We start from the raw sequence: 456,673 nt of genomic DNA on the forward strand, positions 1-456,673 counted from the left end.
AGCGAGCCGGTCAGGATGGCGTCCAGGAAGGGCGTGCGCGCGCCGCTGTAGATCAGCCCCACCGTCGTGGCGCGCGCGCGCGCGAGCAGGCGCGCGCTGACGTTGGGGACATAGCCCAGCTCGTCGATCGCGGCGCGCACCGCCGCGACCGTCGCGGGGGCGGCGCGGCCGGCGCCGTTGATGACGTTCGAGACCGTCATCGGCGAGACGCCGGCGCGCGCCGCGACCGCACGCATCGTGACCCCGCGCTCGCCGCGCCGCTCGCTCATCGCGCGCGGCCGGTCACGGGCGGGCGCCGCATCGGCTCAGCCGCCGGGCGCGGGGTGACACGTCGTCAGATCAACCCCGCCTTCTTGGCATTCACCGCGTGGTCCGCCGCGCGGGCGGTCAGCGCCATGAAGGTGAGCGACGGGTTGATGCACGAGATCGAGTTCATCTGCGCACCGTCGGTGACGAACAGGTTGGGCGCGTCATGTGCCTGGCTGAAGCCGTTGAGCACCGAGGCGCGCGGGTCGCGACCCATGCGCGCGCCACCCATCTCGTGGATCGCGTCGCCCGGGACGTGCTCGTCCTCGCTGCTGCGGACGTTGAGCAGCCCCGCCTTGCGGAGCATCTCCTCGCCCTGCTGGCGCGCGTCAGTCATCATCTTCAGCTCGTTGTCGCGGAAGCGGACGTCGAAGCGCATCAGCGGCACGCCGAACCGGTCCACCTTGTCGGGGTGGAGCGAGACGTGGTTGTCCTCATAGGGCAGGCACTCGCCGAACGCGCCCATCGAGAACTGCCACGGGCCGTATTGGCGCATGCCCTGCTTCATCGACGCGCCGAAGCCCTTGGGCTTGGCGGGGTCGCGCCGCGCGCTGCCCTGGTAGCCGTAGCCGCGGCGGAAGCCGAGCCCCTCGTCGCCGTTGTTGTTGCGGAAGCGCGGGATGTACACGCCGCCCGGACGGCGCCCGAACTCGATATACTCGTCCATCCCCGGGATCTCGCCGGCGATGTTGACGCGGAAGATATGATCCATGACGTAGCGGCCGAGCGTGCCGCTGCTGTTGAAGTAGCTCTTCGAGCTCCCTGCCGGGCGCGAGTTCATCAGGATCTGGTTCGACGCCATCGCCGAAGCGCAGAGGAAGACAATGTCGGCGTTGACCGTCTCGGCCTGACCGGTCTTGGCGTCGACGAAGCGGACGCCCGTCACGCGCTTGCGCTGTGGATCATATTCGAGGTTGGTCACCACCGCGTCCGAGCGCAGCGTGAAGCGTCCCGTGGCGCGCGCCGCCGGCAGCGTCACCGCCTGGGTCGAGAAATAGGCGCCGAACGAGCAGCCGCGGCCGCACTGGTTACGCACCTGGCACTTGCTGCGGTTCTGGTCGGGCTTGTCCTCGGTCATGTTGGACAGGCGCGTATTGATCAGCTTGCGCCCGGGGAACGCGCCCTCGAGCCGCTGCTTGAACCACTTCTCCGCGACGTTCATCGGCATCGGCGGCTGGAACTGGCTGTCCGGCAGGTAGGGCAGGTTCTCGCGCGAGCCCGACACGCCGATATATTTCTCGACGTAATCGTACCACGGCGCGACGTCGTCATAGCGGATCGGCCAGTCGCCGCCGACATTCTCCTTCTTGTTCGCCTCGAAGTCGGCCGGGCTCCAGCGGAAGCACCAGCGACCCCAGATCAGCGACTTGCCGCCGACCGCGGCGGGGCGGATCCAGTAGAACTTGCTGCCCTCGTCATAGGCGTACGGGTTCAACCGGTCATTGTTGTAATATTTCTGGGTGCTCGGCGAGACATACCCGTGCGTGGTGATGAAATAGTCGCTCTTCACCAGCTCCGGCGGCATCATGTCGCGCGCCGGGATCTCGTAGGCGGGCTTGCCGTCGTAGGTATAATCGGTCTGATGCTCGACCATGATCCCACGGTCGAGCATCAGGACGCGCATGCCTTTCTCGGTCAGTTCCTTGGCGGCGAAGCCGCCGCTGACACCGGAGCCGATGACGATCGCGTCGAATTTGTTGGTAGCTGCCATGATCCCCTCCCGGGATGAGTGTCGTCAGAAGCGCAGCTTGCGCAGCGTCTGGAAGCTGGTGGTGATGTCGGGGATGTAGGGCGCGGGCGACTCGTCGTTCTCGACGTAGAAGTGCTTCACGCCGGCCATCGTGTTGAGCTTGAACAGCTTGCCGAAGTCGATCGTGCCGAGCCCGACCGAGGTCATCTTGCCGTCGGGGCGTTGGTCCTTGACGTGATAGGCGTAGATCCGCCCCGCCATCCGCTTGATCAGCGCGGCCGCGTCCTCGCCGGCGTGGATCGCCCAGTAGAGGTCGATCTCGACCTTCACCAGCTTGGGATCGGTGCCCTTGATGAAGCGGTCGTACAGGCTGACGCCGTCGGGCTTGTTGGTGAATTCGAAATCGTGGTTGTGATAGGCGAAGCCCAGCCCGTTCTGCGCCAGCTCGCGCGCGAACTTGTTGAAGTTCGGCAGTGCCGCTTCCCAGGCCGCGGCGGTGCGATGCTCGTCCGTCATGTACGGCAGCACGATCGTGTCGGCGCCGAGCGTCTTGGCCATCTTCACGCTGTCGTCGAACTTGTTGAGCAGCAGGTCGTAGCCGACGTGGATCGACGGCGAGGTCAGACCCAGCCGGTCCATCGTCCGGCGCAGCATGGCGTGATCCATGCTGTCATAGCCACCGCCGCCGTACTCGACCTCGCGGTAGCCGATCTTGGCGATCTGCCCGAGCGTGGCGACCGGGTCCTTCTGGAACAGCTCGCGGACGGTGTAGAGCTGGATACCCACCTTGCCGAGCTGCGCGGCCGACGCGGGCAGTGCGCCCGCGACACCGAGGGCGGCGAGACCGGCGCTGCCGGCCAGGAACGTGCGACGATCCGTCATCATGAGGAATAGACCTTGTTGACCTTGGAGTAGAGGAAGGCGCCGTCATATTGGCCGGGCACCGGCAGATATTCGCGCTCCTGCGTGATGCCGATCTCGGACGTGTAATAGCCCACGATCACCATCTGGCGGAACGGCTCGAAGAAGGCGGCGCCGCCGGGCACCTTGTCCTCCATCGCCAGCGTCAGCAACGCGTCCTGTTGCGCCGGGGTGACCGCGGTAGCGCTCTTCTTGTAATCGGCGCGGCTGCGCGCCTCGATCGCGTCGAGACCCGCGATAATCGGCACGCGGTCGCTCGGCTCGGACCAGTCGGCGAGCAGCTTCTCGATATATTGGGGCACCTCCGCCGCGATCGCGCCGGGCGTGTCGGTCGCCGGGATCACGCGATCGCTCAGCGCTGCCATCAGCGCCTTCTGCGCCGGCGTGAACACCTGCACCGACGGCGGTCCGGTGTTGATCACCCCGAACGCCTGCTGCGAGGCGGCGCCGGCGGCGCGTGCGATGGGGGCGAAGAGTTGGCTGCCGAACATCGCGACGATGCCCGCGAGCGCGTCTCTGCGGTCGATCACTTGGTTTCTCCGTTCAGGTCCCGTGCGCCCGCGCGGGCGCCGCTGCTCGTGTTGGTCATGCTTCCTCCCCTGCGACCCGATCGATCGCGCGATAGGCGGCGATCAGCCGCTCCTCGCCCGCGCGCCCCTCGCGCGCATTGCCGTGCTCCATGCCGATCACGCCGGCGTAGCGCTTGTCGCGCAGCCAGCGGACGACATTGGCATAGTTGATCTCGCCCGTGCCCGGCTCGTTGCGGCCGGGATTGTCGCCGAACTGGATGTAGCCGATCTCGTCCCAGCAGGTGGCGAGCGAGTTGATCAAATTCCCCGACTGAATCTGCTCGTGATAGCAGTCGGCGAGGATCTTGATCCCCGGGTTGTTCACCCCGCGCGCCACGGCATAGCCGGCCGACCAGCTCTGCATGTAGACATGGGGATGGTTCACCCGCGTGTTGAGCGGCTCCATCACCAGCACCAGCCCGTGCGGCGCGACGATGTCGCCGGCGCGGCGCATCAGGTCGATCACGCGCGCGGTCTGGATTTCGACCGGGACGCGCGGGTCGAGGAAGCCGGTGACGACGGTGGCGCGCCGCGTGTTGAGGCGCTTGGCCACCTCGATCGAGGCGCGCACGTCGGCGAGGAAGGCCTCGCGCTCGGCGCCGTCGTCGCTGCCGAAGATCGGGCGGAACTCCGACCATCGCGGCATGCTCGCGACGAACACGCCCATCGCCATGCCGCGCTGCTGCAGCGCCTTGGCCATCGCCTCCTGCTGCGCGACCGGCCGGGCCCTCGCCTCATTGTCCTCCCAGGCACGGAAGCCCTGGTCCGCGGCGAAGGCGATCTGCTCGAGCAGGCCGCCGCGGCTCTTGAAGCTGCCCTCGTGCGGCGCGAAGCCGAGCGAGAAATGCGCCGCATTGGAGGTCGCGCCGCGCTGCGCCGCCGCCGCGGACGCCGCCAGCGGCAGCGCCGCCCCGGCGGCGATCAGCGAGCGGCGCGTCGGCGTCACGCGGCGTCGCCGCGCGCCAGCGTGGCGCCGCGCGCGCGCCGCTCGGACAGCCAGATGCCGCCGAACACGAACAGCAGCACCACCGGGAACAGGGCCAGCTTGGCGAAGGACTGCGACGCCGCCGCATCCTCGACCTGACGCAGCGCCGCGCCGGTCAGCTGCTTGAACGCCTCGGGCCCGCCGGCGAGCGCCACCTTGGCCTCGTCGAACATGCCCCCCAGCAGCGGCAGCACGAAGAAGCTCGCCAGCGCGCCGGCCGAGCCGACCAGCCCGATCGCCCAGGCGCCGCCGCGCGGGTAGCGCTCGGCGACCGAGGCCAGCATCGTCGGCCACATTGCGCAGACGCCGAGGCCCCAGACGGTCGAGGCCAGGATCGCCGCGACCGGCGACTGCGCCAGCGACAGCAGGAACAGGCCGATGCCCGCGAGCAGGCTAGAGATCCACAGCAAACCGGGGTTCGACAGGCGGTTCGCCAAGCGCCCGGCGAAGTGGCGGAACACGAACATGAGCGCGCTGACATAGACCAGCAGCAGGATGCCGCGCATGCCGACGCGGTTGGTGAGCGCGACGTCGAGCCACTGGCCCGGAGCGAGCTCCGACGAGGCAGTGAGGAACATCGCGCCGAACCACACGAAGAAGCTAGGGCGGCGGAACACCTCGCCGATCATCTCGCCGAAACCGGCGCCCTCCACCTCCGCGGGGGGCGCCGGGAAGGTGGTGGTGGCCGCGATCACGACCACGCCGACCGCGGGGATCAGCACCGAGCCCATGATCGCCTGCCACGGCAGCACATTGGCGAGGAACACCCCGGCCAGGCCGCCGATGATCAGCCCGCCCGGATACCAGGCGTGAAGCACGTTCAGGCGGTGCGTCGTCTCGTCCGGGTAGAGCCGCGCGGTGAGCGGATTGATCGAGGCCTCAGCGAGGCCCCAGCCGATCCCGCTCAACAGCATGCCGAACCAGACGAGGTTGTAGACCGCCATGCCGGTGGCGAGATGTCCCGCGCCGACGATCAGCCCGGTGCCGAGCAGGAAGCAGATGCCGCAGCCGATCAGCACGCGCTTGGCGCCGATCTTGTCGAGCAGCGCGCTGACGACGAACACCGTGATCGCGAAGCCGAGAAACGCGGAACCCAGGGCCGCACCGATCAGTTCACCCGCCTGAACCGGAGCGATGGGGTCGATCCACTCCGCCTTGAGGCTGCTGGCGACCGCGGCGCGCAACGAGGCGCTGATCGCGGCGGTGGCCAGTGCCAGCACGCCGAGCCAGAACAATCGGCTGCGGTTCACTCCTGCCTGATCCACTCGGTCCTCTCCCTTATCTCTCTGTCGTTATCGTGGCTGTGCGGGATCAGCCGAGGCCGAGCAGGCGGCGATTGGCGCTGGGATCGCTGCCGCCGGCGAAATCGTCGAAGGCATGTTCCGGGCGCCGGATCATGTGCGCCTCGATGAACGGCGCTCCCTCGCGTGCGCCATCCTGCGGGTGCTTGAGCGCGCATTCCCACTCCAGCACCGCCCATCCCGAGTAATCATACTGGGTGAGCTTGGAGAAGATGCCGCCGAAGTCGACCTGCCCGTCGCCCAGCGAGCGGAACCGACCGGGACGATCGACCCAGTCCGAATAGCTGCCGTACACGCCCGCCCGGCCGGTCGGGTTGAGCTCCGCGTCCTTGACGTGGAACATCTTGATGCGCTCGTGATAGATGTCGATGAACTGGAGATAGTCCATCGCCTGCAGCACCATATGGCTGGGATCGTAGAGGATGTTGGCGCGCTGGTGGCCGCCGACCTGGTCGAGGAAGCGCTCGAAGGTGACGCCGTCGTGCAGGTCCTCGCCGGGATGCAGCTCGAAGCAGAGATCGATGCCCTCCTCCTCGAACGCGTCGAGGATCGGGGTCCAGCGCCGGCCCAGCTCGGCGAACGCCTCTTCCACCAGACCCGCCGGGCGCTGCGGCCAGGGATAGACGAAGCCCCAGACGAATGCGCCCGAGAAGGTCGCGTGCGCGCTCAGCCCGAGGCGCCGGCTCGCCTTGGCGGCGAGGCGGAGGCGCTCGACCGCCCATTGCTGCCGCTCGGCGGGCTTGCCGCGCAGCTCGGGCGGCGCGAAGCCGTCGAACAACTCGTCATAGGCAGGATGTACCGCGACGAGCTGGCCCTGGAGGTGGGTCGAGAGCTCGGTGATCTCCACCCCCGCCTCGCGGCAGCGGCCGATCAGCTCGTCGGCATAGGTCTGGCTCTCGGCGGCGCGCTCGAGATCGATGCAGCGCGCGTCCCAGGTCGGGATCTGCACGCCGGCATAGCCCGCGTCCGCCATCCAGCGCGCGGCGCTGTCGAGCGTGTCGAACGGCGCCTCGCCCATGAACTGGGCGAGGAAGACCCCCGGCCCGCGCATCGCCGGCGCGCCGCTCACTTGAGCGTCTTGAGATAGGCGATGACGGCGGCGCGCTTCGTCGGGTCGGCCATGCCGATCGGCATGCGCGTGCCCGGCACCTTCTTGCTCGGCGCGGCGATGAACTCGCTCAGCGACTTCTCGTCCCACGTCAGCTTGGACGCCTTGAGCGCGGCCGAATAGTTGAAGCCGGGCGCAGTGCCGGCGGGGCGGCCGACCACGCCGTAGAGGTTCGGCCCGATGCGGTTGGGGCCACCCTTCTCGACGGTATGGCAGGCCTTGCAGGCCGCGAAGGCCGGCGGCGTAGTGGCCTGCGCCGCCAGCGGCGCGGGCATGAGGGCGATCGCCGCGGCGGCGACGACCGGAAGAGCGGCTAGTCCGGCGATCAGCTTCATCGCGACTCTCTCCAATTGGTTGTTTGTCGTATGTTTAGCGCTAAACAAGCGGGGATCAACCCGCTTGGTGACGCTGCGTCACCGTGGGACAATGCGACGGGAGAGATGAACGATGGCGCAACGACAAGCACTTCGGCTCGCGATGCTGGGCGGCGGCGAGGGCGCCTTCATCGGCGCGGTCCATCGCATGGCGGCCGGTGTTGACGGCGACTGGCGGCTGGTCGCGGGCGCCTTCAGCAGCGACGCCGCGCGCAACACGCGCAGCGGCGAGTCGCTTGGGCTCGACCCGTCGAGGGTCTACGCCACCTTCGAGGACCTGCTCGCCGCCGAGCGAGCGCTGCCCGAGACCGAGCGCGTCGAGGCGGTGGCGATCGTGACGCCGAACCATCTCCACGCGCCGATGTCGATCGCCGCGCTCGACGCCGGCTTCCACGTCATCTGCGAGAAGCCGATGTCGCTCAACCTCGAGGAAGCGAAGGCGATCGCCGCCGCGGTGGAGCGCAGCGGTCGCCACTACGCGCTCGCCTTCACCTACAGCGGCTACCCTCTCGTCGAGGAGGCACGCGCGCGTGTCGAGCGCGGCGACTTCGGCACGATCCGGCTGGTGCAGGTGGAATATTCGCAGGGCTGGCTGGCGCGCGCGATCGACCGCGACGGCAACAAGCAGGCCGAGTGGCGCACCGATCCGGCGCGTGCCGGCCTGGGCGGCTGCCTCGGCGACATCGGCACCCACGCCTTCCAGCTCGCCGAGCACGTCTCCGGGTTGAAGGTGGAGTCGCTCTGCGCCGAGCTGACCACCCACGTGCCAGGCCGTCGCCTCGACGACGACGTCAGCGTGCTGCTGCGCTTCGCCGGCGGCGCGCGCGGCGTGCTCAAGGCCAGCCAGGTCGCGGCCGGCGACGAGAACGGGCTGCGGCTGCGCGTCCACGGCGAACTCGGCGGGCTCGACTGGGCGCAGATGGAGCCCAACACGCTGACGCTGCGCTGGCTCGACAAGCCGGTGGAAGTGCTGCGCACCGGCGGCCCCGGGCTGAGCGAGGGCGCGATCGCGCGGACGCGCACGCCGGCGGGCCACCCGGAGGGCTATATCGAGGCGTTCGCCAACATCTACCGCGGCTTCGCGGGAGCGATCCGCGGGGCGGCGCCGGCCATGTGGTATCCCGGCGTGGAGGACGGCGTGCGCACCATGGCCTTCGTCGAGGCGGTGGTCGGCAACGCCCAGTCGGACGTGAAATGGAGCGCGCTGGGGTAAGCGCGACGGCGCGGCGGGGACGGTCCCGCCGCGCCGGCCGGCTCACGGCTTGGCCGGCGGCTCGGCGCCGAGCGCCTTGTTCTCCTTGGCCGCGGGATCGACCGAGGGCGCGCCAGACGCCGGCGTGCCGGTGTTCGACAGATCGGCGGTGTCGCCCTTGGCGCTCTCGGTGACGTTGGCGACCGCCTGGTCGCCAGCCGCCGGCGCGGCACCGGCCGCGGGTGCGGCGGGCAGCGGCAGGTTCGAGCCCTGCTGGTTGAGATAGGCGATGACGTTGGCGCGATCTTGCGGGTTGCCCAGGCCGGCGAAGGTCATCTTGGTGCCGTTGGCGAACTTGCGCGGGCTGGTGAGCCACGCATTCATCTTGTCGAAGTCCCAGGTGCCGCCGACCGACTTGAGTGCGTCGGAGAAAGCGAAGCCACCCTTCCCCTGCGCGATCCCCTCGCCCAGCGTCGCGTACAGGTTCGGGCCGATGCCGTTGGCGCCACCCTGGTTGATCGTGTGGCAGGCGGCGCACTTCTTGAAGACCTCGGCGCCCTTGGCCGGATCGGCGCTGGCGAGCAGCGACGCGATCGGCACCTCGGCCGCGGCACCACCGCCGCCGGCCTCCTCGACGCCCTCGATCGCGTAGCCCATCTTCTCCGGGCGCTCGCCGTGGAAGACCTGGCTGCCGACGATCGACAGCCCCAGCGCGACTCCGGCACCCGCCAAGACCCAGCCGAAAATCGTGTTGCTACGATCGTCCATGTCGCCCGTGTGCCCCTCTCTAATTAGGTCGATCCATAGAAAAGCCGCCACCGCACCGCAAGCGCTTGAGCGGCGGCCCGCGCTCTTCTACGCGCCGGGACCGAGATGGACAGCTACGCCGCCCCCGCTTTGCCGATCGTCAAGCGCCTGACCGAGGCCGCCGCGCGCGCGCCTGAGAACGCCGTCGCCTTCCAGGGTGCACCCGGCGCCAACAGCCATGTCGCGGTGTGCGAGGCCTTCCCTGAGGCGCTGCCGCTGCCCTGCTTCAGCTTCGACGACGCGCTCGACGCGGTGAAGCACGGCCGCGCCGCGCGCGCCCTGATCCCGATCGAGAACTCGCTCCACGGCCGCGTCGCCGACATCCACTTCCTGCTTCCCGAGTCCGGTCTGGTGATCATCGGCGAGCATTTCCTGCCGATCCGGCACGCGCTGATCGGCCTCGGCCCCCGCGCGGCGGTGTCCAGCGCGATGAGCCATCCCCAGGCGCTCGGCCAGTGCCGACACTGGCTCAAGGCGCACCGCATCGCACCGGTGAGCTATCCCGACACCGCCGGCGCCGCCGCGGTGGTGGCCGAGCTGCGCGACCCCAGCGTCGCCGCGCTCGCCCCGCCGGGCGCCGCGGCGATCTACGGGCTCGAGCTGCTCGCCACCGACATCGCTGACGCCGACCACAACATGACTCGCTTCGTCACGCTGGCGCGTGACGGCGTGGCGCCCGACGGCGAGGGGCCGTGGATGACGACCTTCATCTTCGCGGTGAAGAACGTGCCCGCCGCGCTGTACAAGGCGATGGGCGGGTTCGCGACCAATGGCGTCAACATGACCAAGCTGGAAAGCTACCAGCGCGGCGGCAGCTTCGCGGCGACCGAATTCTACGCCGACGTTGAGGGGCGCCCCGGCGAGCCCGGCTTCGACCGCGCGATGGCCGAACTGGGCTTTCATGCCAAGCATCTGCGCGTGCTCGGTTCCTATCGCCAGGCGCGCAAACGCGGCTGACCGCCCCCTTGCGCGCGCCGCGCCCGCTCCTATCGTGCGGCGCGACGAACATGGGTGGGGACAGACGCGTGATGAAGACCTTGCTGCTGGCCGGCGCCGCGCTCACCGCCGTCGCGGCGTCGCCCGCCTGGACGCAGACCGCACCGCAGCCGCCGCACGCCGCGAAGAGGCCGCGTCAGGTCACCTCGGCCAGTGGGACGCGCGAGGATGATTATTACTGGTTGCGCGACGACACCCGCAAGAACCCCGAGATGCTCGCCTATCTGGCCGCGGAGAACGCCTATGCCGACGCGACGCTGGCGTCGCTCAAGCCGCTGCAGGACAGACTCTACGCCGAGACCGTCAGCCATATCAAACAGGACGACAGCAGCGTCCCCTATCGCGAGCGCGGCTATTATTATCAGACCCGCTTCACGCCGGGCGCGGACTATCCGATCATCGAGCGCCGCAAGGGCGCGCCCGACGCGCCCGCCGAGGTCCTGTTCGATCAGCCCGCGATGGCGAAGGGGCATAATTTCTTCGCACTGAGCGACTGGTCGGTCAGCCAGGACAACCGGCTCGTCGCCTATGCCGAGGATACGGTCGGTCGGCGGCAATATGTCCTCAAGGTCAAGGACCTTTCCACCGGACGGCCGCTGCCGGACACGATCACCAACGTCGAGCCCAATCTCGTCTGGGCCGACGACAACCGCACGCTCTTCTATATCGCCAAGGACCCGGTGACGCTGCGCGGCTATCGCGTGATGGCGCACGTGCTCGGCACGCCGGTGAGCGCGGACCGCCTCGTTTATGAGGAGAAGGACGACACCTTCCAGATGGGGATCAGCCGCACCAGCGACGATCGCTTCATCTGCATCGGCGTGTCTGCCACGGTCAGCGACGAGCAGCGCTGCGCTCCCGCGGCGGCGCCGACCCGCTTCGCGCTGGTGGCGCCCCGCGCGCGCGAGTTCCGCTACGGCGCGGATCACATGGGGGATCGCTGGATCATCCGCACCAACCGCGACGCCCGCAACTACAAGCTCGTCACCGTCGCCGACCGCGATCTCGCCCGCGGTGTCTCCGCCTGGCGCGACCTGACGCCGGCGAGCGACAGCGTCTTCATCGAAGATTTCAAGCCGTTCCGCGGCTTCATCGCGCTCGACCAGCGCGAGGGTGGTAACCGCATGATCCGGCTGTTGACCGACGGCCGTTCCGCCCCGGTCAAGGCCGACGAGCCGGCCTATCAGATGGCGCTGGCGGTCAATCCGGAGCCCGATACCGACTGGGTGCGCTACACCTACGCCTCGCTGGTGACGCCGACGACCACCTACGAGGCCAGTGCGAAGACGGGCGAGCGCCGCGTGCTCAAGGTCGCGCCGGTGCCGGGCTATGACCCGTCGAACTACGTCACCGAGCGGGTCTGGGCGACCGCACGCGACGGCACCAAGGTCCCGGTCTCGGTGGTGTACCGCAAGGGCGTCAAGCGCGACGGCACCGCTCCGCTGTTCCAATATGCCTATGGCAGCTACGGCCTCTCGATGGACCCGGCGGTCGACCCGGCACGGATCGCGATGCTCGACCGCGGCGTGGTCTACGCTTTGGCGCACATCCGCGGCGGGCAGGAAATGGGGCGCGGCTGGTATGACGACGGCCATCTGCTGCACAAGAAGAACAGCTTCACCGACTTCGTCGACGTCACCCGCTATCTGGTGGCGCAGAAATACGCCGCCCCGGGCCGGGTGGCGGCGATGGGCGGCAGCGCGGGCGGGCTGCTGATGGGTGCGGTCGCGAACATGGCGCCGCAGGACTATGCGCTGATCATCGCGCAGGTGCCGTTCGTCGACGTGGTGACCACCATGCTCGACTCCTCGATCCCGCTGACCACGTTTGAATATGACGAATGGGGCAATCCGGCGCAGAAGCCCTTTTACGATTACATGCTGAGCTACTCGCCGTACGACAATGTCGCGGCCAAGGCCTACCCGGCGATGTACGTCAGCACCGGGCTGTGGGACAGCCAGGTGCAATACTACGAGCCGACCAAATGGGTCGCACGGCTGCGCGAGTTGAAGACCGGCGACGCGCCGCTGGTGTACCGAGTCAACATGGAGGCGGGGCACGGCGGCAAGTCGGGCCGCTTCGAGCGCTATCGCCAGGGCGCGGAATGGCAGGCATTCGCGCTGCAGCGATTGAAGGTGGCGGACTGAGGACGGCGCCGCGCTCCCGCCTTGTCGGAGCGCGGTCCAAGCCGGTGTTCCCCTATTCCGACCAGGCGCGCAGCAGCGTGTGTGCGATCGCGTAGGGCGGCGGCGCGACGAAGCGCCCCCCCTCGCCCGCGAGCGCCGCGCGCACCTCGTCGCGCGTGACCCACATCGCGTCCTCCAGCTCGTTGGCGTCGAGCGTGATCGCGTCGTCGATCGCCTGCGCGACGCAGGCGATCATCAGCTGCGACGGGAACGGCCACGGCTGGCTCGCGACGTAGCGGACGTCCTTCACCCGCACGCCCGACTCCTCCGCGATCTCGCGCGCCACCGCCTCCTCGATCGACTCGCCCGGCTCGAGGAAGCCCGCCAGCGCGGAGTAGCGCCCCGCGGGCCAGCTCGGCTGCCGGCCCACTAACGCGCGCCCGTCATGTTCCGCCAGCATGATTACGACCGGGTCGACGCGCGGGAAATGCTCCGCCGAGCAGCCCGGGCAGCGTCGCCCCCAGCCGGCGCGGAACAGCCCGGTCGCGCTGCCGCAATTGGCGCAGAAGCGGTGCCGCGCGTGCCAGTCGAGCAGCGAGCGCGCCGCCGCGAAGGTCGCCGACTCGCCCGTGCGCAGTTGGTCGAGCAGGCCGAACAGGCTGGGCGAGCGGAACGGCGGCGGCGCGCCCGCCCCGGGCACGATCGCGGCGAAGCGCGGCGCCCCCGCGTCGAGCCCGAGCAGCACCAGCTCCGCCTCCGCCGGCGCGGCGGAGAGCGGCGCCCAGGCGAGCGCGCCCCCCTCCCCTACCACCGGCTCGAACGACTCGAGCACCAGCAGCCGCGCCGCCGGATCGGCGGCGGCCGCCGCGAGGCCGTCCGCGTCGTGGCGCAGCGCGTCGGCGCGGTCGAGCGTGCCGCCGGTGAAGCCGGTCGCGATCACCGCGGTACGCCGGGGTGGAGCCGCGCCGCGTCGCGCGCCAGCGCCGCGAACGTCTCCTTGGCCAGCGGGTAGCGCTCGCCCGGGAAGTAATTGACCATGATCGTCCCCCTGAAGCGCCGCGCGGGGTCGACGATCGCCACCGTCCCCGCCGCGCCGCCCCAGCCGTAGCTGCCCTTCGACGCGCCGCCGGCCTCGTCGGCGAGATAGACCACCCCGCCCGCGCCGAAGCCCTGCGCTACGCCTTCCTTGTTCTTATAGCTCACGCCCGGCGGCAGCAGGTTGGACATCGCCAGCCGCGCGGTCTCGGGCTTCATGATCGTCACGCCGTCGAGCGTGCCCGCGTCCTGCAGCATGTGGAGGAAGCGGTCGTAATCGCGCGCCGACGCCACCAGCCCCGCGCCGCCGTACGGGAAGCTGGGCGGCTGGAGGAACACCGAACGCGCCGCGGGGTCGAGCGGGATCAGCTGGTCGCCCGCGAAGGCGTAGTTGGTCGCGAACCGCGCGACGTTGCCCGGCACGACCTGGAAGTCGGTCGAGGTCATGCCGAGCGGATCGAGGATGCGCGCGCGGACGAAGCGCTCGAACGGCTGCCCGGACACCTTCTCGATCACCGCGGCGAGCACGTCGAGCCCCATCGAATAATGCCACGTCGTGCCCGGCTCGGCGACGAGCGGCGCCTGCGCGACGCGCTCGGCAAAGGCGATCAGCGAGGCCGGCCGCGTCTTGCGCGCCACCGCCTCGGTCTGCGCGTTCGCCGAGAAGGGGACGAGGCCGAGCCGCTCATATTCCTTGAGCAGCGGCCCCTGCGCGTTGATCTGATAGCCGATCCCCGAGCTGTGCGTCATCAGCTCGCGAATCGTGATCGGCGCGCGCGCGGGGCGCGTCGCCAGCGACGTGTCCGGACTGGTCAGCACCTTCATTCTAGCGAAGCCGGGGAAATAGTTGGAAAGCGGGTCGTCGAGCGACAGCTTGCCCTCCTCCACCAGCAGCATCGCCGCCATGCCGGTGATCGGCTTGGTCATCGAATAGACGCGCCACAATGAGTCGGGGCCGGCGGGCTGCGCGCCCGGATCGGTCGCGACTGCGCCCGCGCTGACGAACACGGTCGGCAGGTCGCCCAATCCGAAGGCGCCGACGATGCCCGGCATCTTCTTGTCGCGGACATAGCCGTCGAACAGCGCCTGGGTCGTCGGCAGGATTTGCGCGGCCGGCAGCCCCTGGAGCGCGCTTGTCCCCTGCGTGGGTGGCGCCGTCTGCGGCCGGGGGGCGGGCGCCGGCGCCCGCTGCGCCGAGAGCTGAGCCGCCGCCACCAGCGCGGTGAGCGCCGCCGTACCGAACCACCGGAACACCGTCATGCCTGTCTGCTCCTCGCCACCGCTGCCGCCTTCGCGAACAAGGTCGGCAGCCCCGCCTCGTTCAGTGTCGCGACCGGCCACCATTCACCCAGGTTGGTCGCGCGCTCGGTGTCGGCGACGGCCACGTCCAGGTCCAGCGTGAAATGCGTGAAGCCGTGCTCGACTCGTCGCTCCAGCACGCGCCATGCCGCCTCCGCGGGCGCGTCGCGCAGCCCCGGCGGCGCCAGCTCCCACGGGCCGGTCGGCAGCGCGCGCATGCCGCCGAGCAGCCCCTTCTCGGGGCGGCGCACCAGCAGCACGTGGCCGTCGCGCTCGAGCCAGAAGATCGTGCCGTAGCGATGCGGCCGCGCCGCCTTGGGTTTCTTGACCGGGAAGGCCTCGGGCGTGCCGAGCGCGAGCGCGGCGCACTGGTCGGCGAGCGGGCAGAGCAGGCAGCGCGGCTTGCGCGGAGTGCACACCGCCGAGCCCAGGTCCATCAAAGCCTGCGCATAGTCGCCGGCGCGGTTCTCCGGCGTGATCGTCGCCGCGGCGGCGCGGATCGCGCGGCGGCCGCCCGGCAGCGGCGCGTCGATCGCGAACAGCCGCGCCACCACGCGCTCGACATTGGCGTCCACGACCACCGCGCGACGTCCGAACGCGATCGCCGCGACCGCGGCGGCGGTATAGTCGCCGAAACCGGGCAGCGCGCGCAACGCCTCCTCGGTGTCGGGCAGCCGGCCGCCGTGCTCCGCCGCGATCACGCGCGCCGCGGCGAGCAGGTTGCGCGCGCGGGCGTAATAGCCAAGTCCCGCCCACGCCGCCATGACGTCCGCCTCGTCGGCCGCGGCAAGGTCCGCGAAGGTCGGCCAGCGCGCGACCCACGTCGCGAAGCGCGGGCGCACCGTCGCCACCGTCGTCTGCTGCAGCATCACCTCGCTCAGCCAGACTCGATAGGGATCGGGCGTCTCGCCCGGCAGCGCGCGCCACGGCAGCGCGCGGCGGTGGCGGTCATACCAGTGAAGCAAGGGCTTGGCGGCAGTGATCGCGCGCTTGGCGTCCATGCCCCGGCTATGGCATGGGGGCGGGAATGAGCAAGCGCCCTCGCGTCTCCGATCAACCTCCCGAGCGGCAGAACCGGTCGCGCCAGGTGGCCGAGCTGCTGCCCGCGGTGGGCGGGGCGGCGTTCCGGCGCTTCGGCTTCGTCCAGTCCGCGATCGTGTCGCGCTGGCCCGAGATCGTCGGCGAGAAGCTCGCTGCTGCCAGCACGCCCGAGTCGATCCGCTTCCCGGTCGGCAAGAAGCAGGACGGCACGCTGACGCTCACCGTCCGCGGTGCGCACGCACCGATGATGAGCCACCTGACGGTCGAGATCATCGAGCGGGTCAACCGCTTCTTCGGCTATGCCGCGGTGTGCAAGGTGGCGATCCGCCACGGCGAGGTGACCAAGCGCCCCGAGCGCCGCGCGCCGCCGTCGCTCGCCCCCGCGCCCGAGCTGGGCGGCAGCCTAAAGACGATCGCCGATCCCGAGCTCAAGGCGGTGCTCGAGGCGCTCGCCTCGGGCGTCGCCGCCAACCCTCCCGCGCTGCCGAAGGTACGATGACCCGCTTCCGCTCGGTCCTGCTGCCCCTCGCCGCGCTCGCGCTCGGCACCGCCGCGGGCGCCGCCGCGCCGCGCCCCTGGACCGCGGTCGCGACGCCGGTGGCGACCGGCAGCTACCTGATCGGCAACCCCAAGGCGCGGGTGAAGCTGGTCGAGTACGTCAGCTACACCTGCCCGCATTGCGGCCATTTCGCCGCCGAGTCGCGCGCGACGCTCGGCGCCATGGTGCGCTCGGGCTCGACCAGCGTGGAGGTGCGCAACCAGATCCACGACGGGATCGACCTTGCCGCCGCGACGCTGGCGCGCTGCGCCGGGCCGGCCGCTTTCCCCGCGCTGCACGAGGCGTTCTTCGCCAAGCAGGAGGAATGGTACGAGCGCGCCGCGGAGTGGAGCGAGGGCAATCGCGCGCGCATCGCGTCCTGGCCCCAGCTCGACCAGCTCAAGGCGGTGGCGCAGGGCGCGGGGCTCGACGCGATCGCCAAACAGGCCGGCGCGCCCGCCGCGGCGATCGACGCCTGTTTCGCGAGCGACGCGCAGGTGAAGCGCGCCATCGCGGCGTCCGAGGCGACGAGCAAGGTGAAGGGCACGCCCGCCTTCGAGCTCAATGGCAAGCTGATCGAGAACGTCGGCTGGGCGCAGCTCGAGCCGCAGTTGCGCGCGGCCGGCGCGCGGTGATGTGGCCGGTCTTCCATCCTCCCCTGCAAGGGGAGGTGGCGCGCGCAGCGCGACGGAGGGGTGTCGCCGCTGGTGAGTCCAGCGACACTCGCCGGCCGGGTCACCCCTCCGTCAGTCCTTCGGCCTGCCACCTCCCCTTGCAGGGGAGGATCAATCGAAAACTATACGGTCTTATCAACGGAGTGACCGAATGAAGCGTCTCGCATCTCCCCTGCTCTTCGCCGCCGCGGCGCTGCTCGCCGGCTGCGGCAGCGGCGGTGACGGCAACGGCAGCGCACCCAGCGCGCCCGCCGGCTCGGTCAAGGCGGTCGCCGCGCCCGCGGGCTCGGACTGGACCCAGCAGGTCCGCCAGACCCCCGAGGGCGGCTTCGTCATGGGTAACCCCGATGCGCCGCTCAAGCTTGTCGAGTACGGCTCGCGCACCTGCCCTACTTGCGGCGCGTTCGGCCAAACGGGCATGCGCCCGCTCGAGGAGAATTACGTCAAGACCGGCAAGGTCTCGTACGAGTTCCGGGACTTCCTGGTCCACGGCCCGCCCGACTTCGCGGCCTCGCTGCTCGGCCGCTGCGCCGGCGCCGCGCCGTTCTTCCCGATCCTCGAGCAGATGTATATCGATCAGCCCAAGTTCCTCGACGCGCAGATGAAGGCGGCGCAGGATCAGTCGTTCCTCCAGTCGACGCAGAACGCCACGCCGGCACAAGTCGCGAACGGCTGGGCGGACAAGATGGGCTATGTCGAGTTCGTCAAGCAGCGCGGCATCACCGAGGCGCAGGCGCGCGCCTGCCTCAACGATCCCAAGGCGATCGAGGCGCTCACCAAGATGACGCAGGACGCCACCGAGAAGCAGGACGTGACCGGCACGCCGACTTTCTTCCTCAACGGCCGCAAGCTGGAGAACAGCGTCACCTGGCAGGCCATCGAGACCGCGCTCAAGTCTGCGGGCGCCTGATCCCGAGCCTGACGCGGGGCTGACCCTCGATGCGCATCAAGCGGCTGCGGCTGACCGGCTTCAAGAGCTTCGTCGACCCGGCCGACCTGCGCATCGAGCCGGGGCTGACCGGGGTGGTCGGCCCCAACGGCTGTGGCAAGTCGAACCTGCTCGAGGCGCTGCGCTGGACGATGGGCGAGAACAGCGCCCGCTCGATGCGCGGCGCCGGCATGGAGGACGTGATCTTCGCCGGCACCGCGACGCGGCCGCCGCGCGACTTCGCCGAAGTGTCGCTGCTCGCCGAGATCGACGCGCCCGACGGCGCGCAGGAGCGCGAGATCGTCCGCCGGATCGAGCGCGGCGCCGGCTCGGCCTATCGGCTCGACGGGCGCGACGTCCGCGCCAAGGACATCCAGCTCCTGTTCGCCGACGCCGCCACCGGCGCGCACTCGCCCGCGCTGGTGAGCCAGAATCGTATCGGCGCGGTGATTGCGGCCAAGCCGGGCGAGCGCCGCGCGATGCTGGAGGAGGCCGCGGGCATCGCCGGGCTCCACGTCCGCCGCAAGGACGCGGAAGCGCGGCTGCGCGCCACCGAGGCCAATCTGGCACGGCTCGACGAGCTGATGGCGGACCAGGGCACGCGCATCGCCGCGCTGCGCCGCCAGGCGCGCGCCGCCGAACGCTACCGCCTCCTCTCCGAGCAGATCCGGCTGGCCGAGGCGCGGATGATCTTCGCGCGCTGGCGCGACGCCGCCGCCGCCGCGACCGCGGCCAAGCAGGAGGCCGACGCTGCCGCAGCGCAGGTCACCACCGCCACCGCGGCGGAGCAGGCGACGCTGGCCGCGCAGCGCGCCGCCGCCGAGCAGGTCGCCGCCGCGCGCGCCGCCGCGCTGGCGGCGCGCGACCGTGCTGGCGAGCTCGCGCACCAGCTGACGCGCGCGCGCGAGCAGCGCCACGGCGCGCAGCGCCGGCTGGAAGAGATGGAGTCGGCACGCCGGCGCATCGGCGAGGATCGCGCGCGCGAGGATTCGCTCGCGCACGACGCCGCCGCCGCGCTCGACCGGATCGCCGCCGAGGCCGAGACGCTCGACCGCCGTGTCGCCGAGGGCGCCGCCGCGCTGCCCGCGCTCGACGCCGCGCTGGCCGAGGCGGAGCGCCACGCGCGCGACGTCGAGGTGGCGCTCGCCCAGGCGCTGTCGGCCGAGGCGGCGGAGGCGGCCGAGCGCCGCGTCGCCGCCGCCGCGCATGCCGCCGCCGCGGCGCGCCACGAGCGCGCGCGGCGCGAGGCGATGCGGCTGGCCGAGGCGATCGAGGCGCTCGACGATTCGGCCACGCTGGAAGCGGCGCGCGATGCCGCGCGCGCGGCGCAGACGGACGCGCAGGGGCGGGTGGCCAAGGCGCGCGCCGCGCTCGACTGGGCCGAGACGAGCGAGACCGAGGCGCGTGAAGAGCGCGATCCTGCCGAGGCCGCGCGCGCCACCGCCTTGGCGGCGTTGGCGGCGCTCGACGGCGAGGCGGCGGCGCTGGCGCGGGCGGTGGACCAGAAGGGTGAAAAACTGCTCGACTCGGTCAGCGCCGAGCCCGGCTTCGAGCGCGCGCTCGCCGCGGCGCTGGGGGACGAGCTCGAGACCGCGTTGGCCGACTGGCACGGCTCGCCGCTCGGCGAAGACGATCCGGCCGCCCCGATCGGCACGCTGCCGCTCGCCGCCCGGGTCACCGCGCCGCCAGAGCTGGAGCGCCGTCTGTCGCAGGTGTTCCTGGTCGAGACCGACTCGGCGCAACCGCTACGCCCCGGGCAGCGGCTGGTGACCCGCGAGGGGCGCGTGCGGCGATGGGACGGCTACGTCAGCACCAGCGGCGGCGTCGCCGCGGCGGAGCGGCTGGAGCGCCGCAACCGCCTCGCCGCGCTAGAGGCCGAGCGGCCCGCGGCCGAGGCGGCGGTGGAGCGCGCGACGCAGCGGCGCACGCAGATCGACGAGCGCATCGCGCGCGCGCGTGCGGCGGCGCAGTCCTCGCGCGCGCTGCTCGCTCAGGGCGAGACCGACGTCCGCGCGGCGCAGCGCGACGAGGACCGCGCCGCGGCCCAGATCGAGCGACTCGCGGGTCAGCGCGCCGATCTCGCGCAACGCGCCGAGCGGGTCACCGCCGAGGCGGCGGAGGCGTTCGCCGAGCAGGAGCGCGCCGCCGACACGCTCGCCGCGCTGCCCGACGGCGCCGCCGCGGCGGGCGATACCGCGCGACTGCGCGGCAAGGCCGAGGCGGCGCGCGCCAAGGTGGCGCTGGCGCGCTCCGATCGCGCCACGCGCGAGCGCGAGCTGACCGACGCGCGCGAGCGTCGCGCCGCGGGCAAGAGCGAGGCGCAGGGCTGGCGCACGCGCGCGGGCGAGGCCGCCAAGCGGATCGCCGACATGGACCAGCGCGCGACCGAACTGGAACGCGAGCTGACCGCGCTGCGCGAGCGCCCCGACGCGCTCGCCGCCGAGATCGCCACGCTCGACAGCGAGGTGAGCGCCGCGCGCGCCGCCTCCGACTCGACCCAGGCCGAGGAGCGCGCCGCCGAGGCCGCACTGCGCGACGCCGACACCGCGCACGCGCGCGCCGCCGAGGCGCTCGCCACCGCGCGCGAGGCCCGCGCTGGCGCCACCGCGCGCGCCGAGAACCACGAGCTGCGCCGCGTCGAGATGGGGCGTGTCTCGGGCGAGCGCTTTGAATGCCCGGCTCCAGTGCTGCCCGAGAAGATCGGCTTCGTCTCGGCAGAGGTCGGGTCGCCGCAGGACGAGTCGAGCGCGCACGAGCGGCTGACGCTCGATCGCGAGCGGCTCGGCCCAGTCAACCTCGTCGCCGAGCGCGAGCTGGCGGAGCTGGAGACGAGCGGCGCCGCCACCGCGGCGGAGCGCGAGGAGCTGGGGCAGGCGGTCAACCGGCTGCGCGGCTCGATCGGCACGCTCAACCGTGAGGGGCGGCAGCGGCTGCTCGCCGCCTTCGAGGCGGTCGACGGCCATTTCCGGCGGCTGTTCACCACCTTGTTCAACGGCGGTCAGGCCCATCTCGCGCTGGTCGACTCGGACGATCCGCTCGAGGCGGGGCTCGAGATCATGGCGCAGCCCCCGGGCAAAAGGCTTCAGTCGCTCACCCTGCTGTCGGGCGGCGAGCAGGCACTGACCGCGGTGGCGCTGATCTTCGGGCTGTTCCTGACCAACCCGGCGCCGATCTGCGTGCTCGACGAGGTCGACGCGCCGCTCGACGACGCCAATATCGAACGCTTCTGCGACCTGCTCGAGCAGATGAGCCGCGAGACCGACACGCGTTACCTGATCGTCACACACAATGCGGTGACGATGAGCCGGATGCACCGCCTGTTCGGAGTGACCATGGTGGAGCGCGGCGTGAGCCGACTGGTGTCCGTCGACCTCCAGGCGGCGGAGCTGCTCGCCGCGGAGTAAGCGGGATTGCGCACGCGCCCTCCCTTCCCTCCTGCGTCATCCCGAATTTGTTTCAGGATCCACGATGCCGCGCACTCAGCGGCGTGAGCATTTGCGGACCGGTAAATCCCGAAACAAAGTTTAGGATGACGTCAGCCGGAGAGGCAAGGTCAGCGCCCACTCACCCCTGCGCCGCTACCAGCGCCTCCACCTCGCGCCCCGCCGGCGCCGCCACGCGGCGTGTCAGCAGCCGCCGCAGCGGGTACAGCACCGCGGCGGCGCGCACGGACAGCGTCAGCACCACCGCCACCGCGGCGAGCGAGGCACACACCAGCAGTCGCACCCAGCGCTCGCCGTCGATCGCGGTGCCGGCGCGCAGCAGCGTCACCACGATCAGTGCGGCGCCGATCCCGCGCAGCCAACGCCGCTGTGCCGGCGACGTCGCGCCCGCGTCGCGGTGGAAGCGGTGCGACGCCGCCGCGAGCAGCACGAACGCTAGCGCACACAGCACGAAACCCTCACACATGCGCCAGTTCTCCCACCTTCCTGCGTGTCTTCACCTGTCGCTCGCGTCCCGCGCTCCACGCTGCCGCGGCGAGCAGCGCCGCGATCGCCAGCATCGCCACGTCGAAGCCGACGAACAGCCCGTCCCCGGCCCGCAGCGAGGCGAAGAAGCCGCGCTCGGTCGTGGCCGCGTTGACGAGGGGGATGGCGCCGAACAGCAAGGCCCCCAGCGCGAACAGCTCGCACCACGCGCGCTTTGCCGGGCGCGCCAGCTGGAGCAGCGCGGCACCACCCCAGGCATAGAACATCGTCGCCACCTCGGCGTCGGCGCGGCCCGCCGCCGCGGCGGGGATCAGCCGGTTGGCCAGCAGATAGCTGGCCATGCCGATCGGCAGCGCGGCGATCGCGGCGATGTTGAGGCGCTCGACCAGCCGCAGTCCGAAAAATGGCGCGACGTTCGGTCGGCGGCGCGCCGCGGTCCACAGCAGCAGCCCGGTGCCCACCATCGCCGCACCGGTCAGCCCGAGCGCGAACAGCAGCCAGCGCAGCGCCGGCGCGGCGAACTGCGCGGTGTGCAGCCCCAGCATCACCCCGGCGGTAGACAGCGCCGGGCCGGCGCCGATGTCCGCCGCCGTCACCCGCCCTGTCGCACCGGAATAGGTCACGGTGCCGCCGCGCGCGTTGAGACCGCTCGCCCCGCCCGACGCCACCGCCACCGTCGCCGCGGCATCACCGGGGAAGCGGATCACGACGCGCTGCGCATGCTGGCCGAGTCGGCGCTCGGCGTCCGCGATCAGCGGTGCCACCGCCACCAGCGGCGCCGCGCGACCGCTCGCCTTGTTGTCGAAGACATAGCCATAGGCCTCTTTGCCGAAGTCGGCTGGCTGCCGGTAATTGGCGACGATGGGCCAGGGCATGTACATCAGCACCAGCGTCATCAGGCCGGTGTAGGTGATCATCGCGTGATAGGGCAGCGCGAGCACCGCCGAGACATTGTGCGCGTCGAGCCAGCTGCGCTGCCCCTTGTGCCAGCGCAGCGTGAAGAAGTCGGCGAAGATGCGCTTGTGCGTCACCACGCCGGACACGATCGCACCCAGCATGAACATCGCGCACAGACCCGCGAGCCAGCGTCCCCACGGGTGTGGCAGCTGAAGCTGGAAGTGGAAGCGGTAGAAGTGCTCGCCGCCGCGGGTCTCCCGCGCGTGGATCGGCTCGCCGCTGCGCGGGTCGAGCTCCAGCTCGGGCGGCCGCGGGCGCTTGGCGGGCTTGGCGTCCGCACCGGGAATGGCGAACACGCGCGTCACCGCGGTGCGGTCGTCGGGCAGGTAGATGTACCATTGCTCGTCGCCGGCACCGACGCGCGACAGGTAGCGGACCGCGGACTGCGCCGCCGCCGCGGCGCTTACCCTATTGGCGGGCTGCTCGGGCTGCATCCACTGCGTGATCTCGGGGCGAAAATAGCTCGCGGTGCCGGTGAGGAACATGGCGAACAGGATCCAGCCGGCGAGCAGGCCGAGCCAACCGTGGATCCACGCCATCGACTGCCGCAGCGACCGGGTCACGCGCGCGCGCCGATCAGCCAGACCACGCCGCCCGCGAGCGCGGCGACGCCCCATATCAGCGCGGCGACGCGGACGAGCTTGGGCTCGTGAAAACACCACAGGCCGATCACCGCATAGACCAGAAAGCTGGTGATCATGCCCCAGGCGGTCGCCTCGGCGCGCGACACGGGCAGCAGCCGCGACACGAGGCTCACTAGCGCCGCGGCGGCGGCATAGCCGCCGAGCAGCGCCGTGATGCAGCGCGCGAGCATGGCGAGCGCGGCGGGGCGGATCAGCACCCGGCGTCGCGGCATCTGCCCTCGCTGCATCAGCATTCGACCTTTCCCCTTGCCCCTTCGCTCAATGGCTTATAGCGGCCTTTGCGAGTCACTAGCAATAGCGAAATAAAGAGGTCGATATGAACAACAAGCGCGCCATCCGGCTACTCGCGTCGACGCTCGCCGGCGGCGTCGCGCTCGCCGCCGCGCCCGCCGCGGCACGGCCGTTCGCCGACCTCACCACCGCCGAGTCGCCGGCGCCGGCCGAGGCCCCCGCCCCTGCCGACGACCCGAGTGACCGCGACGACATCCTCGTCACCGGCGAGCGTGAGCGCCGCGACGGGCGTAGCGGTGCCAAGACCGACACCCCGCTGATCGCGCTGCCGCAGACCATCACCGTCATCGACGAGGACGAGCTCACGCGCCGCAACGCGCTGTCGATCAACCAGGCGCTGGGCTATGTCGCGGGCGTCGCGCCCAACCAGCGCGGCAACGTGGCGACGCGCTACGACCAGCTCTTTTTGCGGGGCTTCACCCCCGGCGTCTTCATGGACGGCATGCGCCAGCAGGGCGGAGTCTATTCGAGCCCGCAGACCGACTTCCACCTCGTCGAGTCGGTCGACGTCATCAAGGGTCCGGCCTCGGTCCTCTACGGCAGCGGCACACCCGGCGGGCTGATCAATCTCACGAGCAAGCTCCCCTATGCCGAGGCGGGCAGGCGGATCGAGCTGGCCGGCGGCAATTTCGACCTGCTGCGCTCGGCGATCGACCTCAACCAACCGCTCGACCGTGACGGCCGCTGGCAGTTCCGCGTCATCGCCGGCGCCGAGCGCAGCGACGGCTTCCTCCGCTACACCCGCAACCGCCGCTATTACGCGCGCCCGATGCTGACCTTCGCGCCCGACGATCGCACCAGCGTGACCCTGATCCTGAGCTACCAGCGCGACCCCGAGGCCTCGTCCTACAGCGGCGTCCCGGCCTATGGCTCGGCTTTGCCCAACCCGTTGGGCACGCTATCGGTAGATCTCAACGTCTCCGAGCCCGGCTATGAGGCCTTCGACCGCGAGCAGAGGTCCGCGACGCTGCTGTTCCGCCACCGTCTGTCGGACGCGCTGACCTGGACCACCAACGCGCGCTACTATGACGTTGACCTCCACTATCGCCAGATCTACCTCTCGGCGTTCCGCACCGCCGGCACCGGCGCGGCGCGCGCCACCGACTTCTCGACCATCGTGCGCGGCGGCGGCGGATCGGACGAGCACTTCCGCACGATCACGCTCGACAATCGGCTCGCCGCCGAGCTCGCCACCGGGCCGGTACGCCATGTCGTGCTCGCCGGGCTCGACTATGCGCACAACGAGGGCCGCAACGACCAGGGCTTCCTCACCGGCGAGACCAGCGACCCCACGACCAGCATCAGCAACTTCGACCTGTTCCAGCCGCGCTACGGCGGCACCCTGCCCAGCTTCGCGCTGACCCAGACGCGCAACTTCCGCCGCATCGACCAGACCGGCGCCTATGTGCAGGACCAGATGACGCTCGGCGAGCTCAACCTGATCGCGAGCGGGCGCTGGGACTGGTACGACCAGCTCACGCGCAACCGCACCAGCGGCGCGGTGACACGCTCCTCGCAGACCGCCTTCACCGCGCGACTCGGCGCGCTGTACGAGACCAAGTGGGGCGTGGCCCCCTTCGCCAGCTATGCCGAGAGCTTCGAGCCGCAAACCGGCGCCACCTTCGAGGGCGCTGCCTTCGTGCCGGTGACCGGGCGGCAATATGAGGCCGGGCTCAAGTTCCAGCCGCGCGGGACCGAGGCGCTGTTCACGCTCTCCGCCTTCGACCTGCGCCGCCAGAACGTCCCCGTGGCCGATCCGTCGCGCCCCAATTTCCAGATCCAGGTCGGCGAGGTGAAGGTGCGCGGCATCGAGCTCGATGGTCGCGGCGAGATCGCGCCCGGCGTCACCGTCGTGGTGGCAGGGAGCTACACCGACCCGCTCGTCACCAGCGGCACCATAGCAATGGGTAGCGGCGGCCAGCTCGCCGGCGTCACCGGCACGCGCCCGCTGGGCGTGCCGCGCTGGAGCGCGTCGAGCTTCCTCTCCTGGGACCTCGGCGACTCGGTCGCCGGCGCGCTGGGCGGCGTATCGGTCGGCGGTGGCGTGCGCTACGTCGGCGAGTCGGACGGCACTGCCAGCTATGTCCGGGACAACGCCACGATCGTCGAGCGCTTCGACTCACCCGGCTATGTGCTGGCGGATGCGCTGCTCGGCTATGACTTCGGCGCGCTCGATCGCCGCTGGGACGGGCTGAGCCTCAGCGTCAATGCCAGCAATCTCTTCGACACGCGCCATATCGCCAGCTGTTTCTTCAACAACAGCTGTTACTATGGTGCATCCCGGACAGTGGTGGGGACACTCCGCTACGCCTGGTGAGGACGTCGGAGTTATAGCGTCATTAACCAAAATCGGCGATGATGCGCGCATCCCGTGGAGCGCGACGAATGACCGATCCTGCCGCCGACAGTCCGATGCGCCGCGCCGTGGCGTTGTGCCGCCGCCATGTCGCGGCGGCCTTCGGCTTCAGCGCTCTGGTCAACGTGCTCTACATCGCGCCGACCCTGTACATGCTCCAGGTCTACGACCGAGTGGTGCCGACGCAGGGGCAGCTCACTCTGTTGTTCCTGACGCTGGTACTGCTATTCGCGCTGGTGACGCTGTCGCTGCTCGACCGCGTGCGCACGCGGCTGCTGGTACGCGCCGGCGTGCAGCTCGATGCCGCGCTGGCGCCGGCGCTGCTCGACTCGACGCTGGGCCGGCCCGATCTGCCGATGGCGCGTCAGGCGCTGCGCGAGTTCGACACGCTGCGCCAGACGCTGAGCGGCGCCGGCGTGCTCGCGCTGTTCGACGCACCCTGGACGCCGATCTACATCTTCGTCTGCTTCCTCGTGCATCCCGCGATCGGCGCGGTGGCGCTGGTCGGCGGCACGATCCTGCCCGTGCTGGCGTGGCGCAACGAGCGCGCGACCCGCACCGCGCTGGAGCGCGCCCAAGTCTCCGCCGCCAACAGCTACGCTAGCCAGGAGGCGATGCTCGGCGGCGCCGAGGCGGTGCGCGCGCTCGGTATGCGCCGCGCGATGGTGGCGCGCCAGCTGCGGCTGCGCGAGGCGATGCTGGCACAGCAGACCGCGGCGGGCTTCACCGGCGGCAATTATCTCACCGCGACCAAGTTCGTGCGGCTCGCCTTGCAGAGCCTGGCGCTCGGGCTGGGCGCGCTGTTGGCGATCGACAACCAGATCTCGGCGGGCGCGATCTTCGCCTCCTCCTTCCTGATCGCGCGCGCGCTCGCGCCGATCGAGCAGCTGATCGGCGGGTGGAAGGCGATCGCCCAGGCGTTCGGCAGCTACCGGCGGCTCGACAAGCTGCTGATCGAGACGCAGCATGCCGTCCCCGCGACCCAGCTGCCCGCCCCGCGCGGCGCGATCGCGCTGGAGGGCGTGACGCTGCTCAACGACACGCGCGACGGCACGATCGTCTCCGACGTCACACTGCAGATCGCGCCGGGCGAGGTGGTGGCGATGATCGGGCCGAGCGGCGCGGGCAAGTCGACGCTCGCCCGCATCATCGCCGGCGCGGTCCGCCCCGACCGCGGCCGCGTCCGGATCGACGGTGCCGATCTCGGCGACTGGGACCCCGAGCGACTCGCCGCACACGTCGGCTACCTGCCGCAGGAGCCAACGCTCTTCGCGGGCACGATCAAGGAGAATATCGCACGTTTCCGCGGCGAGCTGGGCGAGGACAGCGCCGCGCTCGACGCCGCCGCGATCGCCGCGACCGAGCGCGCCCGCGCGCGCGAGCTGGTGCAGCGGCTGCCGAATGGCTTCGATCATCAGCTCAAGCCCGGCGGGCGCGGCCTCTCCGCCGGCCAGTCGCAGCGAGTCGCGCTGGCACGTGCGATGTACGGCGACCCGGCGTTGCTGGTGCTCGACGAACCCAACGCCCACCTCGACTCCGAGGGCGACGCCGCGCTGCTCGCCGCCATCGATCACTACAAGCGCGCCGGCCACACCATCCTGGTGGTCAGCCACAAGCTCGGCATCCTGCCCGTGGTCGACAAGCTGCTGCTGATGCGCGGCGGCCGGGTCGAGCTCTTCGGACCGCGCGACGAGGTGCTCCAGCGCATCGCACCGCCCAAGCTGCGCACCGTTCCAGCCGGCGGGGCCGCCCCTGCCCCGGCCCCTGCCGCCGATATCCCCACTCCCGCCGCGAGCGCCTGACATGGCCAGCCTGCCGATCACCGACACCGTCCACCTGCCCGCCGACCCGCGCCGCGACATCCGCACCGGGGTCGTGATCGCGGTGCTGTTCTTCGTGCTGTTCCTGGGCTGGGCCGCCTTCGCGCGGCTCGACGCCGCGGCTTATGCCGAGGGCGTGCTTCAGGTCTCAGGCCAGCGACAGACCGTACAGCACCGCGACGGCGGTGTCGTGCAGGCCATCCTCGTCCGCGAGGGCGAGCGCGTCCGGCGCGGCCAGCTGCTGATCCGGCTCGCCTCGCCGGAGGTGCGCGCCACCGAGCGCGCGCTCGCCTCGCAGGCGATCCGATTGCTGGCGCAGCGCGCGCGGCTCCAGGCCGAGCAGCTCGGCCAGGGGCAGATCGCGACGCCGGTCGAGTTCGCGTCGATGCCCGAGGAGGACAAACCCGAGATCGCGCTGGCGATGCGGCTCCAGCAGACCGAGCTGCGCGCGCGCACCGCGACTCTCGCTTCGCAACGCGACGCGCTCGGCCAGCGCGGCGCGCAGTCGCGCGAGCAGGGCCGCGGCTATGGCGAGCAGGTCGTCTCGGCGCAGGAGCAGCTGCGGCTGCTCGACGCGCAGCTCGACGCGCTGCGGCCAGTGGCCGCCAAGGGCTTCGTCTCGCAGACCCGCCTGCGCGAGCTGGAGCGGATGCGCGCCGAGCTGCAGGGCCAGCGCGGTCAATATGCCGCCAGCGTCGCACAGACGCGCGAGGCCGCCCGCGAGAGCCAGATCGAACGGCTCGAGGCCGAGCGCACCTTCAGCGAGCGCACCGCCGCCGACCTGCGCGACGTCGAGACCAAGCTGGGCGACGTGATGCCCAAGCTGAGCGCGGCGCGCGACCAGCTGGCGCGTACCGAGATCCGCTCACCCGCGACCGGCGCGGTGGTGGGACTGACGGTGTTCACTCCCGGCGGTGTGATCGCGCCGGGCCAGAAGCTGATGGACGTGGTGCCCGAGCGCACGCCGCTGCGCATCCAGGCGCATATCTCGCCCGACGACGCCGACGACCTCACCGTCGGCCAGAAGACGCTCGTGAAGTTCCCCAGCCTGCACGAGCGTGACCTGCCCGAGCTGACCGGCGAGCTGACCCGCCTGTCGGCCGACAGCTTCACCGACGAGAAGACCGGGCGCAGCTATTTCACCGGCGAGGTAGTGGTGCCGCCGTCGCAGCTGCGGCTGCTGTCGAGCTTTCGCGGCAAGGACTTTCAGCTGCGCGCCGGCATGCCCGCGCAGGTGCTGATCCCGCTGCGCAAGCGCACCGCGCTCGACTATGCGGTGGAGCCGCTGGTGGGCGGCTTCTGGGCCTCGTTCCGCGAGCATTGAGGGGGGGCGATGGGCCGGCGCGCTCGCGCCACGCCTCCCCGCGTTTTCCTCTCTTCCGTCATTCCCGCGAAGGCGGCAATCCAGACGCGTTGTCCTTCGTCGGGGGGCGGGCCGGTCGTCGCTTCACGCTAAGCGTTGTTGTTCCGCTTCCTAGTCGCGCATGTCGAGCTGTCTCCGCGGCTCACTGTCGTCCGCGCGTCTGGATCCCCGCCTGCGCGGGGATGACGACGTGAGCGGACGGCGTGCGGCAACAAGGTTCCGCGTGAACAACTCGCCTCATCGACGTTATAACTCATTCTGGCGCTTGATCACGTCGAATTAACCATCGCGAACGTAGAGCGACCTCGTTCCGAACGATCAGCAAGCGGCGACGGCGGGACGCCTTTCCAGCTCCAGCGACGAGACCGATCATGGCCCAGCCCATGTCCGCCCCACTTCCGCCCGCCGAGCCGAAGCGCTCGCACCTGTATATCCTCCGCGCGCTCGCGCTGCTGCGGCCCGAGAAGGTCAAGGCCGGGTCGTTGATCGGCGCCGGCCTGCTCGTCGCGCTGCTTCAGGTCAGCGAGCCGCTGCTGTTCGGCAAGGCGGTCAACGGCCTCACGTCGGGCGCCGGGCCGATGCGCTACGTCGCGATGTGGTGCGGGATCAGCGTCGCGGTGTTCCTCGCCAGCGTCGTCATCTCGCTGCTCGCCGACCGCATGGCGCACCGGCGCCGCCTTGCCGCCATGTCCTCCTACGTCGAGCATCTGCTCGCGCTGCCGCCGTCATTCCATACCCAGGCGCGCTCGGGCCGGCTGATGCGGATCATGATCTCGGGCTGCGACGCGCTGTTCAACCTGTGGCTGCCGCTGCTGCGCGACCAGATCACCAATCTGGCGATCGTCGCGGTGCTGCTGCCGATCGCGCTCGCCACCAACTGGCGGCTCGCGCTGGTGCTGCTCGCGCTGATGGTCGTCTATTCGGCGGTCAACCTCGTGGTGATGCGCCATACCTCGACCGGCCAGGCGCAGGTGGAGGACCGGTTCACCGACATATCGGGTAATCTTGGTGACCTCTTCGGCAACGTCACCGTCCTGCAGAGCTTCCTCGCGGTGCCCGGCGAGCTGGGCAACGTGCGCCGCTCGCTCCACGACCTGCTGCACGCGCAATATCCGGTGCTCAACTGGTGGGCGGTCTCGGCGGTGCTGACGCGCGGCGCGTCGTCGATCGCGATCGTCTCGATCTTCGGCTTCGGCGCGGCGCTGGTGTCGCGCGGACTCGCCACGATCGGGGACGTCGTCTCCTTCGTCGGCTTCGCGACTCTGCTGATCGCGCGGCTGGAGACGATCACCAGCTTCATCGTCGACAAGGCGCAGCGCCTCCCAGCGCTGGTGCAGTTCTTCGACGTGCTCGATCAGCAGAGCCATATCGGCGAGACCGCCGACGCGCGACCGCTCGCGGTGAGCGAGGGTCGGGTCACCTTCGAGAAGGTCTCGTTCCGCTATCCCACTGGCTCGGGCGCGGTGCACGACCTCAGCTTCGAGGTCGAGCCCGGCCAGACGGTCGCGATCGTCGGCCCGACCGGATCGGGCAAGTCGACCGCGCTGGGCCTGTTCCAGCGTGCCTATGATCCGGAGAGCGGGCGCATCCTGGTCGACGGGCAGGACATCCGCGACGTCACGCTCGCCTCGCTGCGCGCCGCGACGGGCGTGGTGTTCCAGGAGGCCGGGCTGTTCAACCGCTCGATCGCGGAGAATATCGCGATGGGCAACCCCGACGCGACGATGGAGCAGATCGAGGACGCGGCGCGGATCGCCGGCGCGTACGACTTCATCATGCGCAAGCCGCAGGGCTTCGCCACCCCGGTCGGTGATCGCGGCGCGGGCCTGTCGGGCGGCGAGCGTCAGCGCATCGCGATCGCGCGCGCGCTGCTGAAGAACGCGCCGATCCTGCTGCTCGATGAGGCGACCAGCGCGCTCGACGTTGCCACCGAGGCGCGCTTGCAGGAGAGCCTGGAGCGGCTGCGCCAGGGCCGTACCACCTTCGTGATCGCGCACCGCCTGTCCACCGTGCGCGCGGCGGACCGGATCGTGGTGCTCGACCAGGGCCGGATCGTCGAGCAGGGCGGCTTCGACGAGCTGCTCGCGCGCGGCGGCGCCTTCGCCCAGCTGGCGGCGGACGGCGGGCTCACCGTGCCGGCGGCCAATGATGACGCGGGTGAGCGCGCCGCGGCCTGAGCGCGGGGCGTGAGGGGCGGTTGGCAGCATTCCTCCCCGCTCGGGGGAGGAGGACCAGCCGCAGGCTGGTGAAGGGGGACTTCCACATGCGCTGCGCTGGGTGGGTATCCCCCTCCACCACGCCCTACGGGCGCGGTCCCCCTCCCCGTGCCGGGGAGGATCTGCGTTGCGGCCCCCTATGCAGCGTAAGGCACTCTCGGACGGTCGGGCGCTTGAGCTTGTGCCGGCTCATCGATGGACGCTCATAGCCGGCCGGTAGATAAGCACGTCATGTCCTCTGACCCCGCGGCCCACACCCCACTCGAACACTGGCGATCGCAGCTCGCCACCGGCGGCCGCGACGTGCCCGGCTTCGATCCGAACGACGGCGGCGCCGCGGCGCGGTTGCTCCTCCTCCTCGAGACCCCCGGCGCGCATGGGCCGGCGATCGTCTCGCGCGACCACGCCACGGGCACGTCGCGCAACCTCAAGCGCTTCCTCGCCGAGGCGGGGATCGAGCGGCGCGACACGCTGCTGTGGAACGCGGTGCCGTGGAACGTCCACGCCCAGGGCGAGCGCAACCGGCCCCTTCACCGCGGCGAAATTGCCGAGGGCCTCGCGCTTCTCCCGCCTCTGCTCCACCTGCTGCCGCGGCTGGAGGTGGTGGTACTCGCCGGCCGGGTCGCGCGTGGGGCCGCCGCGCTGGTCGAGCGCGAACAGCCTCACGTCGGCGTGCTGACGATGCCGCACCCCTCACCCACCTATGTCTGCACCAGCCCAGCGGTGCCGCGCGCGATCGTCGCGACGCTCGCCGAGGCCGCGGCGCGGCTCAGTCGAGCCGGCGCGCCAGTTCCACGTTGAGCCCCAGCGCCGCGAGCGTGCCGAGCGCGCCCGAGAGCAGATACGCCCCCGCCGCAACCAGCCCGAACGCCTGGGTCAGCGCCAGCGCGGCGAGCGGCGCGAAGCCGGCGCCGAACAGCCAGGCGAGGTCGGAGGTCAGTGCCGCGCCGGTGTAGCGCGCGCGCTTCGGGAAGTTGCTCGTCACCGCGCCCGATGACTGGCCGAACGACAGGCCCAGCAGCAGGAAGCCCATGACCATGAACAGCACCTCGCCCGCGCGCCCGCCGTTCAACAGCGTCGGCGCGAAGCCGCTATAGGCCGCGATCCCCGCGGCAGTGTAGCCGAGCACGCTGCGTCGGCCGATCCGGTCGGCGAGCAATCCGGACAGCACGATCGCGCCGAGACCGACCACGCCGCCGATCGTCTCGATCAGCAGGAAGCTGGCGATGCTCTCGCGGGTGAACAGATTCACCCAGGAGAGCGGAAAGACCGTCACCATGTGGAACAGCGCGAAACTGGCCAGCGGCGCGAACGCGCCGATGATGATGTTGCGCCACTGCGCCTTCACCGTGGCGCCGACCGGCGACGGGGTGAGCTCACGGCTCTTGAACAGCTCGGTATATTCGGGCGTGACGACGATGCGCAGCCGCGCGAACAGCGCCACCACGTTGAGCGCGAACGCCACGAAGAAGGGATAGCGCCAGCCCCAGGAAATGAAGTCGGCGGCCGGCAGCGTCGACACGAAGAAGGCGAACAGCGCACTCGCCACCACCAGGCCGAGCGGCGCGCCGAGCTGGGGCACCATCGCCCACCAGCCGCGCTGCTTCTCCGGCGCGTTGAGCGCGAGCAGCGAGGCCAACCCATCCCATGCGCCGCCCAGCGCGATACCCTGACCAATACGGAACAGCGCGAGCAGAATCGCCGACCAGCCACCGATCTCGGCATAGCCGGGCAGGAAGGCGACCAGCACGGTCGACGTGCCGAGCAGGAACAGCGCCATCGTCAGCTTGGTGCCGCGGCCATGCCGACGGTCGACCCACATGAAGATCTGCGTGCCGATCGGGCGCGCGATAAACGCCAGCGGGAACAGCGCGAACGACCACAACGTGGCGGTGATCCGCTCCATGTACGGGAACACCACCGTCGGGAAGACCAGCACCGACGCGATGGCGTAGACGAAGAAGTCAAAGAATTCCGAGGTTCGTCCAATGATCACGCCGATCGCGATCTCACCGGGACGGACCTGATGGTCGTCCCGCGTGTTGACGTTGCGGGCGCCGCGCTCGAGCGGCGCGGAGTGTGCGGTGGCCATTCTATGTTCCCGATCGGACGTATCTCGCGGCTCCTTAGCCTAAGTGCCACAACGCCGGGATGGGACAAAATGTCCTATTCCGCTGCGCCGCAGCAAAGCCTAGCTGCGCGACCATGATCCCCCTGCCCTCTCCCTCGCCCTCGCGCCGCGTGGTGTCGCTCGCGCCGCGCCTGCTCGCGCTCGGCGCGCTGGCCATGCTCGGCGGCTGCGACACCGTGGTGATGAACCCCGCCGGCGATGTCGCCGTGCAGCAGTCGAACCTGATCATCTGGTCGGTCGTGCTGATGCTGCTGATCATCGTGCCGGTGATGGCGCTGACGGTGGTGTTCGCGTGGCGCTATCGCGAGACCAACACCGAGGCGACCTACGAGCCCGACTGGGACCATTCGACCGGCCTCGAGCTGGTGATCTGGTCGGCGCCGCTGCTGATCATCATCGCGCTCGGCGCGCTGACCTGGGTGGCGACGCACACGCTCGACCCTTATCGTCCGCTCGCGCGCACCGCGCCGGGCAAGCCCGTCGCCGCGACCGATCGTCCGCTCGAGGTGCAGGTGGTCTCGCTCGACTGGAAATGGCTGTTCATCTACCCCGAGCAGGGCATCGCCACGGTCAACGAGCTGGTCGTTCCGGTCAACCGGCCGGTCAAGTTCACGATGACCTCGTCCAGCGTGATGAACGCTCTCTGGGTGCCGGCGATGGCGGGGATGGTCTATACCATGCCGGGCATGGAGACGGTGCTGCACGGCGTGCTCAACCGTACCGGCAAGTTCGCCGGTCGCTCGGGGAACTACTCGGGGGCCGGCTTCTCGCACATGACCTTCTGGACCCACTCGGTCGCGCCCGCGCGGTTCGAGCAATGGGCCGCGGGCGTGAAGCGGAACCGCTGGCGCCTCGACACGGCTTCCTATCTGAGGCTGGAGCAGCCGACCGAGAAGGTCCCGCCGCTCGGCTTCGGCAGCGTCGACCCCACGCTGTTCCGCCGCGTCGTCGCGATCTGCGTCAAGCCGGGCACCGACTGCATGCAGGGCATGTCGCATGCGGGACCGGCGGTGAACGACCGCGCGCCGCGTGACGGCGAGGCCAAGGGCGCGCTGACCCGCGACCCGTCCGAGAAGGGCGAGTCGCCGCACCTTAGCGCGCCGCACGGCCAGGCACCGGGCCAGAACGATCCCGGCGCCGGCAGCAACCGCAACATGACCGAGCTTCACCTTCCGGCGCCGCTGCGCGCCCGTGCCTCGAAGGAGGCCTGAGGACCTATGTCGGACGATCTCATCAAGACGATCTTCGGACGGCTCTCGATCGAGAGCTTCCCGATCCACGAGCCGATCCTGATCGGCACCTTCGCGATGGTGGCGCTTGGCGGCGCCGCGCTGCTGGGTGCGCTGACCTATTTCCGGCTCTGGGGCTATCTCTGGAAAGAGTGGTTCACCAGCGTCGATCACAAGAAGATCGGCATCATGTACATCGTGCTGGCGCTGGTCATGTTCCTGCGCGGCTTCGCCGACGCGCTGATGATGCGCGCGCAGCAGGCGATCGCCTTCGGCGGCAACGAGGGCTTCCTGCCGGCGCACCATTATGACCAGGTGTTCACCGCGCACGGCGTGATCATGATCTTCTTCGTGGCGATGCCGTTCGTCACCGGGCTGATGAACTACGTCGTGCCGTTGCAGATCGGCGCGCGCGACGTCAGCTTCCCCTTCCTGAACAATTTCAGCTTCTGGATGACGGTCAGCGGCGCGGTCATCGTCATGATGAGCCTCTTCGTCGGCGAGTTCGCGCGCACCGGCTGGCTGGCGATGGCGCCGTTGTCGGGGATCGACTATTCGCCCGATGTCGGAGTCGATTACTACGTCTGGGCATTGCAGATCGCGGGCGTCGGCACCTTGCTCTCGGGCGTCAACCTGCTCGCCACCATCATCAAGATGCGCGCGCCGGGCATGGGCCTGATGCAGATGCCGATCTTCACCTGGTCGGCGCTGGTCACCAACGTGCTGATCGTCGCGGCCTTCCCGGTGCTGACCGCGGTGCTGGCGATGCTGAGCCTCGACCGCTACGTCGGCACCAACTTCTTCACCAACACCGGTGGGGGCAACCCCATGATGTACACCAACATGATCTGGATCTGGGGCCACCCGGAGGTGTACATTCTCATCCTCCCCGCGTTCGGTGTCTTCTCGGAGGTGGTCTCCACCTTCTCGGGCAAGCGGCTGTTCGGCTATACGTCGATGGTCTACGCGCTGATCGTCATTTGCATCCTGTCGTACCTGGTGTGGCTGCACCATTTCTTCACGATGGGCTCGGGCGCGAGCGTCAACAGCTTCTTCGGCATCACGACGATGATCATCTCGATCCCGACGGGAGCGAAGATCTTCAACTGGATGTTCACGATGTATCGCGGGCGCATCCGGTTCGAGCTGCCGATGATGTGGGCGGTCGCCTTCATGCTGACCTTCGTGGTCGGCGGTATGACCGGCGTGATGCTGGCGGTTCCCCCGGCCGACTTCCAGTTCCACAACTCGCTCTTCCTGGTGGCGCACTTCCACAACGTGATCATCGGTGGCGTGCTGTTCGGCATGTTCGCGGGCGTGAACTACTGGTGGCCCAAGGCCTTCGGCTTCAAGCTGGACAAGTTCTGGGGGACGATCAGCTTCTGGTGCTGGGTGGTGGGCTTCTGGGTCGCGTTCACGCCGCTGTACGTGCTGGGCCTGATGGGCGTGACGCGTCGCCTGCGCGCCTTCGACGACCCCAGCCTGCAGATCTGGTTCGTGATCGCGGCGATTGGCGCGCTGATCATCGCCGCCGGGATCGGTGCGATGCTGATGCAGTTCTACGTGAGCATCCGCGACCGCGAGAAGCTGCGCGACTTCACCGGCGATCCGTGGAACGGCCGCACGCTGGAATGGGCCACCTCCTCGCCGCCGCCGGCCTATAACTTCGCCTTTTCGCCGGTGATCCACGACCTCGACGCGTGGCACGACATGAAGCAGCGCAAGGCCGAGCGGCCGACCGAGGGCTTCCGCGCGATCCACATGCCCAAAAACACGGGCGCGGGGATCATCCTGGCGGGGCTGTCGACGGTCTTCGGCGTCGCCATGATCTGGTACATCTGGTGGCTCGCCGTGCTCGCCTTCGTCGCGCTGCTCGCCGTCGCGATCGGCCATACCTTCAACTATGACCGCGACTTCCACATCCCCGCGGAGGATGTCGTGAAGAACGAGGACGTGCGCACCCGCGCGCTCCAGAGCGCGGGGATCTGAGACCGATGAGCACGATGACGCAGACCCCGCCCGGCGCGGAGAACCCGGTCTTCTACGACCTGGACGAGCATGAGCACCCGCCGGGCCACAGCACGATGCTGGGCTTCTGGCTCTACCTGATGAGCGACTGCCTCATCTTCGCGATGCTGTTCGCCGCTTATGGCGTGTACGGCGGCAGCTACGCGGGCGGGCCGACCGCGCGCGAGCTGTTCGAGCTGCCGCTGGTGGCGGTGAACACGACGATGCTGCTGCTGTCGTCGATCACCTACGGCTTCGCGATGATCAGCGCGGACGAGCGCAAGCAGGGCGCGGTGCTCGGCTGGCTCGCGGTCACCGCACTGTTCGGCGCGGCCTTCCTCGCGATCGAGCTCTACGAGTTCAGCAACCTGATCCACGAGGGCGCGGGGCCGCAGCGCTCGGCGTTCCTCTCGTCCTTCTTCACCCTGGTGGGGACGCACGGGCTGCACGTCACCTTCGGCCTGATCTGGCTGGGGACGCTGATGGTGCAGGTGTCGCGCCGCGGGCTGGTCGACGCCAACCTGCGCCGGCTGCAGTGCCTCTCGCTGTTCTGGCACTTCCTCGACGTCATCTGGATCGGCGTCTTCACCTTCGTCTATCTGCTGGGAGTGCTACGCTGATGGGCGCCGAGACGCATCACGGCCATGCCGCCGACCACGCGCACGGGCACGGGCATGACGACCCGCACGGCGGCGCCGCGCACGGCTCGCGCAAGGGCTATTGGATCGGCTTCCTTCTCTCGGTGCTGCTCACCGCCCCTGCCTTCGGGCTGGTGATGAGCGGCGTCATCGCCGACCCGCGGGTCACCGCGGGCATCGTGATGGCGCTCGCGATGGTGCAGATCGTCGTCCACATGATCTACTTCCTGCACATGAACACCAAGTCGGAGGCGGGCTGGACGATGATGGCACTGATCTTCACCGTGATCATCGTCGTGATCGTGATCTCGGGCTCGCTCTGGGTGATGTATCACATGAACCTCAACATGATGCCGTCGATGAAGGCGGAGATGTCGAGCGCCGGCATGTGACCCGGCGACACGTCTTCCTGGCGCTGGCGGTGCTCGGCACCGCCCTCCTCGCCGGGCTGGGCGTGTGGCAGGTCGAACGGCGCGCGTGGAAGCTCGCGCTGATCGACCGGGTGGAGCGCCGCCTCGCCGCCGCCCCGGTCGCGGCGCCACCGCGCGCCGAGTGGCGGGGGATCGACGATGACAGCGCGTATCTCCGCGTCCGCGCCACCGGCCGGTGGCGCGCCGCGGCCCCGGTGTTCGTCCAGGCGGTGACCGACTATGGCGGCGGCTATTGGGTGCTCGCCCCGCTCGACACGCCGGGCGGCACGATCCTGATCAACCGCGGCTTCGTCCCGCTCGGCGACCGCGCCGCGATCCGCACGCCGACAGGCGAGGCGAGCGTCACCGGGCTGCTGCGGGTGACCGAACCGGACGGCGCCTTCCTCCGCGACAACGATCCCGTCGCTGATCGCTGGTACTCGCGTGACACGGCGGCGATCGCGCGCGCGCGCCGCCTTGAGAAGGTCGCGCCCTATTTCATCGACGCCGACGCGAGCGGCACGACGGGCTGGCCGCGCGGCGGGCTGACGGTCGTCCGCTTCCGCAACACGCACCTGATCTACGCGCTGACCTGGTTCACGCTGGCGGCGATGATGGCCTATCTCGCGTACCGGATCGCGCGCGCGCCGCGGGACGCGTGAGCGGCTCGGCCCCGTGCTCCTGCGAACGCTGGAGCTCAGTGAAGCGAGCGCCATCCTGCGTGCCTCTGGGTTCCTGGGTCCTCAGGAACACCGCCAGGTGTTTACCCGAGGAAGTTCAGCTCCCATGCGAAACGCGCTAGTCTAACCTCATGCCTCACCTCGCCAACATGCTCGGACCGCTCGCGCGCGGCGGGCCGGGCGGACGCAACGTCCGCCTGCTCGCACTGCTGCGCTGGCTCGCGGTGGCGGGGCAGCTCGCCGCGATCCTGCTCGTCCATTTCGTGGTCGGCGTTCACCTGCCACTGGTGCCGATGCTTGGCGCGCTGGCGGTGCTGGTGGCGCTCAATGTCGCGGTCAACCAGGTGGTCGAGCGCCGCCCGATCACCAACGCCGCGCTGTTCGCCACCTTGCTGGTCGATGTCGCCTGCCTGACGACGCAGCTCTATCTCAGCGGCGGGGTGAGCAACCCGTTCGTCACGCTCTTCCTGCTCCAGGTCGTGATCGCGGCGCTGCTGCTGCGCGGCTGGACGAGCTGGGCGATGGTGGTGATCACCAGCACGCTGTTCGCCTGGCTCGCCTGGGCCGCCCCGCCCTTCCCGCTGCCGCACTTCTGGGCGTCCGAGCTCTCGATTCCCTATGTCGCGGCGAGCTGGTTCAACTTCACGCTCACCGCGACGCTCCTGGCGCTGTTCGTCACCCGCATCGTGCGCAACGTCTCCGAGCATGACGCGCGGCTCGCCGCCTTGCGCCAGCGCGCCGCCGAGGAGGAGCACATCGTCCGCATGGGGCTGCTCGCCAGCGGCGCGGCGCACGAGCTCGGCACACCGCTCAGCTCGATCGCGGTGATGCTGGGCGACTGGCGGCGTGAGCCGGCGATCGCGCGCTCGCCCGCGCTGCTCGCCGACCTTGATGACATGCGTGCCGAGGTGACTCGCTGCAAGGACATCCTCAGCCAGGTACTGCTCGCCTCGGGCGAGGTGCGCGGCAACGCGCCGGTGCGGACCACGCTGCGCACCTTTCTCGCCGGCATCGTCGACTCGTGGAACGAGAGCAAGGGGCCGACCGCGTCCTACGAGCATCTGATGACGAGCGACCCGCGCATCGTCGCGGACAAGGCGCTGGCGCAGACGATCACCAACCTGCTCGACAACGCGGTCGAGGCCGGCGCCAGGACGATCACCTTGTGCGCCTGGTGGGACGGCGACCGGCTGGTGCTGGCGGTACGCGACGACGGCGCCGGCTTCCCGCAGTCGATCCTCGAGGGGCTGGGCAAGCCCTATCTCAGCACCAAGGCGCGGCGCGGCGCCGGGCTGGGCCTGTTCCTGGCCGTCAACGTGCTGCGAACACTCGGCGGCACGGTATCGGCGCGCGTGCGCGAGCACGGTGGCAGCGAGGTGACGCTGACGCTGCCGCTCGCCGCAATCTCGATCCCGGAGGAGACATCATGAGCGCGCGCCGCCTGCTGATCATCGAGGACGATGCGGTGTTCGCGCGCACGTTGGCGCGCTCGTTCGAGCGACGCGGCTATCAGGTGCGCGCGATCACCGACCCGGAGGAGCTCGACACCGCCACGGCGGAGCTGAGGCCGGACCATGCGGTGGTCGACCTGCGGCTCGGCAGCGCCTCCGGGCTGACCTGCGTCGAGCGGCTGCACGCGATCGATCCGGCGATGCGGATCGTGGTGCTCACCGGCTTCGCCAGCATCGCCACCGCGGTGGAGGCGGTGAAGCTGGGGGCGACCAATTACCTGTCCAAGCCGGCCAACTCGGACGATATCGAGGCGGCCTTCCAGGCTTCGGGCGAGGGTGACGCCTCGGTCGAGCTGGTCGCGCATCCCACCTCGCTGCGCACGCTCGAGTGGGAGCATATTCACCAGACGCTGGCGGACTGCGGCTTCAACGTCTCCGAGGCGGCGCGGCGGCTCGGCATGCACCGGCGCACCCTGGCGCGGAAGCTGGGCAAGCGCCATCTCTAGGGTCGGAAAGAGAAAATCCTGTCTCCCGTCATCCCGGGTCAGGCCCGGGGTGACAAGAGTGGGGCGAGAGACTGGTCGCAGTCGTCGCCGTGGCGGCGCCTACGCCCCGAACCGCACCTTCGCGCCCGCGTAGAAGTAGCGTCCCAGCGATGAGATTGGCTGATCGATCGAGTCGACCGACGGCCGCTGGTTCGCCAGATTGTTGACGCCGACGTAGAAACCGACGCCCTGGTCCGGCGCGACCTGCACCTGCACGTCGTGCTGCCACAGCTCCTTGTAGCGCAGCAGCGCAGCGGGGGCGTAGTCGGGATTGTTGTCGGTGGTCAGCTTGGCGAAGCGGCGGGTCGCGTCGAACCAGCGCAGGTTGTAGCTCAGCGTCACCTCGCCCAGCGACCAGGTCGGCGAGAAGACGAAATTGTACTTGGGGCGGTTGAACTGATCGACCTGATCCTCGACCTGTGCACCCGGCGTCGCAATCTGCTCGAGCTTGTTGAGATAGCCGCCGACGAAGCGGATGTCGAACGTCCCCGCCGAGGCGGTGCGCAGCACGTAGCTGATGTTGAGGTCGAGCCCGGCGGTGGCGTAGCGCGCCACGTTCTGCGGCTGCACCGTATAGCCGTTGATGTATCCGGTGCCCTGCCGGCGCCGGATCGCGGCACAATAGACGTTGTCGAGCGTCGGCTGGTCGACGCAGAGGTTGGCGATCGTATTGGCGTCGGCGATGCTGATCGCGTCGTCCAGGCGAATGTCGTACCAGTCGGCCGAGATCGTCAGCCCGGGCAGGAAGCGCGGGCGCAGCACCGTGCCCGCGGTCCAGGTGCGCGCGGTCTCCTCCTTCAGCCCCGGGTTGCCACTGCGCGAGCCATTGATCAGCACCGCGGCGTCGGGGTTGTTCGCCGCGGTGAAGGCCGCCGGATCGGCGCCGAGCCCGTTGATCAAGGTCGCGCAATTGGCCGCACGGCTCGACGTTCCGGCGTTGCGGTTCTCGACGTAGCATGGGTCGGAGAAGAAGTTGGTGGCCGGCCCGACCGGCGCGAACAGCTCGCCGATGTTGGGCGCGCGCACCGCCTGGCTGTAGCTGCCGCGGAAGCTGATGTCGCGCACCGGCGCCCAGACGCCGTTGAACTGATAGGCCTTGGTGCTCCCGATCGTGGAATAGTCGGAATAGCGGCCCGCCGCCCCGACCGAGAGCGTCTCGAAGAAGGGCCGGTCGCGCAGCAGCGGCACGTCGATCTCGCCGAACACCTCCCATACGTCGAAGGCGCCGCGCGATGGCGAGATCACGAAGGTCGGGTCGAACTTGTTGCCCTCGTCATATTGGTACCATTGCTCCCCGGTAAGGAAGCTGTTGGGGTCGAAGCGACTGGTCTCGCGCCGATACTCGCCGCCGAGCGCGAACTTCACCGGCCCCCCGGGCAGGGCAAACAACGCGCCGAAGTCGCCCGTCAGCGCCGCGCTCGCCACCGACTGGGTGACGCGCGCGCTGCTGACATTGTTGTTGGTGGCCCAGGCCAGTGCCGCCGGATCGGTGACGTTGACCCCGAAGGTGTTGATCGGGAGACAGCCGCTGTTCGGCCCCGGCGTGAAGCTGACCGTGGGCACCTGCACCGCGGCGGGGTTGAGGTTGGAGCGGCACGTCGGGCGACCGGTGGAGGGATCGGTCACCACGTCGAGTCCGGCGTAATAGCGGTCCTCCCAACGGTCGTTGAGCTTGGTGATCCGCACGTCGGTCTGGCCGTAGGTGTAGGACACATCGTAGCGCGCGTGGTCGCTCACCGCGCCGGTGGCCGCGATCACGCCGCGCCACGTGCGCCGGCGATCACTCTCGCCCAGCCGCGGGAAATCGGTGTTGTTGCGGTTGGACGAGATCACGCGCTGCGCGTTGGCCAGCGCGGCATCGCGCAGATTGATCGGCAGGTAAGGGTTATCGAGCGTGAAATCGCCAGTGTAATTGCCCGTGAAGCCGCCGAAGGTGGTGGCGGTCGACTGGACGAACTTGCCCTCGAGGCTGAGCTGGAACGCGTCCGAGAAATCGTAATGGGTCAGCAGGTTGACCGCGTGGCGCTCGGTCTTGGGCAGCAGGTCACCGACATAGCCAGCGACCGAGGTGGCGCTGCCGCCGCTGGCGAAGCCGCCCCCCGCGTCGGTCCCGGGATCGTAGAGCGAGCCGTCGCCGTTGTAGAGCGTGCCGCCGATGTCGATCACGCCCGCGGGCGAGCCGCCGGGATAGCGCAGGTCGCCCGCCAGCACCTGCTGATAGGTGCCCGAGCCCGGCCCGGCGTAAGCGGGGTTCGACACCGTGTAGAGTCGGTTCCGGCGGCGCAGGACGGAGCGGTCGTCGTTCTGGAGCGGGTCGTCGGCGTTATACTCGTAATATGCGGTGACGTTGCCGCGTCCGCCCCCGAAGTTCTTGCCCGCCATCAGCGAGGCGAAGCGGTTGCCGGCGTCGCCCTGCTCCGAGATGCCGAACTGGGTGCGGCCCGCGACGCCGTCGAAGTCACGCTTGAGGATGAAGTTGACCACGCCGGACACGCCGTCGGCGCCGTACACCGCCGAGGCGCCGCCGGTGAGCACGTCGACGCGCTCGATCAGGTCGGTCGGCAGTGAATTGATGTCAACCGCCGCGCTATCGATCTGCCCCGAGACGTGGCGCCGCCCGTTGACCAGCACGAGCGTCCGCGCCGAGCCGAGCCCGCGCAGGCTGAGCAGGTTGAGCCCCGCCGCGCCGTACAGCTGGTTGTCGGGCCGGTTCGGGCCGGCGCTGTCGGCATTGTCGAGCGAGGTGGTCAACGCCGGCACGCGCTGGAGGAAGGTGGTGACGTTGGTGTTGCCCGACTGCTGGATGCGCTGGCTGTCGAACGAGACAATCGGGTTGGGCGCCTCGAAGTCGGGGCGTGCGATGCGCGACCCGGTGACGACGATGTCCTCGTCGGAGCCCGTGCCGGATGTGTCGGGAGCGGCGTCGGCGGGTGCCGCCGCCTGCGCCCAGGCCGGCACCGCGGAGACACAGGCGAGTGCGCCCGCGAGCAACAGGGCTCGCGACGAGAGCTGAGACGGCATCCTGTTTCCCCTTCGGATCGTGCCGGCCCCTGCACGCCGGCTTCTTCTTTCCCGCAACAACGTCTTCCGGGCTAAAAAGTTTCTAATTGTTAACAACCTGGCGCAACCGGATCTTACGCAAGGTGTTGATGTGACGTGACATACGGGGGGAAGCTCGCGCGTGCCGCGGGTTGGTCCCGGCGCTCGGTGGTCGCGGCGCTCTCGATGGCCGCGGCGGGTGGCTGCGCCGCGCGGCGCTCTCCCGATACGATCAGCCTCTGGGCGATGAGCTACGAGGGCGATTACTCGCCGATGCTCATGCCCGGCTTCACGCGCGCGACCGGGGTTCCGGTCGAGGTACAGACGCTGCCCTGGACCGCGGCGCACGAGAAGCTGCTCACCGCCCAGGCCGGCGATTCGCTGCCCGACGTGTTCATGTTGCCGGACGGCTGGGTCGGCGAGTTCGCCCTGATCGGTGCCCTGGCGCCCGTCACCGACCCCGCGCTGCTCACCGGCTTGTTCCCGGGCGTGAGCGCGGCCACCGGACCGGATGGTCGGCCCTATGCGGTGCCCTGGTCTGTCGCGCCGCAGGTGCAATATTACCGCCGCGACCTGCTGGAGCGCGCCGGCTATGCCGCGCCGCCCGAGGACTGGGATTCGTGGCGCCGCATGGGGCAGCGGCTCAAGGCGCGGGCACCCGACGACTATGCCTTCCTGATGCTGCTCAACTGGTGGGACTCGCTCTTCACCTTCGCCGGTCAGACCGGCGCCAACCCGCTGCGCGAGCGCGACACGCGCGGCAACTTCCGCGATCCGCGCTTCCGCGACGCGCTCGCCTTCTACGTGTCGCTGTTCCGCGAGCGGCTCGCCCCGCCGGCATTGTCGACCGAGGTGCAGGATCCTGTCGCCGCCTTCGCGCAGGGCTATTTCGCGGTCTATCCGTACGGCCCGACCCTGACGCTCGACCTGCACCGCCGCGCCGCCGAGATCCCGGCCGCGCTGTGGAGCACCGCGCGCATGCCCGGCCCTCAGGGTCCGGGGCGAGTCTCCGGGATCGCGGCGAGCCTGTGCGTGTCGGCGCGTTCGCGCCGGCCGGCCGCCGCCTGGGCATTGGTTCGCCACCTCACCTCGCCCGCAAGCGAGCTGACCTACCAGCGGCTGATCGGCACCCTGCCCGCGCGCGCCGCCGCGTGGGCTACCCCGCAGCTGCGCCAACCCGCGCTCGCCGCCTTCGCCGAGCAGATGCGCGCTCCGACGCGCGAGCCGATGATCGTCGAGTGGGAGCGGATCCGCATCGAGGTGCAGCTGATCGCCGAGCGGGTCGTACGCGGCCAGCTCGGCATCGACGCGGCGCTCGTCGCGATGGACGATCGCGTCGACCGCCTGCTCGCCAAGCGCCGCGCGCTGGTCGAAGCGGGACGGCTGACATGACGCGACAGGAGCGCACCGCCTGGGGCTTCGTGCTGCCGGTGCTCGCGATCATCCTGTTCGTCTTCGCGCTGCCGACCTTGCTCGCGCTGGCGCTGAGCGTCACCGATTACTCGATCTACGCGCTCGCCGACTGGGGCGCGTTGCGCTTCGTCGGGCTCGGCAACTTCACCGGCTTGCTGACCACGCCGCTGTTCTGGCGCGCGCTCGGCAACACGGCGCTGTTCGCGCTGCTCGGCGTTCCCATGGCGATCGGCACCTCGTTGGCGGCAGCGCTGCTTCTCCACGATGCCAGCGTGCGCTGGAAGCCGCTGTGGCGCGTGCTGCTGTTCGCGCCCTATGTCACCAGCGTGGTGGCGACCGCGGTGGTGTGGCGCTTCCTGCTCAACACGCGCTTCGGCCTGCTCAACCGCGCGCTCGGCTGGATCGGCGTGCCGCCGGTCGACTGGCTTGGCGACCCGCACGCCTCGATCCCCGCCATCCTGCTATTCGTCACGTGGAAGATCTTCGGCTACAACATGATCGTCTTCACCGCGGCGCTGTCGGCGGTGCCGCACGACCTGATGGAGGCGGCGCGGCTCGACGGGGCCTCTCGTTGGACACGCTTCCGCCACGTCACCTTGCCCGCGATCGGACCGACCTTGCTGCTCGCCGCGGTGATGAGCGTCGCGGGCTTCCTCCAGATCTTCGCGGAGCCCTATGTCATGACGCTGGGCGGCCCGGCACAGAGCACGACCACGGTGCTGTATTTCATGTTCGACGAGGGCTTCAAATGGTGGAACCTCGGACAGGCCTCGGCGGTGGCGTTCATTCTCTTCCTGATGATCCTCGCGCTCACCTTCGCGCAGGCGCGGATCGGGCGGCGCTACGAGTGGCTGTGACCCGCCGCCGCTGGCGTGCGATCGCCGCCAACGCCGCGGTCGCGGCGGCGACGCTGCTCACCGCCGCCCCGCTGGTGTGGATGGTGCTCGTCTCGTTCATGCCGCGCGGCGAGTCGAGCCGCTTCCCGCCGCGGCTGTGGCCGTCGCGCTGGTCGTGGGAGAATTACCACGAGCTGCTCGCGCGCCGGCTGATCGACGGCGCGTGGTTCGACTATCGCATCGTGCCCGCGCTGTGGAACAGCCTCGCCGTGGCGGGACTGTCGACGCTGCTGGGGCTGCTGCTGACCGTGCCTGCCGGCTACGCCTTCGCCAAGCTGCGCTTCCGCGGTCGCGAGCGACTGCTCCAGCTGCTGGTCGGCGCGCTCGTGGTGCCGGGGCAAGTAGCGATGCTGCCGCTGTTCCTGATCTTCAAGGAACTCGGGCTGGTGAACAGCTACGCCGGGGTGATCCTCCCCTCGCTGGCGGGCATCTTCGCGATCCTGTTCGTACGCCAGGCGGCGCTATCGATCCCCGACGAGATGCTCGACGCGGCGCGGCTCGACGGCGCCAGCGAGCGGCGCATCTTCGCGCAGATCGTGCTGCCGCTGCTCGCCCCGATCACGGTGACGCTCGCGCTGTTCATGTTCCTGGGCAGCTGGAACGACTTCCTGTGGCCGCTGATCGTGCTGGCCGACCAACATCTCTACACGCTGCCGGTCGCGGTCGCAGCGATCTCGCGCGAACATGCCGCCGACGGCGAGCTGATGATGGCGGCGGCGGTGGTGACGACGCTGCCGGTGCTGATCCTCTTCGTGCCGCTCCAGCGCTACTATATCAGCGGACTACTCGGCGGCAGCATCAAGGGCTAAGGCGGGGCGCGGATAGGCGCGGCCGTCGCGGTCGAACAGATGCGCCGCCTCGGGCGCGACCGCGAAGCGCAGCCGCTCGCTCAAGGTCACGGCCCGGTCGCCAGGGAGCTGCGCCACCACCGACGGATGATCGCCGATCGTGCCGAGATGCGCGAAGGAGAGCGGGCCGAGCCGCTCGAACAACTCGACCGCGCCGGTGAAGGCGCCGTCGTCGGCGGGGTGAAGGTTCTCGGGGCGCACGCCGAGCGTCGCTGCTTGGCCGACCGCGGCGGACGGGACCGCGACCGCGACTCGTAGATCGGCGCCGTCGGCGAGCCGCACCGTCGCGCCGTCGTGGTCGGCCGCGGCGATCGTCACCGCGAGCAGGTTCATCCCCGGCGAACCGATCGCGGCGGCTACCTCCAGCGTTGCGGGCTCGGCGTAGAGCGCGAGCGGCGGGGCGACCTGCTCGACCCGCCCCGCGCTCATCACGACGATGCGGTTGGCGAGCGTCATCGCCTCGAGCTGGTCGTGGGTAACATAGATCATCGTACTGCCGAGCTGCTGGTGCAGGCGGGCGAACTCGTGCCGCATCTTCACGCGCAGCGCAGAGTCGAGATTGGAGAGCGGCTCGTCGAGCAGCAGCACCTTGGGACGACGAACGATCGCGCGCGCGATCGAGACGCGCTGGCGCTGCCCGCCGGACAACGCCTTGGGCCGGCGCGCGAGCAGCGGCATCAGGTCGAGCGCCTCGGCCACCTCCTCGACGCGTTGGCGCACCTCAGCCTTGCCGAGCCGCGCGACCTTCAGCGGGAAGGCGATGTTCTCGTAGACGGTGAGATGCGGGTAGAGCGCGTAGGACTGGAACACCATCGCGAGCTCGCGATCGGCCGGCGCGGCGTCGGTAACGTCGCGGCCGCCGATCAGCACACGGCCAGCGCTCGGCTCCTCCAGCCCGGCAATGAGGCGGAGCAGCGTCGACTTGCCGCAACCCGAGGGGCCGACGATCACCACGAACTCGCCGTCGGCGATGTGGAGATCGGTGGGTCGGAGCACGTCGCTGGCGCCGAAGCGCTTCGCTAGCCCCTGGATGTCGACGCTGGCCACGATGCGGAGTGTCGCTGGTTAACGGAGCGGTGACAAGGGGTGGCGTCCTTCGGTCCTCCCCGCTCGCGGGGGAGGGGGACCAGCCGCAGGCTGGTGGAGGGGGGCTTCCGCGAGCGCTGCGCTGTAGGGAGAGCCCCCTCCACCACTCGCTTCGCGAGCGGTCCCCCTCCCCGTGCCGGGGAGGATTTCAGATTCAGTATAGCGCGCCGGAACGACGGTTGACGCCGTAAGCGCCCACCTCACAGCCGCCGATGTTTGCCGCCATAGCGCTGGCCGATGTAGCTGCCGATCCGTGCCATCTCGTGCGCCGCCGCGGTCGTCGCCTCGGCGCAGCATGGCATCGGATCACGCTCGGCCTGCGCCGCGCGGACCGCGACGCGCTCGCACAAGGTCTCGATGTCGGCGCGCGACAGCAGGTTCTTCTCGCGCATCAGGCACAGCAGCGACTGAAGGATGACGATGCTCTCGTCACCAGCGCGCTCGTTCGACAGCATCGCCCTCTCCTCATCTATTTGAGAGGAGAGTACGCCGAAACGCCCCGATGGCAAGCAAACGTTTGCGCCTCAGCGCAGCCCCCCGCCCAGCGAGCGGTACAGCTCCACCAGATTGCTCGCCCGGCTCAGCCGCGTGGTCACCAGCTGCTGCTGCGCCGAATACGCGGTACGCTGCGCGTCGAGTGAGGTCAGGAACGAGTCCACGCCCGCGCGGTAGCGCGCGTCCGACAGTCGCGCCGCGACCGAGGCGGCTTCGGCCCGGGCGGTCTGCGCGGAAACCTGCTCGCCGATCGTGCCGCGCTGCGCCAGCGCGTCGGCCACCTCGCGGAAGGAGGTCTGGATCGCGCGCTCGTAGGTCGCGACCGCCGCCTGCTGCGACGCCTTGGCATAGTCGAGATTGCCCGCGTTGCGGCCGCCGTCGAACAACGGCAGGCCGACCGAGGGCGAGCCGGTGTAGGTGAAGCTGCCCCCACCGAAGAGGCCGGACAGCGCGCTCGAGATCGTCCCGATCGTCGCGGTCAGCGAGATTCGGGGGAAGAAGGCCGCGCGCGCCGCGCCGATGTTGGCGTTCTGCGCGATCAGCTGGTGCTCGGCCTGGAGCACGTCGGGGCGGCGCAGGAGCACTTCCGACGAGACGTCGCCGGGCAGCGCATCGCGCGTGAGCGGCGTGTCGTCGAGCCCGGTCGGCAGCTGCTCGGCGGGCACGGTGGTGCCGACCAGCAGGTTGAGCGCGTTCTGGTCCTGCGCCACGCGCGTGGTGAGCGCGGCGATGTCGTTGCGCGCGGCCTGATAGTTGGTCTCGGCCTGACGCGCTTCCAGCTCGGAGGCGACCCCGATGCGGAACTGCGCGCTGGTGAGCCGCACCGTCTCCTCGAAGGTCTTGAGCGTCTCGCGGCTGAGCCTCAGCTGCTCCTGGTCCGAGGCGAGCGTGAGCCACGCCGTCGCGATCTCGGCGATCAGGCTGATGCGGGTGGAGCGCTGCGCCTCTTCCGAGGCGAAATACTGTTCCAGCGCGGCACGATTGAGGTTGCGCACGCGCCCGAACAGGTCGAGCTCGAACGCCGAGAAGCCGGCGTTGACCGAGAAGAACTCGACGTTCGACGAGGTGCTGCCGACCCCCGCGCCGGCGCCTACCCCGGTCCCGCCGCCGGTGCCGCCACCCACGCCACTGCCGGTGCCCGTCCCAGTGCCGGTGCCCGTTCCCGTGCCCGCTCCCGCGCCGGCAGCAGCGCCGGCCGCCCCGGCCGCGCCGAAGATGTTGTTGGTGAACGTGCCCGATCCCGAGATCGTCGTGCTCGGCACCAGGTCGGCGCGCTGGACTCGATATTGCGCCCGCGCCTGGAGCACGTTGGCCGCCGCGACACGCAGGTCGCGGTTGTTCGCTAGCCCGGTCTCGATCACCCCGCGCAGTCGGGGATCGAGGAAGAAGTCGCGCCAGCCGATCTGGCTGACGTCGGCGGCGTCGCTCGCCGCGGCGGGGTACACCCCGCCCTGCGGCAGCGCGGCGGGAACCGCGCCTCCGGGGCGCTCATACTTAGGCGCCAGGTTGCAGCCGGCGAGCGCGCTGGACAGGGCCAGCGCGGTGAGGATCGCGGAACGAGTCACGTCAGGCTCCCTCGGGGCGCGGTGCCCCGGGATGATGGTCGAGGGCGGCGTCGTCCGCCCGGTGGTCGGCGTCTTCGGTCCGGTCGGGCGTCGCGGCGTGGCCGCTGTGCCCGAACAGCCGCAGCACGACGACGAAGAACATCGGCACGAAGAAGATCGCCAGCACCGTCGCGGACAACATGCCGCCCACGACCGCGCGACCGATCGCGTTCTGGCCGCCCGCGCCCGCGCCGGTCGACACCGCCAGCGGCATCACGCCGAACACGAAGGCGAGGCTGGTCATCAGGATCGGCCGGAGGCGCAGCTTGGCCGCCTCCACCGCCGCCTCGAAGGAGTTCATCCCCTCCGCCATGCGCTCCTCGGCGAACTCGACGATCAGGATCGCGTTCTTGGCGGACACGCCGATCGTGGTGATCAGGCCGACCTGGAGGTAGATGTCCTTGTTCAGTCCGGTCAGCCACGCCGCGAGCACCGCGCCGATGATGCCGAGCGGCACCACCAGCAGCACCGAGATCGGCACCGACCAGCTCTCGTACAGCGCGGCGAGGCAGAGGAAGACGATCAGCAGCGACAGGCCGTAGAGTGCCGGCGCCTGCCCGCCCGACAGCCGCTCCTCGTAGGAGAGGCCGGTCCATTCCAGCGTCGTGCCCGGGGGCAGCTTGGCGTGGATCTCCTGCAACGCCTCCATCGCGGCACCGGTGCTCTGCCCCGGTCCGGGCGAGCCCTGCAGCTGCATCGCCGGCTGCCCGTTGTAGCGGGTCAGCGAGACGGGCGCGTTGGCCCATTCCAGCGTCGAGAAGGCGGTGAACGGCGCCATCTGCCCGTTCGCACCGCGGACGTACAGCTCGCCGACGTCCTCGGGCGCCATGCGGTACGGGCCATCGTTCTGGACGTACACGCGCTTCACGCGACCGCGGTCGATGAAGTCGTTGATATAGCCGCCGCCCCAGGCGGTCGCGATGGTGCTGTTGACGTCGGCGAGGTCGAGCCCGAGCGCGCGCGCCTTGTCCTCGTCGATCTTCACCTTGAGCTGCGGCGCGTCCTCCAGGCTCAGCGGGCGTACCTGCGCCAGCCGCGGGTCCTGCGACGCCATGCCGAGCATCATGTTGCGGATCTGCGTCAGCTTCTCGTGCCCGACCCCGCCGGTATCGACCAGCTGGACGTCGAAGCCCGTGGCGTTGCCGAGCTCCTGCACCGCGGGCGGGATCAGCGCGAAGATCAGCCCGTCCTTATACTGCGAGAACGACCCCATCGCGCGCCCGACGATTGCCTGGGCGCGATTGTCGCCGCCCGAGCGATCCTCCCACGGCTTCAGGTTGACGAACACCAGGCCGGTGTTCTGGCCCTGGCCGGCAAAGCTGAAGCCGTTGATGGTGAAGACACCCTGGACGTTCTTGGCCTCCTGCTTGAGGAAGTGGTCGCGGGTCAGCGCCAGCCCCTTCTCGGTGCGCGCACTGCTCGCGCCCGCCGGGCCCTGCACCAGCGCGAGCACGAAGCCCTGGTCCTCGTCGGGCAGGAAGCCCGAGGGCAGCCGGATGAAGACGAGCGCCATGCCCGCGACGATCAGCAGATAGACCAGCAGCGAGCGCTTCCAGTGGCGCGCGGTGCTCTTCACCCCGCCCTCGTAGCGATGCTGCGCGCGGTCGAAGTTGCGATTGAACCAGCGGAAGAAACGCGCCAGCGGCCCGTTGCCCTCCTGCTTGTCGGGATCGTGCGGCTTCAGGATCGTCGCGCACAGCGCGGGCGTGAGGATCAGCGCGACGAGCACCGAGAGCACCATCGCCGAGACGATCGTGATCGAGAACTGGCGGTAGATCACGCCGGTCGAGCCGCCGAAGAAGGCCATCGGCAGGAACACCGCCGAGAGCACCATGCCGATGCCGACCAGCGCGCTGCTGATCTCGTCCATCGACTTGCGCGCGGCTTCCTTCGGGGAAAGATGCTCGGTGACGATCAGGCGCTCGACGTTCTCGACCACGACGATCGCGTCGTCGACGAGCAGGCCGATCGCCAGCACCATGCCGAACAAAGTCAGCGTGTTGATCGTGAAGCCCGCCAGCGCCATCACCGCAAAGGTGCCGAGCAGGACCACCGGCACCGCGATCGTCGGGATCAGCGTCGCGCGCCAGTTCTGCAGGAACAGGAACATGACGAGGAAGACGAGCACCACCGCCTCGATCAGCGTGTGGATCACCTGCTCCACTGACAGCCGCACGAACGGCGTGATGTCGTAGGGGTAGATCACCTTCACGTCGGCGGGCAGCGTCTTGCCGATCTCGGCGACACGCGCCTTGAGCAGGTCGACGGTGTCGAGCGCGTTCGCGCCTGCCGCCAGCCGGACACCGAAGCCTGACGCCGGCTTGCCGTTATACTGCACGTCGAAGCCGTAATTCTCGGCGCCGATCTCGACCCGCGCGACGTCGCGCAGCCGCACCACCGAGCCGTCGGTGCCAGTCTTGAGCCGGATGTTGCCGAACTGCTCAGGCGTCTGGAGCCGCGACTGCACCGAGACGGTCGCGTTGAGCATCTGCTCCTTGGGCGCGGGCTGCGCGCCGATCTGGCCGGCGGAGACCTGCGCGTTCTGTGCCTGCACCGCGGCGGTGACGTCGGCGACGGTCAGCGCGTAATTGTTGAGCTTGAGTGGATCGAGCCAGATGCGCATCGCATATTGCGAGCCGAACACCTGGAGCTCGCCGACGCCGTTGATGCGGCTGACCGGGTCCTGGAACTTGGACACGACCATGTCGGCGAGGTCGTTGTTGCTGTGCGACCCGTCGGTGGAGACGAGGCCGACGACGGCGAGGAAGCTCGCCGCCGACTTCGTCACCTGGATACCCTGGCGCTGGACCTCCTGCGGCAGCAGCGGGGTCGCCGCCTGCAGCTTGTTCTGGACCTGCACCTGCGCGATGTCGGGATCGGTACCCTGCTCGAAGGTCAGCGTGATCGTGACCACGCCCGCCGAGGAGGAGGAGGACGAGAAATAGCGCAGATTGTCGATGCCGCGCAGCTGCTGCTCGACGATCTGGGTGGTGGTGCGCTCGAGCGTCTCGGCGTCGGCGCCGGGATAGTTGGCGGTGATCGCGACCGCGGGGGGCGCGATCTCGGGGAATTGCGCGATCGGCAAGCTGCGGATCGCGATGATCCCCGCCAGCATCAGCGCCAAGGCGATGACCCACGCGAAGATGGGCCGGTCGATGAAGAAGCGCGACATGCGAGGTTACTTTCCCTGGGCCTGCTGGCCCTGCGGCTGCTGCCCCTGTGCCGGACCCGCACCTGGCTGCGCCGGGGCAGCGTTCGGATTGTACGGCACGGCCTTCACCGGCATGCCGGGGCGCAGCATCATCGCGCCCTCCACTACCACCTTGTCACCCGGCTTGAGGCCGGCGGTGACCAGCCAGTTCTCGCCGATCGTGCGCGGCGCGGTGAGCGCCCGCGGCTGGAGCTTGCCGTCGGGGCCGACGACCAGCACGCTCGGATTGCCCTTCTCGTCGCGCGTCACAGCGCGCTGCGGCACCAGCAAGGCGTTGGCCTGCGTGCCCTCGACCAGCTCGGCGCGGACATACATACCCGGCAGCAGCAGCCCGCGCGGGTTGGGGAAGAGCGCGCGGATCGTCTGCGTACCCGTGTTGGGATCGACGCTGACGTCGGCGAACTGGAGTTTGCCCTCGATCGGATAGACCGAGCCGTCCTCGAGACGCAGCTGGACGCGCGCGGCGCCACCGCCGCGCGACAGAGCGCCGGCGGCGATCTGCTGGCGCAGTCGCAGCAGGTCACCGCTCGACTGGCTGACGTCGACGTAGATCGGGTCGAGCCGTTGGATCGTCGTCAGCGCGGTGGTCTGGCCCGAGCTGACGAGCGCGCCGGTGGTGACGATCGAGCGCCCGATCCGCCCCGAGATCGGTGCGCGGATCGTGGTGCGCGCCAGATCGATCTGCGCGGTCCGCAATGCCGCCTGCTGCGCGGCGACGTCGGCGCGCGCCTGCTCGGCGGACGTCACCGCATTCTCGAAGTCCTGCCGCGCGATGGCGTTGATCTTGACGAGCTCGCCATAGCGACGTTGCAGCGCCGCGCTCGACGCGATCGCGGCGCGCGCGCGCGCCAGCGCCGCACGGGCGTTGGCGACCTGCGCCTGATAGGGCTGCGGGTCGACGCGGTAGAGCGCCTGCCCCTTCTTGACTTGATCGCCCTCGGTGAACAGCCGCGCTGTGACGAGGCCGTTGACCTGCGGGCGCACCTCGGACGTCTCGTACGCGCTGGTACGGCCGGGCAGCACCGTCGTCAGTGTGACCGATTCGGGCTGCACCGTGACCACGCCGACCTGCGGCGGGCCGGCCTGCCCCTGCTGCTCGGCGCCGCCCTTGGCCGCACCCTGCTCGTTCCCGCCGCCGCTGCACGCAGCCAGCGGAACCATCACCAGCGCCGCGAGCGCCAACCCCTGTTTTGCCATGGACTTCTCGTCGAATGTGTGTGAGTGATCACTCACTCACGAATGCTGCTACTGCGAAGAGAGCAGATCGTCAAGACGGGTAAGAAGATGACGTCAGATGGTTATGCGGTGCCCGAGCCGCGGGATCGCAGCACCAAGGCCAACGCGCGGCGCGCAAAAATAGTTCAGGCCGCGCGGGAACTTTTCGCCGAGAACGGCTTCCACGCCACCGGCATGGCACGTATCTCGGAACGCTCGGGCGTGCTGGTCGGCCAGATCTACCGCGACTTCGCCAACAAGGAGGCGATCGTCGCCGAGCTGGCGGAGCAGGACCTCGCCGAGTTCCTCGGGGGCGACGAATTGTGCTGCGGCGGCTGCGTGCCCGATCGCGCCGCGGTGCGTCTCTGGGTCGAGCGCTTCATCACCTGCGCCGACATGCCGGACGAGCGACTCGTCTCGGAGATCATCGCCGAGACCACTCGCAATCCGCGCCTGGCCGCCATCTTCCGCTCGGTCGACGAGCGGCTGCGCGAGCGACTGATCCAGGCACTGAGCGCGATCGTGCCGCAGGCGAGCGCGGCCGAGCCGCTGCGCTGCCTCGCCGAGTCGATCCTCGTCGTGTCGGCGGGAATCTTCCAGCGCCGGGTGGTGAAGAAGCAGGAGACGCCGCCCGCGGTGATGGCGCTGCTGATGGACTTCGTCGAACGCGAGATCGACCGACTCGCCGCGCAGGGCTGACCGGCGACTACGACCCCGAGGCAGTTGCGGCGAGGCGCGGCCCGCGGCTAAATGTCCGAGCAATTTCAGGGGGGTTTGCGTTTGTTGCCGAAGCCGACCAAGCTCGCGGACCTGGCGGCGCTCGCGGGCGTGTCGACCGCCACCGTGTCGCGCGCGCTGTCGGGCCACCCGTCGGTGAGCAAGGCGACTCAGGCGCGCATCCAAGCGCTGGCGCGCGAGCACGACGTCCGCCCCAACCAGATGGCGCGCAACCTGCGGCTGCGCAGCACCGGCGCGATCGGGCTGGCGATGCCGCTGGGGCACGCACGCACGCAGCACTTGACCGATCCCTTCTTCCTCTCGCTGCTCGGCTACATCGCCGACCTGCTGGTCGACCGCGGCTATGACGTGCTGCTCTCGCGCGTGCTGCCCGAGAACGGCGACTGGCTCGACCGGCTGGTCGACGCCGGGCGGGTCGACGGCCTGCTGCTCGTCGGTCAGTCCGACCAATATGAGACGATTGAGCGCGTCGCCTCCCGCTATGCGCCGCTCGTCGCCTGGGGCGTCCACCGCGAGGGGCAGCGTCACCTCGCCATCGGCTCGGACAATGTCGCGGGCGGGCGGCTGGCGGCGGAGCATCTGCTCGAGCGCGGGCGTCGCCGGCTGCTCTTCGTCGGCGACCCCGCCCCACCCGAGTTCGCCGACCGATGGGCCGGCTTCGCCGCGGCCGCGCGCGCCGCCGGGGTGCGCGCCGAGGTCCTCGCCACCGCGATGGACCCCGATCGAGTCCATGCGGCGATGCGGACCCGGCTCGCGGTCGGCACCTTGCCTGACGCGATCTTCGCGGCCTCGGACGTCGCTGCGATGAGCGTGCTCCGCGCGGTGAGCGAGGCCGGGCTCGACGTGCCGCGCGAGGTGGCGGTGATCGGCTACGACGACGTCACGCTCGCCGCCCATACCTCGCCCCCGCTGACGACGATCCGCCAGGACCTCGCGCGCGGCGCGGCGCTGATGGTCGACCGCCTGCTCGCGCGAGTGGCGGGCGAGCCGGCGGAGCACGCGGTGATCGCACCCGAGTTGGTGGTGCGCGCCTCGACCTGAGCGGATGCGGTCGCGCATCGACGCTACCAGACTTAGCGGCCTAGCGAACTTTCCCAGCCGAACCTGAACGCAAGCGTTTGCACAAATATCTTGCAATCGATTGCAGGTGAGCCCATCAGCCGCTTAGCCGGTCGCGGAGACGACCGTTCGCCCGCTGGGGAGGATATCATGATCGCGCGTTATCGCCTGCTCGCCGGGGTGCCGGCGCTGTTGCTCGCCGCCACCGTCCAGGCGCAGACCGTCGCCCCGGTCGCCGAGGCGGCGGACCAGACCATCGACACGCCCGCCCCCGCCGAGGACATTGTCGTCACCGGCGTCGCGCAGGGGCGCAACCGGCTCGACACCTCGGTGTCGGTCAGCTCGCTCGATGCCGACCTCACCAGCAAGATCCCGCCGCGCAACACCGCCGAGATCCTGCGCAACCTGCCCGGCGTGCGCGTCGAGGCATCGGGCGGCGAGGGCAACGCCAATATCGCGGTTCGCGGCCTGCCGGTCGCCTCGGGCGGCTCCAAGTTCCTCCAGCTCCAGGAAGACGGGCTGCCCGTCCTCGAGTTCGGCGACATCATCTTCGGCAACGCCGATATCTTCATCCGCAACGACCTGTCGCTCGCGCGCATCGAGTCGGTGCGCGGCGGTTCGGCCTCCACCTTCGCCAGCAACTCGCCCGGCGGCATCATCAACTTCATCTCGAAGACGGGCGAGCAGGAAGGCGGCTCGTTCCAGCTCTCGTCCGGCATCGACTATCGCGAGTATCGCGCCGACTTCGCCTATGGCGGCCGGATCGACGCCAACACGCGCTACGAGCTGAGCGGCTTCTACCGGCTCGGTGATGGCCCGCGCGACGTCGGCTATGACGCGATGCGTGGCGGCCAGATCAAGGCCAACATTACCCGCGAGTTCGACGGCGGCTATGTCCGTCTCTACGGCAAGTATCTCGACGATCGCAGCATCGCCTATCTGCCCAACCCGGTGCGCGTGAGTGGAAGCGGCAGCGACCCGAGCTATAGCAACGTGCCCGAATTCTCGATCAATCAGGACACGCTGCACAGCCGCTACATCGGCTCGGTGCTGACGCTCGACGGTGACAACAATCCCGTGCGCCGGAGCATCGGCGACGGCATGCACCCGGACGTCAAGTCGGTCGGATTCGAGGGCCAGTTCGCGATCGCGGACGGCTGGAACGTCACCGAGCGGTTCCGCTACTCGGACATTTCGGGCGACTTCGTCTCGCCCTTCCCCGCCGCGGTGGGCGACGCGCAGACCGCCGCCAACGCGCTCGCCGGCCCTAACGCGCAGCTCTATTACGCCAGCGGCCCGCTCTCCGGGCAGCGCATCGCCAGCCCGGCGACGCTCGGTGGCAACGGCCTGCTCGCCAGCGTGGTGCTGTTCGACGTCGACCTGAAGAGCCTCAACAACATCACCAACGACCTGCGCATCAACGGCAAGGTCGATCTCGGCGGCGGCGCGGTGACGCTGGCGGCGGGTATCTACAACTCGCGCCAGGACATCGTCACCGACTGGCTGTGGACCAGCTTCTACCAGACCGTGCAGGGCGACGGCCGCTCGGTGCTGGTCGACGTGCGCGACTCGACCGGTGTCGCGCGCACCGCGGGCGGCACGCTCTACTCCGCCTCCTTCTTCGGCAATTGCTGCCGCCGCAGCTACGACATGCGCTACACCACCAACGCGCCGTTCGCGCAGCTCGGGTTCGAACTCGGCCGGCTCAACGTCGACGGGTCGCTGCGCTACGATTTCGGCAGCGCCAAGGGCAGCATCGCGGGCGACCTGCCCGGCGCGACCACGACGCGCGCGCAGGACATCGACGGCGATGGCTTCCTCTCCTCCGCCGAGCAGGCGGTAGCGTTCATCCCCGCCAACCGCTCGCCGGTCGACTATACCTTCCGCTATCTCTCCTACTCGGCCGGCATCAACTATCGGCTGAGCGACACGCTGGCGGCGTTCGCGCGCTACAGCCGCGGCGGCCGCGTCAACGCCGACCGGCTGCTGTTCGGCCCGCTGATCGACACCACCACGGGCGGGCTGGTCGCGGGTGCCAAGCCGTACGACTTCGTCAAGCAGGCCGAGGGCGGGCTGAAGTTCTCGACCGGGCCGCTGGCGCTCTACGCCACCGTGTTCAACGCGCGCACGCAGGAGACCAATTACCTGCTGTCGCAGCAGCAGTTCACCAGCCGCGACTATGAGGCGACCGGCGTCGAGCTGGAGGGCCGCTTCCGCGCCGGCCCCTTCTCGCTGACCGCGGCGGGCACCTATACCGACGCCAAGATCAAGCGCGACGCCACCGACGCGACGCTCGACGGCAACCGCCCGCAGCGCCAGGCCGCGTTCGTCTATCAGGCGACGCCGCAGTTCGACTTCGGGCGGGTGAGCTTCGGCGCGAACGTGATCGGCACCACTTCCAGCTACACACAGCCGATCAACGACCTGAAGATGCCGGCCTACACCCAGGTCAACGGCTTCCTGCTGGTGCGCGCGGCCGAGAACGTCAGCTTCAACCTGAATGCCAACAACATCTTCGACGTGAAGGGCGTCACCGAGGCGGAGGACGCCAGCATTCCCGCCAACGGGCTGGTGCGCGCGCGCTCGATCAACGGGCGCACCATCGCCGCCTCGGTGCGCTTCGATTTCTGACGCGCGCCAGCGTGGCGACGACGCGCGGCGCGTCTATGGTGCGCGATGTGACAGGAAGGATGACGATGGAGGAGCGGCTCGCCGCGATCGCGCCGCGGCTGCGGCGGCAGCTCGACCGGCTCTACGGCGCGCAGGGTGACACGGGCGCACTATGGGCCGCGACCGAGGCGCTGCTACGCGCGCGCCACGCCGAGCGGCCCGAGGCACTGCGCTCCCTCGACTCGGCGCGGCTCAACGATCCCGAGTGGTTCGTCCGCCCCGACATGCTGGGCTACTCCACTTACGTCGACCGCTACGCCGGCACGGTGGCGGGGTTGGCCGGGCGGGTCGACCATCTCGAGTCACTCGGTGTGCGCTACCTCCACCTGCTCGCGCTGCTCAAGGCGCGCGAGGGCGACAGCGACGGCGGCTTCGCGGTCTCCGACTATCTCGCAGTCGAGCCGCGGCTCGGGACGATCAATGACCTCGAGGCGCTCACCGCGCGGCTGCGCGCGGCACGGATCAGCCTGTGCGTTGACCTCGCGCTCAACCACACCGCGGACGATCATCTCTGGGCAAGAGCGGCGAAGGCGGGCGACCCCTTCTACCGCGACTTCTACATCGTGCTCGACGCGGCCGAAGCGCGCGCCCGCGAGGCCGCGCTGCCGCAGGTCTTCCCCGCCACGGCGCCGGGCAATTTCACCGCGGTGCCCGCGATGGGGGGCCATGTCTGGACCACCTTCTACCCGTTCCAGTGGGACCTGAACTGGCGCAACCCGCACGTCTTCCTCGCGATCCTGGACGTCGCGCTGCGACTCGCCAATCGCGGCGTGGAGGCATTCCGGCTCGACAGCATCGCCTTCCTCTGGAAGCAGCCCGGCAGCGACTGCCGCAACCTGCCCGAGACGCACTACATCGTCCGCGCGCTGCGCGCCGCGCTCGACATCGCCGCGCCCGCCACGCTGCTCAAGGCCGAGGCGATCGTGCCCACCGCCTTCGTGCCGCCCTATTTCGGCCGCGACGAGGGTCAGGGTTTCGAGCCCGAGTGCCACCTCGTCTACAACAACTCGCTGATGGTGGCGGGCTGGGTCGGGCTGGCGGAGCAGTCCGCGGCACTCCCCGCCGCGATCGTCGCCGCGAGCGGCGGGCTGCCGCGCGGTGCCAACTGGCTGAGCTACGCGCGCTGCCACGACGATATCGGCTGGGGATCGGTCCTGGGCGACCTGCGCGCGATCGATCCCGCGCCCGAGCGCCGGCTCGCCGCGGCAGCGCATTCTCTCGAGGGCGCGGACGGCGGCTGGGGTCGCGGCGCGCCGTTCCAGAGCGACGGCGCGGTGCTCCACGGCAGCAATGGCACGATGGCCTCGCTCGCCGGATTGGAATCGGCCCGCGACGATGCGGAGCGCGAGGCGGCGTACCGGCGCATCGCGCTGCTCAACGCGCTGGCGATCGCGAGCGGCGGGTTGGCGACGACCTACATGGGCGACGAGCTCGGGCTGCTCAACGACTATGGCTATCGGGACGACCCGGAGCGCGCGCATGAGGGTCGCTGGCTGCACCGGCCCGAGATGGACTGGGCGGCGCTCGACGGCGCGGCGGCGCGGCGCATCAGCGGCGACCTGGGGGCGCTGCGGGCGGCGCGCGTGGCGAGCGGCGCCGCGGGCGCGCCGGCACTGATCGAGACGGGCGCCTCGGCGCTGCTCGGCGTGGCATGCGGACGCGACCGAGTATTCCTCAACTTCGGCGCGGCGCCCGTGGCTCTCACCTCGGCAAACCGCGATCGGTTGACCGGGGCAACCTGCGACACCGTCCCGGGCTGGGGTGTGGTCTGGCTGGAGGAAGAGCGATGAGGCCGGCCACGGGAACCGCGCGGGGAACGTCGCGCCCCCGCCTCTCGCTGGCGCGGATCGTCGAGATGAACCTCGGTTTCCTCGGCCTGCAATTCTCCTTCGGGCTGCAGCAGGCCAACATGGCCCCGATCTACGGCTACCTGGGTGCCGATGAGGCCACGCTGCCGCTGCTGTGGCTCGCCGGTCCGGTCACCGGTCTGCTCGTCCAGCCGCTGATCGGCGCGATGAGCGACCGCACCACCTCGCGGCTCGGCCGCCGGACCCCCTATTTCCTCGTCGGTGCGGTGCTGTGCAGCCTGTGCCTGTTCGCGATGCCATACAGCCGCGCCTTATGGATCGCGGCGAGCCTGTTGTGGGTGCTCGACGCGGCCAACAACGTCACGATGGAGCCGTATCGCGCCTATGTCGGCGACCGGCTCGCGCCCGACCAGCGGCCGACCGGCTTCCTCACGCAATCGGCCTTCACCGGCCTGGCGCAGACGCTCTCCTATCTGGCGCCGAGCCTGCTGGTCTGGTTCGGGCTCGACAAGGACGCGGTCGATGCCAACGGCATCCCCGACATCACGCGCATCGCCTTCGTGATCGGCGCGGTGCTGTCGCTCTCGACGATAATGTGGTCGGTGTGGCGCGTTCCCGAGCTGCCGCTGCCGGTCGAGGAGCGCGCGCGGCTCGAGGCCGAGCCGCTGACGCTCCGGTCGGCCCTCGCCGATCTGCGCACCGCGCTGGCGGAGATGCCGCGGCCGATGCGGCAGCTCGCACTGGCGATGCTCTGCCAATGGTATGCGATGTTCGCTTACTGGCAGTTCATCGCCTTCGCGCTGGCACGATCGCTCCACGGTACCGCCGACGCGACCAGCCGGGCGTTCCGTGACACCGCGTTGACGGTGGGGCAGCTCGGCGCCTTCTACAACGCGGTCGCCTTCGTCGCCGCGATCGCGCTGATGCCGCTCGCGCGGCGCCACGGCGCCAAACGGGTCCACGCCTGCTGCCTCGCCGCCTCGGGCGCGGCGATGATGGCGATCCCGGCGATCGGACAGGAAGCGTGGCTGTACGTCGCGATGGTCGGGATCGGGATCGGCTGGGCCGGGATGATGGGCAACCCGTATGTCATGCTCACCGACATGATCCCGCCCGAGCGCAACGGCGTGTACATGGGCATCTTCAACATGTTCATTGTCATCCCGATGATGATCGAGAGCCTGTCGATCCCATTGTTCTACCACAACCTGCTCGGCGGTGACGCGCGCGCGGTGCTCGTGCTCGCCGGCGTGCTGATGCTGCTCGGGGCGGTGGCCACGGTGATGGTGGGCCGCGGAGCGCGCGCGGCGACGTAGCGACCCCGACATGTGCAGCACCGACCTGAACGCTGCGTGTGACGAGATAGTGTATCACGGACGGCAGCCATGCTTCAGCTGACCGCTCCCCGCACCGTCCAGGCTCCGTCACGTCCCACGCCGAACCGCCGGCTCGATTCGATCGATGCGCTGCCCGGACTCGTCATGCTGCTGATGCTGGCGGACCACACGCGCGAGTACTTCTTGCTGAGCGCGCCGGTGAGCGACCCGATGGATCTTCGCGTCGCCCCACCCGGCCTGGTCGCGGCTCGGCTCGCCGCGCACCTCTGCCCGCCGATCTTCATCGCGCTCGCCGGGGTCTCGGCCTGGCTCTACGGCGCGGCTCGACCGCGCGCGGCGACCGCGCGCTTCCTGCTTGAGCGCGGGCTGTTCCTGCTGCTGCTGGAGTTGACCCTGGTCGGCTTCGCCTGGCGCTTCGCGCTCGCGCCGACGATGATCTATCTTCAGGTCATCTGGGCGATCGGCTGGTCGATGATCGCGTTGGCGGGGCTGCTGTGGCTGCCGCGCGGGGCGCTGATCGCGATCGCCATCGTGCTGATGGCAGGGCACAATCTGCTCGACCCGGTGCGGCTCGCCGCAGGCCACCCGCTGCATCCGTTATGGGCGATACTTCACCAGCGCGACTTTATCGCGCTGGGCGGCGGGGTTGACGCGCGCACCTCCTATCCGGTGCTTCCGTGGCTCGGCGTGATCGCGCTCGGCTACGCGATCGGCCTGTGGTTCCACGCCTCACCGGCCTGGCGGCGGCGCGCGCTCGTGGTGACCGGCACGATCCTGCTGCTTGGCTTCGTGCTGCTGCGCGCGATCAATCGATACGGCGAGCCGGTGCCATGGCAGGCGGGCGCGACGCCGCAGCTGACATTGCTCTCCGTCCTCAACGTGACGAAATACCCGCCGTCGCTCGACTTCCTGCTGTTGACGCTGGGCATCGGCGCATGGCTGCTGGTCGGCTTCAAGTGGCGCGCGCCGGGCTGGCTGTCGGTGCTGGGGAGTGCGCCGATGTTCTTCTACCTGCTTCACCTCTATGTGCTGCACCTGCTTGCCCTCGCCGCCGGCGGGCGCGAGGTGCCGGCGATCGGGCACGTCTGGCTGCTCGCCGCCGCTGTCGCGCCGCCTCTATGGTGGGCGACGCGCTGGTTCGGCGGGATGAAGCGGCGGAGCGCGAGCCGCTGGCTACGCTTCTTCTGAGAGGGCGGGGCGCGAACCTACTGACGTCGCGCGTCCGGCAGCACCCGGTCGATCCAGCCGCCGAGCCGCCCGTGCGACCACGCGAGCGCGCGATAGAACGCTAGCACTGGCCGCGCCCACTGGAGATAGAGCCCCGGCGCCCCGGTCCGCGCCGACAGCCACGCCAGTCGGTGACTCCAGCGCGCGATGCCGGCGCGCGTCCGATATACGAGCCGACGTCGCAGCGGCAGCGCGCGCGCGGCGGGCGCGACCCGCTTGCGCTTGGCGACACCGCCACGCCAGCGCCGCCACGTGAGCCGATAGGCCAGCCCCTCGCGGCGGTGACGAAATCCCGCCGACTGCGTCGCCTCGACGAAGTCGGCGTCGACTTCCTCCAGCGCCAGCCGCCCCTCCTCCACCGCGGCGCGGATCAGACCGTCGACCAGCGGCGTGCGCGCCACCACCACGTTGGTGCCGCGCCCGTCGGACGAGTAAGGCTCGACCCAGGCATCGCCGAACGCGACGTCGGCGGTCTCGGCGACGACGTCGTCGCACATGTCGCACGCGCTGTTCTGGAAAAAGCCCGCGCCCCAGTCGCCATCGGCGAGGTGCCACCAGTCCTCAGCACGCGCGCTACCGTCGTCGAGCGTGAGATGCGCGCGGTACCAATTCGCCGGCCGCCCCGCGTCCTTGATGCGATAGTCGACCGCGCGCACGCGTGCCGGCGGCGTGTCGAGCTGCCACGCGAAGCTTTCGACCAGCCGGGCGCTCTTCTGATGCCCGCAGAACAGCCCGAGCACGTGCGGCACGCGCTCGCGCAGCACCGGGTCGCGCGCGCGTTCGAGCTGGATCATCTTGGCGAAGCACGGCACCGCGACGATCGCGTAGCGCCCCGGCGTGGCACGGATCTCGCGCAGCGCCGCGGAGAGCTCGACCGGATAATAGCGCGACTTCGCGCCGGCCAGCAGAGTCCCGGGATCGCGCGACAGGCGATAAGCGAAGTAGCGCCCGTCCTCCTGCGGCGACGCGACGGGGGCGACATGCGCCACCGCGTCCACTGCGCCCGTGCGCAGCAGCTCGGCGGCGACCCAGCTCACCATGCCGCCCGAGCTGCCGGACTCGCGCCATTCGCCCTCGGCGACATGGCCAACCCAGGTCGATTCATGCCGCCCGAGCAGCGGCGTGGCGCGCGGTGCAGCAGGGAAGCGCTCTGCGGCGATCAGGTCCTCGTCACGCGCGTCGGGCGAGAAGGGGCAGCGTTGCGCGAACTCGGCACTCGGCGTGGACGCGAACGCGCCGTCGGGCTTCCACGTGCCGTAGCGGTCCCACGCCATCGTCCCCTCAGGCGCGTCCGCCGCGCAGCCACCGCAGCCGATGCACAGCCCCGAGCGCACCACGTCGCGCGGCGCGAGCGGCTCAGCCAAGCGCGTGGCGCAGATAGGCGAGTGACTCGGCACGCAGCCCCGCGATCCGCTCGTAGACCGTCGGTGCGGGCGGCGCGCCGAGCAGCGCGTCATAGTCCGCGGCGTCGAGCTCGGGCGAGACGATGTGGCGGCGCGCGTCGAGCGCCGCGGCGAGGTCGCGCACCTTGTTGAAGCGATAGGGCGACGGCGCGGTGACGAACGGCGTTCGATTGTTGAGCGCGAAGACGCAACCGTGGAAGAAATTGGTCACGAGCGCGCTGGCGCTCGCGGCGCGCTGCGCGAACTCCTCCGGACCGGCGGCGATGTCCTGCTCGTCGGCCCAGTCGTTGCGGTATCCGATGCTGACCAGGCGCACCCCGCTGCGCCGGCTCCAGTCGCGCATCTGCCGCTGCAGCCACTCCGGGAAACCGTGGCCATAGACCAAGGCGTAGCCGCCCTTGCCCGACGGCGGCGCGGCGGCGTGGACGCGATCGCCGAACTGGAGCACCGGATCGAGGACCAGCGGCGGAGTCGCGCCAAGGGCGGTCTGCACGAGCGCGCGCGAGTTGGCGTCGCGCACCGACACCGCGGTGAAACGCCGCAATTTGGCGGCCCAGTCGTCCGAGATGCCGTCGGCGGCGTCATGATTGCCGAAGCTGGCGGCGTAGGAGACCAGCCGCGGCACGCTCAGCCCCTCGCCGAAGAAGATCGGCGCGCCACCGTACCAAGGATGGCGGAAGTTCCACACCTCGTCGCTGCCGACGACGATCGCGTCATAGCCGCTGGTGTCCGGCCGGTGCAGCGGAAAGCGCGGTGACTGCGGCAGGCGGTCGAACGCCGCGACGAACTTGCGGCCCTTGATCTTGTACGCCGGCAGGTCGGCGCGAGGCGTGCGCTCGGGCAGGGTCGGCTGGAACGAGCAGCGCCACTCGGCACGTGCGACCTGATCGCTGTGATGATCGAGCAGCCGCGCGTCATGGCCCAGCGAGCGCAGTCCCTCGGTTAGGCAGCGTGCCTGCCAGTAGGAACCGTAGTTGATGCAGCGGTGAAAGGTCAGGATCCCGACCTTGCGCGGTGTAGCGGTCATTGCGGAGATAATCGCTTACGGCTCGGCCGGTTCCGCTGATCTTCCCCGGAACGTGGGGCTATCGCCTTTGAAGGTGTAACGCACAGAGCGCTTCACGTCCGCTGTCTTGCCGGACTGGATCCGGGATCCCTCAGTCCAGCAGGCCGTCCGCCAGCAACAGCAGCATCTTGACGTCCATCGCCACGCCCTGGGTGCGCTTCGCCAGCACGAAGCGCGTCAGCTCGGCGCGCGGCACCAGATGCACCTCGATGTCCTCGTCGGCCTCGCCGCCGCCCGGCCCGACCTTCTCCAGCTCGTGCGCGCGCACCAGCGTGAAGCCTTCGCTGTTCATCCCCGGCGACGAGTAGAAGAAGCCCAGCTCCTCGATCCGCCCCGCACGAAAGCCGGTCTCTTCCTCCAGCTCGCGCGCGGCGCCGGCGGCGACCGCCTCGCCCACGGTCTCGTCGCCGATCAGCCCAGCGGGTAGCTCGAGGCAGCGGCGGCCGAGCGGGACGCGATATTGCTCGACCAGCACGACTCGATCGGTGTCGTCGATCGCGACGATGACTGCCGCCTGGATGCCGTTGCGGCGCGACACATACTCCCACTGCCCCTGCGTCTTCACCTCGATGTAGCGGCCAGCCCAGGCCGTCTCGGCAGGAGCGTCGGCGTCGCGGTGCGGCTTGGTCATGGGGTCTCGCTCGATGCTGGCGTCTGGGACGCGCCTCTCTAGGTCAGCGGCGCGACTTGGCGAAGCGCCAATCCGCGCTTAACCTGGATCGGTCCGCACCGGGAGCGGCAGGGAGACGATCATGTTGAAGGATTTCAGGGCGTTTATCGCTCGAGGCAATGTGCTCGACCTGGCAGTCGGCGTGATCATCGGCGGCGCCTTCGCCACCATCACCAAATCGCTGACCGACGACATCATCATGCCGATCGTCGGCGCGCTCTTCGGCGGCTTCGATTTCTCGAGCTATTTCGTCAAGCTGGGGCCTGTCCCCGCGAACTACGCCGGCTCGCTGACGAGCTATGCCCAGCTCAAGGCGGCGGGGGTGCCGCTGTTCGGCTACGGCGAGTTCATCACCGTGGTGATCAACTTCATCATCCTCGCATTCATCGTCTTCCTGCTGATGCGCAGCGTCAATCGCGTGATCGCCGCGGCCGAGCGCGAGAAGAAGGAAGGCACCGCCGAGCCTGCCGCCGAGCCCGCCGAGGTGGCGCTGCTGCGTGAGATCCGCGACGAGCTGCGCGCCGGGACGACCACGCGCACTCCTCCCCCGCTGGTTTGACCCGATGGCGTCCGGGCGCTCTCCCTGCGCGGGAGAGCGCCGCGGCGTACCAGCGACTGCTCAGTGCAGCGTCGAGTCGGCGAGGTCGTCGGCGTCGACGATGCCGCGACCGACATGGCTGTGGTGGCGGCTGTAGGCGAAGTAGATCACCAGCCCCACCGCGCCCCAGATCGGCAGCACCAGCATCGCCGCCGAGGGCAGGTTGAAGAACAGGAACACGCAGCCCACGATCGTCATCGGCCCCACCAGCCACAGCGCTGGCGTGCGGAAGTCGCGCTTATGGTCGCGCGCGGTGCGACGCAGGATCATGACCGCGATCGCCACCATCATGAAGGCGTAGAGCGTGCCCGCGTTGGCGATGTCGGCGAGCTGCCCGACCGGCAGGAACGCCGCCGCGAACGCCACGCCGATCCCGGTCATCGCGGTGACGACATAGGGCGTCTTCCACTTCGGGTGCACCGCCGAGAGCTTCTCCGGCAGCAGCCCGTCGCGGCTCATCACGAAGAAGATGCGCGTCTGGCCGAACATCAGGATCAGGATCACGGAGGGCAGCGCCAGGAAGGCAGCGATGCCGAGCATGTTACCCACCTTGGACCAGCCGATCGCGCGCAGCACGTGCGCGAGCGCCTCGTTGGAGCAGACCAGCATGTCGGCATATTGCGGCAGCGCGCACTGGCGGGCCAGTTCCTCCGAGCCGGTCGGGAAGGGTATGCCGTTCGGCCCCATGATCGGCTGGCCCCCGATCGTGCCGATCGCGCCGGCGGCGACCAGGATGTAGAAGATGGTGCAGAACAGCAGCGAGCCGATCAGCCCGATCGGCACGTTGCGCTGCGGATTCTTGGTCTCCTCCGCCGCGGTCGAGACGGCGTCGAAGCCGACATAGGCGAAGAAGATCGTCGCCGCCGCGCCCACCGCGCCCACGCCCGTGCCGAAGCCGCCGAACACGCCCGCGGGAAGGAAGGGATTGAACTTGGCGGTGCTGAACGAGTCGCTCGGCAGCGTCAGCGCGACGAAGGCGGTGAGCGCGACCACCTTGATCGCCACTAGCACCGCGTTGACGCGCGCGCTCTCGGTGGTGCCGATCATCAGCAGCCAGGTGATGAGGCCCGCGATCACCACTGCGGGCAGGTTGATGAAGCCGCCGGGTGCGCCGCCTAGCGCCAGCGGCGCGGCGGAGAGCCAGGCAGGCAGATGGATGCCGAGGAACTGGTTGAGAATCGTCCCGCTGAAATACCCCGACCAGCCGACCGCCACCGCGCTGGCGGCGACGGCATATTCGAGGATCAGCGCCCAGCCGACCGTCCAGGCGAGCAGCTCGCCCATCGTGGAATAGGTGTAGGTATAGGCCGACCCTGCCACCGGGATCATCGCCGCGATCTCGGCGTAGCACAGCGCCGCGACGATGCAGATCGCGCCGGCAATGGCGAAGGCCAGCATCAGCCCGGGGCCGGCCTTCTGCGCGCCCGCCGCGGTGAGCACGAAGATGCCGGTGCCGATCACGCAGCCGATGCCGAACAGCGTCAGCTGGAACCAGCCAAGCGTGCGGTGGAGCGACTTGCGCTCGGCGGTGGCGAGGATGGCGTCGAGAGGTTTGACGCGCCCGAAGATCATTAGGTTCGATGCCCCCAAGGGAAATTTGCTGGACAGGAGCGTAGCGGGTGTGCGGCGACGCGCAATAGTGTTGCGCGGAGATGAAAGGGCCGGCGGAGGGACCGTGTGGAACCCATGGTGGCGACTAAGGCCGCCCGTCCGTCATGCCCGACACACATCCGTCATCCCGGACTTGGTCCGGGATCCACCGTGCCGCACATGCACCGCGCATTGCTCTTGCGGGAGAGTGGATCCCGGACCGAGTCCGGGATGACGACGCGGTAGAGAAGCACCCTCTTCGAGAAGCTTCACGCGCGGAGGAGGTGCCGCACCGCCCAGATGACGTTCAGTCGACCTCAGACATCCAGCCCCCCGCCCTCACCCGTCCCGCTGCGCCAGCATCGGGCCGAGCGCGCGACCGGCGAGGATGTGGACGTGGAGGTGCGGCACCTCGGCGTGGCTGTCGAGCCCGGTGTTGGCGATCAGGCGATAGCCGCGCTCGACCAGCCCCGCTTCGCGTGCCGCCTGGCCGATCGCGCGGGTGAGGCTGACGATCTCCTCCGCGCTCGCGCTCTCCGAGAAATCGTCCCAGCTGACGTAGCGGCCCTTCGGAACCGCGAGCAGGTGGACCGGCGCCCAAGGGGCGATGTCGTGGAAGACGATGCTGTGCTCGTCCTCATAGACCCGCCGCGACGGGATCTCGCCGCGTACCAGCTTGGCGAAGATGTTGGCGTCGTCGTAGGGCTGGGTAGCGTCCACCGTCATCGGGCGATCCTCATTCTGGGCGGAAGGAGAGCGGCAGCGGGCCACCGCGCGCGGCTTTCTCGTCATGCCCGGACACGCCCTCGCGCCGTGACAGTTCGGCGCGGACCTCGTCGAGCGTCAGCCCAGCGTCCGCGAGCAGCACCATGAGGTGATACAGAAGGTCCGCCGCCTCGGGAACGATCGCGCGCTCGTCGCCGCGCAGTGCGGCGATCACGGTCTCGACCGCTTCCTCGCCGAGCTTCTGCGCGATGCGCGGCCGCCCCTTGGCGAACAACGAGGCGGTGTAGGAGGAGGTCGGGTCGGCGCCGCGGCGCGAGGCGACCGTCGCGAAGAGCCGATCGAGCGGGTCGGGCTGGTCCATGGTCGCGGGCGTGCCGCGGGAGGCGGCGCTGGTCAAGCCGGAGCACGGCGGTCGCTGCCCTCAGCGACCGATCGCGCGCAGGCCGGTGTCGAGCTGCGCGCGCAGGTTGGCGGCGACCGCGGGAGAGACATCGGGTCGCGGCGCCGCGGCCTTCCCCCGACGCAGCCGCGCGCGGTCGCCCTCGGGCGGCTCGACCACGCGGACGCGCACCGCGACATGGCCGCGCGCGCGCACGCCGAGCCGCTCCGCCGCGCCGCGCGACAGGTCGATCAGCCGGTCGCGCGCGAACGGGCCGCGATCGTTGACTCGCAGCAGGATCACACGCCCGGTGTCGAGCGCGGTCACCTCGACGTAGCTCGGCAGTGGCAGCGTCGGATGCGCCGCGGTGACCCATTTGGCGCGGAAGCGTTCGCCCAGCGCGGTGCGGTTCCCCGACTCGCTGCCGTACCAGCTGGCATAGCCGAGCATGTCGTAGCTGGGGTCGACCGCGGGCGTGTAGGTGACCCCGCGCACCACATAGGGCCGGCCGAGCCGCACCGGCGTGTCGCTGACCGGGCGGTAATGGCCGCCGCAGCCGGCGAGCAGCGTCGCCAGCAGCGCCGCCCCCGCCGCGCGCCGCGCAGTGCGCCTCAATGCGCGCGCACCGGCACGCCAGCGGCGGCGAGCGCGGCATGCGCCTCGGCCACGGTGGCCTGGCCGAAGTGGAAGATCGAGGCGGCGAGCACCGCGGAGGCATGGCCCTCGGTCACCCCCGCGACGAGATCGTCGAGCGTGCCCACGCCGCCCGAGGCCACCACCGGCACCTCGGTGCGATCGGCGATCGCGCGCACCAGCGCGAGATCGTAGCCGCCGCGCGTGCCATCGCGGTCCATCGAGGTGACGAGCAGCTCGCCCGCGCCCAGCTCGGCCAGGCGCAGCGCGTGCGCCACCGCGTCGATCCCGGTGGCGCGGCGCCCGCCGTGCGTGAACACCTCCCAACCGTCGCCGACGCGACGCGCGTCGACGCTGGCGACGCAGCATTGGCTGCCGAACCGCTCGGCGATGTCGCTCACCAGCTCGGGGCGCGCCACCGCGGCGGAATTGATCGCGACCTTGTCCGCGCCGGAGAGCAGCAAAGCGCGCGCGTCCTCCGCGCTGCGCACCCCGCCTCCGACGGTGAGCGGCATGAAGCAGACCGCGGCGGTGCGGCGGACCACGTCGAGGATGGTACCGCGCGCCTCGTGGCTGGCGGTGATGTCGAGGAAGCAGAGCTCGTCCGCGCCGGCGGCGTCATAGGCGCGCGCCTGCTCGACCGGGTCGCCCGCGTCAATCAGGTCGACGAAGTTGACGCCCTTGACGACGCGTCCCTCGGCGACGTCGAGGCACGGGATCACGCGGGCACGGACAGTCATGCGTGGGGCTCATGCCGAAGCGGGTAAGCGAGGGCAAGAGCGGTCGCCGACGTCGGTCAGCGTTGAGGTTCCTTGAAGCACGCGCGGCGGCATCATCGCCTTTTAACGGCCGAGGAGTGTCGGTTGATGCGATGCCGCTCCTGTGCGCTGCTGGTGATCCTGGCCAACCCGAGAGGCGCCTTCCCGACCGAGTGGCCGCATGCGCGCCGGACGATCACCTGCTGGTCCTGGTTCCGGCAGCGAACATGGGAGGGCCAGCTGGAGCAGACGGAGCGTTTCTGGGTGCAGGCTCCCCACGCACGACGATGTGCGACGAACGGCTTGGCCTGGCGCTCCGAGCAGCGACGGCCGGTGCTCGACCGCGTTCTCTGACGCTCCTACGCTGGGCCGGCAGCTACGCCGCCGCCGCCACGCTCAGCGCAGCCGCCAAATCGAGTCGCCCGTCGTACAGCGCCCGCCCGGTGATCACGCCCTCGACGCCGTCGCGCGCGTGTAGCGCCAGGACGTGGATGTCGGCGATACCGGCCACGCCGCCGCTCGCGATCACGGGAATGTCGACCGCGCGCGCGAGGTCCACCGTCGCCTCGATGTTGGCGCCCTTGAGCAGCCCGTCGCGACCGACGTCGGTGAACAGCAGCGCCGCCACGCCCGCGTCCTCGAAGCGGCGCGCGAGCTCGACCACGCTGGTGGTGGAAACGTCGGCCCAGCCCTTGGTCGCGACCATGCCGTCGCGCGCGTCCACCGCGACCACCACGCCGCCGGGAAAATCGCGCGCGGCGCCGCGGACGAACTCGGGGTCCTCCAGCGCGGCGGTGCCGATCACCACGCGCGACACGCCGAGGTCGAACCAGCGCTCGACGCTCTCGCGCGTGCGGATGCCACCGCCGAGCTGGACGTGGCCGGGGAAGCGCGCGACGATCGCGCGCACCGCGTCGCCGTTGACGCTGGCGCCGGCGAAGGCGCCGTCGAGGTCGACGACGTGAAGGTGTTGCGCGCCGGCGTCGGCGAACAGCATCGCCTGCGCCGCGGGATCGTCGCCGTAGACCGTGGCGCGCGCCATGTCGCCCTCGGCGAGGCGGACCACTTGGCCCTGTTTGAGGTCGATCGCGGGAAAGACGATGAGGGTCATGCGGGGCTACTCTGGGAGGTGATGCGGCGGGCGGACGCGCCGAGGGAGGCGTTCGACGGGCGCCACGTCGCCCCTCTCACTGCCGTCATCCCGGACTTGGTTCGGGATTCACCGTGCCGCCCATCCAGCGGCCGGCAAGCACGTGGAGCCCTGGATCCTGAAACGAGTTCAGGATGACGCCTCGGACGGGAAGAGCGCGACCGACTCACCACCGCCGTGCCCCTCACGGCCGCCACGCCAGGAAGCGCTCCAGCAGCGCCAGCCCGTAGCGCTGGCTCTTCTCGGGATGGAATTGCACCCCAACCACATTCTCGCGCGCCACCGCGGCGGTGACCGGACCGGCATGGTCGGTGGTCGCCACCACATGCGCGCCGGTGAAGGCGTAGCTGTGGAGGAAATAGGCTTCGCCCGGGACGATCAGCGCGTGCTCGACCCGCGGCACCACGTCGTTCCAGCCCATGTGCGGCACCTTGGCGTCGGTGCCCGCGACGTCGATACGGCGGACGGTCCCGTCGATCCACCCGAGCCCGGCGTGGCGGCCGAGCTCCTCGCCCGTGGTCGCGAGCAGCTGCATCCCGACGCAGATGCCGAGGAACGGCGCGCCCTTCGCCAGCACCCGCTGCTCGAGCGCGGGCACCAGCCCGTCGACCGCGCGCAGCGCCGCGGCGCAGGCCCCGAACGCGCCCACGCCGGGCAGCACGATCCGATCGGCGCGCGCGACCGCGTCGGGGTCGGCGGTGACCACGAGGTCATCGCACCCCGCGGCGCGCAGCGCATTGGCGACCGAGTGGAGGTTGCCCGCCTGATAGTCGATCAGCGCCAGCGTCATGCCAGCCACGCGCCGACCGGGTCGGCGGCGAAGCTGGCGTGGAACGGCACCACCTCCACGGTCGCCGCGCCGGCGGTGACGAACGGGTCGGTCGCGGCGATCGCCTCGGCCGCGGCGCGGTGGCCGCGCACCACGATGACCCCGCCGGTACGAGGCTCGCGCCGGCCCGCCACCAGGAAGGCGCCCTCCGCGAAGCCCGCGTCGAGCCAGGCGACGTGCGCCGCCATCAGCGAGTCGAGCTCGTCGAGCGGGCGCACGTAGCTCAGCAGGATCAGGCTCAGCTCGCCGCCGGCACGATAGCGACTCACAGCGTCCCCTTGGTCGAGGGGATCACGCCGACCTTGCGCGGGTCGATCTCGATCGCCTCGCGCAGCGCGCGCGCCAGCCCCTTGAACGCGCTCTCGGCGATATGGTGGTTGTTGTCGCCGTAGAGCGTCTCGACGTGGAGCGTGATCCCGGCGGTCTGCGCGAAGCTGTGGAACCAGTGCTGGAACAGCTCGGTGTCCATCTCGCCCAGCCGGGTCTGGGTGAAGCCGGTCTTCCACACCAGCCACGGCCGCCCCGAGATGTCGAGCGCGACTCGGGTCAGCGTCTCGTCCATCGGCGACAGCGCATCGGCGTAGCGGCGGATGCCGCGCTTGTCGCCGAGCGCCTGCGCCACCGCGCTGCCGAGCGCGAGCGCGCTGTCCTCGACGGTGTGGTGCTGATCGATATGGAGGTCGCCGTCGCAGTGAAGCGTGACGTCGACCAGCGAGTGGCGCGCGAGCTGCTCCAGCATATGATCAAAGAAGCCGACGCCGGTATGGATGTCATACTGGCCGGTGCCGTCCAGGTCGACGGAGACGCTGATACGGGTCTCGCTGGTGTCGCGGCGAAGCGTGGCGGTGCGCATGACGCCGGTCCATAACGCGCTGCGCGGTCCAAGCAACCTTGACCGCTCGGCCCATCACGCTACCCATAAGCGCATGAACGACATGCTGCCCGACAGCCAGATCCCCTATGACGAGATCGTGCAGGAAGCGCTGCGCGCTGTCGTCGGGCGCGTGCTCGGCGTGGTCGCCGAGACCGGGGGGCTGCCCGGCCAGCACCATTTCTACATCACCTTCAAGACTCAGGCGCCCGGCGTCGATATCCCGGCGCGGCTGGTCGAGCGCTTCCCCGACGAGATGACGATCGTGCTCCAGAACCGCTTCTGGGACCTGACGGTCGACGAGGAGCGTTTCTCGGTGGGGCTGAGCTTCAACCAAGTGCCGTCGAAGCTGGTAATCCCGTACTCGGCGATCACCGGCTTCCACGACCCTGCCGTGAACTTCGAGCTGCGATTTCAGGCGCAGGAAGGGCCGGGCGACGGCCCCGGCGGGCACGATCCGGCTGAGAATGACGGCCCGCCTGCGGGCGGCGCGAGCGACGGCTCGAACGTCGTCGCGGTGGATTTTAAGCGCAAGAAGTGATCGAGCGAGTCGCCGCGCCCGACGCGGCGGTACGCGCCGCGATCCTTGCGCCGCTGGTGGCGCACAACGATTCGGCAGTGGGGCAGATGCCGCGCGAGGAGATCGCGCTGGCGCTGCGCGACGAGGCCGGGGCGATCGTCGGCGGGCTGTGGGGCGTGGCGAGCTATCGCTGGCTGTTCGTGCAATATCTCGCGCTCCCGCCGGAGCGGCGCGGCCGCGGCGAGGGACGCGCGCTGATGCTCGCCGCGGAAGCCGAGGCGGCGCGACTCGGGTGCGTCGGCGTGTGGCTCGACACGTTCAGCTTCCAGGCGCGCGGCTTCTACGAGAAGCTCGGCTACGCGCTGTTCGGTACGATCGACGACTATCCGCCGGGCGAGTCGCGCTTTTTCCTGGCGAAGCGGATCGGCTGAGGGGCGAAAGAGCCCCCTCTTAGTCACGTTCGCCGTGCCACTCCGTCATCCCGGCCTTGAGCCGAGATCCATCCTGCCGCCTACATCGCCGAACGATGCGGTCGGGGCACCATGGATGTCGGGTCGAGCCTGGCCGGGCGGCGTAGCGGCACGCCCCGTCATCACCCGAACGTCTTTACCGCCTCTGCCATCACCGCGTAGACCCGATCAAGATCGTCCGCCCCGATGCAATAGGGCGGCATGACGTAGAGCGTGTCGCCGAGCGGGCGCAGCAGCACGTCGCGCTCGCGGAAGAAGGCCATCAGTCGCGGCGCGCGATCGGACAGATAGCCCGCCCCCTCCCCCAGCTCGAGCGCCGCGATCGTGCCGAGCGAGCGCGCACCGCTCACCCCCGGCAGGGCGGCGAGCGCGGCCACGCGTTCGGCCTGTGCCCCCGCCAGCGCCGCTACGCGCTCGCGCACCGGCTCGCCGCGCCAGATCGCGAGATTGGCGCAGGCGGCGGCGCAGGCGATCGGGTTGGCGGTGTAGCTCGACGAGTGGAAAAACATCCGCGCGCGGTCGGCGCTAAGATGCGCCTTGAACAGCGGCTCGGTCGCCATCGTCACCGCCAGCGGCACCGCGCCGCCGGTCAGCCCCTTGGAGAGGCAGAGGATGTCGGGCACCACGCCGGCCTGCTCGCACGCCAGCAGCGTGCCGGTGCGACCCCAGCCTGTCATCACCTCGTCGGCGATGAAGAGCACGCCGTGGCGCGCGCAGATCGCCCTCATCTCGGCGAGCACCGCGGGCGGGTAGAACAGCATCCCGCCCGCGCCGAGCACCAGCGGCTCGACGATGAACGCCGCCGCGCCGGCCGCGCACGCCTGCTCCAGCGAATCGAGCGTCGCCTGCTCCGCGCCCGCGGCGGGGAACGGGACGGTGCCGACGTCGAACAGCAGCGGCGTATAGGGACGGTTGAACACGCCACGCGCGCCGACCGACATCGCGCCGATCGTGTCGCCGTGATAGCTGTGCGCCATCACCAGGATGCGGTCGCGCGGCTCGCCGCGCGCGTGCCAGTATCCCAGCGCCATCTTGAGCGCGACCTCGACGCTGGTCGAGCCCGAGTCGGAGAAGAAGACGCGGGTCAGCTCGGCCGGCATGATCGCGGTCAGCCCGCGCGCCAGCGTCTCGGCGGGCTCGTGCGTCCAGCCGGCGAAGATGATCTGGTCGAGCCGCTCGGCCTGATCACGGATCGCCGCGACGATACGCGGGTGGTTGTGGCCGTGCGTCGTCACCCACCAGGAGGAGATCGCGTCGATGACGCGGCGCCCATCGGCCGTGTACAGGGCCGCGCCCTCGCCGCGGGCGACGAGCGGGATCGGCTCGCCCAGGCCGTGCTGGGTGAAGGGATGCCAGACCGGCGAGCCGCTCATCGGAACGCCGCCACGTCGAAAGCGTCGGCGAAGGCGCTCGCCAGTGCGGTCGGATCGAGCCGCGGCAGCCGCGGCAGTCGGCCGAGTCGGCGCACGCGCCCAACCGCCGCGATCGTCGCCTCGCTATCCTCCTGCGCGTCGCCGATGAAGGCGACGCCGAGCAGCGGTACGCCGCGCGCGCGCAGCGCCTCGATCGAGAGCAGGCTATGGTTGATCGTGCCCAGCGAGGTGCGCGCCACCAGCACCGCGGGGCAACCCCAGCACGCGATCTGGTCGGCGAACAGCCAGTCGCGCGTGAGCGGCACCAGCGCGCCGCCCGCGCCTTCTACCACGAGATCGCCCCCGATCGGGGGCAGCGCCAGCCGCGCGGAATCGATCACGACGCCGTCGAGCTCGGCGGCGCGGTGCGGCGAGCAAGGTGTGGTGAGCCGATACGCCTCGGGGACGATCCGCGCGCGCGCGACGCCGAGCGACTCGACACTGGCCGCGTCGCTACCGTCCTCCAGCCCGGCCTGCACAGGCTTCCAGTAGGACGCGTCGAGCGCCACGGTCAGCGCCGCCGCGAAGACGGTCTTGCCCACGTCGGTGTCGGTGCCGGTCACCGCGATCACGCTCATCGCCGCGCCCCCGGCGTCGCAAAGGCTACTGCCTCGGCGAACGAGTCGATCTCCGCCACACCGACGTGGAGCGTCAGCGACAGCCGCAGCCGCGCGCTTCCCGCCGGCACGGTGGGCGGCCGAATCGCGCGCACGTCGAAGCCGGCACGCTGCACCGAAGCGGCGAGGTCGAGCGCGGCGCGGTCGTCGCCGACCAGCAGCGGCATCACCTGGGTACCCGTCACCGTGGCGCCGAGCGGCCCGAGCCGCGCACCGGCATGCGCGATCAGCGCGTGTAGGCGCTGGCGCCGCTGGGGCTCGTCGGCGAGGATCGCCAGAGCGGCGCGCGCCACGGCGGCGGCGAGCGGCGCGGGCGCGGTCGAGAAGATGAACGGCCGGGCGCGCGCCACCAGGAAGTCGCGCACCAGCCGTGAACAACACACCAGCGCGCCTTCGCAGCCGAGGGCCTTGCCGAAGGTCTTAAGCGTGATGACGTTCTCGCGCCCGTCGAGCGTATCGGCGAGGCCGCGTCCGTGCGCGCCCCACACGCCGGTAGCGTGCGCCTCGTCGATCACCAGCATCGCGCCGTGGCGCTCGGCGACCGCGGCGAGGTCGGCGAGCGGGGCGCGATCGCCGTCCATGCTGTAGAGGCTCTCCACCGCGATCCAGGGCGTGCCGGTGCCGCCGCGGGCGCGCCACGCCGCGATCGTCGAGTCGACCGCGTCCGCGTCGTTGTGCGGCGTGGCCACGGTCTCGGCGCGGCCGAGCCGCATCCCGTCATGAGCGCTCGCGTGGACGAGCGAGTCATACACCAGCAGGTCCCCCGGCTGGGGCAGCGCCGCGAACAGCGCGGTGTTGGCGGCATAACCGCTGCCGAAGAACAGCGCCGCGGCGCTGCCGAAGAAGCGCGCGCCCTCCGCCTCCAGCGCCTCATGCTCGGGATCGTTGCCGCGCAGCAGCCGCGACCCGCCGGAGCCGAGCGCGACACCGCGCTCCAGCGCGGCGGTCGCTGCCGCGCGCAGCCGCGGTGCCGTGGCCAACGCGAGATAGTCGTTCGAGGAGAAGTCCACGCCGTGCCGCGGTGCGAGCGTACGGAGCCGGTCGCGTGCGGCGAGCGCGGCGAGATGATCACGGTGCAAGGCGAGCAGCATCGCCGCGCCTATAGGTCCTGACGGCGGGGAAAGACCAGCCGGCGCGGCGAGCCGCGGCTGCGGCGAGACGCGGCACGACCCGGCGGGCGCGACGTTGTCCGCGGTATGACACGACGCTCCCTCCCTGCCGCCGGCCCCGCGCTCGCCGCGGTCGCCGTCGCCGGCGCGCTCGCCGGCTATCTCTACGCCAGCCGGCGCCCCGCCGCGCCCGCCACCTATCCGCCGCTCGACGTGCCCAAGCCGTTCGCAGACAATATCTGGCTGGTCGACAGCGGCCCGATCCACGCCGGCGGTCTGACGCTGCCGGTGCGCATGACGGTGGTCCGGCTCGACGATAGCGCACTGCTGCTCCACTCGCCCACGCCCTACGCGCCGGCGCTGGCCGCCGCGTTGGAAGCACTCGGGCCGATCCAGCATCTGGTCGCGCCCAACGTGGCCCACTGGACCTATCTGCCGCGCTGGCAGCGCGCCTTCCCGCGCGCGACCTTGTGGGCCGCACCCGGTCTCGCCGAGCGGGCGCAGGTGCGTCGCGCCGGATTGCGGATCGACTCGGTGCTGGGCGAAGCGGCGCCGCCCGCCTGGGCGAGCGCGATCGACCAGGGCGTGATCGAAGGTGGTGCCGGCTTCCGCGAGACCTGGTTCCTGCACCGCGCCACGCGCACGCTGATCCTCACCGATCTGGTGCAGAACCTCGAACCCGAGCGGCTGCCCGCGGTCACCGCGCTCGTCGCTCGCGCGACCCGCGGCACCGCGGGTACCACGCCGCTCTACCTGCGCGCGGCGCTGCGGCTCGGCGGCGAGCCGATGCGCGCCGCGATCCGCGCGATGGTGGCCCTGCAACCCGAGCGCGTGGTGATGGCGCACGGCGCCCCGTTCGCGAGCGGCGGCGCGGGCCGCCTCAAGGGTGCGTTCGCCTGGGTGTGAGCGACGCTCAGTCGAAGCGGACGATCGCCTTGAGCACGGTGTCGGCCGCGTCGATCAGCTCGGGCAGTCGTCGCGGCAGGTCCGCCGCCTCGACGCTGTGGCTGTGGAGCGCGTCGGTGGCGATCGTGCCGTCGCGGATCGCGGCGATGACGCGCGCGAAATCGGCGGCGAGCGCGTTGCGGCTGGCGATCAGCGTCGTCTCGCGCTTGTGGAACTCGGGATCCGCGAAGACCAGGTCACCCTTGACCACGCTCACCAGCACGTAGCTGCCGCCGTGCGCGACCTGGCGAAGCCCGTCGCACATCGCGGCGAGATTGCCCGTCGCATCGAACACCGTCTCGAAGAAATCGCCGTCGGTCAGCGCCGCGAAGCGCGCCTGCGCCGCATCGTCGGCGAGCACCAGCGAGTCGAAGCCGAAGTCGCGGGCGGCGCGATCCAGCCGCGGCTCACGCGAGTCGCACAGCGTTACTGCGGCGCCGTCCAGCCGCGCGAACAGAGCGGTGGCGAGGCCGATCGGCCCCGCCCCCTTCACCAGCACGCTGCCTCCCGCCCGCAGTCGCGCGCGCGCCACCGCATGCGCGCCGATCGCGAGAAACTCGACCATCGCCGCCTGCTCCGGCGTGAGCCCGGTGGCGTCGATCGCGGCGCTTTCGGGCACCGCGATCAGCTCGGCCATGCCCCCGTCGGTGTGGACTCCGAGCACCGCGATGTGGGCGCAGCAATTGGGCTTGCCGGCGCGACAGGCGACGCAATGGCCGCAGGCGAGATAGGGATTGATCGTCACCGCTTGGCCCGGACGAAAGGCGGATCCCGGCGGCGCCTCGACCACCTCGCCGGCCAGCTCATGCCCCATGACGCGGGGATAGCTGAGAAACGGCTGGTTGCCGGCATAGATGTGGTAATCGGTGCCGCACAGGCCGACGCGCTGGATCCGCACCAGCAACGCGTCGCTCGCGCGCGTCGGGGGCTCGCGCTCGGCGACGCGCAACGCCAGCGGTCGGTCGCAGATGATCGTCAGCACGGCGGAGCGCGTCCTTTTGGGCGAGGGTTCTTCCGCCCATGAAAGAGCATTAACGCACGTGCAATCCCAATCAAGGAAGTGAATAGCCTGAGCCGGGCAGGCCCGCGACGGTCGCTCGCACGAAGACCGAGGCATCGCGGCCTCACCACCCATCATCGATCGATCTAAGCGCGAGAGCTCGTCAGCGGGGTCGCCGTTAGTCCGACGCGCCCGTCGCTCTGCCCAGGACATGGTCGCGCCCGAGCATGCCGGCCGCTCGCGTGAGAACAGATCTCGGAAATATCAATCGGTCGCGGCCACACATTATCAGACCACGCTGACCTTCAGTAACCAGATCGAGGCATCCCGCCCACAAGATGTACAACAACAGCACCTTACCCGTAGAATATGCACAAGGGAAAGGTTGCAATTAATTCTCATGGTGAAGAGGCCTTTACCGACAGCGAAGACAATCATTGCAGCAGTTTATCTTGACAGCCGCCCGAACTGATCTCGACAATAAAAGATCATATACGGTCTACGGTACAATGGGGCGCTTCAAACGATAGATGCACCCCCATGGCTCTTGCCAAGAAAAGTAGCATCGCGACGTCCGGCAGCAGCGCGCACGAGGGGGGGCTCGCGTAATTCGGCGCTCTCCAGTAAGAGCGTGCGGCTCACCGCCGAGGCGGAGAAGCGCAAGGCGCGCACCTTCGCGCGCCAGCAGAAGGGTTCGGAGCGGCTCGCCTCCGCCACCGCCGAGCTGTCGAGCGGCATCGCCGAGGCGTCGAGCGCGGCGGAAGAGCTGCGCCGCGCCGCCGAGCAGATCAGCGTCGGCGCCGAACAGGCCTCGGCCGCGGCGCAGCAGACGATGAAGGCGATGACCAATGCGGTCGACCTGCTGCGCGACATGCGCCAGCGCGCCGACGGCTCGGCGACGCTGACGCAGTCCTTGTCCGAGCTGGTGGCGCGCACCGGCGCGGAGGTCGGCGCCTCGCTCGAGGCGGTGTCGCGCGCCGCGGAGCGCCAGGCGAGCTCGGTCGAGCTGGTCGAGGAGCTCGATCGTCAGGCGCTCGCGATCGGCGACGTGGTCAAGGCGGTGGCGCATATCGCGGACCAGACCAACCTGCTCGCACTCAACGCCGCGATCGAGGCGGCGCGTGCCGGCCAGCATGGCAAGGGCTTCGCGGTGGTCGCCGACGAGGTGCGCACGCTGGCCGAGACCAGCGAGAAGTCCGCGCGCGACATCCAGGAGCTGATCGCGCAGGTGCAGCAGGACGTGCACGTCGTCGCCGAGGGCATTGGCACCTCCGCCACCAACGCGCGCGAGGAAGCCGCCAAGGGCGGCGCGGTGATCGCCGGGCTCGACCGGATCCGCGACGACATGGCGACGATCATGACGGGCTGCACCACGATCGCGAGCGACGCCGAGGAAGCGGTCCAGGCCGCCAACGAGGCGCTGAAGGGCGCCGAGCTGATCGCCGCCGCCGCCGAGGAGCAGAGCGCCGCGTGCCAGGAGACCAGCCACACGATCGACCAGCAGTCCAACGCGCTGGCGCAGAGCGAGCAGGCGGCGCAGGAGCTCGGCCAGCTCGCCGACGAGCTCAAGAACAGCAGCAACATGGGCAAGAGCGCCGAGGAAGTGGCGTCCGCCGCGGAGGAACTCTCCAGTGCCGTGGAGGAGATCAGCCGCGCCTCGACCCAGGTCGCCACCGCGCTGGAGCAGATCAGCCGCGGCGCGCAGCAGGCCGCCTCGGCGACGCAGCAGTCCTCGGCCGCGATCGAGCGGCTCTCCGAGAACGCCAAGACCGCGGCGGAACAGACGAATCATGGCGCCGAGCGCGGCGAGCAGATCACCGAACTGCTCAAGGAGAACAAGGTCCTCATCGACACGATGATGCGGGGCGTGGCCGAGTCGGTCAGCGCCGGCCGCGCCAGCCGCGACCAGATCGCCGCGCTGGAACAGGTCAGCCGCCGCATCGACAAGATCGTCGACGCGATCACCACCGTATCGATCCAGACCAACATGCTCGCGGTCAGCGGCTCGGTCGAGGCGGCGCGCGCGGGCGAATTCGGCAAGGGCTTCGCGGTGGTGTCGACCGACATCCGCAACCTGGCGCGCGACTCGGCGGAGAATGCCGAGCGCATCAAGGATACGGTGAAGACGATCCAGGACACGATCGCGGTCGTCCGCACCGACCTGCGCGAGATCGCCGACACCGCCGCCGGCGAGGTGGAGAAGGGCATCGCGATCGCCGCCGGGCTGGACCGCATCGCGCTCGACGTCGGCGCGGTGGTGCGCGGCAACCACGAGATCTCGGGCGCGGCCGACCGCATCATGGCGACGTTGGGCGAGAGCAACGTCGCGGTCGAGCAGATCGCCAGCGCAGCGCAGCAGGCGCTGCGCGCGTCGGCCGAGGCGAGCAACGCCGCGACCGAACAGTCGCGCGGCGCCGAGCAGCTCGCCGCCGCGATCGAGGAGATCGCGTCGCTCGCCGACGAGCTGCAGGCCGCCTGATCGCGCTCTCCCACGGAAGGACAGCTAGATGACTGATCCCAGCATGAGCGCGGCCGAACCGCCGCCCGCGGAGGACCGCGGCGGCGCCGGCACCGATCTCTGCCAGTTCGTGATCTTCCACTGTGCCGAGGAGCGGTTCGCCGCCCCGCTGGCGCAGGTCAAGGAGATCATCCGCGTCCCCGACATGGTGCGGATGCCGCTCAGCCCCGCGGCACTGCTCGGCCTCGCCAACCTGCGCGGCACGGTGATGCCCGTGCTCGACCTACGCCACCTGTCGGGACTGCCCGCGGTGCTCGCCGACGAGGCCAGCCGCGTCGTGGTGCTCGACCACGGCCACCCGGTCGGGCTCATGGTCGACCGCGTCGCCAACGTCGTCTCGGTCGAGCGCGGTCGGCTCGAGGCGGTCGACCAGCTGCGCGCCGCCGTCGACGGCGCGCTGCTCACCGGCGTGATCAAGGACGAGGCCGGCGGCGTGGTGATGGTGCTCGACGTAGCTACCGCGGTGGGCCGCACCTTCGCCGCGATCGCGGCGGGCGAGCGCGACCAGACGCTGCACGGCGACGATCATCGCGACGACGTGGCACTCGCCGCCGACGACGCCGTGGTGGACGAGGACCAACTCGTCAGCCTCGAGGTCGACGCGCAGGAATATGCCTTCCCGATCGCCGAGGTGTAGGAGATCGTCCAGCTTCCGGCCGCGATCACCCAGGTACCGGGCGTGCCCGCGCACGTGCTGGGGGTGACGACGCTGCGCGATCGGCTGCTCCCGCTGGTGTCGCTGCGCGCGATCTTCGGCCTGCCCCCCGCGACCCGCTCCGAGACCAACAAGGTGGTCGTGGTGTCGCTGCCCGGCGCTTCGGGCCGACCGATGGCGATCGGCGTGGTGATGGACAAGGTCAACGCGGTGCTCCGCGTCGATCGCGCCGCGGTCACCCCGCTACCCGCGACGCTGGCGCACGGTGCGGACCGGGAGCGCGGCGAAATTCGCTCCATCTGCCGGCTCGACCAGGGGCGCCGGCTGGTCTCGGTCCTGTCCGCCGAGGCGATGTTCGATCCCACCGAACTGGCGGCGTGGCGCGCCGAACCTAAAGGCGCCGCCGCGCAGGACGACGCGGGCGACCGCAGCGATGACACGGGAGACGTGACGATGAGCGATACGCGCGGCGAGGACTCGCAATATGTGATCTTCCGCCTTTTGGGCGAGGATTACGGCGTCCCGGTCGAAGCGGTGCGGGAGATCGTGCGCGTGCCCGAGCAGCTCACGCGCGTGCCGCGCACCCCCGATTTCATCGAGGGCGTGATCAACCTGCGCGGCACCGTGCTGCCCGTGATCGACCAGCGCCGCCGCTTCGGGCTGGCCGAGGCAGCGCGCTCGGACCGGCAGCGCATCATGGTGTTCGTGATCCAGGGGCAGCACGTCGGCTTCATCGTCGACAGCGTGTCCGAGGTAGGGCGCATCCCCGACGCGGCGATCGCGGCCGCGCCCGAGCTCGCCGGCGAGCGCGCCAAGGTGGTGCGCGGCATCGCCAACCTCACCACGCAGAACCGCATGATCCAACTGCTGGACGTCGACGGCCTGGTCGATCCGGCCGAGCAGGCGGCGCTGCCCGCGCTCGGCGCGCTGGCGGCCTGAGCACCATGACGCGGATCCTCGTCGTCGACGATTCGGCGCTGATGCGGCGCCACCTCGTCCAGCTGCTCGAGCGCGAGGGCTTCACCGTGCGCACCGCGCGCAACGGGGTGGAGGCGCTGGCGCAGGTCGAGGCGTTCGACCCGCAGGTGGTGACGCTCGACGTCAACATGCCCGAGATGGACGGCATCACTTGCCTGTCGCGCATCATGGTGGGCAGCCCGCGTCCGGTGGTCATGGTCTCGTCGATCACCGAGCGTGCCGCCGAGGCGACGCTGCAGGCGCTCAGCCTCGGCGCGGTCGACTATGTCCGCAAGCCTGACGGCACGATCTCGCTCGAGGCGGTCGCGGCCGAGCTGGTCGCCAAGGTGCGGGTCGCCGCCAAGGCGCGGGTGAAGCGTCCCGCCGGCGCTTCGGGACCGGTCGAGCGGCAGCGGCCCGCGCCGGAGCCGGCGCGTTCGGTGCCGACCCGCGCGCGCGCCGGCTCGCCCGGGCTGGTCCTGCTCGGCGTGTCGACCGGGGGCCCCGCGGTGCTGGAGACGATCCTGCCCGCGCTTTCCGCCACCCTGCCCTGGCCGGTGCTGGTCGCCCAGCACATGCCCGGCAGCTTCACCGGCGTGTTCGCGCGCCGGCTCGACGCGCTGTGCGCGCTGACGGTGGAGGAGGTGCGCGCGCCTACCCCGCTGCGCCCCGGCCATGTCTATATCGCGCGGGGGGACGCCGACATGCTCGTCACCCGCCGCGCCGCGGGGCTGATCGCGCTATCGATACCGGCGAGCGAGCAGCACGCCTGGCACCCCAGCGTCACCCGGCTGGTCGACAGTGCGGCCGAGCAGCTCGCCCCCGAGCAGCTGATCGGCGTGCAGCTCACCGGCATGGGCGACGACGGCGCCGAGGCGATGGCGCGCCAGCACCGCCGCGGGATGCGCACGATCGCGCAGGACGCCGACAGCTCGGCGGTGTTCGGCATGCCGCAGGAGCTGATCCGCCGCGCCGGCGCCACCGTGGTGCTGCCGAGCGACCGGATCGCCGCGCAAATAACCCGCTGGCTGGTCGCGGAGCGCCACGCCGCACCCTCCCCTTTCGTTGATGCAGGAGCCGCCGCATGGCGCTGATCAAAGCCCGACGCGCGGCGCCCCACGCCGCGGCCGAGGCGACCCCGCCCACTCTCGACACGCTGGTGGCGCAGCTCGGCTCGCCGGTCGCATCCGAGCGTCGCGCCGCGGTGCGCGCGCTCGACGCCCATGAGGACGGCATCCCCGCGCTGTGCGACCGCGTCGCGGCGGAAGTCGCGCCGAGTGTGTGCGAGGCGATCATCGCCGCGCTGGTACGCCGCGCCTCCGCCGCTGGTCGCGGCGCTGCTGCCGCTGCTGCGCGACGGCACGCCGGTGCAGCGCAACGCCGCGCTCGAGGCGCTGGCGGTGATGCCCGAGCACGTCGCGCCGCACGTCGCCGCGCTGCTGCGCGACCCTGATAGCGACGTCCGCATCTTCACCGCCAACCTGCTGAGCGTGCTGCCCCACCCCAAGGCGGCAGCGTGGCTGGTGGAGGCGCTGGCCGATCCGCACGCCAATGTCTGCGCCGCCGCGGTGGACGGCCTCGCGGAGATCGGGGACGCGCGCGCGCTGCCCGTGCTTGCCGCGCTGCCGGCGCGCTTCCCCGACGATAGCTTCCTCGCCTTCGCGGTGCAGCTCGCATCACAGCGGATCGGCCAGTGAGCGTGACCGCCCCCTTGATCGATCCGCGCCTGCCGGTCGCGCGCGCGGACGACGCGCGCGAACCGATCTCGCCCCAGGACTACGCCAAATTCTGCGACTTCTTCTATCGCAAGACCGGGATCATGTTCGGCGCCAACAAGGCCTATTTCGCCGAGCGCCGGCTGCAGGACCGGATCGCGGCGACCGGTCACGCCGGCTTCCGCGACTATTTCACGATGCTGCGCTTCGAGATCGGCGGCACAGAGATGCAGCAGCTGGTCAACGCCATGACCATCAATGAGACCTATTTCTATCGCGAGGACTATCAATTCGACGCGCTGGTGCGGCACGTGCTGCCCGGCATCGCCGCCGAGCGCGCGCCGGGCACGCCGATCCGCATCTGGTCGCTGCCCTGCTCGACGGGGGAGGAACCCTATTCGATCGCGATGCAGATCCTCGAACACTGGTCGCAGGCCGACCGGTACGATATCGAGATCCTCGCCTCGGAGATCGACAGCCGCGCGCTCGCCGACGCGCGCGCCGGCGTGTACGGCGAGCGCGCGCTCCACCGCCTGCCGCCGGCGCTGAAGCAGCGCTATTTCACGCCGTACGGCGATGGCTACCGCATCTGCGACGCGCTGCGCGGCTCGATCGACTTCACCCAGGTCAATGTGGCGGATGCCGCGACGATGCGGCGCTATCGCGACATCGACGTGATCTTCTGCCGCAACATGCTGATCTACTTCGACGAGGTCTCGCGACGTCAGGCCGTGGAGACGCTCTACGACAGCCTCCGCCCGGGCGGCGTGATCTGTCTCGGCCATTCCGAGAGCATGAGCCGCATGTCGTCGCTGTTCGCCCCGTGCCGGTTCGGCACCACGATCCTCTACCAGAGACCCGTTGACCATGACTGAGCCGCACTCTCACGGCAAACGCATCCTCGTCGTGGACGACGGGATGACGACCCGCCTCTATTATCGCTCGGTCTTCGAGGCCGCCGGCTTCGTCGTCGAGGAAGCGGCCAACGGGCTTGAGGGGCTGGAGCGCGCGCTGGTCGAGCCGTTCGACCTGCTCGTCGTCGACGTCAACATGCCCAAGATGGACGGCTACACGCTGATCGAGCGGCTGCGCGGCGACGCCGCCGGGCAGGCAGTGCCCATCGTCACGATCAGCACCGAGGCGGGCACGAGCGACGCGGAGCGCGCGCTCGAGGCCGGGGCCAATCTGTATTTGATCAAACCCGCCGCGCCCGCAGCGCTGCGTCATTACGCCGCGCTGATGACGGGGGTGGCGGCGTGAGCGACCTGCTACTGACCCGCTTCGTCGAGGAGGCGCGCGAGCTGCTCCAGGCGGCCGCGGCCGGGCTGCTCGTGCTCGAGCGCGCGCCCGACGACGACGCCGCGATCAACGAGGTGTTTCGCGCGGTCCACACGCTCAAGGGCTCGTCCGGGCTGTTCGACGCCGCCGCGCTGACGCGGCTGGTCCATGCCGGCGAGGACCTGCTCGCCGCGGTGCGTGCCGGCGAATTCGCGTTGACCTCGCAGGTGCTGGACGAGCTGCTCGACAGTTTCGATCAGGTCAGCGTCTTCATCGACCAGCTCGCGCGCCACGGTCGGCTCGCGGCCGACGCTGAGCGCACCGCCGCGCACCATGCCGGCCTCCTGCGCGCGCATCTGGGCACGGCGTCAGGCGGCACGACGCCACCCACACCCGACGCGGCACTGACGGTGGCGCCGACCGACTGGCTCGCCGACTTCGATGCCGCCGCGCTCGCCGCCGCGACTGCGCGACACGCCGCGGGCGAGGCGATCCTCGTGCTGCGCTACGAGCCCGACGCCGCCTGCTTCTATACCGAGCGCGACCCGGTGGCGGCGATCCAGCAGCTGCCCGAGCTGATCGGCCTCGCGATCGCGCCGCGACAGCCGTGGCAGCCCGGCCCCGACTTCGACCCCTATGACTGCAACCTGCGCCTGACCGTGCTGACCGCGGCGACGCGTGAGGCTGCGGAGGAGGCGATGGCCTATGAACTCGACCAGTGCGCGCTGTGACTGCTACCCGGCGCCGATGCGGTCGACCCGGTCTCGCCCGTGCCGACCGCCGCGCACGGCGCGGGGGACGCCGCGACCGATAGCTCGCCGGTGCGCGTCCTGGTGTCGACTCAGCTGCGGCTGCTCGCGCAGTCCGGCTATGATCCGGCGCGGCTGAGCTCGGTCGCGGCGGTGATCGGCAACGCGCTGCGCAGCCTCGGCCATCATCTGCTCGCCGATTTGTGGCAGGCGGTTCTGGCCGAGGCGCATGCCGCGCAGGACGTCGCGCCGCTGCTCGGCTTTCTCGCCACGCTCGACCCGCTCGCCGACGCCGAGCCCGCGGCCGCCGCGGCGCCGCCGCGCGTGCCCGAGCCGCCGCGCCCCGCCGCCATGGCGGAGGCGCCCGCCCCGGCGCGCACGCTGCGGGTCGACCAGAGCAAGATCGACACGCTGATGACGCTCATCGGTGAGCTGGTCGTCTCCAAGAACGCGCTGCCGTTCCTCGCCAAGCGCGCCGAGGAGATCCACGGCTCGCGCGAGATGGCGCGCGAGATCAAGGAGCAATATGCGATCATCGATCGGCTGACGCAGGAGCTGCAGGGCGCGATCATGCAGGTGCGCATGCTACCGGTGGCCGAGATCTTCGACCGCTTCCCGCGGCTGGTGCGCGACCTCGGGCGGCGGCTCGACAAGCAGGTCGAGCTGGTCGTCGAGGGGCAGGACACCGCCGCCGACAAGACGATCATCGAGGCGCTCGGCGATCCGCTGCTCCACGTCGTGCGCAACTCGCTCGATCACGGCATCGAGCTGCCCGAGACGCGCGTCGCCGCGGGCAAGGCGGCCGCGGCGACGCTGCGGCTGCGCGCCTTCCAGGACACCGATAGCGTGATCGTCGAGGTCAGCGACGACGGCTGCGGCATCGATCCCACCGCTATCCGCGATGCCGCGGTGAGCAAGGCGCTCGTCACGCGCGAGGCGGCGGACCGGCTGACCGACCAGGAAGCCGTCAACCTGATCTACCGCCCCGGCTTCTCCACCGCGGCCGAGGTCTCGGATCTGTCGGGGCGCGGCGTCGGCATGGACGTGGTGCTCAGCACCGTGCACAAGCTGGGCGGACGCGTCTCGGTCCAGTCGCAGCTCGGCCAAGGCACCACCACGCGGCTGACGCTGCCACTCAGCATGGCGGTGACCCGCGTGATGGTCGTCGACATCGCGGGCAGCCTTTACGGCATCCCGATGGACCTTGTCGTCCAGACCGTGCGGTTGCGGCAGGAGGCGATCCGGCGCGTCGGTCGCGACGAGGTGTTCGTGCTGCGCGACGCGATCGTGCCGCTGGTGCGGATGGCGCAGCGGCTCGGCGCGGGCGAGGCGGCGCGCGCGCCGGGCGAGCGCGGCGAGGCGGTGCTGGTGTGCCGCGTCGCGGGCGAGACGATCGGCCTCGTCATCGACGATTTCCGCGAGGGCATGGACGTCATCCTCACGCCGATGGACGGACTGCTCGCTGCGGTGCCTGGCTATTGCGGCACCACCCTGCTCGGTGACGGGCGCGTCCTGCTCATCCTCGACCTCAAGGAGCTGCTGTGATGCCGATCCGCTACACGCGCGCCCGCGTGCATTTCGAACAGCGCTGCACGGTCGAGGTGGCGCTGGAGCTGGTCGCCTTCCTCGCCAGGACACCCAGGGCCAGCGTGTCGCTGGTGCACTGCACCGGCATGCACAGCGCGCTGGTCCAGGTGCTGCTCGCGTTCCGCCCACCGCTGCACGGCACGCCGTCGCCCGCGCTGGCGCCGCTGCTGCCCTTCCTCACCGCCGCGCCCGCGCCGGCATCCACCGACCACTGACGGAGTCACACGGAGCTACCATCTCTGATCCGATCCTGATCGTCGACGATTCCCCCTCGATGCTGATGAGCGTCGAGATCATGCTCGGCGAGACCAGCCTCACGGTGCACAAGGCCGAGAGCGGCGAGCAGGCGCTCGAGCTGCTCAGCGGCGGACTCAAGCCGGCGATGATCCTGACCGATCTGAACATGGGATCGCTGAGCGGGATCGACCTGGTCCGCGTCGCGCGCCAGCTGCCCGGCCTGAGCTTCACGCCCATCGTCCTGCTCACCACCGAATCGGCGCAGGACATGCGCAACGTCGCCAAGGCAGCGGGTGCGACCGGCTGGCTCACCAAGCCGGTCGAGGCCGATGCATTGCTCAAGATCGTCCGGAAGCTGGTGCCCTCGGCCTGAGCCCGCGCCGGGAGGAGTGACGCGATGCCGCACATGGTAGCGCTGGACACCGGACAGCAGGCCGAAACGACGGTGCCCGCCGCCGTGCTGGCGGCGCTGGCGGCCGAGCTCGACCGCCATTTCGTCGAGGCCGGCCGTACGCTCGCGAGCGCGGTCGGCGCGGTGCAGCGCGTGATCGGCGCGCTCGATGGCGTGACCCACGCGATCGATGCCGCCGCGGCGACCGAGTCGGTCGCCGATCTGCGCGCGGTCGCGCAGCGGCTCACCACCCTGCCCGCGGCGCAGGCCGAGCGCGACGCCGAGCTGGGCGCGATCGCGATCCAGCTCGACGTGATCCGCGCGCGCGTGCTGGAGATGCGCGACACGCTGCGGCTGCTCGAGCTCTACGGCCCCAACATCAAGATCGCGGCCTCGGGCGAGGCGGTGTTCGTCGATTTCGTGGACGGCATGTTGCACCGCTTGCAGCAGGGCGAGCAGCATATCGCGCACATCCTCGCCGAGCTGAGCACGCTCGCCGCCGGGATCACGCGCGGCAGCGCCGCCTCCACGCGGCTGCGCGCCGAGGGCGCGAAGGTGGTGCCCGAGGTGCCCGACCGGCTCGAGCATGACGCCGCGGCGCTGGACCGCTACCGCGAGACGCTGCGCCACGGCGCGGCCGAGCTCGCCGCGGCGGCGCGCACCGTGGCGAGGCGGGTCGGCTCGGCGCTCAACGCGCTCCAGGTCGGCGACAGCACGCGGCAGCGGATCGAGCATGTCGTGGCGACCCTGGCCTATGCCGACGCCGCCGAGCGCGACGGCGACACCGCCGTGGGCGCCCATCTGCGCGCGCTCGCCGCGGCACAGACCCACGCGCTGGCGGCCGACTTCGCCACCGGCGCGGCGCAGCTGGTCGAGGCGCTGCGCGCGATCGGCGACGAGACCGAGCGACTGCTCACGCTGATCGCGGCGATGGCCGAGGGCGACGGCGGCGACCCCTTGGGCGAGCTCGATCGCGACGTCGCGGCGGTGAGCGCCCTGACCGAGCAGCTGCACGACGCCGATCGCGACACCGACGCGCTGGTGCGGCTGACCACCGATTCGCTCGATGGCCTGGCACAGCGCTGCGACGGCTTGCGCCTGATCCGCCGCGACGTCGGCGACATGGCGGTGAACACCCGGCTACTGTGTCGTCGCTTCGGCGTGATGGGGCGTGCGGTGGCGGTGGTAGCGGTCGAGGTGGGGACCTGCGCGACACAGCTGGACCGCGCCACCGCCGCGATCACCGCCGCGATGGCGGCGCTGTCCGCGAGCGGCGCGACGATCGCGGCGTCGCATCGCTCGCGCGGTGGCGCCACCGGCCACCGGCTGGCGCTCGCCGCCGAGGTGATCCGCGACGGCCATGTGACCAGCGAACGCGGCATTCGCGACGGCGAAGGCGAGGCGCGCGCGCTCATCGCCGAGCTGCAGGCTGCCAATGCGGTGCTGGAGCGTCCGCTCGCGCTCGCCAGCGAGGTCGCCGCGATCGGCGAGCAGCTTGGCGCGCAGGGTGTCCGTGTCGCCGACACGCTGCCCGGTGTGGGCGACGCGGCGCTGCGCGCGCTGCTCGACCAGGTCGCCGCGACTTACACCATGACGGCCGAGCGCGACGTCCATGCCGGGTTCCTGCTGCCCGGCATGGCGCTGCTCACCGCGGAGTCGGAGGAAGAGGACGGGCTGTTCTAAACGGCGCCGGTGCCGCCGCGCTCAATAGGCGCGGCCGACCAGCACGCGTTCCACTGCCGGCGCGTCGGTGAAGACGCAGGTGCCGTCCGCCGGCGCCTGATCGCTCGGGGCGTTGCGCAGCGTCAGCTTGAGCGCCTTGAGCTTCTCCACCACCGCGTCGAGCGCGGCGCCGGTCGGACGTGCCCATTGCACCTCGAGCCAGCCCGGGTTGCGCGCCTCGGGCGCGAAATGCGCCGCCACCGCGGCCCAGTCGGCCGCCGCGGTGATCCCCGCGCGCAGCCGCGCCGCGGCCTCGTCGTACAGCGCCTGCTGGATCGCCTCGAGCAGCGCGGGCGCCTCGGCGACGAGCGCGTCGCGCGGCATCGCCACGCTGTCGAGCTTGCCGTCGGCACGGTACAGCCGGTCGCGGCGGATCAGCGAGACATTGCCCGCCGCCATGTCGCGCCCGCCCACCTCGATCACCAGCGGCGCGCCCTTCTTCACCCAGCCCCAGCGCTTGGTGGTCGACTTCACCGGCTTGAGATCGAGCAGCGCGCGCAGCGGCTCGCCCAGCGCGCTCTGCCGCGCCAGCGCCTGCTGCAGCTCGCGGCAATAGGTGACCAGCGCCTCGTCCTCGGGCGTGTCGCGCAGCATCGGCACGATCACCACCTGCCACGGCGCGACCCGCGGCGGCACGCGCATCCCGTCGTCGTCGCCGTGGACCATGATCAGCGCGCCGATGGTGCGCGTCGACACGCCCCAGCTGGTGGTGTTGGCGAGTTCGAGCTCGCCCGCGTTGTTCTGAAAGCGGATGTTCTGGGCGCTGGCGAAATTGGTGCCGAGGAAGTGCGAGGTGCCCGCCTGGAGCGCCTTGCCGTCCTGCATCATCGCCTCGATCGAGTAGGTCGCCACCGCGCCGGGGAAGCGCTCATTCTCGGGCTTCTCGCCCGCGACCACCGGCAGCGCGAGGTCGCTCTCGGCGAAGTCGCGGTACACCTCGAGCATCCGCAGCGTCTCCTCGCGCGCCTCCTCTGCCGAGGCGTGGGCGGTATGCCCCTCCTGCCACAGGAACTCGGCGGTGCGCAGGAACATGCGCGTGCGCATCTCCCAGCGGACGACATTGGCCCATTGGTTGATTAGCACCGGCAGGTCGCGCCACGACTGCACCCAGCGCGCGAAGGCGTGGCCGATCACCGTTTCCGAGGTGGGGCGGACCACCAACGGTTCCTCCAGCTTGGCCTCGGGATCGGGCACCAGCCCGCCCTTGCCGTCGGCGATCAGGCGATGGTGGGTGACCACCGCCATCTCCTTGGCGAAGCCCTCGACGTGCGCGGCCTCCTGCTCGAAATAGGAGAGCGGGATGAAGACGGGGAAATAGCAATTCTCGTGCCCGGTCGCCTTGATGCGATCGTCGAGCAGGCGCTGGATGCGCTCCCAGATGCCGTAGCCCCATGGCCGGATCACCATGCAGCCGCGCACGCCCGATTCCTCCGCCATATCGGCCTCGGCGATGACGGACTGGTACCAGGCGGCGAAGTCGGCCTCGCGCGTGACGGGGAGAGCATGCTTGATCATCGCGCGCCCGTACACGCGAAGCCGGGCGCGCGTAAACCGCCGCGTCGCGGGGCTCAGCTGCCGCGATAGGTCGAGTAGCCATAGGGACTCACGGCGACCGGCACGTGATAGTGCGCGGCGGCGTCCGTCACGCTGAAGGTGAGCGTGATCTCGGGGAAGAACGGCTTGGCCGCTTCGTCGGGGTAGCGCGCCATGTCGAACGTGAGTCGGTAGATGCCGACCCCGATCGTCGCGGGATCGCCGATCCGCCGCACGCGCCCGTCCGCGTCGGTGTTCGCCTCGCCGACGCGCTCCCAGCGACCGGCCGCCGACCGGCGTTCGAGGCTCACCGGCACGCCCCTCCCTCCTGTCCCGCGCGCCAGATCGAGCACATGAGTCGACACCTCGGCGGCGCGCGCCGGCGCCGCCGCGAGCGTGAGCGGCACCGTGACGATCACGGCGAAGGATCCGATATGACGCATCGAGAGCATAGGGGTTCTGCCTGACGTGGAGCAACATACCGGTAGCTCGCGAGGCATCGCTTCGTTCCGAGGTCGTTCCGTCGGCGAGGCGTCGCACTTACGTCACCAACGCGCACCGAAAGCCGCTATGGCGCCGCGCGTGGCATCCGATCGCATCCTGCTCGCCGTCGCGCTGCGGCTCACCTCGGTGGCGCTGTTCGCGCTAATGAACACCTGCATCAAGCTGGCTGAGGCGGGCGGCGCGCATCTCGCCGAGATCCTCTTCTGGCGTCAGTGCGGCGCGGCGCTGCTCGTCACCGCGGTGGTGGGCGTCGGGCCCGGGTTCGCGACGCTGCCGACGCAACGGTTCGGGGCGCATCTCGCGCGCGCGACCGTGGGGCTCATCTCGATGGCCTTCACCTTCTACACGCTGACGGTGCTGCCGCTCGCCGAGGCGACGACGATCGGCTTCTCGATGCCGATCTTCGCGACCGTGCTCGGCGCACTCGTGCTGAAGGAGCCGACCGGATGGCGCCGCTGGGCGGCGGTCGCGGTCGGCTTCGCTGGCGTCGTCATCGTGGCGCAGCCCGGCGGCCATGAGATCCCGCTTTACGGCGCGCTGAGCGGGCTGCTCGCGGCGGTGCTGACCGCGGTGGTGACGATCCTGCTGCGCACGATCGGGCGCACCGAGAGACCGCTCACCACCGTCTTCTGGTTCTCGACGCTCTCGCTGGTGCCGCTCGGGATCGCCTACGCGATCTGGGCGCAACCGCACACAACGTGGCTATGGGTTGTGCTGCTGTCGTGCGGCCTGTTCGGCGGCGCAGCGCAGGTGGCGATGACGAGTTCGCTCACCTTGGGGCCAGTCTCCGCGGTCGTGCCGATGGATTATACGTCCCTGCTATGGGCGACGTTGCTCGGTTGGCTGGTGTTCGACCACCTCCCCGACCGAGCGACCTGGGTCGGCGCGCCGGTGATCGTCGCGGCGGGGCTGTATATCGTGTGGCGCGAGCATGTCCGCCGCCGTGAGGAGACGCGGCAGGCGACGGCGCAGGGGATTGGCTGAGCGACGACGTCGGTTCGGCCGAGAAGCGGCGTCACCCGCGCCGGAGACGCGCCGGTCCGGATCGATCCGGAGAGATGATCAGGCGCCATGTGACGGCCGCGATCGCGACGGCGACCGCGCCCGGCACGCACAGGAACATCCCTTGGCTTGCCGGCGAGAGCACGAACATCGCCGGCCCGGCCAGCGTCAGACCGACGAAGGCGCCGCAGCAGAGGTAATCGCGTCTGCGCTTGCGCGCGCCTTCCACCAGCAGAAGCGCCAGTAAGAAGCAGATGATGAGCGCTATCGGGTCCCACGCGCCCGACGCGGCGGCCCATATCCCACGCCAAGGCGCGACGGTGTTCGCGGAGGTCAGCGGCTCTCCGCGCGCCATGGCCGCGAGATCGCGTCGGAGCAGATCGAGTGTCTTGGAGGGTTCTGCCGCGGTCACCCAGGACAGACAGCCCAGCAGATAGGCAAGCCCTTGCGCCGCCAGCTCCCGCCAATCGATCGAGATCCTCATCCTTCATTGTAGCAACGACGTGGCGCAGCATGCGCCAACGTCGCCGCCAAAGACCGCGGGTACGCTCGCCGGTCTGCCTGCTACTCCGCCGCCTGCGCCTCCGCCAACTTCGGCTTCCACACCAGCACCGGCTTGCGCGCCGCCAGCGTCTCGTCGAGCCGCGCGCGCGGGGCGAAATGCGGCGCGGTCTTGAGCGACTCGTCGCCCGCCTTGGCGCGCTCCGCCACCGAGCGCAGCGCGCCGATGAACTGGTCGAGCGCCGCCTTGCTCTCGGTCTCGGTCGGCTCCACCAGCATGGCGCCGTGGACGACCAGCGGGAAGTACATGGTCATCGGGTGATAGCCTTCGTCGATCAGCGCCTTGGCGATGTCGATCGTGGAGAAACCCGGCGCCATCCCGCGATCCGAGAAGATCGCCTCGTGCATGCACGGACCCGAGCCGGCGAACGGCGCGTCGAGCGTGTCCTCCAGCCGGCGCAGCACGTAATTGGCGTTGAGCACCGCGTCCTCGGCGACCTGGCGCAGCCCGTCCGCGCCGTGGCTGAGGATGTAGGTCAGCGCGCGCGTGAACATGCCCATCTGGCCGTGGAAGGCGACCATGCGGCCGAAGCTGTCGGCGTGATGCTCATCCGCATTCTCCTCCTCGACGAGGCGGAACTGGTCGCCGTCGCGCTCGACGAACGGCAGCGGCGCGAACGGCGTCAGCGCCTCGGAAAACACCACCGGCCCCGAGCCCGGCCCGCCGCCGCCGTGCGGGGTGGAGAAGGTCTTGTGCAGGTTGATGTGCATCGCGTCAACGCCGAGGTCGCCCGGGCGCACCCGCCCGACGATCGCGTTGAAATTTGCCCCGTCGCAATAGACGTAACCGCCCGCGGCATGGACCGCGTCCGAGATCGCCTTGAGGTCGCGCTCGAACAGGCCGCAGGTGTTGGGGTTGGTGATCATCACCCCGGCCACGTCCGGGCCGAGCCGCGCCGTGAGCGCCGCGGTGTCGACGCGCCCCTCGGCGGTGGCGGGAATGTCCTCCACGCTGAAGCCGGCGAAGGCCGCGGTCGCGGGGTTGGTGCCGTGCGCCGACTCGGGCACCAGGATGACCTTGCGGTGCCCCTCGCCGCGCTTCTTCAGCGCCGCCTTGATCGCAAGGATGCCGCACAGCTCGCCGTGCGCGCCCGCCTTGGGACTCATCGCCACCGAGTGCATGCCGGTGAGCGTGACGAGCCAGTGGGCGAGCTGGTGGATCACCTCCAGCGCGCCTTGCACCGTGTCGATCGGCTGGAGCGGGTGGACGTCGGCGAAGCCCGGCAGCCGCGCCATCTTCTCGTTGAGCCGCGGATTGTGCTTCATCGTGCACGAACCAAGCGGGAAGAGGCCGAGATCGATCGCGTAATTCTGCCGGCTCAGCCGCGTATAGTGGCGCACCGTCTCGGGCTCTGACAGGCCCGGCAGCCCGATCGGGTTCTTGCGCGTCAGGCCACCCAGCCGCGAGCCCGCCACGTCACCCGCGGCGAAATCGACGCCCGTCGTCTGGTCGTCGCCGATCTCGAAGATCAGCGGCTCCTCCAGCATCAGCGCCTTGTTGCCGGTGAAGGTCGCACCCGCCGCGTCGCCGCGGCCCGCGGGCGCGGTCGGCTTCCAGCCGCTCTGGTTGATCGTCATGCCAGCACCTCCGTCAGCGCCGTCGCCAGCGCCTCGATATCCTCGTCGGTCACCGTCTCGGTCACCGCCACCACCAGACCGTTCTCCAACGCCGCCTCGCCCGGGTAGAGCCGCCCGAGCGACACGCCCGCGAGCACGCCGCGCTCTGCCAGCGTGCGCACCACCGGCCGCGCTTCCTGCCCGAGGTCGAGCGTGAACTCGTTGAAGAAGGCGTCGTTGATCACGCGCACGCCGGGCACGCGCGCGAGCCGGTCGGCGGCGCGGCACGCGGTCGCGTGGTTGATCCCGGCGAGCCGGCGCAGCCCCGCCTCGCCCAGCAGGGTCATGTGGATCGAGAAGGCCAGCGCACACAGGCCCGAGTTGGTGCAGATGTTGCTGGTCGCCTTCTCGCGGCGGATATGTTGCTCGCGCGTCGAGAGCGTCAGCACGAAGCCGCGGCGCCCGTCGGCGTCGACGGTCTCGCCGCACAGTCGGCCGGGCATCTGGCGGACATATCTGTCCTTGCAACCGAACAGCCCGACGTATGGGCCGCCGAACTGGAGCCCAACGCCGAGCGACTGCCCCTCGCCGACGACGATGTCCGCGCCCATCTCGCCCGGCGCGCGCAGCGCCCCCAGCGCGACCGGCTCGGTCACCACCGCGATCAGCAGCGCCTTGTTCGCCTGGCAGGCCTCGGCGAGCGGCGTCAGGTCCGCGACGCGACCGAGGATATCGGGATATTGCACGACGACGCACGAGGTGTCCGCGTCGATCGCAGCGATCAGCTGGTCGACGTCGGTCTCCGCGGTCAGCGCGGGCGCGCCGGTCTCGAGCAGGTCGCCGGTGTAGCGCGCCATGGTCTTGGCGACCGACACGTAATGCGGGTGCAGCCCGGACGAGAGCAGCGCCTTGCCGCGCCGCGTGATCCGCCGCGCCATGCCGATCGCCTCCCAGCAGGCGGTCGAGCCGTCGTACATGCTGGCGTTGGCCACGTCGGTCCCGAGCAGGCGCGCGACCTGCGTCTGGAACTCGAACAGCATCTGCAGCGTGCCCTGCGCGATCTCGGGCTGATAGGGCGTGTAGGCGGTGAGGAACTCGCCGCGCTGGATCAGATGATCGACCGAGGCCGGCACGTGGTGGCGATAGGCGCCGGCGCCGAGGAAGAAGGGCACCTCGCCCGCGACGGTGTTCCTGCGCGCCAGCGCGGTCATGTGGCGCTCGACCGCCAGCTCGCTGGCGTGGAGCGGCAGGTCGCGCACGGGGCCGTCGAGCCGCGCGGACTCGGGCACGTCGACGAACAGGTCGTCGATCGAGGAGGCGCCGATCACCGCGAGCATGTCGCCGCGGTCGGACGGAGTGAGAGGAAGGTAGCGCATGGTCTGGTCTCTCCCGCCTCCCCTCGGGGAGGGGTTCCGCCCCTCCCGCGCGGGAGGGGCGTCACATCACAATTTGGCGACGAAGGCGGCGTAGGCGGTCTCGTCCATCAGCGCCTCGAGCTCGCTCGGATCGCTGAGCGTCAGCTTGAAGAACCAGCCCTCGCCCTCGGGATCCGAATTGACCAGCGACGGCTCGTCGGCGAGCGCGGGATTGCCCTCGGTCACCGTGCCCGACACGGGCGCATAGACGTCCGACGCGGCCTTGACGCTCTCGACCACCGCCGCCTCGTCGCCCTTGCTCAGGCTACGACCCGAGTCCGGCGCCTCGACGAAGACGATGTCGCCGAGCTGGCCCTGCGCATAGTCGCTGATGCCGACCGTGCCGGTCTGGCCCTCGACCTCGATCCACTCGTGATCCTCGGTGAAATATCGGCTCATCTCACTTCACTCCTCGGAAGTAACGGTGGGGAACGAACGGCATCCCGGTGACGGTCGCGCGGTGCGGCTTGCCGCGCTGCGACAGCGTCACGCTGGTGCCGGGCGCGGCGAGCGCCGCGGGAACATAGGCCATGGCGATCGGCGCCCCGACGGTCGGCGCGAAGCCGCCGCTGGTGACGCGGCCGACGGTAGCGCCGCCATCGTCGACCACGGTCGCACCCTCGCGCACCGGCTGGCGCCCCTCGACGAGCAGCCCGACGCGGCGCAGCGCCGGTCCCGCCTTACGCTCGGCGAGCACGCGCGCGGCGCCGGGGAAGTCGGCGGCCTCGCGGCGGCGCTTGGCCAGCGCGAAGCCGAGGTCAGCCATCACCGGCGTGGTGGTGGGATCGAGGTCGTGGCCGTACAGCGGCAGCCCCGCCTCGAGCCGCAGCGAGTCGCGGGCGCCGAGGCCGATCGGCTTGATCTCGGGCTGCGCCACCAGCGCGTCGGCAAGCGCCACCGCCGCCTCGGCGGGAACCGAGATCTCGACGCCGTCCTCGCCGGTATAGCCCGAGCGGCTGATCCACAGCTCGTGACCCTGCCAGTCGAACGCGCCCGCCTGCATGAACACCATGGCGTCGACGCCGGGGATCAGCCGCGCCACCGCGGCGACCGCCTCCGGCCCCTGCACCGCGAGCAGCGCATGCTCCTCCATCAGGTTGAGTGTGATCTCGTCGGGCAGACGCTCGATCATGTGCGCGACGTCGTCGTATTTGGTCGCGCCGTTGACGACCATGTAGACGCGGTCCTCGGCCTGCGGCGTCAGCATCAGGTCGTCGAGCACGCCGCCCTGGTCGTCGAGCAGCAGCGAGTAGCGCGCCTTGTTGAGCGGCGCGTCGCTGATCGCCGCGGGCATCAGCGCCTCGAGCGCGGCGGCGACGTTCGACCCCGTGATGCCGAGCTGGCCCATGTGGCTGACGTCGAACAGCCCGGCATGCTCGCGCGTCCACAGATGCTCGGCCATGATGCCCTCATACTGGACGGGCATGTGGTAGCCGGCGAACTCGACCATGCGCGCGCCGCGCTGGCGGTGCCAGGAGTCGAGCGGGAGGGCGAGGATCTCGATCGGCTCGAGCTCGTCGTCGATCGGGAGGTCGGTCGATGGGGGAACGGAGTCGCTCATCATCATGTCCGTGCGTGCGAGGGCGAATCGCGCCGGTCACCCGGCGTGATCCGTTTCCCCCTCTGTCACGGGACCTGAGAGCTTTCCCCGCGCACGCGCGGGTTACCCCTTCGGTGGGAGGCGCCTGCCCGAGACATGCGCCGCCGCTTTCCAGAGCGTCGATGAAGGCCGGCGCGGTCCCTGCTGCCTGAGAGATTCCGGGGTGGTTGCTCCTTCGGCGGCGGCTACCGGCCTGCAAGGCCCGCCGCACTCTCCCGCGCCTGCCCATGCCGGTCGCCCGGCATCGACGTGTCGCCGCTCTACGGCAAGCGCGGCCCGAGTCAATCGCGTTCGCGGCGCGCGACGGCCGCCGCGCGTCGGAGCCGCGCCCGTGCTAAGACGTTTGCACCACAGGAGAAGGAGCAACTCGCATGGACACCGCCACCTCACCCGCCGTCGACCGCATCGCGCGCGTCCTCGCCGGTCAGCATCTCAGCGCCAACGGACACGGCCAGTCGGAGTCGGCCTCTGCGCAGGTCGAGGCGACATGGAAGGACTATCGCGACGACGCGATCGCGGTGCTCCACACGCTGCGCGCGCCGAGCCCGGCGATGGCGGCGGCGGGCGATGTCGCGGTGTGGGAGCGGATGGTGCTCGCCGCGATCGCGGAGGCGAAACCGGGTATCGTGATGTGAGAACGGCGTCAGACGCGACCGCGGGCGATCTGATCGCCACCTGACCGCGCTGGGCTGAGACGCCGGCCCATCAACAGGCGCTCACTGACGCCAAGCCGTCGTTCCCGGTGCTTAGTGGCCAGGTGCGACGGGGGGAGGTGATCCGTCGCTGCTCGCCGTCAAGCGCGGGCCAGTGTTCTTCTGGCGGACGATCGCTCCACCGCCGCCGACACGCCCAGCACCGCCAGCCCACACACCGCCAGCGCCGCCCCGACATAGCCCGTCGAGGTCCAGCCATAGCCCGCCGCGATCACCATCCCGCCGAGCCACGGCCCCAGCGCGTTGGCGGTGTTGAACGCCGAGTGATTGAGCGCCGCCGCCAGCGCCTGCGCGTCGCCCGCCACGTCCATCAGCCGGGTCTGGAGCACACTGCCGAGCGCGCCGCTCACGCCGATCGCGAACATCGCCAGCAGCACCGACCAGAGATGCGGCGCCGCCAGCGGCCACAGCAGCAGCGCGACAAGCGCCCACACCAGCACCGCCGCCGCGGTGGGCAGCAGCGCGCGATCGGCGAAGCGCGGCACGACAATGTTGCCCAGCGTCATGCCCACGCCGAAGCTCATCAGCGCGAACGGTACCAGCCGCGGCCCGACCTGCGTCACCGCCGCCATCGTGTCGGCAAGATAGGTATAGACCGCGAACATGCCGCCAAAGCCGATCGCGCCGATGCCGAGCGTGAGCCAGACCTGCGCACGGCGCAACGCACCGAGTTCGCGCAGCGGGCTGGCGGCGGGGTCGCCGCGGTCGCGGGGCGCAAAGGCAGCGACCAGCGTTGCGGTCAACGCCGCGAGCGCCGTCACCACCACGAAGCACGACCGCCAGCCGAGCACCTGTCCCATAAAGTTGGCGAGCGGCACGCCCACGATCGTCGCCACGGTCAGCCCGAGCATCACGCGCGCCACCGCCTGGGTGCGCTTGCGCTGCTCCACCAGCGAAGCGGCGACCAGCATCGCGATGCCGAAATAGGCGCCGTGCGGCAGCCCCGCCACGAAGCGCGCCAGCATCATCGTCGCGTAGCTCGGCGCCAACGCCGAAAGCAGGTTGCCTACCGCGAACAGCGTCATGAGCGCGATCAGCAGCGTGCGGCGCGCCATCCGCGCGCCGAGCACCGCCAGCGTCGGCGCGCCGACCACCACGCCCAGCGCATAAGCGCTGATGACATGGCCCGCGGTGGGCGCGTCAACGTGCAGGCTCCGCGCCATGTCGGGCAGCAGGCTCATCGTCGCGAACTCGGTGGTGCCGATCGCGAAGCCGCCGACCGCGAGCGACAGATGGATCAGCCCGACGGGCGCGTGGCGCACGTCGGCGACGACGGTCGCCATGTTATTTCCCCGGTTGCGATGCTGTACCGGCCCAGCTGGCGATTGTGCAGTGCAGCGTCAAGGGTTCAGCGCGCCGGCACGACGACGCTCACGCCGGTGGCGTCAGCTTCAGCAAGCGTCCCTGCCCCTTCTCGCCGCCGTCCTCGAGCACCCAGATCGCCCCGTCCGGCCCCTGCTCCACCTCGCGGATGCGCGCGCCCATGTCCCACTGGTCGCCCTTGCCCGCTGAGGTGCCGTCGAGGTGAACGCGCAGCAGCGACTTGGACGAGAGCCCCCCGATGAAGGCGTCGCCGCGCCACTGCGGGAACAAGCCGCCCGAGTAGATCATCAGCCCGCCGGGCGAGATCGACGGGTTCCACCACACCTTGGGCGCCTCATAACCGTCGCCGGCGCGATGATCGGGGATGTCGCGGCCGTCATAGTGCGTGCCGTTGGAGGCGTTCGGCCACCCGTAGTTGCGTCCCGGCAGGATCAGGTTGACCTCGTCGCCGCCCTTGGGGCCCATCTCCTGCTCCCATAGGCGACCCGCGCGATCGAACGCGAGGCCGAGCAGGTTGCGGTGGCCGTAGCTCCACACCTCGGGGAGGAAGCCCTGCGCCGCGAGCGGGTTGCCGGGCGCAGGCCGGCCGTCCGGGGTGAGCCGCAGCACCTTGCCGAGCGCCGCCTGCTTGTCCTGCGCAGGCGTGAACTTCTGCCGCTCGCCCGCGGTGAAGAACAGATGCTGGCCGTCGGGGGAGAAAGCGATCCGGCCCGAGAAATGGCCGTCACCGTCCACCAGCGGGGTGGCGCGGTAGAGCGTCTCGACACCGGACAGCTGCTCCGCCCCCGCCGCCCCCGCGAGCGTGCCGCGCGCGAGCACCACGCCCTTGCCGCTTTGTCCGGCCGCCGAGTAACTCAGATAGACGCGGTGGCTGCGCGCGAAATCGGGGGCGAGCACCACGTCCATCAGCCCCCCCTGCCCCGCCGCGCTGACCGGCAGCGTCGCGACCGTACGCCGCGTCGCGCCGTCGGCGGCGACCAGCAGCAGCTGTCCAGCCCTCTCGGTGACCAGCATGCGGCCGTCCGGCAGGAAGGTCATCGCCCAAGGCGAGTCGAAGTCGGCCACCGGCGTGATCGTGAAGGGCGGCGTCGTCTGGGCGAGGGTCGGCGCGGCATAGGCCAGCAGCGCGGCGGCGAGTGTCGTGGCGATGCGACGGCTGATCATGGCGTATCTCCCCTGCGCCGGAGGACAGCGTCGCCCGGCCTTGGCCCTGCCTAGCCGGACGCGCGCGTGCGCTGAAAGCCTCGAGCGACATGGCCACATTTAGTTACACGATCGCCGCGGCCGCTGTCGGCGCGCGCGATTTTGTCCGTACACCACCCTGCCGCTTGCGACCGCGGGGGGAGGCCGCTATATCCGCGTTGCTTTCTCTTACATCGCGAGGTGCAAGGGGCTGCGGGGCTCGCTCCGCGGCGGCAACCAACGCATGTCCGGCAGGTGCACTTGAGCGACAACGACTCCCTCTACCGACTGATCGAACCCGAGGCGCAGGCGCTCGGTTTCGCGCTGGTGCGCGTGCGGCTGTTCGGCAAAGGGGACGAGCGCACGCTCCAGGTGATGGCCGAGCGCCCCGACACGCGCCAGCTCACCATCGACGACTGCGCCGAGCTGTCGCGCCGGCTGTCCGACATGCTCGACCAGCTTGAGGCTGAGGGACGCGACCCGATCGAGGGCGCCTACCGGCTCGAGGTGTCGTCGCCCGGCATCGACCGGCCGCTGACGCGTCGGCAGGATTTCACCGACTGGGCCGGCCATGAGGCGCGCATCGTGCTCACCGAACCGGTCGACGGGCAGAAACAGTTCAAGGGCGATCTGGAAGGGATCGACGCCGACGGCCAGATCGCGATCCGCCACTCGCGCACGCACGAGCTGGCGCGCGTACCCTTCGCGCTGATCGCCGACGCCAAGCTGGTGCTCACCGACCGGCTGATCGCCGCGACCGTGCCGCTCTCGATGGAGGGCGCCGACGAAGAGATAGAGGACATGTCCGCGGACGCGGACGCCGATACCGAAGAAGAGGAATCGAACTGATGGCCACCGGGGTCACCGCCAACCGTGCCGAGCTGATCGCGATCGCCAACTCGGTCGCGTCGGAGAAGATGATCGACAAGGCGATCGTCATCGAGGCGATGGAGGACGCGATCCAGCGCGCCGCGCGCACCCGCTACGGCCAGGAGATGGACATCCGCGCCAAGCTCGATCCCAACAACGGCGACCTGCGGCTGTGGCGCGTCGTCGAGGTGGTCGAGCTGGTCGACGACATCTACAAGCAGGTCGACGTCACCGGCGCGCAGAAGCTCCAGCCGGGCGCGAGCGTCGGGGACTATCTGGTCGACCCGCTGCCCCCGATCGAGTTCGGCCGCATCCAGGCGCAGGCCGCCAAGCAGACGATCTTCCAGAAGGTGCGCGACGCCGAGCGCGAGCGCCAGTATGAGGAGTTCAAGGACCGCGCCGGCGAGATCATCACCGGCGTCGTCAAGCGCGTCGAGTTCGGCCATATCGTCGTGGACCTCGGCCGCGCCGAGGGCGTGATCCGCCGCGACGCGCAGATCCCGCGCGAGGTGGTGCGCGTCAACGACCGCATCCGCTCGCTGATCCTGAAGGTGGTGCGCGAGAACCGCGGGCCGCAGATCTTCCTCAGCCGCGCCCACCCCGACTTCATGAAGAAGCTGTTCGCGCAGGAAGTGCCCGAGATCTACGACGGCATCATCGAGATCAAGGCGGCCGCGCGCGATCCCGGCAGCCGCGCCAAGATCGGTGTGATCTCGCACGATTCCAGCATCGACCCGGTCGGCGCCTGCGTCGGCATGAAGGGCAGCCGCGTCCAGGCGGTGGTGCAGGAGATGCAGGGCGAGAAGATCGACATCATCCCCTGGTCGCCCGACACCGCCACCTTCGTCGTCAACGCACTCCAGCCCGCCAACGTCGCGCGCGTGGTGATCGACGAGGAAGAGGATCGCATCGAGGTGGTCGTCCCCGACGACCAGCTGAGCCTCGCGATCGGCCGCCGCGGCCAGAACGTCCGCCTCGCCTCGCAGCTCACCGCCAAGGCGATCGACATCCTCACCGAGACCGATGCCAGCGAGAAGCGCCAGCAGGAGTTCGTGAAGAATTCCGAGCTGTTCCAGAACGAGCTCGACGTCGACGAGACGCTGGCGCAGCTGCTGGTGGCCGAGGGCTTCGGCGCGCTGGAAGAGGTCGCCTATGTCGAGCTCGACGAGCTCGCCGGGATCGAGGGCTTCGACGAGGATCTCGCGCAGGAGCTGCAGAGCCGCGCGCAGGAGGCACTCGACCGCCGCGAGCAGGCCGCGCGCGAGGAGCGCCAGGCCTTGGGCGTCGAGGACGCGCTGGCCGAGCTGCCGTATCTGACCGAGGCGATGCTGGTCACGCTCGGCAAGGCGGGAATCAAGACGCTCGACGATCTGGCGGACCTCGCCACCGACGAGCTGGTCGAGAAGAAGCGCGCCGAGCCGCGCCGCCGCAACGACGACGCGCCGCGCCGCGACTCGCGCAACGACGGTCGCGGCAACGGCGGCGTGCTCGGCGAGTACGGGCTGAGCGACGAGCAGGGCAATGAGATCATCATGGCCGCGCGCGCGCATTGGTTCGAGGACGAGGACGGCGCGGCGGGCGAGAGCGCCGACGCCGAGAGCGCCGGCGACGCGGGCGCCGAGCAGGAGACGCAGGCCTGATGCCGTTCGTCTCGATCCGATTGGCGGGCAGCGCGACGCGCGAGCAGAAGGCGGGGATCGTGGCCGATGTCACCTCCTCGCTGGTGACGCGGCTGGGTAAGAACCCGGCCGCGGTGCAGGTCGTGATCGAGGAAATATCAACCGAGAATTACGGCGCGGGCGGGCAATTGCTCGCCGACCGCGACGCGGGCGCGGCGGGTGCGGCGTCTTCCAGCCAGGGAGACGCGCATGCGGCACCCGGGCAATGAGACTCTAGGCGGTCTCGCGCAGTCGCTGGCTCACCCGTCATCCCGGCCTTGTGTCGGGATCCACCGTGCCGCGCGCCCGCCGGCGGTGGCGCACGCGGACAAGTGGGCCCCGGAACAAGTCCGGGGTGACGGCGCGAGTTGGGCTGACCGACTCTCACCCACGCAGCGGCGGCAAACCCAGACCGGCTGCCAGATCATCCCAATGCGGATTGTCGCGCTCGATGAGGTTGAACTTCCACTGACGTGGCCATCGTTTGATGCGCTTCTCGGCAGCGATCGCGTCGACCATCATCTCGGCCGTCTCATACCAGACGAGCCGCGTCACTTCGTGTCGCTTGGTGAAGCTGTCAGCGTTTCCGCAACGATGCTGCGCGACCCGCGCCGCCAACGCCGCCGTCACGCCGACGTACAGAGTGCCATGACGCGCGCTCGCCAGCAGGTACACGCAGGGCACGCGTTCGCGCATCGATGGGCCTCCCTCTTCATTATAAAGGAGGCGCGCGCATGAGCGAACCCGTCCGCTCCTGCATCCTCACGCGCGAGCGTGCCGATCCGGCGCGGCTCGTCCGCCTCGCGCTTGCCCCGGACGGGCGCATGCTGCCCGACGTGCGCGCCAAGGCGCCCGGGCGCGGCGCGTGGGTCGGCGTCGCGCGTCCCGAACTCGAACAGGCGATCGCCAAGGGCAAGCTGCGCGGCGCCCTCGCGCGCGCGTTCAAGACCGGCGAGCTGACCGTCCCCGACGATCTGCCCGACCTGATCGCCGCCGCGCTGGAGCGGAACGCGCTCGACCGACTCGGGCTCGAGGCGCGTGCCGGCACGATCGCGACCGGCGCCGAGCGGATCGAGACCGCCGCGCGCTCGGGAAAGCTGCACGCGCTGTACCACGCCGCCGACGCGCGCGAGGACGGGCGCCGCAAGCTAGCCCAGGCGTGGCGCGTCGGCAGCGATCGCGAAGGAAGTGACCTCAAGGGCTTGGCGTTGCCGGTCGAGCGCCCCATATTGTCGTTGGCGCTGGGCCGCGAGAATGTGGTACACATCGGCGTCATAGACCGCACCGCGGCCGGACGATTGGGCGAAGCGCTCGACCGCTGGCTGCACTTTATCGGCCCTGAACTGACCTCCGCACCTTGCGCTACGGCCGCGCAAGGCGCATCGGCGCCCGGCACCGCCGGGCCCGCTTCGGCCGTGAGATTGCACGAGGAATTTGAGTGAGCGAGACCGACAACGACAAGCCGAAACTCGGGATGCGCGCGCCGCTGGGGCTGAAGCGCACGGTCGAGACCGGCAAGGTGAAGCAGAGCTTCAGCCACGGCCGTAGCAATACGGTGGTGGTCGAGGTGAAGCGTCGCCGCGTGCTCGGTCCGCAGGGCACGCCCGAGCCGACGCAGGCGCCGACGCCCGAGCCGATCGCCGCCACTCCGGCGCCTGCCCCGGCGCGCCCCGCGCCGCGCCCGCCGATCTCCAACGAGACCGCGCAGGAGCGTCAGGCGCGCCTGCTGCGCGAGGCCGAGGACCAGCGCATGCACGCGTTGGAGGAAGCGCGTCGCCGCGAAGAGGGCGAGCGCCAGCGCGCGGTAGAGGACGAGCGTCGTCGCGCCGAGGAGCGCGCGCGCGCCGAGGCCGAGGCGCGTGCCGCCGCCGAGGCGCCTGCGCCGACCCCCGCGCCGGAACCAACCCCGGAACCGACCCCGGCGCCGGAGCCGACCCCCGCCCCGGTCGCGGAGGCGCCGAGCGCCCCGGCCGAGCCGGTCGTCGCCGAGCGCCCGACGCCAGCGCCCGCCCCGACGCCGACCCCGGCAGCACCGCCGGCCCCGCCGCCGGTGCTCGAGCTGGGCCGCGACCCGGCGATGCCGGCGCCGCGCCGCTTCTCGCCGGTCGCACGCCCCGAGATCCCCAAGCCGCAGCCCAAGCCCGAGCCGAAGCCAGCCCCTGCACCGACCGCCAGCGCCGCCCCGGCGGCGAGCGGCGGCGGGACCGCGGGCGGCGCGTCGCGCAGCCTGCCGAGCGGCCAGGCGACCCCGCGCAACGCCGCGCCGGCGCGGCCGCAGCAGCGTGACCGCAAGGGTGACGAGCGCCGCGGCGGCAAGCTGACCGTCACGCGCGCGCTCAACGAGGACGGCGCGCGCGCGCGCAGCCTCGCCGCGCTGAAGCGCGCGCGCGAGAAGGAGAAGCGCGGCTTCTCCGGCCCGCGCGAGCCGCAGGCCAAGCAGGTCCGCGACGTTCAGGTGCCCGAGGCGATCACCGTGCAGGAGCTCGCCAACCGCATGGCGGAGCGCGGCGCCGATCTGGTCAAGACGCTGTTCAAGATGGGCATGCCCGTCACGATGACGCAGACGATCGACCAGGACACCGCCGAGCTGCTGGTGACCGAGTTCGGCCACAATATCGTGCGCGTCTCCGACTCGGACGTCGATCTCGCGCTCGACACCACCGAGGATTCGGCGGACCAGCTCCAGCCGCGTCCCCCCGTTGTCACGATCATGGGCCACGTCGATCACGGCAAGACCAGCCTGCTCGACGCGCTGCGCGGCACCGACGTCGCCAAGGGCGAGTCGGGTGGCATCACGCAGCATATCGGCGCCTATCAGGTGACGCTGAAGGACAAGTCGAAGATCACCTTCCTCGACACGCCGGGCCACGAGGCCTTCACTGCGATGCGCGCGCGCGGCGCGGACGTGACCGACATCGTGGTGCTGGTGGTCGCCGCCGACGACGGGCTGATGCCGCAGACGATCGAGGCGATCAACCACACCAAGGCGGCAGGCAAGCCGATGATCGTGGCGATCAACAAGATCGACAAGCACGACGCCAACCCGCAGCGCGTGCGCGAGCGTCTGCTCGAGCATGACGTCCAAGTCGAGATGATGGGCGGCGAGACGCAGGACGTTGAGGTGTCCGCGCTCAAGAAGACCGGCCTCGACGAGCTGATCGACAAGATCCAGCTCCAGGCCGAGCTGCTCGATCTCACCGCCAACCCCGATCGCGCCGCCGAGGGCAGCGTGATCGAGGCGAAGCTCGACAAGGGTCGCGGGCCGGTCGCGACGGTGCTGGTCACGCGCGGCACGCTCAAGGTCGGCGACGTCTTCGTCGTCGGCGCCGAGAGCGGCAAAGTCCGCGCGCTGGTCGACGACAAGGGGCGTCAGCTCAAGCAGGCGGGGCCGTCGATGCCGGTGGAGGTGCTCGGCCTGTCGGGCACGCCGTCGGCCGGCGACCAGCTCCAGGTGGTCGAGAACGAGGCGCGCGCGCGTGAGGTAGCCGAATACCGCCAGAGCGTGCTGCTCCAGAAGCGCACCACCGCGGCGCCGACCAGCCTCGAGAACATGTTCTCGGCGCTGCGCGCCAACGCCGCGATCGAATATCCGCTCGTGGTGAAGGCCGACACGCAGGGCACGGTCGAGGCGATCGTCGCGTCGATCAACAAGATCTCGACCGACCTCATCAAGGCGCGGGTGCTGCACTCGGGCGTCGGCGGGATCACCGAGAGCGACGTGACGCTGGCGGGTGCGTCGGGGGCGCCGATCATCGGCTTCCACGTCCGCGCCAATGCCAAGGCGCGCGAGATCGCCGAGCGGCAGAAGGTGGCGCTCAAGTACTATGACGTCATCTACGACCTTATCGACGAGATCCGCGCCGGCATGGCGGGCGAGCTCGGGCCCGAGGCGTTCGAGACGGTGGTCGGCCGCGCCGAAATCCGCGAGGTCTTCTCCGCGGGCAAGCACGGCAAGGCGGCGGGTCTGCTCGTCACCGAGGGTGTCATTCGCAAGGCGCTCAAGGCGCGCATCACGCGCAACGACGTCATCATCTACCAGGGTGAGATCGCGTCGCTGCGCCGCTTCAAGGACGACGTCGCCGAGGTGCGCGCGGGCCTGGAGTGCGGTGTCACGTTCTCGCAGAACTTCGTCGACATCAAGGCCGGCGACTATCTCGAGACGTACGAGGTCGAGCTGCGCGAGCGCACGCTGTAAGGGATGACGACGCTCGGTACGGTCACCCCCGTCTTGCGCAGCTTCGATGCGGCGCGGACGCGGGCGTTCTATCTGGATTTCCTCGGCTTCGAATTGGTGTTCGAGCATCGGTTCGAGCCGGGGATGCCGCTCTACATGGGCGTCAAGTCCGGGGATTGTACGCTGCACTTGTCGGAACATTACGGCGACGGCGCGCCGGGCGCTTCGGTGCGGATCGCGTGCGACGATGTCCTGGCCTATGCCTCGACGCTGCGCGGGCGCGGGTTCGAGAATGCGCGTCCGGGCGAGCCGCAGCGGATGCCATGGGGCGCGCTGGAGATCGGCGTGCACGATCCGTCGCACAACCGCCTGACCTTCTTCACCCCTGTCGACGGTAATGACGATGAATGAGCAGAGCGGCGAACGCTCGGTCCGCACGCTGCGCGTCGGCGAGCAGGTGCGTCACGTGCTGTCGGAGATCCTCCAGCGCGGCGACGTGCATGACGACACGCTGGCCTCGCACATGGTCAGCATCACCGAGGTGCGGATGTCGCCCGACCTGCGCCACGCCACCGTGTTCGTGAAGCCACTGCTCGGGCGCGACGAGGAAGCGGTGCTCAAGGCGCTGCGCACCAACACCGCCTATCTCCAGCGCGAGGTGGCGCATCGCGTGCGCACGAAATACGCCGCCAAGCTCAAGTTCCTGGCAGACGAGAGCTTCGACGAGGGCAGTCACATCGACTCGCTGCTGCGTCGCCCCGAGGTGGCGCGCGACCTGCCCGCCGAGGGCGAGGACGATTGACGCTCCCGCCGGTAAGACGCATCTTACCGGCATGAACGCGATCACGCGACTTTCGGACAAGGGCCAGGTCGTCGTCCCCAAGGCGATCCGTGACCTGAAGGGCTGGGCCCCGGGGCTTGACCTCGAGGTCGTCGACGCCGGCGACGGTGTAATGCTGCGGCCGCGCCGTCGGGTCAAGACGCTGACGCCATCAGAGGCGGTGGCGCGCTTCAAGGAGATCTACCAGCATCAGGGTCCGCCCGTCACGCTCGAGGAGATGGACGAGGCGATCGCCGAGGAGGCCGCTCGTCGAGCCGAGCGCTGGTGACCACCGCGGTCGACACGAACGTGGTGCTGCGATGGATCACGCGCGACGATCCGGTACAGGCCGCGGCCGCCGATCCTATCTTCGACAAGCCTGTCATCATCACCACGACGGTTTGCTGGAGACCGAGTGGGTCTTGCGCGGACGACGCTACGCGATGCGGCGCAACACCACCGCCACCCTCTTCGAGCAAATCGCGGAGACCACGACGGTGACGCTCGAGCACGAGGACGGCGTACGCTGGGCCATCGGGCGATATCGTTTGGGCGCCGATTTCGCCGACATGATCCACCTCGTCGTACCGGCGGAAGCCACACGCTTCGTCACCTTCGACCGCCGTCTCGCCCGGCACGCCGGCACCGAGGCCCCGCTCGCGATCGAGACGCTCGCCTGATGGCCAAGCTGTATTTCTACTATGCCAGCATGAACGCGGGGAAGTCGACCAACCTGCTCCAGGCCGACTTCAACTACCGCGAGCGCGGCATGCGCACGATGCTGTTCACCGCCGCGGTGGACGATCGCTTCGCCGCGGGCACGATCACCTCGCGGATCGGCCTCACCGCGCCCGCCACGATGTTCGACGCCGCGACCGACCTCGCCGCGGTGGTCGCGGCCGAGCACGCGCGCGCGCCGCTGGCGTGCGTGCTGGTGGACGAGGCGCAGTTCCTCACCGCCTCACAGGTCGACCAGCTCGCCTGGCTCGCCGACGTCGAGGACGTCCCCGTGCTCGCCTATGGCCTGCGCACCGACTTCCTCGGCCAGCTCTTTGCGGGCTCGGCGCGGCTGCTCGCGCTCGCGGACTCGCTGGAGGAGATCAAATCGGTGTGCGCGTGCGGGCGCAAGGCGACGATGAACCTGCGCGTCGACGCCGGCGGACGCCCAGTCACCGCGGGGCGCCAGACCGAGATCGGCGGCAACGATCGCTATGTCGCGCTGTGCCGGCGCCATTTCAGCGCGGCATTGGCAGAGGGGTGAGCGCTGAGCCGATCCTGCGGGTGAGCGGCATCAACCATGTCACGCTGGCGGTGAGCGACGTGGCGCGCTCGCTCGCCTTCTACCGCGACGTGCTGGGGTGCACCGTGCGTGCGCGCTGGGCGCACGGCGCCTATGTCGAGGCGGGCACGCTGTGGCTGTGCCTGCTCCACGACGACGCCGCGCGCACGGCACCACACCCCGACTACACCCACCTCGCCTTCAGCGTGGCAGAGGCGGACTATGCGGCGCTTAGCGCGCGCCTGACGGCGGAGTGCGTGATCTGGAAGACTGATCGCAGCGAGGGCGCGTCGACCTATTTCCTCGATCCCGACGGCCACAAGCTGGAGATCCACCTCGGCACGCTCGAGACGCGGCTGGCGCACTATCGCCAACACCCTCTCAAAGGCGTCGAGGTCATCGCGCGCGAGACCGACCGACCATCGCCGGAGGCTTGACGCCTTATTGAATATCGATAACATCGATAATCAATAAGGAGAGTGTCAGATGAGGGATCGTGTCCTGATCGTCGCCAGCGGCGTGGTCCGCGTCGCGGGATGGGTGAACAGCCTCGCCGCCGCCGGCTTCGTCGTCGCCGTGGCGCTCTCCTTCGCCTTCGCCGACGCGATCGGCGCGCATCTCCTCGCCAAATATCCCGGCCACGACATCGCCCTGACCGTCGCGATGCTCCGCACCATGGCGGCGCTGGGACTGATCGGCTGCGTTGCGGTGCGCCAGATCCTGGTGGCGCTCGGCGCCATCCTGTCGAGCGTGCGCGCCGGTGACCCGTTCGTCGCCGCCAATGCCGCCCGGCTCCAGCGGATCGGCTGGGCACTGCTGCTGCTGCAGGTGCTCGACCTGGCCGACGGCATGTTCGTGCTGGGCTTCGATCGGCTCGGCGTCGACCACGCCACCTGGGTGCCCGGCTTCACCGGCTGGGTTGCAGGGCTAATGATGTTCGTGCTCGCGCGCGTCTTCCGAGCCGGTGCGGCGATGCGCGACGATCTGGCGATGACGATCTGATGCCGATCCTGGTCAACCTCGACGCGATCCTGCAGGCGCGCGGCATGACGCTGACCGGCCTCTCGCAGTCGGTCGACATCACGTTGGCGAACCTGTCGATCCTCAAGACTGGCAAGGCCAAGGCGATCCGCTTCTCCACCTTGGAGGCGATCTGTCACGCGCTCGACTGCCAGCCCGGCGACATCCTCGTGTTCGATGACGAAGGAGATGTCCGATGATCGCGCTGTTCCTGCGCACCTGGGGCGGCGCGTTCCGCGACGCCGCGCGGCTGGTGCGCGCGCTGCCGCTGCTGGTCGCGGTGATGGTCGGGCTGGAGCTCGCGCAGCACGCGGTCGAGTTGCGGGTCGGATTCTTCTCGCCCGATCGCGCGGTCCACGCCGCCGCGGCAGATCATCCGCTGCGGCTCGCACTCGGCTGGCCCAAGATGATCGCGCTCAGCCTCGTCGCCTTCGCCGCGACGCGCCGGCTGCTCGCGGGCGAGGCGCCGCTCCGTCCCGCCGCGGAGGCGATGCGCCGGCACTATCTGTGGGTCATGGCGCTTGAGCTCATTCCCGCCGCGATCATCATCCACGCCCCCGCGATCGCGGCCGCGCTGGGCGTCGGGGCGGGAGCGGTACTGCCGCTCCGGGTGACGACCGGCTTGGCGCTGCAGCTCGCCGAGCCGGCATTGTTCCTCTGGTTCGCCAACGCCGCCGCGGGGTCGGGCGGAGTCGGGCCGGTCGCCTCCGCGCAAGCGACCCGGTGGCTCTATCCCTGGGCGCTGCTGCTGATGCTCGCGGCGCGACTGCCGCTCGCGCAGCTGCACGGCCGTCTCAACCTATGGGCGGTGGGCCAGACGACCGCTACGCAATGGGGCCTGCTCGCGCTCGACGCGCTGGTCGTCGGGATCCTGGCGCTCGTGGTGCCGGCGGCGCAGTTAAGGGCCGCGCGGGTGATCGCCGCCCGGCGAGCGCGGCCGTTGCTCGTCGACGCGCCCGCCACCTAGCCGAAGCGCGCGCCCTCGCCTATCTCGCGCGTCATGGACCCCACCGGCATCATCTGGCGGGCGGCAGTGTGGATCATCCCGCTGGTGCTCGCGATCGTCTTCCATGAGGTGAGCCACGGGCTGGCCGCGCGCGCGCTCGGCGACCCCACCGCCGCCGAGCAGCGCCGGCTGTCGCTCAACCCGCTGCGCCACGTCGATCCGGTCGGCACCGTGATCCTGCCGCTGCTGCTCGCGCTGGCGAAGGCGCCAGTGTTCGGCTGGGCCAAGCCGGTCCCGGTCGACGCCCGCCGCCTGCCCCACCCGCGTCGCGACATGATGCTGGTGGCGCTCGCCGGGCCGGGGTCGAACCTCGTGCTCGCGCTGGTCGGCGCGGTGCTGCTCGGCGCGCTCACCCCCAGCCTCTATGGCATCCAGCCCGGCAGCCTCACCGCCTTCGTCGCGGCGAACCTGCTCAACTTCGTGATGATCAACGTCTTTCTCGCCATCTTCAACCTGATCCCGCTGCCGCCGTTCGACGGTGGGCACGTCGTCGCCGGGCTGCTGCCCGAGCGGTTGGCGCAGCGCTGGGACCAGCTCGCGAGATATGGCCTGCTGCTGTTCATCCTGCTGCTGCTGGTGCTGCCGTCGATCGTGCCCGGCGCCAACATCGTCCAGCGGCTGGTGGCGCCGCCGGCGCAGGCGCTGACCGAATGGTATCTCGGCCTCGCCCAGTCGATCGCGGGTTGAGCGCGTGCACGGCTGGCTGATCCTCGACAAGCCGCTCGGGCTGGGGTCGACGCAGGGCGTCGCCGCGGTGAAGCGGGCGCTGCGCACCGCGGGCGCGCCCAAGCTTAAGGTAGGGCACGGCGGCACGCTCGACCCGCTCGCCACCGGCGTGCTGCCGATCGCGATCGGCGAGGCGACCAAACTCGCCGGGCGGATGCTCGACGGCGACAAGGTCTATGACTTCACGATCCGCTTCGGCGAGCAGACCGACACGCTCGACGCCGAGGGAAAGGTGATCGCGACGAGCGACGTGCTGCCGACGCTGGCGGGGCTGGAGGCGGTGCTGCCGCGCTTCACCGGGCCGATCGCGCAGGTGCCGCCGGCCTATTCGGCGCTCAAGGTGGACGGCGCGCGCGCCTATGACCTGGCGCGCGCGGGCGAGGAGGTGGTGCTCGCGACGCGCGGCGTGACGGTGCATGGGCTGGCGGTATGCAAATCCTTCCCCGCACGGGGAGGGGGATCATCGCGTAGCGATGGTGGAGGGGGGGCGGCCACGAGCGACTCGCTGGCGGCGAGCCCCCTCCACCCCTCGCCTTCGGCGAGCGGTCCCCCTCCCCGTGCCGGGGAGGATCTTATCCGGCTCGACCACGTCACCCTCACCGCCTACGTCTCCAAAGGCACCTACATCCGCAGCCTCGCCCGCGACATCGCGCTGGCGCTCGGCACGGTCGGCCACGTCACCTATCTGCGCCGCACCAAGGCCGGCCCGTTCACGCTCGCCGAGGCGTTATCGCTGGACAAACTCGACGAACTCGCTAAGGCGCGCGGTCTTGAACACTCCCTTCTGCCGCTGGGCGCGGGGCTGGACGACATCCCGGCTCTCTCGCTCACTCCCGACCAGGCAGGGGCGCTCCGTCAGGGGCGAGTGCTGGCCGGGATCGCCGCCGACGACGGCCAGGCTTTCGCGCTGCTGGGTGAGACACCTGTCGCGCTGGTCGAGGTGGAAAGCGGGCTCGCCCGCGTCGTCCGTGGCTTCAACCTGTAACGTACCGATGTCGCTAGGAAGATAAATGACGATCACCGCTGAACGCCGCCAGGAAGTCATCAAGGATCACGCCCGCGCCGATGGCGACACCGGGTCGGTCGAGGTCCAGGTCGCGATCCTGACCGAGCGGATCAAGAATCTGACCGAGCACTTCAAGGGCCACGCCAAGGACAACCACTCCCGCCGCGGCCTGCTGATGATGGTCAACAAGCGGCGCTCGCTGCTCGACTATCTCCGCAAGAAGGACGGCGACCGCTACGTCGCCCTCATCGCGAAGCTCGGTCTTCGCAAGTGACACAAAGGGGCGGCCCGCAAGGTCCGCCCCTTTTGTCATCCCGGACTTCGATCCGGGATCCAGCAAGCAGGGGCGCGGGAGCGCCCGGCCGGTCCGCTGGAGCCGGCGCGGGAGGACGGACAATAAGGTCCGCCCTTCCCTGGGCCGCTACTGGCCCACTCGCAGGCCCCTCGGTGATCCGCACCGGGGAGTGAAGGAAATGATATGTTCGACACCAAGAAAGTGGAAATCCAGTGGGGCGGCAAGACGCTGACCCTGGAGACCGGCCGCGTCGCGCGTCAGGCCGACGGCGCCGTGATCGCGACGCTCGGCGAGACGGTCGTGCTGTGCGCGGTGACCGCTGCCAAGACGGTCAAGGAGGGGCAGGACTTCTTCCCGCTCACCGTCCACTATCAGGAGAAATTCTCCGCCAGCGGCCGCATCCCCGGCGGCTTCTTCAAGCGCGAGCGCGGCGCGACCGAGCGCGAGACGCTGATCAGCCGTCTCATCGACCGCCCGATCCGCCCGCTGTTCCCCGAAGGCTTCTACAACGAGATCAACTGCATCGCGCAGGTGCTCTCGTATGACGGCGAGAACGAGCCCGACATCGTCGCGATGGTGGCGGCCTCGGCGGCGCTGACGATCTCGGGCGTGCCCTTCATGGGCCCGATCGGCTGCGCGCGCGTCGGCTACAAGGACGGCGAGTATCAGCTTAACCCGACCGACGGCGAGGTCGCCGAGGGCGAGCTCGACCTGGTCGTTGCCGCCACGCACGACGCGGTGATGATGGTCGAGTCCGAGGCCAAGGAGCTGTCGGAAGAGGTGATGCTGGGCGCGGTCATGTTCGCGCACAAGGCGTCGCAGCAGGTGATCAACGCGATCATCGACCTCGCCGAGCAGTCGGCCAAGGACCCGTGGGAGCTCGCTCCGGTCGACGACAAGTCGGCGACCATGGCCAAGCTGAAGAAGGCGATCGGCAAGGACGTCGAGGCGGCCTACAAGCTGACCGACAAGCAGGCGCGTCAGAACGCGCTCAACGCCGCGCGCACCAAGGCGCGCGAGGCCTTCGCCGACCTCAAGGAGAGCGACCCGGCGCAGTATCTGGGCACGCTGAAACTGGTGAAGAAGCTCGAGGCCGATATCGTCCGCGGCGCGATCCTCAAGAGCGGCCGCCGCATCGACGGGCGCGACACCAAGACGGTGCGCCCGATCGCCGCGGAGGTCCACTTCCTGCCGCGCGCGCACGGCTCGGCGCTGTTCACCCGCGGCGAGACCCAGACGATCGCCACCACGACGCTGGGCACACGCGACGCCGAGCAGATGATCGACGGGCTCAACGGCCTGTCGTACCAGCATTTCATGCTGCATTATAACTTTCCGCCCTATTCGGTCGGTGAAGTGGGCCGCTTCGGCGCGCCGGGTCGTCGTGAGATCGGCCATGGCAAGCTGGCGTGGCGCGCGCTGCACCCGGTGCTGCCGACCAAGGAGGAGTTCCCCTATACGATCCGCGTCACCAGCGACATCACGGAGAGCAACGGCTCCTCGTCGATGGCGACGGTGTGCGGTGGCAGCCTGGCGCTGATGGACGCGGGCGTGCCGCTCAAGCGTCCGGTCTCGGGCATCGCGATGGGCCTCATCCTCGAGGGCAAGGACTTCGCGGTCCTCAGCGACATCCTCGGCGACGAGGATCACCTCGGCGACATGGACTTCAAGGTGGCGGGCACGTCCGAGGGCATCACCAGCCTTCAGATGGACATCAAGATCGCCGGTATCACCGAGGAGATCATGAAGGTCGCGCTGGCGCAGGCCAAGGACGGCCGCGCGCACATCCTCGCCGAGATGAACAAGGCGCTGGGTGAGACCCGCACCGAGCTGTCGGCGCACGCGCCGCGGATCGAGACGATGCAGATCGACAAGTCGAAGATCCGCGACGTGATCGGCACCGGCGGCAAGGTGATCCGCGAGATCGTCGCCACCACCGGCGCCAAGGTCGACATCGACGACGAGGGCGTGATCAAGATCAGCTCGTCGGACGGCGCGCAGATCGAGGCGGCGATGAACTGGATCAAGGGCATCGTCGAGGAAGCCGAGGTTGGCAAGATCTACAACGGCAAGGTCGTCAACATCGTCGACTTCGGCGCCTTCGTGAACTTCATGGGCGGCAAGGACGGTCTCGTCCACGTCTCCGAGATGAAGAACGAGCGCGTCGAGAAGCCGGGTGACGTCGTCACCGAGGGCCAGGAAGTGAAGGTCAAGGTCCTCGAGATCGACCCGCGCGGCAAGGTCCGCCTGTCGATGCGCGTCGTCGACCAGGAGACCGGCGCTGAGCTGGAGGACACCCGTCCCGCGCGCGAGCCGCGCGGCGAGCGCAGCGATCGCGGCCCGCGCCGCGAGGGCGGCGGGCGTGACGGTGGTCGCGGCGGTGACCGTGGCGGCGATCGCGGCGGTGACCGCGGTCCGCGCCGCGAGGGCCGTGGCCCGCGCCGCGAGCGCGCCGAGGGCGGCGCCAAGGAAGGCGGCGACGAGGGCGATGCGCCCGCGTTCGCCCCGGCCTTCCTGACCGGCGACCGCGACTGAGTGAGCGCCGTGCTCCTGCGGACGCAGGAGCAAGATCTCCTTGGACGCCGCGAAAGCCACCTCATCAATGCGAACGGCCCCGGCAGCGATGCCGGGGCCGTTCTCGTATCAGCGTCCCGCGATGCTCTGCGTCAGGGCGCGGGCCGCTCGGGCTGCGCCTCGGCGAGGATCACCGCGAACAGGCCCTTGTCGTCGATCCATTCGCGCACCGGGGTCCAGCCGCCGCTGCGGAGCAGGATTCGCGCGTCGCGCTCGCCGTACTTGTGGCTGTTCTCGGTGTGAATCGTCTCGCCCTCGGCGATGTCGAACGCGCGCCCGTCCACCTCGAACGACACGTCGCGACGCGCCTCCAGGTGCATCTCCACGCGCGCGCGATCGTCGTTCCACACCGCGCCATGGCGGAAAGCGTCGAGCGGGATCGTCCCCTCAAGCTCGCGGTTGATCCGCTCGAGCAGGTTGAGGTTGAACGCCGCGGTGACGCCCTGCGCGTCGTCATAGGCGGGTAGCAGAACGTCGGGCCGCTTGATCCGGTCCATGCCGATCAGCAGCATCGCCCCCTCGCCCAGCGAGGCGCGCATGGCGCGCAGCAGGTCGACCGCGGCGAGCGGGATCAGATTGCCGATGGTCGAGCCCGGGAAGAAGCCGAGCTTGGGCAGATCGGCGACCTGAGCGGGCAACGTCAGCGGGCGCGTGAAATCGCCCTCGAACGGCAGCACCGGTAGACCGGGGAAGGCCTGCGCCAGCGCCTGTGCCGACTCGCGCAGGAAGTCGCCCGAGATGTCGATCGGCACATAAGCGGCGGGCTCGACGCAGCGCAGCACCACCGGCGTCTTGGTCGACGAGCCCGAGCCGAACTCGACCACCGCACGCCCCCGTCCGGCGAGCTGGCGCAGCTCTGGGCAGAGGTCGTGGAGCAGCGCCGTCTCGGTGCGGGTCGGGTAATATTCGGGCAGCTCGGTGATCTGCTCGAACAGCTGCGAGCCACGATGATCGTAGAACCAGCGCGCGGGGATCGCACGCGGGCGGCGTGTGAGCCCGGCGAGCACGTCGGCGCGGAACTGGGGATCGGCGAGGCTGGCCTGGCCGTCGTCGATCTCGGGCTTGAGCATGTCAGAGGTCCTTCGCGAGACGAACGCCGGTGAATTGCCAGCGCTGATGGGGGTAGAAGAAGTTGCGGTAGCTGGCGCGCGCATGGCCGCGCGGCGTGGCGCAGCTGCCGCCGCGCAGGACGAACTGCCCGCTCATGAACTTGCCATTATACTCGCCGACCGCGCCCTCGACCGGGCGGAAGCCGGGGTACGGGCGATAGGCCGAGCCGGTCCACTCCCACACGTCGCCGAAGAAGGCAGGACCGTCGCTCGCAGGGCGCGGCTCGACCGCGCCGGCGCGATCGAGCTGGTTGCCGCCGGCGGGGTCATGGCCAGCGGCCGCGGCCTCCCACTCGAACTCGGTCGGCAGCCGCGCCCCCGCCCAGCTGGCATAGGCGTCGGCCTCGTAGAAGCTGACGTGCGTGACCGGCGCGGCGGGGTCGATCGCGCGGCGACCGTCGAGACCGAAGCGGGTCCACACGCCGTCGCGCTGTTCCCAGTAGAGCGGCGCGCCGACGCCCTCGCGCTGCACCCAGGCCCAGCCGTCGGCGAGCCACCAGCGCGGCGTCGCATACCCGCCGTCGGCGATGAAGGCGGCCCACTCGCCGTTGGTCACCGTGCGATCGGCGAGCGCATGCGGCGCGAGCAAGGCGCGATGTCGCGGCCCCTCGCAGTCGAAGGCGAACCCCTCGCCGGCATGGCCGACCTCGACGACGCTCTCGCCGCGCTCGATCCAGCCGATCGGGCCCGGCATCGCCACCGGCACCTTGCGCGCCGCCGACCAGATCGCGGGCTCGAGCGGGTTCTCGCCGAAGAGATGGAGCATGTCGGTGACGAGCAGTTCCTGATGCTGCTCCTCATGGTGACAGCCGAGCGCGACCAGCTCGCGCGCCGCCTCCGGCAGGCTGGGGAGCGCGTCGATCAGGGCGGCGTCGACCGCTGCGCGATAGCCGCGCACCTCGTCGAGCGTCGGGCGCGTGATCATGCCGCGCCGCGCGCGCGCGTGGCGGCGTCCCTCGGCCTCGTAATAGCTGTTGAACAGAAAGGGGAAGCGCTCGTCGTGGCGCTGATAGCCGGCGACATGGTCGCGCAGCACGAACGTCTCGAAGAACCAGGTGGTATGCGCGAGGTGCCATTTGGCCGGGCTGGCATCGTCCATCGACTGGCCGGTCGCGTCGGCGTCCGAGAGCGGCGCCACCAGTGCCTCGCTCAGCGCACGGACACCGCGGTAGCGGTCGCCCAGCGACGACTCGCCGGTCTTCAGATCAGGCAGCGCTGCCATCGGATCGTCTCCCAACCCGCCGCGCCCGACCCCACGCCCGCGCGACGCTCGCCGGCGCCTTATCCTAGGTTAACGATTGGCCCCCGCGACCCACAAAACGTCGCCATCCGCCGTTTTGTTCACGGCGCGGCACAGGACGAACAGGAAATCGGACAAGCGGTTCAGATACATGACAGCGGCGGGGTTGGCGTGCGGCGACAGCGCGACGGCACTGCGCTCGGCCCGGCGCACGATCGCGCGCGCGAGATGGAGCGCCGCGGCCGCCCCGCCAGGGAGCACGAAGCTGGTCAGCGGCGGCAGATCGGCGTTGAGCGAGTCGATCTCGTGCTCGAGCCGCTCCACCTGTGCCGGCACCACCCGCAGCACCATCTCGGACGGCGTGAAGTCGTCGCCCGGCGTGGCGAGGTCGGCGCCCAGGTCAAACAGATCGTTCTGAACGCGACGCAGCGCCGCGACATGACCGACGTCGGCGAGCGTCTCGGCAGCGACGCCGATCGCGCTGTTGGCCTCGTCGACGTCGCCGATCGCGGCCATGCGCGCGTCGTCCTTGCGCACGCGGCTGCCGTCGACCAGCCCGGTCGTGCCCGCGTCGCCGGTGCGGGTGTAGATGCGATTTAGCTTGACCACCTTACGGATCAGGTGCGGCCAGCCGCGAAGAGCAGCACGACGACGACCAGCACCGCCAGCGCCTGGAACAGGATGCGCTGCTGCATCATGCGGTTGCTCTTGAGCTGCGCCGCCGTCGGGCCGCCGCTTTCGCCGCGCGCGTCGGCGGACGCTTCCTGGAGGAAGGAGACGATGCCGCGCACCAGAGCGACCACGGTGGCGATCATCGCCGCCACCAGCAGGATCACGAGGAAGGTGTTCATGTGTCGAAGGTAGGGATTGCGGAGGGCTTTGGGAAGTCGCCCGCGCGCAACCGCTCGGCCAGCGCGCGCCCGTCCTCGCCACGCTCGCGCAGCACCGCGAGCGCTGGCGCCCCGTGGCGCTTGGCGAGCCGCTCGCCATCCGCGCCGGTCAGCAGCGCGTGATGGTGCCAGCGCGGCACCGGCAGCTCGAGCAGCGCCTGGAGCAGGCGGTGGACGTGCGTCGCCGCGAACAGGTCGACGCCGCGCACGACATCGGTGACACCCTGCGCGGCGTCGTCGACGGTGACCGCGAGATGGTAGCTGGCGGGCGCGTCCTTGCGCGCGAGCACCACGTCCCCCTGCGCCAGCGGGTCGGCCTGAACCACGCGACCGGCGTCGCTCCACTCCAGCGCACCGGCGCGTGCGACCGCCGCGGCCATGTCGAGCCGCCAGGCATGCGGGCGCGACAGGTCGGCCGCGGGGAGAGAGCGGCAGGTCCCCGGATAGAGCGGCGACGCCCCGTGCGGCGCGCTCATTGCCTCGGCGATCTCGGCGCGGGTGCAGAGACAGGGATAGAGCAGTCCCATCGCGCGCAGCCGCTCCAGCGCAGCGGCGTAGCGTCCCAGTCGCCGCGACTGGTGAACCACCTCCCCGTCCCACGTCAGCCCGAGCCAGGCGAGGTCGGCGAGGATCGTGGCGACATGCTCGGGGCGGCTGCGGGTGCCGTCGATGTCTTCGATGCGCAGCAGGAAGCGCCCGCCGCGCTCCCTCGCGTGATCGTGCGCCCGGATCGCCGAATAGGCGTGGCCGAGATGCAGCCGCCCCGTCGGCGAGGGCGCGAAGCGGGTGACCACCGGATCCATCCGGCGCGATGTGCGCGGCGGCACGTGGCCGCGCAAGGGCGCCGCGACCAGATACGAAAAGGGGCGGGCCGAAGCCCACCCCCAAACGTCTCGTCAATGAGTCGCGATCAGAACTTGATGCGCGCGCCCACCACGAAGCGGCGGCCCAGCGCGTCGTAGGTCGACGGATAGGTGTTGCCGCTGTTGAACGAGGTCGACCCGACGGTGCCACCGACCAGCGGCGGATCCTTGTCGAGCAGGTTGGTGACCGTCAGCGTCAGGTCGAAATTGTCGGTGACGCCGAAGCGGGTGGCCAGGTCGAGGTAGTTGTAGGCCGGGATGCGGCCGAAGTTGACCTGACGGCCCGCCAGCGGGCCCGACTCGATCGTGCCGCTGAAGGTCGTCACGCCCGGCTCGACGCGCATCTTGTCGAGGTGACGCCACAGCAGCGAAATGTCGGCCGAACCGATCGACACCGTGGTGCGCTGATTCCAGGTGAGCTCCGGCTGGAGCGAACCCGCCGACGAGCTCGGACCGGCCGAACCCGGCGAACCGCAGTTTTGGCCGTACAGGCCGACGCAGCGCAGCACGTCCGAACCCGGCGCCGCCTGGAACTGCGAGCGCGACGTCCAGTTGCCCTGGAAGCTCAGGTTCAGCTTGGCGACGCCCAAGTCACGGCGATAGCCGACGTTCAGGTCGATACCGTCGGTCAGGATCGTACCGGCGTTGCTCGGCGTGATGATCAGACCACGCGTCGTCGCCGGATCACCGTCCAGCGCGCCCGTGACGGGGTTGCGGACGATGTTGAGGCAGGCCGCGCTCGTCGCGCTGGCCGAGGTGATGCCGCTGCCAGCCTGATCGCCGAAGCACAGGTTGTAGGCGCTGCCCGCGGTGAGCTGCGAGATCGCGTCCCGAATCTTGATGTTGTAGTAATCGACCGAGATCGAGAGGCCCGGCACGAAATCGGGCTGCAGCACCACGCCCACGGTGAAGCTGTTCGCCTTCTCCGGACGCAGGTTGAGGTTGCCACCCGCGGTGAAGTTGGCCTGCGCCGCGGTCGGCGTCTCGATGCTGCCGATCGTCGAGGCCGGGGCACCCTGCGCGATACACACCGCGGCGAGCGTCGCGTTGTTCACCGGCGCGGCGCCGGCGCACGCGTCATACGACAGGTTGGTCAGCGCGGTGCTCACCGGGTTGAACAACTCGCCGATGTTCGGCGCACGTACCGCGCGCTGGTAGTTGCCGCGGATCTTCAGGCCGCCGAACGGCTCCCACGTGCCCGCGCCCTTGTAGGTCCAGGTGTCGTAGCTGGGGCTGCCGACCGCATCCACCTTGTACGCCGAGTAGCGCACGCCGCCCTCGACCGTCAGGCTGTTGAAGAAGGGCTTGTCCTCGACGAGCGGGACGATGACCTCGCTGTACGCTTCCCAGACGTTGTAGCCACCGGCGAAGGTCGGCGCCGCGCCGCCCGCGCCGCCGAGCTCGCCCGCGGTCTGCGACAGCGTGTCCGAGTTCTGGCTGGCGGTGTACTTGCGATACTCGCCGCCGAGCGCGAAGCCGATCGGCTCGTTGGCGAAGGGCGAGGAGAAGCCGACGTCGCCGGTCAGCAGCGCGCGGACCTGCGCCAGCGAGGTGCGGTTCGACGAGGTGCTGTCGGCGGTGAGATACGACACCTGATCCGACGAGATCGAGCCAGCCGGGCCGAACAGGTTGACCGGGACGCAGCCCGTGCCCGCCGTGATGTCCGCACCGCCCGGCGCGCCGCCGAGGCAGGTCGCGGTGTTGGTGGCGAACGCCGCCGAGCGGAAGCGCGACGTCAGCGCGTAGTTGCGGATCGTCTGCGTGTTCTCCGACTCACCGTACGACCCGCCAAGATCGAGGTTGATGCGATCGGTGATGCCGATCTTCACGCCGGCGTTATAGTCGAAGATCGTCGTGACATAGTCCGAGATGCGCGAGCCCGTCTCCGTGGTACGACGGTTGGTCGTGGTGGTGAAATAGCGGAAGTTGGGATCGGTCGGATCGGTCGCCACCGCCGCCGCGGCGCACTGCGCCGCGGTGAGCTGCGCCACCTGCTGGTTCTGCGCGTTGAAGGTCGGGTTGTTGGCGCAGAACTGCGAACGCGCCGCCGCCGGCAGATACGGGTTCGAGAACGGGATCGCGAGCGACGAGCCGAAGATGCCCGACGGCGCGATCACGGTGCTCACCGTGTTCTTCGAGAACAGACCGCGGCTGTAGACCTGCACGCTGTCCGAGACATCGTAGTGGCCCGCGGCGTAGATGTTGTAGCGCTGGAACGGGACCTGGAAGACGTTGTACGGGTTGAAGTTGAACGGCTGCACCGGCTGCTGCAGCCCGCCCGAGGTCGGGTTGATCTGGAAGTTGCCCGACTGGAAGCCGGCGTTGCCGCGGCCGGCGAGGCCGGCGAGGTTGAAGCGCGACGGGACCGTGGTGCCCGAACCGCCCGGCGAGCCGCTGGTCGAGGTGTAGCTGTTCTGCGAGAAGCGACGCGCGTCCATGTAGACGGGGTCAGAATTCTGGTAGCCGATCGACAGCACCGCGTTGCCGCGGCCGTCGTCGAAGTTGGCACCGACGGTCAGATCGACGCGAGTCTGCTCGCCGTCGCCGCGCTCGGTGATGCCCTCCGAGACGTTCAGCTCCATGCCCGAGAAGTCCGAGCGGGTGATGAAGTTGACCACGCCCGACACCGCATCGGCGCCGTAGGTGGTGGCCGCGCCGCCGGTCAGCGTGTCGATGCGCTCGACCAGCGAGAGCGGAATGTTGTTGAGGTCAACGCGACCGACAGTGCTCGACGGCGCGATGCGCTTGCCGTCCAGCAGCACGACGTTGCGGAAGTTGCCGAGACCCCGAAGGTCGACGAATGCGGAGCCGCCGTTGCCGTTGTTCACCGCCGAACCGATCGACGGCGCCACGCCCGGCAGGTCACGCAGCAGCTCTTCCGCGGTGTTGCGCTGACGCAGCTGGATCTCTTCCTGGCCGATCACCGCGACCGGGCTCGACGCGACCAGGTTCGGGTTGCGGATCAGCGTGCCGGTGACGACGATGTCGCCCGAGCTGGTCTCGCCGGCGGGCGGGGCGGAGTCCTGGCTCGAGATGCCGGCGGCCGGCGCATTGGGGTCGGTGCTCTGCACGCCCGTCTTCGGCTGGCTGGCGGGATCGGCGGTCTGCGCGGTCGCCGGGGCGGCGATCACCGCGGCGCCGACCAGCAGCGTCGAGGTGAGCAGGCGCGAACGATAGGCGTTCAGCATAGAGTTCAGTCCCCTTTTGTGGCCGGTTTTCCGGCATTCACAGAATGTGCTCCGGGACGGCGCGGCCGCCCGGGATGCCGTTGGCTACCGTGAAGCCACGCTGCACAGCAACATGGCGCGCCTGCTCGATGGCGTTTTTGAAAGAGTGTAACTTCAATGACACAGATGAAGAATGGTGTGCTACCGGCCCTGGCAGGTCGGTGACAGGGGAGAAGTGTGACGATGCGGCCACTTTGGACGGCAGCCGCCACCATGGCTGTTCTCGCGGCGGCGCCGGTGAGAGCGCAGTCGAGCGGCGGCGCACAGCGCGTCCTCGACGGCTTGGCGGCCTGCCGCGCGATCACGGAAGCGGGCGAGCGGCTCGCCTGTTATGACAAGGCGAGCGCCGCGCTCGAGCAGGCGGTCAAACAGAATGACGTGCGGATCGTCGATCGCGCCGACGTTCGGCGGGCGCGGCGCTCCGTGTTCGGGCTCAACCTGCCCGATCTCGGTCTGCTCGGCGGCGGCGCCGACCGCGGCGAGACCGATCAGCGCGAGACGTTCAGCGAGATCAACACCACGGTCCGCAGCGCGCGCCCCGGCGCCAACGGTCGCGGCGAGATCACGCTCGCGGATGAGGGTAACCCGGTGTGGCAGACCACGGACGCCATGCCCTTCCCGCCCAAGGCGGGCGCCAAGGTGCGGATTCGGAAGGGCACGATGGGCGCCTTCTTCCTCAACGTCGACGGCCGCAGCTATCGCGCGCTGCGGCTGCGCTGAGCTAGCCGGCGGGCATCGCCCCCGCGACCGGCTGCGGATCGATCCGCACGCCGCGCCACGTCATCGCCCAATGCAGGTGCGGCCCGGAGGCGCGGCCGGTGCGGCCGACCAACCCGATCGGCTCGCCCTGGCGCACCTGCTGCCCCACCCGCACGTCGATCCGCGACAGGTGGAGGAAGGCGCTGGTCAGCCCGGCGCCATGGTCGAGGATCAGCAGTCGCCCCTCCAGCGTGAACGGCGGGTCGGCGACGAGCGTGACCACGCCGTCGGCCGGGGCGACCACCGGCGTGCCCTCGCCGCGCGCGACGTCGACGCCGCCGTGATAGCTGCCGGGCTGGCCGCGATATATCCGTTGCGCGCCGAACAGCCCCGAGATCCGTCCCGTTACCGGCCAGTGAAAGCGCTGGCGCCAGCCGTCCGAGTTCGCACCGACCGCGCGGGCGGCGGCGATCTGGCGCAGCTCGGCGGGGCGGCGGCGCGCGAAATCGGCGTCGGGCACGGGCACCTTGGCGACGCGGTCGAGCCGCTCGAGCCGCCACGCGCGCGGAGTCACCGGCAGCGTCGCGGTGAGCGTGCGCGCGCCGGTCAGCGCCGCGGTCAATGTCAGCGTGCCGGTCGCATCCCGGTCGGCCGCGATCAGGAACCGACCGTCGGAAGCGAGCACCACGGGCGCACCGTCGAGCGTCAGCCGCGTCGTCCCCACTGGCGCGGTGCCGAGCGCGACGCCGCCCTGCGCGATCGCCGGCGGGAGCCCTAGCAGGACAGGTGAGACCAGTTCTGGCGGCGGGGGCAGCGTCAGCCGCGGCGCCGGCTCGTCCCGCGCGGCCGTCATCGGCGCGGGCGGTGCAGTGAGCGGCGCGGTCGCGGGCGCCGGCACGCAGCCGACCAGCGCCGCCGCGCTCGCCAGCATCACCGCCATCGGCCGTCCGCTCACCGCGGCGCCAGCGCCTCGGTCGCGATCGCCGCGCTGGCGAAGGGGCGCTGCGTCGCCGCGTCCCAATAGCGCAGGTCCTCGAGCGGGATACGCGCACCCGACACCGCGCACACGACATGGTCGCCCGGCACCAGCACGCGGAAGCCGTTGGCGAGATAGTGGAGCTTGGCAGGTCGGTCGGTGTGGCTCATCAGCATCGGCAAACTCTCAGAACAGGCGCGGCTGGTCGGGCTTCTCAGAATAGGCGCGCGGCGGCTTCGGCTCAACCTTGGCGGGTCGGGGCTCGCGCGGCGCCCCCTCCCCCACCTCCGCCGGCACCGCGCCGTCGCGGAAGTGGAGCAGCAGCGCCCCTACGGCGCGCGCCGCGTCCGCGCTCGTCACCGTGCCGCCGGCCGCGGCCTCTACCCGTACATAGCCGCGATCCAGCAGCTTGTCGGGGTTGAGGCTCTCGACCAGCCGGCCCAGATCGGCGAGCCGCGCCCGCCCCGCCTCCAGCCGCCGTTCCAGCGCGGCGGGCCGGATCGCGCCGGCGGTGCGGTCGAGCTCGCCGCGCGCGCGCGTCACGCGCCGCTCCAGCCCGCGGTCGAGCCGCGCGCCCAGCTCGTCGAGCCGCTGGCGCTGCGGCCCGAGCAGCCGGTCGCGCGTCGGCATCACCCGCGCGAGCGCGTCGAGCCGCTCGCGCCCGCGCTCGACATAGCGGCGCGCGCATCGCTCGGTGCGCTGGCGCATCGCGTCGAGCGACAGTCGCAGCTCGGCCAGCACGGGCACCGCGATCTCCGCCGCCGCGGTGGGCGTCGGCGCGCGCAGGTCGGCGGCATGGTCGCAGAGGGTCGTGTCGGTCTCGTGCCCGACCGCGGAGATGATCGGGATCGAGCAGGCAGCGACGGCGCGCACCACGACCTCCTCGTTGAAGGCCCATAGGTCCTCGATGGAGCCGCCGCCGCGCGCGACGATCACCAGCTCGGGTCGGCGCACCGGGCCGTCAGCCGGCAGCGCGTCGAACCCGCGTACGGCCGCCGCCACCTCCTCCGCCGCACCGGCGCCCTGTACCTTCACCGGCCAGACGATCACGTGCGTGGGGCAGCGGTCCTCGAGCCGGTGGAGGATGTCGCGGATCACCGCGCCGGTCGGCGAGGTGACGACGCCGATCGTGCGCGGCATGAACGGCAGCCCCTGCTTGCGCTCGCGGTCGAACAGCCCCTCCCCCGCCAGCTTGAGGCGCAGCTTTTCCAGCAGCGCCATCAGCGCGCCCGCGCCGGCCAGCTCCATCCGCTCGATCACGATCTGATATTTCGAGCGCCCCGGATAGGTCGTCAGCCGCCCGGTCGCGACCACCTCGATCCCGTCCTCGGGCCGGAAGGCGAGCCCGGCGGCGCTGCCCTTCCACATCACGCCGTCGATCACCGCGGCATCGTCCTTGAGGCACAGATAGGCGTGGCCGGAGGTCGCCCGCTTGTAGCCCGAGATCTCGCCGCGCAGCCGGACATGGCCGAACTCGCCCTCGACCATGCGCTTGAGCCGCCCCGACAGCTCGCTGACGCTGACCGCCATCGCATTGTCGCCGGGCGTGGCCTCGGCTACCAGCCGCCCCGCCTGAGTATCGTAAAGGGGGTCGGCCATGAACATCCTGCTGGTGGGATCGGGGGGACGCGAGCACGCACTCGCGTGGAAACTGGCGCAATCTCCCCGTCTCGATACGCTCTTCGCCGCGCCGGGCAACCCCGGCATCGCGCAGCACGCCACGATCGCGGACCTGGACGTCGACGATCACCGCGCGGTGATCGACTTCGTCCGACGCCACCAGATCGGACTGGTCGTCGTCGGGCCGGAAGTGCCGCTGGTGCGCGGGCTCGCCGACAACATCCGCGCGATCGGCGTGCCGGTGTTCGGCCCCGGGCGCGAGGCGGCGAAGCTGGAGGGGTCGAAGGGCTTTACCAAGGACCTGTGCGCGCGCGTCGGCATCCCGACGGCGCGCTATTTCAAGGTGACGACGCGCGACGGCGCACTCGCCTGTCTCGACGATTTCGGCGAGACCTGCGTGATCAAGGCCGACGGGCTCGCCGCGGGCAAGGGCGTGGTGGTCGCGATGTCGCGCGCCGAGGCCGAGGCAGCGATCCGCGACCTCTACGCGCAGGGGCCGGTCGAGGCCGTGATCGAGGAGCGGCTGGAGGGGCCGGAGGCGAGCCTGTTCGTGCTGAGCGACGGCACCTCCACCGCGTCCTTCGGCTCGGCGCAGGACCACAAACGCGTCGGCGAGGGCGACACCGGACCCAATACCGGCGGGATGGGCGCCTACAGCCCCGCGCTGGTGCTCACCCCCGAGCTGGAGGAGCAGGCGCTGGGCGAGATCGTGCGCCCCACGATCGACGCGCTCGCTGCCGCGGGCACGCCTTACGTCGGCGTGCTCTACGCCGGGCTGATGCTGACCGCGGACGGCCCCAAGCTGATCGAGTATAACGTCCGCTTCGGCGATCCCGAGTGCCAGGTGCTGATGGCGCGCTTCGCGGGCGACCTCGTCGAGGTGTTGCTCGCGGTGGCCGAGGGGCGGCTCGCCGACCTCCCTGCTCCCGCCTTCGCCGACGACGCCGCGCTGACGGTGGTGATGGCGGCCGAGGGTTATCCCGGCGAACCGCGCACCGGCGGCGCGATCGACGGGATCGACGCCGCCGAGGCGACCGGCGCGACCGTGTTCCAGGCGGGCACGCGGCAGGACGGCGAGATGCTGGTGGCGAGCGGCGGCCGCGTGCTCGCGGTGACGGCGACCGGCGCGGACGTCGCTGCGGCGCGCGATGCCGCCTATCGCGCGGTGGACGCGATCGACTTCCCTACGGGCTTCTTCCGCCGCGACATCGGAGCGAAGGCGCGCGCCGATGGTTGATCCGCTGATGTTGCCCGACACTAGGACCCGCCGATGAACTCTTCCAGCTTCGCCCTGGAACCGATCTCGCAGGATCAGGTGCTCGTCACGGTCGCGCTCGCGTTGGTCGCCCTGCTGGCGGTGCTCACCGTCATCGGGATGATCTGGGGCGCGCGGCTCAAGGCCCGGCGCCGCGCCGCCGAGGCGGAGGAGCAGCAGCGGATCGAGGAGCTGCGCGCCGACGGCGTCGAGGTGACCAACACCGCCGACGGCGTGCCGCCGATCATGCGCGGGAACGACAGCGCGAGCGAGGACCGGCACGACGCGGTGCCGGAACGGGCGGCGCCGCCCGCCCCAAGCGCTATGCCGGTCCGGACGACGACCACCGACGCGGCACCGCTTGAGCCTTCGCTCGGGGATGAGCCGATCGTTGCCGCCGCGCCGCTCGACGCCTCTCCCGCCAGCACAGCGGCGGATGCGCCGACGACGGTGGCGGACGAAGGCCCTGGGGCGCAGCCGATCACGCTGCTCAAGGGCCTCGGGCCCAAGATCGCGACGCGGTTGGGCGAGCTCGGCATCACGCGCGTCGACCAGCTCGCCTGGCTTGACGACGCCGAGGCTGCAAAGCTCGACGCGCAGCTCGGCGTCTTCACCGGGCGGATGGAGCGTGATCGCTGGCGCGAGCAGGCGCGTCTGCTCGCGCAGGGCGATCGCGCCGGCTATGAGGCGCAGTTCGGGAAGCTGGGATGAGCGTCGCCTTTCGCCGCGAGAGCGACGACGAGCATCTCGAGCCGCGCTTCGAGCTGCCGATCCCGCCCGGCCCGAACCTCGTCACCGCGCGCGGACGCGCGCTGATCGATGAGCGCGTCGCCGAGCTGGAGCACGCGCTGGCCGCGGCCGAGGACGAGGAGGCGCGCAAGGCGGTCACACGCGATCTCCGTTACTGGAAGACGCGGCGCGCCACCGCGATCGAGACGGCCGCGCGCGCCGACGGCGTGGTGGGTTTCGGCACCGCTGTGACCTTCACGCTCGCTGGGCGCGAGCGGCGGGTGACGATCGTCGGCGACGACGAGGCCAATCCAGCCGCGGGGCTGCTTGCCCTCTCGGCACCGCTCGCGCGCGCGCTGCTGGGAGCGAGTGAGGGTGACACCGTTGCCTTCAACGGCCGCGAGGAAGCGATCGAGGTGCTGAGCGTCGGCTGAAGTGAGTCACTTCGCCGAAGTGGTGTGCATAGCGTGACTTAGCCGTTCGCTGTTGCGACTCAATCGCAACTTGGTCTAGGGCGTTTCCGAAAAGGGATCGCGCATGTACCAACGATTGTTCGCCGCCGTCATCGCGGGCGTCGGCTTCGCGCCACTCACCGCGCCCGCGCAGGACGTAACGGCCGACGACGTCATCGTCACTGGCACCACCGCCACAGCGACCAAGACCGCCACGCCGCTCGTCGACATACCGCAGTCCGTGACGCTGCTCGACCGCCGACGGCTCGAGGATCGCGCGTCGCGCACGCTCAACGAGGCGCTCGCCTACATCCCCGGGGTGAACACCGGCAGCTACGGTTTCGACCCGCGCTTCGACGCCTTCTTCATCCGCGGCTTCCAGGCGACCTACACCGGCGTGTTCCGCGACGGAATGCGTCAGCTCAACAGTCCGCTCGGACTATGGCGCAACGAACCTTATGGCATCGAGCGCCTGGCGGTGGTGCGCGGACCCGCCTCGGTGCTGTACGGTGCCAGCGGCGCGGGCGGGCTGGTCGAGGTCACCAGCAAACGGCCGCGTGCCGACCGCTTCGCCGAGGTGCAGGGCATGGTGGGCAGCTACGACCGCTACCAGCTCAACGCCGATGTCTCCGGGCCACTCGGCGACAGTGTCGCGCTGCGGGTCACCGGCGTGGCGCGCGACAGCGGCACGTCGCTAGCCGGTTTCGAGGACGACCGCTACTTCCTCGCGCCTGCCGCCACCGCGCGGCTCGGCGACGCTACCGATCTCACCGTGCTCGGCGAATATATGTGGTCGCGCACGGGGGCGAGCGCGGCCTTCTACAACGACGCCGGCGGCGTGACCCGGATCCCGCTGAGCGACCCGCGCTTCAACGACCTGACCCATCGCCAGTGGCGCGCAGGCTACGCGCTCGAGCATCGCCTGGGCGACTCGGTGTCGCTGCACCAGAACATGCGCGTGCAGGACGTCACGGTCGACATGGCCTATTCCTACGTCATCGACCCGACCGCGCCGGTCACCCGCCTCGGCGCGCGCGCGGCGGACTGGACCAAGAGCGTCAACCTCGACGATCAGTTGCGCGCCGAGCTGACCACCGGCGCGGTGCGCCATCGGCTGCTGATCGGGCTCGACTATAATGACGTTCGCTACCGCAGCGCCGAAGGCTTCGGCACCGAGCCGCTCAGCGACACCTATTTGGCTCGACCGCCGCTGGTGCCGACCACGCGCCAACGCTTCTCCCAGCTCGGCGTCTACGCGCAGGAGCAGGTCGAGGCGGGCGCGCTCGGGCTCACCGCCGGCGTCCGCCACGACTGGCTCGACGCGCGCACGGATGTGCCGGACGCGCCGGCGATCGACCGCGACGACCGTCGGCTGAGCGGTCGTGTCGGCGCGACACTGCGCGTGGCGGAGGGTGTGACACCCTACCTCAACTGGTCGACCTCGTTCGAGCCGAACGTCGGCCTGCTCCTCGACGCCACGCCGGCACGGCCCACCAGCGCGCGGCAATATGAGGGCGACGTCAAGTGGATGCCGCGCACCGGCGTGCTGCTCAGCGCCGCCGCGTTCGATACCCGCCAGCGCGACGGCGTCGTGTTCGACGCCTCGACCGGGATCAACCGCCAGGTCCAGCTCGATCTACGCTCCCGCGGCGCGGAGCTGGAGGCCTCCGCGCGCCTGACCGCAGGGCTCGACCTCACCGCGGCCTACGCGCTCACCGACATGCGGATCCGGCGCGGCGCGGCGGGCACGACTGGCAACCATCTGTCGGCGACGCCGCGGCACAGCGGCTCGCTCTGGGCGGACTATGCGCCGACTGGCGGGGGTTTCGGGCTCGGCGCGGGTGTGCGCTTCCTGGGACCGAGTTGGGGCGATGATGCCAATGTGATCCGCAATCGCGCGCGCACCTTCGCCGACGCGGTGGTCCATTATGACGTGCCGTCGCGCACGCCACTGCGGTTGCAACTCAACGCCACCAACCTGCTGGGCGCGGAGCCGGTCACCTGCGCCGCGAGCTTCTGCTACCGCGATCAGGGGCGAACGGTACTGGCGAGTGCGCGTTATCGGCTGTGAGGTGCTGCGTGGAGCAGCAACGCGCGCACGCTTCGTAACTGCGCCGACGTCACGCCTCGCTGACGAGCAGCTTGTCGATGCGGCGTCCGTCGAGGTCGACCACCTCGAACTTCCAGCCCTGTTCCTCGAAGCTCTCGCCCTCGGCGGGCAGTTTGCGGAACGCCGCCAGCGCCAGCCCGGCCACTGTGGCGTAGTCGCGGTCCTCGGGCAGATCGATGCCGAGCCGCTCCGCCAGCGCGTCCGCGGCCATCGTTCCCGCCACCAGCAGCGAGCCGTCGTCGCGCTCGACCACGTTGGGCGTCTCGCCGGGGTCGGCATCCGAGGCGAACTCGCCCGCGATCGCCGCGAGCAGGTCGGCCGGGGTCACGATCCCCTCGAAATGCCCGTATTCGTCGTGGATCAGCGCCATCGGCACCTCGGCGCGGCGCAACGCGTCGAGCGCGTCCATCGCGTCGATCTGGTCGACCACCACCGGCGCACGTCGCATCAGCCGCGCCACGTCGAGCGTCTCGCCGCGGAACAGCGCCATCGCGACGTCGCGCGCCTGCACCACGCCGATCACCGAGTCGATCGAGCCCTCCGCCACCGGCAGCCGGCTGTGAGCGACGTCGAGCAGCTTGGCGCGGATCGCGGCGTCGTCGAGCGAGACGTCGATCCACTCCACCTCGGTGCGCGGCGTCATCACCTCGCGCACCGGACGATCGGCGAGCCGCACCACGCCCGAGATGATCGAGCGCTCATGCTCCTCGATCACACCCGACTTGCTCGCCTCGGCGACGATCAGGTGAAGCTCCTCCGCGGTGACCTGATCCTCGTTCTCGCGCGTCAGCCCAAGCAGGCGGAAGGCCAGCGCGCTGGTTGAATCGAGCATCCACACCAGGGGCTTGGTGAAGCGCGCCAGATAGGCCATCGGCAGCGCGATCAGCGCCGCCACCGTCTCGGGCTTGCGCAGCGCGAACTGCTTGGGGACGAGCTCGCCGACGATCAGCGACGCATAAGTGGTGAGCCCGATCACCAGGATATAGCCGAGGCGCTCGGCCGCGGCATGGCTGAGCCCCAACGCCTCGAGCCGCGCCGCGGTGGGCGTGCCCAGGCTCGCGCCCGAATAGGCACCTGCGATGATGCCGATCAGCGTGATGCCGATCTGAACGGTGGAGAGGAACTTGCCGGGGTCGGCGGCGAGCTCGATCGCGGTGGCGGCGCCGCGCCGGCCGCTGCGCGCCATCGCCTCCAACCGCGCCTTGCGCGCGGACACGATCGCCAGCTCGCTCATCGCGAACACGCCGTTGAGCGCGACCAGCGCCAGGATGATGACGACGTCGATCCAGGGGAACGGCGGTAGCATGTTCGTGCTGTCTCTCTTGGCGGCAAAGCGTGCGCGCGACAATCCGCAAAGTGGCGCTTCGCTCCGTCATCGCGCATTCAGCGCGGGAGGAACAATGGTCGCGCACGTCGGGTTGTCCGGCATTGATCTGGGGAAAGGGAAGTCCATGAAGCTGTCGTCCAAGCTGGTCGCCGCCGCGTCCGCGCTGTCGCTGGTGTCGGTCGCGGCCTGCACCACCGATCCCGAGACGGGCGAGCGGCGCATGTCGAAGACCGCGATCGGCGGTCTGGGCGGCGCGCTCGGCGGCTATCTGCTCGGCGACCTCGTCGGCGGGCGGCGCGACCGGACCGAGAAGATCATCGGCGCCGGTCTCGGCGGTATCGCAGGCGCGGGCGTGGGCGCGTATATGGACAAGCAGGAGCGCGAGATGCGCGAGCGCACCCGCGGCACCGACGTGCAGGTGACGCGCCAGGGCGACGACCTGCTGCTGAACATCCCGTCGGGGATCAACTTCGCGTACAATTCGGCGAACGTGCAGCCGCAGTTCCGCGGCACGCTCGACAAGGTGGCGAGCGTGCTGGCGGATTACCCGCAGACCTATATCGACGTGTACGGTCACACCGACTCGACCGGCAGCGATTCGTACAACCAGGACCTGTCGGAGCGGCGCGCGACGTCGGTGGCGGACTATCTGTCGAGCCACGGCGTGCAGGCGGCGCGGATCGCGACGCGCGGCTTCGGCGAGACCCAGCCGATCGAGACCAACGACACCGAGCAGGGCCGCGCCGCCAACCGTCGCGTGGAGATCAAGGTGGTGCCGATCTCGCAGAATGACGTGCCGCCGCGCTGAGATATCAAGAGCAGGGCGGGCCGCGTGCTCCGCATTCTTCTCGGGAGTTCGAAGATGCGATTAAGCCGCTTCCGCCCACTTGCTAGCGCTATCTCACCCTCTCTTGAGAATATAGCGCCCCATGCTGCCGCCCCCACGCTGACCACAGCATCGTACCTCAGCCGACGCGGTGTAGGAGATACGGGGAACGGATCGGCTCGCCGTAATGGGTCGGCTCGCCGCCGACGTTCCGGCGCGGCGACGCTCACCCTGTCGGTCACTCGCGCGGCGTCACGCTCCCGCGCACGCAGGAGGCCGGACTAGCGAAGCGAAGCGCGTGTGACCTTGGGCTCCTGCCTGCGCAGGAGCACGGCGCCATCGCCGGCCCTTTACCGCCCGGTCAGCGCGGCGGCAGCAGCTTCGCCCAGCGCGCGTCGAGTCGCGCCTGCGCGCTGGCACGCGGCACGCGTGTCACCAGCGAGAGCCCGCGGAGGCTGATGCTGTGGCCGCTGAACAGATGGCCGCTGATCGAATAGCCGATGTCGTAGAGCGCGACGTCCTCGTGCGGTGCGCCGTCCACGAGGTAGCGCGTGACGATCGCCACCGGCATCTGCTCGTCCCCGCGACTGTCGTCGGGCCGGTGCGCCGCGGCGCGCGCCTTCTTCAGCGCGCCCTCGAACCAGTCGCCCTCGATCCGCGGCTCGCCCGTGGTCTCGACCGGGTCGAGTCCGAGCGCGGACGGGAACAGCAGGGTCTGGCTCTGCACCGACTGCGCGTCCGCGGCCGGTCGCAGCGTGAGGCGGTCCTTCGACGCCGCCGACGCCACCAGCGTCAGCGTGGTCGCGCGCGAGGAGGCGCGCGTCGACTCCTCGGCCTTGGCGACCTTGTCGTCGCGCCGGTCGCTCCAATTGCTCCACAGGGTCAGCGCCGAGATCAGCACCGCCACTAGCGCGAGCACCTCGCCCAAGGTAATCCAGCGGCGACGGATCGCCGCCGCCTCAACCGCGCGCTTCTCGGCGCGGGTGCCGGCGTCATCGTTCCGGTTGGGTGGCAGCTCGCTCATGCCTCGCCTTCGATCATCGCGCGCGGCCCGGGTCAAGCGGGCACGGCGCCGCGCGACCTGGACCGAGCACGGATGTGCCGTCATCCGCATTATATACGGTCGTATATAGCGCCCTAAAGGCGCGGGCTCGACTATGTCCGGCCTGTCGGCGCGGGTGCGCTCACGCTCCACGTCGATACCGCGTCACGCAGAGGCTATAATGGCGACCCTAGCCTGCCACTCTTTACCTACATCCGCGGCTACAACCTGACCAACGCCAACCTCGACTACCGCTCCGCAAGCGGGTTGGAGCTGATCGTCTGGGCGCGCAACCTGTTCGACGCCGCTACATCCAGAACCTGACGGTTCAGGCCGGCAACTCGGGCCTTATCCTCGGCAGCCCGAGCGACCCGCGCACGGTCGGCGGCACGCTGCGCTTCCACCTGTGAGCGCCGAGGCGCAGCGATCGCTGGGCAACTTCCCTGACATCTGGTAAGGCCAATCCCGACCGGCATAGCCGGCTATGACAGGGAGGGTGAGGATGGCGGCATGGTCTCGTCGCGGCGCATGGGCGCTGCTGGTCTCGTCGACGCTGGCCGGGCCGCTCGCGGCGCAGGCGCCGGCGCCGCTCGCCTGGATGGCGCCCGCCCTGGTCGAGCAGCAGCGCGCAGCGCGATCGGATGAGGCGCGCGAGTCGGTCGCGCGTGAGCGTGCGCGCGCGCTGGTCGGCGCGATGACGCTCCCGCAGAAGATGCAGCAGCTCACCGGCAGCAAGCCTTCTGTACTGCCCGAGTTGCCCAATTGCTTCGGGGCGCGGCACGTCGACGGCATCGCCGCCCTGGCGATCCCCACCTTCCGCATCACCAACGGTCCGGTCGGCGTCGGCCAGAACGACTGCGTCTCGCTCGCCGTGCGCGACTCGATGAGCTCGGATCGGCGCTCGATGTTCCGCGCCTACAGCGACCCCAGCTCGGCCAAGGCGACCGCCCTGCCCTCCGGCATGGCGGTCGCCGCCTCGTTCGACCCGCGGGTCGCCGCCGATTTCGGCGCGGTGATCGCGCGCGAGATGAACGACCTCGCGCTCCACGTCTTCGAGGCGCCGGGGATGAACCTGGCGCGGCTGCCGATCCTGGGGCGCAACTTCGAGTATTTCGGGGAGGACCCTTATCTCGCCGGCACCATGGCGGTGGCCGAGATCCGTGCGGTCCAGGCCGGCAACATCATCGCCATGGCCAAGCATTTCGTCGCCAACGAGCAGGAGACGAACCGCATGACGATCCAGGAGACCGTCGACGAGCAGGTGCTGCGCGAGCTGTACCTAATCCCGTTCGAGATGAGCGTGAAGGACGCCAAGGTCGCCGCGGTCATGTGCTCGTACAATTCCCTCAACGGTCTGCAGGCGTGCGCCAACAAGCCGATGTTGACGGGGGTGCTGCGCGAGGACTGGGGCTTCAACGGCTATGTCCAGACCGACTTCTTCGCGCAGAAGAGCACCGCTCCGGCGCTGGACGCGGGGCTCGACCACGAGATGCCGACGCCGATCCACTGGGCGCCCGACAAGCTCACTGCCGCGCTCGCCGAGAACGCGATCGCGCCGGCCCAGATCGATCGCGCGCTGGAGCGCCGCTACACCCAGATGTTCAAGGCCGGGATTTTCGATCGTGCGCTGCGCCAGTCGCCGATCGACTATGCCGCCGGCGGACGGGCCGCGCGCTCGATCGGCGCGCGCGCCGCGGTGCTACTCCAGAACAACGGCGCGCTCCCGCTGGCGCGGACCGCGCGCACGATCGCGCTGGTCGGCAAGGCGAGCCAACCCTATGCGCAGCAGGCCATCGCGGGCGGCGCGATCCTCGGCAAGCCGATGGGCGCCGGCGGCGGCAGCTCGGACGTGGTACCCGCTTATACGGTCACGCCGATCGACGGCCTGCGCGCCGGGCTGCGCGCGGCCGGCCGCGCCGACGCGGCGGTCAGCCTGATCCTGGTCGACGACGCCAACCGCACCGCCACGATCGACGGCAAAGTGGGGGCGTTCGACGCCGCGCTCGCGCGGATTGCCGCGGCCGACGCGGTAGTGGTGATGGCGGGCACCAACGCCGAGGAGGGCGCCGACCGGGCCAGCTTCACGCGCAAGGACGGCCACGAACTCGCCCAGCCCGCCGCGGCCGGCCTGTCGCTCGACTGGTACGTCGCCAAGCCGAGCGCGATCGCCACCGCCGATGGCGAGCCCGCGAACCCCGCGGCCTCGAGTGGGACGGTCGCGATGCTCGCCGCGATCCTGGCGGCGCGCTCCACCACCGCGGCGGCGATGCCGGCCAAGACCGTGCTGGTGCTCAAGGACAATGCCAGCGTCGCGCTGGATCCGGCGCTGCTCGGCGCGGCCGGCCCGTCGATCCTCGAGGTGTGGTTCCCCGGCCAGGAGGACGGCAACATCGTCGCCGATCTGCTGCTCGGCCGCGCCGAACCGACCGGGCGCCTGCCGGTCACCTTCCCGATCGCCGGACGCGGCTTCCTCGACTCGATCGCGCCGGCGCAATTTCCCGGCATCCCCGCGGGCGACGGCAAGACACAGACGGTGACCTACAGCGAGGGGCTGGAGATCGGCTACCGCTGGTATGATTCGCACTGCGGCCCGACACCGTGCGTCGCCTTCCCGTTCGGCCACGGCCTGTCATACACCCGCTTCGCCAGCGACACGCCTCGGCTCGAGCCCGCCGGCGAGGACAAGGTGCTGCGCGCGAGCGTCACGGTACGCAACATCGGCGCGCGAGCCGGGACCGAGGTGATGCAGGCCTATCTGTCGCTGCCGCCCGGCGCCAACACGGTGGGCGCGCGCCAGCCGCCGCGTCGGTTGGTCGGCTTCGAGCGGGTCACACTCGCGCCCGGCGAATCGCGGCGCGTGACGATCGCCGTCGATCCGGCGGCGAGCCATCATCCGATGAGCGTGTGGAACAAGGCGCAGCACGCCTGGGTGACGCCGCGCGGCCGCTACGTGCTGCGGCTCGGCACCTCGTCCGCACTCGGCGACCTGCTCGAGGCGGGCAGCGTCACCCGCTGAGCGGCCCTTAAACGAGAAGGAGGACGGCGCCGCGGGGCGCCGTCCTCCCTTGCTCCAGGATCGGCGGTCGCCCCGCCGACGTGGATCAGATCGCCTGGCTGAAGCGCACCGCGGTGCGACGGCGACGCATCGCATAGCCGACCACGCCGAAGCCCATGATCATCATCGCCCAGGTCGCCGGCTCGGGCACCGCCGAGTTGACCGGGGTGAAGGTCGCCTGACCGCCGTACGCGCCGTTGCCGCGCGACAGGCCGGTGACGACGAGCTTGTTCAGCTGGCCGGCCACGATCGGCACGTTGTTGATGAAGGCGACCTCGAACGCGCCGCCGGCGGTCTTCGTGATCTGCGCGGCGATGTCATTGATCGTCACCGAGGTGAAATCGAGATCGTTGGCCGAGAAGAGGTCGGTGACGCTGGTGGTCACCGTGCCGCTGCCCAGACCGTTGGTCGGCAGGGTGAAGGTGAAGGTGTCGGTGAAGGTACCCGACTTGAGGCCCTCGACCCGGAACGCGCCCGAGAAGGTGCCGTTCGGGCCGGCGGTCGCCTGGAAGTTGGGCGAGCCGACCGGATAGGTGGCTGCTTCGGCCGAGACGGCGCCTAGCGCAGCGGCGGCCGCCATGGTGATGGCAACGAGGCTTTTCATAGGAACTCCCTTTGATTCGAGTCGGCCTGATTTCATCTGCCTGGCCGCGATATGACACAGCCGCTCTGGAAGGATGAACAAAAAATTAACGATAGCTGCTCCCATTCGGGGCATTTGCGTTGCAACAAAAAAACGTTGCGTTGCGGAACTTCCGCGTGGCCGCCCGCAGCGTCCATCCGAGAAATCGCACGACTCATCTTTCGCCGCCTCGGACCGACTAGGACCTGTTAACTAAATCTGCTCTAGCGAGAACGCCGTAACGAACTCGCTCAACGTGCTGATGAAACACGAACGATAAAACCAGGGGTCCAATCTAGTTCTGATGCGGATCAGTCGCGCGCCTGTCCTGGCGGCGGCTGAGAGGATTAGCCTGTCAGTGATGTACGTACGGCATCTGGCAATCGCTGCTGGATATCGAGCGGGATAGTGTGTCTGCGGCGATCATCGCGTCCGCGGCGATGAGAGCGCATGTCCAATATTCAACTGCCCAACCGGTTCCTCGATCCAAAGGTGATGTATGCCACCACGCTCCCTTGACCTGGGCCGACACATCGACGGCTCATCTGCTAATCTGCTGGAGAACACGCTGGCTCCACTCCGCCAAGCGTTCCACTTCTCGACCATGATCGTCGGCAATGACGGCCAGAATCACGCGCTGGTGATCAAGGTCGCCGCCGGTGAGGCCGATCGCGCTGCAGCACGATCACTGCTCAACAAGCGCTACGGCTGGCGCGGCTATGGTGAGTCGCACAGCATCCCGACGGGCGCGACCCACTCGACCTTCACCGCCTTCATCGACGGCGAGTTGGTCGGCACGCTCACTCTCGGGGTGGACTCGTCCGCCGGGATGGAGATCGATCACACCTTCCGCAACGAGCTCAACACCTATCGCCGCGTGCCCGGCGCGCAGCTGTGTGAGCTGACCAAGTTCGCGTTCGAGTCGTCGGTGCAGTCGAAGGCGATCCTCGCCGCCTTCTTCCACTTCATCTTCATCTACGGCGAGTGCCGCTACGATTGCACTGACCTGTTCATCGAGGTGAACCCGCGCCACCGCCGCTTCTACGAGGCGATGCTCGGCTTCGATCGCGTCGGCGGGCTGAAGGAGAATGAAGGGGTCGGCGCGCCGTCGCAGCTGATGCATCTCGAAGTGGCGCAGATCCGTGCGCAGGTTGCCGAATATACGCGCGCGGCCGACGGCGTCAGCGAGCGCTCGCTCTACCCCTTCTTCCTCTCGGGTGAGATCGAGAGCGATGTGCGGCTGAAGATGGAGCGCGGCGGCCTCTCCGCCTCGCAGGCGCATCGCGCCGCAACGATCGCGAGCCAGCGGCAGCCGAACGCGATCGACGCCAACGTGACGGTCGGCCACGCCTGAAGCGTGACCGGGCGACGGCCGGTAAGTGACCGCCTGACTCGCCTCGACCCAAGCTCGACCGCGCACTAGGAGCGGCGCCGGTCGCGCGACGGAGGACGGCGAGGGATGGCGCTTCACACCTGGTGGCTGTTCGTCGGGTCGGTGTTCCTGCTCTCGGGAACGCCGGGGCCCAACATGCTCCACGTCATGTCCCGCTCGGTGCAGCTGGGATTGCGGCGCAGCGTCGCGGCGATGGCGGGCTGACTTGCCGCGGTCGTGTCGGTGCTCGCGGCCTCGGCCGCGGGGCTCTCCACGCTGCTGCTCGCGGTGCCCGGCGCCTTCGCGGTGCTGCGCTATGCCGGCGCCGCTTATCTCGTCTATCTCGGGATCAGGGCGTGGCGCGCCGAGGCAGCGCCGCTCGATGTCGGGGCGGGCGAGTTGGTGGCGCGGGCATCGCGTGCGGCGTTGTTTCGCGGCGGCTTCGCGATCGGCATCAGCAACCCCAAGCTCATCCTGTTCGCCGCGGCCTTCCTGCCGCAATTCATCGATCCGGCGCGCGCCAAGCCGCCGCAGTTCCTCCTGCTGGTGCTCAGCTTCGCGATGGTCGAGGCAGGCTGGTACGCGGCCTATGCGCTCGGCGGGCGATCGCTGGCGCGATACCTCAACCGTCCGGCAATCCGCCGCTCGTTTGACCGGCTCACCGGCACGATCTTCATCGGCTTCGGCGTCGCGCTGCTGCGGGTTCGGCCGGCTTGATCGTCGCCGCAACAGAAGCCTACGCTCGCCGCGGGGGAGCGACGCACATGACGGACAGGATCGGGGTCGGACTGATCGGCTACGGCCTCGGCGGCCGCGCCTTCCACGCCCCCTATATCGCGACCACGCCGGGGCTGGAATTGCGCGGCATCGTCTCGCGCGATCCCGCCAAGGTCCACGCCGACTGGTCCGCCGCGCCAGTGCTGCCCGACGTGGCGGGGCTGCTCGACGACGAGTCGGTCACGCTGGTCGTGGTCTCCAGCCCGGACCATCTCCACGTCGCGCATGCCGAGGCCGCGCTGGCGGCCGGCAAGCACGTGCTGGTCGACAAGCCGTTCGCCACCTCGCTGACCGAGGCGCGCGGGCTGATCGCGGCGGCCGAGCGCGCGGGGCGGCTGCTCACCGTCTTCCACAACCGACGCTGGGATGCCGACTTCCTCACGCTGCGCGGGCTGATCGAGGACGGCACGCTGGGCGACGTGGTGAGCTATGAGAGCCGCTTCGACCGCTGGCGACCGGCGCCCGCGGCGACCTGGAAGGAGGCGCGCGCGGGCGGCTCATGGCTCGACCTCGGGCCTCATCTGGTCGATCAGGCGCTGCTGCTGTTCGGCCGCCCGAGCGCGGTCACCGCCGATATCGCCACGTTGCGCCGCGGCGCACCTGCGCCGGACTATTTTCACGCGACGCTGCGCTACCCCGACAAGCGCGTGACGCTGCACTCGAGCAAGCTCGCCGCCGACCACGGCCTGCGCCTCGCGGTCCACGGCACGCGCGGCAGCTGGGTCAAGCACGGACTTGACCCGCAAGAGGCAGCGACGCTCGCCGGACAACGGCCGGGCGGCGCCGAGTGGGGCCATGATCCGCTCGACGGCTTGCTTACGCCCGGCGAGCCGGGCGCCGCGGCGACTCGCGTGCCCAATCGGCGCGGCGACTATCGCCTGTTCTGGTCGGCGCTGGCGGCGGCGATCCGCGGCGAAGGGCCGAACCCCGTGCCGCCGAACGAGGCGCTGGCGGTCATGGAGGTACTCGATGCCGGGCTGCGCAGCGTGACGGAGCGGTGCGAGATCGTACTCTGATCCGGCGGATCGCTTTCTTCCGTCGCCCGCGCTGCTAGGCTAGCGCCGAAGAGGGAGAGAGATGCGCACGATCCTGTTCACGGCGACACTGGCACTCGCGAGCGTCGGGAGCGCGGGCGCCACACCCGCCGCCGACGCCCGATCCGCGGCAACGGCGTTTCGGCTGGAAGGCCCGTTCGAGCTTCACTCGCGCGTCTACCCGGGCACGGTGCGACGATATTGGGTCTATGTCCCCCCGCATTATGACCGGACGAAGCCCCCCAACCTGCTGCTGTTCCAGGACGGGCAGCGCGCGACCAACCCGACCGGTTCGCTCAGGGTGCCGGCAGTGCTCGACGCCTTGATCCGCGACGGCACGCTGCCGCCGACGCTCGGCGTCTTCGTCACGCCGGGACATCGCGCCGCCACCTACCCGACCGACCTCGGCATGCAGAACCCCGACCACCGCGTCGAGGAGTACGACTCGCTCTCGGACGATTACGCGCGCATGACGCTGGACGAGCTGCTGCCGGCGGTGGCGCGGCGCTGGCGGTTCGCCGATGATCCGCGCCGCCGCGCGATCGGCGGCACGTCGAGCGGCGCGATCGCCTCCTGGACGGTGGCGTGGCGACACCCGGAAGCGTTCGGCAACGTCCTCAGCTTCATCGGCAGCTACACCTCGATCGGCCTGCGGCTCGGCAGCGACGGCGCGCCGGTGGCGCTCGGCGGCGACCTCTATCCCGGGCTGATCCGCAAGTCGGCGATCCGCCCGATCCGCGTCTTCTTCCAGGACGGCAGCGCCGATCTCGACAACGAGCACGGCAACTGGTTCCTCGCCAACCAGCAGATGGTCAAGGCGCTGGCCTGGGCCAACGCTCATGCCGAGGAGCAGCACCGGCCCGGTCCGCGCTACGACGTGCGCTACCAATGGACCGCGGGCGGTCATTCGGACGCGGACGGCGGCGCGCTGCTGCCCGAGGCGCTGCGCTGGCTCTGGCGCGATCAGCCGGCCGCGCGGTGAGCGCGGAAGCCGGCGGTGAACGATCCGCCGCGCCGATCATTGAGCGGCGGATCAATACCCTGCGATCCGGAGCGAAGCGACCATGAAGACCAGCGGCAACACGATCCTGATGACGGGCGGCGGCAGCGGCATCGGCGAGGCGCTCGCGCATCGTTTTCACGACCGCGGCGACACCGTCATCATCGCCGGACGCCGGCGCGAGGCGCTGGAGCAGGCCGCGGCCGGTCGCGAGCGGATCCACACCGTCACGCTTGACGTCGAGGATCCCGCCGCGGTCGACGCCTTCGCGCGCCAGATCGTCGCCGACTTCCCCGCGCTCAACGTGCTGTTCAACAACGCCGGGATCATGAAGTTCGAGGACCTGACCGGGCGCCGCGACCTCGCCGACGCCGAGGCGACGGTGGCGATCAACCTGCTCGGCCCGATCCGCCTGACCAACGCCTTGGTCGATCACCTCAGCGCGCAAGCCGACGCCGCGATCGTCACCGTCACCTCGGGCCTTGCGTTCGTCCCGCTGGTGGCGGCGCCGACCTATTCGGCGACCAAGGCAGCGATCCATTCCTATACGGTGTCGCTGCGCACGCAGCTGGCGGGCAAGGTCGAGGTGATCGAGCTGGCGCCGCCGGGCGTGCAGACCGACCTGACGCCGGGCCAGGCCAACCGCCCGGGCTATATGCCGCTGGAGGCGTTCGCCGACGCGGTCGCCGCGCAGTTCGCGCAGCAGCCGACGCCGCGCGAGATCCTAGTCGACGAGGTGCAGTTCCTCCGCCAGGCCGAGCGCGAGGGGCGCTTCGACGAGACGCTGAAGACGCTCACCGAGCGGGCCGCACAGCAGCGCGCCGCCGGCGGCTCCTGATCGCGCGCCCGGCGGCAGGGCCCGGCAGCAGGGCCCGGCGCCCGCTACCAGCCCATGCTGCCGGGCACGCCCTTGAACGGGCCCACCACGTCGGGGGTGATCCAGCCGCCGTAGAAGCCGCCCGGCTGCGGCAGCACGATCTCGCCGTCAACGGTGCACCGGTCCGGCGGCGCAGCGTAGAAGGCGAGGTGATCGCGCAGCGACGCGAAGCCGCGCGCCGGGTCGGGGTAGCTCCACGCGACGTCGCGCAGCAGCATGTCGCCGACCGCGAGATGCCAGTAGACGGCCTCGCCCTTCCACTCGCAGAAAGAGCGCCGCGCCGACGGCCGCAACAGCTCGCGCGCGACGTCGTCGGGCGGCAGGTACCAGCTCGGCGGATGGCTGGTCTCCAGCGTGCGGATTGCGGCGCGCGTGTCGGCCACCGTCACGCCGCGGTGAAGGATGCGGACGTGACGACCGCTCTGCTCCGCCACTGCGGGCCGCGGATAGTCCCATACGCTCTCCTGCCCAAGCTCCGCCGGTTCGCGCACCGGCCTCATGCGGCGCCCCGCCCGGCCCAGCGCTGCAGCCGCGGGCGACCCCGCAGGAAGCGGAGGTAGACCCGCTCCAGCAGCGCCAGCACTGCCGGGCTTCGCGCCGCCACACCGAGCGGGCGCAGCAGCGGGATCGCGCACCACATCGCTGCGAACGCCGCCGCGCCCGCGACGATCGGGCCGCCCTCCTCGCGTGCGTGGAAGCGCGCGAGCATCGCGGCACGGTCGAGCGGGCAGGTCTCCACCGTGGCGTCGATGAAGTCGATCCGCCCACGCCGGTCGAGCCGACGCATCAGGGCGATCTCGCGCTGACACAAAGGGCACGCGCCGTCGTGCCAGACGGTGACCCGGCTCATCGGCCACGCGCCGGGTTATCGCGGCGGATCCGCTCGGCCAGCAGCGTGGCGAAGCCGAGCCAGCCGACATAGGGCATCGCGGTGACCGCGGCCGTCCGGTCGACCCGCGCCGCGGTGGCCACGAGCGCCGCGCCCGAGGCCAGCATCGCGCCCGACGCGGCGGCGCTGGCGCCGAGCCGCTTGCGGCGGAAGAACAGCTCGCTCCAGCCGCCGATCATCGCGCTGTTGCCCAGCCATAGCGCGACCGCAACGTCACGACGCGCGCTCGAGGGCCGGCGAAGCAGCCGATAACCGCCGATTGCGAGCCCGACCTCAAGCGCCGGCCAGACTGCGCCGAACACCGCGTCCGGCGGCGTGATGTCGGGCTTGTCGAGCCGCTGATACCAGCGCCGGATCGTCGGGTGCGTGCGATCGGGCGCGTTGCGGCGACCCACCAGCGCGCTCGCCCCGAGCACCAGCCCGACGAGCCCCAGCGCGGCGACGGGCGACCAGCCCCCCGTGCTCGCCGCGGCGTCGGTCAGTTCCGACGCCCGCGGCATGTCCTTGGCGCGCGACGCCGGAGAGAGCGAGCGGTCGGGCGCGGACGTGTCAAGGTCGCCGAGCAGCCGGCCCGTCATCGCGGTGACCGCGGGCTGGCTGGCGCTTCATCTGCGGCGACGCTCGCGCCGGTGATCAGGACCTTGCTCGACACACGCCGTTCTCCTTCGTGCCGCCAACGCGGCAGCGCGGGAAAGGGGCCAGGCTCCTCCGCCCTCGCCTTCGCGCCGGACGCACGCAGCGGAGGCGGCCGCTCGCGCGTTCGACCTCCCGGAGAGGAGAGATCGAATGTCATCGATAGACAAGCAGAAGCGGCTGCATTTCGACGTGGTCAATGTCGGCCTGCGCGCGCAGGCCACAGCGGTCGGGCTGGTACAGCTCTGCGTCGAGCTGCGCGCCGCGGGCGTGCTGCCGGAAGCCGCGCTCACCCGGATCAAGGACGCGATCGCCGACGAGGTCTCGGTCGCGGGGCCGCGCCGCCGCGGCCAGCAGGAGTATCGCCGCGAGGTGCGCGAGCGACTCGACCAGCTCTTCGCGGGTGAAGCCAAGGTCGGCTCGGCCGAGGCGCTCTCGTTCGGCGAGCAGCCCGAGGCATGACCTGCGCGCCGGGGTTTGAGCCCCGGCTGCCACGGGTGCCGGATCGCTTCCCCCGATCGGCGATGTCCTCCGTCAGGTCGGGGCCGTGGACCGACGACGAGACGCCGTCCACCTCGCGGTAGCTCGCGATCGCCACGTGCGCGCCTGCCGCTCGGCGTCGACGGTGAAGCGGCGCATGCCCGCGGTGCCCGCCTCAGGCGGCGCGGGCGTTGGGTCGAACGTGTCGGCGAGCGGCGGCAGCGCGGCGGGGAGCGGAGTCGCCGCGCCCGAGCTGACCGCGCGCTACGAGAAGTTCGACTATAAAGATCTGGCGACCGGTGGCCGCGGCCGGGCCGCGACGCCGGGCGCCAATTGGTCCCTCAACAGATTTGCCCCATCCAGGTCAACCCGATCCACCGGACACCGACACCCGCGCCGGCGCGGTCACCCGCGCCGACGACCGCGAGACCGTCAGCGTGCTCGCCAGCGTCACCTTCTGTTCGCCTCCGCACACAGGATTTCCCGCGATGAACCTCGCCCTGCTCGGCTTCCTGATGGTGGCCACGTTCATGACGCTGATCATGACCAAACGAATGACCCCGCTGGTCGCGCTGATCGTCGTTCCCACCACCTTCGCGCTGCTCGCCGGGTTCGCCGCGGGACTGGGGGAGATGATGATCGACGGCATCAAGAATCTCGCCCCCACCGGCGTGATGCTGCTGTTCGCGATCCTGTTCTTCTCGACCATGACCGACACCGGCCTGTTCGATCCCTTGGTCAACCGGCTGCTGCGGCTGGTGCACGGCGATCCGCTCAAGATCCTGGTCGGCACGGTCGCCCTGTGCGCGATGGTGAGCCTCGATGGCGACGGCTCGACCACCTACATCATCACGATCGCCGCGCTGCTGCCGCTGTACAAGCGCTACGACATGAACCGGCTGTACCTGTGCTGCCTGCTGATGACGACCAGCGGCATCATGAACCTGACGCCCTGGGGCGGTCCGACCGCGCGCGCGGCGAGCGCGCTCAAACTCGACCCCGCGACGCTGTTCGTGCCGCTGATCCCGGGGATGATCGCGGGGCTGGCCGGGCTGGTCGCGCTGGCGATCTATTTCGGCCGCAAGGAGCGCCGCCGCATCGGGCAGCTCCACGCCGAGGCGCCGACCAGCTTCACCGGCATGGCGGTGTCGCAGTTCCCGGAGGCGCGCCGGCCACGGCTGCGCTGGTTCAACGCCGCGCTGACGGTGACGCTGCTCGCCGGGCTCGTCTCGGGCGTGCTGCCGCTGTCGGTGCTGATGATGCTGGCCTTCGCGGCGGCGATGATCGTCAACTACCCGCAGGTGGCCGAGCAGAAGGAGCGCATCGCCGCGCACGCGGGCAACGTGCTGTCGGTCGTGTCACTGATCTTCGCCGCCGGCATCTTCACCGGTATCCTCTCGGGCACCCGGATGGTCGAGGCGATGAGCAAGGAGGTGGTCGGCGTGATCCCGCCCGGGCTGGGGCCCTATATGGCGCCGATCACCGCGGCGCTCAGCCTGCCCTTCACCTTCTTCATCTCGAACGACGCGTTCTACTTCGGCATGCTGCCGATCCTCGCCGAGGCCGGCGCGCATTACGGCGTCGCGCCGATGGCGATCGCGCGCGCCTCGCTGATGGGCCAGCCGGTTCACCTGCTCAGCCCGCTGGTGCCCTCGACCTATCTGCTGGTGAGCCTCGCGGGGGTGGAACTGGCCGACCACCAACGCTTCACGCTGGTCCCCGCCGCCGCGGTCTGCACGCTGATGACGATCGTCGGCATGCTGGCGCTGGCCTTCCCGCTGGTCGGCTGACGCCTGCCCTCCGTCGGTCCGCGTGGGAGGGGCGATCGATACCGCCGATCCAATCACGCTCCTCCTGCCGCCGGCAGTGGTTTCCGACGGCCAGCTCGGGGCCTCAGGTGATCGATCTCGCGCGACCCGGCGCACTCGGCGCCGGCATCTCGCGCCGATGGAGCGGCGCGGCGAGGTCACGATGTTGCTGATAGAGTGGCCGTGGCGCTAGGCGCGCTCGCTGTCCGCGCGGACGAGATACCAGACGCCGTCTACCAGACGCACGCTCGTCGGAGCCTGAGTCGCGGCGCGGAGCCGCGGGAGCTGTGTGCGCGGCATGATCTCTACCTCTATCTCGAAGCGCTTGATCAGCCGGTACAAAGTGGTCCGCCCGACGCGCAGCTGACGCGCGGCGTGCGAGAGATTGCAGCGATTGTCGCGCAGCGCGGCCTCTACCGCCGAGCGTTGCGCGAACGCCATCGTGCCCTCGATCTGGCATTCCTTCATCGTCACGATGTTCCTTGCTGGGTTCGTCGCGCGCGGCTGCTCACCGCATCGCGCTCGCGCCAGGGCACCGAATGATCACTCCAGCAGCGCGTTGCCGGGCCGCCGAACGTCGTGGCCTCCGTTGCGGTACAGGATGTCGACGATCGCCTCGACTTGGACCGTCGCGCCATTACCGACCCAGAGCAGCACGCCGCCGCGCGCCAGGAAACGATCGTAGTAGGCGGCCTCCTCTGCGGCGACGCCATGCGGCGCCAGCAGCTCCGCGAGCGTCGTCGCCAGCGCGCCCGTCGCGGCGCCGAACGCCATCGCGCCCGGTACCGCCGAGGCGGCGACCGCGCCGGCCGCCACCAGGGGGCCGACACCGGGGATCGCGAGCGTCGCCACACCGACACCCGCGCCGAGGGCGCAACCTCCGAGGATCGCGCGCAGCACCCCGGCGCTGTCCTCAGCGGCGCTTGCGCCCGAGCGACCGGTGTTTTCCGCCACCACACGCCGCATCATCACGGACAGATCGCGGTCGCCAACGCCGACGCCACGCAGGTCGGACACGGCGTGATGCGCGTCCGCCTGCGTGTCGAAGATGGCCGAGGCGATGCGCGGCATCGTCCCCGCCGCCCGCCTCAGCGCACCGAGCCGCGGCGAAAGAGGTTGACGATGCCGAGCAGCACGATCGCACCGAGCAGCGAGACCAGCACCGACTGGATGCTGAGCACGCCGCTGGTGATCGGCGCGCCGCCGATCAGCGGGGTGACGATGAAGCCGGCGAGCACCGCGCCGACGATGCCGACCACGACGTTGAGGAAGATGCCCTGCTGTCCGTCGGTCCGCATGATCACGCTGGCCAGCCAGCCGATCACGCCGCCGACGACGAGAAGTATGATGAGGCCCATGACGATCACTCCGTTAGTGGGTTGGTGCCGCATCAACGGGAGGCGCCGACGACAAGTTCAGCAAGCGTCGCGCCTGCCGGCCGGCACCCTAGTGCGGGTGCACTAGTGCGGCTGGTGTTGCGCTGGGAACGGTACGGGGGTGGCACGGTTGATGGCGGATGCCGAGCGCCGCTCCTCTCTCCGCCTCGCCGACGCTCCGCCACCTCGAGCAGCTGATCGCTCAGCTGCTCGATGGCGTGATCCTGCTGGACCCCAGCGGGACGCTGCTCACCGCGAACGCCGCCGCGCTGGCGATGCACGGGGTGACCGAGCTGGGAGAGCTCGGCGCCACCGCCGAGGATTATGCGCGGCGTTTCATCATGTGGGACACCGAGCATCGGCAGCTCAAACATCGCGAATACCCGCTCTTTCGCGTGCTGGCGGGCGAGTCGATGCCCGACCTGATCGTCGAGGTCGCGCCGGCGGGATGCGACGAGGCGCGCTGGGTCCATCAGGTGCGCGACGTCGTCATGGACGTTGATGGCGGGGAACCCGACTATCTCGCGATCGTGCTGTGCGACGTGTCCAAGCGCTTCGATGCCGAGGCGCGCTTCCGCGCCATGTTCAGCGCCAATCCCGCGCCGGCGCTGATCGTGCGACAGCGCGACCTGAGGGTCGCCAACGTCAACCCCGGCTTCCTCGCGCTGACCGGCTTTACCCGCGAGCAACTGGTCGACCGCTCGCTGTTCGGTCTCGGACTGCTCGGCGGCCTGCCGAGCCGCGCCGAGGTGCGCGGCATGATCGACGCGGGCCAGGTGATCCCGCAGACCGAAGCGGAGCTGCTCTGCGCCGACGGCAGCCGCCGCCTCGTTATCTTCGCGGGCCAGCCGATCGACGTGACCGACGAGGACGTGTTGCTGCTCACCTTCGCCGACCTGCAGCCGCGCCGCGAGGCCGAGCGATCGTTGGCGATGAGCGAGCGGAACCTCGAGGCGGTCTTCGACATGGCACCGGTCGCGATGGTGATCGCCGACGAGGCGCACCGCGTGCTTCGCAGCAACGCCGCCTTTCACGCGCTGTCGGGCATCGCGGTCGAGCCCGAGGCCGGCGTGCCGGTCGCTGCGCTCGGCTGGTGGCAGGACGACGAGGCGCGCGCGGCGATGGAGCGCGAAGTCGGAGAGCACGGTGCTGTGCATGCCGGGGACGCCGGCTTTGTCGCCCGCGACGGCAGCGAGCTGCGGTGCAGCGTCGCGGCGGAGCGGATCAACGGCGGCGGCACGACGCGCGTGATCTGGGTGTATCAGGACGTCACCGAGCGCCGCCGCAGCGAGGCGGAGCTCGCCGGCGCGATCGACGAGGTGCTCAAGGACACGCGCTGGCTCAGCCGCTCGATCCTCGACAAGCTCGCCACGCTGCGCCGACCGACCGCGCAGCTGGCGCCCGCCGACCTGACCGCGCGCGAGCGCCAGGTGCTCGACCTGATCTGCGACGATCTGGATGACGCCGCCATCGCCGAGCGGCTGGCGATCACGCGCAACACGGTGCGCAATCATGTCGCCCGGATCTACGAGAAGACCGGCGCCACCCGCCGCAGCGGCGCGGTCGTCTGGGGCCGCGAGCGCGGAATGGGAACGTATCGGGCATGAGAGAGGGTTCGTTGAGCACGATCTGGGACGAGCATGCGGTGGCGTCGGTCATGGGCAGCGACGGCTTCAGGGTCATCGTCGACGAGGGGCGGCTCGACCGCGTCGTCGATCGCATCGTGGAGACCCGCCTCAATCCCCGCAACATCCGCATATCGCTGCCCAATCGCCCATGCCGCCCGTGCAGTTTCGTCGAGGGCGAGCTGGCAGAGCTGGTCAGGCGGCGGCGTGTCATGCTGGCGAAGCGAGCGCGTGCCGGGTGAAGCCACCGCGGTCGGGCGCAACGAACCCTCATCAGTCCCGTTTGAGGTCGGTCTTAGCGGAGCGCGATCATGACGGAGAGTCAGGGCAAGGGCAGCGCCACGGCGCAGAAGGCCAACGCCAAGGCGGCGAAGGACGGCGAGAAGAACCCGCGCAAATCGTCCGCCGCGCAGGCGGAGTTGGGCAAGAAGGGCGGCAAGGCGAAGAAGTCCTAGTCTTGCGCCGCGACGCGTAGAACGCGACGGGCGCGGTCATGGCCGGGTCGGCGAAACGTCCTGCGCGGCAACGCGTTGCGGTCACATGATGGCGACCAACCTGCTCATCGCCTTGTCGCTGGCAGCAGCGGCCCCCTCCAGCATCGCGGCGATGAGGTGGGAGAAGCGCGTGCTGCTCGTCGCCGCGCCCGGCGGGCAGGATGCATCGCTTCAGCAGCAGCGACGGATCATCTCGCAGTGGAGAGACGCGGCGGCGGAGCGCGATCTGGCCGTGGTCGAGATCGCGGGCGACCAGGTGACAGGCGCAAGTGAGTCAGCGTCAACCTTGCGAAAGCGCTTTCGCCTTCCGGCAAACGGCTTCTCGGCCCTCCTGATCGGCAAGGACGGTGGCACCAAGCTTCGCCAGACACATCCGATCCCCGCGGCGGTCCTCGAGGAGACGATCGACGCGATGCCCATGCGTCGCCAAGAACGTCGATGATCCCCGTCGGGCCGGCACCGAACGGCATGGAATGCTCGCTTCGTGAACACCCCGCGCCGACGCGGACTCAATACCACCGCCAGTCCGCTGCCGCGGCACGGCATCCCCCGCCTGCCCCGCCCCGATAGGCGCGGCCTCGCACCACGCGCCCGGTGTGGGCGCCGGTCGGTCGACCATCGCGCAGCGCGAACCGACCGTTGACCAGGACGGTGCTGACACCCGTCGCCAATCGCGCCGGCTGCTCATAGGTAGCGTGATCGGCGATCGTCGCGGGGTCGAACACCACGACGTCGGCGAACTGCCCGGCACGCAGCCGGCCACGGTCGGCGATCGCGAGATGGTCGGCGGGCAGGCTGGTCAGCCGCCGCACCGCCTCGGCCAGCGTCAGGTCATGCGTGTCACGGACGTAATGGCCGAGCAGCCGTGCGAAATTGCCGTAGGCACGCGGATGATCCTTGGTGCGCAGGAACACGCCCTCGGGCGCTGGCGCGGCCTCGTCCGAGCCGAAGCTCATCCACGGCTGGCGGATCGCCTCGCGGACATTGTCCTCGCTCATCAGGAAATAGGCGATGCCGACGCGCGAGCCGTCCTCCACCACGAGATCCATCGCGGTCTCCTCGGGCGAGCGGCCACGCTCGCGCGCCACCGCGGCCAGCGTCTTCCCCGCGAGCGGCTTCAGCTTCGGGTTCTTGAAACCGAGCAGCAGCGTGCCCTCCGCCCCCGCGCCGGCGAGCAGATTCTCCCAGTCCCTCGGGTGCGGGTCGCGCATCGCGGCGGCGACCTTCGCCCGCGTCCCCGGATCCTTCAGCCGCGCGATCCACGCGTCGAGGCCGCCCGCCTGCACCCAGGGCGGCATCGCGGCGTCGAGCCCGGTCGCGCCGGCGGTATAGGTGTACATGTTGGCGGAGACGCGCACGCCGCGGGCGCGCGCCACCTCGATCGCGGCGATGACGCGGTCGATCTTGCCCCAATTGTCGCGCCCGGCCTGTTTAAAATGGTAGATCTCGGCGGGCGCGCCCGAGGCCTCGGCGATCGCGATCGTCTCCGCGACGCCTTCCTCCAGCCGATCACCCTCGCTGCGCATATGCACGGTGTAGATGCCGCCGCACGCCGCCGACACCTTTGCCAGCGCGATCAGCTCGGGCGTCTGGGCGAAGGTGGCGGGCGTGTAGATCAGCATGTCGGTCAGCCCGAGCGCGCCCTGCTCCATCGCCGCGCGCACCAGCCCGCGCATCCGCTCGAGCTGCGCCGCGGTCGGCTGGACGTCGTCGGCCCCCAGCACCGCCTCGCGCACCGTGCCCGCGCCGACGAACGACGCGACGTTGGGCGCGATCGCGCGCCGCGACAGCACGTCGAGATAGCCGCCGAGCGTCGTCCAGGTCACGGGGTAGCGGACGTCGCCCTGTTCCTTGATCATGTCGCGCTGCATCGTCGCGCTGAGCGGTCCCATCGAGAACTCGCCCATCACCTCCAGCGTGACGCCCTGCGCCAGATCGGACAGCGCGCGGCCGTCGACGAGCAGGCTCTCCTCGGGGTGCGCGAGCATGTTGACAAAGCCGGGTGACACCGCCTTGCCGCGCGCGTCCAGCTCCGTTGCGCCGCGCGCCGCGACGTGCGCCGCGACGAGCGCGATCCGGTCCCCCGCGACGGCAACATCGCCGACGAAGGGGGCGCCGCCCGAGCCATCGTAGATCGTCCCGCCGCGGATCACGACGTCGTAGCGCGGCGGCGACGCCGCTCCCGCCAGCGGCAGCGGCGCGAGCAACAAGGCAGCGAGCGTAATCAGGCGCTTCATGGCGGCTCCTCGGGGCAAGCGGGTCAGATTGGCAGCTCGGACGTGGACTTGATCTCGGACAAAGCGACGGTGGAGGTGATCTCCTGCACGCCCGGCAGCCGACTCAGCTTGTCGAAGAAGAAGCGCTCGTAGGCGTCGATGTCGCGCGCGACGATACGCAGCATGAAGTCGGTCGTGCCCATCAGCACGTAAGCGTCGAGCACCTCGGGGAAGCCGCGGATCGCCGCGGCGAACTCGTCGAGGTTGGCGCGGCCGTGCGCGTTGAGCCGCACCTGCGCGAAGATATGCGCGCTGAGCCCGACCTTGCGACGGTCCACCAGCGCGACCCGGCCGCGGATCACGCCTTCGCGTTCCAGCCGGTCAATGCGGCGCCAGCACGGCGAGGCGGACAGGCCGACCTTGGCGGCGAGCTCGGCGACGGTCTGCTGCCCGTCGCGCTGCAACTCGCGCAAGATGCGCCGCTCATAATCATCAAGTTGGGTCATTTGTGCCGCGATCCGGACGGTGGCGGGATGAACATGCCCCAGCGTAACGGCAACGGCGCGGATGAGGAGACCTTTTCCGGCGCGCCGCTGCCATGCTGTGCGCCAACGATCCGACCGAGGCATTCCCGCATGACCGTCCGCTTCCTCGTCGCCGGCGAGGCTTCGCCCGACCTGCCGCTGCGCGTGCTCAACCTGCTCGCGCTCCGCTCGATCGCGTTCGACGCGGCGTCGGTCGAGCGCGACGGCGACACGTATCGCATCGGCGTCGCGGTGAGCGGGCTGGAGGACGGCGTCGCCGAGGTGCTCCTCGCCAAGATGCGCGCGCTGGTGCTGGTGGAGAGTGCCACGCTCAGTAGTTGAGGCTCCAGCCGATCAGGTGCGCCATCGTGGCGACCCACAGCAGCCCGAGGAACGCCACCGCGACCAGCACGGCGCGCAGCCGCACGCCCCAGCCGAACGTGCCGCGGAACGCCTCCACCAGGTTCCACAGTCCGATCAGCGCCGCCGCGATCGGGATCAAGGCGGCCACCTGGAGCAGCCGGATCGTGCCGTCGAGGGTGGCATTGTAGGCGTCGACCTGCTGGCTCAGGATCGGCGCGACGACGGTGTACCAGCCCGCGACATAGGCGAGGTCGGCCACGGCGGCGACGCGCACCAGCAGCCGCGCGCGCGCAGCGCACCCGGTCGCCACCCGCGGCGCGGCGTAGCGGCGCCGGATCCACCAGCCCGCCGGCCAGGCGACCACCGTGAGCAGCAGCACCAGCAGCGACAGGCCCGCGACCGTTTGGAACATCGTCGAGTTCCGCGCCGCCGGCACCGCCTGGAGCACGCCCACCGGGTTCTGGCTGTCGACGAGCGTGCGCCGCCCGCGCAGCTCGGTCACGCGCAGCAGCCGCGTGCCGTCGACCGCGCGCCACAGCCCCGGCGCGATCTCGCGGAACCGCTTTCCCTCGATCGAGGAGACGCTGATCGTGCCGTCGTCGTTGGCGCTGACCACGTCCTGCTGGAGCAGGTAGAACAGGCTGATGAAGCCGGTCTCGACTCGCCGCGAGCTCTCGTAGTGCCCCGCCAGCGCGCGCGCGTCCGCCGCGGCGCTCGCGATCGCGAGCGGCAGCGGCGCGGGGCGTGCGGGGAAGTAGCGGTCCATGAACAGGTCGAACAGCCGCTCGCGCACGCCGTACACCGCGTCGCGCTCGCCGCGGCTGCTGAAGCTCATGAACAAGCCGACATTCTTCTCGGGCAGCAGCGCGAGGTCGGTATGGAAGACGATCGTGTCCCCGCCGTGGCCGATCACGGTCGTGCCGTTGCGCTGCATCCAGAAGAAGCCGTGCGCCATCGTGTCGAAGCCGGGGGTGGGCGGTGTCGGCGGACGATGCATGAACGCGACCGTTTCGGGGCGCAGGATGCGCGCGCCGCCGTAGCTGCCCCCGCCGAGGTGCGCGAGCATGAAGCGCGCCATGTCGTCCGCGGTCGCGGCAACGCTGCCCGCCGGCGCGGTGCCGACCAGCTCATAGGCGTGCGGCGGGCCGTCGCTGGTGTCATACCCTTTCGCCGCGAGCGGCGCGAGCGCGGGCGGCAAAGGCTGGACGAAGGTAGTGTGCGCCATGCCGAGCGGGCCGGTGATGTGGCGCGCGACATAGGCCTCGAACGGCTCGCCCGAGACGCGCTGGACGATATAGCCGGCGAGCGCCACGCCATAGTTGGAATAGGCCGGCGCCTCACCCGGCTTGAACAGGAAGGGGCGCGTATTCTCCTTGAGATAGCGCTCGGTGGTCTTGAGCAGTTTCGGGTCGCTGGCGAGCAGGTCCTTGAGCCCCTCCTCGAAGCCGCCGCGGTGCTGCATCAGGTCGTTGATCGTCACCGCGCGCCCCGGCGGGGTGATACGGAAGTCGAGGTAGCGGTTGACGTCGGCGTTGAGGTCGATCTTGCCCGCCTCGACCAGCTGCATCACCGCGGTCCAGGTCAGCAGCTTGGAGGTCGAGCCGATCCGCATCAGCGAGCGGCGCGGGTCCATCGGCGTCTTGGCGGCGACGTCGGCGTAGCCATAGCCCTTCTCGAACAGGATCGCGCCGTCCTTGACGACCGCCACCTGCGCGCCCGCGATCTTCCCGGCCTGGAGCGCGGCGGGCATATAGCCGTCGAGCCAGGCGCCGACGTCGGCTTCGGTGAGCTGGGGCGCGCTCGCGGGCGTGGCAGGCGCCGGCGGCGTCTCGGTGCCGGGGGCCGCGGGCGGCGCGACGGGCGGGCGCGCGGCCGGCGTCGCGGCGACGAGCAGCGCGGGGAGGAGCGCCAGTATAAGCGTCTTCATCGTCATCCTCTCACCTCGCCGGCTCGGGCTCGAACAGCAGGTCGGCATAGTCGAAGCTGAAGTCGGCGATCGGCGACACCGGCCGGGCCGTGACGCGCGCCACCTTGCCTGCTGCGTCGAGCGCGAAGGTCAGATAGGCCGGCTCGATCGCGGGATCGTCGAAGCGCGCGACGAAGGTATCATACTGATAATGTTCGAGTCGCCCCGCCATGCGCGGCGTCGGCACGAAGCGCACCGAGAGCCCGGCGGCATCGCCGCCGATCTCGATCGCGCCGTACCAGCGGTCGGCGTAGCGGCCCACGTAGCGCGCCAGCGGCAGCGACGGTCCCACCTTGGCGGGCGTGGCCGCCTCGGCGCGCACCGCCGCCTCGGCCGCGGCGATCCGCTGCGCGCGATACTGCGTGAAGCGCGCCGGCCAGTCCTGCCGCTTCGCCCCGAGATAATGGTCGATCAGCTCCCACATCAGACCATGCCGCGGCGCGGCTTCCTCGCTGTTGAGCTCGATCGCGAAGCCGACGTGGCGCGCGGGGATCATCACCACCACCGAGGTCATGCCGAACAGCCCGCCGGCGTGCCACACGATCCGCTCGCCGCGATAGTCGCGCACCTCCCAGCCGAGCGCATAGCCGTCGAAGGTCGGCGTGGTCCCCGCGACCGGCTCGGGCAGCGGGGTAATCGGGATCGGCGTCACCGGCGCCCACATCTCGCGCCCCGCCGCGGCGGAGAAGACGCGCGTGCCATCCGCCGCGGCCCCGCCGCCTAGCTGCACCTGGAGCCAGCGCGCCATGTCGGTGGCGCTCGCCGCGATCAGCCCGGCGGGGGCGGCAGCCTGGGGCAGCTGGTCGTGCTCGTCGAGCCCGCGCATCGTGCCGGTGCCGCGCACCGTGCCGCCGAAGCGCGCGTGCGGCAGCGCGCGGTTGGGCAGCGCCCAGAAGGTCGCCAGCTCCCCGGTCGCGCCCGCCATGCCGGCGGGGGCGAGCACGTGCGCGCGGACATAATCCTCCCACGTCTGCCCGCTCACCGCTTCGATCAGCTGCCCGGCGACGGTGTAGAGGACGTTGTCATAGGCATAGCCGCTGCGGAAGCTGGTCGCGGGCGCGATATAGCGCAGCCGCCGCACGATCTCGGCGCGCGAATAGCTGCCGCGCGGCACGTACAGCAGGTCGCCCGCACCGAGACCGAGCCCGCTGCGGTGCACCAGCAGGTCGCGCACCGTCATCTCGCGCGTGACCCAGGCATCGTACATCTGGAAGCTGGGGAGATGGTCGACCACCCGGTCGTCCCAGCCGAGCTTGCCCGCATCGACCAGGGTCGCGATCGCGGCGACGGTCATCGCCTTGGCGGTGGAGCCAATCAGGAAGGTGGTGTTCGCGTCGACCCGCTCGGGCGCACCCTGCCGCCGCACGCCATAGCCCCTGGCGAGCGTGACCGTGCCGTCCTCGACGATCGCCACCGCCATGCCCGGCGTGCCCGAGCCGCGCATCACCTGTTCGACGCGCGCGTCGAAGCCTTTCGGCGGCGCGGCGGACGCGGGCGCGGCGACCAGCGCGGCGAGCAGCACGGGTGCGGCGTATCTCATGCGGTCGGCTCCGGCTGGGCCGATCCGCCGCGCCCCACGATGGTGAGCAGCAGCAGCGGCACGACGTAGATCAGGATCAGCAGCGCGGCGAGCAACCGGTAGCCGCCCGCGATCAGTCCGACCAAGCCGACACGCTCGGCGAGCAGCATGCACGGCGCGAGCAGCGCCAGTGCGAGCAGCGCGCGCGCCGGCGGCGACAGCGCCGCGCGGCCACGCGCACGCGCGACGCGCTCGTTCACCGCATGAACGGCGCCGGTGCCGCTCTCCAGCAGCGCGGCGAAGATCATCAGCTGGAAGCCGAGGTGAAACAGCGGGTGGCCGAGCCGCGTCAGGATATAGTCGGACGGCAGCACCGCCCCCGTGATCTCAGGGAGGAAGGCCGCCATGGTGACGAAGAACAGCAGCGCGGGCAGCATCGCGAGTGGCGCCGCCAGCGCACCCGCGATCACCGCGTCGCGGCCCGAGCGGAAGTGGCGCGTCACCGGCAGCACGATCACCGCGCCGACGATATTGTAGCCCGCATAGGTCAGCCCGCCGAGCGCCCAGCCCGGTGCGGGCGGCCCCGCCGCGGCGAAGGCGTCAGCGATCCGCCCGCCCACGCCCGTCAGCGCGAGCAGCAGGAACAACGCGTAGGTGGCGTAGAGCAGCACCGAGACCCAGAGGAAGACGCGTTCGACGCCCGCGTTGCCCCAGGCGACGCAGGCGGTGATGCCCGCGAGCAGCGCCAGCGTCCCCGCCAGCGCAGGCAGCCCCAGCGTCGCCGCGCCGATCTCCCCCGCCGCGGCGCCGAACACCGCGAGCACGACCACGACGAACAGCGCGTAGGCGCCCTCGAACAAGACCCAATAGCGCCCCAGCAGCGCCTGGAAAAAGGTGCGATAGTCGCGCGCGCCGACCGCGTGCGCGAGCCGGAAGGTAGCGGCGGCGACGACACCCCAGATCAGCGTCGCCAGCGCCATCGCCAGCACCCCGCCCCAGGCGCCCGCAGGCAGGAAGAACTCGGCGAGCTCGCGCCCGGTGGCATAGCCGCCCCCGATCACCACCGCCTTGAACGCGAGCCCGGGCAGCACGAACCGCCGGAAGCGGTCGGCCGCGGCGGGGCTCAGGCCGCGCACGCGTCGAGCAGCCGCTCGAAGGCGTCGCCGCCGCGGATCGGGTCGGCCGTCGGTAGGCCGAGCCGCTCGGCCGTGTGCGCGATCTCCGCCGCCGCCTCGGCCTCGGTCATGCCCGCGGTATTGAGGCTGACGCCGGCACAGCGGATCGCGGGGTTGGTCAGCCGCCCGACCGCGACCGTCTGCTCGATCACCGCCTCGATCGACGGCACATGGTAGCCCGGCGTGCCGAGGATCTGCGCGCGCGTCGGCTGGTGGCAGACGACGAAGAGATCGGGCTGACTGCCGTGGAGCAGCGCCAGCGACACCGCGGCGTAGGAGGGGTGGAACAGCGAGCCCTGCCCCTCGATCACGTCGAGATGGGTCGGCGGCGCCTCGGGGCTGAGCAGCTCGGCGGCGCCGGCGGCGAAGTCGGCAACGACCGCGTCGATCGCGATCCCCTCGCCCGCGATCATGATGCCGGTCTGCCCGCTGGCACGGAAGGTCGCGTCCTGCCCGCGCGCCTGGAGCCCGCGCGCGATCGCCAGCGCGGTATATTTCTTGCCGAGCGCGCAGTCGGTGCCGACCGTCAGCAGCCGTCGCCCGGCGCGCTTGGCGCCGGTCGCGATCGGCAGCGCGGCGGGCGGCTCGCGCACGTCGACCAGCCGCGTGCCCGCGCGCGCCGCCGCCTCGCGCAGCGCGGGGAGGTCGCCGAGCCGGGTGTGGAGCCCGGCGACCAGGTCGAGCCCCGCCTCCACCGCGGCGAGCAGCTCGGGCATCCACGCCGCCGGGATCACGCCGCCCTGGTTGGCGACGCCGATCACCATCGAGCGCGCCCCCGCCACCGCGGCGGCCGCGGGGGTCATCCGCGGCAAACCGGTGGAGACGGTCGCGGCGGGCAGCGCATGCTCGGCGAGGCATTTGTCCGCCGCCCAGTCGCGCAGCCCGAGCGCGGTCTTGGCAAAGCCCGGCTCGGTCGCGTCGCCGAGGAACAGCAGGTAGGGCGCCGCCAGTGAATGCACCGCGCGTGGGGGAGAGGCGGGAGCGTCGCGCACGATCAGAACCCGACGCCCAGCGTCGCGCCGATCGTGCGCGGCTGGATCGGGCTCACCTCGATCGCGCCGTTGGGGCGGGTCGGATAGGTCCCGGCCGAGATCAGCCCGCGCGAGTCACCGATGTTGCGCGCGTAGACCGACAGGTCGAACCGCCCCAGCGACACGCCGGCGCGCAGGCTGGCGGTGGTATAGCCGTCGAAGGTGATTCGGCGACCGAACAGGTCGCGATAGGCCGCGTCGAAATTCCCGAGCCGGTCGCTCACCGTCGACACATCGGCGCCGACATAGGGCCGCGCGCCGTCCCAGTCCCAGCTATATTCAGCCGAGACGTTGGCGTTCCAGGTCGGGGCGAACGGCAGCTGGTCGCCGTCGCGCCCGCCGTTCGAGGTGTCGCCGCGCAGCCGCGTGTTGTTGTAGGCGACGGTAGTGGTGACGGTGAAGCCGCGCGTCGGGCGCAGCGTCGCAGTCGCCTCGACGCCGTAGCTGCGCGCGCCCTCGCCGTTTGCGTCGGCCGAGATCGGCCCGGCGTCGGTCTGGAAGGTCGCGACGATCAGCGTCTTGTCCCAATCGAGATAATAGCCCGACAGGTCGATGCCGAAGGTCCGGTCGGCGGTCTCGGCGCGGATGCCGGCCTCGTAGCTCATCAGCGTGTCGGCGTCGGTCTGGAGCGGATAGTCGGGGCCGGCGCCAGGCGGCACCACGTTGGGGCCGCCGGGGCGATAGCCCTTGGCGACGCGTGCGTAGACCTCGCTGTGTGGCGCGAACGCGTAGCGCGGCGACACCGACCAGGTGAACACGCCCTCCTTGGAGGTCGCGCGGCTCTGCGACGGACCGCCGAACAGCGCGCCGTCGAGCGTCTGCGTGGTGCGCTGGTCGTTGTGGCTGTAGCGGCCGCCCGCGGTGAGGTCGAACGTGTCGCTGAAGTGCAGCGTCGCGCTGCCGAAGCCGGCGAACTCCTTGTAGGTCGAGTCCAGCTGCGCGAGGACCAGGCCGTTGAAGCCGGGGATCTCCGGCACCGGGGTGACCGGGCGGCCGGTCGCGGTGTCGAACGGGTAATAGCGCTGGTACAGCTGCCCCGGCTCGCGCGTGTAATAGCCTCCGACCAGCCACTCGAGCGTGGCGGAGCCGTTGGAGGCGAGCCGCAGCTCCTGGGTAAATTTTTTCTGCGTCGAACGGTTGGGATAGTAGATGCCGTAAGCGTCGGGCACGAGGCCGTAGATCGCGGAGGACGCATATTGCGCCAGGGTGATCCCGCCGAGATCGTTGTACGACACATCGCTCCGGTCGGTCGCGACCTGGCGGCTGTAGCTGGTGACCGAGGTGAAGCTGGCGAAGCCCAGGTCATAGTCGAGCGTGCCGGTGTAGAGGCGGTAGCTCACCTCGTTGCGATCGGGGAAGAGCTGGTAGCGCACCTCGCGCCCGCCGGTGCTCGCGCCGGTGAACGGGTCGGCGGTGATCGGGCGCAGCGTCGCCGCATCGGCGTCGAAGGCGTTGCGCGAGTCGACCTCGATGTTCTGCAACACCGCGGTGAGCCGCAGCGACAACCGGTCGCTCGGTTTGAGCAGCAGCGAGGCGCGGCCGCCGTAGCTGCGCGCGCGGTTGACGTCCTCGTCGGCGATACCGATCGCGTCGATATAGCCCGCGCTGCGACGGTAGAAGCCGCTCGCGCGCAGCGCCACCGCGTCGCCGAGCGGCACGTTGACCAGCGCGTTGCCGTAATAGCCCGTGCCGCCGTCGCGCACCGTCTCGGCGCCGCCCTGCCCGCGCGCCTCCCACTTGCCCAGCTTGGGGGCGACGGTCACATATTTGACCACGCCACCCAGCGAGTTGGCGCCGTAGAGCGTGCCCTGCGGCCCGCGCAGCACTTCCAGCCGCTCGATGTCGAACGTGTCGAAGTCGCCCGCCAAGGTCGCGCCGTTGGTCTGGCCGGTGCTCGAGCCGAACGGCGTGTCGTCGAGATAGACCGCGACCGTCGGGCTGGCGCCACCGGCGTTGATGCCGCGCAGCACGACGCGGGTCTGGCCGGGATTGCCCGACTCGAACGACAGGCCGGGTACCAGCGCGGCATAGTCGGCGATGGTGCGCGCCTGGCGCTGCTCCAGCGCCTCGCCGCCCAGCACCGACATCGACTGGGGCACGTCCGACAGGAGCTGCTCGCGCTTCTGCGCGGTGACGATGATGTCGCCGACCTGCGCGGCCTCACGCTCGGGCGGCGCGGCGTCTGGTGACGCCTGCTGCGCCGCCGCTGCCCCGCCGAGGAAGAGCGCCAGCGCGCTCGCGACCGACGCGCTACGACGAATGTTCCCCATCGCTTCCCCCTCGATGTTGCCAATTAGGATGCTAATGTCCTGATTGGAGAATAGTCAATCGCAAATTAGCTCCGCTCGCCCGTTCTGATCACTTGGATTGATGCCGGGTCGACCGCCGCCAGCAGCACCGCGGCGAACGCGGCCAGACCGGCGAGCAGCAGGAAGAAGGCGCCGTGGCCCAGCGCGGTCCAGGCGGTGCCGACCAGCCCGGCGGCGAGGCTGCCCGCGAAGGTGGCGAGGTACCAGGCCGCCACGGTGGTCGCGCCCAGCCCCGCGGGGGCGAGCCGCGCGAACAGCCCCAGACCGGTCGGCAGGATGTGCAGCTCGCCCACGGTGAGCAGCGCGAAGAACAGCGCGAGCCACAGCCAGTGCGAGGCACCTCCGCGCGCCGCCAGCCCGGCGAGCAGGAGATACGCGCCCGCCACGATCAGCGCACCCACCGCCATACGCCGCACCGGCCGCTCCGCGCGGCCGCGCTCGGCGCGATGCCGCCACCGCGCCAGCAGCGGCGGGGTCAACGCCATCACGAACAGCGGGTTGAGCGACTGGAACCAGGTCATCGGCACGATCGCGGCGCCGGCGCGGCGATCGACCCCGCTGTCCGCCCAGAGCGCCACGGTGTTGCCGACCTGCTCATAGGCGGCGCGAAAGATGGTGACGCACAGCGCCACCGCGACCAGCAGCAGCGCCACCTCGCGCGTGAAGCGGCCGCGCGGCGCGGCGTGGCGCACCGGCGCGGCGCGCGCAGTCGCGGGCAGGTAGCGTTGCCCCCATAAGTAGATGCCCAGCCCCGCCACCATGCCGACCCCGGCGGCGCCGAAGCCGTAATGCCAGCCGTACAGCTCACCCAGCGTCCCGCACAGCAGCGGCGCGAGGAAGCCGCCGATGTTCACGCCGACATAATAGACGTTGTACGCCCAGCCGACGCGCGGGTCGCCGGGGGCGTAGAGGTCGTCGATCTGGCTCGGCAGGCTCGGCAGGAACAGCCCGTTGCCGAGCGCGATCGTCACCAGCGCGACGTAGAAGAGCGGCTCGAACGCCATCATGAAATGGCCCAGCGCCATGATCGCGCCGCCCAGCACGATCGCGCGCCTCTTGCCGAGCAGCCGGTCGGCGATCACCCCGCCCAGGATCGGCGTGAAATAGGCGCAGGCGGTGTAGGCGCCGTAGATCAGCGAGGCCTGCGCCTGCCCCAGCATCAGCTGCTTGGTCATGTAATAGACCAGCAGCGCGCGCATCCCATAGTAGGAGAATTGCTCCCACATGTTGGTGAGAAACAGCACCGTCAGCCCGCGCGGCTGACCGAACCAGGTCGGCGCGGGCGGCGCGGCGCTCACCCGCCCCATATTTCGGCGCCGGCGTAGAGCAGGCCGTCGTCGTAACGCACGCCCGGCGCGCGGTCTTCGGCGAGGAAGGTCGGGCCGTCGAGGTCGACCAGGTCGGCGAGCTGGCCCAGCACGAAGCCGGGCGCGGTGGCGAGACTGGTGCCAATCATCGTCCCCACCATCACGCCCAGCCCGAGCCGGCGCGCCGCGGCGGCCATCAGCAGCCCCTCGGTGAGCCCGCCGCACTTGTCGAGCTTGATGTTGACCACGTCGAAGCGCCCGACCGCGCCGGCGACGTCGGCGAGCGTCAGCAGGCTCTCGTCGCCCGCGATCGCGATGGCGGAGCGGTAGCCGTCGAGCGCCGCCTCGGCGCCGCGGGCGAGCGGCTGCTCCAGCAGCGACACGCGGTGCGGCAGCAGGCCAGCGACCAGCGCGTCGAGTTCGGCGCGCGCGAAGCCCTGGTTACCGTCGACGCCGAGCCACACGTCGGGGCGCGCCGCACGGATCGCGGCGACGCGCGCGAGGTCGAGGTCCAGCTCGCCGGTCAGCTTCACCTTGATCGAGCGCGCCCGTGCGTAGCCGCGCGCCACCGCCGCCATCGCCGCGGGCGTGTCGGCGCTGACGGTGAAGGTGGTGACGATCGGGCGCGGCGGCTCGCTCAGCCCGGCGAGCTGCCACACCGCCGTGCCGCTGCGTCGCGCCTCCAGGTCCCACAAAGCGGCGTCGACGGCGTTGCGCGCGCCGCCCGCGGGCATCAGCGCGCGCAGCTGCTCGCGCGTCGGCCCCGCCTCAATCGAGGCGCGCGCCGCCTCCACGTCGGCCAGCATCTTCGCGACATCGTCGCCGAGATAATAGGCGCCGGCGCCCTCGCCGCGCCCCTGGTGGGTGCCGTCGTCGAGCGTGACGACCAGCACCTCGGCAGTCTCGAAGACATAGCCTGAGATGCGGAAGGGCTGTGCCAGCCGCAGCGTCGCGGTCTCGGTGGCGAGCCGCAGCATCAGTAGAACACCGTCAGCGCGAGCAGGTGGAAGGCCGCCGCGACCCACAGCACCGCCAACGTGGCGACCAGCAGCAGCACCGCCCACAGCTTGCGCGTCCACGGCCGGCCGCCGCGGAGCGTCACGACCGCGTTCCAGCCCGCGATTCCGACCGCGCCGACGAACACGACGATGCTGGCGATCTGGAGGAACGTCACCGAGGCGTCGCCCGGCGCGCTGTCGCCGAACAGCACCGAGATCAACCAGAACCAGCCGCCCAGAACCAGCAGCACCGCCAGCGCCATCACCCGCGCAGCGCGCGCCGCGCGCAGCGGCACCCCGGCGAGCGGCGCGGCGGCCTGGTAGCGGCGCCGCAGGTACCAGTTCGCGGGCCAGAACAGCGCGGTCAGCAGTAATACGACGAGGCTGGCGTAGAGCGCAGGCAGCAGCCAAGCGGCGTCGCGGTAGGCGGGCACGCGGTCCCACACCATGAAGGGCGAGACGAGGTCGAAGCTCCAGCGCACCGGCTGCCCGTCGACCAGCTGCGCCGCGAGCCGGTCGTGTCCGGCGGGATCGCGCCAGACGTACGGCGCGACCTCGACCCAGGTGACCGGCACGCCGTTGGCGCCCTTGACCGAGGGGATGACGAGCCGGCCCTGCGCGTCGGCGCCCACCTCGGCCTGGCCGAACAGGTTGGCGATGTCGACGAAGTTGGTGAAGGACGAGCGGCTCACCTGCCAGTGGCCGGCGAGCGCCGCGGCGTGCCGGCGCGCGGTGGCCGTGTCGACGCGCCCGGCGGGCAGAGTCGCGGCGGGGAAGTAGCGGTCGGCGAAGTCCTGGAACAGTTGCCCGCGCGCGACATGCGCCGCGCCGTCGCGCCCGGCCGAGTTGAACGAAACGTACAGCCCGGTGCGCTCCGCCAGGAAGAGGTGAAGCGAGGTGTGCATCTGATTCGTGTCGCCCAGGTGCGCGATCACGCGGCGACCGTTGATGTTGGTCTCGAAGAAGCCGAGCTCCATGCGGTTGAGCGGCGGGATCAGCGATCGCGGGTTCACCTTGGCGAGCGGGCTGTCGTGCATCAGCGCCGCGGTCTCCGGACGCAGCACGCCGCGCCCGCCGTCGAGGTGCGCGATCATGAACTTGGCCATGTCGAGCCCCGAGGCGGAGAGCGACCCCGCCGGACCGGGCACGACGATCTCGAACGGCTTGGGATCGCCCGAGCCGAGCGGATAGCCCTCGGCCATCAGCCCGCGCAGCCGCGGCGGCAGCGGCTGACGGAAGCTCGCCGTGCGCATGTCGAGCGGGCGGAAGATGCGCTGCTCGACATAGTCGTCGAACGGCACGCCGCTGACCCGCTCGACGATATAGCCCGCCAGCGTCGTCGCCCAGTTGGAGTAGGCCGGGGTCGTACCCGGCGCGTAGACGCGCGCGGGGACGTGGCGCTTGAGATAGGCGCCGATCGGCTCGACGTCGCGCGCGTCATAGGTGATCAGCTTCTTGTTCGCCTCCTCGAACCCGGCGGTGTGCGTCATGATCTGGCGCAGCGTGATCGGTTGCCCGTGAAAGGCGGGGATGGCGAAATCGAGGTAGCGGTTGACGTCGGCGTCGAGGTCGAGCTTCCCGGCTTCGACCTGCTGCATCACCGCGGTCCAGGTGACGAGCTTGGATACTGAGCCAGGGCGGAAGAGGGTGAGGTTCGGATCGACCGGACGGCGCTTCGCGACGTCGGCATAGCCGTAGCCGCGCGCCGCGATCACCTGGCCGTCGCGCACCACCGTCACCACCGCGCCCGCGATGTCGCCACTGTGCAGCGCATACGGCATGTAGCCGTCGAGCCAGGCGGTGACGTCCTCGCCGGTGAGCGCGCGACCGACCGTGGGTGTGACCGGTGCCGCGGGCGCGGCCGGCTGCGCCACCGTCGGCGCGCCCGGCTTCACCGGCGCCTGCGCTGGCGCCAACGCCGCGATCGCCGCCGCGCCGAGCGCCGCCGACACCCACGCGAGCATCCGTCCCGTCCCCATTGCCGCCGCCTCCGCTTGTCGTTATCCTCAGGTATCATCCTGATCAGGACAAGGTTATCCTGTTTAGGCGCCTCGTCAATGGCTCATGGAGGACGCGCTTTGCCGACATCGCCCCCGACCCTGGGCGCGCTCCTCAAGGGGCTCCGCGCGCGCGAGGGCTGGACGCTCAAGGAGATGAGCGCCAAGTCCGGCATTCCGGTCTCGACCCTCTCCAAGATCGAGCACGATCGGCTGACGCTGACCTATGACAAGTTGCAGGTCCTCGCCCGGCGGCTCGGCATGCGCATGACCGACCTGTTCGCCGAGGAGAGCGAGGAGGCGGCGCAGCCCGTCACCGCGCGACGCAGCCTCGGCGACGTCGCGCATTCGGTGCGCGTGGAGACGCCCAACTACGACTATTACTACCTCTGCACCGAGCTGCGGCGGAAGCGCATGATCCCGGTCGTCACCAAGATCCGCGCCCGCTCGGCCGAGCAGTTCGGCGAGCTGGTGCGTCATTCGGGCGAGGAGTTCCTCTACGTGCTGAGCGGGCGGGTGGAAGTGCAGACCGAATTCTACGATCCGGTCACACTCGAGCCCGGTCAGGCGATCTACATCGACTCGAGCATGGGACATGCCTATCTCGCCGCGACGGGCTGCGAGGAGGCCGAGGTGCTGGCGGTGATGTCGAGCGCCGAGGAGGAACTGATGGAATCGCTGCTGACTCTCCACCACGGCCAGCGCGGCGCGGGCGCCGAGAATGAGAACGACCCGCCCGCGTCGCCGCGCCGCCGCGGAGGCGCCCGATGAGGGCCGCTCTGCTCGCCGCCGCGGCGCTGCTCGCCGCCACGCCCGCCGCCGCGCAGGACTATACCGCCCGCGTGGCGCGCGTGCTCAAGGCAACGCCGCTGATCGACGGCCACAACGACTGGCCCGAGGCGCTGCGCGAGCGCGAGGGCGAGAAGCGCTGGACGATGGACCTGCGTGACCTCGGCGCGAGCGACCCCGCCTACAACACCGACATCGCGCGGCTGCGGCGCGGGCTGGTCGGCGGGCAGTTCTGGTCGGTGTGGGTGTCGCCCGACCTGCCCGGCAAGGAGCAGGTGGAGCAGACGCTCGAGCAGATCGATCTCGTCCGCTCGCTCGCCGACCGCTACCCCGACACGTTCGCGTTGACACGCACCGCCGCCGACGTGCGCCGCGCGCACGCCGCGGGGCTGATCGCCTGCCTCATCGGCGTGGAGGGCGGCGGCCAGATCGACGGCAGCCTCTCGGTGCTGCGCGCCTATGCCGCACTGGGCGCGGGCTATCTCACCCTCACCCACTCGCGCACGATCGACTGGGCCGACTCCGCCACCGACGATCCGCGCCATGACGGCCTCACCGACTTCGGGCGAAAGGTGGTGCTCGAGCTCAACCGGCTCGGCATGCTGGTCGACCTGTCGCATGTCAGCGAGAAGGTGATGCGCGACGCGCTGGCGGTGACGCGCGCGCCGGTGATCTTCTCGCACTCGGGGGCGCGCGCGCTGAACGACCACCCGCGCAACGTGTCGGACGACGTGCTGCGGCTGGTGGCGCGCAACGGCGGCGTGGTGATGGTCGACTATGCGCCTGGCTATGTCGCCGACGCCTACCGCCGCTGGTCCGCCGACTCGCTGGCCGAGAAGGCGCGGCTCAACTCGCCGCCGTACAACGGTCTCGACATCGGCCAGCCGGACAAGGCGGCGGCGGATTACGCCGCCTGGCTACGAGCGCATCCAGCCCCGGCGGTGACGCTGTCGCAGGTGGCGGATCATATCGCTCATGTCGCCAAGGTCGCGGGTGTCGATCACGTCGGGCTCGGCTCGGATTTCGACGGCGTTGGCGCGACCTTGCCGCAGGGACTCGGCGACGTGTCGACCTATCCCGCGCTGCTCGCCGAGATGATGCGCCGCGGCTGGTCCGACGCGGACGTCGCCAAGCTGGCCGGCGGCAACGTGCTGCGCGTGATGGAAGGCGCCGAGCGGGTCAAGGCGCAGTTCACGTCGCGGCAGTGACCCGGGTCGACGGGCCGGCGCGCGCGATACCGCGCCGGCCCGTCGTCACGCTCACATGATCAGGCGGGCGGTCAGGACGAAGCGGCGCTCCTGTTCGAGGAAGCTGGCGGGCAGCTCCGCACCGCTGCCGATCAGGATATACTCCTTGCGCTGCGTATCCAGCAGGTTGTTGACGTTGAAGCCGAGCTGGACGTTGCGCGTGACGAAGGCGTTCACCGACAAATCGAGCTGCCCGTAGTCGCGGACGTATCGCTCGGCGCCGAACTGCCGCCCCACGTTGTCGTCGCGCAGATAGGCGCTGCGCCAGGCATAGGCGAGCCGCGCGTCGATCCCGGCATGATCATAATAAAGCACCGCATTGGCGCTCTTCTTCGACAGGCCCGGCAGCGGCGTGGTGCGCGACACGCCGTCGGCGCTGCGCACGCTGGCCTTGCTGTCGGCATAGGTGAAGTTGAGGATCGTGCCGAAGTAGCTCAGCGCGCCGGGCAGGAAGAAGAACGGCGACTGAAGCCCCGCTTCGAGCCCGTGGATCGTCGCACTGTCACCGTTGGTCGGCTGAGTGAAGGCGATGATGCCGCTGGTCGGCAGGCCGGTCTCCTGATCGGGGAAGCTGGCCAGCTCCGAGACGGTCGTCTGCGAGATCAGCGAACCGATCTGCTTGGCGAAGCCGTTGAGAGTCAAGAGCGCACCCGGGTGGAAATACCACTCGAAGCCGAGATCTTCCTGGTCGGCGAGATAGGGGCGGAGATTGGGATTGCCGCGGTTGCCGGTGCGCGGCCCCGAGTTGATCGTCGTCGCGGGGCTCAGCTGATCGAGCGTCGGGCGGGTCATCGCGCGCGAGTAGGTGCCGCGGATCAGCATGTTGGGCGCGACTTCCCAGCGCGCGTTGATCGCCGGCAGGAAGTTGGTGTAGCGCGCGTCGACGTTACTCGGGGTCAGCTCGGTGCCGATCAGACCGAAGCCGTCCGACGACGTGTCCGTCACGATCACGCGCAGCCCGGCGTTGACGGAAAGCGCACCCATGGTGAAGTTGCCCTGGAGGTAACCGCCGTAGGTCTGCTCCACCACCTGGAAGGAGTTGAGCTGGTCACCCTGAGGATCGGTCGCGAACTGGTCCGAGGTGAACGGGTCGAGCCCCGGGTAGATCGTCTGGATCAGCTTCGCGCGATCGACCGAGAGGATGCGATCGGGCGTGGTCGCGTTGCGCACGCTGAACGGCAGCGTGGCGGCGAACGCACCGAGGCCGAGCGGGCTGGCGCCGAGCAGCTCGGCGCCATTGTACAGCCCGACGTTGCGCGCCTGCTGGCGCGAGGTGCGGTGGGTGTAGCGCGCGCCGGCCTGGATGCTGGCTAGGCCGGGCACCCCCTCGAACTCGCGGGTCGCGTCGACGCGACCGACATATTCGTCGATCGTGTTCACCGCGCGGTTGAAGATGAAGACGTTGTAGCCGAAGCGATTGGGGTTGCTGCTGAAGTCGGTGGCGGTCGAGGAGAATTGCGGCACGTCGCCGTCGACGCGATAGGTCACGTCGGCGCCGTAGGCGGCGAAGGAATAGAGGTCGAGCTCGTTGCTGGAACGCTGGTGCGCGTAGCTGAAGCCCGGCGTGATCGTCAGATGGTCGGCCGCCTCCCATTTGGCGCGCAGCGTGCCCTGATAGACCTTGTTCTCCTGCGGCTGGTAGCTGTAGCCGACGCGGTTCTGGATGTTGCGGAAGGTCGCTTGGGTGACCGCGCCGTTCTCGACGACATAGTCGGTCGGCGCCTGATTGCCCGGCGCGCTGGTGCCGTCGGCGAAGAAGCTGGTCCCCTCGATCGGCGCGTCGGGGCGATCGTCGATCTGCGTCCCCTTGCGCCGCGCGTAGAGGAAGTCGGCGGTCAGCTCGAGCCGCTCGGTCGGGCGCGCCTGCCCGGCGACAGTGACGCCGAGATTCTCGCGCTTCTGCTGGTAACTGTAGAAGGCCGTGGTGCGGGGCGTGGCGGCGTCGAGCAGCGTCGCCGGCGCGGTGGCGAGCACGTCGGCGGAGGCGATGTTGCGGAACGGCACCCAGGGGCCGAAGTCGACCTCGTTGGTGCGGAAGTCGGTCTTCGAATAGGCCGCGGCGACGGTGATGCCGTAGCGGTCGTCCCAGTTCTGGCTGACCAGCCCGAACAGGCGCGGCATCGCCTTGCCCTTCTGCCCGATCGTGACCCCGCCGGTCGCGGTGACGCGAAGCCCGGGTATGTCGAAGGGCTTGGGCGTCTCCTGCAGGATCGTGCCGGCGAGCCCGCCCTCGACGGTGCTGGCGGTCGGCGACTTCTCGACCGTCACCTTGGCGAACAACTCGGGCGCGAGGACGCTGAAGTCGAAGCCGTTGAGCGCGGTGCCGCCGTTGATCTCGCTGCGCGTGAACTGCGGACCGAGGCCGCGCAGGTTGATCGTCTGCCCCTCGCCGTTGACCGAACGGTCGATCGTGATGCCGGGCACGCGCTGGAGCGATTCCGCCAGGTTGTTGTCGGGGAACTTGCCGATGTCCTGCGCCGAGATCACGTCGACGACCGAGATCGAGCGGCGCTTGTCGGCGAGCGAACGCTCGATGCCGGCGCGCAGACCGGTGACGACGACGTCGGCACCTTCCGCGTCCGATGGCGCGATCTCGGCACCATCGGTGGGGGCGTTGGCGCCGATCGTCTGCGCCTGCGCGCTTGTGCCGGCCGAGACGATCGCGCTGCCGATCAGGAGGGTTTGACGCAGTCGGCGGTACGCACAGCTCTTCATGTTAGCCCCCTGTTTCGTTTCGCATCGTTGTCGTCATGCCGACGCCGCTGCTCGCTGCGCCCGCGACCGTCGCTGGCATCACTCGATCGCGCGAGAGTCGCCTCGCCTACTCAGACACTCATCGGACATTCCCGGCTCAGGACGCTGGGTCCTCCGCCTCGTTCAGCCGATCGCACGTAAAGGTCAGCGCGCTTTCTTTCGCTGTGCTATCGCGAGCGCAACATCACAGTCAATTAGAAAAGAAGCGAAACCACCCGAATATAGATGAAAGGCGGCGACGACGGGTGCGTCCGCGCAACAAACGTGCGGCGCTCGGTTTCTCGATCGGCCCTGTCCACGGCAAGGCGGCGGCCCGCGGCGGCCCCGCAGCGGCTTCTCTAGCGACGCGACGCAAGCCCTTCCCCGCCGCCGCGCAACGCGGCCTCCGCCCATGTCGTGACGAGCGGCAGATCGGTCGCGTCCCCGACCTTGCGCGTGACCAATTCGATCACCCGAACGCCGCGCAGCTCGGCGCGCAGCGGGCGCGCGGCCTCGCCGAAGCGCATCGCGCCCGAGCGCGCGAGCAGCCGGCCGTCGCCGTAGACGAGGAACTCCGCGGCGTCGCGCGTGTCGCGGGTGGAATCGTCGACGCCGACGAGCGCCTCGAACCGCGCGGCGCCGCGCGTGCGCACCTCGAGCCGCGATTGCGCCAGCACGCCGATGCCGGTGTCGTAGCTGCGCCCCGCGACCTGGAGCGTCTGGTCATAGGGCGTGGCGTCGGCCTGCGCGCCGCCCCAGCCGGCGTAGGTCGGGCGCTCGCCGGTGTCGCGCGTGCCGCTCCACTGCCCCATCATGCGATGCACCATGGGGTCGGGCTCGGGCGCGACCACGCCGTCGACCGCGACGTTCACGTCACCGGGTACCTCCGACAGGTACATGCCGTCTCGCAGCCGTCGCGTGCCGCTCACCTCGAAGACGCGGCTCTCGCGCGGCGCCAGCGTGAACGTGGTCTCGCCGGTGAAGGGCGCCAGCGTTCGACCGCTCCATAGGTCGTGCAGCGTGATCGGCGCGTCGGGCGCGAGCTTGAGCTGCGCCGCGGTGAGGTTCATCTCGGCCGGCGCCAGCCCGCGGTTGAGCAGCACGACCGCCTTGTGGCCGTTGCTCAATGTCTTCACGATCGTCTGCACGTCGTCCGAGGCGTAGGCGATCACGCCCTGGTGGCCGCCCGGGTCCTGGTTGACGCGCACGATGTCGGCATTGCCCCAGATCCTCATGAGGCTGTCGGGCGCCTGGCGCAGGTCATAGCCGATGAACAAGGGCGCGTTGATGATCGCCCAGAGCGCGAAGTGCGTGCGCGCCTCGGTGAGGTGCTGCGCGTCGAAGTCGCCCTGCCCGATGAACAGCATGTCGGGATCGTTCCACGCGCCGGGCTTGGCGTAGAGCGCGCGGGTCGACGCGCTGTCGAACGAGTGGAGCATGCGCGTCCAGTGCGGCGTGATGTCCTGGCTGGTGCGCCACATCTGGCCCACCTCCTTGCCCCAGCGGCGCACGTCGGCGCTGCCCCAGGTGCACAAGGCGAGGATCGAGTCGCCGTCGGGGCGGTAGCGCGCGATCGCGGCCGCGACCGCGGCATAGAGCGAGCGGACCTGCGCCACGTCGGTGCGGTTGATCGAGGCCTGGTCGATCAGCGGCGGGAAGGCGCGATAGCCGTTCTGCACCACCACCGGCGCGCCGGGTGCGTAGACGTTGATCCCGCAGGCGTCGACCTTGAGATAGTCGAAGCCCCAGTCGCGGAAGTAGAGTGCCACGTCCTGGTCGACGTGGCCGTAGAGCCCGACCTCGCGCTCCGCCGTCGTGCCCTCGGGCAGATTGGGCGAGTGGAGGTCATAGGCCTGCGAGCAGGCATTGCGCCCGATGTCGCTGTACAGCCCCGCCTTGAGCCCCATCGCGTGAAGCCGGTCGGTGAAGGGACGGAAGCTGCTGTTGCCGCCGGCGACCGCGGCGGAGGGGAAGATGCGCGTGCGGATCATCAGCCGCCCGTCGGCGGTGCGGCGCTTGAGCCACCAGCCGTCGTCGACGTTGACGTAGCGATAGCCGAGCTTGGCCAGCCCGCTGTCGACCAGCTTCTGCGCGGCGCCGAGCACTTTCTCCTCGTCCACCTCGGTGCGAAAGGCGTTCCACGAGCTCCACCCCATCGGTGGGGTGCGCGCCGCGGCATGCTCGGGCGCCGACCAGCGACCGGTCGGCGCGAGCGGGTCGGGCGCCGCCGCGGCGGGGCCGGCGAGCACGAGCGCGAGCGTGGCGAGGGACAAGGTAGGCAGGCGCATCGGACGGGACCTCGCTGTTCGCCACATCATAGATCTCGCCGCTGCACGGGAAAGGGCCGGAGACGACGAACCACCCGCTTCGCCGTGCTCCGGCGGACGCCGGAGCCCAGCGTCATGGCCGGCGGCGCCAGTGGCACCAGGCTCCCGCACGCGCAGGAGCACAGCAGCGGATCAGACGAGGAACCCAATCGCTTACCTCGACGCGGCAAGGTGGCGGGCGTAGAGCGCCGCACCATAGCCGGGCGCGTGGAGCGGCTCGACCGGCGCGCAGCCCGCCGCCTCCAGTCCCCTTGTGAACGCGTCGCGCACCGCGGGCACGTTGGCGAGCACGCCGCCCGACCAGGACACCGGCACGCGCTCGCCCGGATCGAAGCCGAGCCGCGCGCGCAGCGCGGTCGCGAGCAGCACCAGCTCGGCCGCGGCCTCCCCCAGGATCGCGCGCGCCACGGCGTCGCCTGCGTCGGCGGCGCGCGACACGAGCGTCGCCAGCGCCGCGATCTCGCCGCGGGCCATGCCGCGCGCGCCCATCACGCGCTCGCACAGCGCCAGGTCATCGTCGAGCACGAGCGCCTCGCGCAGCAGCGCGTGCAGCGGCCCGATGGGCAAGCGACCGTCACTCATCCGCGAGAAAGCGGTGAGTCCGGTGCGCGCGATCCAATAGGCCGAACCCTCGTCGCCGAACAGCTCGCCCCAGCCGCCCGCGCGCGCGCCGCGGCCGCCGCGCTCGCCATAGGCGATCGAGCCGGTGCCCGCGACGACGTTAATCCCGTCCGCGCACGCCAGCGATCCCGCCCAGCCGCACACCATGTCGTTGTCGCAGCGGAAGCGCGCGTGGCCGAGCAGCTCGCGCACCCCGGCGTCGAGCCGCGGGTCGACCGCGCTGTCCTCGCCATAGGCGGGCAGCCCGAGGAAGACGTGGTCGAGGTGCGCGGGCGCGGCGCCGATCTGGGTGCAGATCGCGCTCACCCCCTCGGCGATGCGCCGCACCGCTTCCGCCTCGCCGACCTCGAGATGGTAGGTCGTGCCCGTCACCGCGCTCGCGATCACCGTGCCCGCGGTGTCGATGCAGACGAACTCGGTCTTGGTCCCGCCGCCGTCGACGCCGAGGTAGAAGCGCCCGCTCATGCCTCGTCGGCGTGGATCCGCACGCCCTGCACCACGCGGTTGACGGTGCCACTCGCGTTGGGCTGGTCGGGCGTGAGCCCGAGCGCGAGCGAGACGTGGAGCGCGAACAATTGCGCCGGCACGATATAGGGGAAGAGCAGGTCGGCGTCCGGCGCGTCGTCCATCCCGGCGAGCGCGATCGTGGCGCCCTCGTCCGCCCGCGCCGAGATGACCGCGACCTCGCCCGCGCGCGCGTCGCCGCGCAGCTCGGCGACGATGTCGAGGTCGTAGCGACGCGTCAGCGGGTCGTTGGCGACGAATACCACCGCCAGCGTGCGGTCGGTGATGATCGTCTTGGGGCCGTGGCGGAAGCCCAGCGCGCTGTCGAAGGCGGTGACGACCGCGCCGTCGCTCAGCTCCATCAGCTTGAGCGCGGCCTCGCGCGCCAACCCAGTGAACACGCCGCTGCCGAGATAGACGACGCGGTCGAACCCGCGCGCCGCGAGCGCCGCGGCGACCGGCTCGGCGCGCGCCAGCATGTCCTGCACGCCCGCAGCAATGGCCTCGATCCGCGCGTCCATCGCGGCGATGCCGCCGAGCGCGGACAGCGCCGCGAGCGTCATCGCGGTAAAGCTCGACGTCATCGCGAAGCTTCGGTCGTGCGTCGCCTCGGGCAGCACGATCACGTGCGCGCGAGGACCACCGCGCCGCGCCAATTCGCCCTCGGCGTTGCAGGTCACGATCAGGTGGTGCGCCTCGGCGACGCGGCGGTCGACCAGCTCGACCGCGGCGACGCTCTCGGGGCTGCTGCCGGAGCGGCCGAACGAGACCAGCAGCGTCGGCACATCGCCGCGCAGGTACAGCTCGGGCGCGCCGACGATGTCGGTGGTGGCGATCGCCTCGACCGCGCGACCGAGCGCGCGCGACAACCACGGCGCGAGGCACTCGCCGATGAAGGCCGAAGTGCCCGCGCCGGTCAGCACAATACGCAGCTCTGGACGCGCGAGCAGCGGCGCGAGGAACGCCTCGATCTCGCCGCGCGCCTCGCTCAGCAGCTTCTGGGTGGCGCGCAGCGTCGCGGGCTGTTGCGCGATCTCGCGGCGCGTCCAGGAGGAGTCGCCGGGCTCCGCGGCGGGGGCGGCGATCAGCGTGTCAGTCATGGGGAAAACAGGCTCCGTGATAGGCGTCGAGCGTGGCGCCGACCTGCGCCATCACGAGCTCGGCGGGGTCGAGACCGGCGCGGCCGGCGCGCACCGCGGCATAGGCCGCGGGCAGATATTGGCTGAGCAGCGGCAGCGGCGGCGGGGTCTCGCGCAGGTTGGCGAACAGCCGCTCCTGCGCCGCCGCGATCGTCGCGTCGGGCCAGTAATAGCGGATTCGGTCCGACAGGCTGTACTGCAGCTGCAGGTCGAGCGCGGGGCCGGTGGCGTGGTAGTATTTCGCCCAGTTCTTCGGCTCGGCGCGCAGCCGCTCGAGCGTGACGGCGCGCAGGTTCGCGCGCGCGCCCTCGGCGACCGTCTCGTGGTCGATCGCGTCGAGCGCCCAGAGCGCCTCGCGCAACGCGAAGGTAACGCCGGGGCCCACCTTGAGGATCGCGAAATGGTCGCGCACCAGCGCGGCGAGCGCCTGCGGCGTCTGATAGTCGGTCGAGTGCGCCTCGTAGACCAGATGCCGCACCGGCTCGATCGCGCGGCTCAACGCGACCGCGCGCTCGGGGCGATAGTCGACCACCTTGTCATGGTCGAACTCGACGCCGGGCTGCACCACGGTGGCGATGACGCGCTCCCAGGCTTCAGCGAGTCCGGAAGCGCGGAACAGCTCGCGATGCATGTCGACGGTGGCGATCGCCGCTTCGGGATCGGTCACGGCCAGCTCGTCGAGGTCCTCGGCGGCGCCGCCGGGCACGGGCACCTCGGTACCGATGACATAGACCGGGGCTGCCGCGGGATCGCCGGAAAAGGCGTCCTCGGCGGCGCGGCACAGGCGCGCAGCGCGCTCGGCGATCGTCCGCTCGGGCAGCGGCACGGGATCGTCGGCGCAGCTCATCGAACAGTCGAGGTGGATCTTGGCGAAGCCGGCGCGGACAAAGTCGGCGACCATCGTCTCGGCCTTGGCCATCGCCTCGGCCGCAGGCAGCGCCGTCCAGGCGTTCGGTCCGAGATGGTCGCCGCCGAGCACCAGCCGCTCGAGCGGATAGGCGACTCGCGCCGCGATGCGCTCGACGAAGGCGCGGAAGTCGGCGGGGACCATGCCGGTATAGCCGCCGTCCTGGTTCACCTGGTTGGAGGTCGCCTCCACCAGCGCGAACGGCGCGCCGTTCGCCAGCGCGTGGCGCAGCGCCGCCTCGATCACCAGCGGGTGCGCCGAGCAGACCGAGGTCACGCCGATGCGCTCCCCCGCCTTATGCCGGTTCACCAGGTCGAGAAGTAAGTGCACGTGCGTCTCCCTTTACGCGGCCGACATAACGCCGGACGCAGCAGAACACAAGAAAGCGAAACTTAGCGAAACTAAATAGTCGCGGCTGCGGGTTCGCCCTCCGGATCGGCCGCATCGGGCTCGATCGCGAGCAGCAGCGAGGCGGTGAGCGCGAGCACGATCCCCAGCGTCTTGAGCGGCCCCGGCACGACATGGAGCACCGCGAGCGAGATCAGCGCGGTGGCGAGCGGCGCCCCTGCGTTGGCGAGCGGCGCGACGATGATCGCCTTGCCGTAGCGAAAGGCGAACACCAGCGTCAGCGCACCGATCGCGTTGAGCAGCTGGATCGCCGCGGCCAGCCCGGGCCCGTCGAGCCCCCAATTGATCGCGCGGCCGGTATCGGTCATCGCCCAGGCCACCGGGGCGAGCGCGAGCCCTGACAGCGTCATGTAGACGAAGATGCTCTCCGCCGAGGTGACGTGATTGGCCGCCTTCATGAAATAGGCCTGCACGCCCCAGCACAGCATCACCGCCACCGCGGGCAGCAGCCACGCCGCCGAGGCCCCCGCCCCGCCCGTGCCGGGCGCGAAGTCGAAGGTGGGCAGCGCCAGCAGCGCGAGCAGGATGCCCAGCGCCCCCAGTCTGCCGGTGCGCTCGCCCATCAGCAGGAAGGACATCGCGATCGTCACCACCGGCGACAGCGAGATGATCGGGAAGATCAGATAGGCCGGCCCGCGCGCCACCGCGTAGAACAGCAGCATCTGCCCGCCCGCGCCGAGCAGCCCCACAGCCAGCCCATAGCCGATCGCGCGCGGCGAGCGGTCGAGCCGCCACCCCGCCTGCCTCAGCACCACCAGCGCGGGCGGCACCATCGTCAGCGCCCAGACGACATAGACCAATGTCTCGGGAAAGCCGCGCTGCGGCGACAGGCCCGAGAAGGCGCCCCACACACCCCATAGCACCACCGTGACGAGCGCGTTGACGAGCCAGCCGCGCCCCGCCGGCGCCACCCCGCTCATGCCGCGCCCCGCGCGATCGGGGTGGCGCGCACCAGCAGCGCGCGCTCGAACGTCGCCGTCAGCGTCGGCCGGCTGCGCGAGGCGGTGCCGAGCGAGCGGCCGGTGAAGCCGTCCACCAGCGCGTAGCTGCCCTCACCCAGCCCGCGCAGAGCGATCGGTCCGGACCAGCGATCAGCGTAGAAGGCGTAGTGGAGCGCACCGTCCTTCGCGATCGCGTGCGCCTCGGGCTTGTCGAAGCCAATGTCATACAGCCCGCCGAGATACTCCCCCTTGGGCAGCATGTGCTCGCGGTACAGCGCGACCCACTTGCCCCAAAGCGCTTCCTTCTCGGGCGTGAGGACGAACCCGCCCGGGGGCAGCTTCTCCATCGGCTTGGGCGTGTCGCGCGGCCAGGTGAACTTGGTCGAGGGGATCGCGCCGATGCCATAGGCGGAGGCGAAGTCGTCGCCGCCGTCGCTCAGCTCGACATGGTCGCCTGAGTAAGGCGCGGACGGACCCATCAGCGCCTTGAAGGTCTTGCCCTTCAGCCGGATCTGCCAGGACGACAGCGGGTCCGAGGCGGGCGTGTTGTTGGTCGCGGGCAGATTGTGGAAGGCGAAGCTATCGCCGCACGGGCACAACTCGAGCACCGCCTCGGGATTAGCGGCGACCGCCTCGTCGTGGATCGCCTTCCAGAAGTCCTGCAGCTTCTCGCTCGACTCTTCGGGATGCGCGTGGCGGTGCGCGGGATTGTAGCAGGGCGCGACGCCGTTGAGATGCTGGCCGTCGAGCTTGAGCCCGTCATAGCCCCAGTCGGTGACGATGCGGCGCACCAGCGCGCGGAAATAATCGACCGTCGGCTGATACGCCGGGCAGAGCGTGAAGGCGTTCCAGAAGCTGACGTTCTGCGCCGAGCCGTCACGGTCGAGCAGCAGCATGTCGGGATGGTCGCGCAGCAGGTCGGTGCCGGGGTCGACCGCGAGCGGCGCGAGCCACAGCCGCGGGCGCATGCCGTCTGCCTTGATGCGATCGGTGAAGGCGCGCATGTCGGCGTCGCCGCGCGGGAATTTGGCGGGGTTGAGCTTCCAGTCGCCCTCCGCGGTCTGCCAGCCGTCGTCGAGCACCGCCCATTCGAAGCCGAGTGCCTTGGCTTTTGGCAAAGTGCCATAGACCTGGTCGAGCGTGAAGTCGCGCTCATAGCCCCAGGCGCACCAGATCGGCCCGTAGCTCGACTCGGGGATCGGGGGCGCCTCGACCCCGCGCTCGGCCATCAGCCGGCGATAGGCGTCGAGCGGGCGAAAATGATCGCCGGCGTGCGCCATCAGGAAAGCGGTCGGCAGCGTCAGCGTCGCGCCCGGCGCGAGCAGCGCGGGCTGATCGCCGCTCAGCCCCAATCGAGTCGCGCCGGGCTGCGCGGCGACCGGCAGCGCGACCTGGCGCGGGCTGGTCTCGAGATGGCCGACCGCCAGCCCGACGTCGCGACGCCACACCACCGCCACGGGCGTTCCGCCGCCATAGTCGGAGGCGTTCATCCCCATGAAGTTGCGCTGCTCGAACCCCGGCGCGACCTTCTGCACCCAGTCGCGCCGGTCGGGATAGGAGGCCCCCGCGAAGGTCCAGGCACCGTCGGCGTGCGCGGTGAGGTCGTGCGTCGCGACGCGCCAGCCGGCGATCGCCAGCGGCGCCGCGCCGGTGTTGCGGTAGCTCACCTCGTAGAGCGCGAGGCCGGGAAAAGCGTCGAGGAAGGTCACCGCCACGGTCTGCTCGACCTGCCCGCCCGCGGTGGCGCGCAGCACGTGGCGCCGCCCTCTGCCGTGCGGCCCCGCCGCAGCCTCCTCGCGATGGTCGAGCAGCAGGAAACTGCCGAGCGGCGCGGCGCCGGCGAGGAACAGCGCCTCGGGCTGCGCGCGCGGCGTGATCACCTGGCCGCGATGCGCGACCGTGGCGCGCATGGCGCGATCATAGTCGATCGTCAGCGTGCCGTCGCTCAGCCGCACCCCCGCGGGCGCGGCCGCCCAGACCGCGCTGCCGAGATCGGGCAGCGCCACCGCCGCGCCCCCGACGAGCAGGCGACCGAGCATGGATCGACGCGTGACGGAGGTGAACGGCATCGCTGACTCTCTCCTGTGCGGCTCGATGGCCGGTGAGAAAGAGCTTGCACCAACGCGGACGGACGCGCAAACAAAAACCGCAACATCAAGGCGCGTTTTCTTTCGTTACGCGCGAGTGGGAGAGAGACGATGAGCCTGATCGCGGTCCTGCTGATGGCGAGCGCGGCGACGCCCGAGGCGCATTACACCGAGGCCGACTTCGCGCGCGTCGCCAAGTTCGACTCGCATTTTCACGCCAATGTCGAGGATTCGCGCTTCCTCGCCCTCGCCAAGCGCGACCGCTTCGATGTGCTGTCGATCAACGTCGACTATCCCGACTTTCCCCCGCTCGCGCGCCAGGCCGCGATCGCGCGCACGATGCGCGCCGCCGACCCGGCGCATTTCCGCTACGCCACCACCTTCTCGATGGCGGGCTTCGGTACGCCGGGCTGGCCCGAGCGCACGATCGCGCAGCTCGATCAGGCCTTCGCGCGCGGCGCGATCGCGGTGAAGGTGTGGAAGAACATCGGGATGGTCGCCAAGGACGCGAGCGGCAAACGCGTCTTCCTCGACGATCCGCGGCTCGACGGCGTGATGGCGCATCTCGAGCAGCGCGGCATCCCGCTGATCGCGCACCAGGCCGAGCCCAAGAACTGCTGGCTGCCGCTCGACCAGATGACGACCGACAACGACCGCGAATATTTCAAGGCGCACCCCGAATATTACATGTACCTCCACCCGGAGGAGCCGAGCTACGAGGCACTGATGGCAGCGCGCGACCGCTTCGTCGCGCGCCACCCGAAGCTGGCGTTCGACGGCGCGCACATGGCCAGCCTGGAGTGGAGCGTCGACGAGCTGGCGCGCTTCTTCGACCGCTACCCCAACACCGTGGTCGACCTCGCCGCGCGCCTGTCCAACCTGCAGGTCCAGTCGAACGCCGATCTCGCGAAGGTGCGCGCCTTCTTCATCAAGTACCAGGACCGCATCCTCTACGGCACCGACCTCACCGACAGCCCACCCGATCCCGCCGCGCGCGCGCAGAACCCGCCCGCCACCAGCGACTTCCCGAAGGAGGCCGACCGCGTCTGGCGCGCCGACTGGCGCTATCTCGCGACGCCGCTGCCGCAGCGCGTCGACGCCATCGGCGCCGACGCCAAGGGGCTCAACCTGCCCCGCGCTGTGATCGACAAGATCTACTGGGGCAATGCGCGGCGGTTCTTCCATCTGGCGAGGTGAGGTGGTGGGTAAGGTGGCGGGGCTGAGGCATGTGCCCCCCGCCACTCCCCCCACACGCACAACCCGTCATCCCGGACTTGGTCCGGAATCCAGCCGTCCGCGAGAGCAACGGGGCGTTGAACACGCGGCACCGTGGATCCCGGAACAAGTCCGGGATGACGGAGGAAAGGGAAAGGGAGCGGCTCGCTCGAAATCCCCGTGCTCCTGCGCACGCAGGAGCCCAGAGTCACGCGCGACACCGCACCTGCCCCCTGGTTCCTGCGTGTGCAGGAACACGGGCGCGCTCACCACCGCTATCTCCGCGTCCGCGGAGACGCCCCCCTTCACGCCACGTGCAGGCGGAACCCCAGCCGCTCGGCCGCGGCCTGCAATCCCTCGGGGGCGCTGGCGTCGGTGACGAGGTCGTCGATCTCGGCGACGTTGAGGATGCGGTGGAGACAGACGCGGCCGAACTTGGACTGGTCGGTCACCGCGATCACCTGCTGTGCCGCCCGCACCATCTTGCGGTTGAGCATCGCCTCGGGCTCGTAGTGCGTGGTAATGCCGCGCTCGAGGTCGAAGCCGTCGACGCCGAGGAAGAGCTTGTCGACGTGCAGGTCGTCCAGCGCGGCCTCGGTCTGCGCGCCGTAGAAGGCGCGATTGCGCCGGCGCAGCGCGCCGCCCAGCATCACGACGCGGATCCGCTCCTTGCGCGCCAGCGCGCAGAGGATGTCGAGGTCGTTGGTGAGGACGGTGATCTCCTCGTCGTCGGGCAGATGGTGCGCGATCTGGAGCGTCGTCGTGCCCGAGTCGAGCACCACCGACTCGCCCGGCCGCACCATCGCCGCCGCCATCGCGCCGATCCGCGCTTTCTCGTCGACGTGCGCCGCGCGTTTCGCTTCCACCGCGGGTTCGGCGATCACGTTCACCGCGTCGGCGACAATCGCGCCGCCGTAGGAACGCTCGGCCACACCGCGTTTCGCGAGGAAGTGCAGGTCCTTGCGGATCGTCTGCATCGACACGCCGAAGCGCTCGGCGAGCGGCGCCACCTGCACGCTGCCGCGCTCGCGCACCATCGCGCTGATCTGCTGCCGTCTGCCGCTGGTGTCCCGTACCGTGGACATCGCATCCTCCCGTTCACACACCGGCTTACCAGCCGTGACCGGCGGCTACAATGCTCCGGCTAGGTTTCGTTTCTTTTCTATTTGACAGTATTGCTACGCTCACGATAGCAAGTCGCAACGTTTCGCACCGGGTGCGGGGAAGAGGGAGAGTGGCGATGACGCAGCTGCAGCACGGGCGTGGCAAGATCCTGGCCGGCGCGAGCCTGGCCGCCCTGCTCATCGCCAGCCAGGCTGCGGCGCAGGACGCCACCGCCCCGGTCGACGGCACGCAGCAGTCCTCCACCGCCTCGCCCGACCCGCAGGCGGTGCTGTCCGACCCGTCGCAGCAGCCCGGCGAGACTGGCCAGCCCGACGGCCCGGTGACGACCGGCGGCGACATCGTCGTGCGCGGCGTCCGCGGCAGCCTGCTCCGCTCGATCCAGGCCAAGCGCAACGCCGACACGATCGTCGACGCCATCTCCTCCGAGGAGCTCGGCAAGTTTCCCAATCGCAACGTCGCCGAGGCGCTCGCCAACATCCCGGGCGTGACGGTCGGACGCGACGGCCGCGGCGAGGGACGCGACATCACCGTGCGCGGGCTCGGCTCCAATTTCGCCATCACCACGCTCAACGGCCGCATCCTGCCGACCGACGGCACCGACCGCTCGTTCCAGTTCGACGTGCTGCCGTCCGAGATCATCTCGGGCGCCGAGGTGAAGAAGGCGGTACGTGCGTCCGAGCTGGAGGGCAGCATCGGCGGCAACGTCGACCTGCGTACCGCGCGACCGCTCGACCGCCCCGGCTTCCACGCCTCGGCCGCGCTCGAGGGCCAGTATAACGACCTGGTCGACAAGGGCGGCTACAAGGCCAGCGGCGTCGTCAGCACCACCTTCGCCGACGACACGATGGGACTGCTGGTCGGCGCCAGCTACAACAAGTACAAGTTCCGCACCGACAACCTCGGCGAATATTCGATCACCGACGGGACCGAGGCGGGCTATGGCCTCGACTTCAACCGCGACGGCAAGGTCGACCCGAACACCGCCGGCCCGGCCTATATCTGGCCCGATTACTACAGCGTCGGCTATGTCACCGGCGAGCGCGAGCGGATCGGCGCGGCGGGCGCGTTCCAGTGGAAGCCGTCGAGCCGCTTCGAGCTGACCATCGACGGCGTCTACAGCCATTTCGACGTCACCCAACACAATTACCGCTCGTCCAACTATCTCAACTCGCTCGGCGACGACGGCGCGCCGCGCTGGGACCCGGCGTCGATCTCGGTCGATCGCAACAACGTGGTCACCGGCTTCGCGATCAACGACCTCGTCTCCGAGGTGCTGACCACCGACGAGCCGCGGCAGAGCCAGACCTATCAGATCGGCGGCCACATCGACTGGCGTCCGGTCGACCAGCTCAAGCTCGCCTTCGACGGCTATTACGGCAAGGCGACCAACAATACCGGCGGGCGCAACCGCTTCGTCGTCGCGGGCGTCCCCGGTGCCTCGGCGACCTTCGCAACGCGTGACAACGGCCTGCCCGATCTCGCGATCACGCTACCGGGCGGGCGCACGATCGACCAAGCCACCAACGACGACTATCGCGCGCACTATATCGGCATCCAGGGCCAGGACATCTCGGACGAAATCAAGAGCGGCAAGATGGACGGCGAGTATCGCGTCGACAATGGCGCGTTCAAGGCGATCAGCTTCGGCGCCGCCTGGACCGATCGTCGCAAGAACGTCACCACGGTCGACAATCAGTACACCACCTCGTGCAACTATTGCGGCTACCCCTTCACCTTCGGGCAGATCGGCGCCGACGTGGTGCGCCCGGGACAGGGCAACATCTTGAGCAAGCTGCCGGGCAACTTCCCGCGCAACTTCCGCAATTTCGACATCGACACCTATCTGGCGGCCTTGCCCCGCGCAGACAACAACCCGGCGGTGCTCAACCCCAACAGCTGCCTCGATGCGAGCGGCGCGACGGTCGACGGCTGCGCGCTGTCGCCCTATCCCGCCGGCTATTCGACCCAGATCATCCAGGACGACCTGCCCGCCTCCTACCGCATCCGCGAGCGCACCTGGGCGGGCTACGTCCAGTTCAACCTCGCCGGCGAGCGCTGGCGCGCCGACATCGGCGGGCGACTGGTCGCCACCAAGGTGTCGTCGGTGGGCTACGGCGCCTCGATCGCGACGATCATCCCGCGCGCCGGCACGCAGGACAATGCGGTCGCCTTCAACGAGGTCGAGCCGATCACGGGCGGCGGCGACTATCTGCGGCTGCTGCCCGCGGCGAACTTCGCCTATGATCTCGCGGACGGGCTGCGCGTGCGGCTCGCGGCGTCGCAGGCGATCTCGCGCCCGACCTTCGCCGAGCTGTCCCCCGCCAAGGACGCCACTTCGGCGCAGTCGGGCACCTATATCATCTATGACGCGGGCAATCCGAACCTGAAGCCGACCGAGGCCAACCAGCTCGACCTGTCGCTCGAATATTATCCGTCCAACCGCCTCGCCCTGACCGCGGCGGCCTTCTACAAGCATATCACCAATTTCGTCTCGACCGTGCCGGTCGACGTGGTGGTCACGCCGACCGCGCAGCCCGCCAACCAGCAGCAAAATTTCGACTTCGTCGACTACCAGGTACGCAACGGCGACAGCGCCGACGTCTACGGCGTGGAGGTCGGCGGCCAGTATTTCCTCGACAACGGCTTCGGCGTGCAGGCGAACCTCACCTACAACCGCTCGCGCGCCACGTCGGGCGACGTCACCACCGACCTGCCCGGCGCCATCCCCTTCTCCGCCAACGGCAAATTGTTTTACGAGAACCACGGGATCGGCGCGCAGGTGTCGTACAGCTTCCAGTCGCGCTTCACCTACGCGCAGTCGGGCAATCTCGCCTATCTGCCGGTGAAGGAGGATCCATACCACGAGGTCTCGGCGACTCTGTCCTATGACCTGAGCAGCCACCTCACCGTCTATGCGCAGGGCTCGAACCTGCTCGGCCAGGCGGTGAAGCGCTTCAACGACCTGCGCAATGTCCCCAACTTCTACGAATATTCGGGCCGCGCCTTCTTCTTCGGGGTGCGCGGACGGTTGTGATCGCGTGACACGACAGGCGGGGGCGCATCAGGACGAATAAGGGTCGGCCGTGGCGGCTTGCCTGGTCTGTCGCGCTCGCCGCGCCCGTGCACGCGCCAGGAGACATCGCCCCGGCCGAGCGATAAGGCCGCCGGATGAGCCGGCTGCTGCTGTTCAACAAACCGTTCGGGGTCCTCTCCCAGTTCACCGACCGCGGATCGCCGACGGCTCGCGCGACGCTATCGGACTTCATCGACGTGAAAGGGGTCTATCCCGCCGGGAGGCTCGATCGCGACAGTGAGGGCCTGCTGTTGCTCTGCGATGACGGCCGGCTACAGGCACGCATCGCCGATCCACGCTTCAAGATGCCCAAGACCTATCTTGTCCAGGTCGAAGGCGATCCGCAGGAACCGGCGCTGGCGCGCCTGCGGCAGGGCGTCAGACTCAAGGATGGCATGACACTTCCCGCCGAGGTCGATCGCATCGATGCACCGGACCTGTGGCCGCGCGATCCGCCGATCCGCCGCCGCGCGCTGATCCCCGACAGCTGGCTGAGGCTCACCATCCGCGAAGGGCGCAACCGGCAGGTACGCCGCATGACCGCCGCGGTCGGGCTGCCCACGCTGAGGCTGGTCCGCTGGTCGATCGGCGACTGGTCGCTCGTCGGGATCGCGCCGGGCGCATACGAGGCGCTGGCAGAACCGAGCGCGCCCGGCAGCGGCCGGTCTGCATGAGGGCAAAGCGCGTCACGAGAGCGGCGGCTCGTGCAAGGGCAGGTCAGCAAGGCTCAGATCGAAGATGAATTATCGCCACTCCTTCCATGCCGGCAACAGCGCCGATGTCGTGAAGCACAGCCTGCTGATCGCGCTGGTTCGAGCCTTGCAGCAGAAAGACGGCGCGCTGACCCTGATCGACACGCACGCCGGCTGCGGGCTCTACGATCTCGGCGGCGCACAGGCCCAGCGCACGGGCGAGGCCGCGCACGGCGTGCTGCGGGCCCTCGCCGACGCCAATCCTTTGTTGGACGGCTACCGCGCTGCCGTACGCGCAGTGAATGCCGGGGCGGAGCCGCGTCTCTATCCCGGCTCACCGCAGGTCCTGGCGCAGTTGCTGCGCCCGCAGGACGTGCTGATCGTCAACGAGAAGCATCCCGAGGACGCGCGCGCCCTGCGCGCCGCGATGCGCGGCACGCCCGCTGCCGTGCATGAGCGCGACGCCTACGAGCTGTGGCTGGCGCTGCTGCCGACCCGCACCGGTCGCGGGGTGGTAGTGGTCGATCCACCGTATGAGCAGACCGACGAACGCGCCCGCATCACTACCACCCTGGCCGCGGCGCACCGCAAATGGGCGCATGGCGTGACGGTGATCTGGTATCCTCTGAAGGTTCGCGTGACGCATCAGCGATGGAAGGGCGCCTTGCGGCGGCTCGACATCGCGAAGTTCCTGTCAATCGAGCATTGGTTGTACGATGCCGATGCACCCGGCATCTACAACGGCGCCGGCCTGTTCATCATCAATCCGCCCTATGCCTTCACGCAGGCGTTGCCGCCCCTGCTGGAAGCGCTTCGCGCCGCACTGGCGCCGGAAGGGCATCGGGGCGACATCACAGCGGATTGGTTGAAGCAGTGAGACTCGGCCAGAGACGACCCGCGTGCTAGCGGGCCGTTGGTCATGCTGATCACGTCAGCGATCGTCTGACGCGAGCCTGGCTCGCCCCGCTACTCACGCTAATCTGGCAAGCGGAGCGGCCGTGCTGCCGATGGTCGGCGTGATCCGGCCATCGCCTCAGAGTCGCTGGCGCAGCGTCTGCGGCCTGTCGCGTGCCAGGGTCACGATCAGTTCGCCCAGCAGCCCGTTCGCCCAGGCGAACCACGGCCGAGTGAAGCGCGCGGGATCGTCCTTGTGGAAGGTCTCGTGAACGAAGCCGGTATCGGCATCGGTGTCGCGCACCGACCTGAGGCAGGCGCGGACCAGCGCGTCGTCGCGGCTCGAGGCGGCGCGCACCAGCGTCGCCATCGGCCAGATCAGGTCGAAGCCGGCGTGCGGCCCGCCCAGCCCCTCCCCGGCGCGACCGCGAACGAACCAGGGGTTGCGCTCGCTCCACGCCGCCGCCTCGGTGCGGCGCCACAGCGGATCGTCGGGCGCGGCGCAGCCGAGAAACGCCAGGCCGGAGAGTGAGAGTTCGCAGCAATCGTCCATGAACAGCGCGTTGCCGAAGCCGTCGACCTCGAACGCCCACACCTCACTCCCGTCCGCCAGTCGCATGCGGCCGTGCTCGGCAAGCGCGGCCTCGATCTCCGCCGCCAGCGCGGCGGCGTCGGTGGCGAGCGCGGCGTCGCCGCGCGCCTCGGTCGCGACCACCGCGAGCTCACGCAGCGTGCGCGCGGCGAAGATGTTGGCCGGGATGAGGAACGGCAGGATCGTCGCGTCGTCGGAGGGACGGAAGCTCGAGTGGATCAGGCCGACCTTCCGCGTGGGATTGCCGACGCTCCACAGCTGCGTTTCGGTCGGCTGCACGCTGCTGCGCTGGAAGCGGTACGGGCCGGCCCCGTCGCGGCGCTGCTGCTCGCGGAAGGTGCGGACGATCGCGCGCGCCGACTGCGCCCATTCCGCGGTGAAGGGCGCGCGGTCCCTGGTCGCGCGCCAATAGCTCGAGGCGAGCCGCAGGACGTAGCAGAGCGAGTCCACCTCCCACTTCCGCTCCGCCACGCCCGGCTTCATCTCCGTCTGGTCGTGCTGCGACGAGTCCAGGTCGGTGCGCCCGCTCGGATCCTGCAGGAAAGCGTTGGCATAAGGATCGATCAGCACGCAGCGCGCCTGCCGCGCAATCAACCCGCGGAACAGCCTGGTCAGCGCCGGGTCGCCGGCGGCGAGGTGGAGATAGGGGCGCAGCTGTGCCGAGGAGTCGCGCAGCCACAGGCACGGGATATCGCCGGTGATGACGAAGGCGTCGTCGTCGGTGACTGACAACACCGTCGTGTCGAGCGTGTTCGGGTAGCAATTCTCGAACATCCAAGCGAGCTTCGGGTCGGCGATCCGCCGCTTCACGCGCACGATCTCATGCTCCACCGCGGCGCTGTGGAACCGACGCTCGGATAGCGGCGGTCGCTTCGACGGTCGCGCCGGCGTCGCGGCCCAGGCGGGGCGGGCGGCGGCGAGCGCGGCCGGCGCGGCCAGCAGAGTGCGTCGGTCGAGGCCCAGCGTCGCGCCCGTTCCGGCGCCGTGTCGACCTTCCATACTCGATCCTCCTCGCCTGCCGGCCCGCACTACTTCGGCGCGCGCCTCTCATCCGCCTGGCTAGCATAGTCGCAGCTCAATCTTCCATCTACTTTCTTTTTGATTGCTGCACCTCCGTCCGCGTGTCACATCGTCCTTGATTACCGGCAGCACCGGGGCAGACCAGGAGAGAGACATGCACCCGACGCGACGCGCCGTGATGGGCGCCGCCGCCGCGCTGACGATCGGCGCACCCGCGGCCGCGGCCCCGGCCAGTTTCGTCAGCCAGCGCCCACCGCTGGCGAAGCGGCGCTTCGTGAGCGCCGCGGTGGAACGCGAGCTCAGCCGCCTCAAGGCGCGGATCGCCGACCCCGAACTCGCCTGGATGTTCGAGAATTGCTATCCCAACACGCTCGACACCACCGTCTTCACCGGCACGATCGACGGAAAGTCCGACACCTTCGTGATCACCGGCGACATCGACGCGATGTGGCTGCGCGACAGCGCGGTGCAGGTCGAACCCTATCTACCTCTCGCCCGGGACGACCGGCCCCTGCGCGAGATGCTGCACGGGCTGATCCAGCGCCAGGCACGCTGCATCCTGATCGACCCTTATGCCAACGCCTTCGTCCGCGACCCTGGCGCGCGCTCAAACCTCGACTCGGCCACGCTCGACGACACCGAGATGCGGCCCGGCGTGGCACAGCGCAAATGGGAGATCGACTCGCTCTGCTACCCGATGCGGCTCGCGCACGATTTCTGGGCGACCACGCGTGACCGGACGCCGTTCGACGACCTGTGGCGCCGCTCGGCCGCGTTGATCGTCGAGACGCTGCGGGTGCAGCAGCGCAAGGAGGCGCCGGGCCCGTACCGCTACCAGCGGCTCACCAAGATCCCGACCGACAGCCTGATGCTCGACGGCTATGGCCCGCCCTCGAACAAGGTCGGCCTGATCCACTCGGCCTTCCGCCCCTCCGACGACGCCTGTGTCTACCCCTTCCTCGTCCCCGCCAATTTGTTCGCGGTGTCGAGCCTGCGCCAGGTCGCGCGCGTCCACCGCGAGGCGCGCGACGACGCCGACGCCGCGCGCGAGGCAGAGGCGCTGGCGAACGAGGTCGAGGCGGCGCTTCGCAAGCACGCGATCGTGCCCGACGGGCGCGGCGGGCAGGTCTGGGCCTATGAGGTGGACGGGTTCGGCAACTGGCTGTTCGCCGACGACGCGGGCATTCCCAGCCTGTACGGCCTGCCGCTGATCGAGGCGGCGTCGGTCGACGACCCGCTCTACCAGCGCACCGCCGAACTGGCGTGGAGTCCGCGCAATCCGTTCTTCGTGCAGGGCAGCGCCGCGAGCGGCATCGGCAGCCCGCACATGGGGCTCGACAAGGTGTGGCCGATGGCGATCATCGCGCGCGCGATGGTGACGCGCGACGAGGGAGTGGTGCGCGACTGCTTGCGCACGCTCAAGGCGACCCACGCCGGTACCGGCTTCATGCACGAGTCCTTCCACAAGGACGATCCGGCGCGCTTCACCCGCGCCTGGTTTGCTTGGGTGAACGGCATGTTCGGCCAGATGATCGGGGCGGTCGCTGCGCGCTACCCGCGTCTGCTCGCGGAGCGGTTCTGAGGCGCACGCGGCTCAGTCGTCCGCCGACAGGAAGACGAGGTCGTTGAAGGGCAGGATCGCCGCGCCGATCGCGGGCGCGTCGGCGGCGAGCTGTGCGGTCAGCACGGGCGCGGCGGGCACCACCGGATCGTCCACCGCGTCGCGGTGCCGCCCGATCGCGGCGGTGAGTTCATCGATCAGCGGCACCGGCAGCCGTCCGCCGATCACGATGGCGCCGGGATCGATCAGGCAGCTGATCGTCGCGATCGGCCCCGCCAGCGCCGCGGCGGCGCGCTCGATCCAGCCGCGGATCACCGCGCTCGCGGCGGCATCGGCGCTCGCCAGCTCGGCGGGCGCGATCGGCGCGAGGCCGTGCGCGGCGAGATCGGTCTTGAGCGCCGAGAGCGAGACGATCGACTGGAGCGGCGCGCCGGCGCGATCGGTCAGGAAGCCGATGCGCCCGGCGCGCCCGGTGGCGCCATGGTGATAGTTGCCGGCGACGACCAGCCCGCCGCCTAGTCCTGCGGAGAGCAGGACGTAGAAGAAGCTGCGGTGCGCCAGCCCGCTGCCGAAACGCGCCTCGCCGATCGCCGCCGCGGCCGCGTCATTCTCGGTGATCACGGGCCACGTCCCGAGCGGCGCGAGCAGCGCGGGCAGGTCGACGCTGTCCCACTCGGCATAGGCGCGCGGCAGACCGGGCAGGTCGACGTGTCCCAGCCCCCCCGGTAGTGCGACACCCATGCCGAGCACGCGGTCGCGCTCGATCAGGCCCTCGGCCAGTAAGGTGGCGATGGCGTCGCCGATGAAAGCGGCGACCGCGCGCGGCGCGGCGAAGTCGATCTCCTGCGTGTAGCGCGCGCGCACCGCGCCGGTGAGATCGAGCGCGACCAGCGTGACATGATCGCGGTCGATGTTGACGCCGTAGCTGAAGCAGCCGTCGGGGTTCACCGCGAAGCGGATCGCGGGCATGCCGCGCACGCCGGTGCGCCGGCCCTTTTCGAACACGAAGCCGCGGTCAGTCAGCCGCTGGGTGATGTTCGCGATCGCCGCTGGCGAGAGGCCGGTCTGCTCCGCGAGCTGGAGGCGCGTCGACTCCCCCGCGCGCAGGATTGCCTCGAGCACGAGCCGCTCGTTGCGCTCGCCCGCGCGTGCCGGGTTGGTGCCGTGCAGCGTCCGCTGAGCCGTCCCGCTTGCTCCCGTCGCATGAGGTGGCAGGGGCAACAAGGGTCTCCGAGCGGGTGCGAGGGTAGCGGTCTTTCACAGGTAAACGCCGCAAGCATCACGCACAACTGCTGCACTGCTCCAAACTTACACCTACTTTCTTTTTTAATTGACGTTCGCGCTGGTTCGCGGGAAAGGAGGACAACTGCCCCGATCGCGGCGCGCCTATCGCGGGCGTGACACAAAGCGCGACACGGCGAGGCAGGAGGGAGAGGGTGGCGCGATGGCCTCGTGTCGCCTCCGGTCGGGAGGAGCGTGCCATGGGCAGTGCAGCGTCGCGCACGCGCCTGTTGTTCACCGCCTTCGCGGTCTCGCTCTCCGGGCTGCTCTTCGGTTTCGACACCGCGGTGATCGCCGGCGTGACCGGCGCCTTGCGCGCGCAGTTCGGCCTCTCGCCCGCCGCGCTGGGTGCGACAGTGTCGTCCGCGCTGCTGGGCACGATGGTCGGCGCCGCACTGGCCGGCGTGTACGGTGACCGCCGCGGCGCGCGCGCGGGTCTGCGGCTCGCCGCGGCGCTCTACCTCGTCTCCGGCTTCGGCTGCGCGCTGGCGTGGGACTGGGGCGCGCTGCTCCTGTTCCGCGTCATGGCCGGGGTCGCGATCGGCGCCTCGTCGGTGCTCGCCCCAGTCTATCTCGCCGAGGTGGCGCCGCCCGCGCGCCGCGGGGCGATCGTCGGCAGCTTCCAGGTCAGCATCGTCACCGGCATCCTGCTCGCCTACGCCAGCAACGCCGCGGTCGGTGCGCTACTCGCGGACGCCGCAGCGACGTGGCGGTGGAAGCTCGGCCTGACCGCGCTGCCCGCCGCGCTGTTCCAGTTGCTGCTCGTCGCGGTGCCCGACAGCCCGCGCTGGCTGATGCTCCGCGGCCGACGCGACGAGGCCGCGGCGGCGGCGCTGCTGCTCCACGGTGACGTCACGGTCGACATGCCCCCTGCCCCGCCGGCGCGCGCGGCGTCGTTGGCGTCGCTGTGGCGCGAGGCGCCGCGGCCGATGATCCTCGCGATCGTGCTGGGCGCGCTCAACCAGCTCACCGGCATCAACGCCATCCTCTATTACCTCAACGACATCTTCGCGGCGGCCGGGTTCCGCCAGGTCTCCGCGGACCTGCAGGCGATCGCGGTGGGCGCGGCCAACCTTATCTTCACGCTCGTCGGCATGGCGCTGATCGACCGGCTCGGCCGCCGCCCGCTCCTCCTCGCCGGTGGCGCCGCGATGGCGGTGCTGCTTCTCGCCGCGACCGCGATCATGCTCGGCCTCCTGCCGCGCGCGCTGATGCTGGCGGTGCTCGTCGGCTTCATCGCCGCCTTCGCCACCTCGCAGGGCGCGGTGATCTGGGTCTATCTCAGCGAGATCTTCCCGGCGCACGCGCGCGCCGCGGGCCAGGCGCTGGGCGCGGGCACGATCTGGCTGTTCGACGCGCTGGTCGCGGCGATCTTCCCCGTCGCCGCCGCCGCGTCGCCGGCCGCGCCGTTCCTGTTCTTCGCCGCGTGCATGGCGGCGCAGTGCGTGCTGGTGTTCCGCTGGTTCCCCGAGACCCGCGGCGCGTCGCTCGAGCAGATCGAGCGGCAGATGCGCGGCACGGTGGAGTCGGCACGGTGACCGCCTATCTCGCGGTCGACGTCGGCGGCTCCCACATCGCCTGCGCGCGCGTGCGCGGCGGCACGGTAGAGGGGCGGCGCGAGATCAAATTGGCCGCGCCGACCTCGCTGGCAGCGGTGCTGCCGGTGCTCGAGGCACATCTGACGGCGCTGCACCGGGGTGAACCCGCCGGCGGCGTGTCGGTCGCCTTCCCCGGCCTGGTCGACCCGCGTTCGGGCCGCGTCGTGTCGACTCCCGCGGGTAAGTTCGAGGACGCGGTCGGCTTCGACTTCGCCGGCTGGGCACGCGTGCGGCTCGGCCTTCCGCTGCTGCTCGAGGTCGACGGGCGCATGGCGCTGCTCGGCGAGCATCGGTTCGGCGCGCTGCGCGACGCCGATGACGCGGTGCTGCTCAGCCTCGGCACCGGGATCGGCTCGGCCGCGCTGATGCGGGGCACGGTGGTGCGCGGGCGCAGCGGGCATGCCTCGGTGCTCGGCGGCCATCTCACCGTCGCGATCGACGGGCCGGCGTGCCTGTGCGGCAACATCGGCTGCGCTGAGGCGCTGGCGTCGAGCTGGGCGCTGCCGCGGCTGATCGCGGCGCTGCCGCGGCGCGGCGCGCTCCACGACCTCGCCGCGCCCGACCTCAAGGCGGTGTTCGACCTCGCGCGCGCCGGCGACGACGGCGCGACTACGGTGCGCACCGCCTGCCTCGCCGCCTGGTCGGCCGCCGCGCTCAACCTGGTCCACGCCTATGACGCGACGCGCGTGCTGGTCACCGGCGGGGTCGCCGCGGCGGCGGAGGTGGTGCCCTTCATCCAGGCGCATGTGCGGCGCCACGCCTGGTGCCTGGGCGAGCCGCCGCTGGTGCTGCGCGGCGCGCTCGGCGCCGACGCGGCGCTGCTCGGCGCCACGCCGCTGTGGGAGAGCCATCGTGACCAACTATGACAAGCGGCCCGTCGTCCGTGTCGACGACGCGGCGGATGCCTGTTTGGTCGGGTGGGACGCGATCCTGCCGCAGCTCGCCGCGGCACGCGACCTCTGCGTCGAATGCTATCCCGGCGCGCCGGTGCCGGCGATCGTCGCGGCGCTACGCGAGGCGTGGCCCGAGGCGGAGGTGGTCGACACCGCCGCGCTGTTCCGCGATCCCGCGGTGCTCGACGGCGAGATCGACGCGTTGCTCGGCGACGACCCGGTGTTCGCGCGCTTCCCCGCGATCGGCATCGCCGACTTCCTCGACGCGGCCAAGGTCGCGGCGTGGCGTGCGGGACGTGTGCCGGGCCGTCGCACGATCGTCGTCGGCCCGGGCGCCGCGACCGTGCTGCGCGCGCGCGACCGGCTGGTCTATGTCGCCATGGCACGTTGGGAGCTCCAGCAGCGCCAGCGCCGCGGCGAGATCGCCAACCTCGGGGGAAGCGACCGCCCCGCGCGCGCGGCGGCGCTCTACCGCCGCGCCTTCTTCGTCGACTGGCGCGTCGGCGACGCCATCAAGTACGCGCTGTTGCCCAAGGCCGACTTCGTGGTGGAGGCGAACGGGCCGGTGCCGCGGATGATCGCTGGCGACACCTACCATCGCGCGCTCGACGCGGTCGCCGCGCGCCCGTTCCGCGTCGTCCCCTTCTTCGACGCCGGGCCGTGGGGCGGGCAGTGGATGCGGCGCACCTTCGACCTGCCCGACGGCCCGCCCAACTACGCCTGGTGCTTCGACTGCGTGCCCGAGGAGAACAGCCTGCTGCTCGGCTTCGGTGAGGAGGCATTCGAGCTCCCCGCGCTCGACCTCGTGCGGCTCCGTCCCGACGCGCTGCTCGGCGGCGACATCGTCGCGCGCTTCGGGGCCGAGTTCCCGATCCGCTTCGACCTGCTCGACACGATGGAGGGGGGCAACCTCTCGCTCCAGGTCCACCCGCGCGCCGACTACGCGCGCGCCGCCTTCGGCCTGCCCTACACCCAGGACGAGAGCTATTATCTGCTCGACGCCGGCGCCGACGCGTGCGTCTATCTCGGGCTCACCGATGCGGCCGAGCCCGCCGCCCTCGGCGAAGCGCTGAGCGCGGCACAGGCGGGCGGGCCAGCGCCCGACGTCGACGCGCTGGTCAACCGCCTGCCCGCGCGCGCGCACGACCATTTCCTGATCCCCGCCGGCACGATCCACTGTTCCGGACGCGACGCGATGGTGCTCGAGATCAGCGCCACGCCGTACATCTTCACCTTCAAGCTATGGGACTGGGACCGTCTCGGGCTCGACGGCCGCCCGCGCCCGATCCACCTCGAGCACGGCCTCGCCAACATCGACTGGACCCGCCGCGAGACGGTGACGCGCACCGAGCTGGTCAACCAGGTCACGCCCGTCGCCAGCGGGAGCGACTGGCGCCGCGAGCGCACCGGGCTGCACCCGCTCGAGTTCATCGAGACCGAGCGCGCCTGGTTCGAGACGAGCGTCGAGCTCGACACCGCGGGCACGCTCAATGTCCTCAACCTCGTCGCCGGCACGGCGGCGATGGTGGAGAGCCCCGACGGCGCCTTCGCGCCCTTCGAGGTCCATTATGCCGAGACCTTCGTCATCCCGGCGGCGCTCGGCCGCTACCGGCTGCGCTCGCTCGGGCCGCCGGGCGGGGCCTCCGCGGTGATGCGCGCCTGGGTGCGCCCGACCGAACAGTAGGACGACAGCGACGACAAGAACGCAGGGGAGAGTGACCATGATCCAGTTGAACCAGCTCGCGCGGACGTCCGCGCTCGCGCTCGCCGCCGCCTCGCTATGGCCCGCCGCGGCCGTCGCGCAGGACGCGCCGCCCGCCGCGCCACAGGGTCAGGCGCCCGCCGAGGCCGGACCGCCGGCCGCGGCGGACGGCGCGGTCGCCGCGGCGCCGGGCTCGGGCGACATCGTCGTCACCGGGCTGCGCCGCAGCCTCCAGACCGCGCAGGCGCTCAAGCGCGACTCCGACCAGATCGTCGACGCGGTGGTCGCCGAGGACATCGGCAAGCTGCCCGACAACAACGCCTCCGAGGCGCTGGCGCGGATCACCGGCGTGCAGGTCAATCGCAGCAGCGACGAGGCCGGCGGCGTCCAGGTCCGCGGCCTGCCCAACCTGACCACCACCTACAACGGCCGCGAGATGTTCACCGCCGAGCTGCGCAACGTCGCGCTGCAGGACTTCCCCGCCGGCGCGCTCGCCGGGCTGGAGGTGTACAAGACCACCAGCGCCGACCTGATCGAGGGCGGCATCGCCGGCCTGATCAACGTGCGCTCGCGCCGTCCGTTCGACTTCGACGGCTTCCAGATCGCGGGCGCGGTGCGCGGCACCTACGGCGACCAGGCACGCAAGTACGACCCGAATTTCAACGTGCTCGTGACCGACCGCTGGGACACGTCGATCGGCGAGCTGGGCGCGCTGGTCAACGTGTCCTACACCCAGCTCCACTACCTGACCTCGTCGCGCTACATCAACGGCAACATCGTCAGCCCGGGCGCGAACCAGCCGGTCGACGGCCCGCGCGACTTCGTGCTGCCCGAGAGCGCCGGCGTCTATTACGACCGCGGCAAGCGCTGGCGGCCGTCGGTCAACGGCACGATCCAGTGGCGCCCCGCCCCCAACCTCGAATTCTACGTCGACGGGCTGTTCCAGGGCGCGCGGACCGACGTCGCCAACGATTTCGCCGGCTTCGACCTCGTCAACAACAACCCGGCGCTGACCAACATCGTGCGCAACGCCGCAGAGCCCGGCACGCTCGAGAGCGTCACCGTCACGCCCGATTTCGCCAACGGCCGCGGCATCGACTTCTCGCGCAGCACGCGCGCGGGACGCACCAACGCCTATCAGGGCGCGATCGGCGGTTCGTGGAAGACCGGCCGCGCGACGCTGACGACCGACTTCGCCTATACCGACTCCAAGGCCGAATATACCGACTATAACGTCGACTTCGCGCCCGCGACCGCGCAGTCCGCCAACCTCGTCTTCGATATCGGCGGGCAGGACGGTGGCGCCCAGTTTGGCCTGCCCGGCTTCGCCGCCAACGACCCCAACAGCTATATTCTACGCGGCATCTACGACCGCCGCTCGCTGGCGACCGGCAAGGGCATCCAGTGGCGCGTCGACCTCAAGCTCGACACCGAGCTGCCCGTGATCACCCAGCTCGACGTCGGCTTCCGCCTGACCGACCGCGACGCGCGGCTGCAGAGCGGCGGCCGCTATGCCACGCTGCGCCCGCTCGGCCTGCGCCTTTCCGACATCCCCGGCGGGGACACCGGCACGCCGATCGACCGCGGCTTCCGTGGCGGCCAGGCACCCGGGCTCAGCCAGTGGTATGCGCCGACCCGTTCGGGGATCGTCGACAATATCGAGGCGCTGCGCGACCTCGCTCGTAATGGCCTCGACCAGATCGGCACCGCCAACGCGCAAGCCGAGCGCGCGCTGTGGAACTCCGACATCCCCGCTTACGTCCAGAACGAGCGGCTCGACGCGCTGGAGAAATCCTACGCCTTCTACGGGCAGTTCCACTACGGCTTCGACGTCGGCGGCGTACCGGTGGACGGCGTGGTCGGTGCCCGGATCGTCAACACCAAGGCGCAGCTGACCGGCAACGCGCTGGTCGACGGGGAGCTTCGGACCACCACCTCGCGGCAGAACTACGTTGACGTGCTACCCAGCGCCTCGTTCCGCGCCAAGTTCACCGATCAGCTCCAGCTCCGCCTCTCCGCGACCGAGACCCGCACCCGGCCCGAATACAACCAGCTCAATCCGGCGGTGACGATCGGCAGCCCCGGCGTGACGCCGATCACCGGCAACAGCGGCAACATCAACCTGCAACCGATCTTGTCGACCAACTATGACGCCTCGCTGGAATGGTATTTCTCCAAGACCGGCTCGCTGACCGGCGCGATCTTCCGCCGCGACGTGCAGGGCTTCATCACCAACCTCAACAGCCAGGTCGACCTCGGCTATCCCACGCTCGTGACGGTCAACCGCCCCGAGAACGGCGGCAAGGGCCGGTTGCAGGGCGCCGAGGTGGCGTTCCAGACCTTCTTCGACTTCCTGCCGGGCGTGCTGAGCGGCTTCGGCACCCAGCTCAACGCCACCTATATCGACGCGTCGCAGGCGCTGCCCGTGTCGCTGGGCGAGGCCGGACAGGACAGCGACATTCCCGGCGTGTCGAAGTGGAGCTACAACGCGGTGGGCATCTACGAGAAGGGGCCGGTGTCGGCGCGATTGGCCTATAACTGGCGCTCGCGCGTGACCAACTTCTTCGCCACCGACCCTGCCGGGCAGCTGATCGGCGCCGAGTTCAACCGGCCGATCGAGCGGCTCGACTTCTCGCTCTCGGTCGCCGCGATCGAGGCGGTGACGCTGACCTTCGACGTCAGCAACATCACCGGCTCGCCCTATCGCGCGCTGCGCGCGGTGCCGGGGCTGGCCAACGCGAGCTACCCGCGCGACGTCCGCTACGAGAGCCGCGTCTTCGCGCTCGGCGCGCGGTTCCGCTTCTGATGGCGGCGCTTCCGACGCGCCGCGCCTTCGTCGGCGGTGCGCTGGCGCTCGCCGGCGCGCGGGGGACGGCGGCGACCGCGCCCGACCCCGCCGCGCGCGCGCTCGCCTGGCACGCGGCGCTCGAGAAGGCATTCGCGGTGGGCGACGGCACTGGGCTCTACCGCGAGTACCACCCGCCGCGCGCGGGCGACGAGCGTTACTCGACCGAATGGCCCTTCTCGCAGGCGCATGTCGCGCTGCTCGACCTAGCGATGATGCCGGGTGCCGCGGGGCGCCGCTTCGCGCCCGCGCTCGCCCAGGTGCGCGCGGCGCAGCAGCGTTACTGGTCGACGGTCTCGACCACCGGCGTCGCGGGCCATCTCGCCAAGGTGGTCGCCCCACTGGGCCACGGCGACGACCTCTATTACGACGACAACATGTGGGTCGGGCTCGCCGAGGTGCAGCACCATCTCTTCCGCCGCGACGCCGAGTCGCTGCGCCGCGCGCGCGCGATCTTCGCGCTGATCCGCTCGGGCTGGTCCGAGGAGAAGGGACTGCCCTCGCCCGGCGGGGTGATGTGGACGCAGAAAAGCGACAACGGCGACCGCAATACCGTGTCGAACATGCCCGCGGCCGAGCTCGGCGTTCGGTTGTACATGATCACGCGCGATCGCTCCTATCTCGACGACGCGCTGCGCTATTATCGCTGGACCAACGCGACCTTGCAGCGCCGGGACGGCCTCTACGCCGACCATATCAAGCGCGACGGCACGATCGAGCCACGCGTGTGGAGCTACAATCAGGGCGTGCCGGTCGGGGTCAACGTGCTGCTGTGGCGCGCCACCGGCGAGGCGCGCTATCTCGCCGAGGCGCGCCGCATCGCCGCGGCGAGCCGCGCGCAGCTCGTCGCGACCGGCCAGGTCGATGACCAGCCCCCGCCCTTCAACGCGATCTATTTCAAGAATCTGCTGCTGCTCGCCGACGCGACCCGCGACCGCCGAGATCTCGACGCGATGCGCGGCTACGCCGATCGCATGTGGCGGCGCCGGCGCAACGCCGCCGGGCTCGTCCAGTTCGCGAGCCGCCGGGCCGAGCTGATCGAGACCGCCGCGCTGGTGCAGGTGGAGGCCGTGTCGGCGTGGCGCCCGGCCGACTGGGCAATGCTGTACTGATGCGCGGCGCCGTCGCGCTGCTCGCGCTCGCCGCGGCGCCGGCATCCCCTGTGGCGCTGCCATCCGGCTCGACCTACGTGGCGCTCGGCAGCTCCTATGCGGCGGGCGCGCGGATCGGTGCACCGGCGCCCGCCGCGCCGATGCGCTGCGGCCAGACGGTCAACAATTACCCGCGGCTGGTCGCGGCGCGGCTTCACCTCGACCTCGTCGACGCGAGCTGCGGCGGCGCCACCACCGAGCATCTGCTCCGCGCCTGGGACGAACTGCCGGCGCAGCTCGACCATCTCACCGCCGCGACCCGGCTGGTGACGGTGACGATCGGGGGCAATGATGTGCATCTCGTCAGCGACCTCGCCCGCGCCGAGTGCACGCCAGCGCGCGACGGTGCGGCCTCGCATTGCGGCCCGCCGCCCGCCCCGACCGCGGCGGAATGGACGCGACTGGGGCGCAACCTCGCCGAGATCGCGCGCCAGGTGCGCCACCGCGCACCGCGCGCCCGGCTCGTGTTCGTCGACTATCTCGACATGCTGCCGGCGCGGCCCTGCGCCTCCATCCCCTATGACGCGGCGGGGCTGGCGCGGGCGCGCGCGACCGTCCGCCATCTCGCGCGCGTCACCGCGGCGGTCGCGCGGCGCGAGCGCGCGACGCTGCTGCGCGCCGGCGCGCTCTCGCGCGGCCACGATTCCTGCTCGGCCGAGCCCTATGCCGTCGGGCACTCTGACACGGGAGCGTCGTGGCACCCGACCGCGGCGGGACATGCCGCTATAGCCGCGGCCCTCATACGCCTGCTGCGCGACACCAGCTGACCCGCGCGCCCGTCGACATCGTCGACAGGCCGGAAGCGCTCGGGCGTCACCGCGGCGGGCGAGTGCCAGGACAAGCAGCACCCGCCGATCACGGGCCGACTGTCAGCGCTGCTTCTTCGTGATGGTCGCGGTGAAATCCGGTTCCTTCTTCGCCACCCAGTCGACGAATTTGCGCACGTTCGGATGATCGAGCAGACCGCTCACGTCCATGCCGTGCCGCTGCAGTTCGGAATTCGTGAAGTTCGTGATCAGGGTCTGCTGGCAGATCGGATGCATCGGCACGACGTCGCGGCCGCCGCGGCTCTTCGGCACGGGATGATGCCACACGATCGTCTTGCCGGTCGGCCGTCCACAGAGCCAGCACGGCACCGGCGCGGACGCGCCCTCATCCTCCCGCGGAAGATGATCGTAGGGATCATGTTTGGAACGTCTGGCCATCGCTCGATCTACCTGCACCGGGTCGCCAGCCTGTAGCCAAGCGGTTCGGCGCATCCAATCGAAAGCTGCCGACGCGACGCGCGCCCCGCCGACCTTCCGCGGGACACGCATCGTCCCTCGCGAGACCTGATCACCGCGCGGCGTTCCACCTCGACGGTCATCCTACGCTGCCGTCCGGCGCAGCGCGACCGTACGGCAATGTTCGAGATAGCCGCTCTTATGCTGACCGGCGAGCGCCACGACGCTGCGCCACAGCCACGTCGGCGTGCCGTTGGCGCCAGTCGTGTCGGCGAGCAGCCGCTCACCCCACATCGCGCGACTGCTCGCGTCCATCTGCCGGCTGTGCGCCACGCCGACGACGCAGGCGAGATAGCGCGCCGCTCGCACCGCCTCCTCGCGGGAGAACTGATCCACCTCGATCTTCAGGTCCTGCGGCGCGAGCTCGCGGATGAAGAAGGAGCCGTCGATCATGGTCACCGGCAGCATGCGCGAGCCCAGGAGGGGAGACAAGGCGCAGGCGGCGCGACGCACGCGTTCGGCCGGATCGGCGGGCATCGCGGCGGCGTGCATGGTCGGCGCGACCGACGTCACCGCTTCCTTGATGTCGACCAAGGCGTAGCGCGAGCGCCGCCGCGTACGATCGAGCGCGACGAGCACCGCATAGCGCCTCAGCCCCAGCGAACTGCACCCCTTCATCCAATAAGCGGCATCGACGAGCCGGACGCGGCGTCGGCGATTGCCCGGGTCGAGCGAGAGCACCATGTCGCACACGTCGGGGCGGGAGAAGAGCTCGTCGAGCGCCGCGCGCTCGCGGTCGGTGAGCGGCCAGAACTTGTCCCCGCGCGGCAGGCGCGGCTCGCCGCCTTCCAGGCGTTCGCGCGCGAGATGCTTCCAGCGCCGCCGCGCGGCGCGTCGCCGCACGCTCTTCACCGCATCGGGCTCCACCCCGGCCTGGCCCGCGACCGGATCGACGACCCCGGCGACATAGCCGGCCAGCATCGCGTCGAGGATCTGCATCGTCGCCAGACCGGGCAGGTCAGAACCGCGCGCGGCGGTGGCGAGCGACAGGCCGAGGCGGATCAGGTCATGCGTCGGATTACCGATGACCGCCTGATCCAGATCACGGATATGGACGTCCAATCCCTCACCGCCGTCGGAGACCGCACCGAGGTTGCCGAGATGGCAATCGCCGCAGATCCACACCGGCGGCCCCTCGGGAAGGCGGATCGGTGCGGCCGCCAGCCACTCGTAGAAGCGCTCGGTGTTGCCGCGGACATAGGCGTGGGCGGATCGGGCCATCTTGGTATCGCGGGCGGCGCTGAGCACGCCTCGGCGGTGCGACGGGATCACGCCGCTCAATCGCGGCGCCTGATGTGGGTTATCGTCATCTCCGCCGAACGGCGCGTGGCTCGGGTCGTTCCAACGCCTTGGCTGGCCGCGACGACGGCAAGCCAGATGAGCTCCCTTACTGGCGCATCTCGTCGATGAGCCGCTCCGCCTCGCGCTTGGAACGGAAGACGATATCGATCCAGCGTTCCTCGCTGGGCAGATAGAGACCCCATTGCTCCTCGCCGTCCACGGACGGCCGACGCGCGGCGAGATAACGGACATGTTCAGACACATTCCCCGCTTAGCTCACCACCCCGGCAATGATAGTGGCGCTGCGGTCCCGGACTGGGACAGGCGCCGACACGTCCACCGTTGAGAAGCGGTCGCATGGTCAGCCGAATAGCCGGGATCGATGAACCAGCGAGCCCGCGCTTTGTTGAGACGGTCGAGGCGGATCAGTGAGTTGGCGGCGGTCGCCGACGTGCATCGCCGATCGCGGGGGGCACATGGCCGAACTGACGTTAGATGAGCTGTCACGAAAGATGGCGAAGCTGGATTTCGCCATGCTGGCCACGCGGTCCGCCGCGGGCGCGCTCACCGCGCGGCCTATGAGCAATAACGGCGACGTGGAGTACCAGGGCGACAGCTACTTCTTCGCCTACGACGACTCGCGAAAGGTCTCCGACATCCGCGCTCACCCCGCGGTGACGCTGAGCTACACCGGCGCTGCCGGAATGCTCGGCGGCCCGCCGCTGTTCGTCGCCGTTGAGGGACAGGCCACGCTGATCGAGGACAAGGCGCAGTTTGAGGCGCATTGGACCAAGGACCTCGACCGCTATTTTGCGGAGGGCACCGATACCCCAGGCGTCGTCATGATCGTCGTCCGAGCGGACCGCATCCGCTACTGGGACGGCGGCGACGAGGGAGAGATCGCCATCTGAACCACGATGCAGGGGCCGACCACGCGCCGGCCGCCTGGCATCTCGGCGGGAAGGTGCTTCCGCCCGAGATCGTGTTGATTTAGATTATACATGAACCCGACGTTCGCGTTGATCCGTTCGCTCGCTTGAGTCCCAAGGAGCTAACAATGGCCGAGACATTCTCACGCAACGCCGGCGCGGGCGGTGAAACGCATCAGGTCGCCGACGATGCGCATCCCGTCCTCACCACCAATCACGGGACGCCGATCGCCGACAACCAGAACCAGCTGAAGGCCGGCCCGCGCGGACCGGTGCTGCTGGAAGACGAGATCTATCGCGAGAAGATCAATCATTTCGATCACGAGCGCATCCCCGAGCGCATCGTCCACGCGCGCGGTTCTGCCGCGCACGGCTATTTCGAGTGCACGAAGAGCCTGGCCGACATCACCGTCGCCGACCTGTTCCAGAAGGAGGGGCAGCGCACCGAGGTGTTCACGCGCTTCTCCACGGTCGCCGGCGGCGCCGGATCGGTCGATACGCCGCGGGACGTCCGAGGCTTCGCGGTGAAGTTCTACACGCGCCAGGGCAACTGGGACCTCGTCGGCAACAATATCCCCGTCTTCTTCATCCAGGACGCGATCAAGTTCCCCGACCTGATCCATGCCGCGAAGATGGAAGCCGATCGCGGCTACCCGCAGGCGGCGACCGCGCATGACACCTTCTGGGACTTCATCAGCCTGATGCCTGAGTCGACCCACATGATCATGTGGGCGATGTCCGACAGAACGCTGCCGCGTACCTTCGCCAACATGGAGGGGTTCGGCGTTCACACCTTCCGCTTCATCAACAAGGAAGGGAAAAGCACCTTCGTCAAGTTCCACTGGAAGCCCAAGGCGGGCCTCGCCTCGACCATCTGGGACGAGACGGTGAAGATCGCCGGCGCCGATCCCGACTTCCAGCGCCGCAACCTCTTCGAGAGCATCGATCGCGGCGACTTTCCGACCTGGGAGCTGGGCGTACAGCTGTTCGACGAGGAGTTCGCCAACAGCCAGCCGTACGACGTGCTCGACGCGACCAAGATCATCCCGGAAGAGGTCCTGCCCGTCACGATCGTCGGCAGGATGGTACTCGACCGCTATCCGGACAATTTCTTTGCAGAGACCGAGCAGGCCGCGTTCGTCCCGAGCCATGTCGTTCCCGGCATCGGCTTTTCCAACGATCCGCTGCTGCAGGGAAGGCTCTTCAGCTACACCGACACGCAGCTGTCGCGTCTCGGTTCGGTCAACTTCCACCAGCTGCCGATCAACGCTGCCAAGGGCCGCGCGGCCGCGGCGGGCTGCCCTTTCATGAACCAGCAGCGCGATGGCCACATGCAGATGGCGGTGCCGAAAGGCCGCGCCAACTACGAGCCCAACAGCCTCGCCCGCGCGGGAGAGGAAGCCGGCGCGCGCGAGGATCCGACCGGCGGGTACATCACCTTCCCGTCGCAGGAAGAAGGCCCGAAGCTGCGCGTCCGCCCGGAGAGCTTCGCCGACCATTACAGCCAGGCGCGCTTGTTCTTCCGCTCGATGGATCCGGCCGAGCAGGCGCATATCGCCTCGGCACTGGTGTTCGAGCTGAGCAAGGTCAGCCTCGAGCATATCCGCGTGGCGGTGATGGCCAATCTCCGCAATGTCGACGAGAGTCTGGCCAGCCGCGTCGCCGACGGTCTCGCGATGGACCTGCCGCCGGCGTCGAAGACGGCCGCGCCGGTGCTCGACATGGATCCTTCACCGGCGCTTCGCATCATCCGCGGCCCACTCGAGAAGCACACGCTGGAGGGTCGCACCGTCGGCATCCTGATCGCCGACGGCACGGACGCGGGCGAGCTCGACGCGGTGAAGACTGCGGTGAAGCAAGCCGGCGGCACGCCCATGACGATCGCGCCCAAGGTCGGCAAGGTGCCGCTCGCCGACGGCTCCGCCATCACCGCGGACGCGCAACTGTTCGGCCAGCCCTCCGTGACGGTGGACGCGTGCGCGGTGATCCTGGCGGAGGCTGCCTGCACCAAGCTGCTCAAGGAAGGCGCGGCGGTACAATGGGTGATGGACGCGTTCGGTCACCTGAAAGCGATCGGCTACAACGCCGCCGCCAAGCCGCTGCTCGACAAGGCAGGTGTCGAGCCTGACGACGGTGTCACCGACCTGGCCGGCTTCGTCGAGGCGGCGAAGAAGCGCTACTGGGATCGGGAGCCCAGCGTTCGCACGCTGGCGTGACTGACGACGCGGCTGGTCCTGTCCCGTGGGACCAGCCGCGGCGCCGCACCGGGCGGGCGCCCGTGTCGCCTCCTCATCTCGGCGCTACGCCTGGCCGTCGGGTCCCGGAGACGCGATAGCGGACCATGCGAGCGCCGGCCCTCATGCGTGAAGTTGCAGCAGGGCCGGCGTCATCGACTCGTTGGTCATGGCGAACACCTCCGCACCGCCTTCGCTTGACAAGGTCAGTACCTGATCGGTTGCCTGATCCGTGAACAGACCGATGCGGCTGGCCGCAAGGATCACGGCGAGACGTGCGCCGTCATCACTCGCCCGCGCGAACCGGACCCAGGCCATGACGCGATCGTTGACCCTGTGCTCCAGTCTGTAACTCGGCATCGATCATTCCCCCGATTGCGCCGTCCTTCTTCCGGCGCGCATCCCGCTTCACCGCTCCCCGGTGGCCCGCGAGACAGTAGCGATCCGTTCCCCGCGGTGGCTCACTCCCGCTACTGGATCGAACCGTCGGCGAGCGACCAGGCTGGCGCGACAGGGCGCTTGCCGCGATGCGGTCTACGAAGACCAGCTTACCTGAACCTTACGCGGCGACGTCCGTCGGCTCGATGTGCAGCGGGCGGCGCCCTCGTTCTGCCTCACCCGTCCCGCTGCTTCTATCGAATGTCCCTCGGCGGGACGAAGCGACCCGGCCCCTCTTCGGTCATGCGGGGCATCGCGAAGCGGAAGCGCGTGCGCCCGGGGCGGGACACCAGCTCGACGTGGCCGCAATGGATACTCGCGACCCGCGCCACGATGGCGAGGCCGAGGCCGGCGCCACCACCCGCCCCGCGCTCGCGCCGCCAGAAGCGCTGGAAGACGGCATCCTGCTGATGAGACGCGATCCCGGGTCCGTCATCGGTGACGCTGACGTCACCCGCCGAGGTCACCTCAACCGTGACGCTCGTGCCCGACGGCGTGTGCTGAACCGCATTCTCCACGAGCGCACCCAGCGCGCGCGCGAGGAAGCCGGCATGCCCGGCGACCATGACGGGAGCTGCCGGCCGGTCGAGCGCGATCGCGTGACCGCGCCGGTACGCCAGCGGCGCGATCGCCGCGACCGTCTGCTCGGCCAGGGCGGCGAGGTCGACCGGTGCGTGTGGCACCAGGGCGAGCGAGTCGAGCTCCGCGATCTCCAAGAGCTGCGCGACGATCTGTCCCAGAGCGTCGAGGTCGCGCTTGAGCGCGGCGCCGAGCGCGGGATCGCTCACCTGCTCGGCGCGGATCCGCGCGAGCGTGATCGGCGTGCGCAGCTCGTGCGCGGCGTCCGCGGTGAACGCGCGCTGCGTGTCCAGGCTCTCCGTCAGGCGATCGAGCGCGTCATTGATCGCTTCGGCGAGCGGACGCACCTCGGCGGGCAGATCGGCCGCGGCGAGCCGCACGTCGGGGCGAGACGGGCCGACCGTGCGCACCAGTGCCGAGGCGCGACGGACCGGGCGCAGCGCGCTTCGGACGATCAGTGCGTCCACGCCGAGCAGCAGCACCAGCAGCGGCAGCACCACCAGCGCGGCATGGGCGAGGAACTGCTGGATCACGTCGTCGACGACGTTGGCGGGATGGTCAAGGTTCTGCACCGCGACGATCCAGTGCCGCTCTCCGCCGAGCGTCACGGGCACGCTCAGCGCGGCGTAGAAGGCGCGCCGCGAGCGCCGCGTCAGATAGCGTTCGCCGTCCCCGCGCGCGATCCGGAGCGCGGGGCGCAGCGCCGCGGGCAGCCGGTCCAACACCACCGTGCCGCGTGCGTCGAGCACCGCATAGCCCAGACCCGCCGCTTCCAGTCGCGCACGGTCGCCCGGGCTCGCCGGCGCCGGCGCGCCTCCCGCGCGTGCCGCGAGCTGGTCGCGCACCGCCAGCGCCTCCGACCGCAACGTCTGCCGCTCGAAGCGGTCGGCGGTGGCGTTGAGGAACAGGTACACGCTCGCCGATGCCGCCAGTGCGGTGAGCAGCACCGCCGCGGCGTGCCACCACAGGATGCGCGCTAACAGCGAGGGCCGTGGACGTCTCACCCCCCCGTCTCGGCCAGCATGTAGCCGACGCCGCGCACGGTCACGATCTGCGCGCTGGCGCCCGCCTCGGCGAGGCGGCGGCGCAGCCGATGGACGCACACCTCCAGCGCGTTGGAGCCGAGCGTCTCCTCCATGCCGAACAGCTGCGCCTCGATCTGCGCCTTGGCGACGACGCGCTCACGCCGCTGGATCAGCAGCTCGAACAGGGCGAGCTCGCGCGCGAACAGGACCGCCGGCCGACCGGCGACGCGCACCTCCCGGGTGGCGGGATCGAAGCGCAGATTGCCGCACGCGATCGGACGATCGGCCACCAGCCCACTGCGCCGCAGCAGCGCCTGGACGCGCGCGACCAGCTCCTCGGGCGCGAACGGCTTGACCAGGTAGTCGTCGCCCCCCGCCGCCAGCCCGGCGACGCGATCCTCGACGCTGCCGCGCGCGGTGAGCAGGATCACGGGTGTCGTGTCGCCGCGCGCGCGCAGCTGCCGCGCCACCTCGCGGCCGTCACCGTCGGGCAGGCCGACGTCGAGCACCACCGCGGCATAGCTGCCGAGTTCCAGCATCAGCAGCGCGTCCTCGGCGCTGCCGGCATGGTCGCTCGCGAACCCCGCCTCCGCCAGCAGCCGGCGCAGCAGCGCGACCAGCTCGTCATGATCCTCGACGATCAGCAGCCGCATGCACGGCCCCGGCGACCCGCCGTAAGGCTGGCGTAAGCCGTCCGGCCTAGCCCGCGCCGGAGCGACGCAGCATCCGCGCCGCAACCGAAGAGATCAATCATGGCCACCATCGTCACCCGGGTGCGCGACCGCGCCCCCGCTCCTGTCCCCGCGCCTGCTCCGACGCGTCCGCCACGGATCGCGCTGTTCTCGGGCAATTACAATTATGTTCGCGACGGTGCCAACCGCGCGCTCAACCGCCTGGTCGGTGACCTGGAGCACCGCGGCGCGCGCGTGCGGGTCTATTCCCCGACCGCGCGCGAACCCGCCTTTGCGCCCGCCGGGACGCTCGTCTCGGTGCCTTCTGTGAGCCTGCCGGGACGCGGCGAGTATCGGCTCGGGCTCGGCCTGCCGCGCGGCGTCCGCGCCGACCTGCGCCGCTTCGCGCCCGACCTGATCCACGTCTCCGCCCCCGACTGGACCGGCGCCGCCGCGCAGCGCTTCGCGCGGGCCGAGCGCCTGCCGCTAGTTGCCAGCCTGCACACGCGCTTCGAGAGCTATGCCGCTTTCTACGGCGCCGGTCTGATCCGGCCGCTGCTGGAGCGTCATCTTGAGCGCTTCTACGCGCGCTGCGACCGGGTGCTGGTGCCCACGCTGCCGATCCTGGCGGAGTTCGTCGCCGCGGGCGCGGGCGAGCGCGCGCGGTTGTGGAGCCGCGGCGTCGATCGCGCGCAGTTCGATCCGGCGCGGCGCGATCTCGGCTGGCGCCGCGCGCGCGGCATCGCCGACGATGCCTGCGCGATCCTCTTCTTCGGGCGGCTGGTGCGCGAGAAGGGCGTGGCCGATTACGCCGACGTGATCGAGGCGCTGGCGACTGCCGGAGTCGCGGTGCAGCCGCTCGTGGTCGGCGACGGACCCGAGCTGGCTGCCCTGCGCCGCCGGCTGCCGCAGGCGGTGATGACCGGTCACCTCGCGGGCGCCGAACTCGGCCGCGCGGTGGCGAGCGCCGACATCTTCTTCAACCCCAGCGTCACCGAGGCGTTCGGCAACGTCACGCTGGAGGCGATGGCGGCGGGGCTGCCGACCGTCAGCGTTGACGTGGCGAGCGCGCGCGCGCTGCTCGGCGACGACGGTCTCTACTATCGCCGCGGCGATCTCGCCGGCGCGACCGAGGCGCTGGCGCGGCTGACGATGTTTCCCGATCGCCGGCGCCTGCTCGGCCGCCGCGCCCGCGCCGCGAGCGCCGGCTGGAGTTGGGAGCGCGCCAGCGCGATGGTCTGGGACGCGTATCGCGAGCTGCTCGCCGGCGACGGGTCTGGCCGATGAGGCGCGCCGTCGCGCTCACCGCGCCCCTGCTCGCCTGCGCTCCGGCGGCGGCGCAGGAGGCACCCGATATCGCCGAGCCGATGGTGTTCGATCTCGTCCGTCCGCTCGGCGCCAAACGCGGCGAGCTCGAGGTCAACACGCTGGCGCAGCGCGACCTGTCCGGTCTGTCGCCGGTCGTGGAGTGGGCGCCGGAGGTGGAGCTAGCGGTCGCCGACGGGTTCGCGGTGGAACTGGAGCTGCCGTTCGAGAACCGCCGCCTCACCGACCTGAAGCTGGGCCTGCAGGGCACCTTCGGCCCGCTCGACGGCGGCCGCGGCATCCACGGCGTCCAGTATCTCGGCCTGTGGAACCGCGCGCACCGCCGCTGGGAGAGCTCGCTGCTCTACGTCATCGGCTATCGCTTCGGCGCGCGCGTGAGCACGCTCAGCATGGTCGGCATCGGCGACGTCAGCGCCGCGGGCGCGGCCGAGCGGGCATTGCTGGTCAACCACACCAGCTTCTATGCCGCGGGGGACGACACCACGATCGGGGTCGAGGTCAACGTGCGCGCGGGTCGCGAGAGGTCGACGCTGGTGATGCCGCAGCTGCACCAGGCGCTATCGCCGCGGCTCGAGGTGCAGGCCGGGCTGGGGGCGCGGCACGAGACGGGCGATACCTGGCGCCCGCGCGCGGGCATCCGCCTCGTCCGCTCGCTGTGACGTGCGGGATCCGCGCACGCGCCGACGAGCCGGCTAGCCGAGCCGCCATCGCTCGAGCTGAGCGACCACGTCCGCCTTGACCTGCTCGACGGTGAGGTCGGTGAGGTCGCGCGCACGCGTGCCCACGCTGCTCTGCGCGGCGAGGAACCACGCCACGCTGCGGCGCGCCTCCGACGCCTCCAGCGCGGTTTAGGCGGCGAGCGGCCGTGACCGGGGTGTCAGGCGATAGCTGAAGGCGCGTTGGGTGTCGGCACCGACCGACAAGGCGATCGCGTCGTCCGTCAGCACGAGCTCGCTGTCGCTCCAGCCGTCCTCCCGCAGCGCCTCGTACACCGATCGGAGCGCGGGTTCGCCGGTGTCGCGCAGCTGCCGCAGGATGTCATCGCGGCGGGCCGGCACCAGCAGCCGCTTGAGCCGCTCGCCGACCGCCGGCGCCTCGTCGGAGAGCGTGATGCCGGCGAGATCGGCGTTGGTCTGCCGGATCAGCCCGACCGCCAGCATCAGCATGATGAAGCAGAACGGCAGCGCCGCGAGCAGCGTCGCCGCCTGGAGCGCGCCGAGGCCGCCGGCGAGCAGCAGCAGCGCCGCGGTCACGCCCAGCAGCACGCACCAGTAGATCCGCTGCCATCGCGGCGTGTCCTCCGCCCCGCCCGAGGCGAGCGTGTCGATCACCAGCGCGCCCGAGTCCGCCGAGGTGACGAAGCAGACCGCCACCAGCGCGATCGCCAGCGTCGAGGTGACCCCCGCCGCGGGCAGATACTCCAGGAACTTGAACAACGCGGTCGAGAGATCGGCCTGGACCGCTTGCGCGATCCCGCCGCGCGCGACGCCGAGGTCGAGCGCGATCGCGGTGTTGCCGAAGACCGTCATCCACAGGAAGGTGAAGGCGGTCGGCACGAACAGCACGCCGATGACGAACTCGCGGATCGTGCGCCCCCGCGAGATGCGCGCGATGAACATGCCGACGAACGGAGACCAGGCGATCCACCACGCCCAGTAGAACAGCGTCCAGTCAGCCATCCACGCGCGCGGCTCATAGGCGTAGAGCGTGAAGGTACGTATCACGAGATGGTCGAGGTAGAGCCCGAAGTTCTGCACCAGCGCGCGTAGCAGGAACAGCGTCGGCCCGAGCGCCAGCACGAACAGCATCAGCAGCACGGCGACGGTGAGGTTCAGCTCGGACAAGCGGCGGATGCCGCGGTCCGCACCGCTCAGCACCGACAGCGTCGCCGCGCCCATGACCAGCACGATCACCGCGAGCTTGGTGGTCGTCCCGTCGGGCACGCCGTAATTGTAGGCCAGCCCGGCGGTCATCTGCGAGACGCCGAAGCCGAGCGAGGTAGCGACGCCGAACACCGTGCCGCACACCGCGAAGATGTCGATCGCATCGCCGAGCGGCCCGTCGATACGCCTGCCCAGCAGCGGCGACAGCCCTGACCGGAGCGTCAGCGGCAGGTCCTTGCGATAGGAGAAATAGGCCAGGCTGAGACCAACCAGCGCGTAGATCGCCCAGGCGTGGACGCCGTAATGGTGGAAGGTGATCGCCATCGCCTCGCGCGCGGCGCCGATCGTCCCGCTCTCGGCCTCGGGCGGCGAGATGTAATGCTGGATCGGCTCGGCGACCGCGAAATACATCAGGCCGATCCCCATGCCCGCGGCAAACAGCATCGCCAGCCAGGACACATAGGGGAAGTCGGGCTCGGCGTCGTCGGGGCCGAGCTTCAGCCTGCCCGCGGGACCGAAACCGAGCAGGAGGACGACGACGAGGAAGAACGCCACCGCGGCGATGTAAAACCAGCCGAACGTGTCGATCGCCCAGGCCTGCGCGGCCTTGAAGGCGTGATCGGCACTGCCCGGCACCGCGATGGTGGTGAGGAGCAGCGCGACGATGATCGCGGACGCGCCCCAGAAGACGCGGGGATTGATGTGGCGGGCTGTCATCCCCGCGCTTTAACCTAGATCGCGCTCGCTGACGACCGGGGCGCCCTGCCGCCTCAGCGCGCCGCGATGATGCCGCTCGTCAGCAGCGCCAGCACGGTCGCCCCAGCGGCGAGCCGGTACATGACGAAGGGCAGGAAGCTGCGGGTACGGATCAGGCGGAGGAACGCGACGATCACGCCATAGCCGACGATGAACGCGATGACGGTGGCGAGCAGCGTCGGCCCGGCGCCGATCGGGTTCGCCTTACCCCAGCTATCGGCCAGCTCGAACACGCCCGAGGCGAGCACCGCCGGGATCGCGAGCAGGAACGAATAGCGCGCCGCCGCTTCGCGCGTGTAGCCCAGCAGCAGCGCCGCGCTGATGGTGCCGCCCGAGCGCGACACCCCGGGCACCAGGGCGAGCGCCTGGGCGAGCCCGAGCAACAGGCCGTGGCGCCAGCCGAGCCGCTTGAGCGACCGGCGGCGCGCGCCCAGGCGGTCGGCCAGTCCGAGCACCAGCCCGAAGCCGATGAGCATGGTCGCGGTCACGTACAGGTCGCGCAGGTTGCACTCGATCTGATGCTTGAGCGCGAGCCCGAGCAGCGCGATCGGCAGCGTGCCGAGCAGGATCAGCCAGCCGAGCCGCGTGTCGGGCGACAAGGACGTACGCGGTCGTGCCAGCGCGCCGCACCACGCCGCCGCGATCCGCCCGATGTCCCGGCGAAAATAGAGCAGCACGGCGGCTTCGGTACCGATCTGCGTGATCGCGGTGAAAGCCGCGCCGGGGTCATTGCCCGAAGGTAGCAGCGCGCCGGCGATGCGCACGTGCGCGCTGGACGAGACCGGCAGGAACTCGTTCAGTCCTTGCACCAGGCCGAGAAAGGCGGCCTCCAACCAACGCGCGCCGTCGGCGGTGATCATGTGAAATCTGTCCTTTCCGGACTCTCGGGCCGACGCGCGCGCGGGCGGCGCAGCGCCGCGGCCTCCAGGCTGAGGAACAGCAGCAGGCCGATCGCGAGCGGGATGAGATAATAGACGAGGCGGAAGATCAGCAGCGCGGCGAGCAGCGCGGCGCGATCGACCTGCGGCAGCGCCACCAACATGATCGCCTCGAACACGCCGAGCCCGCCGGGAGCGTGGACGACCAGGCTCGCGATGATCGCGATCAGATAACTCACCAGTACCGACGGATAGAGCTCCATGCCCGAGGTGGGCAGCAGCACGAACAGCGCGCCCGACGCGATCAGCAGGTCCGTCACGCCGAGCGCGAGCTGGAGCAGCGCCACGCGCCAGCCCGGTAGCGGGAGCTGCCAGCCGAACACCCGCAGCGGGGCGCCGCGCCGCGCGAGCAGCAGGACATAGCCGCCGAGCAGCGCGAGGATCAGCACCGCCGCCAGGCGCTGTACCGCGGAAGACGGAACCCAGCCGGCGACCGCCGGGACCGTCGGCACGATCAGCAGCATGACACCGAGCAGCAGGAGCGCGCCGAGCCAGAAGGTGACGCCCGCGGTGACCATAATCTGCCCGACCTCGGCGGCGGACAGCCCGTGCCGTCGATAGATGCGGTACCGCGCACTCCCGCCGGTCAGCACTGCGAAGCCGAGATTGTGGCTAAAAATGTAGCTGGTGAACGAAGCGATGGCGGCGATCGGATAGGGGACGCGTCGGCCGAGCAGGCGCAGCGACAGCACGTCATAGCCGGTCAGCACGATATAGCTGGCCGCGCTCAACGCCAGTGCCGCGGCGAGCGCCGGCGCGGGCATCGCGTGCAGCACCGCCCGTACCTCGTCCCAGTCGATGCCCGCGAGGATCTCGCGCAGTGCCAGGCCGGCGACGGCCAGCACCGCGACCGTCAGGGCCGCCACGATAAGGGGACGAATCACGTGAACTCTGTCTCGGCGTCTCACGCCGCGTGCCGACGTGCCGCTCTCGGCGGTCGGGTCCGGGGCTCGGCGGGGCCGGCGCGGTGGTCAGGACCCTCCTGACGCGGCGCGCTTACACGAACCTTACTGACAGAGATCGACGGAAGCGGATCAGGCTGGCTGCTGAGACAGGACGAGCGGCCCGAGCACAGGCGCCACACGACGGCGTCGACATGCGTCGCTCACACCTTGCGCACGATGCGCGCTTCAATGCGTGAGCGAACGCTGCCGGTCAATTTTCCACGGCGCCGTCCTGCCGGTCTCTTCGGTCGCTACCCGCGGTGCGCGACCGTCGATGCCCGACGCCGCCGCCTCAAGCCCGAACCAATGCGGTCGTTCGACCGCGACGAGGGTAGCCAGGAGACCGCCCGCCACCGCGACCCACACAGAGAGTCCTCGTACCGTCATCAGCTTGCCTTCCTCAGCGCGCACCCGATTATGACGCGATCGAACATCTACATTCGGCGTACGGCTCACGATTAGCTCAGGAGTGACAAAGTTTGTCTGAGAGGGCCGAGGCCGCTCCACCTATGTGACCCAACCTTCGCCTATCGGGAAAGCGGCGACGACATCGTCGTTCTGACCAACGGTGGTGACGGGCGTTGCTTGATCGGCGAGATCGTCCGCGCGGTCGCCACCGACTATGGCTGGCCGGAGATCACCGCCCCCGAGGCCGAGGAGAAGACGTTGTCGCCGGCCGAGCTCTCCCGGGTCGCCAGTCGTTTCGAAGGCGGCGACCTGAAGGTCGTTCTGGAGGCTCGACCGGAAGGCTTGTTCGCGCGCCTCGTCGGCGGCGCGCGGGCGGAGCGGCTGATCGCCGTCTCGCCGTCACGCTTCCGCTCGGAGTCACTCGGTGTCACGGTCGAGTTCGACCGTGATTTCCAGAGCTGCACCATGATCGAGGGTGCGCCGCCGATGAAGCTCTCGCGCATCAAGGAAGATGCCACCCAGGGTTCTCGCAACAGAGCGGGACAGCGCGGACAACCCGATGGCGCGACAGGAGGATGAGGCGGGCCGGGCGCGCGGCTGCATCGAAAGCGAGCATCGGGCGCGGCGGTTCACCGAGCAAGCGGCTCGGCAGCGCTCACCTCATCGAGCTTGCCTGTGGGCGAGACCAGCCGAACCGGATAACGGCACGGCATGATCACCGACTGGCACTTCTATGCCCTGGCCATACCCGCCATCATCCTGCTCGGACTCGCCAAGGGCGGTTTCGCGGGCATGGGGGCTCTATCGCTCCCGCTGCTCGCGCTGGTGATCGATCCGGTTCGGGCCGCGGCGATCACGCTGCCGCTTCTTATCGCGCAGGACGTCGTCGGCGTGTGGGCGTTTCGGCGCAGCGTCGATTGGCGCCTCATCGGCTGGATGCTGCCCGGCGCGATGGTCGGCATCGCGCTGGGATATGGCTTCGCCGCGAGCGTGTCGCCGAAGGCGGTGATGGCCGCGGTCGGCGTGATCTCGATCCTCTTCGGCCTCTACCGGCTCTGGATGGCGCGGCGCCCGCGTCCCCGCCAGATCGCGCGTTGGCCCGAGTGGCTCGGCACGCTCTTCGGCGTGGCCGCGGGCTTCACCAGCCAGATCGCGCACGCGGGCCAGCCGCCCTTCCAACTCTGGGTGCTTCCCCGTGATCTGCCGCGCGAGCGCCTGGTGGGCACGACCGCGATCTTCTTCGCCGCAGTCAACTGGATCAAGGTGCCGGCGTACCTCGCGCTTGGCCAGTTCACGCGGGCAAACCTCTTGACGTCCTTCCTGCTCCTTCCCGTGGCGCTCGCTGCCACGGTCGCCGGCGTGGCATTGGTTCGCCGCATCGCACCGGAGCGCTTCTTCACGGCCATCTACGTGCTGATGATCGTGGTCGGCGCGGCACTGACATGGGAGTCTCTGGCGTGACGGCGGTCGGCCCGCTCCCGTGAATCCGCGGCGAGGCTCGCGTCACTGTTACCGCGGCAGCGCGAAGGCGATCACCGAGCCGCCCGGGCGCCGACCGCGATCCTTGCCGCCGCCCGCCGCGATCGCGACATATTGCCGGCCGTCGACCGCATAGGTGGCGGGCGTCGCGAGCCCTGCGGCGGGAAGCTCGGTCGACCACAACAACCGGCCGCTGCGCTTGTCATAGGCGCGGAAGCGACGATCGTAGACGGTAGCGGCGATGAACAGCACCCCGCCGCGGGTGACGACTGCGCCTCCATAGTTCTCGCTCCCCGTCTCTGCCGGGCCGAGCTCGGGATAGCGGCCGAGAGGCACGCGCCACACCCATCGGCCGGTGTTGACGTCGAGGGCGGACAAGGTGCCCCAGGGCGGCGTCAGCGCGGGATAACCGTCGGGGTCGAGCAGGCGATGATAGCCGTCGAACACATAGGGCTCGTCGAAGACCGGCGCCGCCGCGGGCGTGGCGTCGCTCTCGTTGCCGCGCGGCGCGGCACTCTCCCGGTCACCGCGCAGGTCGCGCACCAGCGTCGCCACCTGCGCCGGCGACAGCGTGCCCGCGAAGCCGGGCATGCGCCCCCCGCCCTGCGTGATCTGGCGCCCGAGCTGCGCCGCGCTCAGCCGTGCGCCGACGTCGCGCAAGCCGGGCACCTGCGGCGGATCGCCCGCGCGGTCGGCGCCGTGACAGGCCGCGCAATGGTTGGCGTACAGTGCCGCGCCCGAGCTGCCCGCCGTGCGTACCGGACGCGGCTTCAGCCGCAGCGTCCAGGCCATCTCGTTGGCGTTGACGTAGAGCAGGCCGCTGTCGGGATCATAGGCCGCCCCGCCCCACTCGGCGCCGCCGTCCATGCCGGGCAGCAGCACCGTGCCCTGAAGGCTGGGCGGATCGAACGGGCCACGGTTGCGCAACCTGGCGAGTTGGGCCGTCACCGCGGCATGCGCGGCCGGCGTCCGCCGCGTCACGATGTCGGGTGTGAGCCGCTGACGCGCGAACGGCGCGATCCCGGTCGGCATCGGCTGGGTCGGCCACGCCTGCTCGCCGGGCATGTCGCTGGCGGGCACCGGTCGCTCCTCGATCGGATAGAGCGGGCGGCCGTCGCGTCGGTCGAAGACATAGACCAGCCCGGACTTGGTGGTCTGCGCGATCGCGGGCACGCCGTGCACCGTCACCAGCGTTGGCTGCGCCGGAAAGTCGCGATCCCACAGGTCGTGGTGGACGCTCTGGAAGTGCCAGCGCCGTCGACCCGTGCGCGCGTCCAGGGCGACCAGGCTGTTGGCGTAGAGATTGGCGCCCGCGCGCGTCGGCCCGTAGAAGTCGCGGTCGCCCATCCCGCTTGAGGCGACGGGCAGGAACACCAGGCCGCGCGCGACGTCGACGGTTAGCCCGGCCCAGACGTTGGCGCCGATCTCGGTCTTCCAGGCGTCATGCGGCCAGGTCTCGGCGCCGGGCTCGCCGCTGTGCGGGATGGTGTGGAAGGTCCAGCGGATCGCGCCGGTGCGCACGTCGAAGGCGCGGACGTCACCCGGCGTATGGCCGGTCGAGCCCATGATGATCAGGTCCTCGAACACCGCCCCGGGCGTGACGTTGTTGACGGTCAGTTGCGCGAGCGGCCGGCCGAACCCCTCGCGGAGATCAACGCGACCGCCGTGGCCGAAGCGCGCGTCGGGGCGGCCGGTCCGTGCGTCGACCGAGATCAACGCGTGCCCGAAGGTGAACAGGATGCGGCGCTGGTCTCGGTCCCGCCAGAACGAGACGCCGCGCAGGCGCTGGCGTGTCGCGACCGGCGCGGGCGCCGGGTCATAGGCCCAGAGCTCGCGCCCGGTCGCGGCATTCAGCGCCACCAGCCGCCCCTTGGGCGTGACGATGTACATGCGGCCGTCGACGACGAGCGGGTTGGCCTGCATGTCGGATTGCGACCCGCCCTCGCCGAACGCGTCGCCGCTGTCATATTCCCACGCCTTCGTCAGGCGAGCGACGTTGCGCACGGTGATCTGGTCCAGCGCGGAATAATGCGTCGCGGCGGGATCGCCGTGGTAATAGGGCCAGTCCGCCGCGGCCGGCGGCCGTGCATCGTCGCGCCGCGGCGTCGCCGCGCTTCCCAGAAACAGCGCGCCCGCGAGCACGACTGCCGCTTTCCCTCGCCTGCCCGCCCGCATCGTCGCTCCCCTAGTCGGCCCTTCTCGGCGACGCGTCACCGTGCACTCAGCGTAGGCGGATCCGCGACGCTATGCCATCAACCCGTGCGCAGCCTCGACCAGCAGCAGCCCCGCGTCATCCCCCCTGCGCCGCCGCCGAGTCGAGATAGGGCTGCGCCCAGCCCAGACCGGCGAGCGTGCCCGCCGCGGGAACATATTCGCAGCCAATCCAGCCGGCGTAACCGAGCGAGCCGATGGGCGGCAGCAGCCCGGCATAGTCGGTCTCGCCCGTGCCGGGCTCGTGTCGGCCCGGGTTGCCGGCGATCTGGATGCGGCCGATCCGCCGCAGCAACCGCTCGATCGAGCGCGTCACGTCTACCTCCGAGATCTGCAGGTGATAGACGTCGAACAACAGAGGGAAATGGATCACCCGCCCTCTGCCGATGCGGCGGGCGAAGACCATCGGCGTGTCGGTCTGGCGCGTCGCGGTATAGACCTTTCCCATCGGCAGGTCGGGGTAGCTCGGCACTAGCGTGAACGGCGCGGACGCGGCGCCGGCGCGCGCGCGGACATGGACGCGCCGGGTGCCGCCCATGATCCGCGGCGTATCGTCCAGCCCCGCGGTGAGCGGACGCTCTCACGGCCCTCTGACACCAGGATCGACGATTGAACCCCGCTGAACAGTCGCGATCGTTAATCGCCGACTGAGAAACGCAGCGTAGATGAGGACGCGGACGCGGCGGCTAGGCGCGCTCGGACGAGGGCGCTAGTCTGCGGCATCGGGTCGCGATCCCACGGCTCCAGCGCTCGACGGGCGCTCACACAGCGAAGGCGAAACACCATGTTCTCGTTCAGATCCGCTCTGCTGAACGGTGCGGTCGTGGCGGTTCTCGCCTCCGGCTTCGTCGCGTGCCGCGCTTACCAGGCGTTCGCGGCCGAGAAAGCGACGTTCGATCCCCCGCCGGCGCTGGCACGAACGGACTTCCCCGCATGGCCGTATCCGCGCGGCATCCCGGACGACGAGAAGGAAGAGGGCAAGTTGTTCCACGTCCCCGGGAGCAAGCAGGCCTTCACCTTCACTCAGATCAACGGGCAGCGCGCCACGATCGACTGGTTTCCGGAGCGTCATCCGACCCCGCCACCGCCCGTGATCAGCGGGAGAGCGGGTGCCTACAACGCCTGCGGACAATGTCATCTCATCGATGGCGGCGGTAAGCCGGACACGAGCGATCTGCGCGGTCTGCCCGTCGACTACATGCTGCAACAGCTCGCCGACATGAGGGACGACCATCGGCACGCGTCGATCAACGGTGCGCCGCTCGCCAAGATGATCGAGATCGCGAAGGCACTGCCGCTCGACGATGCGCGACAAGCCTCCGAATATTTCCACTCGATCAAGCCTGTGAAGAGGCTCCGCCTGATCGAGGGCGACGTCGTGCCCGTCACCCGCCCGGCGGCGCACGCGATACAGAAGGTTGACCCGAGCGGCGCCACCGAGCCGATCGGAACCCGGATCATCGAGGTGCCGCAGGATTTTGAGCGCACCTCGTTGCGCGATCCGTCGTCCGGCTTCATCGCCTATGTACCAGCGGGCAGCATCAAGAAAGGCAAGGCACTCGCGACGAGCGGCGGAGGGGGCAGGACCTTGCCCTGCGCCTCGTGCCATGGTGACGGCATGAGGGGTTCGGGCGCCGAATTCCCCGGCATCGCCGGCCGATCGCCGACCGCTATGGCCCGCCAGCTGTATGATTTTAAAAGCGGCACGCGCGACGGCAAGAACGCGGTGGCGATGAAGCCGGTGGTCGCGCGGCTCTCCGACGCGGACATCGTGAACCTCGCGGCCTATCTGGCATCGCTCGATCCTTGATGGCGTCGATCCCGCGTCGCGCTCGTTGGCGCGGCGCGATAAGAGGGGCGCGGCAGCGGCTCGGATGCGGCAAGGTGGTGGTCTGACCCTGCGCCTCGCCCCGGTCGCACGTCGGACCAGAGGTGGAAGGGCTGGACCCCGCACGGTCCGCTGGAGGTGAGATGTACCGGCTGTTCGCTCTTCTGATGATCATGTTCGCCGCGACGGCCGCGACCGCGCCGCAGCGGACGGATCGACCGGTCCGCGTCGCGATCGCGCGCCTGACCCACGGCCATGTCGGCGGACTTCTCGGTCGGCGCGCGATCGGCGACGTCGAGATCGTCGGCATCTACGAGCCCGATCGCGCCGTCGCCGCGCGCACCGTCCGCGATTATCACCTTGACCCCGCGCTCGTGCACGACCGGCTCGCGCCGATGCTGGACCAGGTACGACCCGAGGCGGTGCTGGCCTTCGGGGCGGTCGCGGAGCACCGCGCCGTGGTCGAGGCGGCGGCGCCGCGGCGGATCCACGTCATGGTCGAGAAGCCGCTGAGCTTCGACGCGGCGGAAGCCGCCGCCATGGCGGCCCTGGCGCGGCGACACCATATCCAGCTGCTCACCAATTACGAGACCAGTTGGTATCCGAGCCGAACAGCGCTGGGTCGCGCGCTCGTGGCAGGCAACGTCGGAGCGATCCGCAAGGTGGTGTTCCGCGACGGTCATTTCGGCCCGAAGGAGATCGGCGTACAGCCCGAGTTCCTCTCCTGGTTGGTCGATCCGAACGCCAACGGCGGCGGCGCCATCGTTGATTTCGGCTGCTATGGCGCCAACCTGATGACCTGGCTGATGCAGGGCAAGGCGCCGACCCGCGTCACCGCGGTGACCCAGCGGCTCAAGCGCGACCCGGTCTACGCGCGGGTCGACGACGAGGCGACGATCGTGCTGACCTATCCGAACGCCACCGCCGTCCTGCAGGCGTCGTGGAACTGGCCAGACCACCGCAAGGACATCGAGCTGTTCGGCGAGACGGGCGTGCTGTCGACGCCCGACGGAAAGACGCTGTTGCTGCGGCGCCGCGGCGAGTCGGCCGATCGGACGCTCGCGACGCCCGCGCCCGCGTTCGCCGACCCGTTCGCCTTCCTGGCCGCGGTCGTCCGCGGGCGCACCGACGTGACCGAGACGGACCCGTCCTCGCTCGACAACGCGCTGGTCGTGGCGCGGATCCTGGATGCCGCGCGCCGCTCCGCCGCGACCGGGCAGACGGTGGCTCTACCGCCGAAATCACCGGGGGCGACGAATTGAAATAACGAGCGGGTTAGATGCAGCCCGATCTTGAACGGTGCACAGGAAGAAGGTCGGCGAGCACCCGCCAATCGGGAAGCGGGACATCCATTTCAGCTTCCACCGCCCGTGTCGTGTGAGAGCACGCGCGACCGCAAGCCCAGGTGCTTAGGGCGCCTTCCCTATTAGAACGGGAGATACACCCGAAGCGCAGCTCCGCCCGGTCAAGCGAGGCTAGGACTTCCCACAATCGGCGATGAGAAGGGCGACCCGCTCAGCATCCATGCCGCCGCCTCTCGCAGCACACACCCGGCCACTTGCATCAGTCACAAACCCGAACGGCAGGCCCGCCGCGCGTGACATCGCATCGCTACGGTAGCGACGTTCTTCACCGGCTGGCGGCGTCCAGCGGTAGACCGCCGGAACATCGCGCCACATCGCCCGGGCACGTGGTCCGTCCTCTACCATGAACACACGCACCGCCCGAGGTTTGGCCGCCTGCGCGATCGCATCGAGCCGCGAGATCTCAGCGTGACAAGGGGCGCACCAGGGAGCGACGAGCAAGAGCACGCTGCCCGCCGGGTAGCGGACGGGCTGTTCGGCGGCGACTGCCGGCACGCCAAAGCATGTCAGAACGGTGATGACTCCGCGCCTCATCGCACGCCAACATGCGCTTCTTCCCTCGACAGCGCCGTCGCGCCGTGATGTCTCTGCCGCAACTAAGGGAGGGGTCATGCCCGTATCATTGCTCGCGCTGGTGTTGGCGGGTCAAGCGGCAGCAGCCGCGCAAGCGCCCGCACCTGCTCCCCAGAGCGCACAGGCGCGCTTCGATGCAGCGAGCCAGGCTGTGGCGGAGGGCCGCTGCGCAGAGGCCGCCAAGATGTTCGCTACGATGGCGAGAAGCCGCAACCCTCTACTCGCTGCCACGATCGACGTGCGCAACGGGCGCTGCCTGGTTGATCTCGGGCAGGTGGAGGAAGGCAAGGCAGCGATCGCGCGGGGGCTGCCTGTGCTTGCTGAGAAGGGCATCGAGTTTTCCGGTGACGTCTATGAGGCGCACATGACGCTCGCACGCTTGGCCGAGCGCACCTTCGACTATGATGAGGCAGCGAAGGAATACCGCGCCGCGGCCGATCCGCTGAAGGGGGGAGCGCGAGTCCCGGCACTGTTGCGCCTGGCATTGGTGACGATGTTCGATCACGACGGCCGCGCGCTGGCCGCGGCCGAAGAGGCGCGCACACTGGTGCTCGCTGAGCCGGCTCTCAGCAAGAAGGATCTGGCGGCGGTGCAGACCGTGCACGCACGCGTCCTGTTGAACGAGGGACGCGCGAAGGAGGCTTATACCGAGCTCAAGAACAGCCTGAGCAAGCAGGGCGGGCTGACCGGCCGTGTCAGCGCCGACGATATTGCGACACGCTCGGACCTGGCGATCGCGGCGCTGAAGAACAACGACCGTGACAATGCGCGACTATACCTCGCCTATACTGGCGCTGGGCGGATGCGGGACACACCGTTCACCAGAGCCGCCTCGATGGATCCGCCGGCGTGCGGCGAAGGTGGGCTGGTCCCGGAGGACGAAGCGATCGTCGAATTCTCGCTGGAGCGCGACGGGCACGTCGCCGGCGTCGCCCCAGTCTACACCAACGGTAATCGCGCAAAGGCCCTGGCATTCGCTCGCGCGGTAACGGACTGGTCGTGGCGTGCGGAGGACGTGGCGAAGATCCCCGCGCTGTTCCGCTACACCACGCGGGTCGAGTTGCGCTGCGTCAAGGCGGATGGTGCGCCTGGCGTGACACGCCCCCTCAAGGATGCGTTCGAGGCATGGCTGATCGAGAAAGGTGCGCCGACCCCACCATGGGCCGAGCAGCCCGCCGCGTTGGCGCTCGCCACGCAACGCGCGGCGCTCGCCGCGGCTAACACCAGGAACGATACCGTAGCCCAGGCGCAGGCCGCGCTGGCCCTGAGCGACAATCCGGTGCTGGACGGACAAGAGCGACCCGCCCTCCACGCCATCGTGCGAACGGCTGTGGCATCGCTCTCGCCACCGGTCGCGGTGCGCACCTATGTCGAGATGGTGGCGCCCGAGAAGGTCGACGAAGATAGCGAGTCGTGGCGGACGCGGATGCGGACCATTCTGGCGCGGCCTGACGTATCTGGCGATCCGCTGTCGGCGGCAACGCTGCGATTGCTGATCGCCCAACCCGCGTACCGCAAAGGGCCGCCTGCAGACGCGGCCGTTCTCGTGGCAGCGGTGAGCGGCGACCCGGCGTTGCCACCACGCCATCCATTGAAGATCGCGGCACTGCTCGAGGAGGCTAATGTCCTTGCCGCGAAGGGCGATGTCGCTGGCGCCCGTGCCGTATTCGATCGTACCGGGCTCACTGCCGAGCAATGTGCGACCGTTGGCCTTCAGCCTGCGGTACAGCGCATGGGTGGCAGCGCCAGTGACTTTCCCCAGGAGGCACAGCGGCTTGGCTTCGAGGGCTGGGTACGCACCTCGTTCGACATCACTCCGGACGGACGGACGATCGCGCCGCGGGCCGTGATCGCCTACCCGCCCTTCATCTTCGACGAAGCCGCAAACGGCATCATACGCGTCGCTCGCTTCAGCAGCACCTTCCGACCGGAAGGCGCGCTGGCCTGCTCAGGGCAGCAGCAATCCGTGCTTTTCTTGCTCCCGGGCCGGTGACGCGGTGCGCGGCGCCGCGGATTGTCGTGAGCCGTCCCCTGCCCTCCTGCGCTACCTGGCGCAGAAGGGTGTCGGGATGCGGTCACTCGCCAGCCCCGGCCGGAATCAGCGCGTCGGCGTGTCCGCTGCCGCGGTGCGCGGCAGCGCGCCGAGTGCCTGATTGAGCGCGAGCACGTTGACATGCTCCTCACCGAGAACGGAGCCCTCGGACAGCTTGGCGACGAGATTGCGCACCTGCTCGACCGCGACGCCGCGCACCCGCGCGATCCGCGGCGCCTGCGCCAGCGCGCTCGCGGGTGACAGATCGGGGTCGAGGCCGGAGCCGCTCGCGGTGACCAGATCGGCCGGGAGCGGGCCCGCGACGCCCTCGCCGCGCCGCTTTGCGACATCAGCCTTTACCCGGTCGACGAGCGCCTGGCTCGCGGGGCCGAGGTTGGAGCCCGAGGAGGACAGGCCGTCATAGCCCTTGCCGGCGGCCGAGGGACGGGTCTGGAAATAGCGGTCGCCCGTGAACGCCTGGCCCACGACGGTCGAGCCGACCACCTTCCCTTGCGCGTCGCGCACCAGGCTGCCGTTAGCCTGGCTCGGGAAGATCGCTTGTCCCAAGCCCGTCATGGCGAGCGGGTAAGCGATACCAAGGAGGGCTGCGAACAGGACGGTCATGACGATCGCCGGACGCAGTGCGGAAGAGAAATCCTTGCCCATCTTCTATCTCCTTAGGCGAGGCCGAGGCCACCGACGACGAGGTCGATCAGCTTGATGCCGACGAACGGGGCGAGCAGGCCGCCGAGGCCGTAGACCGCCAGGTTGCGCGCCAGCAGCGGCCCCGCCGCCATTGGCCGATAGGCCACGCCCTTGAGTGCCAGCGGCACCAGCAGCGGGATGATGAGCGCGTTGAAGATGATCGCGCTGAGGATCGCCGATTGCGGCGTCGCCAGCCCCATCACGTTGAGCACGCCGAGGCCGGGATAGAGCGCGACGAACATCGCCGGGATGATCGCGAAATATTTCGCCACGTCATTCGCCACCGAGAAGGTGGTGAGCGCGCCGCGCGTCATCAGCAGCTGCTTGCCGAGCCCGACCACCTCGATCAGCTTGGTCGGGTCGCTGTCGAGATCGACCATGTTGCCCGCCTCGCGCGCCGCCTGCGTGCCGGTGTTCATCGCCACGCCGACGTCGGCCTGCGCCAGCGCGGGCGCGTCGTTGGTGCCGTCACCGCACATCGCCACGAGCTTGCCGCCGGTCTGCTCCTGGCGGATCAGCGCCAATTTGTCCTCGGGCGTCGCCTGCGCGAGGAAGTCGTCGACGCCGGCCTCGGCCGCGATCGCCGCGGCGGTGAGCGGGTTGTCGCCGGTGATCATCACGGTGCGGATGCCCATGGTGCGCAGCTCGCCGAAGCGCTCGCGGATCCCGGCCTTGACCACGTCCTTGAGAAAGATCGCGCCGAGCAGGCGCCCGTTCTTGGCGACCGCGAGCGGTGTACCACCCGCACGCGCGATCTCGTCGGTGATGCGGCGCAGCTCGGTCGCGGCGGCGGTCTCGCCTGCTCCGGCATTCGCCTTGAGGATCGAGTCGACCGCGCCCTTCTGGATCAGCGTGTCGCCGGTCTTGATGCCAGAGACGCGCGTCTGGGCGGTGAAGGGGATGATCTCGGCGCCCTGCGGCATCGGCCGCTGCAAGTCGAACTTGTCGCGCGCGAGCACCACGATCGAGCGGCCCTCCGGGGTCTCGTCGGCGAGGCTGGCGAGCAGCGCCGCCTCGGCGAGCTCGGCATCACTCACGCCGCCGACCGAGCGGAACTCGCTCGCCTGGCGGTCGCCGATCGTGATCGTGCCGGTCTTGTCGAGCAGCAGCACGTCGACGTCGCCCGCCGCCTCGACCGCGCGACCCGACTTGGCGAGCACGTTGAAGCGCACCAGCCGGTCCATGCCCGCGATGCCGATCGCCGAGAGCAGCGCCGCGATCGTCGTCGGGATCAGCGTGATCAGCAGCGCGGCGAGGATCGCCACCGGGATGCTGCCGCCGGTGTAGGCGGCGAAGCCCGGGATGGTCGCGACCGCGATCAGGAAGATGATCGTCAGCCCGACGAGCAGCACGGTCAGCGCCACCTCGTTCGGCGTCTTCTGCCGCTCGGCACCCTCGACCAGCGCGATCATGCGGTCGAGGAAGCCCTTGCCTGGCTCCACCGTGACCTTCACGCGGATCTCGTCGGAGATGACGCGCGTACCCGCGGTCACCGCCGAGCGGTCGCCGCCGGCCTCGCGGATCACCGGCGCGCTCTCGCCCGTGATCGCGGCCTCGTTGACCGAGGCGACGCCGGAGACGACGTCACCGTCCGAGGGGATCAGGTCGCCCGTCTCGACCAGCACCACGTCGCCGACCTTGAGCTGGCTGGCAGCGACGCTCTCATACTGGCGGCCGTCACCCTTGAGCCGCTTGGCGGTGAGCTCGGCCTTGGTGGCGCGCAGGCTCGCCGCTTGCGCCTTGCCGCGCCCCTCCGCCAGCGCCTCGGCGAAGGTGCCGAACAGCACCGTCAGCCACAGCCACACCACCAGCTGCGCCTTGAAGGCGAGCGTCAGCCCGTCCCCACCCATGTTGATCGTGATCGTCAGCAGCGTCGCCACGCACGCGGTCACGAACATGACCGGGTTGCGGACCAGCTCCCTGGGATTGAGCTTGAGGAAGCTTGCCTTGATCGCGGGCACGACGAGGTCGGCCGTGAACAGGCTCTTGGTCTGGGTCTTCGCCATGATGGCCCCCGTTAGAACAGCTGGCCGCGGATCATCGCGAGATGATCGGCGATCGGACCGAGCGCGAGGCTCGGCAGGAAGGTGAGGCCGCCCAGGATCAGCACGATCCCGACGAGCAGGCCGACCCACAGGCCGCCGGTGGTCGGGAACGAGCCCGCGCTCTCCGGCGTGTACTTCTTGGCGGCGAGGCTGCCCGCGATGGCGAGCATCGGCACGATGATGAAGAAGCGGCCGACCCACATCGCGACACCGAGCAGCCCGTTGTAATAGGGCGTGTTGGCGGTGAGACCCGCGAAGGCCGAGCCGTTGTTCCCGACCGCGCTGGTGAAGGCGTAGAGGATCTCCGAGAAGCCGTGCGGCCCCTTGTTGAGCGGGCCCGCCAACCCTTGCTGCAGCACCGCCGACAGCGAGGAGAAGCCGAGGATCACGAGCGGCAGCACCGCGATCGCCAGCACCGCGAGCTTCACCTCGCGGCTCTCGATCTTCTTGCCGACATATTCGGGCGTGCGCCCCACCATCAGCCCGGCGACGAACACCGCGAGGATCGCGAACAGCAGGAAGCCGTAGATGCCAGCGCCGACGCCGCCGATCACCACCTCGCCGAGCTGGATGTTGAACAGCGGGATCATCCCGCCCAGCGCGGTGAAGCTGTCGTGCATGCTGTTGACCGCGCCGCACGACGCCGCGGTGGTGACGACCGAGAAGAGCGCGGAGGCGGCGATGCCGAAGCGTACCTCCTTGCCCTCCATGTTGCCGCCCGCGACGCCGAGCTGATGGAGCACCGGGTTGCCCGCGGCCTCCTGCCAGTAGGTCACCGTCACGCCGGCGAGGAACAGGATCACCATCGCCGCCAGGATCGCCCAGCCCTGGCGCGTGTTGCCCACCGCCTTGCCGAAGGTCCAGGTCAGCCCGAAGCCGATCAGGAAGATCGACAGCATCTCGACCAGGTTGGTCAGCGCGGTCGGGTTCTCGAACGGGTGTGCCGAGTTGGCGTTGAAGAAGCCGCCCCCGTTGGTGCCGAGCATCTTGATCGCCTCCTGCGAGGCCACCGGACCGAGCAGGATCGACTGGCGAGCGCCCTCGAGCGTCTGGACGTCGACGACGCCGGCGAGCGTCTGCGGCACGCCGCTGGCGATCAGGAAGAGGGTGTAGAGAACACAGATCGGCAGCAGCAGGTAGAGCGTGACTCGGGTCACGTCGGCCCAGAAGTTGCCGATGGCCTTCGCCTCGCGCCGCGCGAAGCCGCGGAACAGCGCGAAGGCGAGCGCGATGCCGGTCGCGGCCGACAGGAAGTTGTGGATCGTCAGCCCCAGCATCTGGCTGAGGTTCGACATCGTCGCCTCGCCGCCGTAGCTCTGCCAATTGGTGTTGGTGGTGAAACTCACCGCGGTGTTGAAGGCGAGATCGGGCGAGAGGCCGGCGAGGCCCTGCGGGTTGCCCGGCAGCACGCCTTGCAGCCTGAGAACCGCGTAGGTGAAGACCAGCAGCGCGACGTTGAACAGCAGCATGTGCAGCGCATAGCGGCGCCACCCCTGCTCGGCCGTCGGGTCGACCCCGGCAAGCCGGTAGAAGCCGCGCTCGACCGGGCCGAGCACGACGTGGAGCGGCGTGCGCCGCCCCTCGTACAGCGCGTGGAGCCACAGCCCGATCGGCTTGGTGAGCGCCAGCAGGATGCCGACGAACAGGAGGATCAGGAACCAGCCCTGGAGTGTCATGGAATCGCCTCCTTCAGAAGCGTTCGGGGCGGATCAGCACCGCCACGAGGTAGACGAGGAGGCCGAGCGCGGTCAGCGCCGCCAGCCAGAGGTCGAGCGTCATCGCGTCATCCCCTCACGCATGGTCACACAGGCGGACATAGGCGAGCGTCAGCGCGAACAGGCCGACGATGATCGCGATCCAGAGCAGGTCCATCGGATTCTCCCGATCAGAAGGCGGCGGTCAGCGAGACCACGACGGTGCTGCCGGCGATGGTGCCGGTGCCGTCCTTGCCCTTGCTGAAGCTCGGCCGCAGGTAGCTCGCCTCACGATCCGAGATGTCGGTATCGATGTAGCTCACGTTGAAGGTCAGGTTCTTGTACGTGGCGTCCGCCCCGAGCGACCAGTCCCAGTACGCCCCGGTCGGCGCCACCGCGGTGGCGTTGGGGCCGAGACCGTCCTGCCCCCAGCTATGGCCGATGTGTGCCTTGGCGGTGAGCGGCGTGCCCGCGAGCGCCAGCGCGCCGTCGCCCCACAGGTAGAGGTTGTCGTCCTTGGCGCCGGGGTCCGTATAGACGACCGCCGCGGCGTCGGCGCCGGTGCGGTACCAGCGCCCGATCGCCTGCTGCTTCGGCGCATAGGCCGCGCCCGCGGTCAGCGTCGCCGCGCCGGCGGTGCCGCTCAGCTTGACATAGGGCTCGGCGAAGTCGGTCTTGTCCGCGCCGCCCGGGTACATGTACCAGGTCAGTCCGACGTCGAGCGTGCCATTGTCGGCGAGCTTTGCCTTGTAGCCACCGATCAGGTCGAGCTCCATGTTGGCGCCGCCGAAGGTGCCCCAGCCCGCCAGGTTCGACGCCCAGGTACCGACATACAGCCCGCTCTCGTGCGACACGGTGATGCCGCCCTGCACCGCCATCTCCTGATCGGACTGCGACACGCCGCGGAAGCGGTAGTCCGAAGCGATTGAGGCAGAACCGCTGACCGTGATCGGTGACGCAGGCGCTGCAGTCTCGGTCGGCTCGGTCTTGTCCTCGACCGTCGACTGCGCATGCGCGGCGAGCGGCATGCCGAGCACGGCAGCGAGCGAGGCCGCGAAGACGAACTTCATTCTTGTTACCCCTTGAAGGGGCACCATCACGTGACGGTACCTTCAAGGATCGCCGATTAGGCGCACCGATCGTAGCAATGCGAGATCGATTCCGGGAAAGACCATATAGCTGGCATATAGCTGACGCTTTTTCATCCGCCGCGTCGCCGCCTCTCCAGCGTTCAGCTATGGCGCCCAGTGGCTTGTCGCATTGATACCGCATGAATGTACCTGTGACATATCTGACGGCTGGTCAGTCTAAGTCGGTCGGTAAAGCATCCCGATGAAGTGAAGGCGGGACAACGACCGCGACAGTTGGCGAGGCGCGAACGGAGGCCTGATCGAAACCGTCAACCGTTCAACCCGCCCTGATGCCTAGGTCAATTTTGGGCTCTGAGCGTGCGGATGTCCATCTTGGCCGTGGGCTCGCCCATGAGACCCCAAACGTTGACGCAGACTGATCAGATCATCCAGAAATCCAGCTTGCAAACGGGGCGGGCCATACGTTCGTTCATACGTGTTCTGGAACTGCCATTAGATCGCCGCAGCTTGGACTCGTATGCCTGCGGCGATCGGCTGGAGTTCCTCCGTCGCGCTCGCCGCGATGATGCTGAAGCCGATCCCGTGGCTGGCCCAGGTTACCTGCTGAACATCGCCATCGCGAGTCCTCGGGTGCTGGCTCTCGCATTCATTCCGGCGTTGGCGATCGGCGTTCTGGCGATCAATGCTGCGCTAGCGATGAACCTGCAGCCCCGGCCGGGCCAGGAGGGTATGGTGCTGCCGGGGCTCATCGGCACCGGGCTTCTTTTCCTCGTGGTTCAGCGCCTTCACTTCTGGCTCGTAGATAAGACGCTGCGTCGGCGTGACAGCTAACCCGTCTCGCGGCGAGTCGCCAACGCTCCCGGTCGGAGCTACCTTGAGCGTATGACATTGGGCGCTTGCGGCCCCCTGCCCTCTCGTGCCGAGGACCCATCACCGATTACTTAGGGTCACCTGCCGACCAATCAACTCTGATTATCCGTTCATCTCGGCGTTCAACAAGGCGGGGCTCCCGCGCACTTGGCCGAACGACCTATCGACGGGTTTGCGGATGCCCGTTCGGGATCCGCCCCGAACCAGTCAATGGAGCGTTGGTCTACCAACTTTGCCTCGCTCGGGCGAGCTTAGAACCAAGTAGTCCGGTTGTGACGACGACACTGACGAAGCCCAATAGGATATTTCTTCAAAGGCTTGGCGTCCACAGTGCCCCTGCCAATCGGCAGGAAATGCCCGATGTTAGGCGCTTGCAGCCTCTTCTTCGTCGTTTCGAGGACCCTTTACCGGTCACTCAGGAGCGCCAGCCCACATCCGAGCGTCAGAGGATCGTTTACATTCTGCCGTGAGAGGCCGGCCCGCACCGCCCGCGCCGATCGTCGCGTGATGGTCGTTCAAAGGGAGCGTGCGATAGTCAACGATGCCGTACGAGGCCGACTGGTATAGACCTGCCGCTCGCCGAAGGCGCTCGACTGGATGCGGGTGATGGCGTCTGCGTCAAACGCGTTGTCAATTCCAACCCGCAGCGACCAAGCACGTGACGACCATCGCGCGAACAGGTCCACGGTGACGCGCGATGGCGTGCGCTCGTGATAGGGGCTCGTCGCGTTGAAGGTTGATCGCGACGAACTCGCGGCGGCGACGGCAGCGCCGATCGCGAGCGTCGGCGATATGCGTGACAGACGCGTCTCACCGCTCAGCATGATCGTCATCGCGGGCATGTTCGGCATCCGGTCGCCGCGATGTCCAATGCCCTCGCTGGTACCCAGCAACGTATCGGCGGCGAGCCGCGCGTCGACCCAGGCGAGCGCCGCGGTGAACCGCGCCGGCCCCGCGGAGCGGCTCGCCAGCGCCTCGATGCCGTTTATGTCGACGCTCACCAGATTGGTGTTGTAGAGGAAGGCGCCGTTGACGCTGTTGGCGGCGACGATCGTGTCGTCCCAGTCGATATGAAAGGCGGCCAGCTCGGTGCCGAGACGCTGCGAGCGCACTCCGAGCTCGTAGTTCCAAAGGTGGTCGGCCTGGTACACGCGCTCGTCCGCGCTCAGTTCGGGCGTGATGTTGACGCCGCCGGGCCGGAAGCCCTCCGACACCACGAGCCGCGCCAGCGTGTCCGAGCCGATCCGCCAGTTGAGCGCGGCCTTGAGGTTGCTGCCGCCGGCGGCGCTGCGATAGCGCGCTCCCGACGCGATCCCGCCCGTTCCGGTCAGCAGGTTGGCCACAGGCACCGCGCCGTCGCCCGCTCGCACGTAGCGGAACAGCCGCGCGCCAGAGACCAGGGTGAGCGCGTCAGTGAGGTCACGCTCGACCTCGGCGAAGACCGCTTGCTGATCGAGGCTGGACTCGAGCGAGCGCAGGCCGGTGACGTCGAACGGCCGCAGCACGCCCCCCGTCGCAGCGTCGGCGCGTAGGGTAAAGCTGTCGACGCTCTCCCTGCGATGCTCCGCAAAGACGCCGAGCGTCCAGCGCCAAGACCCTGCCCCGCCGTCCGACACGCGCAACTCGCCGCTGGTGCTGCGCACCGTCATTGGCTGGTGCAGCAACGCGGGCGAGCGCGCGTCAACATAGGCGGCGAGCACCACCGGGTCGCACCCGATACCGTCCCCCGCCGCCGTGACCCGGGCGCAGGCGGCGGGATCATAGCGCTGCCGCTCGATGACCTCGCTGAAGTCGAGCTCGCGCACGATCGTCCAGCGATAACGCGAGACAGTGGCGGTCACGCGCAGGCTGCGCGGCGACCATTGCAGCGTACCCGAAACGAGCGACAGCGCCGAGCGGCTGCGCGGCCGGGTCGCGACAGCGGCGCGGTCGCGGCCGTCCGCCGCCCGCCAAGCCCCAGCGTCGTCGATGCGCTGACGCTGGGCGAGCGCGATCAGGTCGAGGCGGATGTCATGCGCGGGGGTCCAGGTGAGCGTCAAGCGCTCGCTCTCTCGAGTCACCGCGTCGCCGTCGACATAGCCGAGCCGTGGGTTGTCGATCACGCCGCCGCTGCGCCGCCGTGCGATGACGCCGCGGGCGGCGAGCCGATCCTGCACCAGCGGGACATTGAGGATCGCGCTCGCGGCGCTGGTGGGGGCACCGCGCGCGGTGATTCCGCCCTCGACCGCGACCTCGGCCGTAATCGAGTCCGCCTCGGGGCGCCGGAACAGCGTGCGCAGGGTCCCGCCCATCGACGAGGCGCCGTACAGCGTACCCTGCGGCCCCTTGAGCAGCTCGACCCGCTCGATGTCGACGAGGTCGACGTCTGGCGCCATCGCCGCCGGGTCCGCGCCGGTGCCGCCGGGCGCGCTCACCGGCGTCTCGCCGATGTAGACGCCGACGGTCCCCTCACCGGTGCCGCTCACCCCGCGGATCGCGAGGCGGCGCTGGAGCGGCCCGGTTGGGGTAACCGCCAGCTCGGGCAGCACTCTGGCGAGCGCCTGCTGGTCGGTGAGCCGGCGCGCCGCGATCGTCTCGGCGGACACCAGCACGAGGCTCGCGTTGGTGCCGCTCAGCAGCGTAGGGCGACGCAGCGCGGTGACCACCACGTCTGGGCCGGTCGCCGCGACGGGCGCCTGCGCCGCGTCCGGCACGACCACGAGCACGCCGGGTCCGACGCGACGCAGGCTCAGTCCGGTTCCGGCGAGCGCGCGCTCGAGCGCGAGCGGCAGCGGCATGCCGGGCGGCACCGCCGGCGATCGCCGTCCTTGCACCAGTCTAGGATCGAACAGAATCTGCTCGTCGCCTTGCGCCGCGAGCGCGGCGAGCGCCCGTTCGGTGCTGCCAGCGGGGATCGCCGGCGCACGTGCCGGCCCTTCGCCGCGCGCCGGCGACGCGCACACGGCGCCCAGCGCGATAGCGAGCACTACCGCGACCGTGCCGTCTGTCGCGCTACGCGTCGCCCCCATTGCTTCCCTCCGCGCCCGCGGCGCCCGTTACACCTCCCGTTCACCTGCCGACCGGCGTGCCGCTTCGCGCGGCATCTGCGTTCTTGACGAACAGGTTACAACATGGTCGTCTCCGCATCACAACAGGGGATGCACGACAGGCTTGGGTCACGATCGTCAGGGGGCGAGGATCGGTGCTGGGCGTTTATGCCAAACGGGCAAGGACCGCCGCGGTCGACGAGCTGGTCGCGCCGCTGCTGCCGGCGGTGCGCCGCTTTCTGATGAAGCGCGCGCGACCCGAGGACGTCGACGACCTGATGCAGGACGTGGCGATACGAATGCACGTCCGCGAGGGAGATCGAGAGATCGCCAACATGGAAGGCTATGTCTTCCAGGTGGCGCAGAGCGTGCTGACCGACCGCGCGCGCCGCGACAAGGTGCGCCAGCGCGGACAACATGTCACGCTCGAGGAAAATGACCATCCGGTTGAGGGACGCTCGCCCGAGCGCGTCCTACTCGGCAAGGAACGCTGGTCCCGGCTGATCGCGGCGGTAGGCGAGCTGCCGGAACGGACCCGGCAGGCTTTCGTGCTTCACCGCTTCGAGGAGATGAGCTACGCGGCCATCGCCCGACACATGGGAATATCGGTGAGCGCGGTGGAGAAGCACATCATGAAGGCGATCCGCGCCCTGGCCGCGGCGATAGACTGATGGCGCGCGGCGCCGGCAACGACCCCGCGGACGAGGCGGCCGCGCGCTACGCGCGTCTGCGAGCCGACGACGCGGACGACGCCGCACGCGCTACGCTGCGCGGATGGCGTGACGCGGACCCGGCGCATGCGTCGGCATGGCGCAAGATCGAGCGCGCCGATGCCGCGATCGACGCGCTGCGCGATAATCCCGCGTTTGCCGCGCTGCGCGACGCGGCACTGCGCCGGCCGCCGTCGCCCGCGCGGCGCTGGATGCCGTTCGCCGCTGCTGCCGCGATCGCGGGGACGATCGGCCTGGGTGCGACCGCGCTGCTGATCGCGCCGCGTCCAGCCCCACACCCCGGCGCGGCCGCACCCGCGACGCGTCTCGCCACCGGCATCGGCGAGCTCAGGACGGTACGGCTGGCCGACGGCACTCGGGTGACGCTCGACGCCGCCTCTGTCGCTCTGGTCTACCCGCGTGGCACGACGCGGCGCGTCGATCTTGTCGCGGGGCGCGCGCTGTTCGCGGTGGCTCGGGACCCGGCGCATCCCTTCGTCGTCGCCAGCGGCGCGAGCAGTGTGACCGCGCTCGGCACCCATTTCGCGGTGGAGCATCGCGCCGACGAGATGGTGGTGGCGCTCACCGAGGGATCGGTGCGGGTGCAGACTCCGGCGGGCGCGCGGGTGCTCGCGCCGGGCCAGGTGCTGAGGGCACGCGGCGCGGTGATCGCTCTCGCCGCGAACGGCGCGGCCGCGGCGACCGATTGGCAGCGCGGCAGGCTCACCTTCTCCGCCGTCCCACTTGCCGCGGTGGCGGCGCAGCTCGCGCGCTACGACGCGCGGCGGATCGTCATCCGCGACCCTGCGCTGGCGGCGCACCCGTTCAGCGGCTCCCTCCGCACGCGCGACGGCGCGCCGGCGCTGGTCGCCGCGCTCGAGGCCTATGGCGTGGCGCGGGTGAGCGCGCGCGACGCTGACTGGATCGAGCTCGCGCCGCGCTGATCGGGTGGCGTCCCCGCCCCAGGCGCGGGGCGGGGAGCGGCGCTCACTCCTCCGCGGTCTTGCGATAGTCGAGCGGCGGTTTGCGATCGCCCAGCATCGCTTTGTACTCGAACCCGGCGCCGCGCCGCCCGGCGAACTCCTTCTTCGCCGCCGCGATCGTGGCGGGGTTGCGGTAGAGGTCGGCGGCGGCGAGTGCGAGCGTCTTGGCTGCCAGCACCGCCCCTTTGACGCCGATGCTGCTGCCCGCCGCGGCGGCGTTCTGCCAGCTGTGCCCCGCCGAGCCGGGGACGAAGGTGGCGGTGGACAAGCCCACCGTCGGCGTCACCCAGCTCACGTCGGACACGTCGGTCGAGCCGCCGAGTGCGTCGTCGACGATCGTCGCTCGCTGGATCTGGCCGACGCTCGCTAGCGGCGGCGCGCCCGGCGCCAGCGTCGTCTGGATTTGTTGCGCGAAGGCGGTCTCCTCCGGCGTCCAGCTGATCGCCCCGGCGGCGTGGAGCGAGCGGTCCATCACCGCCATCAGCGCCGCGTTCGGCAGGAGCGAGTAGACGCCGCCGGTCACCTCGACGTCGACCTTGGTCTGCGTGCCCATCGCGGCGCCGTCGGCGGCCTGCTTCACCCATGCCCAGACCGCCTTCACCACCGCGGGATCGACGTGGCGGACGTAGTAATAGACCTCGGCCTCGTCGGGCACCACGTTGGGGGCCTTGCCGCCCTTGGTGATGACATAGTGGATGCGCGTGCGATCGGGGATGTGCTCGCGCATGAGGTTGACCATCGCGTCCATCGCCTCGACGCCGTCGAGCGCGGAACGGCCCTTGTCTGGGTTGCCCGCGGCGTGCGCCGAGCGGCCGTGGAAGCGGAACTTGCCCGAGATATTCGCCATCGACGGGCCCTGCGCCGCCGAGTTGGTGTTGCCGGGGTGCCAGTGCAGCACCGTGTCGACGTCGCGGAACAGGCCATCGCGCACCATGTAGACCTTGCCCGATCCTCCCTCCTCCGCCGGCGTCCCGTAGACGCGCAGCTCGCCCGCAATCTTGTTCCTGACCATCCACTCCTTCACCGCGATCGCGGCATAGCTGGAGGCGGCACCGAACAGATTGTGCCCGCAGCCGTGCCCCGCCTCGCCGCCGAGCGAGGCACGCGTCGGCGACGCGGCCTGCGACAGCCCGGGCAGCGCGTCATATTCCGCCAGCACCCCGATCACCGGGCCGGCGCCGTTCTTGAACGAGGCGACGAAGGCGGTCGGCTCGCCGGCGACCCCCGGCGTCACCGTGAAGCCCGCCGCGGTAAGTCGCTGCTGCAGCAGCGCGGAGCTCTGCGCCTCCTGGTAGCCGACCTCGGCATATTTCCAGATCTGTAGCGCGGTCTCGGACAGTGCCGGCGCGTCGCGTGTGACCGTGGCGAGGATCTGCCCGGTATCGGCGGCGCCGAGCTGCTGCGCGTCGGCGGGTGCCGCGGCGCCGGCCGACAGCGCGAGTGCGAGCGTGAAGGTCTTGATGGTCATGGATGCTGCTCCCCTGATCAGAATCTGGTCGTCGCGCCGATGAAGAAGTAGCGGCCGATCACGTCGTAGTTCTGGGCGTCGTAATTGCCCTCGGTGTCGCCTACCTGCGGCGGCTTGCGGTTGAGCAGGTTGGTGACACCGAGCCGGAACTCGGCGCGCTCGCCCGCCTCGAAGCGGGCGTTGAGGTCGAACACGTTGTAGCTGGCGACGCCGCGCGTCGTGCTGGTCGGGTTCACCACCTTCGCCGAGTTGATCATGCCGTCGATGTAGCGCCAGCGCAGGCCGATGCTCGCCTGCTGCAGCGAGTAGGTCAGCGAGGTGATCGCCTTCCAGCGCGGGTGCGCCAGCCCCGCGGTGGTCTCCACGCCGACCCCGGTCGAGCCGGCATAATCGTAGGTCGGCGCGCCGGGCAGCGCCTGGATGGTGAACTTGTCGAGATAGCTCACCGCGCTGTTGAGCGCGATGCTGCCCGAGTCACCCAGGCCGAGCTGGTCGAGCGGGATACGCCAGTCGAACTGCACGTCGACGCCCTGGACGTTGAACGTGCCGAGGTTGAGCAGCGGCTGGGTCGGGTTGAGCGGCACGCCCGACGCGGTGTTGCGCGTGATCAGCGAGCAATAATAGTTGCTCGGATCGAAGCCGGGATTGTTGCCGCCCGAGTTGAAGCAGAATTGGAACGCCTGCGAGATCGACAGCGGCCCCACCGCGTCCTTGATCTTGATCTTGTAGAAGTCGACCGACAGCGACAGGTTGCTGAACGCACCCGAGAAAGGCGACTGGAGCACCGCGCCGGCGGAATAGGTGTCCGCGGTCTCCTCCTCCAGGTCGGGGTTGCCGCCGGTCAGCGCGAACACCTGCGCGGTGCCGAGCTGATAGGTGTCGATGATCGACGTCGGCACGCCCTGCGCGAGGCACAGCGACCGCACCGCTGCGGCATCGCTGCCGCGCCGGTAGGACGAGCGGGTGTCACACGGGTCGCCGTTGGTGGTGCTGGCGGTGGCGGTGCCGATCCCGACCGAGCCGGTCGACACCGGCGCGAACAGCTCGCCCACGCTGGGCGCGCGGATCGCGCGGTTGTAGCCGCCGCGCAGCCGCAGCGGCTCGAACACCTTCCACGTCACGTCCGCCTTGTAGGCGTGGACCCCGCCGACCGAGCTGTAGTTGGAGTAGCGATAGCCGAGGTCGAGCTCGAGCTCGCGGATCAGCGGTAGGTCGTGCAGCAGCGGCACCAGCAGCTCGGCATAGGCCTCGCCGGTCTCCACCGTCCCGCTCGCGGGGCGCAGCACGCTGTAGCCGAGGATGTCGCTGGTGCCGTCGGGCTGCGCCAGCGCAGAGTCGGGCAGGAAGCCGTAGCCGTTGTAACGATAGTCGGCGCCGACCGCGAGCCGCACGTCGCCGGCGGGCAGCGTGAACAGGCTGCCCTGCATGTTGCCCTCGACCGTGCGCTGGCGCAGCGAGTTGGTGTTGAGCGTGCGGCGCGAGATATAGTCGACGCAGGCTTGCGACGGGATCTGGTTGCCGAACGGGTTGAACCCGCCCTCGCACAGCTCGATGCCGCCGGTCGGCGAGGTGAGCAGGCGGTTGAGCGCGCTCGCGCTGGCGCCGCCGGTCTGCTCGTTCTGGAACTTGGCCTCGCTGGTCGAGCCGTAGACGTCCCAGGTCCAGTTGCCCACGCCCAGCTTGCCCGACAGGCCGGCGGTGACCTGCCACACGTCGTAGGAATAGCTCTGGTAGCGCGGGCCGAGCACACTGAGCGCCTTGTAGAAGGTGAACGGCGCATTAGGGTTGGCGCGCGACGCCAGGATCGAGGCGAAGGCGGGCGTAATGAACGGGTTCGTCACCGGCACGCTGAGCCCGTACACGTTCGAGGCCAATGTCGGGTTGCTGATGCCCAGCGACGTATAGGTGGTGTAGGTCGCCTGGACGAAGGCGCGGACGCTGTCGCTCAGCGCATAGTCCACCTTGCCGAAGATCGACCAACGATCGAGATCGGGCTGGAGCGTGCCGCCGTTGTAGCCGAAGTTGATCTGCTGCGCGCCCGGGCCGCTGTCGACGATATAGGCCTCATCGGTCTGCGGGTCGCGGAAGTTGTAGACCGGCACGCCCTGGGTCGAGAACAACGAGCCGTCGGTGTTGAATCCGATCTGCCCGTTGTAGCGCGCGTTGCTGCTGGTCAGCGCGGGCGTGCCATAGCCGCCGAACACGGCGTTGACCGCGGCCAGCGTCGGCGTGTTGGCGCCGAACACGGTATTGCCCTGCGGGATCGTCGCCAGTCCCGGCGTCGACTGGCGGAAGACGTAATAGTCGCGCTTCGACTGGATCGCCGCCTTGCGCTTGGTGTAGTCGACCGACAGCACCGCCGAGCCGCGGTCGTCGGCGAACTTGGAGCCGAGCGTACCGGTCAGGCGATAGGTGTTGCCGTCGCCATAATCGCTCACCCCGGTCTGGCCGCTCAGCTCCAGCCCCTTGAAGTTGCGGCGCAGGCGGAAGTTGACGACGCCAGCGGTCGCGTCGGAGCCATAGGTGGTCGAGGCGCCGCCCGTGATCACCTCGATGTTCTCGATCAGCGCCTCTGGAATGATGTTGAGGTCGACCGAACCGTCGGGGTTGGACGGCTGGATGCGGCGCCCGTCGAGCAGCAGCAGCGTGCGCTTCGAGCCGAGCCCGCGCAGCGACGCATAGGCCTGGCCGCCGTTGAGCCCGGTCGAGGTGCTGCCGCCGTTGCCCTGCCCAAACGCGCCGCTGAACTGCGGCATCTGCGTCAGGGCGCTCTCCACCGTGACGCGGCCGCTGTTCTCGATCGTGTCGGTGGAGAGCGAGACGATCGGCGAATTGGCGACATAGTCGGGGCGCGCGATACGCGAGCCGGTGACGATCACCTCGTCGGACGGCGGCGGGGGCTCGGTCGGGTCCTGCGCCGCGGCGATCGCCTCGGCCGCCGCGGCAGGCGGGTTCTCCGCGGTCGGCACCGCGACCTGGGCGCTCGCCGCGGCGGCGACCAGCGCCCAGGGGTACACGCCGCTGGCCAGGAGAGTGCGGCGGAGATGGCGCTGTGTCATGCTCTGTCTTTCCCTGATGCGCGCCGCCTCGTTGAGCGGCTTCATCGGGAAAGACGCAGCGTTGTTTCCCTACCTCACGCTGCGACGCAAAAAAGTTCCTCGTCTATCGTTTACGGACGCAATCAAACTGCGGAGCGCCTCAACGGCTCGCCGCGATGGCGGGGCCGTAGAGGATGCCGTTGAACAGCAGCTTGAAGGTGGCATAGGGCTGCGCGCGCTGGGTCACCTCCGGACCCATCGCGAACAGCTTGCCGCGCCCGAGGTCGACATCGGCGACCGCCACGGTGCCGCGCAGCCGCTCCTGCCCCACCGCCCAGCCGCTGCGCAGCGGCCGCGCCGCATCGAACCAGGCGACCCGGGTAGCGCCCGCCGCCGGGACGAAGGGCTGGCTCTCGTCGAAGAACATGTCGACCTGCGGCGTCATGCCATAAGCGAGCGGCTGGCGCGGATCGACGCTGGCGCGCACCAAGGCGCCGGGAATGTAGAAGTCCTTCTTGTCGAGCGCCGCGGTGCTGCCGTCCGGCTTGCGGGTGACCAGCGCCGGCTGGATCGCAGGGCTCAGCATCGTCGCCAGCGCGTTGGCGCTGCCGACGGTGATGACGGTGCCGCCCGCGCGCGCGAAGGCGGCGACGGCAGGCAGCGTCTTCGCGCGCGAGACCTCGCCGAGCCAGCCGCGGTAGGCCTCGGGGATCGCCTCGGGCTTGGGCAGATCGAAGCGATAGCCACCGGGATAGGCGCCGCCGCGCAATACCGGAACGGTGCCGTCGGCGAACAGCAGCACGTCGAAGCGCTGCTTCAGGTCGCCGGCGTCGAGCTGGCCCGGGTACACCACCTCGAACGGGAACTCATATTGCTCGAGCAGCCAGCGAGTCCAACCCGCCGGCATGATCCCGCCGTAGCGATCGACCAGCCCGACGCGCACCGGCCGAAGCTGCACGCCTGTGCCCGCCGGTGCCTTGCCGATGGCATAGGCGTCGACACCCAGCGGCGCGGCCGCGGTGATGATCGCGCGCGCCTGCGGCGAGGCCGGGACGAACAGCGCGCCCGCGGCCAGCGTCCGGCCGGCGACGCGCTGCTCGCCGGCGAGCCAGCGCACCGCCACCCCCGCCTTGAGCAGGCGGTTGGTCAGGATGAAGCCGTTGTTGCTCTCATGCCCGATCAGCCAGCCGGCCGCGCCGCTGCCGATCACGCGGCCGGGCGGCGGCGCGAGCTGCTCCGCGGTGACGCGCGTGAGCGCGCCGGGCACCCCGTCCAGCACGCGGTCGAAGCCGACCCCCATCTGATAGGCCAGGGTATAGCCGGTAATGTCGTACGGCGCCTTGGGCGGCCCGCCGGGATATTCCGCATCGTGCGGATGGTCCTGCGGCTCGAACATGTCGAGCACGTGCGGCCGGTACGCCTGCGCGGTGCGCACCACATAGGCGCCGGCGGGGTAGCTTTTGCCCCCCGCGGTGAAGGGCTGCGCCGCGCGCTCGACGTCGACGCCGTTCTTCAGCAGCGTGTTGAGGAAGGTGATGGTGGTCGGCAGGTCGCGCTGCTGCTCGGGCACCAGCACATAGGCGCGCGGGTCGCGCGCGGCGGGGTCGTGCAGCACGCTGCCGTACAGCGGCGCGGCGACCATCCCCTCGCGCGCGCGGCTGTTGAAGCCGACATAGCCTTCGTCCGCCTTGGCTGTCTTGCCCGCCTCCTTGAGCGCGTCGACGCGCTTGGGCGTGATCGTCCAGCTGTCGCGCTCGCCGCGGCGGATCGCCGCGTCGCCCATGCGCCAGATGTTGATCAGCAGCCGCTCGCGATTGCGCGCGGCATAGTCGATCACCGCGCGGTCGAGCGACCATTGATATTCGAGGCTGTCGCGCAGGTGCCAGTCCTGCGGCGCGATCGGCAGCGCCTCGTCGTTGCGCGCCAGCTGCGTGTCGGCGAGCAGCGGGATCTTCTCCGGCGTCGGCCCGCCGATGATCTCGGTGAGCAACCCGATCGAGTTGTGGAAATAGGCGATCGAGCGGACCATGCCGTTGTGCCAGGTGGAATAAGGCGCGGCCGAGCGCGCGCCCGAGCCGCCCTTGTTCTCGGCCACCAGCCGGCTGTGCATCGCGGCGCCGACCTCCTGCAGCTCGTTCATCACGAGCGGCGCGTAATTGTAGTTGAACGGGTCGCGGAACGGCGGGACGAAGACGACCATTCCCGCCGGGCCGGTCTGGTGCTGGTTGAAGATGATCTGCGGGAACCACTCGCGGAAGAAGACACGGTTGAGCGCGGTCGTCTCGGGCATCTGCGACATGAAGCTGTCGCGGTTGTTATCGTGGCCGACATACTTCTGGTACAGCCGCGGGATGGTGCGGAACTCGCGTTGCTTGGGGTCCTTGTTGCGCATGTACCAGTCGGAGACGAGCTGGAGCCCGTCTGGATTGTCTTGGCCGAACAGTACGATCGTGTCGTCGAGCGTGCGGCGCGTCTCGGCATCCTCGCCGCTCAGCAGGCGATAGAGCACGTGGATCTGGCTCTGTGTCGTCACCGTCTCGGTGGCGTGGAGCCCGGCATCGATCCAGACGATGGCGCGCCCCTCCTGTGCCAGCGCGGCGGCCTGCTGCTCGCTCACCCCCTCGGCCTTGGCGAGGCGGCGCGCAATCTCCTTGTAGCGTTCGAGCTTGGCGAGGTTCTGCGGCGAGGACACCACCGCCACCCACATCGTCCGTCCCTCCGCGGAGCGGCCAATATCGATCAGCTTCATGCGGTCGGAGCGCGCCGCCAGTGCCTTTAGGTAGCGTTCATACGCATCATAGTCCGCGAGATAATAGTCGCTGCCCGGCTCGGTCGGGAACGCCTCGGCAGGGGATGGTAGCGAGCCCACTTTGGGGGAGATCGGCTCGGCCCACGCGCTCGCGGTAGCGATCAACGCGGCGACGCCGCACAGCATGGCCGATCTCATCTCGTTCTCCCTCATTCCATCGCCGGTTCGCATGCCAGACGCACCCGACACCGCGCCCCGCACCCCGGCGCAGAAAAAAACCGCCGCTCACGCGGGCAACAGATCGAAGGCGACGGTCAGCCGCGGCCGCTCGCCGCCGAACGGCTCGGTGCCGTGCCACAGATAGGAGGGGAACAGCGCCAGCATGCCGGGCGCGGGGGCGATCTGGCGCGACGGCGCGAGCGGCGGTCGCGTCGGCACGCCGGGCCGGCCGAGCGAGAGCCAACCCTCCGGTGCCGGCCGCGCACCGTCCGGCAGCGCGACGTAGAAGGCGGACGAGATCCAGCCGGCGGGATGGACATGATCCATGTGATAGCCGCCCGGGTTAAGCCGGACCGACCAGGCGCCGGCGAAACGGTAGCGCCCGGTGAGGCGTCGCCGCACCGGGTCGCTACCCGGCCCGAGGCGGTCGAGGTGGGCACGGATCGGTGCGTCCAGCGCGGCGAAGAGCGCCCGGATCGCCGGCACGTCGGATCGGGTCAGGTCGAATTGGGTCTGCGACCCGTGACGGAGCGATTGTTCCAGCGGATGGGTGCGCCACGCGTGCGAGGCGTCGAGCGCGGCGGCGAGCTCGCTCAGGAAAAAAGGCAGGTCGCGCCACCCCGCCGGCGCCGCGATCGTCGCGGTCGAGACCAGCGCTGGATCATCGCACAGCGCCGCATGCCGCTGATCGCCGGCGAGCCGCCAGGCGGTCGCGAGCAGCGCGATCGCGCCCTGGTCGTCGGGTGAGGCGGCGACGACCCGCTCCGCCAGTTCGGTTCCCTCCCCCACCCGCCCGGCGTGCAGCAGCGCCTCCACTGCGGCGCGCGCCGCCGCGACGCTGCCCGGAGCCGTGCGCAATGCCGCTGTGGCGTGACGGAGCTGCTCCTCGGGGCGTCTTCGCCGCGCCGCCAGCGCCGCAGCGGCGAGCAGGAGCGCGATCTCGCTCGGTGCGCGCCGCAGTGCCTCGGCAAGCACCGTAGCGGCCGCGTCCGCATTTCCGCCCGCCTGGAGCACAGTCGAGCGGACGAGCGCGAGTTCGAGCGACGCAGGCGCGCCCGCCAATTCTGCCATCGCATGGCTCAGGTCCGCGGTGCGCATCCAGCGCAATTGCGCCAGATCGCGGTGCGCTGTTGCGTAATCGGTCCGGGCCGCAATGGCTGCGACATAGCCCTGCTCGGCCGCGTCCAGCGCTCCCACCGCCTGCAACGCCCGAGCGCGAACGAGCTGCGTCTCGGGTGCCTGGCTCCCCTTTGCCAGAGCACGCTCGCTCGCTCGAAGGGCGCCGACAAAATCCCCCATGTCTCCGAGGAGGGACGCTAGATTGTGCTCGGCGACGGGGCTCTCTGGCCGAGCGCGAACCGCCTCGCGGCAGCGATGCAATGCGATCTCCAAGTCGCCCGACGCACGAGCCGTGCTCACGGCAGGTGACTTCCCGATCACAGTGGCTTTCTCCCAGCGATGTGGCTTTGCTACATTGGCGGAGCATCGCTCTGGTGAACAGACGAAAGGGGAAGAGGTACCGACACATCGCCAATTGTCCCACGATGGGAGCTTAGGCGCGGATCGATGACGACGGATCGACTGGTCCCGACATCAGAGTCGATGAGTGATGATTCCCTCCCTTGATGGCGCATGTGCTGCAGGAGAAGCCGCTACCCCATGCATGATGCCACATCGGCATCGGCGGTCGGCGTCCTAGCCGGCGTCGTGGCGCATCAAACCAGAGGGCTGCTGCAGCGGAGTGATGGTCAGCTCCTCGACGCAAGAGCGGTCGTTCAAGGACACCTGCCCGCAGCCCAACCCTGGCCGTCGATCCATCTCAGCGTTCGAGCGGCCTGGGCGTTCCGCGCAGCTGTCCGGCTGCCTTCATCGCGAGGCTTGCGAACCAGCCGTTGTTGGAGTCGGTGAGCGCGCATCGTGAAGATCGACTGCCACCCTCAGGTCGCGCACTTACTACTTTCCTAGCGGGATCTTAAGGCGCACCATGCCTCTGTTACTGACAAAGCCACCTACGCCAGCCTGCTCAGCCTCCGCGGCAAGCTTCGCCCGACCGCCTAGGATCGAGGTCTCAGCTTTAGGCAACGCCGCTAGGTTCTCGTCGTAGCGTTCTGGCAGTGCGCGGAGCCGAAATGCCTCCTGGTCAACGGCACGGCCACAAACCACCACCTCACCCGCCGCGGCGCCACTCGCGCAAGGACGCACGGGCGGCTGCCGTTGATCTAGCACAGGACCTACAACAGCCGCTTGTAGAACAAGCCACACCAGCATCGCTGTACCTGCCTCACTTAGCGGAGTGACAGCGGAAGCGTAGCACCGCATGTCGCTGCCGACGACCCGCTGTATCGCGGTGGACGATGCCTCGTCGCGAGACTTCCTAATGGGCGTTCGACATGAGTGGCGATACCGTTGCGCCAAGTGCAACCGTGGCAAGGAAGCTCCAGAAAAGCTTCAGAACTAAGGGATCGGCGCCTGTCCAAATGTGTACCAGCCACCAGACATACAGGGCTGGCCCGATGCACGTCAGTACTGCCATGCCCACGCGGATCCGGTCGATGCCGCGCAACCCCTGCTTACCTTGCCACGTAATGATCTCGCCAGGCGCCAAGACAAGGCCGGGTGACTCTGCATGCCCCGTCGCCCAAAGCAAGTAGGTGCCGCGAAAAACTCTCGCTATCACCACGCCGGCCAAAGGCACCGTAACACTCAGCACACCGATCTGCGCGGGTAGCTTTGGCACGACGGTATATGGACCTCCGCGACGCCCAACCTGCACCGTCTCGCCTGGGATTAACAGGACGGCGGCGATCACTGTGGCTAGGAACAGGAAGATCGGAATATGAACCGCGGTCGCGAGAGCGAGACGATCAGGCCGCGGAGGCAATTGGACGCTCTCTTTCTCTCCCGCCTGGCTCATCGCTCTTCCATGCGAGAGTTGTTGGGCATCGGCAAGCGGCTGCAACCGCAACGATGAGCGGGTATCTGCAGGGTAGCCCGCGTTTTCCTCACCCTGTTTCCAATGTCGACCGAATGGCGCATCGTGGCAGGATAGCAGCCTGTCCGCTCTCGGCCGCCGTTCCGCTGGGACACGCCATCTGACAGGCGGCTGTAGCGAGCCGACGCCCTGCACTGATCATGTTCGCGCAGGCGCAGAGCTACCGCTGGGGCATCTACCGGGTGAATAGAAAGCCGACGCCAATGAGGAGAACTGTACCTTCAAGGAAGCCGATCAGCACGTTACCGGCGGCTCGCGCGACGCCGACATCAAGCGCGCCCGCGAACCAGCGTATCCCTACTAGCCAGTAGTTCACGACGGCAACCGCGGCGAGCCAATGGCCGATCACGCGAGCGGTCGGATGCGGGTCGATGCCGAGACTGGTGCCGACGCTTACGCCTAGCGCGAAGACAGCGGCGGGATAGCATTGTTCGTAGAAGGGCTGCTGGAGCGAGGCGCGGTCGAGTTTCACGCCTCGGCGCCGCACCAGACGGGCTGCCAAGAAGAGCGGAAAAGCGGCGAACACGATCACGCGGAGCACGAGCGCGCTGGCGTTGTCGTTGATCAGGTCAGCGAGTCCATGATGGCTCGCGATGATCTTATCGGTTTGTCCCAGTGCCGTGGCGACGGCATGCCCGAGCAGCAATGCCAGCGCGAGGAAGAGCGGCGGGCTCAGCACGGCGCCGTAGCGTTCGTCGTCCGGCAGAGCAGCCTCGCGTTCGATCTCGCGCATGATGCCGATCGGACGGAAGATGGCGCGCCACAGCGTAAGTGGAAAAAAGAGCAGCCAGCTCATGACCTCGAAGAGGAGCTCGTCCAGCGAGTTGAGCCACTTCATGAAGTCCATACCGCACACTGTGCGATAGGCCGGCGCGGAGCAATATCTGCTTGCAAATCAGCGCCGAACGCTCGCAGATTGATCGCGATCAAGGGGGAGTAGCGAGATGCCATGCCCTGTGTTCAAAGCGATGGTGGCTGGCGCCGCGATCGCGTTCGCGCTCCCGGTTCTCGCGCAGGGTGCGCGCGCCAGCTCGCCGACCGAGTTCGTCCACATGGCCGAGCGGCTCAAGCCTGGCGAGTGGGTGTGGGCGCCGGGTGTCGCGCCCAATGGACAGGTCGTCGTTTACGTCGACCTCTCGCGCCAGCTGGCGACCGTCTACCGCAACGGCGTCCGGATCGGCGTCAGCTCGGTCTCTTCCGGCAAGCCGGGGCACGAGACACCGACGGGTGTCTTCACGATCCTCCAGAAGGACGCACAGCACCGGTCGAGCAAGTACAACAACGCGCCGATGCCGTTCCAGCAACGCCTCACCTGGGACGGTATCGCGCTCCATGCCGGCGGGCTCCCCGGCTATCCGGAGAGCCACGGCTGCGTGCACCTGCCCTATGGCTTTTCGCGCGAATTGTTCGGCATCACCTCCCTCGGTGCAACGGTCGTGATCGACGGCGACGCCGCGAGCCACGTCCGCAGCACCGAGACCAGCCTGCTCGCACCCGTCGATGCAAAGGGCCGTCGGGTCGAGCGCGCACTGCTCGATCAGCAGCAGTTCAGCTGGCAACCCGAACGATCCACGAGTGGTCCGATGACGATCATCGTCTCCAAGTCGGACCGGCAGGTGGTCGTGATGCGCGGTGGCGTCGAGATCGGGCGCAGCGTCGCGGCGGTGAACGACGACGATCCCGGCAGCCACGTCATCACGCTGACGAGCGCGCCTGATGGATCGCCGCGCTGGGCATATATCGGCCTCCCTGGGCACGAGGAAGAGGCAGGACGCCCGCTGGACGAGGGCGTGATCAACCGGCTGCGCTTGCCGCGGGTCTTCTACGAGCAGGTACGCGCCGCGCTACGGCCGGGCACGACGATCCTCATCACTCAGTCGCGGGTGGGCTCGAGCGGCGGAGAGCCGCTGACCGTGATGGACGCGGTGGTGCCGCAGCCGTGACGAGCCAACGTCCGGCCGAGGCCAGGCCGGCAAACAGGGGAATGCCATGTCGATGACCAACGCCTCGCCACTCCTCGCCGCCGCGCTGCTGCTACCCGTAATGCCGAGCGCCGCCACGGCGCAAGCGACCGGCCTCGAAGACATGGTCGGCGCCCGCGCAGGACAGGGCGAGCTGGAGATCCGGCGTCGCGGCTACGTCGATGTGCGCGCGGAGCAAGGCGATGATCGCGCCTATACCAACTGGTGGAACGCCGAGCGCCGCCAGTGCGTCACCATCGCCACGATGGACGGGCGGTACAGCTCGATCCAGTCGACCTTGCCCCCCGACTGCGGTAAGTCAGCGAAGGTTCGTCCGAACGCCAGTTACACCGGGCAACCCGCCACTCGGCCGTCTGCCAGCTACGAGCCCGATCGTGGCTATTCGCGCCCACCTGAGCGCCAGCAGGCCGTCCCGAGCTACGTGGGGAGCGATGCGCCGATGGTTGATGGCCGCAACGTCGACCTCGGCCTGGTCTGCTTCGGCGATGGCAGCAAGGCGGGGATCGCCAGCGGCACGACCTGGACGTGGAATCGCGACAAGAACCGCTACGACTATGGCCGCTACAACGAGACCACCACGGAGGTGTTCGACGCCTCGCTGATGGTGCAGACGTGGGAAGGCGGCGGTCGCATCCGCCTGCCCAAGTCGCTTATACCGCCACTGCACTCGGGCGGCGATAATGGCTGGTGGGACCTCCACGACGTGGTCGAGGGCCCAGACATCATTCGTGCGAGCTATCGCCTGAACGGCCTCAACAAGCCCAAGCTGGTGATCGATCGCCGCACGGGACGGATCACCGTCGACGGCGCCGCCTCTTACAGCTTTCGCGGCACATGCGACACCATCGGCCACGAGGCGCGGCGGTTCTAACGGGCTGCTCGTGGCACCGTCATTGTGGGTCGAGCTGGTGCTGTCGACGATTCTCGTGCTCGAGACCGCGCTCTTCCACGGCTTCGGCTTGCTCGTAATCGGGCGCGCGCTGAGCGCGCTCGACCGCGGCAGGACGGAGTTCGACTTGAACCCGCTCTCGCTCCGCGGCACCGCTTATACGAGCGGGGTGGTGCTGAGCCTCCTCACGACTATTCGCTCAATGCCAAATGGCGGCCGAGCGACCGGCTGACGATCAACGGCGACTTTCAGTATATCCGCGGCGTCACCGACGGGCAGCGCGCAATCGTGATCCTCGCCCCCACCGCCGAGCGGCTTACCACTTCGGTCGGCAGCGGCGTGCCGTCGATGATCATCTCGCCCGACAGCGATCCCGCCAACGGCAACGGTCTGGTCAGCGATCCGGCCAATTACGCTTCGGGAGCGGGCTACCTCGACCATATCGAGCATTCGGTTGGCACCGAATATGCCGGACGCCTCGACGCCGAGTATAAGATCGACGGCGGCTTTCTAAAGTCGCTCGCGGGCGGGCTGCGCTACACCGACCGGTCGGCGGTGACCGACAGCTCCACCTACCTATATTACGGCCTCACTCGCGCGCTCTCGCCCGATCTCTACGAGCAGCGGCTGTTCCGCGGCGACCTCTACCGCGGCTTCCAGGACGTGCCCACCAGCGCGGTGTTCTTCGACCGCGATACCGTGCTCGACCATGGCGCGACGCGGCAGGCGCTGGCTACGTTCGTCGACCTTTCGCAACAGGCGGCGCTCCGCGCCGGCGTCGGCTACGCATCGTCCACCGCAGCACGCAGGGCGAGAAGACTTATACCGCTTATGGCGTGGCGCGCTTCGGCAGCGGCGGTGCGGTGCCGATCGACGGCAATATCGGCGTGCGACTGATCAAGACCAAGGTGAGCACCGCGGGCTTCGTCGGCTCGTCGCCGCGGGTGCAGACCGGCACCGACGCGGCGAGCAGCGCGCCGATCTACGGCAATGGCCCGATCATCTTCAATCCGGTGAACGTCGATTCTGACTATACCAAGGCGCTGCCGAGCCTGAACCTGACGTTCCACTTCACCGACAAGCTGCAGCTGCGCCTCGCCGCGTCCAAGGCGCTGACGCGTCCAGGCTTCGACCAGCTCAACCCGAACATTACGATCTTCGAGAACAATCCCACCAACGGCCAGCGCACTGCTACCTCGGGCAACGCCGACCTTCGCCCGCTCACCGCGGACCAGCTCGACGCCAGCCTGGAATAATACTTCTCGCGCACCGGATCGATCTACGCGGCGGGCTTCTACAAGAAGCGCGTGTTGAAGGTCGCACTCGCATCGGCATTTTCCGCGTTCAGCGCAGCGAAACGGGCAATCGCCGCGGCGCCCCGTCTGTGGGTGCGGCCGTCTTACAGCAACTGCAAGCCGATCACGTCCCTTATCTGGTCTTACTCACGAGCAGGCAGCAAGTTTGACCCGCGTCGCTCGAGTTCCCGCTCAAAGGCCAGCGCGGCACGATCGCGGCCGCAGGTGAGCAGCGCCTGCCGCTCTCCCTCTTCGGCATAGGTCACCGCGACGTCTCGCGCTGCCGCGTCGCCATCCAGCGATCGGTCATCAGGCGCGTCGACGTGGCCGACGTAGCGCAGGCTGACGTCGTAATGGCCCGACCAGAAGAACGGCACATCGTCGTAGCCGCCCTCCACAAGCCCGAGCAGGTGGCGCGCGAGCCACTGACCCATATGCTGCGCCACCACCCAATGTTCGACCCGGATCGGATGACCCAGCCGCGGGTCAGGCGCGCTCACGATGTCGCCGATCGCGTAGATCGCCTCGTCCGAGGTCCGCAGGTCAGAGCCGACAGCGACGCCGCCACCAGCCACCTCGTCCGCCAGTTGCAATCCCGCCGCCCCGGCTAATTCGGTGCGCGGCCGGACTCCGGTGCCGGCCACGAGCAGATCGCCCTCGACGCGACTGCCGTCGTCCAGCGTCGCCTCCTGCCCGTCCCAGCGCGCGACCGCGCGACCGGTGCGGAAGGTGACCCCCTTGCTCTCGTGCAATCGGCGGATCATCGCACCGACCTCCGCGCCGGCGGTCTTCTCGAGCGGCACGTCGGCGTCGGACACGACCGTCACTGCCAGTCCGCGCGAGATGAGCGACGCGGCCGCCTCCATTCCGATGTAGCTCGATCCGATGACGATCGCCCGGTCGGCCCCTTCCGCTGCCGCTATCAGCGCGTCGGCGTCGGCAAGCGTGCGGACGACATGCACGTCGGCACGGTCGTTCCCCGCGAAGGAAGGAATCTGTGGCGCTGCCCCGGTCGCGAGAACGAGTCGATCGTAGGCGACGACCTCACCGCCCTCGAGCTCGACACGCCGCGCTTCCCGATCGATCCGTATGACGCGTGCGCCGAGCTGGACGGTTGCTCCCGCCGGCGCCGGCAGAGGCAATGCGTCGCGCTCGACCTTGCCCGCCAGGTATTGTTTGGAGCAGGCAGTGCGGTCGTAGGGTGCGTCCCGCTCGTCACTGAGCAGAGTGACCGCGCCGCCTGCGCCATGTCGCGCGAACATCTCGGCGCAGGCATGCCCGGCGGCACCGCCGCCCACGATCACCACCCGGCCGAGCCGCCCGACCGCCCCCGCTCGCGCGATCTCTGGTAAAGGCAGCCTCGCGCCAACCCGAACGATCCCGGCGGCTTCGATCACCTCATAGCGATCGAGCCGACCGAACGCGGGCGCGCTCACCGCCTCGCCAGTAGCAGCATCGAAGCGTGCATGATGCCATGGGCAGCGTAGCGTGCCGTCGGCGACGATGCCCTCCTCGAGCGGCGCGCCGGCGTGCGGACAGGTGCCGGCCAGCGCGCAGAGCCGACCCCGGCTACGCAGCAGGACGACATCCTCGCCTCCGACCTTGCCCGCGACGATCGCATCGTCACCGATGTCGGACGCGGCCACGCCCGCCGCAAGATCGCGCTCTGCCATGCCCGCGTCGCTCCGCTGAGGTCAATCGGCGCGCTGCAGAGCGGTCGCGGCGAGATGCTCGCCGATGAACCACACCTGCGGCTCGTTCGAGCGGATGATATCGCTTACCAGCAGGTCGTTGGTGCCGTCGTCGCCTGACTCATCGGCCGACTTTGCGCCCTCGTGCGCCTGCTCCAGCACGATGCGATGCGCCTCGATCAGCCGCGAAAGCATCGTCGGCACGTCCTCGCGACCTTTGGGAGGGCGCTGGATCCGCGTCATCTCGGCGACGTCGTGCGGCGTGGCGATGCTGATCCCCCCGAGCGCCTGGATCCGCTCCGCCACCATGTCGACCAGCTCAGCCTGCTTCTCATAGTGCGTGTCGAGCAGCAGGTGCAGCTGGTAGAAGGTCGCGCCCGACATCTGCCAGTGATGCTTCTTGTAGAGGTCGCGCAGCATCATCGTGTCGGCGAGCACCTGATTGAGGATCGACACGCTCTGCTTGCGCGCGTTGTCCGACAGGCCGAGCGGGAGCTCTTTGAGCGTGCCGAACGGCTGGATCTCACGATAATCGATCTTGTACTGAGGTTGAGCTTCGTCCGTGCCGGCCACCGCGTGACTCCGATCATTGATCTAAGTGAGAGAGCGTAGCGATCCTGAGGGTTAACGGTTCCGCCCCGTCAGCCGGCGATCGTGGAGACCGAGCCGGAATCGACGCGGATGCCGGCGCCGTTGATGAAACTCGCGTGCTCGGAGACGAGGAAGGCGACGGCCGCGGCCACCTCTTCTGGCTTACCGCGCCGTTTCAGCACCATGCCGGGCCGTTCCTCTTCCAGGAAGCTGGCGATCGCCTCGTCGAACGAGGTTCCCTTCTCCTCGGCGCGCTTGCGCATCATCGCGTCGGTCATCGGCGTCGCGATGAACGCCGGCGAGACGGTGTTGACCAGCACGTTGTCGCAGCCATAGGCCTTGGACAGGCCCTTCGCGAGGCTGAGGATGCCGGCCTTCGACGCGCAATAGGCGAGTTCGTCGACATAGGGCTGCACCGCATCCTCCGACGCGAACAGCACGATCCGGCCCCAGCCCTTCTCGCGCATCGCCGGGATCGCCTCGCGGCACATGCGCACCGCGCCCATCAGATTAATGTCGAGCGTCTCGAGCCAGCCGGCATCGTCGACGTCGAGGAAGTCGCCGGTCGCGCCGGTGACGCCGGCGGCGTTGACGTAGATATCGGGTTCGCCCAGCTCGTCGCGGACCTGCCGCCATATCGCTTCGACCTCGTCGACCTTGGTCACGTCGCCGGTCACCGCGACGATCTCGCCCAGCCGCGACAGTTCGCCGACCGCCTCGTCCAGCGTGCCGTCGGGCTTGTCGGTGATGGCGACGCGCACGCCCGCCTCCAGCAACAACCGCGCGGTCTCTTTCCCCATGCCAGAGTCCGCCCCGCTGATCAGCGCGATGCGGCCCTTGATCCCCAGATCCATGTCTCTCTCCTTCAGCCTCGCGTCGCGAGGAAACGGTCGGCGGTGCGCAGCGACAGCGCCATGATCGTCAGCGCCGGATTGGCCGCAAGCGCGCTCGGGAAAACCGAATTGTCGCAGATGAACAGGTTCTCGATGTCGAAGCTGCGTCCATCGGCATCGACCACGGCGCGGTCGCCGTCATCGCCCATCCGGCACGTACCGATCGTATGCGCCGAGCGATCGACCGCGAAGATGTCGCGCGCGCCCGCCGCCTCCCAGATCGCGGTCATCGTCTTTCGCGCATGGACATCGATCGCGCGCTCGTTCGGCCCGTAGCTGAAGTCGATCCGCGCCTTGCGCAATCCATAGGCGTCGGTCTCGTCCGCCAGAGTCAGCCGGTTGTCGTCGGACGGCAGGCAGTCGCCGTTGATGCCGATCCCACCCAACCGGTTGTAATCGTCGAGGAGGTCGACCAGCGCCCGCCCCCACAGCCCGGCCCCGCGCGCCAGATTGGTGGCGAGCGTCACCGGCATAACGCCCAGACTCTGGATCAGATAGCCGCCGGCATGGTCGGCGTCGGCGGCCCGCATCATGTTCTCGGTGATCAGCGACGAGGGATAGCCGCGGTTCATCCGCATGTCGGCGTCGAACCGGCCCCACACCTGCGTCGCGACATGCGCCATGAAGTTGCGACCAACCTGACCGCTCGAATTGGCGAGATCGAGGTTCAGCAGCAGTCGCGGCGTCTCGACCCCGCCGGCGCACAGGAACAGCGTGCGGCAGGCCAGGCGCCTGCGCTCGCCGCGGCGGACATAGACGACGCCGCTCACCCGGCCGCTGCCGTCGCGTTCGATATCGATGACGCGGCACTCCGCGCGCACCTCGGCGCCATGCGCAACCGCGAGGGGCAGCCAGCTCGTGTCGGTCGTCGCCTTGGCCGCCGTACGGCAGCCCTGGTGGCAGGTGCCGCAGTTGACGCACGCCTTGCGCTCACCCCAATGCGGCTGCGCGCGGTCGCGCGAGATCAGAGCGGCGGGAGCGTCGGTCGCGACGATTCCGAGCGCCGCGCAGCCGCGTGCCATCGCGTCGGCGGGGGCGTTGCGCGCGACCGGAGGCAATTCGTAGCGCCGTCCCGCGTCCCACGGGTAACGCGCCGGGCCGGACACGCCGATGAAGCGCTCGACCGCGTCGACATAGCCGATCAGTTCGTCATGCGCGATCGGCCAGTCCTCGCCCTGCCCGCTCTCGCTGCGCAGCCGCAGGTCGCGCGCGTCGGGCCGCGGGCAGAAGGCGCCCCAGTGCAACGTCGAACCGCCGACGCCCATGCCCGAATTGTTGGCGCCGAAGGCGGTGGCGTCGGCGCCGCCGCTCAGCCGCTCCTCCATCCAATAGATATCGGCGGCGAGTTCGTCGGGGACATGATCGTCGGGCCGGAAGGCGCGCCCCGCCTCCAGCACCACGACCGAGACGCCCGCCTCGGCCAGCCGCGCGGCGAGCGGCGCGCCGCCCGCGCCGCTGCCGACGATGACGACGTCGGCCATGTCCGCCGCGCCGCTCATGCTCGCGCCTCCAGCCGCTGCCAGTCCTCGATCGTGTCGGCCGGGGTCAGCCGATACCCTTGCTTGTGCGGTCCGTCGCCGCCGACAGCGAAACCGTCATAGCCGATCCGGGCCATGGTGGCCGGCAGCGCCATCCACTGCCGCGCGATCTCCGCGCGCGCCTCGGCGAACCATAGTCGCATCTGGCGCGGATCGAGGTCACCGCCCTTCGTGTCGCCGGTCCCGTCGGCAATCGACCGCAGACATCGCTCACGATCCGCCGGCGCGGCGTCGGCGTAGCCGCCGGCGAGACGGTCGAGCGTGTCGAGGCCCGACGTCCAGCCCTCGGCATCGGCGGGCAGTTCGGCGCTGCGCCAGCCATCGCCGATCCCGCCCGTCAGCATCGCATCGATCCGGGCGGCGAGATCGACCGGATCGGCGGCGCCCGGCAACACCGTCTCGACCAGGGCGGCGAGAACCGCCCGCTGCTGCGGCGACAGCACCTTGCCCTGCGGCGGTGCGGCGTGCCGCTCGGTCAACACCGCCCGCGTCCGGCGGCTGACCCGATCGGACGCGAGCAGCGCAACGAAGGGCGCAGGCAAAGCTCGCGCAAAGGCCGGCGTGACATGGTCCCGGATCAGGGCCGCGACCGCAGAAGGCCGTTCATAGGGCAACAGATGCGCGGCACCGGCCACCACCTCGACGCGCGCGTCGCGATAGTGCGGCAGGTTGAGCCGCCGCTGCGCGTCCTCGCCCAGATCGCCGTCCTCGCCGCCGGCGACGATCAGCGCCGGCACCGAAAGCGTCCCCGCCGCCGCCTGCCAATCCTCGCGGCTGTCGCGCTCCAGCCAGCCGGTCCACGCGCGGCGACCGGAACGCTCCACATCGGCGATCGCCTGCGCGCGCAGCGGTTCAGGCAGGCGCCGGGCGGTATTGGCATCGACGAACATCGCCGCCTCGTCCGCACCGATCCGGCCATCGGCGAACCAGCCGATCATCTCGGCGCGACGCTTCTCCTTCATTGGCTCGGGCGCGGGCGGCGAGGCGGCGAGCAGTACCACCGCGGCGAGGCCTGCGAAATCCGGGTCGCCGTCGCGCGCGCGAGCGGCGGCGAGCGTCGCGATCTTGCCGCCCATGCTGTGGCCGATCACCGCCCAACTCTGCGGTTGCCGGGCCGACACCTGCTGCGCGAACCAGTCAACCAGTCCCGCGACGTCGAGTACGGCATCCGCGCTGTCGCCGAAGCCGGGAAGGTCGAGCGCCACGCAATCCCCGAGATCGCCCAATCCGGTGATTACCTCGTCCCACTCGCGCGCACTCGCGCCAAGCGCGTGTAAGAAATAGAGCTGGGCCACGCGCTTACCTATTGATGTTGATCAGTGATCACCATCAAGTGTCGGCATGCGGATCCGTTCCGGCATACCGAGCCCGTCGTCGCAATTTCGCTGATATCGTGAACCCGTGTACTGACAACACGCGGCGTGCACCGTGATCTCTCAGCGTTGTGGCGGCAGCACCAACGGTGCTGCCGCAGAGGCCCTAGGCTACGCCGGCGCCGCCGGTGACGCCGTACACTTCGCCGTTGATGAAGCTGGCCTCTTGACTGGCGAGCAGCACGTACACCGCCGACAGCTCGACCGGCTGGCCGGGACGACCGTACTGGCTCTCCGAACCGAATTTCTCCACCGCCTCGGGAGGTTGGCCACCCGACGCCTGCAGCGCGGTCCAGAACGGACCCGGTGCGACCACGTTGGCGCGGATGCCCTTTTCCAGCAGCTGCTTGGCCAGCGCCTTGGTGTAGGCGACGATGCCAGCCTTGGTCGTGGCATAGTCGAGCAGGATCGCCGACGGCTCGTACGCCTGGATCGAGGCGGTGGTGATGACGCTCGCGCCCGCTGGCAGGTGGGGCACCGCTGCCTGCGTGATCCAGTGCATGGCGTAAAGGTTGGTCTTCATCGTCTTGTCGAAGTCGTCCGAGGTCACCTTCGAGATGTCCTCGCGGTTCTGCTGCCGACCGGCGTTGATGACGAGGATGTCGAGCCCGCCCAGCGCCGCTCTGGCCTGGCTGACCAGCTCGCGGCACCATGACTCGTCGGTGATGTCGCCGGGCAGCGCGACCGCCGTTCGCCCCTCGGCCTCGATGAGTTTGACGACCTCGTCGGCATCGGACTGTTCGGTGGCGAGATAGGAGATCGCAACGTCCGCACCCTCGCGCGCGTAGGCGATCGCGGCGGCGCGACCCACGCCGCTGTCACCGCCGGTGATCAGCGCCTTGCGCCCTTTGAGCTTGCCCGCGCCGACATAGCTTGTCTCGCCGTGATCGGGCTTGGGATCCATCTCGACGGCGAGACCGGGGACGGGCTGTGGCTGGCGGGGGAACGGCGGCTGCGGATATTGCGTGCGCGGATCCTGCATGGTCAGGCGATCGGTCATGGAGATGCTCCAGCTTGTGTGGGGGACCAAGAAAAATGAAGCGGATGGGCGTCAGCAGTCGCCCTCGGCGGCGAGCACATCGAGCGCCATGACGTGCGCGAGGTGCGACAGGCCTTGTGGCAGGTTGCCGAGGAACGCGCCGGAGCGCGGATCGGCCATCTCGCTCATCACGCCGACGCCGCGGTCGAGTGCGCGCGTGATGGCCGCTAAAGACTGTTCGGCGCGGCCGCGCTGTCCGAGCAAGGCGCGCGCCTCCACCATCCAGAAGGTGCAGGCGAGGAAGCAGCCTTCCTCGGCGGCGACGTCGCTGTAGCGGTAGTGATAGGGGCCGGCGCCGAGCTCGGCGTCGATCGCGTCGAGGGTCTTCTCCAGCCGTTCACGACCGTCGAAGCCGAAGCGCACCATGAGCGCGAGCGAGGCGTCGAGCCTGTCGCTGTCCGGATAGAAGACGAAGGCCTGCTTCGCCTCAGACCAGCAATGCTCCTCGATCCAGCGCGCGATCCGGTCGCGTTCGCGTGACCAGCGCTCGCGGCAGGTGGTGGGTAGCTGCCCCTCGTCCGCCAGCTCGACCGCGCGCGCGAGCGCCTGCCAGCAACTGACCTTCGACATGGTGTAATGTTGCGGCTCCTGCAGCTCCCAGATGCCGGCGTCCTTCTTGCGCCACGCGTCGGCGCACTGGTCGGCGAGGTGCGACAGCAGCTCGGCGCTGGACGCATCGAGGATGTTGCCGCAGGCGACGAAGCGCGCCGCGGTCTCGAAGATGTCGCCATAGATGCCGTGCTGGTGCTGATCGGTCGCGGCGTTGCCGACCTGTACGGGCGTGGAGCGGCGGTAGCCCGGCACCTCGATCTCGCGCAGCCCCGGCACGACGGCGCCGTCGAGCGTGTAGCAGACGCGTGCGCCATGCTCGGCCAGTCGCTTGAGCAGCCAGCTGAACGCCGCCTTGGCCTCGGCCTGCGCGCCCGCCGCGAGGAACGCCTTGATGGTATAGCCCGCGTCGCGAATCCAGGCGTAGCGATAGTCGTAGTTCTTGTGACCGCCGATACCCTCCGGCAGCGATGTCGTGGCGGCCGCGGCGATCGCACCCGAGGGCGAGAACAGCAGGAGCTTGAGCGCGAGAACGCTGCGGATGAACGCGGCGCGGCGCGGCCCGCCATGCTCGACCCGCTCGGACCAGGCCCGCCACTCGGCGTCGGACGTGTCGATGCGCTCGTCGATCCGATCGATCGTCGGCACCACCAGCGGCTCATCCTCGCCTGCGACGATCGCCACGATCCTGCGCTGGCCGCTGGCCACCGCGAACTCGGCCGTGACCGCCTCGTCAGTGCGGCTGACAACGATCCCGTCGCTGTGCAGCAGCAGCCCGAGCACGTTTCCAACATGGAAGACGGCGTGCTTGCCGATCGTCGAGTGATACGGACTGGCACCGTCGGCTCGGCGGCCAGGGCGCATCTCCATCCGGAAGCTCACCGATCCGGTTAATCCATCGATCCGCCGCCCCAGCTCGGCCCAGGGAAGACGGCCGGCGGTACCGCTGTTCATCGATTCGGTCAGCTTGGCGCTTCCCGTTGCCGTGGTGAAGACGGTCTCGAGCACGTTGCTGTCGGGAAGATAGCGCCGCTCGACCGTGAAGCTGTCGGTCGGCGTCACGACGAAGCGGCCGCCCTCCTCGGGATCGAGCAGGCGATCGAACAGCGGCGGCGAGTCGAGATTGGGCACGCACCACCAGTCGATCGAGCCGTCCGCGCCCGACAGTGCGACCGAACGACCATCGCCGAGGGCGCCATAGTCTTCGAGCGCCAGATAGCCGTCCAGCCGAACGCCGCCAGGTGCCGGTGCTGTGAGCGTGCCGCGGATTTCGTCGAGCAGCCCGCTCATGAACGCAGGCGCGGCGGAATACGTGCCAGACCAAAGGCGGCTGCGGCGCCGATGCCAAGCAACCCACCCGCCGCGCCAAGCTTGAGCAGGTCACGCTGCCGGCTAGAGAAGGTCTGAAGCTGGCCGGCTTGCGCCCGATCAGTCGACGGCCCATCAATAGCGGCAGGACCCTCGTATGGCCTGTCGAGGTTGCCCTCCCGATCTGGCGCGGGTGCGCCGCTCATGGCATCGATTTGCTTGGCCGCTTGGCGGTCCGCGAACGCCGGCGCGAGTGACTGCACGAGCGCCATCATCGCGGTCGACCGGCCGACCCAGAACTCGCGCTGCGGCCGCCTCACTGCTTCGAGCGCCGCCTCCGCGCAGAGCCGCGGGTCGAACAACGGATCGGGCAGGACCTGTTCGCGCCCGCTGCAATTGCGTGCCCAGGTCGGCTGCGGTGTGTTCACCGCCGGCAGGTAGATGACCGACAGCGAGATCGCGCTCTTGTCGGCGATCAGCTCGGCACGCAGCGAGTCGGTAAATCCCGTCACCGCTGCCTTGGCGGCGCAATAGGCTGCTTGGAGCGGCGCCGGTCGCTCCGCCAAGCCCGACGAGATCTGCACGATTGCGCCTTTCCCACGCGGCTTCATGTAGCGGAGCGCCGCCAGCGTGCCGTACACCTGGCTTAGGTACGTCGTGGCGGTGACACGCTCGTATTCCGCGGCGGTGATGCGATCCGCCGGCGCGACGACGGTCGACATCGCGTTGTTGACCCAGGCGGCAATGGCTCCGAGCTCGGCCTCAACGCGCGCAGCGGCTGCGTCGATCGCCGTCACGTCCGCGACGTCGGCGCTGATCGCCAGCACCTTGGGGGCGCCAGCAGCCGCCAGCATCGCGCTGGCCTGCTGCAGTCGTGCCTCTTGCCGAGCTACGATCGCGACTTGCCAGCCATCGCGCGCGAACCGCTCGGCGATCGCCAAGCCGATGCCCGCGCTGCCGCCCGTCACCACTATGGTTCTCGCCATGCCGCCTCTCGCTTCTTCCTGAGAAGCCCCGTGGTCGGATGACCGGCGCGATCCGCACCTGGGGTTCGGAGCCGACAACGCCCTTGCTCTGCATCATATCCGTAGGTTAGCGTCTTACCTGGTCTGGCGAGCATCGGGCTTTAGGATCGCTCGGGACAGCTTGAGGAGATCTTCAGATTCTGTAGGAGGCGTCGCCGGCTTGCTCTTAACTCCTTCAGGACCCAGAAGCGGTCACTCAGAGTCACCTGCCGGCGGATCAACTCCCGACGTTCGTTCATCTCAGCGTCCAAGAAGGCGGGGCTCTCCGCGCACTTTGCCGCAAGAGCTATTGGCAGGTTCCCACGGGTAGACCATCTCACCATTCAGCTTCACGTACATTTGGTCCAGGTGCCAGCGCCAGTGGCGAAAGCCGCGCATGCGACTCATCCGCTGGCGCCGCACCTCACCGGCGAACAGCGGACCGAACCTGTTCCACCACAGCCTCACCGTCTCGAGGCAGATGTCGATCCCACGCTCGAACAGCAGGTCCTACACGTTCCGCAGCGACAGCGGAAAGCGCACGTAAATCAGCACCGCCAGCAGGATCACCTCGGGTGACGAGTTGAAGTAGCGGAATGGACTGGCTGGCTTGCGCGGGCGGGGCATGGCCCCTCCTCTACCTCGGCGAGCACTGCAGGTGCAGTAGCTTTGACAGCGCCATCATGCGCGATCGTCGTCGCAGCTGTCGAGGTGAAGGCATAGGACCGGCGCGAGACTGCGTTGGTCGAGGCGCTCCAGCGATGAGAAGAACTGCGGCAACCTGTCCGGCTCGTTGCGCGCTGGCACGCAGATGGCGACGTTCATCTCTGCTGCTGATGGCCTTTTCGTCACGTCAGACCATCGAGTTCCCTTCAATAGGCTTAACGGATTATCGAACCTACGACATTGATGACGATCAAGCGGCCACGCGCTGATCGCCTATCCGGCCAAACGGCGGCATGGCTCGCCTGCCCACCGACCACCTACATAAATATCTTCGGTCTGACGGCTAAGTTATTGTGATCCGCGCGTTTGGCCTGCCACTTAAGCAAGGCATCGACATGGACCAGAAGAGCGCGCCGCTCGTCGAGGCGTTGGCAGCAATCGAACACGAAGCGCCGATCGGGTTCGGCGCTCCGGGACACAGTCAAGGCGCTGCGATGCCTTCAAGGCTGCGCAGCTTGCTCGGCCAACGCCTCTTCCGTGCTGACGTGCTCACACCCAAGGGGCTGGATGATCGGACTGAAGGAGCACATGCGCTGCAGCGTGCGCATGAACTCGCTGCTGAGGCGTGGAATGCCGATTTCTGCCGCTTTGTCACGGGTGGATCGACGCAGAGTCTTCACACCGTCATGGCGGCGGTTGCTGGTCCGGGTGAGACGATCCTTATTGCGGCGAATGCTCACAAGGCGGAGCGCACGTTCGCTCTGGCGGCCGGGCTTGATGTCGGGATCGTGCCCGTACAGGTCGACGAGGCATGGGACATCGAGCACGGCGTAGCGCCAGAGGCGCTGCGAGCCTCGTTGGCGCGCTATCCGGCCGCGAAGGCGGCCATCGTGGTCAGTCCGACCTATTACGGCGTGACGAGCGACATCGCGGCGCTCGCCGACATCTGCCATGACCATGGCATCCCGCTGATCGTCGATGCCGCCTGGGGTGGCGCATATCCTTTTTGCGAGGCACTACCTGGCGATCCGCTCACGAAGGGCGCCGATGCTGCCGTGTACAGCGCGCATAAGACGATGGGGGCGCTGGCGCAGGGCTCGATCATCGTGGCGAAAGGGAACGTCCTCGACCGCCAGCGGCTATGTATGGCGTACGAGCTGTTCGAGACGACCAGCCCCTCGGTTCCTATCCTTGCATCCCTAGACGCAACGAGGCGCGACCACGCGTTGCGTGGCGAGCAGATGTGGAACGATGTGCTCAAATTGGCGCGTAGCGCGCGGGAGAGGATCGGCCGCATCGCACCGCTGCGAGTCCTAGGTCGCGATGATATACCAGCCGGTGCCGAGATCGATGAAACCAAGGTCCTTATTGACATTTCCGGGTTGGGGGTCTCGGGTTACGCCATCGACGACTGGCTGTTTGCAGAGCATCGCATCAGCATGGGGCTCTCTGACGAGCGTCACATCCTGGCTGTCATTTCGCTCGGCACGACGCGCAGCGACATCCGCGGGCTCGAGCGGGGGTTAGCGGATCTCGTTGCTCGGTTCTCGGCAGATCCCACGCTTCTTCCGCGCTCGCCGGGTGGTCCAAGCGTGGCAACTTTGTCGGTCGACATGGCAATCTCCGGCTCGGAAGCGCTCGCCGGTCCGGCGGAGATGGTCCGCTACGAGGATGCAGAGGGGCACATTGCGGCGGAGATGATCGCGCCGGCGCCACCAGGCGTCCCGCGTCTGGTGCCAGGCCAACGCATCTCCGCTGCGCACGTCGCGTGGCTGATCGCCAACCGAGATGCCGGTGCCTTCATCATGGATCCGGTAGACCCGGCTGAGGCAACCATCAGGGTCGTCAATGGTCCAACCAAGTAGGTGGCTGGACCCAGAAGCAGTCACTCCCGTCACGCTGCGCGCCTCCCAACTCTCGCCAATCGTCAATCTAGACCTCAAAGTCTCTTGGCCGCTCTGGGCTGCTGTCTGGTTCGCGCGCTGCTGAATCCAGCACGTGGTTCAGCGTGGTCGCTTCGGTAGACAGAATCGGCCCGTCAGCGACTTCAAGCGGCATCAGCATGCCGTTTGGTCATGCGCCGCGCTGCGCAGTACTTACGCGCCTATCCTGCTCGCCCGTTGATCGAGTGTAATTCGCAATGCTCCCTTCGGCGTTGTGCCGGTGACGATCGCCTGACCGGCAAAGCCTGACGCGTCATAGCTGCCGGATCGCACGATATGCAATGGCGTGCTCTTCTTCTGTGGGCAGGCCAGCGTCTGCGCGTAGCGCCCGTCGGCGACACTTTGGCTCTCGATGCGGCATCGTGCCTCGGGATCGGGTGCCAGCAGCGCGTCGACGCCCTGCCCTTGCGAGACTCGTTTGTGTTCCGCTTTGCTCTTGCCGCGCGCCATGCGGACCAGAAATCCGGGAACGCCCGGCACGGTAATGTCGACGACCTTCGATACGACGTCCCAAGCGCCGGGTTCCACGTGACGCGGGCCTATCACGTCAGCTTGCGAGACCAGAGCGATGACATAGAGACTGACCATCTAGCGATCGTGCACCCTTGACCGACGAGCCGCAACCATGTGGTACCGCGTTGCCTAGTCGCGGTCGGGCCCTCACCGGACTCCACGAGCACGATCTTGATCGCCAAAGTATGACAAATGCGACATAATTGCCGTTGCATTTTTGCGTCGGTCGCGTGACACAGCCTTCACGAGGCGTCGAAGAGCGCCTGGACGACAGATCCTGGGGAGGGTGATGATGGGGACGGTTCTACGGGCCGGTGTGTCGTTGACAGCGTTGCTGATCGGCGCACCAATCGCGTACGCGCAAGACCTGCGATCGCCTGTGGCTGGCGCGAGTGCGACCGAGGCCGGCACGTCCGATCCGGATCAGACACAGCTGACCGACCCGGCGCAACCCGACGAGGGCGCGACCGCCGATGACATCGTCGTCTCGGGCCTGAGGCGCAGCCTTGAATCTGCTCAGGCCATCAAGCGCACGTCAGACGGGATTGTGGACGCGATCGTCGCGCAGGATATCGGCAAGCTCCCCGATACCTTCGCCTCGTCGGCGCTGCAGCGCGTCGCTGGCGTCGCGGTGACACGCGGCGGGGGCGAGTCGGCCGGCGTGACAGTGCGCGGCCTGCCCGACCTGACCACGACCTACAACGGGCGCCAGATCTTCACCGCCGAGGGGCGATACGTACAGATCCAAGATTTCCCCGCCGGCACCGTCGCCGCGCTGGAGGTCTACAAGTCCGGCCTGGCGGATCAAGTGGAGGGCGGCATCGCCGGCGCGATCAACGTGAGGGGTCGAGGCCCCTTCGATTTCGACGGCTTCGAACTCTCCGGCTCGCTCAACGGGGTGCTGTCGCAGCAGTCCGAAAAGATCGTGCCGAACGGCAATCTGCTGATCAGCGATCGGTGGGACACCGGCATCGGCGAGATGGGGCTGCTGCTGAATGCCTCGTACGTCGGCGTCAACTTCCTCGATTCGACGCGTGAGCAGTCGCTGGTGATCGCAACGACCGACGGCACCAACGCACCGGGCGCGCAGGCCGGCCTGCGCTACCCCGACGCGCAGGGCAATTTCCTCGGCTACGGCAATCGCTACCGTCCCTCCGTCAACGCCGCCTTCCAGTGGCGGCCCACGCCCGAGCTCGAGATCTACGCCGACGGCCTGTACCAGGGTTTCCGCTCGAAAGATTATAACCGGTGGATGTTCGTCCCGATCTTCGGTGATGGCGTGAGGCTGTCCGATGTGACGACGATCTCCGGCACCGACAAGGTCGCGACGGCGACGGTCAGCGGCGCCGTGCGACCCGAGGGCTATACCGGCTCCTTCAACGGCAAGACCGACACCTATCAGGGCGGCATCGGTGCGACCTGGAAGAAGGATCGCCTGCAGATCTCGGCGGACGTCGCCTACACCGACAGCACCTATACCGCCAACCTCGTGAACGTCGACTATGCCGCCACCCGCTCGCCGGTCCGCACCGTCGCGTTCGAGGCCTCGCGCGACGGTGGACCGACGCAAACCTTCGTCGATTTCGACATCACTGATCCGGCCAGTTTCATCAGCCGCGGCCTCTACCAGGAGCTCACCGTGGTGAGCGGCAAGGACTGGCAGGCGCGCACCGACCTGTCCTACGACCTTGACCTCGGCTTCTTGAAGCGGCTGCAGGTCGGCGTGCGCTACGCCGATCGCGACGCCGCGCGCGACTTCGGCAACCTGTACGTCAACAACGAGCCGGCCGGGATCCCGCTGACCGCCCTTCCCGGCGCCGACGTGCGGACGAGCCTGCCGGGCTTCACCTACAACGACGTGCAGCGCAACAAGGCCTATGCCGCGCTCACGCGCGACAGCATCCGCGACAATCTGGTCGAGCTTCGCAGCTTCTACGGCGTGCCCGCCGGCACGCCCCCCTTCAACCCGCCCGACAACTTCCGCGCGAACGAGAAGTCGTACGCGGCCTACGGACAGCTCAAATACGGGTTCGATCTCGGGAGCATGATCGTGGACGGCCTGGTCGGCCTGCGCGCGATCAAGACCAAGACGCGGATCAGCGGCTTCTCGCGTGTCGAGGATGTCGGGGGTGCGGTCACCTTCCCGCCGATCGCCGCGGCGACCGAATATACCGACTATCTGCCCAACGTGAGCGGTCGCTTCGCCTTCACGGACAAGTTGCAGCTGCGCCTGGCCTACACCCAGACGCGAACCCGCCCCAACTTCTTCGATCTGCGCCCGAACACCTCGCTGGGGCAGCCGGTGGTGCTGGCCCCGGGCGACCCGTGCCTGACCGATCCGGCGACCGAGGTGTGCGTCGAGCGGCTTCGTCGCGGCGGATCGGCGGGCAATCCGGACCTGAAGCCGCTCACGTCTAACAACTATGACGCGAGTTTGGAGTATTACTTCTCGCGCACCGGCTCGTTCACCGCCGCGATCTTCCGCCATGATGCAGAGGGCTTCCTGGCGACGGTGGACGATCGGTCGGCGCCCGGGCTCCGGATCGCGCGTCCCGTCAACCTCGGCAAGACGCGCCTGCAAGGCGCCGAGGTGCAATTCACCAGTTTCCTCGACATCGATGGGCTACCCGACTGGGCAAAAGCCTTCGGTGTCCAGGCGAACGGCACCTTCATCGACGCGAAGGGCGATCTCCAGCCCAATTTCGCGGCGACGCTGAACAACGAACAGCAGGCGTTCCCCGGCGTTTCCAAGTGGGCGTACAATGTCGTGGCGCTGTACGAGCGACCGCAATTCTCCGCCCGGCTGGCGTATAATTACCGCTCCAAGTTCGTGCAGTTCTACAGCCTGGAAGCGCTCGATCCGACCGCGCATGCCGTGATCGAGAAAGGGCGCGGCCAACTCGATCTGTCGATGTCGGTGACCCCGCTGCCCAACGTCACGCTGGCATTCGACATCGTCAATCTGCTCGGCAACCCGCTGCAGCGCTATCGCCAGTTCGACACGGGTGACAGCTTCACGCGGCAGGTGCTCTACATCGAACGAGCCTATTCGCTGGGGGTGCGATTCCGCTTCTGAGGTAACGTGCGCCGCACCGCGTCGCCGTGGCTCTCGGCGAGCGGCAGCGGCCTGCGCCGGGAGAGACGCTATGGTACGATCGCGGCGCCCGCTCGCGCTCCTGCACCTTACCTTGTCGGCGATCGCCGTCACGGTCGCGCCGGCGTGCGCGCAATCGAGGCCGGTCCCTCCCGGCGCGCCCGAGACGCCCTATGTGGCGCCCGATCGTGCCTATCTGTTCGCGCACATGACCAGAGAGCGCTACGGCGTGCTCCATTATTCCGTCAGCTTGGACGGACTGCACTGGCAACAACTCAATCGCGGCGCGCCGGTATCGAGCGACTATCACGGTCACGCCTCGATCGCGCGGGGCGGTGACGGGCGCTACTATCTCGTCGGCAACCAGAGCGATGATGACCCGCTGATCCGCTTCTGGGTTTCGGACGATCTGGTGCGCTGGACGCCGTTCGGCACCTACCGCCCCCGTCTCGAAGGGATCGCTGGTATGGCGCATGCGCTGCCGCGGATCGGCGCGCCGAAACTGTTCTATGACGCGCCCTCGCGCGATTTCCTGCTCACCTGGCACACGCCGACCGTGCCCGGCACGCCCGACGATCCCGAGCGCTACTGGGGCAGCCAGCGGACGCTCTACGTACGCTCGCCGGACCTGCGGCGGTTCAGCGAGGCGCCCCGGCGACTGTTCGGCTGGGAGATGGCGACGATCGACGCCTTCGTCGTGCCGAACGACGGCGGGCCGGGCTACTGCGCCGTGTTCAAGGACGAACGCTATCCGTCCTATGACTGGACGACGGGCAAGACGGTGCGGATCAGCTGCGCTCCCACGCTCACCGGGCGCTACGCGCCGCCCGGTCCACCGCTCAGTCCCAATTTCCGCGAGGTGCCCACGCTGATCCGTTCCCCGGACGGGCATGACTGGCTGCTGTATTACGAGCAATATGCCGGCACGAGCTATGGCCTCTCCAAGGCGCCGCGGCTCGCGGGTCCTTGGTATCAGGTCTCCGGTAACTCCGGGGTCCCCGCATGGGATCGCTACACCATGCCCGCCGGGCTTCGGCACGGCTCGATGATCGCGATTGATCGCCAGCAATATGACGCGCTGGTGGCCGCTTATCCGCCGGCCTAGCCAGCCGCTTCGCGGCACGCATTCTAACGTGTACTCGCGCCACGCTCTGCCGCACGCGATGCGAGTCAGTTAGCAACGAGGTTCGCGTTCGCGCCAAGGTGGCAGCGCGACCCATTTGCCGCCATCTCGATGTCACTTCTGGCTTCCGACAGGTGGACACTCGTTCAGCCAGCTTGGGTGAGTCGTACGTCCAACGCGATCGATCGACGGATCCGAGTGGCGACCGCCCGGTGCTCCCACAAAAAGCGAAGGGAACGTTCTCGAACGAAATAAAGCGAAATAGCGTAAAAAGGTATTGGCGAAACTTTTCCTATCTGATTAAACCCACCTAGTGAGTTTTTGAGCACGGGTGGCAAGCAGCCGCGCGGTCAATCTTTTGTAGCTTGGGGGAATCGCCTGTAAACGGACGGCACCGTGTCAGCGTGCTTCTCGACTTGCTGATCGACGAGGTCAATCTTTGTCGGCCTTCCCCCTGCATTCCGTTGAGCAGCGTCACGGCCAACAGGTCGGGCGTCCGCTGATTCAGTCACCTGTACAACTACACCTGGGAGGGGTTGTCATGGCTTCAAAGATGAAGTTCACGCTTTTGGTCGGCGCCGCGTTGCTTGCGAGTCCTGCCGCCGCACAGGACGCCGCCCACCCTGCCGCAGGCGCGCCGCAGACAAGTCCCGACGGCACCGTACGGGAGCCGACTCCCGCCGCCGCCCAGGTCGGTCCAGGCGTGAGCGACACCACCGACGACATCGTCGTGACGGGTATCCGCAGCAGCCTCGCCTCGTCCGCCAGGATCAAGCGCGACGCGCAGCAGATCGTCGACTCCATCTCGGCCGAAGACGTTGGCAAGTTCCCCGATGCCAACATCGCGGAGTCGCTCCAACGCATCACGGGCGTCGCGATCGATCGCTCGGGCGGCGAGGGTCAGTTCATCACCGTCCGCGGGCTCGGGCCCGAGTTCAACACGGTGCTGGTCAACGGCCGTGTGATGGCGACCGACAATCCGGGCCGCGAGTTCTCGTTCGACGTGCTGTCGTCGAACATGATCCAGCGTACCGACGTCTTCAAGTCGAGCGTGCCTGAGCTGCAGGAAGGCGGCATTGGCGCGACGGTCAACATCATCACCGCGCGCCCGCTCGACGGCCGCAGCGGCTTCCACCTCGCCGCATCCGCGGGCGGCATCTACGACACGTTGCGCGAGAAGCTTAGCCCCGATTTCTCCGCGGTGACATCGCTGACCAACGAGGCAAAGACGCTGGGTATTGTGCTGTCGGGCTCGTACACCGATCGGCGCAGCCAGCTCGACTTCGTCGATGTCGGCGGATGGCTCTACGGCCCGCAGAATGTCGTGAATGGCACCGGCGACTCCGCGGGCCTTCCACCGGGCGCGATCACCAGCACCGGGACGACCGTGAACGTGCCGCAGAGCGTCAACTACCGGCGTGAACTCGATCGTCGGCGTCGCATCAATGTGGCGGGTGCAGTGCAGGCCCAGGTCACTGACCAGCTGCTGCTCACCGTCGATGGCATCTACTCAAAGTTCGACGTCTTCGCGGACACCAACACCTTCGCCAACTTCTACTCGAGCCCGTATATCGGACTGGAGCTCGACGACACCGCTTCGGCGATCGGCTTCAACCGGCCGGGCCAGCAGTTTCTCGCCGCCAACCCTGCCCTTAACGGTCTGGTGTCACTGTCGCAGAACGACAACATCGTCAGCAAGAACGTCCGCCAGACGCAGACCTACCAGATCGGCGGCAACCTGAAGTGGAACCCTGCCGAGGACGTCGAGGTGCGCCTCGACGCCTCGACCACCCAGGCGACGCAGCGCGCGCCCAACCAGTTCGTCGTGGTCGGCTCGCTCGCGCAGACCAGCCCGCGCTTCGACCTCAACAAGGACGGCGACCTGCCGATCGCGTCGAACTTCGGCAACATCACCGATCCGTCGCTGATGCGCGCCCACTATACCGGAGTCGATGCGGACCGAGTCCGCGACACCAGTTCCGAGTTCCACCTCGACACCGACTACAAGATCCATGACAGCATCCTGCGCTCGGTCCGGATCGGTTTGGCTTATTCGGACCGGACGAAGGATCGCCGCTCTTTCAGCAACCGCGACGGGAACAGCGCCTACACCGGCTATGAGATCCCGATCGATCCGTCGCTGCTGTCGGCCTACAAGCTCGACAACTTCCTGCCCGGCGTGTCCGGCAGTGAGAGCGCGCCGCAGCAGTTCTTCACCTACGATCCCAACGCAATCATCGCCTTCCTCTCCGATCCGAGGACGCTTGCCTTGCCGCGTCAGGGGCGCACCGCGGCGGAGCAGGCTGCAGAGGCCGCACGTCTGCTGGCGCTGCCCGGCGGCCCCTTCGGCCTGCGCGAGAACCCCGGCAGCAACGCCAACGTGAACGAGCGACTGCTCGCCGGCTATATCGCAATGTCGTTCGGCGGCGAGAACTGGAGCGCGAACGCGGGCATCCGTGTGGTGCGGACGCAGACGATCTCTCGTGGATTCAGCCAGCCAGTGGTCGACGTCTCGAACGCTCGCGGTGACGACACGCTGATCTACACCTATGGGCCATCCACGCCCATCTCGGTGCGCAACAGCTACGTCAACGCACTGCCGTCAGCGAACGTCAAGTTCAACGCCACCGAGAAGCTGATCGCGCGCGCTGCCTTCTCCCAGACGGTGACTCGGCCGACGCTGACCGATCTGGGCGTCGATAATTCGTTCGGCGGCCGCATCTCCGTCCCGCTATCGAGTGGCGGCAACCCGACGCTCGAGCCGTTCAAGTCGACCAACTATGACCTGTCGATCGAATATTATCTCAACTCGATCAGCTATGTCAGCGTCGGCGGCTTCTACAAGGACCTGAGCAACTTCCTCGAACTGCAGACGGTGCCGGTACAGCGGTTCGGCCGGACCTACCAGGACACCCGTACGCGAAATGGTCAGAGTGGCTACATCCGCGGTGTCGAGGTCGGCGGGCAATATACGTTCGACTGGCTGCCTAGCGTGCTGTCCGGGTTCGGCGTGGCCGGCAACTACACCTATGTCGAGAGCAAGGCTGAGCGTGACGCCTCGCTGGCCGACTATGACTGCGGCTACAACGGCCTCTCGCCGCACTCGGCCAACGGCAGCATTTTCTACGAGAAATATGGCCTCTCTGCGCGCGGCTCGTACAACTGGCGCTCGGACTATCTTCGCTCGTGCCGCTCCGATCAGAGCCGTCCGCGCAATCGCTCGAGCTACGGGCAGCTGGACTTCAACGTGGGCTACGACATCACGCCCAACGTTCAGATCTACGTCCAGGGCGTCAATGTGACGAACCAGCGGATCCACGAATGGTCCGCGATCGAGGAGCGGTTCCTGCTGCTGCAGGAGACCGGCGCGCGCTACAATTTCGGCGCGCGCGTCAAGTTCTGAGCGGAGCTTCGTCGATGAGGGCGGTCGTGCGCGACCTTGCACGACCGCGTCTTTTCCGCCTCAACGGAGAACACGAAGAATGCTGATGAACCGTCGGGATCTGGTCACGCAGGCAGGTGCGCTCGGCCTCTCCTCGCTGCTCCTCGCGAGCGCCGCCGATGCGGCAATCCGTGGGGGCGCCGCACTTGACGCCCTTGCCGCCCCCGATGCGGTCGCGGCTCGCACCGCGGACGGCACGATCACCGCGCTCACCCGGCAGGGCACGGCCTGGAGCACGCGCGGGCTGAAGCTCAGCGTCGAAGGTGACCGGCAGGCCAACGGGCACGGCCTGACCGTCGCGCTGGAGAGCGGCCGTGCCGACGTCACCTTCCTGCGATTGCGCTGGCGCCGGCAGATCGCACCGGACGCCCATGTGCTCGCGGACACGTGGGAGCGCGCCTACGGCGAGCTCGGCTGGCGTGGCCTTGCTCCCGAGCGAGCGCTTCCCTGGTATTTCATGCTGCAACAGGGCGAGAACGTCGCCGCCTTCGGCGTCGAGACCCAGCCCAACGCTTTCTGCTTCTGGCAGTGCGACCCCGATGGTCTGTCGCTCTGGATCGACCTGCGGAACGGCGGCGAGCCCGCGAACCTCGCCGGCCGTCGCCTCGCACTATGCCGGGTGCTCTCGTCGCAGTGGAGCGGCGGGGCAGACAGCTACGACCGCCTTCGTACCTTCTGCACGCGGATGTGCCAGAAGCCGCTGCTGCCGGCCGGGCCGATCGTCGGCAGCAACGACTGGAACTACGCCTACGGCCGCAACACCGCGGCGGGAATCCTTCGCGACGCCAGGCTGATGGTGGAGCTATCCCCGCCGGGCCACCGACCGTTCGTCGTCATCGATGACGGCTGGCAGGACAAGACCCGCTTCCCCGACCTCGGCGAGCTCGCCGCGCAGATGAGACAGAGCGGCGCGCGGCCTGGTATCTGGATCCGTCCGCTCCGCGCCGAGGAGCAGGTCCGCGCGACGCGGTTATCGCCCAAACGCTTCGGGGACGCAGCGACGGCGGAGATCGCGGCCTATGACCCATCCGTGTCCGACGGAATGGACGCCATCCTGCGCTCTGTCCGCGACGCGCGCGCGCAAGGCTTCGAGTTCATCAAGCACGACTTCACCACCTTCGAGATCTTTGGACAGTGGGGACGCGACATGGGGGCGCAACCCGGACGGCGCGGCTGGCGCTTCGCCGACGCGACGCGCACCACGGCGGAGATCGTGCTCGACCTGTACCGAGCGATCCGCTCGGCGGCGGGGTCGAGCTGCACCATCCTGGGCTGCAACACTTTCGGTCACCTCGCCGCGGGCATCTTCGAAACGCAGCGTATCTCGGACGATACCAGCGGCCGCGAGTGGGAGCGGACGCGGCGGTTCGGCGTCAACGCGCTGGCCTACCGCATCCCACAGCATCGCACCTTCTTCCACGCGGATCCCGACATCGTAGCGGTCACCCGCATCATCCCCTGGCGGCTCACCTCGCAATGGCTGGACGTCGTGGCACGCAGCGGGACGACCCTGTTCATCGCGCCGGCACCCGACGCCATGACCGACGAGGCCAGAAATGCCGTGCGCGCGGCCTTCGCCATCGCCGTCGGCACGCCAGCGGGCCATCCAATTGCCGGATCGCTCTCCCCCACGCCGGAGGAGTGGCGCTTCACCTCGCCGTCGGTGACCAGACGCTACAATTGGGACGTGCCCGGTGGGGCCGACCCGTTCGTGTGACTGCCGGGGCGGCGCCCGTAGACGGCTGCCCGCATGCGCGAGCCGCCGTGCGGGTGCATACCACCTGTCCGACGAGCCGCGTGCCTCGGCGAGGCGTGATGTGACGCGCCGACCACGATCTTCCTCCGTTCGAGCGACGCCACGCCATGTCCGCTGATGCGACCTTCGTCAGCGCGGGCTCGAACAGGCTTCCGGTGGGTAGGCCGGACCTCGGGCGCAACCTGACGTTCGGACTGCTGGACCTGCTAGGACGCGCGATCGTAGCCGGCGAATATGAAGACCGCCCCTTTCCGGTTGAAAAGGAGCTGGCGACGCGCCACGGCGTCAGCCGCTCTGTCACGCGCGAGGCGTTGAAGATGCTCGCAGCTAAGGGGCTCCTCGGGACCCGCCCGAAGCTAGGCACCTTTTTGATGCCGCAGGAAAGTTGGAATCTATTCGACACCGACGTTCTGAGGTGGATCCTCGAGCGCCCGCCATCGATCGCGCTCCTGCGGCGCTTCAACGAGCTGCGGGCTGGCGTCGAGCCCCAGGCCGCAGCGCTCGCGGCGCGACGCGCCGACCCGCAGCAGCGCCAGGCGATCCGGCAAGGGCTAGAGCGGATGCGAGCAGCCGAGCACGACGAGGACGATCCACTCGACGCCGATCTGGCCTTCCACGTGGCGGTACTTCGCGCGACCGAAAACCCGTTTTTCATTCAGTTCCGCGACGTCGTGGCGACCGCCCTGCGCGTCTCAAGTCGGTTAACTAACAGGATCGCTGGGCACACCGCTCGTATCGAGGAGCATGCCGCTGTATACCACTCCATTATGGCGCATGACGCCGCAGGAGCCGCCGAGAACATGCGGGCTGTAATCGATGAGGTTTTGCTTACAATCGATTAGACATAGCAAGTATACGAGAGCAGGTCACTCTACGAAGCGACGCTAACGGTCTGCGACGGCGATGTGCACACGGCGCGGCAACTAGGAGACTTCCAGGAGCTCTCCGCGGTCGTCCAGTGGCGACGGCCGGCCCCGTGGAGACATCGCGGTCGCCGCGCATACGTCGCCGCAGCGGGACTTAAGCTGCTATCGAGAAGGTGCGCTCGGAGCGTTCCGAGTGGCGGCGTGTCCTGACGCCACAGGCCTCACCTCAGCGCGCGAGGCCACGGCTTTGGCCAACGCGCGGGATCACGCCTCCTTGCACCATCCGAAGGCATGGATCAGCGTTCCCTAGTGACGAGGCCCCACAATCGGTCACCCCCGACGCCCTGCCCGTCTCCCAACTTCGGACGTTCATTCATCTCTGTGGCCGACAGGCCTAACGCGCCGCAAAGTCTTGGTCTGGTCGGGTTTTGGCAGGGAAAGCGGACCTTCAATAGACGGGCGGACCGTCCTCAAGCGGCACTAGAACCTGTTCCACAGCGTCTTTCCGGGCAGCGTACTCCGCCTTTACTCGCGCACTGCGAAGGTCGAAGTCGCTACCATATCGTTACCACATGGCGGATTGAGGCCATGCTCGCCAGTGGGCGCTTGCGGCCCTCTGCCCTCTCGTACCGAAGACCCAGAACCGGACACTCGACGGCTTTTGCTCGCCTCTCAACTCCGGCCGCTCGTTCATCCCGGTACCCGAGTCGTCCGGGCTTTCCGCAGAGCGCTCGGCTTGGGCTCGTTTGGGAGAAGAGCCGCATGTTCGCTTTCGAGCGGTTGGGTGCGGCTATGTGCCGGTCGCATCGCTACAGGCGTGCTGAATATCGGGTTCTGAACCTCGTCGTTTTCTAAGATTATCGTACATCTAACGAGTGTCAGCGGCTCGGCATGGAACATCAGGTCCAATCCAATCGAAGTCGTACGTCGTCGGCACGGTCTCGCCGTTGCCAATTGACGTCTTCTTCCCGGCAGGATCGTAGGAAATCCAGCCCATGCTGTTGTCGAAGGCGGCAATGCGGCCGTTGTCACGCTGTGCCGCCGCCATATCGATGGAGAAGACGGTCATGTCGACCTCCAGCTCGTCGCCGACCCGAAGGTCGGGCACTCTGAGTACCGCCGTAAGCGTCCCATCCAGCTTCGCCGCCTCCAGCTGATCTTCGCGCCGGAGGATCTCGAACGTGGCGTCCTTCAGCACGTCGACAACCTGACCGTCGCGGAAAACCTTGATCCCGTGAGCGATTGGAGCTCCCGCGCCGGCGTTCCAAGCGATCGAGATATTACCGAGCTGCAAGGCCGCAGGGTCGAGGAGTTTGATGCGATAGCCGAGGTACTGAGCTTGCCGCTTCTCACTGAGGTGCACTTCGACGTCCTGTCGCCGAAAGAACACTGGGCCGGTTGTGGTAGCTGGCAGCGGCAGGAGCGTGGACGGCGTGGCCCAGGTTGGGACGGGGCCGCGGCGGACCTGCTCTGTCTGCGCCCAGGTGGGACCCGCAACGATCATCGACGCCGCAAGCAGCAACGCAGCACGTACCCTTATTCGGACCCCCGTCCCTCTCTGTCGCCCGGCATTGTGGCAGACCCATCTTCGCTTGCAAGGGAGAAGGGCGCTTCAGATGACGCGGCGGGCATGGAGCAGTTGTATGCACCGAGTGCCCACGAAATCTGTGAGAAGCCGGCCTTGCTCGCGCTTACGGCCTCTCGTTACGAGAGACCCAAATAGCGGACACTCACGCCCTAGAAAGCGCCGCTTGATTCTGGCCGTTCGTTCATCTAGTGCGTCACTCGGCACAATGGCCTACGAAGAACCATGAAAATTACCTGGGTGAGAACAGCGGGCGCCCCATGCCGCCGCCGTACGTATAGCGGTGTTCTAGAGGACTCCGAGATTGTGTAGCCACTGCTTGACTTGTTCAGGCCACTCTCTTGAGATCGGGTCGGCGGTCGGTCTCATACCGAAAGCGTGGCCGCCCTTGGCGTAGATCCGCATGTCGACCAAGACGCCTGCGTCGCTGAGCGCCAACGCATAAGCGAGCGGCTGCCTTACCTTATCCATCGGATCGTTCATGGCGTGCAGGATCAGCGTGGGTGGTGCCTTGGAGCTGATCGTGACCCAGGGGCGTAGCTCGAGGCTGTTCTTCCCCTTGCTGTCGTCGAGCATGCGCGCGGTGTAAGCGACGACGGCGTAATCCGGACGTGGGGATTGTCGGTCCGCCGCGTCAGCGACGGGGTAGGTCCTCTCCTCGGTGTTGCTCATGTTCGCAGCAAGGTACGCGCCAGCGGAGAAGCCGATCACACCCACCTTGCTTGGATCAATCCCGTACGACCGGGCATTCTGCCGAAGCCGCCCCATGGCGCGCTGTGCATCTTCCAGTCCGAGCAACACCTTGGGTCGCTGCTGCCGGCCGTTCTCGCGGGGCCAAACCTGAGGTACGCGGTATTTGAGAACCGCGCAGACCATGCCTTGTCGCACGACCCAGTCACAGATCTCGGTGCCCTCCAGGTCCATCGCCAGGACCTCGAAGCCGCCGCCCGGCAGGACGAGCATGGCTGCCCGCGTGCCGCTCCCTTTCGGCCGATAGACGGTCATCGTCGGTCGCGTCACATAGCTGGCCCAATGCCACATCTTGCCGGCGACCAGCCCAGTGCCGTTGCCCAGTCCCTCCGGCCGGTCACCGCTGTCAGGCTTGGCCAGGCTGACGTTGGCTGGCCACAGGGGGACTTGCTCGCCGCCGCTCGGCGCCTGCCACACGCCTTCGTGTTCGTTCCTGGGGAGCGGTGTAGTGGCTGGTGCGCTTGCCACCTGCTCAGCCCGTGCGCTCACACTCGCCGCGGCGCTGACAACTAGGGTCGCGCTGAGGAGATGATATAGGCTCGGCACATTTACCTCCTAGCGCGGGTGACACTCGGCGCGGCTTCGCTGCGCTACTCGTGGCGGAGCGCATCGATCGGGTCCAGTCCCGCCGCCCGACGAGCAGGCACGAAGCCGAAGACGATCCCGATGATGGCCGAGAAGCCGAACGCGAGCGCGTTGATTGCCGGGTTGAACGACCAATCCAGTGACATGAGCCGGGAAAGCCCGGCGATAGCCACCTGCGCGAGCAGCAGCCCGGCGAGCCCGCCGAGGCATGAGAGCGTCACCGCCTCGACAAGGAATTGCAGCAGCACCTCGCGGGCAACGGCGCCGATCGCGAGCCGGATGCCGATTTCGCGCGTGCGCTCGGTGACGGCGACGAGCATAACGTTCATGATGCCGATGCCGCCCACCACGAGGCTGATTGCCGCGACCGCAGCGACGATGCGCGTAAGGGCGGCGGTTGTGCCGGATAAGGTCTCCGAGATCTGGCGCGTGTCGATGATGAGAAAGTCGTCGTCTTCCCCAGCTCCCACATGTCGCCGTTCGCGCAGCAGGCCGGTAAGCGACGCCTTGACCTGCTCGGTGTCATAGGCCGGATCCACACCGACGAGCAGCGCCTTGATGTCCCTCGTTCCGAGGAAGCGACGCGCCACGGTCTTGATCGGCATGATCACCAGATCGTCCTGATCGCCGAACTGCCCCTGCCCCTTGGTGGTGAACAGTCCGATGACCTCGCAGCTGACCGGTCCCGCGCGGAAGCGTCGGCCGATCGGATCCAGCTCTTTGAACAGGTTCCTGCTCACCGTGCTGCCGATCACGCACACGGCCTTGCCCGCGCTCTCCTCCGCCGGCGTGAACACCCGCCCCGCCTGTAGCGGCCAGGGCTGGATGACGAAGTACGTCGCATCCATGCCGAAGATGCTCGTCGACCAGTTGTTGCCCTCGTAGAAGACCGCCGAGGTGGCCTGCGCCTGCGGTGCCACGCCGGTGACGCCGCTGACCTGTCGCTCGATGGCGACCACGTCGTCGGGATCGAAGCTGGCTGGAGGTGGCCCACCTCCGCCGCGGCGGGTCGCTTGTCCTGGATGGACGTGCAGCAGGTTCGTGCCGAGATTGGCAATCTGCTTCTGCACGGAGGCCGAGGTCGCGTCCCCGAGCGTGACCATCGTCACGACCGCCGCGACACCGATGACGATGCCGAGCACAGTCAGGAAGGACCGGAGCGCATGTCGCCGGATCGAACGCGCAGCGAGCAGGACCGTCGTGCCGAGCATGTCGCTGACTTTGCGGCGGTATCGGCGTCGCGGCAAGGCTCAGCGATACCACTTTCACAAATCACGCCTGACGTCCTTCATGGCAGGTTCACTGACCAATTGAGATGGTGCCTTGAATAGGCCGATTAAGGCCGAGGAGAGTGAGCGTGCTGACCGCTGTGCTGCTACTCGTCTCGCTGCAAGCCGGAGCAACCGGACCCGGCGTTCCCGAGCCGCGCTCCGGCCGAGAGATCAAGATGGACGTTCAGCTTGATGCGGCCTTTCTCGCAGCTGCGGACACAAACCACGACGGAGCGCTCGACCTTAAGGAGTTCACGGCCGAGTTTGACCGCCGCATCGATGCGATGATCGCGGGCGATGACGAGGCGCAGAGGAAGATCAAACCGGCGGATCGAGCCAAGATGCGCGAGGGTATGATCGCCCCTGCCTTTCGCGGAATGGACAAGAACTCGGACGGACTTCTCACCAGGGACGAGGTGAAAAGCTTCAGCCGTTAGCTTCTCGCAATCCAGCGCGAAAGCAGGCCGGCGATCACGGCTAAGATCATCCATATCAAAGCGCCTATGGCGAGCGCCAAGGCTCCATGACCCTCCCAGTCGTTCTCGGCCGCCATGGCCTCATACCAGATGATGGTGATCACGATTGGGATCACGGCGGCGGCAAAGATAGCCACGTGGGGTCGGTGGCGCCAAACGAAGGGGGCGGCTCCTCCCGCTGCTCCTGCAAGCAGGCAGACGAGCAGAAGCACGCTCATCGCGGTTGAGAGTCCCGTTCTTCTGCGTCCCGCGCTTCTCGAGAGACATCCCGCACCGCGGCGCACAGCTTATCCGCGAGCATGAGGGCTTCGCCCATCGTGAGCGTGAGCGCCCAGGTTCCGCCCTGAGCATTGATATCGACCAGGATCTTGCCAGCCTCAGTGCTAACGGAGACGGGTTCGGCATGGTCAGGCATCTGGGTACACCCTCATCCTACGGCCCCTCGCCGCAGCGGCGTGGCCGGTGACAAGACAAAGCGATCTGAGAAGGAAAGGATGCGAGGAAGGCAAAGGTATGCGATTGCCCTATCGCAGCTCACCGAACCCGGCGCTGCAAACCTTAAGGGGCCGTGCCCCCAAGAAAGATTTAGCGCAACGCAGAGTAGGCTCAGCCAATGGCTCAGTGAGCCGCTTAGCTGGATCCAACGAAGCGTCGATCTGCTGATGGACTGCGCAGGTGTCGGTAAGGAGAAGGATGCTTGATCACCATGGTAGCAATGGCTGCAGCGGCGATGGCGCTAGCGCAAAAGGCTGCCCCCGTCCCTGCCGATGGCGCCGAAGTCACCGAGCGCGTCGCACAAGCCTCCAGCGTCGGTAGCTTGCTCTACGCTTTCGACCGCGCCGCTTGGGTCAATAGCGACGCACTCACCGCGCAGGTTCCGCAAGATCACCTGAAGGGTCTTGGAGGATATATCGTCGAGATCGCCGAGGCTGGCGTTCTGCGCGTAACCTACTATCGAGGCGCAGCCGCGACCGCCGACGTCTTATTCGTGGTAGATGTCCGAGACGGTGAAGTTGTCCGCAGCGAGCTCCTCACCCACCCTGTGCGGCTGCTCCCTGCTCAAGCGAGTCTCGCCCGAGCGCGCGAGATCGCGGTCGAGCGCGCTAGAGAGCGCAATTACAAACCTTGCACGAGTGCACCCTTCAACACGGTCGTTTTGCCATCCCGCGACAATGGCCCGGTGGCGGTCTACTTGCTTTCGGCTCAGAAGACGGCTGACACATGGCCCATGGGCGGCAACTACCGCGTGATCGTTGCCCCCGATGGCGCCGTGTCAGCTTCTCGTCCGTATAGCGTTGGCTGCCTCAACGTGACGCGACCCCATCTACCGGCTGGTGCGAAACCGGTCGGCTTCATCGTCAGCCACCTTCTCGACCCGACACCGACCGAGGTACACGTGTTTGCCTCCTTCAGCATGCACTCTCCGGTGTTTGTCACCACTCCGGACAAAAGAATTTGGAAGGTTGAGGGTCGTACTATCACGCTTGATGAAGAGGCGTCGAAAGGCCGATGATAATCAATGCGGCATAACGCCTTGGTTCATGAGGCGTTTTGCGCTGCTTTCAAGGTGATAAGAAATCATCGTTCTCCGCCGTCGTGCAATTCACCCAATACCGGTCATTCCAGTCACCCGGTCCCCGTTCCGATTCCTGTCATTCGTTCATCTCGGCAGTCCGACGGTTCTGGCCTTTCCAGGACGCTGTCTGTCTGGCCAAGTATGGGAAGAAAAGCGGGGGTTCCTGATTTTACCCCCCTGTTCGCCGTGCGCCTGCTACTCACCCAAGCCAGCGATAAATCAGGTAGGTCCAGCGCGTGGCTGCCGGTGGGAGGAACGAGCGCGTCATCTCACAGCCGCGCGCGCAGCGCGACGTCGAGCGAGCGCGGTCGGCCGAGCAGCCACTGCGCCGCGCCGTAGGTGGAGGTCACGTAGCGGGTGTCGAAGAGGTTGTAGACGCGCACGTCCGCCGCGAGCGCCGGCGTGAGCGCGAACGAGAGGCCGCCGTCGGCGACGGTGTAGGCCGGCACCCGCGCGCTGTTGGTCGAGTCGACGAAGCGCGCGCCGACGTGACGCAACCCCGCCTGGGCGCGCACGCCGCGGCGGCTCTCCCAGGTGAGCCACAGGTTGCCGGCACGCTCGGGCACGTCGGGCGGCGTGTTGCCGGAGAGATCCGCGTCGCCGGTCAAAAGGTCGTCGAAGCGGGCGTCGAGCGCCGTCCCGTTCGCCTCGATCGAGAAGCCCGCGGCGAGCGCGAGCAACAGCGCCGCCTCGATCCCTTTCGACGACTGCCGTCCGATCTGTTCGAGCGGGCCGTTGGTGACGCGCTGTGCGACCAGGTCGTTCTTGACGATGCGATAGCCAGCGAGTGTCACGTTGACGCGTCCGCCGAGGAGCGCTGCCTTGGCGCCCGCCTCGATCTGGTCGCCCTTGGCATTGGTGAAGGCGAACTGCGTCGCGCTGGTGGTGAAGGTGGTCAGCGTGCCGACCGGATCCACGCCCGTGGCATATTGGGCGTAGAGCGAGATGCTCGGCGCGGGCTGGTAGACGGTGCCGACGCGCCAGGTCGCGTCGCGAAACCTCTTCTCGCGCGCGCCGCCCGAGAAGGCGTTCGCCTCACCCGCCGGAGCGCCGGCCGCGTCGTAGAGGATGTTGCGGCGGCGCACCCCATCCTCCTCGTAGCGGAAGCCGCCGACCAGCGAGAGCCGCCGCGATAGCCGCAGCCGGTCCTCGCCGAAGATGCTCCACTCGGTCGTGATGGTGCGATAGCGCGGCAGCGTCGCCGCGCGGTCCTCCAGCGTGCCAGGGGCAAAGTCGAAGGGATCGACCGCATCCGCCTGATCCGCGACGGCGAAGTTGTTCGAGTAGCGCAGGTTCACGCGGTTGACCTCGGCGCCGAGCACCAGGTCATTGGCCAAGCCTCCCCCCAGCGGCGCGCTCAGCTTCACGCTCGCCTGGTCGCCGTACTGGGCGATGTCCTGGACGATCCCGAGGTTGTCCGATCGCTCGATCACGCCGTTCGGCCGACCGGCCGCCGGCGCCCAGGCGTAGCTCTCGAGGTCGTACCAGCTGCGCTTGCTGGCAAGCCGATAGGCGGCGTTGGTCAGCGTCACCGCGTCGCTGACTTTCCATTCGGCGACGAGCGTCTGGCGATCGTCGCGGAAGCGGATGTCGGCGTCGGCGACGTTGTAGTTGCGGCGCCGGTTGCGCGGGTCGAACCGGCCGTCGATCAACGGCGTGCCCCAGTAGCGCATCGGTGTGACGTCACCATAGTCGCCGCGCAGCGTGACGGTGAGCCGTTCGCTCGGCGCGAAGCGCAGCGCGCCCGACAGCGCGAGGCTGTGGTTGTCGCCGCGGTCGACCCAGCCGTCCGAACGACGGTAGCTCGCGTCCAGGCGGTAGCCGAGCTGTTCGACGAGCGGACCGCCCGCCCCCGACGCGACATGCCATGTGTCCTGCGCCCCGTAGCTCAACTCCGCGTCGTAGCGTGCGGTCTCGCTCGGCGCGCGCGAGACGACGTTGACCGCGCCGCCGAGCGCGCCCTGGCCGTAGAGCACCGAGGCGGGCCCGGTCAGCACCTCGATCCGCTCGACGGTCCAGGGGTCGGTCGGGAAGGTGATCGTGCCGGCGACCGGGAAGAGCCGGATGCCGTCGACCAGTTGCAGCACCGAACCCTGGCCGACGAAGCCGCGCGCGGCGAGCGCGGTGTTGCCGTTCCCGGCATTCGCCGCGGCAGTGATGCCGGGCGCGCGCGACACCGCCTCGACCACCGTGAGGTCGCCGCGCGCGCGGATCGCGTCGCCGTCCACGGTCGCGACGCTGGCGGGAAGCTCGAGTGGTGTCAGACCGAGGCGGCTGCCGGTCGCGCTCGGGCGGTCGAGCGCGCCGCCGCCGCGGCCGACGACGAGGATGTCGTCGCGCGGCGGCACGCGGTCGCCGTCCTGCGCCAGCGCGCCGGAGGAACAGGTGGCGAGCAGCAGCGCGGCGACATGCGTCGCCGGGCGGTAGGTGTCGATCATCTTCATATACCCCGATGAAGGACGGGGCACGCGGACCAGACACCGGCGCGCGCGGACGGGAGGCCCGGCCGCGGCATGCGAGCGGCCAGACCGGGCACCCCGCCGGTGGACGTTATGGCGTCGAGGCAGGTCTCCTGGCTCGCGGGTCGGTGCGGATGGTCTGGCCTTCCCGGCCGCGCGAGCGCGACCAGTGACACGGAGCGACCACCTGCTCGCCGCTTACAGTTGCGGGGGCAGCGCCGGCATCGCACCGGCTTCCCGTCTTAGCTCCGGCGCGGCGAACCGACCGGAGAACCTTGACCTGCGTCGCATCGACGAGACGAAACCGCGCGTCAAGGCTAATATAAAGAAAGCTTTATATCTCGCGGAGAATGCCCATTCGCCTTGAAGCCCCGCACTCAACTACGCAAACGATTCTCATTAGCCTTGACTCTGCAAATCGGTCGCAATATCGCTTCGGTAACAGGGGGCTACAATGTTGAAAAATGGACCGACCTTCCTGGCGCTCTCGTGCGTCGGGTTCATCGCTTCCGCGCCTGCCGCGGCGGATCCCGGCACGCCCACGGCGATCGCGGCGCAGGATCGCACCGACGGACGCGACGACATCATCGTCAACGGGGCTCCGGCTGAACCGGCGAAGCTAGAGAGCCCGAAGTCGACCTCGGCGCTGATCGACCTGCCGCAGACCGTCACCGTCCTCAACGACCAGACGATCCGCAAGCAGAATCTCCAGACGCTCCGCGACGCGCTGCAGACGATCCCCGGCATCACCTTCGGGGCCGGCGAGGGTGGCGGCGGCTACGGCGACAACATCATCCTGCGCGGTTATTCCGCCACCAACGACATCACCGTCGACGGCGTGCGCGACAGCGGCCAGTACAGCCGCACCGACCCGTTTAACCTCCAGCAGATCGAGGTCTACAACGGCGCCAACAGCGTCTTCAACGGCTCGGGCTCGGTCGGCGGCACGATCAACCTGGTGTCGAAGGTGCCGACGCCGCGCGATCTCACCGTCGTGCAAGGCTCGATCGGCACCGACGATTATTACCGCGCCGCGATCGACGCCAACAAGCGCGTCGGCGACGACGTCGCGGTGCGGCTCAACGCCGCCTATCACCGCAACGACGTGCCCGGGCGCGACGTCGAGAAGTTCGAACGCTGGGGCGTGGCGCCCGCGGTGACGATCGGGATCGACGGGCCGACCAGCCTGACGCTCGCCTATGTCCACCAGGAGGACGACAACACGCCTTACTACGGCGTGCCCTTCTTCCGTACCGCTCTGTCGAGCGGCCTGCTGCCCGGTGCGGACCGCTCGGCCTATTACGGCATCGTCAACCTCGACAGGCAGGACCAAGTGCTCGACCGCGCGACCGCCACCTTCCGCCACGCGGTCAGCGAGGCGGTGTCGGTGCGCAACCTGACGCGCTGGCAGCACGTCGTGCAGAACGGCGTCACCAGCGCGCCGCAGGGTACCTTCTGCCTCGCCGGGGTCGCGCTCCAGCCGACCGGCGCCGCCTGCCCCGCCGGCCTCGCGCCCGGCGAGTGGCGACCGTCGGGGCCGCGCGGACTGGTCCGCGATCAGGAAGCGCAGCTACTCTATAACCAGACCGACCTGCGTGTCGTGACGGGTGCCGAGGGCGGCATCCGCAACACGCTCAACCTCGGTTTCTCGGGCGCGATCGAGGATTACGCGATCACGACCGCCTCGCTGTTGCGCAATCCCGACGGTTCGGCGGTGACGCCGCTGCCAGTGCTGTCGATCGCGAACCCGGACACGACGTGGCGCGGGCCGCTTCACCGCACCGTCACCGCGCAGGCGCGCGGCGAGACGCGCAACCTCGCCGTCTACGCCTTCGACACGCTCGAGCTCGGCCGCTTCGTCGAGCTGAACGGCGGCGTGCGCTGGGAGTCGCAGCATGCGACCTTCCGCAACCTGCCGCTGGCGGTCGTGCCGCCCGGCGCGACGCAGGTGACCGAACTGGCCCAGCGGTCGCAGCAGAGCCGCGAGCGGCTCTTCTCCTATCGCGGCGGCGTGGTGCTGCACCCGGTGCGGAAGGTCAGCGTCTATGCCAGCTACGGCAACGCCAAGACGCCCTCCTCCACGACGGTGAGGCTCGGCTGTGGCGCGCCGGTGGTGCAGGTGATCGACGGTGCCGCCGTCACCTACGACCCCTGCCAGGTCGCGCCCGAGACCGCGCGCAACTACGAGGCCGGTGTCAAGGCCAGCGTGTTCGGGCGGCTCGAGCTCACCGCCGCGGTGTTCCGCAACGAGCGCACCAACTATCGCGTCCCCTCGGTCGACCCCGCGCTGCCTTCGTCGACACAGGTGCTCGACGGTCGCAGCCGCGTCGACGGGGTCGCGCTGGGCGCATCGGGCGCGATCACGCCGGCATGGACGATCTTCGCCAATTACACCTACCTCGACGGCACGATCCGCCAGTCGGTGTCGGACCGCTGCCTCGCCGCGCCGAGCGTGGCATGCGGCAACTCGTCCGCGGTGCCAGACCCGCAGCGCGGCAGCCGGCTGACGCAGACGCCCGAACACTCGGGCAGCCTGTTCACCACCTACCGCCTCCCGTTCGGGCTCGAGCTCGGCTACGGCCTGACCTACCAGGGCGGCTTCGCCATCGCCGCCGCGTCGCTCGCAGCGCCGGCACAGCCGCTGGTGGACGACTACCTAATCCACCGCGCCTATCTCGCCTACACCTTCGCGGGCGGGCTGACCGCGCAGCTCAACGTCCAGAACGTCGGCAACGAGCGCTATTACACGGGCGTGCGCAACAACGGCTGGGCGGTGCCGGGCGACGCGCGCTCGGCGGTGCTCAGCCTCTTCTACAACTTTTGAGCCGCGCGGTAACGGACCCGGACGGAGCACGCGCATGCTGATCGCCATCCCCAACGTGCTCGACGCCGCCGCGCTCGTGCGCGTCCGCGCGATCATCGACGCCGGCGAGTGGGTCGACGGCAACGTCACCTCGGGTCCGCAGTCGGCGCTCGCCAAGCGCAACCGCCAGCTGCCCGAGGACTCGAGCGCCGCGCGTGAAGCCGGCGGGATGATCCTCGATGCGCTCGGGCGCACGCCGCTGTTCGTCGCGGCGGCGCTGCCGCTCAAGGTCTTCCCGCCGCTGTTCAACCGCTACGGGGGTGGCGAGGACTTCGGCCTCCACGTCGACAACGCGATCCGGATGAAGCGCGGGACCGACTTCCGCCTCCGCTCCGACCTGTCGGCGACTCTCTTCCTCGAGGATCCGGACGGCTATGACGGCGGCGAGCTGGTGATCGAGGACCAGTTCGGGCCGCAGTCGGTCAAGCTGCCGGCGGGGCACCTCGTGCTCTATCCCGCGTCCAGCCTGCACCGCGTCACCCCGGTCACGCGCGGCGAGCGCGTGGCGAGCTTCTTCTGGCTCCAGTCGATGGTGCGCGACGACGGCGAGCGCCGCACGCTGTTCGAGCTCGATCGCGCGATCCAGGCGGTCGCGACCGACCGCGGTCACGGCGACGGCGCGGTGGTGCAGCTCACCGGCGTCTACCACAACCTGCTGCGCCGCTGGGCCGACGCGTGAGCGTCGCGGGGCGCAAGCCGGCCGCGAGACGCTGGCGCTCCTGGTGGCTAAAGCAGCTCCACACATGGCACTGGGTCAGCGCGGCGGTCTCGCTGGTGGCGATGCTGCTGTTCGCGCTCACCGGGATCACGCTCAACCACGCCGCCAGCATCGCCGCCACGCCCGCGGTGACCGAGCGCGCCGCGGTGCTGCCCGCGCCACTGCGCCACCAGCTCGCCGGTGCGCACGCCAGAGACGCGCCGCTGCCGCTCGCGGTCGCCGAGGCGGTCGCGCGCGCGGTCGGCGTCGACCCGACCGCGCGCCCCGCCGAATGGTCCGACGGCGAGGTCTATGTCGCGCTGCCGCGCCCCGGCGGCGACGCCTGGGTCAGCGTCGATCGCTCGACCGGGTCGATTACCGCGGAGATCACCGACCGCGGCTGGGTCTCCTACCTCAACGACCTGCACAAGGGGCGCAACGCCGGCGCCGCCTGGTTCTGGTTCATCGACCTGTTCGCGGCAGCCTGCGTACTCTTCACGCTGACCGGGCTGCTGCTCCTCCACCTCCACGCGCGCCATCGCCGCGCCACCTGGCCGCTCGTTGCGCTCGGCCTCGCCGCGCCGGCGCTGATCGCGCTCTTCCTGATCCACTGAGAGGACCCCGCCCATGCGCCCTTCCCTACTCGTGCTCGTCGCCGGCACCGTGGCGACCCCCGCCGTGGCGGGTACCGTCAGCGTCACCGTGCCGCGTCTCGCCGTCGCCGAATACCATCGCCCCTACGTCGCGGTGTGGCTCGAGCCCGCGGCTGGCGGGCCGGCGCGGACGCTCGCGCTCTGGTATGACGTCAAGAAGAGCGGCGCCGAGCCCGGCACCAAGTGGCTCGCCGACCTGCGCGGCTGGTGGCGCAAGGGCGGCCGCAGCCTGCACCTCCCCGCCGACGGCGTCAGCGGCGCGACGCGACCGCCCGGCGTCCACACCATCGCGCTGCCCGCCGACGTTCGCCCGGGCGCCTATGTCCTGCACGTCGAGGCGGCGCGCGAGACCGGCGGACGCGAGCTGGTCCAGGTGCCGCTCACGGTCCCCGGCACAGGGCGCGCTGGCGGTAGCCACGAGCTCGGCGCCGTCACCGTCACTGCCCGCTGACCCGACCGGAGGCCTTCCCATGATCGCACGTTCCCGCTTCCTCGTCGCCGCGGCGCTGCTCGCGCTGCCGGCCGCCGTCTCGGCGCATCGCATGTGGCTGCTGCCCTCGGGTACGATCTTCTCCGGCACCGACGGCTGGGTGACGGTCGACAGCGCGGTGTCGAATGACCTGTTCTACGCCGACCACCAGCCCGGCCGGCTGGAGAACGTGCGGATCTGGCAGCCTGACGGCACGCCAGGCGCACTCCAGAACGGCGCCACCGGTCGCTATCGCTCGGTGTTCGACGTCCGGCTCGACAAGCCCGGCACCTGGAAGATCGGCGGTGAAATGTCGGGAATGATGGGCAGCTTCAAGGTCGGCGGCGTGGAGAAGCGGGTTGGCGGCCGCGGCGGCCCGCCGACGAGCGCGGGAGGACCGCGCCAGCCGCCGCTGACGGTCGCCGACATTCCCGCCGACGCGACCGATGTGCGCCTGACCGAGGTGTCCGCGCGCAACGAGATCTTCGTCACCGCCGGCGAGCCGACCCGCGCCGTGCTGCGGCCGAGCGGCAGGGGGCTCGAGATCGACTATGTCACCCATCCCGACGAACTGGTCGCGGGCGAGACGGCGCGCTTCCGCTTCCTGGTCGACGGCCAACCCGCCGCCGCGCTCAAGGTGATCGTGGTGCCCGGCGGGAAGCGCTACCGCGACGCCGAGGGCGCGCGCGAGCTGACCACAGCGGCAGACGGCACGCTCGCGATCGACTGGCCGGGCGCGGGCATGTACTGGCTCAACGCGACGTTGACCGACGCGCGCGCGACCGCGCCGCGCGCGACGCAGCGGCGGATGAGCTACACCACCACGCTCGAGGTGATGACGCCCTGATGCCGCCGCCTCGGATCGCGCTGCCGCCGGCGATCGATCCGGCGGCGCTGGCGTCGCACGATCCCGCCGCGCGGATCGAACTGATCGAGGGCGAGACGATGGGAACGACGTGGCGCGTGCGCTACGCCGGCCGGGTCGCGCCGGGGGCCGCCGCGGCCGCGATCACGGCTCGGCTCGCGGCGCTGGTCGACCAGATGAGCCACTGGGAGCCCGGCTCCGCGCTGTCGCGTTTCAACGACGCGCCTGCCGACAGCTGGCATGAGCTGCCCGCGGACCTCGCGCGCGTCGTCGACCTCGCGCTCGCGCTCGCGGAGCGGAGCGGTGGCGCCTTCGATCCAGCGATCGGCGCGCTGGTCGACGTCTGGGGCTTCGGCCCGGCCGGCGCTCGCATCCCGCCTAGGCCGCGGGAGATCGCGGACGCGCTAGCGCGCGGCGGGTGGCGCCGGCTGGAGTGGGACGCGCCGCGGCGACGGCTTCGGCAGCCCGGGGGCGTGCGGCTCGACCTGTCGGGCATCGCCAAGGGATATGCGGTCGACGCCGTGGCCGATCTGCTGGGCGAGCTGGGCCTGCGTCACTGTCTCGTAGAGATTGGCGGCGAGCTCGTCGGTCGCGGTTGGCGACCTGACGGCGACCCCTGGTGGGTCGATCTCCAGGCGTCACCCGTAGCGTGTGTGCCGCCGATCCGGGTGGCCGCGCACCAGCTCGCGGTGGCCACCTCCGGAACCTACGTCCGCGGCGCGCATAATATCGACCCGCGCACCGGGCTACCGCCCGCGCACGCCACCGTCTCAGCCAGCGTGATCGCGCCTACCGCAACGCTGGCCGACGCGCTCGCCACGATCGCGCTCGTCGCCGCGCCCGCAGAGGTGATGACGCTAGACTATCCTATCCGGCTGATCGTCAGGACCAGCGACGGCTATCAGGAACTGCTCTCGCGTCGACTCAATGAGATGCTGACGCCGGAGGATTGCTGACGACATCGTTCAAGGACGGCTGCGTTATCAGCGTTGGGTGGCCCTCGAGACCCAGAAGCGGTCATTCCCGACACACTGCCCGCCTCCGAACTCCGGTCATCTGTTCATGTCGGCGTCCGAGGCATTCGGCCACTCGGCGCAGCTGTCTGACTGGCTCAATCTGGCAGGAAAGCGAACATTCGCGTCGCCAGCAGCACACGTTTGAACTTTCGATCACCCGGGCCGACGATTGCGGCGTGGCGATCATAGGTCGAGAGCTTCAGCCGCACATCGTTCCGTTCCGGACGGAAAGCAGGCGGGTCAGGCGGCTCTGGCGAATGCGTCGCGGTGATCGCGCAGGAAGCTCGCGAAGTCCTTCGGGGGCTGGCCGGTCAGGCGTTCGACTTCGCCGGTCGGATCAATGTCGTGGTGGCCTGCCACCATGTCGCTGAACTGCGCGATGAGCCCATTGGCCATCCAACGTGAGTTGCCAGTCAGCCGCAGGACCGTGCGGAACACCGGCACAGGCAGATCGAGGTAGCGCACGTTGCGCTCCGTCACCTTCGACAGTTGCGCGGCAGCGTCCTTCATGTCGAAGGTCTGCGGCCCGGTCAGGAAATAGGTCGCGCGGCTGTGCCCGTCTTGCGTCAGCACGGTTGCGGCGACCCGCGCAATGTCGCGCGAGTCGATCCAGGACACCGACCCCTTGCCGGCACCGAGCGGCAGATAGCCCTTAGCCACCGGTTTGGTGAACCACAGGAAGTTCTGCATGAACGCCGTCGGCATCAGGATGGTCCAGTCGACGCCGGAAGCGCGCAGGTGATGATCGATCAGCGCATGCGCTCTGGCCCAGGGAATTTTCGACCGCACGTTACAGTCCGACGCGGAGATCTTCACGATCCGACCGACGCCTGCGAGCCTGGCCGCGTCGATCGCCGCCGTCTCCCGCGCGACCTGGGGCGGCTCAGGCGCGGTGACGAGGAACAGCGTGTCGATGCCGGTCATTGCGGCCGTCAACGTCCCGGGTCGGTCGAGGTCGCCGAGCACCGCGTCCACGCCATCGTGGCGGAAGCGATCGATCTGCTCCTGCTTGCGGGCCATCCCGCGGAACGGCGCGCCTGCTTGCTTGAGCTGCCGGCAGACCTCGCCGCCGATGCCGCCGGTGGCGCCTAGAACCAAGATCATGACAGGGTTTCCTCATCGGTGTGGGAGACAGAGGCCGATGCGTCTTCGACACGATCGAGCCGCTCTGTGATGACGGCAATCATCTCGTTCAGCGTGGCGTTCGCGGCTTGCAGGCGCTCGCTCCCGATCCGGTCCGCGATGGCCTGGTCGAGGGGCGCAACCACGTTTTCCGCCTCGACGACTGCTTCCAGGCCGGCGGGCGTGAGAACGACTAGCTTGGCGCGCTGGTGGTGAGGGTTGCTCTGGAACTCCACCAGCCCTCGCGCCGCGAGCACATCGACAATGCGCTGCACCGCTTGCCGCGTCAGGCCCATGTTACGGGCAATCGAGGCGGTAGGCAGCGGCATGGGCGAGTAGCGCAGCGCCGCCAGCACCTGCCACCAGGCGCTGGTCAGGCCGAGATGCGCGACCAGCTCGTTGCCGGCACTGACAAGCCGACCATTGGCAGCGAAGACCGCCAACGCTAGCTCGCGCACGTCATTGTTCACAATCGACATACGACAACGCGCTTCCGATATGACATCATCCTGTCAAATGAAGCTATAGGCGTTCGGTTCCGCGGGTCGCGTAAGCTGACATTCAGGACGTCACACAACCGGTCGGGGGCGACGCCGGCGCGCCCGCGCGGCTTGTGCAAGGCTAGTAGGCCTCAAATCCGTCCTGGGATGCCGCTCGTGAGATGGGCACCTTGCCTCGGCTTTGACCGGCTTCGTGCTGAGAGCTGACGTGCGGCGCCGGACAATTTTGTCCGGTATTGGGCGCTTGCGGCTACCTACCCTCTCCAGCGGACGGACCCATAAGCAGTCACTCAGAAGGTTCTGATCGCTTCTCAACTCCAGCCGCTCGTTCATGTTTCAACACGGCGCCCTAAGCCGATGCGAACCTCCTCGGTTCATTGCACAAATGCGGGTCTCTTAGTTCACGATGCCCAAGGTCGGTGACACTCCGATCGAGCTCACGCTAGACCTAAGTCTGACGATCTTCCTTTGTTTTTCCAGCTTGGTTGCCTTGCGCTAACCAGCCTTAAAGCGTTGCTGTGTATGGCTTTCCTCGGCGCTACGCATCGATCGCTGATGAGCTGAATACGGTAAAGAGGGCTGGAAAGCTGGTTCAATGCAGCGGTCAACTGTGAAGCACGTCCCCGCCTCGAGGTCCTCTACAGCTTCTGGGTTTCTGCTGGACGCGCTTGCCACTGCTCAGCGAGAGGCAGATCACTACCGCACCAGTGTCGAGATGGCTCGGCACATCAGCTGGAGCGCGGACGCGAGCGGCGCCATTCGGACCGCCAGCGCCCGGTGGACCGACGTCACCGGCATCGATCTCGCCGAGGCGCTGGACAGCGGCTGGCTTCACGCACTTTATCCGGACGACGTCGAGCCGACTCTGCACGCCTGGCGTTTGGCGCTCGAGACCAGCTCGGCGGTCGACGTCGACTATCGTCTACGCACGCCCGGCGGCTATCGCTGGTTCCGCTCATGTGCCTCACCACGGGTGAATCGCTCGGGCGCGGTGCTCGGCTGGTTCGGCACGCTCGAAGACATCGACGATCGGAAACGGGCTGAGGCGGCCCTGCAAGCTAGCGAGGAACGCTTCCGCTTGGCCGCGGAGGCGGCAGGAATCGGTATCTGGGACTATGACGTCCTGCTCGGCAAACGTTTATGGTCGGACGTGTTTCGTGCCATGCTCGGTCTTCCTCCCGAGGTGCCGGCAGAGCCTGCTACCGCCCTCGCCTTGGTCGTTCCAGAAGACCGGCCCATCCTGCAGCAGCTCGTCGACTCGATCAGCCACGGCGACGCTCACCCTCGCTTCGAGCTGACGGTCCGCATTCACCGCGCCAACGACGGTGCGCTGCGCTGGATGCAGACCAGTGGTTGGCGAGTAAAGTCGGCGAATGGGCGCATCGAGCGCGTCCTCGTCACCGTCCGCGACGTCACCGAGCAACTCACCGCCGAGCAGCGAGTGCATTGGGCGGCCGAGCACGATCCGCTGACCGGGCTGGTCAATCGAGCCGCTTTCAACGGCCTTCTCGATGGAGCCATCGCTCGCGCGGATCGATCGGCCAAGGCAGTGCTCACGCTCGCGCTGTTCGACGTCGACCATCTCAAGGAAACCAACGATACCGTCGGGCACGACGCCGGCGACCTGTTGCTCAGGACCGTCGCGGAGCGACTCGTCGCCGCCCTTGGGGATGACGCTGTGATCGCGCGCCTTGGCGGCGATGAGTTCGCGGCGATCTTCGAGGCAGCCTCACAGGAGCCTGCGGTTGAACGCCTGCAAGCCGCATTGCGCGCGCTGCGCGCGCCCGTGGCGACCGACTCGATAACGCTCGACTGCCAGGCGACGGCGGGACTGGCCTTCTACCCGCAGGATGGGCGCGGCGCGCGTGATCTGCTCAAGACGGCCGATCTCGCACTTTATTCCGGCAAGGCGAGCGCGCGAGGAGAACTCTCGCGCTTTCGACCCGAGATGCGGTCGAGCATGCAGCGCCGAACGTCGATGCTTTCGGTCGCGCGGATGGTCGCGCGCGACGATCGCGTTGTACCGTTCTACCAACCCAAGGTGAGACTGAGCGACGGCACGCTGTCGGGGTTCGAGGCGCTCCTGCGTTGGCGGCATGACACGTTGGGCATTCAGGGGCCCGAAACGATCGCGGCCGCGTTCGACGATCTCACCGCGGCGATCTCGCTGGGTGAGCGGATGCTCGAGCAGGTCTGCGCCGATCTCGCGCGCTGGCGCGACACGGGCCTGCCGCTCACGCGCGTGGCGCTGAACCTGTCGCCTGCCGAGTTTCGCCGTGACGATCTGTTCGACCGCATCATGGCGCAGCTTGGCCGCTATGACTTGCCCGCCGAGCTTTTAGAGCTTGAGGTTACTGAAACGGTGTTCCTCGGCCGCGGAGCCGACACCGTGGGCGACACTCTGGCCGCGTTCCACGATGCCGGCGTCACCGTCGCGCTCGACGACTTCGGCACGGGCTACGCCTCGCTCAAGCATCTGCGGGAATTTCCGGTCGACGTCATCAAGATCGATCGCAGCTTCGTCGCAGATCTCCTGACGGATCCAGGCGACGCTGCCATCGTCAACGCCGTGCTGAGCTTGGCGAACCAACTCGGGATCGCGGTGGTCGCCGAAGGCGTGGAGACGTCGGAGCAGGCGGCCTATCTGCTCGCGCAGAACTGTGGCCATGCACAGGGCTATCTGTTCGGCCGGCCGATGCCCGCCAGAGCGGCGGAAGCGTTGCTCACAACGGCTTCAAAGAGCGGCGACGCCCACTAGCGTGCTATCAACGATGATCGCAAAATCTATGCTGAGCTCGGCTCCTACATGCCACTATTTGCCCGTCTTCGTTGGATCGCCGTCGCGAAGCGATGCACGCGCCACCGGCGGAGCCCTCCCACGCTCCACCGCTTGCTGCGACTCGACCAGGGAAGCGTAACGCTCAGCAAGTTCCGAGTGCATTTTCGCGATGCTCGGATCGCGCGCCTCGGCCGCACGCTTGCGATGCGTTGCTTCCCTCCGGCGGTAGTAGTCTAGCGAGTTCTCGTCGTTCATAGCGCACTCGGTTCGTGAGCCGACTTTAATCTAGATTAAAAAACGCTGCCTCTATCTCGGTCAAGCCCTCGCATCGTAGCACCGATGATTGGTGCTGCACACCAGGAGGCTGACCTCGGCTCGCGGCATGTCTGGCGAAGACTTAATCGTCGACGCCTCTGTAAAGAACCTGCCATCCGCTCGCGCAACGGCAAGCCTAGCTCGCTTCCACGCGCTAAACGCACCAGCTAAAAACATGATTGCCAAATCACCGCTGCACAACTGCGCTTCGCATGGGAGCGAGCTTCGCCAAGAACCGGTTTTGCGCAGCGAAAGGCACTCGCTCGGTGGCCATGGCTCGTTGCAGGTTCTCGACAAGCCGATTCAAGTCGGCTTGCTGCACGCCCATGTTGGTGTGCGCCGTCCGCATGTCCCTTCCGGTGTAAGTGCAACCGGCATTTAGAATATAACAGAACTGCTCGAAAATCACGCGACGCAGTCTTACCGCATCCTGGTTCTTGAAGATCTCGCCGATGTGGGGGTCAGCAAAGTTCGAAGTGACAAAGCTGTCGACGATACGACGGATGCCGGGCTGACCACCAAATTGCCGCGCCATACGGTCGCCCGAGAATGGCTTGGCTCCGGCGTTGGTTGGGTCGACGCGATATGGTGCGACCGCCTCTTCGCCCTGCGGAGCCGGCGCTGCAACCTGCGCAGTTGCGAGAAGGATCGACAGCAAGACCATCATCGGGATGTCTCCTATTGAACAGACAGCGTCAGAAACTACCTTGAAGCTGGACTAGCAACCCGCGCTGACCATCGACTGTGGCGATTGAGCCGAGATCGGCAAAGGCCATGGTTGCAGTAAGGTGCCCGCCGATGCCGTAGGCGGCAAAGATATCCCACGCGTCGTCCTCGCGAGCAAACGCGAGATTGTTGGGCTTCCTCCGGTATTCAGCGCCGACAACAAGGCGGCGGCTGAACTGATAACCAATCGAAGCCTCAGGAACGACACGCCTTTGTGTCCCGTTCGGCCCGCCGAAACCGAGCAACCCAAGCTGATTCGCCTTCGTCGCCCGGATGGTGGTGTTCACTAGCAGCGAGTAGTTCAAAATAAGCTTCGTGGCGGTCACATAGAGGTCGGCACCCGAGCGCTCGTGCGCCCCGACTGCTCGAGCCACGAGCGGGTCAAGACTTTTCTTGTACTGAACGCCAAGCGCGATGGCGGGCATCCAGGTCGGACCGAAGACCGTATCACCTGCCAGCTTGACCTTGGCCCCCCACACATCCTGGTCGAAGGAGAAGTTATCTCCGAGCCCAAGAGCTCCGCCAACTTTGTTTGTGTCGAACGACTGACGCGCGTAGCTAAGCTCCAGGCGATCCCGAAGGCCAACTGCCACCGAGAATGCCTTGAGGTCGTAGTCGGGCAGCGTGACAACGGTGACCGCTGCCTGTGCGCCAAAGCCGTCGCGTGTCTCGTTCCCCGAAATCACCGCCCAAGGTGCAAGCCCGCCTCCGGAGCTGCCCTCCACGGTCGAGATCCCGTTCGTCAGAAGGAGCTTGCCAGCCCCTCCCCCCTGTTGCGCGGCCGCCGGACTTGCCGCGGCGACCGATGCCAAAAGCACGAAGTAGATGGAGCGCGGTACCATAGGTTCCGCATCGCAGATTGTGGTTAAGTACTCACTTACGCGGATCGAGCAGTCGCGCTGCGGAATGGCCGTTCACCGATGTTTGACGACTGGCTGTCATAAGGCGCTCATGAGCAGATTTGCCCTGATCGCGTGTGCCAGCGCCTGTACGGCAGCGCAGGCCCAAGCGGCGACCGTCTCAGTCCACGTCGTCGATGCTGGCGGACAGCCGGTTTCGGATGCGGTCGTCACCATAAGACCGCCCGCAGGACCACCAACCCAGCCGATCCGCTTCGCCTGGCGCATGGCGATGGTGCAGAAGGACATCACTTTCAACCCGCATGTTCTGATAGTGCCGGTGGGCGCGACCGTCGCTTTTCCGAACCAAGACAAGGTTCGCCATCACGTCTACAGCTTCTCCAAGCCGGCCCGCTTCGAGCTGAAGCTCTTCGGCCGAGATGAGACGCGCAGCTACACCTTCACCGCACCGGGGGCAGTCGCGCTCGGGTGCAACATTCACGACACGATGAGCGGCTTCATCAAGGTCGTTGACACGCCGTTCGCCGGCAAGACGGATGCCGCAGGCAACGTCAGCATTCCCTCGGTGACGGCGGGCGCAGCGACGCTCACCGTGTGGCATCCGCGCTTAAAGGCTAAGGACAACGAAGCTAGCTTCGCGCTGCCCGTCTCAGCGATCGGCGACGTGTCGCGCCAGCTGCGGCTTAGTCTGCGCTGATCGCTGTGTTTATCGTTCCCCAGATCGTGCGCGCGGTGCGGCGACGCATCGTCGGCTCGTTATCGGCGAAGCTGACGCTGTTCTACGCGACGCTGATCGCCGTCATCGTCGTGACGACGCTCGGCACGGCGAAGGCAGGTATCAGCGGCTATGCCGAACGCATGATCCGAAGCGAGATGGTGAGCGGCGCGGCTGTGTTCGACCGCGTTATCACCATGCGATACGCGCAGCTGGGCGATGCGGGCCGCGTGCTCGCCGCAGACTTTGGCTTTCGCACGGCCGCAGCGACCGGCGACGCTCCGACGATCGCCTCCGCGCTTGACTCGCTGCGTGCCCGCTTGCGGCTTGATGAGGCCGTCTACGTCTCGACCGCCGGGCGGGTGATAGGCTTTCGCCGCAAGTTGGCACAACGGGAAGCCACGGCGCTGCGCGACGCACTGGAGGATGGCAGCACCAGCGGTATTCTGACCATCGGGGACCGGCACTTCAACGCCACTGCCGCGGAAATCCAAGCGCCAGTCACGATAGGCTGGGTCGTCTTCGCCAACGCGCTGGATACACGCGAGATGGCCCGCCTTTCGCGGTTGTCCGCCATAAACCTGTCGCCGCGGGTTGTGCCTGCCGTCAACCTCTCGCCGAGCGAGCGCTCCGGCGCCGTTGTGGAGAGGCGGGTGAGCGGCCAAGACATGCTGCTGCAGGCTACGCCGCTCGCCACCTTCGGGCGCGGCCGACCGCAAATGCTGGTGTTGCAGTATAGCGTCACCCGCGCGATGGGTGATTACGCTCCCATCCTTTGGTTGCTGTTCGCCTGCGGCGTCGCCGGAACTGCCTTGGCCGCGCTTGGCAGCTGGCTTCTCGCGAAACGGATCACTCGACCGATCGCGACGCTCGACGCTGCGGCACGCCGAGTGGCTCAGGGTGAATACGCCCAAGTGCCCGTTACCACGCGAGACGAGCTCGGCACTCTGGCTGAAAGCTTCAACCGCATGGTCGATGACATCGGCCAGCGCGAACGTCAAATCACTCATATGGCGCTGCACGACGGCTTGACCGGGCTAGCCAACCGAGCACTGCTGGGAGAACGCCTTAGTGCACTGTCGCTCCGTCCCACAGTCGGTCGGCAGCATGCGCTCTTCTGCCTCGATCTCGACAACTTCAAGGTTGTCAACGATACGCTGGGCCATCCGACGGGCGACGCGTTGCTCTGCGAGATCGCTCGGCGCCTCTGCGACGTTGCGGGTGACGGCTTCGTCGCGCGGCTCGGTGGCGATGAATTCGCCCTGGTCGTCGACGACCTGCGCTTCTCTCACGCTCGATTCGCGCACGAGCTCATCCGTGCCGTGTCTGCACCCTGCGTCGTCAATGGGCACCGAATCGTGCCGGGTACCAGCGTCGGGATTGCCATCTTCGGACCGGACGGTGGAGATGCGATGACGTTGGCGAAAAACGCGGACCTCGCCCTCTACCGCGCCAAGCACGAGGGGCGCGGGGGGTTTCGCTTTTTCGAGGCCGCGATGGACGCGGAGGCACAGCGACGCCGACAGATGGAGCTCGATCTTCACGATGCGATTGAGCACGGTCACTTATTCCTGATGTTCCAGCCTCTCTTCAACCTGTCCGAGGGGCGTATCTCCGCGTTCGAGGCGCTGCTGCGCTGGCAACATCCCGAACGTGGCACGATCCCGCCGGCCGACTTCATCCCGCTCGCTGAAGACACCGGTTTGATCGTCCCGATCGGTGCATGGGTGATTCGCGAGGCGTGCAGGATCGCTTGCGACTGGCCAGATCACGTCCGTATCGCGGTAAACGTCTCACCGGTACAATTTCGCAATCCGGGGCTGAGCGCGGTAATACTTCAGGCGCTTGCGGAAAGCGGGCTCGCGCCTGAAAGGCTGGAGCTCGAGATCACCGAGAGCCTGTTCATCGACAATCCTCAGACGACGCTGGCGTCGTTGCATAGCTTACGGAACCTCGGCGTGCGGGTGGCATTGGACGATTTCGGCACGGGCTATTCCTCCCTCAGCTACCTGCGCTCCTTTCCGTTCGACAAAATCAAGATTGATCGCAGCTTTATCATCGATTTGCTGAACAGCGACGGAGCTACCGCCATCATCAAATCGATCACGACGCTCGCAGAAGCGCTTGGGATGGAGACGACGGCCGAAGGAGTTGAGAATGCCGGTCAGCTGGATATCCTTCGCGCGCAAGGGTGCAGCCATATTCAAGGCTACTACTTCAGCAAACCGATCGGCGTGACCGAGATCACCGCGTTGATGGCTTCAAAGGCCGAGGACGGGGCGAACCTCCAGATTGAACCAACAGACATCTCTTGGGCACCTTCCACTCGGATGTGAGCGTCGCCTCACCCCAATCCTGTTCGCCAGGCTTTACGCTTGTTGGCTAAGACGGTCACCTCCACTCTCATCGCGCTGACCCACCTCCAGACATTCCCGCCCTATGTTCGGCGTCCCAACTTTGGCCATTCGTTTACGTTGGCGGGGCGCACAAGTTTGGACCGCGCAATCCATTCTCTCTCCAACCAGCTTCTCGCAATCGTGATGCTCTGGAGATCGCAGATCCGCGACTTGTAGTTGTACGCTTGGGAGCCGGCCAACCGATCGAAGGAAACATCGAATAAGAAGCCGGCTCAGGCTTTTCAGCTGTACAGGGCTGAACGCAGACCGTTCAATCCTGTAAGTTGTCGACCATCGACAATCGGCCCATCTGCCCCGTCGATGAAACAAGCAATCTGCTCAGTGACGTTTCCTGGTGCACCTGTCGATAACTCGATCATTACGTCAATTGAACCCGCGGCTCCGATCTTGGCTGCTTCCCCACCTGACCTCTCGTGCCAACTGCCATCTCGGCGGCGCAGCGAAAAACAGATCCGATCATCACCTCACCGCGGCTCGAGACAGCCATCCCTCTACGCCTGAGCACTCATCGGAGAACAAGCTATGCGAACCTGGCTCATCACAGGCTGTTCCAGCGGTTTCGGCCATCGCCTCGCGCTCGCCGCCGCACGGCGCGGCGATCAGGTGATCGCGACGGCGCGCGACGTCCGGACCATCGCCGCGATGGCAGAGCCGTTCGAGGGCCGGCTGATCACGCTTCCGCTGGACGTGACCGACAGGCGCGCAGCCGAGGCGGCGGTCGCAAAGGCGGTGAAGAACTTTGGCGGCTTCGACGTGCTCGTGAACAATGCCGGCTACGCCCTGTTCGGCGCGATCGAGGAAGGTACCCCCGAGGAGTATCGCCCGCTGTTCGAGGTGAACGTCTTCGGCCTCATCGAGACCATCAGGGCGGCCCTGCCCGTCCTACGCCGCTCGGGTGGAACCATCGTCAACCTGTCCTCCGGCGCCGGCATCGCCGGCCGGGGTGGCGGAGGCTATTATCACGCCACCAAATTCGCCGTGGAAGGGATCTCCGAGGCGCTCGCCGACGAGCTGGCGCCCTTCGGCATCCGCGTGCTCATCGTCGAACCCGGCCCCTTCCGCACCGACTTTCTCGGACGCTCCATCGCGATGACGGCGCGGCAGATGCGGGAATATGCCGCGAGCTCGCGCCGCCACTATCGCGACACCAACGACGGCCATCAGGCGGGCGATCCCGACAAGGCGGTCGCGGTCATCCTGGCGGCGGTCGACGCCGAGGACGCGCCGCTCCACCTGCCGCTCGGCGGCGCCGCGCACGCGATCGCCGAACGCAAACTGGCAGCCTTCCGCCGCGACTTGGACGCTTGGCGCGACCTCACGCTCGCCACCGACTTCGCCGCGTGCTGAGCGCCGCTCGCGCGCTTTCCAGCCTTCACCACCACACGGGAGAACGAGCGATGATCGCGGCTCTGACCGGCTTCACCCAGCGACCGGTGACAGCGAACGGCATCAGCATCAACGCGGTGACGGGTGGCGCCGGGCCGCCGATCCTCCTGCTCCACGGTTGGCCGGAGACCTGGTGGGAGTGGCATAAGGTAATGCCGCTCCTCGCCGAGCGGTTCAGCGTCGTGGCGATCGACCTGCGCGGCGCAGGCTTCTCCGACTGTCCGCAGGGCGGCTATGACAAAGCGACCATGGCGCGCGACGCGCATGCAACGATGGTCGCGCTCGGCCATGAACAATATGCCGTGTGCGGCCATGACATCGGCGGCATGGTCGCGCTGGCACAGGCCGCGCTCCACCGCGACGCCGTCACCCATCTGGCCGTACTCGACGTGCCGCTGCCCGGCTGGAGCCAGTGGCAGGCGACGGTCGCGCGGCTGTGGCACTTCGGCTTCCACATGAACCGCGACCTGCCTGAGCGGCTGATACAGGGACGTGAATACGACTATATCGCCGCCTTCATGGCCGAGCGCTTCTACGACCACAGCCGCTTCGACCCCGGCGACGTGGCGGTCTACGCGCGCGCCATGGCGCTGCCCGGCCGGCTGCGCGGCGGCCTGGAATGGTACCGCGCCCTCGCCGCCGATCATGCCGCCGCGCTCACGTACAAGCAGCGGCCGCTTGCCATTCCCGTGCTGGGGCTCGGTGGCGACGCGCGCTTCGGCGCTCAGATGGTGCCGATGCTGGAGGAATTCGCCGAGACGGTGAGCGGCGGCGCGATCGCGCAGTGCAGTCACTATGTCGCCGACGAACGGCCGGACGCGGTCGCCGCCGCGCTGATCGAGTTCGTCGCCCGCGGTTGAAGCGCGCCCCGCTCCTTTTCCCATCCACTCTGATGCAGAGGACAATGACCATGACCGATCCTGTCACCCGCGGCATCAACCACATTGGCATGACGGTGCCCGATCTCGCCGCCGCTCTGTCCTTCCTGTCGGAGGCGTTCGACGGACAGCTCATCTACCAGTCGTTCGGTCCGCAGGATCCGCCGCGGCAAGGGCCCGATTTCGAACGTGCGGTCGACGCCATTCCCGGGACGGTCGTGCGCGCGCAAGCGATGGTGAAGATCGGCACCGGACCCGATATCGAATTGTTCGAGATGCACGGTCCCGAGCAGGCAGCGCCGGTGCGGGCGAGCGACTTCGGCATCACCCACTTCGCGCTGTACACCAACGACATCGACGCGGCGGTCGCGCGCTTCAAGCGGGCCGGCGGCACGCCGCTGACCGCGCCGCGCGCCATCCCTTATGCGACCGAGCGCGGCACCGGCAACAAGGTGTGCTACTGCCGGGCGCCCTGGGGCACCACGGTCGAGTTCATCACCACGCCGGATCGGATGCCCTACCACGACCAGACCGACCTGCGCCGGTGGCAGGACGACGACTGAGCAGTCACGAAGATGCCCGCGCCATCGTCGGATCACGGCAACACCGCTCGAAGATGCGTCTCGACGGTTTGGATGAAGGCGCGCAGGCGCTGCAGATGCTTGAGATCGCGATGGTAGCCCATCCAGATGTCGCGGCTGGGCGGCTCGGCCGGCAGGTCGAGACGCCGCAGTCCCGGCACCTGGTCGCCGACCGCACGAGGGAGCACGGCGATGCCGACGCCCTGGCGGCACAGATGCGCCTGCACGTTCCTGTTGTTCGATCGCACGACTGGCGCCGCAAGGGGGAAGCTCGCCTCGAGCCAGTCGATATCGGGGAAATGCCCGGTGGAGGTGTCGTGGGTGATCAGACGAAAGCCCGTGCCGTCACCGAATACGGGCTCGGGCGCCCCCGCCGCGACGTAAATGCCGTAGTTCAAGCGGGCGAGCCGTCGCTGCACGATATCCGAGGTTTCGAAGGGAACGATGCGGAAGGCGATGTCCGATTCACGCTGCGCGAGACTGAACAGGCGCGTGCCGGTGAGGATCTCGACTTCGACACCGGGATAGGCGCTCGTGTAGTCGGCGACGATCGCGGGGAGCACATAGGCGCCGAACCAGTCGGCCGAGGCGATGCGCAGCGCGCCGCGGAGCGCCTGCTCCTGCCCGGCAAGCCGTCGCTCGAGCGCCAGCGCGCCTTCCTCCATCTGCTCCGCCAGCGCCACGATGGCGCTTCCCTCCTCGGTCAGCACGAGGCCGTCGGCGGTCCGCTGGAACAGGATCTGACCGGTCGCCTCCTCAAGCGCGCGGAGGCGGCGCCCGACGGTGGGATGGCTGAGGCGCAGCGCGCGGGCCGCGCCGCCCAGCGTGCCCGACCGCATCACGGCCAGGAAGATGCGGACGTCGCTCCACTCCATCTCGGTCCTTCCACTATACCCGCGCGACCGCGCGCGACCTTCTCCTATACGAGCGTCCGCGGCCTTTCAGTTCAACCCGCCGATGCGCGCGCGCCCCGCCGCGGCGCGGACGAGGAGCGGGCAGCGCCGCTCGATCGACCGCTCGGCAAAAGAAAGGATCGAGGCGCGTGACCGAGATCGCCCGGCGAGCGAATAACAGACCATGCGACGCGAGCTTCTCTCGAGACTGATCCCCCGGTCGTCGCCCGACGCCGCGCGGGTCAGCCGTGACCGTCCGGCGCCGCCCGCGCCGGACGAGTGGGGCAAGCTGATGGCCGCCGCCCAGGACGGACATGGCGGCGCGTACCGCCGGCTGCTCGCGGAGACGTCGGCATGGCTGACGCGCTATTTCACCCGGCGGCTGCCCGCCGGCGAGGTGGACGACGCCGTCCAGGAGACGCTGATGGCGGTGCATCGCCGCCGCCACACCTACGATCCGCGCTACCCGTTCGGACCGTGGCTCGCGGCGATCGCCAAGAACAAATGGGTCGACCAGCTGCGGAGCCTGGCACGGCGACCGGACGATGAGCTGTCCGAGGAGGTCGCGATCGGCGACCATGAGGCGGCGGTGGTCAGCAGCTCCGTGCTCGCCACCCTGCTCGAGGCGCTGCGCCCGGCGCAGGCACAGGCGATCCTGCTGGTGAAGGTGCACGGATATAGCGTCGAGGAGGCCTCGTCGCGGATCGGCCTGTCGCCCTCGGCCGTGAAGATGAACATCCACCGTGGCCTCGCCCGGCTCACGGCTTTGATCGAGAAGACCACCGATGTCGAATGACGCCCTGATCGCCGCGCTCTCGTCCGGCCTCGCGCCTGTCCAGCGCCGCAGCCTCATGCGCGAGGGCGCGCTCCTCATCGCGCTGTGCGGGATGGAGCTGGCGCTGTTCCTGGCGATGGGCGCGATGCGGCCGGACATGCGTCACACGGCGGACTCGCCCTATCTGATGTGGCGGGTGGGAAGCCTCGCGCTCCTCGCCGTGACGGCCTGCGCGGTGGCGATCCGCTCCTTCTCGCCGGCGGCGCGGACGCGACCGGGCCTGATCTTCGCCGGCGGGCTGGCGGCCGCGGCGATCGTCGCGGGCGTGTTCGTCACCCCTTCGGGCGCGGCGCACCGCGCGCTGCTCGACCGTATCGACCCGGCGAGCGGGATCGTGTGCGCCACGTCGATCGTCGTGCTCTCGCTGCCGGTTATGGCGTTGCTCGGCGCGCTGATGCGACGCGCCGCACCGACCCAGCCGCGGCGCAGTGCGCTCGCCGCCGGGCTTGCCGCCGGCACCTGCGGCGCCTTCGTCTTCGCCTTCTGCTGCCCCTTCAACGACCCGCTCTACGCGGTGGTCTGGTACAGCATCGGCTGCGGCGCCGTGACCGCCACGGCGCGATGGTGCCTGCCGCGACGCCTCCGCCTCTGACCTGATGTGCCGCGGCCAGCCTGGCCGCGATCGACCCAACCGCCGCCGCCCGACCCAGTTCGCCGGGAGCGACGACGCGCGCCCTCACCCCGAAAGGAACCTGCCATGACGATCAATGCTGACACGAAAGCGCCCGACCTGAGCTGGCTCAGGGCCTATTATTACCTCCGCTTCGCGGTGGCTGCCGCCTGGGTCGCGCTGGCCTTCACGATCGCCGGCACGAGGCCCGCGCTCGCCGCCGCGATGCTCGTCGCCTACCCGGCCTGGGACGCGCTGGCGAACTATCTCGACGCCGCGCGCAGCGGCGGGCTCGCGCGCAACAAGAGCCAGATGCTCAACTTCGCGGTGAGCGCGATGACCGCGGTGGCGGTCGGCGCGACCCTCCCGCGCGGGCCGCACGCGGTCCTGCAGGTCTTCGGCGTCTGGGCCGTCCTGTCCGGTCTGTTCCAGCTCGCCACCGGCGTGCGACGCTGGAAGACCTATGGCGCGCAATGGGCGATGATCCTGAGCGGCGCGCAGTCCGGTCTCGCGGGTGCACACATGCTGAGCAAGGCCGCCGGGCCCGCCGCGGTCGGCATCGCCGACATCGCGCCCTATGCCGCGTTCGGCGCCTTCTACTTCCTCGTCTCGGCCGTCTCGCTGACGATCAGCACCGCACGCCGCCGCGCCAAGGTTGCCGCCACCTGAGCGGCCTCGCCACCATGACGTGCGCCTTAGCCTCGCTTGGTCGCGCGCGTGCCCGTCTCGTGCGGGCCCACCACCTCTGCCACAAGGCCCAGCGCCTCACACGATCAAGGTACGCCTAGCATGCGGAGCTTCGACGCCATCATCATCGGTGCCGGCCAGGCCGGGCCGGCGCTCGCCGCCAGGCTCAGCGCCGCGGGCCAGACCGTCGCCATCATCGAGCGACATCGGGTCGGCGGCACCTGCGTCAACACCGGCTGCCGGCCGACCAAGACGCTGGTGGCCAGTGCCTACGCGCTCCATACCGCGCGACGCGGGGCGGACTATGGCTTCACCGCCACCTCCGTCACCGTCGACATGGGCGCGGTGGCCGCGCGCGCCGACGCCGTCATCCAGACCGGCCGCCGCGGCAACGAGGCGTGGCTCTCCGGACTGACCGGCGTCGAGCTGATCCGCGGCCACGCCCGCTTCGAGTCCGCCATTGTCGTCGCCGTGGCGGGCGAGCGGCTGACCGCGCCGCGCATCTTCATCAACGTCGGCGGTCGCGCGGCCGTCCCGGACCTGCCGGGTATCGACGACGTCCCGTTCCTGACAAACACCGGCATGGTCACGCTTGACACGCTGCCGCGCCACCTGGTGGTGATCGGCGGCAGCTATATCGGGCTGGAGTTCGCGCAGATGTACCGCCGCTTCGGCGCGGCGGTGACGATCGTCGAGCGCATGGACCGGCTGATCGCGCGCGAGGACGAGGACGTCTCCGCGGCGGTGCGCGCGATCTTCGAGGCCGAGGGCATTACCGTGCTGACCGGCGCAGACTGCATCGGCTTCGAACGCCGGGGTGATGAGGTCGCGGTGCGCGTCGACTGTGCCACCGACGCGTCGCCGCTGCGCGCCAGCCACGTGCTGATGGCCGTGGGCCGGAGGCCGAACACGTACGATCTCGGGCTCGAGGCAGCCGGCGTCGAGGTCGACCGGCGCGGTTACATCATCGTCGACGACCACCTCGAGACCAGCACTTCCGGCATCTGGGCGCTCGGTGACTGCAACGGGCGCGGCGCCTTTACCCACACGGCGTACAATGATTTCGAGATCGTCGCGGCCAACCTGCTCGATGGCGAGGAGCGGCGCGTCAGCCAGCGTCTGCCCGGCTATGCACTCTATATCGATCCCCCGCTCGCCCGCGTCGGCCTGACCGACGCGCAGGCACTCGCGACCGGCAGGCCGCTGCTGCGCGCGACGCGGCCGATGACGCGCGTCGGCCGTGCGGTCGAGAAGGGCGAGACGCAGGGCTTCATGAAGATCGTCGTCGACGCGGAGACGCGTCGCGTGCTCGGCGCGGCGATCCTCGGCACCGGCGGCGACGAGGCGATCCACGGCGTGCTCGACATGATGAACGCCGACCAGCCGATCGAGCAGCTTCGCTGGGCGGTGCCGATCCACCCCACCGTGTCGGAGCTGATCCCGACGCTGTTGCTCGACCTCGAACCCTGGAACGGAGCGGCGTGATGCGCATGATTGGCCTGATCGGTGGCATGAGCTGGGAGAGCTCGGCGACCTATTACCGCCTGCTCAACGAGGGCGCCCGCGCACGCCTGGGTCCGACCGCCTCGGCTCGCTGCCTCTTGTGGTCGTTCGACTTCGCGGAGATCGAGGCGCTGCAACACGCCGGCGATTGGGACGGTCTCAGCGCGCGGATGGTGGACGCCGCCCGGCGGCTAGAGGCGGCCGGCGCGGATGCTGCTGATCTGCACCAACACCATGCACCGGATGGCGCCGGAGGTGCAGGGGGCGGTCGGCGTCCCCCTGGTCCACATCGCCGACGCCACCGCGGAGCGGATTGTCGCCGCTGGTCTGCGGACGGTCGGCCTGCTCGGCACCGCCTTCACGATTGAGCAGGACTTCTACAAGGGGCGGCTGCGCGACGCCTTCGGTCTGGAGGTAATCGTGCCCGAGGCGGCGGATCGCGCGACCGTGCACCGGATCATCTACGACGAACTTGTCGCCGGGCGGGTCGAGCCCGCCTCGCGCGAGGCTTACCGAGCGGTTATCGCTCGGCTCGTCGCGTTCGGCGCCGAGGCGGTGATCCTCGGCTGCACCGAGATCATGATGCTGGTGGGGCAGGACGACAGCCCCGTGCCGATCTTCGACACCACCGCGCTCCATGTGGTCGCCGCGCTCGACCGCGCGTTGTCGGTCGAGAGCGACAACGAAGCGCGGGGGAGGGTCGGATGAGCCAAGCCACTGCTACCGCCGCGGCGCGGCAGCCCGGCGCGGCCAGCGTGACCCGCTTGCTGCTCGCGTCGGCGTCGGCCGCGCTCCTCATCGGCGCGGCCGAGCCGGCGCCGCGCCTGATCGTGACGCTCCGCCCCGACCTCGCCGCGGACGCGCGCGGGCGGCTGCTGGTGTTCGCCACGCCGGCGAGCGGCGCGGACGCACGCGGCGGCGACGCGGTCGACTTGGAGCGTGGCCGACACGTCTGGGTGGCCGGTCGCGACGTGGCGGGGTCCGAGCCGGGGCGCTCGGTGACGATCGACGGGGCCACAGACGCCTTCCCGGCGAGCCTCGCCTCGCTGGCACCCGGCAGCTACCACGTGCAGGCGGTGCTCGACCGCGACGGCGACTATAACTTCGCGGGCCGGGCACCCGGCGATCTCCTGTCCGAGGTCGTGACCGTGCGTCTCCCGCTCGCGTCGCCCCCGACACTGCAGCTCGACCACGCCGTGCCGCCGGCGACCGACCAGTTCGACACCGCCGGCCTGCCTCCCGCAGCGGCCGCGCAGATCACTGCGTCGCGTCCGCACCTTCACGACGAGCGGATCGCCTCCCGCGCGCTGACGCGCTTCCGCGGAGAGCGCCAGGCCGTGGCGGCGTGGGTGCTGACCCCGCCCGGCTATGATCCCGCATCGCGCCGAACCTATCCGACGGTCTTTACGGCGGGCGGGTTCGGCGTCCGGCACAAGCTCGGCGGCCAGCAGCTGTCGCGGATGTGGCATCTGATGGAGACCGGCGCGATCCCGCCGATGATCTGGGTCGCGCTCGACCACGTCACCGCGACGGGCACGACCGAGTTCGCGGACAGCGCCAGCAACGGCCCATGGGGCGAGGCGCTGGTGCGCGATGTCATCCCCGCACTCGAGACACGTTATCGAATGGACGCGCGGCCGTCCGGTCGCTTTCTGACGGGTCACAGCTCGGGCGGCTGGTTCGCGCTATGGGCGATGGTGCGTTACCCGCGAGTGTTCGGTGGCAGCTGGGCAACCGCGCCGGACCCTGTCGACTTCCACGACTTCATCGGTGTCGATCTCTACGCCCGCGACGCGAATATGTATCGTGCAAGCGACGGAGCGCAGCGTCCGCTCGAGCGCGACCATGGCGAGGTTCTCGACACGATCGAGGGTGCCGCCCTGCTGGAGCGCGTTCTCGGTCGCGAGGGTGGGCAGCTCCACTCGTTCGAGTGGGTGTTCTCGCCCCGACGTTCGGACGGCAACCCCGCCCCTTTGTTCGATCGCGCGACCGGCGCCGTCGACTTTGCCGTGGCCGCTTACTGGCGCGAGCATTATGATATCGTGCGCAAGCTCCAGGCCGAGTGGCCTCGCCAGCGCGGGCAGCTCGGTGGCAAGCTCCATGTCATCGTCGGGGACGCCGATTCCTATTACCTCGACGGCCCGGTTCACCGGCTCGACGCCGCGCTGCGCCGGCTCGGCGACCGCGCCAACATCCGCTTCGTGCCCGGCGCGACCCACAGCATGGCGGAACTCTACGCCAGCGCCGGCGACCGCAACGCGCTGTGGGAGGAGATGACCCGCGCCATGTATGCCGCGGCCAGGCCAGGCGAGACGTGGGACGGAGGCTATGGAAAGGTCCCTGCCGCCACGCCGGCGCGTCCGGCCACCCAACCCGACAGGGCATCATGAGATGACGTTTCGTGCGATGCTGACGCTCGCGGTGGCTGCCGCGCCTGCGGCTGCGGCGCCCTCGCCGGCTCCCGCTGTGCTGCCGGTGGATGCCGCCCTCGCACGATGGGACATGGCGGAAGCGCGCTCGCTCGCCGCGACGATGCCGGCGGGCGCCGACCGCTGCGCCGCGGAGGGCATCATCGCCAGCCGTGCCAACCAGCTCGAAACGGCGGCGAAGCTGCTCCCGCCGTGCCTGACCGCGCTGGAGCGGAACGGATCGCGTCGTGCCGAACCAGTGTTCGAGACGCTGCTCGATACCTACCTGCGTCTCGGTGAGTACGGAAAGCACCATGCCCTGTTGGCGCGCTGGCTCGGCACGCGAAGAGAGCGCATTGATCCGAACAGGCTGTCGGACCTCCGCGATCAACTCGCGAACGCGGCGGTGTTGCGTGACCTGCCCAGGCCGTCGGTGACGGGACGCCGGACCGCGATGCTGCGCACCTACCTCAATGTACTAGGCACCCGAACCGTCGATCTGACCGTGCGTAATGTCACGCTCCCGTGGTTGATCGACACGGGCGCGAATCTCTCGGTCGTGTCCGAGACCGCCGCGCGTCGCCTGCGACTGGAGGTCCGTGACGCCGGCTACCATGTCGCCGGGTCGACCGGCCATGCGGTGACCGTGCGGCTCGCCGTGATCGACGAACTCCCGGTCGGCGGCGTGATCCTTCGGAACGTGGTGGCGATTGTCGTTCCCGATGCAGCGCTGCGGATTCGGGCACCGCACGCGGACTATCGGATCGACGCCGTCCTCGGCTTGCCGGCATTAACGCAGCTCGGTCATTTCCGGATCGAACGGGAGGGCACCATGACGATCGACCGCGCCGCGCCGCCGCTTCGCTTGGGCGCACCGCTCTTCATGAACGCGCTGACGCCGCTGGCCGAGGTGGAGATCGCCGGGCGCAGAGGGCTGATGAACATCGACACGGGGGCGAACCGGACCACGCTCTACGCGAGCTACGCCGCACGCCTCACCGATCGCGCACCGCTCTGGTCGAGGCAGCGCGCTACCACCCTGGGACTGGGCGGCGGCAGCGATGCCGACGCCGCGGTCGAGCCCGAGTTGACGATCGGCGTCGGGGCCGCGAGAATCGCGGAACATGGCGTGTCCGTCGCGCTCGACGGAGACAGAGCGTCCCCGATCCTCGGCAATCTCGGACAATCGGGACTGTCGGCGAGGTGTAGCTACACCTTCGACTTCCGCTCGATGCGGCTCCTGCTCGGCGACGAGCCGCCGAAAGCAGGCACCTGCCGGGCGGATGGTTGACGAGACCGCGCGCGATTCGATGCGGTTCATGGCTTACACGGCGACACGGGCCTGATGCTGCCGGGCGCAGGCGAAACGGGACTGGAACGGCAGATGATAACGGATGAGCGATCGCTCCGGCTGGCGGCACGGACGATACCGACTCCAACCTCGATCAGCGTGGAGGCTCGCGCCGCGCTGGAGCAGCTCATCGGGACGGACGGCGTGCCGCTCAACGGGTTGTTCGAGCTGCCGGCGCACGACGACGTCGCGGGTTGGGAGAAGGTCAAAGCGGCGGTGGACGCCAATTACGCGCGCCTGCTCGCAGCCGCATCCGACATGCCCGGAGCGATCGTGGCGACGACCCGGTTCGAGGGTGCACTGGTCCACGTCGCCACGCCAGCGGATGTGATCGCGAGCGACGCGGTCTATTTGGAGCTACACGGCGGCGCCCTGGTCTTCGGTGGGGGCGATGCCTGTCGCCACGGCGCGCGCGTGCAGGCCGATCAGCTCGGCGTGACGGTGTGGAGCATCGACTATCGCCTGCCACCCGAGCATCGCTATCCGGCGGCGCTCGACGACTGTTTGGCGGTCTATCGCGCGGCGCAGGAGCGTCACCCTGCCCGTCGTATCTTCGTCGGAGGTCGCTCGGCGGGGGGCAATCTGGCGGCCGCGATGCTGTTGCGCGCGAGGGACGAAGGCCTGTCGATGCCCGCCGCGCTGGTGCTGCTGTCGCCCGAGGTCGACCTGACGGAGAGCGGCGACAGCTTCGCCGTCAACGCCGGGGTCGATGTCATGCTGCCGGGTTCGCTGATGGCGAATAACCTTCTGTATGCCGGCGGCGTCGACCTGGCCCATCCCTATCTCTCCTCGCTGTTCGGCGACCTCACCGGCTTCCCGCCCACGCTGCTTCTGACCGGTACGCGCGACCTGTTCCTGTCGAACACGGTGCGCATGGACCGCCGGCTGCTCGCCGCGCAGGTGCCCGCCGAGCTCCACGTGTTCGAGGCGATGCCGCACGGTGGCTTCGGCGGAACGCCCGAGGATCGAGACGCCGCGCGCGAGGTCACCCGCTTCGTGCACGATCGGCTCTCGCGCATCTAATTCGTCCGCCTGCGCTGCCGAAGAAAAGTCACTGTTTGCGTCGATTGCCGCCATGTTGCGGGTCGCTGAAGCCTGCCACGAGCGTCGCAGCGATCGCCTGCGCGGCCAAGGCGAGCTCCTCGTCGGCGATCTCACCCGCGGTCCAGAACGACAAAACGCCGCGGAAGCCGAGCGCGAGTTGGACCGACAGTTCCGCCACGTCCCGACTCCGGTCGCCTGAGCTCGGCGCCTCCTCAACCTGTGTCGCCAGCGCCCACAAGGCGGTCGAATGCGCCAGCACCTGCCCCGGGGATGGTCCGGCCGTACCGATCCAGCTCATCACCGCACGATTGACCTCCGGCTGCTCGAGCATCACCGCCACCGCCAGCTCGACCGCCAATCGCACCCGCGCCATGAGATCGCGCGGCGCCGGCGCCGCTTCGAACCGTGCGATCATCGCGTCAATGCGGCGTGCGGACAGAGCGTGCATGATCGCGGCCTTGCCGCCGAACTGATTGAACGGCGTGACGAAGCTGACCCCGGCTTCGGTTGCGAGGTCGCGCATAGAATAGGTCGCGCGACCATCGCGCAGCAGCCTCTCCGCCGCATCGAGCACGCGCTGACGTACAGGTTCGCCCCTGCTGATCTTGCCTGGCTTGTCGTCGGTCATCAGCTAACTATATCATGATACACTTGATTGCCATCATAGGAGATAGCTCATGCCCCACGAGGTTCCAAAAACCTTCCTCATCACCGGCGTCAGTTCCGGTCTTGGCCGCGCCTTTGCCGCCGGTGCTCTCGCCGCCGGCCATCGCGTCATCGGAACGGTGCGCAAGCAGGACGACGCCGACACGTTCGCCGCGCAGGATGCCGGGCGGGCTCACCCGCTCCTTCTCGACGTGACCGACTATGCGCGCATCCCGGATGCGGTAGCCGCGGCCATCGCGCGGGTCGGCCACATCGACGTGCTCGTCAACAACGCCGGTTATGGCCACGAAGGCGCACTCGAGGAATCGTCGATCGACGAGCTTCATCGCCAGTTCGCTGCCAACGTATACGGCCCCGTCGCGATGATGAAGGCGGTCTTGCCGGGCATGCGTCAGCGCCGCCGCGGTCACATCGTCAACGTCACCTCCATGGGCGGCTTCATCACCATGCCCGGGATCAGCTTCTACTGCGGCAGCAAGTTCGCGCTCGAAGGCATCTCCGAGGCACTTGGCAAAGAGGTCGCCGATCTTGGCATCCGCGTCACCTCGCTAGCACCGGGGCAGTTCCGCACAGACTGGGCGGGCCGTTCGATGGAGCGCACCCCCCGCAGCATCGGCGATTACGACGATGTCATCGACCCGGTCCGCGCCGCAAGAGAGGCGAAGAGCGGTCATCAACCCGGCGATCCTACGAGAGCGGCACAGGCGCTGCTCACACTGATAGATGCGGAGACACCTCCCACACGGCTCTTTCTCGGCGACGATGCTCTCCAGCTTGTCGGCAAGAAAATCGACGGCATGCGAGAAGAGATCGCACGCTGGGAGCCGCTGTCCCGATCAACAGCGTTTTCTTCGTAGCGGAGATGAGGAGTATGCGGCGAGGTGTATGGACCCAACAACGGTCATTCCGAAGGTTCTGATTGCTTCCCAACTCTCGCCATTCGTTCATGTCGATGCGGCGCCTAAGCTGACACCCAGGGCAGCCGTACCCTCTCCCTCAATCACCAACTCGGGTTGCGGCGGCGACCGTTGCGGCAAGCGCGTCCTCAGCCCTCTGCCTCAAGGCAGGGTTGGTGGAACACAGATCCCGACGCATCCCTCGGGCGCTCGACTCACGACAGAGGCAATCAACGCCAGCTGTTCCGCCGTCATGCCGTCCGCTCCCCTTGTTCTCGTGCTCGCTGACCCATAGTCCGACCCGCGGCTCGAAGCCGCGCATTGCAGACGCTGGGAACGTTTAGCCGTTGAGCCGGCCGGGCCACGCGGATCTGCGCACGCGCGTGTCCGTCTCGTTCGCCTCCTCGGCACTCGGACTAACCAGAGTGAGGCCGACTTGCGCTGACAGGGCCTCCGGCAGCGTCGGTGCGGTCACGTCGTCGATCTCGAACCTGTCTCGTCCCAGCTCCTTGGCCCGGTACAGCGCCCGATCCGCCCTCGCGATGACCGTATGAAGCGGCTCTCCGTCGGCCGACGACGTGAGGCCGGCGCTGAAGCGCACCTGCATCCCCGACACCTTGGTCTCGACCTGCTCAGGGAGCCTGCTGCGGATTCCCTCGAGAACTTCCAGCGCGTGGGCTGCAGACCGGTGCCGGAAAACCATGACGAACTCCTCGCCTCCCCACCGTGCGACAACGTCATCCTGGCCGGCGCTCGAGGCTAGCAGCGCGGCGAAGTGCTTGAGCACCTCGTCGCCGACATTGTGCCCGTACCTGTCGTTTATGGCCTTGAAGTGGTCCACATCGAGCAGAGCCACGGTGGAAGCGGCGCCGAACCCCTCCCGATGCAGCAAGCCTCGCTCGCGACCGGTGAGGCATCGGCGGTTCAGCAAGCCGGTAAGCGGATCTGTATCTGCGGCGCGCGACAGCTTACGCCTGTGGCTGACGCCCATGACGAGCATCGTTCCCAGCATGACGAGGCCCGCTGCCGCCGACCAGGCGAGTTGCCGATAGCGCTGCGCCTGCTCGCTCTCGCGTTCACGTGAGAAGCGGAGGCTACGGGCCAGTTCCTCCGTGCGCGCTGCCGACCTGTCGGCCTCGAAGCTCGCGCGCAGCACAGCGGTCTGCCTCGACCGCTCGTAGGCGGACCTTCGCTCGTCCAGACGTACGGAACGTTCCAGGTCCCGATAGGCGCCTTCCGTCCTGCCCATGGCTCGGTTCACGTCCGCGCGAAGCCGATAGGCCTGCGGCGCCGAGGCGAAGGAGGAGAGCCGGTCCGCGTCCTCGAGCAGATGGTCGAGCAGTTCGAGCGCGCGGGCGTACCGTCCCGACATCCACTCCATCTTGGCCCTGAGAAGCTGCGCCTGCGCGCTGGCCGGCTCATTCGACGCGTCAAAGACGGCCTGGGCTTGACGGCAGAGCGGTTCCGCGGCCGGCAGACGGCGGAGCTCGATCAACGCGGCGCAGGTCTGGAGATCGATGTAGGCGGAGCCGACCGGATCGCTCGTCCGGGGGGACCGCACCCTTGATCGATCGAAGTCGGCGAGCGCAGTCGCGTACGCACCCCGAGTGAGATTGAACAGGCCCCTGAAGTACAGATCGTTGGCCAGCGCGACCTTCCGGTCATGCGTCCTATCCCAGGCGATCACCTCCTCGATGAGAGCGATCGCCTGAAGATGGTCGCCCGCCGCGTTCAAGACCCTGGCCAACTTCTCGGTTGCTATCAGGTGCGGCAGCTCGCGGCCCGGCCGCTTTGTGAGCCGGTAGGCCGAGGCGAGGAGAGACACTGCCCGCTCCGGGGCGCCCGATAGGCGCCGAGCCTCTCCGCGAGCGATCTGGAGACAGGCGATCGACACGATGTCGGGAGCCTTACGATCAAGGGCGGATATAAGCGAAGAGGCCTCGCGATCGACTTGCTCGATCTTCAACCCGTTCATCGCGGCGCGGGTCAGCAGCTCGACGCGAAGCTGCAGGTCGACGGACGATACGCCGTCGATCACCTGTCGGACGGTACTCCTCGCCCTGGCAGGCTGGGACAGGGTGTCGTACGCCTCCGCCCGCGCTGCCATGCGCCAGCCCCAAGCGAGATCGCCGTCCGTTCGCAGCGGATCGCCTCTGGTGGAGAGAAGGAGCGCGGGTGGGTCGCGCCCCGCGTCATCCGCCAGCGTCTGCAGCCCAGGCGTCGGCGCGCGCATGCATCCGGCCCGCGCCTCTCCCAGGCCAAGAACGCAGGTCAGGGGAAGAAGCGCGGCGACCGCCGACCTCCGCCAGAACCGGCCGTGATCCTCAAGAAGACGAAGACTCGCCCGCATTCGCCGATCCTCGAGCGTAGCCGCCCGCTTTAGCCGAGGCGAACTAAGGTTTGGTGAACCGGCCAACACCCTAGCCAACGCGATCGCGGGATGGCCAGAGCGAGGCGACGGCCCTGCCCCGCATGTGACAAGAAAATGGGCGCTCATCGGTCGAACTATTGCTGAGCACACGTACGACCTCGTGCTACCTTGGTTTAGCCGGACACAGAGCGCGAGTACGTCTCCGCACTGTCGCTGAGAATGGTCAGTCGACCATCAAGCCGATCGAACCCAAGACCTACGTTGTCTATCTCCGCCGCCACAATCTCCGTCTGTTGCCGAATGGCGGCTATGGTGATGGACATCGTCTCTGCTGCTAGTGCGGTCTCGTCGACCGCTGCGGTGATTGCGGTGACGGTCTGAGCCTGCGCATTCATCGTGCGCCGGATGCGATCGGCGCCCTCCTGTACCTCGGCCACCGTCGTTTTGATGCCGGCGTTCACATCCACCGTAGCCTCGGTAGCCGACTGTATGGAGGCGATCTTAGCTGTTATTTCGTCGGTAGCGCGCGCGGTCTGGCCGGCAAGGCTCTTCACCTCTTGTGCGACGACGGCGAAGCCTCGCCCGGCATCTCCGGCGCGGGCGGCCTCGATGGTCGCGTTGAGGGCAAGCAGATTGGTCTGGCCGGCGATGTCCCGGATCAAGCCGAGGATCGATGCGATCGACCTAGCGTGTCCACTCAGCGCCTCGGACGTCTCCACCGCGCTGGTCGCTTGGCTGCTTGCCCGATTGGCGACTGCCGCCGCGCCGTCCACCTCGGTCTGTACCTCCCTTATCGCCAGTATGAGGCCGGCGGCAGTGCGCGCAGCGTCGCGCATCGCGACCGCGGACTGCTCGGCCGCTGCGGCGACCTCGCTCGCCTGCACCAGCATCCCTCGCGTGGCGCTCGCGGTCGCCGTCGTCTGTTCGCGCAGAGCAGAGCCATCACTGACGCTGCCGCTGACGAGCGATGAGATGCCGTCGCGGAACCTCTCAGCCGTCGTGTGGCGCTGCCGCTGCGCAGCGGCGTCGACTTGAGAGGCATGGACCGTCGCGAGTACGTCGCAGTGGAGAGCCTGCAGGCGAAGAAAGAGGCGGTTGATAGCAGTCCGCTCCTCTTTCGAGCAGTTGTACTCCTCCGTCATCAGCTCGACGCACAGGGCGATCGTGCCGCTTCTGAGCGCCAGGACGGCAGTCAGGGGCACCCCAGCATTGAAGGCGGTGATCATCCACTCCGCACTTAACGAAGACCAGCAACCCTCTTTGAGGTCGCAGAGCATGTCGCGGACGATCTCGTTAAATGACGCAATGTGCTGGTCACGCGCCATGTAGGCAACTTGCGGCACCAGACGGTACCATCCATCGAGCTCCGCTTCTGCGACCCGGTGCGCATGCGGCTGCAAAATGGTCCAGATATGGTGGCCAAGCAGATCGTCTGCTTCGGAAAAGCCGAATAGCTGAAGCTTCTTGGTGAGGTGAAGCTCACCAAGTTCGACCTCACCGATGTCGCGCAGGCTGTCCATCGCGACTTGCTAAAGCGCCACGGTTAAGGCGGCGTTAGCATCAGCACCGCCGCCGCACAACGTTCCTGACCCGAATCGAATGTCAATCGCTGCTTGGCAATGCACCGGCCGCTGGGTGGTGAGAGGCTCAGGGTCAGGAACCCAGTTGGCGTCGCAAGCTTGGGCGGGCGATGCTCCCCTCCTGTCTCGTGACCCGGCCCAGAAGCGGCCGGTGTCGGCGCCCCACCCGCCTCCCAACTCCGGCCATTCGTCATCTTGGTGCCCGGTTCTTCTGAGCGTTCCGCAGAGCGCCGGTCCGGCCTTTTAGGCAGAATAGCCGGATGTCCGCATGCGAGCGCTCAGGTCGTCTTTGAGCGCCTTCGTTCATCCGGGAGGCTGGAGCAGCTGGTCACCCGCTGTTTCTTCTTACGGGCCCACCCAGGGGCGCTTGATCACAGTCAATTTCATCAATCCCTGCCGAGACTTCTCCAACAGCTTAGGTAGGAAAGGCGATGCGACGTCGCTCCACCTGTGCGGAGCTGTTGGGAGAAGGCGGATGGCGGATACGGCTGGTTGGGTAGCGCTAGTCGCGACCTGCGTGGCAGCGCTCATGACCGCCGCCAACCTCGGCGCCCGCGTCACAGGTTGGGGCTTCGTCGTTTTCACGATCGGCGCGGTCAGCTGGATCGTCGTCGGGCTAACGTCCGGCCAGCAGCAGCTCCTCTATTCGAACCTGTTCCTCGGCATCGTCGACCTGTTCGGCATCTGGCGATGGTTGGGCCGCCGTGCGCGCATCAGCGATGCGACGCGGGCGGAGGAGAGACGGAGCACCAAGCTGTCCGGCGAAGCGCTGTTCTCGGTGGCGTCGCTCGACGGTCTTCCTGTTAGAGCGGCCGACGGCTCGGTGGCAGGCCACGCGGTCGACGCCCTGGCCGGCTGCGGCGGGGGCGGAGTCGAATATCTGGTCATTCGCATCGGCGGCTTCGGCGGAATTGCGGAAACCCTCCACCGTCTTCCATGGTCCAACGTTTCGGTCCGCGATGGCGAAGTGCACACTGCGCGGCGGCCGGAGGAGTTCCAGGAGCTCGCCGTGGTAGTTTAGTAGCGACGGCTGGGTTCCCGCGGACGCATCGCGATTGCCGCGCATGCGTCCTCACCGTGCGACTGTGAAGGGAACCAACGAGCGCGCTCGGTTTGTTCCGAGTAGCGGCACGGTTCTGACGCCACCTATGCCGGCCTCAGGGTGCGAGGCGGGGGGGGTGACCGATCCACGGGATAAGGTCCCAGAAGCAGACGTCCTCGGCCCTTTCCCAGCTTTTCAGCTTGGGCTTTTCGTTCTTCCCTCGTGACGACCGCGTTTGGCGCCCGAACCCGCTAACTCAGATGTCGCGATGGGCGAGAGTTTATGACGCGGGCTGTCCAGGCACGAGTTTTGCGCCGGATGAGCTGTGAACGGCTTCTGGAGAAAGCTCAGGCACGGGATGAGCGGCGGCGTTACGTCGAACCGTAGATGCCACTCCGGATTCCTCGTTATACAGAACCAGGATTGTAGCGATCGGTGCGGCGGTGAGGATCAGCAGGAAAAGGCCGATCAGCCACTCGCTGGTATCTAGTGGATGCGAGAAGCTACCATTGGGCTGCATCGACGGGTAAGGTCGCATCGGGCGCCTGCCGGCTTTCCTGTGGTGAAACGGGCGGTGCGCGGTCGACTGGTGGGCAGACGGCCTGATGCGCGAACGATCATAAGCGGCGCGTGCTTCCCTCTTCCCCAAGACGGCATACGCCTCGTTGATTTCTTTCGCACGAGCAGAAACATCCGCACCGTGATTGGCATCGGGGTGATATTGACGGAGTAGCGCTTTCCACGCAGCATGAATAGCGTCGCGATTTGCCGTCGAGGGTACCCCTAGGACCGAATAATAGTCGGGTGAGAGAGCCATCTAGCCGTTACCTACGGCGAATACGCGAGAAAGGAAAGTCCGACTACCGCGTGATCTTAACCGGGCCTTCCTCGGTGGCTCGAAGGGCGGCTTTAGGCGCCAAAAACCAGGTGGCTACCCTTCGTATCCGCAACATCGTGCTTTCGGTGACGCCACGCTGCCTCCCGGCGCTGACCGACACCGGGCCGTTCAGCTCACCCGCTCGCCTTCTCCTTTGGTCAATCGTTGAGGTGCGGCTCTCAACTTCTACAGGAGGTCATGCCCTCGTATCCCGTCCCGCTCCACCCCACGTTGGGCCTGCACAGTCGACGCAGGAGCTTGCCCCATGTTCATCGCCATGAACCGATTTCAGGTCATCCCTGGTGAGGAGGAAGCCTTCGAGCAGGTCTGGTTGTCCCGCGACTCACACCTCGCCGACGTACCCGGCTTCGTCGAGTTCCACATGCTGCGCGGTCCTGCGGCCGACGATCACGTCCTCTACTCGTCACACACCGTGTGGCAGTCGCGCGGTGACTTCGACAATTGGACCCGGTCCGAGGCGTTCCGTGCCGCGCATCGCGGTGCGGGTGACCACAAGCTTTTGTATCTCGCGCCGCCTCGCTTCGAAGGCTTCGACATCATCCAGACGGTCACGCCATCGTGACGGTCACTCGGCGCCCGACGTTCGCCGGCCGGATCGAGCAGGCGATCGACACCGTCGTTGGCGCCATCGCATCGCCGATCGTCACCCGCATCGCCGCGTTCAACAAGCGCCGCCTGCCGCCGCGCGATGCGCCACATCCGCTGCTTACCGGCATCCACGAGCCAATGACCGAGGAACTGACCCTCACCGACCTCGCCGTCGAGGGTATCATCCCACCCGAGCTCGACGGCCGCTACGTTCGCATTGGACCAAACCCGGCCAATGCCGACCCGCGCTCCTACCATTTCTTCACCGGGGACGGGATGCTGCACGGCATCCGCCTCCAGGGCGGACGAGCCCGGTGGTATCGCAATCGCTGGATCCGCTCGACCGACGTCGCGGCGGCCAGGCACGTGCCGGCGGCGCCGGGGCCACGGCACATCTTCGACACCGTCAACACGAGCGTGCTGGATCATGCCGGCAGCGGCTGGGCGCTGGTCGAGGCCGGCAGCACGCCCGTTCGCTTCGACGAGCATCTGGAGACGCAGCGCTACGATGACTTCGACGGCACGCTGCCCGGATCGTTCACCGCGCATCCGCGACGTGATCCAGCGACGGGCGAATTGCACGCGCTCTGTTACGAAGCGACCGATCCGAAGCGCGTTCGGTACAACGTCGTAGATGTCACCGGCCGGGTGCGACGATCGGTGACGATCCCTGTGTCGCACGGGCCGCTGATCCACGACTGCGCCATCACGCAGCGCTACGTCGTCGTCATGGACCTGCCGCTCACCCTGTCGATGCGCACGGTGCTGGCGGGGCACGGCTTTCCCTATCGGTGGAGCGAGAAGCACCCGGCCCGGATCGGGCTGCTGCCACGTGAGGGCGAGGCGGAGGACATCCGGTGGTTCCCGCTCGATCCCTGCTTCGTGTTCCATACCGCCAACGCGTATGATCTACCGGACGGAAGCGTGGCGCTCGACGTGATCGCGTACGACCGCATGTTCGCCGGCGACAACTTGGCGCCGGACGAGCAGCCCCGCGGCCTTGAGCGCTGGACGATAAACCCGTCGACCGGATCGGTGGATCAGCGCGCGATCGACCCCGCGGCGCAAGAATTGCCGACGATAGACGAGCGTCGCACCGGGCGCCCCTACCGCTATGTCTATGCGCTCGGCCTGCCCGAACAGATGACGGAGACGCTTGTCGGTCAGGCACCGCTGATCAAGCACGACTTGGAGGGTAACAAGCGTTGGCTGCACGATTTCGGGCCGGGACGCATCGCGGGCGAATTCGTCTTCGTGCCGCGCTCGCCAGAAGCTGGCGAGGATGACGGCTGGCTTATCGGGCTCGTAATCGACGCCGGCGGGCACACCACCGCGCTGGAAATATTGGACGCACGAAACTTCGAGGCGCCGCCCGTAGGACTCGTTCGCATCCCGCATCGCGTGCCGCCTGGCATCCATGGCGCCTGGTTGAGGTAACTCGATCCACGTCGCAGTCGCTTGGCCCGCCAGACCGACGCTTGACCGTCAGCGGACGTCTAGCGAGCGCTCCACCTCGGCGATGAGCCGACAGACGCTTCTCGATCGAGTGCTGACGCGAGGAGCTGCTTGCCCGCGATGTGCACGGGTGTCTGCCGCGGCCCTACGTCGTTGCGTCGCGTTCGTCGCGGTCCCCGGCAGCGATGTCGTACACGCCACCGGGTTGGGCCGCGACGAACCTGCGGGGTGCTATCCCAGCGGTCGAGAGAGCCGTCGCAAGCGCGAGCCGGGGCGCCTCACGCCCTTCATCGGTCAGCTGAAACGTCCCCCAATGAATCCCCAGCGCCCGTTTCGCACGGACGTCACGGAAGATGCGGACCGCCTCACCGGGGTCGACGTGCTGCGCCGCCATGAACCAGCGTGGCTCATAGGCACCGATCGGGAGGAGCGCGACTTCGGCGCGCGGCAGCCGCGCGCCGATGTCAGCGAAGATCCTGCCGTCGCCGTAGCCCGTGTCGCCGGCAAACCAGATCGAGCCGGCGGGTGTCGTGAGATAGTGGCCCGCCCATAGCGCCATGCGAACGTCCGACGGCCAGCGATTGGCCCAGTGGTAGGCCGGCGTGAGCGTCGTGGTCACGGCAGGTCCGAGCACGATGGCGTCCCACCAATCACCTGTGACGCAACGCGCATCAGGGATCGCGGCACGCACGATCGCGTCGTTGCCGAGCGGCATCGCCATCACCGGCGCATGCGCCGCGTGCAAACGCTGGAGCGTCGCCGTGTCCATGTGGTCGTAGTGGCAGTGGCTGATCAGAACCGCGTCGATCGGCGGGAGGTGCTCGAAGGCAATCCCCGGCGGGGTCACACGCTTCGGCCCCGCCCAAGCGAAGGGGCTGGCACGGTCCGACCAGACAGGATCGGTCAGGATGTTGAGCCCTGCCGCCTGGATGAGCAGCGAAGCGTGGCCGACCATGGTGACGCGGATGCCGGAGACGCGGTCGTCCGGAACTGTTTGGGTGACCGGTACAACTTTCGGCCATCGCTGCGCCGCGCCGCCAAGCTTCCACCGCAGCATGTCCCGTAACCCGCGGTCAGTCGTCTCCTGCCCCGGGTTGAAGAAGCGAGCGCCGTCGAAATGGTCGCTTGGCGGGCCTGAGTAATAGCGGTTCTTCGTCACGCGTCCTTGGATACTGAGACCCTATCGTCCGCGAAAGTCGATCGTTCCCGCCTACGCGCCGCGTTCGGCGGCAGGGATGAGGAGATCGGCGACCAGCCGGTGGAGCGCGTCGATGTGGCCCGTGTCTCGGGTGCCGTTCGGGTCCGACGTCATCACGATGGTCAGCTGCAGGTCGGGGATGACATAGACCATCTGCCCGCCGAAACCCGAGCGAAACGTACGGCATGTCCTCGCATGTCGGTGAGGAACCAGCCGTAGCCGTAGGCCTGCCCGCTCCACGGCGAAACGGTGCGCGGCGTCCAGCTCTGCCGGATCAACGCTATCTGGCGGTCAGCCTCGACCTCGACAGCGAGCGACTGGCGTCGGTGCTGACGGACGTCGAGACGGGACTTTCCTCTGCCGAGCCAGCCTTCGCCGTCAATCCGGTCACAGCCGATCTGCTCGACGCGTGGCTACGCCTCCTTCGCCTAACAGACACGCCGCAAGATATCGCCACGCTTGCGCCGCTTTACGAACGCGAGATCCTCTACCGACTGGTGCAAGGCCCTCAGGGAGCTATCGTCCGTCAGATCGCACGGGCGGATAGCCGGCTCTCGCAGGTGCGTCGCGCGATCGCGATGATCCGCGATCAGTTCGATCAGCCGATCCGCAGCGAGTCCTTGGCGGAGGCGGCAGGCATGAGCCCTGCCTCGTTCCATCGCCACTTCCGTACAGCCACCGCGATGAGCCCGTTGCAGTACCAGAAAAGCCTGCGACTGCAGGAGGCTCGCCGGCTGATCGTTGCAGGACGAGACGTCGCCGCTGCAGGCTATGCTGTCGGCTATGAGAGCGCATCGCAATTCAGCCGTGAGTATGCGCGGCTGTTTGGCATGGCGCCCTCGCGTGACATAAAGGCCCAGAAGCCGCATTTCTCTGGCGGCGACGTACGAGCGGCCTAAGATATTGGACCCATAAACGGTCGCTCGCCACCACTTGGCGCTTTCCCGTAAGCGGTCGCTCGTTCGGAAAGCGATCAGCTTCCCATGGCGTAGCGCCGGCAATGATCCAAATACCCTGCCTCATGTCTCGCTGCGAGCGAGACGATGCTCTCCCACAGCCAGGTCGGCGTGTCGATCATGCCGCGCCGGTCTGCTTCGAGCACGTCCGCCCACTCTCGCCGTTCGGCTTCATCCATCTGGCGTGCGTGCGCTCTGCCGACTATGAAGGCGAGGTAATGCGAGGCCTTGATCGCCTGACTGTCGCTGAACTGGTCGACTTCGAGCTTGAGGTCCTGGGGTGATAGTTCACGGACAAACAGCGATCGACCGAACGCCTTCGTCGCCGTCATGCGATCGCCCAGATGTGGCGCCAGCGCGCGCGCCGCCGCGATGACGCGCTCGGCCGGATCCGCGGGCATCTGCGCACCGGGAGCCTTGGGTGCGATCGGGGCCGTCGCCTCCTTGAGGTCGAGCAGCGCATATTCGGAGCGGCCCGTCGCGTTCTTGAGCCCTGCCAGCACGGCGAAGCGGAGCAGCCCGAGCGAGCTGCACCCTTTCATCCAGTAGGCGGCGTCGACGAGCTTGACCGAGCGATCGCGATCCTTGCGGTCGAGCGACAGCAGCAGCGTGGAGACGTCCGGCGCGGTCAGCACCTCCGCGAGACAGGCCCGCTCGTCTGCCTCCAACGGCCAGAACTTGTCGCCGAGCGGGATGCTCGGCTCCGGTCCGTCCAAGCGTTCCTTGGCGAGGTCCTTCCACTTGCGGCCGAGCGCGCGCCGTTTGACGCTGCGGACCACGTCCGGTTCTGGCCCGGCGTCACCATCCCGCGGATCGGCCATGGCCTCGGCGTAGCCCTCGACCATGGCCTCCATCATCCGCGCGGTGATCACGCCCGGCAGGTCGGACCCGCGCGCCGCTGTCGAGAGCGATAGACCGAGGCGTATGAGGTCGTGCGCGGGATTGCCGATCACCGCCTGGTCGAGATCGCGCACCTGGACCTCGATGCGGCCGTTGCCATCGTTGATCGGCCCGAGATTGCCGAGGTGGCAATCACCACAGATCCAGATCGCCGGCCCCTGCGGCACACGCTTCGCCGCGGGCGAGCCGTCGAGCCACTCGTAGAACTTGGCCGTGTTGCCACGGACGTACGCGTGGGTCGAACGCGCCATCTTGAGCGTGCGCTTGCGCTCCAGAACGGCCTGGCGTTCGTCGCGAGAGGGTTGGCGCATTCAGGTCCCTTGGCTGCTGGCGTGCAGGCGTGAGGCCTGCGCTCTCGCGCTAGCGACGGGCAAGCGGTAGGTCACGCCGAAAGGATCGTCGGCCTCCGGCTCACGCGCGCGAACTTTCGTCATGGAACAAGGATCAGGTCGCGGCCTCTTCGAATGCCCGCCGGACCGCCGCAGGCGCGTCGCGTAGCGCAGCCATGAGCCGCTCCCGGTTGTCCTCGTCCGCCCCTCCGGCGAGATCGGCCATTGTCCAGTCGCCAAACACCCGCTCGGTGGCGACGCTGTCGTCGGCTATCTCGATCGCCTCGTGGCGGGGGTCGCGGGCAATCCGAGCGAACGTCAGCGCAACGCTGTCCGGCGGCCCTTCCAGCAATTGGACGTATCGATGGCCATCGGTCCATAGCAGCCCCGATATGCCGTCGAGACCGTTGTTCAGCCGCGACACCGCCAGGATCGGTGACAAATCGCGCCGACCATGGTTGCCGGTCGCAAGGCTTCGATACAGGATCCGACGATACTGGGGTGAGTTCATCAGCCAAATGTAAGGTCAACCCGCCGAACCGTCGATGGCAGATCGAGAGATGTGACCGCCGGTCACGGCAGGGGATTCGAGCCCCAATCGGCTTGGGCCATAACGACGGCGACCGAGCCCACCGGCTTGACTTGTGTTCGATAACGGTAGCCTAGCTGCCGTCAGCATCGCTAGGGGGCGATCGTCGAAAGCGGGGCGCGGGTGGATCACGACACGAACGCGCGGCGGGCAGATGCCTTGGCCAGGCTGATGGTGCTCGACACGCCCGAGGAACAGGCATTCAACGACATCGTCTTCATCGCCGCGCAGACATGCGACGTCCCGGTCGCGTTGATCAGCCTGCTCGATACCGAGCGGCAGCGGTTCAAGGCCAGGGTCGGCCTCGATGTGACCGAGACGCCCATCAATCAGTCGGTCTGCCAGATCGACATTGACCAGCCAACCGTGCTGGAGATCGCTGATCTGACGAAGGACGCTCGTACCAGAGACAACCCCCTCGTCACGGGCGACCGCGCCTATCGCTATTATGCCGGCGCTCCCTTGAAGCTGCGCTCAGGCGAAGTCGTTGGTCGGCTATGCGTGATCGACACGCACGCCCGCACCGAAGGGTTGGGTGAGGATCAGATAATGCTTCTGAGCGCGCTGGCGCGGCAGGCTAGCGACCACCTTGATCTGCGTCGCATCGCCCGGTCGAGCGACCGGCTCGCCGAACTCCAGACCGCGCTCGTTCAGGTCGGCGAGCGCATCCGCGACAGCGCCGAAGTCACCACCATGACGAGGGAAGCGTCGGCCATCGTCGGACAGGTGCTCGCCGTGACGCGGGCGGGCTTCGGACTGGTTGACGACGACGTTACCCATGTCGATGTCGAGCCGGACTGGACCGCTCAAGGCGTCGCCAGCATCGCCGGCCGGCACCGGTTCGACGATTATGGCGCCATTCGCGACCATCTCATGCGCGGCGAGCCGCTGGTCATCCCGGACGTGCTCACCGACGAGCGGACCAGGGACGCCCCCGCCGCCATGCGTGCCCTCGGCATCGGCGCCTTGGTCAACATGCCCGTGCGTCAGAAGGGGCGCACCGTCGCAGTGCTGATCGTCAACGCCGCCGCGCGCCGGATTTGGCTGCCCGAGGAGCTGACCTTCCTACGCAGCGTCGCCGACCGGCTGGAGGCGGGCGTAGCGCGGCTGCGAGCGGAGCAGCAGCAGGACATGCTCAACGGCGAGATCTCGCATCGGCTCAAGAACATGCTGTCGATGGTCCAGGCGATCGCCAGCCAGACCCTGCGCGACGTTCCGGATCGTGCGCCGGTTGAGAGCTTCGAGCGTCGCCTGGTCGCGCTCAGCGCAGCGCACGACGTGCTGCTGCAGACGAGTTGGGCCGATGCTGATCTGCGCGTAGTGGCCGACGCCGTCGTCGAGGCGGTCGGGTTCGGCGACCGCCTCCACATGGAGCGGCCGCCCGTGTCGCTCGGATCGCGACCGGCGCTGTCCTTCTCGCTGGTGATGCACGAGTTGATGACCAACGCGTGCAAATATGGCGCGCTCTGCCGCGAGGGCGGCCACGTCGATGTCGACTGGTCGGTCGAGACAGTGTCGGGCGAGCCGCAGCTGGTGGTGCACTGGCGGGAACGCGGCGGCCCACCGGTGGTCGCCCCTACCCGCCGCGGCTTCGGGTCGAAGCTGGTGCGGCTGGGTCTGGTCCGAACGGGCGGCGTCGAGCTCCGTTATGAACCGGACGGCTTCGAAGCCGAGCTGCGCGCCTCGGTGCAGCAATTCGCGCAGGCCTGAGCAGGACATCTATGACCGTGAAGCCCATCGTACTGGTCGTGGAGGATGAGCCGCTGCTGCGGCTGTTCGCTACCGACATGATCGAGGATGCCGGTTTTCAGGTGATCGACGTCGCTAATTCCAGCGAAGCGATCGCGATCCTGGAGGGCCGCGGTGACGTACAGATCGTTTTCACCGATGTGGACATGCCGGGCGGCGTCGACGGCATCAAGCTGGCCGCCTGCATTCGGAACCGCTGGCCGCCGATCGCTATCATCATCACCTCTGGCAAGCCCTGGCCGTCTGGCGTGACGTTGCCGCGTGAGGCTGTATTCTTTGCCAAGCCGTACCGGCAGGATCGGATCGTCGGCACGTTGCAGAGAATGGCGGCCTGAGCGACCGTACGAACGCAGCGCGCCTGGCTTTTGCGGACGGGCAGTAGTCGTTACGCAAGAGGCGCTCAGACAGATTACTCGCGCGACATGCCGCCATTTGGGCGGATCTTGAAGCATCCAAGACCGGTCACTCAGTGGATCTCGCCTCGCTCTCCAAATCGGCCATTCGTCCATGACGGTGCTTGCGCTTGGGAGAGGCTGGTAGGTCAACCAATCGCCACCTCCAAGCTCAAACGCTCACGTAAGCGAGTTCACCTGTGGGCTCGATCCGCCAGTGCCTTTGACGGCTCGCCTTGATCATAGAATGGCACTGCTATGCGCTTGCTGTACGGTTTATTATCCTCGTCAAACTTGCCATGGGCGGTTTCTTTGGCGAGAAAGCCTTGTTGCTCGAACCACGGCGTCACGAGCAGGTGTGGAACGGCAAGTGCGGCGATACCGGCGAAGAGACCGCGCACTCCACTAGGGTCGAAACGCAGCAGAAGCGCTGCTACCGCTATGGCAAGCGCGAGCGCACCAACGAAGACTGGAGCTACCTTCCGGAGATAGTCCGAGGTGCTCGAGAAGCCGAGACGATCGCGGCGCTCTGCCGTTTGCGGCAGCGCGTGTAGGATCAGAAAGCCAAGCGTGAAGCCGACCAACGGCGGCAACAGCAGCACCGCCGCCATTCCGCCTCCCAGGCGCAGGTCGCCTCTGCGCCATGCCAGCGCCATCAGCCCAGCGGCCGTTAGCCCCCCCGCTACGGCGAGCAGCGGAGCGTAGGTCGGCATGATGGACGACGGTCCACCCGCGGTTCGCAGTAAGGAGGCGCAACTGGCCACGTGGATCGTGGCCGGAGCGGCAATCAGCGCTATCCCACGCGCGGCCCGCTCGGCAAAGGATCCTCCCGGCGCGTCCTCCATGCCGAAGTGAACCGCTGAGGCGACGAGGAACGCCGGCAGCGCGACCGCCGGATCTGCGGTCCACCACAACAACGTCGCCATTGACACGAGCCCATAGGCGGCGAGGAAGGTGCGGCGTCGCACCGGCTCGACGATTGCCAGGTCGCCCGCGCCGTGGACCATGCCGACGACGCCGATCCCCAGGATCGCAAAAGCTAGCTGGACCGGTTCCGGCGCGAGGGCGGCTGCAACCGCTCCCGCAACCAGCCATGCGATGCCGCGGTTCACGCGCGGCGTTCGTGATCGTGTAGCGCCTTGTCGAGGTTGCCCGCCGCGTAGAAGGCGTAGATCCCCTTGGCAACGATATCCATGACGAGGATGGCCCAGACCGATGCGGCGTCGTTGATGATCTTGAGGCCCTCAGGCCCGATCAGGAAGACGATCGGGTACAGGAACCAGATCACGGTCAAGAAGGTGATGTTCTTGGCGTAAGCAGAGCCGATGGCGTGGCCACGCTCAAGCGCCATCGCGCGCAAGGGGACCCACAGGAGGTACAGGACGCCGACGAATGCCGCGCACGACCACAGATACCAGACCCACTTCACCACGGGCACCTCTGCCAGCGAGGAGATCAGGCCGGTGACGATCATCAGGACGTCAAGGACGATGATGGAGGTCAGGTAGCCGCCGACCTCACCGGTCTTGCCACGATCGTGGAACGCCGTCAGGACCAGACCTGACAGCAGAATAGGGGTCGTCACCGACCAGTCGGCGTAGCGAGCGAGATAAGTCGCAGAGCCGTCGGTCTTGAGCAATGTCCCGATGCCAAACGCCATCGCGAGGTAGGCCGTCGCAGCGATGAAGGGGACGGTTGCATGCAGGAGCGTGTGATGTCGCGATGGAGGGGCTTTACTGCCCTTCGCGTATATCGCCAGCGAGGCGAGTGACATGACCGCGAACCCGATCATGAAGGCAGTCTGATCCATAGAAGCGATCCTTCTCAGAGCTGACCTCGTGCCAGACCCACCGCCCCTAACGCAGATCATATTATACGATGCCAGACATGCTTTGAAATAAATCCCTTGGAGATTTACGAGCCGCTCTCGCTCACATCACGACCCTTCGTTTGACGCGCGATTATGGTGTTCGCGCATGGAGCGCGTGAGCGGGTGCTCCGAGTGCGGCCGCACGAGCGACAAGGCTTGCTGTCATGAAGGTCGTCCCTTGCGCCATGAAGCGGCGTGGCGTGGTGCCAAGGGAGTCGTTCGCATCTTGGGGAAAATGCGAGGCATCAAGGTAGCTGCTGTCGATACGGTCATATGTTTGCATTTCGCCCGAACTGAGAAGCCCGATGGATGAACGGAGGAAGCGCGCGCGTCGAAGCAGCAACTTCGGCGGCATCCCAGGCGCATATGTAGCGACATAGCGAAGCGTAGCCGACGAAAGCGCGAGCCGATCCGCCGCGTCGGCGATCTCGATTACTCCGTCGACCAGCATGATCTCTGTGAAGCGCCTGACGATGTCGTCATAAGGATGCTCATCGGCGAATAAGGGGGTCAAGATCGCGTCCAACGTGGCGGCGAGCTCCCTCGCATCGGCAAGCGCCACAAGTGAGTTGAGCAGTCGATCGGAAAGCGCTTCGCTCTTGATCGCACCAAGCGGTGACACCCGATTGTGGAACGCGGAGGAGGAAAGCGGGACGAGCCTGATCCAACCTAGGGCGGTCAGGCCGACGCCGACCTGGATACCCCCGCTTCAGCGTGTCGAGCCAACCTTCCAACTACCGCCCTTCGTTCATCATGTCCGCCGGCGACAGCGGGCTACCTGAACTCCGCGCAGCGTGAAACAGGCCTCCGGATGACGGGTTAGAAAGCACAAGTATGCGCTGAAATCTCGCGTGGCTCCCAAAGTGACAAGCAAACCCATACAGAAACTTATCGGGGACCAAGAATCAACGCGAAGATTAGGAGCGTAAGCGCACCGACAGCGATCACCGTCCAACTGCGCTGGATGACGAACACCTTCGGCGCATCCGGCCCTCGAGCCGCGAAACCGACGGAGATGAAGCCGGCCAGCCCTCCGAGGCTGGAAGCTGCGGCGGACATGATCGTGATGAACCATCCGACCGGATTGAGCAGGCCGACCAACGCCGCGCCCAACCCAGATGCCAGGTAGAAGGAATGTGCGATCCTGCGACGGGCGGGCCTCGTCTGTGCCCCCGATCCGAGCATATCGTTGAGCGCGCGGATGCCAGCTCTCACCAGAAGGATGTAGACCAAGACACCAACAACGATCTCACCCATTCGCCAAGCGCGCGCCATCGGCAGCCAGGAGAGAGAACCGCCCGGCGCGGTACCAAGATCGCCGACGCCCGTGACGCCAGAGAAGCACAGATATCCCACCACGACGAACGCCTCTCCGAGCCAGATTAACCAGAGCACGAGGCGGGCATGGTCATCTCGCGCTCGGCGCCACAGGAGGAGCGCGCCAAGCGACAGCGCGACATTGACCAGGACGCCGGCTACAGCGACGAGAGCGTCAGGCCAGCGGTCTAACCCTTCGCATTGGACGTAGAAGGCGCCGACCGCAGCGGTCTTGCCGCCCTGGAGTACGCACGCAGCGGCGTGGCCACCGATCTCGTGCCACATCGTCAGCAAGGGCATGAGCAGCATGCCCCACCCCGCCATCGTGAGCCAATCGACTTGCTGCTTCGTCGTCACACCAACCCCAATCTCCTCGCCTTGCGGAGCAGCTTAGTGTGCAGGCGTTTACGGGCAAGCGGCCGAAGAACCGCTTCGGCAATGAAGTGGCAAGTCAGTTGGGTGCCATGATGGTCTCACACGATTGACGGCTGGCCGACGAGACCGCGGAGGCGATCGGCAGCGTGAATTGCAAAGGCCCACAATCGGTCACTTGTAGGGTTCTGATCGGCTCCCGACTTCCGTCTCTCGTTCATGTCGAAACATGGGCTACGCTCGTCAACAGGACCCGCCCGCGACCTTGAACCCGTAAGGAGCGCAACCGCAATCTTGCTGCCCTGCGTCAGCGTGGCTATCCGACCGACCACGCTGAGCACCGCTGACGACGTTGGTGAATAACCGAGCTTCAAGCCGTGCGCGATCTCGTTGAGAACTCCCGCCTGACCAAGGGAGCGCGGCATCCAGCCATCTCGGAAGAAAACAAAAGAAGTCGGCTAATCTAAGTGCGTCCCTGAGCCAGTACGAAGGCCAGCACATCCGCCCATTGCGCGTCGGTTTGCTGGCGGGTCGAGCCGAGACCATGACCGGCGTCGAAGTCTACGCGCAGCAGCACCGGACCGCCGGTTGACGCATGCTGCAGCCGGGCAGCGAACTTTGCCGGGTGCCAGGGTGCGACGCGCGGATCGGTCATCCCCGTCAACGCCAGCACCGCGGGGTAGCGGACGCCCTCCTTGATCTTATGATAGGCGTCCATCGCCACCAGGCCGCGGTACTCGGCCCCGTCTGACGGATCACCGAACTCGGGGAAGTTGGGGGCGCTGTTCTGTTCCACCCCGGCGCGAGCGGTGTTGGTCCAGCCGACGTTGTCGATCGCGGCAGCGAAGAGGTCGGGCCGCTCGACCAGTGCGTTGCCGACCGCGATCCCGCCCGCTGAGGTCCCCATGATCGTCAGGCGTTTCGGAGACGTCCACCCTGCCCTTATGACAGCCTCGCTACCGTCGATGAAATCGCGCCACGTGTTCGGCTTGTTGGCCTTCTGTCCCGCGCGCCACCAGGGCGAGCCATACTCGCCGCCGCCACGCGCGTGGACCTCGAACATGACGCCTCCTCGCTCGAGAAAGGCGATCGAGCGCGGTGAGAACAAGGGTGATGCGGAGATGCCGTAGCTCGAGTAGCACTGCCCCAGCGCCGGGGCCGAGCCGTCGCGCTTCAGTCCGCGCTTGGCGATGATCGACACCGGCACCTTGGTACCGTCCCGCGCGGTCGCGATCAGGCGCGTCGACTCATAAGGCGCGGTGGAGAAGCTCGGGCGTGGGCTCAGCCCCGTGTCGACGAGGCTTCCACCTGGCTGCCAGCGGTAAATGGCGAAAGGCTCAACCCAGCCAGCCATGCGGACGTCCACGCCATCCTGATCCGTCGACCCGAAGAGTGCGTAGATGCCCGCGTCGAAGGGCATCTTGATATCAGTGACGCCGCCCTCAGGGGCAAGACGATGGAGCGTCATCGGTCCGCCGTTCTGGCGCGCGAAATAGACGCCGTCGCGCGTGGCTACCAGGCCGGCGTCCGCCGTCTCGATCGGTGTCTTGGCCTCCGCAACGACGATCTCCGCGCGGGAGAGGTCAGGCGCCGTCGCGGAAGTACGAAGGATGCGGCCCAGCGGGGCTCCCTTCTCCGACACGAGGTAGACGTCACGCCCACGCAGCGTGAAGCCGGTCACCTGGTCCTCCAGCCGCGCGATCGCGCGCCACCGCGCGCGCCCGGTAACGGCCTCGGCGAGTGGCGCCGCGAGCAGCGCGTTCTCGCGTCGCACGCCGCCGTACGGCAGAAGAAGCGCGATGTCGGATCCCGGGGTCGTGACGACGAAGGGAAAATCGATCGGCAGCAGCTTGTAGCCGTCGAGCGTGTCACCCCCACTCGCGATCCGCACATCCTGCCGCGGATCGGTACCCAGTCGATGCAGCCAGGATACCGTGTTGAGTAGATAATCGGGCGCGCCGCGCACGGCACCCTCGCGGCCGCGCGTGTAGAAGAAGCCCGATCCGTCCGGCAGCCACTGCGGGCTCGCAAAGCGAGCGCGGTCCATGGTCTCCGGGAAGTGCGTTCCGTCAGCCACGCGCATCACGCGGGCGACGGACTCCTCCGATCCGGCCGGCGACAAGCCATAGGCGACCAGACCGCCATCGTCGGAGGCGCGCCACCAGTCGAGGCTCATGTGCGCGCCGTCGGCCCCCGCTGTCGCCTCGGGATCGACGAGCAGTCTCTTCTCGGCACCGGTACGATCGACGACGTAGAGCTTGGGAACACTAGCGCCGCTCGGTCGAAACTCAACGAACGTGGCGGTGCCCGCCCGTTGGATCCGCGAGGCGATCGGCAGCTCGCCGGTCAGCTCGCCGATGCGACGCAGCAGCGCGTCGTGTCCGGGCAGCGCATCAAGCGCGCGCCGTGCGTACGCACCCTGGGCGCGCATCCAAGAGGCCCAGTCCGGGTCCTTCGGGTCCTCCATCCATCGATAGGGATCGCGCAGCGTGTAACCCAAGCGCGTGTCGACGGCGTCCACCCGCTTCGCTGCAGGTGGCTTGGCCGCCTGCCCACATGCACCATGCGAGAGTGACAGCAGCGACGTCACAGACGCAGACATGAGGAAATCACGACGATCCATATGCAGCCCCCGCTACATGTCGGCGCGGCTATGACGTCGTGAGCCGACAATCTACCTCGATCACGACGATGCTGACACAGCGCTTCAACTTAGTCGATGGGTTCGATGAGGTGCAGGACGGACCGGTCATCTGTTCATGTTCTATGATCGAGAACATCGATCGAACGTCCCGGAGTCGTAGCCGGTGCCTGATGGTGGCCATCGCGGCCGACTTGGAAGTCGGCATGCAAGGTCTTGGCCCGCGCCCATCCTGGTGTATGACCCTGCTATGTTCCGCGACGCCGCTGCAAACATTGCTGCCCACGCCGCCCCTCCGGAGTCCGATCCAGCTGAAGCTGGCGCACTCGACTTTGTCGTCATCGACGTCGAGACTGCCTGCTCCCGCGTCAGCAGCATCTGTCAGATCGGTATCGTCGGCTTTCGCGGCGGCGCGGTCGCATTCGAGTACGAAACCCTGCTCGACCCGCGGGATCACTTCAGCAGCTTCAACACCCGCATCCACGGCATCGCCGCCGGCCATGTCGCAGGCAAGCCGTGCTTTGCCGACGTGTACGACGTCGTCCATGGCCACCTTGCCGGGCGAACCACGGTTGCGCATTCCTACTTCGACAAAGGTGCCCTGGCGGCGGCCTGCCGCGTGCACGACCGGAGGATGGTCGAGACGACCTGGCTTGATAGCGTCCGCGTCGCTAAACGTGCTTGGCCCGAACTCACCAGCCATAAGCTCAACGTGGTGTCGGGACACCTAGGCATACCGCTCCGCCACCACGATGCCCTGAGTGACGCTCGCGCCGCGGGTATGATCGTTGTTAAGGCGATCGAGAGTACCGGCATACCGCTCGCGGGCTGGGTAACGCGCCCGGCAGAGCGACGCGCCGCTCCGGCGCCGCCGCCCGCGGCGAGCGGTCCGCTCAAGGGTCATCGGGTGGCCATCTTGGGCCAGCCTCGCAACGGCCCGCTTGCGAACCGGCTAGCGGGCGGTGGTGGGCGTATCGTCGCGAGCGTCGGCAGCACGACCACGATTCTTGCCGTCGTCGGCGAGGAACCGTTCGGCTATGCACGGTACGATGCGCAGTTCCGGCGCGCTTTAGAATTGCAACAGTCAGGCCGCGCCATCCGGATCATGTCTGAGCGCGAGATTCTAAAGTTTCTCGCCTAGCGTCGACGCGAAACTGTGGCCTCCCCGATCTGACACCCGAGCAGCTACGTTTCATCGATCACGTGACGCCGGAGCAGCGACGATCTTCCGTCGAGTGAGCCGAGCGAGAGGCGTCACGCTGGTGCGGTCCGCCTCACGACGACCTCGAGGTAGCTCACGTCGGTCGCCGACGCGTGTGCATGGCACGATCACCGGCTGCTCTCAGGCGCAGCAGCGCTTGTGCTTCTTGCCTGATCCACACGGGCACGGATCGTTCCGGCCGATCTTCGCCGCCATCATCGTGGACGGCGCTATGCGCGCCGCTTCCAGAGAACGATCAGACACCGCGTACAGGCGGAGCACCGCGTCTGTTAGGTCCCTAACGACATGGTCCTGGAGTGCGTTAATCTCCACGCTGTCCAGGTCGCTCTCGTTGCGGGCAATCTTGATGAGCGTCTCCAAGCGCGACCACGGCTGCGACAAAGATCCATCGCTCGCCAGCGCGCTCCACGCATCCGGCCGCAATGCTACCGCTTCCGCAAAGCCTTCGACCCAGTCTTCCCAGAGCAGCTCTCGATCCCGCTCGTCGACGTCGAGGATCGGTTGGAATTTGCCGCGGGCAAGGTCGCGGGCGATCTCTGACTGGCGCGCCAATACCGCCGAGGCAAACCACTGCACGTCGAGCGGATCCTCGAAGGGCGGCACGCCTTCAGTCTCCGGTCCCCATATGATCTGCATCCACTCGTTCGCCGGCGCGGTTTGCGGGGACACAAGCAGCCCGGTCAGAAAGCCGTCGAGTTCAGTCAGTAGCATTGGCTGCTCGACCGGAAGGTCCGCAAGCGCGCCATCCAGGCGCCGAAAACGCGAAGGAGGTCGCATCACAAGCTGATATGACGTCGACGCATTTCGTCCTGCGTCATCTCGCGCAATGGGCTGGGGTCTCTGTCGACAAAGATGTCGGCGAGATCGAGCAGATCCTCGTCGCCTAGAGCCGCTATCGACGCTTCTATGGCTGCAACGCGATCGAACATGCGTTCGACCCTCGCTTCGTGGCGCTTGATCTGTAATCTGAGCATGTGCAACCGCTAGCAGGATCGATGGCGATGACCAGTCACCCGTCGTGATGTGGGTGGATCACCCTCTTGGCGACTTTCCCTTTAACCGGGTCGACCTGCGGTTTGATGTCTCTAAAAAGTTGGTGCCGCGATTTTGAGGTTCGAATGTCCGATCGCCTGAAGGTTCTGCTTCAATACGCGCTGCCGAAGCAGCGCCTGACCGTGTTTGCGGGGCGCATCGCTAAGGCTCGGGGAAGCATGGTGACCACGCGGCTGATCCGCTGGTTCGTCGGCAGATACGCCGTCGACATGAGCGAAGCTGCCGATGCAGACGTCCGCAGCTACGGGAGTTTCAACGACTTCTTCACCCGCGCCCTCAAAGCGGGATCGCGCCCGATCGCGGACGCCGATTTCGTCTGTCCGGTTGACGGCGCGATTAGCCAATTCGGTCTCATCGACGATCATCATATCCTTCAGGCAAAGGGACATCGGTTCACCACAACCCAGCTGCTCGGCGGCGACGCCGCGTTGGCTGCTCAGTTCCGGCACGGCAGCTTCGCCAACCTGTACCTTTCGCCGAAGGATTATCACCGCCTGCACATGCCCTGCGAGGGGAAGCTCACGCGCATGATCTACGTGCCGGGAAAGCTCTTCTCCGTGAATCCGGTCACAGCGCGCGGCGTGCCCAACCTGTTCGCGCGCAACGAGCGCGTGGTTTGCACCTTCACATCAGGGGAGCATGGCCTGTTCGTCATGGTGCTGGTCGGCGCGACGATCGTCGGAAGCATGGCGACCGTGTGGCATGGAGTGGTCAATCCCAAGAGGACCAACGAAACCTCAATATGGGACTACACCAACGACGGCATCGTGCTGGAAAAAGGCGAGGAGATGGGCCGCTTTCTTCTCGGCTCCACCGTGATCATGTTGTTCGAGCAGGGCACCATCGCGTTCGATGAAGATTGGGAGCCAGAGCGGAAAGTGCGCCTCGGCGAACCGATGGGTCATCGCCCGGCCTGAGCATCAGATGCCCCAGCTTTGTCTGACGTAGAACCCAATCACGGCCATTCAGTCTCCTTGAAGCGCATCCAAACCTCGGTCATTCGTTCATCTGACTGGCGCGGCAGCCAAAGACAGCGCAGCGACCATGCGCAGGGTCGAGTTGTAGTAGCTCTTCGGGTTTGCTGGGCTTGGGCCGCCAGTACGGAGTGTCTTATTTGCGCTAAGGCACAAGACCGCTCTTGAACTCGGTGCGAATTGCAACGAACGGCGCTGATCCACGGTTTGTGACGGCGTGCAATTCTTCCGGCTCGTCTCTTACGGTCTGCGACTTAGCAAGCGCAGGCGCGTTAAAGCGTTCCGTTTCGACGGGCTTTTCATTGATCAGCTTGTATTTGATGTAAGTAATTGGCTCTGGTTGCTCAAAATACATCACGCTCGGCCAACGATGTTCGTGAACGGCTTCGGTCACGCCGGGCGCCACCTCGACGGGCAACACGCGGATCTTCTTATCCTCAAGCAGGACGCGATGACTATTTGGCGCAGCGGCAACCGCGTCGAAGCTCGCAGGAGCAGCCTGAATCGCGAGCAGCAATGCACCAATCATCGCGTTCCCCACTTCTCGTAGATCAGGTTGCCGTCAATCCAATGCCGCGGCAACTTGAAAGGGAGCAATCCGCAACGATCCACAAGCCGTCACTCAAGCCACCTGGCCGGCTAATCAACATCGGACATTCGTTCAGACGCGTTCCTGGTTGCGTTCTGGAACTGCCATTAGATCGCCGCAGCTTGAACTCGTATAGCCGCGGCAATCGGCTGCAACCCCGTCGTGGCGCTCGGCGCAACCACGCTGAAGCCGATGCCGCGGTCCGCCCAACTCACCTGCTGCACGTCATCGTCGCGTGTCGAGACCATGCTGGCGTCCTTGTCGATGTCCATCGGTCGACTGAGAACGGCGAGGCGGGCACGCGCGGCGCCATCGTAGAGCAGCAGGAGCGCCGGCCCGTGGGGCGTCGCCACGAGGCGCCCGCCGGCGAAGCGGTAGCCGGCGGCCGCGAGATCAGGCACCGCTACCTTGCTTCCGATCCGCCGTGACGCCCAGCTGACGAGCTGCTGCTTTTCACCGGCACCCATCTCGGCCGGGCGCTGCGCATCGGAGGCGTAGACCCGGTAGCTATAGCCTGCCTCCCGAGCTAGCGCGCCAATCCCGGCCTGCGGCGGCAGCGTTCGCGTGCGCACGCCCCAGCCACCGCCGAAGCCTACCGCGAGGAGGAGCGCCGCTGCCACCGCCTGGAACCATGCGGGCCGCGTACCACGTTGGCTCGCTGCGATCGCTTCGATCCGCATCGTGGCAGGGAGCGGCTCCGCGGCGATCGGGGCGAAGAGGCTCCTGAGCGCGCTACGCTGGTTCTGCTGCTGCCGCAGACGCGCCGCGATATGCGGATGATCAGCGAGGTAACGCTCCACGACAGGGCGGCGCTCGACGGCGAGCCGGTCATCAACCCAGGCGGTCAGATCGTCCTCACCGACAGGAGCCGTCACTTCGCCCTCCGCAATCTGGCACGCGCGCCAGCGCCGATCAGCTCGGCCAACCTATCCCGCGCGCGCGACAGGCGCGACATCAGCGTACCCACCGGGATACCGAGCACCGTCGCCGCCTCCGCGTAGGACAGATCCTCGACCGATACGAGCAGGATAACTGCCTTCTGCTCGGGCGGCAGGGCATCGAGGCTGCGTGACAGATCACCGTGCTCGATCGCGTCGGTCTGCTCCGCACGGACGGCGAGCGCCACCTCGTCCGCCATGTCGATCGGGACGAGCGTGGCGCGCCGCGGCGCGCGCCGGCCATGATCGACCAGCAGGTTGTGGAGGATCGCATACAGCCACGGGCGTACGGCATCACCGCGCCTTTGGCGCCACGACGAGACGGCGCGCTCCAGGCAGTCCTGCACGATGTCGTCGGCCAGCGCAGCGTCGCGCAGCCACCCGCGAGCATAGCGCCGCAGACCGGGGATGAGCGGCTCGATCAGGGCGGCGCGCTCGTCCATCTCAGTCGCGCTGGACCTGGACGACGGCACCCGGACCTGTGCCGCTTTTCTCCGCGATGACCAGCCAGCGCCGACCCGACGTTGCCGTGCCTGCCACGATCTGGCGGATGGGGCCCGAGGTGTTGACGATCGCGGATCCCGCAGGATTGGTCATGAAGGTGGCGAGCGGCTCCAGCGGGCCAGAACCGTCGGCACGCCCGACGAGGGCGATGACGTAGGCGCGCTTGGGCTCCAGACCGGTCACTGATCCCTGCAGGACCTGCACGACGCCTTGATCGAACAGCGTGACGCTGGTCGCGGCCGAGGCCGTATCGCCGCGCGCCGCGAGGGTGAGGTGCGTCGCGTCGCCGGCGGTACCCAGCGGTTGCAGGTGCGCGGTGCCCGCGCCGTCCGGAACAGCGCCGGGCACATAGGCGATCGCCTGCGGCGCCTGCCCGATCGGCACCATGGCAATGACCTTGTTCGTCGCGGTGTCGATCACGGCCAGCTTGTCGTCGTTCTCGAGACCGACATAGATGCGCGAACCGTCGCCCGAAGGCCACACCCCGTGCGGCAGCTTGCCGACCGGAATGGTCGCGACCTGGCGGAAGTCACTGGTGCGGAATACCTTAACTTGGTTGAGGCCGCCGACCGTCACATAGGCGAACTGGCCCTTACCGGAGCTGGCGAAGTTGACGTGGTTGGTGATCGGACCGGTGTCGATGACCTGGCGGATCGTAAATGGCGGATGCGCGTCGAAGGCGACCGTCTTGCCCACGTCCTTCAGCGTGAACCAGACCTGCTTGCCGTCCGGGCTCGCCGCGATGTTCGGGCAGAAGGGGCTGGGTTGCTGAACCCGCCCGGCCTCACGGTGCGTCGCCACGTCGAACACGACCAGCTCAGGGTTGAAGGAGGAGCAGACGTAGCCGTAGCGGCGGTCCGGCGAGAAGATCGTCATCCCCGGTCCGCCAGGCGTCTCGATGCGACCGGTCTCCTCGTAGGTTCTGGGGTCGAGCACAGCGATATAGTCCTCGCCGCGCACAGTCACCCAGACTTCCTTGCCGTCCGGCGTGAAGAAGGCCTCGTGCGGGCTGCGGCCGACATAGGTGGTGTGTTTGACGGCGTTCGTAGCCGTGTCGATCCACGTGACCGAATTGGATCCGATCGACACCACCGCTAGGGTGCGACCATCTGGTGAGAAGCCGAGCCCGTGGACGAGCACCTGGCCCTTGTAGAGCGGGCTGAAATTGGCCGGCTGCGGGTCACCGAGCTTGATCACGCCCAGAAGCGTGTTGGTGGCCGGATCGGTGACCGAGAGCGTATTCGAGAATTGCTCGGCAGCATAGACCCGGTCGCGGCCGCTGACCGCAACGTCGCGGTGATCCCATGGCGCCTGCACCTTCGCGGCGCTGCCGGTCGCCGGTGCCGCTGCTCGGTCATCGACGAGCGGGAGCTCGATCGCGGCCGGCGCCGCCCAGGGCGCCGACTGTGCGCCCGCCGAGCTGGCGAGCAGGGCGGCCGAGAGGAGGATGCGGTTCATGTCAGTGCTCCCTGGAAGGCGAAGAGGCGGGCTGAGGCTGCGTCGGTACGGGCCGCGATGGCGGCAGCGGCCGCCCCATCGCCAGCTGCATCGCCGCGATCTCCTGCTGCTGGTCGACGATGATCTCCTGCGCGATGCGCTTGAGCTGCTCGTTCTTGCCGTGACGCAGCTCGGCCACCGCCATATCGATGGCGCCCTGGTGGTGCGGGAGCATCATGGTCACGAAGTCGGCGTCGACGTCGCCGCTGGGCGGTACCATCATCGCCTTCATCATGCGATCCATGGCGGCGTTCACCTCCGTGAGGTACGGTCGCTCGGGCGCAGTAGATGCCGCCAGCCCTGCACCGGCGCAGAGGGTCAGCAGTAGCGCGGCACATGCGCGCGTTGATGAGCGAGGGACGGGCACGGGTCGTCTCCGATTGAGCGGTTATGACCTGTGACGTCGATGCACCCGACTTTATTCCACCGCCGCATTTTTTCTGTGATGCCGATCTCGATCGGCCCACGCGTTTGTGAAAACTGAAAGAGTTTTCAACGTAGAGATTGGCAGCCGCCCATCTGCTCGGTCGTGGCACCCGCCGCAGCATCTAACCGCGATCGTTGCGGGCGCCCTGCCCGCCCCCTCGTTGCCGCCTCCTATCCAGGATGAGATGGAGGACGCAGACAGACGAAGGGCGGAATGACGACGATCTAATGCTGAGGATCGGACTGGAGCATCCCACGAGGATCACGCCATGGCTTCAACGGTGATCGCAGGTGCGAACTCTTTGGCAAGATGGTCAATAAGGGCGCGAACTGCCGGGGACAGACCCCGCCGCGTGGTAAAGACCAAGTGCACGATCCCGATCTGCCCGTGCCAGGCAGGCAGCACACGGATCAGCCGCCCGGCCTCCAGCGCCGGGCGACAAACGCGATCGGGCAAGAACGCGACGCCCATACCCGCTATCGCGGCAGCCAATAGCTGATCCATCGCCGAGCAACCGAGGCGAGGCTCCACACGGATCGTCTGGCGCCGTCCGTCATCGCCTTCCAAATGCCAGTCGACCCGATCGTGTTCGTCGTTGGACGATAGGGTCGGCAAGGACGCGAGCTGGTCTAGTGATGAGACCTGGCTTCCGAGCTGCGGCGAGGCGACCAAGATCCGCAAGGATTGTCCCAGGGATCTCACCGTGAGTTCGGCGTCGGTGGAGAGGTCTACGCGGACGCGCAGCGCCAGATCGATGCGCTCGTCGATGAGATCGACGGCATGATCCGTCGCGATGAGCTGCAGCCGAACTTTCGGATAGCGCGCTAGAAAGGACGCTATAGGACCGGATATTGGCGCGATCATCCCCGTCGGGCAGCTGAAGCGGATGCGGCCATGCGGCTCGGCCTGTGCCTGGACTACCAGCGCTTCGGCTTGCTCGGCCTCGGCGAGCATCGCCCGGCAGCGCTCGTAGAAGGCCTGGCCAGTCTCGGTCACGCGGAAGCGCCGGCTGGAGCGTTCAATCAGGCGCAGCCCCAACCGGTCTTCGAGCCCCGCGACCCGTCGACTGAGCTTTGATTTCGGTTCACGCAGCGCACGACCGGCTGCGGCAAACCCACCGTGGCTCACCACTTCGGCGAAATACGCCAGATCGTTCAGGTCCACCCGCATAGCGTTCCTCTCGTGGAACGCTGCGTGCAGCAACGACCGGCTACACGCAACATCGTCCGGGAGGCATCTCCGTGCAGCAGCGGCGCTCCGCCGCAACCACGAAGGAGACGTACAATGACAAAGCGCTTCAACAACAAGGTGGTCGTCGTCACCGGCGGCACCAGCGGGATTGGCCTGGCCGCCGCCAAAGCGTTCGTCGCCGAGGGCGCGGCGGTGTTCATCACCGGGCGCCGCCAGGACGTGCTAGACGCGGCAGTTCGCGAGATCGGCGGCCGGGTCACGGGCGTACGCGCGGACATGGCCAGGCTTGCCGACATCGACCGGGTCTATGACGCGGTCCAGCAGCGGCACGCGCAGATCGACGTGGTCGTTGCGAACGCGGGCGGGGGAACGATGCTTCCGCTCGGCGCGATTACGGAAGAGCAGTATCAGCAAACGTTCGACACGAACGTGAAGGGAACGATCTTCACCGTGCAGAAGGCCCTGCCGCTGCTGAAGGACGGCGCCTCGATCGTGCTGATGAGCTCCAACGCCGGCTCGTCGGGTACGCCCGCGTTCAGCGTCTATGGCGCCAGCAAGGCCGCGGTGCGCAACTTGGCACGCAGCTGGATCCTGGACCTCAAGGACCGCCACATCCGCGTGAACGTCGTCAGCCCGGGCCCAACCGAGACAGTCGGCCTCACCGACGTGTTCGGCGGCGGTGAGCAGGCTCAGAACATCAAAAACTCTCTGGCTACCCAGATCCCGGTCGGACGAGTCGGAAGGCCTGACGAGATTGCCGCAGCCGCACTGTTCCTCGCGTCCGACGAGGCTAGTTTCATCAACGGCGCGGAGCTGTTCGTCGATGGCGGCGTGACGCAGATCTGAGCCGCACGCATCCACCACTCGCCGTCCAACGAGCGTCTGGGCGGCGCCTGCGGCCACGATGGTGTTAAACTTGCGCGCAAAGAGGGGATCGCTCGCTGGGCTTTGCTCCAGCGGCAGAACACGCCGGTCGCCGACCGTGGCCTAGCCGCAGCGACAGGGTTGCCGTGGTGCCAAGGAGTCGCCGCTCCGCCGCGGCACCTCCTTTCGCTCGCCAGCTAAGGATTATTAGCGGGCCGGCGGAATAAAGCCGGGGACGGCCACGTCTTCATCGGTAGCTGCTGCACAAATCCTCATGTCCGCTCGCGGATCCTTGTTCCGCAAATACCTTTCCCGCTCCGGACCGCTCGCCAGCGCAACCGTGCTTACCATTACAACGAGGCTCCTATGAAACAACCGAACGACGGGGCGCGAGAGGTGCCGGCCAAGAACGAGAGCGCGATGCCCATGGCCGATCGGAATGATGCGAGCGAAGGAGGAGGCTGGTCTTTGAAGGTCTTTGCTTTGACGTGCGGAAGCTTTCAAGCGCCAAGAGATTTCTTTCTCGAGGGCGGTGGCGCCAGCTTCCTACATGTGCCGGTGACGGCCTATCTGATCGATCATCCTAAGGGCCGGGCATTGTTCGACACGGGACTTGGCCTGCGCTTCCGCCGACAAATGGATGAGGCCCTTGGTCCGCTCGATGTGGGCTTTGCGATCGATGAGAGCGCCGACGTCGCCGCGCGGCTTCGCCAGATTGAGGTCGATCCGGCTAGTATCCGCTGGATCATCAATTCGCACCTGCATCCAGACCACGCTGGTGGCAACGCCTTCATTCCGAACGCCACGATCTTGGTGCAATCGCGCGAGCTGACCTATGCCCGGGAGCAGAAGGACGAACGGCTCTACCATCCCCAAGATATGGACACCGGTCATCCCATTCATGCGATCGACGGCGAACATGATCTGTATGGCGATGGATCAGTGGTTCTCTTCCCGACACCTGGTCACACTCCAGGACATCAGAGCGCCAGGATCAAATTGCCGGACGGCGATGCCATTCTAGCCGCAGACTGCTGCTATCTCAAAGAATCACTCGACAGCATGACCGTCTCATCATTGAGCGCCGACCGTGAGCAGAGTTTGCGCACGCTGCGTAGGCTTGCCGACCTTCGCGCTGGCGGCGTCCGCATCTTTTACGGGCACGATCCGAATTTCTGGCAGACAATGCCGCAGGGCCGACCATTGCGCTGAGCCAATCGGTGGTGGATCGTCAAGTTGAAAGAAAGAGTGACATGACAGAGAGATCTGACGATAGCCTGCTGGTGCGCCGTGAGGGGCGCACGTTCGACGTCGCTGGCGCACACCTCGTCTGGAAGGCCAGGGCCGAGGAAACCAGCCATAGCTTCTGCTTTTTCGAGCAGACGCTGTTCCCAGGTGAGCAGGTACCATCGCACCGGCACAGCTACACCGAAGCCTTCTACGTCTTGGCCGGCACCTTGAGCTTCGTCGATGGCGCCGGGCAGACGCATCGCTGCGTCGCCGGCGAGACCGTGATTGCCTCGCCTGAGGTGTCTCACAGCTTTTTCAACGATGGCCCCGACATCGTTCGACTCCTGAGCATCGCGCCGGCTGCGCATCAACACTTTTTCGACGCGATTGAGGAAGCTAACGACGCAGCGCCCTTCGCCGATATGACGCATGAGCAAGCCATGCTCAGGGTAGGAGCGATCGGTGCGGAAACGGATACAAGGTTTCAACCGACGGCAGCTCAGGGTAGAAGTGTACGCTGATCCATCGGACACTAACCGTAACTTTCGGGCGAGGCGTTATGAAGCACTGCGGCGCGGAAGCAACTGACAGAGGGAGCTACACCGTCTCTGATGGTTGGAGAGGTCGGCGCGATCCCGCCAGCTGGTTCAGGTCCGGTTACCGATCGCGACCGATAATTGATTGGACATGGCTTTTACTCTCGGCTGATCGCCTCCGCTGACTTAGCGGTCAGCTCAACGGCCGTGAGTAGGAGCGATTAGCCTGATGTAAGGAAGGTTGGTGTAAGCACGCCCAGAGGTGCCCTACCGGTGCCTAGCGACCCACAGATCCTCAGCCACAAGGAACTGACCTTGGCCCGGCAGACCCAAGCTGTCGGGCCACTTTTCGTCAAGAATGAAGCCAAGTCTCCTCCCCTGCCTCCTGAACGATCGGCCGGTTTCCCCGGCCGACCCCCGATAGCGGACGGACAGTGTTCCACCCTCGGCCGGCGATCGAGCCCCCTCCCTGCCTGCTGAACGAACGGCCGGTTTCCCGGCCCACCGCCCTAAACCGGACCGGCCGCTATCCACCCTCCGACGGCAATTAGCCCCCCCTTCGCTGCACGCTGAACGAACGGCCGACTTTCTACTACCGTCTGCTTAAAGCAGGCGGGCAGCTCTCCACGCCGAGCCCGCGATACAACACTAGCCCTGCGCCTTGGAAAAATTAGATTTTCGCCGCCGCCAGTCGGAAACGATTAGGAGATAACTCAGCGGCCCATGCCTAATTCCCGCGACTCCCCCCACAAGCGGCCATAAAGGCCGAGCCGCGGACCGAAACAGCCGGGCAGCTTGCGCGGTCGTTCCGCGGGACACCGGCGTACCGGCGTGATCTGGGCCGAGCTCGATGACCGCGGATCACCTTCGTAGACGACACCCAAACCTTTGTGGGACGGGTACTCTCAGATTGGACCCGGGGGGGGGGGGGGCGTGACTACATCAGGATGGAACCGCTCTGAGCGACGGCGGCTTCCGCCTCACCACGTCCCCGCCCCCCAGCGGTAGCCTTTTGACAGTCTTGTCAGTGAAGCGCGTAGCGCGTCGTTGATGAAGCTATGACCGAAGCACGTGGACGAGATGGGATACAAAGCGTCCATGCTGCACACAGAGGGCTTGCGACATCGGAGGCTCGCCCTCTCAGTTCAGCGTTCGTAGCGGTTCATGGCCGATCGCCCGCAACCACAACGAAGTGTGGGAACAATCGTGGGAACTCAGAGCCAAGCCGAACAAAAAGCTTAAGCTTTCTGCCGATTTTGGCAGCACGGGTGGCGGAGCGGGAGGGATTCGAACCCTCGATACGCTTTTGGCGTATACTCACTTTCCAGGCGAGCGCCTTCGACCACTCGGCCACCGCTCCGCATACCCGGAAGCCCGCCCGCCTAGACACTCACGCGCTCCCGCGCAAGCCGCCTCGCGCGTGGGCGCGCGTGTCAGCGCTGCCCCGCCACCCAGTCGGCGACCTGCTGCGCCACCTGGTTGGCCGCTTGGCTCAGCGCCGCGCCGGCCGAAGGCGCGTCGATCGCCGCCACCGGGACACGCGCCTCGAAGCGCCGCTTCTCCACGTTGGTCGCGCCCGCCGGGGTCAGCGCGGCGTCATACACCACCAGCGCCTGGCGTTGCGTCGCGTCGAGCCCGAACCAGCGCAGCTCGCCCGCCAGATTGGCGCTGGGATCGCTGAATGACTGCGCCGGCGACAGCACCACCATGTTGGCGCGCGCGGTCACCGTATCGGCGAGCAGCCGCGCGAAGAGGCGCGCGGGCGGCTCGGCCCATTGCGCGTCCTTGACGTAGGCGATCGTCGTGTCGGTCTCCTGCACCGGCACGCGCGTCGTCGCGATCGCGGTCGGCACCGCGGGCACCTGCACCACGATCGAGCGCGCGGTGGCGGAGTTCTGCGCCGCGCCGGGCTGGGGCTGCGACTGTGCCGCGATCGTCAGCAGCGAGGGCGGCGGCTCGGCGCCGAACCGCACGCAGCCCGCCAGCAGTGCCGGCACCGCCGCCACGAGGAGAGTCTTGGCCACCGATCGCACGATCATTTCCCCTTGTAGTCCGGCAGCTTCTGTTGCCCGATCAGGGAGCCGGCGCCGCCCTGCTCGACTCGTTCGGAGATCGCCGACAGCGACGCGGTGGTGACGCGCAGGTCGCGCACCAGCTGGTTGATCTGCGGGATCGTCTGCTTGCTGAAAGTGGTCAGCCCCGGTCGCGCGTCGCCGATGGCGGAGTTGAGCGTGTCCGCGCTCGCCTGCGCCGAGGTGATCGCCTTGTTCAGGTTCGCCATCGCCGGCTGCACGTCGTTGGCGAGCACGCCGTTGGTGGTCTGCGCGAGCTCGCCGATCTGCTGCGCCGCATTGCCCGCCTGTGCGATCGCGACGCGGGTCTGCGCCAGGGTCGCGGCAATCTCGGGGCCGCGGTCGGCGAGCGCGTCGGTCAGCCGGTTGGTGTTGTCGAGGATGCCCGCGATCGAGGCCTGGTTGCGGTCGCTCAGCATGCCGGTGAGCCGCTCGGTCAGCGTCGAGAGCCGCTCCAGCAGCTGCGGCGCGGAGTTGAGGATCGCGCCGATGCCGCCGGTCTTGGTCGGGATCACCGGCTTGCCGAGCGGGCAGACGTTGCCGGCATCGTTCTCCGGGCAGGTGATCGGCGGCGCACCCTTGACGGCGCCGTCGAGGCTGACCGTGCTGGTGCCGGTGAAGCTTCCCTGGATCGTCGCGGTGGTGCCGCGCAGGATCGGCGTGTCGCCGTTGACGCTGATGCGGACGCGGACGAACTGCGGGTCCGGCTGCCACAGCGAGATCGACTTCACCTGGCCCGAGGGCACGCCCGAGAAGGTGACCGACGAACCCTTGGCGAGCCCGTCGACCGCCTGGCGGAAGAAGATGTCATATTCGCGCTCCTCAGTGCCGCCGATGCGCGCGATCCACACCGTGAAGATGGCGACCATCGCCAGCAGGATCAGCACGACGGCGCCGACGAGGACGTGGTTCGATCGCGTTTCCATCACTCTGCCCCTGCGGCCCCGCGGGCCCTGTTGTCGGCGAGGCCGCCCTGGCTGTGCTGCCCGGTGACCCGCTCGCTCACGTCGGTCGGGTGCGCGCGCGCGTCGACAGCGGCGGCGTCGACCCGCTCCGCCGCCGCGCTCTGGGAGGCGACCGCGGCGCGCCCGCGCGGCCCGTTGAAATATTCCTGGATCCAGGGGTGATCGAGCGCGAGCAGCTCGTCGATCGTGCCGACCGCGATCACTCGCTTGTCGGCGAGAACCGCGACGCGGTCGCAGATCGCGTACAAGGTGTCGAGGTCGTGGGTGATCAGGAAGACGGTGAGCCCCAGCGTCTTCTGCAGCGCGCGGGTGAGCTCGTCGAACGCCGCGGCGCCGATCGGATCGAGTCCGGCGGTGGGCTCGTCGAGGAACAGCAGCTCGGGGTCGAGCGCGAGCGCGCGCGCGAGACCGGCGCGCTTCTTCATCCCGCCCGACAGCTCGGCCGGATATTTCGGCCCGGCATCGGCGGGCAGGCCCGTCATCACCACCTTGTACGAGGCGATCTCGTCGAGCAACGCAAGGTCGAGCTCGGGGTAGAATTCGCGGAGCGGCACCTGCACGTTTTCGGCGACCGTCAGGGTCGAGAAGAGCGCGCCGCCCTGGAACAGCACGCCCCAGCGCTTGCGGATCTCCACCGTCTCATGCTCGGAGCGGCCGAGCGTCGGCTCGCCGAACACCTCGACCTCGCCGTGATCGGGCGATTGCAGCCCAATGATCGAGCGCATCAGCACCGACTTGCCCGTGCCCGACCCGCCGACCACGCCGAGGATCTCGCCGCGGCGCACTTCGAGGTCGAGGTTGTCGTGGATCACCGCGTCGCCGAAGCTGTTGCGCAGCCCCTTCACGCGGATGATCGGCTCGTCGCGCCGGCGGGTATCGCGCCGCGCCATCAGATCCAGCCGATCTGTTCGAAGAAGACCGCGAAGAAGGCGTCCACCACGATCACCATGAAGATCGCCTGCACCACCGCGGAGGTGGTCTTGAGGCCGACCTGCTCGGCGTCACCCTTCACCTGCATCCCCTGGAAACAGCCCGCGATGGCGATGATCGCACCGAACACCGGCGCCTTGATCAGGCCGACGAAGAGGTCCGTGATCGGCACCACCTCGCGGATCCGCGCGACATACGCGACTGGCGGGATATCGAGCGCGAACCAGCACAGCAGCCCGCCGCCGATGATCGCGATCACCGAGGAATAGAAGCCGAGCAGCGGCATCAGCACGATCGCGGCGAGCGTGCGCGGCAGCACCAGCGCCTCCATCGGCGAGACGCCGATCGTGCGCATCGCGTCGATCTCCTCGGTCAGCTGCATCGTGCCGAGCTGCGCCGCGAACGCCGAGCCCGAGCGACCCGCGACCATGATCGCGGTCATCAGCACGCCGAGCTCGCGCAGCGTAATGCGGCCCACGAGATTGATCGTGAACGCCTCGGCCCCGAACTGTCGCAGCTGCACCGCGCCCTGCTGCGCGATGACGATGCCGATGAGGAAGCTCATCAACCCGACGATGCCGAGCGCCGAGACGCCCACCACCTCGAAGCGCTGCACGGTGGCGTTGAAGCGGAAGCGGCTGGGATGGCGGATCACGCCGCCGAACGCCGCGATCGTCGCGCCCATGAAGCCGAGCAATCCGATCGAGGTGCGCGCAGCGTTGCTGGTCGCCTCGCCGATCTCGCCGAGAACGCGCCGGAATGACGAGCCCGACTGCGGCCGCATCTGCACCGGCTGGTCGGCGGCCTCGACCTGCTCGAACAGGTGGCGCGCGTCCTCGTCCAGCCCCTCGATCCGGGCGTCGTGCTGGCGCGCGAAGCGGTGGATCACCCAGGCGCCGATCGTGTCGATCCGGTCGACCTCGGAGAGGTCGACGGTCGCGACCTCGCCCTGCACCTTGCCGAGCCGATCGGGCAGGTTGCCGAGCCGCGCCAGCGACAGGTCGCCGGTGAAGCGCAGCACCGGCGCCTGGCCGTCTCTCTCCTCGCTGAAATCAGCTGCCGCCGTCATCTGTTATCCCATGCGGCAAAGCTCATGTCGCCACAAGCGTTCCGACACGCAGTTCGTTCCGCGGGCGTATCTCTTGGTGCCGGCGGAGGAGCGCTCCGCTGCTACCGCCCCGGCGAACGCCGGGGCCCCTGTGGGGGACGCTACTGAGCCCCACCACGGCCTTCCGACCTCAACAACGACGTCCGCCTAGGTGGCAAGGAGGAGAAAGGGGGCGCTCGTTGCCGCTCCCCTCACAGCACCACGTCGACCGCGTGGATCAGCACGCCCACCAGCCCGCCTACCAGCGTGCCGTTCACCCGGATGAACTGCAGGTCCTTGCCCACCGCATGCTCCAGCCGCGCGGTGATCGTGCGCGAGTCCCAGCCGCGCACCGTCTCGGACACCAGCCGCACGATCGAGTCGCCATAGTCCGCCGCCGCCCCCACTGCGGCGCGACGTACGAAACGGTTGATCGTCCGCCCCAGCCGCGGCTCGTCGCGCAGCGTCGCGCCGAGCTGGCGCAGCGCGTCGCCGAGCCCGCCGCGCAGGATCGCCTCCGGATTGCGCGCGGCACGCAGCATCGCCGCGCGCGCCTGCTCCCACAGACCGTTGATCCAGTCCTGCATCGCGGGGTTCTCGAGCAGCTCGAGCTTGAGCGTCTCGACGCGCGCGTGCATCGCCGGATCGTGCTGGAGCCGCTCGGCGAGCTGGGCCAGCCCCTCCTCGGCCTTGCGCCGCAGCGGGTGCTCGCGATTCTCCGCCATCTCCGCGACCATCTTGTCGAGCCCGTCGATGATCTTGTTCGCGAGCGTCTCGTCCAGCCCGGTCCAGCGCAGGATCGATCCGGCGCGGTCATGCACCATCGCGCGGACGAGGTGCTCGTTGCTGGCCAGCGCGTCGCGCGCCCAGTGGATCAGGTTGTCGATCACCGCCAGATGGCGCCCCTCTGCCAGCGCGGCGGCGAGCGCGCGGCCCAGCATCGGCGCGAGCCGCGCCTCGCGCACCCGCGCCACCAGCATCGCACGCACCATGCCGCCGAGCCGCTCCTGGTCAAGCGACTGGAGCACCTCGACCGACAGGCGCGACACGCCGCGGGTCAGCCGGCTGCCCGCGCCCGGCGGGTTGGCGAGCCAGCGCCCCGCCGCCCTGGCGACGTCGACCCGCCCCATCCGCCGCGCGACCACCGCGGGCACGAGGAAATACTCGCGAAGGAACTGGGCGAGCTGGTCGCCGATCCGGTCCTTGTTGCGCGGGATGATCGCGGTGTGCGGGATCGGCAGCGCGAGCGGGTGGCGGAACAGCGCGGTCACCGCGAACCAGTCGGCGAGCCCGCCGACCATCGCCGCCTCGGCGAAGGCGCGGACGAAGCCCCAGGCGGCGTGCTGCGGCTCGAGCGCGCGCGAGGCGAGGAAGACGCCCGCCATCAGCACCAGCAGCCCGGTCGCGACCAGCCGCATCCGCACCAGAGCGGGCGGCGGCGCGGTGGATCGGGCGAGCGCTGGCATCAGCGGGACAATTCGTGAATAGCGCGAATGTTCAAGCGGCGAGTGGCTTGGTCACCGGTGGCGTCCCCATGCGACACGCCGGCGCTCATGCCACCCATGCTGCCGTGCCGGGCCGCCATTGTCTCGTTTGCTCGCCCCTTCCGTTCCCCGGCGGAGGCCGGGGCCCAGTTGGGGGACGCTGGTGGCTCCAACATCGGCCTTCCCACCTGGGCCCCGGCCTTCGCCGGGGAACGGAGAGGCACGGACAACGATCAGCCTCGCAACCCTCACTCCGCCGGGCTGGTACCGTCCTCGTGGAAGCCGATCCGCCCCGGTGGCGCCGGGATCGCCGGGTGCGGCGCATGCTCGATCAGCGTCCCCTCGTCACCGGGGCGGTAGGTGAGCAGGCGACGGCCGAGCCACGGGCCGACGCGGCGCTCGATCCCGATCGCCAGCGAGAAGGCGGCCGGCACGATCAGCAACGTGAGCATGGTCGAGACGGTCAGCCCGCCGATCACGACGATCCCCATCGGCGCGCGCCACGCGCCGTCGCCCGACAGCGACAGCGCGGTCGGCACCATGCCCGCGACCATCGCCACGGTCGTCATCACGATCGGCTGCGCGCGCTTGCGCCCGGCGTCGACGATCGCCGCATAGGGCGCCACGCCCGCGGTCATCTCCTCCAGTGCGAAGTCGATCAGCAGGATCGAGTTCTTGGCGACGATGCCGAGCAGCATCAGCAGCCCGATGAAGACCGGCATCGACAGAGCGTCGCCAGAGATCAGCAGCGCGAGCAATCCGCCCAGCGGCGCCAGCAGCAGCGAGCCCATGTTGACCAGCGGCGGCAGCAGCCGGCGGTACAGCAGCACCAGCACCGAGAAGACGAGGAACACGCCCGACACCACCGCGGTGACGAAGTTCATCAGCATCTCGAGCTGCCACTTGGCCTGGCCGACGTTGAGCTCCTGCACGCCCACCGGCAGCGACTTCATCGCCGGCAGCTGCTTGATCTTGGGCAGCGCGACGCTGGTCGCCACGCCGGGCTGGAGATCGGCGCCGATGGTGAGCTGGCGCTGCTGGTTGATCCGCTGGATGCGCGTCGGGCCCGAGCCGAAGCCGATGTCGGCGACGAGGCTCAGCGGCACCGAGCCGCCGCTCTGCGTCTGCACCGGCAGGTTCTGGATCGTCGCCAGCCGCGAGCGCGAGCTCTGCTCGAGCGCGACACGGATCGGGATCTGCCGGTCGCTGAGCGAGAAGCGCGCGCTGTTCTGGTCGATGTCGCCGATCGTGGCGATGCGGATCGCGTTGGACAAAGCCGCGGTGGTCACGCCCAGGTTGGCGGCGAGGTCGGAGCGCGGCTTGATGATGATCTCGGGCCGGTTGAGATCGCCCGCGATGCGCGGCGCGATCAGCCCCGGCATCTTCGCCATGTCCTGCACGACGCGGTCGGCGGCCTGGCGCAGCACGACGGGGTCGTCGCCGCCGAGCGTCACCGAGATGTCGCGGTTGTTGTCGCCGAAGCCGAACTGCGACTGGAAGTTGACGCGCGCGTCGGCAATCTTGGCGAGCTGCGGCGCCAGACCGCGCTCGAACTCGGTCGAGGTCTTGTCGCGCTTCTCGCGCAGCTGCGCGGTGACGCGACCCGAGCCCACCAAGGTGCGGGTGTAGACGCTCTCCACCTCGGGCTGCTTGCGGATCAGCTCATAGACCTGGTCGACCACGCCCTGCGTCGTCTCCAGCGTGCTGCCCGGCGGCATGGTGATCGTCACCGTGCTGCGCGGCTGGTCCGACGCGGGCTGGAACGACATCGGGATCTGCGTGAACAGGAAGAGCGTGAAGAGGAACGCGCCCACTCCCATCATCACCACCCACAGGCGATGGTCGCGCCAATAGCCGAGCACGCGATGCATCCCGCCCCTGGCACGCGCCGCGGGCGCACCGCCCTCGTCGAGCGTCCAGGCGAGCACGCGCTGGTAGAAGTTCATCACTGGCCCGCCGCCGTGCTCGACATGGCCGCCGGCGCGCAGGAAATAGGCCGCGATCATCGGCGTGATCAGCCGCGCCACGGCGAGGCTCATCAGCACCGCCACCACCACGGTGAGCCCGAAATTCTTAAAGAACTGCCCCGAGATGCCCGGCATGAGGCCGACCGGCAGGAACACCGCGACGATTGCCATGGTCGTCGCCAGCACCGCGAGACCGATCTCGTCGGCGGCGTCGATCGCCGCCTGATAGGCCGTCTTGCCCATGCGCATGTGGCGGACGATGTTCTCGATCTCGACGATCGCGTCGTCGACCAGCACGCCCGCTACCAGGCTCAGCGCGAGCATCGTCATCTCGTTTAGCGTGAAGCCCATCAGCTCCATGAACCAGAAGGTCGGGATCGCCGAGAGCGGGATCGCCAGCGCCGAGATCACCGTGGCGCGCCAGTCGCGCAGGAACAGGAACACGACGACCACCGCGAGGATGGCGCCCTCCAGCATCGCATGGATCGCCGACTTATACTGCTCCAGCGGGTACTTCGAGCCGTCGACGCGGAGCCGGAACTTGACCTTCGGATTGCGCTTCTCGAGCTCCTCGAGCTTCTTCTTGCCCTCGCGGAAGACGGTGACGTCGGACGAGCCCTTGGCGCGCTTGAAGTCGAAGCTGAGCACCGGCTTGCCGTCCACCGCCGCGGCGGAGCGCTGCTCGGCGTAAAGGTCGCGCACCGTGGCGACGTCGGCGAGGCGGATGGTGCGGCCGTCCCCGACGTTGATCTGCGTCTGGCCGAGATCGTAGGCGGTGCGCGCGTTGCCGAGCACGCGGACCGACTGTTCGGCCCCCGCGATCTCGGCGCGACCGCCCGGCGCGTCGAGGTTCACCTGGCGCAGCTGGTTGTTGATCTGGCTCGCGGTCAACCCCTGCGCCGCCAGCCGCGCGGGATCGAGGATCACGCGGATCTCGCGGCTGACGCCCCCGTTGCGCTCCACCCCGCCCATGCCCGGGACGGAGAGCAGCTCCTTGGTCACCGTATTGTCGATGTACCAGCTGAGCTGCTCGATCGTCATGTCGGTGGCGATCGCGCTGTAGCTGCCGAGATCATTGTCGTTGATCTTCACGCGGCTGACCTGGGGCTCGAGGATTCCCTCGGGCAGGTTACCGCGGATCTGCGTGACCGCGTCGCGCGCCTCGTTGACGGCGCGATCGACCGACTGGCCGATCGCCATCTGCACCATCGTCGTCGAATTGCCCTCGGACACGAACGACTGGATCTCGTCCACCCCTTCGAGCGTGCGCACCGCGGCCTCGATCCGCTGCGTCACCTGGGTCTCGAGCTCGCTCGGCGCGGCGCCCGGCTGGGTGATCGTGATCATCACCGCCGGAAAGTCGATGTCCGGCGAGTCGTTGATGTCCATGCGGATGAAGCTGACGATCCCCGCGACCGTCAGCATCACGAACAGGACGATCGCCGGCACCGGGTTGCGGATCGACCAGGCGGAGATGTTGCGAAAGCCCATGGTACTGATCCCGCTCTACTGGCCCGCGACTCGCGCCCGCACCGGTTTGACCTTCTGGCCGGGGTTGAGGAACGCGCCCGCCGACTGCACCACGCGCTCGTCACCCTTCAGCCCGCTGGCGATCGCGACCCGATCCTCGGTCACCGTGCCGAGCTTCACGTCGCGACGCTGCGCGCGATCCTCGGCGTCGACGATGTACACGTAATTGCCGCGGTCGTCGCTCAACAAAGCGGACTGCGGCAGCGAGGGCTCGCTCTCCGCCCCGGCGGTGATCGTCGCCGAGGCGAAGCCGCCCGGGCGCAGCGCCGGGTCGTAGCTGAGCTGGATGCGCGCGATGCCCTGGCGCGTCTGCGTGTCGATCACCGGCGCGATCTGCCACACCCGCCCAGCGAAGGAGCGCGTGTCGCCGACCGGCGTCACCTTGGCCGCCGAGCCGACGCGCACGCCCTGGAGGTCGTTCTCGGCGAGTTGCGCGCGCATCTCCATCTCACCGTCACGCGCCATGCGGAACAAGGTGCCAGAGGCCGAGCTGACGATCTGCCCCGGCTCGACCCCGCGGGTGAGGATCAGCCCCGCCGCGGGAGCGCGGATGTCGAGCCGGGCGTTGCGCGCGCGCTGCTCCGAATAGGTCGCCCCCGCCACCTTGAGCCGCGCCGCGGCGGCGTCGCGCGTGGCGATACGGCGCTGCACGTCGGCCTTGGAGATGAACCCGCGGTCGACCAGGCTCTGCGCGCGCTCCAGTTCGGCCTGGGCCAGCACCAGGTCGGATCGCGCCACCGCGATCTGCGAGGCGAGTGACTCGGCAGTCTGCACCTGCACCGAGCGGTCGATCGTGGCGAGCACCTGGCCGGCGCGGACCCACTGGCCGGGCTCGACCAGCACGCGGCTGACCATCCCGCCCTCGCCCGCGACGCCGACCGGCATTTCGCGCTTGGCGGCGAGCGAGCCGGTCGCGCTGACCTGGCGCGCCACCGCCGCCGCGCCGGGCACCAGCACGGTGACAGTCGGGGCCTGGTCGGCCGGCGCGGCGTGCGGCGCGTCCTTGTGACGGGTGAGGAAATAGCCGGCGAGCGCGGCGACGAGCAGCGCGATGCCGGCGATCAGGATCCAGCGACGCCGACGCCGCGGCGTGCCGTCCTCGATCATCAGCTGCTCGCCCTGCAGAGTACCAGCCTCGTACGTCATCCATCCCCCTCCGGCCGGCGTGTATTACCCGCATACATCACCGCGTACAAGTCCGGCGCTGCCCGAGCGCGACATTTTGTGCAAGCGACAACGTAAGTTATCGCGTTCAGCTTGCGTTTCATCGCGGTCCAACACAGCGCAAGTTGTTGAACCACGGGAGACTAAGACGATGAATCGGGCATTGGTTGGCTTGGCGCTATCGCTCGCTACGCTACCCGTGATGGCGAGCGCGCAGGCGCCGCTGCCGATGGCGACCGTGGTGCCCGAGGGCACGATCCTCGACGTCACCGCGGTCGGCAAAGTGTCGCGCGTGCCCGATCTCGCCACCGTGCGCGCGGGCGTGGTGACGCAGGACGCGGTGGCCGCGACCGCCATGCAGCAGAACGTCGATCGCATGGCCGCCGTGGTCGCCGCGCTGAAGAAGGCCGGGATCGCGCCGCGCGACATCGCCACCAGCCGCGTCGCGCTCTCGCCGCAGTATCGCTACGCCGAGAACCAGCCGCCCGCGATCACGGGCTATCAGGCGAGCAACGCGGTGACGGTGCGTTTCCGCGACGTCGCCAAGGCGGGGCCGGTGCTTGACGCGCTGGTACGCGCGGGTGCCAACCAGATCGACGGACCGACGCTGTCGCTCGCCGACGCCGCGGGCGCGCTCGACGAGGCGCGCGCGGACGCGGTGGCGCGCGCGCGGGCGCGGGCGACGCTCTACGCCAAGGCGGCGGGACTGACGGTGGCGCGGATCGTGTCGATCGGCGAGGCCGGCGAGAGCGACGGGGAACCGCCGCGCCCGTTCGCCCAGATGCGCATGGCGGCGGCGCCCGCGGCCGCGGACAGCGCGGTCCTGCCGGGCGAGAGCGAGTTGAGCGCGACGCTCAACGTGCGCTTCCTGCTGAAGTGAGAGGGTGGGGCGAGCTGCGGAAGCCAAAGATCCTCCCCGCTCGCGGGGAGGGGGACCGCCGCGAAGCGGTGGTGGGGGGGGGGCCTCCACAGACGCTGCGCTGCGTGGATAGCCCCCTCCACCACCAGCCTTCGGCTGGCGGTCCCCCTCCCCGTACCGGGGAGGATTTCTAGCACTTGCTCCCGAAAACGAGAAAGGCGGCCGCCCCGCGAAGGGCGACCGCCTCGGTCAGCTCAGCGCGCGCCGCAGGTGCGACGCCGGCTCAGCGCTCAGGCGCTCAGCGCACCCGGCCGCGACGGACCAGGTTGACGATCGCGAGCAGCACGATCGCGCCGACCAGCGAGACCAGGAACGAGTAGATCGTGAGCGGGGCGTTGTTGATCGAGCCGCCGGTGAACAGCAGGCCGCCGAGGAACGCACCGACCACCCCGACCACGATGTTCAGGAAGATGCCCTGCTGCGCGTCCGTGCGCATGATGATGCTGGCGAGCCAGCCGATGACACCGCCGATGACGAGCCAGATGATGATACCCATGATGTTACTCCCCTGCGATACGCCCACACGGTGACGGGCTCTGCCGGGGAATACTCACGAGGCCGGCGCATTGTTCCGGCCCCGTAATTCTGAAAATGGGACGTCGGGGTTAGAAGTTCTGCTGCCGCTCGTAAAGCGTCTTGTAGTGCTGGATCCGCGTCACCCGCAGCCCCGGCATGCCCGATCGATCGATCGCGCGCTGCCACCCGGCGAACTCCTCCACGGTCAGGCCGTAGCGTTGGCAAACCTCGTCGACGGACAGCAGCCCCCCGTTGACCGCGGCGACCACCTCCGCCTTGCGCCGCACCACCCAGCGGGTGGTGTCCGCCGGCGGCAGCGAATCGAGCGTGAGCGGCTCGCCGAGCGGGCCGATCACCTTGGCCGGACGGATTTTTTGGTTCTCGATCATTCCTTACCTCGGTTCCGGGGGTATTCCCCCTCGCCACGTTGGACCCTTGTTGTGTCTCTTCCGTAACGGACGCTGGTTGAACACGCTCTAAAGTGGACCGGTAAACGAGCTATTCACGCCTGCTCCAATCACTCAAAACGGCTGCCGCGGTGGCGTTGAACGTGCCGCTCGCGCCGCGCTCGCCCTGCGCCGTGTCGAGCGCGCGCGCGACCTGGGCGGTGCGCGAGGCGAGCTGGCGCTGGCGCAGTGCGGTGAGCAGCGGCGGGTCGTTGTGGGTCGGTTCGAGTGACATGCCGGCTGCTGTAGCGCCGATGGTCTGAAGGTCGCGTAAAGTGCACCGCAACGCTTCGTTCATTTCGGTTTACGCGACGCGCCCGGAAGGAGTATCCGCTGCCGCATCATGGACAGCGTGGATTTCCAGCTCGCGCCCGGCGCGCGACGCATCGTCGTGGCGATGTCGGGCGGGGTCGACAGCTCGGTCGTCGCCGCGCTCGCCGCGCGCAGCGGCGCCGAGGTGATCGGCGTGACGCTCCAGCTCTACGACCATGGCGAGGCGACGAAGCGCGCGGGCGCCTGCTGCGCCGGGCGCGACATCCGCGACGCGCGTGCGGTCGCCGACCGGCTCGGCATCGCGCATTACGTCTTCGATCACGAGAGCAGCTTTCGCACCGGGGTGATCGAGCAGTTCGCCGACGATTATCTCGCCGGCCGCACGCCGATCCCGTGCGTCCAGTGCAACATGGGCCCGAAGTTTACCGACCTGCTCGCGCTCGCGCGTGATCTCGGTGCCGACTGCCTCGCCACCGGTCATTATGTCCGCCGCGTCGTCGGCGCGGGCGGCGCGGAGCTGCACCGTGCCGCGGACCCTGCGCGCGACCAGAGCTATTTCCTGTTCGCCACGACGCAGGCGCAGCTCGACTACCTGCGCTTCCCGCTCGGCGCTCTTCCGAAGGCCCGGGTGCGCGCGATCGCCGCCGAGATGGGGCTGCTCGTCGCTGACAAGCCCGACAGCCAAGACATCTGCTTCGTCCCCGACGGCGACTATGCCGGCCTGGTCAAGAAGTTGCGCCCCGCGGCGGCGACCGGCGGCGACATCGTCGACCTCGCCGGGCGCAAGCTGGGTGAACATCGCGGGCTGGTGCATTACACCGTCGGTCAGCGCCGCGGGCTCGAGATCGGCGGCAGCGCCGAGCCGCTCTACGTCGTGCGGCTGGAGCCGACGGCGCAGCGCGTCGTGGTCGGTCCGCGCGCGGCGCTCGCCGTCGCAGCGGCGCGGCTCGAGCGGATGAACGTGCTCAGCCCATTGGAGGGCGCGCTCACCGCCAAGGTGCGCTCGATGGCAAAGCCTGTGCCGGCACGGCTCGAGCGGGACCGGCTGGTGTTCGACTCGCCCGAGTACGGCGTCGCGCCGGGCCAGGCGGCGGTGCTGTACGACGGCGACCGCGTGCTGGGTGGCGGCTGGATCGCCGGGACGGAGGCAGCGCTCGTGGCGGCGTGAAATGTCGCGATTTACCAGCGCTCGCCGTCCATTCCGGACTTGCTGAGGGATCTGCCGATGCACGCCGTCGTGAGCACAACGGTCGGACCCGGGACAAGGCGCGGATGAGGGTGAAGAATGGCGGCTCCTCGCCCACGGCGATGCGGAAATTGTTAGACAATTAACTTGCCGCACCGTCGCGACCGCCTAGACTGCCGCTCCGGGAGGGAGACGAGCAGTGGCGAACGGAGAACGTCGAGGACCCGCGCATGTCACGCTCGCGCGCACGCTCGGAGTCGCGATCGTCACCGGCGACTACCCCAGCGGCACGGTCTTGCCGGGCGAGCTCGAGCTGGCCGGCCAGTTCGGCGTATCGCGCAGCGTCATCCGCGAATCCCTGCGCATGCTCAGCGCCAAGGGGCTGGTCGAGAGCCGCCCCAAGGCCGGCACGCGCGTGCGGGAGCGCGCGCAGTGGAACCTGCTGGACCCCGAGCTGCTCGCCTGGATGTTCGAGGGCGCGCCGTCGCTCGGCTTCGTGCGCAGCCTGTTTCAGCTGCGCATGATCGTCGAGCCCGCCGCGGCCGAGCTCGCCGCAGTCCAGCGCAGCGCGGCGCAGCTGTCGCGCATGGGCCACGCCGTCGAGGTGATGGCGCAGCAGGGGCTGCGCACGCAGGACGGGCAGACCGCCGACCAGCGTTTCCACGCAGCGATCCTGGAGGCGACGGGCAACGAGCTGTTGGTGAGCCTGTCGAGCAGCATCGCTGCGGCGGTGCGCTGGACCACCTTCTTCAAATATCGCGTGCCGCTCCAGTATCGCGACCCGATCCCGCTGCACCGCGAATTGTTCGAGGCGATCGCCAACGGCGACGCGGGCGCGGCGCGCGGCGTGACCGAGCGGCTGATCGCGCAGGCCGGGCTGGATACCGAGCGCGCGCTGGGGGCGTGAGATTTGTAAAATCCTCCCCGCTCGCGGGGAGGGTACCATGCGCAGCATGGTGGAGGGGGGCTTCCGCAAACGGGCCGGTGCGTGAGCGGAGAGCCCCCTCCACCACTCGCTTCGCGAGCGGTCCCCCTCCCCGCAAGCGGGGAGGATCGTAGTCTCTCACGCCGCCGCGGCCGCCTCCGTCTCGGCGACGGCGCGGTAGCGGCGGCGCAGCGTGATCTTGTCGATCTTCTCCGTCCCCAGCCGCGGCAGCGGCGCGTCCTCGATCCAGAGCCGCGCGGGCACCTTGAAGGCGGCGACATGCTGCGCGAGGAAAGCGAGCAGGTCCTCGCACGTCACCCCGCCCGGCTCGCTCAGATGCACCACCGCCCCCGGCACCTCGCCATAGCGCGCGTCCGCCAGCCCGAACACCGCCGCCTCGGCCACCAGCGGATGCGCGTAGAGCGCCGCCTCGACCTCCTGGCAGCTGATGTTCTCGCCGCCGCGAATGATGATGTCCTTCTTGCGGTCGACGATGAAGAGATAGCCGTCTTCGTCGAGATAGCCGAGGTCGCCGGTACGGAAGAAGCCATCGGCGGTGAAGGCCGCCGCGGTGTCGTCGGGCCGGCCCCAATATTCTTGGAAATTGGCCGCGGAGCGGATGCCGATCTCGCCGGTCGCCCTTAGCGGCAGCGCGGTGCCGTCGTCGGCCAGGATCGCCAGCTCGACCAGCGGCGCCGAGGCGCGCCCGGCGCTGTCGGGCTTGGCGATGTAGTTGCTGCGCCAATTGCCCGTGCCGATCGCATTGGTCTCGGTGAGGCCGTAGCCGATCAGCGGCGCGCCGGTCAGCTCGGCGTCGAGCCGGCGGACATGCTCGACCGGGCGCGGCGCGCCGCCCGCGGCGAAGTCGGTGACGGTCGATAGGTCGTAGCGCGCCCGCTCGGGGTGGTTGACCATCTCGTAGCTCATCAGCGGCACGCCGACGAAATAGGTCACCTTCTCGCGCTCGATCAGCCGCATCGCCTCTTCGGCGTCCCATTTGGGCATCAGCACCAGCTTGCGCCCCATCGCGAAGCTCTGGAGCAGCGTCGGCACCATCGCGGTGACGTGGAACAGCGGCAGGTTGAGCAGGGTCGCTGGTTGCAGCCCCGTCAGCGCCCCGTCCTGCGCCGCGATACCCATCATCATCAGCGCGGAGGCGAGGAAATTGAACGTCCCTTGCAGCACCTGACGATGGGTCGACAGCGCCCCCTTCGAGCGCCCGGTCGAGCCCGAGGTGAAGAGGATGGTGGCATGATCGTCCCCGGTCAGGGCGGGCAGCACCGCGCCGGCGCCGTTGCCGAGATCGTCCTCGGCGTGCGCCAGCACCTCGGCGAGCGCGGTCTCGATCGGCTGGAGATCGTCGAAGATCTCGACTCGCACCGCCGCCCCGCCCGGGATAGCCGCGAGCCGGCGCGCGCGCGGCGCGTCGGCGAAGACCAGCGCGACCTCGACCTCGTCGAGCGCGGCGGCCATCTCCTCGGCCTGCCACCAGCCGTTGAGCAGCGTCGCCACGCCGCCGGCCATGATGATCGCCATGTAGAGCACGATCCACGAGGGCGAGTTGCGCGCGGCGATCGCCACCCGGTCACCGCGGCGCACGCCATAACCCGTCACCAGCGCGCGCGCGGCGCGAGTCGCGAGGTCGTGGACGCTGCCGAAGCGCAGCCGCTCGTCGCCGGCGACCAGGAACTCGACGTCGCGGTGCTGCTGGCAGAAATGCGCGAAATAGGCGGGAAGCGTCGGTGGAGCGGCGGCGATCATCGGCAGCGTCCGACCGAAACGCGCGACCCGTCCGAGGGGTAGCTGGCCACCGTCGCCGGTCAGCGCCGCCATCACCGCGTCCATCCGCCGGTCGAGCTCGGAAGCCATCACTCTCTCCGCTTGGGTTTGTGCTTTCCTCCCCTTATGCAGGCGCCATTGAGAAGGGGAAAGCCTTGATCCTGTCCGCCCTCGCCGCCGCCGTTCCGGGTGCCGGCGCCGCCACCGGCCACATCCGTTTCGCCGACCTCGGGCTCCACCCCGACGTCTTCTCGATCGGCGTCTTCACGCTGCGCTGGTACAGTCTGGCTTATATCGCGGGCATCGTCGTCGGCTGGTGGTACCTGCTCAAATTGCTGGCCCAGCCCGGCGCCCCGATGGCGCGGCGCCACGCCGACGACCTCGTCTTCTACGCCACGCTCGGCATCATCCTCGGCGGGCGGATCGGCTATGTGCTGTTCTACGCGCCCGAGATGCTGACCCGGCCGCTGTCGATCCTGCGGCTGTGGGACGGCGGCATGTCGTTCCACGGGGGCGTGATCGGCACCTCGCTCGGGCTCATCTGGTTCGCTCGGAAGAACGGGCTCAACTGGCTGCGCGTCCACGATTATGTCGCCTGCGCCGTGCCCTTCGGCCTGTTCTTCGGTAGGCTCGCCAACTTCGTCAACGGCGAGCTGTGGGGCAAGCCCGCGAGCGTGCCCTGGGCGATCGTTTTCGAGCGCACGGTGCCGTACGGCGTGCCGGAGCCGGCGCGTCACCCGAGCCAGCTCTACGAGGCGGGGCTGGAGGGCATCGCCTTGTTCCTGCTGCTCTGGTTCTTCTTCTGGCGAACCGACGCGCGCTACCAGCCGGGCAAGTTGGTCGGTCTCTTCCTCGCCGGCTACGGCCTGGCGCGCTTCACCGTCGAGTTCTTCCGCGAGCCCGACGCGCAGCTGCGCGCCTTCGCCGAGCACACCGGGCTGCACATGGGCCAGTGGCTGTGCGTGCCGATGATCCTGGCGGGCGTCGCGCTGATCGTCACCGCGCCGCGCCGCCGCCGGCGCGTCGAGCCCACCGTCGGGCTGGACAGCGTGGCGTGAGCGAGCCGCTGCTCGCCGAGCGGCTGGCGCGCGCGATCACGTTGGGTGGGCCGATCCCGGTCAGCCAGTTCATGGCCGCCGCCAACGCGCATTATTATGCGACGCGCGACCCGCTCGGCGTCGCGGGCGACTTCACCACCGCGCCCGAGATCAGCCAGATGTTCGGCGAGCTGATCGGCGCCTGGGCCGCCGACCTGTGGGACCGCGCCGGTCATCCCGCGGTCGCCTGGGTCGAGCTCGGCCCCGGTCGCGGCACGCTCAGTGCCGACGCGCTGCGCGTGATGGCGCGTGCCGGGCTGACGCCGTCGGTCCACCTGGTCGAGACCAGCGCGACGCTGCGCGCCGCTCAGGCCGAGCGGCTGCCCGGCGCGACCTGGCACGACTCGCTCAACACGCTGCCGGAGGACGTGCCGCTCATCGTTGTCGCGAACGAGTTCTTCGACGCGCTGCCGATCCGCCAGCTCGTGCGCCGCGCCGACGCGTGGCACGAGCGGCTAGTGGCATGCCAGGACACGCTGTTCGTGCCGATCGCGGGTGCCACGGTACCCGACACAATCGTGCCGCCGGCGCTGCGCGACGCCGCGCCGGGTGCGGTGATCGAGACCTCGCCCGCCAGCGTCGCGGTGATGGCCGACCTCGCCGCGCGGATCGTCGCGCAGGGCGGCGCGGCGCTGGTGATCGACTATGGCTACGAAGGGCCGGCGATCGGCGACACGCTCCAGGCAGTGCGCGCGCATGCCTTCGCCAACCCGTTCGAGGCGCCGGGCGAGCAGGACCTCACCGCGCACGTCGACCTGGCGACGCTGGGGCTGGTCGCCACCGCCTCGGGCGCCCGGTGCGACGGGCCGGTCGGTCAGGGCGCGTTCCTGCGCGCGCTCGGGATCGACCAGCGCGCCGCGGCGCTCGGCGAACGAGTGACACAGGATCGCGACCGGTTGGTCGAGCAGATGGGGGAGTTGTTCAAGGTGATCGCCGTGACTCACGACCAATGGCCGCGCCCGGCGGGCTTCGCATGATGCCGCGCCCGACGCTCCGTCCCGCGACGGTCGACGATGCCGCCAGCCTCGCCGGCGTGGCGCGCGCCACCTTCACCGAGACGTTCGGCACGCTCTACTCCGCCGCCGACCTCGCCACCTTCCTCGAGCAGCACACGCCCGAGGACTGGGCGCGCGAGGTCGCCGACCCGGCCTATGCGGTGCAGATCGTCGAGATGGGGCATGTCGCGGTCGGCTACATCAAGCTCGGGCCGCCCAAGCTGCCCTTCACCCCGCCCGAGGGCGCGATCGAGCTCCGGCAATTCTACCTGCTCCAGCCGTGGCAGGGCTCGGGGCTCGGGCCCGAGATGATGGAATGGGCGCTGGCCGAGGCGCGCGCGCGCGGGCACCAGGCGATCTACCTCTCGGTGTTCACCGACAATCACCGCGCGCGCCGCTTCTACGCCAAATACGGCTTCGAGGACGTCGGCCCGTACCAGTTCATGGTGGGCGATCACGCCGACGAGGACGTCGTGATGCGCCGCGCGCTGTGACCGCGCCCGAGCCCTTCCGCGCGCGGCTGCTCGGCGCGGTGCCGCACGGCTTCCTCGGCCGCGTGGGCGGCGGCTCGGAAGGGCTGTACGCCGGGCTCAACTGTGGGATCGGGTCGGACGACGATCCCGCCGCGGTCGCCGCCAACCGGGAGGCGGCGCTGGCGGCGGTGGCGCCGGGGGCGTGCCTGCTGACGCCCTATCAGGTGCACTCCGCCGACTGCGCCACGGTCGACGCGCCCTTCGCCGAGCGGCCGCGCGCCGACGCGCTCGCCACCGCCACGCCGGGGCTCGCGCTCGGCGTGGTCACCGCCGACTGCGCCCCGGTGCTGCTCGCCGACCCAGTGGCGGGCGTGGCCGGGGCCGCGCACGCGGGGTGGAAGGGAGCGCTGGCGGGGGTGACCGACGCCACCGTCGCGGCGATGGAGGCGCTGGGTGCGTCGCGCGAGCGGATCGTCGCCGCGGTCGGGCCGTGCATCGCGCGCGCCAGCTACGAGGTGGACGGTGGCTTCCGCACCCGCTTCCTCGACGACGACGTGGCCAACGAGCGCTTCTTCGCCGACGGGCGCGCGGGGCACGCGCGCTTCGACCTCGAGGGTTATGTCGCTCACCGGCTCGCCGCGGCGGGGGTGGTGCGGGTCGAGACGCTGGGGCTCGACACCTATGCCGACGAGCGACGCTTCTTCAGCTACCGCCGCTCGACGCATCGCGGCGAGCCGGGCTACGGCCGCCAGATCGCGATCATCGCGGCGGGTTAGGCGCTGGCGGCTGCGAGACTCAACGAGCACTACCCCGGCGGACGCGAGACCGTTGCGAAAGCCGCGGCGCGCCCCTTTTTTCCATCATCCCGGACTCGTTCCGGGATCCACCGTCCCGCGAACTCAGTGCGCGTTGCTCTCGCGATAGGGTGGATCCCGGAACAAGTCCGGGATGACGGGATGGGCACTGACAAAGGTCGCGTTTGCCGAAGTGGGGGCGTGAGGGGAAGGACCTTACCCGTCCCCGCCACCCCTCACAGCACGAAGCGGCTGAGGTCTGAGTTGCGCGCCACGCTCGCCAGCTGCTTGTCGACATAGGCCGCGTCGACCACCAGCGCCTCGCCCGCGCGGTCCTCGGCGTCGAAGCTCACCTCCTCGAGCAGTTTCTCCATCACGGTCTGGAGCCGGCGCGCGCCGATATTCTCGATCTCGCCGTTCACCTCGGCCGCGATCCGCGCCACAGCGCGAATACCGTCCTCGGTGAAGCTCACGTCGACCCCCTCGGTCGCGATCAGCGCGCGGTACTGCGCCGGCAGCGACGCCTTGGTGTCCGACAGGATCGCGACGAAATCGTCCTCGGTCAGCCCCTTGAGCTCGACGCGGATCGGCAGGCGGCCCTGCAGCTCGGGCAGCAGGTCGCTCGGCTTGGCGACATGGAACGCGCCCGAGGCGATGAAGAGGATATGGTCGGTCTTCATCGGGCCGTATTTCGTTGAGACGGTCGTGCCCTCGATCAGCGGGAGCAGGTCGCGCTGCACGCCCTCGCGGCTGACCGAGCCGCCGCGCACGTCGCTCACCGCGATCTTGTCGATCTCGTCGAGGAAGACGATGCCGTTGGCCTCGGCGTCCGCCAGTGCGACGCGGCTGACCTCGTCCTGGTCGAGGCGCTTGTCCGCCTCCTCCTCGACGAGTTTCTCCCACGCCGCGGGCACCAGCAGTTTGCGCCGCTGCTTCGGCCCGCCGCCGAACGCCTTGCCCATCATCTCGGACAGGTTGATCATGCCCACCGAGCCCTGCCCGCCGGGCAGCTCGAACGGCATCTGCGGCGCCTGCTGGAGCTCCAGCTCGATCTCGGTCTCGGACAGATGCCCGTCGCGGAAGCGCTGCTTGAAGCTCTCTCGTGTGGCCTGGCTCGAGTCCTTGCCGACCAGCGCGTCGAGCAGCCGGTCCATCGCCGCGGCCTCGGCCTTGTCCTTCACCGCCAGCCGGCGGCGCTCCTTCTCGAGCCGCACCGCTTCCTCGACCAGGTCGCGCGCGATCTGCTCGACGTCGCGGCCGACATAGCCGACCTCGGTGAACTTGGTCGCCTCCACCTTGACGAAGGGTGCGTCGGCCAGCTTGGCGAGGCGGCGGCTGATCTCGGTCTTGCCGCAGCCGGTCGGCCCGATCATCAGGATGTTCTTGGGCGTCACCTCGTCGCGCAGGTCGGGCGCTAGCTTCTGCCGGCGCCAACGGTTGCGCAGCGCCACCGCGACCGCGCGCTTGGCCTCCTTCTGGCCGATGATGTGCGCGTCGAGCGCGGCGACGATCGCCTTTGGAGTCAGATTATCGTTCATGCAGAATCAAAGCCTTCGTCGGCGAATGTTGAGTAAGTTGTGTCGCTGGCCGGTGTCGCGCGCGCCTCAGCTCGCGCTGTCGAGCGTCTCGATCGTCAGCCGGTCGTTGGTGTAGACGCAGACCTCCGCGGCGATCGCCATCGCGCGGCGGCTGATCGTCTCGGCGTCCTGCTCATAGTCGACCAAAGCGCGCGCCGCGGCGAGCGCGTAATTGCCGCCCGAGCCGATCGCGGCGATCCCGGCCTCGGGCTCGAGCACGTCGCCGTTGCCGGTGAGGATCAGCGTCACCTCCTTGTCGGCGACGATCATCATCGCCTCCAGGTTGCGGAGGTATTTGTCGGTGCGCCAGTCCTTGGCGAGCTCGACCGCGGCACGCATGAGGTGGCCGCCGTGGCGCTCCAGCTTGGCCTCGAGCCGCTCGAACAGGGTGAAGGCGTCCGCAGTGGCGCCGGCAAAGCCGCCGATCACCTTGCCGTCCCCTAGCGTGCGGACCTTGCGCGCGTTGGGCTTCATCACGGTCTGGCCCATCGAGACCTGGCCGTCGCCGACCACGACGACCTTGCCGCCGCGTCGAACCGATAGGATGGTGGTGCCGTGCCAGACCGGCGCGGCGTGTGGATCGTTCCCGCTCATGCCGCGCGATATGGGGAGTGCGGCGGGGTCTCGGCAAGTGTACCCGGAAAGGACGAGATCCTTGATCGACGCTGTGGCGAGACAGCCCGGACCGCGGCATAGCGGGTGCCGGAGAGTGAGTAGCGATGATAACCGACAGGGACCGGCTGTATTTTCAGAGCCGCGCCGAAGCCGAACTCAAGCTGGCTGCCGAAGCGAAGGATCACGCGGTGTGCCAGGCGCATTATGAGATGGCGACCCAATACCTCGAGGCGGCGCACGGCGCGCACATGCGCCTGCCGCCCGACCCGCAGCGGATGGCGCGCCACGGCTGAGCTGCTCTCGATCCTCCCCGCTCGCGGGGAGGATCTGAAACGTCGCCGTCGATCTCAGCATAAGATGCTGGCGGCTGTGAGGTGACGACGCGCAGCGCAGTGATGGTGACCTCATCCGCCCGCGAGATTTATCGCGGATGTGACTTGCCCCGGAGCCGGGCCGTCGCCGACCCGTCGACTCCGCACGCTACTCCGGCTCACGCCCGCACGTAGAACAGGTGCGTCCCCACCCGCGCTACCTTCACCAGCGAGTTGCGCCAGTACGGCACCATCCAGTCGGTATGGTAATGCGTCGCGCGCCCCACCTCGGCGTCGACCTCGCCCGCCAGCGCGCGCCGCGCCATCCGCCGCGCGCCGATCCAGCCCGTGCGCACGGGGCGCCGCCCGACCGATCCGTCGCAGGTGAAGGAGAATTGGCAGCCGGTGTCGCGCGTGGCGCCCTGGTAGACGACGCCGCACACCGTCTTGGGATAGCCGGGCGCGCGCACGCGGTTGAGCACGACCTGCATCACCGCGCGCTGACCGCGTCGGTCGTCGCCCGCCTCGTATAGCGCCGCGGTGGCGAGACATTCGACCGCCTGCGCGCGCTCCGCCTCGCCGCCGCGGAAGCGGTAGCGCGACGCGGTGCGGCGACGCTCGGCGTGGAGCGGGAAGGCCTGGTTGGAGGCGCGCGCGGCCTCAGCGCTCATCCGCGCCGTCGCGGGGCGCGGCGCGCGCGGGGACCAGCTGTCGAGCCAACCGAGCGTCACCGCCGCCAGCGCGAAGGCGGCGACGATCAGCGGCCACGTCAGCCACGTCCGCGCGCCGCGCCGGCCGCGCCGACGCGCCGGCCGCCGCCGCGCGGGAGAACGGGAGCGTCGCTGCGCCATCGCCGCGCTGTACCGCGCCGCGCCGCACCGGGGAAGTTGCCGACCGCCGGTTCGCTACCGGCGCGTGAGATGCGCGACGAAGGCCTCGGCGGCGGCCTGGTCGCGGCCGAAGCAGATCAGCGATCGCCGCGCCACTTCGTGCGGGTCGAGACGGTAGCGCAGCGTCACGCGCCACGCCCGCCAACCGTGCCGCGGCAGCACGCCCGCGATCTGTTCGGGGTCAAGCTGCACCGTCTGATAGGCGGTGGAGCGATCGATCAGCCATACGAGCGGCCCCTCCGCGACCGCGACCGCGCCGGGTCCAGCGAAGCACCATCGATGCGTGAGCGCCGTCCCGCTGATCGCAGCGAGCCGTTCGGCCAGCACGTGCGCCCGATGTCGGTCAAGCCGACGCGCGAGATAGAGACATGCCCCGGCGAACGCCGCCAGGATGGCCGCGGCGAGCGCGACGCCGCGCCACAGCGCCAGCAGCGACGCCGCGGCCGCCACGGCGGCATAGGCGCGGCACTGGCGCGGCCGCCCGTCGGCGCGCTCGCCCGGGACGAGCGGTACCAGCGCTGGCTCGTGGTCGGAGGGCGGCGCGGCGGGGTGGAGCATCATCCTCCATCTTAGCCGCGCAGCGGATCGGCGGCGGCGCGCGCTCGCCTGATCGGGTCGCGCCGCGTGCGCGCCGGCCACCACGGGCCGGCGCGGCGCCCGCTCAGGCCTTGACGTGCTGCGAGATGTACTTGTTCATCTCGAACATCGTCACCTTGTCGCGGCCGAACACCTTCTTGAGCTTCTCGTCGGCGACGATCTCGCGCTTGTTCTCCGGGTTCTGCAGGTTGTTCGACTTGATATAGTCCCACACCTTGCTGATCACCTGGCTGCGCGGCAGCTTCTCGTTGCCGACGATCGCGCCGAGCTCGGCCGAGGGCTGGACGGGCGCGTGGATGCCGCCGGTCTTGCCGGTGGTGGTGGTGGTCGCCATGTTCTTCCTTCCTGTTCGTGCCGGCCGAGCGGGCCGGTCCTGCGGAGATGTCGCCGTCACGACGCGGCGGCGCTGGTGCGCCGGCCCGCGCCGAGTCTCTCACACCGACGATGCGCGAGCGTAACGGTACGCCGCGCACTGGATCGCCGTCGCCGCGCCGTCTAGGGGAAAAAGCATGAGCGACGATACGCGACACACGCCCGACGACGGCGACCTGGTGGCGGCGACGGGCAAGATCCCCGTTCCCGAGGAGGTGGCCGAGGCAGTCCGCACCTTGCTGCGCTGGGCGGGCGACGACCCGACGCGCGAGGGGCTGCGCGACACGCCGCAGCGCGTCGCGCGCGCCTGGAAGGAATATTGCGCCGGCTATGCCGAGCATCCCGAGGTGCATCTCGCGCGCGTGTTCGAGGAGGTGGGCGGCTATGACGAGATCGTGCTGCTCAAGGACATCCCGTTCCAGTCGCACTGCGAGCATCACATGGCGCCGATCATCGGCAAGGCGCACATCGCCTATCTGCCGCGCGACCATGTCGTCGGCATCTCCAAGCTGGCGCGCGTGCTGCACGGCTTCGCACGGCGGCTCCAGGTACAGGAGCGGCTCACCGCCGAGGTGGCGGACTGTATCTGGCACAATCTGCGCCCGCAGGGCGTGGCGGTGGTGATCGAGGCGAGCCACGCCTGCATGACCGCGCGCGGCGTGCGTACCCCCGGCGTGGCGATGGTGACGAGCCGGATGATGGGCGTGTTCCGCGACGACGACCGCAGCCGCAAGGAAGTGCTGGCGCTGATGGGCCTGTCGTGAGCGCGCGGCGCGTGCTGGTGACCGGCGGCGCCAGGCGGCTGGGTGCCGCGATCGCGCGCGCGGTCGCCGCGGCGGGGCACGTGCCGGTGATCCACTACCGCCGCTCGCGCGACGAGGCCGAGGCGCTCGCCATCGAGCTGGGCGGCGCCACAGTGCAGGGCGACCTCGCCGACACCGAGGCGCTGCGCGACCTGCTCGACCGCGCCGGCGACGTCGACTCGCTGGTCAACAGCGCGTCGCAGTTCGACTATGACTCGCCCGCGGCGATCGACCCGGCGCTGGCGGCGCGGCTCCACGCGATCAACGCGGTCGCGCCCGCGGTGCTCGCCGCTGCGCTGGCCGAGCGCGACGGCGCGCGCGCGGTGGTCAACCTGCTCGACCAGAAGCTCGCCAACCCCAACCCCGATTTCTTCAGCTACACGCTGTCCAAGGCGGCGCTGGCGAGCGCGACCGAGCTGATGGCCCAGGCGTTCGCGCCGCGCGTCCGGGTCAATGCGGTGGCGCCGGGGCTAACGCTGCCGAGCGGCGACCAGAGCGACGCCGCCTTCCACTCGGTGGCGCGCGCCAACCTGCTGTGCCGCCCGGTCGGCGCGGAGAACGTCGCCGCCGCGGTGGTCTATCTGCTCGAGGCGGAGAGCGTCACCGGACAGACGCTCTACGTCGACGCGGGCCAGCGTTTCTGCCGCAGCGACCGCGACGTCATGTTCACGGGGGGCGAGGGGAGCCGGCACCAGCATGGCTGAGTTCACCACGCTGATCGAGGACATGGCGGTGGCGATGCGGCTCGGCATCCACCCGCACGAGGCGGCGCCGCAGCGCGTGCTGCTGTCGGTTTGGCTGACGGTCGATTACCCCGGCCTACCCGCCGACACGATCGAGGCGGTGCTCGACTATGATCGCGTCCACGACGGCATACGCGCGCTCGCCGACGAGGGATTCGCGCTGCAGGAGACGCTGGTCGAGCGGGTCGCCGCGCTGTGTCTGGCGGACGCGCGCGTGCGGCAGGTGCGGGTGCGCTCGGTCAAGGCCGACGTCTACCCGGACGCGCGCGTCGGCTGCGAGATCGTCCGCGGGCGCTGAGCGGCTGTGGCGCGGACGGTCGGCGGCGCGCCCGCATTGTTACCCCGGCCTAAAGCGTGAATTCCTGCAGCCGCGAGAGCAACGGCTCGGGCGGGTGCGGGACGTCGGATCCTGGCTCAAGGCCGGGATAACGGGGAACTCGTAGGAGGAACAGTCTCTCTTAGAAGACGGGACTCTCCTGCCCAGCCAGCAGCTCGAACTCGACCGCGTCGTGCGCGCAGAACATGCGCACCTCACCGGCGTGATCGAGCGACAGCCGCCGCAGCCGGCGCTGGTTGGCGAGCCGCGCGACACGGTCGACCTCCATCAGCTTCTGGTAGCCGCGCAACCCCGGCGGGCAGTGATAGTCCTCGCTGCCGACCTCGCCGCGGTAGAAATAAGCGTCGCCGGCGTGGAGCAGCCATTGCCCGTCGTCCTCCTGGATCGCGACGCCGGCATGGCCCCAGCTATGGCCCGCCAGCGGCACCAGCAGCAGCTCGGGCGGCAGCCCCTCGAGTTGACGCACCGCGTCGAAGCCGAACCAGCGCTCGCCGCCACCGGCGGCATAGAGGCGCCAGTTCTCCGCCTCGTCCCATTGTTGCGGGCGATAGCGCCGCCGCCCTACGAAGGCGCCGCCGGCGCGCGCGTCCGCCACCTCGCGCTCGCGCGACAGCAGGTGGATCGTGGCGTTGGGAAAGTCCTCGATCCCGCCGGCATGGTCAAAGTCGAGATGGGTCAGCACGATATGCCGCACGTCGGCGGGATCGAAGCCGCGCGCGATCACCTGCGCGCGCGCGGTCTCCTCGCCGCGCAGCTGCGGATTGCACAATTGGATGAAGAACTCGGCGAGGCGCTGTCGCGGCCGCGCGACGTCGCGCGTGCCATAGCCGGTGTCGACCAGCACCAGCCCCGCCTCGCTCTCGATCAGCAGGCAGTGGCAGACGAGATGCGCGCGCGCGCCCGCGCTGCTGCCGTCGAACAGCGCGCCGCCGGCGGGGCAGCAGGTGCCGCAGTTGAGGTGATGGATCCGCATCAGGCGACCTCGATCTCGGCCGCGCCCGGGTGCGCGACCGCGCGCGCGTGCGGCGCGAGGCGGCGGCGGGTGCGCTCGTCGATCGCGGGCCGCGCGATCCGCCAGGCGCGCGCGGTGAGGAACGCACCGCCGGCCAGCGCCAGCACAGCGGCGGCGCTCCAGCGGGTGGTGGTGAGGGGTGGCGCCATCGTCTCGCTCGTTGCTGCGGAAGGGTGGGAGATCAACGGCGGGAACCGGGAGGCGTTGCGGTCCGAGACGGGCAAAGTGGCTGATTTAGGTTTGTATTCAGCGGGTTAAGCGACAAATCCTTCCCGTGCCGGGGGAGAATTAAGGAAGCCCTGTCCTACATAGCAACGTTCCCGCTATGTTCCATCCTCCACCAAGCCAGGAGGACCCATGATCGACGAGCTCATCGACGCGGTGATCGACCGCGAGGGCGGCTATGTCCGCCACCCCGCCGACCGCGGCGGCGCGACCCGCTACGGCATCACCGAGGCGGTGGCGCGTGCCAACGGCTATGTCGGCGACATGCGCCAGTTCGCGCGCCCGGCCGCGGTGGCGATCTACCGCCGCGCCTACTGGCAGCAGCCCGGTCTCGACCGGGTCGCGACGCGCGCGCCCCAGCTCGCTGCCGAGCTGTTCGATACCGGCGTCAACATGGGGCCGACGACCGCGGTGACCTTCCTCCAGCGCGCGCTCAACGCGCTCAACCGCGGCGCCAGCGACTATCCCGACGTGCCGCTCGACGGGCGCGTCGGCCCGGCGACGCTCGCCGCGCTCGATCGCTTCCTCGCCACGCGCGGCGCGGCGGCGCAGGCGGTGCTGGTCAAGGCGATCGACTCGCTCCAGGGCGAGCGCTACCTGTCGCTCGCCGAGAAGCGCCCCGCCGACGAGGCGTTCCTGTACGGCTGGCTCGCCCAGCGCGTCGGCTGAGGGGAGGCGGAGATGGCACTTCTCGACGGACTGGTCGCGCCGGTCGCTGGCCTGCTCGACAAACTCATCCCCGACCCGCGCGCGCGCGAGGCGGCGAAGCTGGAGCTGCTGCGGCTCCAGGGCTCGCAGGAGCTGGAGCAGGTCAAGGCGCAGCTCGCCGCGGTAGTGGCCGAGGCGCAGTCGGCCGATCCCTGGACCAGCCGCGCGCGGCCGAGCTTCCTGTACGTCATGTATGCGCTGCTGCTGTGGAGCATCCCGATGGGGCTGATCGCGGCGACCCGGCCCGAGATGGCGAGCGCGATCGCGCGCGGCATGAACGCCTATCTCGCCGGGCTGCCCGAGCCGCTCTACACGCTCTTCGCCACGGGCTATCTCGGCTACACCGTGGCGCGCGAATGGGGCAAGGCGAAGGGGCGGTGACGGGCTAGGCCGTCCTGAGCGCGAGGGTGGAGGGCATCCTTTCCGCCCCCCCCCCTTTTGACGCATGCGGGCGAGATCGTGTGCACCGGACGCGACCTCGCCCTGGCGTTCGATCCATCGAAGCCGCCCGTACTCCCGCGCACGCGGGAACCCAGAGCCACAGGTGGAGGCGTCGGTGACCCTGGGCTCCGGCGTTCGCCGGAGCACGCTGCCGCTTCAGATGCGGTAGCTGCGCCTTCAGCGCAGGCGAAGGCGGTATCACGCGAGATCGGCCGCGCTCAGCCGTGGAGGACAGCGCCACATCAAAGGCACCGACAGCGACACCGACCGGTAGTGCCGCGCTCCTGCGGCCCTCCGCTTCTCACGCTATCTCGCGTGATCGAACCTCAGCCGATGGCGCGCCGCGATGGCCCGTCAGTACGGCGGCTTGTCCAGCCCCGCGGGCGAGCAGGTGAAGATCTCGCAGCCGTCCTCGGTGATGCCGATCGAGTGCTCGAACTGCGCCGAGAGCGAGCGGTCGCGCGTCACCGCGGTCCAGCCGTCCTCCAGCAGCTTCACGTCGGGTCGGCCGATGTTGATCATCGGCTCGATCGTGAAGATCATGCCGGGGCGCAGCTCCACCCCTGTGCCCGGCCGCCCCACATGCACCACCTCGGGCGCGTCGTGGAACAGCCGGCCGAGGCCGTGGCCGCAGAAGTCACGCACCACGCCGTAGCGGTTCGACTCGGCATGGCGCTGGATCGCGTGCGCCACGTCGCCCATGTGATTGCCCGGCCGCGCCTGCTCGATGCCCAGCATGAGGCACTCGTAGGTCACCTCGACCAGCCTTTTGGCCTTCAGCGGCACGTCGCCGATCAGGTACATGCGGCTCGAGTCGCCGTGCCAGCCGTCGACGATCGGGGTCACGTCGACGTTGACGATGTCGCCCGACTTGAGCGGCTTGTCCGCGGGGATGCCGTGGCAAACGACATGGTTGATCGAGATGCAGGTGCTGTGTGCATAGCCTCGATAGCCGAGCGTCGCGGGCACGCCGCCGCCGGCCAGGATGAAGTCGTAGATCAGCCGGTCGAGCGCCGCGGTGGTGACGCCGGGCACCATGTGCGGCACCAGCATGTCGAGCGTCTCCGCGGCGAGCCGGCCCGCCTTGTGCATGCCGTCGAAGGCATCGCGCCCGTGCAGCTTGATCGCGCCGGTGCGCCCGTGCGGCGCGTCGCTGGTGACGGTGACATAATCGGTCATCGCGGCGATATAGCGTGGCGAGGGGGCGAATGCGAGGCTATGCCCGCCCGCTATGGAGACCGAACGCATCTGGACCGCGGCGCTCGTCGTCATCGGCGACGAGATCCTCTCCGGCCGCACGCAGGACAAGAACATCGCCCAGCTGGCGAGCTGGCTCAACGTCCAGGGCATCCGCCTCGCCGAGGTGCGCGTGGTCCCGGACAATGAGAACGCGATCGTCGAGGCGGTCAACCAGTTGCGCGCGCGCAACGACTATCTCTTCACCACCGGCGGCATCGGGCCGACGCACGACGACATCACGGTCGATTCGATCGCGGCGGCGCTCGGCGTCGGCGTGGTCCACCATCCCGAGGCGGTGGCGGTGCTGGAGCATTATTACGCCTCGCGCGGCGGCATCACCGCAGCGCGGCTGCGGATGGCGCGCGTGCCGGAGGGCGCGACGCTGATCGAAAATCGAGTCTCGGGCGCGCCGGGGATCCGCGTCGGCAACATCTTTATCATGGCGGGGGTTCCGCACATCACCGCGGGGATGCTCGACTCGCTCACCGGCACGCTCGAGGGCGGGCGCCCGGTGGTGAGCGGCACGATCGGCTGCTGGGTGGCGGAGAGCGAGGTCGCCGACCTGCTGCGCGACGCCGAGAAGGCGCACGAGGGCGTCTCGATCGGCAGCTATCCCTTCTTCCGCGAGGGGCGCACCGGCGCCAATTTCGTGGTGCGCTCGCCCGACGCGGCGCTGGTGGAGCACTGCCTCGCCGACCTGGGCGCCGCGCTGACGGCGGCGGGGCATAAGGTAGTGGCCGGCGGGATCTGACCCTTCCCGACCCCACGAGCAGCGGGGATCCGAACTCCCATCATCGCCAACGCGATCCGAGATGTCGCGAGGCGCACACTCGATCGGGCATCTCGCGACACCATCGGTCCGGGTTCAAACCGAAGAGGCTGCTGGCGGCGGCGGGCCCGGACAGGAGCCGCGCAGGCGCGCGGTGAAGCCCGCCCCGCCCCTCACCCGCGCCGGCCGCCGCCCCTGCCTTCGCCGCCCTTGCCCTCTCCGCCCGCGCGCGACCGCCGCTCGCCGCGGCGCTCCTTGCGCACCGTCTTGGCATGCGCCCGCGCGCGCGCCTTCTTCTCCTCGCGTGTCGGCGGCGCGCGCTCGTCGAGCGGCATCATGTCGCCCGCCATCGCCTCGAAGCCGAGCGAGGCGAGGCTCTCGGCGAAGTGCGACGGCAGCTCGGCGGTGACGTCGATCTCGCCGCCGTCGGGATGGTCGACGCGGATGCGGCGCGCGTGAAGGTGCATCTTGCGGCTGATCCCGCCGGTGAGGAACGCCGCCGGGCCGCCATATTTGCCGTCGCCGACGATCGGGTGACCGATCGCCGCCATATGGACGCGCAGCTGGTGCGTGCGCCCGGTGAAGGGTTGCAGCTCGACCCAGGCGGTGCGGTTACCCGCGCGCTCGATCACGCGGTAGCGAGTCCGCGCCGGCTGGCCCTCGGCCTCGTCGACGTGCATCTTCTCGCCGCCGGTGCCGGGCTGTTTGGCGATCGGCAGCTCGATCGTGCCGTCGTCGATCGAGGGCACGCCGACGATCAGCGCCCAATAGACCTTCTTCGCGGTGCGGCCCGAGAAGGCCTTGGCGAAGAAACCAGCGGCGCGCGCGGTCCGCGCCACCAGCAGCGCGCCCGACGTGTCCTTGTCGAGCCGGTGGACGAGTTTGGGCCGGCCCTGCGACTCGTCCTGTAGCGCGTCGAGCAGCCCGTCGACATGCGCGGTCGTCTTGGTGCCGCCCTGCGTGGCGAGGCCGGGGGGCTTGTTGAGCACCAGCGCCTGCGCGTCGCGGTGGATCACCAGCTCGCGCGCGAAGGCGATCTCGTCGTCGCTGAGCGGGGCGCGCTGGCGCTCGGGCCTGGCATCGAGGCGGACGGGCTCGGGCGGGGGCACGCGCAGCACCTGACCGGCCTGGACGCGGTCGCCGGGTCCGACGCGCGCGCCGTCGAGACGGAGCTGCCCGGTGCGCGCCCATTTGGCGACGGTGGTGAAGCTGGTGCCGTCGAGGTGGCGCTTGCACCAACGGTCGACGCGGATCCCGTCGTCGTCGAGCGCGACGGTGAACTGGCGAACGCCCTCGCCGCTCATGCCGCCACCCGCACCAGCGCGAGCCCGGCGAACACCGCCGCGATCGCGCCGACCACCGAGACGAGCGCATAGCCGAGCGCGCCGAGTGCGGCGCCGCGCTCGATCATCGTCGCGGCGTCGAGCGCGAAGGCGGAGAAGGTGGTGAAGCCGCCGAGCAATCCGACGCCGAGCAGCAGCCGCCAGTTCTCGCTAGCGCCGGTGCGCGCGAGCGCGCCGACGAGCAGCCCCATCAGCAGCCCGCCGACCAGGTTGACGGTCAGCGTGCCCCAGGGCCAGTCGGGTCCGAGCGCCGCGGTCATCGCGCGCCCGGTCAGGTAGCGCCCGGCCGTACCGACCGCGCCGCCCGCCATGACGAGAAAGAGGGAGTTCATCGCGCCGCCCTAGTCGCTTTCGGCGCCGAAGGAAATCGGCGGGCGTGGGTGGAGGATAGTGGTGGTGATCAGGCGGTGACAGCGACGGGGAGCGGGCACGAGGCAGCCTTGCTCACGGCCGCGGCTGGAGGATGAGGTCGCCCGCGCGGTCGACCACGCCGTCATTCCCGCGCAGGCGGGAATCCAGACGCGCTAACGGCAGCGATGGAGTCGTGACGTCCGCGCGTCTGGATCCCTGGCATCGCAGGGGTGACCGTGTGCTTGGGGACGTGACGCGAGTCCTCGCAAGGCACGTGCGACAGCCGCTCGGCCGTGCGCCCCGCGCCAGCTCGGGTCCGCCCACCACCGTCTCACCCTTGCAATACACCTCGCCTCGCGCCATCTTGCCCCCATGCTCAACCTGTTCTCGATCCTGATCGGCCTCGTCGCGCTGCTGCTCGGCATCGTGCCGTTCCTGCCGTTCCTCGCCTGGGGCTATTGGTTCGTCATACCGATCGCGGTGGTGGGCGCCGCGGTCGGCGCGCTGTCGTCGCGCAACACCGGGCGCAACCTCAATCTCGTGCTGATCCTGATCTTCGGGTTGCGGCTGATGCTCGGCGGCGGGATCATCTGACGCGAGACGGGCCCCGGCATCGCTGCCGGGGCTCGCCCGTACGCATCACTGAACGCGAGACGCCTCAGCGGCAGACCACCTGGCCGCGGTCGACCTGCTGGCCGAGCAGCGCGCCGCCGCCCGCGCCGATCACGGTGCCGAGCAGGCGCGAGCCGCCGCCCGCGATGATGTTGCCGAGCGCGCCGCCGGCGAGACCGCCGACGATCAGGCCGGTCGTGCCGTCGTTGCGGCGACAGTAATAACGGTTGTCCGAGCCGCGATAGATGCGGTCGTTGCGGCCGAGCGCGCGGGCGCGATAATAGCGGCCGTCGCGGTAATAGCGGTCGGCGTAATAGGCGCGCTGGCCCGGCTCGTATCGGTTATAGTCGTAGCGCGCCGAGCGGCGCCAGTCGCGCACCCGGTCGTTGCGGTCGCGCCGCGCGTCGCGGACATTGTCGCGATACTCGCGGCGCGCGTCGCGCACGTCGCGGCGCGAGTCGGCGTCGCGCAGGTCCTCGCGATATTCCTGGCGCGCGTCGCGCACGTCGTCGCGATACTCGCGGTTGGCGCGGCGTGGGTCCTGCGGCGCGGCGGTGGCGGGGACACTGGCCAAGGTCGTGGCGGCGAGCGCGGCGGCGAGGATGATACGCATCACTGATCTCCTGACAGAGTGATGTCGCATCAACGGCGCCGCCGCGCCCCCGGTTGCGTGAACGACAAACTACCTCTTGTTCACTTCAGAGACACTTACGACTCCAACTTGTGCGTGAGCGTGACTTCTGCGTTCAAGACTTTGGAAACAGGACAATTTGCTTTAGCATCCTGGGCGATGCGCTCGAACTCGTCCGGCGCGATACCCGGGACCTTGGCGGTGAGGTCGAGCTTGGACGAGGTGATGGTGAAGCCATCGCCGTCCTTGTCGACGGTCACCCGCGCGCTCGTCTCGAGCGTGCCGTCGCTGTAGCCCGCGCCGGCGAGCGCGAAGCTCAGCGCCATGGTGAAGCAGCTGGCGTGCGCCGCCGCGATCAGTTCCTCGGGATTGGTGCCGGGCTCGTCGCCGAAGCGCGTGCCGAAGCCATAGGGCTGCTCGTCGAGCGCCTTGGACTGGGTCGAGGTCCAGCCCTTCCCCTCCTTGCCGAGACCTTCGTAGCGTGCCGAACCACCGCGCGTGGGCATGAGTCACTCTCCCGTTGGGACCAAAAGAGAAAAGGCGCGGCCCGCACTCGCGGACCGCGCCTCCTCCAACGTCGGTCAGGCCGAAAGGCTCAACCGTGGCATGGCATCAGCGGCACTGGCGCTTGCCGCTGCGCTCGATCTCGCGCCCCGCGAGCGCGCCGCCGACGCCGCCCAGCACGGTGCCGAGCGTACGGTCGCCGCGCGAGTCGATGGTGCGACCGAGCAGACCGCCCGCCACCGCACCGACCACCAGGCCGGTGGTGCCGTCCGGCTTGCGGCAGCGCAGGCGACCGTCGTTGCCGCGCCACTCGCGATACTTGTACCGGCGCTGCGCGTCGGCATCGACGGTGGTGGCGACGAGCGTCGGCGCGACCATCGCAGCGGCACCGAAGGCCAGCATCAGCTTACGCATGACTTCATTCTCCCGTTCGAACTTCATGTTGGCGACGTAACGTGTCGCTTCTAGCGCGGTTGCATGAACCGGGAACAACGGGGCGTTCATGGTGTTGCACGCGTCCCGTGGCGGGGCGGCGGAGGGCGACGCGCGAGAGCTGGACCTACCTTCCCTCTCCCTCGCGTCATCCTGGCTCCGTTTGAGGATCCAGGGTGCCGCGTACCCACACGCCGCCGAACCTGCGGGCCCGTGGTTCCTGAGACGAGCTCAGGATGACGACTGGGGAGAAGGTCGCGGGCCGCCCCCAACCTCATCGCTGAACCGCGGCGCCCGTTTCTCCAGGTTGGCGCGCACCGCCTCCGCCTGGTTGGGCGAGCGCAGCAGCGCCAGCTGCGCCGCGCTCTCGGCGGCGAGGATGGCGGGTGCGTCGGCGTCGGCGGCGAGCGCGAACAGCCGCTTGGCGGCGCGCACCGCGTCGGGGCTGCGCGCCGCGATGGCGCGCGCGATCGCCAGCGCGCGCTCGCGCGGTTCCGGGTCGAGATAGGTGACCAGCCCGCACGCCTGCGCCTCGGCGGCGTCGAGCTCGCGCGCGGTATAGACCAGCTCGCGCAGCACGTCCTCGCGCACGCTGCCGCGCCACAGGGCATAGCCGCCCATGTCGGGCACCAGCCCCCAATGCACCTCGCGGATCGCCAGCCGCGTGTCGGGATGCGCGACCCGCACGTCGGCGCCGGCGAGCAGCTGGCAGCCGCCGCCGAAGGCGACGCCGTGCGCGGCGGCGATCACCGGCACCGGCAGCGCGCGCCAGCCGGTGCAGACATATTGCACGTCGTTGCTCGCGCCGCGCGTGCGCTCGCCGAGCGCGAGCCCCGACCCGCCCGCGGCCATCGCCGCCATGTCGAGCCCGGCGCAGAAGCCGCGCCCCTCACCCGACAGCACCACGGCGCGCAACCGGGGTTCGCCCGCGAGCCGGTCGATCGCCGCCGCCAGCGCGGCGAACATCGCCGGGTCGAGCGCGTTCATCTTGTCGGCGCGGGCGAGCCGCACGTCGGCGACGCCGTCCTCCAGCGCGATCGTCACCCGCTCGTCCATCCCGCCTCCGCTCGCCCACCTTGCCTCACCGCGTGAGGAACAGCCGCGCGGCGACCGGTGTCAACAGGGGATCGGGGCGGCGCCCGCTCACAGCGATCCGCGCAGCTGCACGCCGACCCAGCGCGGGATGCCGGGCTTATACTGGTTCCACGACGGTTGCAGGCTGTTGTCGACGTCGAGCAGGTTGCGCACTAGCAGCGCGACGTCGAAGCGCCCGTCGCCCAGGCCCAGCCCGGCGGAGATGTCGGTGATCCCCCAGGCGTGCGTCCTGGTGTAGCGCGACAGGGTCGTGTCGGCGAGATACCCGCTCTGGAAGTTATGGTTCACCTCGACGTGGAGCACCCGCCCGGGCGCGATCGGATAGGACCAGTCGCCGAACAGGTTGCCGCTCCACCGCGGCGCGCCCGGCAGCGTGCTGCCGCTGGCGTCGTGATAGGGGCCGGCGGGATTGTCCCCGCCCAGCTCGCCGGGGACAGGCGCGCGCGGGAACGAGCGGTAGTGCGCGTCGGTATAGGCGCCGGCGAACCGCAGCGTCGTGTAGGGAATGGCGAACAGCGCCACGTCCAGCTCGACCCCCTGGCTGCGCACGCGCGGCACGTTGCCCAGCGCGGCGCGGTAGGCCGGGTGGCCGTCGCCGTTGAGCGCGCTCTGCACCGGGTCAAAGACGAAGGTCGGTTGAATATAGTCGGCGAAGTTTTCGCGGAAGCCGGTGGCGCTCGCCTGGAGCTTGTGCGCCAGCGCGATCGTGCGCACGCCCAGCTCATAGGCGTCCACCCGCTCGGCCGCGACCGGCAGCGAGGTGCCGCGCGCCGCGCTCGCGCCGACGATCTGCGCCACGCCCGGCTTCTCGCCATGGCGATAGGAGGCCACGATCGTGTGCTCGGACGTCAGCTTGTAGCTCGCCGCGAGATCGCCGGTGACGAGCGTGCCGCGATACGGCTCGGCCTCGCTCCGCCGGTACAGCGCGCCCAGCCGCGCGGCGCGCACCCCCTTGGCGGCACCGAGCTGCGCGCGCTGGGCGTCGGTCAGATCGGCATAGTTGGCGACATGGAAGTATTTCTGCGCGGTGCGATCGGCCAGCGCGCGCTGCGCGGCGCCGTTGTCGGCGGTCAGCACGCCCTGCTCGTCGCTGTCGAAGCCGCCGAGCACCACGTCGTTGACGCGCGCGGGATCGAGCTCGGCGGCGAACCCCTCGGACTGGATGAAGCTGCGCGCCTGGCTGTGCCGCGTCTCGCGCGACACCCGCGCACCGGCGTCGAGCGTGAGCCGCGCCGACGCGTCCCAGCTGAGGTGCGAATAGGCCGCGAGCGTGCGGTTGAGGTAGCGCTCCTGCCGCTTGGTGATCAGCGCGTCGGCGGCGTTGAGCAGCAGGCCGCGCCCGGCCGGGTCGACCGCGTCGGGTAGCGCCGGGTCGACCGGGTCGAGCAGCGCATATTGCGCGGGGCTGGCGTACCAGGCGCCGGCGTCGGAGCCGTAGCGTTCAGTCTGGCTGTAGTTGGGGAACAGCCCGCGATAGGCGAACAGGCCGCCGCGGTAGCTCAGCTCCTTGAGCGGCCGCGCGTCGAGCCGCAGCTCCTGGCTCCATTGTTCGAACGTGGTCTGCGTGCCGCGCGGCGCGCGCAGCCACTCGAACTGCGTGTGCGAGCCGGCGCCCTGCGAGAAGGCATAGTCGCGCCACGCCGTGATCGAGCGCAGCACCGTGTCGGGCGCGAGCGTCAGCCGGATGTCGCCGGAGGCACCCTTGGTGGCATAAGTGTTGGGATACTCGCCGATCGTGTTGATCGCCTTGGCGGTGAAGTCGCGCACCGAATAGTCGCTGCGCTGGCGGAACCAGCGCCGCTCGAGATGGCCGGTGTCCTCGTTGGCGTAGTTCACCGCCGCCGGTCGGCCCGTGGCGGGATCGATCCAGTCATAGGTCGGCGGCGACACCAGGTTGAAGGCGAAGCAATTCTCGCAGATCTCGCGGTTGGTGGGGGTGACGTCCGCGATCAGCCGCGCCTCGATCGCGGGCGAGGGCGTCACCAGCAGCTGCGCGCGCACGCTGGTGCGATCGGTGTTGCGCCACGTGAAATGCGTGTCGTTGCGGTTCTTATACGGGCCGTCCGCCTGCTCGCGGTTGATCGAGACGCGATAGGCCAGCAAGTCGTCCACGATCGGACCGCCCAGCACGGCGGTGGCGACCAGGGTGTTGCGCTGGCCGATGGTGACCGCGGCCTCCGCCTCGGGCGTGAAGCTCGGCTTGCGCGTGCGGATCACCACCCGCCCCGCATCGGTCGCGCGCAGCCCGTCGCTGCCCGTCGGCCCGCGCACCACCTCGACCGTCTCGACGTCGAGATAGTTGCTCAGCGCCGAGATCGCGCTGATCCCATGGCTGACGTCGTCCACCGCGACGCCGACGCTGGGTTCGAGCACGCCCGCGCCCGCCGCCCAGCCGACCCCGCGGACGAAGATCGACGCGGTGTTGGGGTTGTTCCACGACGTGCGCACGTTGCCGATGCGATTGACGATGTCGCGGAAGTTGTTGATCTGGAACTTCTCCAGCTCCTCTCCGGTGACCGCCGAGGTAGAGCGCGGCGCGTCCTTGAGCCGCACCGCGGTGACGGTGATCGCGTCGACAAGCCCGCGATCGCCGCGGTCGTCGCCCATCGTGGCGGCGGGTGCGATACTGGCGGCGGTGACGGGCGCGGGTTCGCCCGGTACAGCGGCGCCGGCGCGCGCGAGCGTCGCACGCAGCTGCGCCACTTCGTCCTGGAGCGCCGCGTGGCGCTGGCGCAGCGCCTCGGCATCTTGCGCGGGGACGGGGGCGGGCAGCAGCGCCACGCCGGCGAGCAGCAGCGCCCACCAGCGTCGCCGCGACGCGGACCGGGCGATACCGAGAGAAGGAGAGAAAGACATCGCTGCGACTCCTCGATCTCGCGGACGATCGCTCGCGCGCGACGAGGATCGCCGACAGGGACTGAAACGCCCTCTCCCGCGCCGATGATAAGGATCGCGCGGGATGATCGAAGATAGAATTTCTGTGACGCTCGCGAGAACTTAGAGAAAGCCGGTGACTACTTAGGTTTACTGGCCAGCACGGCCACCCCTTCACCGTTTCGGGTCATCTATGCTACGCGTCGCAACAGAAGGCTTGCTAGCGCGCGAGGACAGAGCCCCTTTTCTTCACGGGAGGGGCCGGGACGTAACCGGGAGCGGCGCGCTCGCGGACGCCCCTCACTCCCGCCCTCCCCTGAACGGGAGGGGAGCCGCCGCCCGGCCTCAACGAGCGGAACTTCTTTCCAGACACGTGTGCGATAAACGCCCTATCCGGACTCCAACCCCGCGCCCGCGCGCCGAAGCGCGGCTCGCGCGCTCCGTCACACCAAGAGCGTCTGCCCGGTCGCCAGCCCCCAGGCGGCATAGAGCGACAGCGCGGCGGTCAGCGCGCAGGTCGCGCCGAACAGGACATAGCCCACGTAGTTCAGCACCGCCGGGTTCGGCCGCGCCAGCCGGCGATTGTGCGACGCGCCCGAGAGCACGAAGCTCAGCAGCATGCCATAGGTCAGTGCAACGGCTTCCAGCATTCCCCACACCCTCGTGATCGCTCATCCACGCGGCCGCCCCCCGACGCCCGCCACGGCTTAACCATATCCGTTCCCTCCTACGAAGGGGTTAACACGCACTCTGCCGCGGCCGCCGCACGCCTCGCCGCTGCGCCGCAGCATGAACGAGGCTGGCGCGTGCCGTGCCATCGTCCTAAGCGCGCGCTCATGTCGCCACGTCTCGCCGTGTTCGACTGCGACGGCACGCTCGTCGACAGTCAGGTCAATATCTGCCGCGCGATGGAGGCCGCCTTCGCCGGCAATGGCCTCCCTGCGCCCGCGCGCGAGTCGATCCGCGGCATCGTCGGGCTCAGCCTGGTCGAGGCGATGGCGGTGCTCGCGCCCGCCGACGGCGCGGAACAGCATGCCGCCCTCGCCGCCGACTATAAGGCCGCCTTCCAGCGCATGCGCGCCGAGGCGGCGCTCGACCCCGAGCCGCTGTACGAGGGTCTGGTCGACGCGCTCGACACGTTCGCGGACGCGGGCTGGCGGCTCGGCGTCGCCACCGGCAAGTCCGATCGCGGGCTCGCGCTGCTGCTCGCGCATCACGGGCTGACCGAGCGGTTCGTCACGCTGCAGACCGCCGACCGTCACCCGTCCAAGCCGCACCCGTCGATGCTCCACGCAGCGATGGCGCAGGCGGGGGCGGCGCCCCATATGACGGTGATGATCGGCGACACCAGCTTCGACATGGCCATGGCCCGCGCCGCGGGCGTGCGCGCGGTGGGCGTAACCTGGGGTTATCACCGCGAGGAAGCGCTGTGGACGGCGGGCGCCGACACAGTGGCGCGGCGCTGCGACGAGCTCGCCGGGTGCTGCGCGTGAGCGCGCCGAGCGACCCCGCCTTCGCGCGCTGGTTCGCGATCGCGGGCGTGCGGCTGGCGACGAGCTTCGGCGCGATCCTCGGGGTGGTGCTGCTCGGCCGCGCGGAGACGCTGCCGACGCGGCTGCTCGGCGTCGCGATCGTGGCCTCGGCGCTGTGGGTGATGGCGACGGTACCGCGCGCGCTCGCGGCGCGGTGGCGGAGCGAGCGATGAGGCGCTTCTGGAGCGAGGTGGCGGTCGACGCCGAGCGCGTCGTCCGGCTCGACGATCGCCCGGTGCGCACGCCGGGCCGCGTGCCGCTGGCGCTGCCGAGCGCCGCGCTTGCCGCGCTGGTCGCGCAAGAGTGGCGTGCGGTGGGGGAGACGCTCGACCCGCGTGCGATGCCGCTGACCGGGCTCGCCAACGCCGCGATCGACCGGATCGCGCCCGCGCGCGCCGACTTCGCCGCCGGCCTGGCGCGCTACGCCGAGACCGACCTGCTCTGCTACCGCGCCGACGCCCCCGCCCCGCTGGTCGAGCGCCAGGCCGCTGCCTGGGACCCGCTGCTCGCCTGGGCGCGCGAGCGCTATGACGTGCATTTTGAACTGGTTACCGGCGTGATGCACCGGGCGCAGCCCGCGGCGACGGTGGCCCGGCTGAGCGAGGCGGTGGCGAGCCGCGACGCCTTCGCGCTCGCCGCGCTGTCACCGGTGGTGACGGTGACGGGCACGTTGGTCGGCGCACTCGCGCTCGCCGACGCCGCGGCCAGCGCGGAGACGCTGTGGGACGCCGCCACGCTCGACGAGCGCTGGCAGGCGGAGCATTGGGGCGAGGACCCGCTCGCCGCCGCGGCGACCGAGGCGCGTCGGCGCGACTACGACGCGGGGGTGGCGTTCCTGGCGGCGCTGTAGACGCCGTCGGTCGATGTCAGATCGTGCTCCGCTTAGACGGAAAACACGCTACGGCGCGCCCGCCCGCGCCTCTCACCCCGCCGGCGTGCGCAGCTTGCGGATGAAGCCGATCAGCCCGGTCTGGCGCGAGCGCTTGAGCCGCTCCGCCGCCAGGATCGTCTTCACCTTGGCGAAGCAGCTCTCCACCTCGTCGTTGACCAGGACATAGTCGTAGCCGTCCCAGTGGCTGATCTCGGCGTCGGCGCGCGCCATGCGACGGTCGATGATCTCCTGCGCGTCGGTGGCGCGGCCCTCGAGCCGGCGGCGCAGTTCCTCCATCGACGGCGGCAGGATGAACACGCGCACCACGTCGCCGCCCGCGATCTGGTGGAGCTGCTGCGCGCCCTGCCAGTCGATGTCGAACAGCACGTCCTTGCCCGCCGCCAGCATCGCCTCCACCGGCGCGCGCGGCGTGCCGTAGCGCTGGTCGAACACGTGCGCCCATTCCAGGAACTCGTGATTGGACGCCATCTCGCGGAAGCGGTCGAGCGAGACGAAGTGATAGTCGCGCCCGTCCTCCTCGCCGCGCCGCATCGCGCGCGTGGTCGCGGAGACCGACAGCGACAGCTCGGGCTCGCTCGCCAGCAGCATCCGCGCGATCGTCGACTTGCCCGCGCCCGAGGGCGAGGAGAGGACGAACAGCACGCCGCGGCGCTTCATATGGTGCGGGTCGGCGGGAGTGGCGGAATCCATGCCGGCTGATGCCCCGCGGGGTTGCGGCGCGTCAAGGCAAAGCGTCCGCGCGCGCCAGCGGCTTAGAGGTCGAGCGCGGTGCATCGCCGACGTGCTCCTGCGCCAGCAGGAGCCCAGGGCCGCCAGCGCTTACCTCGCGACCCTGGGCTTCGGCGTGCGACGGAGCACGATACCGCTCGGCCCGACCATCGTTCAGCCACCGACGACCGCTTGGACGATTGCCAGCCCGTCGCGGTCGATCCGCAGCGCGGTGAGCACGCCGGTCTCATAGGCGCCGGTGTCGAGCCCGATCCGGTGCGGCAGCAGCACCGGCCGCTCGCTCGCCCAGGTATGGCCGTGCACCACGATCGTCTCGGCGGGGCGCGGATGCTCGAGGAAATCGTCGCGGATCCACAGCAGGTCGTCGCGCTGCTGCGCGCGCAGCGACACGCCCGGCCGCACCCCGGCGTGGACGAAGGTATAGTCGCCGACGCGCACCATCGACTCGAGCCGCTCGAGCAGGCGAAAGTGCGCCACGGGCATGACGTCGAACAGGCGATCGCGCAGCGCGGTGAGCGCGGCGGCGTCGGGCGCCTCCTCCGCCGGGGGCTCGACGCCGTAGGAGCGGAGCGTCTCCGAGCCGCCGTAGCGCAGCCACTGGCCGTGCGCCGCGGGCCGCTCCATGAACAGGCGGAACATCGCCTCGTGGTTGCCCTCGAGCAGTCGTGCGGTGATCGCGGCGGAGCGCGCCAGCCACGCCAGTGCGGCAAGCACCTTGGCCGAGTCGGGACCGCGGTCGACATAGTCGCCCAGCAGCACCAGCACCGGAGCGACGCCGGGGGAGCGCTCGGCGGCGTCGCGCGCGACCCAGGCGAGCAGGGCGTGGAGATGGTCGTAGCAGCCGTGGACGTCGCCGATCGCGTAGAGCGGCCGGTCGCCGGCACGCGCGCCCGCTGGGGCAGCGTGGCGCTCGTGGCGGAGCGTGATCAGCGCCACGTGCTCCGCTCGTCCCCGCGCGGATCCTCGCCCGGGTCGGTGGCGAGCATGTGGAGGTCGGCGGCGATCATGCCATAGACGCGCAGCGCCTCGCGCGGCCGGTGGCGCCCGACGCGACGCGCGCGCAGCCACTCGCCGCGATAGTCGCGCAGCAGCCGCGCGCTCACCCCCGCCTGGGTCGCCTCGGCATAAGCGCCGGCGACGTCGCCGTCGGCGTCGTAGAGCCGCTCGGCCGCGCAATAGGGATCGTCGAGGCAGCGCTCGCCGCGCAGCGCCACGGGTCGCGCGCTCGGCGCGGCGGGCACGCGCGGCGCCGCGGCGAAGCGCGTCGGCGCGGCGCTACGCGGCGGTGCGGTGTCGCGCGATGCAACGGGCGCGGCGCTGGCGCGCGCAGCGGTCGGAGCGGCGGCATAAGCCGTGGGAGCCGGCTCAGCGATGCGCGCGGGATCTACCGCCGATGCCGCGGGCTCGGGTGCGGCGGCGAGCGCGCTCGCGGGCGCGGCAACCGGCAGCGTCGCGGCCGGCGCCTCCGCCGTCGGAGCGGCGGGCGCGCCGGCGCGCACCGGCGCGGTGACGCCGTGCGGCGGCACCACGGGCCCGACTGCGCTGGTCCCGGCGAGCACGCCCGCGGTCACCGCCACAGCCAGCCCGGCCGCGCCGAGCGCGAGCGAGCGCCCCCGCCGCGCCGATCGCACGGGCAATGGCCGCGGTGGGATCGCGGGGGCGGGTCGGACGCCCGACCCGAACAACGCGGCCATGTCCTCGGCCACGTCGCGGCCAGCGATACGGTCTGGGTCAGTCATGGTACACGTCCTACCCGCATGCCACTGAACCGGCGCTGTATGCGGGCTAGCGTTGACCGCTCGATCCTAGCCGTCTCCTCTGAAGTCACCTCTTAGCTTCCCGCGCACAATGCGGCGATCGGCGGCGCACCCGAGATCGGGCGTGAGATCCTCTCAGTTTCGGCGAGGATCTGACCTCGCGTCGCCCAATCTCCCCCATTCTGGCGACAGCCTTGTTTCCGCCACGGTCCGGCTGCGATCCGGCGCGCTTTGGCGGCTTGGCTGCGCGCGGGCGAAGGGAGCGGTGCGGATGCCGGGCGAGCGGGTGACGATGCTGATGCTGGGCGCCGCCGCGCTCGCCAACCCCGCGATTGCGCAGGAGCGCGCGGACGCGCCGCCCGCCGGCGCCGAGCCCGACGTCATCGTCGCGGCACCGCGCCCCCCCGGCTCGGCGATCGGCGACAACGAACCCATCGCGGTGCTCGACCAGCGCGCGCTGCGCTCGCTCGGCGTCACCGGGCTGAAGGAGGTGCTCGACCGGCTCCGCCCGCTCACCGCGGGGATCGGCGGCGCCGAGCCGGTGATCCTGCTCAACGGTCGGCGGATCAACGGCGTCGCGCAGATCCAGTCGATCCCGCCCGAGGCGATCGAGAAGGCCGAGATCCTGCCCGAGCAGGACGCCGCGCGCTTCGGCTACCCGCCCACCGTCCGCGTGCTCAACCTGATCACCGCCAAACACTTCCGCTCCACGGTGGCGCAGCAGCTCGCCGGCCCCACCACGCGCGGCGGCGGCGCGACGCAATATGCCGAGGCGACCGCGACGCGGATCGACCAGTGGCGCCGCGCGACGCTGCAGGTCTCGCACTTCCGCCAGCTGCCGGTGCGCCAGTCGCAGCGTGCGATCGCGCCCGAGCCGGTGCCCCTGCTCGGCGGCGGCAGCGGCGACGTCGGCGCCGGGCGCTATCTCCAGCCGCTGACCGACACGATCAAGGTCGACGCCACCGCCGCGCGGCCGCTCGCGGCCAAGCTCGATGCCGATCTCAACCTGACGATGGAGGCGACCCGCAACCTGCGCCGGAACGGCCTCGCCCCGCTGCTGGGCGAGGACGAGACGATGCCCGGCCGCTATCTCCCCGGCACGTTGCTGCGCCAGCGCGATACCGCCTTGACGCTGCGCGGCAATGCCGGGCTGCACGGCAGCGCGGGGCGGTGGATCTGGGACGCGACGGGCGGGTACGAGCGGATCCGCGGCGGCGTCACCGCCGAGCAGGCGCGCGTGCTCGACGATCCCGCGCGCGCGCTGTCGACGCGCGGGCGCTCGCTCACCGGCACCGTCAGCACCCGACTGACCGCGAGCGGGCCGCTGCTGCGCCTGCCCGCGGGCGAGCTGCAGGTCACCACCAGCGCCGACGTCGCGCGCGCCACCAGCGACGGCAGCGCCGCGGCGGACGTCCCGCTGCTCGCGACGCCGGTGCCGCGGCTGCGGCGCACCAGCGCGGGCGCGAGCCTGGGCGCGGTGCTGCCGATCGCGGCGGCGAGCGAGGGTGTGCTGGCGCCGCTCGGACGACTCGCCGCCACCGCCACGCTGGGGGTCAACCGGGTGACCGGCTTCGAGCGGCTGACCAGCCTCAGCTATGGCGCGACCTGGCAGCCGGCGCGCGCGGTGGAGCTGACCGCCACGGTCAACCTTGCCCAGACCGCGCCGCCGATCACGTCGCTGACCGGCACGCTGGTGGCGGTGCCCAATCTTCCCGTCTTCGACTATGCCACCGGCACCAGCGCTTTCGTCGACGCCGTCTACGGCGGCAATCCCGCACTGCCGCCCGAGCGCACCCGCCTCACCACGCTGGGGGTCGCGCTGCGGCCGTTCGCCGAACGCAGCTTCGACCTGCGGCTCGACTATCTCGTCACGCGGGCCCGGGACCGCACCATTACTCCGGTGAGCGGCTCGTCGGCGTTCGAGGCGGCCTTTCCCGACCGCTTCGTGCGCGATGCCGCGGGACGGCTGGTGCGGCTCGACCTGCGCCCGGCCGCGGTGGCGGCCGAGGACGAGCGCCGGCTGCGCTTCACGCTCAACCTCTTCACCGAACTCGGGCCCAAGCCGGTCGCGCCGCCCGCCACGCCCGACCCCAAAGCGCCGCCACCCGCGCCGCCCAAGCCGCGGCCGAGCGTCTACGTGATGGGCAGCGCGACATGGCGGCTCTCGGATCGGCTGACCCTGCTGCCGGGCCAGCCCGCGCTCGACCTGCTCGACGGCGCCACGCTCGACGGCAACGGCGGCCGGCCGCGCTGGGAGGTCGAGGGCAACACGGGGATCAGCTACGGGCTCGCGTCGCTGGGTGTCTACGCGCGGCTGCAGGGGGCGACGCGGGTGCGCGACCTGCTGCCCGCGGCCGACCTGCGCTTCTCCGGGCGCGACTGGCTGGTGCTGTACGGCAACCTCGACGCCGAGAAGGTGGTGGGGCGGCCCTGGGCGAAGCGGCTGTCGCTGTCGTTCACGGTCGAGAACCTGTTCGACGACCGGATCGCGGTGCGCGACGGGCTCGGCGCGACGCCGCTGCGCTTCCAGCCGGGACTGATCGACCCGGTCGGCCGCTCGGTCCGGCTGGGCGTGCGCAAGCTGTTCTGAGCCGCGCTGGCGGCGACCTCAACCGAGCACACGCGCCAGGATCGCGGCGTTGCGTTCGAGCAGCGCCGGGTCGCGCGCCGTCGCCGCGGTGAAGATCGCGCCGTCGAGCGCGCTGTCGGCGGGCACGGCGGATCGATCGGGGGGCAGCAGCGACGCCAGCGCCGCCACCGCGGCGCGCGCCACCCGCCCGTTCGCCGCCGCCTGCGCCACCACAGTCGCGAGATCGACCGCGGGCCCCTCGTCGCGCCACGAGTCATAGTCGGTGACCATGCCGACCAGGGCGTACGGCAGCTCGGCCTCGCGCGCGAGCCGCGCCTCGGGCAGCGCGGTCATGCCGATCACGTCGCAGCCCCAGTCGCGGTACAGCCGGCTCTCGGCACGGGTCGAGAACATCGGCCCTTCCATCGCCAGATAGGTCGCGCGCTCGGCCACGCGCCCGCCCGCCGCGGTGACCGCCGCCGCGACCAGCGCGGAGAGCCGCTGGCACACCGGGTCGGCGAAGCTGACATGCGCCACCAGCCCGCTGCCGAAGAAGGAGGCGGCGCGCGCGACGGTGCGGTCGACGAACTGGTCGACCAGCACGAAACTACCTGGCGCCAGCTCGTCGCGCAGCGACCCGACCGAGGAGAGCGCGATCACGTCGGTGCAGCCGGCGCGCTTGAGCGCGTCGATGTTGGCGCGCGCGGGGATGTCGCCGGGTGCGAGCCGGTGGCCGCGTCCGTGCCGCGGCAGGAAGCGCACCGGGACGCCGCCGAGCCGGCCGAACAGGATCTCGTCGCTCGGCGCGCCCCAGGGCGTCGCGACGTCGCGCCACTCGGCTTCCTCCAGCCCGTCGATCCCGTACAGGCCGGAGCCGCCGATGATCCCGATCGTCCATTGCGCGTTCATCATTGCTCCCTGATAGTCCTGGCCATGCGTTTCCCCCTCCCCGCCGCGCTCGCGCTGCTCGCCCCGGTCGCTGTGGCCGCCCCCGCCGACGCCGCGACCCCGATCGCGGGACGCTACCTCACCCAGGACGGCGCGGGCGTGGTCACGGTCGGGCCGTGCGACGGCAGCGTCTGCGGCCGGCTCACCACCATCCTCAAGAAGCGTCCCGGTGCGCCCGACACCGACGTCAACAACTCCGACGCGGCACTGCGCTCGCGCCCGATCCTGGGCCTGCCGATCCTGTCGGGCTTCACCGACGAGGGCAAGGACTGGCGCGGCAAGATCTACGACCCGCGCAACGGCAAGACCTACAAGTCGATCGTCGCGCGCAACGCGGACGGCACGCTCAACGTCAAGGGCTGCATCGCCTTCTTCTGCCAGACGCAGGTGTGGAAGCCGGCAAAATGAACGCGATTTCGCGTGCTTAGCGGCACCTCTCCGGCCTAGGCTGCGCTTTGGGGGCCGCAAGGAGAGAGACATGCGTTCCATCCTCATCGCCACCGTCGCGCTGATCCTGCCGTTCGGCGCCACGCCGGCGTCGGCGCAATGGGCCGGCTTCGTCGATATGTCGCCGCCGATCACCGCACCGATCGTGTCGGGCAATTTCCTGCTCGGCGGCGGGCGCGACACGCCGACGATGTGGCGCCAGCGGGTGCATCTCGCCGACCAGCTGCGCGCCGAGGTGCGCGACATGCTGGCCGCGAACGACGGCGAGCTCACCGACAAGCAGGTCGCGTACATTCGCAAGCGGGTCCGCCGCATCAACGGCAACCGCTCGTTCTAGGCTGACCGCGTCCCTTCAGCCAAGCAGCCCGGCGGCGATTCCCGGCCCCCACGATCGCAACGTGAAGAACCAGGTCGCCGCCGCCACGAAGGCGGTGGCGGCGAGCAGCACTGCCGTCGCGCCGAGGGTGGTCGCAGCACGGGTCGTGCGACGGCGCACCCGGACGAACAGCTCCGCCACCGCAAGGTTGGGCAGGTAGAAGAGGAAGGCCAACGCCTGGTCGAACCCGCCGCGGAAGTCGGCGGTGTGGCCGTCGCGCCCGATCGCCAGGAACCAGGCGCCATATTCCGTCCGGTACAGCCACGAGCCGACGGTGAGCGCGAACAGCCGGATCGCCCAGGCGCGGTGCGCCTCGGTACGCCCGGCACGCGCCGCGGCATAGGTCAGCGTCGCGGCCACCGCCATCAGCGCGCCGTACAGCGCGAAGCCGGTGCTCATCACCGCGCCGCCGATCGTGCCGCGCGACAGGATGAAGCCGAGCCCACCCAGCCCCGCCACACCCGCGCACAGCACGTACAGCCGTCCCAGCCACCGGTGAAGCGCGGGATGACGCCGCCGAAGCGCGCCGATCAGCTGGAGCGGGCCGAGCAGCAGCAGCACGCCGCCGGTGGCGAAATGCGCGCCCATCGCCAGCGTCGCCAGCGGCGTGGCGGGATCGTGCAGGTTGGCGAGCGACTCGTTCCAGCGCGCCGTCTCGCCGCGCAGCGCCGCGCCACCGAAGAAGGCGATGATATAGGCGCCGAAAATCGCGCCGCTGCACCAGCAGCACGCCACCAGCAGCCGCGCGCTCCAGCGCAGCGCGCGCGGCGACCACGTCGCCCTTCCCTGCCCCGCCTCCGCCGCGACCGTCGCCATGCGCCGCCTCCCCTCTCGCGGCGATCGTCGCGCCGCGCCGAGCGCTTGGCAAGCCGCGCTCAGGCGGCGAGGCGGAAGTGGAACAGCCGGCTCGGCCCATCCTCGGGCAGCAGGTACAGGTCGCGCCCCTGGATCGCCATGCCCTCGCCTGTGTACGGGCCGCCGCGCCCGAACGGTCGCACCGGACCGATCGCCCCGGCGCGCAGCGTGCGACGCAGCGCGAGCGAGGGCCAATCGAGGAAATCGACCGTCCCGCTCCACAGGTCGAGGTTGCCCCCGGCGACCAGCACGCCGTCGACGAACTTCATGTCCTGATAATGCGTCACCGAAGGGTTCGGGACGGTACGCACCGTCGCGCCGTCGGCGGGATCGATCACGTAGAGCAGCCGGCTGTCCCAATTGCCCGCGACCAGCCACCCGCCGGGCGCGACCGCGACGCAGCCGAGATGATCGGCGACGCGCAGGCGCCGGCGCACCCGCAGCGTCGCGGCATCGAGCTCGATCAGCACCGCCGAGCTGTCGGGGCGCATCTCGGCGACCGGCACCCACAATCGACCGTCGTGGAAGGAGAGCCCGCCGGGATGGTAGCGCACACCGTCAGTGAGCTCGACGCGGCGCACGGAGCGGCCGGTGGCGCGATCGAACTCGTGAAGGTAGCCGCGTCGCGCGGCGCCGTCGACGGAGGTGACCCAAATTCGCTGCGCGCCGACCTCGACGCCCTGAACGTGGTACAGCTCGCCGTCGAGCGGCAGCGCGCCGAGCAGCCGCGCGTCCTCGACCGCGCCGTCGAACCGCTCCGACGCGCCCGCCACCGACAGCCCGGACAGCAGCAGCAGCGCCGCGGTGACCGCCGCCCGCCCCAGCCGCCGCCCGATCGCCTGCCGCCCCATCTATGCCCCCGCCGCCGCGTCCCCGCGCCGCCTTGGCAGGCGCGCGTGTCAGCGACGCTGAGCTTTGGTTGCAGTTCGGCGGCAGCGCGCCGGGATGGGTCGGCGATGGCGGTCACGCCGAGCGAGCGGCGGCGTAGCGGGCGAGGCCTCACCCCGGCCGCTTGTAAGGATCGCCGCGATCGCGGCTGAGTCCGTCCAATCGAACGTTCGCGGAAGACGGTATCAAGGCCGTGCCGGGGGAGAACGGCGAGTGCGCGATCGGCAGGATCAGCGGCGCGGGAGGGAAAGGGACGGTGATGCCCTATCGTCATGGCTATCGGGCAGTGCTGCTGCTGTTGCCGCTGATCCTGTTGGCGTTTTGGCCCGGCTATTTCGGCGCGCTGCGCGCCGCGCCGCTCGCGCTCCACTTGCACGGACTGAGCGCCACCGCCTGGCTGGTGCTGCTTGCGCTCCAGCTCTGGTCGATCCACGACCGCCGCGTCGCGCTCCACCGCGCCGCCGGCCTAGCGCTGTTCGCGCTGGTGCCGCTGTTCGCGGGTGCCAGCCTGGCCGCGATGCAGGGCGGCATCGCGCTCTTCGCGGCGCGCAGCGACCCCTTTCATTCCAGCTTCGGCGCGCGGCTCGCGCTGGTCGACCTGATCGCCCTCATCACCTTCGTCGCGCTGGTACGTCAGGCGCTGCTCGCACGACGGGAGGTGCACGCCCATGCCGCGGCGATGCTGGCGACCGCGCTGCAGGTGCTACCGCCCGTCCTGGGGCGGCTGTTCCCCGCCATCCCCGGCTTCTTCGACTGGGACGTGGCGGGGCACAGCGGCTTCGCGCTGTCGTTCCAGATGGCGATGCTGGCGTCGATCGGCGGTGCGCTGGCGCTGTGGCGTGGACGGCGCGGCGGCGGCGCGTTCCTCGCGACGGCGGGCTCGCTCGCGCTCCAGGCGGTGGCGTTCGACACGGTCGGCGCGGGCGCGGCGTGGGAGAGTGCGGCGCGCGCCCTGCTCGCGGTGCCCGCGGCGCTGCTGTTCACGCTCGGCGCGCTGGCCGCGGCGGGCGCGCTCGCCGAGGGCTGGCTGCGCGTCCCGCCGCGCGCGCGGCCGCGGCTCGGCCTGGCCTAGCCGCCTCACACCGGCGCGGCGTCGGCCCCCGCGCCATAATGGTGCCAGGTGAAGATCGCCGCCGCGCCACGGTGCGGGCGCCACGGCTCGGCCAGCGCGCGGGTGAGCTTCTCGCTCGGCCGCTCGGCATGGCCGAGGATGCGGCCGGTCTCGATCTGCACTGCCAGGTCGCCCGCGGGCCAGATGTCGGGGCGCCCCTCGGCGAACAGCAGGTACACCTCGGCCGACCAGCGCCCGATGCCCTTCACCGCGACGAGCTGGGCGATCGCTTCCTCGTCGTCGGCGGGCAGCGCGGCGAGATCGAGCGCGCCACTCGTCACGAGCCCGGCGAGGCTGCGCGCATAGCCCGTCTTCTGCCGCGAGAAGCCGCAGGCGCGCAGTTCCTCGTCGCTGAGCGCGGTGACCAGCGCCGGGTCGCCGGGATCGCCGCGCTCGGCCAGCTTGCGCCACACCGAGTCGGCCGCGCGCACGCTCACCTGCTGGCCGACGATCGTGCGCAGCAGCGTGGCATAGCCGGTGGCGCGGATGCGCGGCGCGGGATAGCCGACCCGCTCGATCGCGGCGGCGAAGGCGGGCTCGATCGCGGCCAGCGCGTCGAGCCCGGCGGTGAGTGCCGCGGCGCTCAGCCCCATTGCGCGGCCCGCACGCAAGCGGCATGGATCGGGCGATTTTTGGTGGAGACCAGCATGCCCAAGCTTATCGTCGAGACGCGCGCGGGGGAAGAACGCGAGATCGACGGCGCCGCCGGCCTGTCGGTGATGGAGGTGATCCGCGAGGCCGGGATCGACGAGATCCTGGCGCTGTGCGGCGGCTGCTGCAGCTGCGCCACCTGCCATGTCCACGTCGACCCCGCCTTCGTCGCGCTGCTGCCGCCGATGGGCCAGGACGAGGACGACCTGCTCGACGCCACGAGCGACCGCGACTCGACCTCGCGACTGTCGTGCCAGATCGAGTTCGGCCCGGCGCTCGACGGCCTGCGCGTGCGCGTCGGCGCCGACGACTGAGGCTGTCCTGCGATCGGTTGAAGGGGCTCGCGCGAAGACGCGATGACGCGAATAGGGCGGTGCCGAGGGAGGGCACGTAGCGCCGGGATAATGATCACGCGGAGGCGCGGAGACGCGGAGCTGAACCGCGAACCGCCGCTCGTCGCCTACGCTCACGATCGGAGGGCGCCACTGCTACCGCACGCTCCCTCTCTGCGCCTCCGCGCCTCCGCGTGAAGCAGCCTTCTTCCTCGCGTCATCGCGCCTCCGTGCGAACGACCCTCAGCCGATTCGCGCTGCCGCGGCGTATAGCGCGATCGCGGCGGCGTTGGAGACGTTGAGGCTCTCCACCTTGGCCGAGATCGGCAGCCGCGCCAGCTCGTCGCAATGCACTTCGGTGTTGTGGCGCATGCCCTCGCCCTCGGCGCCGAGCACGATCGCGACCCGCTGCGCGCCCATCGCCTGCGCCAGCGTCTGCGTCGCGTGGCCGGTCAGCCCGATGCGCCAGAAGCCGGCCTCGCCGATCTCGTCGAGCGCGCGCGAGAGATTGACGACGCGCACCCACGGCACCGTCTCGAGCGCGCCCGAGGCGGCACGGGCCAGCGCGCCTGATTCGGGCGGCGCGTGCCGGTCCTGCGTGACGATGCCGAGCGCGTCGAAGGCGGCGGCGGAGCGCAGGATCGCCCCGACATTGTGCGGGTCAATCACCTGATCGAGCACGACCAGCGGCCGCTGGTCCTCGCGGCCTTCCTCGAGCAGGTCGCCGAGCCACACGTCCTCGAGCGGATCGACCTCCGCGACCAGCCCCTGGTGGGGCGCGTCGGCGGGGACGAGCCGGCCGAGATCGGGCGCCTCGGCGAAGACGATCGGCAGCACCGGCGGCAGATCGAGCGGCGCCAGCGCCTCGCGCGTGCCCCAGACCTTGCGCACCGTCCGCTGCGGATTGGCGAGCGCGGCGAGCACGGGATGGCGCCCCCACAGCCGCGTGCGGTTGCCCTGCTGCTGGCTCGGCCGATGCCCGCGCCGCGCCATCAGCCGCGGCTCCGGAGCATGGTGAGAAGAGCGAGCGGACGACGCGGCATGACGTGGGAGCTTTCCGTAGGTGGCGGGGAGTGCGGCGGACGCTATGCGCGCACGCGCCGCGACGCAACCGCCCCGGCGCTGACGAGAAGGCGGGATGGAAGGCGTTGACAGCGCGGTGCGGCGCGGGCATTGGGCGCCCTCGCTTTCGACAGCGCCGCTCGTGGAAGGGTGGCCGAGTGGTTAAAGGCAGCAGACTGTAAATCTGCCCACGCAAGTGTACGCTGGTTCGAATCCAGCCCCTTCCACCAAAACCCGATCTCCTTGGTCCGCGTCACCGCCAGCCTGGGCCACGTTCACGTGGTGTGACGGATTGTTTCCGGCCCCGCTGACGCTCAAGACGACTCCCGCAATCGCGCTTCCAGCCGGCATGTCACACTGCCGCGACCTCCACTGGCATCGAGCGCAACGGCAGACTGGCGGCACGATCGCCCGCTCGGCTAGGGAGAGAGCGTGAGGATCGCGATCATCGACACCAGCACCACGCGCGCGGCGATCATCGCCGACGGGCTGCGTGAGGCCGGGCTCGACGATCAGGTGGTGATCGATCCGGCCGGGCCGCTGGTGGCGCAGATCGAAGCGTGCGCGCCCGAGGTGGTGCTGATCAACCTCGAGAACCCCAGCCGCGACCTGCTCGAGGACTTCTTCGCCATGTCGCGCGCGCTCGACCGGCCGATCGCGATGTTCGTCGACCAGTCGGACGCGGAGGCGACGCTCGCCGCGGTAGACGCCGGCGTCTCCGCCTATGTCGTCGACGGGCTCGCCAAGCAGCGCATCAAGCCGGTGCTCGACGTCGCGATCCGGCGCTTCCAGGCCTTCTCCCGGCTCCAGGTCGAGCTCGCAGAAGCGCGCACCGCGCTGGCGGACCGCCACACCATCGATCGCGCCAAGGCGATCCTGATGCGCCGCCGCGGCATCGACGAACCTGCCGCTTATGCGCTGCTGCGCGGCCATGCGATGCGGTCGAACCGGCGCATCGCCGAAGTGGCGGAAGCGATCGTCACGAGCGACGCGCTGATGGGAGACCTGCCGTGAGCAACGAGACGCTGCGGATCGGTTTCCTGCCGCTGGTCGACGCCGCGCTGCCGATCCTCGCGCGCGAGCTGGGGTTCGCGGAGGAACAGGGGCTGACGCTCGAGCTGGTCCGCGACGTCACCTGGGCGACGGTGCGCGACCGGTTGCTGTATGGCCATAGCGACGCGGCGCACATGGTCGCGCCGCTGGCGATCGCCACGGCGCTGGGGCGCGACCGGCCGGCGGTGCCGATCGCGGTGCCGTTCGTGCTCGGACTGAACGGCAATGCGATCACCTTCTCCACCGCGCTGGGTACCGCCTGCGGGCTCGGTGACTCGCTCGGTGACCCAACGCAGGTCGGCGCGGCGCTGCGGGGGGTGGCGACGGCGCGCCGTGCCGACGGGCACCGCCTGCGCTTCGGCGTGGTGCACCGCTACTCCAGCCACAATTACATGCTGCGCTACTGGCTCGCGGGGGTGGGCATCCGGCCCGACCACGACGTCGAGATCGTCGTCACCAGCCCGACCTTCGCCGCCGACGCGCTCGCCGCCGGCGAGGTGGACGGGCTCTGCGTCGGCGAGCCATGGAACTCGATCGCGGTCGATCGCGGCGTCGGGCGGATCGCGCTGGCGACCGCGCAGATCTGGCGGCGCGGGGTGGAGAAGGTACTGGCGATGCGCGCCGAGGTGGCGGCCGAGCGCGCCGACGCGACCGCACGGCTGATCCGCGCGCTCCACGCCGCCGCGGCGCATTTCGTCCTGCCCGAGAGCGCCGAGGAGAGCGCGGCGATCCTCGCGCGCCCGCCCTATCTCGACGCGCCCGCCGAGGCGATCCGGCGCGCGATCACCGACCGGGTGCGGCTCGTCGCCGGCGGCACCCCGGTCCATTATCCCGACTTCATGTTCCAGTACCGCGAGGCCGCCAACTTCCCGTGGCGCAGCCAGGCCGCCTGGCTGTACGCGCAGATGACGCGCTGGGACGGGCGCGCCTTCGACTCCGCCGAGGCGGAGGTCGCGACCGCGACGTTCCGCCCGGACCTGTATCGCGCCGCGCTTGCCGGCACGGGCGCGCCGCTGCCCGGCGCCAGCTCGAAGCTGGAGGGCGCGCTCGGCGAGCCGATCGGCGCGGGATCGACGCAGGGGCGACTGGTGCTCGGCACCGATCGCTTCTTCGACGGCCGCGCCTTCGATCCCGACGACATACCGGGCTATCTCGCCGGCCTGCCCTGACCGCCGCGCGGTGCTGCACCTGCGAGAAGGGGCTTGTGTGCCGGCGCCGAATCAGGCAGCTTCAGGGCTGCCCGGCAATGGCGTCGGGCACGAGATAGCAGCGTCTTCCGCTCCAACGCCGGGGTGAAGATGCTGACGGACCAAGGGCCCCCGCGCCCCGTCCGACGAGGCAACGAAGCCGCCAGGATGCGCCCGCCATGGGCCGCCGTCCTGGCGGCTTTTTTTCGTTTTGGCTTCCGCGAAGGAGCAGCGATGGCGACGGCATATTGGGATCGGACGGCGGAAAAGACGGGCGGCTTCTGGCGCAGCGGCCATACGCCGACGCTGATCGCGGCCTTCCTCTATTTCGACTTGGCGTTCATGGTGTGGGTGCTGCTCGGCCCGCTCGCGCCCGAGATCGCGCTGACGCTCGGCCTGACCCCGGCCGAGAAGGGCCTGATGGTGGCGACGCCGACGCTCGCCGGCGCGGTGCTGCGCGTCGTCAACGGCCTCGTCGTCGACCGGATCGGGCCCAAGCGCGCGGGCGCGATCAGCCAGGTCGTCGTCATCGCCGGGCTCGCCAGCGCCTGGCTGCTCGGCGTGAACAGTCTCGCCGGCACGCTCGCGCTCGGGGTGATCCTCGGCTTCGCGGGCGCCTCCTTCGCGATCGCGCTGCCGCTGGCGAGCCGCTGGTACCCGCCCGAGCACCAGGGTAAGGCCATGGGGCTCGCCGGCATGGGCAATTCGGGTACGGTGCTGGCCGCGCTGTTCGCGCCGGCGCTGGCCAAGGCGTTCGGCTGGAACGCGGTGCTGGGGCTCGCCTGCCTGCCGCTCAGCGCGGTGCTGCTGGTCTATCTCGCGCTCGCCAAGGATGCGCCCAACCCGCCGGCGCCGCGCACGCTGGGCGCTTATTTTCGTCCGCTGCGGCAGCGTGACGCCTGGTCGCTGATGGGCTTCTATGCGGTGACGTTCGGCGGTTTCGTCGGACTGGCGGCGAGCCTGCCGATCTACTTTACCGACCGCTTCGGGCTGAGCACCGTGATGGCGGGCTATGCCACCGCGCTCTGCGTCTTCGCCGGCTCGCTGGTGCGCCCGATCGGCGGTGCGTTGGCGGACCGGATCGGCGGTAGCAGCGCGCTGTCCGTCGCCCTGACGCTCGCCGCGCTGGCGCTGGTGGGGGTGAGCGCGGCGAGCACGATGGTGAGCGCGCTGGCCTTGTTCGCGCTCGCCATGCTGGCGCTCGGCGTCGGCAACGGCGCGGTGTTCCAGCTCGTGCCGCAGCGTTTCGCCGCGGAGATCGGCGTGATGACCGGGCTGGTCGGCATGGCGGGTGGTGTGGGCGGCTTCTACCTCGCCTCGTCGCTCGGCGTCGCCAAGCAATGGACCGGCAGCTTCGCGCCCGGCTTCCTCGTCTTCGCCGCGCTCGCCGGACTGGCGCTGCTCGGCCTTACCCTCGTCAAGGCGGACTGGCGGCGATGCTGGGGCGCCGGCGCCGACGTCCGGATCTGACCTCACCCGACACCCTCGCTTGAGACGGGAGCTACCGTGAAACACGACCTCATCGAACCGCCCGCGGGCGACTTGCGCGACCATCTGGTCGTGATCGGCAACGGCATGGCAGGCTGCCGCGCGGTGGAGGAGCTGCTGGCGCGCGACCCCGATCGCTACCGCGTCACGATCATCGGCGCCGAGCCGCTGGTGAACTACAACCGGATCATGCTCTCCCCCGTGCTGGCGGGCGAGAAGACGTTCGACGACATCGTGATCAACGATGCCGACTGGTACGCCGACAACGTCATCACGCTGCTGAGCGGCGATCCCGTCGCGGCGATCGATCGCGCCGCGTGCACCGTCACCACGCGCTCGGGGCTGACGCTCGGCTATGACCGGCTGCTGATCGCCACCGGCTCGGACCCGTTCGTCATCCCGGTGCCGGGCCATGACCTGCCTGGTGTGGTAAGCTTCCGCGACATGCGCGACGTCGAGGCGATGCTCGCCGCGGCGGCGCGCGGCGGCAGCGCGGTGGTGATCGGCGGCGGGCTGCTCGGGCTGGAGGCGGCGCACGGGCTCAGCCTGCGCGGCATGCGCGTGACGGTGCTCCACCTGATGCCGACGCTGATGGAGCGCCAGCTCGACGAGGCGGCGGCATGGCTGCTCAAGTCGGCGCTCGAGGCCCGCGGCCAGACCGTGCTGACCGGCGCCGACACCGCCGCGATCATCGGTGACGGCCGCGTCGAGGCGGTGCGGCTCAAGGACGGCACCGAGATCGCGGCGGATCTGGTGGTGATGGCGGTCGGCATCCGCCCCGCGGTCGGGCTGGCGCGTGCCGCCGGGCTCGACGTCGGCCGCGGCATTCGGGTCGACGACCATATGGTGACGAGCGATCCCGCGGTGCTCGCGGTCGGCGAATGCGTCGAGCATGACGGGCAGGTCTACGGGCTGGTGGCGCCGCTGTGGGACATGTGCCGCGCGCTCGCCGACGGCCTGGTCGGCACGCCGAGCGGCTACCGCCCCGCACCGACCGCGACCAAGCTCAAGGTCGCCGGGCTCGACGTCTTCTCCGCCGGCGATTTCGCGGGCGGCGACGGCGCCGAGGACATCGTGCTGCGCGACGCCAGCCGCGGCATCTACAAGCGCGTCGTCGTCCGCGACGATCGCCTGGTCGGCGCGGTGCTGTACGGCGACACGGCGGACGGCAACTGGTATTTCGACCTGCTCAAGCGCGGCGAGAGCGTGGCGCCGTTCCGCGACGCATTGATCTTCGGCCAGGCGTTCGCCGCGGAGGGCGCCCCGGCGGACCCTAAAGCGGCCGTTGCGGCGCTCTCCGACGCGGCGGAGATCTGCGGCTGCAACGGCGTCAGCAAGGGCAAGGTGCTGGCCTGCATCGACGGCGGCGCGCACGGGCTCGACGCGGTGCGCGCCGGGTGCAAGGCCTCGGCGAGCTGCGGCGCGTGCACCGGCACGGTCGAGGCGCTGCTCGCGTGGCGGCTCGACGGCGCGGTCGAGACCGGGCCGAAGACGCTGTGCCGCTGCACCAGCTTCGGCCACGACGACGTGCGGCGCGAGATCGTCGCGCAAGGCATGCGCTCGATCCCCGAGGTGATGCAGCGGCTGCACTGGTCGACCCCGGACGGCTGCGCCTCGTGCCGGCCCGCGCTCAACTATTACCTGCTGTGCGCGCTGCCGGGGGAGTATGTCGACGATCAGCAGAGCCGTTTCGTCAACGAGCGGCTCCACGCCAACATCCAGAAGGACGGCACCTATTCGGTGGTGCCGCGGATGTGGGGCGGGATCACCAGCCCGCGCGAGCTGCGCGCGATCGCCGACGTGGTGGAGAAATATGACGCGCCGATGGTCAAGGTGACCGGCGGGCAGCGGCTCGACATCTTCGGCATCCGCAAGGAGGATCTGCCCGCGGTCTGGGCCGATCTCAACGCCGCGGGCATGGTCTCGGGCCATGCCTATGGCAAGGCGCTGCGCACGGTGAAGACCTGTGTCGGCAGCGAGTGGTGCCGTTTCGGCACGCAGGACTCGACCGGGCTTGGCGTGACGATCGAGCGCGCCACCTGGGGCAGCTGGATGCCGCACAAGTTCAAGATCGCGGTCAGCGGCTGCCCACGCAACTGCGCCGAGGCGACGATCAAGGACTTCGGCGTGGTGTGCGTCGATTCCGGCTACGAGCTCCACGTCGGCGGCAACGGCGGGATCAAGGTGCGCGCCACCGACTTCCTGTGCAAGGTCGCCACCGAGCGCGAGGCGATCGAGATGTGCGCCGCCTTCATCCAGCTGTACCGGGAGGAGGCGCGCTACCTGGAACGCACCGCGCCGTGGATCGAGCGCGTCGGCCTCGCCTACGTCCAGTCGCGGCTGCTGCCCGAGGCGGCGGCGCGCGCGGAACTCGCCGGGCGCTTCTGGTTCTCGCAGCAGTTCACGCAGGACGATCCCTGGGCGGCGCGCGCCGCCGGGGCCGAGCGCGAGCATCACGCGCCGATGGCGCGCTTCCAGCCGCGTCCGCAGCCGCAGGAGGAATGGGCATGACGGGTGAGTGGCTCGACATCGGCTGGATCGACGAGATCCCGCTGCGCGGCAGCCGCGTCGTCCAGGTCGACGGCGGGGACGACATCGCGCTGTTCCGCACCGGCGATGGGCGGGTGTTCGCGCTGCGCGACCGCTGCCCGCACCAGCACGGCCGGCTGAGCCAAGGCATCGTTCATGGCGCGACGGTGACCTGCCCGCTGCACAATTGGCGGATCGCGCTGGCGAGCGGCGAGGCGCAGGGCGAGGATCGCGGCTGCACGCCGACGGTGCCGGTCAGGCTGAGCGGCGGGCGCGTGCTGCTGTGCCGCGCGAGCACGCTGCGGGCAGCGGCGTGAGCGTCCGCACGACCTGCGCCTATTGCGGTGTCGGCTGCGGCATCGTCGCCACCCGCACCGGCGAGCGGGCGGTGCGGATCGAGGGGGACGCCGACCATCCCGCCAATCGCGGCCGGCTCTGCTCCAAGGGCACGCATCTGGGCGAGACGGTCGGGCTCGACGGTCGCCTGCTCCACCCGATGATCGGCCAGCGGCGCGTTGGCTGGGACAAGGCGCTCGATCTCGTCGCACGTCGCTTCCGCGCCGCGGCCGCCGAGCACGGCCCCGACAGCGTCGCCTTCTACGTTTCGGGCCAGCTGCTGACCGAGGATTATTACGTCGCCAACAAGCTGATGAAGGGTTTCATCGGCTCGGCCAACATCGACACCAACTCGCGGTTGTGCATGTCGAGCGCTGTGGCCGGGCATCTGCGCGCCTTCGGCGAGGACGTCGTGCCCGCCAGCTACGAGGACATGGACGTCGCCGACCTCATCGTGCTGGTCGGCTCGAACACCGCCTGGTGCCATCCGGTGCTGTACCAGCGGATGCGCGCACGCTGCGCCGCCGGCGCGCGGATGGTGGTGATCGACCCGCGCCGGACCGAGACCGCCGAGGAGGCCGACCTTCACCTGCGCCTGCGGCCGGGCAGCGACGTCGCGCTGATGAACGGGCTGCTCGCCTGGTGCCGCGACCATGATGCGCTCGACCGCGACTTCCTGCGCGACCATGTCGCCGTGCCGGACGGCTTCTGGGAGCAGCTGAGCGACCGCAGCGATCTCTGGTCGGTGGCGCGCGCGTGCGACCTCGCGCCCGCCGAGCTGCGCCGTTTCTACGAGCTGTTCGCCGCCACCCCGCGTACCGTCACGCTGTTCAGTCAGGGCGTGAACCAGTCGGTGACCGGCACTGACCAGGTGAACGCGATCCTGAACGTCCACCTCGCCACCGGGCGGATCGGCAAGCCCGGCGCGCAGCCCTTCTCGGTCACCGGTCAGCCCAATGCGATGGGCGGTCGCGAGGTCGGCGGTCTCGCTACGACGCTGGCGGCGCATCTCGATTTCTCCCCACCGTCGCGCGCGCTGGTGCAGCGCTTCTGGGGTTCACCCACGATCGCGGCCAAGCCCGGGCTCAAGGCGGTCGACCTGTTCCGTGCGGTCGAGGAAGGAAGGATCAAGGCGCTGTGGGTGATGGCCACCAACCCCGCGGTGTCGATGCCCGACGCGGGGCGGGTGCGCGACGCGCTGGCACGCTGCCCCTTCGTCGTCGTGAGCGACGTGGTGGAGGAGACCGACACCGGTCGCCTCGCGCATGTCCGTCTGCCCGCCGCGGCCTGGGGCGAGAAGGACGGCACCGTCACCAACTCGGACCGGACCGTCAGCCGCCAGCGCGCGATCTTCCCGCTCCCCGGCGAGACGCGGCCGGACTGGTGGATCGTCGCGCAGGTGGCGCGTCGGATGGGCTTTCGCACCGCCTTCGCCTATGACCGGCCGGCGGAGATCTGGCGCGAGCACGTCCGCCTCTCGACCTATGGCAACAAGGGCGAGCGGCTGTTCTCCCTCCCCGGCCACGCCGCCGGCGGCAACGCCGGCTATGACGCGATGAAGCCGTCCCGTTGGGGCGGCACGCCGTTCGCGGACAAGCGCTTCCCCACCGCTGACGGGCGCGCGCGGCTCGTCACCGTCGCGCAGAAGCCGCTCGCCGCGCCGCTGCGCGACTGGCCGCTGCTGCTCAACACCGGGCGCTATCGCGACCAGTGGCACAGCATGACCCGCACCGGCCTGGCACCGAGGCTCGCGCGTCATCGGGAGGAGCCGCTGGTCGAGCTGCACCCCGACGATGCCGCGACCGCTGGCGTGACCGACGGTGGGCTCGCCCGCGTGACGACGCCGCAGGGGGAGACGCTGTACCGCGCTCGGGTAACCGACGCGCAGCGGCCGGGCGAGTTGTTCGTGCCGATCCACTGGACCGACCGGAATGCGAGCGGCGGTCGCACCGGCCGGCTGACACGCGCGCAGGTCGACCCCTTCAGCGGCCAGCCCGGCTTCAAGTCCTGCCCTGCGGCGGTGAGCGCGGTCATCACCGCCTGGCGCGGGTTCCTGCTCGTCTCCGGCGAGCCGGCGCGTCGCCCCGATTGCCTGTGGGCCACGCGGGTGACCCTCGCCACCGGCAGCCTGTGGGAACTCGCCGGCGACAGTGCGCTCGCCCCGTTAGAGGCCTGCCTCCCGGCGGGCGAGCGGATCGAGGCCGCCGACCGCGCGCGCGGGACCCGGCGCGTGGCGGTGTTGGCAGAGGGCCGGCTCCGTGCCGCGCTGTTCGTCACCGCGACCGGCGAGTTGCCGCCGCGCGACTGGCTGATCGCCCAGCTGAACGCACCCGCCGCGCCGACCTTGCTCGCCGGACGCCCGCCCGGCGGCGCGGCGGATCGCGGGCCGATCGTCTGCGCCTGCTTCGACGTCGCGCTGCGCACGATCACTGCCGCGATCCGCGACCAGTCGCTCGCCAATGTCGCCGCGATCGGTGCTGCGCTCGGCGCGGGCACCAACTGCGGCTCGTGCCGCCCGGCGCTGGCGCGCCTTCTCGCCACGGAGACGAACGATGCCGCATGACGATTTTCCGCCGGGCATGGTGTGGCTGGTCGGCGCCGGCCCGGGCGACCCGGAATTGCTCACGCGCAAGGCCGCGCGGCTGATCGGCGCGGCGGACGTGGTGTTTCACGATGCGCTGGTGGGCGCGGGCGTGCTCGATCTCGTCGCGCCGGACGCGCGTTGTGTCAGCGTCGGCAAGCGGTCGGGGCGTCACTCGGTCGCGCAGGAGACGATCGACGGATTGATCGTCGCCGCCGCGCGGGAGGGAGCGCGCGTCGTCAGGCTGAAGGGCGGCGATCCCGCCATCTTCGGCCGCACCGCGGAGGAGATGGCAGCGTGCCGGACGGCGGGCGTGCCGGTACGGATCTGTCCCGGCGTGACCGCCGCCAGCGCCGCGGCCGCGGCGGGCGGAAGCGCGCTGACGTCGCGCCGCCTCGCCCGTCGGCTGGTGTTCGTCACCGCACACCTCGACACGGGCGCGCCGGGCCAACTCGACGCAGCGGTGCTGGCGGATGCGGGCGCGACGCTCGCGGTGTACATGGGGCGCGCCGCGGCCGGCTCGGTCGCGCGGCAGCTGATCGCCGCGGGGCGCCGCGCCGATACGCCGGTGCTCGTCGTAGTGAACGCCTCGCTGCCGCAGGAACGTGTGGTTCATGGCCGGCTCGACGCCCTCGCCTTTCTGGTCGAGGCCGTCGGCGCGCGCGAACCAGTGATGCTGCTGATCGGTGAGGCGGTAAGGAGCTCGGCTGCGGCAGCGCACTCGCTGTCGGACAGCGCCGTATGCGTGTAAGGCCGCGCCTGGCTCGCGCCGGCAAGCTCTTCCGCTCGCCAGCCTGCGGCTGGAGCACGTTCGCGGTCTATGTCGCGAACTGCTGTGCGATGACGATGCTGATGCGGTGGCTGCTGGGTTAGTACGACGTCATGTCGAGGGGTCGACCGCTCGGTGTCGATGACGCGATGAACGGCAAGCGTCGCGTCGGTGCGTCCGCCAAGCAGAGTCGCCTACACGGAGCGACCCAGTCAAGCCGGGGTGGATGTTGCGGCAACGTTTCCGGATCCAGTCGGAACGCGACACCGAAACACAATGAAACTGGCGCCCTTCAATCACTTAGCCGATGGTCTCGGGGCCGCGCTCATCCGTGAAGGACCGGTTGCTGTTGCCGTATCGGGAGGGGCCGGGTCGGGGAAAGCCGATCTGAGCGCGGCGCTCTGCTTCTTCCCGGCGACACCGGCCCGTTTCGCGTCACAATGCCCAGGTGAGCTCCAGCCACAGTTTCTGCGTGTCGGTGGCGAAGCCGACCGCCCGGTACGTGGCGTAGCGCGCCGAAACGCCGTAGCGCGCCAGCTTGGCCGAGGCGAGCAGGTCGACCTCGTCGCCGTAGCGGCGGTCGACGCGCTCGGCGTCGAAGCGGTGGTACACCGCCTGCACGCCCACCGCCTTGAACGCACCCAGCTTGGGCCAGCCCCAGCCAAGGCTGCCGTACAGGTCGCGCACGCCGTCGGGCGGGGTGGTGGTGAGCCTGTCCGCCCAGCCCTGGAACTTGAAGATCGAGGCGAGCGGCGTCTGGAACGAGGTGAGCGCGGTGCCGTTGCCCGCGCCGAGCACCTCATAGCCCGCGCCGACGTGCAGCGCGTGCACGTCCAGCGCACCGTCGACGAGGTAGTAATCGGCGCGATAATCGTTGGGGTTGCGGTGATAGTCCGACTGGGTGGCATAGCTCAGCTGCCACGAGCCCTTCACCTTGGGCGCGAGCGCGCGCGACCCCACCAGTCGCGCGCCGTAGCTCTGGCTCGACAGGCGATAGCCCTGCACCGCGGCCTCGTCCTGATCGATCAGATAGGCGAAGCCGGTCAGCGTGCCGAGCGGCGTGTCCTGCGCCAGCAGCGCGAAGACGTTGTCGCCGTCGATCGCGGTCGGCTTGGCGCCGCGGCCGTTGATCCCGCTGGGCGTTCGCACGCTCCATGCATAAGTGAGGTCGGCACGCAGGTGCTTGGTCAGGCTGAGTTGGCCGCGCACCGCGTCGAACGAGCGCGAATTCTGCCGGATCGCGGCGGCGCCGACGAAGCGCTCGTCCTCCAGCCCGATCTTCTGGCGCCCGCCGGTGAGCGTGAGCGGCGCCGACTTGTACTGCAACTGCGCGCGGTACAGCGCGATATTCTCCGGATCGCCGACCGTGGGATAGCCAGCACCGTTGCCGACGGTGTCGTCATAATGGTCGACGATGGCGAGATTGCCCTGCGCCTCGACCAGCGCCGACCACGGCCCGCTGCTCGCCGCCACGCCGCTGCGCACGCGGATCGTCACCGCGTCCGCGGCGCGCGCGATACCGTCCTGCTCGACCCGCTCGTAGCGCAGGCGCACGTCCTCGGTCGGGGTGAGTTTGATCGGGTCGGCGAGCGCGGGAGCGGCTTCGAGCGACAGCGCGGAAGGCGCCGCGAGGGTGGCCGCGGCGAGGCGGCGGGTCAGCGGTGACAGGTGAACCATGCCCCGTCGGTAAGCGCGCCGGCTTGCGATGTAGTTAACACGGAACACGGAGCGGATAGCGTGAAATATGCGGGATAATAAGTCTTTGGTCGCAAAGTTAGTCGGCCCTTAACTCCGCGCGGCTACCACGTCACGATCGCCAGGAGAGCTTCGTGACCATTCGTAATATCGCTATCCCCCGCAAGCTCGCGCTCGCCTTCGCGGTGTTGATCGCGACCTTCTCGATCGTCAGCCTCGTGGTCTTCGCCAACGTCCGCACGCTCCACCAGGTGGCGGCGACGCGCGACGAGGCGAAGCTCGCCTCCGACCATGCCGACGACATGCTCAATGGCGTGGTCGAGGGGCAGAGCGCGGTGCGCGGCTATGTGCTTCTCGGCAAGCCGGCCTTCCTGGACACCTACAAGGAGAATGCGGCGGCGATCACCGCCGCCGCGGCCGAGTTCAATCGCCACGCCGCGCGGCCCGATCAGGCCGAGCGCGTGCGCCGCTTCCTCGCCGCGGTAGAGACATGGCAGCGCACCAAGGTGGAGCCGACGCTCGCCGCCTTCGCCGAGCCGGCGACGCGCGAGCAGGCGCGCGAGCTCGCCGGCTCCAAGCAGCTCGGCGCGATGCGCGACTCGATCAAGGAGATCCAGGCGGCGCAGCAGGCCTGGGTCGACCAGCAGGACGCCGCACAGCGCCACGCCGAGACGATGGTGACGCTGGCGCTCGCGCTCGGCGGCGCGATCGCGGTGGCGCTGGCGGGCGCAATGGGCATGCTGCTGTCGCGTTCGATCGCGCGGCCGGTGGTGGCGATCGCTTCGGTGATGGAGGAGCTGGCCGCGGGCCGCCATCAGGTGGCGCTGCCCAGCGCCGACCGCCGCGACGAGATCGGCACGATGGCGCGCGCGGTGGCGGTGTTCCGCGACGCCGCGGTGGAGAAGGCGCGCGACGAGCAGGAGCGCCAGGCGGTGTTCGCCGAGGTGGGCGACGGCCTCGCGCGGCTCGCCGACGCCGATCTCGCCGCGCGCTTCAGCGGCTTCCCGCCCGCCTATGCGAAGCTGGAGCAGGACTTCAACGCCGCGATGGACGCGATGGCGCAGGTGATGGGCGCGGTGACCAGCGCCACCAACGGCATCAACGACGGTGCTGCCGACATTCGCGCCGCCTCCGACGATCTCTCGCAGCGCACCGAGCAGCAGGCCGCGAGCCTGGAGGAGACCGCCGCGGCGATGGAGGAGATCACCTCCACCGTGAAGGAGACGGCGGCGAGCGCGGCGCAGGCCAACCAGACGGTCGAGGCGGCGCGGGTCGAGGCCGAGCAGTCCGCCGAGGTGGTCGAGCGCGCGGTGGCGGCGATGGGCGGGATCGAGCGCGCCTCGAGCGAGATCGGTGAGATCATCGGCGTGATCGACGCGATCGCCTTCCAGACCAACCTGCTCGCGCTCAACGCAGGGGTCGAGGCGGCACGAGCGGGCGACGCGGGCAAGGGCTTCGCGGTGGTCGCCTCCGAGGTGCGCGCGCTGGCGCAACGCTCCGCCGAGGCGGCGCGCGACGTGAAGGGCAAGATCACCGCCGCGACCGGTCAGGTCGACGCCGGCGTCACGCTCGTCAACGCCGCGGGCGACGCGCTGGCGCGCATCAGCGCGCGCGTCGGCGAGCTCAGCGGGCTGGTGCGCACCATCGCCACCGCCGCCGAGCAGCAGGCGACCGGGCTCCAGCAGGTCAACACCGCGGTGGCCGAGATGGACAACGTCACCCAGCAGAACGCCGCGATGGTGGAGGAGGCGACCGCCGCGGCGCGCAGCCTGGCGGTGGAGGCCGACTCGCTGGCGCAGCAGGTGTCCCGCTTCCGCGTCGGTGCCGCACCGCGCGCGGCGAGCCCGGTCCACCAGTTGCAGCAGCGCGCCGCGGCCGGGGTACGCCGCCTCGCCGGCGCGCGTGCGACCGCGGTGACCGACGACTGGTCGGGGTTCTGACGACGAACTCCTCCCCGTGCCGGGGAGGATTGTCGGTCCCTCACCCCATCCGCGCGCGGAACAGCTGACCGCCCTCGATCACCCACACCAGCGCCAGCACCGCGACCCCGATCGCGAGATATCCCAGCGCCAGCGGCAGCGTCGTCCCCGCGTAAGACTGGCCGATCGCGCTGCCCACCAGCACCGCGCCGATGCTGGTGATGAAGCCCTGCACCGACGAGGCGGTGCCCGCGATATGCCCGACCGGCTCCATCGCCATCGCGCCGAAGTTCGAGCCACACAGGCCGATGCAGGTCATGCTCAACGCCTGGAAGACGATATAACTTACCAGCGTCTCCCATCCCGCGGTGATCACCAGCAGGTGCAGCACCGACAGCGCGATCAGCGCCAGCACCGCCGTCTGCGAGATCAGCCGGGTGCCGAGCCGCTCGACCAGCCGGCTATTGGCGAACGAGGCGCAGCCCATCGCACCCGCGCACAGCGCGAACAGCAGGGTGAAGCGGTCGCCCGCGCCGAACTCGTCGACGAAGATCTGCTGCGCCGAGGACACGAAGGCGATGATCCCGCCGAACGTCAGCGACGCCGCCACGGCATAGCCGGCGGAATAGCGGTTGGTCAGCGTCTGGCGATAGTTGGCGCGCAGGTTGGCGGTCGAGATGGCGACGCGCCGCTCGGCCGCCAGCGTCTCGGGCACGCGCAGCAGCGTCCAGCTCAGCACGAAGGCGGCGAACCCGCCGAGCGCGTAGAAGATGAAGCGCCACGGCCCGAAGGCGAGCAGGCCCTGCCCCAGCGTCGGCGCCATGATCGGCACGATGAAGAAGATCATCTGCGCGATCGACATGGTCCGCGCCATCTGCCGACCGGAGGCGGTGTCGCGCACGATCGCCACCGCCAGCACGCGGGTCGAGGCCGACATCAGTCCCTGCAGCAGGCGCGCGCCGAGCAAGGCGGGGAAGGTGGCGGCGCTCGCCGCGAAGACGCTGGCGGCGACGAAGCCCACGAGCGTCACGATCAGCACCGGGCGGCGGCCGTAGCGGTCGGCGAGCGGGCCGTAGAGCAGCTGCCCCAGGCCGAAGCCCATCATGTAGACGGTGACGATCCACTGACGGTGGTTGGCCGCGCTCACCGCCAGGTCGTGGCCGATGTCGGCGAGCGCGGGCAGCATGAGATCGACGCCGAGCGCGTTCACCCCCATCAGCGCCGCGATGAAGGCGACGAATTCGCGCGGGTGCATGCCCTGCGGCGCGGGGTGCGGGTGCGGGGCGGAAAGGGACGTCATGCCTGCCCTATCGTCCTCCCCGCCGCAGTGCACAAGCGGCTGACGGGGCTAGATTCCGAGGGTTAGGGCCCGATCCGGGCAGTCGAACCGTGCCGCGGCGCAGGTCGGCCAACCGACGCGGTCCGCCTAACCCGCGCGCCGCAGCGTGATCCGCGTCATCTCGGACGGGCGTCCCAGCCGCAGCGCGAAGCCGGGCCACAGCGCAGTGCCGTTGCTGACGTACAGCGTCATCGCGCCGACCTGGTAGCGGCGCGACACGAAGCCGTCGTTGCCGCGCGCCACCAATCGGTCGAGCCCGACGATCATCCCGCCGTGCGTGTGCCCCGAGAGCTGGAGCGCCACGCCGCGCGCCGCCGCGGCGCGGGCGTTGCGCGGCTGGTGGTCGAGCAGCACCACCGGCACGCCCGCGGGCGTGCCCGCCAGCGCGGCGGCAAGGTCAGGCGCAGCGTGTCCGGTTGCCGCCGCCGAGGCATCGGTCACGCCGGCGAGCACCAGCCGCTCGCCGCCGCGCTCCAGCACGGCGTGCGCGTTCGGCAGCAGCCGCACACCCAGGCCGGCGAGGTGCCGCATCCAGGCGTCGTAATCGAAGAAATATTCATGGTTGCCCGGCACCGCCCAGATGCCGTCGGGCGCGCGCAGCGCGGCGAGCGGAGTGACATCGTCGCGGCGCATCGCGACCGAGCCGTCGATGAAGTCGCCGGTGACGACGACAAGGTCGGCGCCCGCGGCATTGGCGCGCGCCACCATCGCCTCGGCCCAGCGCGCCGGGAACAGCCTGCTGAGGTGCAGGTCGCTGAGCTGGAGCAGCCGATAGCCGTCGAAGCGCGGCGGCAACCCGGCGATGGCGACGGTCACGTCGCGCACCGGCGGCTGGCGCAGCGCGTTGGCGACGCCGATCGCCGCGAGTACCGCCGCCGACGCCGCGGCGGCGTAGCGCGCACGGTCGGGCAGCGTCGCGCCGCGGCGGACCAGCTGCGCCACCAGCAGCCCGAGATCGAGCAGCAGCTGGAGGGCGAACAGCAGCACGATGGCGCCGAACGCCCAGTTGAACAGCACGACGATCGCGCGGGGGAACTCGGGCGCGAACACCGAGCCGGACGACAGTTTGCTCCAATAATGAAACTGCGACGCGGCGAGCAGCAGCACCGCGACCCCGCCCTTGGCCCAGAGCGGCAGCGCGAGCGGCCAGAGCGTGCGAACGACGACGTAGAGGCAGGGCGTCGCGAAGATCAGATGGAAGATCGTGGGTCTCCTCGCCCGCCCCAACCAGCGACGCGCGCCGACGTTGCATCACGCGTCAAGCCGCGGACATGTCAGCCGGCGCGGCGCTCCAGCGCGTGCGCCGCCTCGGCCATCAGCGCGGCGATGATGTCGGCGATCGGCTCCTCCTTGGTGACCATGCCGACCGACTGGCCCGCCATCACGCTGCCGTGCTCGACGTCGCCGTCGATCACCGCGCGGCGGAGCGCACCCGCCCAATAATGTTCGATCTGCAGTTGCGCCTCGGCCATCGCGACGCGCCCCTCGTCGAGCGACGAGGCTACCTCGCGCTGCTTGGCGGTGAACAGCTCGCCGCCCGCATTCTTGAGCGCGCGCACCGGGATCACCGGCAAGCGCGGGTCGATCTGGACGCTGGCGACCGCGTCGCGCGCGCTGGCGCGGATGAACGCCTGCTTGAATTTCGGATGCGCGATCGACTCGGTGGCGCAGACGAACCGCGTGCCGAGCTGGACGCCGGCCGCGCCCATGTCGAGATAGCCCGCGATCGCCTCGCCGCGCCCGATCCCGCCGGCGACGAACACCGGCACCTGGCCCGCGATCTCGGGCAGCATCTCTTGCGCGAGCACGCTGGTCGAGACCGGGCCGATATGGCCGCCCGCCTCCATCCCCTCGATCACCAGCGCGTCGACGCCCGAGCGGATCAGCTTCTTGGCCAGCGCGAGCGTCGGCGCGAAGCAGATCACCTTGGCGCCGCCGGCCTTGATCGCCTCGAGCGAGCCCTTGGGCGGCAGGCCGCCGGCGAGCACGACATGGCCGACGCCGTGGCGCGCGCACACCGCGATCAGCTCCTCCAGCGCGGGGTGCATGGTGATGAGATTGACGCCGAACGGCTTGTCGGTGAGCGACTTGGTGCCGGCGATCTCGGCGTCGAGCAGCGCGGGCGTCATCGCGCCGCAGGCGATCACGCCGAAGCCGCCGGCGTTGGACATGGCCGCGACGAGGTGGCGCTCGCTCACCCACGACATCGCCCCCGCCATGATCGCCACCTCGCTGCCGAGGAAAGCGGCGCCGCGCGCCATGCGGCGGGCGAGGCGCGCGGCGCCGCTCGCGGCGTCGGTGGCGGGAGCGGCGGCGGGAGCGAGCGTGTCGGTCATGCCCTGCCCTAATCACCTCGCGCCACGACGGCAATCACCCGCGCCGCGGTGGGGCGAAGCCGAAAGCTCTTCGCCCGATTTTCCCGCGCCTTCGCCGCGCCGATCGGCTTGCCCCCGCTACGAGAAGAGGCAGTGGACGGGCGAGCGAGGGACGGGCGATGCCGAACGAAAAATGGCCGCGGCGACGGCGTACCGCGCTGCTGATCGTGCTGGTCGCGGCGAGTTGGGTGCTGCTCGCCGGCGCGAACGCGCTGGCACTCACGCTGCTTCGCTGACCGATGACGAAGCCGCTGAACCAAAGCGGGAAAATATGAAAAATGCGTCAGTGCGACTCGCTTTTAGCGGCGCGACCGTTTGCGTAATCTGCCCGGACAACATCGGGAGGGGATGATGATGAACGGCATGATGTCGACGCGTCGGCGTTACTCGGTGCTCGCGGTGCTGACCGCAGCGAGCTGGGCCACGGTCGCGGTGGCGGCTGAGATGGTGTTGCAGTTGGCGCGCTGAGCCGCGCCGTAGATGGGTCGGCGCGGTTCCCGGGGGGGCACCGCGCCGACCGACCTTCGATCAGTTGCTGTCGCTATTGTCGTTGTTGTCGTCACCATTGTCGGCGACGAGCAGCACGATACCGGTCAGCGCGGCGAGGATGCCGATGCTGATCAGCGTGGTGGTCGGCACCTCGGCGCCGATCTTGCTGGCATTGGCGCTGCCGCTGGCGGCGCGTGCCGAGCGCGCAACCGAGAGCGAGGAGGCCGGGTTGGCGGCGGGCGCGGCGACCGCGGCGGCGGGCAGCGCGAGGATCGCGGCGACACCCGCGACCAAGTTGATGAGACGCGACATTCGGTGATCTCCCTGACGGCGCCACCTCTGCGCGCGGCGCGTGGGACTTCCTAGAACAGGCTGTTGTTGCAGTCATTTGACAATTGCGGCGGGTGGGACGGGCAACGTCCTCCCCGCTCGTCGGGCAGCGCCTGCCCTTTACCGGATCGCCGCCGCCAGCACCGCGCGTGTGCCGGGGTGCGCGGCGTCATAGTCGAGCGCGGCGTCGAGGCTCTGCGCCATGGCGCGAATCAGCCGCGACCCCACGCCGGTGCCCTTGGGTCCATCGTCGCCGATGCCGATCCCGTCGTCCTCCACCACCAGGCGGAAGCGCAGCTCGCCGTCGCGCGCCAGCGCGATGCGCACCTCGCCGTCGCCGCCGGGATAGGCGTATTTGCAGGCGTTGCTCACCAGCTCGGTGACGATCACGCCGAGCGACACCGCCCGGTCGGTCGGCAGCCGCAGCGGCTCGGCGGCGAGGCTCAGCCGTCGCGGCGCCTCGCTGGTGGACCAGGTCGCGCCCAGCTCCTCGATCAGCTGCGCGAGATAGTCGCGCATCTCGACATGCTCGACGTCGTCGCCGGTGTAGAGCCGGCGGTGGACCTGCGCGATCGCGCTGATGCGCCGCTGCGTGTCTTCCAGCGCGGCGCGCGCGCCCGGATCCTCCAGCGCGCTCGACTGCATCCGCACCATCGCCGACACGAGCTGGAGCGAGTTGGCGACGCGGTGGTTCACCTCAGCCAGCAGCGCCTCCAGCCGCGCGTTGCTGGCGCGCAGCTCGGCTTCGGCGCGGGTCTTGAGCGCCTCGACCTCGGTGCGCGCTAGCACCTGGCGGAAAGTGGCGTCGAGCAGGTCGAAGAAGTCGTCGCCCGGCGTCTTCACCACATAATCGGCCGCGCCCGCGCGCAAGGCCGCCACCGCGACCCGCGTCTCCTCCGACCCGCTGACGTAGACCACCGCCGGGGGCGTGGGCAGCGCGTGGAGCCGCTCGAGCGTCTCCAGCCCGTCGATCCCCGGCATATAGTGATCGACGGCGACCAGGTCGAAATGCTCGGCCGCGGCCGCCGCCACCCCCGCCTCGCCGCCGTCGGCGGTGGCGACCTGATAGCCGCGCCGCTCGAGCGCGCGACTCACCAGCCGGCGGATGCCGGCGTCGTCGTCGATGTAGAGGATGCGGGTGCCGGCGGCGATGGTCACGGGCCGCTCAGTTCGCCCCGTCGAGGTCGGGCACCTGGATCACCGAGAGGAACAGCCCGAGCTGGCGGATCGCCTGGGCGAAGCTCTCGTAGTTCACCGGCTTCGTGATGTAGACGTTGGCGCCGAGATCGTAGCAGCGCTGGATCTCGCGCGAATCGTCGGTGGTGGTCAGCACCACCACGGGGGTGCGCTTGACCGGGCCGTCGCTGTTCTTGATCCGTGTCAGGATGTCGGTGCCGCTCATGTCGGGCAGGTTGAGATCGAGCAGGATCAGCGCCGGACCGCTCAGCGCAGGGCCGACCGGATCGTTGAAGATATAGTCGAGCGCGCTGGTACCGTCGGTGAAGTGACGGATCTCGTTGAGAATGCCGGCGCGCCGGATGTTCTTCTCGATGAGGCGCGCGTGGCCCTCGTCGTCCTCGATCATGACGATGCCGACCGACTGATGCGCGTTCATTCGTTTTTACCCTGCCCTTCAGGACGTTGCGACTCCAGCGTCAGTGGTAGTGATAGCGTGAAGGTCGCGCCCTGTCCCAGGTTGGACTCGACGCTGATCGTGCCGCCCAATCGAAACACCAGCGCGCGCACCGTGGCGAGCCCGATCCCCTCGCCCGGTCTGTCCTGCGCGCCCGAGCGACGGAACAGGTCGAACACGCGCGCATGGTCGCGCGGATCGATGCCGCGGCCGTTGTCGGCGATGGCATAGATCACCCGCTGCGCCTCGCGGCGCCCACTCACCGTGATCCGCCCGGGCACGCCCGGGCGCAGGTACTTGACCGCATTCTCGATCAGGTTGGAGAACACCTGGTCGAGCGAGAAGCGGTCGCTGATCACCTCGGGCAGCGTCCCCGCCACGTCCAGCGTGGCCTCGACGTCGGCGAGCCGGTGCGCGAGCGTGTCGCGGATCTGGCCGACCAGCTGCGCCACGTCGATCCGCTCGGCCGCGAGCTGGCGCCGGCCCTGCCGCGAGAGCTGGAGGATGGCGTTGATCAGACGGTCCATCTTCTGCGTCGAGGCGCGGATGAAGCCGATCGCCTCGGGCAGGTCCTCGCGCGCCGACAGCCGCGCCTCCTCGCTGAGCAGCTGCGGCGCCTCGGCCTCGACCGTATCGACCAGCGCGCCGAGCTGGCCCGTCGCCGCTTCCAGCTCGGCGGTGAAGCCCATCACGTTGACCAGCGGCGAGCGCAGGTCGTGGCTGACGATATAGGCGAAACGCTGGATCTCCTCGTTGGCGCGGGTGAGATCCTCGGTACGCTCCGCTACCATCTCCTCAAGGCTGTCCGCCAGCGACTGGGTGGCGTCGCGCGAGCGCGCCAGGTCGCGCGTATAGGCCAGCACGGTGAGCAGCGCGACCACCGCCAGCGCGGCGAGCAGCACCGCGGCGAGCACCAGCACCGCGTAGAAAGCGCGCTCGGTGACGCGCAGCTCCCGGTCGCGGATGGCGAGGAGGCGACGTTCCTCACGCGCCATGCGGTTCATCAGAAAGCGCACCGCGCGCATGCTGCTCGCCTCGGTGTCGGCGCGAAAGGCAGCGAGGGCGGCGCGCTGGTCGCCGCGCTCGACCAGCGCCATCGTCTCGGCGCGACGCTGCGCCAGCGCGCCGAGCTGAAGCTGGAGCCCGGCGAGATTGTCGCGCTGGCGCGGATTGTCGGCGGTGAGTCGCGCCAGCGTCACCAGCCGCTGCGGCAGCTCGGCGGTGGCGCGGTGATAGCCCTCGCGGTAGGCCGCGGTGGCGGGGGCGAGCAGTGCTCCGCGCCGCGTCGCCTCGGCCTCCTCGATCACGCGGCGCACTTCCAGCACCGCCTTCTCGACCTCGTAGGTATGGACCACGGCGCGGGTGTGCACCTGGTTCTGCCGCGTCACCCAGGCAGCGCCGCCGCCCGCGGCGAGCAGCGCGAGGAAGCCGGGCACCAGCAGCGCGGTGAGCCGGGGTGCGATCTTGCCCTCGGGCGGCAGGAGGAATCGGGGCGTGGCCACGGCGCCGGCGGTTAGCGCGCGCGCGCGGCTTAGACCAGCCGCGACGCGCGACGGCTCATCCCTCGGCCGAATGCGCCGAGACCGGCAGGGCGATCGTGCAATGCGCACCGTCGCGCTCCAGCGTCAGCGCGGTGCGGGCGCCGAGCTGATAGGGCAGTGCCTGCTCGATCAGCTCGCGCCCCTGCCCGCCGCCGCTCGTGGCGCCGCCCGCCGCGGGCATCGCCACGCCGCGCTCGCGCCAGTCGATGTGGAGCCACGGCCGCAGGCCCGGCCCGGCCGGCTCCAGCCGCCACGTCACCGTCAGTTGCCCGCCGGGCTGCCCGAGCGCGCCATATTTCACCGCGTTGGTGGCGAGCTCGTGCAGCGCCATCGCCAAGGTCTGCACCGTCGAGGAGCGCAGCCGGACTCCGGCGGGGCCGTCGAGCGTCGCCCGCTCGATCCCGCCCATCGCGGTCAGCTCGCTTCGCAGCAGGTCGTCGAAGGTGACCCGGTCGACGTCGTTGAGCCGCGACAGCAACGCCTGCACGCGCGCCAGAGCGTCGAGCCGGTCGGTGAAGCGCGTGCGGAAGTCGGCGAGGTCGGTGCTCGTCCGCGCCATATTGTCCGCGATCGAGCGCACCACCCCCATCAGGTTGCGCGTGCGATGCTGGAGCTCGGCGATCAGCACCGCCTGGCGCTCCTCCCACTCGCGCCGGTCGGTGACGTCGACCATCGCGCCCACCATGCGGATCGCGCCGTCGGCGTCGTAGAAGAAGCGGCCGCGCGCGTCGTGCCAGCGCACGGTGCCGTCGCGCCGGACGATGCGGAACTCGCGGCTATACTCCCTATGCCCCTCCATCGCCGCGCGGAGCGCCGCCTCCACGCCGGCGCGATCCTCCGGGTGCAGCCGGTCGCGCCAGGCCTCGTAGCTCGGCTGGATCTCGCCGACCGCGAAGCCCTGCATGCGGAAATGCTCGTCGGACCAGTGCACCTCGCCGGTGCGGACATCCCAGTCCCACAGTCCGAGCCGACCGACCTCGACCGCGCTGCGCAGCCGCTCCTCGCTGCGCCGCACCGCCTCGGCGGCCTGCCGCACCTCGGTGATGTCCTCGCCGATGCCGCCGATGAGCGTCACCGCGCCGCCGTCGCGGATCGGGAAGGCCGTGTCGCGGATCCAGCGCGTCGCGCCGTCGACCGGGCGGTGGAGGCGGTAATCGAAGCTGACATGCTCGCCACCGCGCACGCGCGCCATCGCCGCCTCGGCCAGGGGGCGGTCCTCGGGGTGGACGAGATCGAGCCAGCTCTGCGCCGCGTCGCCCGCGATCGCGCGGTCGGGGCTCAGCCCGTAGACGGTCTCGAACGCCGGGGTGAGATATTCCCAGCGCAGCGTCGCCGCGTCGCGGATCCACAGCACGTCGTGCGAGGCCTCGCCGAACTGGCGCAGCCGCTCTTCGCTCTGGCGCAGCCGGTCCTGCGCCGCGGCGTCGCGGAGCCGCAGCAGCTCCTCCTGCGCGTTCTTCCAGGCGCCGATGTCCTTGGTGGTGGTGGCGACGCCGTCGTCGAGCTTGACGACGGTCTGGAGAAACCAGCTGTCGAACTGCTCGTGGACATAGTGGCGCTCGTCCTGGCGCGGCTCGCCCGTCTCGGTGACGTGCTTGAAGGTAGCGAAGATCCCTTCCTCGATCACCCCGGGATTGCGCTCCAGCAGGCTCTGGCCGCGAACCTCGCCATAGGTGCTCTCGGAGGTGTGGTTGTTGAGCAGCCAGCGGAAGTCGACGATCTCGCCGCGCTCGTCGCGCACCGCCTCGAACACCTGGATCATGTCGGTCGAGGCGTCCATCGTCGCCCGCAACAGGTCGCGCCCGCGCGCCAGCTCAGCGGTGCGCTGGCGCAGCACCAGCGCGCTCGCGGCGAAATGGGCGAGGCTGGTGAGCAAGCGCGCGTCCTCCCGGTCGAAGGCGCGGTCGGGCGCGTGGGCGAGCAGCCACAAGGTGCCGGCGGCGCGGCCGTCGCGGTGGAACGGCACGAGCAGCAGCTCGCGTACGGGCGGGTCGAGCGCGGCACCCGCGAACAGCTCCTGCGGCCGCTCGAACAGCAGCGCCGCGTCGCGCGCGATCGCGACCCCGCACGGGCTGGCGTCGAGCGGCATGCCGCCGCCGCGATAACGCGCCCAGGCGCCCGACAGCGCGTCCCAGCGGAAGCCGTTCGGCTCACGCAGGCTGACCCCGGCCGAGCCGGCCATCCCGTGCGTGACGATCTGGTCGGTCAGCCGCTGGAGCAGCTCGGCGGGATGATCGGCCAGGTCGTGCGCGAGCGCCGAGAGGATCGCCGCCTCGGTGGCATGGTCGGGCGCGCGCGCCGGGCGCGCCGCGAGCGCGTCCGCCGCCGCTGCCCCGCTCGCCCCGCTCGCCCCGCTGCTCGATCCGCCGTGCATCGCGCTCCTCCCCCCGAGCCGCGCGACGCTACACCGGTGCGGGGGTCGGCGGCAACGCACGCGACGGTGGCGCGGGCCGCGGCTTGGCCCTACATCCGGTGGCATGCGCAGACACATCCTCGCCGTGCTCGGCCTCCTTGTCCTCGCCGCGATCGGCGTCGTCGCCTATCTCGCCTGGCCCGACGCCGCACGGCTCGACGTGGCCGCGGTGAGCGGCGCGCGGCCGACGATCACGCCGCCGCGCGAGCAGACGCTGCCCACGGTCAAAACTGCCGACCCGATCGGCTGGAAGGCGGGCGAGGCGCCGACGCCCGCGGCAGGGCTGCGCGTCGCCGCCTTCGCCACCGGGCTCGACCATCCGCGCTGGCTCTACCGCCTCCCCAACGGTGACGTGCTGGTGGCCGAGACCAACTCGCCGCCGCGCGAGGGTGGTGGGATCCAGGGTTGGGTGATGCGCCACCTGCTCGGCAAGGTCGGTGCGGGCGGCCCCTCGGCTAATCGCATCACGTTGCTGCGCGACGCCGACGGCGATGGTCGCGCCGAGACCCGCACCGTGTTCATGACCGGGCTCACCTCGCCCTCCGGCATGGCGCTGTTCGACGGCCAGCTCTACGTCGCCAACACCGACTCGCTGGTGCGCGTGCCCTATACCGAGGGCGCGACCAGCATCACCGCCAAGCCCGAGCTGGTGGTGAAGCTGCCCGGCGGCGGCAACCACTGGGCGCGCAACGTCATTCCGGCCGAGGATGGGCGCACCCTGTACGTCTCGGTCGGCTCGGCCTCGAACGTCGCCGAGGGCGGGTTCGCGCGCGAGAAGTTCCGGGCCGCGATCCTCCAGGTCTATCCCAAGGAGAAGACCTTCCGCGTCTTCGCCACCGGGCTGCGCAACCCCAACGGCATGGCGCTGGTCCCCGGCACCAACCGGCTGTGGACCGTGGTGAACGAGCGCGACATGCTCGGCTCCGATCTCGTCCCCGACTATCTCACCGCGGTGGAGCTGGGCGACAACTTCGGATGGCCCTGGTATTATTGGGGCGGCTACGTCGACACGCGGGTGGAGCCGAAGAACCCCGAGCTGCAGCAATACGTGAAGCGCCCCGACTATGCGCTGGGCCCGCACGTCGCCGCGCTGGGGCTGAGCTTCGCGGGCGACGCCAAGCTGGGTGGGCAGTTCGCGCAGGGCGCCTTCGTCGGCGAGCACGGCTCGTGGAACCGCAAGCCGCTGTCGGGCTACAAGGTGGTGTTCGTGCCGTTCGACGCGGCGGGCTGGCCGGTGAAGGGGGCCAAGCCAGCCGACGTGCTGACCGGCTTCGTCACGCCGGACGGCGACGCGCACGGCCGGCCCGTCGGCGTGATCACCGACCGCACCGGCGCATTGCTGGTGGCCGACGACGTCGGCAACGCGATCTGGCGAGTCACCGCGGCGCGCTGATCCGGGCGCGCCCGTCCGCGCTATAATGAGCGTGGATCGAGCGCGGAGTGAGCGATGCTGTGGACGATCGTCGTCATCCTGGTGATCGTGTGGCTGCTGGGCTTCAGCTTCCACCTCACCCATGGCTTGATCCACCTGCTGCTGGTGATCGCGCTGATCGTCGGTCTGGTGCAGCTGTTCACCGGCCGCCGCTGAGCGGCACGCGCTTTTGCCTGTAACGAATTGTTGCCGGGGCGCGGAACAGTAGCCGGCAGCGAGTGTTTTCCTCTCCCAACACAGGAGGTACTTCGATGCTCTGGACGATCGCCGTTATTCTCCTGGTGCTTTGGCTGCTGGGCTTCAGCCTTCATGTCGCCGGCGGGTTGATCCACATCCTGCTCGTGGTGGCGATCATCGTCGGGCTGGTGCAGCTATTCAGCGGCCGCCGAGTGTAGGAGGCGTAACCCCGATAACGGTCGTGCGCGTCATCCCGGGCCCGACCACGGGATGACGAACGTGGATGCGGCGTTCCGCTAAGGCGACCGCCTCTTTCATAGCCGAGGGTGCGGCCCCACCCGTACCCATAACGCCGTGGCATCGTCACTTCGCTTGAAACGCGGGAAGCGTCGGCAGTCGGCGTCGTCCCGCTCGATCGCGCGCAACTCCTCGGCCAACGCCGCCATCCCCCGCGTGCGCACCGCCGCCATCAGCCCCGGCGCGTCATACGCGTCGTAGCTGTCGACCAGCGCGGCGAAGCCGTCGCTCATCAGAAGCAGACCGTCACCCGGCGCGAGCGCGACGCGGGCGTGGTCGGTCGCGGCCGCCGCGGCCGCAGCGTCGACGCCGAGCACGCGCCGCCCAGGTCGCTCGCGCGCGGCGCGACGATCCGCGATCATCGCCGGCGTCCGCACGCCGCCGAGCGCCTCACCCAGTGCCGCCGCCTCGGCGCTCTCCGCCGCGCGGTCGGGTGCGGGGGTGAGCCAGTCGACCGCACCGTCCGCGCGCGCGCGCAGGATCGCGCAGTCGCCCGCCCAGGCCACCTCGAGCGAGTCGCCGACGAGCTGGATCGCCGCGAACGAGGCGCTCGGCAGTTCCCACGCGCCCGCGGGTTCACGCCGCCGCTCGGCCGCGTAGCGCGTCGCCACGGTCTCATACACCGAGGCGCAGGTGGCGCGCAGGTCGGCGGCCTCGCCCAGCCCGAAGGCGGCGTCGGCGGTCGCTGCTAACCAGGCCGCCCCACCGCGATCACCGAGCAGCCCGGGCGGAGCGAGATCGGTGGCGCCGTCGATCACCCAGGCGCAGCGCGCGCTCGCGCCGGCGCGGTCGTCGTTGGGCGAGGCGCTGTCGCCGCACAGGCTGATCGACTGGAGCAGGTCGAGGTGCATGGCCTCGACCCTAGCCGCGCCCGCCGGCTCAGTCGACGAAGAGCAGCGCCGGCGCCTCGATAAGCCCCTTCAATGCCTGCACGAAGCTGGCCGCATCGTGCCCGTCGACCACGCGGTGATCGCAGCTGATCGAGAGATTCATCAGCTTGGCCCTGCGGATGGCATCGCCGCGCCCAGCCTCTTCGGGGGCGACAAAGACGGGGCGCTCGACGATCTTGTTCGGGCCTATGATCGCCACCTCGGGTCGGTTGATCACCGGCGTGGTCGCGATCCCGCCGAGCGGGCCTAGCGAGGTGAGCGTGATCGTGCCGTTGCCGAGCTCGTCGGGGCGCAGCTTGCCCGCGCGTGCCGCGGCGGCGAGTCGCGCGATCTCGGTGGCGAGCTGCCAGACGTTGCGGTCCTGCGCGTCGCGGATCACCGGCACGGTCAGCCCGGCGTCGGTCTGCGCCGCCATGCCGAGATGGACGCGGCCGTGGCGCGTCACCACGCCGGCCTCGTCGTCGTAGCGCGCGTTGAGCATCGGGAAGTCGGGCAAGGTGCGGCACAGCGCCACGATCAGCAGCGGGAGCAAGGTCAGCTTGGGCCGCTCGCCGCGGCGCGCGTTGAGCTGCGCGCGCAGCGCCTCCAGCGCGGTGACCTCGATCTCCTCGACATAGGTGAAATGCGGGATGTGGCGCTTCGCCGCGGCCATGTTCTCGGCGATGCGGCGGCGCATGCCGATGACGCGGACCTGCTCGTCGTCGCGCGCGCGGCTCACGTGGGGCGGGTGGTAGCCGTCGCCACCGCCGTAGCGGAGGAAGGCGTCGAGATCGGCGTGGCGAATGCGGTCGCCCTCGGCGACGCGGACCCGCGCGAGGTCGACGCCGAGGTCACGCGCGCGGGCGCGCACGGCGGGGGAGGCGAGAACGGGGCGACCCAAATCCTCCCCGGAACGGGGAGGGGGACCGTCAGCCGAAGGCTGATGGTGGAGGGGGGGCTCCGCGGGCGGAGCGGCAGCTGGAGGGAGCTCCTCCGCCGGCAGCGTTCGCGGAGTCCCCCCTCCACCACGCCCTGCGGGCGCGGTCCCCCTCCCCGTCCCGGGGAGGATTTGGCTCTCCTCCACTCCCGGATTCTCCGCTTCGAGCGTGTCCTCCTGCACCGGGGGCGGCACGTCAGCGGCATCCGCTCCCTCCCCGTCGGTCTCGATCACCACCAGCGGCGCGCCGATCGAGACCTGGTCGCCGACCTCGCCCGCGCGCTCGACCACCACGCCCGCGACCGGGCTCTCCATCTCGACGGTGGCCTTGTCGGTCATCATGTCGGCGAGCTGCTGGTCTTCCTCGACGCGATCGCCGACCTGGACGTGCCAGGCGACGATCTCGGCCTCGGAAATGCCCTCGCCGATGTCGGGCAGCTTGAAGGTGAAGCGCGCCATGTGGGTTTAGTCCTTGAGAATCTTCTTGAGCGCCTGGCCGATCCGCACCGGGCCGGGGAAATAGGCCCATTCCAGGCTGTGCGGGTAGGGCGTGTCGAAGCCGGTGACTCGCTCGACCGGCGCCTCGAGATGGTAGAAGCAGCGCTCCTGCACCAAGGCGGCGAGCTCGGCGCCGAAGCCGCCGGTGCGCGTCGCCTCGTGCACCACCATGCAGCGGCCGGTCTTCCTCACCGAACGCTCGATCGCTTCGATGTCGAGCGGGACCAGCGTGCGCAGGTCGATGATCTCGGCGTCGACGCCGGTGTCGGCCACCACCTGTGCGCAGACGTGCACCATCGTGCCGTAGGCGAGCATCGTCACCGCATCCCCCTCGCGCACCGTCTTCGCCAGGCCGAGCGGGACGGTGTAATAGCCCGTCGGCACCTCGCCGCCGGGATGCTTCGACCAATTCTCCGCCGGGCGGTCCCAATGGCCGTTGAAGGGGCCGTTGTAGATCCGCTTGGGCTCGAGGAAGAGCACGGGGTCATTGTCCTCGATCGCGGCGATCAGCAGCCCCTTGGCGTCGTACGGGGTCGAGGGGATCACCGTCTTGATCCCCGAGACGTGCGTGAAGATGCCCTCGGGCGACTGCGAGTGCGTCTGCCCGCCGAAAATGCCGCCGCCATAGGGCGAGCGCACCGTGATCGGCGCGGTGAAGTCGCCGGCCGAGCGATAGCGCAGCCGCGCCGCCTCGGAAACGAGCTGGTCGAGCGCGGGATAGATATAATCGGCGAACTGGATCTCGGGCACCGGGCGCAGGCCATAGGCGCCCATGCCGATCGCGACGCCGACGATGCCGATCTCGGTGATCGGCGTGTCGAACACGCGGGTCTTGCCGTACTTCTTCTGCAGCCCCGCGGTGGCGCGGAAGACGCCGCCGAAATAGCCGACGTCCTCCCCCATCACGATCACGTCGGGGTCGCGCGCCATCATCTCGTCCATCGCCGAATTGATCGCCTGAATCATGTTCATGCGGGTGGTGGTGGGGGTGTCGATCGCGTCGGTCATGTCAGTATCCAAATCCTCCCCGCTCGCGGGGAGGGGGACCGCGACGCGAAGCGGCGTGGTGGAGGGGGCTCTCCACCAGCGCTGTCGTCCGCGGAGAGCCCCCTCCACCACCACGCTGACGCGAGGCGGTCCCCCTCCCCGTTCTGGGGAGGATTGGGAGTGCCATCGTCACGTCCGCGCCCACGGCCGGCCGCTCGCGGCTTCCTCGTCGATCATCATCTGGCGCTGCTCGCGCAAGTGCCAGGGCATCTCCTCGAACACGCCGTCGAACAGTGAGTCGAGCGGCTGCGCCAGGCCGTGGCCGAGGATGCCATTCGCCTCCGCCGCCTTCTGCGCGGCGCGGACCTCTTCGGCGACCGCGCGGTCCATCGCCTCCTGCCGCACCTCGTCCCATTCGCCGACCGCGACCAGATGGTCCTTCAGCCGGCGGATCGGGTCGCCCAGCGGCCAGGCGTTCGGCTCGCCGGTGGAGCGATATTGCGACGGGTCGTCGGAGGTGGAGTGGCCCTCGGCGCGATAGGTGAAATGCTCGATCAGCGTCGGCCCGACGTTGGTGCGCGCGCGCTCCGCCGCCCAGAGTGTCGCGGCATAGACCGCGAGCGGGTCGTTGCCGTCGACCCGCAGCCCGGCAATGCCATAGCCGATCGCGCGCGCCGCGAAGGTGGTCGCCTCCGCCCCGGCGAAGCCCGAGAAGCTCGAGATCGCCCATTGGTTGTTCACGACGTTGAAGATCACCGGCGCGCGATAGACGGTGGCGAAGGTCAGCGCCGAGTGGAAGTCGCCCTCCGCGGTGGAGCCCTCGCCGCACCAGGTCGCGGCGATGCGCGTGTCGCCCTTGGAGGCCGAGGCCATCGCCCAGCCCACCGCCTGGGGATATTGCGTGGTGAGATTGCCCGAGATCGAGAAGAAGCCGAAGCGCTTCTCCGAGTACATGATCGGCAGCTGCTTGCCCTGCAGCTTGTCGCCGGTGTTCGAGTAGATCTGGTTCATCATGTCGACCAGCGGGCAGCCGCGCGCGATCAGCAGCCCCTGCTGGCGATAGGAGGGGAAGCACATGTCGTCGGCGTCGAGCGCGTGCGCCGCGGCCACCGCCACCGCCTCCTCGCCGAGCGACTTCATGTAGAAGCTGGTCTTGCCCTGGCGCTGCGCGCGGAACATGCGCTCGTCGAAGGCGCGCACCGTCGCCATGTGGCGCAGCATGCGGCGCAGCGTGTCGGGGCTGAGCCGCGGGTTCCACGGCCCGACCGCCTGGTGCTGCTCGTCGAGCACGCGCACCATCGTATAGGCGAGGTCGGTGAAGTCGCGCGGCGGCGCGGCGGTGTCGGGGCGCGGCGCGGCGCCCGCGGGCGGCACCTCCAGGTCGCCGAAATCGGCCGCGTCGCCGGGGCGGAAGCGCGGCTCGGGGACGTGCAGCGTCAGCGGCTTCAGGTTGCGGGCGTCGCCCAAGGTCCACTCTCCTCGCCGCCCGATTGGGTCCGGGAGGCTTCGTCGGGCTTGTAATTATATTTCAAGCGAAGCGGAAGCCCCTTGATGCTTTACCTGGACCTCGCGCCTGTCGCGTCGAACCGGTTCAGCGTCGCGCGGGTCACGATCCCGATCGCCAAGAGGCCGGCGCTCACCGCGCGTCCCGTGCCGCCGACGTGCACCATGCTCGCGACGAAGATGGCGCCGGCCGCGGCGGTGAAGACCATCGACAGCAGCGGTGCGAGCGGCGCGCGGTACGGCCGCGGCACGCTGGCGCGGCGGACGCGCAGGATCGGCAGCGCGGCGCCGCTCAGCGTCAGGAACAGCCAGTAGACCGGCGCCATATAGTCGACCATGGCCGCGAAGCCCGCGGGCGTGCTGGCGCCCCACAGGATCAGCGGCAGCGTGAGCGCGACCTGGCACCGCACCGCCGCCGGCGCGACCCCGCGCGCGCTGTCCCACCGCCCCAGCCGCGCGAGTGCCGGCGTGTCGCCCGCGAGCGCGGTGAGCGTGCGCCCGCCCACCAGGAACAATGCGTTGAGGATCGCCGCGGTCGCCACCACCACCGCCGCTACCATCGCGATCTCGCCGGCCGGTCCGAGCGCGCGGCGCATCACCGCCGCCGCGGGCGCGGCGCTGGTGGCCAGCCCGGCAGGTCCGAGTACGGTCAGGTAAGCCCAGTTGGCGATCAGGTAGAGTGCGGTCACCGCCGCCATGCCGCCGACCAGCGCATAGGTGATGTCGCGCGGGCGCCGCACCTCGGCCGAGAGCGTCGCTGCGTCGTTGAAGCCGCCGTAAGCGAGCATCACGTAGATCATCGCGGTGCCGACGCCGCCCGGGCGCGGCATCGTCCCCGGTGCGGGAGCATCGACGCCGCGCAGCCACACCCCCGCCCCGCCCAGTGCGAGCAGCGCGATGATGACGAGCGCGACGAGCACCACCTCGCCGCGCACGCTCGTCGCCAGCCCGCGCAGATTGAGCAGCCCCAGCAGCAGCACCGCCGCCACCGCGACCGCCGCCCGCGCAATGGATCCCATCGGCACCAGCGCGGCGAGATAGTCGGTGCTCACGAACGCGAGCATCGCCGCCGAGGCGGTGAAGATTACCGTGAAACGCGACCAGCCGAACAGGAAGGCGATCGTGTCGCCAAAGGCTTCCTTGAGGAAGCGATAGTCGCCGCCTTCGTGCGGGAAAGCGGTGCTGAGCTCGGCGTAGCAGAGCGCGCCGGCGAGCGCGACCATCCCGCCCGCCAGCCACGCGGCATATATCGCGGGCGCGCTGCCGAGCGCGGCACCGACCGCCGCCGCAGAGCGGAAGATGCCCGCGCCCACCACCATCCCGACCACCACCGCCCCGGCCTGCCACGGCCCGGGCGCATGGCGTGCCCGAACGCCCGTGCCCGGGGCGTCGGCCCGCTCGTATTTTTCCGGTGTTCCCGCTGGCTCGGTCATCATCCCCTCATAGGATGGGAGATGACGAGAGCGCGCGGCACGGCCCTGGTGGGAATGGAGTGGATCGGCGGCACTGCGTTCGTGCTGCTGGCGAGCAGTCCCGCCGCGGCGCAGACCGCGACCTTCGCGAACATCGACGCGCCAGCGGACGTCACCGTGATCGCCGCCCGCGGTGCGCCGCGCAGCGTGGCGGAGAGTGCGGTGCCCGTGGACGTGATCGGCGGCGACACGATCCGTCAGGCGAGCCCGGCGGGGGATCTCGGACAGGCGCTCGAGCAGCTGGTGCCGAGCGTCAACTTCCCGCGCCAGTCGAATTCCGGGGTCGGCGACGCGGTACGCGCGGCGCAGCTGCGCGGCCTGTCGCCCGACCAGCTGCTCGTCCTCGTCAACGGCAAACGCTATCATACCACGTCGACGCTGGCGCTCGACTCCACGATCGGTCGCGGCACCGCCCCGGTCGATCTCGCCACGCTGCCCACCGGCGCGATCGCACGCGTCGACGTGCTGCGCGACGGGGCGGGTGCGCAATATGGCTCCGACGCGATCGCCGGCGTGATCGATCTGGGGCTCGACCGGCGGGCCAGCGGCGCGATCGCCGATCTGAGCTATGGCAGCAATCTCACCGCACCCGGCGCGATCGGCCGGCGGCTGCGTGACGGCGCGACGGTCCAGGCCGCGCTGGAACTCGGCACCGGGCTCGGCGACGGCTTCCTGACGGTGGGCGGCGACTGGTCGCACCAGCAGGGCACCGACCGCGCCGGGTACGATCGCGGCGGCTACTATCTGTCGAACGGCAGCGCGACCGATCCGCGCAACACGCGCCTGCTCGGCCGGCGGCTGTTCAAGCTGGGCGACCCCGCCGCCTCGGGCTTCCACCTGTGGTACAATGCGGAGACGTCGGTCGCGCCGGGGCTCACGCTCTACGGCTTCGGCATCGCGCAGGTGCGGCGGGCACTGGGGAGCAACTTCTTCCGCTGGCCCGTCATCGTCGACGGCGACGGCGACGATTATCTGCCGGTCGCGCAGCCGGGTGGCACCGCCGGCTTCCGCCCGGTGTCGGTGATACACGACCGGGACGGCTCGGGCACGCTCGGGCTGCGCGGCGCCGTCGGCGGGTGGCGGGTGGACGGGAGCGTCACCTATGGCGCCAACGCGATCGACGATGACCTGCGCGAGAGCGTCAATTACTCGCTCGGCGCGGCGAGCCCCACGCGCTTCCATCTCACCTCGCTGCGCTCGGACCAGCTGGTCGGCGACCTCGATCTCACCCGCGACTATGAGGTCGGGCTGGCCGTGCCGCTGACGGTCTCGGGCGGGATCGAGCTGCGGCAAGAGCGCTGGCGCGCCGGGCCGGGCGACCCTGCCTCCTATGCCGTCGGGCCGCTCGCCGATCCCGCTATGCTCGGGCTTCAGCCCGGCGCACAGGCCGGCCCCGGCCTAACGCCCGAGGACGCGCGCCGCGTCGCGCGGTCGGTGGCGGCGGGCTATGTCGAGACCAGCACCGAGCCGCTGCCGGGGATCACGGTCGACCTGGCGGCGCGCGCGGAACGGTATAGCGACGCGGGTGCCGCGCTCGCCGGCAAAGCGGCGTGGCGCGCCGCGCTGGGGCACGGGGTCGCGCTGCGCGGCTCGGTCTCGAACAGCTTCCGGGCGCCCGCGCTGGCGCAGCGCGGCCTGTCCTCCACCACGCTCGGCTTCGGCGCGGGCGGACAGCTTCGCCGCATCGCGACGCTGGCGGTGGACAGTCCGGCGGCGCGGGCGCTCGGCGCGGCGCCGCTGCGGGCGGAGCGCAGTCTCAACCTGTCCGGCGGGATCGTCGCCGCCCCTGCGGGGGGGCTGCGACTGACGCTCGACCTCTTCCAGATCCAGGTGCGGCGCCGGCTCACCTTGTCCGAGCGGTTCGATCTCACCGCGCTGGACGAAGCCGCGCGCGCGGCGCTCGGGCTGGAGCGGTACGACGCGATCAACTTCTTCACCAATGCGGTGGATCTGCGCACCCGCGGGATCGAGGCGACGGGCGAGCAGCGGTTGGCGCTTGGCGCGGCACGGCTCACGCTGTCTGCCGGCTACAGCTATGCCGCCAGTGCGATCCGACGCGTCGCGGCGCCGCCGCCGCAGCTCGCCGCGCACGGGATCAGCGGTGCGTTGGTCGGGCTGGAGGAGGCGAACACGCTCGACGGCGCGGCGCCGCGTGACAAGCTGATCCTCGGTGCCGAGCTGGGCCGCGAACCATGGTCGGCGATGCTCCGCGCGACGCGCTTCGGCGCGGTCACCCACCAGTTCGATTTCGGTGCGGGGGACACGCCGTCGCAGCGGTTCGCCGCGCGCTGGTCGCTCGACGCGGAATGGTCCTTCTCGCTGTCGCCACGGCTGCGCCTCGCGGTCGGCGGGATCAATCTCGCCGACGCCTATCCGGCGCCGTCCGGCGACGCGATCAACGGTGCGGGCAATCTCGCCTACGATCCGCTCTCGCCGATCGGGGTCAACGGGCGTTATCTGTACGCGCGGGGACGAATCGCCTTCTGAGCATCACGGACTCGACTCAACCCATTAGAACAAAGTAAGAACGACGCTCCACCAGCGAGTCGTCACCTGTGTCCGAGTCGAGCGTCCTCCAGTCCCTGCGCGATACGCTCAGCGCGATCGAGGGCGACGGCCATCGCCGTCGCCCGGTACTGCCGTTCGGCGTGCCCGCGGTCGACGAGCGGCTCGCCAACGGCGGGCTGCGGCTCGACGCGCTGCACGAGGTCGCCGCCGCCACCCCCGCGATGGGCGACGACGCCTCGGCCACGCTCTTCCTCGCCGGCGTCGCCGCGCGCGCCTGGGGACCGGTCCTGTGGGTGGTGCGGCGGCGCGACCTGTTCGCGCCCGGCCTCTACCAGTCGGGTCTCGCGCCCGATCGCGTGCTATACGCCGAGGCGAGCGACGACGCCGAGGTGCTCGCGCTGATGGAGGAAGGCCTGCGCCACCGCGCGCTCGGCGCGGTGATCGGCGAGACGCGCCGCGCGGCGATGGCCTCGACGCGGCGGCTCCAGCTTGCCGCCGAGGGCGGGCGCACCATCGCCCTGCTGCTCAAGCGCCACGCGCGCGAGGGCGCTGACCCGCTCGCGGTGCCGTCCGCGGCGGTGACGCGCTGGCGCGTCGGCTCCGCCCCCTCGGCGCCGCTGCCGGTGGCGGGCGTCGGGCGCGCGCGCTGGGATCTCGCGCTGGTGCGGCAACGCAACGGCGAATCTTTTCAGACAATCGTGGAGGCATGCGATGAGACGGGTCGCATCGCTCTACCTGCCCGACTGGTCGATCGACCGGCTGCGGCGGGCAGAGCCGGCGCTCGCGCCGCCGCCTGAGCGCGTGGCGCTCGACCTCGCCGCGCTGAAGGCGGCGGGTGACGCCGAGCAGGGCGGCAAACAGTGCGACGCGCCGCGCAACACCGGCTGGCGCCCGGGCGCGCGCTGGGCGCGCGACGACGGCGGCTATCTGCCCGGCCCGCTGCGCGGCGTCGACGAGGCGACCGGCGGCGCGGGGGCGTGCTGGGCGGGCGAGACGCGTGCCGACGTCGCGCGCCGCGTCGCCGCGATCGCGCCGCACCAGCGCCCGCCGATGCGCGAGATGGGCCGCCGCAGCGAGGCGGCGGAGCATCCGTTCAAGCGGCTGCCCGGCGACGATGGGGGCAAGTCGAGCGGCTGGCCCGAGCCGGTGATGGCGCCGGTGCGCACCTGCGGCGAGGGCGTGCGGCCGACCTCACGCCAGCGCGAGCGCGGCAGCAGTGCGGCCGGGGCGCGACCGTCACCCCCCTTGTCGCCGTCAGACAGAGCCCAGGGTACCGCGAGCCAACCCACCCCGGTGCCCGCGGCACGATGGACCGCGGCGCAAGGTCGGGGTGACGACGCGCGCCCCTTACCCTCTTTCGCCTCGTCGTCCCGGACGTGTTCCGGGATCCAGGGTGCCGCGAGCGAACCGGCGGCGACTCGCGCGGGACGACGGCTCTCCGCGCAGGGCCGCGGTGACGAGGCGCGCCCCTCGCCCTCCTTCGCTCCGTCATCCCGGACGTTTCCCAGTATCCACGGTCCCGCGCCTTCAGCGGCCGAGGCGGGCGCGGAAAACTGGATCCCGGAACAGGTCCGGGATGACGGCAAAGCGCGAGAGGGTGCGAACCCCACCGTCCGCCTCGTGGCGCACGTCTCCACCGCAATTGACGGTCCTGCGGCTTCCATCTCAGACACCCCCGCCGTACCCGCGCCCCACCCCGCCTCGCGCGTCTCCCACGTCTCCCCCGCGCTGAGCGGCGCGTGGAACGCGATGCCCGCGATCCGCTATCCCGGCGACGGGCCGCACCCGGACAAGACCGCCGCCAAGGAGCGCCGACCCGGCTCGAACGACCCCGGCGCCGCGGTGAAGGAGGTCGCCGCCTTCTTCGACACCGGCCGCACCACCGCGGGCACGGTCGCGCGCGTCTGCCGCGACCCCGCCGCGGCCGCCCCTCCCGGCCCCGCATACGACATCGCGCCGCCGCTCGTCACCGTCCAGAAGGTGGGCAGCCGGGTCGAGATCGCCGCCGCCTCCGCCGCGGCGCGCGCGATCGGGGTCGAGCCCGGCATGGCGCTGACGCAGGTGCGCGCCGCTACCCCCGAGATCGTCGTGCGCGACGCCGACCCGGAGGGCGACCAGCGCGCGCTGCATCGGCTCGCGGTCGCGCTGGCGCGGCGCTGGACGCCGGTGGTGGCGATCGAGGACTCGCAGTCGCTGCTGCTCGACCTCACCGGCGTGGCGCATCTCCACGGCGGCGAGTCACGGCTGGCGCGGCGGCTGGTGCGGCTACTCGCGCGGCTCGGAATCACCGCGCGCGTCGCGATCGCCGATACCGCGGGCGCCGCCTGGGCCTGCGCGCACCATGCCGAGCCCGAGCAGGGCGGCGTGACGATCCTGCCGCCGGGCGCGACGCTCGACGCGCTCGCGCCGCTGCCGGTGGCGTCGCTCCGCGTCGACGAGCGCGCGCTCGAGCTGCTGCGCCGGCTCGGCGTCGACACCGTCGGCCAGCTCGCCGCGCTGCCGCGCGCGCCGCTGGCGCGCCGCTTCGGCACCGCGCTGGCACAGCGGCTCGACCAGGCGAGCGGGCGCGCGCCCGAGCCGCTCGCCCCGGTGGTGCCGCCGGTGGCGATCACGGTGGAGCAGCGCTTCGCCGAGCCGCTGCTCACCGCCGAGCCGATCGCGCACTGGATCGGGCAATTGGTCGACCGGCTCGCCGCCGAGCTGGCGCGCGCGGGGCGCGGCGCGCGCCAGCTGCTGCTCGCCGCCACGCGGGTCGACGCCGCGGTGCAGACGCTGCGGGTCGGCTTCGCGCGGCCGACGCGCGCGCGCGATCACCTGCGCCGGCTGCTGCTGCGCCGCGTCGAGCGGATCGACCCCGGCTTCGGGATCGAGGCGCTGACGCTCCACGTCCAGCGCGCCGACCCGCTCGCGCCCGAGTATCTCGACGGCGACCTTGCCGAGGGCGAGCGCCCCGACCTGGCGCCCCTGGTGGACGCGATCGTCAACCGCATCGGCGCGGCGCGGCTGTGGCGCGCGCGCGCGGTGGAGAGCGACGTGCCCGAGCGCTCGGTGGCGGGTGCCGCGCCGCTCGACCCGCCCGAGCGCGCCGCGCCGACGCTGCGCCGCGACGACGTGCGCCGGCTCGACACGCGCGACGCGGACCATCCGTGGCACCCGCGCTGGCCGCGCCCGACGCGGCTGCTGCGCCGCCCCGAGCCGCTCGACCATGTCCTGGCCGAGCTACCCGACCAGCCACCCAAGCGCTTCACCTGGCGCGGCGAGTCGCATGTCGTGGTGTGCGGCGACGGGCCCGAGCGGATCGCGGGCGAGTGGTGGCGCCGCCGCGGCGAGCGCGACGCGGTGCGCGACTATTACCAGGTCGAGGACGAGGCGGGCCGGCGCTACTGGTTGTTCCGCCGCGGCGACGGCGAGCGCGGCGCGACCGGCGACCTGACCTGGTACATGCACGGGACGTTCGGGTGAGCGGGCGTTGCCTCCCGCCGGTGCGGGGTAGGCCGTGGTGCGACGGCGTCGGCGGCCGACTCTTCGCCGCGGTGCTCCCGCGCACGCAGGAGCCTAGGGTATCGAGCGCCGACGACTGTGCCCGCAGTTGGTGGACGGCGTGCCGCTTGGCCCTGGGTTCCCGCGTACGCGGGAACACGGCGGAAGGTACCGTCGGGTGGGCTCGCATGCGGCGGACGATGCGCCGCGCGGGTCTGTGTTCCTGCCGACACAGGAGCATGATGGTGGGAGACGATCCCCTCCCTCCTCCACTCGATTACACCGGCGACCTACGCGCCGCCGCCCTCCTCTCGCGTCGCCCCGGCGGAGGCCGGGGAGCAGTTGGGAAGGCTTTCGTGAGACTCACCGGCGTCCTCCACCTGGGCCCCGGCTTCCGCCGGGGCGACGGTAGCGGGTGTGGTCGCCGTATCGCTTCCATCACTGCTGTACCGGGCGGCAACGCCTGGCACTGCTACGACTCTCAGCGACTCCCCCCGAACGTCACCTCTACCCCCTCACCCCCGCGCGTCGATCGCACGGACATGCCCCGCCGCGGCATAGCGCAGGATATGCTCGTCCGCCGTGATCAGCGCGGCGTCGAGCGCGCGCGCGGTCGCCACCATCAGCCGGTCGCATGGGTCGCCGTGGAGGCCGTTGCCGAGCCGCCCCGCCTCCAGCGCGATCGCGCGCGACACGGGCACGTCACGCGCCGCGAGGCTCGCGAGGCTGCGCTCGACCCATGTGTCGAGCGGCAGGGCGAGCACCAGCCGGCCGCGATCGACGAGCATCGCGATCTCCCACGCCACCATCGCCGAGACGCGACGGTCGTCATCCCCCGCGATCGACGCGCGGGCGCGCGCGCCCAGCCGCGGCGAGTCGTCGACCGCCCAGATCACGACATGCGTGTCGAGCAGGATCACCGCGGCGGCGTGTCGGCGCGCGCCGCGAAGCCGAGCGAGTCCCACGCCGCGTCACGCGCGCCGTCGTCCGGCTCGAGCGGCGCGACGATGTCGCCGTGAACCGCCACCGTGCCCCGCATCGCGCCGAACGGCCCGGCATCGTCGGCGCGCAGCTCGCGCGCGGTGAGCGTCAGCGCGGGGCGACCGCGCCGCGTGATCGTCAGCGGCTCGCCGCTGCGCTCCATCTCGCCCAGCAGCGCGAGGCAGCGCGCCTTGAACTCGGTGATGCCGACGACCTTGCCCATCCGCGCCTCCAACTGACCATCTCATCTAGTCGGTTCGACCCGTGACGTACAGCGAGCTCCAGGTCACCACGCATTTCTCGTTCCTGCGCGGCGCCTCGTCGTGCGAGCAGCTCGTCGCCACCGCGGCGGCGATGGGGATGCCCGCGCTGGGCGTGGTCGACCGCAACTCGGTCGCGGGCGTGGTGCGAGCGCTCTACGCCTGCGACCAGGTGCGCCGCGACAGCGGGCTCGAGGTGCGCTCGATCCCGGGCTGCCGGCTCGACCTGGTCGACGGCGCCTCGCTGCTGGTCTGGCCCGAGGACCGCGCCGGCTGGTCGCGGCTGACCGAGCTGCTCAGCCGCGGCAAGGCGCGCGCCGACGCGCAACGCGGCGAGAAGGGGCGCTGCTTCCTCCACTGGGAGGACGTCGCCGCGCACGCCAAGGGGCTGGTCGCCGCGCTGGTCCCGGGCCACGCGCCCGACCCCGAGCCGATGCGCTGGATGGCCGACCTGTTCGGCGACGCCGGCCACGTCTGCCTCACCCATTACCGCCGCCCCGGCGAGCAGCTGCGACTGCACCGGCTGAGCGAGGCAGCGCGCGCGCACGGGCTGACTCCGCTCGCCAGCGGCGACGTGCTGTACCACGCACCCGAGCAGCGCATGCTCCAGGACGTCGTCACCGCGATCCGCGAGAAGTGCACGATCGACGAACTCGGCCTCCGCCGCGAGCGCAGCGCCGACCGCCACCTCAAGCCGCCGGGCGCGATGGCGCGGCTGTTCCGCGACCGGCCCGAGGCGATCGCCGCCGCGGCGGCGATCGTCGAGCGCTGCACCTTCTCGCTGCGCGAGCTGCAATACCAATATCCCGACGAGCTGGTGATGAGCGGGCGCAGCGCGCAGGAAGCACTCGCCCGCCTCTCGCGCGACGCGCTGGCGCGCCTGTTCGAGGGCACGCCCCCGGCGCGCTACGCCGAGCAGCTCGAGCACGAGCTGACGCTGGTCGAGCGGATGAGCTACGCGCCCTATTTCCTCACGGTCAACTCGATCGTCAGCTTCGCGCGCGGGCAGCAGATCCTGTGCCAGGGGCGCGGCAGCGCGGCCAATTCGATCATCTGCTACGTGCTCGGCATCACCTCGATCGACCCGATCAAGCACCAATTGCTATTCGAGCGCTTCATCTCGGAGGAGCGCAGCGAGCCGCCCGACATCGACATCGATTTCGAGCACGAGCGGCGCGAGGAAGTGATCCAGTGGATCTACGAGAGCTACGGCCACGACCATGCCGCGCTGACCGCGGTGGTCAGCCGCTTTCGCACCCGCGGCGCGATCCGCGAGGTGGGCAAGGTGCTCGGCCTGCCCGAGGACATGACCGGCGCACTCGCCAGCCAGGTCTGGGGCTGGTCGAACGAGGGCGTGCCGACCGAGCATGTCGCGGCGCTCCACCTCGACGCCGCCGAGCCGCGGCTGGCGCTCGCGCTCGATCTCGCCAAGCAGCTGATCGGCACGCCGCGCCACCTGTCGCAACACCCCGGCGGCTTCGTGCTGACGCGCGACCCGCTCCACCAGCTCGTCCCGATCGAGCCCGCCGCGATGGTGGACCGCCGCGTGATCGAGTGGGAGAAGGCCGACATCGAGGAGCTCGGCTTCATGAAGGTCGACATTCTCGGGCTCGGCATGCTGGGCTGCATGCGCCGCGCCTTCGACCTGCTCGCCGCGCACAAGAACGTCGACATGGACCTTGCCAGCGCGCCGTTGCAGGGCGACGATCCGGCGACCTACCGGATGATCCAGCAGGCCGACACGCTCGGCGTATTCCAGATCGAGAGCCGCGCACAGATGAGCATGCTGCCGCGGATGAAGCCGAAGACCTTCTACGACATCGCCATCCAGGTCGCGATCGTGCGGCCGGGGCCGATCCAGGGCAACATGGTCCACCCCTATCTCAAGCGCCGCGAGGGCCGCGAGACGGTGGAATATCCCAATGAGGCGCTGCGCGCGGTGCTGGAGAAGACGCTGGGCGTGCCCTTGTTCCAGGAGCAGGCGATGCAGGTCGCGATCATCGCCGGCGGCTTCACACCCGGCGAGGCCGACGAGCTGCGCCGCGCGATGGCGACCTTCAAGCTGACCGGCGGGGTCGGGCGCTTCCGCGAGCGGCTGATCGCAGGGATGCGCGGCAACGGCATCAGCGAGGCCTTCGCCGAGCGGCTGGTGGCGCAGATCGAGGGCTTCGGCAGCTACGGCTTCCCCGAGAGCCACGCCGCCAGCTTCGCCAAGATCGCCTACGCCTCGTCGTGGATGAAATGCCACCACCCCGACGTGTTCTGCGCGGCGCTGCTCAACGCGCAGCCGATGGGATTCTACGCCCCCGCGCAGATCGTCCGCGACGCACGCGCGCACGGCGTGGAGGTGCGCCCGCCCTGCGTGCTGGAGAGCGAGTGGGACACCGCGCTGGTGGAGAGGGGGGAGTCGCTGGCGGCGCGCGGGTTGAGCGTGCGGCGTGGGGCTGAGGCTAGCGACGCGGGTAAGATTGAACCCTCCTCATCTCCGCTTCGGTTCGCCCCGCTGCGGCTCGGCCTGCGCGTGATCCACGGCCTGTCCGGCGAGGACGCCGGGCGGATCCTCACCGCGCGCGCCCACGCGCCGTTCCGCTCGGTCGAGGACCTGTGGCGCCGCTCGGGCGTGCCGCTGGCGACGCTCGAGAAACTGGCGCGCGCGGACGCCTTTCACGCGCTTGGGCTCGACCGGCGCCAGGCGCTCTGGGCGATCCGCGGGCTGGGCGAGACGCCGCTGCCGCTGCTCGCCGGGATCGAGCGCCGCGAGGAGCCGGTGACGCTCGCCAAGCTCACCCAGGGGCGCGAGGTGGTGGAGGATTATCGCGCCACGCAGATGTCGCTGCGCGCGCACCCGCTCGAGTTCCTGCGCCCGCGGCTCGACGACGCGCGGGTGACTCGCTGCGGCGATCTCGCCGGCAAGCATGGCAAGATGGTCGAGGTCGCCGGCATCATCCTGGTGCGCCAGCGCCCCGGCTCGGCCAAGGGCGTGCTCTTCATCACGATCGAGGACGAGACCGGGGTCGCCAACGGCATCCTCTGGCCCGATCGCTTCGAGGCGCAGCGCCGCACCGTGATGTCGTCGGCGATGGTCAGCCTGAAGGGGTGCGTGCAGCAGGAAGGCGCGGTGATCCACGTCATCGTCGACCGGGTCACCGATCTCACCGCGATGCTGCGCTCGGTCGGCGACGTCGACCTGCCGCGGCTGGTGGCGCGCGGCGACGGCGCCACCTACCCCGGCGCGCCCGACCGCGGCGACAAGGGCTGGCAGCCGCGCCCGCGCTCCGACTATCACTTCCGCGAGCGGCGCGACGACGTGATCCCGATCGCCAGCCACGACTTTCACTGACCGCAACTATCTACAATCTTCGACAAGCATTTAGCGTCATCGTGCCGATGGCCGACGCGCGCCGCCCACTCTCTCGGACGACCCGCTTATGGCCGCTGCCCTGCACCAGATCGTCTATATCATCCGCGCCACTGCGCCGCTCTCCGACGACGCGGCGGCGGCGCTGTGCCGTGCCGCGGCCGAGCGCAACCGCGGCGCCGGCATCACCGGCCTGCTGCTCCACGACGGGACGCGCTTCATCCAGGCGATCGAGGGCGAAGGGGCCGCGTTGCGCGCGCTGATGGTACGCATCGCGCGCGACCCGCGCCACCACGCGATCGGCTATGTCAGCGATGGTCCCGTCGCCGCGCGGCAGTTTGGCGAGTGGGCGATGGACTATCGCCGCGTCGACGACATCCCCGCCGCGGCCGACTTTCTCACGACGGTCAAGCGCGCGCTCGCGGGGGTCGAGGACCCCGGCCTGCTCGCCGCCTTCATCGGCTTCGCGGTGATCGGGCGCGGAGAGCGCCGCCGCGGCTTTGTCCCGCGCTGAGACGGCGGATCGTGCCGCTTCGCGGCGACCGTCCCAACCCACAGCAATTTAGCTTGAACTTTCCGTTGCTTTACAACATCGCCCGGCGGCGCGATCCCGGCCCCTGGCCGCTGCGGACGCGATCGCAGCCGGGACGCAGGACAACAGAACGGATGAGCACGGGCTCCGATCGTCGAGGCACGCATGCTGGCACTTAAGCCGTCGCGACGCGCGCGCCAGCTGCTCGGCCTGCTGCGACACCCGGTCGAACAGGTGCGGCTGCGACGCGCCATGTCGCGCGCGCGTCGCGCCGGCGTCGCCGCGTCCAAGGACGCCGGCGCGCGTCATGGGTCGTTCAAATATGTCGGCGCCTATCTTGCCACCCCGCTCAGCCGCCGCCAGCGGCTCGCCGCGCTGATCCACCACCATGACTTCGTCGGCCGCCACGCCGCGGCACACGGCGCCACGCTGTGGCGGGCGCCGTTCACGCTGTGGGAGCGGCACGATGAGGAGGGCCGCCACCACGCGGTGCTGCTCACCCCCGCGCGACTGGCGCCGATGGAAGGCGAGGTGGAGCTCGCCTTCCTGCTCGACGGGCAGCGGCTGTTCACGCTGACCTTCGCGCTGGTGAGCGGCGCGCTGGTCGGCGCCGCGGACGTGCCGGTGCTGCTCGTCGGCGGGCTGCAGGGCGGCTATCAGGTGCGCGAGGAGCTGCGCTACGCCGCGCGCGCCAACGGCGAGATCGCCGCACCGACGCTGCTGCTGCTCGCCGCGGCGACGCTGGCAGAGGCGCTCGGCGCCGCGCTGCTGGCCGGCCCGTCGAACCGGACCCAGGTGGCGGCCGGCTATGTCGTGGACGGACGGTCGAGCTCGCTCGACTATGACGAGCTCTGGGCCAAGCTCGACGGCGAGCGCACCGCCGCCGACTTCTTCCTGGTCGACCCACGCCGCGAGGAACCGGAGGAGGGCGAGGTCTCGGGCAAGCACCGCTCGCGCACGCGGCGCCGACGCCGGATGCGCGCCGCGCTGCGCGCCGAGATGCTCGCCGCACTCGCGGCGGCGACGGGGCGAATGGATCTCGTCGCGGCACCTTTGTAGAAAAGTACCGCATTCAACTGTGGTGGCACAGTATAGTGTAAGGTTTACCCGCGCACCCAGCCGACTTGCCCGATTGACTCAGTCAACAAGAAAGCGCAGCGTCTCGCCCGTTCCAGCGTCAACACTGGAGGCGATCATGACAGAACAGCGTCAACACGAGCTCGACGAGTCCGAATCCGCGCGCGTCACGCGCCTATCGAGCGAGATCAAGGAGCGGCTCGACGAGTTGGCCACGATCTTTCGCGGCGCCGTCGGGCTCGGCGAAGTGCCCGAGGATGCGCTCAAGTTCGAGGCCAAGACGGTGAAGCGCGGCGAGCGCCGGCTCCAGACGGTCGAGCTGATCTGCGACGGCAGCGACTGCGGTTGTATCACCACGTTCCCGAACGGCCGGGTCCTCGTCGAATGGCCCTGCGGGACCGCGGGTTGAGGCAGACGCCTATTGCCCGTCCTGCCCGTAGCGCTGCTGTAGCGCGCGGGTGACGCCGTTGGTCCAGCCGAAGCCGTCCTGCGTCGGATATTCGCCGCCGCCGCCCGCGCGGCTCTCCTCGACGTCATATTTCTCGAGCAGCTTGCCCGAGGCGCGATACTCGCGCTCCACCGTAGCGAGGAAGCGCGTGCCGATCTGTCGCGCCACGCGCTCGGCGCCGTAGCGACGCAGCCCCTCCACCGCGACCCATTGCAACGGCGCCCAGCCGTTCGGCTTGTCCCACTGCTGCCCGGTCGCCGCGGCGGTGGTGCGCAGCCCGTTGGCGGCGAGCAGGTCGCGCTCGATCGTCTGCGCGACCCGCGCGCCGCGCGTCCGCGACGCCACGTCGGTGAACAGCGGGTAGGCCGTCGCCGCCGTGACGCCGGCGCGCAGCCGTGCGGTGGCAAGGTCATAGTCGCCGTAGCGGCCGTCGCGCTCGCTCCACAGCCAGCGCTCGATCGCCCGCTGGCGGGTCGTCGCGGCGCGCTCGAACGTCGCCGCGCAGGGTCGCGCCAGCGCACGGCAGCGCGCCGCGATCGCGCGCTCCATGCCGTAGAGCAGGCTGTTGAGATCGGCCGGGACGATCTTCGTCGTGTCGATCGTCGCCAGCGTCCGCCCGTCGCCGAACCAGCGCGAGCTATAGTCCCAGCCGCTCTCCGCGCCGGCGCGCAGGTCCTTGTAGACGCGCGGATCGCCCTCGCCGGTCGCGACGTCCTCGCGATAGCTCTCGTCGCGCGGGGTCGACTTGCCGTCGCCGTAATGCTGGAGGCGCGCGCCGTCGGGCATGGTCGCGGAACGCTGCTCGATCCAGAAACGATGCTCGGTGAGCAGGGCGTCGAGCCAGCGCGCCTGGGTGGTGCGGTCGACGTCGCGCACCAGCCCCATCATGAGATAAAGGAACGGCGGCTGCGAGCGAGTGACGTAATAGGTCCGCGTCCCGTTGGGGACGTGGCCGTAGCGCTCGACCAGCGAGACGAAATTCTCGATCATGTCGCGGGTGAGTGGCCGCTGGCCGTCCGCCTCCAGGCCCAGCATCGTGAAATAGCTGTCCCAGTAATACATCTCGCGGAAGCGCCCGCCCGGCACGACGTAACGGTGCGGCAGCGCGAGCGCGGAGGAGCCCGGCGGCGGGCTCAGCGGCGGCCGGGTGAGCTGCGGCCAGAGCGCGCGGATGTGCTCGGCGAGCCGCGGCCGCGCCGCGCTGGGGGGCGCGGTGCGACCCGGCTCGGGCACGTCGAAGTTGGCGAGCACGAAGGCGCGCAGCCCGCCATCGTCGAGCGCGCCGGCACGCGCGTAATCGGCCATGATCGCGGCGGGGCTGCGCTTCGGCGTGGCGTCGGCGAAAGTCTTGCCGTCGGGGAAGAGCCGGCGGCGCTGCACCTGGTCGAACAGCGCGCCGAATAGCTCGGCGGGCGAGGCGGGATAGGCGCGCGTCGCGGCGGGGATGGCGGAAGCGGCGGGCGAGGCGGCCGTCTGGGCCGCAGCGACGGCGGGCAGCAGCGCGAGCATCAGCGCCGCTGCCGCTACCGTGCTGCCGCGCACGCGGGAGCTCCAGCGATCCGCACGTCTCGACCCGACGCACTGTTCGGCCCAGGGCTCCTGCCTTCGCACGAGCACGGCGCAGGGGACGGGACCGTCGGCGCTCGGGCGGCGACCGCGCGCCGCGGACGCGCCGATGTCCCGACCGCTCACTCGACCACCTGTTCGATGGCGCCGAAGATCGTGTGGTGGCGATCGTCCTCGGCCCAGATCCGCACCGTGTCGTCGCGTTGCAGGAAGCGGGTGGTCGCCTCACCGCCGCGCAGCGTCTCGACCGCGCGCTGCTCGGCGATGCAGGAGTAACCCAGTCCCCCCTCGCTCACCGGGCGGCCGGGACCGCCCTTGGCGTCGCGGTTGGAAACGGTGCCCGAGCCGATGATCGTGCCCGCGCCGAGCCGGCGCGTCCGCGCCGCGTGTGCGATCAGCGCGCCGAAGTCGAAGGTCATGTCCTCGCCCGCCTCGGCTCGGCCGAACGGCTGGCCGTTCCGCTCGACCATCAGCCGGCGGTGGAGCTTGCCGTCCCGCCACCACGCGCCAAGCGAATCGGGCGTGACGAACACCGGCGAGAAGGAGGAGGCGGGCTTGGACTGGAAGAAGCCGAAGCCTTTCGCCACCTCGCCCGCGATCAGCCCGCGCAGCGACACGTCGTTGGTCAGGCCCACCAGCCGGATCAGCCCGAGTGCGGCGTCGCGTGTCGTGCCCTGCGGTACGTCGCCGGTGACGACCACGACTTCGGCCTCGAAGTCGGCGTCCCAGCTCTCGTCGGCGAGCGCGATCGGGTCGCGCGCGCCGAGGAAGGAGTCCGAGCCGCCCTGGTAGAGCAACGGATCGTGCCAGTAGCTCTCCGGCAGCGCGGCGCCGCGCGCCTGCCGCACCAGCGCGACATGGTTCACATAGGCCGAGCCGTCGGCCCATTGATAGGCGCGCGGCAGCGGCGCGGCAGCGTCATGCTCGTGAAAGCGCGCGCGCGGAATCGCCTCGTTGCGCAGATCGGTGGCGAGCAGCTCGAGTGTGGGCGCGACGCGCTCCCAGTCGTCCAGCGCGGCCTGGAGCGTGGGGCAGAGGTGCGCCGCGTCGGCGTACCAGGCGAGGTCGTCCGAGACCACGACGAGGCGACCGTCGCGCCCCTCTTTCAGGCTGGCGAGTTTCATGCGCTGCTCCTCTCCGCGTTAGGCGTATCGCGATTGTTGAGCCGACGCCACCGGAGACGGCATAGCCGTCCCCGCGCTCGGAGCGACGCGACGTGGTCGACGACTCACCGTCTATAATGAGAGACCCGGTCGCTCGGCTCGACACGCTCCCCGACCGGCCCATGCGACAGCGGAGATTGTAGATGAGCACGCTGCTATCCGACCTCACCTTACTGATGTCGAGTATGACGGATGCCCGACCGACTAGGTTTTTACCACGGCCGAATTCCGTCCCGGTGCTACGAGCAAAAGACGATTGGATGACCAACGGTGCCAGCCAAGACGATGCCGTCCTCGACTTTCACCACATGCGCCCCAAGCAATTCGCTCGTGAGGCCATGAAAATGTTTAATCGCGGCGATATCGATATTGACCAGTTATTCCAGATGAAGTGGCATGCAGGCGGCTTATTCATGAACTCACCAGCATGGGATACAGTGGAAAACTCGCCACGCGACTTCGTTAATGATTTTTCTAGTAACTTAGCCTTCTACCAGCAATCCGGCAGAACCAAGAATGCCGGTTTCGTTTCCGGCGTTTTAGACACGTTACGCAAGTATCAGCTGGCTTCTTGATGAATGTGCTGGCCGTAACCATGTTACGACCAGCATCATATAACTTGATGTAGATCTGCGTACTCACGCCACTAGCACCAGTGCCGCCGGATGTCTCATAGTAGAATTTTCCGCCTCCGGTTTCCCCGTCTAACTTCCAATATTCAATGTAGCCAATGACGGTTTGACCTGCGCTGCAGCTCTCACGTGCCGTAGCAGTTCCGCCACGGATCGTGTCCTCTTGATAATTAGCTGAGAATGGAAGATAATTCCCCTTGTACGACGCTTTTCGCCAGGAAGCATAACCCATCTCGACAACGGCGACTCGGAAGAATTTACCCCCGTAGTTGTATGTCGTGCTCATACTTCCGGCGGGATACTCCCAGCCACCCCCGGCCGTCGTCGACGCCATGGCATAGATCGCTAACTCTGACACGTCCGGCGCGGCCTCTTGTGGGCGAAGCGGCCGCTCACGTGGCGTCGCATCCTGGTTCCACTGCCGAAGCTGAACGCGTTGGCCCGCCTGCGCGCTCGACGCGAGCGCCACAGCGCAGATCACGCTAATACATTTTTTCTTCAAAGAGACACCTCATTATTAAGTGACCAATCCTCAAAGCAGTCACATTAACGATATAGGTGAAACAGTTTGCGCGACCCGTCATCACAGCTGTTTATTCCTAGATCTTTCACTTTCCGAAAACTTGCCAGCGACACCAACAGGCCGAGCTTGAATTGCCAACCAAAGATACTGCCCTACTTTCACATTCGATCACCCCGCCAGCAGCGCGCGCACCTTTCCGGCCAGTGCCTCCATCGCGAAGGGCTTGGTGAGCAGCCCCATGTTGGGCGCGAGCTGGCCGCCGCCGATCACCGCATTCTCGGCATAGCCGGTGATGAACAGCACCTTCAGCGCGGGCATCAGCGCCAGCGCGGCATCGGCGACCTGGCGGCCGTTCATCTGCCCCGGCAGGCCGACGTCGGTCACCAGCAGGTCGGGCCGCGCGCCCGCGCCGAGCAGCCGCAGCGCCGCCGCGCCGTCGCCCGCCTCCAGCGTGGCATAGCCCAGCCCGGCGAGCACCTCGACCACCAGCATCCGGATCGTCGGCTCGTCGTCGACGACCAGCACCACCGGCGTGCCCTGCGCCGCCGGCGCTTGGTCGAGCGGCAGCGCCGCCTCCTCCTCACCGCCGGCCGCGCCATAGTGCCGCGGCAGGTAGATGCAGACGGTCGTCCCCTGCCCGACCTCGCTGTAGATGCGCGCCTGCCCGCCCGACTGGCGCGCGAAGCCGTAGATCATCGACAGGCCCAGCCCCGTCCCCTCGCCCAGCGGCTTGGTGGTGTAGAAGGGATCGAAGGCGCGCGCCTGCACCTCGGGCGTCATGCCCGTGCCGGTATCGCTGACGCAGAGCGAGAGATACTGGCCGGGCGGCAGGTCGCGCTCGCGCGCCCCGCGCTCGTCGAGCCAGCGGTTGGCGGTCTCGATCGTGATACGGCCGCCCTCGGGCATCGCGTCACGCGCGTTGATGCACAGGTTGAGCAGCGCGTTCTCGAGCTGGTTGGGATCGACCAGCGCGTCCCACAGCCCCGCCGCGCCGACCACCTCCAGCGTGATCGCCGGCCCGACGGTGCGGCGGACCAGATCCTCCATGTCGCTGACCAGCCGGTTGACGTCGGTCGGGCGCGGGTCGAGCGTCTGCCGGCGCGAGAAGGCGAGCAGCCGGTGCGTCAGCGCCGCGGCGCGGCGCGTCGCGCCCTGCGCTGCGGTGACGTAGCGATCGAGCTCGGCGACGCGGCCCTGCGCCACGCGCACCTGGATCATCTCCAGCGCGCCCGAGATGCCGGTCAGCAGATTGTTGAAATCGTGCGCGAGGCCGCCGGTGAGCTGGCCCACCGCCTCCATCTTATGCGCCTGGCGCAGCTGCTCCTCGGCGCGCATCAGTTCGGTGGTGCGCGCCTCCACCTCCTGCTCGAGATGCGCGGTGAGATCGGCCAGCTCGCGCTCGGCGCGGCGGCGCTCGACCGCGTCGCGCGTCCGCTCGGCCACCTCGCGGACGAAGCCCTGTTCCTCGTCGGTCCACCGACGCGGCTGGGCGTGGTTGAGGTACAGCAAAGCGACAAAGCCGCCCTGCTCGGTCACCGGCATGTTGATGAAGGACATGGCGGCGAGCTGGCGCAGGCCCTCGGCGGTGTCGCGCGTGCGCGGGTCGAGCCGCACGTCCTCGATCGCGACGGTGACGCCGCGCTTCAGGTCCTCGATGTACGAGCCATAGTCGCGGAAGTGCAGCACCGCGGGGAGCGGATCGATCCCCGGCGCGCAGAAGGCGCGCTCGGTGGTGATCGTCTCCGCCACCGCGTCGACGATGCCATAGCCGGCGCGGCTGACGTCGAGCGCGCGGCCCAGTACCTTGGCGGCGGCGAGCGCGAGGTCGCCGGCGTCGCCGGGCTCGCGCAGCCGGTCGCCCAGCTCCACCAGCGCGGCGAGGCGCAGCTCGGCCCGCTTGCGCTGGTCGATGTCGAAGCTGACGCCGGGGAAGTGGACCGCCGCGCCCGCGGCATCGCGGTCGACGCGCCCCTGCGCCGCGACCCAGCGCGTCCGCCCCTCCGCGTCGACGAGGCGATACTCGGCCTCGAACGGCGCGCCGCTGGCGATGCTGTGGTCGATCGCCTCGCGCACGCGCGGCAGGTCGTCGGGATGGATGCCGCCGAAGAAGTCGGCGATCGGCGCGCCGTCGCGCGCCAGCTCGGGGGCGACGCCATATAGCGCGGCGAAGCCGACGTCGGAGGTGACGCGATCGGCGCGGATATCCCAGTCCCAGCGCCCGATGCTGGGCGCCTCGGCGGGCGCGCGTGGGCGCGGCGTCGATACGGGTGGTTGGGTCATGTCAGAGAGGCTGCTCGGGGAAGGTCACCCCCGTCCAAACACCATCCTGGGCCAGGGGTTCAACGCCGCGACCTTGACTTTTTGCTGCACCTGCGCCATCTGCGCCGCATCGAGACGTATGCAGCGTGATCGGGCCCTCGCGGGCTCAGGCTCCGTCTCGGTTGTTGTTTCAGGGCTTCCCAAGTCACGCGGGGCGTCATTCTCCCCCCGCCACCCGTGCGTCCTCGCGGCGCGCGGTGGGCCTGTTTCGCAGGATTTTCACATGTCATTCTCCCATCTCGGCCTGGCCGAGCCGCTCGTCCGCGCGCTCGAGGCCAAGGGCTATAGCGAGCCCACCCCGATCCAGCGCGACAGCATCCCGCTGCTGCTCGAGGGCAAGGACCTGCTCGGCATCGCGCAGACCGGCACCGGCAAGACCGCGGCCTTCGTGCTGCCGTCGATCCAGCGCCTGTCCGAGGCGAACAAGCGCGTGCTGCCGACGCACTGCCGCATGCTGGTGCTGGCGCCGACGCGCGAGCTGGCCAGCCAGATCGCCGAGTCGGCGCGCGGCTACGGCCAGTTCTCCAAGATGTCGGTGGCGACCGTGTTCGGCGGCACCAGCATCGCCAAGAACCGCAACGACGTCGCGCGCGGCGTCGATATCCTGGTCGCCACGCCGGGTCGCCTGATCGACGTGATCGAGCAGGGCTTCCTCAACCTGTCGATGCTCGAGATCCTCGTGCTCGACGAGGCCGACCAGATGCTCGACCTCGGCTTCATCCACGCGCTCAAGAAGATCGTGCGCATGCTGCCGCGCAAGCGCCAGTCGCTGTTTTTCTCGGCGACGATGCCGCCGTCGATCCGCCAGCTCGCCGACCAGTTCCTCACCGATCCGGCGACCGTCTCGGTGGTGCCGCAGTCGACCACCGCGGAGCGCGTCGACCAGTCGGTGATCTTCTGCAACCAGACCGAGAAGCAGGCGCTGCTCACCATCCTGCTGCGCGAGACCAAGATCGACCGGGCGCTGGTGTTCACGCGCACCAAGCACGGCGCCGATCGTGTCGTGAAGCTGCTCGCGGGCAACGGCATCGCCGCCAACGCGATCCACGGCAACAAGTCGCAGCCGCAGCGCGAGCGCGCGCTGGCGGCGTTTAAGGCGGGCGAGGTGCCGATCCTGGTTGCCACCGACATCGCCGCGCGCGGCATCGACGTCTCGGGGGTGAGCCATGTGTTCAACTTCGAGCTGCCCAACGTGCCCGAGCAATATGTCCACCGCATCGGCCGCACCGCGCGCGCCGGACGCAGCGGCGAGGCGATCGCCTTCTGCGCGGACGACGAGCGACCCTACCTCAAGGACATCGAGAAGCTGACTCGCCAGAAGGTGACGCAGCATGAGCTGCCCGAGGACTTCCTGCGCCGCGCCGAGCAGCTCAAGAGCGAGCGCGTCAAGGCGATCGGCGCCGATCCCGCGCCGCGCGAGGACCGTCCGTGCGGATCGCGTCCGCCGGCGCGTCCGCGGGCCACGCACGCGCCGCGCCCGACCGCGGGCTCGCCGCAGGGCCGCAACTACGCCAACGCGAGCGCCGGTCCGGCCGGCGGCAACGGCGGCGGCAATCGTCGCCGTCGCGGCGGTCGCGGCCGCGGTGCCGGCGGCGGTGCGGGAGCGCCTGCGGGGCGGTAAGAGCGACACTGACGTTCTGAGAGGTGACTCGGTCCTCCCCTGCAAGGGGAGGTGGCAGTGCGTCGCACTGACGGAGGGGTGTCGCCGGCGGTGAGTCCTCCCGACCTCGCCGGCCGGGTCACCCCTCCGTCAGGCCTGCGGCCTGCCACCTCTCCTTGCAGGGGAGGACCGACGTGCGCCGCGTCCCTGCTCGGCTACTTCGCCGCCTTGCGCAGCGCGAGCCGCACCAGCGCGTCGAGCCCGGCGCTCGCGCCCAGCTCCTCCTCCGCCGCGGCGACCGCGGCGCTCGCCTCGGCGGGGCGGAAGCCGAGGTTGAGCAGCGCCGACACCGCGTCAACGCTCGCCCCCGCGGGCACCACCTGCGCCGCCGCGGCCGGGCCAAGCGCGACGCCGCCGACCTTGTCCTTGAGCTCGCGCACGATCCGCTCGGCCAGCTTGGGGCCGACTCCGTTGGCGCGCGCCACCGTCGCCTTGTCCTGCGCCATCACCGCGCGGCTGAGGTCGTTGGGCTCGAGCGCGGAGAGGATCGCCAGCGCGACCCGCGCCCCCACCCCCTGCACGCCGGTGAGCAGCCGGAACCAGTCGCGCTCGGCCGCGCTGGCGAAGCCGACCAGCCGCAGAAAATCCTCGCCGACCAGCAGCTCGGTATGGACGAGGCAGGCCTCGCCCGCGGGCGGCAGCGCGGCGAGCGTGCGCGCCGAGGCGCCGACGAGATAGCCGACCCCCGCGACCTCGATCACCGCGTGGTCGATCCCGGTCGACGCGACCAGCCCCTTGAGATGCGCGATCATGCGCGCGGCGTTAGGCGATGCGGGGCCGGCCGTCGATGGGAATGGCGGTCCGAGGCTCCCTCTGTCGGCGCCAACGGTCTGATCGCACGCCGTGTGCTCCTATCACCGTCGTCCCGGACCTGGTCCGGGATCCACTCGTCGGCGAGAGTAACGCCTCCTAAGTATGCGGCACGGTGGATCCCGGAACGGGTCCGGGATGACGGAGCGAGAGAAACGTTTGCTCCTCCGCTCAGAACGCAGCAGTGATCGTGGCGAACACCTGGCGCGGCGCGACGGGGAAGAAATTGTACGTCCCGCTCGCGGCGCCGATGCTGATCGTGCTGGCGCCGCGCTGGTCGGTGAGATTGGTGACGTTGAGGCTCACCCCCAGCTTCTTCGCCAGCCCCTCGCCCGACAGCGGCATGTCGAAGCCGATCCGGCCGGAAAGCGTGAAATAGCCCTTCACGCTGAGGTCGTTGGTATAAGTGGCATAGCGCTTGCCGATATAGTCGCCGATCAGCTGCAACTCGACGCCGTCGGTGCGCAGCGTCGCCACCGTTTTGTTGAGCCACTCGGGCGAGCCCGGCACCTTCTTGCCCGCGGTCGGCACCACCGTCTGCGCGGCGCCGACGGTGTAATCGTCGTCGTAGCGCGAGTTGTTGTACGACAGGGCATTGTACAGCGAGACCGTGTCGCCGAAGCGCAGCGTGCCGGCGACGTCGACACCATCGGTGGTCACGCTGCCGACGTTGGCGAGGATGGTCGCGCCGCTCGCCACCGCGCTGATCGTCTGGGTCGGGCTGACGCCCAGCAGCCGGTTCGAGAAGTCGACGTGATAATAGCTGATCTGGCCCTCGAAGCCCGTGACCGGGCCGAGATCGAGCGCGCGGCGGGTGCGCACGCCGCCCTCGTAGGTCCAGCTCGTCTCGGGCTTGGTCTGGTCCTTGAACGCCTCGAACAGTGTCTGGCTGCCCAGCGCGAAGGGCGACAGGCCCGCCGCCGCGCTCGTCTGGAACTGGCGGATGTTCTTCTGCGCGTTGACGAACACCTGCTCGCTCGCGGTGACGTCCCAGAGCACGCCCGCCTGGGGCAGGAACCACTCGTCGGTGTTGAGCCGGCCGACCGGCAGCTCGCGCGAGCCGGTGAACGAGCCCGGGATCGGCTGCACCGGCACCGCCTGGCGCGCCTTCTGGAAGGTGCTCTTGAAGCCCGCCTGCACCAGCAGCGTCGGCACGACCTGCCAGGCGTCCTGGATATGCGTCTGGATTTCCTCGACGCGCACCTCGCTGCCGTACTGCGTGATCAGCGGGTCGGCGTAGCTGTTGGGGCGGCGGTAGACCGAGCTGGGGTCGTTGATGTCGAAGGCGTACCAGCGGCGATAGCTCGACGAGCTCTGCCGCTCGTACCAGCCGCCCAGCTCGATCTGGTGGTTGCCGAGCTCGACCTTGAGCGTCGACAGGCCGCCGTAGCGATCGATGCGATATTCGGTGGTGCGCGTCGCCAGCCCGGAGTTGCCGAAGATCGTCGACAGCCGCGCGAGGTTGGTCGGCGAGGTCGGGCTGCTCCCGGCGGCGCCCGGGTAATAATAAGAGAACAGCAGCGGCAGGCCGGCGGCGGTGATCGGGCCGGCGATGATGCCGACGCCGTCATTGTGGTGGAAGTACACCTGGTTCGACCAGGTCACCCGGTCGGAGGCGCGCCAGTCGTATTTGGCGTAGCCGAGATAGTCGGTGCGCAGCGCGCCGCCGTAATAGTTGCTGTAGTTGCTGCCCGCGGCGGCATAGCTGGGCGCGCCGTTATAGGCATATTGATTGTTGAAATATTTTAGCGTGTTGGCCAGGTCCGAGTAGAGGAACGGCCGGATATAGGGCTGGAACGCCTGGTTGGCCGCGACGACGGTGGCATCCTCGTTGGGCTCGGTCTTGTCCGAATAAGCGAAATAGGCGGTCAGCTTGCCACGGCTGTCGTCGTGAACCAGCTTCGCATTGCCCTGCCAGCCGTTCTGATAGCCGTTGAAGTCCCACGCCCGCGCGCGCTGGCGCACGCCCGAGACGTAGAGGCGCGTGTTCTGCCCGATGTCGCCGCTGTCGAGGCGCAGATAGGAGCGCGTCGCCTGGTAGCTGCCGACGGTCTGCGCCGCGGTGAGGCCGAAGTCGGCGCGCGGGTCGCTCGAGAAGGTGTCGATCGTGCCGCCGAGGTTGCTGGTCGAGGCGGTGCCGAGGTCGCCCGCGCCCGAGGCCAACGTGACGCGGCCGACATTCTCCGAGATGATCGCGCGCTGTGGGCTCAGCCCGTTGTAATTGCCGTATTGCTGGTCGCCGAGCGGGACGCCGTCGAGCGTGTAGCCGAGCTGCTGCGCGTTGAAGCCGTGGATGAAGAGCGAGATGTTCTGCTCGTTGTTGCCCCACGGGTCGGCGGTCAGATAGGTCACGCCGGGCAGCGTCTGGAGCGCCTTGAGCGGGCTGATGCCGGGCAGAATCTTCTGGATTTCGACGTTGCCGATCTGCGTGACCGATCGGGTCACCGCGCCGGTGACGACGACATCGGTCGCGGCGGTATCATCGGTCGTCGCCGGGTCGGCGCCCGCGCCGGAAGCCGGGTCCGCGAGCGCAGCGGCGGCGGCAGCGGGCGCGGCGCCCGTGCCGTCGCGCACGATCTGCGAGTCCTGCGCCGCGGCGGGCACCGCCGGGAAAGCGAGCGCGGCCGCGCCCGCGAGCAGCATCGTACGGTTCATGTGATCGTTCCCCAGCGGGCGCTGATCCGCCCGTCTGCGGTGCGCTGTGCGAGCGTCATCTTGCGGCGCGATGACGTTACTGGGTCAGTTCAATGACATGCGGTGGGAGGTGGGTGGAGAGATGAGTCTCACGCTGCGTCTCACCGACCGCGTTTGCTCGATCGCGCCACAGCGGCTGGCTACCCACGTCCGTCAGACCGGACTCGGTCCGGAATCCACCGTGCCGCTCATCCTGCAGGCGTTGCCCTTGCGGAGCAGTGGATCCCGGAACAAGTCCGGGACGACGGAAGAAGGTAGGGAGGGCCGACGTAGGCCGCGGCCCCCTCGCTTCTCGCCCCCTTCACACCGCCGCGGTGATCGCCTTCAGGTCGACGATCGGGCGCGCGCCGAAATGCTGGATCACCTCGGCGGCGCAGATCGCACCGAGCGTCAGCGACGCCTCCAGCGACTTGCCGCGCGCCTGGCCGAACAGGAAGCCCGCCGCGAACAGGTCGCCCGCGCCGGTGGTGTCGACCACCTTGTCGATCGGCTGCGCCGGCACCGTGACGCGCTCGTCGCCCGCGATCGCGGTGGCGCCGCGCTCGCTCAGCGTGACCACCACCAGCGGCACCTTGTCCTTCACCGCCGCGATCGCCGCCTCAACGTCGCCCGTCTCGGTCAGCGACATGATCTCCGCCTCGTTGGCGAACAGCAGGTCGATCAACCCGGCGTCGATCAGTGCGTGGAAGGCGGCGCGGTGGCGGTCGATGACGAACTCGGCGGAGAGCGTGAAGGCCACCTTGCGCCCCGCCGCGCGCGCGACGTCGATCGCGGCGCGCATCGCCGCGCGCGGCTCCTCCGGATCCCACAGATAGCCCTCGAGATAGAGGTAGCGCGCGTCCGCGATCAGCGCGCGGTCCAGCGCCGCCTCGGGCAGATAGTGCGAGGCGCCGAGGAAGGTGTTCATCGTGCGCTGCCCGTCGGGCGTGACGAAGATCAGGCAGCGGCCGGTGGTCGGCGCGCCGGCGCGCGCGGGCGTGTCGAAGCGGATACCCGCGGCGCGGATGTCGTGCGCGAAGACGTCGCCGAGCTGGTCGTCGGCGACCTGGCCGATGAAGGCGCAGGACGCGCCCAGTGCCGCCATGCCCGCGATCGTGTTCGCCGCCGACCCGCCCGAAACCTCCTGCCCCGGCCCCATCTTGGCGTAGAGCGTGTCGGCTTCCTCGGGCGAGAAGACCAGCGCCATCGCCCCCTTGGTCATGCCGTTCTCGGCGACGAAGGCGTCGCTCGCGGGCGAGAGGATGTCGACGATGGCGTTGCCGATCGCGACGACGTCGTAACGGGGTTCGGTCAAGGGAATGGTCCTGCTGTCCGGGAAAGCGCCCGCCTATCCGGCGCCCGCGGCTTGCGCAACCGCGGCGCAGGGCGCATCGCTGCGCCACGATGCTGCGCGCGCTGCTGCTCTCGATCGGTCAGCTCGGCGACCCGCCGGTGCTGCGCGTGTTGGCGCAGTCGCTGGCGGTGACGCTCGCGCTGTTCGCGGCGCTGGCGCTCGGCCTGTGGTGGCTGGTCGACGCCGCGCTGGCCGGCTGGGCCTATCACGGCGCGATGGCGGGGCTGGCCGCGGTGATGGCGACCGCGCTGGCCTTCTGGCTGCTGTTCCGCGCGATCGCGATCCTGGTAGTCGGACTGTTCGCCGACAACATCGTCGCGGCGGTCGAGCGGCGCCACTATCCCGCGGCGGCGGCGAGCGCGCGCGAGGTGCCGCTGGCGCGCGGGCTGGCGATGGGGCTCGGCTCGGCGACGCGCTTCGTGCTGGTCAACCTGCTGCTGCTGCCGGTCTATCTCGCGCTGCTCGTCACCGGGGTCGGCACCGCGGCGCTGTTCTTCCTGGTCAACGCGTGGCTGCTCGGGCGCGACCTCGGCGACATGGTGGCGGCGCGCCACCTGCCGCGCGCGGCGATGCGAGACTGGCGCGCGGCGACCGGCGGGCGCCGCTTCGTGCTGGGGCTTGCCGGCACCGCGCTGTTCGTGGTTCCGCTGCTCAACGTCCTCGCCCCCGTGCTCGGCGCGGCGATGGCGACGCATTTGTACCACGGAGCCCGTCGATGATCCCGTCCCGCCGTGTCGCCGCGCTGCTCCCCGCGCTCGCGATCGCGGGCTGTACCGCCACCGCGCCCACCACCGCGCCGCGGCCGCAGCCGGTCGCGGCGGCGCTGCCGAGCCTCGGTCTGGAGAGCGTGATCGGGCAGGACGCCGCCGCGCTGGTGCGCAGCTTCGGCCCGCCCGACGCCGACGTGCGCGAGGGCACCGCGCGCAAGCTGCAATTCTCCAGCGCGATCTGCATCCTCGACGCTTATCTCTATCCGCCCAGCACGGGCAGCGGCGAGGCCAAGGTGACCTGGGTCGACTCGCGCCAGCGCGACGGCCGCTCGATCGATCGGGCCAGCTGCGTCGCGGCGCTGGCGCGGCGGGAGGGAGGGAAGTAGCGGCGGTCAAGCGTCAGCGAGGCAGGCGATAGAGACGCCCTACCCGCCGTCGTCGCTCGCGCAGATCCTCCCCGGCACGGGGAGGGGGACCATGCGAAGCATGGTGGAGGGGGGGCTTCCACAAGCGCTGCACTGTGGGGAGAACCCCCTCCACCACCGGCTTTGCCGGCGGTCCCCCTCCCCGCCGAGCGGGGAGGATCTGCGCGGGAGCAACCCCTCCCTTCCGCGCTGGCCCTGGCGCGCGCGCTCGCCTAGGCTCGGCCGCGACAAGGGGGCGTCGGGTGGCGGATAACGGGATCGCGGTCAGCGCCGAGGCGCTGGTGAAACGCTACGGCGAGCGGCGCGTGGTGGACGGCGTCGATCTCGTGGTACCTGAAGGCGCG

The 456,673-nt window shown here is 69.5% G+C and carries 407 protein-coding genes, 2 tRNA genes, 2 pseudogenes and 3 riboswitches (2 of these 414 only partly in view); of the genes and pseudogenes, 200 read left to right on the plus strand and 211 right to left on the minus strand.

The genetic code is table 11. The annotated features are described in order from the left end of the window. From FHY03_RS00520 to FHY03_RS00555, 8 genes are all read right to left on the minus strand, one after another. Positions 1-269 carry the start of a LacI family DNA-binding transcriptional regulator gene (locus FHY03_RS00520; RefSeq protein WP_183928072.1) on the minus strand. The gene continues 760 nt to the left of window position 1, outside the view, so the window shows 269 of its 1,029 coding nt (coding positions 1-269); the start codon lies at positions 267-269; the stop codon falls past the left edge of the window. Between the two features lie 65 nt (positions 270-334). Then, the gene (locus tag FHY03_RS00525; protein ID WP_183928074.1) at positions 335-2,017 is read right to left on the minus strand and encodes a GMC family oxidoreductase; all 1,683 of its coding nucleotides are present in this window, start codon (positions 2,015-2,017) and stop codon (positions 335-337) included. A gap of 24 nt (positions 2,018-2,041) precedes the next feature. Continuing rightward, complete coding sequence (locus FHY03_RS00530) at positions 2,042-2,881, minus strand: sugar phosphate isomerase/epimerase (RefSeq protein ID WP_183928076.1); 840 nt, start codon at positions 2,879-2,881, stop codon at positions 2,042-2,044. Then, positions 2,878-3,447: a gluconate 2-dehydrogenase subunit 3 family protein gene (locus FHY03_RS00535; protein WP_183928078.1), complete on the minus strand. Its 570-nt coding sequence runs from the start codon at positions 3,445-3,447 to the stop codon at positions 2,878-2,880. The genes FHY03_RS00530 and FHY03_RS00535 overlap by 4 nt, the downstream gene beginning before the upstream one ends. A 55-nt stretch (positions 3,448-3,502) precedes the next feature. Then, positions 3,503-4,432, minus strand: coding sequence for a TIM barrel protein (locus FHY03_RS00540; RefSeq protein WP_183928080.1), 930 nt, complete (start codon positions 4,430-4,432; stop codon positions 3,503-3,505). Continuing rightward, a complete protein-coding gene (locus FHY03_RS00545; protein WP_183921126.1) occupies positions 4,429-5,736 on the minus strand; it encodes a sugar MFS transporter in 1,308 nt (435 codons plus the stop codon). Before FHY03_RS00545 ends, FHY03_RS00540 begins: the two co-directional genes overlap by 4 nt. A 46-nt stretch (positions 5,737-5,782) precedes the next feature. Further along, positions 5,783-6,823 carry a sugar phosphate isomerase/epimerase gene (locus tag FHY03_RS00550; RefSeq protein ID WP_183929181.1) on the minus strand — a complete coding sequence of 347 codons (1,041 nt, stop codon included), beginning with the start codon at positions 6,821-6,823 and terminating at the stop codon, positions 5,783-5,785. 14 nt (positions 6,824-6,837) lie between these two features. After that, positions 6,838-7,215 carry a cytochrome c family protein gene (locus FHY03_RS00555; RefSeq protein ID WP_183921127.1) on the minus strand — a complete coding sequence of 126 codons (378 nt, stop codon included), beginning with the start codon at positions 7,213-7,215 and terminating at the stop codon, positions 6,838-6,840. Positions 7,216-7,327: 112 nt separating this feature from the next. On the opposite strand from FHY03_RS00555, the gene FHY03_RS00560 reads away from it, so the two are divergent. Then, positions 7,328-8,467, plus strand: coding sequence for a Gfo/Idh/MocA family protein (locus FHY03_RS00560; RefSeq protein ID WP_183928082.1), 1,140 nt, complete (start codon positions 7,328-7,330; stop codon positions 8,465-8,467). A gap of 42 nt (positions 8,468-8,509) precedes the next feature. On the opposite strand, the gene FHY03_RS00565 is transcribed toward FHY03_RS00560, so the two are convergent. Beyond that, positions 8,510-9,214, minus strand: coding sequence for a cytochrome c family protein (locus FHY03_RS00565; protein ID WP_183921129.1), 705 nt, complete (start codon positions 9,212-9,214; stop codon positions 8,510-8,512). 105 nt (positions 9,215-9,319) lie between these two features. On the opposite strand from FHY03_RS00565, the gene FHY03_RS00570 reads away from it, so the two are divergent. Continuing rightward, positions 9,320-10,210, plus strand: a complete 891-nt coding sequence (locus FHY03_RS00570) for a prephenate dehydratase (RefSeq protein ID WP_183928084.1) — start codon at positions 9,320-9,322, stop codon at positions 10,208-10,210. 71 nt (positions 10,211-10,281) lie between these two features. After that, positions 10,282-12,396 carry a S9 family peptidase gene (locus FHY03_RS00575; protein WP_183928086.1) on the plus strand — a complete coding sequence of 705 codons (2,115 nt, stop codon included), beginning with the start codon at positions 10,282-10,284 and terminating at the stop codon, positions 12,394-12,396. A 52-nt stretch (positions 12,397-12,448) separates the two neighbouring features. On the opposite strand, the gene nudC is transcribed toward FHY03_RS00575, so the two are convergent. Genes nudC through mutY form a run of 3 tightly spaced genes read right to left on the minus strand, consistent with a single transcriptional unit; the run spans position 12,449 to position 15,710 of the window. After that, the gene (gene nudC, locus FHY03_RS00580) at positions 12,449-13,315 is read right to left on the minus strand and encodes an NAD(+) diphosphatase (RefSeq protein ID WP_183928088.1); all 867 of its coding nucleotides are present in this window, start codon (positions 13,313-13,315) and stop codon (positions 12,449-12,451) included. Beyond that, positions 13,312-14,670 (minus strand): serine hydrolase, encoded by a 1,359-nt coding sequence (locus FHY03_RS00585; RefSeq protein WP_183928090.1) that lies wholly within the window; start codon positions 14,668-14,670, stop codon positions 13,312-13,314. The genes nudC and FHY03_RS00585 overlap by 4 nt, the downstream gene beginning before the upstream one ends. Further along, complete coding sequence (gene mutY, locus FHY03_RS00590) at positions 14,667-15,710, minus strand: A/G-specific adenine glycosylase (protein ID WP_183928092.1); 1,044 nt, start codon at positions 15,708-15,710, stop codon at positions 14,667-14,669. The genes FHY03_RS00585 and mutY overlap by 4 nt, the downstream gene beginning before the upstream one ends. A gap of 26 nt (positions 15,711-15,736) precedes the next feature. Between mutY and FHY03_RS00595 the strand changes: the two genes are divergently transcribed. The 4 genes from FHY03_RS00595 (at position 15,737) to FHY03_RS00610 (ending at position 21,294) form a co-directional block, all read left to right on the plus strand. Continuing rightward, positions 15,737-16,249, plus strand: coding sequence for a DUF721 domain-containing protein (locus FHY03_RS00595; protein ID WP_183921135.1), 513 nt, complete (start codon positions 15,737-15,739; stop codon positions 16,247-16,249). Continuing rightward, positions 16,246-16,923 (plus strand): thioredoxin domain-containing protein, encoded by a 678-nt coding sequence (locus FHY03_RS00600; protein ID WP_183928094.1) that lies wholly within the window; start codon positions 16,246-16,248, stop codon positions 16,921-16,923. Before FHY03_RS00595 ends, FHY03_RS00600 begins: the two co-directional genes overlap by 4 nt. 190 nt (positions 16,924-17,113) lie before the next feature. Then, positions 17,114-17,872 (plus strand): thioredoxin domain-containing protein, encoded by a 759-nt coding sequence (locus FHY03_RS00605; RefSeq protein ID WP_183921137.1) that lies wholly within the window; start codon positions 17,114-17,116, stop codon positions 17,870-17,872. Between the two features lie 29 nt (positions 17,873-17,901). After that, positions 17,902-21,294 (plus strand): chromosome segregation SMC family protein, encoded by a 3,393-nt coding sequence (locus FHY03_RS00610; RefSeq protein ID WP_183928096.1) that lies wholly within the window; start codon positions 17,902-17,904, stop codon positions 21,292-21,294. A 160-nt stretch (positions 21,295-21,454) separates the two neighbouring features. On the opposite strand, the gene FHY03_RS00615 is transcribed toward FHY03_RS00610, so the two are convergent. From FHY03_RS00615 to FHY03_RS00625, 3 genes are read right to left on the minus strand one after another with little or no spacing between them, the layout of a single operon-like run. After that, the gene (locus FHY03_RS00615; RefSeq protein ID WP_183921139.1) at positions 21,455-21,799 is read right to left on the minus strand and encodes a DUF3325 family protein; all 345 of its coding nucleotides are present in this window, start codon (positions 21,797-21,799) and stop codon (positions 21,455-21,457) included. Continuing rightward, positions 21,792-23,339 (minus strand): PepSY domain-containing protein, encoded by a 1,548-nt coding sequence (locus FHY03_RS00620; RefSeq protein ID WP_183928099.1) that lies wholly within the window; start codon positions 23,337-23,339, stop codon positions 21,792-21,794. The genes FHY03_RS00615 and FHY03_RS00620 overlap by 8 nt, the downstream gene beginning before the upstream one ends. Continuing rightward, positions 23,336-23,653, minus strand: coding sequence for an iron transporter (locus tag FHY03_RS00625; protein WP_183928100.1), 318 nt, complete (start codon positions 23,651-23,653; stop codon positions 23,336-23,338). Before FHY03_RS00625 ends, FHY03_RS00620 begins: the two co-directional genes overlap by 4 nt. Before the next feature lie 83 nt (positions 23,654-23,736). Between FHY03_RS00625 and FHY03_RS00630 the strand changes: the two genes are divergently transcribed. From FHY03_RS00630 to FHY03_RS00650, 5 genes are all read left to right on the plus strand, one after another. Further along, positions 23,737-26,028 (plus strand): TonB-dependent siderophore receptor, encoded by a 2,292-nt coding sequence (locus FHY03_RS00630; RefSeq protein WP_183928102.1) that lies wholly within the window; start codon positions 23,737-23,739, stop codon positions 26,026-26,028. 68 nt (positions 26,029-26,096) lie between these two features. Then, positions 26,097-27,869 (plus strand): type I secretion system permease/ATPase, encoded by a 1,773-nt coding sequence (locus tag FHY03_RS00635; protein WP_260158591.1) that lies wholly within the window; start codon positions 26,097-26,099, stop codon positions 27,867-27,869. A 1-nt stretch (position 27,870) separates the two neighbouring features. Then, positions 27,871-29,211, plus strand: a complete 1,341-nt coding sequence (locus FHY03_RS00640; protein WP_183928104.1) for an HlyD family type I secretion periplasmic adaptor subunit — start codon at positions 27,871-27,873, stop codon at positions 29,209-29,211. Positions 29,212-29,633: 422 nt separating this feature from the next. Beyond that, positions 29,634-31,427, plus strand: coding sequence for a glucan ABC transporter ATP-binding protein/ permease (locus FHY03_RS00645; RefSeq protein ID WP_183921144.1), 1,794 nt, complete (start codon positions 29,634-29,636; stop codon positions 31,425-31,427). Between the two features lie 270 nt (positions 31,428-31,697). Then, a complete protein-coding gene (locus FHY03_RS00650; protein WP_260158592.1) occupies positions 31,698-32,267 on the plus strand; it encodes a uracil-DNA glycosylase family protein in 570 nt (189 codons plus the stop codon). Here FHY03_RS00650 and FHY03_RS00655 read toward each other — a convergent pair. Next, on the minus strand, positions 32,236-33,558 hold the full coding sequence (locus tag FHY03_RS00655) for an MFS transporter (protein ID WP_183928108.1): 1,323 nt from the start codon (positions 33,556-33,558) through the stop codon (positions 32,236-32,238). The genes FHY03_RS00650 and FHY03_RS00655 overlap by 32 nt on opposite strands. A gap of 113 nt (positions 33,559-33,671) precedes the next feature. Between FHY03_RS00655 and cyoA the strand changes: the two genes are divergently transcribed. From cyoA to FHY03_RS00690, 7 genes are all read left to right on the plus strand, one after another. Next, the gene (gene cyoA / locus FHY03_RS00660; RefSeq protein WP_183921147.1) at positions 33,672-34,808 is read left to right on the plus strand and encodes a ubiquinol oxidase subunit II; all 1,137 of its coding nucleotides are present in this window, start codon (positions 33,672-33,674) and stop codon (positions 34,806-34,808) included. Positions 34,809-34,814: 6 nt separating this feature from the next. Next, entirely contained in the window at positions 34,815-36,815 is a 2,001-nt protein-coding gene (gene cyoB / locus FHY03_RS00665) for a cytochrome o ubiquinol oxidase subunit I (protein WP_183928110.1), read from the plus strand. Positions 36,816-36,820: 5 nt separating this feature from the next. After that, positions 36,821-37,453 (plus strand): cytochrome o ubiquinol oxidase subunit III, encoded by a 633-nt coding sequence (gene cyoC / locus FHY03_RS00670; protein WP_183921149.1) that lies wholly within the window; start codon positions 36,821-36,823, stop codon positions 37,451-37,453. Further along, positions 37,453-37,863 (plus strand): cytochrome o ubiquinol oxidase subunit IV, encoded by a 411-nt coding sequence (cyoD, locus tag FHY03_RS00675; RefSeq protein ID WP_183928112.1) that lies wholly within the window; start codon positions 37,453-37,455, stop codon positions 37,861-37,863. The genes cyoC and cyoD overlap by 1 nt, the downstream gene beginning before the upstream one ends. Further along, the gene (locus tag FHY03_RS00680) at positions 37,860-38,543 is read left to right on the plus strand and encodes an SURF1 family protein (RefSeq protein WP_183928114.1); all 684 of its coding nucleotides are present in this window, start codon (positions 37,860-37,862) and stop codon (positions 38,541-38,543) included. The genes cyoD and FHY03_RS00680 overlap by 4 nt, the downstream gene beginning before the upstream one ends. 167 nt (positions 38,544-38,710) lie before the next feature. After that, a complete protein-coding gene (locus FHY03_RS00685) occupies positions 38,711-39,991 on the plus strand; it encodes an ATP-binding protein (RefSeq protein WP_183921152.1) in 1,281 nt (426 codons plus the stop codon). Continuing rightward, positions 39,988-40,518: a response regulator transcription factor gene (locus FHY03_RS00690; protein ID WP_183921153.1), complete on the plus strand. Its 531-nt coding sequence runs from the start codon at positions 39,988-39,990 to the stop codon at positions 40,516-40,518. Before FHY03_RS00685 ends, FHY03_RS00690 begins: the two co-directional genes overlap by 4 nt. Before the next feature lie 99 nt (positions 40,519-40,617). Here the strand turns inward: FHY03_RS00690 and FHY03_RS00695 are convergent, their stop codons facing one another. Next, positions 40,618-43,578, minus strand: coding sequence for a TonB-dependent siderophore receptor (locus FHY03_RS00695; RefSeq protein ID WP_183928117.1), 2,961 nt, complete (start codon positions 43,576-43,578; stop codon positions 40,618-40,620). Positions 43,579-43,713: 135 nt separating this feature from the next. On the opposite strand from FHY03_RS00695, the gene FHY03_RS00700 reads away from it, so the two are divergent. Genes FHY03_RS00700 through FHY03_RS00710 form a run of 3 tightly spaced genes read left to right on the plus strand, consistent with a single transcriptional unit; the run spans position 43,714 to position 46,714 of the window. Continuing rightward, positions 43,714-44,988, plus strand: coding sequence for an extracellular solute-binding protein (locus FHY03_RS00700; protein ID WP_183921155.1), 1,275 nt, complete (start codon positions 43,714-43,716; stop codon positions 44,986-44,988). Then, positions 44,985-45,866 carry a carbohydrate ABC transporter permease gene (locus tag FHY03_RS00705; protein ID WP_183921156.1) on the plus strand — a complete coding sequence of 294 codons (882 nt, stop codon included), beginning with the start codon at positions 44,985-44,987 and terminating at the stop codon, positions 45,864-45,866. Before FHY03_RS00700 ends, FHY03_RS00705 begins: the two co-directional genes overlap by 4 nt. Beyond that, on the plus strand, positions 45,863-46,714 hold the full coding sequence (locus tag FHY03_RS00710) for a carbohydrate ABC transporter permease (RefSeq protein ID WP_311721267.1): 852 nt from the start codon (positions 45,863-45,865) through the stop codon (positions 46,712-46,714). Before FHY03_RS00705 ends, FHY03_RS00710 begins: the two co-directional genes overlap by 4 nt. On the opposite strand, the gene FHY03_RS21255 is transcribed toward FHY03_RS00710, so the two are convergent. From FHY03_RS21255 to FHY03_RS00735, 5 genes are all read right to left on the minus strand, one after another. Continuing rightward, a complete protein-coding gene (locus FHY03_RS21255; protein ID WP_183928119.1) occupies positions 46,688-47,800 on the minus strand; it encodes an ABC transporter ATP-binding protein in 1,113 nt (370 codons plus the stop codon). The two genes, FHY03_RS00710 and FHY03_RS21255, sit on opposite strands and share 27 nt — an antisense overlap. A gap of 239 nt (positions 47,801-48,039) precedes the next feature. Then, complete coding sequence (locus tag FHY03_RS00720) at positions 48,040-48,294, minus strand: hypothetical protein (protein WP_183928121.1); 255 nt, start codon at positions 48,292-48,294, stop codon at positions 48,040-48,042. A 69-nt stretch (positions 48,295-48,363) separates the two neighbouring features. Continuing rightward, a complete protein-coding gene (locus FHY03_RS00725; protein ID WP_311721268.1) occupies positions 48,364-49,899 on the minus strand; it encodes an efflux transporter outer membrane subunit in 1,536 nt (511 codons plus the stop codon). Between the two features lies 1 nt (position 49,900). After that, positions 49,901-53,110 carry an efflux RND transporter permease subunit gene (locus tag FHY03_RS00730; RefSeq protein WP_183921159.1) on the minus strand — a complete coding sequence of 1,070 codons (3,210 nt, stop codon included), beginning with the start codon at positions 53,108-53,110 and terminating at the stop codon, positions 49,901-49,903. Positions 53,111-53,116: 6 nt separating this feature from the next. Then, positions 53,117-54,346 carry an efflux RND transporter periplasmic adaptor subunit gene (locus FHY03_RS00735; RefSeq protein ID WP_183928123.1) on the minus strand — a complete coding sequence of 410 codons (1,230 nt, stop codon included), beginning with the start codon at positions 54,344-54,346 and terminating at the stop codon, positions 53,117-53,119. Positions 54,347-54,433: 87 nt separating this feature from the next. Here FHY03_RS00735 and FHY03_RS00740 point away from each other — a divergent pair, with 87 nt between their 5' ends. The 6 genes from FHY03_RS00740 to FHY03_RS00765 all read left to right on the plus strand — a co-directional run bounded on the left by FHY03_RS00740 (position 54,434) and on the right by FHY03_RS00765 (position 63,164). Then, entirely contained in the window at positions 54,434-55,063 is a 630-nt protein-coding gene (locus tag FHY03_RS00740) for a TetR/AcrR family transcriptional regulator (protein ID WP_183928125.1), read from the plus strand. Positions 55,064-55,147: 84 nt separating this feature from the next. Further along, the gene (locus tag FHY03_RS00745; RefSeq protein ID WP_260158593.1) at positions 55,148-56,143 is read left to right on the plus strand and encodes a LacI family DNA-binding transcriptional regulator; all 996 of its coding nucleotides are present in this window, start codon (positions 55,148-55,150) and stop codon (positions 56,141-56,143) included. A gap of 168 nt (positions 56,144-56,311) precedes the next feature. Continuing rightward, positions 56,312-58,792: a TonB-dependent siderophore receptor gene (locus tag FHY03_RS00750; protein WP_183928127.1), complete on the plus strand. Its 2,481-nt coding sequence runs from the start codon at positions 56,312-56,314 to the stop codon at positions 58,790-58,792. Positions 58,793-58,839: 47 nt separating this feature from the next. Then, positions 58,840-60,621 (plus strand): alpha-amylase family glycosyl hydrolase, encoded by a 1,782-nt coding sequence (locus FHY03_RS00755; RefSeq protein ID WP_183928129.1) that lies wholly within the window; start codon positions 58,840-58,842, stop codon positions 60,619-60,621. Next, positions 60,618-61,955 carry an MFS transporter gene (locus FHY03_RS00760; protein ID WP_183928131.1) on the plus strand — a complete coding sequence of 446 codons (1,338 nt, stop codon included), beginning with the start codon at positions 60,618-60,620 and terminating at the stop codon, positions 61,953-61,955. The genes FHY03_RS00755 and FHY03_RS00760 overlap by 4 nt, the downstream gene beginning before the upstream one ends. 69 nt (positions 61,956-62,024) lie before the next feature. After that, entirely contained in the window at positions 62,025-63,164 is a 1,140-nt protein-coding gene (locus FHY03_RS00765; RefSeq protein WP_183928133.1) for a DUF1624 domain-containing protein, read from the plus strand. Positions 63,165-63,181: 17 nt separating this feature from the next. Here the strand turns inward: FHY03_RS00765 and FHY03_RS00770 are convergent, their stop codons facing one another. From FHY03_RS00770 to FHY03_RS00780, 3 genes are all read right to left on the minus strand, one after another. Next, positions 63,182-64,567 (minus strand): Coenzyme F420 hydrogenase/dehydrogenase, beta subunit C-terminal domain, encoded by a 1,386-nt coding sequence (locus tag FHY03_RS00770; protein ID WP_260158594.1) that lies wholly within the window; start codon positions 64,565-64,567, stop codon positions 63,182-63,184. Beyond that, complete coding sequence (locus tag FHY03_RS00775) at positions 64,560-65,633, minus strand: polysaccharide pyruvyl transferase family protein (RefSeq protein WP_183921168.1); 1,074 nt, start codon at positions 65,631-65,633, stop codon at positions 64,560-64,562. The genes FHY03_RS00770 and FHY03_RS00775 overlap by 8 nt, the downstream gene beginning before the upstream one ends. Before the next feature lie 130 nt (positions 65,634-65,763). After that, positions 65,764-66,303: an NUDIX hydrolase gene (locus FHY03_RS00780; protein ID WP_183921169.1), complete on the minus strand. Its 540-nt coding sequence runs from the start codon at positions 66,301-66,303 to the stop codon at positions 65,764-65,766. Between the two features lie 121 nt (positions 66,304-66,424). Between FHY03_RS00780 and mscL the strand changes: the two genes are divergently transcribed. Then, positions 66,425-66,901: a large conductance mechanosensitive channel protein MscL gene (gene mscL, locus FHY03_RS00785; protein ID WP_183921170.1), complete on the plus strand. Its 477-nt coding sequence runs from the start codon at positions 66,425-66,427 to the stop codon at positions 66,899-66,901. Between the two features lie 60 nt (positions 66,902-66,961). Here the strand turns inward: mscL and FHY03_RS00790 are convergent, their stop codons facing one another. The 9 genes from FHY03_RS00790 to hisB form a co-directional block, all read right to left on the minus strand. After that, positions 66,962-68,512 carry an amino acid permease gene (locus FHY03_RS00790; RefSeq protein WP_183921171.1) on the minus strand — a complete coding sequence of 517 codons (1,551 nt, stop codon included), beginning with the start codon at positions 68,510-68,512 and terminating at the stop codon, positions 66,962-66,964. Positions 68,513-68,869: 357 nt separating this feature from the next. Continuing rightward, positions 68,870-69,256, minus strand: a complete 387-nt coding sequence (locus FHY03_RS00795; protein ID WP_183921172.1) for an HIT domain-containing protein — start codon at positions 69,254-69,256, stop codon at positions 68,870-68,872. A gap of 10 nt (positions 69,257-69,266) precedes the next feature. Then, complete coding sequence (locus tag FHY03_RS00800) at positions 69,267-69,617, minus strand: phosphoribosyl-ATP diphosphatase (protein ID WP_183928137.1); 351 nt, start codon at positions 69,615-69,617, stop codon at positions 69,267-69,269. Between the two features lie 60 nt (positions 69,618-69,677). Next, entirely contained in the window at positions 69,678-70,250 is a 573-nt protein-coding gene (locus FHY03_RS00805; RefSeq protein ID WP_183921173.1) for a septal ring lytic transglycosylase RlpA family protein, read from the minus strand. Further along, complete coding sequence (hisF, locus tag FHY03_RS00810; protein WP_183928139.1) at positions 70,247-71,008, minus strand: imidazole glycerol phosphate synthase subunit HisF; 762 nt, start codon at positions 71,006-71,008, stop codon at positions 70,247-70,249. The genes FHY03_RS00805 and hisF overlap by 4 nt, the downstream gene beginning before the upstream one ends. Positions 71,009-71,402: 394 nt before the next feature. After that, positions 71,403-72,137, minus strand: a complete 735-nt coding sequence (gene hisA / locus FHY03_RS00815; protein ID WP_183921175.1) for a 1-(5-phosphoribosyl)-5-[(5-phosphoribosylamino)methylideneamino]imidazole-4-carboxamide isomerase — start codon at positions 72,135-72,137, stop codon at positions 71,403-71,405. A 223-nt stretch (positions 72,138-72,360) separates the two neighbouring features. Continuing rightward, positions 72,361-72,966 (minus strand): imidazole glycerol phosphate synthase subunit HisH, encoded by a 606-nt coding sequence (gene hisH, locus FHY03_RS00820; protein WP_183928141.1) that lies wholly within the window; start codon positions 72,964-72,966, stop codon positions 72,361-72,363. Further along, a complete protein-coding gene (locus FHY03_RS00825; protein ID WP_311721269.1) occupies positions 72,963-73,274 on the minus strand; it encodes a YciI family protein in 312 nt (103 codons plus the stop codon). The genes hisH and FHY03_RS00825 overlap by 4 nt, the downstream gene beginning before the upstream one ends. Continuing rightward, positions 73,271-73,858: an imidazoleglycerol-phosphate dehydratase HisB gene (hisB, locus tag FHY03_RS00830; protein ID WP_183928143.1), complete on the minus strand. Its 588-nt coding sequence runs from the start codon at positions 73,856-73,858 to the stop codon at positions 73,271-73,273. Before hisB ends, FHY03_RS00825 begins: the two co-directional genes overlap by 4 nt. A gap of 73 nt (positions 73,859-73,931) precedes the next feature. Here hisB and FHY03_RS00835 point away from each other — a divergent pair, with 73 nt between their 5' ends. Continuing rightward, positions 73,932-74,417 (plus strand): SspB family protein, encoded by a 486-nt coding sequence (locus FHY03_RS00835; RefSeq protein ID WP_183921178.1) that lies wholly within the window; start codon positions 73,932-73,934, stop codon positions 74,415-74,417. Further along, positions 74,414-74,827, plus strand: a complete 414-nt coding sequence (locus FHY03_RS00840) for a GNAT family N-acetyltransferase (protein ID WP_311721270.1) — start codon at positions 74,414-74,416, stop codon at positions 74,825-74,827. Before FHY03_RS00835 ends, FHY03_RS00840 begins: the two co-directional genes overlap by 4 nt. Before the next feature lie 161 nt (positions 74,828-74,988). Here FHY03_RS00840 and FHY03_RS00845 read toward each other — a convergent pair whose 3' ends face one another. From FHY03_RS00845 to FHY03_RS00855, 3 genes are read right to left on the minus strand one after another with little or no spacing between them, the layout of a single operon-like run. Continuing rightward, positions 74,989-76,239, minus strand: coding sequence for an adenosylmethionine--8-amino-7-oxononanoate transaminase (locus FHY03_RS00845; RefSeq protein ID WP_183928145.1), 1,251 nt, complete (start codon positions 76,237-76,239; stop codon positions 74,989-74,991). After that, a complete protein-coding gene (bioD, locus tag FHY03_RS00850) occupies positions 76,236-76,856 on the minus strand; it encodes a dethiobiotin synthase (protein WP_183928147.1) in 621 nt (206 codons plus the stop codon). The genes FHY03_RS00845 and bioD overlap by 4 nt, the downstream gene beginning before the upstream one ends. Then, on the minus strand, positions 76,853-77,986 hold the full coding sequence (locus FHY03_RS00855; RefSeq protein ID WP_183928149.1) for an 8-amino-7-oxononanoate synthase: 1,134 nt from the start codon (positions 77,984-77,986) through the stop codon (positions 76,853-76,855). The genes bioD and FHY03_RS00855 overlap by 4 nt, the downstream gene beginning before the upstream one ends. 105 nt (positions 77,987-78,091) lie before the next feature. On the opposite strand from FHY03_RS00855, the gene FHY03_RS00860 reads away from it, so the two are divergent. Continuing rightward, positions 78,092-78,910, plus strand: coding sequence for a DUF4336 domain-containing protein (locus tag FHY03_RS00860; RefSeq protein WP_183928151.1), 819 nt, complete (start codon positions 78,092-78,094; stop codon positions 78,908-78,910). A gap of 7 nt (positions 78,911-78,917) precedes the next feature. On the opposite strand, the gene FHY03_RS00865 is transcribed toward FHY03_RS00860, so the two are convergent. After that, on the minus strand, positions 78,918-79,931 hold the full coding sequence (locus FHY03_RS00865; RefSeq protein WP_311721271.1) for a zinc-binding alcohol dehydrogenase family protein: 1,014 nt from the start codon (positions 79,929-79,931) through the stop codon (positions 78,918-78,920). A 649-nt stretch (positions 79,932-80,580) separates the two neighbouring features. Between FHY03_RS00865 and FHY03_RS00870 the strand changes: the two genes are divergently transcribed. The 12 genes from FHY03_RS00870 to FHY03_RS00915 all read left to right on the plus strand — a co-directional run bounded on the left by FHY03_RS00870 (position 80,581) and on the right by FHY03_RS00915 (position 91,719). Further along, positions 80,581-82,428 (plus strand): methyl-accepting chemotaxis protein, encoded by a 1,848-nt coding sequence (locus FHY03_RS00870; RefSeq protein WP_221189936.1) that lies wholly within the window; start codon positions 80,581-80,583, stop codon positions 82,426-82,428. A 28-nt stretch (positions 82,429-82,456) separates the two neighbouring features. Then, complete coding sequence (locus FHY03_RS20695; protein ID WP_221189937.1) at positions 82,457-83,104, plus strand: chemotaxis protein CheW; 648 nt, start codon at positions 82,457-82,459, stop codon at positions 83,102-83,104. A 3-nt stretch (positions 83,105-83,107) separates the two neighbouring features. Then, positions 83,108-84,061 (plus strand): chemotaxis protein CheW, encoded by a 954-nt coding sequence (locus tag FHY03_RS21260; protein WP_311721308.1) that lies wholly within the window; start codon positions 83,108-83,110, stop codon positions 84,059-84,061. A gap of 5 nt (positions 84,062-84,066) precedes the next feature. Next, positions 84,067-85,173, plus strand: a complete 1,107-nt coding sequence (gene cheB / locus FHY03_RS00880; RefSeq protein WP_183928157.1) for a chemotaxis-specific protein-glutamate methyltransferase CheB — start codon at positions 84,067-84,069, stop codon at positions 85,171-85,173. Between the two features lie 183 nt (positions 85,174-85,356). Further along, a complete protein-coding gene (locus FHY03_RS00885) occupies positions 85,357-85,776 on the plus strand; it encodes a HEAT repeat domain-containing protein (RefSeq protein WP_183928159.1) in 420 nt (139 codons plus the stop codon). Further along, the gene (locus FHY03_RS00890) at positions 85,773-86,669 is read left to right on the plus strand and encodes a protein-glutamate O-methyltransferase CheR (RefSeq protein WP_311721272.1); all 897 of its coding nucleotides are present in this window, start codon (positions 85,773-85,775) and stop codon (positions 86,667-86,669) included. Before FHY03_RS00885 ends, FHY03_RS00890 begins: the two co-directional genes overlap by 4 nt. Beyond that, positions 86,662-87,054, plus strand: a complete 393-nt coding sequence (locus FHY03_RS00895) for a response regulator (protein WP_183928161.1) — start codon at positions 86,662-86,664, stop codon at positions 87,052-87,054. Before FHY03_RS00890 ends, FHY03_RS00895 begins: the two co-directional genes overlap by 8 nt. Then, positions 87,051-87,803 carry an Hpt domain-containing protein gene (locus FHY03_RS20705; RefSeq protein WP_221189940.1) on the plus strand — a complete coding sequence of 251 codons (753 nt, stop codon included), beginning with the start codon at positions 87,051-87,053 and terminating at the stop codon, positions 87,801-87,803. Before FHY03_RS00895 ends, FHY03_RS20705 begins: the two co-directional genes overlap by 4 nt. 39 nt (positions 87,804-87,842) lie before the next feature. Next, positions 87,843-89,366, plus strand: a complete 1,524-nt coding sequence (locus tag FHY03_RS00900; protein ID WP_221189941.1) for a chemotaxis protein CheA — start codon at positions 87,843-87,845, stop codon at positions 89,364-89,366. After that, positions 89,366-89,623, plus strand: coding sequence for a hypothetical protein (locus FHY03_RS00905; protein WP_183929278.1), 258 nt, complete (start codon positions 89,366-89,368; stop codon positions 89,621-89,623). Before FHY03_RS00900 ends, FHY03_RS00905 begins: the two co-directional genes overlap by 1 nt. A gap of 38 nt (positions 89,624-89,661) precedes the next feature. After that, positions 89,662-90,018: a response regulator gene (locus tag FHY03_RS00910; protein WP_311721309.1), complete on the plus strand. Its 357-nt coding sequence runs from the start codon at positions 89,662-89,664 to the stop codon at positions 90,016-90,018. A gap of 24 nt (positions 90,019-90,042) precedes the next feature. Continuing rightward, positions 90,043-91,719, plus strand: coding sequence for a hypothetical protein (locus FHY03_RS00915; protein WP_183928163.1), 1,677 nt, complete (start codon positions 90,043-90,045; stop codon positions 91,717-91,719). A gap of 21 nt (positions 91,720-91,740) precedes the next feature. Here FHY03_RS00915 and FHY03_RS00920 read toward each other — a convergent pair whose 3' ends face one another. Both FHY03_RS00920 and uraH read right to left on the minus strand, forming a co-directional pair. Continuing rightward, a complete protein-coding gene (locus FHY03_RS00920) occupies positions 91,741-93,273 on the minus strand; it encodes an aminoacyl--tRNA ligase-related protein (protein WP_183921187.1) in 1,533 nt (510 codons plus the stop codon). 53 nt (positions 93,274-93,326) lie between these two features. Further along, entirely contained in the window at positions 93,327-93,734 is a 408-nt protein-coding gene (gene uraH, locus FHY03_RS00925) for a hydroxyisourate hydrolase (protein WP_183921188.1), read from the minus strand. Between the two features lie 127 nt (positions 93,735-93,861). Between uraH and FHY03_RS00930 the strand changes: the two genes are divergently transcribed. Beyond that, positions 93,862-94,779, plus strand: a complete 918-nt coding sequence (locus FHY03_RS00930) for a DMT family transporter (RefSeq protein WP_183921189.1) — start codon at positions 93,862-93,864, stop codon at positions 94,777-94,779. A 31-nt stretch (positions 94,780-94,810) separates the two neighbouring features. Here FHY03_RS00930 and FHY03_RS00935 read toward each other — a convergent pair whose 3' ends face one another. The 5 genes from FHY03_RS00935 to gcvT form a co-directional block, all read right to left on the minus strand. Continuing rightward, the gene (locus tag FHY03_RS00935) at positions 94,811-95,281 is read right to left on the minus strand and encodes a hypothetical protein (RefSeq protein ID WP_183921190.1); all 471 of its coding nucleotides are present in this window, start codon (positions 95,279-95,281) and stop codon (positions 94,811-94,813) included. Positions 95,282-95,361: 80 nt separating this feature from the next. After that, complete coding sequence (gcvPB, locus tag FHY03_RS00940) at positions 95,362-96,936, minus strand: aminomethyl-transferring glycine dehydrogenase subunit GcvPB (RefSeq protein WP_183928165.1); 1,575 nt, start codon at positions 96,934-96,936, stop codon at positions 95,362-95,364. Beyond that, on the minus strand, positions 96,933-98,291 hold the full coding sequence (gcvPA, locus tag FHY03_RS00945; protein ID WP_183928167.1) for an aminomethyl-transferring glycine dehydrogenase subunit GcvPA: 1,359 nt from the start codon (positions 98,289-98,291) through the stop codon (positions 96,933-96,935). The genes gcvPB and gcvPA overlap by 4 nt, the downstream gene beginning before the upstream one ends. 66 nt (positions 98,292-98,357) lie before the next feature. Then, positions 98,358-98,729, minus strand: coding sequence for a glycine cleavage system protein GcvH (gcvH, locus tag FHY03_RS00950; protein ID WP_183921193.1), 372 nt, complete (start codon positions 98,727-98,729; stop codon positions 98,358-98,360). A gap of 1 nt (position 98,730) precedes the next feature. Further along, positions 98,731-99,891 (minus strand): glycine cleavage system aminomethyltransferase GcvT, encoded by a 1,161-nt coding sequence (gene gcvT / locus FHY03_RS00955; protein ID WP_183928169.1) that lies wholly within the window; start codon positions 99,889-99,891, stop codon positions 98,731-98,733. A 52-nt stretch (positions 99,892-99,943) separates the two neighbouring features. Beyond that, a riboswitch (glycine riboswitch) is annotated at positions 99,944-100,055 on the minus strand. Continuing rightward, positions 100,056-100,158, minus strand: a riboswitch (glycine riboswitch). 143 nt (positions 100,159-100,301) lie between these two features. Here gcvT and FHY03_RS00960 point away from each other — a divergent pair. Continuing rightward, complete coding sequence (locus FHY03_RS00960) at positions 100,302-100,565, plus strand: hypothetical protein (RefSeq protein ID WP_183921195.1); 264 nt, start codon at positions 100,302-100,304, stop codon at positions 100,563-100,565. 158 nt (positions 100,566-100,723) lie between these two features. On the opposite strand, the gene FHY03_RS00965 is transcribed toward FHY03_RS00960, so the two are convergent. Together FHY03_RS00965 and FHY03_RS00970 are read right to left on the minus strand one after the other, a co-directional pair. Beyond that, the gene (locus FHY03_RS00965) at positions 100,724-101,926 is read right to left on the minus strand and encodes an MFS transporter (RefSeq protein ID WP_183928172.1); all 1,203 of its coding nucleotides are present in this window, start codon (positions 101,924-101,926) and stop codon (positions 100,724-100,726) included. A gap of 88 nt (positions 101,927-102,014) precedes the next feature. Further along, positions 102,015-103,130, minus strand: a complete 1,116-nt coding sequence (locus FHY03_RS00970; RefSeq protein WP_183928174.1) for a PQQ-dependent sugar dehydrogenase — start codon at positions 103,128-103,130, stop codon at positions 102,015-102,017. Between the two features lie 279 nt (positions 103,131-103,409). Here FHY03_RS00970 and rimP point away from each other — a divergent pair, with 279 nt between their 5' ends. Genes rimP through FHY03_RS00985 form a run of 3 tightly spaced genes read left to right on the plus strand, consistent with a single transcriptional unit; the run spans position 103,410 to position 105,906 of the window. After that, a complete protein-coding gene (rimP, locus tag FHY03_RS00975; RefSeq protein ID WP_183921198.1) occupies positions 103,410-103,997 on the plus strand; it encodes a ribosome maturation protein RimP in 588 nt (195 codons plus the stop codon). Next, on the plus strand, positions 103,997-105,658 hold the full coding sequence (gene nusA, locus FHY03_RS00980) for a transcription termination factor NusA (protein WP_183921199.1): 1,662 nt from the start codon (positions 103,997-103,999) through the stop codon (positions 105,656-105,658). Before rimP ends, nusA begins: the two co-directional genes overlap by 1 nt. Further along, positions 105,658-105,906, plus strand: coding sequence for a 4-oxalocrotonate tautomerase family protein (locus tag FHY03_RS00985; RefSeq protein ID WP_183928176.1), 249 nt, complete (start codon positions 105,658-105,660; stop codon positions 105,904-105,906). Before nusA ends, FHY03_RS00985 begins: the two co-directional genes overlap by 1 nt. Before the next feature lie 154 nt (positions 105,907-106,060). Here the strand turns inward: FHY03_RS00985 and FHY03_RS00990 are convergent, their stop codons facing one another. Continuing rightward, positions 106,061-106,372 (minus strand): GIY-YIG nuclease family protein, encoded by a 312-nt coding sequence (locus FHY03_RS00990; RefSeq protein ID WP_183928178.1) that lies wholly within the window; start codon positions 106,370-106,372, stop codon positions 106,061-106,063. A 38-nt stretch (positions 106,373-106,410) separates the two neighbouring features. Between FHY03_RS00990 and FHY03_RS00995 the strand changes: the two genes are divergently transcribed. The 15 genes from FHY03_RS00995 (at position 106,411) to pnp (ending at position 118,537) form a co-directional block, all read left to right on the plus strand. Next, the gene (locus FHY03_RS00995; protein ID WP_183928180.1) at positions 106,411-107,118 is read left to right on the plus strand and encodes a DUF448 domain-containing protein; all 708 of its coding nucleotides are present in this window, start codon (positions 106,411-106,413) and stop codon (positions 107,116-107,118) included. After that, the gene (infB, locus tag FHY03_RS01000) at positions 107,115-109,871 is read left to right on the plus strand and encodes a translation initiation factor IF-2 (RefSeq protein WP_183928182.1); all 2,757 of its coding nucleotides are present in this window, start codon (positions 107,115-107,117) and stop codon (positions 109,869-109,871) included. The genes FHY03_RS00995 and infB overlap by 4 nt, the downstream gene beginning before the upstream one ends. 3 nt (positions 109,872-109,874) lie before the next feature. After that, positions 109,875-110,261 carry a glyoxalase superfamily protein gene (locus FHY03_RS01005; protein ID WP_183928184.1) on the plus strand — a complete coding sequence of 129 codons (387 nt, stop codon included), beginning with the start codon at positions 109,875-109,877 and terminating at the stop codon, positions 110,259-110,261. Continuing rightward, complete coding sequence (rbfA, locus tag FHY03_RS01010; RefSeq protein ID WP_183921205.1) at positions 110,248-110,652, plus strand: 30S ribosome-binding factor RbfA; 405 nt, start codon at positions 110,248-110,250, stop codon at positions 110,650-110,652. Before FHY03_RS01005 ends, rbfA begins: the two co-directional genes overlap by 14 nt. Positions 110,653-110,683: 31 nt before the next feature. Continuing rightward, the gene (locus tag FHY03_RS01015) at positions 110,684-110,959 is read left to right on the plus strand and encodes an AbrB/MazE/SpoVT family DNA-binding domain-containing protein (protein ID WP_183928186.1); all 276 of its coding nucleotides are present in this window, start codon (positions 110,684-110,686) and stop codon (positions 110,957-110,959) included. A 112-nt stretch (positions 110,960-111,071) separates the two neighbouring features. Further along, a complete protein-coding gene (locus FHY03_RS01020; RefSeq protein ID WP_183928188.1) occupies positions 111,072-111,350 on the plus strand; it encodes a type II toxin-antitoxin system VapC family toxin in 279 nt (92 codons plus the stop codon). After that, a complete protein-coding gene (locus FHY03_RS01025; protein WP_183921208.1) occupies positions 111,350-111,931 on the plus strand; it encodes a thymidine kinase in 582 nt (193 codons plus the stop codon). Before FHY03_RS01020 ends, FHY03_RS01025 begins: the two co-directional genes overlap by 1 nt. A gap of 20 nt (positions 111,932-111,951) precedes the next feature. Further along, complete coding sequence (locus FHY03_RS01030; RefSeq protein ID WP_183921504.1) at positions 111,952-112,386, plus strand: VOC family protein; 435 nt, start codon at positions 111,952-111,954, stop codon at positions 112,384-112,386. 49 nt (positions 112,387-112,435) lie between these two features. Next, a complete protein-coding gene (locus FHY03_RS01035; protein ID WP_183921209.1) occupies positions 112,436-112,951 on the plus strand; it encodes a DUF2975 domain-containing protein in 516 nt (171 codons plus the stop codon). Beyond that, entirely contained in the window at positions 112,951-113,169 is a 219-nt protein-coding gene (locus tag FHY03_RS01040) for a helix-turn-helix transcriptional regulator (protein ID WP_183928190.1), read from the plus strand. The genes FHY03_RS01035 and FHY03_RS01040 overlap by 1 nt, the downstream gene beginning before the upstream one ends. Then, a complete protein-coding gene (locus FHY03_RS01045; protein WP_183921211.1) occupies positions 113,166-113,936 on the plus strand; it encodes a hypothetical protein in 771 nt (256 codons plus the stop codon). Before FHY03_RS01040 ends, FHY03_RS01045 begins: the two co-directional genes overlap by 4 nt. Before the next feature lie 33 nt (positions 113,937-113,969). Continuing rightward, positions 113,970-114,662 carry a site-2 protease family protein gene (locus tag FHY03_RS01050; RefSeq protein WP_183921212.1) on the plus strand — a complete coding sequence of 231 codons (693 nt, stop codon included), beginning with the start codon at positions 113,970-113,972 and terminating at the stop codon, positions 114,660-114,662. Between the two features lie 4 nt (positions 114,663-114,666). Beyond that, positions 114,667-115,686 (plus strand): tRNA pseudouridine(55) synthase TruB, encoded by a 1,020-nt coding sequence (truB, locus tag FHY03_RS01055; RefSeq protein WP_183928192.1) that lies wholly within the window; start codon positions 114,667-114,669, stop codon positions 115,684-115,686. A 25-nt stretch (positions 115,687-115,711) separates the two neighbouring features. Beyond that, a complete protein-coding gene (gene rpsO / locus FHY03_RS01060) occupies positions 115,712-115,981 on the plus strand; it encodes a 30S ribosomal protein S15 (RefSeq protein WP_132910206.1) in 270 nt (89 codons plus the stop codon). 204 nt (positions 115,982-116,185) lie between these two features. Then, the gene (gene pnp / locus FHY03_RS01065; RefSeq protein ID WP_183921214.1) at positions 116,186-118,537 is read left to right on the plus strand and encodes a polyribonucleotide nucleotidyltransferase; all 2,352 of its coding nucleotides are present in this window, start codon (positions 116,186-116,188) and stop codon (positions 118,535-118,537) included. A gap of 131 nt (positions 118,538-118,668) precedes the next feature. Here pnp and egtD read toward each other — a convergent pair whose 3' ends face one another. The 6 genes from egtD to FHY03_RS01095 form a co-directional block, all read right to left on the minus strand. After that, on the minus strand, positions 118,669-119,646 hold the full coding sequence (egtD, locus tag FHY03_RS01070) for an L-histidine N(alpha)-methyltransferase (RefSeq protein ID WP_183928194.1): 978 nt from the start codon (positions 119,644-119,646) through the stop codon (positions 118,669-118,671). Between the two features lies 1 nt (position 119,647). Further along, complete coding sequence (egtB, locus tag FHY03_RS01075; RefSeq protein WP_183928196.1) at positions 119,648-120,907, minus strand: ergothioneine biosynthesis protein EgtB; 1,260 nt, start codon at positions 120,905-120,907, stop codon at positions 119,648-119,650. A gap of 69 nt (positions 120,908-120,976) precedes the next feature. Beyond that, entirely contained in the window at positions 120,977-121,534 is a 558-nt protein-coding gene (locus FHY03_RS01080) for a cob(I)yrinic acid a,c-diamide adenosyltransferase (RefSeq protein WP_183928198.1), read from the minus strand. Positions 121,535-121,542: 8 nt separating this feature from the next. Beyond that, positions 121,543-121,776 (minus strand): twin transmembrane helix small protein, encoded by a 234-nt coding sequence (locus FHY03_RS01085; protein WP_183921218.1) that lies wholly within the window; start codon positions 121,774-121,776, stop codon positions 121,543-121,545. Next, a complete protein-coding gene (gene gluQRS, locus FHY03_RS01090) occupies positions 121,773-122,618 on the minus strand; it encodes a tRNA glutamyl-Q(34) synthetase GluQRS (RefSeq protein WP_183928200.1) in 846 nt (281 codons plus the stop codon). The genes FHY03_RS01085 and gluQRS overlap by 4 nt, the downstream gene beginning before the upstream one ends. A 107-nt stretch (positions 122,619-122,725) precedes the next feature. Then, the gene (locus tag FHY03_RS01095) at positions 122,726-125,866 is read right to left on the minus strand and encodes a TonB-dependent receptor domain-containing protein (RefSeq protein ID WP_183928202.1); all 3,141 of its coding nucleotides are present in this window, start codon (positions 125,864-125,866) and stop codon (positions 122,726-122,728) included. A gap of 252 nt (positions 125,867-126,118) precedes the next feature. Between FHY03_RS01095 and FHY03_RS01100 the strand changes: the two genes are divergently transcribed. Continuing rightward, a complete protein-coding gene (locus FHY03_RS01100; RefSeq protein ID WP_183921221.1) occupies positions 126,119-126,625 on the plus strand; it encodes a hypothetical protein in 507 nt (168 codons plus the stop codon). Position 126,626: 1 nt separating this feature from the next. On the opposite strand, the gene FHY03_RS01105 is transcribed toward FHY03_RS01100, so the two are convergent. From FHY03_RS01105 to xseA, 3 genes are read right to left on the minus strand one after another with little or no spacing between them, the layout of a single operon-like run. After that, positions 126,627-127,559: a M23 family metallopeptidase gene (locus FHY03_RS01105; RefSeq protein WP_311721274.1), complete on the minus strand. Its 933-nt coding sequence runs from the start codon at positions 127,557-127,559 to the stop codon at positions 126,627-126,629. Further along, positions 127,556-127,756, minus strand: coding sequence for a DUF2093 domain-containing protein (locus tag FHY03_RS01110; protein ID WP_183921222.1), 201 nt, complete (start codon positions 127,754-127,756; stop codon positions 127,556-127,558). The genes FHY03_RS01105 and FHY03_RS01110 overlap by 4 nt, the downstream gene beginning before the upstream one ends. A gap of 10 nt (positions 127,757-127,766) precedes the next feature. Then, entirely contained in the window at positions 127,767-129,179 is a 1,413-nt protein-coding gene (gene xseA, locus FHY03_RS01115; RefSeq protein ID WP_183928204.1) for an exodeoxyribonuclease VII large subunit, read from the minus strand. Between xseA and purD the strand changes: the two genes are divergently transcribed. From purD to FHY03_RS01135, 4 genes are all read left to right on the plus strand, one after another. Further along, positions 129,178-130,437 carry a phosphoribosylamine--glycine ligase gene (gene purD / locus FHY03_RS01120; RefSeq protein ID WP_183928206.1) on the plus strand — a complete coding sequence of 420 codons (1,260 nt, stop codon included), beginning with the start codon at positions 129,178-129,180 and terminating at the stop codon, positions 130,435-130,437. The two genes, xseA and purD, sit on opposite strands and share 2 nt — an antisense overlap. 33 nt (positions 130,438-130,470) lie before the next feature. Continuing rightward, entirely contained in the window at positions 130,471-131,166 is a 696-nt protein-coding gene (locus FHY03_RS01125) for a hypothetical protein (protein ID WP_183928208.1), read from the plus strand. After that, positions 131,163-131,618 (plus strand): GreA/GreB family elongation factor, encoded by a 456-nt coding sequence (locus FHY03_RS01130; RefSeq protein WP_183921226.1) that lies wholly within the window; start codon positions 131,163-131,165, stop codon positions 131,616-131,618. The genes FHY03_RS01125 and FHY03_RS01130 overlap by 4 nt, the downstream gene beginning before the upstream one ends. A gap of 103 nt (positions 131,619-131,721) precedes the next feature. After that, entirely contained in the window at positions 131,722-133,707 is a 1,986-nt protein-coding gene (locus FHY03_RS01135; protein WP_183928210.1) for a TonB-dependent siderophore receptor, read from the plus strand. A gap of 49 nt (positions 133,708-133,756) precedes the next feature. On the opposite strand, the gene FHY03_RS01140 is transcribed toward FHY03_RS01135, so the two are convergent. Continuing rightward, positions 133,757-135,052 (minus strand): hemolysin family protein, encoded by a 1,296-nt coding sequence (locus FHY03_RS01140; RefSeq protein ID WP_183921228.1) that lies wholly within the window; start codon positions 135,050-135,052, stop codon positions 133,757-133,759. 145 nt (positions 135,053-135,197) lie between these two features. On the opposite strand from FHY03_RS01140, the gene FHY03_RS01145 reads away from it, so the two are divergent. After that, the gene (locus tag FHY03_RS01145) at positions 135,198-135,881 is read left to right on the plus strand and encodes an OmpA family protein (protein ID WP_183921229.1); all 684 of its coding nucleotides are present in this window, start codon (positions 135,198-135,200) and stop codon (positions 135,879-135,881) included. 379 nt (positions 135,882-136,260) lie between these two features. Here the strand turns inward: FHY03_RS01145 and FHY03_RS01150 are convergent, their stop codons facing one another. Further along, positions 136,261-136,923, minus strand: a complete 663-nt coding sequence (locus FHY03_RS01150) for a hypothetical protein (RefSeq protein WP_183921230.1) — start codon at positions 136,921-136,923, stop codon at positions 136,261-136,263. Positions 136,924-137,443: 520 nt separating this feature from the next. Here FHY03_RS01150 and FHY03_RS01155 point away from each other — a divergent pair. Continuing rightward, positions 137,444-139,957 carry a beta-glucosidase gene (locus tag FHY03_RS01155; RefSeq protein WP_221189943.1) on the plus strand — a complete coding sequence of 838 codons (2,514 nt, stop codon included), beginning with the start codon at positions 137,444-137,446 and terminating at the stop codon, positions 139,955-139,957. Positions 139,958-140,042: 85 nt separating this feature from the next. Here FHY03_RS01155 and FHY03_RS01160 read toward each other — a convergent pair whose 3' ends face one another. Further along, positions 140,043-140,600, minus strand: coding sequence for an FxDxF family PEP-CTERM protein (locus FHY03_RS01160; protein WP_183921231.1), 558 nt, complete (start codon positions 140,598-140,600; stop codon positions 140,043-140,045). A 622-nt stretch (positions 140,601-141,222) separates the two neighbouring features. Here FHY03_RS01160 and FHY03_RS01165 point away from each other — a divergent pair. The 5 genes and pseudogenes from FHY03_RS01165 to FHY03_RS01185 all read left to right on the plus strand — a co-directional run bounded on the left by FHY03_RS01165 (position 141,223) and on the right by FHY03_RS01185 (position 145,639). Continuing rightward, positions 141,223-141,972, plus strand: a complete 750-nt coding sequence (locus FHY03_RS01165; protein WP_183928212.1) for an N-acyl amino acid synthase FeeM domain-containing protein — start codon at positions 141,223-141,225, stop codon at positions 141,970-141,972. Between the two features lie 105 nt (positions 141,973-142,077). Further along, a pseudogene (locus FHY03_RS01170) lies at positions 142,078-142,707 on the plus strand (LysE family translocator). A 47-nt stretch (positions 142,708-142,754) separates the two neighbouring features. Beyond that, a complete protein-coding gene (locus FHY03_RS01175) occupies positions 142,755-143,783 on the plus strand; it encodes an oxidoreductase (protein WP_183928214.1) in 1,029 nt (342 codons plus the stop codon). 61 nt (positions 143,784-143,844) lie between these two features. Next, positions 143,845-144,783: an esterase family protein gene (locus FHY03_RS01180; protein ID WP_183928216.1), complete on the plus strand. Its 939-nt coding sequence runs from the start codon at positions 143,845-143,847 to the stop codon at positions 144,781-144,783. 82 nt (positions 144,784-144,865) lie between these two features. Beyond that, positions 144,866-145,639, plus strand: a complete 774-nt coding sequence (locus FHY03_RS01185) for an SDR family oxidoreductase (RefSeq protein ID WP_183928218.1) — start codon at positions 144,866-144,868, stop codon at positions 145,637-145,639. A gap of 44 nt (positions 145,640-145,683) precedes the next feature. On the opposite strand, the gene FHY03_RS01190 is transcribed toward FHY03_RS01185, so the two are convergent. Genes FHY03_RS01190 through FHY03_RS01200 form a run of 3 tightly spaced genes read right to left on the minus strand, consistent with a single transcriptional unit; the run spans position 145,684 to position 147,145 of the window. After that, the gene (locus FHY03_RS01190) at positions 145,684-146,178 is read right to left on the minus strand and encodes a DUF427 domain-containing protein (RefSeq protein ID WP_183928220.1); all 495 of its coding nucleotides are present in this window, start codon (positions 146,176-146,178) and stop codon (positions 145,684-145,686) included. Further along, positions 146,175-146,528 carry a thiol-disulfide oxidoreductase DCC family protein gene (locus tag FHY03_RS01195; protein WP_183928222.1) on the minus strand — a complete coding sequence of 118 codons (354 nt, stop codon included), beginning with the start codon at positions 146,526-146,528 and terminating at the stop codon, positions 146,175-146,177. Before FHY03_RS01195 ends, FHY03_RS01190 begins: the two co-directional genes overlap by 4 nt. Then, on the minus strand, positions 146,525-147,145 hold the full coding sequence (locus tag FHY03_RS01200; protein ID WP_260158596.1) for a TspO/MBR family protein: 621 nt from the start codon (positions 147,143-147,145) through the stop codon (positions 146,525-146,527). Before FHY03_RS01200 ends, FHY03_RS01195 begins: the two co-directional genes overlap by 4 nt. Positions 147,146-147,353: 208 nt before the next feature. Here FHY03_RS01200 and FHY03_RS01205 point away from each other — a divergent pair, with 208 nt between their 5' ends. Continuing rightward, entirely contained in the window at positions 147,354-147,662 is a 309-nt protein-coding gene (locus FHY03_RS01205) for a hypothetical protein (RefSeq protein WP_183921239.1), read from the plus strand. A 506-nt stretch (positions 147,663-148,168) separates the two neighbouring features. After that, positions 148,169-149,470 (plus strand): CitMHS family transporter, encoded by a 1,302-nt coding sequence (locus tag FHY03_RS01210; RefSeq protein ID WP_183928223.1) that lies wholly within the window; start codon positions 148,169-148,171, stop codon positions 149,468-149,470. A gap of 207 nt (positions 149,471-149,677) precedes the next feature. Here the strand turns inward: FHY03_RS01210 and FHY03_RS01215 are convergent, their stop codons facing one another. The 3 genes from FHY03_RS01215 to FHY03_RS01225 form a co-directional block, all read right to left on the minus strand. Beyond that, the gene (locus tag FHY03_RS01215; RefSeq protein WP_260158672.1) at positions 149,678-149,956 is read right to left on the minus strand and encodes a helix-turn-helix domain-containing protein; all 279 of its coding nucleotides are present in this window, start codon (positions 149,954-149,956) and stop codon (positions 149,678-149,680) included. Positions 149,957-150,031: 75 nt separating this feature from the next. Beyond that, positions 150,032-150,559, minus strand: coding sequence for a hypothetical protein (locus FHY03_RS01220; protein WP_183928227.1), 528 nt, complete (start codon positions 150,557-150,559; stop codon positions 150,032-150,034). A 17-nt stretch (positions 150,560-150,576) separates the two neighbouring features. Continuing rightward, complete coding sequence (locus FHY03_RS01225) at positions 150,577-150,846, minus strand: GlsB/YeaQ/YmgE family stress response membrane protein (RefSeq protein ID WP_183921243.1); 270 nt, start codon at positions 150,844-150,846, stop codon at positions 150,577-150,579. A gap of 158 nt (positions 150,847-151,004) precedes the next feature. Here FHY03_RS01225 and FHY03_RS01230 point away from each other — a divergent pair, with 158 nt between their 5' ends. The 4 genes from FHY03_RS01230 (at position 151,005) to FHY03_RS01245 (ending at position 153,425) form a co-directional block, all read left to right on the plus strand. Then, positions 151,005-152,471 carry a PAS domain S-box protein gene (locus tag FHY03_RS01230; protein ID WP_183921244.1) on the plus strand — a complete coding sequence of 489 codons (1,467 nt, stop codon included), beginning with the start codon at positions 151,005-151,007 and terminating at the stop codon, positions 152,469-152,471. 11 nt (positions 152,472-152,482) lie between these two features. Beyond that, positions 152,483-152,731: a hypothetical protein gene (locus tag FHY03_RS01235; protein WP_183928229.1), complete on the plus strand. Its 249-nt coding sequence runs from the start codon at positions 152,483-152,485 to the stop codon at positions 152,729-152,731. Positions 152,732-152,800: 69 nt separating this feature from the next. Further along, a complete protein-coding gene (locus FHY03_RS01240) occupies positions 152,801-152,944 on the plus strand; it encodes a hypothetical protein (protein ID WP_183921246.1) in 144 nt (47 codons plus the stop codon). A gap of 88 nt (positions 152,945-153,032) precedes the next feature. Next, positions 153,033-153,425 (plus strand): DUF4174 domain-containing protein, encoded by a 393-nt coding sequence (locus tag FHY03_RS01245; protein WP_260158597.1) that lies wholly within the window; start codon positions 153,033-153,035, stop codon positions 153,423-153,425. A gap of 67 nt (positions 153,426-153,492) precedes the next feature. Here the strand turns inward: FHY03_RS01245 and FHY03_RS01250 are convergent, their stop codons facing one another. Then, entirely contained in the window at positions 153,493-155,220 is a 1,728-nt protein-coding gene (locus tag FHY03_RS01250) for an amidohydrolase family protein (protein ID WP_183928231.1), read from the minus strand. Positions 155,221-155,243: 23 nt separating this feature from the next. Beyond that, positions 155,244-155,705 (minus strand): Lrp/AsnC family transcriptional regulator, encoded by a 462-nt coding sequence (locus FHY03_RS01255; protein WP_183921249.1) that lies wholly within the window; start codon positions 155,703-155,705, stop codon positions 155,244-155,246. Between the two features lie 129 nt (positions 155,706-155,834). On the opposite strand from FHY03_RS01255, the gene FHY03_RS01260 reads away from it, so the two are divergent. Continuing rightward, the gene (locus FHY03_RS01260) at positions 155,835-156,065 is read left to right on the plus strand and encodes a hypothetical protein (RefSeq protein WP_183928233.1); all 231 of its coding nucleotides are present in this window, start codon (positions 155,835-155,837) and stop codon (positions 156,063-156,065) included. On the opposite strand, the gene FHY03_RS01265 is transcribed toward FHY03_RS01260, so the two are convergent. From FHY03_RS01265 to FHY03_RS01300, 8 genes are all read right to left on the minus strand, one after another. Continuing rightward, a complete protein-coding gene (locus FHY03_RS01265) occupies positions 156,055-158,013 on the minus strand; it encodes a serine hydrolase (protein ID WP_183928235.1) in 1,959 nt (652 codons plus the stop codon). The genes FHY03_RS01260 and FHY03_RS01265 overlap by 11 nt on opposite strands. Positions 158,014-158,023: 10 nt before the next feature. Beyond that, complete coding sequence (locus FHY03_RS01270; RefSeq protein WP_183928237.1) at positions 158,024-159,592, minus strand: serine hydrolase; 1,569 nt, start codon at positions 159,590-159,592, stop codon at positions 158,024-158,026. After that, a complete protein-coding gene (locus tag FHY03_RS01275) occupies positions 159,589-160,707 on the minus strand; it encodes a hypothetical protein (protein ID WP_311721275.1) in 1,119 nt (372 codons plus the stop codon). Before FHY03_RS01275 ends, FHY03_RS01270 begins: the two co-directional genes overlap by 4 nt. Next, on the minus strand, positions 160,695-161,738 hold the full coding sequence (locus FHY03_RS01280; protein ID WP_311721276.1) for a DUF1611 domain-containing protein: 1,044 nt from the start codon (positions 161,736-161,738) through the stop codon (positions 160,695-160,697). The genes FHY03_RS01275 and FHY03_RS01280 overlap by 13 nt, the downstream gene beginning before the upstream one ends. A gap of 2 nt (positions 161,739-161,740) precedes the next feature. Continuing rightward, positions 161,741-164,047, minus strand: a complete 2,307-nt coding sequence (locus FHY03_RS01285) for a TonB-dependent receptor (protein ID WP_183921253.1) — start codon at positions 164,045-164,047, stop codon at positions 161,741-161,743. 65 nt (positions 164,048-164,112) lie between these two features. Next, entirely contained in the window at positions 164,113-165,393 is a 1,281-nt protein-coding gene (locus FHY03_RS01290) for a peptide MFS transporter (protein WP_183928239.1), read from the minus strand. Further along, positions 165,381-166,370: a dipeptide epimerase gene (locus tag FHY03_RS01295; protein WP_183928241.1), complete on the minus strand. Its 990-nt coding sequence runs from the start codon at positions 166,368-166,370 to the stop codon at positions 165,381-165,383. Before FHY03_RS01295 ends, FHY03_RS01290 begins: the two co-directional genes overlap by 13 nt. Continuing rightward, entirely contained in the window at positions 166,370-168,355 is a 1,986-nt protein-coding gene (locus tag FHY03_RS01300) for a serine hydrolase (RefSeq protein ID WP_260158598.1), read from the minus strand. Before FHY03_RS01300 ends, FHY03_RS01295 begins: the two co-directional genes overlap by 1 nt. Before the next feature lie 93 nt (positions 168,356-168,448). On the opposite strand from FHY03_RS01300, the gene FHY03_RS01305 reads away from it, so the two are divergent. Both FHY03_RS01305 and FHY03_RS01310 read left to right on the plus strand, forming a co-directional pair. Continuing rightward, the gene (locus FHY03_RS01305; RefSeq protein WP_183928244.1) at positions 168,449-169,159 is read left to right on the plus strand and encodes an XRE family transcriptional regulator; all 711 of its coding nucleotides are present in this window, start codon (positions 168,449-168,451) and stop codon (positions 169,157-169,159) included. After that, a complete protein-coding gene (locus FHY03_RS01310; protein ID WP_183921258.1) occupies positions 169,156-170,385 on the plus strand; it encodes a dipeptidase in 1,230 nt (409 codons plus the stop codon). Before FHY03_RS01305 ends, FHY03_RS01310 begins: the two co-directional genes overlap by 4 nt. 51 nt (positions 170,386-170,436) lie before the next feature. Here FHY03_RS01310 and FHY03_RS01315 read toward each other — a convergent pair whose 3' ends face one another. From FHY03_RS01315 to FHY03_RS01345, 7 genes are all read right to left on the minus strand, one after another. Beyond that, positions 170,437-173,139, minus strand: a complete 2,703-nt coding sequence (locus FHY03_RS01315; protein ID WP_183928246.1) for a TonB-dependent receptor — start codon at positions 173,137-173,139, stop codon at positions 170,437-170,439. A 377-nt stretch (positions 173,140-173,516) separates the two neighbouring features. Next, positions 173,517-175,445: an NPCBM/NEW2 domain-containing protein gene (locus tag FHY03_RS01320; RefSeq protein WP_183921260.1), complete on the minus strand. Its 1,929-nt coding sequence runs from the start codon at positions 175,443-175,445 to the stop codon at positions 173,517-173,519. Between the two features lie 192 nt (positions 175,446-175,637). Further along, the gene (locus tag FHY03_RS01325) at positions 175,638-176,570 is read right to left on the minus strand and encodes an N-acetylglucosamine kinase (protein WP_183928248.1); all 933 of its coding nucleotides are present in this window, start codon (positions 176,568-176,570) and stop codon (positions 175,638-175,640) included. Continuing rightward, the gene (locus FHY03_RS01330) at positions 176,567-177,709 is read right to left on the minus strand and encodes an SIS domain-containing protein (protein WP_183928250.1); all 1,143 of its coding nucleotides are present in this window, start codon (positions 177,707-177,709) and stop codon (positions 176,567-176,569) included. Before FHY03_RS01330 ends, FHY03_RS01325 begins: the two co-directional genes overlap by 4 nt. Beyond that, positions 177,702-178,985 (minus strand): D-tagatose-bisphosphate aldolase, class II, non-catalytic subunit, encoded by a 1,284-nt coding sequence (locus FHY03_RS01335; RefSeq protein ID WP_183928252.1) that lies wholly within the window; start codon positions 178,983-178,985, stop codon positions 177,702-177,704. The genes FHY03_RS01330 and FHY03_RS01335 overlap by 8 nt, the downstream gene beginning before the upstream one ends. A gap of 71 nt (positions 178,986-179,056) precedes the next feature. Further along, positions 179,057-179,983 (minus strand): DMT family transporter, encoded by a 927-nt coding sequence (locus tag FHY03_RS01340; protein WP_183928254.1) that lies wholly within the window; start codon positions 179,981-179,983, stop codon positions 179,057-179,059. After that, on the minus strand, positions 179,980-182,073 hold the full coding sequence (locus FHY03_RS01345; protein ID WP_183928256.1) for a glycoside hydrolase family 36 protein: 2,094 nt from the start codon (positions 182,071-182,073) through the stop codon (positions 179,980-179,982). The genes FHY03_RS01340 and FHY03_RS01345 overlap by 4 nt, the downstream gene beginning before the upstream one ends. 129 nt (positions 182,074-182,202) lie before the next feature. Between FHY03_RS01345 and FHY03_RS01350 the strand changes: the two genes are divergently transcribed. Then, positions 182,203-183,288: an amidohydrolase family protein gene (locus tag FHY03_RS01350; RefSeq protein WP_183928257.1), complete on the plus strand. Its 1,086-nt coding sequence runs from the start codon at positions 182,203-182,205 to the stop codon at positions 183,286-183,288. A gap of 323 nt (positions 183,289-183,611) precedes the next feature. Here the strand turns inward: FHY03_RS01350 and agaR are convergent, their stop codons facing one another. Beyond that, positions 183,612-184,391: a transcriptional repressor AgaR gene (gene agaR / locus FHY03_RS01355; protein ID WP_183921267.1), complete on the minus strand. Its 780-nt coding sequence runs from the start codon at positions 184,389-184,391 to the stop codon at positions 183,612-183,614. 155 nt (positions 184,392-184,546) lie between these two features. Here agaR and FHY03_RS01360 point away from each other — a divergent pair, with 155 nt between their 5' ends. The 3 genes from FHY03_RS01360 to FHY03_RS01370 all read left to right on the plus strand — a co-directional run bounded on the left by FHY03_RS01360 (position 184,547) and on the right by FHY03_RS01370 (position 189,073). Next, positions 184,547-187,465, plus strand: a complete 2,919-nt coding sequence (locus tag FHY03_RS01360) for a TonB-dependent receptor (RefSeq protein ID WP_183928259.1) — start codon at positions 184,547-184,549, stop codon at positions 187,463-187,465. Positions 187,466-187,599: 134 nt separating this feature from the next. Further along, positions 187,600-188,178, plus strand: a complete 579-nt coding sequence (locus tag FHY03_RS01365) for a pseudouridine synthase (protein ID WP_183921269.1) — start codon at positions 187,600-187,602, stop codon at positions 188,176-188,178. Between the two features lie 64 nt (positions 188,179-188,242). Next, positions 188,243-189,073 carry a 23S rRNA (adenine(2030)-N(6))-methyltransferase RlmJ gene (locus tag FHY03_RS01370; RefSeq protein WP_183928261.1) on the plus strand — a complete coding sequence of 277 codons (831 nt, stop codon included), beginning with the start codon at positions 188,243-188,245 and terminating at the stop codon, positions 189,071-189,073. A gap of 156 nt (positions 189,074-189,229) precedes the next feature. Here the strand turns inward: FHY03_RS01370 and FHY03_RS01375 are convergent, their stop codons facing one another. Continuing rightward, a complete protein-coding gene (locus FHY03_RS01375) occupies positions 189,230-190,681 on the minus strand; it encodes a glycoside hydrolase family 125 protein (RefSeq protein ID WP_183921271.1) in 1,452 nt (483 codons plus the stop codon). A 175-nt stretch (positions 190,682-190,856) separates the two neighbouring features. Between FHY03_RS01375 and FHY03_RS01380 the strand changes: the two genes are divergently transcribed. Beyond that, positions 190,857-192,284, plus strand: a complete 1,428-nt coding sequence (locus tag FHY03_RS01380; protein WP_183921272.1) for a glycoside hydrolase family 125 protein — start codon at positions 190,857-190,859, stop codon at positions 192,282-192,284. A 12-nt stretch (positions 192,285-192,296) separates the two neighbouring features. On the opposite strand, the gene FHY03_RS01385 is transcribed toward FHY03_RS01380, so the two are convergent. After that, the gene (locus tag FHY03_RS01385) at positions 192,297-193,484 is read right to left on the minus strand and encodes an ROK family transcriptional regulator (protein ID WP_260158600.1); all 1,188 of its coding nucleotides are present in this window, start codon (positions 193,482-193,484) and stop codon (positions 192,297-192,299) included. Between the two features lie 260 nt (positions 193,485-193,744). Here FHY03_RS01385 and FHY03_RS01390 point away from each other — a divergent pair, with 260 nt between their 5' ends. From FHY03_RS01390 to FHY03_RS01415, 6 genes are read left to right on the plus strand one after another with little or no spacing between them, the layout of a single operon-like run. Continuing rightward, complete coding sequence (locus tag FHY03_RS01390) at positions 193,745-195,082, plus strand: sugar porter family MFS transporter (protein WP_183921274.1); 1,338 nt, start codon at positions 193,745-193,747, stop codon at positions 195,080-195,082. Further along, entirely contained in the window at positions 195,079-196,008 is a 930-nt protein-coding gene (locus tag FHY03_RS01395; RefSeq protein ID WP_183928265.1) for an ROK family protein, read from the plus strand. Before FHY03_RS01390 ends, FHY03_RS01395 begins: the two co-directional genes overlap by 4 nt. Then, positions 195,995-197,719, plus strand: a complete 1,725-nt coding sequence (locus FHY03_RS01400; protein WP_221189944.1) for a class I mannose-6-phosphate isomerase — start codon at positions 195,995-195,997, stop codon at positions 197,717-197,719. Before FHY03_RS01395 ends, FHY03_RS01400 begins: the two co-directional genes overlap by 14 nt. 37 nt (positions 197,720-197,756) lie before the next feature. Further along, positions 197,757-200,543, plus strand: coding sequence for a TonB-dependent receptor (locus FHY03_RS01405; RefSeq protein WP_183928267.1), 2,787 nt, complete (start codon positions 197,757-197,759; stop codon positions 200,541-200,543). Next, complete coding sequence (locus FHY03_RS01410) at positions 200,543-201,694, plus strand: glycoside hydrolase family 76 protein (protein ID WP_183928268.1); 1,152 nt, start codon at positions 200,543-200,545, stop codon at positions 201,692-201,694. Before FHY03_RS01405 ends, FHY03_RS01410 begins: the two co-directional genes overlap by 1 nt. Further along, on the plus strand, positions 201,694-202,500 hold the full coding sequence (locus FHY03_RS01415) for an SGNH/GDSL hydrolase family protein (protein WP_183928270.1): 807 nt from the start codon (positions 201,694-201,696) through the stop codon (positions 202,498-202,500). The genes FHY03_RS01410 and FHY03_RS01415 overlap by 1 nt, the downstream gene beginning before the upstream one ends. Positions 202,501-202,602: 102 nt before the next feature. On the opposite strand, the gene FHY03_RS01420 is transcribed toward FHY03_RS01415, so the two are convergent. The 3 genes from FHY03_RS01420 to FHY03_RS20845 all read right to left on the minus strand — a co-directional run bounded on the left by FHY03_RS01420 (position 202,603) and on the right by FHY03_RS20845 (position 204,559). Next, on the minus strand, positions 202,603-202,938 hold the full coding sequence (locus FHY03_RS01420; protein WP_183921279.1) for a hypothetical protein: 336 nt from the start codon (positions 202,936-202,938) through the stop codon (positions 202,603-202,605). A 162-nt stretch (positions 202,939-203,100) separates the two neighbouring features. Continuing rightward, on the minus strand, positions 203,101-204,288 hold the full coding sequence (locus FHY03_RS01425; RefSeq protein WP_311721311.1) for a DUF2252 family protein: 1,188 nt from the start codon (positions 204,286-204,288) through the stop codon (positions 203,101-203,103). 115 nt (positions 204,289-204,403) lie between these two features. Next, complete coding sequence (locus FHY03_RS20845; RefSeq protein ID WP_260158602.1) at positions 204,404-204,559, minus strand: hypothetical protein; 156 nt, start codon at positions 204,557-204,559, stop codon at positions 204,404-204,406. Between the two features lie 214 nt (positions 204,560-204,773). Between FHY03_RS20845 and FHY03_RS01430 the strand changes: the two genes are divergently transcribed. Next, the gene (locus tag FHY03_RS01430) at positions 204,774-205,208 is read left to right on the plus strand and encodes a pyridoxamine 5'-phosphate oxidase family protein (protein WP_183928274.1); all 435 of its coding nucleotides are present in this window, start codon (positions 204,774-204,776) and stop codon (positions 205,206-205,208) included. 146 nt (positions 205,209-205,354) lie between these two features. Further along, positions 205,355-207,442 (plus strand): catalase, encoded by a 2,088-nt coding sequence (locus tag FHY03_RS01435; protein ID WP_183928276.1) that lies wholly within the window; start codon positions 205,355-205,357, stop codon positions 207,440-207,442. Positions 207,443-207,583: 141 nt separating this feature from the next. Here FHY03_RS01435 and FHY03_RS01440 read toward each other — a convergent pair whose 3' ends face one another. From FHY03_RS01440 to FHY03_RS01450, 3 genes are all read right to left on the minus strand, one after another. Then, positions 207,584-207,778, minus strand: a complete 195-nt coding sequence (locus FHY03_RS01440; protein WP_183928278.1) for a hypothetical protein — start codon at positions 207,776-207,778, stop codon at positions 207,584-207,586. A gap of 314 nt (positions 207,779-208,092) precedes the next feature. Further along, positions 208,093-209,481: an ATP-binding protein gene (locus FHY03_RS21265; RefSeq protein ID WP_183928280.1), complete on the minus strand. Its 1,389-nt coding sequence runs from the start codon at positions 209,479-209,481 to the stop codon at positions 208,093-208,095. After that, positions 209,478-210,155, minus strand: coding sequence for a response regulator transcription factor (locus FHY03_RS01450; protein WP_183921285.1), 678 nt, complete (start codon positions 210,153-210,155; stop codon positions 209,478-209,480). The genes FHY03_RS21265 and FHY03_RS01450 overlap by 4 nt, the downstream gene beginning before the upstream one ends. 99 nt (positions 210,156-210,254) lie before the next feature. On the opposite strand from FHY03_RS01450, the gene FHY03_RS01455 reads away from it, so the two are divergent. Together FHY03_RS01455 and FHY03_RS01460 are read left to right on the plus strand one after the other, a co-directional pair. After that, positions 210,255-211,460, plus strand: a complete 1,206-nt coding sequence (locus FHY03_RS01455) for a glycosyltransferase family 1 protein (protein WP_183928282.1) — start codon at positions 210,255-210,257, stop codon at positions 211,458-211,460. Then, complete coding sequence (locus FHY03_RS01460; RefSeq protein WP_260158603.1) at positions 211,457-212,158, plus strand: hypothetical protein; 702 nt, start codon at positions 211,457-211,459, stop codon at positions 212,156-212,158. Before FHY03_RS01455 ends, FHY03_RS01460 begins: the two co-directional genes overlap by 4 nt. Positions 212,159-212,191: 33 nt before the next feature. Here FHY03_RS01460 and FHY03_RS20855 read toward each other — a convergent pair whose 3' ends face one another. The 4 genes from FHY03_RS20855 to FHY03_RS01475 are packed head-to-tail and all read right to left on the minus strand — an operon-like array spanning position 212,192 to position 215,960. Next, entirely contained in the window at positions 212,192-212,314 is a 123-nt protein-coding gene (locus FHY03_RS20855; protein WP_260158604.1) for a hypothetical protein, read from the minus strand. A 33-nt stretch (positions 212,315-212,347) separates the two neighbouring features. Then, positions 212,348-214,099 carry a BCCT family transporter gene (locus FHY03_RS01465; protein ID WP_260158605.1) on the minus strand — a complete coding sequence of 584 codons (1,752 nt, stop codon included), beginning with the start codon at positions 214,097-214,099 and terminating at the stop codon, positions 212,348-212,350. Positions 214,100-214,152: 53 nt separating this feature from the next. Next, on the minus strand, positions 214,153-214,998 hold the full coding sequence (locus FHY03_RS01470) for an undecaprenyl-diphosphate phosphatase (protein WP_183928284.1): 846 nt from the start codon (positions 214,996-214,998) through the stop codon (positions 214,153-214,155). After that, entirely contained in the window at positions 214,995-215,960 is a 966-nt protein-coding gene (locus tag FHY03_RS01475; protein WP_183928286.1) for a lysylphosphatidylglycerol synthase domain-containing protein, read from the minus strand. Before FHY03_RS01475 ends, FHY03_RS01470 begins: the two co-directional genes overlap by 4 nt. A gap of 645 nt (positions 215,961-216,605) precedes the next feature. Here FHY03_RS01475 and FHY03_RS01480 point away from each other — a divergent pair. Both FHY03_RS01480 and FHY03_RS01485 read left to right on the plus strand, forming a co-directional pair. Next, positions 216,606-217,007: a hypothetical protein gene (locus FHY03_RS01480; protein ID WP_183928288.1), complete on the plus strand. Its 402-nt coding sequence runs from the start codon at positions 216,606-216,608 to the stop codon at positions 217,005-217,007. Positions 217,008-217,139: 132 nt separating this feature from the next. Next, positions 217,140-217,889 carry a sulfite exporter TauE/SafE family protein gene (locus FHY03_RS01485; protein WP_183921291.1) on the plus strand — a complete coding sequence of 250 codons (750 nt, stop codon included), beginning with the start codon at positions 217,140-217,142 and terminating at the stop codon, positions 217,887-217,889. 48 nt (positions 217,890-217,937) lie between these two features. Here the strand turns inward: FHY03_RS01485 and FHY03_RS01490 are convergent, their stop codons facing one another. Continuing rightward, on the minus strand, positions 217,938-220,082 hold the full coding sequence (locus FHY03_RS01490) for a PQQ-binding-like beta-propeller repeat protein (protein WP_183928290.1): 2,145 nt from the start codon (positions 220,080-220,082) through the stop codon (positions 217,938-217,940). A gap of 115 nt (positions 220,083-220,197) precedes the next feature. After that, positions 220,198-220,656, minus strand: coding sequence for a TIM barrel protein (locus FHY03_RS01495; protein ID WP_183928292.1), 459 nt, complete (start codon positions 220,654-220,656; stop codon positions 220,198-220,200). A 285-nt stretch (positions 220,657-220,941) separates the two neighbouring features. On the opposite strand from FHY03_RS01495, the gene FHY03_RS21270 reads away from it, so the two are divergent. The 3 genes from FHY03_RS21270 (at position 220,942) to FHY03_RS01510 (ending at position 225,876) form a co-directional block, all read left to right on the plus strand. Beyond that, on the plus strand, positions 220,942-221,928 hold the full coding sequence (locus FHY03_RS21270) for a c-type cytochrome (protein ID WP_183928294.1): 987 nt from the start codon (positions 220,942-220,944) through the stop codon (positions 221,926-221,928). Between the two features lie 161 nt (positions 221,929-222,089). Beyond that, the gene (locus FHY03_RS01505) at positions 222,090-223,208 is read left to right on the plus strand and encodes a Gfo/Idh/MocA family protein (protein ID WP_183928296.1); all 1,119 of its coding nucleotides are present in this window, start codon (positions 222,090-222,092) and stop codon (positions 223,206-223,208) included. A gap of 712 nt (positions 223,209-223,920) precedes the next feature. Next, positions 223,921-225,876: an energy transducer TonB gene (locus FHY03_RS01510; RefSeq protein ID WP_183928298.1), complete on the plus strand. Its 1,956-nt coding sequence runs from the start codon at positions 223,921-223,923 to the stop codon at positions 225,874-225,876. Positions 225,877-225,981: 105 nt separating this feature from the next. Here FHY03_RS01510 and kdpC read toward each other — a convergent pair whose 3' ends face one another. The 5 genes from kdpC to FHY03_RS01535 all read right to left on the minus strand — a co-directional run bounded on the left by kdpC (position 225,982) and on the right by FHY03_RS01535 (position 231,429). Beyond that, on the minus strand, positions 225,982-226,581 hold the full coding sequence (gene kdpC, locus FHY03_RS01515) for a potassium-transporting ATPase subunit KdpC (RefSeq protein ID WP_183928300.1): 600 nt from the start codon (positions 226,579-226,581) through the stop codon (positions 225,982-225,984). A gap of 11 nt (positions 226,582-226,592) precedes the next feature. After that, complete coding sequence (gene kdpB, locus FHY03_RS01520) at positions 226,593-228,626, minus strand: potassium-transporting ATPase subunit KdpB (protein ID WP_183921298.1); 2,034 nt, start codon at positions 228,624-228,626, stop codon at positions 226,593-226,595. A gap of 11 nt (positions 228,627-228,637) precedes the next feature. Next, positions 228,638-230,341 (minus strand): potassium-transporting ATPase subunit KdpA, encoded by a 1,704-nt coding sequence (kdpA, locus tag FHY03_RS01525; RefSeq protein WP_183921299.1) that lies wholly within the window; start codon positions 230,339-230,341, stop codon positions 228,638-228,640. Positions 230,342-230,354: 13 nt separating this feature from the next. Beyond that, entirely contained in the window at positions 230,355-230,444 is a 90-nt protein-coding gene (gene kdpF, locus FHY03_RS01530) for a K(+)-transporting ATPase subunit F (RefSeq protein ID WP_037531783.1), read from the minus strand. A gap of 106 nt (positions 230,445-230,550) precedes the next feature. After that, positions 230,551-231,429, minus strand: coding sequence for a TorF family putative porin (locus FHY03_RS01535; protein WP_183928302.1), 879 nt, complete (start codon positions 231,427-231,429; stop codon positions 230,551-230,553). A 426-nt stretch (positions 231,430-231,855) separates the two neighbouring features. Between FHY03_RS01535 and FHY03_RS01540 the strand changes: the two genes are divergently transcribed. After that, positions 231,856-232,281: a hypothetical protein gene (locus FHY03_RS01540; protein ID WP_183928304.1), complete on the plus strand. Its 426-nt coding sequence runs from the start codon at positions 231,856-231,858 to the stop codon at positions 232,279-232,281. Positions 232,282-232,835: 554 nt separating this feature from the next. Here FHY03_RS01540 and FHY03_RS01545 read toward each other — a convergent pair. Continuing rightward, entirely contained in the window at positions 232,836-235,328 is a 2,493-nt protein-coding gene (locus FHY03_RS01545; RefSeq protein WP_183928306.1) for a TonB-dependent receptor, read from the minus strand. Between the two features lie 56 nt (positions 235,329-235,384). Here FHY03_RS01545 and FHY03_RS01550 point away from each other — a divergent pair, with 56 nt between their 5' ends. Continuing rightward, entirely contained in the window at positions 235,385-236,017 is a 633-nt protein-coding gene (locus FHY03_RS01550; protein WP_311721277.1) for an RNA polymerase sigma factor, read from the plus strand. Then, positions 236,017-237,000, plus strand: coding sequence for a FecR family protein (locus tag FHY03_RS01555; RefSeq protein WP_183921303.1), 984 nt, complete (start codon positions 236,017-236,019; stop codon positions 236,998-237,000). The genes FHY03_RS01550 and FHY03_RS01555 overlap by 1 nt, the downstream gene beginning before the upstream one ends. A gap of 43 nt (positions 237,001-237,043) precedes the next feature. On the opposite strand, the gene FHY03_RS01560 is transcribed toward FHY03_RS01555, so the two are convergent. The 6 genes from FHY03_RS01560 to FHY03_RS01585 all read right to left on the minus strand — a co-directional run bounded on the left by FHY03_RS01560 (position 237,044) and on the right by FHY03_RS01585 (position 248,343). Continuing rightward, positions 237,044-238,507, minus strand: coding sequence for an amidohydrolase (locus tag FHY03_RS01560; RefSeq protein WP_183928308.1), 1,464 nt, complete (start codon positions 238,505-238,507; stop codon positions 237,044-237,046). 17 nt (positions 238,508-238,524) lie between these two features. Continuing rightward, positions 238,525-241,566, minus strand: a complete 3,042-nt coding sequence (locus FHY03_RS01565; RefSeq protein WP_183928310.1) for a TonB-dependent receptor domain-containing protein — start codon at positions 241,564-241,566, stop codon at positions 238,525-238,527. A gap of 139 nt (positions 241,567-241,705) precedes the next feature. After that, the gene (locus FHY03_RS01570) at positions 241,706-244,492 is read right to left on the minus strand and encodes a M14 metallopeptidase family protein (protein WP_183928312.1); all 2,787 of its coding nucleotides are present in this window, start codon (positions 244,490-244,492) and stop codon (positions 241,706-241,708) included. 87 nt (positions 244,493-244,579) lie between these two features. Then, entirely contained in the window at positions 244,580-245,710 is a 1,131-nt protein-coding gene (locus FHY03_RS01575; protein ID WP_183928314.1) for a 2OG-Fe(II) oxygenase family protein, read from the minus strand. Positions 245,711-246,887: 1,177 nt separating this feature from the next. Next, positions 246,888-247,427, minus strand: coding sequence for a hypothetical protein (locus tag FHY03_RS01580; RefSeq protein ID WP_183928316.1), 540 nt, complete (start codon positions 247,425-247,427; stop codon positions 246,888-246,890). 253 nt (positions 247,428-247,680) lie between these two features. After that, positions 247,681-248,343, minus strand: a complete 663-nt coding sequence (locus FHY03_RS01585) for a hypothetical protein (RefSeq protein ID WP_183928318.1) — start codon at positions 248,341-248,343, stop codon at positions 247,681-247,683. A 106-nt stretch (positions 248,344-248,449) separates the two neighbouring features. On the opposite strand from FHY03_RS01585, the gene FHY03_RS01590 reads away from it, so the two are divergent. From FHY03_RS01590 to FHY03_RS01605, 5 genes are read left to right on the plus strand one after another with little or no spacing between them, the layout of a single operon-like run. Beyond that, the gene (locus tag FHY03_RS01590) at positions 248,450-249,448 is read left to right on the plus strand and encodes a L,D-transpeptidase family protein (RefSeq protein WP_183928320.1); all 999 of its coding nucleotides are present in this window, start codon (positions 248,450-248,452) and stop codon (positions 249,446-249,448) included. Between the two features lie 52 nt (positions 249,449-249,500). After that, complete coding sequence (locus FHY03_RS01595) at positions 249,501-250,358, plus strand: hypothetical protein (protein WP_260158607.1); 858 nt, start codon at positions 249,501-249,503, stop codon at positions 250,356-250,358. A gap of 10 nt (positions 250,359-250,368) precedes the next feature. Then, a complete protein-coding gene (locus FHY03_RS01600; RefSeq protein ID WP_183928322.1) occupies positions 250,369-250,608 on the plus strand; it encodes a hypothetical protein in 240 nt (79 codons plus the stop codon). Between the two features lie 56 nt (positions 250,609-250,664). Continuing rightward, positions 250,665-251,273, plus strand: coding sequence for a hypothetical protein (locus tag FHY03_RS20710; protein ID WP_221189945.1), 609 nt, complete (start codon positions 250,665-250,667; stop codon positions 251,271-251,273). Further along, positions 251,165-251,632: a TonB-dependent receptor domain-containing protein gene (locus FHY03_RS01605; RefSeq protein ID WP_409314146.1), complete on the plus strand. Its 468-nt coding sequence runs from the start codon at positions 251,165-251,167 to the stop codon at positions 251,630-251,632. The genes FHY03_RS20710 and FHY03_RS01605 overlap by 109 nt, the downstream gene beginning before the upstream one ends. 182 nt (positions 251,633-251,814) lie before the next feature. Here the strand turns inward: FHY03_RS01605 and FHY03_RS01610 are convergent, their stop codons facing one another. From FHY03_RS01610 to FHY03_RS01645, 8 genes are all read right to left on the minus strand, one after another. Next, positions 251,815-253,344 (minus strand): FAD-dependent oxidoreductase, encoded by a 1,530-nt coding sequence (locus FHY03_RS01610; RefSeq protein ID WP_183928324.1) that lies wholly within the window; start codon positions 253,342-253,344, stop codon positions 251,815-251,817. A 21-nt stretch (positions 253,345-253,365) separates the two neighbouring features. Continuing rightward, positions 253,366-253,935: a Dps family protein gene (locus FHY03_RS01615; protein ID WP_183921313.1), complete on the minus strand. Its 570-nt coding sequence runs from the start codon at positions 253,933-253,935 to the stop codon at positions 253,366-253,368. Positions 253,936-254,003: 68 nt separating this feature from the next. Next, positions 254,004-254,807, minus strand: a complete 804-nt coding sequence (locus FHY03_RS01620; RefSeq protein ID WP_183928326.1) for an SDR family NAD(P)-dependent oxidoreductase — start codon at positions 254,805-254,807, stop codon at positions 254,004-254,006. 11 nt (positions 254,808-254,818) lie between these two features. After that, on the minus strand, positions 254,819-256,345 hold the full coding sequence (locus FHY03_RS01625; RefSeq protein ID WP_183928328.1) for a GMC family oxidoreductase: 1,527 nt from the start codon (positions 256,343-256,345) through the stop codon (positions 254,819-254,821). Further along, positions 256,342-257,679 carry an alpha/beta hydrolase gene (locus FHY03_RS21275; RefSeq protein ID WP_183928330.1) on the minus strand — a complete coding sequence of 446 codons (1,338 nt, stop codon included), beginning with the start codon at positions 257,677-257,679 and terminating at the stop codon, positions 256,342-256,344. The genes FHY03_RS01625 and FHY03_RS21275 overlap by 4 nt, the downstream gene beginning before the upstream one ends. 184 nt (positions 257,680-257,863) lie before the next feature. Continuing rightward, positions 257,864-258,757, minus strand: coding sequence for an SDR family oxidoreductase (locus tag FHY03_RS01635; RefSeq protein ID WP_183921317.1), 894 nt, complete (start codon positions 258,755-258,757; stop codon positions 257,864-257,866). Between the two features lie 51 nt (positions 258,758-258,808). Continuing rightward, entirely contained in the window at positions 258,809-260,635 is a 1,827-nt protein-coding gene (locus tag FHY03_RS01640) for a glycoside hydrolase family 15 protein (RefSeq protein WP_183928332.1), read from the minus strand. Further along, complete coding sequence (locus tag FHY03_RS01645; RefSeq protein WP_183928334.1) at positions 260,632-261,639, minus strand: SDR family oxidoreductase; 1,008 nt, start codon at positions 261,637-261,639, stop codon at positions 260,632-260,634. Before FHY03_RS01645 ends, FHY03_RS01640 begins: the two co-directional genes overlap by 4 nt. Positions 261,640-262,718: 1,079 nt before the next feature. Here FHY03_RS01645 and FHY03_RS01655 point away from each other — a divergent pair. Continuing rightward, positions 262,719-264,188, plus strand: coding sequence for an aminotransferase class I/II-fold pyridoxal phosphate-dependent enzyme (locus FHY03_RS01655; protein WP_183928336.1), 1,470 nt, complete (start codon positions 262,719-262,721; stop codon positions 264,186-264,188). A gap of 231 nt (positions 264,189-264,419) precedes the next feature. Here FHY03_RS01655 and FHY03_RS01660 read toward each other — a convergent pair whose 3' ends face one another. Next, positions 264,420-264,854, minus strand: a complete 435-nt coding sequence (locus FHY03_RS01660; RefSeq protein ID WP_183928337.1) for a DUF3617 family protein — start codon at positions 264,852-264,854, stop codon at positions 264,420-264,422. Positions 264,855-265,071: 217 nt separating this feature from the next. Between FHY03_RS01660 and FHY03_RS01665 the strand changes: the two genes are divergently transcribed. The 5 genes from FHY03_RS01665 to FHY03_RS01685 all read left to right on the plus strand — a co-directional run bounded on the left by FHY03_RS01665 (position 265,072) and on the right by FHY03_RS01685 (position 275,036). Next, positions 265,072-267,855 (plus strand): TonB-dependent receptor, encoded by a 2,784-nt coding sequence (locus tag FHY03_RS01665; RefSeq protein WP_260158609.1) that lies wholly within the window; start codon positions 265,072-265,074, stop codon positions 267,853-267,855. A 70-nt stretch (positions 267,856-267,925) separates the two neighbouring features. Then, positions 267,926-268,978 carry a glycosyl hydrolase family 43 gene (locus FHY03_RS01670; RefSeq protein WP_183928341.1) on the plus strand — a complete coding sequence of 351 codons (1,053 nt, stop codon included), beginning with the start codon at positions 267,926-267,928 and terminating at the stop codon, positions 268,976-268,978. A gap of 571 nt (positions 268,979-269,549) precedes the next feature. Next, positions 269,550-272,399 carry a TonB-dependent receptor gene (locus tag FHY03_RS01675; protein WP_183928343.1) on the plus strand — a complete coding sequence of 950 codons (2,850 nt, stop codon included), beginning with the start codon at positions 269,550-269,552 and terminating at the stop codon, positions 272,397-272,399. 85 nt (positions 272,400-272,484) lie between these two features. Beyond that, positions 272,485-274,155 (plus strand): hypothetical protein, encoded by a 1,671-nt coding sequence (locus FHY03_RS01680; RefSeq protein WP_183928345.1) that lies wholly within the window; start codon positions 272,485-272,487, stop codon positions 274,153-274,155. 146 nt (positions 274,156-274,301) lie between these two features. Then, entirely contained in the window at positions 274,302-275,036 is a 735-nt protein-coding gene (locus FHY03_RS01685) for a FadR/GntR family transcriptional regulator (RefSeq protein ID WP_183928347.1), read from the plus strand. Between the two features lie 892 nt (positions 275,037-275,928). Here the strand turns inward: FHY03_RS01685 and FHY03_RS01690 are convergent. The 3 genes from FHY03_RS01690 to FHY03_RS01700 form a co-directional block, all read right to left on the minus strand. Next, entirely contained in the window at positions 275,929-276,582 is a 654-nt protein-coding gene (locus FHY03_RS01690; RefSeq protein ID WP_260158610.1) for a DUF3857 domain-containing protein, read from the minus strand. 351 nt (positions 276,583-276,933) lie between these two features. Beyond that, positions 276,934-277,812 carry an alpha/beta hydrolase gene (locus tag FHY03_RS01695; protein ID WP_311721279.1) on the minus strand — a complete coding sequence of 293 codons (879 nt, stop codon included), beginning with the start codon at positions 277,810-277,812 and terminating at the stop codon, positions 276,934-276,936. Between the two features lie 173 nt (positions 277,813-277,985). Continuing rightward, on the minus strand, positions 277,986-279,191 hold the full coding sequence (locus FHY03_RS01700; protein WP_183928349.1) for an ABC transporter permease: 1,206 nt from the start codon (positions 279,189-279,191) through the stop codon (positions 277,986-277,988). 146 nt (positions 279,192-279,337) lie between these two features. Here FHY03_RS01700 and FHY03_RS01705 point away from each other — a divergent pair, with 146 nt between their 5' ends. Beyond that, on the plus strand, positions 279,338-279,688 hold the full coding sequence (locus FHY03_RS01705; RefSeq protein ID WP_183928351.1) for an EF-hand domain-containing protein: 351 nt from the start codon (positions 279,338-279,340) through the stop codon (positions 279,686-279,688). Here the strand turns inward: FHY03_RS01705 and FHY03_RS01710 are convergent. Both FHY03_RS01710 and FHY03_RS01715 read right to left on the minus strand, forming a co-directional pair. Then, positions 279,685-279,864 (minus strand): hypothetical protein, encoded by a 180-nt coding sequence (locus FHY03_RS01710; protein ID WP_183928353.1) that lies wholly within the window; start codon positions 279,862-279,864, stop codon positions 279,685-279,687. The genes FHY03_RS01705 and FHY03_RS01710 overlap by 4 nt on opposite strands. Before the next feature lie 77 nt (positions 279,865-279,941). Continuing rightward, the gene (locus tag FHY03_RS01715) at positions 279,942-280,142 is read right to left on the minus strand and encodes a hypothetical protein (protein WP_183928355.1); all 201 of its coding nucleotides are present in this window, start codon (positions 280,140-280,142) and stop codon (positions 279,942-279,944) included. Positions 280,143-280,424: 282 nt separating this feature from the next. Between FHY03_RS01715 and FHY03_RS01720 the strand changes: the two genes are divergently transcribed. Next, complete coding sequence (locus tag FHY03_RS01720) at positions 280,425-281,240, plus strand: hypothetical protein (RefSeq protein WP_183928357.1); 816 nt, start codon at positions 280,425-280,427, stop codon at positions 281,238-281,240. A 332-nt stretch (positions 281,241-281,572) separates the two neighbouring features. Here FHY03_RS01720 and FHY03_RS01725 read toward each other — a convergent pair whose 3' ends face one another. Then, complete coding sequence (locus FHY03_RS01725; protein ID WP_183928359.1) at positions 281,573-283,747, minus strand: TonB-dependent siderophore receptor; 2,175 nt, start codon at positions 283,745-283,747, stop codon at positions 281,573-281,575. Positions 283,748-283,847: 100 nt separating this feature from the next. Then, positions 283,848-284,055, minus strand: a riboswitch (cobalamin riboswitch). Positions 284,056-284,216: 161 nt separating this feature from the next. Between FHY03_RS01725 and FHY03_RS01730 the strand changes: the two genes are divergently transcribed. From FHY03_RS01730 to FHY03_RS01755, 6 genes are read left to right on the plus strand one after another with little or no spacing between them, the layout of a single operon-like run. Next, positions 284,217-286,586 carry a TonB-dependent siderophore receptor gene (locus FHY03_RS01730; RefSeq protein ID WP_183928361.1) on the plus strand — a complete coding sequence of 790 codons (2,370 nt, stop codon included), beginning with the start codon at positions 284,217-284,219 and terminating at the stop codon, positions 286,584-286,586. A gap of 34 nt (positions 286,587-286,620) precedes the next feature. Further along, on the plus strand, positions 286,621-287,304 hold the full coding sequence (locus tag FHY03_RS01735) for a Fe2+-dependent dioxygenase (RefSeq protein ID WP_183928363.1): 684 nt from the start codon (positions 286,621-286,623) through the stop codon (positions 287,302-287,304). Continuing rightward, positions 287,301-287,936, plus strand: a complete 636-nt coding sequence (locus FHY03_RS01740; protein WP_183928365.1) for a PepSY-associated TM helix domain-containing protein — start codon at positions 287,301-287,303, stop codon at positions 287,934-287,936. The genes FHY03_RS01735 and FHY03_RS01740 overlap by 4 nt, the downstream gene beginning before the upstream one ends. Positions 287,937-287,949: 13 nt before the next feature. Further along, the gene (locus FHY03_RS01745; protein WP_183928367.1) at positions 287,950-288,426 is read left to right on the plus strand and encodes a DUF2271 domain-containing protein; all 477 of its coding nucleotides are present in this window, start codon (positions 287,950-287,952) and stop codon (positions 288,424-288,426) included. A 19-nt stretch (positions 288,427-288,445) separates the two neighbouring features. Then, the gene (locus FHY03_RS01750) at positions 288,446-289,291 is read left to right on the plus strand and encodes a DUF4198 domain-containing protein (protein WP_183928369.1); all 846 of its coding nucleotides are present in this window, start codon (positions 288,446-288,448) and stop codon (positions 289,289-289,291) included. Continuing rightward, a complete protein-coding gene (locus FHY03_RS01755; RefSeq protein WP_260158611.1) occupies positions 289,291-290,265 on the plus strand; it encodes an FAD:protein FMN transferase in 975 nt (324 codons plus the stop codon). Before FHY03_RS01750 ends, FHY03_RS01755 begins: the two co-directional genes overlap by 1 nt. Positions 290,266-290,565: 300 nt before the next feature. On the opposite strand, the gene FHY03_RS01760 is transcribed toward FHY03_RS01755, so the two are convergent. Both FHY03_RS01760 and FHY03_RS01765 read right to left on the minus strand, forming a co-directional pair. Beyond that, a complete protein-coding gene (locus FHY03_RS01760) occupies positions 290,566-291,429 on the minus strand; it encodes an SDR family oxidoreductase (RefSeq protein ID WP_183928371.1) in 864 nt (287 codons plus the stop codon). Next, entirely contained in the window at positions 291,426-291,917 is a 492-nt protein-coding gene (locus tag FHY03_RS01765) for a MarR family winged helix-turn-helix transcriptional regulator (RefSeq protein ID WP_221189946.1), read from the minus strand. Before FHY03_RS01765 ends, FHY03_RS01760 begins: the two co-directional genes overlap by 4 nt. Before the next feature lie 625 nt (positions 291,918-292,542). Between FHY03_RS01765 and FHY03_RS01770 the strand changes: the two genes are divergently transcribed. Continuing rightward, positions 292,543-294,705 carry a bifunctional diguanylate cyclase/phosphodiesterase gene (locus FHY03_RS01770; protein WP_260158612.1) on the plus strand — a complete coding sequence of 721 codons (2,163 nt, stop codon included), beginning with the start codon at positions 292,543-292,545 and terminating at the stop codon, positions 294,703-294,705. 54 nt (positions 294,706-294,759) lie between these two features. Here the strand turns inward: FHY03_RS01770 and FHY03_RS01775 are convergent, their stop codons facing one another. The 3 genes from FHY03_RS01775 to FHY03_RS01785 form a co-directional block, all read right to left on the minus strand. Then, entirely contained in the window at positions 294,760-294,981 is a 222-nt protein-coding gene (locus FHY03_RS01775; RefSeq protein ID WP_183928377.1) for a hypothetical protein, read from the minus strand. Positions 294,982-295,228: 247 nt separating this feature from the next. Then, positions 295,229-295,708, minus strand: a complete 480-nt coding sequence (locus FHY03_RS01780) for a group 1 truncated hemoglobin (protein WP_183928379.1) — start codon at positions 295,706-295,708, stop codon at positions 295,229-295,231. A gap of 28 nt (positions 295,709-295,736) precedes the next feature. Next, positions 295,737-296,609: a DUF3034 family protein gene (locus FHY03_RS01785; protein ID WP_183928381.1), complete on the minus strand. Its 873-nt coding sequence runs from the start codon at positions 296,607-296,609 to the stop codon at positions 295,737-295,739. 109 nt (positions 296,610-296,718) lie between these two features. On the opposite strand from FHY03_RS01785, the gene FHY03_RS01790 reads away from it, so the two are divergent. The 5 genes from FHY03_RS01790 (at position 296,719) to FHY03_RS01810 (ending at position 302,586) form a co-directional block, all read left to right on the plus strand. Next, positions 296,719-297,324, plus strand: a complete 606-nt coding sequence (locus tag FHY03_RS01790) for a methylamine utilization protein (RefSeq protein WP_183928383.1) — start codon at positions 296,719-296,721, stop codon at positions 297,322-297,324. A 5-nt stretch (positions 297,325-297,329) separates the two neighbouring features. Beyond that, complete coding sequence (locus FHY03_RS01795; protein ID WP_311721280.1) at positions 297,330-299,678, plus strand: EAL domain-containing protein; 2,349 nt, start codon at positions 297,330-297,332, stop codon at positions 299,676-299,678. Positions 299,679-300,281: 603 nt separating this feature from the next. Next, on the plus strand, positions 300,282-301,106 hold the full coding sequence (locus FHY03_RS01800; protein ID WP_183928385.1) for an oxidoreductase: 825 nt from the start codon (positions 300,282-300,284) through the stop codon (positions 301,104-301,106). Between the two features lie 50 nt (positions 301,107-301,156). Further along, positions 301,157-302,005, plus strand: coding sequence for an alpha/beta fold hydrolase (locus FHY03_RS01805; RefSeq protein WP_183928387.1), 849 nt, complete (start codon positions 301,157-301,159; stop codon positions 302,003-302,005). A gap of 50 nt (positions 302,006-302,055) precedes the next feature. Beyond that, the gene (locus FHY03_RS01810) at positions 302,056-302,586 is read left to right on the plus strand and encodes a VOC family protein (protein ID WP_183928389.1); all 531 of its coding nucleotides are present in this window, start codon (positions 302,056-302,058) and stop codon (positions 302,584-302,586) included. Positions 302,587-302,618: 32 nt separating this feature from the next. Here the strand turns inward: FHY03_RS01810 and FHY03_RS01815 are convergent, their stop codons facing one another. After that, positions 302,619-303,479 carry a LysR family transcriptional regulator gene (locus tag FHY03_RS01815; RefSeq protein ID WP_183928391.1) on the minus strand — a complete coding sequence of 287 codons (861 nt, stop codon included), beginning with the start codon at positions 303,477-303,479 and terminating at the stop codon, positions 302,619-302,621. A 310-nt stretch (positions 303,480-303,789) separates the two neighbouring features. Between FHY03_RS01815 and FHY03_RS01820 the strand changes: the two genes are divergently transcribed. The 8 genes and pseudogenes from FHY03_RS01820 (at position 303,790) to FHY03_RS01855 (ending at position 311,914) form a co-directional block, all read left to right on the plus strand. Continuing rightward, complete coding sequence (locus tag FHY03_RS01820; protein WP_260158685.1) at positions 303,790-304,293, plus strand: sigma-70 family RNA polymerase sigma factor; 504 nt, start codon at positions 303,790-303,792, stop codon at positions 304,291-304,293. Further along, positions 304,283-304,924 (plus strand): NrsF family protein, encoded by a 642-nt coding sequence (locus FHY03_RS01825; RefSeq protein ID WP_183928395.1) that lies wholly within the window; start codon positions 304,283-304,285, stop codon positions 304,922-304,924. The genes FHY03_RS01820 and FHY03_RS01825 overlap by 11 nt, the downstream gene beginning before the upstream one ends. Before the next feature lie 105 nt (positions 304,925-305,029). Beyond that, positions 305,030-305,611 (plus strand): DUF308 domain-containing protein, encoded by a 582-nt coding sequence (locus FHY03_RS01830; protein WP_183928397.1) that lies wholly within the window; start codon positions 305,030-305,032, stop codon positions 305,609-305,611. Positions 305,612-305,731: 120 nt separating this feature from the next. Continuing rightward, a complete protein-coding gene (locus FHY03_RS01835; RefSeq protein WP_183928399.1) occupies positions 305,732-307,114 on the plus strand; it encodes an FAD-containing oxidoreductase in 1,383 nt (460 codons plus the stop codon). Further along, positions 307,114-307,840 (plus strand): annotated as a pseudogene (locus tag FHY03_RS01840) (aspartate/glutamate racemase family protein). The gene FHY03_RS01835 and the pseudogene FHY03_RS01840 overlap by 1 nt, the downstream one beginning before the upstream one ends. After that, complete coding sequence (locus tag FHY03_RS01845; protein WP_183928402.1) at positions 307,837-309,522, plus strand: esterase family protein; 1,686 nt, start codon at positions 307,837-307,839, stop codon at positions 309,520-309,522. The pseudogene FHY03_RS01840 and the gene FHY03_RS01845 overlap by 4 nt, the downstream one beginning before the upstream one ends. A 16-nt stretch (positions 309,523-309,538) precedes the next feature. Next, the gene (locus FHY03_RS01850; RefSeq protein ID WP_183928404.1) at positions 309,539-310,831 is read left to right on the plus strand and encodes a retropepsin-like aspartic protease; all 1,293 of its coding nucleotides are present in this window, start codon (positions 309,539-309,541) and stop codon (positions 310,829-310,831) included. Positions 310,832-310,990: 159 nt separating this feature from the next. After that, complete coding sequence (locus FHY03_RS01855) at positions 310,991-311,914, plus strand: alpha/beta hydrolase (RefSeq protein WP_311721281.1); 924 nt, start codon at positions 310,991-310,993, stop codon at positions 311,912-311,914. 28 nt (positions 311,915-311,942) lie between these two features. Here the strand turns inward: FHY03_RS01855 and FHY03_RS01860 are convergent, their stop codons facing one another. Continuing rightward, entirely contained in the window at positions 311,943-312,563 is a 621-nt protein-coding gene (locus FHY03_RS01860) for a TetR/AcrR family transcriptional regulator (RefSeq protein WP_183928408.1), read from the minus strand. Positions 312,564-312,612: 49 nt separating this feature from the next. On the opposite strand from FHY03_RS01860, the gene FHY03_RS01865 reads away from it, so the two are divergent. Then, positions 312,613-313,458 (plus strand): oxidoreductase, encoded by an 846-nt coding sequence (locus FHY03_RS01865; RefSeq protein ID WP_183928410.1) that lies wholly within the window; start codon positions 312,613-312,615, stop codon positions 313,456-313,458. A 379-nt stretch (positions 313,459-313,837) separates the two neighbouring features. Here FHY03_RS01865 and FHY03_RS21280 read toward each other — a convergent pair whose 3' ends face one another. Beyond that, positions 313,838-315,535, minus strand: a complete 1,698-nt coding sequence (locus FHY03_RS21280; protein ID WP_183921337.1) for a diguanylate cyclase — start codon at positions 315,533-315,535, stop codon at positions 313,838-313,840. A gap of 506 nt (positions 315,536-316,041) precedes the next feature. Then, a complete protein-coding gene (locus tag FHY03_RS01875) occupies positions 316,042-317,388 on the minus strand; it encodes a methyl-accepting chemotaxis protein (RefSeq protein ID WP_183928412.1) in 1,347 nt (448 codons plus the stop codon). A gap of 589 nt (positions 317,389-317,977) precedes the next feature. On the opposite strand from FHY03_RS01875, the gene FHY03_RS01880 reads away from it, so the two are divergent. After that, the gene (locus tag FHY03_RS01880) at positions 317,978-318,469 is read left to right on the plus strand and encodes a PRC-barrel domain-containing protein (RefSeq protein WP_260158613.1); all 492 of its coding nucleotides are present in this window, start codon (positions 317,978-317,980) and stop codon (positions 318,467-318,469) included. A 301-nt stretch (positions 318,470-318,770) separates the two neighbouring features. On the opposite strand, the gene FHY03_RS01885 is transcribed toward FHY03_RS01880, so the two are convergent. Continuing rightward, entirely contained in the window at positions 318,771-319,307 is a 537-nt protein-coding gene (locus FHY03_RS01885; protein ID WP_183928416.1) for a J domain-containing protein, read from the minus strand. 325 nt (positions 319,308-319,632) lie between these two features. Here FHY03_RS01885 and FHY03_RS01890 point away from each other — a divergent pair, with 325 nt between their 5' ends. After that, positions 319,633-319,950, plus strand: coding sequence for an antibiotic biosynthesis monooxygenase (locus FHY03_RS01890; protein WP_183928418.1), 318 nt, complete (start codon positions 319,633-319,635; stop codon positions 319,948-319,950). Then, the gene (locus tag FHY03_RS01895; RefSeq protein WP_311721282.1) at positions 319,947-321,413 is read left to right on the plus strand and encodes a carotenoid oxygenase family protein; all 1,467 of its coding nucleotides are present in this window, start codon (positions 319,947-319,949) and stop codon (positions 321,411-321,413) included. The genes FHY03_RS01890 and FHY03_RS01895 overlap by 4 nt, the downstream gene beginning before the upstream one ends. A 163-nt stretch (positions 321,414-321,576) precedes the next feature. Here FHY03_RS01895 and FHY03_RS01900 read toward each other — a convergent pair whose 3' ends face one another. Continuing rightward, positions 321,577-322,590, minus strand: a complete 1,014-nt coding sequence (locus FHY03_RS01900; RefSeq protein WP_183928420.1) for an MBL fold metallo-hydrolase — start codon at positions 322,588-322,590, stop codon at positions 321,577-321,579. 51 nt (positions 322,591-322,641) lie between these two features. Next, positions 322,642-322,782, minus strand: coding sequence for a hypothetical protein (locus FHY03_RS01905; RefSeq protein ID WP_183928422.1), 141 nt, complete (start codon positions 322,780-322,782; stop codon positions 322,642-322,644). Between the two features lie 32 nt (positions 322,783-322,814). Between FHY03_RS01905 and FHY03_RS01910 the strand changes: the two genes are divergently transcribed. Further along, positions 322,815-323,528, plus strand: a complete 714-nt coding sequence (locus FHY03_RS01910) for an AraC family transcriptional regulator (RefSeq protein ID WP_183928424.1) — start codon at positions 322,815-322,817, stop codon at positions 323,526-323,528. Between the two features lie 74 nt (positions 323,529-323,602). Here FHY03_RS01910 and FHY03_RS01915 read toward each other — a convergent pair whose 3' ends face one another. Beyond that, positions 323,603-324,796, minus strand: coding sequence for a DUF2252 family protein (locus tag FHY03_RS01915; protein ID WP_183928426.1), 1,194 nt, complete (start codon positions 324,794-324,796; stop codon positions 323,603-323,605). 133 nt (positions 324,797-324,929) lie between these two features. Beyond that, positions 324,930-325,325, minus strand: a complete 396-nt coding sequence (locus FHY03_RS01920) for a BLUF domain-containing protein (protein WP_183928428.1) — start codon at positions 325,323-325,325, stop codon at positions 324,930-324,932. A 201-nt stretch (positions 325,326-325,526) separates the two neighbouring features. On the opposite strand from FHY03_RS01920, the gene FHY03_RS01925 reads away from it, so the two are divergent. Together FHY03_RS01925 and FHY03_RS01930 are read left to right on the plus strand one after the other, a co-directional pair. Next, positions 325,527-327,113 carry a GAF domain-containing protein gene (locus FHY03_RS01925; RefSeq protein ID WP_183928430.1) on the plus strand — a complete coding sequence of 529 codons (1,587 nt, stop codon included), beginning with the start codon at positions 325,527-325,529 and terminating at the stop codon, positions 327,111-327,113. A gap of 11 nt (positions 327,114-327,124) precedes the next feature. Continuing rightward, positions 327,125-327,487: a response regulator gene (locus tag FHY03_RS01930; protein ID WP_183928432.1), complete on the plus strand. Its 363-nt coding sequence runs from the start codon at positions 327,125-327,127 to the stop codon at positions 327,485-327,487. Positions 327,488-327,738: 251 nt separating this feature from the next. On the opposite strand, the gene FHY03_RS01935 is transcribed toward FHY03_RS01930, so the two are convergent. The 5 genes from FHY03_RS01935 to FHY03_RS01955 form a co-directional block, all read right to left on the minus strand. Beyond that, entirely contained in the window at positions 327,739-328,656 is a 918-nt protein-coding gene (locus FHY03_RS01935; RefSeq protein WP_311721283.1) for a Brp/Blh family beta-carotene 15,15'-dioxygenase, read from the minus strand. Further along, on the minus strand, positions 328,653-329,354 hold the full coding sequence (locus FHY03_RS01940; protein WP_183928434.1) for a bacteriorhodopsin: 702 nt from the start codon (positions 329,352-329,354) through the stop codon (positions 328,653-328,655). The genes FHY03_RS01935 and FHY03_RS01940 overlap by 4 nt, the downstream gene beginning before the upstream one ends. A gap of 151 nt (positions 329,355-329,505) precedes the next feature. Next, positions 329,506-330,036, minus strand: coding sequence for a hypothetical protein (locus tag FHY03_RS01945; protein ID WP_183928436.1), 531 nt, complete (start codon positions 330,034-330,036; stop codon positions 329,506-329,508). A gap of 266 nt (positions 330,037-330,302) precedes the next feature. Then, entirely contained in the window at positions 330,303-331,088 is a 786-nt protein-coding gene (locus FHY03_RS01950; protein ID WP_183928438.1) for a hypothetical protein, read from the minus strand. Positions 331,089-331,566: 478 nt separating this feature from the next. Further along, positions 331,567-333,693 (minus strand): prolyl oligopeptidase family serine peptidase, encoded by a 2,127-nt coding sequence (locus FHY03_RS01955; RefSeq protein ID WP_183928440.1) that lies wholly within the window; start codon positions 333,691-333,693, stop codon positions 331,567-331,569. 301 nt (positions 333,694-333,994) lie between these two features. On the opposite strand from FHY03_RS01955, the gene FHY03_RS01960 reads away from it, so the two are divergent. Then, complete coding sequence (locus tag FHY03_RS01960; protein ID WP_221189947.1) at positions 333,995-334,885, plus strand: exonuclease domain-containing protein; 891 nt, start codon at positions 333,995-333,997, stop codon at positions 334,883-334,885. Between the two features lie 201 nt (positions 334,886-335,086). Here the strand turns inward: FHY03_RS01960 and FHY03_RS01965 are convergent, their stop codons facing one another. Further along, positions 335,087-335,743, minus strand: coding sequence for a UPF0149 family protein (locus tag FHY03_RS01965; protein ID WP_221189948.1), 657 nt, complete (start codon positions 335,741-335,743; stop codon positions 335,087-335,089). Continuing rightward, positions 335,743-335,940 carry a hypothetical protein gene (locus FHY03_RS01970; protein WP_183921527.1) on the minus strand — a complete coding sequence of 66 codons (198 nt, stop codon included), beginning with the start codon at positions 335,938-335,940 and terminating at the stop codon, positions 335,743-335,745. The genes FHY03_RS01965 and FHY03_RS01970 overlap by 1 nt, the downstream gene beginning before the upstream one ends. 144 nt (positions 335,941-336,084) lie before the next feature. On the opposite strand from FHY03_RS01970, the gene asd reads away from it, so the two are divergent. Beyond that, entirely contained in the window at positions 336,085-336,936 is an 852-nt protein-coding gene (asd, locus tag FHY03_RS01975; protein WP_183928444.1) for an archaetidylserine decarboxylase, read from the plus strand. 202 nt (positions 336,937-337,138) lie between these two features. Here the strand turns inward: asd and FHY03_RS01980 are convergent, their stop codons facing one another. From FHY03_RS01980 to FHY03_RS02005, 6 genes are all read right to left on the minus strand, one after another. Further along, positions 337,139-337,534: a hypothetical protein gene (locus FHY03_RS01980; RefSeq protein WP_311721284.1), complete on the minus strand. Its 396-nt coding sequence runs from the start codon at positions 337,532-337,534 to the stop codon at positions 337,139-337,141. A 155-nt stretch (positions 337,535-337,689) separates the two neighbouring features. Further along, on the minus strand, positions 337,690-338,457 hold the full coding sequence (locus FHY03_RS01985) for an anti-sigma factor (protein ID WP_183921529.1): 768 nt from the start codon (positions 338,455-338,457) through the stop codon (positions 337,690-337,692). Further along, entirely contained in the window at positions 338,454-338,963 is a 510-nt protein-coding gene (locus tag FHY03_RS01990; RefSeq protein WP_183928446.1) for an RNA polymerase sigma factor, read from the minus strand. The genes FHY03_RS01985 and FHY03_RS01990 overlap by 4 nt, the downstream gene beginning before the upstream one ends. A gap of 1 nt (position 338,964) precedes the next feature. Then, the gene (locus FHY03_RS01995) at positions 338,965-340,482 is read right to left on the minus strand and encodes a YncE family protein (RefSeq protein ID WP_183928448.1); all 1,518 of its coding nucleotides are present in this window, start codon (positions 340,480-340,482) and stop codon (positions 338,965-338,967) included. Between the two features lies 1 nt (position 340,483). After that, the gene (locus FHY03_RS02000; RefSeq protein WP_311721285.1) at positions 340,484-340,777 is read right to left on the minus strand and encodes a DUF305 domain-containing protein; all 294 of its coding nucleotides are present in this window, start codon (positions 340,775-340,777) and stop codon (positions 340,484-340,486) included. A 432-nt stretch (positions 340,778-341,209) separates the two neighbouring features. Next, positions 341,210-342,118 carry a LysR substrate-binding domain-containing protein gene (locus tag FHY03_RS02005; RefSeq protein ID WP_183928450.1) on the minus strand — a complete coding sequence of 303 codons (909 nt, stop codon included), beginning with the start codon at positions 342,116-342,118 and terminating at the stop codon, positions 341,210-341,212. Positions 342,119-342,232: 114 nt separating this feature from the next. Here FHY03_RS02005 and FHY03_RS02010 point away from each other — a divergent pair, with 114 nt between their 5' ends. The 3 genes from FHY03_RS02010 (at position 342,233) to FHY03_RS02020 (ending at position 344,754) form a co-directional block, all read left to right on the plus strand. Next, a complete protein-coding gene (locus FHY03_RS02010) occupies positions 342,233-342,985 on the plus strand; it encodes an SDR family NAD(P)-dependent oxidoreductase (protein ID WP_183928452.1) in 753 nt (250 codons plus the stop codon). A gap of 384 nt (positions 342,986-343,369) precedes the next feature. Further along, on the plus strand, positions 343,370-344,215 hold the full coding sequence (locus tag FHY03_RS02015; RefSeq protein ID WP_183928454.1) for an N-acyl homoserine lactonase family protein: 846 nt from the start codon (positions 343,370-343,372) through the stop codon (positions 344,213-344,215). 41 nt (positions 344,216-344,256) lie between these two features. Next, complete coding sequence (locus FHY03_RS02020; RefSeq protein WP_183928456.1) at positions 344,257-344,754, plus strand: cupin domain-containing protein; 498 nt, start codon at positions 344,257-344,259, stop codon at positions 344,752-344,754. 1,284 nt (positions 344,755-346,038) lie between these two features. Here the strand turns inward: FHY03_RS02020 and FHY03_RS02025 are convergent. From FHY03_RS02025 to FHY03_RS02060, 8 genes are all read right to left on the minus strand, one after another. Further along, positions 346,039-346,129, minus strand: a tRNA-Ser gene (locus FHY03_RS02025). Between the two features lie 73 nt (positions 346,130-346,202). Beyond that, positions 346,203-346,808, minus strand: a complete 606-nt coding sequence (locus tag FHY03_RS02030) for an ABC-type transport auxiliary lipoprotein family protein (protein ID WP_183921607.1) — start codon at positions 346,806-346,808, stop codon at positions 346,203-346,205. Beyond that, positions 346,805-347,767 (minus strand): MlaD family protein, encoded by a 963-nt coding sequence (locus tag FHY03_RS02035; RefSeq protein ID WP_183921608.1) that lies wholly within the window; start codon positions 347,765-347,767, stop codon positions 346,805-346,807. Before FHY03_RS02035 ends, FHY03_RS02030 begins: the two co-directional genes overlap by 4 nt. Continuing rightward, the gene (locus FHY03_RS02040) at positions 347,767-348,696 is read right to left on the minus strand and encodes an ABC transporter ATP-binding protein (RefSeq protein WP_183921609.1); all 930 of its coding nucleotides are present in this window, start codon (positions 348,694-348,696) and stop codon (positions 347,767-347,769) included. Before FHY03_RS02040 ends, FHY03_RS02035 begins: the two co-directional genes overlap by 1 nt. Further along, positions 348,696-349,805 carry an ABC transporter permease gene (locus tag FHY03_RS02045; RefSeq protein ID WP_183921610.1) on the minus strand — a complete coding sequence of 370 codons (1,110 nt, stop codon included), beginning with the start codon at positions 349,803-349,805 and terminating at the stop codon, positions 348,696-348,698. Before FHY03_RS02045 ends, FHY03_RS02040 begins: the two co-directional genes overlap by 1 nt. Before the next feature lie 230 nt (positions 349,806-350,035). Beyond that, positions 350,036-351,289 carry a DUF445 domain-containing protein gene (locus FHY03_RS02050; protein WP_260158614.1) on the minus strand — a complete coding sequence of 418 codons (1,254 nt, stop codon included), beginning with the start codon at positions 351,287-351,289 and terminating at the stop codon, positions 350,036-350,038. Positions 351,290-351,555: 266 nt separating this feature from the next. Beyond that, the gene (locus FHY03_RS02055; RefSeq protein WP_183921611.1) at positions 351,556-354,765 is read right to left on the minus strand and encodes an efflux RND transporter permease subunit; all 3,210 of its coding nucleotides are present in this window, start codon (positions 354,763-354,765) and stop codon (positions 351,556-351,558) included. 15 nt (positions 354,766-354,780) lie between these two features. Further along, positions 354,781-355,950 carry an efflux RND transporter periplasmic adaptor subunit gene (locus tag FHY03_RS02060; RefSeq protein ID WP_183921612.1) on the minus strand — a complete coding sequence of 390 codons (1,170 nt, stop codon included), beginning with the start codon at positions 355,948-355,950 and terminating at the stop codon, positions 354,781-354,783. A 220-nt stretch (positions 355,951-356,170) separates the two neighbouring features. Between FHY03_RS02060 and FHY03_RS02065 the strand changes: the two genes are divergently transcribed. Then, positions 356,171-356,848, plus strand: a complete 678-nt coding sequence (locus FHY03_RS02065) for an SIMPL domain-containing protein (RefSeq protein ID WP_260158615.1) — start codon at positions 356,171-356,173, stop codon at positions 356,846-356,848. Positions 356,849-357,125: 277 nt separating this feature from the next. Here FHY03_RS02065 and FHY03_RS02070 read toward each other — a convergent pair whose 3' ends face one another. The 3 genes from FHY03_RS02070 to FHY03_RS02080 form a co-directional block, all read right to left on the minus strand. After that, entirely contained in the window at positions 357,126-357,383 is a 258-nt protein-coding gene (locus FHY03_RS02070) for a GlsB/YeaQ/YmgE family stress response membrane protein (RefSeq protein WP_183921614.1), read from the minus strand. A gap of 109 nt (positions 357,384-357,492) precedes the next feature. Further along, positions 357,493-357,792, minus strand: a complete 300-nt coding sequence (locus FHY03_RS02075) for a DUF1153 domain-containing protein (RefSeq protein ID WP_183921615.1) — start codon at positions 357,790-357,792, stop codon at positions 357,493-357,495. Positions 357,793-357,901: 109 nt separating this feature from the next. Next, positions 357,902-358,084, minus strand: a complete 183-nt coding sequence (locus FHY03_RS02080; protein ID WP_183921616.1) for a hypothetical protein — start codon at positions 358,082-358,084, stop codon at positions 357,902-357,904. Between the two features lie 108 nt (positions 358,085-358,192). Between FHY03_RS02080 and mnmA the strand changes: the two genes are divergently transcribed. Together mnmA and FHY03_RS21285 are read left to right on the plus strand one after the other, a co-directional pair. After that, a complete protein-coding gene (gene mnmA, locus FHY03_RS02085; RefSeq protein ID WP_183928460.1) occupies positions 358,193-359,290 on the plus strand; it encodes a tRNA 2-thiouridine(34) synthase MnmA in 1,098 nt (365 codons plus the stop codon). 217 nt (positions 359,291-359,507) lie between these two features. Next, positions 359,508-360,215, plus strand: coding sequence for a FadR/GntR family transcriptional regulator (locus FHY03_RS21285; protein WP_183921618.1), 708 nt, complete (start codon positions 359,508-359,510; stop codon positions 360,213-360,215). A 156-nt stretch (positions 360,216-360,371) separates the two neighbouring features. On the opposite strand, the gene FHY03_RS02095 is transcribed toward FHY03_RS21285, so the two are convergent. Further along, the gene (locus FHY03_RS02095; RefSeq protein WP_183928462.1) at positions 360,372-362,102 is read right to left on the minus strand and encodes a class I adenylate-forming enzyme family protein; all 1,731 of its coding nucleotides are present in this window, start codon (positions 362,100-362,102) and stop codon (positions 360,372-360,374) included. 65 nt (positions 362,103-362,167) lie between these two features. Between FHY03_RS02095 and lgt the strand changes: the two genes are divergently transcribed. From lgt to pgeF, 4 genes are read left to right on the plus strand one after another with little or no spacing between them, the layout of a single operon-like run. After that, on the plus strand, positions 362,168-363,070 hold the full coding sequence (gene lgt / locus FHY03_RS02100) for a prolipoprotein diacylglyceryl transferase (RefSeq protein WP_183928464.1): 903 nt from the start codon (positions 362,168-362,170) through the stop codon (positions 363,068-363,070). Next, positions 363,067-364,086 (plus strand): class I SAM-dependent methyltransferase, encoded by a 1,020-nt coding sequence (locus FHY03_RS02105; protein ID WP_409314142.1) that lies wholly within the window; start codon positions 363,067-363,069, stop codon positions 364,084-364,086. Before lgt ends, FHY03_RS02105 begins: the two co-directional genes overlap by 4 nt. Continuing rightward, positions 364,083-364,598 carry a GNAT family N-acetyltransferase gene (locus FHY03_RS02110; protein WP_260158616.1) on the plus strand — a complete coding sequence of 172 codons (516 nt, stop codon included), beginning with the start codon at positions 364,083-364,085 and terminating at the stop codon, positions 364,596-364,598. The genes FHY03_RS02105 and FHY03_RS02110 overlap by 4 nt, the downstream gene beginning before the upstream one ends. Further along, positions 364,595-365,353, plus strand: a complete 759-nt coding sequence (pgeF, locus tag FHY03_RS02115) for a peptidoglycan editing factor PgeF (RefSeq protein WP_183921621.1) — start codon at positions 364,595-364,597, stop codon at positions 365,351-365,353. Before FHY03_RS02110 ends, pgeF begins: the two co-directional genes overlap by 4 nt. Before the next feature lie 254 nt (positions 365,354-365,607). Here the strand turns inward: pgeF and hslU are convergent, their stop codons facing one another. Both hslU and hslV read right to left on the minus strand, forming a co-directional pair. Next, complete coding sequence (gene hslU / locus FHY03_RS02120; protein ID WP_183928466.1) at positions 365,608-366,909, minus strand: ATP-dependent protease ATPase subunit HslU; 1,302 nt, start codon at positions 366,907-366,909, stop codon at positions 365,608-365,610. A gap of 66 nt (positions 366,910-366,975) precedes the next feature. Further along, positions 366,976-367,542: an ATP-dependent protease subunit HslV gene (hslV, locus tag FHY03_RS02125; RefSeq protein ID WP_183928468.1), complete on the minus strand. Its 567-nt coding sequence runs from the start codon at positions 367,540-367,542 to the stop codon at positions 366,976-366,978. A 125-nt stretch (positions 367,543-367,667) separates the two neighbouring features. Here hslV and FHY03_RS02130 point away from each other — a divergent pair, with 125 nt between their 5' ends. Then, positions 367,668-367,856 (plus strand): hypothetical protein, encoded by a 189-nt coding sequence (locus FHY03_RS02130; protein ID WP_132908728.1) that lies wholly within the window; start codon positions 367,668-367,670, stop codon positions 367,854-367,856. Between the two features lie 197 nt (positions 367,857-368,053). Here FHY03_RS02130 and FHY03_RS21290 read toward each other — a convergent pair whose 3' ends face one another. The 3 genes from FHY03_RS21290 to FHY03_RS02145 form a co-directional block, all read right to left on the minus strand. Further along, a complete protein-coding gene (locus FHY03_RS21290) occupies positions 368,054-368,725 on the minus strand; it encodes a cell wall hydrolase (protein WP_183921624.1) in 672 nt (223 codons plus the stop codon). A 54-nt stretch (positions 368,726-368,779) separates the two neighbouring features. After that, entirely contained in the window at positions 368,780-369,325 is a 546-nt protein-coding gene (locus FHY03_RS02140; protein WP_183928470.1) for a hypothetical protein, read from the minus strand. A 100-nt stretch (positions 369,326-369,425) separates the two neighbouring features. Then, positions 369,426-369,695 (minus strand): SWIB/MDM2 domain-containing protein, encoded by a 270-nt coding sequence (locus tag FHY03_RS02145; protein ID WP_183921626.1) that lies wholly within the window; start codon positions 369,693-369,695, stop codon positions 369,426-369,428. 175 nt (positions 369,696-369,870) lie between these two features. Between FHY03_RS02145 and folE the strand changes: the two genes are divergently transcribed. Genes folE through FHY03_RS02160 form a run of 3 tightly spaced genes read left to right on the plus strand, consistent with a single transcriptional unit; the run spans position 369,871 to position 371,577 of the window. Then, positions 369,871-370,497 (plus strand): GTP cyclohydrolase I FolE, encoded by a 627-nt coding sequence (gene folE, locus FHY03_RS02150; protein WP_183921627.1) that lies wholly within the window; start codon positions 369,871-369,873, stop codon positions 370,495-370,497. Then, positions 370,494-371,240 carry an SDR family oxidoreductase gene (locus FHY03_RS02155; RefSeq protein WP_183921628.1) on the plus strand — a complete coding sequence of 249 codons (747 nt, stop codon included), beginning with the start codon at positions 370,494-370,496 and terminating at the stop codon, positions 371,238-371,240. The genes folE and FHY03_RS02155 overlap by 4 nt, the downstream gene beginning before the upstream one ends. Next, positions 371,233-371,577: a dihydroneopterin aldolase gene (locus FHY03_RS02160; protein WP_183921629.1), complete on the plus strand. Its 345-nt coding sequence runs from the start codon at positions 371,233-371,235 to the stop codon at positions 371,575-371,577. Before FHY03_RS02155 ends, FHY03_RS02160 begins: the two co-directional genes overlap by 8 nt. Positions 371,578-371,737: 160 nt before the next feature. On the opposite strand, the gene FHY03_RS02165 is transcribed toward FHY03_RS02160, so the two are convergent. Both FHY03_RS02165 and FHY03_RS02170 read right to left on the minus strand, forming a co-directional pair. Further along, on the minus strand, positions 371,738-372,589 hold the full coding sequence (locus FHY03_RS02165) for an MBL fold metallo-hydrolase (RefSeq protein WP_183921630.1): 852 nt from the start codon (positions 372,587-372,589) through the stop codon (positions 371,738-371,740). After that, positions 372,589-372,777, minus strand: a complete 189-nt coding sequence (locus FHY03_RS02170; RefSeq protein WP_183928472.1) for a hypothetical protein — start codon at positions 372,775-372,777, stop codon at positions 372,589-372,591. Before FHY03_RS02170 ends, FHY03_RS02165 begins: the two co-directional genes overlap by 1 nt. Before the next feature lie 208 nt (positions 372,778-372,985). Between FHY03_RS02170 and FHY03_RS02175 the strand changes: the two genes are divergently transcribed. Further along, positions 372,986-373,522, plus strand: coding sequence for a glycoside hydrolase family 108 protein (locus FHY03_RS02175; RefSeq protein ID WP_183921632.1), 537 nt, complete (start codon positions 372,986-372,988; stop codon positions 373,520-373,522). A 12-nt stretch (positions 373,523-373,534) separates the two neighbouring features. Continuing rightward, the gene (locus FHY03_RS02180) at positions 373,535-373,942 is read left to right on the plus strand and encodes a holin family protein (protein WP_183921633.1); all 408 of its coding nucleotides are present in this window, start codon (positions 373,535-373,537) and stop codon (positions 373,940-373,942) included. 414 nt (positions 373,943-374,356) lie between these two features. Here the strand turns inward: FHY03_RS02180 and map are convergent, their stop codons facing one another. After that, positions 374,357-375,181: a type I methionyl aminopeptidase gene (gene map / locus FHY03_RS02185; RefSeq protein ID WP_183921634.1), complete on the minus strand. Its 825-nt coding sequence runs from the start codon at positions 375,179-375,181 to the stop codon at positions 374,357-374,359. A 52-nt stretch (positions 375,182-375,233) separates the two neighbouring features. On the opposite strand from map, the gene FHY03_RS02190 reads away from it, so the two are divergent. Further along, the gene (locus FHY03_RS02190; RefSeq protein ID WP_183928474.1) at positions 375,234-375,992 is read left to right on the plus strand and encodes a molybdopterin-binding protein; all 759 of its coding nucleotides are present in this window, start codon (positions 375,234-375,236) and stop codon (positions 375,990-375,992) included. A 191-nt stretch (positions 375,993-376,183) separates the two neighbouring features. Here FHY03_RS02190 and FHY03_RS02195 read toward each other — a convergent pair whose 3' ends face one another. Both FHY03_RS02195 and crcB read right to left on the minus strand, forming a co-directional pair. Next, positions 376,184-377,314: an RluA family pseudouridine synthase gene (locus FHY03_RS02195; protein ID WP_183928476.1), complete on the minus strand. Its 1,131-nt coding sequence runs from the start codon at positions 377,312-377,314 to the stop codon at positions 376,184-376,186. Then, positions 377,311-377,685, minus strand: a complete 375-nt coding sequence (crcB, locus tag FHY03_RS02200; protein ID WP_183928478.1) for a fluoride efflux transporter CrcB — start codon at positions 377,683-377,685, stop codon at positions 377,311-377,313. Before crcB ends, FHY03_RS02195 begins: the two co-directional genes overlap by 4 nt. A 391-nt stretch (positions 377,686-378,076) precedes the next feature. Between crcB and FHY03_RS02205 the strand changes: the two genes are divergently transcribed. Beyond that, positions 378,077-378,298 (plus strand): hypothetical protein, encoded by a 222-nt coding sequence (locus FHY03_RS02205; protein ID WP_183928480.1) that lies wholly within the window; start codon positions 378,077-378,079, stop codon positions 378,296-378,298. Positions 378,299-378,362: 64 nt separating this feature from the next. Here FHY03_RS02205 and FHY03_RS02210 read toward each other — a convergent pair whose 3' ends face one another. From FHY03_RS02210 to FHY03_RS02235, 6 genes are all read right to left on the minus strand, one after another. Beyond that, a complete protein-coding gene (locus FHY03_RS02210; protein ID WP_183928482.1) occupies positions 378,363-378,929 on the minus strand; it encodes a glycine zipper 2TM domain-containing protein in 567 nt (188 codons plus the stop codon). A 95-nt stretch (positions 378,930-379,024) separates the two neighbouring features. Further along, the gene (locus tag FHY03_RS02215; protein ID WP_183928484.1) at positions 379,025-379,453 is read right to left on the minus strand and encodes an OsmC family protein; all 429 of its coding nucleotides are present in this window, start codon (positions 379,451-379,453) and stop codon (positions 379,025-379,027) included. Between the two features lie 106 nt (positions 379,454-379,559). Next, positions 379,560-379,865, minus strand: coding sequence for a glycine zipper 2TM domain-containing protein (locus FHY03_RS02220; RefSeq protein WP_183921641.1), 306 nt, complete (start codon positions 379,863-379,865; stop codon positions 379,560-379,562). A gap of 249 nt (positions 379,866-380,114) precedes the next feature. Further along, positions 380,115-380,939: a crotonase/enoyl-CoA hydratase family protein gene (locus FHY03_RS02225; RefSeq protein ID WP_183928486.1), complete on the minus strand. Its 825-nt coding sequence runs from the start codon at positions 380,937-380,939 to the stop codon at positions 380,115-380,117. An 87-nt stretch (positions 380,940-381,026) separates the two neighbouring features. After that, on the minus strand, positions 381,027-383,834 hold the full coding sequence (locus FHY03_RS02230) for a TonB-dependent receptor (protein ID WP_183928488.1): 2,808 nt from the start codon (positions 383,832-383,834) through the stop codon (positions 381,027-381,029). A gap of 461 nt (positions 383,835-384,295) precedes the next feature. Further along, a complete protein-coding gene (locus FHY03_RS02235) occupies positions 384,296-384,502 on the minus strand; it encodes a hypothetical protein (protein ID WP_183921644.1) in 207 nt (68 codons plus the stop codon). 186 nt (positions 384,503-384,688) lie between these two features. Between FHY03_RS02235 and FHY03_RS02240 the strand changes: the two genes are divergently transcribed. Genes FHY03_RS02240 through FHY03_RS02250 form a run of 3 tightly spaced genes read left to right on the plus strand, consistent with a single transcriptional unit; the run spans position 384,689 to position 386,234 of the window. Next, complete coding sequence (locus tag FHY03_RS02240) at positions 384,689-385,345, plus strand: HAD-IA family hydrolase (RefSeq protein WP_183928490.1); 657 nt, start codon at positions 384,689-384,691, stop codon at positions 385,343-385,345. After that, complete coding sequence (locus FHY03_RS02245; protein WP_183922064.1) at positions 385,342-385,557, plus strand: hypothetical protein; 216 nt, start codon at positions 385,342-385,344, stop codon at positions 385,555-385,557. Before FHY03_RS02240 ends, FHY03_RS02245 begins: the two co-directional genes overlap by 4 nt. Further along, positions 385,554-386,234: an ATP12 family chaperone protein gene (locus FHY03_RS02250; protein WP_183928492.1), complete on the plus strand. Its 681-nt coding sequence runs from the start codon at positions 385,554-385,556 to the stop codon at positions 386,232-386,234. Before FHY03_RS02245 ends, FHY03_RS02250 begins: the two co-directional genes overlap by 4 nt. 72 nt (positions 386,235-386,306) lie before the next feature. Here the strand turns inward: FHY03_RS02250 and gmk are convergent, their stop codons facing one another. The 3 genes from gmk to FHY03_RS02265 all read right to left on the minus strand — a co-directional run bounded on the left by gmk (position 386,307) and on the right by FHY03_RS02265 (position 388,744). Continuing rightward, positions 386,307-386,966 (minus strand): guanylate kinase, encoded by a 660-nt coding sequence (gene gmk / locus FHY03_RS02255; protein WP_183921647.1) that lies wholly within the window; start codon positions 386,964-386,966, stop codon positions 386,307-386,309. Positions 386,967-387,158: 192 nt separating this feature from the next. Next, positions 387,159-387,941: a metallophosphoesterase family protein gene (locus tag FHY03_RS02260; RefSeq protein ID WP_311721286.1), complete on the minus strand. Its 783-nt coding sequence runs from the start codon at positions 387,939-387,941 to the stop codon at positions 387,159-387,161. Beyond that, positions 387,932-388,744, minus strand: coding sequence for a hypothetical protein (locus tag FHY03_RS02265; protein ID WP_183928494.1), 813 nt, complete (start codon positions 388,742-388,744; stop codon positions 387,932-387,934). Before FHY03_RS02265 ends, FHY03_RS02260 begins: the two co-directional genes overlap by 10 nt. Before the next feature lie 289 nt (positions 388,745-389,033). Between FHY03_RS02265 and FHY03_RS02270 the strand changes: the two genes are divergently transcribed. Then, positions 389,034-391,352: a TonB-dependent receptor gene (locus tag FHY03_RS02270; protein ID WP_183928496.1), complete on the plus strand. Its 2,319-nt coding sequence runs from the start codon at positions 389,034-389,036 to the stop codon at positions 391,350-391,352. An 18-nt stretch (positions 391,353-391,370) separates the two neighbouring features. Here the strand turns inward: FHY03_RS02270 and mtnP are convergent, their stop codons facing one another. Further along, positions 391,371-392,240 carry an S-methyl-5'-thioadenosine phosphorylase gene (gene mtnP / locus FHY03_RS02275; RefSeq protein ID WP_183921650.1) on the minus strand — a complete coding sequence of 290 codons (870 nt, stop codon included), beginning with the start codon at positions 392,238-392,240 and terminating at the stop codon, positions 391,371-391,373. 24 nt (positions 392,241-392,264) lie between these two features. Here mtnP and FHY03_RS02280 point away from each other — a divergent pair, with 24 nt between their 5' ends. Both FHY03_RS02280 and FHY03_RS02285 read left to right on the plus strand, forming a co-directional pair. Beyond that, entirely contained in the window at positions 392,265-392,687 is a 423-nt protein-coding gene (locus FHY03_RS02280; protein ID WP_183921651.1) for a DUF2147 domain-containing protein, read from the plus strand. 70 nt (positions 392,688-392,757) lie between these two features. Continuing rightward, positions 392,758-393,063: a hypothetical protein gene (locus tag FHY03_RS02285; RefSeq protein WP_183921652.1), complete on the plus strand. Its 306-nt coding sequence runs from the start codon at positions 392,758-392,760 to the stop codon at positions 393,061-393,063. Positions 393,064-393,078: 15 nt separating this feature from the next. Here FHY03_RS02285 and FHY03_RS02290 read toward each other — a convergent pair whose 3' ends face one another. Beyond that, entirely contained in the window at positions 393,079-393,918 is an 840-nt protein-coding gene (locus tag FHY03_RS02290) for a DUF2306 domain-containing protein (protein WP_183928498.1), read from the minus strand. Positions 393,919-393,977: 59 nt separating this feature from the next. Continuing rightward, complete coding sequence (locus FHY03_RS02295; protein WP_183928500.1) at positions 393,978-394,808, minus strand: DUF6454 family protein; 831 nt, start codon at positions 394,806-394,808, stop codon at positions 393,978-393,980. A 296-nt stretch (positions 394,809-395,104) separates the two neighbouring features. Between FHY03_RS02295 and FHY03_RS02300 the strand changes: the two genes are divergently transcribed. Then, positions 395,105-395,917 carry a hypothetical protein gene (locus tag FHY03_RS02300; RefSeq protein WP_183928502.1) on the plus strand — a complete coding sequence of 271 codons (813 nt, stop codon included), beginning with the start codon at positions 395,105-395,107 and terminating at the stop codon, positions 395,915-395,917. A 5-nt stretch (positions 395,918-395,922) separates the two neighbouring features. Here FHY03_RS02300 and FHY03_RS02305 read toward each other — a convergent pair whose 3' ends face one another. Further along, a complete protein-coding gene (locus tag FHY03_RS02305; protein ID WP_183929226.1) occupies positions 395,923-396,549 on the minus strand; it encodes a DNA-3-methyladenine glycosylase in 627 nt (208 codons plus the stop codon). Between the two features lie 54 nt (positions 396,550-396,603). On the opposite strand from FHY03_RS02305, the gene FHY03_RS02310 reads away from it, so the two are divergent. Beyond that, positions 396,604-396,921, plus strand: a complete 318-nt coding sequence (locus FHY03_RS02310) for a 2Fe-2S iron-sulfur cluster-binding protein (protein ID WP_183921656.1) — start codon at positions 396,604-396,606, stop codon at positions 396,919-396,921. Positions 396,922-397,182: 261 nt separating this feature from the next. Here the strand turns inward: FHY03_RS02310 and rlmB are convergent, their stop codons facing one another. Beyond that, positions 397,183-397,932, minus strand: coding sequence for a 23S rRNA (guanosine(2251)-2'-O)-methyltransferase RlmB (gene rlmB, locus FHY03_RS02315; protein WP_183928504.1), 750 nt, complete (start codon positions 397,930-397,932; stop codon positions 397,183-397,185). 213 nt (positions 397,933-398,145) lie between these two features. On the opposite strand from rlmB, the gene FHY03_RS02320 reads away from it, so the two are divergent. The 8 genes from FHY03_RS02320 (at position 398,146) to cobA (ending at position 407,926) form a co-directional block, all read left to right on the plus strand. Next, positions 398,146-398,231, plus strand: a tRNA-Tyr gene (locus FHY03_RS02320). A gap of 202 nt (positions 398,232-398,433) precedes the next feature. Continuing rightward, entirely contained in the window at positions 398,434-399,015 is a 582-nt protein-coding gene (locus FHY03_RS02325) for an ANTAR domain-containing protein (protein ID WP_183921658.1), read from the plus strand. Further along, entirely contained in the window at positions 399,012-400,223 is a 1,212-nt protein-coding gene (locus FHY03_RS02330; RefSeq protein WP_183928506.1) for a CmpA/NrtA family ABC transporter substrate-binding protein, read from the plus strand. The genes FHY03_RS02325 and FHY03_RS02330 overlap by 4 nt, the downstream gene beginning before the upstream one ends. 252 nt (positions 400,224-400,475) lie before the next feature. Next, positions 400,476-401,711 carry a NarK/NasA family nitrate transporter gene (locus FHY03_RS02335; protein WP_183928508.1) on the plus strand — a complete coding sequence of 412 codons (1,236 nt, stop codon included), beginning with the start codon at positions 400,476-400,478 and terminating at the stop codon, positions 401,709-401,711. 36 nt (positions 401,712-401,747) lie between these two features. After that, on the plus strand, positions 401,748-404,240 hold the full coding sequence (gene nirB / locus FHY03_RS02340; protein WP_311721287.1) for a nitrite reductase large subunit NirB: 2,493 nt from the start codon (positions 401,748-401,750) through the stop codon (positions 404,238-404,240). Then, a complete protein-coding gene (gene nirD, locus FHY03_RS02345) occupies positions 404,237-404,575 on the plus strand; it encodes a nitrite reductase small subunit NirD (RefSeq protein WP_183921661.1) in 339 nt (112 codons plus the stop codon). The genes nirB and nirD overlap by 4 nt, the downstream gene beginning before the upstream one ends. After that, entirely contained in the window at positions 404,572-407,157 is a 2,586-nt protein-coding gene (locus FHY03_RS02350) for a nitrate reductase (protein WP_183928510.1), read from the plus strand. The genes nirD and FHY03_RS02350 overlap by 4 nt, the downstream gene beginning before the upstream one ends. Further along, positions 407,147-407,926, plus strand: coding sequence for a uroporphyrinogen-III C-methyltransferase (cobA, locus tag FHY03_RS02355; protein WP_183921663.1), 780 nt, complete (start codon positions 407,147-407,149; stop codon positions 407,924-407,926). Before FHY03_RS02350 ends, cobA begins: the two co-directional genes overlap by 11 nt. Before the next feature lie 453 nt (positions 407,927-408,379). Here the strand turns inward: cobA and FHY03_RS02360 are convergent, their stop codons facing one another. Then, positions 408,380-409,621 carry an alginate export family protein gene (locus FHY03_RS02360; RefSeq protein WP_183928512.1) on the minus strand — a complete coding sequence of 414 codons (1,242 nt, stop codon included), beginning with the start codon at positions 409,619-409,621 and terminating at the stop codon, positions 408,380-408,382. A gap of 152 nt (positions 409,622-409,773) precedes the next feature. Between FHY03_RS02360 and FHY03_RS02365 the strand changes: the two genes are divergently transcribed. Further along, positions 409,774-411,579, plus strand: a complete 1,806-nt coding sequence (locus FHY03_RS02365; protein ID WP_221189949.1) for a methyl-accepting chemotaxis protein — start codon at positions 409,774-409,776, stop codon at positions 411,577-411,579. A 40-nt stretch (positions 411,580-411,619) separates the two neighbouring features. Here FHY03_RS02365 and FHY03_RS02370 read toward each other — a convergent pair whose 3' ends face one another. From FHY03_RS02370 to FHY03_RS02405, 8 genes are all read right to left on the minus strand, one after another. Continuing rightward, positions 411,620-412,813 carry a multidrug effflux MFS transporter gene (locus FHY03_RS02370; protein ID WP_183929231.1) on the minus strand — a complete coding sequence of 398 codons (1,194 nt, stop codon included), beginning with the start codon at positions 412,811-412,813 and terminating at the stop codon, positions 411,620-411,622. 171 nt (positions 412,814-412,984) lie between these two features. Beyond that, positions 412,985-414,124 (minus strand): metallophosphoesterase, encoded by a 1,140-nt coding sequence (locus FHY03_RS02375; protein ID WP_221189950.1) that lies wholly within the window; start codon positions 414,122-414,124, stop codon positions 412,985-412,987. Between the two features lie 47 nt (positions 414,125-414,171). Then, positions 414,172-415,233, minus strand: a complete 1,062-nt coding sequence (locus tag FHY03_RS02380; RefSeq protein WP_409314144.1) for an NAD(P)H-dependent flavin oxidoreductase — start codon at positions 415,231-415,233, stop codon at positions 414,172-414,174. Between the two features lie 567 nt (positions 415,234-415,800). Next, complete coding sequence (locus FHY03_RS02385; protein ID WP_183928514.1) at positions 415,801-416,073, minus strand: hypothetical protein; 273 nt, start codon at positions 416,071-416,073, stop codon at positions 415,801-415,803. Between the two features lie 138 nt (positions 416,074-416,211). Next, on the minus strand, positions 416,212-417,249 hold the full coding sequence (locus FHY03_RS02390; protein ID WP_183921666.1) for a response regulator: 1,038 nt from the start codon (positions 417,247-417,249) through the stop codon (positions 416,212-416,214). A 7-nt stretch (positions 417,250-417,256) separates the two neighbouring features. Beyond that, positions 417,257-417,706 (minus strand): response regulator, encoded by a 450-nt coding sequence (locus FHY03_RS02395; protein WP_183921667.1) that lies wholly within the window; start codon positions 417,704-417,706, stop codon positions 417,257-417,259. Further along, the gene (locus FHY03_RS02400) at positions 417,703-419,226 is read right to left on the minus strand and encodes an ATP-binding protein (protein ID WP_183921668.1); all 1,524 of its coding nucleotides are present in this window, start codon (positions 419,224-419,226) and stop codon (positions 417,703-417,705) included. Before FHY03_RS02400 ends, FHY03_RS02395 begins: the two co-directional genes overlap by 4 nt. Positions 419,227-419,281: 55 nt before the next feature. Further along, entirely contained in the window at positions 419,282-421,639 is a 2,358-nt protein-coding gene (locus FHY03_RS02405; RefSeq protein WP_183928516.1) for a PAS domain-containing protein, read from the minus strand. A gap of 103 nt (positions 421,640-421,742) precedes the next feature. On the opposite strand from FHY03_RS02405, the gene FHY03_RS02410 reads away from it, so the two are divergent. The 3 genes from FHY03_RS02410 to FHY03_RS02420 all read left to right on the plus strand — a co-directional run bounded on the left by FHY03_RS02410 (position 421,743) and on the right by FHY03_RS02420 (position 423,505). After that, entirely contained in the window at positions 421,743-423,071 is a 1,329-nt protein-coding gene (locus FHY03_RS02410) for a sorbosone dehydrogenase family protein (protein WP_183921670.1), read from the plus strand. Between the two features lie 54 nt (positions 423,072-423,125). Next, positions 423,126-423,266 carry a lmo0937 family membrane protein gene (locus FHY03_RS02415; RefSeq protein ID WP_183928518.1) on the plus strand — a complete coding sequence of 47 codons (141 nt, stop codon included), beginning with the start codon at positions 423,126-423,128 and terminating at the stop codon, positions 423,264-423,266. A 95-nt stretch (positions 423,267-423,361) separates the two neighbouring features. Further along, the gene (locus FHY03_RS02420; RefSeq protein ID WP_183921672.1) at positions 423,362-423,505 is read left to right on the plus strand and encodes a lmo0937 family membrane protein; all 144 of its coding nucleotides are present in this window, start codon (positions 423,362-423,364) and stop codon (positions 423,503-423,505) included. 96 nt (positions 423,506-423,601) lie between these two features. Here FHY03_RS02420 and FHY03_RS02425 read toward each other — a convergent pair whose 3' ends face one another. The 5 genes from FHY03_RS02425 to FHY03_RS02445 all read right to left on the minus strand — a co-directional run bounded on the left by FHY03_RS02425 (position 423,602) and on the right by FHY03_RS02445 (position 429,811). After that, on the minus strand, positions 423,602-424,435 hold the full coding sequence (locus tag FHY03_RS02425) for a protein phosphatase 2C domain-containing protein (RefSeq protein WP_183921673.1): 834 nt from the start codon (positions 424,433-424,435) through the stop codon (positions 423,602-423,604). Positions 424,436-424,463: 28 nt separating this feature from the next. Next, positions 424,464-425,849, minus strand: a complete 1,386-nt coding sequence (locus FHY03_RS02430) for a dihydrolipoamide acetyltransferase family protein (protein ID WP_183928520.1) — start codon at positions 425,847-425,849, stop codon at positions 424,464-424,466. A 6-nt stretch (positions 425,850-425,855) separates the two neighbouring features. Next, complete coding sequence (locus FHY03_RS02435) at positions 425,856-426,860, minus strand: alpha-ketoacid dehydrogenase subunit beta (protein ID WP_183922030.1); 1,005 nt, start codon at positions 426,858-426,860, stop codon at positions 425,856-425,858. Positions 426,861-427,064: 204 nt separating this feature from the next. After that, positions 427,065-428,342, minus strand: a complete 1,278-nt coding sequence (locus FHY03_RS02440; RefSeq protein ID WP_260158617.1) for a 3-methyl-2-oxobutanoate dehydrogenase (2-methylpropanoyl-transferring) subunit alpha — start codon at positions 428,340-428,342, stop codon at positions 427,065-427,067. 89 nt (positions 428,343-428,431) lie between these two features. Next, positions 428,432-429,811, minus strand: coding sequence for an APC family permease (locus FHY03_RS02445; protein ID WP_183928522.1), 1,380 nt, complete (start codon positions 429,809-429,811; stop codon positions 428,432-428,434). 21 nt (positions 429,812-429,832) lie between these two features. On the opposite strand from FHY03_RS02445, the gene FHY03_RS02450 reads away from it, so the two are divergent. The 3 genes from FHY03_RS02450 to FHY03_RS20890 all read left to right on the plus strand — a co-directional run bounded on the left by FHY03_RS02450 (position 429,833) and on the right by FHY03_RS20890 (position 435,820). Then, positions 429,833-432,337, plus strand: a complete 2,505-nt coding sequence (locus tag FHY03_RS02450) for a TonB-dependent siderophore receptor (RefSeq protein ID WP_183928524.1) — start codon at positions 429,833-429,835, stop codon at positions 432,335-432,337. Between the two features lie 68 nt (positions 432,338-432,405). After that, complete coding sequence (locus tag FHY03_RS02455) at positions 432,406-433,155, plus strand: protein ImuA (protein ID WP_311721288.1); 750 nt, start codon at positions 432,406-432,408, stop codon at positions 433,153-433,155. Beyond that, entirely contained in the window at positions 433,070-435,820 is a 2,751-nt protein-coding gene (locus tag FHY03_RS20890; RefSeq protein WP_260158618.1) for a hypothetical protein, read from the plus strand. Before FHY03_RS02455 ends, FHY03_RS20890 begins: the two co-directional genes overlap by 86 nt. A 533-nt stretch (positions 435,821-436,353) precedes the next feature. On the opposite strand, the gene FHY03_RS02465 is transcribed toward FHY03_RS20890, so the two are convergent. Together FHY03_RS02465 and FHY03_RS02470 are read right to left on the minus strand one after the other, a co-directional pair. After that, on the minus strand, positions 436,354-436,758 hold the full coding sequence (locus FHY03_RS02465; protein WP_183928526.1) for a type II toxin-antitoxin system VapC family toxin: 405 nt from the start codon (positions 436,756-436,758) through the stop codon (positions 436,354-436,356). Continuing rightward, the gene (locus FHY03_RS02470; RefSeq protein WP_183921678.1) at positions 436,755-437,042 is read right to left on the minus strand and encodes a type II toxin-antitoxin system Phd/YefM family antitoxin; all 288 of its coding nucleotides are present in this window, start codon (positions 437,040-437,042) and stop codon (positions 436,755-436,757) included. The genes FHY03_RS02465 and FHY03_RS02470 overlap by 4 nt, the downstream gene beginning before the upstream one ends. A gap of 41 nt (positions 437,043-437,083) precedes the next feature. Between FHY03_RS02470 and FHY03_RS02475 the strand changes: the two genes are divergently transcribed. From FHY03_RS02475 to FHY03_RS02490, 4 genes are all read left to right on the plus strand, one after another. Further along, a complete protein-coding gene (locus FHY03_RS02475) occupies positions 437,084-440,419 on the plus strand; it encodes an error-prone DNA polymerase (RefSeq protein WP_183928528.1) in 3,336 nt (1,111 codons plus the stop codon). Positions 440,420-440,507: 88 nt separating this feature from the next. Next, entirely contained in the window at positions 440,508-440,951 is a 444-nt protein-coding gene (locus FHY03_RS02480) for a BLUF domain-containing protein (RefSeq protein WP_183928530.1), read from the plus strand. A gap of 183 nt (positions 440,952-441,134) precedes the next feature. Next, positions 441,135-442,028, plus strand: coding sequence for a DUF535 family protein (locus tag FHY03_RS02485; RefSeq protein ID WP_183928532.1), 894 nt, complete (start codon positions 441,135-441,137; stop codon positions 442,026-442,028). A 136-nt stretch (positions 442,029-442,164) separates the two neighbouring features. Beyond that, positions 442,165-442,455 (plus strand): hypothetical protein, encoded by a 291-nt coding sequence (locus FHY03_RS02490; RefSeq protein ID WP_183921683.1) that lies wholly within the window; start codon positions 442,165-442,167, stop codon positions 442,453-442,455. A gap of 9 nt (positions 442,456-442,464) precedes the next feature. On the opposite strand, the gene FHY03_RS02495 is transcribed toward FHY03_RS02490, so the two are convergent. After that, positions 442,465-444,036: a trehalase family glycosidase gene (locus tag FHY03_RS02495; protein ID WP_311721289.1), complete on the minus strand. Its 1,572-nt coding sequence runs from the start codon at positions 444,034-444,036 to the stop codon at positions 442,465-442,467. Positions 444,037-444,182: 146 nt separating this feature from the next. Next, complete coding sequence (locus tag FHY03_RS02500) at positions 444,183-445,184, minus strand: fumarylacetoacetate hydrolase family protein (protein WP_183928534.1); 1,002 nt, start codon at positions 445,182-445,184, stop codon at positions 444,183-444,185. A gap of 182 nt (positions 445,185-445,366) precedes the next feature. Here FHY03_RS02500 and FHY03_RS02505 point away from each other — a divergent pair, with 182 nt between their 5' ends. Then, positions 445,367-445,798 carry a hypothetical protein gene (locus FHY03_RS02505; RefSeq protein ID WP_183929280.1) on the plus strand — a complete coding sequence of 144 codons (432 nt, stop codon included), beginning with the start codon at positions 445,367-445,369 and terminating at the stop codon, positions 445,796-445,798. Here the strand turns inward: FHY03_RS02505 and FHY03_RS21390 are convergent. Together FHY03_RS21390 and FHY03_RS02515 are read right to left on the minus strand one after the other, a co-directional pair. After that, complete coding sequence (locus FHY03_RS21390; protein WP_409314148.1) at positions 445,698-446,336, minus strand: DUF4879 domain-containing protein; 639 nt, start codon at positions 446,334-446,336, stop codon at positions 445,698-445,700. The two genes, FHY03_RS02505 and FHY03_RS21390, sit on opposite strands and share 101 nt — an antisense overlap. A 210-nt stretch (positions 446,337-446,546) precedes the next feature. Then, positions 446,547-448,658, minus strand: coding sequence for an ATP-binding protein (locus FHY03_RS02515; protein ID WP_183928538.1), 2,112 nt, complete (start codon positions 448,656-448,658; stop codon positions 446,547-446,549). Positions 448,659-448,920: 262 nt separating this feature from the next. Here FHY03_RS02515 and FHY03_RS02520 point away from each other — a divergent pair, with 262 nt between their 5' ends. Next, on the plus strand, positions 448,921-450,318 hold the full coding sequence (locus FHY03_RS02520) for a DEAD/DEAH box helicase (protein WP_183928540.1): 1,398 nt from the start codon (positions 448,921-448,923) through the stop codon (positions 450,316-450,318). A gap of 194 nt (positions 450,319-450,512) precedes the next feature. On the opposite strand, the gene ruvA is transcribed toward FHY03_RS02520, so the two are convergent. From ruvA to FHY03_RS02535, 3 genes are all read right to left on the minus strand, one after another. Beyond that, positions 450,513-451,109, minus strand: coding sequence for a Holliday junction branch migration protein RuvA (gene ruvA, locus FHY03_RS02525; protein ID WP_183921689.1), 597 nt, complete (start codon positions 451,107-451,109; stop codon positions 450,513-450,515). Between the two features lie 229 nt (positions 451,110-451,338). Then, positions 451,339-453,822 (minus strand): TonB-dependent receptor, encoded by a 2,484-nt coding sequence (locus tag FHY03_RS02530; protein WP_183928542.1) that lies wholly within the window; start codon positions 453,820-453,822, stop codon positions 451,339-451,341. Between the two features lie 340 nt (positions 453,823-454,162). Continuing rightward, entirely contained in the window at positions 454,163-455,155 is a 993-nt protein-coding gene (locus FHY03_RS02535) for an adenosine kinase (RefSeq protein WP_183921691.1), read from the minus strand. 89 nt (positions 455,156-455,244) lie between these two features. On the opposite strand from FHY03_RS02535, the gene FHY03_RS02540 reads away from it, so the two are divergent. From FHY03_RS02540 to FHY03_RS02550, 3 genes are all read left to right on the plus strand, one after another. Next, positions 455,245-455,913, plus strand: coding sequence for an EI24 domain-containing protein (locus FHY03_RS02540; RefSeq protein WP_183928544.1), 669 nt, complete (start codon positions 455,245-455,247; stop codon positions 455,911-455,913). Continuing rightward, complete coding sequence (locus FHY03_RS02545; RefSeq protein ID WP_183928546.1) at positions 455,910-456,290, plus strand: hypothetical protein; 381 nt, start codon at positions 455,910-455,912, stop codon at positions 456,288-456,290. Before FHY03_RS02540 ends, FHY03_RS02545 begins: the two co-directional genes overlap by 4 nt. A 281-nt stretch (positions 456,291-456,571) precedes the next feature. Then, positions 456,572-456,673 carry the 5' portion of an ATP-binding cassette domain-containing protein gene (locus FHY03_RS02550; protein ID WP_183921694.1) on the plus strand. The gene runs 813 nt beyond the window's last position, so only the first 102 of its 915 coding nucleotides appear in the window; it begins with the start codon at positions 456,572-456,574; its stop codon lies off the right edge, out of view.

This window comes from Sphingomonas sp. BK345 (assembly GCF_014193845.1).
Taxonomy (GTDB): domain Bacteria; phylum Pseudomonadota; class Alphaproteobacteria; order Sphingomonadales; family Sphingomonadaceae; genus Sphingomonas.

Excerpts from the sequence above, each read along its gene's own strand:
- FHY03_RS00525 (WP_183928074.1), bottom strand. The coding sequence starts at position 2,017 with ATGGCAGCTACCAACAAATTCGACGCGATCGTCATCGGCTCCGGTGTC.
- FHY03_RS00530 (WP_183928076.1), bottom strand. The coding sequence starts at position 2,881 with ATGATGACGGATCGTCGCACGTTCCTGGCCGGCAGCGCCGGTCTCGCC.
- FHY03_RS00550 (WP_183929181.1), bottom strand. The coding sequence starts at position 6,823 with ATGCGCGGGCCGGGGGTCTTCCTCGCCCAGTTCATGGGCGAGGCGCCG.
- FHY03_RS00555 (WP_183921127.1), bottom strand. The coding sequence starts at position 7,215 with ATGAAGCTGATCGCCGGACTAGCCGCTCTTCCGGTCGTCGCCGCCGCG.
- FHY03_RS00560 (WP_183928082.1), top strand. The coding sequence starts at position 7,328 with ATGGCGCAACGACAAGCACTTCGGCTCGCGATGCTGGGCGGCGGCGAG.
- FHY03_RS00565 (WP_183921129.1), bottom strand. The coding sequence starts at position 9,214 with ATGGACGATCGTAGCAACACGATTTTCGGCTGGGTCTTGGCGGGTGCC.
- FHY03_RS00570 (WP_183928084.1), top strand. The coding sequence starts at position 9,320 with ATGGACAGCTACGCCGCCCCCGCTTTGCCGATCGTCAAGCGCCTGACC.
- FHY03_RS00575 (WP_183928086.1), top strand. The coding sequence starts at position 10,282 with ATGAAGACCTTGCTGCTGGCCGGCGCCGCGCTCACCGCCGTCGCGGCG.
- FHY03_RS00585 (WP_183928090.1), bottom strand. The coding sequence starts at position 14,670 with ATGACGGTGTTCCGGTGGTTCGGTACGGCGGCGCTCACCGCGCTGGTG.
- mutY (WP_183928092.1), bottom strand. The coding sequence starts at position 15,710 with ATGGACGCCAAGCGCGCGATCACTGCCGCCAAGCCCTTGCTTCACTGG.
- FHY03_RS00595 (WP_183921135.1), top strand. The coding sequence starts at position 15,737 with ATGAGCAAGCGCCCTCGCGTCTCCGATCAACCTCCCGAGCGGCAGAAC.
- FHY03_RS00600 (WP_183928094.1), top strand. The coding sequence starts at position 16,246 with ATGACCCGCTTCCGCTCGGTCCTGCTGCCCCTCGCCGCGCTCGCGCTC.
- FHY03_RS00605 (WP_183921137.1), top strand. The coding sequence starts at position 17,114 with ATGAAGCGTCTCGCATCTCCCCTGCTCTTCGCCGCCGCGGCGCTGCTC.
- FHY03_RS00610 (WP_183928096.1), top strand. The coding sequence starts at position 17,902 with ATGCGCATCAAGCGGCTGCGGCTGACCGGCTTCAAGAGCTTCGTCGAC.
- FHY03_RS00615 (WP_183921139.1), bottom strand. The coding sequence starts at position 21,799 with ATGTGTGAGGGTTTCGTGCTGTGTGCGCTAGCGTTCGTGCTGCTCGCG.
- FHY03_RS00625 (WP_183928100.1), bottom strand. The coding sequence starts at position 23,653 with ATGCTGATGCAGCGAGGGCAGATGCCGCGACGCCGGGTGCTGATCCGC.
- FHY03_RS00630 (WP_183928102.1), top strand. The coding sequence starts at position 23,737 with ATGAACAACAAGCGCGCCATCCGGCTACTCGCGTCGACGCTCGCCGGC.
- FHY03_RS00635 (WP_260158591.1), top strand. The coding sequence starts at position 26,097 with ATGACCGATCCTGCCGCCGACAGTCCGATGCGCCGCGCCGTGGCGTTG.
- FHY03_RS00640 (WP_183928104.1), top strand. The coding sequence starts at position 27,871 with ATGGCCAGCCTGCCGATCACCGACACCGTCCACCTGCCCGCCGACCCG.
- FHY03_RS00645 (WP_183921144.1), top strand. The coding sequence starts at position 29,634 with ATGTCCGCCCCACTTCCGCCCGCCGAGCCGAAGCGCTCGCACCTGTAT.
- FHY03_RS00650 (WP_260158592.1), top strand. The coding sequence starts at position 31,698 with ATGTCCTCTGACCCCGCGGCCCACACCCCACTCGAACACTGGCGATCG.
- FHY03_RS00655 (WP_183928108.1), bottom strand. The coding sequence starts at position 33,558 with ATGGCCACCGCACACTCCGCGCCGCTCGAGCGCGGCGCCCGCAACGTC.
- cyoA (WP_183921147.1), top strand. The coding sequence starts at position 33,672 with ATGATCCCCCTGCCCTCTCCCTCGCCCTCGCGCCGCGTGGTGTCGCTC.
- cyoB (WP_183928110.1), top strand. The coding sequence starts at position 34,815 with ATGTCGGACGATCTCATCAAGACGATCTTCGGACGGCTCTCGATCGAG.
- cyoC (WP_183921149.1), top strand. The coding sequence starts at position 36,821 with ATGAGCACGATGACGCAGACCCCGCCCGGCGCGGAGAACCCGGTCTTC.
- cyoD (WP_183928112.1), top strand. The coding sequence starts at position 37,453 with ATGGGCGCCGAGACGCATCACGGCCATGCCGCCGACCACGCGCACGGG.
- FHY03_RS00685 (WP_183921152.1), top strand. The coding sequence starts at position 38,711 with ATGCTCGGACCGCTCGCGCGCGGCGGGCCGGGCGGACGCAACGTCCGC.
- FHY03_RS00690 (WP_183921153.1), top strand. The coding sequence starts at position 39,988 with ATGAGCGCGCGCCGCCTGCTGATCATCGAGGACGATGCGGTGTTCGCG.
- FHY03_RS00695 (WP_183928117.1), bottom strand. The coding sequence starts at position 43,578 with ATGCCGTCTCAGCTCTCGTCGCGAGCCCTGTTGCTCGCGGGCGCACTC.
- FHY03_RS00705 (WP_183921156.1), top strand. The coding sequence starts at position 44,985 with ATGACGCGACAGGAGCGCACCGCCTGGGGCTTCGTGCTGCCGGTGCTC.
- FHY03_RS00720 (WP_183928121.1), bottom strand. The coding sequence starts at position 48,294 with ATGCTGTCGAACGAGCGCGCTGGTGACGAGAGCATCGTCATCCTTCAG.
- FHY03_RS00730 (WP_183921159.1), bottom strand. The coding sequence starts at position 53,110 with ATGTCGCGCTTCTTCATCGACCGGCCCATCTTCGCGTGGGTCATCGCC.
- FHY03_RS00735 (WP_183928123.1), bottom strand. The coding sequence starts at position 54,346 with ATGGCAAAACAGGGGTTGGCGCTCGCGGCGCTGGTGATGGTTCCGCTG.
- FHY03_RS00740 (WP_183928125.1), top strand. The coding sequence starts at position 54,434 with ATGACGTCAGATGGTTATGCGGTGCCCGAGCCGCGGGATCGCAGCACC.
- FHY03_RS00750 (WP_183928127.1), top strand. The coding sequence starts at position 56,312 with ATGATCGCGCGTTATCGCCTGCTCGCCGGGGTGCCGGCGCTGTTGCTC.
- FHY03_RS00760 (WP_183928131.1), top strand. The coding sequence starts at position 60,618 with ATGAGGCCGGCCACGGGAACCGCGCGGGGAACGTCGCGCCCCCGCCTC.
- FHY03_RS00765 (WP_183928133.1), top strand. The coding sequence starts at position 62,025 with ATGCTTCAGCTGACCGCTCCCCGCACCGTCCAGGCTCCGTCACGTCCC.
- FHY03_RS00775 (WP_183921168.1), bottom strand. The coding sequence starts at position 65,633 with ATGACCGCTACACCGCGCAAGGTCGGGATCCTGACCTTTCACCGCTGC.
- FHY03_RS00780 (WP_183921169.1), bottom strand. The coding sequence starts at position 66,303 with ATGACCAAGCCGCACCGCGACGCCGACGCTCCTGCCGAGACGGCCTGG.
- mscL (WP_183921170.1), top strand. The coding sequence starts at position 66,425 with ATGTTGAAGGATTTCAGGGCGTTTATCGCTCGAGGCAATGTGCTCGAC.
- FHY03_RS00790 (WP_183921171.1), bottom strand. The coding sequence starts at position 68,512 with ATGATCTTCGGGCGCGTCAAACCTCTCGACGCCATCCTCGCCACCGCC.
- FHY03_RS00795 (WP_183921172.1), bottom strand. The coding sequence starts at position 69,256 with ATGACGGTGGACGCTACCCAGCCCTACGACGACGCCAACATCTTCGCC.
- FHY03_RS00800 (WP_183928137.1), bottom strand. The coding sequence starts at position 69,617 with ATGGACCAGCCCGACCCGCTCGATCGGCTCTTCGCGACGGTCGCCTCG.
- hisF (WP_183928139.1), bottom strand. The coding sequence starts at position 71,008 with ATGACTGTCCGTGCCCGCGTGATCCCGTGCCTCGACGTCGCCGAGGGA.
- hisA (WP_183921175.1), bottom strand. The coding sequence starts at position 72,137 with ATGACCCTCATCGTCTTTCCCGCGATCGACCTCAAACAGGGCCAAGTG.
- hisH (WP_183928141.1), bottom strand. The coding sequence starts at position 72,966 with ATGACGCTGGCGCTGATCGACTATCAGGCGGGCAACCTCCACTCGGTC.
- hisB (WP_183928143.1), bottom strand. The coding sequence starts at position 73,858 with ATGCGCACCGCCACGCTTCGCCGCGACACCAGCGAGACCCGTATCAGC.
- FHY03_RS00835 (WP_183921178.1), top strand. The coding sequence starts at position 73,932 with ATGAACGACATGCTGCCCGACAGCCAGATCCCCTATGACGAGATCGTG.
- FHY03_RS00845 (WP_183928145.1), bottom strand. The coding sequence starts at position 76,239 with ATGAGCGGCTCGCCGGTCTGGCATCCCTTCACCCAGCACGGCCTGGGC.
- bioD (WP_183928147.1), bottom strand. The coding sequence starts at position 76,856 with ATGAGCGTGATCGCGGTGACCGGCACCGACACCGACGTGGGCAAGACC.
- FHY03_RS00855 (WP_183928149.1), bottom strand. The coding sequence starts at position 77,986 with ATGCTGCTCGCCTTGCACCGTGATCATCTCGCCGCGCTCGCCGCACGC.
- FHY03_RS00860 (WP_183928151.1), top strand. The coding sequence starts at position 78,092 with ATGACACGACGCTCCCTCCCTGCCGCCGGCCCCGCGCTCGCCGCGGTC.
- FHY03_RS20695 (WP_221189937.1), top strand. The coding sequence starts at position 82,457 with ATGACTGATCCCAGCATGAGCGCGGCCGAACCGCCGCCCGCGGAGGAC.
- cheB (WP_183928157.1), top strand. The coding sequence starts at position 84,067 with ATGACGCGGATCCTCGTCGTCGACGATTCGGCGCTGATGCGGCGCCAC.
- FHY03_RS00895 (WP_183928161.1), top strand. The coding sequence starts at position 86,662 with ATGACTGAGCCGCACTCTCACGGCAAACGCATCCTCGTCGTGGACGAC.
- FHY03_RS00905 (WP_183929278.1), top strand. The coding sequence starts at position 89,366 with ATGCCGATCCGCTACACGCGCGCCCGCGTGCATTTCGAACAGCGCTGC.
- FHY03_RS00915 (WP_183928163.1), top strand. The coding sequence starts at position 90,043 with ATGCCGCACATGGTAGCGCTGGACACCGGACAGCAGGCCGAAACGACG.
- FHY03_RS00920 (WP_183921187.1), bottom strand. The coding sequence starts at position 93,273 with ATGATCAAGCATGCTCTCCCCGTCACGCGCGAGGCCGACTTCGCCGCC.
- uraH (WP_183921188.1), bottom strand. The coding sequence starts at position 93,734 with ATGCGTCATATCGGATCCTTCGCCGTGATCGTCACGGTGCCGCTCACG.
- FHY03_RS00930 (WP_183921189.1), top strand. The coding sequence starts at position 93,862 with ATGGCGCCGCGCGTGGCATCCGATCGCATCCTGCTCGCCGTCGCGCTG.
- FHY03_RS00935 (WP_183921190.1), bottom strand. The coding sequence starts at position 95,281 with ATGAGGATCTCGATCGATTGGCGGGAGCTGGCGGCGCAAGGGCTTGCC.
- gcvPB (WP_183928165.1), bottom strand. The coding sequence starts at position 96,936 with ATGACGATCAACCAGAGCGGCTGGAAGCCGACCGCGCCCGCGGGCCGC.
- gcvPA (WP_183928167.1), bottom strand. The coding sequence starts at position 98,291 with ATGCGCTACCTTCCTCTCACTCCGTCCGACCGCGGCGACATGCTCGCG.
- gcvH (WP_183921193.1), bottom strand. The coding sequence starts at position 98,729 with ATGAGCCGATATTTCACCGAGGATCACGAGTGGATCGAGGTCGAGGGC.
- gcvT (WP_183928169.1), bottom strand. The coding sequence starts at position 99,891 with ATGAGCGACTCCGTTCCCCCATCGACCGACCTCCCGATCGACGACGAG.
- FHY03_RS00960 (WP_183921195.1), top strand. The coding sequence starts at position 100,302 with ATGGACACCGCCACCTCACCCGCCGTCGACCGCATCGCGCGCGTCCTC.
- FHY03_RS00965 (WP_183928172.1), bottom strand. The coding sequence starts at position 101,926 with ATGGCGACCGTCGTCGCCGACGTGCGCCACGCGCCCGTCGGGCTGATC.
- FHY03_RS00970 (WP_183928174.1), bottom strand. The coding sequence starts at position 103,130 with ATGATCAGCCGTCGCATCGCCACGACACTCGCCGCCGCGCTGCTGGCC.
- nusA (WP_183921199.1), top strand. The coding sequence starts at position 103,997 with ATGGCCACCGGGGTCACCGCCAACCGTGCCGAGCTGATCGCGATCGCC.
- FHY03_RS00985 (WP_183928176.1), top strand. The coding sequence starts at position 105,658 with ATGCCGTTCGTCTCGATCCGATTGGCGGGCAGCGCGACGCGCGAGCAG.
- FHY03_RS00990 (WP_183928178.1), bottom strand. The coding sequence starts at position 106,372 with ATGCGCGAACGCGTGCCCTGCGTGTACCTGCTGGCGAGCGCGCGTCAT.
- FHY03_RS00995 (WP_183928180.1), top strand. The coding sequence starts at position 106,411 with ATGAGCGAACCCGTCCGCTCCTGCATCCTCACGCGCGAGCGTGCCGAT.
- FHY03_RS01005 (WP_183928184.1), top strand. The coding sequence starts at position 109,875 with ATGACGACGCTCGGTACGGTCACCCCCGTCTTGCGCAGCTTCGATGCG.
- rbfA (WP_183921205.1), top strand. The coding sequence starts at position 110,248 with ATGACGATGAATGAGCAGAGCGGCGAACGCTCGGTCCGCACGCTGCGC.
- FHY03_RS01015 (WP_183928186.1), top strand. The coding sequence starts at position 110,684 with ATGAACGCGATCACGCGACTTTCGGACAAGGGCCAGGTCGTCGTCCCC.
- FHY03_RS01025 (WP_183921208.1), top strand. The coding sequence starts at position 111,350 with ATGGCCAAGCTGTATTTCTACTATGCCAGCATGAACGCGGGGAAGTCG.
- FHY03_RS01035 (WP_183921209.1), top strand. The coding sequence starts at position 112,436 with ATGAGGGATCGTGTCCTGATCGTCGCCAGCGGCGTGGTCCGCGTCGCG.
- FHY03_RS01040 (WP_183928190.1), top strand. The coding sequence starts at position 112,951 with ATGCCGATCCTGGTCAACCTCGACGCGATCCTGCAGGCGCGCGGCATG.
- FHY03_RS01045 (WP_183921211.1), top strand. The coding sequence starts at position 113,166 with ATGATCGCGCTGTTCCTGCGCACCTGGGGCGGCGCGTTCCGCGACGCC.
- FHY03_RS01050 (WP_183921212.1), top strand. The coding sequence starts at position 113,970 with ATGGACCCCACCGGCATCATCTGGCGGGCGGCAGTGTGGATCATCCCG.
- rpsO (WP_132910206.1), top strand. The coding sequence starts at position 115,712 with ATGACGATCACCGCTGAACGCCGCCAGGAAGTCATCAAGGATCACGCC.
- pnp (WP_183921214.1), top strand. The coding sequence starts at position 116,186 with ATGTTCGACACCAAGAAAGTGGAAATCCAGTGGGGCGGCAAGACGCTG.
- egtD (WP_183928194.1), bottom strand. The coding sequence starts at position 119,646 with ATGCTCAAGCCCGAGATCGACGACGGCCAGGCCAGCCTCGCCGATCCC.
- egtB (WP_183928196.1), bottom strand. The coding sequence starts at position 120,907 with ATGGCAGCGCTGCCTGATCTGAAGACCGGCGAGTCGTCGCTGGGCGAC.
- FHY03_RS01085 (WP_183921218.1), bottom strand. The coding sequence starts at position 121,776 with ATGAACACCTTCCTCGTGATCCTGCTGGTGGCGGCGATGATCGCCACC.
- gluQRS (WP_183928200.1), bottom strand. The coding sequence starts at position 122,618 with ATGGATCCGGTGGTCACCCGCTTCGCGCCCTCGCCGACGGGGCGGCTG.
- FHY03_RS01095 (WP_183928202.1), bottom strand. The coding sequence starts at position 125,866 with ATGCTGAACGCCTATCGTTCGCGCCTGCTCACCTCGACGCTGCTGGTC.
- FHY03_RS01100 (WP_183921221.1), top strand. The coding sequence starts at position 126,119 with ATGGCTGTTCTCGCGGCGGCGCCGGTGAGAGCGCAGTCGAGCGGCGGC.
- FHY03_RS01110 (WP_183921222.1), bottom strand. The coding sequence starts at position 127,756 with ATGCTGATGAGCCACACCGACCGACCTGCCAAGCTCCACTATCTCGCC.
- purD (WP_183928206.1), top strand. The coding sequence starts at position 129,178 with ATGAACATCCTGCTGGTGGGATCGGGGGGACGCGAGCACGCACTCGCG.
- xseA (WP_183928204.1), bottom strand. The coding sequence starts at position 129,179 with ATGGCCGACCCCCTTTACGATACTCAGGCGGGGCGGCTGGTAGCCGAG.
- FHY03_RS01125 (WP_183928208.1), top strand. The coding sequence starts at position 130,471 with ATGAACTCTTCCAGCTTCGCCCTGGAACCGATCTCGCAGGATCAGGTG.
- FHY03_RS01130 (WP_183921226.1), top strand. The coding sequence starts at position 131,163 with ATGAGCGTCGCCTTTCGCCGCGAGAGCGACGACGAGCATCTCGAGCCG.
- FHY03_RS01135 (WP_183928210.1), top strand. The coding sequence starts at position 131,722 with ATGTACCAACGATTGTTCGCCGCCGTCATCGCGGGCGTCGGCTTCGCG.
- FHY03_RS01140 (WP_183921228.1), bottom strand. The coding sequence starts at position 135,052 with ATGCTACCGCCGTTCCCCTGGATCGACGTCGTCATCATCCTGGCGCTG.
- FHY03_RS01145 (WP_183921229.1), top strand. The coding sequence starts at position 135,198 with ATGAAGCTGTCGTCCAAGCTGGTCGCCGCCGCGTCCGCGCTGTCGCTG.
- FHY03_RS01150 (WP_183921230.1), bottom strand. The coding sequence starts at position 136,923 with ATGAGCGAGCTGCCACCCAACCGGAACGATGACGCCGGCACCCGCGCC.
- FHY03_RS01155 (WP_221189943.1), top strand. The coding sequence starts at position 137,444 with ATGGCGGCATGGTCTCGTCGCGGCGCATGGGCGCTGCTGGTCTCGTCG.
- FHY03_RS01160 (WP_183921231.1), bottom strand. The coding sequence starts at position 140,600 with ATGAAAAGCCTCGTTGCCATCACCATGGCGGCCGCCGCTGCGCTAGGC.
- FHY03_RS01165 (WP_183928212.1), top strand. The coding sequence starts at position 141,223 with ATGATCGTCGGCAATGACGGCCAGAATCACGCGCTGGTGATCAAGGTC.
- FHY03_RS01175 (WP_183928214.1), top strand. The coding sequence starts at position 142,755 with ATGACGGACAGGATCGGGGTCGGACTGATCGGCTACGGCCTCGGCGGC.
- FHY03_RS01180 (WP_183928216.1), top strand. The coding sequence starts at position 143,845 with ATGCGCACGATCCTGTTCACGGCGACACTGGCACTCGCGAGCGTCGGG.
- FHY03_RS01185 (WP_183928218.1), top strand. The coding sequence starts at position 144,866 with ATGAAGACCAGCGGCAACACGATCCTGATGACGGGCGGCGGCAGCGGC.
- FHY03_RS01190 (WP_183928220.1), bottom strand. The coding sequence starts at position 146,178 with ATGAGGCCGGTGCGCGAACCGGCGGAGCTTGGGCAGGAGAGCGTATGG.
- FHY03_RS01195 (WP_183928222.1), bottom strand. The coding sequence starts at position 146,528 with ATGAGCCGGGTCACCGTCTGGCACGACGGCGCGTGCCCTTTGTGTCAG.
- FHY03_RS01200 (WP_260158596.1), bottom strand. The coding sequence starts at position 147,145 with ATGACGGGCCGGCTGCTCGGCGACCTTGACACGTCCGCGCCCGACCGC.
- FHY03_RS01205 (WP_183921239.1), top strand. The coding sequence starts at position 147,354 with ATGTCATCGATAGACAAGCAGAAGCGGCTGCATTTCGACGTGGTCAAT.
- FHY03_RS01210 (WP_183928223.1), top strand. The coding sequence starts at position 148,169 with ATGAACCTCGCCCTGCTCGGCTTCCTGATGGTGGCCACGTTCATGACG.
- FHY03_RS01215 (WP_260158672.1), bottom strand. The coding sequence starts at position 149,956 with ATGAAGGAATGCCAGATCGAGGGCACGATGGCGTTCGCGCAACGCTCG.
- FHY03_RS01220 (WP_183928227.1), bottom strand. The coding sequence starts at position 150,559 with ATGCCGCGCATCGCCTCGGCCATCTTCGACACGCAGGCGGACGCGCAT.
- FHY03_RS01225 (WP_183921243.1), bottom strand. The coding sequence starts at position 150,846 with ATGGGCCTCATCATACTTCTCGTCGTCGGCGGCGTGATCGGCTGGCTG.
- FHY03_RS01230 (WP_183921244.1), top strand. The coding sequence starts at position 151,005 with ATGCCGAGCGCCGCTCCTCTCTCCGCCTCGCCGACGCTCCGCCACCTC.
- FHY03_RS01240 (WP_183921246.1), top strand. The coding sequence starts at position 152,801 with ATGACGGAGAGTCAGGGCAAGGGCAGCGCCACGGCGCAGAAGGCCAAC.
- FHY03_RS01245 (WP_260158597.1), top strand. The coding sequence starts at position 153,033 with ATGGCGACCAACCTGCTCATCGCCTTGTCGCTGGCAGCAGCGGCCCCC.
- FHY03_RS01250 (WP_183928231.1), bottom strand. The coding sequence starts at position 155,220 with ATGAAGCGCCTGATTACGCTCGCTGCCTTGTTGCTCGCGCCGCTGCCG.
- FHY03_RS01255 (WP_183921249.1), bottom strand. The coding sequence starts at position 155,705 with ATGACCCAACTTGATGATTATGAGCGGCGCATCTTGCGCGAGTTGCAG.
- FHY03_RS01260 (WP_183928233.1), top strand. The coding sequence starts at position 155,835 with ATGACCGTCCGCTTCCTCGTCGCCGGCGAGGCTTCGCCCGACCTGCCG.
- FHY03_RS01265 (WP_183928235.1), bottom strand. The coding sequence starts at position 158,013 with ATGAAGACGCTTATACTGGCGCTCCTCCCCGCGCTGCTCGTCGCCGCG.
- FHY03_RS01270 (WP_183928237.1), bottom strand. The coding sequence starts at position 159,592 with ATGAGATACGCCGCACCCGTGCTGCTCGCCGCGCTGGTCGCCGCGCCC.
- FHY03_RS01285 (WP_183921253.1), bottom strand. The coding sequence starts at position 164,047 with ATGGGGAACATTCGTCGTAGCGCGTCGGTCGCGAGCGCGCTGGCGCTC.
- FHY03_RS01290 (WP_183928239.1), bottom strand. The coding sequence starts at position 165,393 with ATGGGGCGGGTGAGCGCCGCGCCGCCCGCGCCGACCTGGTTCGGTCAG.
- FHY03_RS01295 (WP_183928241.1), bottom strand. The coding sequence starts at position 166,370 with ATGCTGCGGCTCGCCACCGAGACCGCGACGCTGCGGCTGGCACAGCCC.
- FHY03_RS01300 (WP_260158598.1), bottom strand. The coding sequence starts at position 168,355 with ATGCTCGCGTGGGTGTCGGCGGCGCTCGGCGCGGCGGCGATCGCGGCG.
- FHY03_RS01305 (WP_183928244.1), top strand. The coding sequence starts at position 168,449 with ATGGCTCATGGAGGACGCGCTTTGCCGACATCGCCCCCGACCCTGGGC.
- FHY03_RS01310 (WP_183921258.1), top strand. The coding sequence starts at position 169,156 with ATGAGGGCCGCTCTGCTCGCCGCCGCGGCGCTGCTCGCCGCCACGCCC.
- FHY03_RS01315 (WP_183928246.1), bottom strand. The coding sequence starts at position 173,139 with ATGAAGAGCTGTGCGTACCGCCGACTGCGTCAAACCCTCCTGATCGGC.
- FHY03_RS01320 (WP_183921260.1), bottom strand. The coding sequence starts at position 175,445 with ATGCGCCTGCCTACCTTGTCCCTCGCCACGCTCGCGCTCGTGCTCGCC.
- FHY03_RS01325 (WP_183928248.1), bottom strand. The coding sequence starts at position 176,570 with ATGAGCGGGCGCTTCTACCTCGGCGTCGACGGCGGCGGGACCAAGACC.
- FHY03_RS01330 (WP_183928250.1), bottom strand. The coding sequence starts at position 177,709 with ATGACTGACACGCTGATCGCCGCCCCCGCCGCGGAGCCCGGCGACTCC.
- FHY03_RS01340 (WP_183928254.1), bottom strand. The coding sequence starts at position 179,983 with ATGAGCGGGGTGGCGCCGGCGGGGCGCGGCTGGCTCGTCAACGCGCTC.
- FHY03_RS01345 (WP_183928256.1), bottom strand. The coding sequence starts at position 182,073 with ATGCCGTTCACCTCCGTCACGCGTCGATCCATGCTCGGTCGCCTGCTC.
- FHY03_RS01350 (WP_183928257.1), top strand. The coding sequence starts at position 182,203 with ATGAGCCTGATCGCGGTCCTGCTGATGGCGAGCGCGGCGACGCCCGAG.
- agaR (WP_183921267.1), bottom strand. The coding sequence starts at position 184,391 with ATGTCCACGGTACGGGACACCAGCGGCAGACGGCAGCAGATCAGCGCG.
- FHY03_RS01360 (WP_183928259.1), top strand. The coding sequence starts at position 184,547 with ATGACGCAGCTGCAGCACGGGCGTGGCAAGATCCTGGCCGGCGCGAGC.
- FHY03_RS01365 (WP_183921269.1), top strand. The coding sequence starts at position 187,600 with ATGAGCCGGCTGCTGCTGTTCAACAAACCGTTCGGGGTCCTCTCCCAG.
- FHY03_RS01370 (WP_183928261.1), top strand. The coding sequence starts at position 188,243 with ATGAATTATCGCCACTCCTTCCATGCCGGCAACAGCGCCGATGTCGTG.
- FHY03_RS01375 (WP_183921271.1), bottom strand. The coding sequence starts at position 190,681 with ATGGAAGGTCGACACGGCGCCGGAACGGGCGCGACGCTGGGCCTCGAC.
- FHY03_RS01380 (WP_183921272.1), top strand. The coding sequence starts at position 190,857 with ATGCACCCGACGCGACGCGCCGTGATGGGCGCCGCCGCCGCGCTGACG.
- FHY03_RS01390 (WP_183921274.1), top strand. The coding sequence starts at position 193,745 with ATGGGCAGTGCAGCGTCGCGCACGCGCCTGTTGTTCACCGCCTTCGCG.
- FHY03_RS01405 (WP_183928267.1), top strand. The coding sequence starts at position 197,757 with ATGATCCAGTTGAACCAGCTCGCGCGGACGTCCGCGCTCGCGCTCGCC.
- FHY03_RS01410 (WP_183928268.1), top strand. The coding sequence starts at position 200,543 with ATGGCGGCGCTTCCGACGCGCCGCGCCTTCGTCGGCGGTGCGCTGGCG.
- FHY03_RS01415 (WP_183928270.1), top strand. The coding sequence starts at position 201,694 with ATGCGCGGCGCCGTCGCGCTGCTCGCGCTCGCCGCGGCGCCGGCATCC.
- FHY03_RS01420 (WP_183921279.1), bottom strand. The coding sequence starts at position 202,938 with ATGGCCAGACGTTCCAAACATGATCCCTACGATCATCTTCCGCGGGAG.
- FHY03_RS01430 (WP_183928274.1), top strand. The coding sequence starts at position 204,774 with ATGGCCGAACTGACGTTAGATGAGCTGTCACGAAAGATGGCGAAGCTG.
- FHY03_RS01435 (WP_183928276.1), top strand. The coding sequence starts at position 205,355 with ATGGCCGAGACATTCTCACGCAACGCCGGCGCGGGCGGTGAAACGCAT.
- FHY03_RS01440 (WP_183928278.1), bottom strand. The coding sequence starts at position 207,778 with ATGGCCTGGGTCCGGTTCGCGCGGGCGAGTGATGACGGCGCACGTCTC.
- FHY03_RS01450 (WP_183921285.1), bottom strand. The coding sequence starts at position 210,155 with ATGCGGCTGCTGATCGTCGAGGATCATGACGAGCTGGTCGCGCTGCTG.
- FHY03_RS01455 (WP_183928282.1), top strand. The coding sequence starts at position 210,255 with ATGGCCACCATCGTCACCCGGGTGCGCGACCGCGCCCCCGCTCCTGTC.
- FHY03_RS01460 (WP_260158603.1), top strand. The coding sequence starts at position 211,457 with ATGAGGCGCGCCGTCGCGCTCACCGCGCCCCTGCTCGCCTGCGCTCCG.
- FHY03_RS01465 (WP_260158605.1), bottom strand. The coding sequence starts at position 214,099 with ATGACAGCCCGCCACATCAATCCCCGCGTCTTCTGGGGCGCGTCCGCG.
- FHY03_RS01470 (WP_183928284.1), bottom strand. The coding sequence starts at position 214,998 with ATGATCACCGCCGACGGCGCGCGTTGGTTGGAGGCCGCCTTTCTCGGC.
- FHY03_RS01485 (WP_183921291.1), top strand. The coding sequence starts at position 217,140 with ATGATCACCGACTGGCACTTCTATGCCCTGGCCATACCCGCCATCATC.
- FHY03_RS01490 (WP_183928290.1), bottom strand. The coding sequence starts at position 220,082 with ATGCGGGCGGGCAGGCGAGGGAAAGCGGCAGTCGTGCTCGCGGGCGCG.
- FHY03_RS01495 (WP_183928292.1), bottom strand. The coding sequence starts at position 220,656 with ATGGGCGGCACCCGGCGCGTCCATGTCCGCGCGCGCGCCGGCGCCGCG.
- FHY03_RS01505 (WP_183928296.1), top strand. The coding sequence starts at position 222,090 with ATGTACCGGCTGTTCGCTCTTCTGATGATCATGTTCGCCGCGACGGCC.
- FHY03_RS01510 (WP_183928298.1), top strand. The coding sequence starts at position 223,921 with ATGCCCGTATCATTGCTCGCGCTGGTGTTGGCGGGTCAAGCGGCAGCA.
- kdpC (WP_183928300.1), bottom strand. The coding sequence starts at position 226,581 with ATGGGCAAGGATTTCTCTTCCGCACTGCGTCCGGCGATCGTCATGACC.
- kdpB (WP_183921298.1), bottom strand. The coding sequence starts at position 228,626 with ATGGCGAAGACCCAGACCAAGAGCCTGTTCACGGCCGACCTCGTCGTG.
- kdpA (WP_183921299.1), bottom strand. The coding sequence starts at position 230,341 with ATGACACTCCAGGGCTGGTTCCTGATCCTCCTGTTCGTCGGCATCCTG.
- kdpF (WP_037531783.1), bottom strand. The coding sequence starts at position 230,444 with ATGACGCTCGACCTCTGGCTGGCGGCGCTGACCGCGCTCGGCCTCCTC.
- FHY03_RS01535 (WP_183928302.1), bottom strand. The coding sequence starts at position 231,429 with ATGAAGTTCGTCTTCGCGGCCTCGCTCGCTGCCGTGCTCGGCATGCCG.
- FHY03_RS01545 (WP_183928306.1), bottom strand. The coding sequence starts at position 235,328 with ATGGGGGCGACGCGTAGCGCGACAGACGGCACGGTCGCGGTAGTGCTC.
- FHY03_RS01555 (WP_183921303.1), top strand. The coding sequence starts at position 236,017 with ATGGCGCGCGGCGCCGGCAACGACCCCGCGGACGAGGCGGCCGCGCGC.
- FHY03_RS01560 (WP_183928308.1), bottom strand. The coding sequence starts at position 238,507 with ATGACCATCAAGACCTTCACGCTCGCACTCGCGCTGTCGGCCGGCGCC.
- FHY03_RS01565 (WP_183928310.1), bottom strand. The coding sequence starts at position 241,566 with ATGACACAGCGCCATCTCCGCCGCACTCTCCTGGCCAGCGGCGTGTAC.
- FHY03_RS01570 (WP_183928312.1), bottom strand. The coding sequence starts at position 244,492 with ATGAGATCGGCCATGCTGTGCGGCGTCGCCGCGTTGATCGCTACCGCG.
- FHY03_RS01580 (WP_183928316.1), bottom strand. The coding sequence starts at position 247,427 with ATGAGCCAGGCGGGAGAGAAAGAGAGCGTCCAATTGCCTCCGCGGCCT.
- FHY03_RS01585 (WP_183928318.1), bottom strand. The coding sequence starts at position 248,343 with ATGAAGTGGCTCAACTCGCTGGACGAGCTCCTCTTCGAGGTCATGAGC.
- FHY03_RS01590 (WP_183928320.1), top strand. The coding sequence starts at position 248,450 with ATGCCATGCCCTGTGTTCAAAGCGATGGTGGCTGGCGCCGCGATCGCG.
- FHY03_RS01595 (WP_260158607.1), top strand. The coding sequence starts at position 249,501 with ATGACCAACGCCTCGCCACTCCTCGCCGCCGCGCTGCTGCTACCCGTA.
- FHY03_RS01610 (WP_183928324.1), bottom strand. The coding sequence starts at position 253,344 with ATGGCAGAGCGCGATCTTGCGGCGGGCGTGGCCGCGTCCGACATCGGT.
- FHY03_RS01620 (WP_183928326.1), bottom strand. The coding sequence starts at position 254,807 with ATGGATCTGGGGATCAAGGGCCGCATCGCGCTGATCAGCGGGGCGGAC.
- FHY03_RS01625 (WP_183928328.1), bottom strand. The coding sequence starts at position 256,345 with ATGAGCGGCGCGGCGGACATGGCCGACGTCGTCATCGTCGGCAGCGGC.
- FHY03_RS01635 (WP_183921317.1), bottom strand. The coding sequence starts at position 258,757 with ATGACCGATCGCCTGACCATGCAGGATCCGCGCACGCAATATCCGCAG.
- FHY03_RS01640 (WP_183928332.1), bottom strand. The coding sequence starts at position 260,635 with ATGAGCGGGCTGCTCGACGAAATCCGCGGCACGCTCACAGCACCGGCA.
- FHY03_RS01645 (WP_183928334.1), bottom strand. The coding sequence starts at position 261,639 with ATGGCGAGAACCATAGTGGTGACGGGCGGCAGCGCGGGCATCGGCTTG.
- FHY03_RS01655 (WP_183928336.1), top strand. The coding sequence starts at position 262,719 with ATGGACCAGAAGAGCGCGCCGCTCGTCGAGGCGTTGGCAGCAATCGAA.
- FHY03_RS01660 (WP_183928337.1), bottom strand. The coding sequence starts at position 264,854 with ATGGTCAGTCTCTATGTCATCGCTCTGGTCTCGCAAGCTGACGTGATA.
- FHY03_RS01665 (WP_260158609.1), top strand. The coding sequence starts at position 265,072 with ATGGGGACGGTTCTACGGGCCGGTGTGTCGTTGACAGCGTTGCTGATC.
- FHY03_RS01670 (WP_183928341.1), top strand. The coding sequence starts at position 267,926 with ATGGTACGATCGCGGCGCCCGCTCGCGCTCCTGCACCTTACCTTGTCG.
- FHY03_RS01675 (WP_183928343.1), top strand. The coding sequence starts at position 269,550 with ATGAAGTTCACGCTTTTGGTCGGCGCCGCGTTGCTTGCGAGTCCTGCC.
- FHY03_RS01680 (WP_183928345.1), top strand. The coding sequence starts at position 272,485 with ATGAACCGTCGGGATCTGGTCACGCAGGCAGGTGCGCTCGGCCTCTCC.
- FHY03_RS01685 (WP_183928347.1), top strand. The coding sequence starts at position 274,302 with ATGTCCGCTGATGCGACCTTCGTCAGCGCGGGCTCGAACAGGCTTCCG.
- FHY03_RS01700 (WP_183928349.1), bottom strand. The coding sequence starts at position 279,191 with ATGCTCGGCACGACGGTCCTGCTCGCTGCGCGTTCGATCCGGCGACAT.
- FHY03_RS01715 (WP_183928355.1), bottom strand. The coding sequence starts at position 280,142 with ATGCCTGACCATGCCGAACCCGTCTCCGTTAGCACTGAGGCTGGCAAG.
- FHY03_RS01725 (WP_183928359.1), bottom strand. The coding sequence starts at position 283,747 with ATGAAGATGATCGACACCTACCGCCCGGCGACGCATGTCGCCGCGCTG.
- FHY03_RS01730 (WP_183928361.1), top strand. The coding sequence starts at position 284,217 with ATGTTGAAAAATGGACCGACCTTCCTGGCGCTCTCGTGCGTCGGGTTC.
- FHY03_RS01735 (WP_183928363.1), top strand. The coding sequence starts at position 286,621 with ATGCTGATCGCCATCCCCAACGTGCTCGACGCCGCCGCGCTCGTGCGC.
- FHY03_RS01745 (WP_183928367.1), top strand. The coding sequence starts at position 287,950 with ATGCGCCCTTCCCTACTCGTGCTCGTCGCCGGCACCGTGGCGACCCCC.
- FHY03_RS01750 (WP_183928369.1), top strand. The coding sequence starts at position 288,446 with ATGATCGCACGTTCCCGCTTCCTCGTCGCCGCGGCGCTGCTCGCGCTG.
- FHY03_RS01755 (WP_260158611.1), top strand. The coding sequence starts at position 289,291 with ATGCCGCCGCCTCGGATCGCGCTGCCGCCGGCGATCGATCCGGCGGCG.
- FHY03_RS01760 (WP_183928371.1), bottom strand. The coding sequence starts at position 291,429 with ATGATCTTGGTTCTAGGCGCCACCGGCGGCATCGGCGGCGAGGTCTGC.
- FHY03_RS01770 (WP_260158612.1), top strand. The coding sequence starts at position 292,543 with ATGCAGCGGTCAACTGTGAAGCACGTCCCCGCCTCGAGGTCCTCTACA.
- FHY03_RS01775 (WP_183928377.1), bottom strand. The coding sequence starts at position 294,981 with ATGAACGACGAGAACTCGCTAGACTACTACCGCCGGAGGGAAGCAACG.
- FHY03_RS01780 (WP_183928379.1), bottom strand. The coding sequence starts at position 295,708 with ATGATGGTCTTGCTGTCGATCCTTCTCGCAACTGCGCAGGTTGCAGCG.
- FHY03_RS01785 (WP_183928381.1), bottom strand. The coding sequence starts at position 296,609 with ATGGTACCGCGCTCCATCTACTTCGTGCTTTTGGCATCGGTCGCCGCG.
- FHY03_RS01790 (WP_183928383.1), top strand. The coding sequence starts at position 296,719 with ATGAGCAGATTTGCCCTGATCGCGTGTGCCAGCGCCTGTACGGCAGCG.
- FHY03_RS01800 (WP_183928385.1), top strand. The coding sequence starts at position 300,282 with ATGCGAACCTGGCTCATCACAGGCTGTTCCAGCGGTTTCGGCCATCGC.
- FHY03_RS01805 (WP_183928387.1), top strand. The coding sequence starts at position 301,157 with ATGATCGCGGCTCTGACCGGCTTCACCCAGCGACCGGTGACAGCGAAC.
- FHY03_RS01810 (WP_183928389.1), top strand. The coding sequence starts at position 302,056 with ATGACCGATCCTGTCACCCGCGGCATCAACCACATTGGCATGACGGTG.
- FHY03_RS01815 (WP_183928391.1), bottom strand. The coding sequence starts at position 303,479 with ATGGAGTGGAGCGACGTCCGCATCTTCCTGGCCGTGATGCGGTCGGGC.
- FHY03_RS01820 (WP_260158685.1), top strand. The coding sequence starts at position 303,790 with ATGGCCGCCGCCCAGGACGGACATGGCGGCGCGTACCGCCGGCTGCTC.
- FHY03_RS01825 (WP_183928395.1), top strand. The coding sequence starts at position 304,283 with ATGTCGAATGACGCCCTGATCGCCGCGCTCTCGTCCGGCCTCGCGCCT.
- FHY03_RS01830 (WP_183928397.1), top strand. The coding sequence starts at position 305,030 with ATGACGATCAATGCTGACACGAAAGCGCCCGACCTGAGCTGGCTCAGG.
- FHY03_RS01835 (WP_183928399.1), top strand. The coding sequence starts at position 305,732 with ATGCGGAGCTTCGACGCCATCATCATCGGTGCCGGCCAGGCCGGGCCG.
- FHY03_RS01845 (WP_183928402.1), top strand. The coding sequence starts at position 307,837 with ATGAGCCAAGCCACTGCTACCGCCGCGGCGCGGCAGCCCGGCGCGGCC.
- FHY03_RS01850 (WP_183928404.1), top strand. The coding sequence starts at position 309,539 with ATGCTGACGCTCGCGGTGGCTGCCGCGCCTGCGGCTGCGGCGCCCTCG.
- FHY03_RS01860 (WP_183928408.1), bottom strand. The coding sequence starts at position 312,563 with ATGACCGACGACAAGCCAGGCAAGATCAGCAGGGGCGAACCTGTACGT.
- FHY03_RS01865 (WP_183928410.1), top strand. The coding sequence starts at position 312,613 with ATGCCCCACGAGGTTCCAAAAACCTTCCTCATCACCGGCGTCAGTTCC.
- FHY03_RS01875 (WP_183928412.1), bottom strand. The coding sequence starts at position 317,388 with ATGGACAGCCTGCGCGACATCGGTGAGGTCGAACTTGGTGAGCTTCAC.
- FHY03_RS01880 (WP_260158613.1), top strand. The coding sequence starts at position 317,978 with ATGACCGCCGCCAACCTCGGCGCCCGCGTCACAGGTTGGGGCTTCGTC.
- FHY03_RS01885 (WP_183928416.1), bottom strand. The coding sequence starts at position 319,307 with ATGGCTCTCTCACCCGACTATTATTCGGTCCTAGGGGTACCCTCGACG.
- FHY03_RS01890 (WP_183928418.1), top strand. The coding sequence starts at position 319,633 with ATGTTCATCGCCATGAACCGATTTCAGGTCATCCCTGGTGAGGAGGAA.
- FHY03_RS01905 (WP_183928422.1), bottom strand. The coding sequence starts at position 322,782 with ATGGTCTATGTCATCCCCGACCTGCAGCTGACCATCGTGATGACGTCG.
- FHY03_RS01910 (WP_183928424.1), top strand. The coding sequence starts at position 322,815 with ATGTCCTCGCATGTCGGTGAGGAACCAGCCGTAGCCGTAGGCCTGCCC.
- FHY03_RS01915 (WP_183928426.1), bottom strand. The coding sequence starts at position 324,796 with ATGCGCCAACCCTCTCGCGACGAACGCCAGGCCGTTCTGGAGCGCAAG.
- FHY03_RS01920 (WP_183928428.1), bottom strand. The coding sequence starts at position 325,325 with ATGAACTCACCCCAGTATCGTCGGATCCTGTATCGAAGCCTTGCGACC.
- FHY03_RS01930 (WP_183928432.1), top strand. The coding sequence starts at position 327,125 with ATGACCGTGAAGCCCATCGTACTGGTCGTGGAGGATGAGCCGCTGCTG.
- FHY03_RS01940 (WP_183928434.1), bottom strand. The coding sequence starts at position 329,354 with ATGGATCAGACTGCCTTCATGATCGGGTTCGCGGTCATGTCACTCGCC.
- FHY03_RS01960 (WP_221189947.1), top strand. The coding sequence starts at position 333,995 with ATGTTCCGCGACGCCGCTGCAAACATTGCTGCCCACGCCGCCCCTCCG.
- FHY03_RS01965 (WP_221189948.1), bottom strand. The coding sequence starts at position 335,743 with ATGCGACCTCCTTCGCGTTTTCGGCGCCTGGATGGCGCGCTTGCGGAC.
- FHY03_RS01970 (WP_183921527.1), bottom strand. The coding sequence starts at position 335,940 with ATGCTCAGATTACAGATCAAGCGCCACGAAGCGAGGGTCGAACGCATG.
- asd (WP_183928444.1), top strand. The coding sequence starts at position 336,085 with ATGTCCGATCGCCTGAAGGTTCTGCTTCAATACGCGCTGCCGAAGCAG.
- FHY03_RS01990 (WP_183928446.1), bottom strand. The coding sequence starts at position 338,963 with ATGGACGAGCGCGCCGCCCTGATCGAGCCGCTCATCCCCGGTCTGCGG.
- FHY03_RS01995 (WP_183928448.1), bottom strand. The coding sequence starts at position 340,482 with ATGAACCGCATCCTCCTCTCGGCCGCCCTGCTCGCCAGCTCGGCGGGC.
- FHY03_RS02005 (WP_183928450.1), bottom strand. The coding sequence starts at position 342,118 with ATGCGGGTGGACCTGAACGATCTGGCGTATTTCGCCGAAGTGGTGAGC.
- FHY03_RS02010 (WP_183928452.1), top strand. The coding sequence starts at position 342,233 with ATGACAAAGCGCTTCAACAACAAGGTGGTCGTCGTCACCGGCGGCACC.
- FHY03_RS02015 (WP_183928454.1), top strand. The coding sequence starts at position 343,370 with ATGAAACAACCGAACGACGGGGCGCGAGAGGTGCCGGCCAAGAACGAG.
- FHY03_RS02020 (WP_183928456.1), top strand. The coding sequence starts at position 344,257 with ATGACAGAGAGATCTGACGATAGCCTGCTGGTGCGCCGTGAGGGGCGC.
- FHY03_RS02030 (WP_183921607.1), bottom strand. The coding sequence starts at position 346,808 with ATGATCGTGCGATCGGTGGCCAAGACTCTCCTCGTGGCGGCGGTGCCG.
- FHY03_RS02035 (WP_183921608.1), bottom strand. The coding sequence starts at position 347,767 with ATGGAAACGCGATCGAACCACGTCCTCGTCGGCGCCGTCGTGCTGATC.
- FHY03_RS02040 (WP_183921609.1), bottom strand. The coding sequence starts at position 348,696 with ATGGCGCGGCGCGATACCCGCCGGCGCGACGAGCCGATCATCCGCGTG.
- FHY03_RS02045 (WP_183921610.1), bottom strand. The coding sequence starts at position 349,805 with ATGACGGCGGCAGCTGATTTCAGCGAGGAGAGAGACGGCCAGGCGCCG.
- FHY03_RS02050 (WP_260158614.1), bottom strand. The coding sequence starts at position 351,289 with ATGCCAGCGCTCGCCCGATCCACCGCGCCGCCGCCCGCTCTGGTGCGG.
- FHY03_RS02055 (WP_183921611.1), bottom strand. The coding sequence starts at position 354,765 with ATGGGCTTTCGCAACATCTCCGCCTGGTCGATCCGCAACCCGGTGCCG.
- FHY03_RS02060 (WP_183921612.1), bottom strand. The coding sequence starts at position 355,950 with ATGACGTACGAGGCTGGTACTCTGCAGGGCGAGCAGCTGATGATCGAG.
- FHY03_RS02065 (WP_260158615.1), top strand. The coding sequence starts at position 356,171 with ATGGCGAGCGCGCAGGCGCCGCTGCCGATGGCGACCGTGGTGCCCGAG.
- FHY03_RS02070 (WP_183921614.1), bottom strand. The coding sequence starts at position 357,383 with ATGGGTATCATCATCTGGCTCGTCATCGGCGGTGTCATCGGCTGGCTC.
- FHY03_RS02075 (WP_183921615.1), bottom strand. The coding sequence starts at position 357,792 with ATGATCGAGAACCAAAAAATCCGTCCGGCCAAGGTGATCGGCCCGCTC.
- FHY03_RS02080 (WP_183921616.1), bottom strand. The coding sequence starts at position 358,084 with ATGTCACTCGAACCGACCCACAACGACCCGCCGCTGCTCACCGCACTG.
- mnmA (WP_183928460.1), top strand. The coding sequence starts at position 358,193 with ATGGACAGCGTGGATTTCCAGCTCGCGCCCGGCGCGCGACGCATCGTC.
- FHY03_RS02095 (WP_183928462.1), bottom strand. The coding sequence starts at position 362,102 with ATGGCTTCCGAGCTCGACCGGCGGATGGACGCGGTGATGGCGGCGCTG.
- FHY03_RS02110 (WP_260158616.1), top strand. The coding sequence starts at position 364,083 with ATGATGCCGCGCCCGACGCTCCGTCCCGCGACGGTCGACGATGCCGCC.
- hslU (WP_183928466.1), bottom strand. The coding sequence starts at position 366,909 with ATGAACGATAATCTGACTCCAAAGGCGATCGTCGCCGCGCTCGACGCG.
- hslV (WP_183928468.1), bottom strand. The coding sequence starts at position 367,542 with ATGAGCGGGAACGATCCACACGCCGCGCCGGTCTGGCACGGCACCACC.
- FHY03_RS02130 (WP_132908728.1), top strand. The coding sequence starts at position 367,668 with ATGATAACCGACAGGGACCGGCTGTATTTTCAGAGCCGCGCCGAAGCC.
- FHY03_RS21290 (WP_183921624.1), bottom strand. The coding sequence starts at position 368,725 with ATGGCGCAGCGACGCTCCCGTTCTCCCGCGCGGCGGCGGCCGGCGCGT.
- FHY03_RS02140 (WP_183928470.1), bottom strand. The coding sequence starts at position 369,325 with ATGATGCTCCACCCCGCCGCGCCGCCCTCCGACCACGAGCCAGCGCTG.
- FHY03_RS02145 (WP_183921626.1), bottom strand. The coding sequence starts at position 369,695 with ATGGCGACCACCACCACCACCGGCAAGACCGGCGGCATCCACGCGCCC.
- folE (WP_183921627.1), top strand. The coding sequence starts at position 369,871 with ATGAGCGACGATACGCGACACACGCCCGACGACGGCGACCTGGTGGCG.
- FHY03_RS02160 (WP_183921629.1), top strand. The coding sequence starts at position 371,233 with ATGGCTGAGTTCACCACGCTGATCGAGGACATGGCGGTGGCGATGCGG.
- FHY03_RS02165 (WP_183921630.1), bottom strand. The coding sequence starts at position 372,589 with ATGCGGATCCATCACCTCAACTGCGGCACCTGCTGCCCCGCCGGCGGC.
- FHY03_RS02170 (WP_183928472.1), bottom strand. The coding sequence starts at position 372,777 with ATGGCGCCACCCCTCACCACCACCCGCTGGAGCGCCGCCGCTGTGCTG.
- FHY03_RS02175 (WP_183921632.1), top strand. The coding sequence starts at position 372,986 with ATGATCGACGAGCTCATCGACGCGGTGATCGACCGCGAGGGCGGCTAT.
- FHY03_RS02180 (WP_183921633.1), top strand. The coding sequence starts at position 373,535 with ATGGCACTTCTCGACGGACTGGTCGCGCCGGTCGCTGGCCTGCTCGAC.
- map (WP_183921634.1), bottom strand. The coding sequence starts at position 375,181 with ATGACCGATTATGTCACCGTCACCAGCGACGCGCCGCACGGGCGCACC.
- FHY03_RS02190 (WP_183928474.1), top strand. The coding sequence starts at position 375,234 with ATGGAGACCGAACGCATCTGGACCGCGGCGCTCGTCGTCATCGGCGAC.
- FHY03_RS02195 (WP_183928476.1), bottom strand. The coding sequence starts at position 377,314 with ATGAGCGGCGAGGGCGTTCGCCAGTTCACCGTCGCGCTCGACGACGAC.
- crcB (WP_183928478.1), bottom strand. The coding sequence starts at position 377,685 with ATGAACTCCCTCTTTCTCGTCATGGCGGGCGGCGCGGTCGGTACGGCC.
- FHY03_RS02205 (WP_183928480.1), top strand. The coding sequence starts at position 378,077 with ATGCTCAACCTGTTCTCGATCCTGATCGGCCTCGTCGCGCTGCTGCTC.
- FHY03_RS02210 (WP_183928482.1), bottom strand. The coding sequence starts at position 378,929 with ATGCGTATCATCCTCGCCGCCGCGCTCGCCGCCACGACCTTGGCCAGT.
- FHY03_RS02215 (WP_183928484.1), bottom strand. The coding sequence starts at position 379,453 with ATGCCCACGCGCGGTGGTTCGGCACGCTACGAAGGTCTCGGCAAGGAG.
- FHY03_RS02220 (WP_183921641.1), bottom strand. The coding sequence starts at position 379,865 with ATGCGTAAGCTGATGCTGGCCTTCGGTGCCGCTGCGATGGTCGCGCCG.
- FHY03_RS02225 (WP_183928486.1), bottom strand. The coding sequence starts at position 380,939 with ATGGACGAGCGGGTGACGATCGCGCTGGAGGACGGCGTCGCCGACGTG.
- FHY03_RS02230 (WP_183928488.1), bottom strand. The coding sequence starts at position 383,834 with ATGTCTTTCTCTCCTTCTCTCGGTATCGCCCGGTCCGCGTCGCGGCGA.
- FHY03_RS02235 (WP_183921644.1), bottom strand. The coding sequence starts at position 384,502 with ATGCTGGAAGCCGTTGCACTGACCTATGGCATGCTGCTGAGCTTCGTG.
- FHY03_RS02240 (WP_183928490.1), top strand. The coding sequence starts at position 384,689 with ATGTCGCCACGTCTCGCCGTGTTCGACTGCGACGGCACGCTCGTCGAC.
- FHY03_RS02250 (WP_183928492.1), top strand. The coding sequence starts at position 385,554 with ATGAGGCGCTTCTGGAGCGAGGTGGCGGTCGACGCCGAGCGCGTCGTC.
- gmk (WP_183921647.1), bottom strand. The coding sequence starts at position 386,966 with ATGGATTCCGCCACTCCCGCCGACCCGCACCATATGAAGCGCCGCGGC.
- FHY03_RS02265 (WP_183928494.1), bottom strand. The coding sequence starts at position 388,744 with ATGACTGACCCAGACCGTATCGCTGGCCGCGACGTGGCCGAGGACATG.
- FHY03_RS02270 (WP_183928496.1), top strand. The coding sequence starts at position 389,034 with ATGCCGGGCGAGCGGGTGACGATGCTGATGCTGGGCGCCGCCGCGCTC.
- mtnP (WP_183921650.1), bottom strand. The coding sequence starts at position 392,240 with ATGAACGCGCAATGGACGATCGGGATCATCGGCGGCTCCGGCCTGTAC.
- FHY03_RS02280 (WP_183921651.1), top strand. The coding sequence starts at position 392,265 with ATGCGTTTCCCCCTCCCCGCCGCGCTCGCGCTGCTCGCCCCGGTCGCT.
- FHY03_RS02285 (WP_183921652.1), top strand. The coding sequence starts at position 392,758 with ATGCGTTCCATCCTCATCGCCACCGTCGCGCTGATCCTGCCGTTCGGC.
- FHY03_RS02290 (WP_183928498.1), bottom strand. The coding sequence starts at position 393,918 with ATGGCGACGGTCGCGGCGGAGGCGGGGCAGGGAAGGGCGACGTGGTCG.
- FHY03_RS02295 (WP_183928500.1), bottom strand. The coding sequence starts at position 394,808 with ATGGGGCGGCAGGCGATCGGGCGGCGGCTGGGGCGGGCGGCGGTCACC.
- FHY03_RS02300 (WP_183928502.1), top strand. The coding sequence starts at position 395,105 with ATGCCCTATCGTCATGGCTATCGGGCAGTGCTGCTGCTGTTGCCGCTG.
- FHY03_RS02305 (WP_183929226.1), bottom strand. The coding sequence starts at position 396,549 with ATGGGGCTGAGCGCCGCGGCACTCACCGCCGGGCTCGACGCGCTGGCC.
- FHY03_RS02310 (WP_183921656.1), top strand. The coding sequence starts at position 396,604 with ATGCCCAAGCTTATCGTCGAGACGCGCGCGGGGGAAGAACGCGAGATC.
- rlmB (WP_183928504.1), bottom strand. The coding sequence starts at position 397,932 with ATGGCGCGGCGCGGGCATCGGCCGAGCCAGCAGCAGGGCAACCGCACG.
- FHY03_RS02335 (WP_183928508.1), top strand. The coding sequence starts at position 400,476 with ATGGCGACGGCATATTGGGATCGGACGGCGGAAAAGACGGGCGGCTTC.
- nirD (WP_183921661.1), top strand. The coding sequence starts at position 404,237 with ATGACGGGTGAGTGGCTCGACATCGGCTGGATCGACGAGATCCCGCTG.
- cobA (WP_183921663.1), top strand. The coding sequence starts at position 407,147 with ATGCCGCATGACGATTTTCCGCCGGGCATGGTGTGGCTGGTCGGCGCC.
- FHY03_RS02360 (WP_183928512.1), bottom strand. The coding sequence starts at position 409,621 with ATGGTTCACCTGTCACCGCTGACCCGCCGCCTCGCCGCGGCCACCCTC.
- FHY03_RS02370 (WP_183929231.1), bottom strand. The coding sequence starts at position 412,813 with ATGCACCCGCGCGAATTCGTCGCCTTCATCGCGGCGCTGATGGGGGTG.
- FHY03_RS02380 (WP_409314144.1), bottom strand. The coding sequence starts at position 415,233 with ATGACCGACACGCTCGCTCCCGCCGCCGCTCCCGCCACCGACGCCGCG.
- FHY03_RS02385 (WP_183928514.1), bottom strand. The coding sequence starts at position 416,073 with ATGTCGCGTCTCATCAACTTGGTCGCGGGTGTCGCCGCGATCCTCGCG.
- FHY03_RS02395 (WP_183921667.1), bottom strand. The coding sequence starts at position 417,706 with ATGAACGCGCATCAGTCGGTCGGCATCGTCATGATCGAGGACGACGAG.
- FHY03_RS02405 (WP_183928516.1), bottom strand. The coding sequence starts at position 421,639 with ATGCACGGCGGATCGAGCAGCGGGGCGAGCGGGGCGAGCGGGGCAGCG.
- FHY03_RS02410 (WP_183921670.1), top strand. The coding sequence starts at position 421,743 with ATGCGCAGACACATCCTCGCCGTGCTCGGCCTCCTTGTCCTCGCCGCG.
- FHY03_RS02415 (WP_183928518.1), top strand. The coding sequence starts at position 423,126 with ATGCTGTGGACGATCGTCGTCATCCTGGTGATCGTGTGGCTGCTGGGC.
- FHY03_RS02420 (WP_183921672.1), top strand. The coding sequence starts at position 423,362 with ATGCTCTGGACGATCGCCGTTATTCTCCTGGTGCTTTGGCTGCTGGGC.
- FHY03_RS02425 (WP_183921673.1), bottom strand. The coding sequence starts at position 424,435 with ATGCACCTCGACCTGCTCCAGTCGATCAGCCTGTGCGGCGACAGCGCC.
- FHY03_RS02430 (WP_183928520.1), bottom strand. The coding sequence starts at position 425,849 with ATGGCGCGCTTCACCTTCAAGCTGCCCGACATCGGCGAGGGCATTTCC.
- FHY03_RS02435 (WP_183922030.1), bottom strand. The coding sequence starts at position 426,860 with ATGAACATGATTCAGGCGATCAATTCGGCGATGGACGAGATGATGGCG.
- FHY03_RS02445 (WP_183928522.1), bottom strand. The coding sequence starts at position 429,811 with ATGACCGAGCCAGCGGGAACACCGGAAAAATACGAGCGGGCCGACGCC.
- FHY03_RS02450 (WP_183928524.1), top strand. The coding sequence starts at position 429,833 with ATGACGAGAGCGCGCGGCACGGCCCTGGTGGGAATGGAGTGGATCGGC.
- FHY03_RS20890 (WP_260158618.1), top strand. The coding sequence starts at position 433,070 with ATGAGACGGGTCGCATCGCTCTACCTGCCCGACTGGTCGATCGACCGG.
- FHY03_RS02470 (WP_183921678.1), bottom strand. The coding sequence starts at position 437,042 with ATGGGCAAGGTCGTCGGCATCACCGAGTTCAAGGCGCGCTGCCTCGCG.
- FHY03_RS02480 (WP_183928530.1), top strand. The coding sequence starts at position 440,508 with ATGGCCGCTGCCCTGCACCAGATCGTCTATATCATCCGCGCCACTGCG.
- FHY03_RS02485 (WP_183928532.1), top strand. The coding sequence starts at position 441,135 with ATGCTGGCACTTAAGCCGTCGCGACGCGCGCGCCAGCTGCTCGGCCTG.
- FHY03_RS02490 (WP_183921683.1), top strand. The coding sequence starts at position 442,165 with ATGACAGAACAGCGTCAACACGAGCTCGACGAGTCCGAATCCGCGCGC.
- FHY03_RS02500 (WP_183928534.1), bottom strand. The coding sequence starts at position 445,184 with ATGAAACTCGCCAGCCTGAAAGAGGGGCGCGACGGTCGCCTCGTCGTG.
- FHY03_RS02505 (WP_183929280.1), top strand. The coding sequence starts at position 445,367 with ATGAGCACGCTGCTATCCGACCTCACCTTACTGATGTCGAGTATGACG.
- FHY03_RS02515 (WP_183928538.1), bottom strand. The coding sequence starts at position 448,658 with ATGACCCAACCACCCGTATCGACGCCGCGCCCACGCGCGCCCGCCGAG.
- FHY03_RS02520 (WP_183928540.1), top strand. The coding sequence starts at position 448,921 with ATGTCATTCTCCCATCTCGGCCTGGCCGAGCCGCTCGTCCGCGCGCTC.
- ruvA (WP_183921689.1), bottom strand. The coding sequence starts at position 451,109 with ATGATCGCGCATCTCAAGGGGCTGGTCGCGTCGACCGGGATCGACCAC.
- FHY03_RS02530 (WP_183928542.1), bottom strand. The coding sequence starts at position 453,822 with ATGAACCGTACGATGCTGCTCGCGGGCGCGGCCGCGCTCGCTTTCCCG.
- FHY03_RS02540 (WP_183928544.1), top strand. The coding sequence starts at position 455,245 with ATGCTGCGCGCGCTGCTGCTCTCGATCGGTCAGCTCGGCGACCCGCCG.
- FHY03_RS02545 (WP_183928546.1), top strand. The coding sequence starts at position 455,910 with ATGATCCCGTCCCGCCGTGTCGCCGCGCTGCTCCCCGCGCTCGCGATC.